This window comes from Nitrobacter sp., from assembly GCF_051535215.1.
Taxonomy (GTDB): domain Bacteria; phylum Pseudomonadota; class Alphaproteobacteria; order Rhizobiales; family Xanthobacteraceae; genus Nitrobacter.
On the sequence record NZ_JBPPLY010000001.1, the window covers coordinates 112,576 to 561,210 of the forward strand.

The following is a 448,635-nucleotide window of genomic DNA, read 5'->3' on the forward strand; positions in this document are numbered from 1 at the left end:
GGCGCCAAAGCTCTTGGGCGATCCGGCAACCGCTTGGCCACCACCGGACGCGACACGCATGACGGCGAGGCCGCGTTGGTTGGTGCCGTCGGAACGGAATCGAAACAGGCCGTCGATGCCGGCAAAGCCCGACGGGTTTGTCAGCGTCTCCGCCGCGAAGCGCTGCGCGCCCTGGGTTCGCCCGAGGGCCGCGACCAGCGCAACCGCGTCATAGGCAAGGGTCGCCGTGCGCACCGGCTCGCCGCCGAACTTGGCGCGATAACGGCCGGCGAAGGCGCGGAAGCCGGACGGATCGGGAGCCGCATAGAGACCGCCTTGCAGCGCCGCGCTGGCGGATACGCGTGGATTGTCCCACAGGCCGGTGCCGAGAAGCTGGACATTGCGCAGGTTGGCGCCCGCCGCCGTGAGCGCGTCGGCAACCGAGACCACCGCATCGCCATCATCGGCGATGAGCAAAGCATCGGCCGAGCGAAGCGACTGCGCCACGTTTTTCGCCGCGCCGGCGCGATCCGCGCCATATTTCTCGAATGCGACGATACGCCCGCCGTGCCGGCCGACCGTCTGCTTGAAGGCGACCTCCACCACGTTGCCGTAGGCGTTTTCGGGCACCATGGCGGCAAACGAGCGCTTTCCGACGCTCGCGGCATATTCGACGATCCGGTTCACATCGGATTCGGGAAGAAAGCTCAGGAGATAGACGCCCCGGCCCGCAACGCTTGAATCGGTCGAGAACGCGATCACCGAGATGCCGCGCGTCCGCGCCGCCTGCGCAGTCGCCGGAACGGACGCTGCAAACAGCGGACCGAGGATGATTTCGGCGCCTTCATCGAGGGCTTGTTGCGCACCCTGCTGCGCGCCTTGCGCCGAACCGGCGTCGTCCTTGACCAGCAACTGGATATTCGGATTCTGAAACTCCGAAAGCGCCATTTCGGCGGCGTTCTTCATCGACTGCGCCGCAATGCTGGCATTGCCGGCAGCCGACAACGGGAGGATCAGTCCCACCTTGACCTGGCCAGCCCCGATGGTAGCGCCCTGCTGAGGCGGCGCGGCCGGCGAAGGTTGCGTCGACGAACCGATCAGCGATTGCTGGACACCCGAGCACGCCCCGAGCAAGGGCGCGCCAATGACAAAACCCAATGCCGCCCGGCGGGTCGTGCCCGGACGTTCGGGTTTCGGTTTGAACGGGTCCGCCATTATCATCCTTGCCATGAACTCGTCCGCACAGGCCGAGCGCAATCTCCCGAGGGAATCAGGCATATTGCTGACGAATAATTACCTGAACAAAGGGATCGTGTCCCGCCTCGACTCGGCGCCGTACCCAACCTTGTGGACGGCGGAACCCGCCGACTTCTCGGAAATAACGTGAAATCGAATCCCTTCTCGCGCCCCTGGGCAGTTCTGGCCTTCTATTGGAGTCAAAGTACACGGCTTTCGTACTGACGGATTTTCTCGGCGCGGTATCCACTTCGCCCGAAAACGCTATAGAGTGCCGCGCTATGCGCGCAAAATCAGCCCCGCTGAAACCGGACGCCGAAACTCCCGGTATCCGGACCTTTTCTATCGCGGGTCATCAACTGGTCGCACCGAAGACTGCGCCGGGCCTTCATCTGGTCGCTACGCCGATCGGCAATCTCGGCGACATCACCCTGCGGGCACTCGAGACACTCGCCGGTGTCGATATCATCGCATGCGAGGACACCCGCATCACGCGCCGTCTCACCGAACGCTTCGCGATCACAGCCGTACTCAAGCCGTATCACGACCATAACGCTGCGACCGCCCGTCCGAAAATTCTGGAGCAGCTTGCGGCTGGGGCCTCGATCGCGCTGGTCTCCGATGCCGGAACGCCGCTGATTTCCGACCCCGGATTCAAGCTGGTCCGCGAGGTCTCTGCCGCGGGCCATCGGGTCGTTGCGTTGCCCGGACCCTCGTCGGTGCTGGCTGCGCTCGCGGTCGCCGCGCTGCCGACGGACCGGTTCTACTTCGAAGGATTTTTGCCGGCAAAGGAGGCCGCACGCCGCACGCGCCTTGCCGAGCTTGCAAGGATCGATGCTACGCTGGTCATGTTTGAATCCGGCAGCCGCATCCGGGAATCCTTGCGCGATCTCGCAACCATCCTCGAACGTCGCGACGCCGCGATCTGTCGCGAACTGACGAAACTGCACGAGGATATCCGCCGCGCACCCCTCGGAGAACTCGCGGAAGCCGCAGAGACGCTGGAAACGCGGGGGGAATTTGTGCTGGTGGTCGGCCCGCCTCCGGCTGACGCAGGCATGATGTCATCCGAAGATCTGGACGAACTGTTGCTGACTTCGCTGAAGCAAAGCAGCCTCAAGGACAGCGTCGCGCGGGCAGTCGAAATGTCGGGCCGCCCGCGTCGCGAAGTCTATGCCCGCGCGCTTGAACTCGCCGGACAAGGCCGGGCCAGGGGCGCCAATGACCGCAGGTAGGGACGATTCCCTCGACCGCGCGAAGACAGTAGCGCCGGAGCGGGTCGCGGCCTTCCATACGGGCCTTTCGGCGGAGAATCGCGCCGCCGCTTTTCTGATGGCCAAAGGCTACCGGATTCTGGCGCGGCGGTTTCGCACGCCGCATGGCGAGATCGACATCGTGGCACGGCGGCGACAGCTTCTCGCCTTCGTCGAGGTCAAGGCCCGCCGCAGCCTCGATGAAGCCGCCTATGCGGTGACGCCACGGCAACAACTTCGGATCATCGCCGCGGCGCAAGGCTGGCTGATGGCACATCCCGAACATGCAGCTTTCGAGCTTCGTTTCGACGCCATGCTGATTGCGCCACGACGATTGCCGCGCCATTTGCCAGGTGCATTCGACGCCAGTACATAGCCTGAGGCGCTTACGCGTCTCCGGTTGAATCAACGGACGAGCACCATGAAATTGAAAGTCGCCGTTCAGATGGATCCCATCGCGCGCATCAACGTGCGCGGCGATTCGACGTTCGCCCTGTTGCTGGAGGCGCAGAGACGCGGCCACACGATCTCGTATTACACGCCGAACAGGCTGTCCCTGCGCGGCAAGGACGTGGTTGCGCCGGTCCAGCTGCTGACCGTGCGCGATCAGGACGGCGATCATTTTACGCTCGGCGATGCGACACGCACGCATATGGAATCATTCGACGTCGTGTTGCTGCGACAGGATCCACCGTTCGATCTCGCCTACATCACGAGTACTCATTTGCTCGAGCGCATCCATCCGAAGACGCTGGTGGTGAACGATCCCGCAAGCGTGCGCGACGCGCCGGAAAAGCTGTTCGTGATGGATTTTCCCGAACTGATGCCGCCGACATTGATCTCGCGCGATCTCGACGAGATCAATTCGTTTCGCGCCGAGCACGGCGCGGTGGTGATGAAACCGCTGCATGGTCATGGCGGAGCCGCGGTGTTTCGCGTGATGCCGCAGGACATGAATTTCGGGTCGCTGTTCGACATGTTCTCGGTGACGTTCCGCGAGCCATGGGTAATCCAGCGTTTTCTGCCGGAGGTCAAACAGGGCGACAAGCGCATCATCCTCGTGGACGGCGAATTCGCCGGCGCCATCAATCGCGTTCCGGCCGCGGATGATCTGCGCTCCAACATGGTTCGCGGCGGCGCCGCCAGAGCCACCGACCTGACACCCCGCGAGCGCGAGATCTGCGAGCGCATCGGCCCCTCGCTGCGCGAACGCGGACTGCTGTTCGTTGGCATCGACGTCATCGACGGCAATCTCACCGAAATTAATGTCACCTCCCCCACCGGCATCCGCGCGATCGCCACCTTCGGAGGGCCGGATGTGGCTGCCCGAATCTGGGACCGGATCGAGGCGAAACGAGCCTAGTGCCTTTCGCTTCTGATGGAATCAGCAAGCTCCAGGATCTGATTGACGCGTTTTCTTCACGCGAACCGATATCCACTTCGGTCGAAAACGCTCGAGACACCATCCCAGGCCTGCCAGCGCACGGCGGAACCGGTTTTAGGAGCAGACCACGCTCAAGGAGAGTGCTTGCCATCCGGAACTTTGTTCTCTCAATGTTCTTGTGCTCGGGAGGGTTGTAAGCTAATCTCGCATAGGCAGAGGGGGCGGCCATGGTTCAGCGGGTATCCACCGTCGCATTTGAGGGCATCGAGGCGCGCGCGGTCGACGTGCAGGTGCAGGTCGCGCCGGGTCTGCCCGCCTTCAACATCGTCGGCCTGCCGGATAAGGCGGTGTCGGAGGCTCGGGAGCGTGTGCGGGCCGCCCTGATCGCTTCAGGTTTGGCGCTGCCGGCTCGCCGAATCACCGTCAACCTCGCCCCCGCCGATCTCCCGAAGGAAGGCAGCCACTACGATCTGCCGATCGCGCTCGGCCTGATGGCGGCGATCGGCGCCATTCCCTCCGACGCCCTGTCCGGATTTTCGGTGCTCGGCGAACTCGGCCTGGACGGTTCGATCGCGGCCGTCGCAGGCGTTCTTCCGGCCGCGATCGGAGCGAACGGCCGCGACGAGGGGCTGATCTGCCCGGCAGCCTGCGGCGCGGAGGCGGCCTGGGCGAGCCCGGACATCCAGATCATCGCCGCAAGCTCGCTGATTCAGATCGCAAATCATTTCAAGGGAACTCAGGTTCTGTCCCGGCCACAGCCCCGGATTCGCGAAACTCAAAATGTTGCTCTCGACCTTCGTGACATCAAGGGCCAGGAGAGCGCCAAGCGAGCGCTCGAAATCGCAGCCGCCGGCGGGCATCATCTCCTCATGGTTGGCTCACCCGGCAGCGGCAAATCGATGCTCGCGGCGCGCCTGCCCTCGATCCTTCCACCGCTGTCGCCGGCCGAACTGCTGGAAGTGTCGATGATCGCGTCGGTGGCCGGCGAAATCGACGGTGGGGCCCTCACCTCGCGCCGGCCCTTTCGCGCCCCGCATCACTCCGCCAGCATGGCCGCGCTGACGGGCGGCGGTACGCGCGCCAAGCCCGGAGAAATCTCTCTGGCGCATAATGGCGTGCTGTTTCTGGACGAACTGCCGGAGTTCGATCCGCGCGTGCTGGATTCCCTCCGGCAGCCACTGGAGAACGGCGAGATCGCGGTCTCCCGTGCCAACCATCGCGTGACCTATCCCGCGCGTTTCATGCTGGTGGCCGCGATGAACCCTTGCCGCTGCGGCCACGCCTTCGAGCCTGGTTACGCCTGCAAGCGCGGTCGCATCGACCGCTGCACCGCGGACTATCAGATGCGCATTTCCGGGCCTCTGCTGGACCGAATCGATCTGCGGATCGAGGTCCCGGCCGTGACAGCCTCTGATCTCATTCTGCCACCCGCCTCGGAAGGGTCGACCGAAGTAGGGGCCCGTGTCGCCGCGGCCCGCGACATTCAGGCGGCGCGCTATGCCGCGCTCGGACTTCCGAATGTCCGCACCAATGCCGAAGCGCCGGCGGCCGCGCTGGAAGACATCGCGCAACCCGATGCACAGGGGCTGAAGCTGCTGCGCGACGCCGCCGAAAGCATGCGTCTGTCGGCGCGCGGTTATCACCGGGTGCTGCGCGTCGCCCGCACGCTCGCTGACCTCGGCGGTGCCGATAAAATCGGTCGGCTGCATATCGCCGAAGCGTTGTCCTATCGAGCGCTCGCGGAGGACCTCAGGCGGGCGGCCTGACCAGCGTTCACTTCCATCGGCAAAGCGGAGACCGTCAATAAGACGTTCTTAACCCTGTTCGCATCGGACAGGGATTTTTGCTCGGTTCCTCAAACACTTCGCAACACCGTTCCCCCATGCTGCGGCGCATTGCGTACGCTCCTGCGGCGGATTCCGCCCTCGGACGAAAATGCCGGACACAGACGAACTCGGGTGAGCGATGATGGCGCGATTGTTCTGGCTCAAGGCGCGTCTGCGCCGCCTGGTCCGGCGACATCCCCGACTTAGCTTTGTCTTTCGGACCTTCACGACCTTTTCGATCACGTTCGGAGGCGCCTACGGCTTCATAAGCGGCGCCAGAAGTGCAGATTACGACCCTAATACCTTCGCAGTCGGCGTGAGTTTTCTTTTCGCGATGGCCTGCGTCGGGCTGGCAGTTCTCAGCATGCGCCTGCGCTGGATGCGGAAAAAGCTTCGCAAGGTCGCTCTTCACAACGAGGCACTTGCGGACCGGAACTGGGAGTTGAAGGAAGCAGAGGAACGGGCGCGCAGCCTTTTCGAATCGCAGGGCGACCTGATCGTCCTGCGCGATTCGGACGGCGTTATCACCTCGGTCAACGACGCCTATTGTGTTCTGGCTCAGCGCTCCAGGGCCGAGTTGCTCGGCAGCCGGTTCGCGCTCCCCGTTCTTGAGCAAGGCGAGAGCACGCTTGAAACGAACGGCACGCGAATCCACGATCAGCGTGTCGAAACCGCGCTTGGCCCGCGCTGGATTGCGTGGCGCGAAGGGCTGGTCCGGATCGACGCCAACCATCCGGCGGAACTGCAATGCGTCGGCCGCGACGTCACCAGTCGCATGGAGACCGGGCGCGCGCTTGCTGAAGCACGCGATAACGCGGACGCGGCCAACCGGGCCAAGTCGCGTTTCCTGGCAATGACCTCGCATGAGTTTCGCACGCCGCTGAACGGCATCATCGGCATGAGCGGATTGCTGCTCGACACCCCTCTCACGCCCGAACAGACGACATATGCCAGAGCGGTCAAGGCGTCCGGCGACGCACTGCTGTCGCTGATCGAGGAATTGCTCGACTATTCCAAGATCGAAGCCGGCAAGATCGAACTCGAAAGCCGTCCTTTCGTCCTGCCCGACCTGGTCGAGGATGTCACCGAACTGCTCGCGCCCCGCGCGCAGGCGCGGCAACTCGAGATCGCCGCCTATATCGACGACAGGCTGCCGATCGAAGTGATCGGAGATGCGGCGCGGTTGCGCCAAGTGCTGCTCAATCTTGCGGGAAACGCCGTCAAGTTCACGCCATCCGGCGGCGTCGCGCTGATCGTCGAGCCCGGCGGGCGGGCGGGAGACATCCGTTTCATGGTCCAGGATACCGGAATCGGCATAACACCGGATGCGCAGGCGCGAATTTTCCGCGAATTCGAGCAGGCCGACGAACAGATCGCGCGCCACTACGGCGGCACGGGACTGGGATTGAGCATCAGTGATCGCATCGTCAAGCGGATGGGCGGGCGCATCGCCCTCGAAAGCAGGCCGGGCGCCGGTTCGGCATTCGAGGTCTCGATACCCCTCACCGCTCATGACGGCGCCCCGGAGCGAAAGCCGTTCGCTCCGCCGGATCTCACTGGTCAGCCGATCCTGCTTGTGTCCCCTCAAACGATCGAAGCGTCCCTGTTGGCCCGGCAGCTGGAGCGATGGGGGGCCGAGACCTGCACAGTATCGGAGATCGCCGCTGCCCACGCGCGGCTTGCCGAGCGGCCGTGGCACGCGGTGTTCGTGGATCATGCCATGGGGGCGGAGAATGTCTGGCTGTTCGGTCAGGCTGCATCCTCGCACGCGCCGCGACGAATCGTCATGGTCACGCCGTCGACGCGACACGATCTTCAAACATCCGGCGCAGCCGCGTTCACGGGCTATCTGGTCAAGCCTCTGCGAGCTGCGTCGATCGCAGCGCGGCTGACGGCGCCGCCCAATGGCTCGACCGCGCAGCGGACGAGCGACCGCCATAACGACTGCGAGACGATCGGCGAGTCAGGGACACCCGCCACGGCGCCTGCGCAAAGTCTTTCGATTCTCGTGGCGGAGGATAACGAGATCAACGCGTTGTTGGTACGCTCGCTCCTGACCCGGCTCGGGCACGACGTGACCGTCGCCGCAAACGGCGAGGAAGCGCTTGAATCGTGGGTCGTCGCCGAAACAGCTGATACGCCCTACGATCTGGTGCTGATGGACGTCCAGATGCCGAAGCTCGACGGCATCGAGACCACGCGGAAAATCCGTGAACGGGAAGCCGTTCGTCACGCCCACCGCACCGCCATTCTGGCGCTCACGGCCAACACGCTGACTGAAGACCGTCAGGCCTGCCTGGAGGCCGGCATGGATGGCTTTCTCGTCAAACCGCTCGATCGGGACAAGCTGGTTGACGCGCTTGCGAGGCTGCTGGCGTCGCGCCACCTCGCGGCGTGAGGGGTCCGTGCCGTTGATCCGGTCCTGTTTTTGATTGAGATGATCTTGTCCGAAAACCAGTTCGCACCCCGGATCAAGTCCAGGGCAGGCATTTTCGGGATCATGCTCTGAAAATCGTCGCATTTTCTTACGGCGAGCCGGTATCCACTTCGCCGGAAAATGCCCTAAAGCCGCCTCAACGCGACCTGCTCGACGACGTGGTCGGCTCCCTTTTTGAGAATCAAGGTCGCGCGCGGCCGTGTCGGCAGGATGTTGTCCTCGAGGTTTGCGCGATTGGTGCGTTCCCAGATCGCGATGGCCGTTGCGGTCGCCTCATCGTCCGACAGCAGCGCGTAGCGATGAAAATAGGAGCGCGGGTCATGGAAGGCAGTGTCCCGCAGCGCCAGGAAACGCTTGACATACCAGTCCCGTAACACCGGTTCCTCGGCGTCAAGATAGACCGAGAAGTCGAAGAAATCGGAGACAACCGGGACGGCCCTGCCGTCACGCGGCAGCGGACCGGTCTGCAGCACGTTGACGCCTTCAACGATCAGGATATCGGGCTGACTGACCTCGGTCCAACTATCTGGCACGATGTCATACGTCAGATGCGAGTAAACCGGCGCCCGCACCGGCGTGCGGCCCGCCTTAATGTCGCTGAGAAATCCCAGCAGCATCGGCAGATTGTAGCTTTCCGGAAAACCCTTTTTCTGCATCAGGCCATGTCGCTCGAGCACGGCGTTCGGAAACAGAAATCCGTCGGTGGTGACGAGTTCGACCTTGGGACGTGGCGACCATCGCGCGAGCAGCGCCTGCAGCACGCGGGCCGTGGTCGATTTCCCGACCGCGACCGATCCCGCCACGCCGATGATATACGGCACCTTACGGTCGTGGATGCCGAGAAACTGCCGCTGGGCGACGAAGAGCCGCTGCATCGATGTTACATAGATCGACAGCAGCCTCGACAGAGGAAGATAGATTTCCTCGACCTCGACGAGATCGAGGCGGTCATGCATCGACCGTAATGCCGCGATTTCATTCGCGCCCAGTGTCATCGGCATGTCGTGCCGCAGCTTCGCCCACTCGGCGCGGGAAAAAATCCGATACGGATTATATTGCTGCTGCTCTGGCCGCGAATCCATGAAGCTCGCCCCGGGGCTACTCGCGATTGCGTGCAGCCTTTTCTTCGAGTCCCGACATTCTCGTGCGCTGCGCCAGGGCATCTTCGATGTCCTGGAATTTCACGCCGCGAGCTTTCAACAGCACAAGGAAGTGGAACATCGCGTCGGCGCCTTCAGCGATCAGGTGATTACGGTCGTTTTCAACCGCAGCGATCACCGTCTCGACGGCTTCCTCGCCGAATTTCTTGGCGCAATGCTCGGGGCCCTTGTCGAGCAGCTTTCGCGTGTAGGACGCCTCGCCACCAGATGCAGCGCGGGCGTCGATCGTGGCAGCAAGATCATGGATCGTGAAACGCGACATCTGTCCTACTCGTCTAACCGCCCACACCCTGGAGCGCGATAATCCCCGAATACCTCAGTCCGATCAGGCTGCATTGAATCAGATCAGGCCCTGTTTTTTGATCGAGCACGATCTATTGCGAAAACCGTTTTCACCCCGGATCAGGTCCTGGGCAGGCTTTTCGGGATCATGCTCTAGCACTTCCGCGATCCGGAGTCGTCAGGGATCGAGCCGCATCGGCAACCCGGCGCGGGCCATATGATCCTTGGCTTGGCGAATGGTAAATTCCCCGAAGTGAAAGATCGACGCGGCAAGAACCGCCGTCGCATGGCCTTCGCGAATTCCGTCGACCAGGTGGTCGAGATGACCCACGCCGCCGGACGCGATCACGGGCACGGAAACGCTGTCGGCCACCAGGCGCGTCAGCGGCAGATCGAAGCCTTGACGAGTGCCGTCGCGATCCATCGACGTCAGCAGGATCTCGCCGGCGCCGAGCGACACCACCTCCTGAGCATATTCGATCGCATCGATGCCGGTGGATTTGCGGCCGCCATGCGTAAAGATTTCCCAGCGATCCGTACCGCCCGCTTTCGACACCCGCTTGGCGTCGATCGCGACTACGATGCACTGGTCGCCGAACTTCTCCGCGGCTTCCCTGACGAACTCGCGCCGGCTCACCGCCGCGCTGTTGATCGAAACCTTGTCCGCACCGGAGCGCAGCAAGACACGGATGTCATCGATAGTGCGAACGCCGCCGCCGACCGTCACCGGCATGAAGCAAGCCTCCGCCGTGCGTCGGACCACATCCAGCATGATGCCGCGATTCTCGTGCGTCGCGGTGATGTCGAGAAAGGTGAGTTCGTCGGCACCGGCGGCATCGTATGCGACTGCGGCTTCCACCGGGTCGCCGGCGTCGCGCAGGTCCACGAAGTTGACGCCCTTGACGACGCGGCCATCCTTCACGTCGAGGCAGGGTATGACACGGACCTTGAACATCGCGCGCAAATACTCTCAGGCTGCCGCCCGCGCGGCGCGGATCAGCGCCAGCGCCTCAGCGGGATCGAGCCGGCCATCATAGAGCGCGCGACCGGCGATGGCGCCCGCGAGCTTCTTCGCGCGCGGCGCGAGCAACGCCTTCACATCCGCGATCGAGGCGAAGCCGCCGGACGCAATCACCGGAATTGAAATGCTCTCGGCAAGCGCGATGGTGGCGTCGAGGTTGAGGCCCTTCAGCAAACCATCGCGCGCGATATCGGTAAAGATGATCGCCGCGATGCCCGCGTCTTCGAACCGCCGCGCGATGTCGAGCGCGGTCACTTCAGACGTTTCGGCCCAGCCTTCCACCGCGACTTTGCCGTCACGCGCATCGAGACCGACCGCGACGCGCCCCGGAAATGACTTCGCGGCCTGCTTGACCAGAACCGGATCGCGTACCGCGGCGGTGCCGATGATGACGCGCGCGATGCCCTTGCCGAGCCAGGCTTCGATTGTCTTCAGATCACGGATGCCGCCGCCGAGCTGCACCGGCATGGTGACGGCCTGCAGCATCCGCTCAACCGCCTCCGCATTGACCGGTTTGCCGGCGAACGCGCCGTCGAGATCGACCACGTGCAGATATTCGAAGCCTTGCGAGGCGAAGGCGCGCGCCTGCTCGGCAGGATCGAGATTGAACACGGTGGCCCGCGTCATATCGCCCTGCTCGAGGCGAACGCATTGGCCGTTCTTCAGGTCGATGGCGGGAAAAAGAATCACGGCTTCCACTTCAGAAAATTCGAAATTAGCGCAAGCCCGAACCGCTGGCTCTTCTCCGGATGGAACTGGGTGCCGATCGCGGTGTCCCTGCCGATAACAGCCGTCACCGGGCCGCCGTAATCGGCACGCGCCAGCACGTCGGCCTCGTTGAGGGCGTTCAGGTGATAGGAATGCACGAAATAGGCGTGACGTCCTTTCGGCCCCAGCGGGAGGCCATCGAGCACCGGATGCTCATGTACCGGATCGAGTGTATTCCAGCCCATATGCGGAATCTTCAGGCTCTCGTCGCGCGGCGAAATCTTTTCGACGTCGCCCGCGATCCAGTCGAGGCCGTCGGTCGTGACATGCTCCCTGCCCCGCGTCGCCATCAGTTGCATCCCGACGCAAATGCCCAGGAATGGACGGGCCTTGTCGCGCACGACCTCCGTCAAAGCCTGGACCATGCCATCGAGCGCATCGAGTCCCCTGCGGCAATCGGCGAATGCGCCGACGCCGGGAAGCACCACGCGATCGGCCCGGAACACCATGTCCGGATCACGCGTCACCACGATCTTTTGCAAACCCTCAATGCCGCGCGCCGCGCATTCGAACGCCTTCGCAGCCGAATGAAGATTGCCGGAGCCATAATCGATGATCGCTGCGGTCACCTCGGCATCCCGGGTTGCGGAAACAGGCCGACAATGTCGCCACGCGGCAACGGCAGCGGCTGGCCACGGGTCGGCGGGGGCGCCCCGCGATCGACGGCCAACGGATCGAAGTCCACCCCTCGCATCGCGGTCCAGCGATCGAAAAACCGCCGCTCGGCGGCCTCACGGTCATCTGCGACAATGACCCCGAGCTGACGCCACTTGCGCCGCGACAGCGTCCAGCGCCGCAGGCTCGCCGCTTCCAGTCCCATCAGCACGGCGATGACGGCCATCACCGCGAAGCGTATTCCCCCGCCGGCACGCAGCAGCGTCATCACGACTTCGAGCAGGATCGACAGGACCATATATCCGGCGAGCGCCAGCCAGAGCCTTTGATAAAGCAACCACAACGGACCGAACACGAAGGCCCAGAACGAAAAGCCGTCACGAACGAACACGAACTGATCCGTGGTGCCGCGCACGTCCGTCCCCTCGGCAGGCGGCGCATGGACTGTATAGACCGGCATCTGCACTCTCCGTCGACGACAGGACAATCACCCGCCAAGCTGACCCTTTGTGGACGGCACTTCGCCCGCGGCGCGCGGATCGATCGCCACCGCTGCGCGAAGCGCCCGCGCCAGACCCTTGAAGCAGGATTCGGCGATATGATGACTGTTCTCGCCATATAGGGTCTCGACGTGCAAAGTCACGCCGGCATTGACCGCAAAGGCATTGAACCATTCGCGCACCAGCTCGGTGTCGAATGCGCCTATCTTGTCGCGCGGAAATTCGACCCTGAAGACCAGCATCGGGCGCCCCGAAATGTCGATCACAACACGGGACAGCGTCTCGTCCATGGGCATATGAACACCGGCATAGCGGGTGATGCCGGCCATGGTGCCGAGCGCCTGCTTCACCGCCTGCCCCAGCGCGATGCCGACATCTTCGGTGGTGTGGTGGTGGTCGACATGGAGGTCGCCGTCGGCCTTGACGGTGATGTCGATGCGCGAGTGGCGGGCGAGCAGATCCAGCATATGGTCGAAAAAGCCGATGCCGGTCGCAACGTCGGACACGCCGGAGCCGTCGAGGTTCACCGCGACCTCGATGTCGGTTTCCTTGGTTTTGCGCTTGATGGTCGCCGTGCGCATGAAATGAGCTCTCCGCGTCGCATAGGATCCGCCAAAAGGCGCTCAGGATCATAGGGATCCTGAAAGGGGCCCTTTTAACAGGCTCATGCTCCCTTCGCTACTGCGAGACGACGCCTTTTGCGGGAGTTCTTCGCACTATGGTGACCGGATTCCGCGACTTCGAACGCCGATTGAAACGCCGCGCCGCAATGTCTAAGTCTGGCGGATTACGAAGGGGTTCAGATGCAAGCATCACAGCCGGAGGTGTGGCACGGCACCACGATTCTGACGGTCCGCAAGGGCGGCAAGGTCGTCATCGGCGGAGACGGCCAGGTCTCGATCGGACAGACCGTCATCAAATCCAATGCGAAAAAGGTCCGGAAACTTGGCAAGGGCGACGTGATCGGCGGGTTCGCCGGCGCCACCGCCGACGCCTTCACGCTGTTCGAGCGGCTGGAAAGCAAGCTCGAGCAATATCCCGGCCAGCTCACCCGCGCCGCGGTCGAACTCGCCAAGGACTGGCGCACCGACCGTTATCTGAGGCGGCTCGAAGCCATGATGCTCGTCGCAGACAAGGACGTGTCGTTGGTCCTGACTGGCACCGGTGACGTGCTCGAACCCGAGGCCGGCGTGATGGCCATCGGCTCCGGCGGAAACTATGCACTGTCCGCCGCGCGGGCGTTGATCGATTCCGACAAGGACGCGGAAACGATCGTCCGCCGCTCGCTCGATATCGCCGCCGACATCTGCGTTTATACCAACCGAAACCTGACCATCGAGACGCTGTCCACGGATTGAGAGATGCCGAGCTTCCACATTCCGCCCGCTACCCCCACCGCTCGATGATGCGCGACGTATGAGCGCTTTGACTGGTCAAACCGATCCCTTGCCGTCAACGAGCCTCTCGATCGGCAAAGGGATTGCAATCGCGCTCAGCCTGGTCCTGCTGCAAGGTGCAATTCTCTATGCCATGGGCCGCATCCCGATCTGCACCTGCGGTTACGTCAAGTTCTGGCACGGCGTTGTGCAGAGCTCCGAAAATTCGCAGCATCTCACCGACTGGTACACATTCTCCCACATCATCCACGGATTTCTGTTTTACGGCGCGACGTGGCTGATCCTGCCACGCGCTCCGTGGATTACCCGTCTGCTGATCGCGATAACGATCGAAGGCGCATGGGAGATCGTCGAGAATTCGCCCTGGATCATCGATCGCTATCGCGCCGCGACGATTTCACTGGACTACTACGGCGACAGCATCGTCAATTCTTTATCCGACACTCTGGCCATGATCGCGGGATTCGTGCTTGCGCGCAAACTGCCGATTGCCTTGACGATCCTACTGGCAGTCGCGTTTGAAGTGCTGGTGGGACTGCATATCCGCGACAACCTGACACTCAACGTCATCATGCTGATTCACCCATTCGAAGCCATCCGGCACTGGCAGGCCGGACCGCCCATCATTTGACCGCTTGTCTCCGCAACGATCCAACCTATCTTCGAGATCATGATGCACTTCTCTCCTCGCGAAATCGTTTCCGAACTCGACCGTTTCATCGTCGGCCAGACCGACGCCAAGCGCGCCGTCTCCATAGCCTTGCGCAATCGCTGGCGGCGCCAGCAGTTGACCGGACCGCTGCGCGAGGAAGTGCTGCCGAAAAACATCCTGATGATCGGCCCGACCGGCGTCGGCAAGACCGAGATCGCGCGGCGTCTGGCCAAGCTGGCGAACGCACCGTTCCTCAAGGTCGAAGCGACGAAGTTCACCGAAGTCGGATATGTCGGACGCGACGTCGAACAGATCGTTCGCGACCTCGTGGAGGTTGCGATCAACCAGACCCGCGAGCGCAAGCGCAAGGACGTTCAGGCGCGCGCCCAGCTTGCCGCCGAAGAACGCGTGCTCGACGCGCTCGTGGGAGCTAATTCCAGCGCTGCCACCCGCGATTCCTTTCGCAAGAAGCTGCGGGCCGGCGAGCTCAACGACAAGGAAATCGAGATCGAGACGCAATCCTCCGGCGGTGCACCGATGTTCGAGATTCCGGGAATGCCCGGCGCGCAGGTGGGCGCGATCTCGATCGGCGATATTTTCGGCAAGATGGGCGGGCGAACCAAGACCCGCCGGCTGTCCGTGGAAGATTCCCATGAAATCCTGGTCAATGAGGAATCCGACAAGCTTCTCGACAGCGACCAGCTTACCCAGGAGGCGGTCGCCGCCGTTGAGAACAACGGCATCGTGTTTCTCGACGAGATCGACAAGATCTGCGTGCGGGACGGCCGCAGCGGGGGCGACGTGTCGCGCGAAGGCGTACAGCGCGACCTGCTGCCGCTGATCGAGGGAACGACGGTCTCCACCAAGCACGGCGCGGTCAAGACCGACCACATCCTGTTCATCGCCTCGGGCGCGTTTCACATCGCCAAGCCGTCGGACCTGCTGCCCGAATTGCAGGGCCGGCTGCCGATCCGCGTCGAACTGGATGCTCTGACGCGCGACGACATGCGGCGCATCCTGACCGAACCGGAGGCCTCGCTTCTCAAGCAGTATATCGCGTTGATGCAGACCGAAGGGGTCACGCTCGACTTCTCCGACGACGCCATCGATGCGCTTGCGGATATTGCGGTCGCTGTGAATTCCACGGTCGAGAATATCGGCGCGCGACGGCTGCAGACGGTGATGGAGCGGGTGCTCGACGATGTTTCGTTCTCGGCGCCCGATCGAAATGGAGAGACGGTTCGTATCGACGCCGCATACGTTCAGAAGCACGTCGGCGATCTGGCCAAGAACGCCGATCTGAGCAGATTCATTCTCTAGAGTCTGATTCAACTGCGGTGAACCAGACTCTAGCCATATCTTTTTGATCGAGCATGATCTTATCCGAAAACCGGTTTCCACTTTTCGGGATCATGCTCTAAAACTCCGCGCCCGTCGCAAGCGGACGTAAAGCGCGCCCTCGCCGCCATGACCGACATGCGCCTCGTCGAAGCCGACGACCAGCGAGCGGAATTCCGGTAGCGCGAGCCATTGCGGGACCTGCCGCCGAAGCACGCCGCGTCCGGAGTCCGGATCGGCGGCGCGGCCCTTGCCGGTGATGACGAGCACGAAGGTCAGACCATCGCCTGAGGCGCTCTGCAGAAAACGCAGCAGGGCGCGGTGCGCCCGTGTCTGCGTCATGCCGTGCAGGTCGATCCGGGCGTCGATGTCTTTCCGTCCCCGCGACAGTTGCGATCGCTCGCGGCGGGTGAGCGGCGTCTGTGGCTGAGCTTTGGTCTTTTTGCCTTTCGCGACATCGGGTGCCGCCGGTCTTTGCGCGGAAGCGGACGCTGTCGTGATGCCTGATGTCTCGCGCAGCGCCACGGAAGCTCCAGCCGGCCGAGAGCGTTTGCGTAACGGTTTCGCCTGCGCGGCGACGCTCTCCCACAACTGACGTTCGGCATCGGTAAGAACGCGTTGGCGGCGCGGTCGTGTAGGGGTATCCGGCGAGGGGCGTTTCATCGGATCGGGCGATGCCAACGCCGGCGGTGATGACGCGGCCGCTGACGATCGGATCTGACTTCGGGCCGCATCACCGGAGACGGAGCGGCTGCCGGGGACTCGGTTTTTGCCGCCGGCACGGCAGCAGCCCCAGCCGGCTTCGCGGCTGGGGACACGGGTGAGGATGTGGACTGCTGCGTGGCGGCCTTGAGGCCGTCCGGCTTCCGATCCTTCTGCGGAAACAGCTTTGCGATTCTTGCCGATGGCCGCTTTTCCGGAAGCGGCATGGTTCTGCCGCTCACCGCGGGATCGAGGCTATTCGGGACCAGCATCACGAAATGCATATTGTGGCGCAGGCGCCCCGATACGCGGCCTGCTTCCGGACCTGCTCCGAAGTAAAGGTCGGCGCGGGCCGGGCCGACGATTGCCGAGCCGGTATCCTGCGCAATCATCAGCCGATGAAAGGGGGTTTTCGCCTGTTCGGATTCGATCGGCAATTCGCCTTCGATGAAAAACGGCGTGCCGTAGACGTGCAGCGATTTATCGACGGCAATCGACCGGCCGGGCGCAAGCGGCACGCCCTGCGCGCCGACCGCCTCGTCATTGTCCGAGAGCTTCACCTCGTGGAAGAAGACATACGACCGGTTTTGGCGGCGCAACTCCCTGGCTCCATCCGGGTTTTCAGTCATCCACTGCCTGATTCGCTGCATCGACATCTGATCCTTCGGGATGATGTTGCGCTCGATCAGAATACGGCCGACGGCGGTATAGGGATATCCGTTATAGGAATCATAGTTGATGCGCAGCGTCGAGCCGTCCTCAAGACGAACGCGCGCCGAGCCCTGGATTTGCGTGAAGAGAAGATCGGTCTGGCTCTTGAGCCAGCAGATTTCAAGGCCGCGGCCCGCGATCGCGCCATCCTCGATTTCAGCGCGGTCATAGTAGGGGACAAGCTTTCGGCGGCCGATCTTGCGATATACGGGTCCGCTGTTCGGCAGGCTCGGCGCGCTCTGCGTGAACCCCCGGACGAAAAGATTCGAGGGACGCCGGTAAACCGGCACGGTGTAGACGTCCGTTCGGGTGCGCGACCCGTCGATGATCGGCTCGTAATAGCCCGTCACAAAACCGTCGGCTTCGCCGAGACGCGAAATCCGTACCGGCCGGAATCGGCTTTCGAAGAAGGCGCGGGCACTGGCATCTTTCGATATGTCGGCCATGGTCGCGGCGCGGCACGGCTCCCGCAACGACGCGCCCAGCGCTTTCTGACCGGCGGCCGGGGGCTGCCGCGCGGTTACCGCATGGCAACTCCTGCGAAAGGTCCTGAATGCTTCAAGATGATCGTCGTCTTTCCAGCCGGCGATGTCGCCCCATGCCGCCGGAATATATTGACCGCCGGCGATCTCGAGCGGCCAGACCGGATGACGAGGGACATGCCGGGCTTCAACCGCGGCAGGCGCAAGAACGGCGGCGATGCAAAATACGACCGCGCACCATTTCAACCGAGAAAGATCAGCCGGCGCTTCCGGTGCCAACCAGTTTCCAGTTCGGATCGCGCGAAGCGATATCGCGGGCAAACGTCCAAACATCGGTGATATCGGAAATCTTCTCAGGGTTTCCGTCGACAATTGCCCCCGACTTGTCGCGCGTGATCGAAATCATCTGCGAGATGAAGCGAACGGTCAGTTGCTCCGCGCCGTCGCGCAATTCCGCACCGATCAGTTCCACTTTGTCGATCGAAACAAACCGCGTTTCCGTCTGCTGTTCGAGCTTCTCCCGGTCCTTGATGGCGGCGTCAAAGCTTTCATAGACGTCCGTCGACAGCAAGTCCTTCAAGGTCCGGCGATCGCCGTTGGCGAACGCCAGCACAATCATTTCGTAGGCGCTGCGCGCGCCGCTGAGGAAATGCTTCGGATCGAAGGACGAATCCTGAGCCGCGATGGCCTCGAGCCCGAGGGCGAGGGGCGTGCCGGGCTCAGCCAGACTTTTCCAGCGCTCGGATGCAGACGTCACGTCGGGCGCGGGCCCCGACGGCGCCTGATCGATCACGGCGCCCGGTACCGGAACGACATTGTTGTCCTTCGTGCCATGCAGGACTTCGCGCGTCGCACGGTCGTAAGGCGGACGCTCACTTCCGGTGCGCTGTCCCAGGACGCTGCGCAGACGCAGGAAGATAAAAACCGCCAGCGCCAGAAAAATGATGGTGTAAATATCCACTTCGTCTTCACTTTCTGATCGGTCTGGTTCTCGTCCGGCGAACGAAGGTCCAGCGGGGGTCACAGGTTCGCATCAGACGGCGTCGATAATGTAGGTATGATATCCAATCCGGCCAAGGGCGCGTTTTAGCATAACGAACGTGATCGGGAGTTGTCTCCCTAACTGCCATCTCAAAAGAATGATAGCCCGTTTCCGATCAAAGGGGAAATCGGATTGCGGGAAGAAAACGCGTTCCTTCAACAGTTTAAGTCGCCAGGCCGTGCAACCTGCGGCATTTTTTCCGAAACCTCCGAGGCTAAACGTGATGAGTGACCTCCGCCAAGGACCGCCCGAGGGTCCCGCCGTCCTTGTGGACAGCGGCAGGCTTGTGATAGCCACTCGCGGCGGCGCGGCAATTTGCCCCTTCAAGCAAGCCAATCATTCCCCGACTTCGCTTGAACGTTTCAGGAGAGACATCCAATGACCAACGGCAACGGCACACCTCCCGAGGCGGGCCCTTCACCACAGTTGAATGTGCTGGCTCAATACACCAAGGATCTCTCTTTCGAGAATCCCAATGCGCCCGCCTCGCTTGCCCCGCAGCAATCGCCCCCTTCGATCAGCGTTCAAATCAATGTCGGCGCCACCAATGTCGCGGAAAACGACTACGAGGTGGTGCTCAAGGTCGAAGGTAAGGCCGAACATACCGGCAAGCTGATGTTCAGTTTCGAACTGGCCTATGCGGGCGTGTTCCGGATCGTCAACGTTCCCCAGGAAAACCTGCATCCGCTGGTCATGATCGAATGCCCGCGGCTGTTGTTCCCGTTCGCGCGCGAAATCGTTGCGACGGTGGTTCGCGAGGGGGGATTCCCGCCGCTGATGCTCGATCCGATCGATTTTGTGAGCCTGTACCGGCAAAACATGGAACGCCAGGCGGCGCAACAGCAGCAACAACAGCCAAGCTGAAGCTCCGATCTAGTTGATGGGTTTCCTGACGCGAACTGGTTTACACCCTCGGGCCCAAGCCCGAGGGCATGTTTCGCTCGAAACCGCCTAAGCTCTTCGGCTTGGTCCCGGCCTGCTTCAGGCCTCGTTCCCGACGAATTCCATCCAGATTGCCTTCCCGCCGAGCGTCGCGATGAAATCGCGATGCGCGATGCGGTCGGCATCGGTCACGCGGGGCGCCAGCGGCGCAGGGCGCTGGCGTCTCGGCATATCAAGGGTTCCGCCGCTCTGGCGGGACACTGATTCCACCAGGATCAATTGCGACTGCCGGGCGCCGATCAGATCGATATAGACTTCCGCAAGCAATTCCGCGTCGAGCAACGCCCCGTGTTTGGTCCGGCGACTGTTGTCGATGGCGTAACGCGAGCAGAGATCGTCGAGCCGGTTCGACACGCCGGGATGCTTCCGTCGCGCCAGCAGCAGCGTGTCCACCAGCCGGTCCCGCCCGATCGCCTCCCGTTTCAGGCGATCGAGTTCCGCATTGATGAAGCCGATATCGAACGAGGCGTTGTGGATGACGAGCGGCGCGTCGCCGACGAATTCCAGAAACTCATCCACGACCTGCGCGAACAGGGGCTTGTCTGCAAGAAACTCACTCGACAGGCCATGCACCGCGAACGCTTCCTGCGGCACGTCGCGTTCCGGATTGATATAGCGATGGAACGTCTGCCCTGTCGGCATGCGATTGAAAATTTCAACACACCCGATCTCGACTAGACGATCGCCGCGAAGCGGATCAAGACCCGTCGTTTCCGTATCGAGAACGATTTCGCGCATAATTTTTTCGGACTCGCGAATCAGGGACGCCGTCGCGGCATTTTAGCAGCTTGCGCCAGAATTTCCCGAATTCGCCCGCGCACATGGTCTATACCATGCGAGGTGTCCACTACGAAATCCGCCCGGCTGCGCTTTTCGGCGTCGGGTAACTGCCGGGCCAGGATCGTCGTCAGTTTGTCACCCGTCATGTTGCCTCTCGTCAGGATGCGCTCGCGTTGAACGTCGGGCGTCGTGGTGACGACGACGACCGCATCTACATGCTTATCGCCGCCGGTTTCGAACAGCAGCGGCACGTCCACCACCGCCACATCAGCGCCCGATCGCTCGGCCCGATCGAGAAACGTCTGGCGATACGCGTGCAGCATCGGATGCACGATCTGCTCAAGCTGCGTCATGGCGGCAGCGTCGTGCACAACCCTCGCCGACAACTTCTCCCGGTCGACCTTTCCGTTGACGGTTGTTCCGGGAAACGCCGCCTCGATGGCCGGTGCCGCCTCGCCTTCATAAATTTTGTGAACTGTCGCGTCGGCATCGTAAACCGGCACCCCGGCTTCCGAAAAAAGCCTGGCGGTGGTCGATTTCCCCATTCCGATCGATCCGGTCAGCCCGAGCACCAGCATATGCAAACATCCGACGTCACAACGACAGTAGGCCCTGGCCGCGCAGAAAAGCGAGCAGCGGCAACAGCGGCAAGCCGAGAATGGTGAAATGATCGCCGTCGATCCGGCTGAACAGGTGGACGCCCAGCTTCTCGAGTTGATAGGCGCCGACGCTCGCGGTAGCCGCATCGCCAGCCGCATTCAGATAGGCCTCGATCGTCTCCCCGCTCAGTTCCCGCATCGTCATGCGGGCGACCGACACATCTTCAAAGAGCGGCTTGCCATCGCGCACAATCGCGACACCGGCGTGCAGCGTGTGAGTCCGGCCGGACAGCGCGCGCAGATGCTCCGCCGCCCCCGCGCGGCCAGCCGGCTTGTTGAACAGGCGGTTCTCGCATTCAAGGGTCTGATCGGCTCCGATAACGTAGCGGCCGGGCGAGCGCGACGAAACCTCGCGGGCTTTTTCGCGAGCCAGGCAAATGGCGATCTCATCGCTCTTGGTCAGGCCGGAATTCCGCTGAATGGTTCGTTCGTCGATCGCGGCTGGAACGGTCTCGAATGACAGACCGGCATTTGCGAGCAATGCCTGGCGAACCCGGCTTTGCGATGCGAGGATCAAGGGCTTCGGTTCGCGCCAGACCACGGTCACCGGCCCTGCTCCGCCTGGCGCTGCCGTTGCCGATCCGCAAACAGCTTCATAATCGCTGCGGCGGTCTCTTCGATCGACCGGCGTGTGACGTCCAATTGGACCCAGTCATGCTTCGCGCTGAGACGGCGGGCATAGGTCACTTCATCGGCAACCGATTGGCGATCGATATAGGTCTCATTGCCGGCACCCGACCCGATGCTCAACAGCCGGTTTTGACGCACCTGGATGAGCCGCTCGGGCGCTGCATGAAGGCTGACGATCAAAGGTTTTTTCAGAGTTTCCAGTTGACGCGGGATGGCGATGCCCGGCACCAGCGGCACGTTCGCAGTGCGGATGCCGCGATTGGCAAGATAGACCGACGTTGGCGTTTTTGACGTGCGCGACACTCCAACCAGAACGACGTCGGCCTCCTCCAGACCTTCGACGTGCTGTCCGTCGTCGTGCATCATGGTGTAGTTCAAGGCGTCGATGCGCCTGAAGTAATCCGCGTTCAGCGTATGCTGTGCGCCGACCCGGCCGATCGTGGAAGCGCCGAGATAAGCCTGAAACAACTGCATCACAGGGCCGATAATCGAAAGGCTCGGGCTGTTGATTTCCTGGCACTTGGCTTCGAGACGCTCCACCAGATCCTTTTCAAGGAGCGTGAACAAAACGATTCCCGGCGTTTCCTCGATTTCCGCGAGAACGCGGTCGAGCTGTTTCTGGCTGCGCACCAGCGGATAGACGTGTTCGACCGGCGTGAGGTTGGCATATTGGGCGGCGACCGCACGCGACACCGTGATCAGCGTCTCGCCGGTCGAATCAGACACCAGATGAAGATGAAAATTGCTGCCGGTGATGGGCGACATGACCCCTGAATACCCTGTGCATCGCTGTGGAGTTCGAGCCGCGATACGGCTCATCCGGCAAGGACCGCGGGATAACCGGAGATTTTGCTCACAGGTCTCGCGGCAGGGATAACTCCGCCGATCGCTGGCGATAATAGTGAGACTGTGTGGAATTGTCTCTGGGTAATTGCGGGCCAACAACGCGTAAGTGTTTGCGTTGCTAACGATCTTTCGGATTCACGGCTGAGCAAGTCTTAATTCAGGGACGTTGTGAAGAAGCCCTTGAAAGGGCCGGGACAGAATTGCGCCCGCCGAATTCACTGTCACTTAGACTCAAACCTTAAGAATCTTAAAATTAATTTTTAGAAAAGAGTCGCTTGCGGAGATCGTCCCGATCAGGTCTCTATCCGTCGCCGGAATAACCCTGATGCCGGCTGTATGTTCCGACAGAGTGACGATCGTCGGGTCATCCGAGCGAGAAGACCGATGTACGAATGGATCAAGGCATTTCATGTGATTGCGGTCATCTCCTGGATGGCGGGGATGCTCTATTTGCCGCGGCTGTTCGTTTATCACTGCGAGGCCGAGATCGGCTCGAAAGAATCCGAGACGTTCAAGGTGATGGAGCGGCGGCTGTTCAAGGCGATCATCAATCCGGCGATGATGGTGGCCTGGGGGCTCGGGCTTTATATGATGTGGGTGCATCAATGGTATCTGGCGGGCTGGTTTCAGGGAAAGCTGGCACTGGTGATCCTGATGTCCGGCATTCATGGCTATTTCGCTCGCCGCGTGCGTGATTTCGCGGCTGACCGGAACGTGATGAGTCAGAAATTCTATCGTATTATCAATGAGGTGGTTACAGCATTGATGGTCGGCATCGTCATATTGGTCATCGTCAAGCCGTAACGGCCGGGCTCGAAGCGGAAAGCTGCCGACTGGAGAACAGTACCGTCAATGCTTGATCGCCGTACGGGCTAACCCCGCATTCCCTTTGCGGAATTTCGCGCCCAGGGCGGACAGGCAAGACCTCGACGTCGCTTAGGTCCGGAGATCGTCGGACTGCGGGAGCCAGCCTTCGACGGAAGACTGATGCACTCCTCCTTGCACGAAAGCGTTCAATTTTCTATATTGCGGACATCCCACCCCCAAGCAGGCGGATGTGGTCACGTTCCGGTTTCGCTGTTGAGCCGGCCGCCACGCCAGGAAGCCTTTCGGCACCTTCCTTGCCCAAAGTTTTTTCCACGGTCAGGATCTGCGGACTTTTCTCTCAGCCGTCCGCATCTTCATGAACCCGCCTGACGACTCTCCTCGAAGCGTTCCACAGGACCCTCCCAAATGCGGGAAATGAAACTTCAAGACCTCAAGGCCAAGACTCCAGCCGAACTCGTGTCGTTTGCGGAAGAGCTTGGGGTCGAAAATGCAAGCACCATGCGCAAGCAGGAGCTGATGTTCGCCATTCTCAAGCAACTGGCGATTCAGGAAATCGATATCATCGGCGAAGGCGTGGTCGAAGTCCTCTCCGACGGCTTCGGATTTCTGCGCTCGCCGGACGCTAATTATCTGCCGGGCCCGGACGATATCTACGTCTCGCCGTCGCAGATCCGCCGCTTCGGCCTGCGAACCGGCGACACCATCGAAGGTCACATCCGCAGCCCGAAGGAAGGCGAGCGTTATTTCGCGTTGTTGAAGGTCAACACGCTCAATTTCGAGGATCCCGAGAAGTCGAAGCACAAGGTCAACTTCGACAACCTGACGCCGTTATTCCCCGATCAGCGGTTCCGCCTCGAACTGGAGGACTCAACCCGCAAAGATCTGTCGGCGCGTGTCATCGATATCGTGGCTCCGATCGGCAAGGGACAGCGTGCGCTGATCGTGGCGCCGCCGCGCACCGGCAAGACCGTGCTGATGCAGAACATCGCGCACTCCATCACCGCCAATCATCCCGAATGCTATCTGATCGTTCTTCTGATCGACGAGCGTCCGGAGGAAGTCACCGACATGCAGCGCTCGGTGAAGGGCGAGGTCGTGTCCTCGACGTTCGACGAGCCGGCTGTGCGCCATGTCCAGGTCGCGGAGATGGTGATCGAAAAGGCCAAGCGCCTGGTCGAGCATGGCCGCGATGTCGTCATCCTTCTCGATTCGATCACACGGCTCGGCCGCGCCTACAACACCGTAGTGCCATCATCTGGCAAGGTGCTGACCGGCGGCGTCGACGCCAATGCCTTGCAGCGTCCGAAGCGTTTCTTCGGCGCGGCGCGCAACATCGAGGAAGGTGGCTCGCTGACCATCATCGCCACCGCGCTCGTCGATACCGGCAGCCGCATGGACGAAGTGATTTTCGAGGAGTTCAAGGGCACCGGCAACTCCGAGCTGATTCTCGATCGCAAGGTCGCCGACAAGCGCACTTTCCCGGCGATCGACATCGCGCGCTCCGGAACCCGCAAGGAAGAACTCATCACCGATCCGCAACTGCTCAAGAAGATGTACGTGTTGCGGCGCATTCTCAATCCGATGGGAACCATGGATGCGATCGAGTTCCTGCTCGACAAGCTGCGCAACACCAAGAACAACTCTGAATTCTTCGAGTCGATGAATACGTGATCCTGCCGCGTTTTGTAGTCATGCCCAGGGCATAGCTGTTCAAGGACCGGCTTCGCTTCGCTCGCCCATAGCCGTTCAAAGAACGGCGTCGCTTCGCTCGCCCATAGCCGTTCAAAGAACGGCGTCGCTTCGCTCGCCTATGGGGCGAGCCCCCCACACCTCTTTGATAAGAGGATCGCTTTAAGAGTGGATGCCCGTGCAAGACAGGCATGCCCGCGATGAGCGGGCATGAGTGGTTTGAACGCCGCGGCTATAGGCGACGACTGCCGTTAAGTAGAGACTCGTTGCTTCACCAGATCGATCAAAGCCTCCCGGGCTGTCACGGGCAGCGAGCAGCTCTGGTTGCGGCAGACGAAGGCCGCCGCGCCCTGCACGGAATCCGCCTTGACGCGCGCGGAGTGACCGGCCGGCAGCGCATCGGCATGCGGCGCGTGCAGCACGATGCTTGTGGCGTGCGGCAGTTTTCGCGCGGCGTTGAGCAACGCGTCGGCTTGCGCGCCCTCGCCGACCACGACGATCTCCGCGCCGGCGAGGCGGAGATCGAGCGCATTCATCAGCGACAACTGGCCGAAACCTGTCGCGGTCGCGCTCGGCAGCAAGGCGGCGAACATGTTGTCGATGCGGTCGCGCCACTTGGCATCGCTGGTCAGCGCCGCGAGGCGGACCAGGTTTTGTGCGATCAGTCCGTCATGGTTGGGGATGGCGTCGTCGGCCGTCGAGTGCGGCCGCACGATCAGCCCTTCGGCATCGTCGGCTGTGAGATAATACCCGCCGTGTTCGACGTCGGCGTAATGGGTGTCCAGCGTTGCCTGCCAGCGCAGCGCTTGCTCGAGGAACGCGTTGTCGCCGGTCGCCTCATACAGGGCCAGTGCCGCGCGTTCCATCGCGGCATAGTCGGAAGCGAGCGCCGGGATCAGCAGCCGGCCCTCGCGCCAAGAATGACCGAGCCGCCCGTCGCGGGTCATCGTGGTTTGTACGAACGCGAATGCCGTTCGCGCGATCTGCAGCCAGTCCGCGACAGCGAAGGCGCAGGCTGCGTGAGCGAGCGCCGCGATCATCAGGCCGTTCCAGTCGGCGAGCACCTTGTCGTCGAGGCCCGGACGGACGCGGCTCGCGCGGCGCGCCAAGAGCTTCGCACGTAGCGCCTGCATCCGCGCGTCATCATTGCTGTCGAGATCGGAGTTCTTCAGGCGATTGGGAATGTTATGGCCTTCGAAATTGCCGCTTGCGGTGATGTCGTATCGCGCGGCGAAATCAGCGGCGTCGGTTGCGCCGAGCACCTCTTCGACCTCCTTTAGCGACCAGACGTAGAACTTGCCTTCCTTGCCTTCGGAGTCAGCATCGAGCGAAGAAGCGAAACCGCCCTCGCCTGTCAGCATCTCACGGCAAAGCCAATCGACGGTCTCGATCGCGCGTTCGCGGTACAGCGGATTGTTGCTGCGCGCGTAGTCGAGCGCGAGCAGGTCGAGAATCTGCGCGTTGTCGTAAAGCATCTTCTCGAAATGCGGCACCAGCCACTTGTCGTCGACGGAATAGCGGGCATAGCCGCCGCCGAGATGATCGTAGATGCCACCCTGGCTCATCCGTGTCAGGGTCAGCGTGGTGGCGGCGAAAAAGCGTTCGTCGCCGGTGCGCGCGCCGGCGCGCCAGAGAAATTCCAGCACGGAGCATTGCGGAAATTTCGGCGCGCCACGTAGGCCGCCGTTCACGTGATCGATCGCCTGCATGATCGAGGCCGCGGCGTTATTGAGTTCGGCGGGGCCGAGATTCGCCGGATTTTCGGACCTTGCGCGTTCGGAAAGCCGGGCGAGCAGCGCATCGCGGTTGTGCGCGATCCGGTCGGGCTTGTCGTGAAAAACCCGCGCCACCGATTGCAGGACATCGGTGAATGCCGGGCGGCCGTAATCCGGCAGCTTCGGAAAATACGTGCCGCCCCAGAACGGCGATCCGTCGGGCGACAGGAACATCGTCAGCGGCCAGCCGCCCTGCTCGCCGAGATGATGCAGCGCGCTCATGTAAATCTGGTCGATGTCCGGCCGCTCCTCGCGATCGACCTTGATGCAGACGAACAACTCGTTCATCACTGCGGCGACTTCGTCGTCCTCGAAACTCTCATGCGCCATCACATGGCACCAGTGACAGGCGGCATAGCCGATCGACAGCAGGATCGGACGGTTGGTCCGCTGCGCTTCGGCAAGCGCCGCGGGTCCCCACGGCCACCAGTCGACAGGATTGTGCTGGTGTTGCAGCAGGTAAGGGCTCGTTTCCGCAGCCAAGCGATTCGCGGGACGGCCGGAGCCGGCTGCGGCGTGATTCATGTCGAGGCACTCTTCATTCGGATATGAGATAACGGAAAGCTGCAAGGCTTTGCCGCTGTCGTCAGTATTTGTGGTGTCGTCGAAGCCGATTAAGACAATAGGCAATGCATCCGCGAGAGCAAACGATCTTCGCCCTGTCGTCGGGCCGGCCGCCGTCGGCGATCGCGGTTGTGCGGGTCTCGGGCGCGCTGGCGGGAACGGCGCTCGCAAAAATCGCAGGAATGATTCCTCCCGCGCGGCTGGCGAAGCGGGTCATGTTGCGCGATCAGATTGGCGAAGTAATTGATGATGCTGTTGTTTTGTGGTTCGCCGGGCCGGCGAGCGCAACCGGCGAGGACGTCGCGGAGTTCCACGTTCACGGTGGCCGCGCGGTATTGAACACGTTGTTCGCCGCGCTGGCGTCTATGGACAATGTGAGGGCAGCGGAGCCGGGAGAGTTTACCCGGCGCGCATTCGAGAACGGCAAGATCGATTTGACCGAAGCCGAAGGTCTCGACGATCTCATCCATGCCGACACCGACCGGCAGCGGCGGCAGGCGTTACGGCAGTTGCAGGGACTGCTCGGCGATCGCGCGCGTGAGTGGCGCAGGCAACTGATCGAGGCTTCGGCCCTGATCGAAGCCGGAATTGATTTCGCCGAGGAAGGCGACGTGCCGGAAGACCTAGTGACGCCCGCGATGGAGAAAATCGCGCGGCTCCGTCACGAAATCGAAAAAACCCTTGCGGCATCGGCACAAAGCGAACGCCTGCGCGACGGATTGACGGTCGCGATTGCGGGGCCGCCGAATGCTGGCAAGTCGACGCTGCTCAATCGCCTGGCGCGCCGCGAGGCGGCGATCGTCTCGCCGTATGCCGGCACCACGCGCGACATCATCGAAGTGCATCTCGATCTTGATGGTTACCCGATCACGCTGATCGACACCGCGGGCATTCGCGATACCGACGATCCGGTCGAGCGGGAGGGCGTGCGGCGGGCGCAGGAGCGCGCGGCGTCCGCCGATCTGGTTTTGTGGCTTGCGGATGATGACGGTGAGGGCGCCCGTTTGCCGCGACCATTCGGCGAGGGGGGTGTGCCGGTCTGGCGCGTGCGTAACAAGGTCGATCTTTCCGGGCTCGAAACCGATGGGGCGAAGCCAGGGCATCTTGAGGCAACATGTGGGCAGGGGGCGCCGACGAAGCATTTCCGGATCTCAGCCGCGCTTGGCGATGGCGTGGAGGAATTGGTTGCGGCGCTGACGAAGTTCGCGGGTGAGTGGTTCGGTTCGGGGGAAATGGCCGCGGTCACACGTTTGCGGCACCGCAATATATTGCGGGAGGCCGCAGCATCGCTTGCGAAGACGGAGAGGTTGGTCGGGCAGGGCGATGAACTGGTCGCCGAGCAGCTTCGGATCTCGGTTGAGTTGATGGGGCGGCTGCTGGGTCGGGTGGACATCGACAATATTCTTGATTCGCTCTTTAAGGATTTTTGCATCGGTAAGTAGTGAATATGTATTCATTTATTTAGTCTGATGGGAGGCTAGATTGCTCCGGATCGAAATGTTTCACGTGAAACACGCTGACCGGTGCCGCCCCACCGATGAAACTTATCTTTCGGATGGTCCCCACCTGAGATAAAAGCGCAGCGAATATTGCTAAACCCATGACACCATCATTCGACGTCATCGTGATCGGAGGGGGCCACGCCGGCTGTGAAGCCGCGACAGCGGCCGCGCGGATGGGCGCCCGGACGGCGCTCGTGACTCACCGCTTCGCGACCGTCGGCGCGATGTCCTGTAATCCCGCGATCGGCGGCCTGGGCAAGGGTCATCTGGTCCGCGAGATCGACGCGCTGGACGGGCTGATGGGGCGCGTGACCGATGCGGCGGGAATCCAGTTCAGGATGCTCAATCGCCGCAAGGGTCCGGCGGTGCGCGGGCCCCGCGCTCAGGCCGATCGCAAGCTTTATGCCGCCGCGATGCAGGGTGCGATTCGGGAGACTGCAAATCTTGAGGTTATCGAAGGCGAGGCGGACGATCTCATAGTCACGTCCGGCCGAATCGCCGGCATTCGCCTGAGCGACGGCCGCGAGTTCAGGACGGGGGCGGTCGTTGTCACCACAGGCACCTTTCTGCGGGGGCTGATCCATCTCGGCGAAAAAAGCTGGCCTGCGGGGCGGGTCGATGAAGCGCCGTCGCTTGGCCTGTCCGCGGCCTTCGAGCGGATCGGCTTTACGCTCGGTCGCCTCAAGACCGGAACGCCACCGCGGCTCGATGGCGCTACCATTGACTGGGCGGCGGTGGAAATGCAGCCGGGCGACGATCCGCCGGAGCCGTTTTCGGTCATGACCGATCGGATCACGGTGCCGCAAATCCAGTGCGGCATCACCCGCACCACACAAGCGACCCATGATGTCATCCGGGTCAACGTTCATCGCTCACCGATGTATTCGGGCCAGATCAAAAGCTCGGGGCCGCGCTATTGTCCGTCGATCGAGGACAAGGTGGTCCGCTTCGGCGACCGCGACGGCCACCAGATTTTCCTGGAGCCGGAAGGTCTCGACGATCCTACGGTCTATCCCAACGGGATTTCGACCTCGTTGCCGGAGGAGGTTCAACGCGCGATCCTCGCGACGATTCCGGGTCTCGAGCGCGTCCAGATGACCCGGCCAGGCTATGCCATCGAATACGATCACGTCGATCCGCGCGAGCTGGAGCCGACCTTGCAGACCAGGCGGATGCCCGGGCTTTTCCTGGCCGGTCAGATCAACGGGACCACGGGATATGAGGAGGCCGCGGCGCAAGGGCTGGTCGCTGGTCTCAACGCGGCCTTGACGGCGGGCGGGGGCGATCCCGCCGTTTTCGACCGCGCCGACGGTTATCTCGGCGTGATGATCGACGACCTCGTGACCCGCGGAATTACCGAGCCTTATCGGATGTTCACTTCGCGGGCCGAATACCGCCTGACGCTCCGCGCCGACAATGCCGACCAGCGGCTGACGGACAAGGGCATTGCAATGGGCTGTGTCGGGGCAGGGCGCGCCGCACATCACCGGGCCAAGATGGCGGCGTTGGAGGCGGCGAAGGCGCTGGCGAAATCGCTGTCGGTGACCCCGAACGAGGCGGCCCGGCACGGGCTTTCGCTCAATCGCGATGGTCATCGGCGGTCGGCGTTCGAACTTCTGTCCTATGCCGAGATCGGGTGGGGCGAGGTGATCGCGATTTGGCCGGAGCTATCCGCCATCGATCCGGGAATCGCCGTGCATCTGGAGATCGACGCCAAATACGACGTCTATCTGAAGCGACAGACCGCGGATGTCGAAGCATTCCGGCGGGACGAAGGGCTCATCCTGACCGGGATCGACTATGGGACGGTGCCGGGCCTCTCGAATGAGGCGCGCAACCGGTTGGAAAAAGCGCAACCGCGCACGGTGGGGCAGGCCGGTCGCCTCGACGGCATCACGCCTGCGGCACTCGGCATCCTGGCGGCGTATCTGCGCCGCGAAGCGCGGAAGAGAGCGGCAGCTTCGGCCTGAGCGCGATCCGGCCGCGATGTTTCACGTGAAACATCTGAGTTCGTTTTTCAGGCGAAAGACTCCCGGCGGCGCCAACCAACCGTGCGCGGTAGGGAGCCCTGTTTCGCAGCGACAGCCATGGGAGCAGCAAAAACCGGGTCGCATATGCCGGAACGCCGCCGCCGCCATCGGCCAATGGCCGACTGAGGTGAAGCTGTGGGAACGAAATATCTGGTCGGGAATCACGCAGTCCCGTATGCTGCGGGCGTGGCCATGCCAAAACCTTTACAGGCTCAATCCGTTTCGGCCGTCGACAAGGCGGCCGCGCTGGCGCTGACCCCTGTTTCACGTGAAACCGAGGCGAGGTTGGACGCCTATGTGGACCTGCTCGGCCAATGGCAGACCAAAACCAATCTGGTCGCGCCGTCGACGATGCCGCAGCTTTGGACGCGTCACATCGCCGATTCGCTCCAGCTTCTTTCGCTGGCGCCGCAGGCGAAACTCTGGGCCGATCTTGGCAGCGGCGGCGGCTTTCCTGGCGTTGTGCTGGCCTGCGCCCTCGCCGGCGTCGAAGGCGCCCGGGTCGATCTCGTCGAGCGCAGCATCAAAAAGGCCGCCTTTCTTCGCGAGGCGATTCGCGTCACCGCGGCGCCCGCCGTCATTCACAACGCGGATATTGGGGATTATGTGGAAAGGTTGGATAACCGGATCGATTGCGTGACCGCGCGAGCGCTAGCGCCTCTACAAATGCTGCTCGGCTTCGCGGAACCTCTGGTCAAACAGGGAACCAGGGCGATGTTTCTCAAGGGACAAGATGTAGAGTCAGAATTGACGGAAGCCACTAAATATTGGAATATTGAACCTCGCATTCATTCCAGCCGCACCGGCGGAGGGGGCTGGATCGTCGAGCTCGATCGCATCGAGCGGCGCGATAGTTCTCCGACAGAGCAGACATGACAAATCAGACATGGCGTCGCGCATGACGGTAATTGATGAGATATATCAATACGATGGCGAGCGCGAATCGTGCTCCCGCCATCCCCGGATCATTTCGCTCGCGAATCAGAAGGGTGGCGTCGGCAAGACGACCACCGCGATCAACCTCGGCACCGCGCTGGCGGCGATCGGTGAAAGCGTCCTGATCGTCGATCTCGATCCCCAGGGCAACGCATCGACCGGCCTCGGTATCGACCGCCGCGATCGCAACGTCTCCACCTACGATGTGCTGATCGGCGAGGCGCCGCTGCGCGACGCCGTGGTGCCGACCGCGGTGCCGCGTCTGCACATCGCCGCCTCGACCATGGACCTTTCCGGCCTGGAGCTCGAACTTGGCGCAACGAAGGATCGCGCGTTCCGCCTGCGCGATGCGATCACCGCGCTCAACGGCAATGCAGCCGACAACGCCGATTACACCTACGTGCTGATCGACTGTCCTCCGTCGCTCAACCTTCTCACCGTCAACGCGATGGCGGCGTCGGACGCGATCCTGGTGCCGCTGCAATGCGAGTTCTTCGCGCTCGAAGGTCTGTCGCAACTCCTGCAGACGGTCGAGCAGGTACGCACCACGCTCAATCCTAATCTGTCGATCCATGGCATCGTGCTGACCATGTTCGACTCGCGCAACAATCTGTCGAATCAGGTCGTCGCCGATGTGCGCCAGTTCATGGGCTCGAAGGTCTACGACACCATGATCCCGCGCAACGTGCGTATTTCGGAAGCGCCGTCCTACGGCAAGCCGGTGCTGGTCTACGATCTCAAATGCAGCGGTAGCGAAGCCTATCTGAAGCTCGCGACCGAGGTGATCAAGCGCGAGCGCGATCTGCGCACGACGCATTGAGGACTGGAAATCATTCGTGACGCGCGTGAGCGAATCGACGCCGCTTGCCGAACGAAACCTGCTCTCTCCTCCACAATGGAGAGGAAATTAAAAGAACAAACCACGCCGTTGTTCTGAAACGCGCGTGCAAAATCATCTCGTTGATCGGGAGTGTTCTGCGTGAATCCAAGGGAGCTGGCGATGGCCGACGAAGCGCGTTCGCGACTGGGCCGCGGTCTTGCAAGTCTGATCGGCGACGTCGGTGGTGAGGCGGCCCACGCCGAACGCCCGCGCACGCAGCGCAAGGTGGCGATCGAGTTCCTGAAACCCAATCCGCGCAATCCGCGCCGGGTGTTTTCCGATGTCGAGCTCGGCGAGCTGGCCGATTCGATTCGCCAGCACGGCGTGATCCAGCCGATCGTGGTGCGCCCGGTGAAGGGCGTTCAGGATCGCTACGAGATCATCGCCGGCGAGCGGCGCTGGCGCGCGGCGCAGGCGGCGGGACTGCATGACGTTCCGATCGTGCCGGTCGACGTCAGCGATCATGTCGCGCTTGAGATCGCGATCATCGAGAACGTGCAGCGCGAAGATCTCAATGCGATGGAAGAGGCGAAGGGCTATCACGCGCTTGCCGACGAATTCAAACGCACCCAGGACGAGATCGCGAAGATCGTCGGCAAGAGCCGTAGCCACGTCGCCAACATGATGCGGCTGACGAAATTGCCCGACGACGTGCAAGAGCTGATCGCCTCGGGCGAGTTGTCGGCGGGCCACGCGCGTGCGCTGATCGGCGTGCCCGATCCCTCCACCGCCGCGAAGCGCATTGTCGCGGAAGGTCTCAACGTGCGGCAGGCCGAGGCACTCGCACATGAGGCGGGCGTGCCGGAGCGCAAGCCGCCGAAGGCGCGCGCAGACAAGGCGCAGAAGGATGCCGACACGCTGGCGCTGGAAAAGCGCGTCAGCGACGCGCTTGGCCTTGCGGTGACGGTGGATCACAAAAATCCTGGCGGCGTCGTGCAGATCCGTTACCGTGATCTCGATCAGCTCGACGAGATTTTGAAGCGGCTGGATACGAAGGGATAGCAACCGACCAGCCGTCGTCCCGGCCAAGCGCGTCGCGAGCGCGAGCCGGACCCATAATCTCCGACTCTTCCTATTGCAGCCGACATGAACTGACGCTCCGCTTTCGCGGAGACGACAGAAGGGGGCTTCTGTCGTTTCGTTCGCAAGGACGGATTGAGACTATCCCCTTCGCCGTGCATTCACCGCGATCGACATCAGCGCGCGCTGTGCGATGACGGCAGCGAGTGAGGACTGCTTGCGTACGTCAAGCGCGGCAATGGCGAGCTGATCCATCACCTGGAGCAGCCGCGCCGCACTGAAATTGCGCAAGGCGGTTTCCACCGCTGCCTTGCGCGAAAAATGCAGCCGCGGAAATCCACCCTCGGCCGCCGATGAGGCCGATGCGCCGCCTTCCATCAGAAGCGCCGCCTTGTGCAGGCTGGCGACCTGACGCTGTGCGGCCGAAATGGCGAGGCCCGGATAAGTGCCGGCAACCATGGCCTTGGCGAATTCGGTTTCGACGATGGCGGGCTGTCCGGCGAATGCGGCGTCGACGACGGGATCGAGCTTGAAGTCGGATGCATCTGACACCACGGCCATCACGGCCTCGAGCGTGATCTCGTGCGCGCCATGGGCATAAAGCACAATCTTGCGCAGCTCGTTGCGCGATGCCTGACGGTCGCCGCCAAGCAGCGACGTCAGCATGATGCGCGCATCCTGTGCGATCTTCAGACCCGAGGCGCGCAACTCGTCGTCGATCAGGCGCGCGAGATCGCGTTCGGTATCGGGATAGCAGGCAATCGCCACCGCGTTCTTCGCGCGCTCGCAGGCCTTGCGTAGCGGCGCTTCGGGCCGCAACTCGCCGGCCTCGATCACGATACGGCAGTCCCGGATATCGGAGTCCGCCAGAGTCTCGACGCCGCTGGCGAAACTGCGCGATCCGACCTTGACGCGGATTGCGCGTCGGCCGCCGAACAGCGGCACCGTCATGGCTTCGTCGACAAGACGCGACGGCTCGGTCGCAAGCTCGTCGCCGTCGAGACGCACCAGCGAAAACGGATCGTTGACGTCATCGACAGCCGACGCCGTCAAGGCGTCCGCGCGTTCGCGTACGAGACCGGCGTCGGGGCCGTAGAGCAGGATGATCGGACGGCCCGGATCAGGCCGGGCGAGAAAGCTGTCGACGTCTTTTCCGCGCAACGCGACCATGTGCGTTCGATCCAACCCTCGTTTCGGCAAGAACGATGTTTCTTCAAACTCTCCCTGTGGGAGAGGTCGGCGTGGCGCGCCGGGCGAGGTTTCGATACCGCGATAGTTTGTAACCCCTCACCCAGCCCCTTCCCAATGGGAGAGAAAATGCGCTTGGGATGCCGCAATACGGAAACGCCATCGCTTCGCAGAATAAAGGTGAATGGCGTTCTCACGTTCCCGAATAAAAATACGCCGCCAGACGCGTGTTGATGTTGTCGGCGATCTGCTGCGCCGCGCGATCCTCGGCGTCGCGATAGGCGCGCGCGCGCGCGAAACGCTGGAGCTGGCCGGGAATGTCGTAGGAGGTGCGGGCGAAGGTGTTCGCATCGAGAACGGTCTTGCCGGTTGCGACCTCGATCAACTGATAACTGGCATCGATGCCGTAGCTCTCGTTGGAGGGCAGGGCGGTGTTGGCACCGAGCATCAGCGACGAGCGGGTGGTTGAGAAGCGGATCTTGAGCTGGTGCGTCGGAGGTGCGCCGGTGGCGCCGCCGTAAAGCTTGAACGCGAGCGCGTTGCGAATTTCGACGCCGATGCGGGCATCGGGAGAGGCGTTGGGTTTGTTGATCGGCAGCAGCTCCACGCCCATCAGCTTGTCGCGCAGGGCGGGGCTGCCGTCGGTATGTTCGGCATACATCGGATGGAAGCAGCCGGCCGTCAGCGCCGCCAGCACGGCGATGATGCCCAGCCGTGCCGCGATGCGCAGACCAGGCCATGATCGAACCGGTCGACCCGGCAACCTACCCCACCACATTCACAATCCTCTGCGGGACGATGATGATCTTGCGGGCCGGTTTGCCGCCCAGCGCCTGTCTTACCGCATCGAGCGCCAGAACGGCAGTCTCAATTTCCGGATTCGGCGCGCCGCTCGCCACTGTGACCTCGCCCCGCTTTTTGCCGTTGACCTGCACCGGCAGAGTCACGGTGTCTTCAACCAGCAAATCGCGCTCGATTTGTGGCCAGCGGGCTTGCGAAATCAGACCGGCCTGCCCCAGCGCCTGCCAGCATTCCTCGGCCAGATGCGGCATCATCGGGCTGAACAACTGGACCAGGATGGTCGCGGCCTCGCGCAGGCTCCAGGCCAGATCCGGCGCAAGACCGGATTTCCCGGCGTGGGAGCGGGCAAGGGCGTCGGCCAGTTCGTTGGCGAACTCGCGGATGTTGGCGAGGCAGACGTTGAAATGCAGCCGCTCGATCCCGGTCGACACCTTGTCGAGCGCGCCGTGGGTCGCCTTGCGCAGCGCCAGCGCGTCGGCTCCGAAACTTGCCGGCCTGTCCTGCGGCGCGGACTTGCCGGCCTCCGCCGATTCGTTGACCAGCCGCCATAGCCGCTGCATGAAGCGCGCCGCGCCCTGCACGCCTTCCTCGCTCCAGATCACGTCGCGGTCCGGCGGCGAGTCCGACAGCATGAACCAGCGTGCGGTGTCGGCGCCATAGGTGCCGATGATGTCGTCGGGGTCGACGGTGTTGCGTTTCGACTTCGACATCTTCTCGACCGCGCCGATCTCGACCGCTTCTCCGGTGGAGATCAGCGCGGCGCGACGGGTCTCGCCGTTGGCCTCGATCCGGACCTCGTCAGGCGAGGCCCAGCCGCCGTCGGCCTTGCGGTAGGTCTCGTGCACCACCATGCCTTGGGTGAACATGCCCTTGAATGGCTCGTCCATGTCGACATGGCCGGTGGCTCTCATCGCGCGGGTGAAGAAGCGCGAATAGAGCAGATGCAGGATCGCGTGCTCGACACCGCCGATATACTGGTCCACCGGCATCATGCGGTTGGCGACGGCGGGCGTGGTCGGCGCCTGCTCGTTCCACGGATCGGTGAAGCGCGCGAAATACCAGGACGAGTCCACGAAGGTGTCCATGGTGTCGGTTTCGCGCGTGGCCTTGGCTCCGCACTTCGGGCAGACGACATGCTTCCATGTCGGATGGTGGTCGAGCGCGTTGCCGGGCTTGTCGAAGGTGACGTCCTCCGGCAGCGTGACCGGCAGGTCCGTCCCCGGCACCGGCACCACGTCGCACCTGGGGCAATGGATCACCGGGATCGGGCAGCCCCAGTAGCGCTGGCGCGAGATACCCCAGTCGCGCAGGCGGAAATTCACCTTGCGCTCGGCGACGGGCATGTTGCCACGCATCTCGCCTTCCAGCCGCTTCGCGACTTCTTCCTTCGCCGCATCGGTGGTCATGCCGTCGAGGAAGCGGGAGTTGATCATCCGCCCGTCGCCGTCGTAAGCCGTGTCGGTGATGACGAAGCTCTTGGGATCCTGTCCCTCGGGGCAGACCACCGGCGTGTTGCCGAGCCCGTATTTGTTGACGAAGTCGAGGTCGCGCTGGTCGTGCGCCGGACAGCCGAAGATCGCGCCGGTGCCGTATTCCATCAGGATGAAGTTGGCGACATAGACCGGCAGCGCCCACGCCGCATCGAACGGATGGATCGCGCGGATGCCGGTGTCGAAGCCCAGCTTCTCCGCGGTGTCGATCTCGGCCTGCGCGGTGCCGCGCCTCTTGCATTCGGCGATGAAATCCGCGAGCGCGGGATTGTCTTTCGCCGCCGCCTGCGCCAGCGGATGATCCGGCGCGATTGCCATGAACTTCGCGCCGAACAGGGTGTCGGGGCGCGTGGTGAAAATCTTCAGTTCGCTCTCACCGCTTGGGGTCGTTGCCGGATCAAGCGCGAAGCGAACCAGGAGGCCCTCGGAGCGGCCGATCCAGTTGCGCTGCATCAGCCGCACCTTGTCGGGCCAGCGGTCGAGCGTGTCGAGGGCGTCGAGCAATTCTTGCGAGTATTTCGTGATCTTGAAGACCCACTGGTTCATCTCGCGCTGCTCGACCACGGCGCCGGAGCGCCAGCCGCGGCCGTCGATCACCTGCTCGTTGGCGAGCACGGTCATGTCGACGGGATCCCAGTTGATCTTGCGCTTCTCGCGCTCGGCGAGACCGGCGCGCAGGAAGTCCAGGAACATCTTCTGCTGGTGCTTGTAATAGGACGGATCGCAGGTCGCGAATTCCCGCGCCCAGTCGAGCGACAGCCCGATGGATCTGAGCTGCTTTTTCATCGCGGCAATGTTGTCGTAGGTCCACGCCTTGGGCGCGACCTTGCGCTCGATCGCGGCGTTCTCGGCTGGCAGACCGAAGGCGTCCCAGCCCATCGGATGCAGCACGTTGTAGCCCTTTGCGCGCATGTAGCGCGCGATCACGTCGCCAAGGGTGTAGTTGCGGACATGGCCGATGTGGATGCGCCCGGACGGATAGGGGAACATCTCCAGCACGTAGTATTTTTCGCGCGGATCGTCGTTTTTGGTCGCGAAGATCGCCTGCCTGTCCCACTCGGCTTGCCAGCGTGGTTCGGCGTCACGGGCGTTGTAACGTTCTGAGGTCATGGAAATGCGGTGTTTTTCGTGATTTGCAGGCCTCGACTAGGCCATGAAAGCGGACCGGGGGTCAACGGGTCGGGGGGCGGGACGGCACGGTTTGCAAGCGGTGTGGTTTTGCGGTGTAAGCGGGACGCCCACCGCGCTTTGGGAGCGAGTCAATGGCCAATCTCTCCGTTTATCCCATCACCCGCCGCTGGCCGGCCAGAGATCCGCGCCGGCTTCAGCTCTATTCCGTGCCGACGCCCAACGGTGTGAAGGTATCGATCATGCTCGAGGAAACCGGGCTGCCCTATGAGCCGCATCTGGTCGATTTCGACAAGGAAGAACAGAAGAGCGCTGAATTCCTCTGGCTCAATCCCAACGGCAAGATTCCGGCGATCCTCGATCCCGACGGTCCCGGCGGCAAGCCGCTCGCTTTGTTCGAGTCGGGCGCGATCCTGCAATATCTCGCCGAGAAGACTGGCCAGTTCCTCACGACCGACCCGGCGCGGCGCTGGCAGGCGATTCAGTGGCTGCACTTCCAGATGGGCGGCGTCGGGCCGATGTTCGGGCAGGTCGGGTTTTTCCATAAGTTCGCCGGCAAGGATTTCGAGGACAAGCGGCCGCGCGATCGCTATGTGGCGGAATCGAAGCGGTTGCTCGGGGTGATGGACGCGCACCTGTCGACCCATCGCTGGTTTGCCGGCGATGAGTACACCATCGCGGACATCTCGATGCTCGGCTGGGTACGCAACCTGATCGGATTTTACGGCGCGCGCGAGCTCGTCGAGTTCGATCGCTTCCGCCATGTCGCGGCCTGGCTGGAGCGGGGGCTGGCGCGGCCTGCGGTGCAGCGTGGTCTCGCGATCCCGGCGCGAAGCTAGAGCTTTTCCGCTTCTGATCAGAAGCAAGCTCAAGGATTTTTGATTTAACGCGGTTTCTTCGCGCGAACCGGTATCCTTCCCTCGAAAACGCTCCAGACGGGACGCCAAATGATCACTGACGACGCGGGGCCGGCACCGGCAATGGATCCATCACCAGGCGGTCTCGCTGCCGTGGAAGCCGAGATCGTGCGCGCCTGCCGGGAGGCGCGGCGCGAACGGTCCTCGGTGACGCTGGTGGCGGTGTCGAAGACTTTCGATGCGGATGCGATCGCGCCGGTGATCGCCGCCGGCCAGCGGATTTTCGGGGAGAATCGCGTGCAGGAGGCCGAGCGGAAGTGGCCTGCCCTGATGGTGGCGCATCCCGGCATCGCGCTGCATCTGATCGGTCCGCTGCAATCCAACAAGGCGAAGGAGGCCGTGGCCCTGTTCGACGCCATCCATTCGGTCGACCGCCCGAGCCTTTGCGAAGCGCTGGCCAAAGAGATCGGGAAGCAGGACCGGCGGCCCGATCTTTTCGTTCAGATCAACACCGGCGAGGAACCACAGAAGGCCGGCGTCGCGCCGTCGGATGCCGACGCTTTCATCGCGCGGTGCCGCGACGCGTATGGGCTGACGATCTCGGGGCTGATGTGCATTCCGCCGGTGGACGATGCGCCGGCGCCGCATTTCGCGCTCACCTCCAAGATCGCCAGACGCAACGGGCTCACCCAATTGTCCATGGGCATGAGCGCGGACTTCGGTGTCGCGATCGCACTCGGCGCGACCCATGTGCGGGTTGGCTCGGCGATTTTCGGCACGAGGTAGTTTCCCCTTTTTCCCTTGCGGAAGAACGAAGCAACCTCACTGCTCTTCAATCTCACCCGATCACAATTTTCGTGCGTGGACCGATCCGCTGCAACAGCCGCAGCATCGCGGGCCGCGTCATCGCCACGCATCCGGCTGTCGGGCCGAAGTTGTCGCGGGCCAGATGCAGGAACACGGCGCTGCCGCGCCCCGCGATCCGGGGGTGTGTGTTGTGGTCGATCTCGACAATGAAGTCGTAGAGATGATCCTCGCGTGTCAGCCGGTCGCCGCTCGCGCCGGTCGTCAGCGTGATCGGCCGGTTGTAGCGGCGGTCGGCCGGATCTTCACACCAGGCATCAGTCGGCTTAATCGCGCGAACCGGCAGAAATGTCCGCGGCCGCGGATGCCGGTCGGATCGCCACCACAAACGTATCGGGTGAAAAATTCCTTTCGGGGTTCCGCCGTCGCCCTCGCGTTTGTCGGCGCGGATGCCGCCGCGGCCGATCGCCACAGGTGTGGTCAGACCCGCGCCGATCAGCCAGCCCCGCTGCGACCGGCCGGCGGCCAGTCGGACACGAATCGCGGCGAGTGGCCGATCACGGGAATGTGCGGTGCAAGGCATTGATAACCCAGAATTTTGGATGGAATGAGGGGTCTCGCCTGTGCTGCGGTTCGAAAATTGGAACCTGCGGATTTTACAGGAACAATGACCCTAATTCCCGCCGGTTTTGGAGTAGACTTCGTCGGACAAATGAGTGGCTGCAGCTTTCATACGTCCGGACGCACCACTTACACGACCCAATCAGGCGGCACACCTGGTCAAGGTGGTTCGTTGTTGCCGCCGCCTTTGTTCCCGCCGCCAGGAGGATCGCACCGATGGCCAACGCCCGTAAAATCCTGATCGTGGACGACGACACCGATCTGCGCGATACGCTGGTCGAGCAACTGTCCCTGCATGAGGAATTCGAGGCCTCCGCCGTTGATACCGGCGCGAAAGGCGCCAGCGCCGCGAAGGCCCACTCGCCCGATCTCGTGCTGATGGATGTCGGCCTGCCCGATACCGATGGCCGCGAGGTGGTGCGCAGCTTGCGCAAAGGCGGCTTCAAGGCGCCGATCATCATGCTCACCGGACACGACACCGATTCGGACACGATTCTGGGCCTTGAATCCGGCGCCAACGACTATATCGCCAAACCGTTCCGCTTCGCGGTGCTGCTGGCGCGGATCCGCGCGCAGTTACGCCAGCATGAGGCCAGCGAGGACGCGGTGTTTTCGGTCGGACCTTACAGTTTCCGGCCCGGCTCCAAGATGCTCACGACCGCCACCGCCAAGAAGGTGCGGCTGACCGAAAAAGAGACCGCGATCCTGCGTTTCCTGTACCGGGCCGGGCAGATGCCGGTGTCGCGCGAGACGCTCCTGCAGGAGGTCTGGGGCTACAATTCCGGTGTCACCACCCACACGCTGGAAACCCACATTTACCGTCTGCGCCAGAAGATCGAGAAGGACGCCGCCAATCCGGAGATTCTGGTCACGGAAGCCGGCGGCTACAAGCTGGTGCCGTGATCCGGTTCAGCCGGGCTCGAATCAAACTTTGGCCCTATCTTTTTGAAACAGCATGATCTTATCCGAAATCCGGGTTCCACTTTTCGGGATCATGCTCTAGGCTGACTATTCGTATCAGCTCTCTTCAAAACAGTTTTTGGGCGGTCCCGGGCCTGGATCGCCGACCGGTCCTCCATGTCGATCGACGATGACGTTGTCCTGCTCGAGCGCGTCCCGACCCTGCGCCTGCTGGGAGGCGAGGCACTGCGCGTGCTCGCCATCGGCGCCGAACAGCAGCAGTTCGCGCGCGGCTCGATCCTGTTTCGCGCCGGCGACGAAGCAGACGCGGGCTACGTCGTTCAGGAAGGCGGATTTCGCATCCATCTCATGGACGGCAGCGATCATGAAGTCATCGCCGAGCGTGGTGCGCTGATCGGCGAACTGGCCCTGATCGTTCCGATGGCGCGCCCGGCGACGGCGGTGGCGCTGGAATATTCGATGGTGATCCGCATTCCGCGCACTCTCTTTCTGCGCGTGCTCGACAGCGATCCCGCCGCCGCCCGCCGCCTTCGCGATGAACTCTCCAACCGCACGCGGCAGACCACCAGCGACATCCTCGTGGCGAGCGCCAGGCTGAATAGCTAGAGCAGGACGGGCATCATACTTTGACGGAAGCGCTTCAAGGCGTCATGGCCGGGCTTGACCCGGCAATCCATTCACTTCCCGCAAGATGGATGCCCCGATCAGGCCGGACGTGAAGAACAGGATTCCATCAACAGAAAGTCCGCATTCCTCTTATTCCGGATTCACACCTCGATGACCGCCGTCACCGGCACATGATCGGATGGTCGCTTCCAGCCGCGGGCGTCGCGGGTGATGCGGAAGTCGCGGACGCGATCCCGCAGCGCCTCGGAGACCCAGATGTGATCGAGCCTGCGGCCGCGGTCCGCCGCGACCCAGTCGGCGGCGCGATAGCTCCACCACGTATAGACCTTCTCCGACATTGGAATCCGCGCGCGAGCGACGTCGACCCAGTTGCCGTGGCTTTGCACGCCGAGCAGCTTCTCGCATTCGATCGGCGTATGCGAAACGATCTTCAGAAGCTGCTTGTGCGACCAGACGTCGTTCTCGTGCGGCGCGACGTTGAGGTCGCCGACCAAAACATGCCGGTCGCTGCCGCGCGGATGCAGCGGCGCGCAGGCCTTCATCTCGTCGAGGAATTGCAGCTTGTGGGCGAACTTCGGATTGAGCGCGGGATCGGGAATATCGCCGCCCGCCGGCACATAGAAATTATGCAGCACCAGCGGCGCGGTGAAACCTGCCTCGTGGCCGAATGTCACGGTGACATGGCGCGAGTCGATCTTGTCGCAGAAGGTGCGGACATGAGTGGCGTCGAACGGAAGCTTCGAGACGACGGCGACACCGTGGTAGCCCTTCTGTCCGTTGAGCGCGATGTGCTCGTAGCCGAGCCGGCGGAAGCGTTTCAGCGGAAAAGCGTCGTCGGGACACTTGGTTTCCTGCAGGCACAGCACGTCCGGCCGCTGCGCTTTCAGAAACTTCGCAACCAGATCGATGCGCAGCCGGACCGAATTGATATTCCAGGTGGTGAGGGAGAGTTGCATGATTTCTGTTGAAGCCGCCGACAAGCCCGGTGTCGTGTCGTCATACGCGGGCCTGGCCGGCGTATCCATCGATGTGCGCGTGGCGGCGCCTCAATTGTTCGACGTCGGATACCTGGTGTAGTCGATCTTGAACAGAGCGGGGTCGAGCTTCGCCGTGGAGTTCAGGTTGTAGATCGCCACCGTGGTGTCGTAGCCCTGCGGATCGGTCACGGTCCACTGCTTGAGCTTGCCGTCCTTGACGCCGACCATCAGCATCAGGCGGGAGGTGCCGATCAGCGCCTGTTTCTCCTCGATGGTGATGCTGATGTAGAGATCGTCCGAGGTCACGCCGACGACGTTGGTGTCCTTCATCAGGTCGATGCGGTCAGACAGCAGATAGCGTAGCGGTGTCTGCGACAGCGGATAGATGTCCTGGGTCGCGAGCTTGGTGTCGCGAACGACGAGCGACGAGCCGTCGGAAATCATCGCGATCGGCGACGGCGGATCGTATTCGAACCGCACCTTGCCCGGCTTCTGAATGTAGAATTCGCCGGTCGAGCGGCTGCCGTCGGGGCCGACCTGCACGAAGTTTCCGGCCAGTGTCCGCAGTGACGACAGATAGGCGCTGACCCGAGCCGCCGCCGCCTTTTGATCCGCGCTGAAGGTTGCGAAAAAATTTGCCGGCACGTTGCGCCGCCGATCCGGAATGATCGGCTCGGGCGGTTGCGTGGTGCCGGTGACCTCCGGTTCGACGGTCTCGTGAAGTTTCGCCGTGGGCGCGCCGTCGCGGTCCTTAGGCGCCGGTCGCGGCATCGGAACGGCTTGCGCAAAGGCTTGCGGAATGAAAGGACCGGCGGTCAGCACCACAGCGAGCCAGACCGCGCCGGCGCATGCGCGACCGCGGATCGGACGACGGGCCGCGGATGAATGTGTCACCTGTCTGCTCAATATCTCGTCCTGTCCGCCCCGAGGTGTGCTTTCTAACGCATGATCCGCCGAAGTGTGAGCGGTTTGGTGAAAAGATCGTACGCATTCTCAACATTTTGGAGTGAGATCGTACGCAAAACCGAAAATCCGCTTTTGCTGATCGTGCTCCATAGCGTTTTCGAGCGAAGCGGGTACCTGTTCGCGTGAAGAAAACGCGTCAAATCAAAATCATAGAATCTCACCTCTGATTCCGTCAGAAGCAGAAGGCTCTAGGCGCTTTGCGGCGCCGCGGGAATCCTTTTTTCGGGACGAGTTCCGGGCGGATGTCGCTGCCCGGTGCGTTGGTTCAGAGGTTCGTCTATTGGCATCGAAGGTTGCTGCAGGGACAGGCGGGCCGCGGAATCGGCCACTAGCGCGGCGCTGTGGCGATTTCGCGACTCCGAGACGGCATCGTCCAACGTTCCGGTCATGCGTCAGAAGTGGCTTTCTTCTTCCTCGATCAGGATTTCGCGTTTTCCGGCGTGATTGGCCTGCCCGACGATGCCTTCGAGCTCCATGCGCTCCATCAGCGAGGCCGCGCGGTTGTAGCCGATCTGGAGACGGCGCTGGATGTAGCTGGTCGAGGCCTTGCGGTCGCGCTTCACGATCGCCACCGCCTGCGCGAACAGATCGCCGCCGCCGTCGCCGCCCATGCCGGTTGAATCGAACAACGCGCCGTCCTCGTCGGTCGGCTCCTCTGCGGTGACCGCCTCGAGATATTCCGGTTGTCCTTGCGTCTTGAGGTGGCGAACCACCTTTTCGACTTCCTCGTCTGAGACGAACGGTCCGTGGACGCGCGAGATGCGGCCGCCGCCGGCCATGTAGAGCATGTCGCCCTGGCCGAGCAGTTGCTCCGCGCCCATCTCGCCGAGGATGGTGCGGCTGTCGATTTTTGACGTGACCTGGAAGGAGATGCGGGTCGGGAAGTTGGCCTTGATGGTGCCGGTGATGACGTCGACCGAGGGACGCTGCGTCGCGAGAATGACATGCAGCCCGGCGGCGCGCGCCATCTGCGCCAGCCGCTGCACCGCGCCTTCGATGTCCTTGCCGGCGACCATCATCAAGTCGGCCATTTCGTCCACGATGATGACGATGAACGGAAGCGGCTCGAGGTCGAGCTTCTCGTCCTCGTAGATCGCCTTGCCTGTTTCCTTGTCGAAGCCGGTGTGCACCGTGCGCGTCAGTTCCTCGCCATTCTTCTTCGCTTCGACGAGCCGCGCATTGTAGCCGTCGATATTGCGCACGCCGAGCTTGGCCATCTTCTTGTAGCGCTCTTCCATCTCGCGCACGGCCCACTTCAGCGCGACCACGGCTTTCTTCGGATCGGTCACGACCGGCGTCAGCAGATGCGGGATGCCGTCATAGACGGAGAGTTCGAGCATCTTCGGATCGACCATGATGAGGCGGCACTGGTCCGGCCGCAGCCGGTACAGCAGGCTGAGAATCATGGTGTTGATCGCCACCGACTTGCCCGAGCCGGTGGTGCCGGCGATCAGCATGTGCGGCGTGCGCGCCAGATCGATGATGACGGGATCGCCGCCGATGGTCTTGCCGAGGCAGAGCGGCAGCTTGGCGACGGAGTCGACGGCTTCCCTGGCGGTGAGCAGTTCGCGCAAGTACACTTTTTCGCGATGCGCGTTCGGCAGTTCGATGCCGATGGCGTTGCGGCCCGCGACCACCGCGACACGCGCCGACAGCGCGCTCATGGAACGCGCGATATCGTCGGCGAGGCCGATGACGCGCGCCGACTTGATGCCGGGCGCGGGCTCCAGTTCGTACAGCGTCACCACCGGTCCGGGATTGGCTTTGACGATTTCGCCGCGCACGCCGAAATCCTGCAGCACGCCTTCCAGCGCCCGCGAATTGGCTTCCAGTTCGGACTTGCTGAGCGGCTGGCGATCGGCGGCGCGCGGTGCGGTCAGGACGTTGACCGAGGGCAGGTCGAACTTGACGGATTTCCTGGCGGGCGCGCGGGAAGCGGCTTTCCGTCGCGGCGCGCGGACCGGAGCATCCTCCTCCTCGTCTTCGTCCTCTTCCTCTTCTTCCTCATCCTCGTCGTGCGCCGGCGCCAGCGACGGAGCGGAGCCACCGCCGAGGGTCGGCTCCTGACGCTCGTACGCCAGCGCCGCCGACTTCTGCGGCGCGCTCGACACCAGCGACTTGTAGGCCAGCGCGACAAGCGCCCCGAGCCTGAGACGCTTCAGGCGCGCCTTCGCGCTCATCAGCGCATGCACCAGCCAGCCCAGCGAGACCGAGGCGTGATCGCCGCCGTCGTCGAACGGCGCGTCGTCGTCGATCGCGAGCGTTTCTTCGGCCACTTGCGATCTGATTCCGCTCGCCCACAGAAATGTCGCGACCATGAGGGAGGCGAAAATCGCGCCGAAAACGACGTGCTGCAGCACGCTCGCCGGGCCGAACAGGATCGCGGGCGCCCGCACCAGCGCATCGCCGACCACGCCGCCGAGTCCGGTCGGCAGCGGCCACGCGCCGTTATGCGGCCAGCAACTGGCGAAACCGGCGGCAGCACTGGTGCAGAGAATCCAGCAGGCCAGCCGCGTGGCCTCGCGATCGAACGGGCGATGGGTCAGCATGCGCCAGCCCCAGATCGCCACCGGCAGGATCAGCATGATCGCGCCGAGGCCGAGGATCTGCATCAGCAGATCGGCGCCGATCGCGCCGGGATAACCGAGAACGTTGTGGATCGCGCGCGAGGTGGCGTGGCTGAGGCTCGGATCCTGCACCGACCACGTCATCAGCGCGGCAGCAGTAGAACCCGACAATCCGATCAGGCCGAGCCCGGTCAGTTCGCGCAAGCGCCGCGCGAGCGCGTCGCGGATCGACGGCGGTAGATGATCCACGATGGGAAGGAGGCGTTCGATCGCTGCCATGCTCATGGGCCCCCGCGACTATCCGAGAGTTTTCACCAGCCGGTGCAACGCCTCGGCCGTCGTTTCAGTGTCCGCCACCAGCGCCAGGCGGATATAGCCTGCGCCGGGATTCAAACCGTCGGCTTGCGGGCGCGACAGATAGCTGCCGGGAATCACGCGCACGCCGGCCTCCCTGTAGAGCTTCACCGTTGCGGCCTCGTCGCCGCCACAAGCGGAGACATCCAGCCAGACGCAGAAGCCGCCGGCGGGTCTGACATAGCCGTAACGGTTGCCGATGATCTCGTCGGCGAGATCGAACTTGAGCCGGTAGAGCCGGCGGTTCTCCTCGACATGCGCCTCGTCGCCGTATGCCGCCACGCCAACGTGCTGCAGCGGCACCGGCACCTGGGGAGCCGCGACGTTGCGCAGTTCGTGAAACGCGGCGAGGAAATTGCGATCGCCGGCGACGAAGCCGACGCGCAGCCCCGGCAGGTTCGAGCGTTTCGACAGCGACTGAAACGCGACGACGTTGGCGAAATCATCGCCCGCGCATTCCAGCGCGCTGCCGGGCGCGTCTCGTGTGTAGATTTCCGAATAACATTCGTCGGACAACACGAGGAAGCCGTGACGGCGCGCCAGCGCGATCAGGCGCGTGAAGTAATCGCGCGAGGCCACCGCGCCTTGCGGGTTGGCGGGCGAGGCGAGATAGATCGCGACGGTGCGCGCCAGCGTGGCCTCGTCGAGCGAATCGAGGTCGGGCAAAAATCCGCCTGCGCGCGTCGCCGGCACCAGGATCGTCTCGCAATTGGCGGCGCGGGCGCCGGCGCCGTAAGCCGGGTAGAACGGGTTCGGCATCAGGATCACCGGCGCGCCCTTGCGGGGCGTCACGTAACGGGCGGCGGCGATCGCGGCGTAAAACAGCCCCTCCCGGCTGCCGTTCAGCACCAGAATCTCGGTCTCGGGATCGAGCGCGCGGGGCAGGGCGAAGCGCCTCGACATCCAGTTTGCGGCAGCCTGGCGGAACGGCTCGATCCCCCGCGCCATCGGGTATCGCCTGAACTCATTGATGTGCCGGGACAATATTTCGCCGACGAAAGCGGGCGGCGGGTGTTGCGGCTCGCCCAGCGACAGCGAGATCAGGGGCTGTCCCGGCTGGTGGGGCGCAAGCAACTCCGCCGTGCGGGCAAATGGCGACCGCTCGCCCGGCGTCGTGGACGCGGCCGGACTCGCGGCGGACCCGGCCGGGCTGGCGGCGCCTTGCGCCGCGCGCGATGAAGCGGTGGTTGCCATCGGTTAAGCGTCAACACTTTCAAGACGTTCGGCCACACGTGGGGGCCGGAACGAAAGCCAGTTGAGTACCATAGGTGCGGCGAGGTTAAGACGCGATTAACCATCGGCGGGAGAGGGGATTTTCGTACTCAGGTGTCTCCTTGGGGATTGTGAGCGTCGCAAACTCCGATTCTTTCGAGGAACTTGCGACTCGCATAGGTTGTGATTTCTTCCAATTACCAGGAGAGTCCAGTGTTCGGTTTTACCAAATGCGGAAAGTGTGAAGGCGCTGCGTTCAAATTGCAGGAAGTGAACGTGAACGGTGCCGCATACAGGATGTACGCAATCCAATGCACGAGTTGCCAGACGCCAATTGGCGTTACTGAATATTTCGACAACGGTTCTCTTCTGAAGAAGCAAGAGAAGGCGATTGCTGATTTGGGCCAGAAGATTAGTCACATTGAAAATGCGGTGAATCAAATCGCTTACGCCCTGCAATCGTTGCGGCGATAGCGGCTCGGTATTAATCGTTAACGCACATCCAACGGTTGCTCTAACTGTAGTCGTAACGCGGCCGTCAATAATAGCGCGGTCTTCGATTTTTTGCAGGAGCGCGCCGGCTTCCTTGAAGGTGTCTAGCCTGCATGCCGGTATCTTTCGTTGTGTACATTGATGAGTCTGGTGATACGGGACTCGAACAAATCAAAAAACCGGATGATCCAAAAGGGGCGACCGAATGGCTCGTTCTGTCCGCCTTTTTAGTAAGGATTCAAAACGATTCCGAGATGGTCACATGGACTCGGGACGTTCAGGAACAGTTTATCAGTAGGCGGGCTGACTTGCATTTCAACAAGCTGCTGCCTTTCAAAAAAACACACGTTTGTGCAGCTTTGGCGACGAAGCTTGCGAGGTGTTTCGTCGCGATGTCCAACAAAAAGAACATCGAGAAATACAAAAACCCGCGCCTAGACGATGACAATAAAGCCTGGATTTATTGGTTTCTGACTCGCTTGCTATTGGAACGCGTCACGGCATTTTGCGCCCAACATGTCCCAGAAGCGCGGAAAGACCAAGACAAGCTTCGCATTATATTTTCTCGACGTGGTGACCTCACCTACAAGGATTTTACCGATTACCTTCGGAGGATGTACTACGAGAGGGGCGCTCAGGTTTTAGGCTACAAGGAGCTTGATTGGTCTGTCATCGATTTCGATGAAATTTATGCACACGATCATGGTGACAGAGCAGGCCTTCAACTGGCCGATGTAATCGCGAGTTCTTTTTTCCAAGCCGTTGAACTCAACCGAGGTGCTCAAGTCGAGTGCGATCCGTCGTATGCAAAGCTTCTAAAGCCACTCATGCATCATAATGGGAGACGCTGGTATCTCGGGTTTGGCGTAAAACCAATGCCGCTGCTTGGAGAAATGAACCTTACCGATCCGCAGAAGGAGCTTTTCACTTTCTACGGAGCTAATGCGAATAGTTGGAGGAAAAAGTGAGCAGGCCCCCGGCTCCTAACATGATCCTTTTGAAGGGATCATTGCCTCGCGCGATTGGAGACTCGGAGTGGTCCCGACGTTGCCTGCTCAGGTTAAATATATAGCAGATTCATCGTTGTGAATCAATACGTTAGTAAACCATTGGTATGACTCGTTTATTCTAAGGCTTGATCCACGCCAAGCACAATCCGGCTGTTGTAGCGGAAATCAAACTTCGACACCGATCTCACCGCCCCTACAGCGCCTCGCCCTTCAGCAGTCGCGGCACTTCGCCGGTCAGTCCCGCCGCCTGGCGGATGAATGCGTTCTTCAAAGGCGGCATGCGGTCGACCAGCCCGAGCCCGAGGTCGCGCACGCCGCGCAACAGCGTCGATTCGTTTGAGAACAGAACGTTGAGCGTGTTGGTGGCAAGGCCCATCGCCATGGTGTCGAAGCGACGCCAGCGCTGATAGCGCTCGAGCACGTCGGCCTGTCCCGGATCGATGCCGAGCCTGACCGCATCGACCACGCTTTCCGCCAGCGCCGCGACGTCCTTCAGTCCGAGGTTCAGGCCCTGTCCCGCGATCGGATGGATCACATGCGCGGCGTCACCGACCAGCGCCAGCCGCTCGGCGATGAACGAGCGCGCGACGAAATACTGAAGCGGAAAGGCGCGCGGCTTGTCGAGGGCCTTGATCTCGCCGAGCTGCAGGCCGAAGCGCCGTTCCAGCTCGGCGTGAAATTCGTCTTCGGCAAGCGCGACGATGCGTGCGGCGTCCGCCCGTTTCTCGGTCCACACCAGCGACGAACGCCGGCCCGTCAGCGGCAGGATCGCGAACGGACCCGCGGGAAGAAAATGTTCTTCGGCGCGGCCGTGATGATCGCGCTCATGGCCGACGGTGACGACGATGCCGGATTGATCGTAGTCCCAACCGTGGGTGGCGATGCCGGCGCGCTCGCGCAGTTTTGAGCGCGCCCCGTCAGCCGCCACCAGCAGGCTGGCGTCGATGGTCGAGCCGTCGGCGAGCGAGACCGCGACGCCGCCGGGCCGCGCCTCGTTCGCCGTCACCGCCGTGGCGCGCAAATCGACGCCTGCTGCTTCCGCCCGCGATGCCAGCGCTTCGATCAGGTAACGGTTCTCGACCATGTGCGCGAACGGCTCGCCGGGCTCGACGTTGCCGGCAAAGGTCAGGAACACCGGACGAGTGGCGTCCTCGAGCTTCGAATCCGTCACCACCATGTCGAGGATCGGCTGCGCGGTGCCGGCGATCTCGTCCCACACCCCGAGCGCCTCGAACAGGCGGCGGCAGGCGGCGACGATGGCGGTGGCGCGCGGATCGCGGCTCGGCCGGTTCGCCAGCATGGGGTCGGCGACGACGATCGGGACCTCCGCTCCCAGCCCCTGGCGCAGCGCGAGCGCCAGCGCCAGCCCCGCGAACGCGCCGCCGCAGATGACAATGCTCTGTTGTGTCGTCATGGTACGCCTGACCTTCTTGCGCCGGCACTATAGCCGGGCGAAACACGTTCACCAAACGCGGAGCGCGAACGGCCGTTCCGGCTCAGCCACCTGAACGCGGACCCGCAATCCCGGTTCGAGCTTCGCCTCGTCCGGGACGACGGTCTCAATGGAAGCCATCCCGATGTCCAAAAGTCTGGTCGACCTGATCTCGATCCTCGATCTGGAGCCGCTCGAGGAAAACCTGTTCCGCGGCAACAGCCCTAAGACGAGCTGGCAGCGGGTGTTCGGCGGGCAGGTGATCGGACAGGCGATGGTCGCAGCCTGCCGCACCGTCGAAGGCCGCCTGCCGCACTCGCTGCATTGCTATTTCATCCTGCCCGGCGATCCCGCCATCCCGATCGTCTACGAGGTGGAGCGGCTGCGCGACGGCAAGAGCTATTCCACGCGGCGCGTCACCGCGATCCAGCATGGCCGCGCCATCTTCTCGACCATGGTGTCGTTCCACGTGGACGAGGAGGGCGCGTTCGACCATCAGGATCCCATGCCCGACGTGCCGCCGCCGGAAAGCCTCTCGCCTGAGGAGTTCGCCAGGCAGCCGACGTTCAAGGAGATGCCGGAGTTCATCCGCCGCTATTACGAATCCGACCCGCCGATCGAACTGAGGCCCGTTGAATTCAGCCGCTATCTCGGTGAGAAGATCGGCGACGGCCGCACCCACGTCTGGATCCGCGCAGCAGCAAAACTGCCCGACGATCCGGCGCTGCATATGTGTGCGCTCGCTTATGCGTCGGACTTCGCGCTATTGGACGCGGTGATGGCGCGCTACGGCCGTACCCTGTTCGACAAGCGCATGATGGCGGCCTCGCTCGATCACGCGATGTGGTTTCACCGTCCGTTCCGCGCCGACGAATGGCTGCTCTACGCGCAGGATTCGCCGAGCGCGCAGAGCGGACGCGGCCTCGCCCGCGGGTTGATCTTCAAGCGCGACGGCATGCTCGTCGCGTCCGTCGCGCAGGAAGGCTCGCTGCGCGAGCGGCGCTGAGGCTTCGTGGCCGACCTGCCCAAAAGAATCCGTCGGTCTTCGCGGCCGGAACGATCATTGGTCGAAAAGTGTTGGAACGCGGTTCACGCGCGAAAACCCGGCCGGCTTGCGCGACGCTCGCCATATTGGTGGCGGCGGGGACGCACGTTTTTCGTCCACTCTGCAAGTTTTTTGTGCGGTTTGCATGGAAAGGTGTCAGACTTGGCTGCGCGAATTCGTTTATCACAGTGTTGTCCATCGAGCGGATGAGCCCTTATGAAACTCGTCATCGCCATCATTAAACCCTTCAAACTGGAGGAGGTCCGCCAGGTGCTGACCGAACTCGGCGTGCATGGCATGACCGTAACCGAGGTCAAGGGCTACGGCCGCCAGAAGGGGCATACCGAAATCTATCGCGGGGCCGAATATGTCGTGAATTTTCTTCCCAAGCTGCGGATCGAGGTCGCGGTGCCGTCGGAGCTCGCGGACAAAACCGTGGAAGCCATCACCACGGCCGCGCATACCGGTCAGATCGGCGACGGCAAGATTTTCGTGCTTCCGATCGATCACGCCCTGCGCATCCGCACGGGAGAGACCGACGGCGACGCGCTGTGAGATTGATGACAGAGAGAAGTATTGTCGTTGCGAGCCAACGGGTCGGCGCGAAGCGTCGCCCAGGGACAGGCTCCGCGAAGCGATACGGTTAACGCCTCACTGAGGGGACCCGATTGCTTCGGAGCTGAAGCTCCTCGCAACGACGGAGATAGCCAGGCCGGGGATCGACAATGGGGGCAGTTTCACGTTGGCCGGCGCGCGCGGCCGCGACGACCTTTGCACTCGCCATGCTCGCAACGTCAGGCGGGCAGGCTTTGGCGAGCGAGGTGTCCACGGTCAGCGCGGCCGATACCACCTGGATGATCGTCGCCACCGCCTTCGTGCTGATGATGACGATTCCGGGGCTCGCGCTGTTCTATTCCGGCATGGTGCGCAAGAAGAACGTGCTGGCGACCATGGCGCAAAGCCTCGCGGCGGTCGCGATGATTTCGATCCTGTGGGTGGCGTTCGGTTACTCGCTGGCGTTCACCGGCGACGGGCGGTGGCTCGGATCGCCCGCCCGCCTGTTTCTCGCCGGCATGAGCATGGACGCCGTCAATCCCGCGGCGAAGACCATTCCGGAAGCGCTGTTCATGCTTTACCAGATGACCTTCGCGATCATCACGGTGGCGCTGGTAGCGGGCTCGGTGGCCGACCGGATGCGCTTTTCGGCCTATCTGCTGTTTTCCATCGGCTGGTTCGTCTTTGTCTACGTTCCGCTCGTGCACTGGGTGTGGGGCGGCGGTTTCCTCAGTGCGGCCGGCGTGCAGGATTTCGCCGGGGGGCTCGTGGTGCATCTCAGTGCCGGCGTCGGCGGGCTGGTCGCCGCGAAAGTTCTGGGCAACCGTCACGGTTACGGTTCGGAGAACCTGTCACCGTACGATCTGTCGCTGGCCGTGGTCGGCACCGGATTGCTGTGGGTCGGATGGTTCGGCTTCAACGGCGGCTCGGCGCTGGCCGCCAATTCGCGCGCAGTGATGGCGATCATCGCCACGCATCTGGCCGCTTGCGCCGGGGCGCTGACATGGGGCGCGGTCGAATGGTCGACGCGGCGCAAGCCCTCCGTGCTCGGCATGATCTCGGGCGCAGTCGCGGGCCTCGGCACGATCACGCCGGCGTCCGGCTTCGTCACGCCGCTGCAGGGCATCGTCATCGGCATCGTTGCCGGACTGGTCTGCTATTGGGCCTGCACCAGCCTCAAGCATCGCTTCCGCTATGACGACGCGCTCGACGTGTTCGGTGTCCACGGCATCGGCGGACTGACCGGAACCCTGCTGCTCGGAGTGTTTGCGACCTCCTCGATCGGCGGCGTGCCCGGTCTTTTGGAAGGCAATCCGCGCCAGTTGCTGCTGCAGTTTTATGGCGTGGGCGTCACCCTGCTCTGGTCGGGCGCGGTCACCTATGGTCTCCTCAAGCTGGTTAGCGTTTTCGTGTCGCTGCGGGTCTCGCGCGAGAACGAGCTGGAAGGCCTCGACATTTCCCAGCACGGCGAGGCGTTGCAATAGCGCGACAGCTTGTGAGTCGCGTTTTTGGGCCCGGTTCTGGTTTCGGAACCGGGCTTTTTCTTCATTGGAGGAGCGACTCAAACCTTTCGGCTCCACTGGGTGCATTTCTGTTAGGCAAAGTATCCCGAAAGCCTAGCGCTGCCCTTATTTTGTGCAGATGTGGACAGGCTTTAAGCGGCGCTTACCGCGCCTCACGCCACCGCTCGGCGGCTGATCCGAAAATACATTTACTTACAGTAAGTTAAGCCACCCATCCGGGTTGGCACGGCATTTGATTCTATGGATCACGGCTGAAGCCGCTTCGTGACCGTCTCCTGCGCGGTGACCTCAGCCGAGTCCGCCCGGCGTTGCAGCCGGGCCCAGCCGGGAACCGGACACATGAAAATTGTGATGGCGATCATCAAGCCCTTCAAGCTCGAAGAGGTTCGCGATGCCCTGACCGCGATCGGCGTGCACGGTCTGACCGCGACCGAGGTCAAGGGCTACGGCCGCCAGAAGGGCCATACCGAAATCTATCGCGCCGCTGAGTACACGGTGAGCTTCCTGCCGAAGATCAAGATCGAGGTCGCGATCAAGTCGGACCTGGTCGATGCGGTCGTCGAAGCCATCGCCTCGACCGCGCGGACCGGCAGGATCGGCGACGGCAAGATCTTCGTCATCGATCTCGAGCACGCGCTTCGCATTCGCACCGGAGAGCTGGATGCCGACGCGATCTGATCCCGCACCCCCCGTCGCTCAATGAGGAGAAAAAGCACATGAGGTTCGAACGTCCGGCCCGCGCGGGACTGGTCATCGCAGCGATATTGTGCGCGGCCTGTCTCGCCGGGTTCATCGACACGGCCCTTGCCCAGACCGCCGCGCCGGCCGCCGCTGCTGCGGTCACGCCGCCCAAAATCGATTCCGGCGACACCGCCTGGATGCTGACCGCCACCGCGCTGGTATTGATGATGACGATCCCCGGCCTCGCCTTGTTTTACGGCGGCATGGTGCGGAAGAAGAACGTGCTGGCCACGGTCATGCAGAGTTTTGCCATCACCTGTCTCGTCACCGTGCTGTGGATGGTGATCGGCTACAGCTTTGCGTTCACCGAGGGCACGAACTTTCTCGGCGGCTTCTCGCGCATGCTGCTGATCGGTATGGGCACCGACACCGTCGCGGCTGCCGCGCCGACGATTCCGGAATCGGTGTTCATGTGCTTCCAGATGACGTTCGCGATCATCACCCCGGCGCTGATCTGCGGCGCGATCGCGGATCGCATGAAGTTCTCGGCGATGATGTGGTTCATGGGGCTGTGGTCGCTGTTGGTCTATGCGCCGATCGCGCATTGGGTCTGGGGCGGCGGTTTCCTCGGCGGCCTCGGCGTGCTCGATTTCGCAGGCGGCACCGTGGTTCACATCAACGCCGGCGTCGCCGGCCTCGTCTGCGCGCTGGTGCTCGGCAAGCGCAAGGGCTACGGCAGCGAGAACATGGCGCCGCACAACCTGGTGCTGACCGTGATCGGCGCGTCGCTGCTGTGGGTCGGCTGGTTCGGCTTCAACGCCGGGTCGGCGGTGACCGCGGGCGGGCAGGCCGGTATGGCGATGGCGGTCACCCAGATCGCGACCGCGGCCGCCGCGCTGGCCTGGATGGCCGTGGAGTGGGGCCTGCGCGGCAAGCCGAGCGTGCTCGGCATCTGCTCCGGTGCCGTCGGCGGTCTCGTCGCCATCACCCCGGCCTCGGGTTTCGTCGATCCGAGCGGCGCGCTGGTGATCGGCGCCGTGGCCGGCGTCGGCTGCTACTGGGGCGCGACGGGCCTCAAGCACATGATGGGCTATGACGACAGCCTCGACGCTTTCGGCGTCCACGGCGTCGGCGGCATCATCGGCGCGCTGCTTACCGGCGTGTTCGCCCGCGCCGCCATCAACAAGGCGGGCACGGGGCTGATCGACGGTAACGCCCATCAGGTTGTCATTCAGGTCTACGGCGTCCTCGCCACCATTGCCTACGACGCCATCGCAACGCTGCTCATCCTGCTCGCCGTCAAGGCGGCGATCGGCCTGCGCGTCACGGGAGATAATGAACGCGAAGGCCTCGACATCACCCAGCACGGCGAAGTGGTGCAATGAAGCGATACGCTGCTCGCGACGACGGAAGCGGTCACCGTCGCTCAGATTTTCCTGGCCTCTTCCGGCAGCATGATCGGGATTCCGTCGCGGATCGGGTAGGCGAGTTTGGCCGAACGCGAAATCAGTTCCTGCCTCCCGGCGTCGAATTCCAGCGGCCCCTTGGTCACCGGGCAGACCAGAACCTCCAGCAGCTTGGGGTCGACGGTATCTTCGGAACGGTCGGAGGAGGTCGTCATGCGTGGTCTCTTCGAAAGATGGCCCGCCGCATCTGGTGCGACGGTTGATCGGAAACGAACGCTCTTTGTCTATTGTAATCCAGGATCGCCGCTGGTGCTCTTTTTTGCGAGGTCCATTTCGGTGACGGCGATCAGGATTTCCGCGCGTGTTTTCAGGTCGGGCGCCTCCAGCATCGCCTGCTTCTCCGGCGGGCCGTAAGGCGACATCATCGCCAGCGCGTTGACCAGCGCCTCGTTCGGGGCGTTCTCGATGCCGCTCCAGTCCACTTTCAGGTTGTTGACCTTGAGAAAATCGTTCAGCACCTCGAGCAGCCGCTTGCGGTCGACTTCGTCCTCGCCCTTGCGTGCGGTCAGATCGTCGGTAAAGGCGAAGAAATCCACCTTGCACTGGCGATAGGGTGTCAGCACCGTCAGCTCTTCCACGATCTTGAACCGCGACACGCCGGTGAGTTCGAGGATGTAACGGCCGTCGCCGGATTCGGCGAACTGGGTGATGCGCCCGGCGCAGCCGACATGGAACAACTTCGGCTTGTCCTCACTTGCGGAATGGGCGATGTCGGGCTGGATCATGCCGATCAGGCGATGGCCGTCGCGGAATGCGTCGTCGACCATTGCGAGATAACGCATCTCGAAAATGTTGAGCGGCATCTGCCCGCGCGGCAGCAACAGCGCGCCGGGCAACGGAAACACCGGTATCACTTCGGGAAGGTCACCGGGACCGCGATAGTCGAGATTGATAGGCATGGGCGGCGGATCCGGATGCTATTCGAGCAGGGTTCTCCAGCTTCAAATCTGCGCGTATCTCTGCTGCAAAGGAAGCGGACAGGCTCTAGGAAAACAGGATCGTCGACAGACGCTTGCGCCCCTCGACGGTGGCTTCGTCGGCGCCGCCCCACGCCTCGAAGAACTGCACGAGTTGCTTGCGAGCGGCGTCATCGTTCCATTTGCGGTCGCGTTTGACGATTTCAAGCAGGTGATCGGTGGCCTCGCTCCGCTTGCCGCTGGCGTTCAGCGCTGTCGCGAGATCGAACCGCGCCTGATGGTCGAGCGGATTGGCCGCGACCTTTCCTTCGAGCTCGGCGACGGGCCCGAGCGAATTCGCCTGTTCGGCGAGGTCGATCATGGCCTGCACGGCCTTCACGGCGGCGTCGCCGCGCTTGGATTCCGGCACCAGTTCGAGCGTCTGTCTGGCCTTGTCGAGTGCGCCGGTGACTGTGTAGCAGCGCGCCAGTCCCGCGATCGCCGGAAGATTGGCGGCATCGAAACCGAGCACCTCGGCATAGATCGAAGCGGCTGTTGTGGGGTCGTCGGCTGCGAGCGCGGCTTCCGCCTCTTGCAGGACTTCCTCGATATTCGGCGCGCCGGGCGCCGCGACGCCCTGCGTCAGCTTGTCGATGAAGGCGCTGATCTGGCTCTCGGGCGCGGCGCCCATGAAGAAGTCGACCGGCCGTCCGCCGACAAAAGCAAAAACCGCGGGGATCGACTGGCTGCCGGTCTGTGCCGCAAGCTGCTGAAAGATGGCCGGATGCTGGTCGATGTTCATCTTCACCAGCTTGATCTTGCCGCCGCCGGCAAGAACGGCCTTTTCCAGCGTCGGGGTGAGCTGGCGACACGGTCCGCACCAGGGTGCCCAGAAATCGACCAGCACCGGCTGGCGCATCGATTCCTCGACGACATCCTTCATGAAGCTCTGGGTCGTCGTTTCCCTGATCAGATCCGACGCCTGCGGTGACGGCGCGCTGCCCTGCTCGACTATAGTCACATGATCCTCGCCTGATCTTCCGGAACGGGCCGATTCGACAACCGCCCAAGCGCTTAATTGGTCCCTGCGTGAAAATTTTGCAATCGGCGGAACGCGGTCGCGGGCGGGCAAATCGGCGCCAAGCCCGAATAATATAGCAGGATTTCTCCCCTGTTTCGGATTTCCGCCGCGAAAACGACCTCGGGGCGGGGTCGCCCGGCCGGATTTCGATAGTGGAGCCGGCATCCGGCGAGGGCCGGCCGCGCGCAAGGCCCGGCACGATCTGGCTGTTGCATTCACAAGCCGCATTTGGCATAGCTCTGCGCTCCGGCGGCTCGAGAGTCGGCGGCCTGTTATCGGATGCGGGTGTAGCTCAGGGGTAGAGCACGACCTTGCCAAGGTCGGGGTCGAGGGTTCGAATCCCTTCGCCCGCTCCAGTTTTCCAGCGCGCCGATGCCGGGTTTGCGATCAAGATATGCGCAAACTCCTGACCGACATCAGACTTTTCGCAGCTTACGATTTTCCCCGTTCGGCTCAGAAGCGGGCCCCGTGATCTGATGCGACGGTTTTGCTGTGACGTGCTGTCGCACCGGATTGGCCGCGGGCGGTTTTTTTGGCGAATTTGACGCGATTTCCACCCTCTTTGTGTGGAATGCGTTGCGGAAGCCGGCCGCCGGTTCCCGCTTATAGGAAATCTACCAATCCCATTAACCTCGCTTTAACCGCCCCCCTTCATGATCGGTAAACCAAGCTTGCGCCCGCGAGTCGCGAGCTGTTCTTGGATCTAACTCCTGGGGAGGATCAATGTTTTTCTTCAAAAAATGGGCGATCGCAAAAGAAAATGCCGCGAAAGCCGCAGCGATCAGCAAAACTCAGGCCGTCACAGAGCTCGGTCTCGATGGAACGATCATCACCGCCAACGAGAACTTTCTCAACATCCTCGGCTACTCGCTCGCCGAGGTTCGCGGCAAGCACCATAGCATGTTCGTGGACGCCGACGAACGGACCGGCGCCGCGTACCGCGAATTCTGGGCCCGCCTGAACCAGGGCGAGTCACAAACGGCCGACTACAAGCGTATCGACAGCCACGGCGACGAGGTCTGGGTTCGGGCTTCCTATATTCCGGTGCTGGATTCGAGGGGAAAACCGACCAGGGTTATCGAGCTCGCGGCCGATATCACTGCCCAAAAGATCAAGGCCCTGGACCATGCGGGTCAGGTTTCCGCCATCGATCGCTCGCAGGCGGTGGTCGAATTCAACCTCGACGGCACGATCATCACCGCGAACAAGAACTTCCTCAGCGCGATGGGCTATGCGCTGGGCGAAGTGCAGGGCAAGCATGACGGGCTGTTCGTGGATTCGTTGGAGCGCTCCGGCGCCGTCTATCGCGAATTCTGGGCCAAGCTCAATCGCGGCGAGCCTCAATCGGCCGAATTGAAGCGCATCGGCAAGAGCGGGCAGGAAGTCTGGTTTCAGGCGACCTTCAACCCGATCGCTGATGAGAGCGGCAAGCCTTTCAAGGTCGTGACCTTCGCAACCGACGTTACAAAACAGAAAGTGCGGATGGCTGACCTGGAAGGTCAGATCGCAGCCATCGGAAAAGCGCAGGCAGTTGTCGAATTCGGCATGGACGGAACGGTCATGACCGCCAACGACAATTACCTGAAGACGCTTGGCTATGCCTTCGCAAGGGAGGTCCAGGGCAAGCACCACAGCATGTTCGTGGAAGCCGGCGAACGCTCCAGCGCCGCCTATCGCGAATTCTGGGCCAAGCTCAATCGCGGCGAATCGCAGACGGCCGAATACAAGCGGATCGGCAAGGACGGCAAGGTGGTCTGGGTTCAGGCGTCCTACAACCCGGTGCTGAATTCGAAGGGAAAACCGACCAAGGTCATCGAGCTCGCAACCGATATCACCGCGCAGAAAATCGAGGCGTTGGAAAACGCGGGCCGGATCGCCGCGCTCGACCGTTCGCAGGCGGTTGCCGCCTTCAACCTGGACGGCACGATCGTCAGTGCGAACGAAAACTTCCTCAAGACGATGGGCTACGCGCTTGGCGAAGTGAAGGGCAAGCATGACGGCATGTTCGCCGAACAGTCGGAGCGGCAGGTCGGCGCATATCGTGAGTTCTGGGCCAAGCTCAATCGCGGCGAGTCGCAGTCGATCGAGTACAAGCGGATCGGCAAGAACGGCAAGGAAGTCTGGATGCAGGCCCTGTACAGCCCGGTCCTCGATCTCGCCGGCAAGCCGTTCAAGGTTGTTGCCTACGCAAGAGAGATGAGCGCCGCGATCCGTGAGTTCTACGAAACCATGGTCAAGTCGGGCGCAGAAGAAGCCCGCCAGGATTTCGCGGTCGTTGCAAGCGAGGTTGACACCACCGCCGCTTCGGACGCTGAGCCGCTGAGCTTGCGGCGGCTGGAAGAGTCACGGCGCAAGACTGCAAACGGCGGTCGCTCGACCTTCGGTCAGTTGCTGGACAACCTTCGGGAAGGGTTCAGTCACGCAGTGATCTCCTCGACGAGAGCTGTCACCAACTTCCTCTGACGGCTGCCGGCTCAGGCAACGGAAAACAGAACTGGCGACGGTGTCGAACCGTCGCCAGTTTTTTCGTTTCAACAGGCAAGCCCGAATTTCGCCGCAAATCGGATGCGCTGATCAAAACGACGGCTCTCACGAGCGCTGCATGTTTTGATTAAAAAGCGAATCAACGTCGCGCGACGTTGTCTTCCGGGGGTGGCATGGGCCGAAAAATCGTTTTGCTGTCCGACGGCACTGGAAACTCGGCGGCGAAAGTCTGGCGTACCAATGTCTGGCGCTCGTTTGAAGCACTCGATCTGTCGGGGTCGGATCAGGTCGCGTTCTACGACGACGGTGTCGGCACCTCGTCGTTCAAGCCGCTCGCCATTCTTGGCGGCGCGTTCGGCTTCGGATTGAAGCGCAACGTCATCGACCTGTACAAGTTCGCATGCCGCAACTGGCGCGACGACAGCGACGAACTGTTCGGCTTCGGCTTCAGCCGCGGCGCCTTCACGATCCGCGTGGTGATGGGACTGATCCTCAATCAGGGGCTCGTCGCCGCCGACAGTGAGGCCGAACTGACGCGAAAGGCCAAGGCCGCCTATCGCCAGTACCGGCGCGAACGTTTTCATACGTTTCTGCGCATCGAGGACGTCTTTCGCAGCGTGCGCGACCTGTTTCTGCCGAAGGGTTACGACAAGCGTGACAATCGTCAGGTGGATCAAATCCGCTTCATCGGCGTGTGGGACACCGTCGCCGCCTACGGACTGCCGCTCGACGAGATGACGCGCGGCGTCAGCAGATGGATCTGGCCGCTGGAACTGCCCAATCACACGCTCGACTGCACGCGCGTCAAGCGCGCCTGCCAGGCGCTGTCGCTCGACGAGCCGCGCACCACGTTCCATCCGGAGTTGTGGGACGAGCGCGGCGCGACGAGGTTGACGCCGCGCGACGACGGCAAGCGCTATCTCGCCGACGAGCAGATCAGCCAGGTGTGGTTCGCCGGCGTTCATTCCAATGTCGGCGGCGGCTATCCCGACGATGCGTTGGCTTATATCCCGCTGGTCTGGATGATGACGGAGGCGCAACGCTGCGGCTTGCGGTTCAAATCCGATCAGCGCCAGCCGGCGGCCGATCCCGATCCGTTCAAGAATGCGATCTCGATGTGCGACAAGGACGGCCGACTCTACGATCCGCGCAAGGGGCTTGGCAGCTACTATCGCTACGGGCCGCGCAAGCTGGCCGAACTCTGCAACTACCGTTTTTCCAAAAAGGACGAAGTCGTCATCGAGCGGCCGAAGGTGCATGCCAGCGCGTTCAAGCGCATCGCCAGCCGTTCGCAAAGTTATGCGCCGGTCGGGCTGCCGAAGACCTATGACGTTGTGACCGAGGATGGGCTGGTGCTGACGCCGGATCAATACGGCTTCGAAAGCAGCGCCGGCGCGCTGGCGCGCAGCGGAACGCAGGAGCATGTCTGGAACGAGGTCTGGAAGCGTCGGCTGGTCTATTTCGCGACCGTCGGCGCCACGGCCTGGCTGTTGCTTTATCCGCTGGCGCGTTCGCTGCCGCCTTCGGACGAATACACCAGCAGGTTTCGCTGGGTGTCGGACATCATCCGCGTCGTCGGCGGATTTCTTCCCGGCTTCGTGCAAACCTGGATCAACGGCTATGCGCGCAGCCCGGTGCAGTTCGTTGCATTGCTCGGGCTCGCAAGCGCGCTGGCGCTGTGGGGCGTCTTTCTCGCGACCCGGATCACCGACCGCATGAATGCGATCTGGCAGAAGACGTCGGCGGCGCCGACAGGCTTGCCGTCAAACTGGATCTATCTCCTGCGCGCGAGCCGGCCCTATATCTGGTTTCACCAGCAGTTGAAGCGGCGCTGGGCGCCCGCATTCTTCGCCGCATTGTTCGTCTATCTCGGCGTCACCTTCGCGAGCCATCTCGCCTACAACGTCCAGGACGTCGCGGGTTTGACCTGCGATGAAAGTCCGGCGGCGCAAGGGCTCGCGCGCGGCAAGCAGGCGACGTTCAATTTCAGCACGTCGCAGTTATGCGCCGGCACCGGCATCGCGGTGGACGGTTTCGGCGCGCGCTATCTGATTCAGGTCGAGACGACGCAGCCGTTCCGCGACGGTGATATCCCCTCGCCGCTCGGCGGATTCTACACGACCGACGCGCCGCACTGGTGGCAACGCGCGGCGCTGATGCTCGGTGTGCCGCTGCGCCGCGAACTGACGCGGCCGTGGTTCCGCCTGGTCCTGCGCTATGGTGCGACCGGCGGCGAGGAGGTCTTCCTCGACCCCGATCCCGAGGACGGCAAGGTCGAGACGGTGATCCGGCCGACGCGGAGCGGCGAACTTTTCATCTTCGTCAACGATGCGGTGCTGGGTATTCCCAGACTGTACGACGTGTTCTACCGCAACAATGAAGGCTCCGCCAAACTCGTCGTGACGCGCAGGTGAAAGACGGTCGAATGGCGGACCCTGCCCGGTCCGACCGGGTCGGCGCGGTGCGTCAAAACGCAAGCCGCCTCAGGAAAACTCCGCGACCGCCGCCAGGATGCGCGCGATGTCCTGGGGACGCGACAGCCGGTGATCGCTGTCCCGGATCATGGTCAGCACCACGTCGTCGCTCGGCAGCCGTTCGGTCAGCGCGAAGGCGTGCCGCCATGGGACGTCGGCGTCCTGCGCGCCCTGCAGGATGCGCACCGGACAGCCGGTCGAAATGGAGCCGCCGAGCAGCAGATGGTTGCGGCCGTCCTCGATCAGCTTGCGCGTGATCGGGTAGGGATTGCCGTAGTCCGACGGCTGCAGCCATGCGCCTTCCGTCTCGATGGCGTGTTTGACCTCTGGCGGGAAGGCTTTCCACATCAGTTCCTCGGTGAAGTCCGGCGCCGGGGCGATCAGCACAAGTCCGGCCAGCGTGGCGCGGGATGATGCCCGCCGCGCGAGTGCGCGCGCCAGCAACAGCGCGATCCAGCCGCCCATCGATGAGCCGACCACGACCTGCGGGCCTTCACAGAAGGCATCGAGCACCGCAAGGCTCTCCTCGAGCCAGCGACCGATGGTGCCGTCGGTGAATTCGCCGCCGCTTATCCCGTGGCCGGAATAATCGAACCGCACGCAGGCTTGGCCGCGTTCGGCCGCCCACGCGTCGAGCGCAAGCGCTTTGGTGCCCGCCATGTCGGACTTGAACCCTCCCAGCCAGAGCAGGCCCGGAGGGCCGCCCCGCCTCGCGTGAACGGCGATCCGGCGCTTCGTCTCGCCGCCGCCGACCTCGATGAACTGCGCCGCCCCGCTCGTCATGATGTCCGCATGTCCGTCTCGTTTTCCGTTGTATGTCGCGGTCCGCCGCTGTCCGTCAAACGAATGTGGACCGGGGGAACAAGCGGCGGCTTCCGGGGTTTGCCCGGAAGTTGATCGGCGTGACCAAAATACCGCGCATTTGACTGTTTTGCCGGCGAGCTGATCCCGCCGCTTGCCCGCAGGCGGTTATTCCTTCAAAATAGGCGTCTCTTTCACAACATTGGAGAACCACCCATTCGCCGTCCCAGTAGAGCGCCAATGCCCGTCGCGAAAGACGGACCGCGCACCAACGATGAAATCCGCAATGCCCAGGTTCAATTGATCGATCAGGACGGCACCAACCAAGGTACCGTGGAAACGATCGCCGCGATCAAGATGGCCATGGATGCCGGCATGGACCTCGTGGAAATCGCGCCGAACAGCAGCCCTCCCGTCTGCAAGATCATGGACTACGGGAAATACAAGTTTCAGGCCCAGAAGAAAGCTGCCGAAGCCCGCAAACGTCAGAAGATCGTCGAGATCAAGGAGATCAAGCTTCGTCCGATGATCGACGATCACGACTACGACGTGAAAATGAAGGCGATGCAGCGGTTCTTCGAGGAGGGCGACAAGGTCAAGATCACCCTGCGCTACAGGGGCCGCGAAATGGCCCACCAGGAGATCGGCACCAAGCTGCTCGACAAGGTGAAGGCCGACGTTGCCGCCTACGCCAAGGTCGAACAGGACGCCAAGTTCGAGGGCCGCCAGGTGGTCATGGTGCTGGCTCCCCGCTGAGGGGATCGGTCAATTTGATTTCGAATTGAAATGGCCCGTCAGGTATCTGGCGGGCCGTGTTCGATTGGCCTCGGCGAATCCCCCGACCCTGATTTTCCCGCAAGCGGGAGAGGAGCGAGCGGTGCCCGCAGCACAAAGCCTGTCGAAAGTCTTCACAGTGCAAGCAGTGGACAGACGCACTCGCCCTGAAACCAGCCTGTTCTCCTCCTGCTTGTGGGGATGGAGGGAATAGCGAAATCGTTCTTTCGCTAAATCGTTGCCAATCCGGCCATCCTCTGCCATAAGCCTGTCCTTCGCCGCCCGGCTGATCAAGGGCTGCCGTGGCGACGACCCGTGCTGGATTTTCTCGGGATTTTCTTTTGGGAAATACGAGAATAGCCGAGCACTTTTAACGCTCTAGCGAGCAATTTCAGCCACTAGGCCGCCCTATCCGGGCGGATTTCGTCGTGGCGACAGGAGAGCCAAATGCCCAAGCTGAAGACCAAATCGGGCGCGAAAAAGCGCTTCAAGATCACGGCCACCGGGAAGGTCAAGCACGCCCAGCGCGGCAAGCGCCACGGCATGATCAAGCGGACCAAGAAGCAGATTCGTCAGCTTCGCGGCACCCGCGTGCTGTTCAAGACTGACGGCGACAACATCAAGAAATACTTCTTGCCCAACGCCTGACCTCCGCTCGCCGCGACAACGCGGCATCCCGCATTAACCCGTTGATTTTGAGAGGAGTTCAGTCATGGCTCGCGTCAAGCGCGGTGTGACGGCTCATGCCAAGCACAAGAAAGTCTACAAGGTTACCAAGGGCTTTTCCGGCCGCCGGAAGAACACCATTCGCGCCGCCAAGGCGGCCGCCGACAAGGCCGGTCAGTACGCCTTCCGCGATCGCAAGCGCAAGAAGCGCACCTTCCGCGCGCTGTGGATCCAGCGCCTCAACGCCGCCGTGCGGCCGTTCGGCATGACCTACAGCCGCTTCATCGACGGCCTGTCCAAGTCGGGCATCACCGTCGACCGCAAGGTGCTGTCGGACCTCGCCATCCACGAGCCGGCGGCGTTTCAGGCGATCGCCGAGAAAGCCAAGGCCGCGCTGGCGGCCTGATTGTTTACCCTCCCCTGGAGGGGGAGGGTCGGCGCCGCATGACGACGCTTGCGTCGTCGTGAGGCGTCGGGGTGGGGTGTCCTGCCAACCTGCACGCGCCCCGCATTCCGATTCACCCCCACCCGATCTGCTTCGCAGGTCGACCTCCCCCCTCCAGGGGGAGGTGGGAGAACGGGGCGCCGTCCATGTCCGATTCCGAAAAATCCGATCTCGATTCCCTTCAATCCCAAATCCTCGGCCAGATCGCAGCCGCCACCGACGAGGCCGCGCTGGAGGCGGTGCGCATCGCGACGCTCGGCAAGAAGGGTTCGATCTCCGCGCTGCTCGCAACCCTCGGCAAGATGTCGCCCGAGGCGCGCAAGACCGAGGGCGCGAAGATCAACCTCGCCAAGGATGCGGTGACCGAAGCGCTGGCGGCGCGACGCGAGGTGCTGAAGACTGCAGCGCTCGACGCGCGTCTCGCCTCGGAAACCATCGACGTCACGCTGCCCTTGCGCGAGACGCCTGCGGAGGCCGGCCGCATCCATCCGCTGAGCCAGGTGTGGGACGAGGTCACCACCATCTTCGCCGACATGGGCTTTGCGGTCGCCGAGGGTCCCGACATCGAGACCGACGACTACAACTTCACCCGGCTGAATTTTCCCGAAGGCCATCCGGCGCGCGAGATGCACGACACGTTCTACTTCAACCCGAAGGGGGACACCGGGTCGGAGCCCGGGGCTGGCGGCTCGCGCCTGCTGTTGCGCACGCACACCTCGCCGGTGCAGGTGCGCACCATGCTCAGTCAGAAGCCGCCGATCCGCGTCATCTGCCCCGGCCGTACCTATCGCAGCGACAGTGACCAGACCCACACGCCGATGTTCCATCAGGTCGAGGGGCTGGTGATCGACAAGTCGTCGCATCTCGGCCACCTCAAATGGATCCTGCACGAATTCTGCAAGGCGTTCTTCGAGGTCGACAACGTCAACATGCGCTTCCGCCCCTCGTTCTTCCCTTTCACCGAGCCGTCGCTGGAAGTCGATATCCAGTGTCGCCGCGACAAGCACGAGATTCGCTTCGGCGAGGGCGAGGACTGGCTGGAGATTCTCGGCTGCGGCATGGTGCATCCGAACGTGCTGAAGCTCTGTGGCCTCGATCCGGAAGTCTATCAGGGCTTCGCCTGGGGCATGGGCATCGATCGCATCGCCATGCTGAAATACGGCATCGCCGATCTGCGGCAGTTGTTCGAAGGCGACGTGCGCTGGCTCAATCACTACGGCTTCAGGCCGCTCGAGGTCCCGACGCTGGCGGGGGGGTTGTCGTCATGATGGTGCGCGCCGACGACGGCGACGGACCTTCACCTCCCCCCCTGAGGGGGAGGTCGGATCGCGCAGCGATCCGGGAGGGGGGTCTCTTGGTGGCCCATCGGCCTGTCAGTAAGTTTGCGCGCTTCCGCGCAAGATCTCTGCGCTCCGCCATGACCGATGCTGAGCGGGTTCTCTGGCAACGGCTTCGCGCGCATCGCCTGAACCAACTTGGCTTTCGGCGCCAAACACTGATTGGACCGTTCATCGTCGATTTCGTCAGCCACAAATGCCGTCTGATTGTAGAGGTTGACGGCGGACAGCATGCGGAATCACGTCGTGATGTCGAGCGCGATCGCTGGCTCGGATCCAAGGGATATCGTGTTTTGCGCTTCTGGAATTCAGACGTTCTCCGAAACTGCGCCGGTGTCATCGAAACGATTGCAGGCGTGGTCCGCGAAGTAACCCCCCTCCCCAACCCTCCCCCTCAAGGGGGGAGGGAGTCGATCCGCCCACGCGAAGACCACACATGAAATTCACCCTCTCCTGGCTGAAAGAGCATCTCGACACCGACGAGCCGCTGGAAAAGCTCGCTGACAAGCTGACCATGATCGGGCTCGAGGTCGAGCACATCGCGGACAAGTCGAGGGCGCTTGCGCCTTACACCGTCGCGCGCGTGGTCTCGGCCGCGCAGCATCCGAACGCCGATCGTCTCAGCGTGTGCATGGTCGATATCGGCGAGACCAATGACAAGGGCGAGCCCGCTTATATCCAGGTGGTGTGCGGCGCGCCCAACGCGCGCGAGGGCCTTGTCAGCGTGTTCGCGCCGCCCGGCACCTACATTCCGGGCAAGGACATCACGCTCGGCATCGGCACCATCCGCGGCGTCGAGAGCCGCGGCATGCTGTGCTCGGCGGCTGAACTCGAAATCTCCGACGACCACGACGGCATTATCGAATTGCCGGCCGACGCGCCGGTCGGCACGGGTTATGCGGAATGGGCCGGCCTCGGCGATCCCGTCATCGAGATCAACCTGACGCCGAACCGGCAGGACTGTACCGGCGTGCACGGCATCGCGCGGGATCTCTCCGCCGCCGACATGGGCAGCCTCAAAAATCCGACCATCAAGGCGGTCAAGGGCGAATTTCCCTGCCCGGTGAAGGTCACGGTTGAAGACGCAACGCTGTGCCCCGGCTTCGCGCTACGTCTCGTTCGCGGCGTGAAGAACGGTCCCTCGCCGGAATGGCTGCAAAAGCGCCTGATCTCGATCGGTCTGCGTCCGATCAACGCGCTGGTCGATATCACCAACTTCATGACCTACGATCGCGGCCGGCCGCTGCACGTGTTCGACGCGAACAAAGTGCATGGCGATCTCACGGTGCGCCGTGCCCGCGACGGCGAGACGCTTAAGGCGCTCGACGGCCGCACCTACTCGCTCGATCCGGGTGTCTGCGTCATCGCCGACGACAAGGGTGTCGAATCGCTCGCCGGCATCATGGGCGGCGAGGAGTCCGGTTGCGACGAGGGCACGACGGATGTGCTGATCGAATCGGCGCTGTGGAGCGAGATCAACATCGCGCAGACCGGCCGCAGGCTCGGCATCAATTCCGACGCGCGCTATCGTTTCGAGCGCGGCGTCGATCCCGCCTTCATGGTGCCGGGGCTCGAGATGGCGACCCGGCTGGTGATGGAATTGTGCGGCGGCACTCCGTCGGAGAATGTTGTTGCCGGACAGGCGCTGCCCGACGATCGGGTGATCGATTTTCCGCTGGCGGAGACCAAACGTCTCGCGGCGATCGACGTGTCGCTGCCGGAGATGCGCCGCATTCTCGGCCATCTCGGCTTCATGGTGGCCGGCACGGGGCCGGTGGTGAAGGTCGCGATTCCCACCTGGCGCACCGACGTTCACGGCAAGGCCGACATCGTCGAGGAGATCGTGCGCATCGTCGGTGTCGACAAGGTCCCGATGACGCCCTTCGATCGGGGCGGCGCGGCACGCAAACCGGTGCTCACTCCGATCCAGTCGCGCACGCGAAAGGCGCGGCGCGCGCTGGCGGCCCGCGGCATGGTCGAAGCCGTCAACTGGTCGTTCATCGCGAAATCGCAGGCCGAACTGTTCGGCGGCGGGAATGCGGAGTTGGCGCTCGCCAATCCCATCGCGTCGGATCTCTCCGACATGCGGCCGAGCCTGCTGCCGGGACTCGTCGCCATCGCGCAGGCCAACGCCGACCGCGGATTTCCCGACGTGGCGCTGTTCGAGGTCGGGCAGATCTTCCGCGGCGACCGTCCGCAGGATCAGTTCACCGCCGCTGCCGGTGTTCGCCGCGGCATCGCATCGTCGAGCGGTCTCGGCCGCCATTGGTCCGGCTCTCGCGCCGCCGCCGCGCTCGACGCCAAGGCTGATGCGTTCGCGGTGCTCGCCGCCGCCGGTGCGCCCATGCAGGCGTTGCAGATCGCCGCCGCCAGCGCCTCAAAGGATTTTCCGGCATGGCTGCATCCCGGGCGTTCGGCCGCGATCCAGATCGGGCCGCAGAATGTGCTCGGCTATTTCGGCGAGTTGCATCCGCGCGTGCTTGAGGCGTTGAAGGCCGATGGTCCGGTGATGGCGTTCGAGGTGATTCTCGAGCGCATTCCGGAAGGCAAGCAGAAAGCGACGCGCGCCAAGCCGGTGCTGGATCTGCCGGCGTTCCAGCCGGTGTCGCGCGACTTCGCCTTCATCGTCGACCGCGGCGTGAAAGCCGCCGACATCGTGCGTGCGGCGCAAGGCGTGGACAAGAAACTGATCGACGGCGTCACCGTGTTCGACGTCTACGAAGGCAAAGGCATCGACCCAAACAAGAAGTCGATCGCCATCGCGGTGACTCTGCAGCCGCGAGACAAGACGCTGACCGATCAGGAGATCGATGCGGTGGCGGCGAAGATCGTCGCCGAGGTCACGAAGAAAACCGGCGGGAGCTTGCGAGGCTAGAGCTCTTCCGGCTTCGATGGAATCAAAGCCGGGCTCTAGAGCCTTTCCGCTTCTGATCAGAAGCGGAACTTTTGATTTTGTTTCGAACGCTTTTTCTTTACGCGAACCGGCATCATCCTCGGATCAAGTCCGAAGAATGCTTCGCTTGAAAACGCTATGGCGCGCATGACGAAGAAAAAATGTCTTGCGATTACGTCAGCAACAGATCGCAATAGGCGAACCCGTCGCGCTCGACGACATCGCCGGACGCCACCTCGATCCGATGTGAAAACATCGGACCAGCGATGACACAGGTGTGGAATTCGCCGTTCTCGCCGCACGGATCGATCCCGGACGGAAGGTCCGCCAGCAGCGCCTGATCGAAGCTGCGGCCGGCAAACGAGGAGTCGAGCTTTGTCCGGTCGACCGTGACGAGACGCGCCTCGAGCCCGTTTGCGATCATTTCGCGCGCAAGCGCCGCGGTCGGCCGGCCCCATAGCGGAAAGACCGGCGTGATGCCGGTTCCGGCAAGCTTCTGCTCGCGATAGGCGCGAATGTCCGCGAGAAACAGATCGCCGAAGATGACATGCGTGATGCCGTTCCGCTTTGCGTCCGCCATCGCCGCCGCCATCCGCTCTTCGTAGACCTCGTTCGGACAGGGATGGGAAATCGGCACCACGTTCGCCGGCAGTCCTGCGGCTGCCAGTTGCGCGTGCAGAATCTCCTCGCGCACGCCGTGGATCGAGACGCGGCCGAAGGTCTCATTTACGGTTGTCAGCGCGCCGACGACGTCGAACGCGCCGGCGCGGCGGATCTCACGCAGTGCAAAGGCGCTGTCCTTGCCCGACGACCACGAGATCAGCGCTCGTGGTCGCGTCATCTGGGCAATGGAAAGCCGAAGGAGTCCTGCGGGCGTCGTGACGGTTTCCGTCCGTGATGCCGGGATGGCTTGCGCGTTTGCGTCTCGGGCGCCGCTTCCTTGAGCGCGCCGATTTTGCGTAGCGCGGCATCGGCCGCGCGGTCGCCGCTTTCCCATGCGCCGTCGACCCTGCCCCACAGCGTCTCGTGCGTGGCCTCCCCGGCGAAGAACAGGTTGCCGAGCGGCTCGACCAGGATTTTGCGCGACGGCTGCCCGCCGACTTCCGCCGCCGACATGGCGCCGAGCACATGGGGCGCGGCGTTCCAGCGCGTGGCGGCGGATCTTTGCACCGCATTCGCCACATCGCTGCCGAACAGGTTCGTCAGCCATTCCCTGGCGAACGCGATCATCGCAGCCTCGCCTTGAGCCGAGAGATCGCGGCCGAAACTGCCCGCGACATCGATGGTGCACAGCGACGATCCGATCGCGCCCGCCGTAAGAAGCGCGGTCTTTCCGTCGCCGCTCTGCTCGATCATGGTCTCGCCGGGTCCGAGCCCGAGCGGATTATCGGGCAGCCACAGCGCAATGCGGTCGTAGCTGCCGAGCGACACCTTTGCAGCGGCATCAAGCTGACGCTTCGGCAGTTCGGGCGTGAAGCGGATGTTGCCCGAGGTCAGCACGTTGGTCGACACCGTGACGATGATGGCACGCGCGCCGATGCGCCCCGCGGGCGTCTCGACTCCGATGTCGCGGCCGGCCCATGTCACGCGGCTTGCCGGCGTCGACAGGCTGATCGGCAGGTTTTGACCGAGCGCGGCGAGCAGCGCCCCGAGGCCTCGTTCGCAGCCGATCGCGGCGTGGCGCTGGGGTGCGCGCGCGCGATCCATCGCCGAGAGGTCTTTCAGGTCCTTTCCGGTCGCGCTGGCGCCGAGCACGAAGTCGATCGTCGCCGCCCAGACATCGAGATCACCGGGCATAGCCGCGGCGCAGGAAAGGTCGGTCCTGCCGCGCGCGACGTCCGCGATGGCGCGCCTCGCGCGCACCAGTGCTGCAAGGAACTGTTCGGTTTCGCCGGCGCGGGCGTTGCGCCGCCCGATGCGGATTTTCTGACCGGGCGGAGCGGGAAACACCCCGGCTCCTGCGCTTCGCGCCAGCCTTGCTATCGGGTTGGTGTCGGGTTCAAAGAGCCAGCGCGCGCCGCGATCGAACGGCGTATCGAAGGTCGTCAGATCGGTGTGGCAGCGTCCGCCGATCCGGTCCGCCGCTTCGACCACCACCACCTTGCGGTTCGCGTCATGAATCCGCCGCGCCGCCGCAATGCCGGCGGCGCCCGCGCCGATCACCACCACGTCGGCCTCGCGCGGCAGCGATGCGGCGCGCGCCGCGCCGCTCTCCGCTCCTGTGGCGAGCGCGGCGAATGCCAGCAGGAGATCGCGGCGCGTCATTGTCATGGCATGGTTTCCGATGTCTTGAAACGCAGCCACCGCTCGTGCGGTGGCTCAGACGTTTCTTCACTCCGCTGCACGTCCGATCAGAGAACTTCTGAACCTGAAGCCACACGAAAATCGCAGATTTTCGATCCTTCGAATTCGAAGTTTGCAAAACATCGCGCAAAAAGGCCGGAGAACTTCGGATTCGGGACGTAGCGAACTTGCCGCATCAATGCGTCTGCGGCAACCGTCATGGTGAATCAATCGTAATTCGGCGACCGCCGCCATGAACTAAATTGCAATGGCCTTTGACCATGATAAGGAGTGGAAAACCGGTCAGGACGAACGGCGGAGAGAAACTGCCATGGGCCTCGTGCTCGATATGGTCGGGAAATGGATTGCGGCCTATCTCCAGAAGGAGGTGCCCGGCTACGAACCGTTCACGCCGAGCGATCCGGAGCATTTGCGCGATCTCATTCAGGAGGGCGACGTCCTCCTGGTCGAGGGCAACAGCCGCATCTCCGGCATCATCAAGTATCTCACGCAATCGACATGGTCGCACTCCGCGCTTTATGTCGGCCCGATCGACGGCGCCAGAGAACCTGACGGCGAGCCGCACGTCCTGATCGAGGCCGAAATCGGCATGGGCGTCACCTCCGCGCCGCTTTCGAAATATTTTCCTTATCACACCCGGTTGTGCCGCCCGGTTGGTCTGTCCTACGAGGACCGTGTCACGGTATGCCGATATGCCATCAACCGGATCGGCTTCGGCTACGACACCAAGAATATCGTCGATCTGATGCGATATCTTGTGCCGCTGCCCGTGCCGCAGCGCTGGCGGCGGCGCATGATCGCGTTCGGTTCCGGCGACCCGACCAAGATGATCTGTTCGGCGCTGATCGCGCAGGCGTTCGGCGCGGTGCGCTATCCGATTCTGCCGAAGATCACCCGCGCAGGCAGCCGCAACGCGCGCCGCGAGATTCTGCACATCCGCGATTCCTCGCTCTACATGCCGCGCGATTTCGACATCTCGCCTTATTTCGAGATCGTCAAGCCCACGATCGTGCGGGGGTTCGACTATCTGTCCCTCCATTGGGCCGACAGGCAAAAGCCGCTCGGGGAGGTGGCGGGCGCTATGGAGCCGTTTCAAGTCGGGGTCGCGTCGCCGCCGCCTGTTTCCGAACCGGCTGACCAGCATCAGCCGGTTCTTTCTGAAAAAGTGAGTGCCATGCGAGGACATTCATGACCGAGGCCGATGGCGCCGCTCCGGAACTTGTCGTGTCGCAATGGTTCAACACGGGCGAGCCGCTGACGCTTGCCGCGCTGCGTGGCCGTCCGGTGCTGCTCCATGCGTTCCAGATGCTGTGTCCCGGCTGCGTCGCGCATGGCACCCCGCAGACCCAGCGGGCCTATGAACTGTTCAAGGCGACCGACCTTCAGGTGATCGGCCTGCACACGGTGTTCGAACATCACGCCGCGATGACGCCGGTTTCGCTTCAAGCCTTCATTCACGAATACAGGCTGACGTTTCCGATCGGCGTCGACGCAGCCGGCGACGGCACCCCGCTGCCGGTCACCATGGGTCGCTATGCCATGCAGGGCACGCCGGCCAGCATTCTGATCGGCCGCAACGGCCGCATTGTTCATCATGGCTTCGGCCAGCAGAGCGACATGGCGCTTGGCGCCATGATCGCGGCTGAACTCGCGGGCGCGCAGACTTACGAAGCCTAGCGCCTTTTTCGCTTGTGAATTGCCGCATCTCCAGCGCATGAAAACGTCGGCACATTTCGCCTGCGCGTTTCGGCTGCGGCATCCGCGCCGGTCCGTGCCCTTGCCGGGGCGCGCCACGGCGTTTATCTGAGCCTCGTATCGAGCCTTGTATCCGAGCCTTGGGGTTCACCGGGAACTGACCGTCATGATGGGCGCCGCCGTCAAGGCCCTCACGCAGATTCTGTCGCCGCCGATGCGCGCCATCCTGTGGCGCGCGATCGGGCTCGCGCTGGTGCTCATCGTCGTCTCCGCCATCGGGCTGCAGCGGTTGCTGAGCTGGCTTGCCGGCTCCGGCGAGTTATGGGCCGAGACGGTGCTCGGGCCGACCTTCCACACGCCGCTCAACATCCTGGCCTGGATCATTTCGATCGCCGCGGGCTTCGGCATCGTGTTCGGCGCGGTGTTTCTGATGCCCGCGATCACCTCGCTGGTCGCGAGCGTGTTCGTCGACGACGTCGGCGAGATCGTCGAGCGTGAGCATTATCCGGCTGACCGTCCCGGGGCGCCGCTGCCGTTCAGCCTCGCGATGTCCGAAGGCATCAAGACCGCGCTGCTGACGCTGCTCGTCTACCTGATTGCGCTGCCTTTCGTGTTCGTGGCCGGCGCGGGCTTTATCGCCTTCTTCATCGCTACCGCATGGCTGCTCGGCAAGGAATATTTCGAACTCGCGGCGATGCGGTTTCGTTCGCCCGCGGAGGCCAAGACGATGCGCCGCGACAACGCCGCCACGGTGTTCATGGCCGGTCTGATCATCGCAGGCTTCGTGGCGATCCCGATCGTCAATCTGGCGACGCCGCTGTTCGGCATGGCATTCATGGTCCACATGCACAAGCGGTTGTCGGGACCGCGGTCCGAGCTGATCGCGCCGGATCGGCGCGGCCGGCAGCCGCTGGCCTGAGCGGGTTGCTTCAGACGGAATCCGGCGTCGGCTTAGGTCGGGCATCACGTTTTCAGGAAATTTTAGCCGCGAAAGACCTGGACGGCCGGGACGGAGTCGGCCTTGCTTTCTTCATATTGCGCCGCAATTGGTGTAGTTGTTCTGTCCGGATTTTGGACTGACGGAAGGTGGTGCCGTGCGCCCATCGGGATGCCAGCCCGGAATTGCGGTCCTGGAGGAGAATGTCGATGTCGATTGAGTCGGATGTGATCGTCGATCGCCGCAGGTTGCGCAGCAAGCTCACGTTCTGGCGAGTCGCGTCGGCAGCGATCGCGATTGCCGCGTTTATCGCCGTCGCGGCCTACGCTACGCCGTGGGGCCGCAAGCTGACCGGCGCCGTCGCGATCCAGCGCGTCAATATCGAAGGCCTGATCCGCAGCGACCAGAATCGCGTGGAGGCACTGGAACGGCTCGGCAAGTCGAACGCGCCCGCGGTCATCGTGCACATCAATTCGCCGGGCGGCACCACAGCCGGATCCGAACAGCTCTACGACGCCCTGATGCGCCTGAAGGCCAAGAAGCCGATGGTGGTGGTGGTCGAAGGGCTCTGCGCGTCGGGTGGATATATCGCCGCGCTCGCCTCCGATCACATTGTCGCGCAGCAGACGGCGCTGGTCGGCTCGATCGGCGTGCTGTTTCAGTATCCCAATTTCACCGATCTTCTGAAAACGGTCGGAATCAAGGTCGAGGAAGTAAAATCGTCGCCGTTGAAGGCGGCTCCGAACGGCTATGAGCCGACCAGCCCGGAGGCGCGGGCCGCAATCGACGCGCTGGTGAAGGATTCCTACGCCTGGTTCCGCGGCCTGGTGCAGAGCCGGCGCGGCATGGACGATGCGCAACTGGAGAAGGTCGCCGACGGCCGTGTCTTTACAGGCCGGCAGGCGATCGACCTCAAGCTGATCGATCAGCTTGGCGACGAAAAGACCGCGATCGCGTGGCTGGTCGCAGAGAAGAAAGTCGCTCCCGACCTGCCGGTGCGCGATTTCAAGTTATCGCCGCGCTTCGGCGACCTGACGTTCCTGCGTACCGCCGCCTTTGTGACCTTCGATGCGCTGGGACTGAACGGCATTGCGCGCCAGGTGGAGCAGACCGGCGTGGTGCGGGCGGCGGATCGGCTGGGTCTCGACGGAATGCTGGCATTGTGGCAGCCAGCGCCCTCGAATTGAGGCTCGAATCGGACGCGTGCGGGCATTTTTGCTGGTAAGGAGCCCGCAAATGCCGCGGTGCAGAATTTTGCGGCGGTTTTCCTGAACCGTGCGAATCGCATTTAGCGACTTGACAGTCCTGACCATTTTCACGGAAATGGACCCTCCCCTATATGGGTCCCAGTCTCGATGATCAAATCCGAACTCGTTCAACGCATCGCCGAGCACAACCCGCACCTCTATCAGCGGGATGTGGAGAACATCGTGAACGCGATTCTCGACGAGATTGTCGCCGCGCTTGCGCGGGGCGATCGGGTCGAACTGCGTGGTTTTGGGGCGTTCTCGGTCAAACATCGTCCTGCGCGCGCGGGCCGCAATCCGCGCACGGGAGAACACGTCCCGGTCGACCAGAAGAGCGTGCCGTTTTTCAAGACCGGCAAGGAAATGCGCGAGCGGCTCAATCGTGAGAATGCCGCGAGTGAAGCGAGCGCGTAGGAACATTCGAGGGACGGCCCCATGAATCTGCCGAACCTGTCAGCATGAGTGCTTGACGCTACCGTCGCGAGAGAGATCATGCGAAAATTCCTGACCGGCCTGATCGTGATTCCGCTTGGTGTCCTTTTCATCGTGTTTGCGTTCGCAAACCGTCACCCGGTGACGGTGACGTTCGATCCCTTCGATGCGAACGACCGGATGGCCACCGTCACCCTGCCGTTGTTCATCCTTATCATTGCGGTTGCGATCTTCGGCGTGGTGGCCGGGAGCGTCGCGACCCGGTTCGGTCAGCGCCGCTGGCGTCACAAGGTGCGCCAGTATGAGGCGGATGCGCGGGAGGCGCGCATGGAACTGGCCGACCTGCGAGCGCGCTGGGAGTCCCGCGACACCGCGCGGCTGCCGGATCTGACGCGGCGGGCCGGATAGCGGCCCGGTATTTCCGCCGGGGAGGGAACCTCCCGTGGCCCCCGCGCGGGCGAGACAAGCGCCGCGTGACGTTGTAGAACCCGCGCGAGCGCATTTGATGCCCGGAACCGGACGGTTTTTTGCCGGTCGTCCGGCTTGCGCCGATCGTTCGAGACCTTGTCCCTGCGAGATCATGTCCCTGATCGTCAAGATATGCGGCCTGTCCACCCTTGCGACCCTCGAGGCGGCGCTGCAGGCCGGTGCCGATATGGTGGGATTCGTGTTCTTTCCCGCCTCGCCACGGCATCTTGATCTGGCGCGGGCCCGGGACCTCGGTGCACAGGTACGTGGCCGTGCGCGCAAGGTCGCGCTGACCGTCGACGCCGACGATGCGGCGCTGGGCGATGCCATCGAAGCCCTGCAGCCGGATCTGCTGCAACTGCACGGCAAGGAAACCGTGGCTCGCATCCGCGAGATCAAAGCGCGGTTCGGGCTGCCGGTCATGAAAGTGGTCGGGGTAGAGAGCGTCGACGATCTTGCGACGCTGCCCGGTTACGCTGCTGCGGCGGACTGCCTGCTATTCGATGCGCGCCCGCCGAAGGACGCCACGCGGCCGGGCGGGCTGGGTGTTCCCTTCGACTGGCGGCTTCTGGAAAACCTCACTCTCGAGGTTCCGTTCATGATCTCCGGCGGCCTCGCCGCAAGCAACGTTCACGATGCAGTGCGGATCACGCGCGCCGGTGGGGTTGATGTCTCCTCCGGCGTGGAAAGCGCACCGGGGATCAAGGATCCGGACATGATCCGGGATTTCATCCGGGCGGCGCGAGCGGCGGCAATTAATTCGCGCGAAGCGACCTCGCATGTGGGGTAGTCCCGGAGAACCATGGCAGCCGTCATGCCTGGCTTCATGTCGGGCATTCACGGCGGCCGGAAATCACAGCGAGCAAGACGTAGGTGGCCGGAATAAATCCGGCCATGACGAAGGGTGACAATGAATTCTCTCCCCAATTCCTTCCGATCCGGTCCCGACGAGCGCGGCCACTTCGGCATTTTCGGTGGCCGCTTCGTGGCGGAAACGCTGATGCCGCTGATCCTCGATCTGGAGAAGGCCTATGCCGAAGCCCGGACCGATACTGCGTTCCAGCGCGAGATGGCCGGCTACCGCAAGGATTATATCGGCCGTCCGTCGCCCTTGTATTTCGCCGAGCGCCTGACCGAGCATCTTCGTGATATTTCCGCGGCCTCCGGCCGCGCTGGTGGCGCAAAAATTTATCTGAAGCGCGAGGAGCTCAACCACACCGGTTCGCACAAGGTCAACAACGTGCTCGGCCAGATCCTGGTGGCGCGCCGCATGGGCAAGAAGCGCATCATCGCCGAGACCGGAGCCGGGCAGCATGGCGTCGCGACCGCGACGCTGTGCGCGCGCTTCGGTCTCGAATGCGTCGTCTATATGGGCGCGGTCGACGTGGCGCGGCAGGAGCCCAACGTCATCCGCATGGAGATGCTGGGCGCCAAAGTGGTGCCGGTGCAGTCCGGCACCCGCACGCTCAAGGACGCCATGAACGAGGCGCTGCGCGACTGGGTCACCAACGTGCACAATACTTTCTATTGCATCGGCACGGTGGCGGGGCCACATCCCTATCCGATGATGGTGCGCGACTTCCAGTCGGTCATCGGCGACGAAACGCGCGCGCAGATGCAGGAGGCGGAAGGCCGGTTGCCGGATTCGCTGATCGCCTGCATCGGCGGTGGCTCCAACGCGATGGGTCTGTTCCATCCGTTTCTCGACGATGCCGCGGTGGAGATTTTCGGCGTCGAGGCGGCGGGGCATGGTCTCGACAAGCTGCACGCCGCCTCGCTCACCGGCGGACGGCCCGGCGTGCTGCATGGCAACCGCACCTATCTCCTGATGAACGATGACGGCCAGATCCAGGACGCGCACTCGATCTCCGCCGGGCTGGACTATCCCGGTATCGGGCCTGAGCATTCATGGCTGCGCGAGACCGGCCGCGTCACCTATCTGTCCGCGACCGACGAGGAGGCGCTCGCCGCGTTTCAACTGCTGTCGCGTCTGGAAGGCATCATCCCGGCGCTGGAATCGGCGCATGCCATCGCGCGCGTCGTCGAGCTGGCGCCGCAGCGGCCGAAAGATCACCTGATGGTGGTCAATCTTTCCGGTCGCGGCGACAAGGACGTGCCGCAGGTCGGCGAGATCTTGAAGGGCAGGAAGAAGTGAGCACCCGTATCGACACGCGCTTTGCCGAATTGCGGAAGCAGGGCCGCTCGGCCTTCGTGACCTTCCTGATGGCTGGCGATCCCGATCCCACGACCTCGCTCGCCATCATCCAGGCGCTGCCTGAGGCCGGCGCCGATATCATTGAAATCGGAATGCCGTTCACCGATCCGATGGCCGACGGCCCCGCGGTGCAGGCCGCCGGCCGCCGCGCGCTCAAGGCGGGCATGACCCTGACCAAGACGCTGCAGATGATCCGCGATTTCCGGAAAAGCGAGGGTTCGACGCCGGTCGTGCTGATGGGCTATTACAATCCGATCTACATCTACGGCGTCGAGAGATTTCTCGCTGACGCCAAGGATGCCGGCGTCGACGGCCTTATCGTCGTCGATCTGCCGCCCGAGGAAGACTCCGAGCTGTGCATCCCGGCGATGAAGGCGGGGTTGAATTTCATTCGCCTCGCGACGCCGACCACCGACGAGAAGCGGCTGCCGGCGGTGCTCGCCAATACCTCCGGTTTCGTCTATTACGTCTCGATCACCGGGATCACCGGCAGTGCGGCCGCGGATTCGGCCGCCGTCGGCGCGGCGGTCGGACGCATCAAGCGCCATACCGATTTGCCGGTCTGCGTCGGCTTCGGCATTCGCACCCCGGAGGCGGCACGCGGCATCGCCGAGGGCGCCGACGGCGCGGTGGTCGGCTCCGCGCTGGTCGATGCGCTCAGCCGCAGCCTCGATTCTGAGGGCAAGGCGACGGCCGGGACGGTCAACGCGGTGGCCGGTCTCGTGGCGTCGCTGGCCGAGGGCGTGCGGTCGGCCAGAGCGGGATGAGGAAAACGTGTGCAGCGGCTTTCCGTCTGCTCCGCTTCCATCATGATCCAGGCAGGCCGCGGAATAGTCTTTACTTTCCCTTTCCCCTTGTGGAAGAGGGTGCCGAGCCGCATTTATCCGGTGAGGAGCGGGGCGGGGTTACGGAGTAAGGCATGAACTGGTTGACGAACGTCGTCCGCCCCAAGATCCGCAATATGCTCAAGCGGGAGACGCCGGAGAATCTCTGGATCAAATGTCCGGATACCGGTCAGCTCGTGTTCTACAAGGACGTCGAGAGCAACCAGTTCGTCATCCCCGGCTCGAACTACCACATGCGCATGAGCGCGGATGCGCGGATGCGGTCGATCTTCGACAACGAGACCTGGTACGACGTCGCCTTGCCCGAGGTGGCCGTCGATCCGCTGAAGTTCCGCGACGAGCGCAAGTATGTCGACCGCATCAAGGATGCCCGCGCCAAGACCGGACTGAATGATTCTGTGAAGGTGGGGTACGGCAAGCTGGAAAACGCCGGCGTCGTCGTTGCGGTGCAGGATTTCGATTTCATGGGCGGCTCGCTCGGCATGGCGGCGGGCGAAGCCATCGTGCGCGGCCTCGAACTCGCGGTCGAGAAGCAATGCCCGTTCATCGTATTCGCGGCGTCCGGCGGCGCGCGGATGCAGGAGGGCGTGCTGTCGTTGATGCAACTGCCGCGCACCACCGTCGCGGTGCAGATGCTGCGCGAGGCAGGCCAGCCCTACATCGTGGTGCTGACCAATCCGACCACCGGCGGCGTCACCGCCTCCTATGCGATGCTCGGCGACATCCAAATCGCCGAGCCCGGCGCGCTGATCGGTTTCGCCGGCGCGCGCGTCATCGAGCAGACCATCCGCGAGAAACTGCCGGACGGTTTCCAGCGCGCCGAATATCTGCGGGACCATGGCATGGTCGACATGGTGGTGCATCGCCATGAGTTGCGGCCGACGCTGGCGCGGCTGTGCCGGCTGCTGACGAAGGCGCCGGCGTTCGATGCGACGGCAGAACCGCCGCCCGGCCCGGATGAGCCCGCCGAGCCGATGCCTGCAACGGACGCGCCGCCGCCTGCGCCTCCCGCGTGAGCGCTGCTCCTCCCCATCAGACGCCGCTCGGCGAGGTCGTCGCGCGAATCTCGAAGCTGCATCCGAAAAAGATCGACCTCACGCTCGACCGGATGTGGCGCATTCTCGAACGGCTCGGTCACCCCGAACGCATGCTGCCGCCCGTCATTCATGTCGCCGGCACCAACGGCAAGGGCTCCACCGTCGCCTATCTGCGCGCGATCCTTGAGGCTGCCGGCCTGAGAGTGCATGTTTTCACCTCGCCTTTTCTGGTGCGGATCAACGAATGCGTGCGGCTGGCGGGAACGCTGGTCGGCGACGGCGATCTGCGCGACGCGCTGCTCGAATGCGAGCGCGCCAACGGCGGCGAGCCTCTCACCCAGTTCGAGATCAAGACCGCGGCCGCCTTCCTGTTGTTCGCGAAAACTCCCGCCGACGTGCTGCTGCTGGAGGTCGGCCTCGGCGGCCGGCTCGACAGCACCAACGTGGTGGAAACGCCGCTGGCGAGCGTCATCACGCCGATCGGCATCGACCATGTCGAATTTCTTGGCGGCACGCTGATGCAGATCGCCGGCGAGAAGGCCGGCATCATCAAGCGCGGCGTGCCCGTGATCGTTGCTGCGCAGTTGCCGGAGGCGCAGGCCGTGATCGAGCAGCGGGCGAAGCAGATGCGCGGTCCGCTATACGCCGAAGGCCAGGACTGGCACGTCGGCACGGAGCATGGACGGCTGGTCTATCAGGACGAGCGCGGCCTGCTCGACCTAGCCGCGCCGCGACTGTTCGGTCGTCATCAATTCGACAATGCCGGTCTCGCGGTCGCGACGCTGCGGGCGCAGGATCGCTTCAGCATCGACGCCGCGGCGTTCGAGCGCGGTGTCACGAGCGCGGAATGGCCGGCGCGGATGCAGCGGCTGACGTCGGGCAGGCTGGTGGATCGAGCGCCGCGCGACGCTGAGCTCTGGCTTGACGGCGGACATAATGTCGACGGCGGACGGGTGGCAGCGGCTGCGCTCGGCGATCTCGAGGAGCGGGTGTCGCGGCCGCTGGTGGTGATAACGGGCATGATGGGCAACAAGGATGCGCAAGGCTTTCTCGCCAACTTCGCAGGGCTGACCCGCCACGTCATCGCCGTGCCGATTCCGGACACGGAAAATGCGATGTCGCCGGACGTGCTGGCGGGTGCGGCGCGCGCGCTCGACATGCGCGCCGAAACCGCGGTGAGCGTCAGTGCGGCGCTGCAGTCGGTGGCGCGGCTTGCCTATGAAATCCCGCCGCGCATCCTGATCGCGGGGTCGCTCTATCTCGCCGGCCATGTGCTGGCGGAGAACGGCACGCCGCCGAACTAAAATTATTTATTTTGAGGCAAACGTATCGGTGATGCGTTGCGAGCGCTCTCCCCGCAAGCGGGAGAGGTAAGAGGCACACCCAAACAAAAACGGCCGGTGATGAGCCGGCCGTTCGCAAAATTTCAGAAAACCGGAAGCTGACGGATCACACCGTGGCGGTGATCCACTGCTCCAGCTTCTGCTTCGGCGCAGCGCCGACCTGACGCGAGGCCAGTTCGCCACCCTTGAAGATCATCAGGGTCGGGATCGACATCACGCCGTATTTCGAGGCCGTCCGCGGGCTCTCGTCGACGTTGAGCTTGACGATCTTGACCTTGCTGCCCATGGCGCTGGAAATCTCGTCCAGCACCGGGCCGATCATGCGGCACGGGCCACACCACTCGGCCCAGAAATCGACCACGACCGGGCCAGTCGCCTTGAGCACTTCCGCTTCGAAATTGGCGTCCGAAACCTTGCCAACAGCCATGGAATACCTCGTTGCCTCGATGAGAGCGCGCGCCGTGAAAGAATGCGCCTGCGCTTATGTGCCAAGTTAAGAAGGCGATCCTGCCGGGTCAAGGTTTCTCACGCCGAGATGAGGGCTTCCAGCTCGGCATCAAGCATCGCGGCCGAAATCTCCATTAATTCAGGCATCTCGGTCCAGAGCAGCGCGGCCTTGACGGGCAATTTCGGATACAGCCGGGCCAGCACCGCGCGGTAGAGTGCAAGCTGGCGGACATAGGCCGGCGGCGCTGCGGCGGCGCTTGCAGGCGGCGCGTGGCCGGTCTTGTAATCAACGATCAGAATCGCCTCGGGTGTGACCGCGAGGCGGTCGATCTGACCGGACACCAGCACGGGATCGCCGCGCCGCGTCGTCAGCCGTCCGGCAATCGCCACCTCCGCCCGGCTGCCGTCCGCGAAGATTGGTGCGAACCGGGCATCGTCGATCAGGGACAGCACTTGCTCCGCCAGCGCGTCGTGCTCGGCCTCGCTCCAGTTGCCCGCATTGCGGGCGAGATGGCCCAGCGCGGTCTCGCGGCGGCGACCGGCCGGAATATCGGGCAGCGATTGCAACAGACGATGCACCAGCGTGCCGCGCAACAGCGCGTGGTTGCGCTGGTCTGTGGATTCGCCGGGCCGGATGCGTCGATGCGCCGTATCGTCCGTCTCCGAGGGACGCAGCGGCCGGTTCGCGGGCACAGCCTGGGCTGCGCTGGCATGCAGCCACGGCGGCAAGGCGATCTGCGCGGTAGTGGCCTGCGTAGCGGCGATCGCGGAGAGCGGCTCATCCGTATCTGGTCGGCTGTAGCGCCTGACAGTGCCGGCGGCGGTCTCGATCTCCTGCATCGCGAGGCCGGACTTTTCCAGGCCCTTGCCGATCAGGTCGTACCAGGACAAGTCCCGGACCTCCTTGCGGTTACCGGGCATGCATCCGCCGACGATCAGGCGATCGGCCGCGCGCGTCATCGCCACGTAAAGCAGGCGGCGGTATTCGTGCTCGGTTTCCGCGATCATCGCCGCGCGGGCTTCCGCCACACAAGGCGGATCCTCGGCCTTCCTGCCGGCCCAGACCGTGACGCCTGTCGCATCGGCAGGCGCGTTGCCCCGCGCCATGCGGATCAGGCTGAGGCGCTCGGTGTCGGCCGGCGATGTCACGGTATCGGCGAGGAACACCACCGAAGCCTCCAGTCCCTTGGCGCCATGCACGGTCATCACCCGCACCTCGTCGCGCGAGATTTCCATGTCGCGCTTCACCTCGGTGTCGGCGGCGCGCAGCCACGCCATGAACCCTTGCAGCGACGCAGGGGCCTTGCGCTCATAGGTCAGCGCCAGTTCGAGGAATTCGTCGAGCGCGTCATTCGCTTCATGGCCGAGACGCCGCAGGATCCGCCGCCGCCCGCCGTCTTCGCCCAAAAGCCACGCATAGAACGCGAACGGCATCTCGCGCGTGGCGCGGCCTTCGCACAGCTTCAGGCGATCGAACGCGTCGCGGAATTTGTCGCCTGCCGCGGCGTGGCCGGCGAGCGCATCGCGTAGCGAGCCCTTGCGCTGCCATGCCAGCGTGAACAGGTCGTCGTCGTCGAGGCCGAACAGCGGACTCTTCAGCGCCACCGCCAGCGCCAGATCGTCCTGCGGCAGCAGCAGCGTATCCGCAAGGTTCATCAGGTCGATGATCGCGATGTGCTCGGTGAGCTTGAGGCGATCGGCGCCCGCAACCGGAATGCCGGATTGCTTCAACGCCTGGATTATCGCATCAAAAGCGTTGCCGCGCCGCCGCACCAGCACCATCACGTCGCCGTAGCTGAGCGGACGGCGCGCGCCTTCATGTCCCGTCATGGTGCCGCGCGCGATCAGCGTCTTGATCTCGCTCTGGATGCGCCGCGCCAGCTTGACTTCCGGACTGGTCGCCGAGATCGCGTCGAATGGCGCGCGCCAGCCCTCGATTTCCTCCCGCTTGTCGCGCTCCTCCAGACTCCAGAGCTCGACGATGCCGGGCGCGGCGTCGGCAAGCGATTCATGCACGGGATGGGCGCCGACGGCATGGATGCTTCTGTAGATAGCTTCGTCGCGAAACACGTAGTCGACAGACTCCAGAATCGTTTTGCCGGAGCGGAACGAGTAGATGAAATCCTCTTTCCGGAACGGGAGATTTGCGTCGGCGAACTTGCCCTCCAGCTTGCGCCGTCGCTCATCGAACTCGCGCGGCGCCGCGCCCTGGAACGAGAAGATCGACTGCTTCTCATCGCCGACCGCGAACACGGTCCTGCGCACGCCCTCACGCGCGCCTTCGCCGGTCGTGAAGTCCGCGATGATGCGCTCGACGATGTCCCACTGCTTCGGGCTCGTGTCCTGCGCCTCGTCGATCAGCACATGGTCGACGCCGCGATCGAGCTTGTAATGCACCCAGCCCGGCGAGGTCTGGTTCAGCATGTCCAGCGTCTTGTCGATCAGGTCATCGTAATCAAGCAGTCCGCGTTCCTGCTTCTCGCGCCGGTAGTTCGCGGCGATCGCGGTCGCGATGACGAGCAGCGATTGCGTGCGGTCGCGGATGATGAGCGCGCGGCGACGTTCGAGCAGCGCGGTCACGCGCAGGCATTCATCGGCGAGCATTTCAGCGATATCAGGCCTGACATCGCTTATCTTCTTTGTGACGAAGGATTTGCGCGGGCTGCCGTCGCCGGTCAGGAAGACATCGAGATAGCGATCTGTTTGCGCGGCTTCGCCGACCATGGCCTGCGCTTCGCGCAGGCGTTTGGCTTGCTCAATGTCGGATTTGTTGCCAGCTTCCAGAACCGCGGCGAGTGTCTGCCATTCCGATCGCGGCAGGTTTGGCCCATTGATGATCTCGCGTTCGACATCCTCGACCCGCGCGGCCGGATCGACGCCGAGCGCGTCAGCAATATCGCGGATCGCCTGTTCGATGCCGCGATCCTCGGTCCAGGCCATGACGTGATCGCGGCTGAGGCAGGCCTGATTGATGACGTCGCGCAGCGTGGTGTCGGCGGCCGCGCCCATGGCATATTGCAGCGCGCGGCCGGCGGTGCTGTCCGGATTCTGCGAGGCGTTCAGCATGACCTTGAGGCTGGCGCGCTCCATCATTTCGGTCTGGTCGCGCTCGTCGAGCACGGTAAAGCGCGCGGGCACCCGCGCCTCGAACGGAAACTGCTGCAACAGCCGCGTGCACAGTGCGTGGATGGTCTGCACCTTCAACCCGCCCGGCGTTTCCAGCGCGGAGGCGAACAGTTTGCGCGCCCGTTCGCGCCATTTCACATCGGGCTGCGCGATGCCGACGTCGCGCAGCGCCGCGTTCAATGCGTCATCGTCGAGCGTGACCCATCGCCCAAGCGTCGAAAACACCCGCTCCGACATGTTGGCGGCGGCGGCCTTGGTGAAGGTGATGCAGAGGATGCGCGCCGGATCGACGCCGTTGAGCAGGAGGCGGATCACGCGCTGCACCAGAACATGCGTCTTGCCCGATCCGGCGTTCGCGGACACGAACACGGAGGTCGCGGGGTCGGATGCTCGCTGCTGGCGCGCGCTGGCGTCGGGATGAACGGGGCGGGATGCCTTCACCATTCTTCCAGCCCCAGACCGCCGGCCGCCGACCATTCCTTGATCCGCGCGAGATCGTCATAGGCGCCGTAGCGCGTTTTCCACATCGGCAGGTCGAGCGAGGTATAGCCCTGCGCCTCATTGTCGAAGGCGCGGATCAGCGCGGTAAGTTTCTCAAGCGCGCGGTCGGCGGCCTGATCCGGCGATTGCCGGGCGGTCTTGCCGTTGTCGAGATCGACCGGCCTCGGTTCGCCGGGGGGATTATTGCCGCTGAGGCGAACATAGACGAGTCCGTTCACGGACGCGCCCGCGGTAATGCCTGCAAAGCCGCCGCCGCGCAGGATCGCGGATTCCAGCGTAAGCTGCGGCGATAGCCCAAGCCGCACCTGCTTGCTGCTCGGCGGGCTGCCGGTCTTGTAGTCGAGGATGGCGAAGCTTCCGTCGCCGAGATGCTCGATGCGGTCGGCGCGGGCGGACAGGACAAAATGGCGATCGCCGTCTATCGGGATCTCGATTGCTCCGCTGACCTCGGCGTCGATTGTCACGAGTTGCGCCCTGCGCGAGACTTCCCAATCCGCGAACCATGCTGCGATGCGCTGGAAGCGCGGCCACCACAACGCGCGCGCCTCGGGGCGTTGCATCAATGGTGCGAAGTGGTTTTCGCCGATGGCGCGGAGCACCTCCGCGGGATTGTCCGGCAAGACCGCCGGATAGGCTTTCGTGAAATCGCCGAGCGCGTCGTGGATCGCAGAGCCGCGGTCGGCCGCCGACAGCGGCATGTCCACGGCATCAAGCGGCGTGAGTTTCAAAATGTGTTTGGCATAGATGGTATAGGGGTCGCGCAACCAGTCCTCGATCGCGGTCACCGACAACCGCGTCGGCCGCGCCCTGCGCGGCGGTTTCGGCGCGGGCTGGGCGATGGGCTTGACCTCGTCGGGACGGTCGAGCGCCTCGGCGTATCGAACGTAGCGCGCGCCGGCTTCCAGCGCGGCGGCCCAGCGCTCACTGCCGGCCACTGCTTCCAGCCGGTGCAGGAATCGCGAGGCCACCGCCGGCGCGCCGCCGGCCTTGGCGGCGTGGCTGAGGATGACGTCCTCCGCGCCGAGCAATTGCGTGAAGTCGTGCGCAGACAGGCCGATGCGCCGCTCGGGAAGGTCGAGCCCAAGCTCGTGCCGCATCGGGCGGCTGAGCCAGGGATCGTTCGGCGGCGCGGGCGGCCACATGCCTTCGACGAGTCCGCCGAGAATGACGCGGTCGCATTGGGTGAGACGCGCTTCGAGCGGACCATAGATGCGCAGATTCGCTGCCGTGGCCTGCGGCCGTCGCACGATGCGGTCGCGGAATGCGGTCTCGAACACCTCGGGATAGTCGGCGATCCTGACCGTCAGACCGCTGCGCTCGCCTGCCTCGCCGAGATCGTCGAACGCCTTCGCAAGTGCCGCGCCATCCTGTCCCTCGAACGCGACGGCGACGCCTTGATCGTCGCGCGACAACGCCTCGATCGCGTCGCGATGCTGCGCGGCGAGCCCGGTGAAGTCCGCCGACCGCATTGCGCCATCGCCTTCGAGCGGCGCCAGCGCGGCCTGCAAGGCCGCGATCAACGCCCGGGCTTCGTCAAGCTGATGCGGTTTTAGCGCGGCGCGGGGCTCGCTGCGATGGAGCGACGAGTTCTCGCCGCGACCAAGCTTGTCCAGTTCGTCGCTGAATCGCGCGAACTCGTCCGCCAGTCCCTTGCTGCCCGGCGGCGGTCGCGTGCCGCGCAGGATCGCCAGTTCCAATATCGTAACCGCGCGCGTCCATCCGCCGCTCGCGCGCCCGAGCCGGCACAACGGATGCTTGAGCAATGCCAGCAGCGTCGGCGGCTCCAGAGCGTTGCAGGCGGTCTCGGCCGCGAGCCGCGCGAAGACTCCCGCGGGCGTATCCATCAGCGCGTCGCCGCCGGAATCGTCGAAGGCCAGATTCCAGCGGCCGAGTGCGGCCATCACCCGGCGCGCCAGCGCGCGGTCGGGCGTCACCAGCGCCGCCGTCTTGTTCAGTTCACGCGCCTCGCGCATCGCGACGGCGATACTGAGCGCCTCCATTTCCGGATTGGCGGCGGCGATCACGGCGAGGCCGGTCATTCCGGCCGCGATCTTCTCCGCGACCTCGGGCTCGGCAAGCCGCGTGTGCCACCGTGCCGTCGCTTCGGAAGGACGCATCGCCTCCGAGGCCAGCAACTCGCGTCCGTATGGCGCCGGCGCACCGAGCGTCGCTACCTCGCTGCGTGCGATGCCGAACCGCTTGAGCAGGGCGTGCAGCGCGAACTGCGGATGACCGGCGGCGGGCGGCGTAATGAAGTCGCCGCTCGTTTTGTCCCTGACGCCGCCGATCAGTTGCCACGCGTCTTCGTCAAGGTCGGTGTCGAGCCCCGGCAGCACCACCGCGCCTTGCGGCAGTCCGGCGATGACGTGCAGCAGCCTCGCGGTCGAAGGCATCGAGCCGGTGGACCCTGCCGCGATCACCGGCCCCGCGTGGTGAGCGGCCAGCCGCGCGGCTTCGGCCTCGATCAGGCGGTCGCGCCGTGCCGCCGGTTCGATCCGGCCCGTTTCATTTAGGTGCGCCGGCCAGAACTCGCGCGCGATCTTCAGGAAATCGAGCGTGAGCTGCCAGTATCTGTCGAGCGCGTCGGGCACCAGCGTGTCGAGCGCGCGCCAGTCCACGCCGCGCGTTGTCATGTCGTCCATCAGCCGCGCGAGGTCGTCGGCGAGCGCCAGCGTCGAGGCCGGACCGCCGAGAACCAGCGGCGCCTGCGCCGGATCGCCGGGCCTCAATTGCCGCGCCCATGCGTCGATGAGCTGCGCCAGCGCCAGCCGGCGCGCCAGCCCGTCAAGCGCGGGCGGCAGGTCGAGGGTCTCCGCCGAAGGAGCGACGGCCTGCGCGAAGGCCAGTTCGTCCTCGTCGATGTCGCCGAGCGCGACGATGCGCGGCAGGATCACGGCATCGACATTCAGCACATCGAGAAAGATGTCGTGCGCCATGCGGCCGGCGCGACGGGTCGGCAGATAGAGCGTGACCTCGGCGAGCCGTTCGGGCTGCGCGCGTGGACGGAATCCCTCGATCAGCGCGCCATCGACCAGCGCGGTGATGACGGTGCGCAGAAACGGCGCTGACGGAGGGACGTTGCGGACGCGCATGAAGGACCTTGATTCGGGATCAGGCCATCATGGCACGAGCGGGGAGCGGCGACGACCCGCGACGACCGGCTCAGGCGGCGCTGACCAGCACCGCTTTCTCGGCGGCCTCGATGGCGTCGGGCGTTCCGACATGCATCCAGACGCCGTCGAGCCGCAGCCCGAACAGGCGTTCGCGCTCGTTGGCGCGATCGAACATGGTCGTCAGCGAGAACTCACCGGCGGGCGCGCCGGCGAACAGCGCGGGCGACATGATTGCTACTCCCGCATAGACGAACGGAACGACCTGATTTTCCTCGCGCTTGCGCAGTGCGCCGTCGGGAAGCATGGCGTAGTCGCCGCTGCCGGCATAGCCGATGCTGCCCGTGGTCGGCGCCATCAGCAGCAGAATGTCCATGCGCGCGGGATCGAAGGTTTCGGCCATCCGCGTCAGGTTGGGACGCGCGCCGTCGATCCACATGGTGTCAGCGTTGAGATGGAAGAACGGCGCATCCCCAAGGAGAGGCAGGGCTTTCGCGACGGCCCCGCCGGTGCCCAGCACCTCGTTGCGCTCGTCGGAGATGATGATCCGCGGGCGGCTGCGATGCGCGACGTGGTCGATGATCTGGTCCGGCAAATAGCGGACATTGACGACCGCCTCGCTGACGCCGGCATCCGCGAGCCTGTCCAGCACATGATCGAGCAGCGGCTTGCCGGCCACCGGCACCATGGGTTTCGGCATCCGTTCCGTCAGCGGTCGCATGCGCAGGCCGAGACCTGCGGCAAGCACCATGGCTCTGGTCGGGGTGACGGGCATTCTCGGCGAGGTCTCCGGCGCTTCCTATAGCGTTTTCAAGCGAGGCATGTCCTCGGGCTTGACCGAGGATGGATATAAGTCCGCGTAAAAAAACGCGTCAAAACAAAAACGAGAGCCCGACTTTGAGTCCATCGAAGCCGGGAATAGCTCTGATCGATTCAGCGAACAATATCATGACACGGGCGAATCGATCGACAGCTCACGCGATAGCCGCCGGGCGTGACGCAAGCGTGACAGGAAAAAGGTGTGTTCGGGTGGGTTCTCGTTAATTTTTCTGAAAGCTGGTTTCCGATTTTATCGGAAGCGAAATGACTAGAGGATCAGGCGTCCGCGGTGGCGCCGTTGCGCCGGGCGGCCTTTTTCTTCTTGTCGCTCGGTTTCAGAAAATTGACGCCGATCTGGTCGCCATTGACCCAGGCGAGCTCGCAGCGGCGATAGGCGAGCCCCGTCGACGACAGCAGCAGGAAGAATTCCTTCAGGTGGAGGCCCTCGATGGAACCTTCAATGGTCAGCTTGGCGCCATGTTCGGAAACGTCCTCCATGGTGCAGTCGCGGCGCCAGGTGCCGTCGATGCCCATCATATGGGCGCTGTATCCGCGCTCGAAGGTGACGCGTTCGCCCTTGCGCCGTTCCGCACCCATGGCCCTGCTCCCGTCGAGAAACCGCACCGCAGTGCGGCTTAGAGTCGCAGAGAGTAGGGCATGACCTCTAACAAGCCGTAAAGCAAATGTGTTCAAGCCGCCGGAGGCGGGACGTGAGCCTGATACCAGGCCCGGGCTTCACCCAATGAGGGGTGGGCGAGCGAGCGGGTCAGGTAGGTCCAGATCCGCGGCTGGTGCCGCAGGTAGTGCGGTTTGCCGTCGCGCCGGTTTAGCCGCGCGAAAGTGCCGAGCAGCCGCGTGTTGCGCTGCGCCGACATGATGGCGTAGAGCTCGGCGAAGCCGGCGGGGTCGAACGGCGAGCCGCTTCCCAGCCGCGCCTTCACGTAACGCGCCAGCAGCGCAAGTTCCAGCGGCTCCGGCACGTTCACCCGCGCATCCTGCAAAAGCGAAACGAGATCGTAGGTCGAGGGGCCGAGCACGGTGTCCTGAAAGTCGATCACGCCGACCTGTTTGATGTCGTGACGCTGTTCCAGCCAGATCAGATTGGGCGAATGGAAATCCCGCAGCACCCAGGTCCTCGGCGCAGCATTTGCCTTCTCTAGTAATCCGCGCCACATCGCCATGAATTCGGCGCGCAGGTCGCCCGGCTCGATGTCCCGGTCCGGCAAATACCAGTCGAGCATCAGCCCCACCTCGACCAGCATCGCCTCGGTATCGAATATCGGGATGGCGTAGGGGATATGCGGCGCGACCGAAAGGATTTCGGGCAGCGTCCGGCCGTGCAGCGCCGCCAGCATGTCGGTGGCGGCCTCATAACGCCTGGCGATCGGCGCCGGCGGCGTGCCTTCGACGAAGCCCGCGCTGCCGAAATCTTCGGTGATGAGAAATCCCAATTCCAGATCGGCATGATGGATCGCGGGTGCGGAAAAGCCCTGATCGCGCAGGCCGCGCGCGATGGCGACGAAAGGTTTGACGTCTTCGGCAAGATGCACGGCCGCGCTGTAGGACTTGCCGTCGTGGATCGCGGGCCCATCCGGCCGCTTCGGCGCGTTCATCAGGATGAAGCTCGTGTCGCCGCGGATCAGCCGGGCGTAGGAGCGCGTCGAGGCGTCGCCCGCCATGCGCTGCCGTTTCGCATCGAGATATCCGGCGTCCTCGAGAAACTGCCGCAGCGCCGCCAGCCGCGCGACCTGAGCCGCGGCCTTGCCGTAACCGGTGATCTCGGCGGCGCGGGCGGCCGAGCCGAGCGCCGGGCGATGACTGAAAGCGATGTCGATCCGGTCAGCGGGCAGGGCGCCGGCGGCGCGCTCCGGCCATTCGATCAGCACCACCGTCGCTTCGGGCAGCGGCGCAAGGCCGATCTCCTCAAGCTCGCCGGGGCCACTGATGCGATAGAGGTCGGCGTGGAGCAGCGGGTAGGGCGGCAGATCATAGTGCTGGGCCAGCGTGAACGTCGGGCTCGGCACCTCGATCGTATCGTCCCCGGCGAGGTAGCGGATCATGGCGCGGGCGGCGGCAGTCTTGCCCGCGCCGAGATCGCCCGACAGCGTGATGACGTCACCGGGACCGACCAGCAGGGCGAGGTCCGCCATCAGGTCTGCGGTCGCGGTCTCGTTGACCAGCGCGGTCGTGAATGTCGAGGGTTCGTTCATTCAGCGGCGTTGCGCTGCGCGCTCCGGTCGAGCGGAAAATCGCAAACGACCCTGGTGCCACGCTTGACGGTGGAATCGAAATGCACGCGTCCGCCATGGAGTTCCACGAAGGAGCGCACCAGCGACAGGCCGAGGCCCGCGCCGCGATGCCGCGAGCCATTGGCGTGGCTTTCGAACCAGTCGAACACCTTGTCCTTGACCTCGGGCGGAATGCCGGGACCTTCGTCCATCACCACAAATCTCACGCTGTGCTCGGTGCGCCGGGCGCTCACAGTGATCACGGCGTCCGGCGGCGAGAAGCCGGCGGCGTTGGCAAGCAGGTTGTAGAGGACCTGGACGATGCGGCGTTCGTCGCCGACGAAGTTGCCGATATCCGGATCGACGTCGACATTTAGGACGATGCGGTCGCGGGTCAGGCGGTCCTGAATGCCCTCTGCCGCCGCCGCGATGGTCTTGCGCACATCGACCGGCCCGAGCTCGAGCGTCATCGCGCCGGCGTCGATGGTGGCGAGGTCAAGAATGTTGTTGGTCAGCGCGAGCAGCGCATCCGTCGACGAGGTGATGTAGTTGACGTATTCGGCCTGCTTCTCGGTGAGCGGCCCGGTGCCGGGATCGTTCATCAGGTGCGCGAAGCCGATGATGGTGGTCAGCGGCGAACGCAGCTCGTACGAAACGTGGTGGACGAAGTCGACCTTCATCTGGTCGGCGGCCTCGAGCGCATCGTTGCGTTCGCGTAGCGCGCGTTCGACGTTCTCGCTGTCGGTGATGTCGTGGAACGTCAGCATGGTGGCGCCGTCGGGCAGCGGCATGGTCATGCAGTCCAGCACCGTGCCGTCCTTGCGCTCGAGCTTGAGCCGCACCGCGGCACGATTGTCGATACCGGTGACGGCGTTGCGGATCGTCTGCCACGCGGCATCGTCGTCGAACAGCGGCTTGCACCAGGCCTCGACGGTATCGATATGCGGCGACTGTGAGAGCGCCTCGGGCGAGAGCTTCCACATCCGGGCGAAGGCGGGATTGAAAAGCTGCGCGCGGCCGTTGCTGCCGAACACTGCGACCGCTTCGGTGAGGCTGTCCAGGGTCTCGCGCTGCACGGTGATGAGGCGGTCGTAGCGCCGCGCCAGGTCCAGGCTTTCTGTGACATCATCGAACAGGTAGGTGACGCCGCCTTCGGGGTTGGGCGTGGTGACGATGCTGAGCGCGCGTCCGTCCGGCAGATACCAGACGTCCTTGGCGGCTTCGTTGGCGCGATAGGCTTCGTGCAGACGGGCCTTCCAGGCGCGGAAGTCCGACTGCTCCGGCAGTTTGCGCGCGGCGCGCAGCCGATCGAGTACGCTGGAATCATCCGGGTTGCCGTCGAGAAAGGCGCGGTCGAGGTCCCACAGCCGGCGATAGGAATCGTTGTAGAAGGCGAGCCGTCGCCGGCCGTCGAATACGGCGACGCCAGATGACAACTGGTCAAGGGTCCGGCGATGCGCGTCCGCCATCCGCTCCAGCGTCTGGCGCAGCTTGACGGCTTCGCTGGCGTCGAGCGCGATGCCGGCGCTTCCGCCGGCGGCACGAAGCGCGTGGACGTCATAGATGCGCCGCTTGCCGCCGATCACGATCGGCAGTCGCGCGGTAAACGCGGCATGCTCGTTCAGCGCTCGCGCCATCGCGAGGCGGTCATTGCTGTCGAGCAGCTCGAGATTGCGTTCGATCGCATCCGCGGCGCTCGCTGCCTCGGTCGCGCGCGCGTAGGCGGCATTGGCGAAATTGAGCTTGCCATCGTTGCCCCGCGCCCACAGCGGCCACGGCGCCGCGGCTGCGAAGGCCCGCAGCATCTCGGTTTCTTCCCGCAGGCTGTTGTGGCGCAGCGTCATCTCGGCGAGATCGCGCCGCAATCCGCCGAGGTCGCGGATCCGCACGATCGCCTGGCCGCCGATGGCGCGGCCCATGGCCTCCACCGTCCGTCCGGACGACGTAAGCAGGTTGAGCAGAAAACCTTCGCCTGCAGTGCGTAGCGCATCGACCGCATGATCCATCTGCAACGCCGGTTCCGGGGGCAGCCAGGTTCCGAACGCCAGAACCCGCAAGGGCTGTTTCGCATCCTGCGGCAACAGCAGCGCGGTATCGCCGCTGATTCGGGGCCGGTCCTCGCCCGCGCCCCAGGAAATCAAAACCTGCGGTTCTGCAAACAGCAGTGCGCGGAAGCGGTCGGCCTCCGATTGAAGCTCGCGGATTTCGGCGCGCAGCCGCTGCTCGATGGCGGTTGCGCGGACCCGCGTGCGCATCAGCAGGATGGCGCAGACGACCGAGAAACCGAGCACGCCCAGCGCCATCGCCAGCATGGTCAGATCCTGCCGGTTGAGGTTCGTGAAGGCGTGAATCAACCGCTCCGGCAAGCCCGCTTCCGTGGCCCATGCGGGCGAGATGTCGACGAGACAAGCGGCACCAGCGCCCGCGATGCCGCCCTGCACCAGCGAAGTGCATGACAGCAAGGTCCGACGCATCACTGTGATTACGCCCGACATGCCTGCCCCAAAATCGCGCGACGATACGACCGGCAAATTGCTCGCCGTTCGCGAATCGACCAACATTACGCTTAAGCGGACTCGAGGGGTAAGAGTCCAGACCGTGAACGCGAATCCGGCGAGGGAAAAATGCGTGGCCGCGACATTTCCGAAACGATTGTTGCAAAATAGAATCGATTTTTCCCGCCGACGAGCGCGACGTTGAGAATGCTATAGCGCTTTCGAGCGAAGTGGATTCCGGTTCGCGTGAAGAAAACGCGTCGCAAAATCATAGAGTCTCGCTTTGATTCTATCAAAAGCGAAAGGCTTTAACGTCCTGTCGAGCCGAATCCGCCGCTGCCGCGCGAGGTGGCCGGCAGCGTATCGGCGCGCGCGAGTTCCACGCGCGTCACCGGCGCCACGATCATCTGCGCGATGCGCTCGCCGCGCCGGATCGTGAATGCCTCCCGACCGAGATTCACAAGAAGAACATTGATCTCGCCGCGATAGTCGGCATCCACGGTGCCGGGCGAATTCAGCACGGTGACGCCATGCCTTGCGGCGAGGCCGGAGCGCGGCCGCACCTGCGCCTCGAATCCCTCGGGCAAGGCGATGACGAGACCGGTCGGCACCATCGCATGCTGTCCGGCTGCGAGCACCAGCGGCGTTTGTTCGGGAACCGCGGCCAGCAGGTCGAGGCCGGCGGCCTGGCTGCTCTGGTAGGCCGGCAGCGCAAGACCTTCGGCGTGCGGCAGTTGCCGGACGTCGACCCTGATCGCACCATTCATGCGGCCTGATCCGTCACGGCCGAGACGATGCGTTCGATCAGCATGGCGGCAACCTCTTCCTTGGTCATGACGGGAAAGGACTCGGTCTTGATCTCGCCGCCGCTCTCACGCGTCAGCAGATGCACGGTGTTGCGGTCGCCGCCCATCACGCCGCTGCCGGGCGAGACGTCGTTGGCGACCATCCAGTCGCAGCCCTTGCGCGCGAACTTCGCCTTGGCATTGTCGATAAGATGCTCGGTCTCGGCGGCGAAGCCGATCACCAGCGCCGGCCGGTTCTCGCGCAGGTTCGAGATGGTTGCGAGGATATCCGGGTTCTCGACCAGTTGCAGCGGCGGCATTCCGGCTGCGGTCTTCTTCATTTTCTGCGCGCCTTCGTGGGCGACGCGCCAGTCGGCAACCGCGGCAGTGAAGATCGCGACCTCCGTTGGCAGCGACGCCTCGACGGCCGCCAGCATCTCGCGCGCCGATTCGACATGCTTCACCGTGACGTCCGCAGGATCGTCAAGACCGACCGGTCCTGCGATCAGCGTCACGTCCGCCCCAGCCGCCTGCGCCGCAGCGGCGATGGCAAAGCCCTGCTTGCCCGAGGAGCGGTTGGCGATATAGCGCACCGGATCGATCGGCTCAAAGGTCGGTCCGGCGGTGACCAGCACGCGGCGGCCCTTGAGGGGCTGCGTGCGCGCGGGCCTGAGAATCCGCTCGGCAACTGTTGCGATCTCGGTCGGCTCGGCCATGCGTCCGACGCCGGCCTCGCCCGCTTCGGCCATCTCCCCGGCATTGGGGCCGATCATCACGACGCCATCGCTGGCAAGCTGTGCCACGTTGCGGCGTGTCGCCGGGTTGTTCCACATCAGCGGGTTCATCGCCGGCGCCAGCAGGATCGGCCTGTCGGTGGCGAGCAGGACCGCGCTGGCGAGATCGTCCGCGTGGCCGTGCGCCATCTTTGCCATCAGATCGGCGGTGGCGGGCGCCACCACGATCAGGTCACAGTCGCGCGCAAGCCGGATATGTCCGGCGTCAAATTCGCTGCCTGGATCGAACAGGTCAGTGTGGACGCGAGCGTGCGACAAGGCGCTGGCGCTCAGCGGAGTCACGAATTGCTGCGCAGCATTTGTCATGATGCAGTGCACAATAAAGCCGCGCTCCTTCAGTCGACGGATCAGGTCGAGCGACTTATAGGCTGCGATGCCGCCGCCGATGATCAGCGTCACGTTACGCAGGCCATTGGATTTACGTGATGAATATTTTTCGCCCGATATTGCTGCGCTGCGAGATGGCTTATTATCCGTGGCAGCGTCCGACGATCCAGCACGCGCCGTCTCTCTCAGGATGACGCGGACCTCATCCTCGACGGACCGGCCGTTGCGCGCGGCGCGCAGGCGCAGCTCGGCCTTGGTGGCATCGTCGAGTTTGCGGATGGTCAGGCTGGCCATGACATCCCTGCGGTCAAGTACGCCAGCATTGATAGCAAAATATGCTATCAATGCAATCAAATGGATTTCAGTGAGCGGTCCAGAGCAGGCCGACCAGCGCGGCTGCGATGACCCACAGCGCCAGAATGCTCCAGCGGTGACTGCGCGCTTCGGCTCGTTTGATTTCTGCGATGGTGTCGGGACCTAGCGCCAGCCCTTCGCGGGACATCGTCTCGAATTGCTCGATCAGGGCGACGGTTCGCGAAGCGAGCGCCGGAAGCCCTCCGAGCAGGCGGCCAAGCTCGCCCGCGCCTGCCACGGCGCCCTGCATCCGGCCCATCGGGCCAAGGTTCTGCGTGATCCATTCGCGCACCACGGGGTCGGCCACCGTCCAGATGTCCAGCTTGGGATCGAAGCTGCGCGCCACGCCTTCCACCACCACCATGGTCTTCTGCAGCAAGATCAGTTCGGGCCGAGTCTGCATGTCGAACAGGCCGGTGACCTCGAGCAGCAGCGTCAGCAGCTTGGCCATCGAGATTTCCTCGGCGGTGCGATTGTGGATCGGCTCGCCGATGGCGCGGATGGCTTGCGCGAAATTCTCCACCGAGTGATGGCTCGGCACATAGCCGGCTTCGAAGTGTACCTCGGCGACGCGGCGATAATCGCGCGTGATGAAACCGAGCAGGATCTCGGCGAGGAAGCGCCGTTCTTTCAGCCCCAACCGACCCATGATGCCGAAGTCGACGGCGACTAGCTGGCCCGACTTGTCGAGGAACAGATTGCCGGGATGCATGTCGGCATGGAAAAAGCCGTCGCGCAGCGCGTGGCGCAGGAAGCTCTGGATCACCTTGCGGCCGAGCTCGGGCAGGTCGACATGCGATTGCGCGAGCCGCGCATGATCATTCAGCGCGATGCCGTCGATCCACTCCATCGTCAGCACGTTGTGGGTGGTGCGGTCCCAGTCGACGGTGGGGACGCGGAAATCAGGATCGTCGCGGGTGTTCTCCGCCATTTCCGACAGCGCGGCCGCCTCCAGCCGCAGGTCCATTTCCATCGCCACCGACCGCGACATGGTGTTGATGACTTCAACCAGGCGCAGCCGCCGCGCTTCGGCGGAATGCGCCTCGGCCTTGTTGGCGACAAAGAAGAAATCGGAAAGGTCGCGGCGGAAACGCGCGGCGACGTTGGGTCTCAGCACCTTGACCGCGACCTGCTTGCGGACGCCGTCCTTATCGACCTCGCCGCGATGAACCTGCGCGATCGAAGCCGCCGCCACCGCCGGTCCGAAACTTGTGAAGGCTTGCGCCACCGGCTTTTCCAGCGCGGCCGCGACCACGGCTTCGGCCTCCGCTTGCGCAAACGGTGGCAGGCGGTCCTGCAGGCTTTCCAGATCGCGGGCCATCACGACGCCGACGACGTCGGGCCGCGTGGCAAGGAACTGTCCGAGCTTGAGATAGGCCGGCCCGAGCCGGGTCAGCGCCCGCGACAGCCGCGGTCCGGATTTCGCGCCGCGGCGTTCGATCAGGCGGGCCATGCGCAGCGCGAGTTGTCCAGGCGGCGGCACCAGCGATGGATCGACCACGCCGAACACGCCCTCGCGCGCGAACACGAACGCGGCACGCGCCAGCCGCGCGGCATGGGTCAATGCGGAGATCACAAACGCCAGCCCGAATGCAGCGCGACGATGCCGCCGGAGAGAATCTGCCAGTTGACCCGCGCAAAACCGGCGTCGCGGATCATGTCCGCGAAGGCGTTCGGCTTGGGAAACTTGCGGATCGATTCCACAAGGTACTGATAGGAGCCGGCATCGCCGGTGACGGCGCGGCCGAGCGGCGGGATTACCTTGAAGGAAAACAGGTCGTAGATCTTCTCGAGGCCGGGCACGTCGACCGTCGAGAATTCGAGGCAGAGAAACCGGCTGCCCGGCCTCAGCACCCGAAACGCCTCGCGCAGCGCGGCGTCGATGCGCGGCACGTTGCGGATTCCGAACGCGATCGTGTAGGCGTCGAAACTGCGGTCCGCGAACGCCAATGTTTCGGCGTTGCCTTCGACGAACGACACCCGATCATCGAGATGTGCCTTGACCGCGCGCTCGCGGCCGACCGCGAGCATGTCCGGATTGATGTCGCAGACCGTGGCCCGGAATCCGCCTCCTGCGGCTTTTGCCGCGCGGAAGGCGATATCGCCGGTCCCGCCGGCGACGTCGAGCAGCGCGAACGAGGCATCGCCGCGCGGCGGGTTCAGCGCCGTGATCATCACGTCCTTCCAGACGCGGTGCAGCCCGCCGGACATCAGGTCGTTCATCAGGTCATAGCGCTGTGCCACGCTGTGGAACACGTCGTTCACCAGCGGTTGCTTGTCCTCCACGGGAACGTCCCTGAAGCCGAAATGCGTCGTCTGGTCCTTTCCATCCATGCCCGTGCTCTCCATGCTATGGACCATAGCCTGCCATGCTGCGCTGCGCTACAAGCGAACTCCATCTGAAGATGGATCGCCATTCGAGAGTGGTTAACCGGCGACATCAGGAGGGAAGCGCCGATGCCCCCACAGTTCGCCAAAACGACTCCGATCCTGCGGATGTTCGATGTCCGCAAGGCGCGGGAGTTCTACCTCGATTTTCTAGGATTCAAGGTCGATTTCGAGCACCGGTTCGAGCCGGACCTGCCGCTCTATATGGGGATATCGCTGGGTTCGGCGGTGTTGCATCTCAGCGAGCACCATGGAAGCTGCTCGCCCGGCGCGCGCGTCATCATCGAGACGACGGGGCTTGCGGATTATCAGGCGGGGCTGCTCGCCAAGAGCTACGGCTATGCGCGGCCCGGATTGGAGCATCAGCCCTGGGGCGCCACCACGATGACGGTGACCGATCCGTTCTACAATGCGCTGGTGTTCAGCGAGGAAGACGAGACCCCGACCTAAAGCGCGGGGACAATCATACACCGAGCGAAACCGTGCCCGAACTTCCCGAAGTCGAAACCGTCCGCCGCGGCTTGCAGCCGGCGATGGAGGGCGCAACGATCCTGCGCGCCGAGGCGCGTCGCAAGGACCTGCGGTTTCCGTTTCAGGCCGATTTCGTCGCCCGTCTGGAGGGGCAGGCCGTGACCGGGCTCGGGCGGCGCGCGAAATATTTGCTGGCCGATCTCGCGTCCGGCGACGTGCTGCTGATGCATCTGGGCATGTCCGGCTCGTTCCGCGTGATCGATGCGGCGGGAGCTGCGGCTCCGGGCGATTTTCATTTTCCGCGCGACGAGAGACGCGTCCACGATCATGTGAGTTTTACGATGTCGTCCGGCGCCGAGATCGTGTTCAACGATCCGCGCCGCTTCGGCTACATGAAGGTCGTCGCCCGCGAGGCGCTCGACGACGAGCCGCTGCTGAAAGGACTAGGGCCGGAGCCGCTTGGCAACGCATTCGACGCGGCGATGCTGGCGCGTTCGTGCCGCGACAAGAAAACCAGCCTGAAGGCCGCGCTGCTCGACCAGCGCGTGGTTGCGGGGCTCGGCAATATCTATGTCTGCGAGGCGCTGTTTCGCGCGCATCTGTCGCCGCGCCGTCTCGCCGCGACGCTCGCCTTGAAAACGGGCGGACCGACCGCGCGCGCCGGACGGCTGGTCGAAGCCATTCACGATGTGCTTAACCAGGCAATCAAGGCCGGCGGTTCCTCTTTGCGCGACCACCGGCAGACTTCCGGCGAACTCGGCTACTTCCAGCATTCGTTCGGGGTATACGATCGCGAGGGCGACAAGTGCGGCACCCCCGGATGCAAGGGCGCGGTAAAGCGCTTCACCCAGAACGGACGCTCGACGTTCTGGTGCCCGAGTTGTCAGAAGTAGCGCCTGCGCACGGCACAACCGGCGCCGTCATGCCCCGATGCGCCATTGCGCATCTGAGGGCGCGCGAAGCCCGGAATACATAATTCTGTTTGGTTATGGATTCCGGATAGCCGCTTGCGCGGCTTCCGGAATGACGTCAGGCATTTTTCGACCGTCGGACCATGATCGAAGGTCATAATCTACTTCCGCACGCAGATCACGCGGACCACCGCGGCTTTCGCGTCGGACGGTTCGCTTGCAAGCGTCACTTTGTTCGCTTTCAAAAAAGCCCGCACGGTCTCGGCAGGAGCGAGCACGGCCTGCGCGGTGGGCGTCGAAGGCACTGCAACCGTTGCCGGCTTCAACAGCACGAGACCCGCGAACTTTCCGTTTGCGTCGAGCGCGGCCGAGCCGGAGAAGCCGGGCGGGGGCGCCGGAGACAGCGCCGGTTCGCTGTCGCCTCCCTGTGCGACCGATGCCTTGACGCGGCTCACCGCGGAGCCGCCGCCCTGGTTCTGCGGGTCGATGATGCCGACAAGGTCGAGGCTGCCCCTGGCCGAGCCGCCGTCGAGCGCGATCGGCTTCAATCCATGCGCGCCGTAGATGCGCAGCAGCGCTATGCCGTGATCCTTGTCGCTGGCGATTTTGTCGGCGTTGCCGTGGCCCGCGACGACAATCGATTTGCACTCATCGGTGACATCAGTGCCGGTGACGATCGTGCCATCGCTGTTGACGATGACGCCCGTCCCGTACTCCACGGTTTTGCGCGGTGGCGGCCCATCTGCGGGAAACGGATCGAATGCGCTCGACATCGCGATCACCACGGGCTCCATGGTGCCTTCGGTGGCCTGATCGTAGAGGATGGTCAGGATGCGCGCCTCGCTGTCCCGAAGCTGGCCGCGGACATAGAACTTCTTCAGTCCCTGCATGCCCGACAGCACGAAGAAATCCGGCTTGACCGTGCTGTAGTCGAGCTTGCGTCCGGCCGGTTCCTTTCGCTCGGACTCCGCGAGTTTCGCGGTGGTGAGGCCGGCATCCTTGCGGCGCGTCAGCCGGATCCGGATCGTGCCGGTCGCCGAACTCCATGTCGTGCCGTCGCCGTCGCTCGACTGCTGCGGCACCAGCCGCGCCGGCAGGCCGAGCCGGGCGCCGGTTGCGGCATCGGTGACGATCTTCCACCCGGCATTGCTCCGCATCTTCCGCGCGGCGGCAGTGAGCGCGCCGCGTTCCTGCGGGTTGAGCACGCCGGTCTGCTTGCCGCCCTGATCTCTCTGGAATGTCTTGATCGCCGCGATCAGACGGTCGCTGACCTCGCCATTGATGAGGCCGTTATAGTGACCGGTCCATGCCAGGTCGGACTGCAGCGCCTGCCGTTCCGCCTGCGCCATCGCGCTCGCGGTGTCGGCCGGAGTCTGCACCGCGGGGCGGGCCGACGGCTGCGGCTTTGTTACGGCGCGTCCATGAGTGGCGGCGGGCTGCGCCTCGGCGGAAATCGCGGTGGTCACGATCATCAATGCCGCGGCGATCGGCATCGCTCGCATGACAGCTTTCGTCTCCGTTGAAACGGCGCTAGAGTCTTTAACCGTTTCATGGAAACGATGAAAGACTCTAGCGTCTTGGTCTGACGCGTTTTCTTCACGCGAACCGGATTCCACTTCGCTCGAAAACGCTATATTGAAACACATCCGCGTGGCCGGTAACAGCGGCGATCGGGTTCAGGCCTGTGCGGCGCTGGATCGAGATACGAGAACGACAGGGACGATGCTGAGCGCCGACGAACTTGAACGCTATGCCCGCCACATCGTGATGCGCGAGGTCGGCGGTCCCGGCCAGAATGCGTTGCGCAACGCGCGCGTGCTGATGATCGGAGCCGGGGGCCTCGGCGCGCCGGCGCTGATGTATCTGGCCGCCGCCGGCGTCGGCACGCTGGGCGTGATCGACGACGACGTGGTGACACTGTCGAATCTGCAGCGCCAGATCATTCATGCGACGCCGGACATCGGCAGTCCCAAGGTCGAAAGCGCCGCGGACAAGATCCGCGCGCTCAACCCGCACGTCGCGTTCCGCGCCCATCACATGCGGCTGAATGCGGCGAACGCGCTGCCGCTGCTGGCGGACTACGACCTTGTCGCCGACGGCTCCGACAATTTCGCCACGCGCTATCTGGTGGCGGATGCCTGCTTTCTGGCGAAGAAGCCGCTGGTCACCGCCGCGCTGGGGGTGTTCGACGGCACGTTGACGACGATCCGCGCCCACGAAAAAAATGCCGAGGGCGAGTTCAACCCGACTTACCGTTGCCTGTTTCCCGAGCCGCCGCCGGATGGCACGGTGCCGAGTTGTCAGCAGGCCGGAATCATCGGTGCGCTGGCCGGCGTGCTCGGCTCGATGACGGCGCTCGAGGTCATTCGCGAGATCGTCGGATTCGGCGAGGGACTGGTCGGACGCCTGCTGATGGTGGACGCGCGCGCGATGCGGTTCGAAACGTTGCACTACCAGCGCGATCCGTCGAACCCGCTCAACGGCGATCACCCGACCATCACCGATTTGAGCGCGTATCGCTGACGCCGAAACCCTCTCCCGCAAGGGGAAAGCGTGAAACGGTGCACGCTATGCGCCTCAATGTCTCACAACATGCTCGGCAACACGCGATCCGGCGGCTTGTGGGCGTCGAGGAAGGTGCGGATGTTGATGATGACCTTCTCGCCCATCTCGACGCGGCCTTCGATTGTGGCCGAGCCCATATGCGGCAGCAGCACGACCTTGCCGGCCTTGGCGAGGCGGACCAGCCGCGGGTTGACGGCGGGTTCGTGCTCGAACACGTCGAGCGCCGCGCCTGCGATCTCGCCGGCCTCGATCAGCTTCGTCAGCGTATCCTCGTCGATCACGGTGCCGCGCGCGGTGTTGACGATGTAGGCGTCCTTGCGGATCAGCTTGAGGCGGCGTGCCGACAACAGATGGAAGGTGGCCGGGGTATGCGGACAGTTCACCGAGATGATGTCCATCCGCGCCAGCATCTGGTCGAGCGAATCCCAGTAGGTCGCGCCGAGTTCGTCGGCGATCTTCGGCGCCACAGGTTTGCGGTTGTGGTAGTGGATCTGCAGGCCAAAAGCGCGGGCGCGGCGCGCCACCGCCTGGCCGATGCGGCCCATGCCGATGATGCCGAGCCGCTTGCCGCCGAGCCGCCGGCCGAGCATCCAGGTCGGCGACCAGCCGGGCCAGTCGCCGCCGGCAGTCAATAGCGCAGCGCCCTCGATGAAGCGGCGCGGCACCGCCAGAATCAGCGCCATGGTCATGTCGGCGGTGTCTTCGGTGAGAACTTTCGGCGTGTTGGTGACGGTGATGCCGCGCTCGTGCGCGGCGACGACATCGATATTGTCGACGCCGTTGCCGAACTGCGCGATCAGCCTCAGCTTGCAGTCCGGTTGATTCAGCACGGTCGCGGTGATGTCGTCGGTCACCGTGGAAACCAGGATATCCGCGGTGCGGACGGCGTCGATGAGCTGTTCCGGCGTCATCGGCTGATCGTCGAGATTGAGCCGCGCGTCGAACAGTTCGCGCATGCGGGTCTCGATCGAATCCGGCAGCTTGCGCGTGACGACAACCAGAGGCTTCTTCTTCGCCGACATCTCTTGCCCTCTAGTATTGCTTTTTTCGGTTATCGAAACGGCCGATGCGGCGGCGCAATCCAGCGAATCAGGTTCGGTCGACGGACCGTTCAGTTCCCGTTAACCCGCTTGTTCGAAACTGCGGCCGCCTGCAGATCTCAGCGTCTGTCACCTTGGTTTCCCCGGGTCGCTTGCACGTTCCGTGCAGTTTCCCGGGCTCCCCGGTCGCCGGGTGCCTGGTCCTCTCTAGCAGAAGGCCGGGCCAAGACAAGAACCTCCGGGCGTGGAATGCGGATCAGTCAGGATCAGCCGGCAACGTGAGTTTCGCAAGGGGGGCGAGTGACGATGGTGAGACAGCTTTTCACGTCCATGGCCTGCGCCGCCGCGATGCTCGGTGCGGTCGGCATCGAAGCCGCCGCCAACGCCAAGGACTCCGCGCTATCCACGAGCGGACTTCCGATTCCACGTTATGTCAGCCTGAAATCAGATCATGTGAACGTCCGCGCCGGCCCGACCAAGGACAACGACGTTGCCTGGATCTATACCAAGGCCGGGCTCCCCGTCGAAATTACGGCCGAATTCGAGAACTGGCGCCGCATCCGCGATTCGGAAGGCGCCGAGGGTTGGGTCTATCACTCGCTATTGTCCGGTCGCCGCACCGCGGTCGTCACGATGAAGGCCAAGGATGATTTAGCGCCGCTATATGACAGCGCCGATATCCAGAGCGCGGTAGCGGCCCGCCTGCAGGCCGGTGTCCTGGCGCAGGTCAAGCACTGCGCAACGGGATGGTGCCATATTGCGGGGGACGGCTTTGACGGCTGGATTCAGCAGCAGCGTCTTTGGGGCGTCTATGCCGACGAGAAAATCAACTGAGCGCAAGGCCCAACCGGCGACGCCATTACATTTTCGAGTAAAGCATGTCCTCGGCCCTGACCGGGATGGACGTCGGTTCGCGTGAAGAAAACGCATCAATTCAAAATCATACAGCATCACTTCTGATCCATCAGAAATGAAAAGGCTCTAGCTGATTTGTCAGATTTTCTGCCGCAAAAAACAACGCCCGGCACGAGGCCGGGCGCGATGAACATCAATCAAAATGCAAACGGGTCAGCGCTTCTTGCGCAGCCGCACCACCATGTCGATGCGGCTGATCTCGTAACCCTCCGGCACGTTCGGCATTTTCTGCAAAACCAGATGCGGATCCGGAATGTCGACAAGCTCGTGATTGTTCTCGAGATAGAAGTGGTGATGCGAGGTGACGTTGGTGTCGAAATAGGTCTTGGTGCCGTCGACGCTGACCTGACGCAGCAGCCCCGCGTCGGTCAACTGGTTGAGCGTGTTGTAGACCGTGGCGAGCGAGACCGGAACCTTGGCGATGGTCGCTTCTTCGTAGAGCATTTCCGCCGTGAGATGGCGTGCACCCTTGCCGAACAGCAGCCAGCCAAGCGCCATGCGCTGCCGCGTCGGCCGCAGCCCAACCGACTGCAGCATTTCGTTGACGTCGTGCCACGGGCAGCCCGTCAACGTCGGCTGGCGTCCGTGACTGATCGCCGCAACTTCGCGTTCTTCCTCGGCCACCATCACGATATTTTCGTTCGTACTCACGCCATGCACCCGAAAGCTGTTCACGCAGATAGATCGTCAGAAAAACTATAGAAAGAAGGGTGTTTAGATGCAAGTTTTTCGCAACTAGAACGGCTCCAAACTGAAGTGCGCAAAAGGCGACGTCAGGTCGGTTCGTGGAATTTCATATATACATCAATTAGATGGATTATATCAGAACATTGACCGCGGGCTGGGCTGTGACCGCCGGTCGCAGGTCTCTCTTCGGAAGATGGCCAAGCAAGCACCGGAAAACGGTGTCAAATGCGAATCAAGAGGCTGCCGAATCTTCTAGATCGACGCCGCATCACAAGACGCGACGGCAGTACGAAGCCGGTCGCCGGCATTGCTTTGCCCCCCTCCGGACCCTGTGATAGAGAGCCCGCGGCGCCGATCCAGGAACCGGCGCACGTCTCAGGCGAAAGCGATACGTTTCGCGCCTCGCGGAGCGTCATTCCTCAGGAGAGAAAGGCCAGACAGGATGCAGGATCGGCGCAGCAGCTACGATTATGAGGGTTTGCTGGCTTGCGGCCGGGGCGAACTGTTCGGGCCTGGAAATGCCCAGTTGCCGTTGCCGCCGATGCTGATGTTCGACCGGATCACCGAGATCAACGACGATGGCGGTGAATTCGGCAAGGGACTGATCCGCGCCGAACTCGACGTGAAACCCGATCTCTGGTTCTTCGGCTGCCACTTCAAGGGCGATCCGGTGATGCCGGGCTGCCTCGGCCTCGATGCGCTGTGGCAGATGGTTGGATTTTATCTCGGCTGGACCGGCGGCGAAGGTCGTGGCCGCGCGCTGGGTCTTGGCGATCTGAAGTTCACCGGCCAGGTGCTGCCGCACGTCAGCAAGGTCGTGTACAATGTCGACATCAAGCGCGTGATGCGCTCGAAGCTTGTGCTCGGGATCGCAGACGGGTGGCTTTCCGCCGACGGCGATATTATCTATCGCGCGAACGACTTGAAGGTCGGCCTGTTCAAGCAGGATGCCACGCCGGGTGCATGAGTGCCGATCACGTCTGCCGGTCGACGCAGGTTTCGGATTTTGACGAGGATGCCTTCATGAGACAGCGTAACCAGAGTGCGAGGCGATCATGAGGCGGGTTGTCGTCACGGGGATGGGCATTGTCTCGTCCATCGGAAACAACACTCAGGAAGTGCTGTCGAGTCTGTACGAGGCAAAGTCCGGCATCACGCGGGCGGAGAAGTATGCGGAGCTGGGCTTCCGCTCACAAGTGCAGGGCGCGCCGACGCTCAATCCGGCCGAGGTGGTCGATCGTCGCGCGATGCGTTTTCTGGCGGAGGGCGCCGCATGGAATCACGTCGCGATGGAGCAGGCGATCCGCGACTCGGGCCTGGAGCCCGGTGACGTCTCCAACGAACGCACCGGCATCATCATGGGCTCCGGCGGCCCGTCCGCGCGCACGATCGTGGAAGCGGCCGACATCACCCGCAGCAAGGGACCCAAGCGCGTCGGTCCGTTCGCGGTGCCCAAGGCGATGTCGTCCACCGCATCGGCGACGCTCGCCACCTGGTTCAAGATCAAGGGCGTCAACTACTCGATCTCGTCGGCCTGCGCGACCTCCAATCACTGCATCGGCAATGCCTACGAGACCATTCAGATCGGCAAGCAGGACATCGTTTTCGCCGGCGGTTGCGAGGAACTCGACTGGTCGCTGTCGGTTCTGTTCGACGCCATGGGCGCGATGTCCTCGAAATACAACGACACGCCGGCGACGGCGTCGCGGGCCTATGACGTCAGCCGCGACGGCTTCGTAATCGCCGGCGGCGCCGGCGTGGTGGTGCTGGAAGAGCTCGAACACGCAAAGGCTCGCGGCGCGCGCATTTATGGCGAGGTCATCGGTTACGGCGCGACATCGGACGGTTACGACATGGTCGCGCCGTCGGGCGAGGGCGCCGAGCGCTGCATGAGAATGGCGATGTCGACGGTGAAAACAAAAGTCGACTACATCAACCCGCACGCGACCTCGACGCCGGCCGGTGATCCGCCGGAAATCGAGGCGATCCGCAAGGTGTTCGGCACCGGCGAGACGTGCCCGCCGATTTCCGCCACCAAGTCGCTGACGGGCCACTCGCTCGGCGCGACCGGCGTGCAGGAGGCGATCTATTCGCTGCTGATGATGAATAACGGCTTTATCTGCGAAAGCGCAAATATCACTGAACTCGATCCGGTGTTCGCGGACATGCCTATCGTGCGCAAGCGTATCGACAACGCCAGAATTGGCGCGGTGATGTCGAATTCATTCGGCTTCGGCGGGACCAATGCCACGCTGGTATTCAAACGACTGGATGCGTGATCGCTTCGTACGGCAGCCGGGGAGGCCGACGACGGCGGCAGCAATAACGATTATGTCAAGACCTGGGTAAAGCGCGGAGCACGTCTTGCGCGGACGTTCCGGCTCATCCAAACCTTCCAACCTGTCCACGTTATCACGACGTGGATGCCCGGCTTGGGGCGGGCAAGACGGAGTCTCGCATGACAAACCTGATGCAAGGCAAGCGCGGCCTGATCATGGGGGTCGCCAACGACCACTCGATCGCCTGGGGCATCGCCAAGACGCTGGCCGCGCACGGCGCGGAACTGGCCTTCACCTACCAGGGCGAGGCGCTGGCCAAGCGGGTCAGGCCGCTGGCCGAATCGGTGGGCGCGAGCCTGGTGCTGCCGTGCGATGTCGAGGACATCGCGTCGGTCGACAAGGTGTTCGCCGATATCGGCAAGGCATGGGGCAAGATGGATTTCCTGGTCCACGCCATCGCGTTCTCCGACAAGAGCGAATTGAACGGCCGCTACGCCGACACCACGCGGGAGAATTTCACGCGAACCATGCTGATCTCCTGTTTCGCCTTCACCGAGGCCGCCAAACGCGCGGCCGCGCTGATGCCGGATGGCGGCAGCATGCTCACGCTGACCTACAACGGTGGCGACCGCGCGATGCCGAACTACAACGTGATGGGCGTCGCCAAGGCGGGGCTCGAAGCGTCGGTGCGCTATCTCGCGGTTGACTTCGGCGGGCAGAACATCCGAGTCAATGCCATTTCGGCTGGTCCGATCCGCACGCTGGCCGGCGCCGGCATCGGCGACGCTCGCTTCATGTTCGCGTTCCAGCAGAAGCATTCGCCGCGGCGGCGCGGCGTCAGTCTCGAGGAACTCGGCGGCGCCGGGCTCTATTTGTTGTCTGATTTGTCCGGTGGGGTCACCGGTGAGATTCATTTCGTCGATTCCGGCTACAACATCATCGCTATGCCTCAGCCGGACGCGCTGCGCAGCGAAGGCATCAGCAACGGCGCCTCGGGCGAGGCGGCGAAGTAAGCCGCTTTCCGAGGTGGCGCTGCAGTCGCATCGCGTTCTTCCACATGGGAAGACGAATCAGCCCGCCGCGATTTTCTCCGCGCGCTGAAACGCCGGCCGGGCCACGCAGCGGTCGATGTAGCGATCGAAAGACGGACGCGACGGCACCATCTTGAACTGGCGGATCGCGAAGTTCAGGCCAGAGCCGATCACGATGTCGGCGGCGGAAAAGTCGTCGCCGAGAATCCACGGACCTTTTTCCAGTGCCTTGTCGAGCACGTCGAAAACCTGCGTGGCGCTTCCCCAGGCCGCCGTTCTCGACGGCACCTCGATCTTGGTGAAGATCTGGATCAGTGCCGGTTCGATGCAGCTTGGTCCGAAGAACAGCCATTGCAGATATTTCGCCCGGCGCGCATCGCCGAGCGGAGGAGCCAGCTTCGTGTCCGGAAAACGCTCGGCGACGTAGGCGCAGATCGCCGCTGATTCGGCGATTGCGATGTCGCCGTCGGTCAGCGCGGGCACCTTTCCCATCGGGTTGATGGCGAGAAACTCCGGTGTCTTCTGCGCGCCGGTGGAGAGGTCGGTCAAGACCCTCTCATAAGGCTGTCCGGCTTCTTCCATCAGCCAGAGCGCGGTGAACGAACGCGTGTGCGGCGACCAGTAGAGTTTCACCATTGAAGAGAAGTCCTTTCTTCCGGCGATCGTTTCGTCATGTCGCATAACAGGCCGGAATCGCCACATCGCGACAACGAAAAGCCCCCGCGAAGATATCGCAGGGGCTTGTTGTTGCTTTTACGGCGAGAACCGACCGCGTCTCTCGAAGAGGTAACCGCCGCGATCAAGACTTGAGATCGAAACGGTCGGCATTCATCACCTTGGTCCATGCGGCGACGAAGTCGCGTGCGAATTTTTCCCTGGCGTCGGCGCAGCCATAGACTTCCGCGAACGCGCGAAGCTGGGAGTGTGAGCCGAAGATCAGGTCGACGCGGGTAGCGGTCCATTTCAGCGCGTTGGTCTTGCGGTCACGGCCTTCGTAGATTCCGTCAGAACCCGGCGGCAGCCACTGCGTGCGCATGTCGAGGAGATTGACGAAGAAGTCGTTGGTCAGCGTGCCCGGCTGTTTGGTGAAGACGCCGTGTTTGGAGTCGCCGGCATTGGCGCCAAGCACCCGCAGGCCTCCGATGAGAGCCGTCAACTCCGGTCCGGTCAGCTTCAGCAATTGGGCGCGGTCCACCATCGCCTCCTCGGGCGCCATGAACTGCTCTTTCTTTTTGTTGGTGTAGTTGCGGAAGGCGTCGGATCGCGGCTCGAGCGGAGCGAACGATTCGACATCGGTCTGTTCCTGCGAGGCATCCATGCGGCCTGGCATGAATGGCACCTTGACGTCGAGGCCGGCGTCCCTGGCAGCCTTCTCGACCGCGGCACTGCCGCCGAGCACGATCAGGTCGGCGAGCGATATCTTCTTGCCGCTTCCGGCCGAACCGTTGAACTCCTTCTGAATTGCTTCGAGTCTGGTCAGCACCGTTCGGAGCTGGTCCGGCTGGTTGACCTCCCAGTCCTTTTGCGGGGCGAGGCGTATGCGCGCGCCGTTGGCGCCACCGCGTTTGTCGGAGCCGCGGAACGTCGAGGCCGAAGCCCAGGCAGTCGAAACCAGTTGCGGCACGCTCAGCCCGGAGGCGAGGATCTTCGCCTTCAGGTCGACGACGTCCTTGTCGTTGACCAGTTCATGGTCGACGGCCGGGATCGGGTCCTGCCAGATCAGCACTTCCTTCGGCACCAGCGGACCGAGATAACGCTCGCGCGGCCCCATGTCGCGATGGGTAAGCTTGAACCAGGCGCGGGCGAAGGCATCCGCGAACTTGTCCGGATTCTCGTGGAAGTGCTTGGAGATCTTCCCGTAGGCGGGATCGAAGCGCAGTGACAGGTCGGTCGTCAGCATGGTCGGCACATGCATCTTCGACGGATCGTGGGCGTCGGGCGTGATCGCCGGGGCGTCTTTCGCCTGCCATTGGTGAGCGCCGGCCGGGCTCTTGGTCAGCTCCCATTCAAACTTGAACAGCGTGTCGAAGAAGTTGTTGTCCCATTTCGTCGGCGTCTGTGTCCAGGTGACCTCCAGGCCGCTGCCGATCGAATCCGCTCCTTGTCCGGTGCCGAACTTGCTCTTCCAGCCGAGACCCTGATCCTCGATCGCGGCCAATTCCGGCGCCGGGCCGACCAGCGATGCATCGCCTGCGCCATGCGTCTTGCCGAAGGTGTGGCCGCCGGCGATCAACGCAACGGTCTCCTCGTCGTTCATCGCCATGCGGAAGAACGTTTCGCGGATGTCCTTGGCCGCCGCGACCGGGTCCGGTTTGCCGTTGGGCCCTTCCGGATTGACGTAGATCAGACCCATCTGCACGGCGGCGAGCGGCTCGGCGAGTTCACGTTCGCCGCTGTAGCGTTCGTCGCCGAGCCAGGTTCCTTCGGGACCCCAGAACAACTCCTGTGGCTCCCATTCGTCGACACGGCCGCCAGCGAAACCAAAGGTCTTGAAGCCCATCGATTCCAGCGCGGCGTTGCCGGCGAGAACGTAGAGATCGGCCCAGGAAATCTTGCGACCGTATTTCTGCTTGATCGGCCACAACAGGCGGCGCGCCCGGTCCAGCAGCACGTTGTCCGGCCAGGAGTTGAGTGGCGCGAAACGCTGCTGACCGCCGCCAGCGCCGCCACGGCCGTCGGTGATGCGGTAGGTTCCCGCGCTGTGCCACGCCAGACGGACCATCAGTCCGCCGTAGTGTCCGAAGTCGGCCGGCCACCAGTCCTGCGAGTCGGTCATCAGCGCCTTCAGATCATTGATGACGGCGTTCAGGTCGAGACTGGCAAACTCTCTGGCATAATCGAAGTCCTTGCCCATCGGATCGGACAGATTCGAGTTGTGATGCAGAACCTGAACGTCCAGTTGCTCGGGCCACCAGTCCCGGTTGCTGTGGCCGCTGGAGCCGGTGAACGGGCATTTGCCGGCACCTTTGTCGTTCGTCTTTGCGTCCATGATCAAGTCTCCGATGCTGTGCTGTCGCGTCGTTGCCGAATAGCCGCTACGGCAAATTCCAGTGGCGGATCGTCCGAGGCAAAGGTCCTTGAGCCACACTTGTCTCAGACGAGCCTCTTCAGACGGGCCGGCCGACCGGAGGTCCAAGGATTTGCCCAGACAAGGCCGCGGTCCTTCCGCAACGCGAGGGTGAGGCAAGTCTGGAAGATATCAGCGATCAGGTCCAGTCGAATTGCCTTTGCGCCTTGATAAGTCTAACTTATCGACGATGGTCACACTCAAACAGCTCCGCTACCTCGCCGCGCTCGCGCGCCACGGCCATTTCGGACGCGCCGCCGACGCCTGCGCCGTCACCCAGCCGGCGCTGTCGATGCAGATCCGCGAACTCGAACAATTCCTTGGCGTCACCCTGGTGGAGCGGCGTCCGGGTGACGTGATGCTGACCGAGATCGGCCGGGAAATTTCCCGGCGCGCCGAAGACGTGCTGGCCTCAGTGCGCGATCTCGTCGATTTCGCCCGCCACCGCGCCAGGCCGCTGACGGGACGGCTGACCCTCGGCATTATCCCCTCGCTCGCGCCATACCTGCTGCCCCGCATGCTGCCGGCGCTGCAATCGCGTTTTCCGGACCTGCAACTTGAATTGCGGGAGACGCAGACCCGCCTGCTGATCGAGGAGATCAAGGGCGGCGCGCTTGACGCCGCGATGCTGGCGCTGCCGCTCGGCGAGCCTGACATCGACACCATGGAGCTGTTCGACGATCTGTTCCTGCTCGCGGTGCCGGCGACCGATCCACGATCCGCGCGCCGCCGCGTTGCCGCGCGTGACATCGATCAGTCGCGCCTGATCCTGCTCGAGGACGGCCACTGCCTGCGCGATCAGGCTCTGGCGTTTTGCGCCACGATCCCGCGCGGACCGGCGCCGGGCGCAACCGGCATGACGTTCGGCGCATCCAGCCTCGCCACCGTGATGCAGATGGTCGCCGGCGGTTACGGCGTGACTCTGATCCCGCAGATCGCCGCCGCCGTCGAGGCGCGCGACAGTCGCGTGAAATTTCTGCGGCTGCAAGACCCGCAGCCGGGCCGCAGCATCGGGCTGGCGTTCCGCCGAACCTCGCCGCGCAAGGTTGATTTTGCAGCGCTGGGGGATGTGGTGAAGGAGTGCGTTGCGGCGAACGGTTCCTGACCTCTCCCGCTTCCGAATGAGGTCGACCGACGAGGTCGGGCGGGTGGGGAATCTTCACCGACAGCGCAACTCTCCCCCGCAAGCGGGAGGAACGCGCTGTGCTTCGACGAAGCGCTTTCAAGCGGTGAGATGCAGGCAAACAAAAAGGGCGGCCTCTCGGAGCCGCCCTTTTAATTGATGACCGTGCTCCGGGGAGAATTATTCCACCGCGGCCTCGCGCGGCGCGTCAGCCTTTTGCTTGGCCTCAAGGTCCTCGCCGGTCTCCTGATCGACCGCTTTCATCGAAAGCCGCGTCTTGCCGCGATCGTCGAAGCCGAGCAGCTTGACCTTGACCTTGTCGCCTTCCTTGACGATGTCGGAGGTTTTTTGCACGCGGGCGGAGGCAAGCTGCGAAATATGCACGAGGCCGTCCTTGGCGCCGAAGAAGTTCACGAAGGCGCCGAACTCCATCACCTTGACCACGGTGCCTTCGTAGATCTGGCCGACTTCCGGGTCAGAAGCGATCGACTTGATCCACTTGATCGCGGCCTTCATGGCCTCGCCGTCGTTGGAGGCAACCTTCACGGTGCCGTCGTCCTCGATGTTGACCTTGGCGCCGGTCTTCTCGACGATCTCGCGGATCACCTTGCCGCCGGTGCCGATCACTTCACGGATCTTGTCAGTCGGAATCTTGAAGGTCTCGATGCGCGGCGCGTATTCGCCGAGTTCGGCGCGGGCGTTGGTGAGCGCTTTCGCCATTTCGCCGAGGATGTGGACGCGCCCGTCCTTGGCCTGGGCGAGCGCGACCTTCATGATCTCCTCGGTGATGCCGGCGATCTTGATGTCCATCTGCAGCGAAGTGATGCCGCTCTCAGTGCCCGCGACCTTGAAGTCCATGTCGCCGAGATGGTCCTCGTCGCCCAGAATATCCGAGAGCACCGCATAGCGGCTGCCTTCGAGAATGAGGCCCATGGCGATTCCCGCCGTCGGCCGCTTCAAGGGGACGCCGGCATCCATCAGCGACAGCGAGGCGCCGCACACCGACGCCATCGATGACGAGCCGTTGGACTCGGTGATCTCGGAGACGACGCGGATGGTGTAGGGAAATTCGTGATGCGGCGGCAGCACCGGGTGGATCGCGCGCCACGCCAGCTTGCCGTGGCCGATCTCGCGGCGCTTGGTGCCGCCGAGGCGTCCGGTCTCGCCGACCGAGTAGGGCGGGAAGTTGTAGTGCAGCAGGAACGTCTCCTTGTACGTTCCCGACAGCGCGTCGATGTACTGCTCATCCTCGCCGGTGCCGAGCGTGGTCACGACCATCGCCTGGGTCTCCCCGCGGGTGAACAGCGCCGAGCCATGAGCGCGCGGCAGCACGCCGACTTCGGCGACGATGTTGCGCACGGTCTTGACGTCGCGGCCGTCGATGCGCTTGCCGGTGTCGAGAATGTTCCAGCGCACGATCTTGGCTTCGAGGTGCTTGAACACGCCACTGATGCGGAGCTTGTCGTATTTCGGCTCCTGCCCTTCCGGGAAGTAATGCGCGATGACCTTGGCCTTGGCGGCGGCAACGGCATTCTGACGCTGCTGCTTATCGGCGATCGCATAGGCCGGGCGCAGGTCGCCTTCGATCAGCTCGAGCATTTCCTTTTCGATCGCGCTGTCGTCGATGGCCGCGACTTCGCGCGGCTCCTTCGCGGCCTTCTCGGCGAGTTCGATGATGGCGTTGATAACCGGCTGAAAGTGGCGGTGGCCGAACATCACGGCGCCGAGCATGACCTCTTCCGAAAGCTCCCGGGCCTCGGATTCGACCATCAGCACGGCGTCCGCGGTGCCGGCGACAACCAGCTCCAGCTTGGTCTCGATCATTTCGTCGAGCACCGGATTGAGCACGTATTCGTCGTTGATGAAGCCGACGCGCGCCGCGCCGATCGGACCCTTGAACGGCGCGCCGGACAGCGTCAGCGCGGCGGAAGCCGCGACCATCGCCAGTACGTCGGGATCGTTCTCCATGTCGTGCGACAGCACGGTGACGATGACCTGGGTCTCGTTGCGCCAGCCATCGGCGAACAGCGGGCGGATCGGGCGGTCGATCAGGCGGGATACCAGCGTTTCCTTTTCGGTCGGCCGGCCTTCGCGCTTGAAATAGCCGCCGGGAATGCGGCCGGCGGCGTAGGTCTTCTCCTGATAATCGACGGTCAGCGGCAGGAAGTCGACGCCCTCGCGCGGAGTCTTGGCGGCGACGACGGTGGCGAGCACGACGGTCTCGCCGTAGGTGGCCACCACGGCGCCGTCGGCCTGACGGGCGATCTTGCCGGTTTCGAGTTTGAGCGGACGCCCGCCCCAGTCGATCTCGACTGAATGCTTGTTGAACATTGTTTGGTCTTTCATCGGTTCACGAAAGTGCGGAGGCCGGAACGCAAAAACCATGCGCAAGATGACGAGACGCTGGCCGCAACGATGGTTGCGACGTCGGCGTCCGGCGATCCTGCCATGGTCTTCGGGTTTTGAATGGCGTCCATCCTTCCGATGGTACGGGCATTTGACCCGTCATCGCCCAGCCGCCGGATTGCTGCTGGACACGCTCTTCCTTGGGCGCGATCTGTTTTCAAAAACGGCTTTCGTTTGTCGCAGATCACGAATCGCGTGGACATTCACGTCCACGACTGCGCGCAGGGGTGCGCGCGGCGTCGCTCAGCGGCGGATGTTGTGCTTCTCGAGCAACGCCTTGTAACGCGCCTCGTCCTTCTTCTTGATGTAGTCGAGAAGGGAACGACGCGTGGAAACGAGTTTCAGGAGGCCACGGCGGGAGTGATTGTCCTTGGTGTGGCTCTTGAAATGGTTCGTCAGGTTGGAGATGCGTTCCGACAGGATCGCGACCTGAACCTCTGGCGAACCGGTATCGCCCGACTTGCGGGCGCTGGACTTGATGATTTCCGCTTTCCGTTCGGCGGTCACCGACATCGTCAGCCTCTTTCGTTGCGGCCGGAACTGGCTGTCAGCCCGGTCAGGTTAAAGACGCGCTTGGGGATGAGTTCGCCATGTCCCAGTTCGGCAAGGGCCAACAAGCGGCCCGCCACCGTGACATAGACTGTGCCGCTACTCTGGGGCGCATCCCGTCCGCGCAACAAGACGGCCTGGCCCCGATGGAGCCTTGCCGCATCAGCCCGAGTGACGGCCAGTGCCGGGATGTCGTCCAGCGCGGTCTCAACGGGCAATAGCGCATCGGCGAGGTTCCCCTCGCCGGATGCGGCTCTATCGCACAAAGCCTCCAGTTCTTCCAGCGGAATCATGTCCGCCTCGTCGAACGGGCCGACGACGGTGCGCCTGAGCGCGCAGATATGGCCGTAACAGCCGAGAATCCGCCCGATATCGCGGGCCAGCGCCCGCACATAGGTTCCTTTTCCGCATTCGGCCTCGAACACGGAGCGGCCGTCGCCGGTATGGTCCGCGAGGTCGAATTGGTGAATCTCGATCTGTCGCGGCTGCAGGGCGACGGTCTCGCCGTCGCGGGCAAGGTCGTAGGCCCGTTCGCCCTGGATCTTGATCGCGGAATATTGCGGCGGGGTCTGCTCGATCACGCCGGTGAAGCGCGGCAGCAACGCCCGCACCGCGTCCGCATCCGGGCGGCTCTCGCTGGTCTGCGTGACCCGCCCTTCGGTATCGTCGGTATCGCGCTCCTCGCCCCATTGCACCGTGAAGCGGTAGCGTTTGCGGCCGTCCATGACGAAAGGCACGGTCTTGGTGGCTTCTCCTAAGGCAATCGGCAGGCCGCCCGAGGCCAGCGGGTCGAGCGTGCCGGCGTGGCCGGCGCGCTTGGCGTTGAACAGCCGCTTCACGACCGCCACCGCGTGGGTCGAGGTCATGCCGACGGGCTTGTCGAGGACGATCCAGCCGTGCACGTCGCGGCGGTCGCGGCGCGGCTGGTTGTTCGGCCTTTTACGGGGCGCGTCGAGAAAGGGGTTTTCGGCTGCAGCTTTATTTTTCTCGGCGCCGTCGGATTCGCCGATTTTCGAATCGAGGGCGGCATCAGGCGTGGTCATGGTCGTCAGCTTTCGTCCGAATCCGGTGCGAGGTCTCTCTGCACCGCAGGTGTTCGCAATAATTTCTCGATACGTTCCGCTTCGTCGAATCGCTCGTCGGCGCGGAAGCGGATGTCAGGTGCAAATTTCAGGTTAACGCGCCGCGCGATTTCTCCGCGCAGGAATTTCCTGTTGCGGTCGAGCGCCTCGATCACGTCGGCCGTGTCGCGCCCGCCGAGCGGCATCACGTAGATCGTCGCGAGCTTGAGGTCGGCGGACATGCGGACCTCGGGCACGGTGACGAGATGCCCTTCAAGAACGGGATCATGAACCAGGCCCTGGGTGAGAATGTCGGCGATCGCGTGACGCACGGTCTCGGCGACGCGCAGTTGACGTTGCGAGCCGCCGGGATGTTTCGCGGGTTGATGATGACGGGGCATAGAAGATCTTTCAAACAGTCGCCGTGCCCCTGCATGCCGCGGGCATCCACGTCTTCTCTCAGCATCTGAATTGAGACGTGGATGGCCGGACCTTTATGCGAAGGCGCGCTTCACGCTTTCGTCCGGCCATGACGCCGTATTTCGAACTGACCCAGCATTCTCGTGAGATTCGAACTCACAGCGAACGCTGGATCGTTTCCACGCGATAGCACTCGATGACATCGCCGACGCGCATGTCATGGTAGTTCTCGAACGCCATGCCGCATTCCTGGCCCGACTGAACTTCCTTCACTTCATCCTTGAATCGCTTCAGGGTCGAGAGCTTGCCTTCGTGCACCACGACATTGTCGCGGATCAGACGGACATGGGCGCCGCGCTCCACGGTGCCGTCGGTGACCCGGCAGCCCGCAACCTTGCCGACCTTGGAGATGTTGAACACCTCCAGAATCTGCGCGTTGCCCAGCATGGTTTCGCGCAGCGTTGGCGCGAGCAGGCCGCTCATCGCCTTTTTCACGTCGTCCACGAGGTCGTAGATGATGTTGTAGTAGCGGATTTCGATGCCGTTGCGCTTGGCCGCGGCGGCGGCCTCCTTGTTGGCGCGGACCGAGAAGCCGATGATGGCGGCGTTGAAGCCCTCCGCCAGCGTGACGTCGGATTCCGAGATGCCGCCGACGCCCGCATGCAGGATGCGCGCGGCGACTTCCTCGGTGCCGAGCTTTTCCAGCGAGCCGAGGATGGCTTCCAGCGAGCCCTGCACGTCGGCCTTGATGATCAGCGGGAAGTCCTTGCGGCCGGCGGTCTTGAGCTGCGACATCATCTGCTCGAGCGAGCCGCGCATGCCGGAAGCGCTCGCAGCGGCGTTTTCGCGCTTCTGGTGGGCGCGATAGCTCGTGACCTGACGGGCACGAGCTTCGTTTTCGACCACGGCGAGCCGGTCGCCGGCTTCCGGCGGACCGTTGAAACCGAGCACCTCGACGGGCACCGACGGGCCGGCCTCGTCGACCGTTTCGCCCTGATCGGAGATCAGCGCGCGGACACGGCCCATTTCGGCGCCAGCCACAATAATGTCGCCGACCCGCAACGTGCCGCGCTGGACCAGCACCGTGGCGACAGGGCCGCGGCCGCGATCCAGCTTGGCTTCGATCACGGTGCCTTCGGCAGGGCGTGATGCGTTGGTTTTCAGGTCGAGCAGTTCGGCCTGAAGGGCGATCATTTCGAGCAGCTTGTCGAGGTTGGTCCTGTTCTTGGCGGAGACCTCGACGTCGACCACCTGACCGCCCATCGATTCGACCTGCACCTCGTGCTGCAGCAGTTCGGTGCGCACGCGCTCCGGCCTTGCGTCGGGCTTGTCGATCTTGTTGATCGCGATGATCATCGGGACCTTGGCGGCCTTGGCGTGATTGATGGCCTCGATGGTCTGCGGCATCACGCCGTCGTCGGCGGCGACCACTAGAATGACGATGTCGGTGACCTTGGCGCCGCGCGCGCGCATCGCGGTGAATGCCGCATGGCCCGGCGTATCGATAAAGGTGATCTTCTTGCCGCTCTCCGGCGAGGTGACCTGATAGGCGCCGATGTGCTGGGTGATGCCGCCGGCTTCGCCCGACACAACATTGGCGTGACGCAACGCATCGAGCAGCGAGGTCTTGCCGTGATCGACATGGCCCATCACGGTGACGACCGGCGAGCGCGGCTCGGTGTCGGTGGAATCGTCGACCACGTCGAACAGGCCTTCCTCGACGTCGCTCGCGGCCACGCGCTTGACGGTGTGGCCCAGTTCTTCGGCGATGAGCTGCGCGGTATCGGCGTCGATCACGTCGGTGATCTTGTGCATCGCGCCCTGCTTCATCAGCATCCGGATCACGTCCACCGCGCGCTCGGCCATGCGGTTGGCGAGTTCCTGGATGGTGATCGCTTCCGGCACGATGACTTCGCGGACCAGCTTTTCTTTCGCCTCGTTCGAGGCGTGGCCTTTCAGGCGCTGAGTGCGGCGGCGGAACGACGCGATCGAGCGCTCGCGCACGTCGTCGGCATTGAGCGCCGTGACAACGGTGAGGCGGCCGCGCTGTTTCTGCGGCCCGAGCTTGGCGGCGGGCTTCGGCGCGACCACGGGACGTGCAGGGCCGCCGCCGGGACGGCGGACCATGCGCGGAGCCTCGTCCTCGTCGCTGCCGTCGGCGGCGACAGCGGCCGGGCGCGCCGGAGGCGCTGCGCGCGTGGTGGTAGCCGGGGTCTTGGCCGGCGCGGCTTTGGTCTCGGTCTCGCCGAAACGGCGCTTGGCCTCAAGCTCGGCCTTGCGTTTGGCTTCCTCTTCCTGGCGGTGACGTTCTTCCTCGGCCTTGCGGCGGGCCTCGGCGGCCTCGCGCTCGGCCTGCTCGATGCCTTCCTTGCTGTTGCGGCGCGCCGCTTCGGCTTCGGCAAGCCGGCGCTCTTCCTCGGCGCGGACCTTGGCCTCGGCCAGCGCGCTGGCGCGCGCGCTGCGCTCGTCCTCGGTCAAGGTCCGTAGCACCACGCCCGAACTCGCACGGGGAGCGGCGGGCGGCGCCGTCCGCGCCGGCGGGGTTTTGGCGACGGGCGCCCTGGCCGGTTCCGCTACACTCGCGGGCTCTCCCGCCGGAGCATCGCCGCCGAGCCGGCGCTTGCCGCGTTTCTCGACCACCACCTGTTTGGTACGGCCGTGGCTGAAGCTCTGGCGCACCGTGCCCTGCTCGACGCGCGGCTTGAGCGTCAAGGTCTTGCTCGGGCTGACGCTCAGAGTCTTGTCGCCAGGATTTTTCGTATCAACCATTCAGCAGTCCCAATCTTGTTGCGCCGTACGCGGTCGTACAGGTTTTCGCTGCGTTAGAAAATGCCAGCCTGTTCAGCTGTCTTGCCGCTGTCCGCCATCCCGGTATCGGACCAGGAGCTGGCTGCGCGACAGGAACGTCCCGCTCGCCGGTCCGGCGAGCAGGGCTGCATGTATCACATTTGACCGCCCCAGTGCCAAATCCAATTCTGCAGAGGTCAGTGCGGTAATCACCGGGATTTCCCGCGTTTCGACGGAATCCGCGGCTGTTTTCCTAACCATAGCGTCCAATTTCCGGATTCCGTCGGGGGCGCCGTCCGCAGCGTGGAGCAGGGCTATCGCCTGACGCCGAAGCAGCGCCTCTTCCACTTTGGCAAATCCGGCGACGACCTGCCCGGCCTTGGCAACCATGGCCAGCGCCTCGATCGCGCTGCGGACCAGCGCTTGTCCGGTCTCGTCGGCCAGGGACGCCGAGGCGCGGACGTCCCGTTTGAATCCCCGGCTAAACTGGTGACGGCGGACCGCTTCCGCAACGGCGGCATGGGAAGCCGAAATCCAGAGCCCCCGGCCCGGAAGCTTCCGTTTCAGGTCGGCGACAACCTCGCCCGAGGGCGCCACCACGAACCGGATCAATTCGCCGATCGGACGCACCTGACGGGTGGCCGCGCACATGCGCGTCGTCGCGGACCTGTTGGTCCGCGGTCCGCCGTCGAGATCTGCCGGGTCGGCGATGGCGAGCATGTCCGGAGTATTCTCCTTTTGGTGTCGGGCGGCGAAGCCGACCCCTGGTTCAAGCCGGTTGATCTTCGGCGGCTTCGACCTCCGCCGGTTTCGCAAGGTCTGCTTCGGTGATCCAGCCGGCCATCAGGCGCGCCTGCATGATCATGCTCTCGGCGTCCTCGCGCGAAAGCTCGATGCCGTCGAAATAGCCCGCATGCTTGAGCGCCTCGCCATCCTTGCGCTCGATCCATCCGACCAGATCGTCGGTGGCGCAGCCGGCCAGATCCTCGACGCTCTTCACCTCGTTCTCGCCGAGTTTCACCAGCATCTTCGACGTCACGCCGGGCACCGTTTTCAAAGCGTCGTCCACGCCGAGCTCCTTGCGCCTGTTTTCCAGTTCGGCCTCGAGTTGCTCCAGATATTCGCGGGCGCGGCTCTGCAACTCGCTCGCGGTCTCATCGTCGAATCCCTCGATGACTGCGAGTTCCCGCGGATCCACCAGCGTCAGCTCCTCAACCGAGGTAAATCCTTCCGACGCCAGAAGCTGGCCGACAACCTCGTCGACGTTGAGCGCCTCCATGAACATGCGCGTTGCGTTCTCGAAGTCGGCCTGACGCCGCTCCGATTCCTCCTGCTCGGTCAGGATGTCGATGTCCCAGCCGGTCAGTTGCGAGGCGAGGCGCACGTTCTGTCCGCGCCGTCCGATCGCCAGCGACAATTGATTGTTGGTATCGGGGACGACGACCTCGATCCGTTCGCGGTCCTCGTCGATGACGACCTTCGCGACTTCCGCCGGCGCCAGCGCGTTGACCACGAAGGTCGCGATGTCCGGCGACCAGGGGATGATGTCGATCTTCTCGCCCTGCAACTCGTTGACGACCGCCTGAACGCGCGAGCCGCGCATGCCGACGCAGGCGCCGACCGGATCGACCGAGGAATCGCGCGACACCACGCCGATCTTGGCGCGAGAACCGGGATCGCGTGCAACCGCCTTGATCTCGACGATGCCGTCGTAGATTTCCGGCACTTCCTGCGCGAACAGCTTCACCATGAACTGGGGATGGGTGCGCGACAGGAAGATCTGCGGACCGCGGGTTTCGCGACGCACGTCGAAGATATAGGCGCGGACGCGGTCGCCATTGCGGAACACCTCGCGCGGCAGCATCTCGTCGCGTCGCACGACCGCCTCGCCGCGGCCGAGGTCGACGATCACGCTGCCGTATTCGACGCGCTTGACGATACCGTTGACGATATCGCCAATGCGGTCCTTGAACTCCTGATATTGCCGGTCGCGCTCGGCCTCGCGCACCTTCTGCACGATCACCTGTTTGGCGGACTGCGCGGCGATGCGGCCATATTCGAGCGGCGGCAGCGTATCTGCGATGGTGTCGCCAATCTGCGCGCCCGGGTTGGCCCTCTGGGCGTCCTTCAGCGAGATCTGGTTGGCGGCGTTCTCGACCTGGTCGACCACCAGCATGTGGCGGGTGAGCTGGAGCTGACCGGTCTTCGGGTGAATCTCCGCATGAACGTCGGTCTCGCTGCCGTAGCGGGCGCGCGCCGCCTTAGCGATGGCGTCCTCCATCGCGGCGATCACGATGCCGCGGTCGATGGTCTTTTCCCGCGCCACCGCGTCTGCGATCTGCAGCAGTTCGAGCTTGTTGGCGCTGACAGCGGCCATGACTTATTCTCCTTCGATGGGATCGATGTCGCCGCGCCGCAGGCGTTCTGCGGCCAGGCGGTGTTGCTTGGTGTTTTTCGGTAGCTTCCTGGCGGGGGCTTTCGCCTTGCCCCTGAGTTTCGGTTTCGGCGGGTTGCTCCGGGCCGCGTCGTTTTTTGCATGTGACGGAGGCGGAGGCAGGATGCCGAGATTCCGTTTCATCTCGCGTTCCGCCATCTTGCCCCGCCGCATCGATTCGGCAATCAGTTCATCGGTCAGCACCAGGCGGGCGTCGGCGATATCCTCCATGACCAGAAGGACCTCGCTGTCGTCCTCGTTCTGGACGTCATCCCGATGCAGGCGCACCGCGTTGTCCTTGACGCCCTGAAGGGTGCCGCGAAACCGCTTGCGACCCTGATGGGCGACCGCCATCTCGATCTTTACGAGGTGGCCGGCGTGACGTTCGAAGTCGGACCGGCGCACCAGCGGCCGGTCGATGCCGGGCGAGGAGATTTCCAGCCGGTAGGCCTTGTCGATCGGATCGGCGATGTCGAGCACCGGCGACAGCGCTTTCGAGATCGCCTCGCAATCCTCGATCTGCATCGATCCGTCCGGCCGCTCGGCCATGATCTGCACGGTGCATCCGGCTTCGCCCGACACCTTGATGCGGACCAGGCGGTACCCCATGCCTTGCAGGACCGGGGCGACCACCGCCGAGACCCGCGCGGCGACGCCCGGCTCGACCACCAGACGCGGCTCGTCGAGCAGGTCGTGATCCGGGATCTGGGCAACGGGATCGGTCATAGCCAGGGTCAAAGGTTAAGTCCGGCGGCGGTCACGGGCTCTTTCCCGGACCATGGTCCGGGTCGGCAAGTTGCACGCCTGAAAGCAACCCGCTGCGGCGCATCAGGTCCGTTCAGGAAATAAAAAAGAGCGGGTCCGGAGGGGCCCACTCTCGATACGCGATCGTATGAGACAGTTTCCGCAGATATAGCCGGTTTCACGCCCCTCGGCAAGGTCCGGGGTGGCACTATAAGCGTTTTCGAGCGAAGCGGAAACCGGGTTCACGTGAAGAAAACGTGTCAAATCAAAATCATAGAGCCAAGCTTCCGATTCCGTCAGAAGCGGAAAGGCTGAGGGACGGATTTTCATCCGGTTCGCAGCAGATCGCTGAAGCTTTACACAATGCGCCGGAGCGCCGCCGGGAGTTCGTCAAGAGCATGAATGGTCACATCGGCTTGGTCGGCTTCCGGATATCGGGCATGAATGTGCCCCCATGGGCCTCGCACAATGAAGACCGGGAGCAAGCCGGCTTGCTTTGCAGGCAGAATATCATTGTCCAGTCGATCGCCCACATATGCGACTTCATTGGCAGCGAAGCTGGAGACGTCGACAATTTTCGCAAAGAAGTCGGGCGACGGCTTTTCGACTCCCCACCGCGCCGAGGATGCGATGTGGTCGGCTGCGATACCGGATCGTTCCAGCGCCGCTTCGGTTTCCTCAGGCTGGTTTCCCGCGATTCCAACGACGTATCCCGAGGCCTTCAGCCGGCGAAGGGTTGGGATTGCATCGGGGTAGAAGTCGCGAGGCTCGATGACGTAACGGTTTCCCTGAGCTAGCCGTGCCGCTTCGGCCTGATTCAAATCAAAGCCGGGCTTGAAGATATCGAAGACGCGCCTGTGATGCCGGCCTTCGGAAATGGTTTTCTCCAGCGCGGCGCTGAAGGCAAGACGGGACACGCCAAGCCAATCGGCCCATGACGACCACTGGCGGGTTTCGTCCACCAGCGTTTCTCCAACGTCGAAGAAGATCGCCTTTATCGTCATTGCGCCGGTGCTTTGTCGCAAGGGTCAGATTCGTTCGAACCTCAGATACGCGGAGCGGCGGCCTTCGCGCATCGCTTTGCGGCCGTAGCGCGTCATGGTGTAGTCCGGCCACGGGCTGCGCCAGTCGTCGGCGCGTTCGGCGAGCCAGAGGAAATCCGGCGAGCGGGCGAAGTGCGACAGCGTCCATGCGCAGTAGTCGGCGATGTCGCTGACGAAGCGGAATTCGCCGCCCGGCCGGAGCACGCGCGCCATCTCCGCGATTGTTGCATCCTGAACGAACCGGCGTTTCCAGTGCCGCCGCTTCGGCCACGGATCGGGATGGATCAGATCGATCCGCGCCAGCGATGCGCGCGGCAGCCATGCCAGCAATTCCGATGCGTCGCCGGCGAACAGACGGATGTTGCCGATCTCGTGCGCCTCGATCTGCGTGAGGATCTTGGCCATGCCGTTGACGTAGGGTTCGCAGCCGATGAAGCCGGTGCGCGGAAACGCGAGTGCCTCGGCGACGAGATGCTCGCCGCCGCCGAATCCGATTTCTGCGCGCAACTCCTCCATGGGCATGTCGAACAGCGCGGCGGGATCGGAGGGTCCGGCCTTGTCAGGATCGAGGCTGAGGCGCGGCAGCAGATGCGCGATCAACTCGTTCTGGTGCGGGCGCAGCCGGTGTCCCTTGCGGCGTCCGAAGAACGAGCCTTGCCCGGAAACGCGGACTGTTTCGTGATGGAGCGATGATGCGTCATCAGTCGGCAGATGACGGTCGCGGGGATCGGGAGTGGCGGCTGTCATTGCGACGTCTGGTGAAAGTGGTGCAATGGCCGCCTCGTGAAGTGAATTTGAAATTCGCTACCTACCTTGCAGCAATCCCGGCAAGCGACTGTCAAATTCAAACTCCACGAGAACCTGTAATGCCAGCGATCCTTTGATCCCAGCATTTGCAATCACGCCTGCCGCGAATGCAAATGTTAGAATCGGACCCCCTAGCGACGGTCCGGCGGCTCGCGTGCGGCGATCTGTTCGACCATGTCGACGATGCTGCGGCGGAGTTTAGCATCGGTGATCCGCGTGAATGCGCGGGTCAGCGCGAGACCTTCGGAGGTCGCAAGGAAATCGGAGACATAAGCGGGAGACGGCGCCTCGCTCAGGCCCTCGACCTTGGCCACGCCTGTGCCCGGACTTCCCTCGAACAGAAACGAGACCGGGACCTGCAGGATTTCGGAAATCTGCTGGATGCGGCTGGCGCCGACGCGGTTGGTGCCTTTCTCGTACTTCTGGATTTGCTGGAATGTCAGCCCCAAAGCCTCGCCAAGCTTCTCCTGACTCATGCCGAGCATGATACGGCGCATGCGCACACGGCTGCCGACATGCCTGTCAACAGGATTGGGCGCCTTGGTCGACATCTCCTTGGTCTCCTCAATGAGGTAGCGATCCCCGGGGATACGCTTCCGATTGCTATTATCCTCAAACCTGACTGGATCACGTGATAAAAATCTGCGTTTAGTCTAGAGCGGTTCCACTCGTCGCATTATATCAGTCGCGCAAATTGTTACACAAATTATGTCGATCGTGCGGATGAACGGCTGTCCGACGCACGCCGCTACCGTCAGGGTTTGCGACGCCGTCGAATCGCCAATGCAAGCCCGATGGTCACCATGATTGCGGCCGGAATGTCGCCGCTGCGGCCGTAAGGCGGCGGCGGAATCGCGGCGGGCAGGCGGGAATCCAGTACGCCTTCGATGCCGAGATCGAGCCGTGCGACAATCCGTCCTACCGGGTCTGTCACCACCGAAATACCGGTGTTTGCCGCCCGCACCAGGGGAAGCCCTTTCTCGATCGCCCGCAGCCTCGCCTGCTGAAGGTGCTGATAGGGGCCCGTGCTGATTCCGAACCAGCCGTCGTTGGTGAGGTTGACGATCCAGCCGGGCCGGCCGCCGCGGGATTCGATATCGCCGGGAAAGATCGCCTCATAGCAGATCAACGGCAGCACGCTCGGCGCGTTCGGAAGGTCGATGGTCCGCCGTGTCGTCCCCGGAATGAAGCCGCCCTGGACCTTGGTGAGTTGAACGAAGCCGAGCTTTTCCATCAGGCCCTGGAACGGCAGGAATTCGCCGAACGGCACCAGATGGAGTTTGTCGTAAATCGACAGGATGCTGCCATCGTCATCGATGACGTAGATTGAATTGTAGGCCCGGGTGATGCGGACGCCGGGCGGGAGGTCGGGCGCGCGGACCGATCCGGTGATCAGGATCGTGCCCTTCGGCAGAAGGTCGGCGATCTGGGCCATGGCGTCGGCTTCGCGGGCGAGAAAGAACGGGAACGCCGATTCCGGCCAGATCAGAATGGTGGCTCCGCTGACGCCGGTGGAATGCGGCCCGGTGGCGCGGTCGGAGAGCGTCAGATATTTCTGCATTACCGCCGCCTTGGCGGAATAGTTGAAACGCGCATCCTGCTCCAGATTGGGCTGCATGATGCGCAGCTTGACGTGGTCGACAAACTCGGTCGGATGACGCGACAGCCTGACCGCGCCGTAGACGCCCATGGCGACGAGCAGAACGGCGGCGCTCGCCGGAGCCATCCATGGCCTTCGGCTGCTTCCGTCGATCAGCACGGCGGGGCTCGCAAAGATCGCGATACTCAGGAACGTCAGGCCCCACAATCCGATCAGCGACGCGGTTTGCGCCAGCGCCAAAGGCTCCGTCAGCGCGTAACCGAATGCATTCCACGGAAATCCGGTCAGCGCATGTCCGCGCAACCATTCGCTGATCGTGAGCGCCGCGGCGAGCGCGAGAATGCGCGAGGCGTCGCGGGTCCAGATCCAGCGCGCCAGCGCGAAGCCGAGCGAGGGGAAGAGCGCGAGATAGGCCGGCAGGCCGAGAACGGCGAACGGCATCAGCCATGCGAAGGTCTGGGCGTCGACCAGAAAGGCGTTGCCGATCCAGTACAGTCCCGGAACGAAATAGCCGAGGCCGAACAGCCATCCCGAGAGCGCCGCGGCCGGCACGCCCTTGAGGCGACCGGCGCCGGCGCCGTCGATCAGCCAGGTCGCAAGCGGAAAGGTGACGAACAACACCGGCCAGGCGTTGAACGGCTCCATCGCAAGCGAGGACGCGGCGCCGGCGAGAAGCGCAATGACGGCGCGTTTCCAACCCCATGACAGAGTGACGGGAAGGCCGGCGGTGCGGATGCTGGCTGCAATGCTCACGAGGTTTCGCCTCCATCGCCCGGCGGCGAGGGAGATGCCGGGTCACCTTGCGACTGCGATCCTGCATCCGGCGCAGCCTCGCGCCGCCGCCCGTCGCGCGGGCGGACGGCAGGCCGTTCCTTGCGCAGCCCGATCCGCAGCCGCTTGACGCGACGCGGATCGGCGTCGAGCACTTCGATCTCGAAGGGACCGGGTCCGGAAATGACCTCGCCCCGCACCGGCAGTCGGCCGACATGGGTGACGAGAAAGCCGCCGAGCGTATCCACGTCCTCGCCCGCTTCGCCGGTCACGAACGCGTCGCCGATCATGGCGCGGACGTCCTCGAGGCTGGCGCGCGCATCGGCGATAAAGGAATTGTCCGCCTGCCGCACGATCGAGGGCGGCTCGTCGCCGTCGTGCTCGTCGTCGATTTCGCCGACGATCTGCTCGACGATGTCCTCGATCGACACCAGGCCGTCGGTTCCGCCATATTCGTCGACCACGAGCGCCAGATGGATGCGCGTCGCCTGCATCTGCGCCAGCAGATCGATCGCCGGCATCGAGGGCGGCACGTAGAGCAGCTTGCGGATGATGTTGGCTTCGTTCAACGGCAGCGCCAGATCGACGGCGCGCAGGTCGAGACCGGCCGGTGGAGTTTTTCTGCGTTTCGCCTTGGACGGCAGTCCGGTGCGCGCCCGCACGGCCATGAACGCAATCAGGTCGCGGATATGAACGATGCCTTCGGGATCGTCGAGGTTTTCGTCGTAGACGACCAGACGGGAATGCGCCGCGCTCTCGAACACGTTGATCAACTCGCCGAGCGGGATGTCGCGCTTGACCGCGACGATATCGGCGCGATGAACCATGACGTCAGCGATGCGCCGTTCGTGCAGGCCGAGGATATTGCGCAGCATGGTGCGCTCGACGGCGGTGAAGCTGGTCTCGTCGGACGTCGATGCGTCGAGCACCACCTGAAGATCGGCGCGGACCGATCCCGCTTTCCATCCGAACAGCGAGCGGATCGCCCGCATCAGCCAACGTTCGGAGACCGGACGCAGCACTTCGCCGTTGTGCACCGTCACCGGCAGGTTGCGATTGTCCTGCGGCGGTTTGCTGTCGCTGGATTCGTCCTCGGAAGCCACTCAGGTCGTCCGTTCTTGCGGCGCATAGGGATCGGCTATGCCGAGCCGCGCCAGAATTTCGCGCTCGAGGTTTTCCATGTCCACGGCCTCATCGTCGGTTTCGTGGTCGTAACCGATCAGATGCAGAAAGCCATGGATCGCGAGATGGCTCAGGTGGTGATCGAAGGCCTTGCCTTCGTCGTCGGCTTCGCGGCGGGTGGTCTCATAGGCGATCGCGATGTCGCCGAGCATGCGCGGCGGATCGCCGGGCAAAGACGGGCCGGTCGGCTGCAACGCGGGGAACGACAGGACATTGGTCGGCTTGTCGATGCCGCGCCAGTTGGCATTGAGCGTGCGGATGCCGGCGTCGTCGGTCAGCATGATCGCGAGTTCGGCATCGCCGGTCTCGGTATCGGCGATTTCGGCCGCAACCTCGACGGCGCGAAGGATGATCGCTTCGGCATCCGTCTCGGCGCGCCAGCATTCGGCGACGACCAGAATTTCGGTTGCAGGCGAAACGGAGATGGTCATCGTATGTCTTTCGCCGGCGCCGGCCCTTCGCGGAGGCCGGTCGCCTTTTCCAGGCGTGTCCGACGTCATGGCTTTTTGGCTGCCGGCCGCTGCGGCAGCCCCTCATAGGCGGCGACGATCCGCGCCACCAGTTCGTGACGGATCACGTCGTCGGCGGTGAATTTCACCTGCGCCACGCCCTCGACGCTGTCGAGCAGTCGCGTCGCTTCTGTCAATCCCGACGTCTGGCCGTTCGGCAGATCGACCTGGGAAGGGTCGCCGGTGACGATCATGCGGCTGTTTTCGCCGAGTCGCGTCAGGAACATCTTCATCTGCATCGAGGTGGTGTTCTGCGCCTCGTCAAGGATGATGGCGGCGTTGGTCAAGGTGCGGCCGCGCATGAAGGCGAGCGGCGCGATCTCGATCTCGCCGGATTGCAGCGCGCGCTCGACGATGCGGGAGTCCATCAGGTCATACAGCGCATCGTAGATCGGCCGCAGGTAGGGATCGACTTTTTCGCGCAGGTCCCCCGGCAGGAAGCCGAGCCGTTCGCCGGCCTCGACCGCCGGCCGCGTCAGGATGATGCGATCGACTTCCTTGCGCTCGAACAGTTGCGCGGCCTGCGCCACCGCAAGCCAGGTCTTGCCGGTGCCCGCGGGGCCGATGCCGAACACCAGTTCATGATGTTTCAGTGCGCGGATATAGGCATCCTGCGCGGCGGTGCGCGCCCGCACCGGCCGCTTGCGCAGGTTGATCGCCTCAAATGTCGAGCGCGGCGCCTTGGGGTCGTACTCGAACAGTGAGCCCTGCGCGATCACGGCGCGGATCGCGCCCTCGACCTCGCCCTGCGTGAGGTCATGGCCCTGTGCGGCCTGGGCATAGAGCGTTTCCAGCACGCGCCGTCCGGCGTCGCAGCCGTCGCGCGATCCGGCGATGGTGATGTGGTTGCCGCGGGAATCGACGACCACGCCGAGCCGCCGTTCGACCTGCGCGAGGTTCTGTCCGTAGGGTCCGACCATCGCCGACACCGCGCGATTGTCGTCGAAATCGATGACGACTTGCGTTTCGGGCGGGGCTTGCATGTCGATTTTCTGACCGGGGGCGATTGAAGGCGAATCCGATGCGCTCTTGGGCAAGGGTTCAGGCTCCCGTGATCGCTTGAGGTGTTGCGGCCGTCAGCGAAGGTTCGCCGGACGCCGAAACCAGACCGGCACCGGCAAGCGATCCGAGCAGGCTGAAGCGCTCGAGGCTGTCGATGGCGACGGGCAGCACCTTTCCGATAATGTCCGCGGACGCCATGACATGCGCGGGCTGCAGATAGGCGGTGCGGCCGACGATCTGACCCGCATTGCGCGCGGCGCGTTCGAACAGCACGTCGACCGTCCTGCCGATCGCCGCCCTGTTGAAGGCGGATTGCTGGCTGTCGATCAGGCGCTGAAGCCGCTCCAGTCGTGCATCCATATCGGCCGTTGATACCGTCTCCTGCATTTCCGCCGCCGGCGTCCCCGGCCGTGGCGAATACTTGAACGAATAGGCGGCAGCGTATCCGATTTGGTCGACGAGCGCGAGGGTCGCGGCGAAATCTTCCTCGGCTTCGCCGGGGAAGCCGACGATGAAGTCCGACGAGAACGCAATGTCCTGTCGGGCATGGCGAAGCCGGTCGATCACGCGGCGGTAATCGGCGGCGGTATGTCTGCGGTTCATGGCCGCGAGGATGCGGTCGGAGCCGGATTGCACCGGCAGATGCACGAATGGCATCAGCGCATCGAGATCGCGGTGCGCCTCGATCAGCGTCTCCTCGACGTCGCGCGGGTGGCTGGTCGAGTAACGCAGGCGGACGATGCCCGGAATTCCGGCGAGGCGATGCAGCAGCTTGCCGAACGGCCAGGGCCGTCCGTCGGGGCCGTCGCCGTGGTAGGCGTTGACGTTCTGCCCGATCAGGGTGATCTCGCGCACGCCGTTGTCGGCGAGGCGCTGCACGTCCTCCACGATCTTTGCCACCGGGCGCGACACCTCCGCGCCACGCGTATAGGGCACGACGCAGAAGGTGCAGAACTTGTCGCAGCCTTCCTGCACCGTCACGAAGGCAGAGATGCCGCGGGCGCGGATCGCCTGCGGCGACGGCTGCGGCAGGAAGCCGAACTTGTCCTCGACCGGAAACTCGGTTTCGAGCGCGCGGCCGTCGGCCTTCGCGCGGGCCAGCAGTTGCGGCAGGTGATGATAGCTCTGCGGTCCCACCACCACATCGACGACGGGCGCGCGGCGGATGATCTCATGGCCTTCGGCTTGCGCGACGCAGCCGGCGACGACGATGCTCATGTCGCGGCCGTCGCGGGCCGCCTCGTCCTTGGCGGCGCGCAGGCGGCCGAGTTCGGAAAAGACCTTCTCGGAGGCCTTCTCGCGGATGTGACAGGTGTTGAGAATGACGAGATCGGCTTCCTCGGCGCTGGCGGTCTCGACAAAGCCTTCGCCCGCCAGCGTGTCCACCATGCGCTGGGCATCGTAGACGTTCATCTGGCAGCCGTAGGACTTGATGTGCAGCTTGCGCGGCGGCGTCATGGAACCTGTTGTCGGTTATGCCGCTCAGTTATAGGCCGCGCGGCGGAAAATCCAGTATGTCCATTGTCATTCCCGATGCGCAATCGCGCCTCTGCGAGCGCGAATCCGGAAATCCCGGCCGGATCACGTCCGGATTCCGGGGTCGATGGAGGCGCGTGTCCCGGAAACGACCTGGCTGATTTTTCCCAACTGAACGACAGATCGCCGCACCTGCCGCATGTCGTCGGACATGGATCGGCGCTCAGGAATTGTCCTCGTCCATCGGGACGCAATAGAGTTCAAGGCGGTGGTCGACCAGCCTGTAGCCGAGCTTGCGGGCGATCTCGGCCTGCAGCTTTTCGATTTCGTCGGAGGTGAATTCGATCACCTTGCCGTCACGCAGGTTGATGAGATGGTCGTGGTGACTGTCGCGCATCGTCTCGTAGCGTGCGCGGCCCTCGCGGAAATCGTGCCGCTCTATGATGCCGGCGTCCTCGAACAGCTTGACGGTGCGATAGACCGTCGAGATAGAGATCTTGTCATCCACCGCGACGCAGCGGCGATAGAGTTCCTCGACGTCCGGATGATCGGAGGCTTCCGCCAGCACGCGCGCGATAACCCGGCGCTGTTCGGTCATGCGCATCCCGGTGGCGGCGCAACGCGCTTCAATCTTGGTGGGCTTCTGCGCAGAAGTCGGTTTCAGGGCCGTCATGACGTGTCCGGTTCCGATGGCGCATGTTTCGCCGAGGTGTGGGCCGCATCGCATGAAGATAGCGCGTAAAGATAATGCAAGCGAATGATATTCGGGAGTGCGGTCGGACGCAAAACCGCTTTCACCGCCGCCGATCGTTTTTCTTTTGCCACCGCGCGCAGACTACGACAAGTCGCGGCGCATCACCAATGCGTTCAGTTCCTTGCCGCCGGCCTCCCGATAATAGCGTTCGCGGCGCCCGGTGACGACGAAGCCCGCGCGTTCATAGAGACGCCGCGCCGGCTGATTATTTTCCTCGACTTCGAGAAACACCTTGCGGACGCCGCGGCCGGCGAGATAGCCGAGATGCGTGAACAGCAGGTCGCGCGAGAATCGCTGACCGCGGTGGTCCGCGTCGATCGCGATCGAGAGAATCTCGGCCTCGTCCGCAGCGATGCGCGACACCGCGAAGCCGATCACGCTCGATCTCAGCCGCAAACGCTGAACCAGCGTGTTGCGTTCCGCGATCATGACTTCGAATTCGCCTTCGCCCCATCCGCGGTGAAACGATGCGCCGTGAATAGCCGCAAGGCGCGCGGCGTCGTGAGAGGTCGCGGACTCGACCACGGGCGTCGCGCGTTCCTTGCTTCCGAACCAGGTCATGATGATGCAGCCGGCCTGGATGTCTTGTGCAGGAGGTCGCTTGCGGGCTTCGCGTCGGGCGCGCGCAGATAGGTCGGACGCGGCGGTGCGGCATCCGGATCGACGGCTGCGGCGAGCCACGCCACCCAGGCGATATCGGGCGCCGCTTGCGGATCGACCGCGACCGGAGGCGATTCGTGCGCGGGCCATCGGTCGGCCAGAAGCCGGGCGGCATTGCCGACAAGGTGCGGCGCACCGAAACGCGAGGTGGCGAGCGCCTCCTCGACCGGCGCAACCTGAGGCCGGACCAGCATGGAGCCGTCGCCGCCGACAGCCTGGAAATAAACCTGGTCGTGGCGGGCATCGATCACGGAGATCACCGGCGAGCAGCGGTTCTCGCCGACAACCGGCGCTGCATAGGCCATCAGGGTCGTCACGCCGACTGCGGGCTTGCCGGCGGCAAGCGCGATGCCGCGCGCGGCCGACAACCCCACGCGAAGGCCGGTGAAACTGCCGGGGCCGGTGGTCGCGGCGATGCGGTCGAGCGAGGAAAAGGCGATACCGGCTGAGTCGATGACGCGCGCGATCAGCGGCATCAGCGCTTCTGCGTGTCCGCGCTTCATCGGCAGCGATTCATGAGCGAGAAGCCGGGCTTCGTCGGTGTCCAGGACACAGGCGGCGCAGGCATCGAGTGCAGTGTCGATCGCAAGAACAAGCATCGGAAGCCAGACTATCGTTTTGAAGCAGGTCCTCGGCTGATCCGAGAATGCGTTGAGTCCGCGTGGAAAACGCGCGTCTTATCAAATCACGGCATAAAGCGGAGCATCACGGTCTAGCACTGTTCTCGCCTCGTGACCTGCGGCTCCGGCAGGCGTCGCCATGTTATAGCCACCTGATTGCCATGATTCCGTCCACTTTCGTGCCTTTGAGCCGGATCTGGCCCGCATTTAATCGGCATTTAACTAAAACTCGCCTTAATGACGCTTCGCAAGTCTGCGACAGGTTCTACCGAACTTGGGGTCAGCGATTCGACCATGCGTAGTCTTGTATCCGCACCTTGCGGGCGGCATGCGGACTTTCGTGCGCTCGCATGTCTCGGATGCTGAGTGACTCTGGATGTGGGGCGAATGACGTACGTTACGGGTACGCGTTATTACGATGTAGCGGCCTATTCCGCCGCCTTGCCCCGCAAGGCCGTTCCGCAGAATATTGTCGGCGCCGCCGCGCTCGCCTGCATCGCGCTCGCCTGCGCCTGGACCCTCTACGCCAATGTTTCCGGCGGGGATCCGGAACTGGTCACGGCGTCGCTGCCGCCGGCCGCGTCCGTTCGCGTTATACCGGCCGCTCGCATCGCCGCAGCGTATGAGGCGCTGCATGAGATGCCTCCGCCGCGTGCAATTCGGCCAACGCCCGAAGTCAGCGCCACGGCCAAGGCCCGCATCGAAGATCCCGCCGCCCCGCCCCGCACGGCCTGGCTCTACGGTCCGCGTTTTCTCGGCGGAGAGCCGGAAACCTTCCGCCCGCAGGCTGCGCCGGCTCAGCCTGCTCCGGTAGAGGTCGCCTCGCTTCCCGCAGAGACGATGCCGGAGACGTTGCCGCTTCCGCCGACGCCGCAAGTCGCCGCCGTGGTGCCGATGCCGGCGCCGCGCCCGGCCGAATTGCGCCAGTTGCAGGCTTCCACTCCTTCCCGACGTGAAGTCGCGCAGGCCAACACCGCTGCTGCGCTGGAGCCGGAACCCGAGCCGAAGAAGCCGTCGATCTTCGAAAAGCTGTTCGGTAAGTCCGTGTCCAGCGGTCTGCAACTCGCATTCGCCGCGCCGGACGGCGGGGTGACGAGCGACGGCGAGAGCCTGACGCTCGGCCGTATTCCGCAATACGATCAATATACTGCCGTCTACGATATTTCGGCGCGGACGGTCTACATGCCGAACGGCACCAAGCTCGAGGCGCATTCGGGCCTCGGCAAGATGCTCGACGATCCGCGTTCCGCCGACAGGAAAATGCGCGGCGTGACGCCGCCCCACACCTATGACCTGTCGTTGCGCGAACGTCCGTTCCACGGCGTGGAAGCGATCCGGCTGAAACCGATCGGCGGCGAGGACAAGATCTACGGGCGCAGTGGTCTGCTCGCGCATACCTACATGCTCGGGCCGAACGGCGACTCCAACGGCTGCGTGTCGTTCAGGAACTACAACGCCTTCCTGCGCGCCTATAAGAGCGGCCAGATCAAGCGGCTGGTCGTCGTCGCCAAACTCTGAAGCCGAAGGCTCTGCGGGGGAAGTTGCGCCCGCTAAACCGGCCGCACTTCGACCACCTCGGGAATGAAGTGCTTCAGCAGGTTCTGGATGCCGTTCCGCAAGGTCACGGTCGATGACGGGCATCCGGAGCACGAGCCCTTCATGTTCACATAAACGATGCCGTCCTTGAAGCCGCGGAAGGTGATGTCGCCGCCGTCGTCGGCAACGCCCGGCCGCACCCGCGTTTCGATCAGGTCCTTGATCAGGGTCACGGTTTCGGCGTCCGCTTCCTCGAAAAATTCGACGTCGTTATCCGTGGTCGTCTCGCCGTTTCCGTCGCCATCGGACAACAGCGGCGCGCCCGACATGTAGTGTTCCATGATCACGCCGAGGATGGCCGGCTTGAGATGTTGCCAGTCGCTGTCGTCCTTCGTCACCGTGATGAAGTCCGAGCCATAGAACACGCCGGTGACGCCATGTATGGCGAAAAGCTTCACGGCGAGCGGCGAGCGCCCGGCCGAGCCGGGGCCGACGAATTCCATCGTGCCCTTGCCGAGCACGGTGCGGCCCGGAAGGAACTTCAAGGTGGCAGGATTGGGGGTAACTTCGGTCTGAATGAACATGGGTATCTCCATCGTCGCCGGTTCAAGGCCGGCGCGTAGGTTCCCTTAGCAGATAGCCATGGCCAAAGCACGATCAAGGGCGCGGGCGACCGCAGGCTCTTCGCCTGACGCCGATCTGGAGTATTTTTCAAGCCGGGTGGATATCGGTCAGCGCCAGAAAACGCGTCAAAACAAACCTATGGGGAACCTCACTTTCGATTCCAGAGGCTCCTAGGACAGGGCATCGATCGCGTCGTCATCCAGGCTGCCCGGCACGATCGTCACCGGAATCGGGAAGTTACCCGCGGTTTTGGCCAGCGTCGTGATGATCGGACCCGGACCCTCGGGCCCCCCGCTGGCCGCCAGCACCAGCATCGAAATATCGAGGTCCTTGTCGACGATGTCGAGAATCTGTTCGAGCGGCGAGCCCTCGCGGATGACGCGTTCCGGCGTAATCGCGGCAATGCCGTTGGCCCGCCCGGAGGCACGGTCGAGCGCCGCGTTCGCGCCTTCATAGGCTTCCGCGCGCATCACCTCCGCGACGCCGAGCCATTCCTGGTTGCGGTCTTCCGGCTCGATCACCCGCAGCATCACGATGCCGCCCCCGACGCGAATGGCGCGCCGGCTGGCATAATAGACGGCGCGGTCCCATTCGGCGCTGTCGTCGACGACGACCAGATATTTCGGCTTGTGGCCGCTCTCGTAGCTTCGACGGTGTGCGCTCATGCATGTCCCGGTGCTGAACCAGCCATCGCCATGCTGCCACGGCGCGCCCCGCTCCGACAAGCAGGTTGCGGACAGCGATCAACAGAGCCGAAAGCGGAAGGCGATGCAGTTGAAGGGAAAAGGCGTCGCGGTTGTCCGCCCGCATCCCGCTTTCCTGAAATGCTGGATTTCGATCATGTTCATGATGGGATCGAATCGATCCGATCATCCTGATCCATAGCGTTTTTGAGCGAACTGGACACCGGTTCGCGTCAAGGAAACGCGTCAAAACAAAATCACAGCCCCGCTTCTGATTCCAGGAAGCGAAAAGGCGTTAGCGTTTGCGGATGAACCCGACGATATCCTTCACCGCGTTCATGGTTTCCGAGGCGATGGCGCGGGCGCGGTCGGCTCCCTCGATCAGAATCCGGTCGACATAGGCTGGATCGTCGGTCAGCCGCTTCATCTCAAGGGCGATCGGCGACAGCTTTGCGACCGCCAGATCGACCAGGCTGGATTTGAAGCCGGAGAATTGCGCGCCGCCGAATTGCGCAAGCACCTCGGATTTGGGCGTGCCTGACAAGGCTGCATAGATGCCGACGAGATTGTCGGCCTCGGGACGGCTTTCCAGCGCCTTTTCCTCCGACGGCAGCGGCTCCGGATCGGTCTTGGCCTTGCGGATCTTTTGCGCGATGGTATCGGCATCGTCGGTGAGGTTGATGCGCGAATAATCCGAGGGGTCCGACTTCGACATCTTCTTGGTGCCGTCGCGCAGGCTCATCACGCGCGTCGCGGGTCCCGTGATCACAGGCTCGGGCAGCGGAAAGAACTTGTCCTCAAAGCCGTTGGCGGCGATCGATCCGGAAAAGTCATTGTTGAATTTCTGGGCGATGTCGCGGCTCAGTTCGAGGTGCTGTTTCTGATCCTCTCCGACCGGAACGTGGGTGGCGCGATAGACCAGAATGTCCGACGCCATCAGCACCGGATAATCGTAAAGCCCGACCGACGCGTTCTCGCGGTCCTTGCCGGCCTTTTCCTTGAACTGGGTCATGCGGTTGAGCCAGCCGAGCCGCGCCACGCAGTTGAACACCCAGGTCAGTTCGGCGTGTCCCGCCACCTGGCTCTGGTTGAAGATGATATGCCGCTTCGGATCGATGCCGGCCGCGATGAAGGCGGCGGTGACCTCGCGCGTGTTGCGGCGCAATTCCTCCGGCCCGCCCCAGACCGCAACAGGCACGGTGATGGCATGGAGGTCGACCACGCAATAGAGGCATTCGTGGTCGGCCTGCAATTTCACGAAATTGACGATGGCGCCGAGATAATTGCCCAGATGCAGATTGCCGGTCGGCTGCACGCCCGAAAAAACCCGTGTCATCTCTCAGTTCCTGCCTAGCCGTCCCGAAGCGCCGCGAAACGCGGCCAATGCCCCGATACGGCGCGTCGTCCCTTGCCACGCAGAGCTTAGGCGCGCAAGTCGCGGGGGCCGGATCGCGTCAGCGCGGCCCGCATGTTGCTCCGGTCGATCACCCGAAACAGCAGCAGAAGCAGTGTATAGATCGCGATACCCGAAACGATCACAATCGCAAGCAGCGCGGCCTGCAAAATCGAGTGCGCGCCAGCCATGATGGGCAGCGATCGAAGGGCAAGCCACAAAGTCCCGCCCATCAGCAATGCGGCCAATACGATCCGCGGCAGGCGCCGTCGCGCTTCGGCGTCCACGGAAAATCCGAACGTCGCGGCGGCGTTCCGGGCGAGGATTGCCGCGTTGCTCCATGCGCCGAGCGCCATTGCCGCGGCTATTCCGCCGACTCCGAACATCCATCCGAATATGACGGCGAACACCATCGCCACGGCGATGCCCTTCAGCGCCGCCAGAAGCGGGGTCATCGTATCGCCGCGCGCGAAAAATGCGGGAGACACCGCCTTGATCAGGATGTGGGCGGGAAGGCCGAGGGCGAGACAGCCGAGCGCCAGGGCCGTGGCACGGGTATCAGCTGCGGTAAACGCGCCGTGCTCGAACAGCACCCGCACGATCGGCTCACTGAGCACGATCAGGCCAAGCGTCGCGGGCAGAGCCAGGCCTGCCGCAAGTTCGAGCCCCCGCGACTCGGCGTGAGCGAGCGCGGCGGTGTCGCTCTTGTTGAAAGCACGGCTCAATTCCGGCACCAGCACGGTGCCGATGGCGACGCCGACCATCCCCAGTGGCAGTTCGATCAGGCGGTTGGCGAAATAAAGCCACGCCACTGCCGACGGCGATGCCGACGCCACGATCGCGCCAGCGACGATCAGCAATTGCGGCGCCGAATTCGCGATCATGCCCGGGATTGCCTTGCGGGCGAAATCCCGCATCCCGGCATCGAAAGATATACGCAAAGGGCTTGCGAGATTGTCGCGGCGGACCGGAGTCGCGAGGGCGACGAGTTGCAGCAGGCCGGCAGCACCCACGGTCGCCGCCATCACCAGTGCCGCCGAATGCGAGTCCCGATGCGACAGCAGCAGCACCGCGGCGACGAGAATCAGGGCGATGTTGAACGTCAGCGGCGCGAAGGCGGGAATTACGAAGCGATGCCGGGCGTTCATCAGGCCGATCATGACGGCCGCAGGGCCGGCGAAAGCCAGATAAGGCAGCATCAGCCGCGCGTCTGTCACGGTAAGCTGCAGGCTTTCGCTTCCGACGAAGCCCGGCGCCAGCAATCTCATGAGAAGCGGCATCGCCACGGCGGCGATCACTGTGAGCGCGATCAGGGCCGCGCTCACGGTGCCGAGCACCGCGCCGGCGAAGGCCGCTGCCGCGGCAGGGCCGCTGCCGTCGCGCAGCCGCATCCAGGCCGGTACCAGCGCGGCGTTCAATGCGCCTTCGCCGAGCATCCGCCGGATCACATTGATGAGCTGAAACGCCATCAGAAATGCGTCGGCGACCGGTCCGGCGCCGAGCAGCGCCGCGGTCAACGCGTCGCGCGCGAAGCCGAGCAGACGCGAGGCCAGCGTGCCCGAGGAGACGGTGAGGACGGAGCGGATCATGGCGATGTCGGCCTAGTGGAGTGGATTTGACATTCGCTACCCGGTTTGGAGCGACGCAAGAAGCGAATGTCAAATCCAAAGCTCCACTAGAAACCTTATATTTGCTAGTGGTCCTTTGATTCTAACATTTGCAAGAACACCTGCTGCAACGGGATACAGATGTTAGAATCGGACCACTAGGCCGTGCTTGATGGCATGGAGGCGCCGTGATAGGTCGCGGCAACCCCATTTCGCGGGAGTCTGACCGGATTCCGCGCTTCCCCGCAATTGCCGCAACTGGATATTCTTAATGACTTCAGCGAAATACGACGTGCTCGGGATCGGCAATGCGATTTTCGACGTTCTGGTGCGGGCCGACGAAGGCTTTCTCGCCGCCCATGGCATGACCAAGGGCGGCATGGCGCTGATCGACGAGGCGCGCGCCGCCTCGATCTACGCCGACATGGGACCCGCGACGGAGATGTCAGGCGGATCGGCCGCCAACACCATCGTCGGTCTCGCAGGGTTCGGCGCGCGCACGGCCTATGTCGGCAAGGTGAAGGACGATCAGATCGGGCGCCTGTATATGCATGACATTCGCGCCGCGCAGGTGGCCTTCGATACGCCGCCCGCGTCCGATGGTCCGGCGACCGGCTGCTCCTACATTCTGGTGACGCCCGACGGTGAGCGCACCATGAACACCTATCTCGGCGCGGCGCAGGATCTGTCGCCTGCGGACATCGATGCGGAGGCCGTCGCTGCTGCGTCGATCCTCTATCTCGAGGGCTATCTGTGGGACCCCAAGGCGGCGAAAGAAGCGTTCCTTAAGGCGTCGCAGATCGCGCACGGGGCGAAGCGCCGGGTGGCGCTGACGCTGTCGGATGCGTTCTGCGTCGATCGCTACCGCGACGAATTTCTGCAACTGATGCGAACGGGCGCCGTCGACCTGATCTTCGCCAACGAGAGCGAGTTGCATTCGCTCTATCAGACCTCGGACTTCGATGCGGCGCTGACGCAATTGCGCAATGACATTGCATTCGGCGTTGTCACCCGCAGCGAGAAGGGCTGCGTGGTTGCGACGACGGACGGCGTCGTTGCGGTGCCGGCGTGTTCGATCGACAGGCTGGTCGATACGACAGGGGCTGGCGACCTGTTCGCGGCGGGATTCCTGTTCGGATTGGTACGGGGTGCGAGCCATGAAAACGCCGGCCGGCTCGGCGCGCTGGCCGCGGCCGAGGTGATCCAGCACATCGGCGCGCGGCCGCAGGTGTCGCTGAAGGAGCTTGCGCAGGCAAACGGCCTGCCGGCTTAGAGCCTCGCTTCTGATTGAGTTGGAAGCGAAGCTCCAGATTCCTGGTTTTGACGCGTTTTCTTTCACGCGAACTGGTCTCCACTTCGCTCGAAAACTATGAGCCGCATCAGTTTTCTGGCAGCGGAATGAACTCGTGCTCGTTCGGAACGGCTGCGAAGCGGCCGGTTTTCCAGTCTTCCTTGGCCTGTTCGATGCGCTCCTTGCTGGAGGAGACGAAATTCCACCAGATGTGCCGCGGTCCCTCCAGCGCATCGCCGCCGAGGAACATCATCCGCGCGGGCCTTGTCGCCCGCACCGTGATGCGGTCGCCGGGACGGAAAACCAGGAGCTGAGGCGCTTCGTGGCGGTCGCCGGCGATCTCGATCTCGCCCTCGACGATATAGATCGCGCGCTCCTCGTGGTCCGCGTCCAGCGGCGCGCTCATGCCGGCGTCCAAGCTGATCTCGACGTAGAACCACGGCGACACCATCTCGACCGGCGAGGTTGCGCCGAACGACCGGCCAGCGATGATCCGGGCGCGGAAACCCTTGTCCTGTACCGTCGGCAGGCTGCCCGCGCCGTAGTGCTGGAATGAGGGCGCAATCTCCTCGCGGCTCTGCGGCAGCGCAATCCAGCTTTGCAGGCCGAGCATCAACTGGCCGCTGGCGCGCTGCGCATCGGGGGTTCGTTCGGAATGCGCGATGCCGCGCCCCGCCGTCATCAGGTTCATGGCGCCGGGCTGGATTTCCTGGATGTTACCCTCGCTGTCGCGGTGCATGATGCTGCCGTCGAACAGGTAAGTGACGGTGGCGAGCCCGATGTGCGGATGCGGCCGCACGTCCATGCCCTTGCCGGAGACGAACTGCACAGGTCCGAAATGATCGAAGAAGATGAAGGGGCCGACCATCTGCCGCTTGCCGTGCGGCAGCGCGCGGCGCACCGCAAATCCGTCGCCGAGATCGCGGGTGCGCGGCACGATGACAAGCTCGAGTGCGTCGCATGTCAGGGGGTCGCCGAGAACGGGATCGTTGGAGGGAAGCCAGCTCATGTCACCTCCGTGGGAATGGGGCGAACCTGATTATCCGGCGCTACTGCGGCGCTGACAACCGCGTTCACCCGACGCTGCCCGGTTCCGCCTTCACGAAGTCGTTGCAGCGCTTGCCGAAAGCCGCGGGCAGGAGACTGGCGAGGCGCGGCTCGAAGCCGGCGGATCCCATCATAAAGTCGGAGCGCCTTCGGCTGGTGGTTTTGATAAACCTGCATCAAACGGAGATCGAGCATGGCAAAAGGTTATTGGATCGTGCGCGTTTCGATCCACGACCGGGATCGTTATCCCGACTATCTCGCTGCGGCCAAGCCCGCGTTCGAAAAGTTCGGCGCCAACTTCATCGTGAGCGGCGGCCCGTTCGATTCCATGGAAGGCACATCGCGCGACCGCAACGTGGTGGTCGAGTTCAAGGACCTCGCCACCGCGAAGGCGTGCTATCAAAGCCCCGAATATCAGGCTGCGAAGGTGGTCCGCCAGAAATGTTCGGAAGCCGATTTCATCATCATCGAAGGCTGATCCCGCGGGTGCTGCGCGCTGATTTGGCTCGGCGGTGAGCAGAGATCCGGACAGGGGTGATACCGCGCGAACAGACGCGTCCTTCGCTCAGTCGAAGAAGCCGAACGGGTTCCAGGCGCTGTTGCGGGCGTAGCGCGGAGGCAATCGCTCTATGTCCGTCGCGATCCTCGCATTGCTGCGGACGTGGGTGACGCGCTTGCGCGGAGGCGCCGTCTTTTCCGCCACCTTCGGGGATTCGATGGTCATGCCCTTGGGCATTTCCGCCCGTGCTTCGTAGACGTGATCGGCCGGCAGATAACGGAGCTGGCGTTCCCACTGCAGGCGATCGGGGGTGGGCGCGAGCGTGGCGACGTCCGGATAGACGATGGGTTGCGGATTCTGCTTCGATCGCTCGAAGCGTTCCTCGGAGCGGCGCCAGTCGTCGATCGAACTGAGAACCGCCGATCCTGCCGCGGAATCCGCGGAGGCTGAATCCTTGGAGGACAGGTCCTTCGCGGAGGAGTCTTTTGAGGTCACCGATTGCAAGCCAGTCGCCTGCAAGGTTGCGGATGCCGCGCCTGCAGTCGCGACGGTAACCGGATGTACGCCGGAAGCCGTGTCGCCGGGCCAGATCCAGTCGGCGGCTAAAAGCAAGCCGAGAAGACAGCAGCCCATGACCAGAAAATAGCGGAAAATCGGCATCACAACACCAACGCGTACGCGAACAAACAAAACACGATCTACGGGAGTAAGTTCCCCGAACGGAGTTCAGGTTCAAGACAATATCTGGAATATGGTTCACACGCCCGGATTTGAAATGCTCCGTCGTCAGTTACCACGAACATGTGACCGCAAGGCCATCGTTAACGGACGGGCTCCGCCCCTGCAAGCGACCCTGTTGCGGAATAATGCGCGACCGGCTTTAACGTCGGAACGGCTGGCTAACCCAACCTGCGGTGCATGACCTCATTCCTGAAACGCACGGCAACGCGGCTGTGGTCGCGAAAGGTGGAAATGGGCCTCGGCGTCCGGGTCACGGCCGCGGCTTTCGCCGCGCTGGCGCTCGCGATCGCGCTGCACCTTCGGTTGCCGCTGTGGGCCGTGCTGACGGCCATCATCGTGACCCAGATGAGCGTCGGACGCTCATTGAAGGCGACGCGCGACTATCTCATCGGTACCATCGGCGGCGCTTTCTACGGCGGTGCGGTCGCGATCCTGATCCCGCATTCCGGCGAAAGCGCCCTGCTGGCCGTCTTGGTGCTGGCGGTTGCGCCATTGGCCTTTCTGGCCGCGATCAATCCGAGCCTGAACGTCGCGACCGTGACCGCGATCATCGTGCTGCTGCTGCCGACGATGGGGCAGATGTCGCCGCTCGAATCCGCGATCGACCGCATATTGGAGGTGACCGTCGGGGCCATCACGGGGCTATTGGTATCGTTTCTGGTGCTGCCGTCGCGCGCCTACGGGCAGATTCGCGTCAATGCTGCGCGCGTCTTGAACCTCCTTGCCGACGCTCTGCAGGAATTGCTCGCAGGCCTCACGCGCGGGCGCGACAATGACGCGCTTCACGCGCTCCAGGACGGAATAGGGCATGCCATCAGCGATCTGAACGCGATCGGGGCCGAGGCCGAACGCGAGCGTTCGGCCCGGCTGTCCCATGGGCCGGACACCGGGCCCCTGCTGCGAACCGTGTTGCGGTTGCGGCATGACGTCGTGATGATCGGGCGGGCCACGGTGACGCCGCTGCCGGCCAACCTCCAGTCGCGGCTGGCGCAGCCACTCGCGAGGCTCAGCGAGGCCATGACGAGTTATCTGAAGGCTTCTGCCGAGGCGTTGCGGCTTGACGCCGGAGCGCCCGCCTTTCTGCCGGTGCAGACGGCGCTGGAGGCCTATGCTGCGGAAGTCGCCGCGATGCGCCGCGAGGGGCTAACGCGCGGACTGCCGGGCGACATGACCGAGCGTTTTTTCGCGCTCGGCTTTTCGCTGGAGCAGATGCGGCAGAACCTCGGGGATCTCGAACGCCGTGTTTCCGAGTGGACCGACCGGTCGGCATCGTCGAGCAAAAAGGCGGAGGACGCCGCGAAGGGATAGCGGGGCGCGATCGGGCGCGGTCCCGGTTTACACGTCCACGTTGGCGCTGAGCGAGTTGTCCTGAATGAATTCGCGGCGCGGTTCCACCACGTCGCCCATCAGCTTGGTGAAGATGTCGTCGGCTTCGTCGACTTCCTTGATCTTCACCTGCAGCAGCGACCGCTCGTTGGTGTCGAGCGTGGTTTCCCAGAGCTGGTCCGGATTCATCTCGCCGAGACCTTTGTAGCGTTGCAGCGCCACGCCCTTGCGCCCCGAGTCGGTGACCGCCTCGAACAGGCCGACCGGACCGTGAATCGCGGTCTCCGTGTCCTTGCGGCGCAGAAGACCGGGCCGCGGATAGGCTTCCTGCAGCGTCGCGGCGTATTCGTCGAGCTTGCGGGCATCGGCCGAGCCGAGCAGCGCATCGTCGATCATGGCGACGTCCTTGACGCCGCGCACGGTACGCTCGAAAAAGAAACCTTCGCCCTCGGTGAAACGTCCGCTCCAGCCGCGCTCGACCTCGTCGGCCAGCGCATCCAGCCGCCTGGCGATGTAGTCGGCGGCGGCGGTTGCGGTGGCGAGATCGCTGGTCACCTTCGGGTTAAGCACGCCGGCGATCGCGGCCTGCTCGATGACCTTACGGTTGTAGCGGCTGTGCAGATTGTTCAGCACCGAGCGGATGACGCGGGCATCCTCCACGAGCGCCCGCAGATCGCGGCCGCTGCGATCCTCGCCGCTGGCCAGCTTGAACACGCAGTCGTCGAGCCCGGTCTCGATCAGGTAATCTTCCAGCGCGCGCTCGTCCTTCAGATACTGCTCGGACTTGCCGCGGGTCACCTTGTAGAGCGGCGGTTGCGCGATATAGAGGTGGCCGGCCTCGATCAGCGCCGGCATCTGGCGGAAAAAGAACGTCAGCAGCAGCGTGCGGATATGAGCGCCGTCGACGTCGGCGTCGGTCATCACGATGATCTTGTGATAGCGCAGCTTGGCGAGATCGAAATCCTCGCGGCCGATGCCGGTGCCGAGCGCGGTGATCAGCGTGCCGATCTGTTCCGACGAAAGCATCTTGTCGAAGCGCGCGCGCTCGACATTCAGGATCTTGCCGCGAAGCGGCAGGACGGCCTGGAATTCGCGGTTGCGGCCCTGTTTGGCGCTGCCGCCGGCGGAATCGCCCTCGACGATGAACAATTCCGACTTGGCCGGATCGCGTTCCTGGCAGTCGGCGAGCTTGCCCGGAAGTGAGGCGATGTCGAGCGCGCCCTTGCGTCGCGTCAGCTCGCGCGCCTTGCGCGCGGCTTCGCGGGCGGCCGCGGCTTCCACCACCTTGTTGACGATGAGTTTCGCTTCGGTCGGATGTTCCTCGAACCAGGCGGCGAGCGCCTCGTTGATGACGTTCTCGACCACCGGACGCACTTCCGAGGACACCAGCTTGTCCTTGGTCTGCGATGAGAATTTCGGGTCGGGCACCTTGACGGACAGCACGGCGGTCAGGCCTTCGCGGCAGTCGTCGCCAGTCAGCGCGATCTTTTCCTTCCGGGCAATGGCGTCGGCATAGCCGTTGACCTGACGCGTCAGCGCGCCGCGGAAACCGGCGAGGTGCGTGCCGCCGTCGCGCTGCGGGATGTTGTTGGTGAAGCAGAGCACGTTTTCATGGTAGCTGTCGTTCCACCACAGCGCTGCCTCGACATTGATGCCGTTCATGTCGGCGCGGATCATGATCGGATCCGGCACCATCGCCTTCTTGTTGCGGTCGAGATATTTGACGAACTCGATGACTCCGCCGTCATACATCATCTGTTCGCGCTTCTCGACGGCATGACGCATGTCGGAGAGAACGATGTTGACGCCGGAGTTCAGGAACGCGAGTTCGCGCAGGCGGTGCTCCAGCGTGGCGAAATCGTATTCGACGCTGGTGAAAGTCTCGGTCGAGGCGAGAAACGTCACCTCGGTGCCGCGCTTGCCAACGGCGTCGCCGACGACTTTCAACGGCGCCACCGCGTCGCCGTGGGCGAATTCGATGAAGTGTTCCTTGCCGTCGCGCCAGACCCGCAATTTCAGGCTGCTCGACAGTGCGTTCACGACAGAGACGCCAACGCCGTGCAGTCCGCCGGAAACCTTGTAGGAATTCTGGTCGAACTTTCCGCCGGCGTGAAGCTGGGTCATGATGACCTCGGCTGCGGAAATGCCTTCGCCCTTGTGGATGCCGACGGGAATGCCGCGGCCGTCGTCGCGCACCGTCACCGAATTGTCGGCGTTGAGGATCACCTCCACCATGGTGGCATGTCCCGCCAGCGCCTCGTCGATGGCGTTGTCGACGACTTCGTAGACCATGTGATGCAGGCCGGAGCCGTCGTCGGTGTCGCCGATATACATGCCGGGCCGCTTGCGCACGGCATCGAGGCCCTTGAGAACCCGGATCGATTCCGCGCCGTATTCGACGGGCGCGGCAGGTTCGGTGGCGGCAAGTTGCTGCCGGGCAGGTTCGCTCATGAAAGGCCTTCAGAAGGTGTCCCGAATCAGCGCGAATGATCGCGGCTGAGATGCTCTATTTCTGACATGAAAGCGGCACCGCGCCTAGCGCAAAGTGACCCCTTTCAAGCTATTGAATACATGTGATTTTTAGACGGTTTTTCAAGGGCGGGAACGGCCGATTCGCGAGGCCCGAAAAAGCGCGCTTCGGGTGATCGCGCAGGCGACTGGAAAACCGGATTTCGGTCTCGTTCGGGATGGATGCGCCGTCAATCCAGGTGCGCCGGCGGTGGTTGTTGCATCCCAGCGCCGTAGCGCCTACAAGCCCGCTTTCAGCGAGATCACAGACAATGGCCCACAACTACGCGATCAACGATGACGTCCACCATCAGCTACAGGGTCCTCAGGGCCGCGCCGATGTGAAGGAGCGCAGTATCTATACCGTTGTCTCTCGCCTGCCGATCGAAGCCGATGGCCGCCCGCGCTACCGCATTAAGAGCAAGACCGACAATATCGAGCGGGTGGTCACCGAGGAACAGATCAGCCGGCTGGGTTGAGCGCTTGCGTCTAGGCGTGGCACGTCAGTAAGCCTGCAAGGGCGCGGTCGGGGGCGCAAGCCTGATCGTGCAGTGGCGGGGCCTTGCTCTATGGTTTTAGCAACCGCTATCGTGACCGGCCTGCGATCTGCCCCGAGTGGACCTCGAAAATCTCGCTCCCAGCGCCAACATTTGCGAATGCGGCCGGGTCGGCTCCGCTCATCCAGACCTGGCCCCCGAGGCTCGCAAGCGCGCCGAACAGCGCGCCGCGGCGGTCGGGATCGAGGTGAGCGACGACCTCGTCGAGCAGCAGCAGCGGTACGATCCCCGTCATCTCGGCCACGAGACCCGCATGGGCCAGCACGAGTCCGATCAAAAGCGCCTTCTGCTCTCCGGTGGAGGCGTCCTTTGCCGGCATGTTCTTGGGCGCGTAGATCACGTCGAGATCGGTGAGGTGCGGACCATCGAGCGTGCGGCCGGCGGCCGCATCGCGGGCGCGATTGTCGCGCAGGATCGCGCGGTAGCGGTCCTCCACTGTCGTCGCAGGCTCGCTGAGCAGGGCGTTTTCCATCCAGCCGTCGAGCCCGATTCCGGCCGAGGGAAATGCGGAGTTCGCGCCGCGTGTCTCCAGCGCGGCTGCAAGGCGCGTCACGGTCTGCGCGCGCATCGCCGCGACCGCGACGGCAAGCTCCGCGGTTTCTCGTTCGATGGCGTCGCACCAGTGGGCGTCGTAGTTGCGCGCTTCCAGAAGGCGGTTGCGCGAGCGCAGGCTGCGCTCCAGCGCCGAGACGCGGCTTGAATGATCGCTGTCGATCGCCAGCACCAGGCGGTCGAGGAAGCGCCGCCGTTCCGAGGCCGGCCCAGTGAACAGGCCGTCCATTGAAGGCGTCAGCCATACCATGCGCAGATGATCGCCGAACGCCACCGCTGACGCGACAGGCTCGCGATCGATCCGATAGCGCCGGCCGCCCGATGCCGCATCGGCGTCCGGCGTCTCGACGCCGGTGCCGAGCGTTGCGAGACCGAGCGCGCCTTCCACCTCGGCCGAAACGGCCCAGGAGCCGTCGCCCCGGATGTCGGCGACGTCTTCGCGCGTGGCGCGCCGCAAGCCGCGTCCCGGCGACAGCAGCGATATGGCCTCCAGGCAATTGGTCTTGCCGGCGCCGTTGGGTCCGACCAGTACGATCACGTCTTCCCGCGTCTCAAACGCAGCCGCGCCGTAGTTGCGGAAGCGGGTGAGACTCAGTCGGCGGACACGGGACGGGATCATGCGAGGTGTCATACGCGGGCTTGACCCGGGTATCCATCATCCATCCCCGAAGCGGGCACGGCAGATGGCCTGATTTCGGAACGATGGATTGCCGGGTCAAGCCCGGTAACGACTTCTGATGGGCAGATGGCTCGCCGTGACCTATACCCGCATCGGCATCAGCACGTAGAGTGCGCCCTTGGAATCCTTGTCCTGCACCAACGTCGGCGAGCCCGGATCGGCGAGCTTCAGCACTGCGGCCTCGCCCTCGATCTGCGCGGCAATGTCCAGCAGGTAGCGCGAATTGAAGCCGATATCGAGCGGTTCAGAAGCGTATTCGACCTCGAGTTCTTCGGTGGCGCTGCCGGAATCCGGATTGGTCACCGACAGGACGAGTTTGCCCGCCGACAGCGCCAGCTTCACCGCGCGCCCGCGCTCGCTGGAAATCGTCGAAACGCGATCGACCGCTGCCTCGAAATCCTTTTTGTCGACGACCAGTTCCTTGTCGTTGTTCTGCGGGATCACCCGGCCATAGTCCGGGAAGGTGCCGTCGATCAGCTTCGAGGTCAGCACGACGTTGCCGAGGGTAAAGCGGATCTTGCCTTGCGACAGTTCGATCCCGATCTCGGCCTCGCTGTCCTCGATCAGCCGCTGCACCTCGCCGACGGTCTTGCGCGGGATGATGATGCCCGGCATTCCGGCCGCGCCTTTGGGCAATGCGAGATCGACCTGGGCCAGGCGGTGGCCGTCGGTCGCGACGCCACGAAGCGTCGCGTTCTTGGCGCTGCCCGCGCTGTGGAGATAGATGCCGTTGAGATAGTAGCGGGTCTCTTCGGTGGAAATCGCGAACTGGGTGCGATCGATCAGTCGCTTGATGTCGGCGGCCGCGAGCGTGAAGGAATGTGTCATCTCGCCGGTCGCGAGATCGGGAAAATCGTTTTCGGGCAGGGTCTGCAGCGTGAAGCGTGAACGTCCGGCGCGGATGGCCAGCACCGAACGGTCGCCGTCGCCTTCCAGCACGATCTGCGCGCCGTCAGGCAGTTTGCGGACGATGTCGTAGAACATATGCGCCGGAACGGTTGTCGAACCGCCGGTTCCGGTTTCCGCAGCGAGAGTTTCGGTCACTTCGAGGTCGAGATCGGTGGCTTTCAGCGACAGCCTGGCGTTTTCGGCGCGGACCAGCACATTGCCCAGAATCGGGATCGTATTCCGCCGTTCGACCACCCGATGCACATGGCCCAGCGATTTCAGCAGTTGCGCACGTTCGACGGTGACCTTCATTGCAGATCCGTCCGATCAGTTCACGTCCTGAAAATGCCGCGGACAACCACAGCACGTAAACCCGAGTTCAAGGCCGATTTGCTTAAATCTGGCGGGACCGCAAGGTGACGCGGAAGCGCGCCCGGCGCAAGCCTTGGCTTGCCCGGGTTTTGGCTTTTTCCCATATTTTGGCGGAAATTCTCCCGCCGTGCCTTATTCCTGAAGCTGGCGTTTCAGCAGTTCGACCTCGTCGGACAGGGTCGTGTCCTTTGACACCAGCGCCTCGATCTTGCGCACGGCATGCAGCACGGTGGTGTGGTCGCGGCCCCCGAAACGGCGTCCGATCTCCGGCAGCGAACGCAAAGTTAGTGTCTTCGCCAGATACATCGCCACCTGCCGCGGCCGCACCACGTTGGCGGTGCGGCGTGAGGACAGAAGGTCAGACCGGCTGACATTGTACTGCCGGGCGACCACGCGCTGGATGTCCTCGATCTTGATCCGTCTCGGCTCCTGCGGACGGATCAGGTCGCGGACCTCGCGTTCCGCCATCTCCAGCGTCACCGGCTGGGCGTTGAGCTTGCTGTGCGCCAGCAGGCGGTTGATCGCGCCTTCGAGGTCGCGGCCATTATGCGTGATCGCCTTGGCGAGATAATCGAGCACCGGCTCCGGCACGTCGAAACTCGCATGATGAACCCGCGCGGCGTCGACGCGCGATTTCAGGATGCCGAGCCGCAGTTCTTCGCCGAGCGAGCCCATTTCGACCACGAGGCCCCCGGCGAGGCGGGAGCGCACGCGATCGTCAAGACTTTCCAGGTCGGACGGCGGCCGATCGGCTGCGATCACGACCTGACGGCCGGCATCGATCAGCGCGTTCAACGTGTGGCAGAACTCGGCCTGGGTCGATTTGCCTTGCAGGAACTGCAAGTCGTCAATCACCAGGACGTCGATGCCGCGAAGCGCTTCCTTGAACGCGAGCGCGGTCTGCGTCTTGAGCGCGGCGACGAAGCCGTACATGAACTTCTCGGCGGTCAGATAGAGCACCTTGCGCTCGGTACCGGCGTTGCCGGCCCAGGTGACGGCTTGCAACAGATGAGTTTTGCCGAGGCCGACTCCGGCGTGAATGTAGAGCGGATTGAACATGACGCTGTCGCCGCGCCGTCCCTCCGCTACCTGGCGCGCCGCGGCATGGGCGAGCGTGTTTGAGCGGCCGGTGACGAAGCTTGCGAACGTCAGCCGCGGATCGAGCGGCGAACCGCCGAGGGCGTCGTGATTGGCTGATGCCGGCACGGTCGCAACCGTCTTCAATTCGACGCTGGCGCGACCGTTGCTTTGATCAGCATGGCGCTGATCGGCTGTCGGCATCTCTTTGGCAGGCGCGGCGCAGCGCAGGGCCGAGCGCACCATCAGGTCGATTCGGCTAACATCCGGCAGTTCGGCCTGCCAGCATGCGAGAACACGCTCGGCGTAATGCGCCTGAATCCAGCTCTTCAGGAACCTGGTCGGCACCGACAGACGGACGCTTTCCCCGTGTACGCTCTCCAGATCCATCCTCGCGAACCAGCTCGAATAGATGTCCTCTCCGACGGTCGTGCGCAATCGGCCCTTCACCCGCGACCAGCGCTCCTGTTCCATATCTGACATTTTTTTTGGTTACTTTTCTGATTGAATAAGGTTGCGATGCGACCGCTCCTCATGTGAAGCGTCGCGCGTCTCGTCTTGTTCCTCCGGCGTGTCTCGTTTCAGCCACGGCCGATCGTTCGGCCGAGTACCGCAAGCGGGTTCAGATGGCGGGAAACGAAACGAACGCGAGGTCAGCAGCGACTGGACAGGCCCGGAGGCTGCGTGGGAGAGCGCAGCAAAGCGGTCGCGCTCGTGAGAATATCAGCGAAATAATTCAATGAATGAAATCCGGTGGTGTTGTTTTTGTTTGACATAAACCCCCTCCTCGCTGCGATGGACCGCGCCGAGATGTCCTCTTACATCTATTTTAAAACTAGTCTGCGATACGCCGACGTCAGGTCGGGACCGCTACGCGCACTCTAACTCACCAGTTCAACCCGTCCGCGTTCTGCGGATATGCGGCTTGGCCTGAGCGTATCTCTCCTGTTTGACAGCGTTGGAAGTCACGCTGCGATTGAGAAATTTCGACACAGAACATCCGTTCTCATGTTGCTATGAGTTGCCATTCGCTATCACATGGAAAGCTTCGCTAACGTGCATATCGCCGCCGATATGTGCGCCTACCCAAGGTTCTCTAATCCGCACTGTGTGAAGAGCCGTGAGTGCCGCGAGCCACCAAAGAAATACACGACACCCCAATTCTCGCAACGGCTTTCACGTCGCGGCTGCGTCGCACAAATCGAATGTGTCTCAGCGATGCGGTGCGCGCGCAATTACTGCGGCAGCAACGTTTTGAATCTTCGCGCGGAATCGATGTCGTCGCGCAGTGTTACAAATTCGCATCGCGGTCCAAAATATTTTAAGAGGCCGTAAAACGAGGGGATGTGCCGGTTCGTTTTGGAAGTGCTTCATTACACTATGTGGATAAGTGATTAGCGAAGCGCATTTTTTTCTGGCTGTTTTTGAGGGTAACCCGTGCAGGCTGTGTTCCCGCGATCGCCGCGCCCGCGGTTATATGCGCGTGGAAGCATTGGATATGCCAGCGGCGTGTTGGTGCGATCGGCCTTGGCAGGAGTGTCGGTCGGCGGAACGCGCCTTGAAGGCTCGCATGGTTTGGTCTCAGGCGGTATGAAACTCAATCATCGTTGAATTGCCATGCATGCTTCGTGCCGAATACTCGGCGTCATGAACCATGACGCCGATCAAAAGTGTGTCATCGGCGTGAATGTGCCGGAAAGGCGAGGCGGCTGTGACGCATCGAACCCCTTGCTCGTCGCGTGTTCCGGGTTGACCAAAAATATCCTGCGACGAGCGCGCAAAAAAAGGCCCGGCAACTTGCCGGGCCTTTTGCCGAAACGCTTTTGACCGAACTGAGGCTTGCTGACGTACAGCCTCAGGATCAGATTATTTTGCGAGCTTGGCGATTCGATGGGTGAGGCGCGAGACCTTGCGGCTCGCACTGTTCTTGTGAACGATGTTTCGCTGGCCAGCTCGCATCAACTCCGGCTCCGCGCGCTTCATCGCCTGGATCGCGGCGTCACGGTCGCCTTTCGCGATTGCTTCCTCGACGATCCGGATCGAGCCGCGCATCAGGGTCCGTCGCGACTTGTTGACGGCAGTGCGTCGGGTGATCTTGCGCGTCGCTTTCTTGGCGGAGGTCGTATTGGCCATGGTCTCGACGTATCCTTCGGCAGTGTCTCACTGCGAGGGCCGGCCGGTGGTGCCGGCCATTCGATTGCGCGAGTGAGCCTGAATGTGTTTCCGGTCGTTCCTGAAAATGCCACCCTCGAAGCGAATTGATTCGCGAGGTGCCTTTCTAACGAACAGCGGCGGCGGGATCGTCCCGCCGCCATTGGCGGTCTTATAGAGGCCATGTTTTCGGACGTCAACGCCTACCTCCTGGGGCATATGCGGCAAGAGGCTTTTCGAGCCTTTTTGAAGGCTGCCGAGGTTGAATTTCCCGGGTTCGACAGTTTTAAGGGGCCGGCTTTCAGATCCGGCAGCAGAAGGAAGAGGTGACGGCATGATCCGCGGGATTTTTCGCCTGATTGGGCTCCTGCTGCTCGCGGGCGGTTTCGTTTTTGTGATCTACGACGGCGCGCGGTCGATCGCCGACCAGACGCTGAGGTTGACCAAGCTCGGAGAATTCTGGAATGACATTCACCAGGCCAGTCAGCAGGCGGCCCGCACCCATATCGAGGCGTCGGCGCCCTGGCTGTGGGAACTCATCAAGCTGGTTCTGAACCAGCCGGCTTTTGCGGTGCTGGCGATTGCCGGCATTCTGCTGCTGCTGCTGTTCCGGCCGCGGCGACCGCTGATCGGCTATTCCCGGGATTGAAAGAGCGGAAACCATCAATGTCGTTTGCGCGGCTCACAAGGCTGCAACCGCCGTGCGCGATGCTTATGGAGAACCAATGTTCTGCTGGGAAGATGCTTCACGGCGAGGGCTCAGAAAGTGGGGTCCGCTTCTGATGGAATCAGAAGCACGGCTCCATTTTGATTCGATGCGTTTTCTTGACGCGAACCGGAATCCATTTCGCTCGAAAACGCCATTGCGCCTGGATTGCGCGAAAGGGACCGCGGGAAAGATCGCGAGAAGGCTGATGCCATTCGGGATCAGGACCTGCCGGGTTCCGGTCGGCGCGCCTCGCTGCAGACCTTCCGCCGCAGGAATGCGCGAACTCCTTCGCCTTTGCCGGTTGTTAGCCCGATCAGGCCAATACCGCTCCGGTGCGCTCCGGTCGCCGAGGCGGTCGCCCGCGCGACTTCCCGGCCGCGCCGCTGCAAAGCAGCCGCTTGCAAACCACACAGGGAGCCGTTAGCTATGGCCCGCCTTCGAGACGCCTGTCTCGAATGCAGTTGCTGTTCGCCTACCCGCGATTTCCGCGACACGCGCCCGTAGCTCAGCTGGATAGAGCACCAGACTACGAATCTGGGGGTCAGGAGTTCGAATCTCTTCGGGCGCGCCAGTCAATTCAATAGCTTACCAATATTGCGCCGTTTCAAAAGTCAATTCTGAAACGGTTTTTGAAACGGTTTTCGCTGCGTCCTGCGCTATGGCCGAGTCCTCTACTTTTCGCCACGCTACATTTCGCTGGTCATGAAGGAAGTTCGTTGACGGCAGATGGCTGGCGTACCTCGCTGACTAAGCAAAAGACCCTCCAAGAACGTGAGGTGAAGGAAGCGCGAATCTGGAAAGCGGCGTAAGCGTGAGCACGTCCCGGTCCCTCGCGGGGAGCGGGTCAGCCAGGCGTTTCAACCTTACAAGCCGGTCGGGGTAACGTCTGCGGATCGAACCGTGCCTCTCCGGACAGATGCATCATAGCTGAATTCCGCAACCCTAGGCGCGCGAGCGCCTCTGATGCGCACGGGCAAACAGTCAGCCTCGCTCTGGAGTAACACCTGTTGCATTTGGCCTGGGTCATCTGTATTGCAACAGGTGTTGCATGGAGGTTGGTATTACTCACGAACCGAATTGGCTGCTGTTCCTGGCGCAGCTTCCTGCTGCGCCCTCCAGCGCGCGCGTGGCACTTTGGCGGCGCTTGCGCGCAGCGGGTGCTGCTAGCGCCCTAAATGGAGCATGGGTGCTACCGCAAGCGGAAGGCCATGCTGAACTCTTCGCGCAACTGGCCGATAGCGTTCGAAAGCAGAACGGGAGTGCGACCGTATTTCTAGTCCAGGCGATGAGCCCAACTGAACAGGAAACGCTTATCACCCGTTTCCAAGCCGATCGAGCTCGGGAATATGATGAATTCGCAGAACGCTCGCGCGGCTTTCTTGATGAGATTAAAAAGGAGACCCGGCTTCGGAAGTTCACCTTCGCCGAACTCGAAGAGATTGAAGATGACCTCAACAAGCTTTCAGCCTGGTTCGCGAAAATCAAAACGCGCGACTTCTTTCCGGACGCCCGAATACAGAAGGCAACGGAGCAATTTGAGACCTGCGGCACAGCGTTGACCGCCTTCGCTGAGGAAGTCTACGCTCACGAAGGCGTAAATGCTCCAATAGAATGTGATGCAGATCCGCTGGACGCCAACGGCCGGGAGCACGCCCCGAAGCATCCGGGAAGACGGCAGCATGGCTAATCATGTTCTTGCCTCCCTCCATAGGTCTTCGAGCCCTGCCACGCGGAATCTGGACGCTCGGGTTCGTATCGATGTTCATGGATATCTCCTCCGAGATGATCCATGCGCTGCTGCCCGTGTATCTTGTCACCGTTCTTCGCGCTTCAACGCTCACCGTCGGGCTGATCGAGGGCCTCGCCGAAGCAACGGCAATGATCACTAAGGTCTTCAGCGGCGCTCTTTCCGACTGGCTGGGTCGCCGCAAACTGCTGGCGGCTATCGGCTACGGTCTCTCCGCCGTGACAAAGCCGATCTTTCCGCTCGCGACTACGATTGAGTGGGTTGTAGCCGCCCGTTTTCTTGACCGGGTAGGCAAGGGAGTACGCGGAGCGCCGCGCGATGCGCTTGTAGCTGATCTCGCGCCAGCCGGGCTACGCGGGGCAAGCTTCGGACTAAGACAATCGCTCGACACCATTGGCGCATTTCTCGGCCCACTCGCCGCGCTCGGGCTCATGCTACTCACCCGCGACAATTACGCGATGGTGTTTTGGATTGCGGTCGTCCCCGCGTTTTTCGCTCTCGCCCTGATGGTGTTTGGCGTCGCAGAGCAGGAGCGGGCCGCCGCCACCCTGGAAAAACCTAAGCCACGTTTCAGTGACGCTTGGCGACTATCGAGGCCGTTCTGGGCCGTAGTAGGAGTTGCCGTAGTGCTGACCCTGGCTCGGTTCAGCGAAGCGTTTTTGGTTTTAAGGGCACAGAACGTGGGCCCCGCAATCGCGATCGTGCCCGCCGTTATGGTGGTCATGAATATCGTTTACGCGCTCTCCGCTTATCCAGCCGGTGTGCTATCCGACCGGTTTGGACGCCAGGGCGTGCTGATCGTCGGGGTTAGTACGCTTGTTTTCGCCGATTTGATCCTTGCCTTCACGACATCGGTGCCAGTCCTTTTGGTGGGCGTGGTGTTTTGGGGTCTCCATATGGGCTTGACCCAGGGACTGCTCGCGACACTTGTCGCCGACACGGCGCCGGCCGAGTTGCGCGGAACAGCGTTTGGTGTGTTCAACCTCGCAAGCGGCATCGCCATGCTCATCGCTAGTGTCGTCGCAGGAGCTCTCTGGGACATCTATGGGCCGGTCGCGACTTTCCTCGCCGGCGCAGCCCTCACCGCCATGGCGCTCATCGGCCTCCTCGCCTTGCTGGCGCGATTTGCGGAGGGCAACAAACACGTCGGGAGCGAACATGGTCATGACTGATGATAAGGGCCTGGCTAGACATGTGCGCCGGTTCCTTCGGGGATTGATTGTGCTGGTGTTGATCGGAGCTCTTGGTGTGCTCCTCATCTGGGGCTTCATTGAAGGCCGCAGCGAAGCGACGGCGGAAGCCCAGCGCGAGCAGCCGGTTAAAGCCGCCGTCCATGTTACACACACGGACACTGGGCTGCCGACAATCACGCTGAGCTCGGATTTGCAAAAGCAGGCCGATATCGCGGTGAGGCGACCGAACACTGTGCCTTACCAGCGGCAGGTGCAGGGCTACGGCAGTGTTCTCGACCTACAGTCTTTCACGAATCTCAGCAACAAGATCGCCACTGCCAAAGGCCAGCTCGCCGTCGCTCAGGCAAAACTCAATGCGTCGCAGGCGGCATTTGAGCGAGCGCGAGTGCTGCATGGCAAGGGCGAAGCTATCTCGACGGCCCAGTTCCAGACCGCCGAAGCAACTTACCGGTCCGATGAGGCAAGCGCTCAGGCGGCGCAGGTGCAGACACAAAATGCATCGGCAAGTGCATATCAAGCGTGGGGTCCGTTGCTCGGCCGCTCGCTCGCGGACGGCACCGCACTAGCCCGCGATCTGATTCAACGAAGGAAAGTGTTGGTTCAGGTCACGCTTCCCGTGGGCGTATCGCTCGCGCAGCCGCCGCAGACGGCATTCATCGAAACCACCACCGGACAACGCGTCAGGATCGAGTTTGTCTCTTTGGCAACGCGTACCGATCCGAAAATTCAAGGAGTGAGCTTCTTCTACACCGCCGATGCGGCGAGCGAAGCACTGCCAGGCATGAACGTAATCGCGCTGCTCCCCGTCGGGCAGCCGACACCGGGGGTGGCTATTCCCGGCACGGCAGTGGTGTGGTTCCAGGGAAGCGCCTGGATCTATCTGCAGACCAAAGCCGATACGTTCACTCGGCGCGAGATCCCGACGGGGTTGCCGTCGCCGAACGGCGGCTATGTCGTACCTGTACTCCCAACCATGCTACGCCTAGAGCCGGACGCGCCTGCATCCGATGCGGATAGCGCCGCACAAGGCTTCCCCACAAATGAGTCACTGGTGGTGACGGGAGCGCAGGCGCTGCTGTCACAGGAATTCAGCGCTCAGATTCAGGTCGGGGGAGATTAAAAGTGGCCTCGTACACTGACTCTCGCCCCTCCGGCCTGCAAGCGGCCATCATCGCATTCTCCATCCGCTTCCGCGGCGTGGTCATCGCGCTCGGCTGCATGTTGTTCGGCTACGGCATCTTCAGTCTGCTTGGCGCTAAATACGATGTTTTTCCTGAGTTCGCCCCGCCCCAGGTCAGTATCCAGACGGAAGCACAGGGCCTGACGCCGGAACAGGTCGAGATGCTGGTCACCACGCCGATCGAGACCCAAATCAACGGCGTACCGGGAATTCAGAAACTGATCTCGACATCGATCCAAGGCATCTCCATCGTCAAGGTCTTCTTCGATCCGGGCAGCAACATCTATCTGGACCGACAGGTCGTGGCGGAACGCCTCGCCGTCGCCGCCCAACAGCTTCCGAAAGGGGTCAAGGCGCCGGCCATGACGCCGCTGACGTCGTCAACGGGGATCGTGCTGGTGGCAGGTCTTACCTCCAACACGCGTTCGCTGATGGATCTCAAGACCGTGGCGGAATGGACCATCCGCCCGCGGCTGCTCGCAGTGCCGGGTGTGGCCAATGTCTCCGTGTTTGGCAGCGACACGCGCTCTCTCCAAATCCAAGTTCGTCCCGACCAACTCGCGCGCTACCAGCTCGGGCTGAATGACGTGCTCGCGGCAGCCCAGAAGGCGACGGGCGTGCGCGGGGCGGGGTTTATCGATACGGCCAATCAGCGAATCGTCTTTCAGAGCGAAGGGCAATCGCTAACTCCCGACCAGCTCTCGCGCACCGTTTTGCTCTCCCAAGGAGCGGCCCGGGTAACGCTGGGCGATGTCGCCAAGGTGGTGGAGGCGCCCGAGCCGCCGATCGGCGCCGCCGCCATCGACGGCAAGCCCGGCGTCGTGATGAACGTCGAAGCGCAGTACGGGTCGAATACGGTGGAAGTGACGCGCGGGGTCGAAGCGGCCATCGCCGACCTAGCGCCGGGACTCAAGGCGCAAGCAATCGACCTCCACGAAAATCTCTTCCGTCCGGCGAATTTCATCAACACGGCAGTGAGCAACATCCGCAGCTCCATGTATATCGGCGGAGTCCTCGTCGTCATTGTCCTCACCCTCTTCCTCTTCGATTTGCGCACGGCGGTGATTGCGGTCGTAGCCATACCGCTTTCTCTGCTCGCGGGTATCATCGTTCTCGAAAGGCTTGGCGGCACGCTGAACACAATGACGCTGGGCGGCCTCGCGATTGCCGTCGGCGTGGTGGTCGACGACGCCGTGATTGGGGTCGAGAATATCGTTCGGCGTTTGCGCGAAAACCGGCAACTTCCCGATCCACGCTCTGCCGCCCGTGTCGTCCTCGACGCCACTTTCGAAGTCCGGAGTCCCGTCGTCTACGCCACGTTCGCAGTGCTCCTCGTATTCGTGCCGATCCTTCTGCTGCCCGGCATTTCCGGCGCGCTGTTTGCGCCGCTCGGGATCAGCTATAGCCTGGCGGTGCTGGCCTCTCTCGCCGTCGCCTTGACCATCGTGCCGGCGTTGAGCATGGCCCTGCTGGCGCGGCGTGCTAAGGCGGACGAGCCTCCGGTCGTTCGCTGGTCTCGCGCACGTTATGAAGCGCTGCTGCTGCGCATATCGAACCGGCCGCGCGTGGTCATCGCCTTGGCGGCAGCCTTCACCATTATTGGCTGCGCCACCTTGCCGCTGTTCGGCGCGAGCTTCATTCCCGAATTGAAGGAAGGCCATTTCATCATCCACATGTCGGCGGTGCCCGGCACGTCGATTGAGCGATCCTTGGCGATCGGCGCGCGTGTGTCGGCGGCGCTCCGAAATATCCCGGCGGTACGGTCGGTGGCGCAGCGGGTGGGCCGTGCGGAGCTTGCCGGCGATGTATACGGCACGCACTACAGCGAATTCGAGGTGGACCTCAAACCTAGCCTCTCGGGAGACGAGCAGGAGGGCGTGCAGGCAAAAATCCGGCAAGCACTGGCAGGCTTCGTTGGGGTGAATTTTTCGGTCAAGACCTTCTTGAGCGAACGGATCGAGGAGACCCTCTCAGGCTACACAGCCGCGGTAGCGGTAAACATCTTTGGTAACGATCTCGATGGCATCGACCGGAAAGCGCAGGAGGTCGCGCGTGCGCTCAACGGAATGAGGGGAGTCACGGAAGTCACGGTACAGTCACCTCCGGGCATGCCGCAATTGACGATCAGCCTGCGCAAGGCCGCGCTGGTCCGTTGGGGCTTTGATCCAACCGAGGTGCTGGACGCGGTGCGGACAGCCTATGCCGGCGATACCGTCGGACAAACGTACCAAGGCAATCAGGTCTTCAACGTAATGCTGATCCTCGACGCCAAGGATCGCAAAAGCGTCAGCGACATAGGCGACCTCCCGCTGCGGGCTCCTGACGGCATGCTCGTCCTTCTCAAAGAGGTCGCTGATATATACGAAGCGAGCGGCCGCTATCAGATTATGCACCAAGGCGGACAGCGGATGGCGAGCGTAACCTTCAATGTTGCCGGCGGATCGACCGCCGCTGTCGTGCGGGCAGCACGTGCCAGCATTGCATCTCAAGTCAAGCTGCCGGCCGGCACCTACATCCAGTTTTCCGGTAGCGCTCAGGCGCAGGCTCAGGCGCAGAGCGATCTGATCCTGAATTCCGTCATCGCCGGCATCGCCATTGTGCTACTATTGTCCATTGTTACGCGCGGCTGGCGCAACCTTGTTCTCGTTCTGATTAATCTGCCGTTCGCCCTCGTCGGCGGCGTCCTAGCGGTTTTCGGCACCGGCGGCCTGCTGACGCTCGGCTCAATGATCGGATTCGTGACCGTATTCGGAATAACGGTGCGCAACTCGATCCTGATTATCTCCCATTACGAGCATCTGGTTGAGGCTGAAGGTATGAGTTGGGGGCTGGCGACCGCAATCAAGGGCGCCGGTGATCGGCTGACGCCCATTCTGATGACCACACTGGTGACCGGGCTTGGGCTTCTGCCATTGGCGATTGGCAGTGGCGCACCGGGGCGGGAGATCGAGGGGCCAATGGCCATCGTCATTCTCGGCGGGCTCCTGACCTCAATGGTTTTGAACCTGCTTGTTCTGCCGACGCTGGCATTGCGCTTCGGGCGGTTCGAGCCGGCGATCGACGAACTCACCGCTTATCATCCCGAGCCTGCCAATGTTATACAGAATGTCCTTCCGCGCGGTGAACCGGGAGTAGGATGACGCAATAGCGACCGAGTGCTGTATGCAGCGGCAAGGTTTGAACCTACGACCTTCGGATTATCAATATCAAGCGGCCTTGAAGTAATGACTGCTCGTCGCAGGGCCAATCGCGGTACGCCGAAGATGGGAAAATCCGACACAGTGGCGATACGGCGAAGAGCAAGATCGCTTGCCTCAAATTGGTGCGCGGTAAAGTGTTGGCACTGAATCGAAAAATGGCGCGCTATTTCCGAACAAAACCGGGCAGTGTCGTTGCCAACGCCTGGAGTTTGGGAATGCGCCAAACGCCCTGGGGTGTTATCAACCCGAACTCGGTCAACTGCCCTCGCAACGTCTCCCAGAGGACAGATATGATCAGGGCTCGGATATGAACATCTTGAGGCTCGATCATCTTTCAAACTCAGCGGGTACTCAATCGCAGGTCCGCCAAGTTCGAACAGCCACACCTCACAAGTTTATGGACTTCAACCGGAGCGCATTGCCCACGACGCTGACTGAAGATAGCGCCATCGCCGCCGCGGCGATGATCGGCGACAGCAACAGTCCGAACGTCGGATAGAGCACGCCGGCGGCAATCGGTATTCCGGCGGCGTTGTAGATGAACGCGAAGAACAGGTTCTGCCGGATGTTGCTCATCGTCGCTTCGGAGAGACGGCGGACGCGAACGATTCCCATCAAGTCGCCCTTGAGAAGTGTTGCGCCCGCGCTTTCCATCGCGACGTCGGTGCCGGTGCCCATCGCGATCCCGACTTCGGCCGCGGCAAGGGCAGGGGCGTCGTTGACGCCGTCGCCGGCCATTGCGACGACGCGACCGGACTTCTGCAGCTTGCTCACGACGGCGCTCTTCTGGTCGGGCAGCACTTCCGCCTCGACCTCCGAGATGCCGAGCCGTTTCGCGACCGCATTCGCCGTCGTCCTGTTGTCGCCGGTCAACATAATGACCTTGATGCCGTCCGCTGCCAGCGCCTTCAAGGCATCGGGCGTGGATTGCTTCACTGGATCGGCGATTGCAAAGAGGCCCGCCAATTGTCCATCGAGTGCGATATTGATCACGGTTGCACCTTCACCGCGCAGGATTTCGGCTTGTGGCTCCAATGTTTGTGTCTCGACACCTAACGATTTCAAATAGGCCGTATTGCCAAGCAAGACAGATTTGCCGTCCACCCTGCCGGTCACACCTTTGCCTGTTGGCGAGTCGAATTCCTCTACATTGATCAATGTCAGATTGCGCTCTTTCGCCGCCCGTACAACGGCATCAGCCAGCGGATGCTCGCTGGCGCGCTCGACGCTCGCGGCGAGGCGGAGCAGATCGTCCTCCCGAAATCCCGCGACGGAAACGATAGAGACGACCTTTGGCTTGCCTTCGGTGAGCGTTCCCGTTTTATCGACCACCAGCGTATCGACCTTTTCCAGACGCTCCAGCGCTTCAGCATTTTTGATCAACACGCCCGCATGGGCGCCGCGTCCCACGCCGACCATGATCGACATCGGCGTCGCCAACCCGAGGGCACAAGGACAGGCAATGATCAGCACGCTGACAGCCGCCACCAGACCGAACGCCAGACGCGGTTCGGGCCCGAAAATCCACCAGGCGGCGAAGGCGACAAGCGCCGCGACGATGACGGTTGGAACGAACCACCCGGCAACCTGATCCGCGAGCCGCTGAATCGGCGCGCGCGAGCGCTGCGCCTGCGCCACCATCTGCACGATCTGCGACAACATGGTATCGCGCCCAACCTTCTCGGCCCGCATCACGAAGCTACCGGATTGATTCAGGGTGCCTGCGATGACCTTGGCGTCGGTCTCTTTGGTGACGGGCATCGATTCTCCCGTCACCAGGGATTCATCGAGCGATGAGCGCCCCTCAAGAATAATGCCGTCGACCGGCACCTTTTCGCCGGGACGGACGCGCAACCTGTCACCCACGTTCAGGCTGTCGAGCGGGACTTCATGATCCGTGCCGTCCTCGGTGACGAGACGCGCGGTCTTCGGTGCGAGATCGAGCAAGGCCTTGATCGCGCCCGACGTTGCTTCGCGGGCACGCAATTCGAGCACTTGACCCAGCAGTACCAGGACGGTGATCACCGCCGCCGCTTCGAAATAGACGGCAACGGCACCATCGTGTCCGCGAAACGCGGGCGGAAAGACCTGCGGGGCGACGGTGGCGACGACGCTGTAGACGTAAGCGACGCCAGTCCCCATCGCGATCAGGGTGAACATGTTGAGGTTGCGGGTCACCAGCGACTGCCAGCCGCGCACGAAGAATGGCCAACCCGCCCAGATCACGACCGGTGTCGCCGAGACGAGTTGAATCCAGTTCGACAGGGTTTGGTCGACCCAGCCGTGGCCGCCGACCAAATGCCCGCCCATCTCGAGGATGACTGCGGGCAGCGCCAGCACGAGGCCGATCCAGAACCGTCGGGTCATGTCCGCCACTTCGGGATTCGGTGCGGCGTCCAGCGTTGCCACTTCGGGCTCCAGAGCCATTCCGCAGATCGGGCAGTTGCCGGGCCCGATCTGCCTGATTTCCGGATGCATCGGGCATGTGTAAACGGTGCCTTCCGGAACAGGCTCCTTCGGCGCGGCCTTGGACTTATCGAGGTAGGTTTCAGGAGCGGCCGCGAACTTCGTGCGACAGCCTGCCGAACAGAAATGGTAGGTGCGGCCTTGGTAATCGAACCGGTGCTTGCTCGTCGCCGGGTCGACGGTCATCCCGCAAACCGGGTCGAGGACTTTCCCCTTTTCCGCGGGAGGTTGATGATGCTCGTGATTGCCGTGGGCCTGGCCGCCATGCTGGTGAGTTGCCATCGAGGAGGGGGCCGGCTGGCCCGTGGAACTTGCGTTTCGCGACCTGGTCATTTAGGCCTCCTCATTGACTTGTAACAGGTACCCGGTAGGGGTATATAAATCGAATGCGAAAAGACATCAAGACGTCATGCCAGAAACGCCTCAGCCGAATTGAGGGGCAGGTGCGCGGCCTCGCCAAGATGGTGGAGGAGGACCGCTACTGCATCGATATCGTAACGCAGATCTCCGCCGTTCGTGCCGCCCTGCGCCGCGTCGAGGAAGAGGTGTTGAAGGACCATGTCGCCCACTGCGTCGAGCATGCGATTGCGAGCGGCGACAAGGCGGATCAGCGCCGCAAGATCGCGGAATTGATGGCGGTGGTCGGACGGGCGGAACGATGAACCTCTCGGTTCCATCTTGGCGGCGCGCGATTTCGCAGTTATGATTCCGAATCCGAGTACAGCAAATCGAAAGCATTGACGCATTGATGTTGGTCGGACTTACCAGGACGCAACGGGTTAAGGCAGGGTGGCTCATCGCCTTGGCCTATCTGTTTTGCGTGTTGGCGCCGACGCTGTCCTTCGCATTGCCCGGCAGTCAGGCCGCGCCCTATTGCCTGACTGACGAGGATCACGTGCCAGCCATGCTCCACGTGCACCAGGAAGGCATGATGCACGTCCACAACGACGGACATGCCCATCATCATTCCGGCGTCCAGACCCACGCGGATTCATCCGCAGATCATGATGTGAAGCCGGTCGCGTTGAAGAGCGATTCCGGTCCGGCAAAGGCGCCGCATGCGGCGGATGGAAAGTGCTGCGGCCTGATGTGCGTCACCGCGCTTCCTGCAACCCTCGTCGCGGTGGCAAAGCCGTCGGTGCCGAGCGCCGTCCGGATATCCGACGTCCATCGGAAACTGGCGGACAACGCGCCTCCGCGGCTTTATCGCCCCCCAAATTCCTGACCTGACAACAGCATGACGCGGTGCCGTGCCTGTGAGGGGTGCGCACGCCTGTGGTCCATCGTCAGTTCAGGGGATTTTTATGTCAGCGCAGATTGGGGCGATCGTCGCCGCCGTTGGTTCGGTGGCGCGCGGAATATTTGGAAGAAAACTTGGGGCATTCGCAGGGGTGGCTTTGGCGGCCATGACGCTCGGCGGCTGCGCGGTACCGTTGGTGCCGCTCGTCGGCGCAGATCCCGCCGATCCCGGAGCGAAGGTTGCGGGCGTCGGCTACCGGTCGACCCTCGCCCCTTACACCAGCCTTCGCCCGACGACGCCTTCCAACTGGAAGAAGCAGAACCAGCGCGTCACCCCGTCACCGAACTCCAGCCACGAGCATTAGGAGCACGTCATGAAAATTATCCGTGGCGTGCTGCCGCATCAGAGCTTCCTCAGAAGCAATCGGTCGGCGCTGGTGCTCACCGCTTCCCTTCTTCTTTCCGGTTGTGCGACGTTCTCGCCGGATCGGGGAATGGGCGTCGTCGCCGATGTCGCCGATCATACGATTAAGAAGGACGTGGTCGCGATCCGCTCCGTGGACGAGGCACAGCGTGCGAACGATGACGTCACGCGGCTGCTGCGCCGGGCGCTCACCGTCGACACCGCCGTCCAGGTCGCGCTGCTTAACAACCGCGGCTTGCAGGCCACTTACAATGAATTGGCGTTGGCGGAAGCCGATCGTGTCCAGGAAAGCCTTCTGCCCAATCCGACCTTCTCGATTTCGAGAATCGCAGGCGGCGGTGTGGTCGAGATCCAGCGCCAGGTTGTCGGCGACATTCTGGCACTGGCGACGCTGCCGTTCCGCTCCGAGATCGCGAAGCAGCGTTTCCGGCAGGCACAGCTTCGCGCCGCGCTGGAAACACTCCGTCTTGCCGCCGACGTCAGACGTGCTTACTACCGCGCAGTTGCCGCCAATGAATTGGTCGGATTTCTCAGCCGCGCCAAGGCCACCGCCGAATCCATCGCGCAATTGTCGAAGAACCTTGGCCAGACCGGATCGATGAACAAACTCGATCAGGCGCGTGAGCAGGTCTTCTATGCGGAAACCACAGCGGACCTTGCGACGGTGCGTCAGGAAGCGACCAGTTCGCGCGAAGCTCTGGCACGGCTGTTGGGGCTGTGGGACGGCGATCTCAATTTCAAGCTGCCGAGCCATCTGGCGGCTTTGCCGCCGCGTCCGCAGACCTTGCCACGCATCGAAGTCGACGCCGTTGAACACCGTATCGATCTACAGATCGCCCGTATCGAACTGGTTGCTTTGGCAAAAGCGCTCAATCTGACGGAAGCGAGCCGTTTCGTCACGCTGCTCGATGTTGCGGGAATTTCGAAGACCACCAGGAACCCCGATGGCTCCCGGTTCCGCGAACGCGGCTTCGACATCCAGTTCCAGATCCCGATCTTCGACGGCGGCGAGGTCCGGGTGCGGCAAGCGAGCGAGACCTACAACCAGGCCTTCAATCGTCTGACCGAGAAGGCGATCAACGTGCGCTCGGAAGCGCGTGACGCGTACCGGACGTATCGATCGAGCTATGAGATCGCCCGGCAGTACGAGCGCGAGGTTCTGCCGCTCCGGAAGATTATCACCGAAGAGATGCAACTGCGCTTTTCGAGCATGCAGGTGGACGTGTTCACACTGTTGACGGAAGCGCGGCAGCGCACCGCCTCATTGCGCGCGGCGATCGAAGCCAAGCGCAGCTTCTGGCTCGCCCAATCCGACCTGCAGACCGCCGTCAACGGCGGCGGCTCGGGAGAAACACCAACGAAGTCCAGTCCGACGACGACCGCCCAGGCCGGCGGCGGAGGCAATTGATGGAGACCAACATGCTATCGCGAAGAGGATTTTTGGGAACGGCCGCGCTGGTCGGCGCGAGCGCCGTCAGCGGTCGCGTGCAGGCGGCGAACATTCCGGAAGCGCCGATCATGGACAAGGTGACGATGCAGCCGCCGCTGCATCCCACCAGCGGTCCGGATTACCGCCCGGTCGTGACCCTCAACGGCTGGTCACTGCCCTGGCGGATGAATGGCGACTGGAAGGAATTCCATCTCGTCGCGGAGCCCGTGGTGCGAGAGTTCGCCGACGGTATGAAGGCGTATCTGTGGGGTTACAATGGCCAGGCGCCGGGCCCGACGATCGAGGCCGTCGAAGGCGACAAGGTCCGCATCTTCGTCACCAACAAGCTGCCCGAGCATACGACCGTGCATTGGCACGGCATGATCGTGCCGAACGGCATGGACGGCGTCGGTGGTCTCAATCAGCCGCATATCAAGCCCGGCAAGACCTTCGTCTACGAGTTCGAGATGAAGAACAGTGGGACGTTCATGTACCACCCGCACTCCGACGAAATGGTGCAGATGGCAATGGGCATGATGGGCATGGTCATTGTGCACCCGCGCGACCCGTCGTTCCGTCCGGTCGATCGCGACTTCGTCTTCATCATGAGCACCTACGACATCGACCCCGGGACCTATCTGCCGAAGGTCAACGAGATGACCAACTTCAACATGTGGACGTTCAACAGCCGCGTGTTTCCGGGCATCGATCCGCTGCCGGTGCGGCTCGGCGACAGGGTACGGGTCCGGATCGGCAATCTCACCATGACCAACCATCCGATTCACCTGCATGGACACCACTTTGCAGTGACCTGCACCGACGGCGGCTGGATTCCGGAAAGCGCTCAGAGGCCGGAGACCACGACGGACGTTCCGGTCGGTGCGGTTCGGGCGTTCGATGTGTTGGCCGACAACCCGGGGGACTGGGCACTGCATTGCCACAAGTCGCACCACACCATGAACGCCATGGGCCACGACATGCGCAACATGATCGGCGTCTCGAAGAAGGATCTGGCGAAAGCGGTCGGCAAGCTGGCGCCAGACGCCATGGTGATGGGATCGACGGGCATGGCGATGGGCGAGATGGAAATGCCTGCGCCGGACAACACGCTGCCGATGATGACGGGCTCGGGACAATTCGGGCCGATCGAGATGGGCGGGATGTTCACGGTGATGAAGATCCGCGAAGGCATGGCCCGCGACGATTACAGCGATCCCGGGCCCTACAAGAACCCGCCTGGCACCGTCGCATATGAAGTCGATGCTCCGGCCGCGGAGCCGGTCCGACCGCAGAACGGCAAAGACGATGCGGGCGCTGCAAAGATGAAAGGCATGAAAGGCATGAAGATGAAGGGGATGTGAGTGCGACGTTCAGACCGAATGTTTCACCGAACGAAGGAGACGCGACATGAAAGAACTGCATCGAACTGGCGTCGCATTATTTGCAACACTGATCTTGGCGGCGCCGGCATGGGCCGGGGCAGGGCCTGCCGGACATCAGGACGACACGTTTTCGGCTGGTGAGCCGGGCGAGGCGAATAAACCAGCACGGATCGTTCAAGTGACGATGGGCGAAGCCGATGGCAAGATGACGTTCACGCCGAACAAGATCGAGGTCAAAAAAGGCGAGCAGATCAAGTTCATGCTGCGCAACAACGGCGAACTCGACCACGAGTTCATTCTCGCGACCACGGCCGAAAATCTCAAGCATGCCGAGTCGATGAAGAAAAATCCCGACATGGAGCATGATGATCCGAACGGCAAGCGCCTGGCGCCGAAGAAGACCGGCGAGATCGTGTGGAAGTTCACGAAGCGCGGCACGTTTGAATATTCCTGCCTGATCCCCGGTCACCGCGAAGCGGGAATGATCGGTACGGTCGAGGTCAAGTAATCCGATGACGTTTGCAATGCAGGGGGCCATAAGCGAACGCCAGATCGACTGCGTGCCGGACGACGGCTGGCACGCAGCGATGGGCGCGTTTGCCGACGTCCACTACGAACAGACCGCGATTTACGGCTCCGGACAACGGGGCGAACGATCCAGCCATATTCTTCTGCGACGCGAGAGCGTTCCCGTCGCAGGCGCCCGGATCGGTCTCTATCTCGTGCCTTATCTCGGCCGCGGCATGGCGCTCGTGCGCTTCGCGCCGTTCTGGCGCCCCTTCGACGTTGCCCCCGACCCGGAGCATTACCGGACAGCAGTGGGGGCGTTGGTGGATGAATACTGCCGACGACGAAAGCTTTACCTCGTCCTTCGTCCGCGACCGCATCCGGACTTCTATCCGATCGAAGCGAAAATCCTGACCGAGATGGGCCTCGCGGGCTCCGCGTCATCGATGCTTGACCGCTACTTCGTCGACGCATCGCTCGACGAGGCCGAGCAGCAGAAGAGCCTGGATCAGCGATGGCGCTACAATCTCCGCAAAGGCCTTGCGCATGGTCTCGACGTTCGCATCGGTGACGCTCCGGCCGACATCAAGACGTTTCAGGACATCTATGCCGAGATGGTTCGGCGTAAGAACCTGAACTATCCGGGCGTCGACCTGCCTGCATCCATTCCGGACCTGATGGAGCTTCCGGAACGAATGAAGATGCGCATCGCGCTAGCGCATCATGAGGGAAGGCCGATCGGCGGCATCGCCTTCAGCGTGGTGGGCGATCTCGCCTATTACGTTTTCGGAGCGACCAGCGACGAGGCGACGGCGCTCAACGCCGGATACGTCCTGCAATGGCACGTCATGCGTTGGCTGCGGGAACACGCGAAGGTGCGTTGGTACGAACTCGGCGGTCCCGGTGATCCGGGAATCCGGCAATTCAAAAAGGGACTCGCGGGCAAACGAGGCGTTCTGCTTGCCGTCCGGGAATTTCACTACTGCCCCGACGTGACCGCGCGCGTGGTCGTGGGAGGACTGTTCGCCCTCCGCGACGCGCGCAACAGGATCCAGCGCTGGCAGCGTGAAAGAAGGCCTTCCGAGGGAAGGCGCAGTAACTGAAGAGGAATGAAAATGAAAAACCGCAACTTCATGGCGGGAATTCTTGCGATCTCTTTCGCTTTGTCGTCCGCCGCTGTAATGGCGCAGGCCGACATGGCCAAGGGTGAAGTCAAGAAGATCGACGAGTCCGCTGGCAAGATCACCTTGAAGCACGGACCGATCAAGAACCTCGACATGGACGAGGACGGCATGACGATGGTGTTCCGCGTCCAGGACCCAGCGATGCTCAAACAGGTCAAGGTCGGCGACAAGGTGCAATTCAAGGCCGAACGGGCAACGGCTGGCATCACCGTCACCAAGATCGAGAAGCAGAAATAGCACCCGGATTTCCGACGCCGTCGGCCTCAGGTTTGGCGGCGTCGGATGTGGCGGAGCAGGAGTTTTAGGATGGAGGGATCGTTGCGTCGTAACAATGGGGCCGATGCAGAGTTTTTCTACGACCGTCAGAGCGGCAGCCTGAGTGGGGCAAGCCTGGTCGACCAAATGGCGGTCTACGCACTGCAGGTCGGCTTCGTCGTTACGCGGCCCTTCGGTCACCGCGGTTACGGATGGGGCTGCGACGGGGTTTCCTGCGCCGTCGCGCAACGCGACATCGTCGTTGGATTAAATGCAGATGCCCGATTTGCCATTCCGTTTTGCGACCGGTACTGGAGCCGAATTCTCAACGGTCGGTACGACTACGAAGAAGAGATCGAGGCGTTTCTGAAGAGCGTCGCCGACATCAGGTACACCTTCGTCGATTGCGGGGCCAATTTCGGCTACTGGTCGGCTCTCGCATCGAGCGAGCCATTCGGTCGCCAGACCGTCCTGGCGATCGAAGCCTCACCCGATAACGCCGCGCGGCTCGCATTGAACGCCGGACTGAATGGCAACCGGTATTGCTGCGTGAACGCGGCCATCGGCGGCAGCACAGGCGGATTCGTGCGTATCGCGGGACGACGACACGAGGCATTTTCCACCTATGCGGTTGCGGATGACGATCACGGAGCGGTGAGACGCGTCTCGCTCGACGGCCTACTCGGCAGCGTCCTCGATGCAGAGGCTCCGACGGTCATCAAGCTGGATGTCGAAGGCGTTGAGATCGAAGCAATCGAAGGAGCTAAGACCTTGTTGTCCGGAGATTCGCTTGTGATCTGCGAGGATCACGGCTCGGATCGGGCGCACGGTGTTTCGCATCATTTGATGAATGAAGCCGGGTTGAGGCTCTACATCTTCGACCCCGCCGCTTGTCGTTTCGTTCGCGTCGAAGGTCCGGCGGTGCTGGATCGCGTGAAGCGATATCGTTGGGTCGGCTACAACGTGTTCGCCACGCGAAGCCCGGTTTGGGAAGACCGATTGCAGTCTGCGCAATGGATTCGCCGATGACCGAGGGCGACATGCGGCGCGATCCGAATGCAGGTTCGCTCGGCGGAGGCACCGCCGAAGGCCATGGAGCGGAGCGTCCGCCGGGCCATGATACCGTGGCATCCCGAACTTCCTCATGTCGGCGGAAGCCTCCTTTTCAGATTGAACTTGCAATGACTGATTGGACAGCCCGTTCCGGAAGGCTCGCCCCAAGGCGAGCGGCCGAGTCAGCAGGGAACATTGGAAGACTGGAAGGATGACGATGAGTCTGCCTAGACAGGATCGGGGTCCGGCGCGGCGCTCGCAAAGCGCATCCGTTCGGGCGGAAAAGCCGATCGCTGGGGAACGCAGATCATCATCCTTGGGGCGCGACCTGCGGCTGGATCTGTTCCGCGGACTGGCGAATTGGGCGATCTTCCTGGACCACATTCCGAATAACGCGGTTGCCTGGGCGACCACGAGAAACTACGGCTTCAGCGACGCCGCGGACGTCTTCGTGTTCATTTCCGGTTACACCGCCGCCTTCATCTATGCACGCAGGATGGCCGCGCAGGGATACCTCGCGGGGATGGCCTTGCTGATCCGCCGCGTGTGGCAACTCTATGTGGCGCATGTTCTGTTGTTCGTGTTCTACGCCGCGGCCATCGGGTATGTGGCGCAAAGCTACGGACATTCCCACCTGCTTGACGAATTCAACGTGGCCGGACTGATCCAGCAGCCGGTAGCGACTCTCACACACGGCCTCCTTCTCAAGTTCAAGCCGCTCAATCTAGACGTCCTACCTTTGTACATCGTGCTGATGGCGGGCTTTGCCCCGTTGCTGATGCTGATGATGCGGGCCCCGGACGCGGCGCTGACTGCTGCAACCGCGGTCTATTTGCTGGCGCGCCATTTCGGCTGGAATTTTCCTGCCTATCCAGCGGGCGGCTGGTACTTCAATCCGTTCACATGGCAGCTTCCGTTCACGATGGGAGCATGGGCGGCGTTGGGCGGTGCCGCCCGGGCGCAGGCGTTGGCTCGGTCCCGAATTGTCCTGATTGCGAGCGTGGCATTCGTGGTTTTCGCATTCGTCGTTACGGTCGGCGCTCGCCTCGGTCTATCGACGTCGCTGTCGCCCGTGTTCGATGTCCTTAGTGAGAAAACAAATCTTGCTCCCTACAGGATCCTTCATTTTCTGGCGCTTGCGGTGATCGTGGTTCGTGTCGTTCCGCGAGACTGGAACGGCCTTCGTTCGAGGCTGGCGCGTCCGATCATCGTATGCGGTCAGAGGTCGCTGGAGGTGTTCTGCATAGGAATTTTCCTGTCGTTCGTCGGGCATTTCATTCTGGAGATGTATTCGGACCGTCTGCTTACCCAAATCGGGGTGAGTGTTGGCGGACTTCTGCTGATGACGGCCGTCGCGCTCTATCGGACGTGGTCCCGAACTCTTGACGTGCGTTCCCCCAAGGCGCCGGTCACGCGCGGCAATCAGCCGAAAAAGGGAGAATGAATGATGCACCCACCGGTCATCACGGTTTGCGACGTGGGCGGCCTTCTTCGGAAAGAACGATGAGGCAGCTCGGGCGTCAAAAAGACAACCGGAAACACGCCTGTGGTCGATGGTCCGCATGTTCAGCGATTGGGTTTGAGCGAGGTCTCCATGATTGCCCTTCCATATGACTACTTCTTGATCGCCTGGTTCGTCCTCGCGGCCGCCTCCACGGCGTACGTTGCGTTCGATCAATTCAATGGCAACCCTGAACCGGTGGTGATGAAGTGGGGCTTCATTCTAGTCACGCTCTATATGGGGCCATTCGGTCTGCTGCTCTACGTACTGGCAGATAAGGAGCCGCGCCCCGGTGAGCACGAACGGTTCACAGCGCCGCTTTGGAAACAAGGGATCGGAAGCACTATCCACTGTGTCGCTGGCGACGCCACCGGGATTATTCTAGCGGCGGTCGTGACGGCATCGCTCGGACTGCCGATGTGGATCGACCTGATCGTCGAATATATCGCCGGGTTTTCGTTCGGGCTTTTCATCTTCCAGTCGCTCTTCATGAAAAAGATGATGGGCGGCACCTACTGGGAAAACGTGCGCAAGAGCTTCATGCCCGAATTAATCAGCATGAATGCCATGATGGCGGGAATGGCGCCAACGATGAGCTTGTTGATGATGGGCCGCGATATGCGCGCCATGGATCCGCTGGAATTGGTTTTCTGGGGCGTGATGTCGCTCGGTGTCATGGTTGGGTTTACGACGGCGTACCCGTTCAACGTCTGGATGGTGAAGAAGAAGGTCAAACACGGCCTGATGACCGTTCGGTCCAATGATGACGCAAAAGCCCACGATGACCACACAAACAAGCCGGCCATGGAGAAGATGGCCCACGGCAGCGACCATCAGATGGGAGGCGACGCAACCACCCCGCAGTTGGTGGCGCTCGCCGGCGTGACGGGGTTTCTCCTGATATCCGGAATGGTCATTCCCGGCTTTTCCGTGAACCTCAGTCTCAGCGCCCGCGACGTCGATGCCTCCATCATGCCGCCGGGTATGATCAACACGTTCGATCTTCCCGGTGAGGCCATGAGGGACATGGCCGCTGTGAAGCCGCGACAGGTTACCTATATTGCCCCGCCCGACGCAAAGGGCGACCAGGTGCTGCAACCGCGGATCGAGAACGGCGTCAAAGTGTTTGACTTGGAAGCGTCCGTCATTCGCTGGAACATTCTTCCCGACGAAGCCGTCGATGCTTACGCCTACAATCATCAGGTGCCGGGGCCCCGGTTACAGATGACCGAGGGCGATCACGTCCGCATCAACTTTCACAACAATCTCCCGGAATCCACGACCGTGCATTGGCACGGCCTGATAGTGCCGAACAAAATGGATGGCCCGGCGAAGATCACCCAGGATCCGGTGCCTCCAGGCGGTTCCTACACCTACGAATTCACGGTCGGGCAAAGCGGTACGTATTTTTACCACAGCCACGACCACCCGGACCGGCAGCAGGCGCTCGGGCTCTACGGCGCATTGCTGATTGCGCCCAAGGATCCATTGACCGAAGTGAAAGCCGATCTGGATTACACGATCCAGTTGCAGGAATGGCTGAAACGCGAATGGCTGACCTATCCCGCCATGTCGATGGAAGGAGCGATGCCGAACTACTTCACCATTAACGGCAAGGCCTATCCTTCGACCGACACGATTGCAATGAAGGTCGGGCAAACCATCAAGCTGCGGTTCATCGGCACCAACAATAACTTCATTCATCCCATGCATGTCCACGGCGGCCCGTTCGAGGTCGTCGCGGTCGATGGCGTGACGTTGAACGAAAGCGCGCGTTATCAGGCGGACACCGTCAACGTCGGCCCAGGCCAACGCTATGACGTCATATGGACCGCCCGCAAGCCGGGCAAATGGCTCGTGCATTGTCACATCCCGCATCACACCGCGAACAACAATGTCGAGCAGCAGGGCGGCGGAGGCCTGATGCTCGTTCTCGACGTGAAATGAAATTCCACTTTACATCCAGACGGGAAGAACAGATGTCGAAGACTTCAACGGCTATCATTGCATTGATCGCAGCAATCTTTTCCGGCGGGGCAGCCGTCGCTCACCCGCAGCTTCAAACGTCCGACCCTGCCGCGGGTGCGGCAACGGTGCCGCCCAAGGAAATCAGGATCACCTTCAATGAAGGCGTCATCCCGCAATTTTCAGGGATCGAGATCAAGGACAAGGCGGGACGCAAGATCGCCACTGGAAAGTCCACGATCGATCCGGCCGACAAGAAGCGCTTGGTGGTCCCCGTCAAGGAAGACATGGCTCCCGGTGACTACAAGGTCGAATGGCGCGCCGTCTCGGACGACACCCATCGCGTCAGGGGCTCCTATTCATTTCGCGTGACCCGCTGATGATCGAGGTCGGACTTATCATCGCGCGGTTCCTGCACTATCTGGCGACAACGGCCCTCGCGGGGCTGTCGTTGTTTCCACTCTATGCATACGCGGGAGCCGAACCGGACGTCTTGGGTCGTTGGCGGCAAGGGTGGCTTTTGTGGACCGCCGTTGCGGCGCTGTTCAGCGGCCTAGGCTGGTTTGCGTTTGCGGCCGCGAATATGAGCGGCAGCATGGCCGATCTCGTCGATGCAGAGACAGTATGGGCGATCCTCCATGACACGGGTTTCGGTGCCGTTTGGACGTCGCGCATGCTCCTTGCGGCCCTCACGGTTGGCGTGGCGGCATGGGGCCTTCGTGCGGCGCATCGCCAGAACTGGATGATGCCGCTCCTCGCCGCAATCCTTTTGGCGTCGTTGGCCGGGACGGGTCACACCCAAATTGAGGAAGGCTGGGCTGGCGTCATGCACACTGTTGCCGATGCCATACACCTTCTCGCCGCCGGAGTCTGGCTCGGTGGTCTCATTCCATTGGCGTTGATCCTGCATCGCTATCTCGGGACGGACCTGAATGTTGGACCGAACGACATGGATCGAATCCTGATGCGGTTTTCCGGCATGGGATATCTTGCGGTCGCCGCGTTGATCGGGTCGGGCCTCGTCAACGGCTGGTTTTTGGTCGGATCGCCGTCCGGGTTGCTGGACACGCCGTACGGCCAAATCCTTCTCGGGAAGCTTGCCTTGTTCGGTGGAATGCTGGCGCTCGCGGTCGCGAACCGGTTCTGGCTCGTTCCATCGATGGGCAGGATTCGAGCGGATGCGGTTGAGGGATTGACGAGGTCGTCCGCAAGGCTGCGCAATCATGTGCTCGGAGAGCAGGTCTTGGGATGGATGGTTCTTCTGGCGGTCAGCATCCTCGGTACGATGCAGCCGGCCGTCGGGTAGTGACAATGGAATTACGTGAAGGATGATCCGCTTGGAAGGAGTCTCAAGATGAACACAGGTAACGTATCGCGGCGGAGCGCACTGGGAATTGTCGCGGCGGCATTGATTGCTCCGACGGTTTCCGAGGCTGTAGAGAGCACCATCATCCGTGTTCACAAGGATCCGAGTTGCGGTTGCTGCTCGGGGTGGGTGCGCCATCTGGAAGTGGCAGGATTTAACGTCACAGTTCAGGAAGAGAGAAACCTTCAGAATATCCGGAAGCGCTTGGGCGTCCCGACCGATCTGGCCGCATGCCATACGGCAGAAGCGGGCGGGTACATCATCGAGGGACATGTTCCGGTGGCGGCCATTCAGCGCTTGCTGAAGGAGCGTCCCGTTGCGACGGGCGTGGCCGTGCCGGGAATGCCAATGGGGTCGCCCGGCATGGAGGGCGGCACGCCCGAACGATATGCCGTCGTTCTGTTCGGGCCGGATGGTCGACGTACCTACATGGAGTTTGAGGGGACGCGGTCGGTCGGCTAAAGCAGATCGATTTCATTAACCAGTTCGGCTTCTGCATTTTGCATACTGATCCGTCGTTGCCGAATATGTGAAGGATTCCCACTTTTCCGGTTCCAGAGGTCGTGTCAGGGTAGAGTATGGATATTCGCCATCTCATAGGTCGGGTGCTTGCGGTCGTCGCGATCGTAGGGCTCGTCGCAGCGCCGCTGGTATCGCCAGCCGCCGAGATAGGGCCGTCCAACGTCGCGATGTCCGACATGGCGTCGATGGCCGGCGACATGCCATGCTGCCCGGACACGCAAAAGAAGAATGACTGCAAGGATTGCCCGCTACTTGCGATTTGCGCAGTGAAGAATTTGGCGTCGCATCCCGCTGTCGAGGCGATTGTCGTGCGTGTAGCTCGGCATCACCAAATCGCGCTCCATGATGATCTCATGAGCGACGGGCTCGATCGTCCACCGCCCGACCATCCTCCTCGAACCCTGGTCTGATCGGCGCATCAGCGCCGTTCGATACCGCGCGGTCGAATCTGCGCGGATGATGCGCGCCGTCATACGGCAGACCAACGACGTTCGAGGATTTACAGATGATTATGTCAGGTTATGCGCGCGCCCTCCGGGGTGCGTTGATCGCTATGGCCGCAATCGGTGCTGCCAGCACCGCGGCCTTCGCGGACATCAAGGACTACAAGTTTGAACTGATCGATCAGACCGTCCAGGCTGGACCTGACAAAGTCATCGCCGTCAAGTTGATCAATAACAAGACCGGAAAGCCGGTCCCCGACGCGGTGATCTTCGCGATCCGCCTCGATATGGCGCCAGACGGTATGCAGGAGATGGCGACGAAGATCACGCCGATGCCGGGAAGCGAGCCTGGCATCTACAAGTTCAAGGCGACGTTCGGCATGGCGGGCCGTTGGCAATTGTCGCTCGGCGCCAAGGTGCAGGGCGAGACCGGCACTGTCGAAAACAAGCTCGTCATCACGGCGCAGAAATGAGCCGGGCTGTCCTTACAGGTGTTGCCGCCGTCGCAATAATTGCGGCGGTCGGCGGCGCATTCATCGCCGACCATGTGCACAGGGTTGGCTTGGTTCATCTCACGATGTCGGCGGCGGCCGAGTCCGCCGCGGCACCGATTTACTATCGGGATCCAGATGACAAGCCGTTCTACTCGTTGACGCCGAAGAAAACGGCGGATGGGCGGGCGTACCGTGCGGTGCCGCCCGGCGCGGACCTCAGCTTTGATAATCCCGTGCACGAGGAGATGGGCACCAAGGTTGCCGACACCAAGGGTATCGAGCGCAAGATCAAATACTACCGCAACCCGATGGGCCTTCCGGACACGTCGCCAGTGCCGAAGAAGGATTCGATGGGCATGGATTACATCCCCGTCTATGAGGGCGAGGACACCGGTGACGGCTCGGTCAAGCTGTCGCCGGGCAAGATCCAACGCACGGGCGTGCAATCCGAACGCGCCGCGCCCCGCGTGGTCCGAACGCTGGTTCGGGCGCCCGGCACGATTCAACTCGATGAGCGGCGGATATCCGTCATTTCGATGCGTGCGGAAAGCTGGGTGCAGAAGGTCTCCAACGTCACCACCGGAGCTGCCGTCAAGAAGGGGCAGCCGCTGATGGAGATTTACAGCCCGGCGATTTCCTCGGCGGCCGCGGAATACATTTCAACGATCAATTCGCCGACCACAGGCGGCATCGAGCGCTACGGCCGCGGATCGCGACAGCGGTTGATGAATCTCGACGTTCCGGACGCGGCGATCGTCGCCATGGAAAAGAGTCGCACAGTTCCGATTGCGATTGAATGGTCCGCGCCACGTGACGGCATCGTGCTGGAACGCAACGCCATCGAGGGCATGCGGGCACAGCCCGGGGATGTCCTGTTCCGTGTCGCCGACGTCTCCATGGTGTGGGCCCTGGTGGATGTGGCCGAACGAGATCTCGGCGCGGTGCGCGTAGGCCAAACGGTCACCGTGAGGGCGCGCAGTTTTCCGGGGCGCACGTTTTCCGGAAAGATCGGCGTCATTTATCCGCAGGTGAACCGCGAAACCCGTACCGCACGGATCAGGGTCGAACTTTCCAACCCCGATCGCGCCTTGCTTCCTGACATGTATGTCGACGCCGAGATCGATACGGGCAATCCGGCACCGGTGCTGGCAATTCCGGAAAGCGCGGTGCTCGATGCCGGCACGCGACAGTCGGTGTTGGTGGACAAGGGGCAGGGCCGCTTCGAGCCGCGGGAGGTGAAGCTTGGCCAGCGCGGCAATGGTTACGTCGAGGTAAGGGACGGTCTCCGCGACGGCGAACCCGTGGTGGTGTCGGCGAACTTCCTGATCGATGCCGAAAGCAATCTGAAGGCTGCGCTGAAGGGTTTCTCGGAAGTGGGAGGCCAGCCATGATCGCCCGCCTGATCGCCTGGTCAGCCCGCAATCTGCTGTTGGTATTGTTCGGCGCGGGTTTCGCGGCTGCTGCAGGCATCTATGCATTGGTGCACCTGCCGCTCGATGCCATTCCGGACCTCTCGGACACCCAGGTCATCGTCTACACGGAATATTCCGGTCAGGCGCCGCAGGTGGTCGAGGATCAGGTAACCTATCCGCTCGCGACCGCGATGCTGACGGTGCCGAAATCGAAGGTGGTACGCGGGTTTTCGTTCTTCGGCGTGTCCTTTGTCTACGTGATCTTTGAGGACGGAACGGACATCTACTGGGCGCGTTCGCGCGTGCTCGAATTCCTCAACGGTGCCGCGCCGCGATTGCCGTCGGGCGTGACGCCGACCATTGGCCCCGACGCCACCGGGGTCGGCTGGGTCTACCAGTACGCCGTAGTCTCCAAGGAACTCAATCTTGCAGATACGCGGGCCATTCAGGACTGGAATCTGAAATTTGCGCTGGCGAAAGCGGGAGGCGTCGCGGAGGTCGCGAGCGCCGGTGGCTTCGTGCGCCAATACAACGTGGTTCTCGACCCACAGCGCATGCGCGACCGCGGCATCACCATGCAGAAGATGCGCGACGCGATCCGCGCCAGCAACGCCGACGTCGGCGGACGAACCGTCGAACTGTCCGAGTTCGAATACGTCATCCGCGGCAGGGGGTATATCAAGGACATCAACGACCTTGGCAACATCGTGCTCAAGACGGACAACGGCACGCCCGTGCTGTTGCGCGACGTGGCCCGCGTCGAACTTGGCCCGGACGAACGGCGCGGTATTACGGAATTAAACGGAGAAGGAGAGGTCACCAGCGGCATCATTCTGCAACGATTTGGCCTCAACGCCCTCGACGTCATCAACAACGTCAAGGAACGGTTCAAGGAGATCGCGAGCAGCCTGCCGAAGTCGGTCGAGATTGTTCCGGTCTACGATCGCTCGACCTTGATCAATGCCGCTATCGCGACGCTCAAGCATACCTTGTTCGAGGAGAGCATCATCGTCGCACTGGTCTGTATCGTCTTCCTGCTGCATGTCAAGAGCGCGCTGGTCGCCATTCTGATGCTGCCTGTCGGCATCCTGATGGCGTTCGGGGCCATGAAGCTGCTCGGGATCGGCTCCAATATCATGAGCCTCGGCGGGATCGCGATCGCGATTGGCGCCATGGTGGATGCGGCGATCGTGATGATCGAGAATGCGCACAAACGTCTGGAACGAGCCGTGCCCGGTCAGTCGCGTCTTCAAATCCTGATAGACGCCGCATCCGAAGTCGGACCTGCGCTGTTCTTCAGCCTGCTGATCATCACTGTCTCCTTCATGCCGATTTTTACGTTGGAATCGCAGGAGGGGCGGCTATTCAGCCCGCTGGCCTTCACCAAGACGTTTTCCATGGCGGCGGCCGCGCTTCTGTCGGTAACGCTGGTCCCGGCGCTGATGGTGATTTTCGTCCGGGGGCGGATCATTCCGGAACACAAAAATCCGATCAATCGTTTTCTGATCTGGATCTATCGACCTGTCATCAAGGGCGTGATGCGGGCGAAAATGCTGGTCATCCTTCTCGCGCTCGCGATCCTCGCCGTCACCATATGGCCCGCGCGCCAACTCGGCACGGAATTTATGCCCGACCTCAACGAGGGCACGTTGCTCTACATGCCGACGACGTTGCCGGGCATTTCCGTCACCAAGGCGGGCGAACTGCTGCAAATGCAGGATCGGATTATCCGCTCGTTCCCGGAAGTGGCATCGGTGTTCGGCAAGGCCGGGCGTGCCGCGACCGCGACCGATCCGGCACCATCGGAAATGTTTGAAACCATCATCAATCTCAAGCCGAAGGAGCAGTGGCCGCCCGGCGTGACCATCGACAGTCTGATCGCCAAGATGGACAAGGCGCTGCAATTTCCGGGCGTCTCCAATGCGTGGACCATGCCGATCAAGGCGCGCATCGACATGCTGTCAACCGGAATTCGCACCCCGGGTGGTGTCAAGGTGATCGGTCCGGATCTGGTGGAGATCGACAAGCTCGCCAAGCAGGTTGAGCGCGTCCTGAAGGCTGTGCCGGGCACCTCGTCGGCCTATGCCGAGCGCGGCATCGGCGGTTACTATCTGAACATCACGCCTGATCGGATGGCGCTCGCGCGTTACGGCATCATGGTCCAGGACGTGCAGGACACCATCGCCACTGCCCTCGGCGGACAGACGGTGACCACCACCGTCGAGGGCCGTCAGCGCTTTACGGTCAACATGCGGTATCCTCGCGACCTCCGTGACAATCCTCGCAAGATCGCGTCCGACGTGCTTGTGCCAATGCCACAGGGCGGTGCTGTACCACTGGGCGAGGTGGCCAAGATCAGCCTGGATCGTGGGCCAACCTCGATCCGGACCGAAAACGGGCAACTCGCGACCTACGTCTACGTTGATATTCGTGACCGCGATCTCGGCGGGTATGTCGCCGATGCGCAAAAAGCGGTGCAGGCCAGCATTCAGTTTCCGCCTGGTTACTACGTGATGTGGAGCGGGCAGTATGAATATCTCGAGCGTGCCACCGCGCGTCTCAAGATCGTTGTCCCGGTGACGTTGCTGATCATCTTCCTGCTGCTGTACCTGAATTTCCGTTCGATCACCGAGACCATGATCGTCATGCTGTCGCTGCCATTCTCCTTGGTGGGTGGCCTCTGGCTGATGTGGTGGCTCGGATTCAACCTTTCCGTCGCCGTCGCCGTCGGGTTCATTGCACTTGCGGGCGTCGCTGCCGAGACCGGTGTCGTCATGCTGATCTATCTCAACCATGCCTATTCCGAGATCGAAACAAAGCGCGCGGCTGAGAGGCGGGCGGTCACGCGAGCGGATCTTTACGATGCTGTCATGGAAGGCGCGGTCGAACGCGTCCGCCCCAAGATGATGACCGTCGTCGCGATCATGGCGGGGTTGTTGCCGATCATGTGGAGCACCGGTACCGGATCGGAAATCATGCAGAGGATTGCGGTGCCGATGATCGGCGGCATGGTTTCCTCGACGCTGCTGACGCTGGTCGTGATCCCGGCGATCTTCGGCCTGATCAAGGGCTTTCGGTTGCCGGAAGGTCCTCACGGGCCGATGACGCCATCAACCCCGACAACGAAACGGCGGCCACGCATTCCAGAGCCTGTTAACTGAGGAGATGATCCATGATGCACGAAATGGCGCCCGGCATGATGTTGGGAATGGGACTCATCGGACTGTTGGTGGTGATCGTCCTGCTGCTCGCGGCGGTGGCGCTCGTCAAATATCTGCGCTCGTCCAACAGGGGAGGAGACCGATGAAGAGGTTATGGATGTTGGTGTTCGCTGGCGTCGCCGTTGCTTCCGGAGCGATTGCACAACCCGGTGACGTCGATCGGGGACAGAGCGACTTCAGGGCATGCGCGGCGTGCCATTCCCTCGAACCGGGTCGCAACATGACGGGACCGAGCCTGGCCGATCTTTGGGGTCGCAAGGCGGGTGGCTTGGCGAGCTTCGAGCGCTATTCGGATGCGCTGAAGTCGTCCGGAATTGTCTGGAACGACAAGACTCTCGATGAATGGTTGATCGATCCGCAGCACATGGTTCCGGACAATCTCATGCCGTTCGAGGGTATCAAAGAAGCCGGGGTTCGCGCCGATCTTTTGGCATTCCTCAAGGAGGCTACCAAACCGGGGGCCGCGCCGAAACAATCCACACAGATGCCGATGAAGGGCATGGGCGGAATGGTGAGTGGCGGTCGCGACCCGAACCTGAAAAAGATCGAGCCTGCCAGACAGGTGAAGGCGCTCACCTATTGTCGTGATACCTATCGGGTCACCACCGTCGATGGGAAGACGCGCACGTTCTGGGAACGCAATCTCCGTTTTATGACCGATTCAAGTAAGGATGGGCCGGAGAAAGATGTCCCCGCAATCATGCCCGCGGGAATGATGGGCGATCGAGCGGCCGTAATCTTTGCAAATCCCAATGAGATCGGAAAGTTCATTCAGCCGAAATGCTAGTCTTTCGAGATCCTGAATTCACGCCAGCTTGCGCAGGGGAAGGAAAAATATTTAGTTCGCGGGAAGCTGCAATCCAGCGATCGTCGGACGACACGAGCAACGAGCGCGCTGCATCGGTCCATTTGTATCGACGATTGGGCTTGATATCAGCTTCGATGATCATCGCCAGTCGAGAAAACATGAGTACGGTGCGGGAAGGACGACCAATGTTATCAACGTAGCGGTGATGAGTCCGCCGATCACGACGGTCGCCAGCGGCTTCTCTACCTCCGCACCGGTTCCGGTCGCGAGTGCCATAGAAACGAAACCAAGCGAGGCGACCCGCGCTGTCATGACGCGAGGCGGAAGCGTGTCAGCGCGCCTTCTTCAATCGCCGTTTCAGCATCAAGGCCCTCATTGATCAGTTTGCGGATCTGCGTCAGCATCACCAGGCGATTGAGAACGGTGATGCCTTACAGCGCTATGAAGTCGACCGCGGCCGAAATTGAGAAGAGCATCCCGCAGAGAGCCCAATGCGCCGAATAGCAGAGGGTAGATCAGCAGGAACAGCCCGACACGGCAATCATCAGGCGCTGACGCGTGACTGAGAAGCTCTCAAACCGGCAGTCCCAGGTCAGAAAGCTGCCCCGCGCGAGCTTGCCTGAAGGAAGCCCTTGTCGTTATCGTGCAATGGCGCAAGCGCTTCAACACGATCTGATCTGACCGCACTCATCGCTGAGCTACCGGCCCCCGGCACCGCAAACATCGGCGCCAACGCTGCAGCATCTGGATCGGAACGGCGCGATGCAGTAGTCTCTATTCCGCTGGTTCAAAATTACCGTCGAGTCACGCAAAGCTCGTTGTCGTAAGGATAAAAGCAACTCGATCCCGTGCTGAGCGCCTTCCGAAAAGAGCACACAATGCCAGACCTGTTCGCGCGAACCATTCGCGCGCGGCTGAAGCTCTCCCGCCCTCCAGGTAGCTCCAACTCGGTCCGTCGCGGCGCCAGCCGCGGGTTGATCAGACGATATTTGACCTTCTGCATTTTTGCCCTCGCTCGCAGCACATCGCGTTGATCGTTCTCGGAATGGCAACGCGACTCTGGGCTTGACCTGTCGCCGCAGCATCCCTATTAAATTTAGAATCATTCTAAATTGTGGCGTTGGAGCTTTCGATGAAGAATTTCGCGGACCTGACCGAAAGGGAGGTGCTGGCCGTCGCGATCTCGGGCGAGGAGGAGGACAGCCGCATCTACATGAGCTTCGCGGAGGATCTGATGAGCAGATATCCCGACTCCGCCCGGATTTTTGAGCGGATGGCCGAGGAAGAAAAGAACCATCGCCACCTGCTTCTCGAAATGTACGAACAACAATTCGGTCCCAATCTGCCGCCGATCCGGCGCAACAACGTCCGGGGATTTCTGCGTCGCCGTCCAATCTGGCTGACCAAAAATCTCTCCCTCGATACTATCCGCAAAGAAGCCGAAACAATGGAGTTCGAGGCTGAGCGTTTTTATACAAAAGCCGCCGAACAGACCCGCGACATTGGAGTCCGCAAGCTGCTTGGCGATCTTGCCGAGATTGAGAAAGGTCACGAAAGCTTCGCTGCGAGACTGACTGGCAACCTCAGCCCTGACGCCCGCGAGGAGGAGGACAAAACCCGCAAGCGAATGTTCGTGCTGCAATATGTTCAACCGGGCCTTGCCGGATTGATGGACGGCTCGGTGTCGACGCTTGCGCCGCTCTTCGCCGCGGCATTCGCGACGCACAACAACTGGCAGACATTCCTGGTCGGTCTCGCGGCCTCGATCGGCGCTGGCATCAGCATGGGGTTCGCGGAGGCCCTGTCAGACGATGGATCGATGACGGGACGTGGTTCGCCGTGGCTGCGCGGAGCTATCTGCGGACTGATGACGACGTTGGGCGGCCTCGGCCACACGCTGCCCTATCTGGTTCCCGATTCCTGGCTTAATGCGTTCTGGATCGCAACAACGATCGCCGGCGTCGTCGTCTTCCTTGAATTGTGGGCGATTGCCTACATTCGCACGCGGTACATGGACACGCCGTTCCTGCAGGCGGTATTCCAGATCGTGCTTGGCGGCGCGATCGTGCTGGCGGTCGGCATCCTGATCGGAGCGGCATAGTCATGGGCCAGCGATTGTACTACGGAAAAACGGCCAAAGTCTTTCATTGGCTCATTGTTGCGCTGCTGGTGGTGCAGTATCCCATCGGTTGGTTCATGCCGGACATTCACCGTGGCGCGCAGCCGGGCAGCGCCATGGTGTTTCACGTCTCCTTCGGGCTCACCATCCTCGCGCTGATCGTTCTTCGTTTCGGGTGGCGAATCACGCATCCGGTGGCGCCGGAAGACTCGCTTCCTCCCTGGCAACGCCTGACATCAGAAGCTGTCCACTGGCTGCTTTATGCGCTTGTATTGGCAACGACCATAACCGGCTGGCTGTTCGCCTCGTTTCGCGGATGGAGCCTGTCGTATTTCTTCTTGATCCGTCTGCCGATGCTGGCCTCCGAAAGCGCCTCCGGCGTTCGTGCGATCGACGGCTGGCATCAAATTATGGAATGGTCGTTGCTCGTAGTGATCGGCGTTCACGTTGCGGCGGCAATGGCACACCTCTTAATCCATCGTGATCGTGTGATGCAGCGAATGCTGCCGTGGTGATTCCGGAAACGCGCTCGCTATTCGTATGAACGGGAGACGCAATGTACGTCTTTGCAATCCAACAGAGCCTCTACTCTGCTGCCCGGCTCGGGATGAACGCGCGGTCGGGCTTTGTCTGGCTTTCGAAGGACGCGAAGTAGGAATAAAGCGCCGGCAGAACGAGCAGCGTGAGCAGTGTCGCGCTCAACAGGCCACCGATCACCACGGTCGCCAGCGGCTTCTGCACTTCTGCTCCCGTTCCGGTCGCAAGCGCCATCGGCACGAAGCCGAGCGAGGCGACCAGCGCGGTCATGATGACCGGACGAAACCGCGTCAGAGCGCCTTGGCTGATAGCGGCGCTCGTACCCACACCTTCCGAAATCAATCTTCGAATCTGGCTCAGCATCACCAATCCGTTCAGGACGGCAACTCCGGAAAGTGCGATAAAGCCGACGGCGGCCGAGATCGAGAACGGCATTCCTCGCAGCCAAAGCGCGGCGATGCCGCCAGTTAGCGCGAGGGGCACCGCGCTGAAGACCAGTAATGCATCGCGTGCGGAGCCGAGCGCGCCGAATAGCAGCAGGAAGATCAGGAGGAAACATCCGGGGACCACGAACATCAGACGCTGTCGAGCGATCGAGAAATTCTCGAACTGCCCGCCCCAGGAGAGCCAGGTGCCGGGCGCCAGTTTGACCTTCTCTCCAACCGCCGCCTGTGCCTCGGCAACCAGCGATCCAATATCACGCCCACGAACTTCGGCCGTTGCGACGACACGTCGCTTGCCGTTCTCGCGGCTGATCTGGTTGGCGCCCTCTGTTTGTTCGAACGTCGCCAGAGCGCGAAGGGGCACGGACGCCACGGCAGCATTTGCAGTTAGTCGTGGCAATTGGACCGGCAGGTTTTCGAGGGCCGTGATATCGTTGCGCAGCGTGTCATTCAACCTGACGATGATCTGGAAACGCCGATCTCCTTCGAAAACCAGTCCGGCGACCCGGCCGCCGACCGCGGCTTCGATCACGTCCTGGACCGCAAGCAAGCTGAGGCCGCGGCGTGCGATTTCGGCCTTGTCGATCTTGATCTCCAGGAACGGAAGACCGGTGGTCTCTTCCACCTTCACGTTCTGGGCGCCGTCGATGCGCCGCAGCACATTGGCGATACTACCAGCGGTCCGCTGCATTTGCTCGAAATCGTCGCCGAAGACTTTGACCGCCAGATCCTCGCGCACGCCTGCGATCAGCTCATTGAATCGCATTTCAATCGGTTGAGAGAAGCCAAGCTTGTTGCCCGGCAGTTTCGAGGCTTCCGCTTCGATCTGCTTGATGAGGTCGTCCTTTGTCATCGACGGGTCGGGCCACTCGGCCCGTGGTTTGACGATAATATAGGTGTCAGACGCGTTCGGCGGCATGGGGTCGGCGGCAAGGTCCGGCGTTCCGGTGCGGGAGAACACGAACGCCACTTGGGGAAATTTGCTGACGACGCTCTCGATCTGGAGTTGCATCGCCTGCGATTGGGTAATCGACGTACTCGGGATCCGCTTAACCTCCATCACGATGTTCTTCTCATCCAGTGTCGGCGTGAACTCCTGCCCCAACCGGGTGAACAGCAAACCTGCCGCGATGAACAGAACTGTGGCAACGCCGATCGCCGGCAGCGGCGACGCGATCACCCGTGTTAACAGAGGCGCATAAGCTGCCTTCAGCTTGCGAATGATGGCGTTTTCTTCCTCGCGGACGGGTTTGGTGACGGTGAGGGCGACCATGGCCGGGACGAACGTCAACGAGACGACGAAGGCCGCAACGAGCGCGATGATGACCGTCAGCGCCATCGGCTCGAACGTCTTGCCCTCGACGCCCGTGAACGTCAGCAATGGCACGTAGACGAGAATGATGATGAGCTGGCCGTAGACCGTCGGCCGGATCATTTCGACGGCGGATTCCTTGACGGTCTGGAGCCGTTCCTCCAACGCCAGCGCTCGCCCAAACTCGCGCTGACGCTCGGCGAGGTGGCGCAGACTGTTTTCGGCGATGATCACGGCGCCGTCCACGATCAGTCCGAAATCCAAAGCGCCGAGGCTCATAAGATTGGCGCTGATCTTGCCCTGCAGCATGCCGGTTGCGGTCAGCATCATGGTGACCGGGATGACGCACGCTGTCACCACCGCAGCCCGCAGGTTGCCTAACAGGAGGAACAGCACGACGATGACGAGCAAGGCGCCTTCCGCCAGGTTGGTGGCGACGGTCTCGATCGTGGCATCGACCAATTGCGTCCGGTTGAGTACCGTGTGGGCATAGATGCCGGGCGGAAGCGTGCGGCTGATCTCCTTGATCTTTGCATCCGCCGCGGCCGCGACCGTGCGGCTGTTGCCTCCGATCAGCATCAGCGCCGTTCCGAGGACGACCTCGCGGCCGTTGACGCTGGCGCTGCCGGTGCGCAACTCCTTACCAATCACGACGTTGGCAACGTCCTTGACGCGGATCGGAACTCCGGCTCGCGTGGTCACGACGATTTGCGAGATGTCTTCGATGTTTTCGACCCGGCCGCTGGCGCGGACCACGTAACCTTCGCCATTTTGTTCGATGTAGTTGGCGCCGCGGCTGACGTTGTTGGCCTCAATCGCTTCAATGACTTGGTTGAGCGAAAGCCCAAAGCTGATCAGCTTTGACGGGTCGGGCTGCACCTGAAACTGCTTGACGAAACCGCCGATGGCGTCGGCGCCAGCTACCCCGGGGACCGTCTTCATCTGCGGACGGATAATCCAGTCCTGCACGGTGCGCAGGTATACCGTCCTCTGAAATTCGTCGGTCAGGCGCTCACCTTCGGGCGTCAGGTACGTCCCGTCGGATTGCCATCCGGGCTGCCCGTCGCGCACCGGCGCAATTGCGCCCGGCTTGGCGTATTCAACCGCCCACCAATAGATCTCGCCAAGTCCCGTCGAAATTGGCCCGAGCTTGATGTCCACGCCGGGCGGAAGATTGGCCTTGGCCTCGTTGATGCGCTCCGAGACCTGCTGGCGCGCAAAGTAGATGTTGGTGCGATCGGTGAACACGGCCGTGATCTGGGCAAAGCCGTTTCGCGAAAACGATCGTGTTGATTCCAAACCGGGCGTGCCGGCCAGCACCGTCTCCAGTGCCACGGTGACCTGCTTCTCGATTTCGACCGGCGTCAGCGCCGGAGCCACGGCGTTGACCTGAACCTGGACGTTGGTGACGTCCGGAACCGCATCGATCGGAAGCTTGGTCAGCGACCAGAAACCCGAGGCGACCGCCGCCAGCGTGATCAGCAGGACGAGCCATCGGCGCCGGACCGAAAAATCGATGACGCGTTCGATCATAGCTCAGTCCTCGTCCCGTAGCTTCGAAAGCTCGGCCTTGAGCGAGAACGTGTTCGTCGTGGCGATCGTCTCGCTGGGAGTGACACCGGATACGATCTCGATGGCCTGATCCTCGCTCTCACCAACCACGACGTTGCGCTTCTCAAAGCCGTCTTTGGTCCGAACGAACACGATCGGTTGGCCATCCAGCTTCTGGATCGCGGTCGCGGGCACCGCGACAGCTACGGTCCGCTCGTTGAGCATGATCCCCGCCGTGACGAACGATCCCGGACGCCAGGTCTGGTCGGGATTCGAGATTTCAGCCACGACGCGCGCGGTGCGCGTATCCTTGTCGACCAGAGGGCTCACGAAGATGATCTTGCCGATGGTTGTCTCGGCAAGACCTCGTGCGGAAATTTTGACCGACTGGCCTTCCTTGATCAACTGGAGGTCGGAAGAGGCTACAGACAATTCGACCCAGACGCGGCTCAGGTCGACCACGACGAACAATTCGGTCTCCAGACTGTCCCGTCCAACGGCTGTGCCCAACTCCACCTTGCGTTCGGCCACCCGCCCAGAGATTGGCGAGCGTACATCCTGACGTCGAAGCGAAGCCTCAGGAGCCCCGGGCACCGCGGTGATCTCCTTTTCGCCGAGGCCCAGCGCGAGCAATTTCTGTCGCGCGATTTTGACGCGCATTTCGGTTTGCGCCGCAGCGTTGCGGGAGCGCAGGTATTGCTGTTCGGTGCCTACACGGCTGTCCCAAAGCGTCTTGTCGCGTGTGGACAAGTCCTGTTGCAGATCGTTTGTGAGCTTGGCTGCCAAGTATTCGCTCTTGGCATCAGCGACCTCGCGACTTTCGAGGACGGCGATCACTTCATCCTTTGCGACATCTTCACCGATATTCTTGCGCAGCTCTGCGACCGTCCCGGATAGCTTGACCGAGACATGCGCGATCAGGTTCGCGTCGGGAACGACCGAACCCGGAACGACGAGACGCCTGGCGATTGCTGCCGGTCCGACCTCGACCAGATCGATCTGCGCGAGCTTGATTTGCTCATCGCTCATAGAAAGAAGGCCGGAGATCGGCTCAGGTGCTGACGGCTTCGGCGAAATTGCTATCTTCGACTGGGGGCCTGTTCCGACCGCCCGTTGGGCGATCGTCGACAGCACCGGCGTGAGCGCGACAATCCCGGCTCCTGCCGCGAACGCAAGCGCAACGATTGTCGAGCGACTCATTATGATACTCTTCCGACGTGCTGCCAGCGCGGCGCCGTCACAGATATTTGGAAATGGCCTTGAACTCGTCGACGACGGTTCTTGTCGATTTGCCGGGACCGCTCACGGCGATATCGAGGCAGTGGTCCACGTGGTCGTGGATCAGCGTTCGCTTCGCCTCGCCGACGGCCTTCTCGACCGCATGAAGCTGCTGAGCCAGATCCAGGCACGACCGGCCTTCGTCGAACATGCCGATGACCCGGCGAAGGTGCCCCTCCGCGCGACGGAGTCGCTTGACGATATTGGGATGAGTTTCGTGAACATGAACTTTTGCCATCCGCAGAGCTTATCCTCCCCAGGGGGATAAGCCAATCCAGAGCTGCGGCTTGAAAAGGATAGGGGGGTAGGCTATATTGTCGCATGAGCCATACCATCCGAGAGAAAAAGAGGCTGCTTGCGCGCGTCCGCCGTATACGCGGGCAGGTTGAGGCCATCGAACGTGCGTTGAGCGAAGAAGCTGAGTGCGAGCGCATCATGCACATGATTGCCGGCATCCGTGGAAGTGTCGCAGGTCTGATGGCCGAGGTGGTGGAAGATCACATCCGCACCCATCTGGTCGATCCCCAGAAGAATCCCGGCGCGCTCAATGCAGATGCGGCAGATCAACTGATTGAAGTCGTTCATACCTACCTGAAGTAAGGACGCGCCATGACCGACGACCGAACGTTCGATCCTTTCGCCGCGCATGATCACGTATTTTTAGGAGAAGACCACGACAAGGCCGCGCGCCGGACCTGGGCGGTCATCGTGCTGTGTGGCGTCATGATGATCGCGGAGATCGTCGGCGGCGCACTGTTCGGATCGTTGGCCCTGATCGCCGACGGTCTGCATATGTCGACCCATGCCGGCGCGCTTCTGTTGGCGGCATTGGCTTATACATATGCGCGCAAGCATGCCAACGACCGGAATTTCACCTTCGGCACCGGGAAGTTCGGGGATCTCGCCGGATACAGCAGCGCGATCATATTGGCGATGATCGCGTTGCTGATCGGTTATGAGGCGGTATCGCGTTTCCTGTCCCCCGTCGCCATCAGTTTCAATGAGGCCATTCCGATCGCCGTGCTCGGCCTTGGTGTTAATCTCGCAAGCGCGTGGCTGCTGTCCGGCGGACATCACGGACATGACCACGGACACGGTCATTCACATGGCCACGAACATCCACACGATCACGGTGAGGATGTTCGCCGGATCGACCCCGGAGCCGGCGTGATCGAATTCGAGATTTTTGAAAACGGTGTGCCGCCGCGTTTCCGACTGCAGCTTCCGGATGGTCTGCAGTTGGATGCTTCGCACGTCACCGTAGAGACCATAAGACCTGCTGGCAGTAGAGAGACATTCACATTCGCGGATCGTGGACGATATCTGGAATCGATCGACGAGATTCCGGAACCTCATGAGTTCGTGGCCAAGGTCCGTCTGGAGCAGGGCGGTCGGCTCAAGGAATTCGAAGAGAGATTCGAAGAGCATGCTCACGAAGCGTCTGGGAGCGCCCATCATCGGGATAACAATATGCGGGCGGCGATCGTCCATGTCGCGGCCGATGCCGCCGTTTCGGTGTTGGTGATCGTCGGACTTCTCCTCGCACGAGCCTTCGGATGGCTTTGGATGGATCCGCTCGCCGGTTTGATCGGCGCGGTCGTTATTGCGAACTGGTCGTTCGGCCTGTTGCGGGACACAGGTGGCATCCTGCTGGACCGCAATCCGGACCCGCGCATGGCGGATAAGGTCAGGCAGACGATCGAGAGCGATGGAGATCGGGTGACCGATTTGCATCTCTGGCGGTTGGGGCCCGGGCACCTCGGAGCAATCGTCGCCGTCACGACCGAGAAACACCGTGGAGCCGAATATTATCGCCGCAATCTCAGCAAGTTCCGTGATTTGTCCCACCTCACGATCGAGGTCAGTGACCAAGTGTCCTCTGCTTAGATCAATGCGAAATTTGCATCACGCGTGCCTTCCAGCTCAACAAATTGGCGCAATCGTTGCAACTTACCGCACACGCACGGTTCTGGGCTAAAATCTCTGCTTTCTCAATCGCGCCGTGCTACGTCGTCGGGTGTCGAGGTCGCACCCCCAATTTGACGGAAACAATGTTATGCCCGCCACGCCAGGGAAGGAGTCGGTATCGGTCCCTACCGCAGCGACCGATGTCACCAGGCAAGAGCTTCCTTACCGCCTGCGGCAACAGTCCTTGCTGGGCGAGTTCGGCCGTTCCGCGCTGCAGACCCGCGACATCGGACAAATCCTGCAGAGGGCCACCGAGCTTTGTGCCCAAGGCCTCGAAACCCCGTTCGCCAAAGTCCTGGAGTATACCGCCGACGACAAACGGCTGTTGGTGTGCGCCGGCGTCGGCTGGGCGCCAGGGACGATTGGCCAAGTGTCTTTTGCGATCGACCTGGAATCCCCTGCTGGCTACGCGTTCCAAACTGGACGAACGGTCATTTCCAATCATCTTCATCAAGAAACCCGCTTTCGTACGCCAAAACTTTTGTCGGATCACGGCATAAAGCGCGCAATCAACGTTCTGATCGCGCGGGGTGGCGAAGGTGCTCTGCCGTTTGGTGTCCTTGAAGTCGACAGTCCGGACTCCGGGCAATTCGATGTTGCGGATGCGGAATTCCTTGCCGGCTTCGCGGGGTTGCTTGGCATCGCCATCGAGCGCCAACATGCCGACGCGGACCTTCAGAAGGCTCTCGATCACCAAGCCATGTTGACGCGCGAGATGAGCCACCGCGTTAAGAACAGCCTCGCATCCGTCGTTGGATTGCTCCGCGTGCAAAGCCGCAACGCGCAGTCGGCAGACGTCCAGAATGCGCTTCAGGATGCTGCCTCTCGCATTACCACGATTGCCCAGGTGCACGATCATTTATGGCGTAGCACAAGAATCGGGTTTGTCGACATCGCCGACTTCGCGGGCGAACTGTGCAGGAACCTGCAGGAAACCGTTGCACATAAGGTAAGCTTCGCTTTCGGCCATCTGATGATTTCTGCTGACAAGGCGATTCCGCTGGGCCTTCTGATCAACGAGCTCGTAACAAATTCGGCCAAGCATGCTTACCCCGGGGGATCCGGCGAGATTAAGGTAGCGGGCGAGCCGCGTGGAGCCGACCTGCACGTGGATGTATCGGATCAAGGAGTTGGTCTTCCGCAAGATTTCGATATCGACCAGCCACGGGCGAGCCTGGGCTTCAAGGTCATCAAGAGTTTGGTCGCTCAGCTCGACGGTCGTATTGCGGTAGCCTCCAACACGCCAAACGGCACAGTCGTCCAACTTGATTTTCCATTGGAGCTGAGCGCGAGTTAACCGGCGCTCCCCGTTTCGCCACCATCTACCCATTCCAGCGTCAGGCTGGCCGACGATGTACGCCACCGTCTATGAGCCGCGCTCGTCCTAAGACGAACGCACCTTACTGGATCGGCAAGTACGTCGATAACTCGCGTTACCTCGTCGTCGATGGCCGCGCTGCGATGAGTGCGTCCCGGCTTCGGCCGGCCTGTTCTGCTTGGCCGCGTGGGTGACCGTGAATTGCGTCGTGCGGCTTGGCCAACAGTGCTGCGATTCATAGCTAATTGGTAAGGCCGCGCGAATACGGACGGTGCTGAGAGTGATGAATCAGAAGATCATTTTGATCGAACCAAAGCTCACGGAATCGGATTACTTTCCAATAATTCGGGGAGAAAAAGGGCGGGCGGGACTGTTGGTTGACTGCACGACCGCGAGATCGATTCTTTCCGTCACCGGCGCAGTAAGCACTTTATCATCTCATAGTATTAGCTGTGTCACCTGAGATTTGAAGTGACGCCCAGTGCCATTGTCATCATACGCTCGAGCATGGGTCGGTCGTTAAGGACGGCGGCGGTCTCTCGCATCGTCAGGTAGCCGACGGCCTCCTCAAATGTCTCTGCGTCATCAATCTTGGCCCGGGCGACAGCGAGATGATGGTCAATCTGGCCGCGCATGCGCCCTACTCGGGGAGCGATCGAATCCAGATGGTGTTTCAGCGTCGCGGGATCGCCACGGAGCGTCGATAGCGCATCCGTTGGAAGAGGCCCCGGAACAGCCGCCAGTTCATTTGCCCGAAGCAGCACGTGCGGTGGCGCTGTTTCCTCGGGCGTCGCAAACAGCCCGCCCGGTCGCGAACCAGCCGAAGTAGCAAATCCCAGCGGGATGGCGAGCAGAAGGCCAAGGATTACCGGAGATGTCCATAAGAACAGCGGCACGGAGACCGCGTAAGCGCTGAGAGCCATCGCGACACCGCACAGCGTGGGGGCGGCATATTTGCGATAGAGTTCACGTGGCGTCACTCCGCCGTCGTCGCGACGCTGAACCTGCCATCCCGAGTCACGTCCAAGAAGAATTTCACCGACCGCAGTCGATTGAAAGATCATCATTACGGGCGCGATCAGGGCGGACAGCAAGGTCTCAATCACGATGCCAGCCAAGGCTCTCACGCCCCCGAATGCTCGGCGATTGTCGCGTTGAGTGAGAAGAAGAACGTAAGCCAGAATCTTCGGGACGATCAGAAGGCCCATCGTGCCCCCGAACACCCATGCCGCGAGAACAGGATCCTGCGCCGGCCATTTAGGGAACAGCGAAAAACCTTTCGAGAAATATTCCGGTCGGACAAATTGCGCTTGCAGTGAAATCAGGATCCCGAGCAACAGGAACAATAGCCAGAGCGGAGCAGTAAGGTATGACCCGATTCCGGTCAGTAGGTGCAGTCGGGATATCCAATACAGCCCACGTGCCGGCAATACCGCCAGATGCTGGAGATTTCCCTGACACCACCGGCGATCGCGCGCGGCGAAATCGAGCAGCGACGGCGGGCATTCCTCAAAGCTGCCGCCAAGCGTCGGCGCCATATGGATGGCCCAGCCAGCGCGCCGCATCAGCGCCGCCTCGACAAAATCGTGGCTCAAAATATGACCGCCGAACGGCTTGCGGCCGCGCAATTCCGGAAGCCCGGCATCCTGGGCAAACGCACGTACCCGGATGATGGCATTATGGCCCCAGTAGTTACCGTCCGAGCCGTGCCACCATGCGATTCCTGCCGCGATCAGGGGGCCGTAAAGCCGGCCGGCGAATTGCTGGAGCCGCGAAAAAAGGCTGCGAGCGTTGACAACAATGGGTAGCGTTTGGATGAGGGCGACGTCCGGATGAAAGTCCATCGCCGCGGCCAGCCGCACGATGGTGTCGCCGGACATCAAACTATCCGCATCGAGGATGATCATATGGTCGTAGCTTGCGCCGAACCGCCCGATCCACTCGGCAATGTTGCCGGATTTCCGCGCGGTGTTGTCGGCCCGATGGCGGTAGTATAACCGGCCGGTATCGCAGTTCCGGCGCAGTTGCAGGAAGCTCGCTTCCTCGGCGATCCAGATTGAGGGATCGGTGGTGTCGCTCAACACGAACCAGTCGAACCTATGGCCAACTCCGGTTTCTTCGACGGATTCGTAGATGGCCTGCAGACGCGCCATGATGCGATGCGCATCCTCGTTGTATGTCGGCAAGAGCATCGCTGTTCGGCCGATGACAGTCGGTAGGGGGCCTAAGGTGTCGATTCGCAGAACCTCGCGTTTCCGGAGGAGCAACACGGCGAAGCCAGCGAGCGCGGACACGAACGAAAAAGCGATCCAGGCGAACAGCAGGACAAACAGCCCGAGGACCAGACCTTCCAAGATGGTAACTCCGCCAACCTGAAGCACTTCATACATCTCGTAGCCGCCGGCGAGCGTCATGGCTGCGGTCCCGACGAAGATGTAGATACGCCGCAACGGCATCGTTGATGTCGGTTTGTCCCGAGCGCGGCCCGGGGGCGCAGCACTCCAAAGCTGCGATGGAACCATGGTCAATGGATTCTCGGCAGGCAGGAAGCCGTATCCATCCTTGGCGCGGTTAGCGATGGGCGAGCGTGGTGCGTCTATGGTGCCCATCGGTAGACCCAGACCTCGGAGAGGGCCTTGTCGTCCTGCATCAGTGAAGCCCGCAGTTCGACCGGCGTCTTGTCCTTGATCGGCATTTCGAAGCTCAATCGCCAGCCGCCAGTATCGGGATTCGGTTGGGTGACGATATTCTTGATCTCCGCCTTTTCGGCGCTGACCGCGCCTTTGACTTTCTTGGGGTCGACCGATTTCAGAATGTCTCCGATCAGGTCCAATACGAAAAGCTTGTTGTCACCGCGAATTCCGATGCCGGTTCGGGAAAACCTCGCCAATGCGTGGGACTTCGGCGCATCCGGCCCCCAGTGCAGACGATAGGTGAAATTATGTTCCCCCTTTGACTGCAGCGCCGATTTTGGATGCCAGAACCCTGCGATATTGTCGTGGATCTCCTCTTTGGTGGGAATCTCAATCAACTGAACGGATCCTTCTCCCCAGTCTCCGATCGGCTCGACCCACAGACTCGGCCGACGCTCAAATTGTGATTCCAGATCCTCATACGCGAAGAAGTTCTTCTCCCGCTGCATCAGTCCAAATCCGTGTGGATTGAGGTCGGCAAAGGTGCTGATCTGGAGATCGCGTGGATTGCTGAGCGGACGCCAAAGCTGCTCGCCCTGCCCATTATAAATCGCAAGGCCATCCGAATCATGGACCGCGGGACGAAAATCGTCGACGTCGTTGCGATCGTTCGGCCCGAAGAAGAACATGCTGGTCATCGGGGCAAGTCCGGCGTGATCAAGATCGACGCGGGGATAGAGCGACATCTCGACGTCGAACACGGTCGTCGCTCCCGGACGGATGGTGAAGCGGTAGGATGCAGCGGCACTCTTGCTATCGAGCAAAGCATGCACAACGATCGAGGTCGCATTCGGCGCGGGCTTTTCGATCCAGAACGCCTTGAACAGCGGAAATTCCTCGCCCTTTGCTTCGCCGGTATTGATCGAAAGACCACGAGCCGACAGCCCGTAAATTTCGCCCTTCGCGACTGCGCGGAAATAGCTTGCGCCAAGAAACACGCAGACCTCGTCGTAATAATCGGGTCGATTGATGGGAGCGTGGATTCGAAAGCCGGCAAAGCCGAGATCGGCGTCAGGCGGCGGTGGCTTAGTCTCGCCGAATGAAAAATAATCGGGCCGGTATTGAATCTTCGTCGCCTGTCCGTCCACGACTTCGTAGATGTCAACGCGGTTCTTGTAGAAGAACCCGCGGTGAAAGAACTGCACCTCGAACGGCAGCTTTTCGCCATGCCACAAGGCATGTTCCGGCAGAAAGCGGATCGCACGGTAGTGATCGTAATCGAGATCCTTGAACGCGTCCGGAAGTTTGCTATCCGGAGACACGAACTCCTTGCCGGCCGCGTCGCGCGCTAGTTGACGTACGCGGGACGAGCCAAAGGGTTCCGATGCCGATGACGCAGCCGAAACTCTCGCATGCGGAATAAGTGCCAAGACCGGCAAGGCGGCCGAGGTTGAAAGAAATTTTCGACGGTTCAAACGAGCTCCAGCAGCTTAAGCAGCGATCGGTTAAGAACGACGTCGCAGGCGTGGAGTTCCATAAGGCTCCGCAATGTTTGTGGATATCGTGACTTTCAAGATACTCCACGCAATTGAAAAGGCCAAAACATCTCTGCCAGCTGACTTTCGCCGTTTGCTAGTGCTCATGCCCTGAGGCTGCATGCCGGCATCAGCCGGTCGAACTCTATCAAGGAAAAGTATCGCCAGAATGGGGTTGGGAAAGCGAAGCCCCATTCACGATTAGGAGGCCGAAGAACGGTCCCGCTAAATGGGTCGGGGACTTCCCGACGGTTGAAACCGGCGGGCAATCATGGCGTGCGATTAGTAAGAACTCAATCGACTACGAGATACCGCGACGGAAGATTTCTACCGGAACAGCGGCGCCGATGATTACAGCGACCGTAGACAAGGTCCGTTTCAAATCGAAATCTACTTTCTTCATCAGGCCCCTATATTATGCACAAAAGCCAGCACGGTCTTGCACGCTATGTGCTCAGAATGCTGAGCATGAGGACATCTAGAGTTGCGACACCCTCTGATCACCGTGCGATCCACGACTATACGGGCGGCCCACGCACCTGCACGGATAGAGATGCAGGGTAGGCGTGCCCGGTGAAAGTCGGTTGTGTCGGTTATGTAGAGAACGGATACGGCGGGCGGTACATCGGCGGGTCCACTGGTGTATGATGTTACTGAGATGGAGGTTTTCGAGATAGTGTTTCAGGGAGACACAGGGAGCTTTCGCACCGTCCGTTTGTTGCTGAGTTTTTGATGTAAGCTTGGGGATCGCGATAATATGTCCGAATGTATGCGCTTCAAGGCGATAGCGAAACAAGCCTGAGCATCGATGTAAGCTTGCGCTAAGTCGCAACAACGCAATTTCGGCCAGCGTCTTTTGCTTGATAAAGTGCGGCGTCCGCTCGAGACAGAATCTCATCGGTCGAATCCGTTGGTCGGATAGAGCAAATTCCAGCCGACATGGTCAATCTCAAGTCTTCTGAGATTGCCGACCAATCCACCTCAGAGATAATCGATCGCAGCCGGTCCAGCATCCGAACTGCTTCGTCCTGAGCAGTGTCTGGCAGAACCAAGAGAAACTCTTCTCCTCCATAGCGCCCCAGTCTGTCGATAGCCCTGATATTTGCAAAGATCGCAATCGCGAAAGTGCGCAGCGCCTCATCACCTGCTGGATGGCCGAACTGATCGTTGATCTTCTTAAAAAAATCCAGATCGATAACGGCGAGAGAGCAAGAAGCTTTGGTGCGTTGAACGCGCGCAATCTCCTCGCTTAAGCATTTTAGTATGTTCCGCCTGTTTCGTACTCCTGTTAGTTCATCCATCTGGGCAAGCTCTTCGATTTGTTGATAGGCGGCCTTGAGTTCGACGGTACGTTGATGAAGCTTTCGATTTACGGAATTGCCAATGACACCGAAGTACGCACACTGACCGATTGTTGTCACGAACAGACTGGTTCCGGCTAGCCATTCGGCTGGAGTTGTCAGAGGAACGGCAATTGTCGTTTTCAAGACGAAGAGTATTGTTGCTACGCAGCCACCTGTAAGAACCCACAGCGTCGCGGCCTCTCGCGCAGTCATACGCAAGCCCGCCGATGCGAAAATCACGAAAATGACGCTAAGGAAGACAATGCCGATTTCTGGGGCTACGACCAGAAATGCAAGTTGCATCGCGATATTGGTCGCGGCCTGATAGAACGTAAGGAAATGATCGTTGGATCTGTCGCCGATCTTCATTTCCGACAGGACGGCAAAGATGGCCGTTAGCCCAGTGCCGGAAAGAACAAATGCCGCTGGAAGAGTGATCGGGATCACCCCTGCATGCACATAGAGCAACAGAATGAGAGCGCCTGCAACGTAGCTCAGGGCTTGAACTGAGAGTATTTCCCGACGTTGCTTAAGCCACCTTCTTGATTCGAGGGACGATAGTCGAGCTTGCGCAACGCTCGATGAACTTGCTCTGTGCATTTGTACGCGATCGGCCTCTTGGGGAAACGACGACTTGACTGGTTCTCGGGGACAGTCAGAAACCTTGTGTTTGATGCCACAGTGATGAAGCACGAGGCACATCATACGGCGGCGATCGAGAAAGACCTGTTGGGTGAGCTTTTGGCCGGACGTGCCCCGGATCTTTTCGGCAAGGATGGCCAGACCAGATCACTTTGTGGAGTCGTGCGCGGGCATTGGACGAACTTCCTCTAATTTGGGCGACACGGCCGAATCTCATCGTCGCTTCACCTAACGCTCCGATCAGACAGCATTAAAGTACCGCCAAACACTCTGCAGAACGCAACAAAGCTCCGGTCTACTTCAATGAATCGGATGAATGCCGACTGATCGGTGGCAATTCCTTTGGCAGGAATTCTACGCCCATTTCGTTGCTCATCCTCCATCTGACTTTACATCGCCGATAGGCGCGCACACCGTGACCTGCACCCCTGAATGCCCTCGTTTATAAGTAGACTCTGTTCTGGTTTTCGTCCCTGTTGGTGCGGTTAGCAAACTCGGTTGGGGTGAGCCCGTTAAGGCTCGTGTGCGGTCGGTTGGTGTTGTAGTCGATCCTCCAGTCCTCGATGATCTGCCGGGCCTCGTTGAGGTTGGCGAACAGGTGTTCGTTCAGGCACTCGTCACGCAGGCGACCGTTGAAGCTCTCGACAAAACCATTCTGCATCGGTTTGCCGGGTGCGATGTAGTGCCACTCGATGCCGAACTCCTCCTGCCAGGCCAAGACGGCGTTCGAGGTGAACTCGGTGCCGTTGTCGCTCACAATCATCCGCGGACAGCCTCGGCTTTCGATCACCTGTTCAAGTTCGCGTAGCACCCGCAGAGCGGTCAGCGACGTGTCGACGACCAGTCCCAGGCATTCCCGGGTGAAGTCATCGACCAACGTCAGGATACGGAAGCGCCGGCCGCTGACCAGCGTGTCCATCACGAAGTCGAGCGACCAGCGCAGGTTCTGATCTTGCGGGATGGTCATCGGCGCCCGGGTGCCCAATGCCCGTTTGCGGCCGCCGCGCTTGCGCACCGACAGCCGTTCCTCCCGGTAGAGCCGATACAGCTTCTTGTGGTTGATCCGGACTCCTTGCCGGGCCAACAGCAAGCCCAGACGGCGATAGCCGAAGCGGCGACGTTGCGAAGCCAATTCCTTCAGCTGGGTCCGCAGCGGGCCGTCGTCCGGCCGTGTGGACGCGTAGCGATAGGTTTTCGGATACAAGCCGACCAGATCGCAGGCTCGTCGCTGCGAGTAGCTCCTCTCACTGATCGCCCAGGTCACAGCACGTCTCCGCAAGCTGGGCGTCAGAAGTTTTTTCCGAGCATCTCCTTCAGTGTCGACACGTCCAGCATCGACTCCGCCAGCAGCTTCTTGAGCTTGCGGTTCTCTTCCTCCAGCGCCTTCAGCTTCCGAGCTTCGGAGATTTCCATGCCGCCGTAGCGTGAGCGCCACTTGTAGAAGGTGGCATCGCTGACGCCGTGCTTGCGGCATAGATCGCTCGCTGACATCCCGGCAGCGTGCTCCTTCAAGACCTTGATGATCTGCTCTTCGGTGAACCTGCTTTTACGCATCGTCTGTCTCCTCGATGGAGAACAGAACCCTAACTTAAAACCGGGGGCGTTTCAGGGGTGCAGGTCAACCGGCTGCGCCATTGCTTGAGAGCAAAAGGAGAAACTCCTCGATTTCCGCCATCTCGAGCAGGTTGGAGAACCAAAGCTTGGCTCCCGTTTCCGAAATGTCGATGATCTCGCACGAATGCTGCCAAGCGCCGTCAGATGCGACGATCTGCACCTTCATACCGTTTGAAAATCGAACGCGGGGCTTTTGCCGTTTATCCTGGATCATCATGAAGCACTGAAGCGAGACCGATTGATTGATCAGCTTTGCCGTCGTGACAATACTTGACCTACCCATTTTGGGCATGGTGCTTTATAAGCATGAACGGCAGGAGCAAGCGTTGATGGCCTTAGAAGAGAAGTCGCTGCCCGACGATCTCGTGAGAGCGGTTTCACGGCATACCTTGGCGTATGTCCTATGCTCGATCAGCGAACTATTCCGCCATTATGATTTCGATCCACTGGATCTGCTCATCGTTCATGCGATCCTGAATGCTAACGTGCTAAACGTGATGAAAGATGACGCTTTGGATAAGCGGTTCGCGAGCGTCCATGCGACTGAACCAGACGCGGTTAAGCAGGGTGTCTCGCGAGCGACGCTGTCCCGCTTTCTAAACCTTCCGATCGAAACCATACGGCGGCGCGCGAACCAGCTGAAGAAAAGGGGAATGCTGGCGGAACGGGATGATGGGCTGCTTGTCTCTGAAACGAATCAATTCAAGTTCGGCAACAACCATCACCTTCAGCGGATGAACATCATATTTGTCAGAAAATTGCTTCGCGATCTCGCACGCACCGGCATACATGGACCAGACGATCTCTAGTCTAAGGAGTCATGAGTGTGCCAAACGATGGGAGATGCTGCGATATTTGGAAGTCTGTCATTTGTGCTACGGCCTGGTGCCCGAACCATCGGAGCGCTGATGCTGGGCGATCTTCTCGCAGCCGCCCAGGATGACAACCTCATCGACAAAGTCCTTAACCGTCACCTTCTGGAAGCCGTAACTGGTCGACGCGGAGTAGTCGTTGACACGGTGCGGCAGCGCACCAGTATGGTCGACGAGCCCCGCGCAGCCCGCTTTTCGCACCCACCTGTTTGGTCGCCTCGACCGGGTTTCGGCTAACTCTGTCGTATCAGATCGAAGATCACCTTACCGTTTACAGGGCTGTCCGTTTGGTTGGACGCAACGCTTGGCGGCTTGCGGTGCCGGACGGGCCGCGGGTGGTGGCGGAGGACGAACGACTGGTCGTGCAACCGCAACTGGATGCGGAGCCGTGCGCACAACGGCCGGCGGAACAGGGCGCGACATTTGAGGCGGTTGTGGAGGAGCCGGCCGCGCCATCGGCGGAGGCGCCGGCCGTGCAACCGCCGCTCGCGGTGGGATAGGGCGGACGGCGGGCGGCGGAGCGGGGCGTGCCATCTGCGCGGGTCGCGGCGCCACCCGCGCATTCGGCGGTGAGACGACGTGCGCCGTTGGAGGCGGAGCCGGGCGCACAATGCGTGGCGACATGGTTGTTACCGGACGCAGTCCTTGCTGAAGATGCTGGACTGTCGGAGCCGGCCGACCGCGCTGACTGGGCAATGGCTGGACGGCAGTTTTGCTGCCCGATTGCAAGGATGGCACAGCCGGTGGCGGCAGTGTCCCATGCTGCGCCTGCGGATGCGGAGGCTGAGTCGAGGACGGCATTGTGGCGCTCGCCGGAGGCGCTGAATGTGAGCCCGCGGCGCCAGATAACGGCTGCACCGGTGGTTTGCCGCCGGTCGGTGCAAGCGGGGTTTGCGGTTTACCATTTGTTGACGGCAGCGGTTGTCCGCCGGGAGTGCCCGGCAATGGAGGTGTAGCCGCTTTGCGATCCAGTGAAGCAGGCACCTGTTGGCGCGAAGGGGTGGGCAGTTGGCCGGGCTGCTTGATCGTAGGTTGTGGTCCTGGCATCAGGGGCTTGGTCTGCTGCGCGGGTGTTGGCGGACTGTGCTGCGGCATGGTCATCGCCGCCTTTTTCGCCACTGTTTTCGGCAACGACGGCGCCAGCAAAGCGGCGCCGGCGACTGCGGCACCTGCCGCCGCGATCCCGACAGCGGCTCCATGCGAGGGAGCGGCCGCGACGCTCGGCATATTCGGCGTCGCATGCAGTCCCGGTGGCGGCGCGGCAGGAGAGGTTGCCGTTGGGTTCGTAGCGGCCGGTTGCGGAGCAAGCGCCTGCACCGGCGTTACCGTCTGTGCCTGGCCGCCCGGCCTGGTGATCGTAACCATGTTGGTGGTGTTGTTGATCACGACGGTGTTGTGAATGTTGTTGTAGATGATGTTCTGCGGCGGCGGTGCGATGTATGGCGGCGGGCTGTAATATACCGGCATCGGCACGTAGTCGGGGACCGGCAGGACAAACGCCGCGAAGACGGGGGGCGGTGGCGCCAGCACGACGAAGTCCGGTGGCGGCGGCGGCAGGAAAAAGACCGGTGGCGGCGGTGGGGGCGCGAAATCGTAATCCGGATCGTCAAAAACAAGCATCGGCTGACGGAAATACACCACCTCGTCCTCGGGCGGCGGCGGCACATCATAGCTGATTGCCGCAAAGGTCGGCGGAGGCTCGAATGCCGCGGCGAGATACGCGAGGCGGCGATGGGCGTCGGTGACATGCGGGCCGCGCGGATAGCGGCGCAGATACGACCAATAGGCCTGCGGCGTATCTACATTCCGCGTGTGCCTCCAGGTGATCGCTTCCCGGCGCGCGGCGACGATGGCGCGAACCCGTCTCGCCATCAGGTCGTCAGGATAGGCGGCGAGGAAGTCGAGATAGCCTCGCAACGTGTCGCGTTCGAGTGCAGCGACATAGGCATCCTGTGCGTCAAAATCGCGGATCGGCTTGGTACGCATCGTCGCGGTCTGCGCGGTCGATGCCGCAGGCCGTGGCGCGTCGGGTGCGCGATCGAAGAACGTCACCTGCGCTTCGACCTTCGACGCGTCCCAGGGGACTTCGCCGCCCTTGGTTGTTTCATTGACGCGCAGACGGGTCCGATCGAACACCTCGGCAAGCGGCAGGCCGCCGGTGCGGATCATTTCCGCAAGCGCCTGAGCATAGGCGCCGTACGGCCCCTGCTCCTTCGGAGCCACGGTGCCGGGCGTCGCGTTGAAGGCGATCAACATGTGCGGCTCAGGCTCCACCAGAGCGAGACCGCTGGCCAACGGCTGGCCCGATTGGGCGAACGGGTTCGCGCGCGCGGCATCGAGGACGACGATGCCCGCCTTGATGTTCAGCGCCGCCAGCGGCCGGATGTAGTCCGATAGCCGCAGTGTTTCCAGCGGCACGTCGGTATCGCGCGCGAGCTTCGCATCGACCGGCACGAAGTAATTCTCACCCTCGAGTTGTACGCCATACCCGCCGAGATAGATGAAGGCGACGGTGTCGGGGCCCGACGCGCTGACCTTGTCGAGAAACTCGCGGAATGTACGGCGCAGGGTATCCTGATCGAGATCGCGCGCGCCGACAACGTCGAAGCCGGCGGCCTGTAGCGTTTGGGCGATGAGGCCGGCATCGTTTGCCGTGGTTGGCAATGCTTCCGGCTGATAGGCGGCGTTGCCGATGACAAGAGCAACGCGTTTTTCAGCTTGTTGCGCGTTGGCCGGGTGCAGTGATGTGAACGCGATGAGTACGAATGCAATGCAAGCCAGGAAGCGCATGGATCTTGCTCCGATCATCGCAGATGCCCTGTGCATCTTCTCAAAGAGGCCATGAACAACCCCTGAGCGAAAGTGACCCAAATTATGGCGAGGTTTTGATGGTAGCCTGTCCGACAATCGATCAGTAAGTTGGAATTCTCCAGCTTTGCGTGGCATAGCAACTGAGCAAGCTGAGGGCGAAAACCCAGTGTGGTCAGGCGATGTTCGTCACTTGCCGATTTTTAAGACGCGATGACGACCCAGCTTCAATCCAAGCTTGCCAACTTAGCTGAAACTTAGAAAGTCGCGCGAGTGGGCGACCCGATTCAAAGGCTTCTAACGCCCCACCCGTAGCCGACTTAGCAAATCGAATAAATGCCGAAACGACGCGAATGGTCGTTGGAACGCCAGCATGGTGGCCTGCTCCGACGCCCCTCCATGTTGGATAGCGGCTGCTTTTGCGTCGGTAGGGCAATTGCCGGTATTGCCAGGTGGAAGGCTCACCCTTGGCTTGAGGCGTTCGCGTCAGTACCGTCCTCGGTAATAGCGTTCGTCGCATTCGGCAACATAGATGCGTCCATCAGGGGCGCGGTAGCGGCACATTGGCGGACCGCCTGGACGCGGGTTGGTTGAATCGGCGACGGCCGCTCCGAGCAAAGCACCGGCGCCTGCGCCGAGGAGCGTACTTCCAGTATTTCCGCCAATGGCCTGACCAAGGAGTGCGCCCGTGGCCCCGCCCAGAACGGCGCCAGTAGCGGTGCGCTGCTCTCCATAGGTCTGCGCGCAGCCCGCCAGGACTGCCCCGAGCAGGGCGATAAACGCTGTGGTCTTCAGATTTGCCATGAATGGAGCCCCTACGATGGTGGGGCACGACGGCTACGCTGCCGTGCCAGAGAATGATGATAGTATCTGATTATCCGGTGAATACTTGCTTATCGGCACATCAATCGTCATCGTTCCAGCGACGATGCCAGCCGCCATGCCACCCCCGATCATGTGGCCAGCCGTAATAGCCATTCCCATGCCGGTAGCGGCGCCAACGCCAGTCATCGTCGTCGTCACGATAGTAGCGGTAAGCGCGATCGTAATCCCGACTCCACCAGCAGCGGCCCCATTCATTACAAACCCAACGAACCTGATCCACATTGGATGCTGTGGGCAGCGCCGGAGCGCCCGGCATCGCATTGGCGGCTGTCATGGGCAGGCCACCCAGGGCCGCAGCACACGTAACAACCAGAAACATCTTTCGCATTGAAGCCTCCATCGGTTGCTAAGTGCAGCATAGAGCGTGCCGAATGAACCATGGTTGAATGGATTACGGTTCGATCGTGGTAAAATGTGGGAAAGTTGGGAGCTTTCGATAGCGCCCTCAGGGCCAGCCGAAACATTGGCCAGCAGATCTTCGATTCGATCAACAGAGCAATGCATCAACATTGGATGGACGATCACCCGTCGCTGTCCTGGTACGCGCTTTGGCCGAGCGCTCGTCATCATCTTCATGAGATACTTCGATGTCTGGCCTCACGGGCGGTTGCTTCGACCAGAAGTGCGAGACACCCAAGGAGAAGGACGGCGCCGCCCAAAAGCGGATCGACATGTCCCGCAAGGAGAGCAGCCACGATCGCGACCAGTACCAGCATCGCCGCAGTCAGCTTCGCGTCGGCGAGGAACATGCCGAAAAGCTCCTTGGCAACATCGACGAGAATACTCATCGTGCGGTCACCGGGCGCGGGTGAACGCGTCGAAGCGTAGCCGCCGTTGCGAGAGCGACAACCAAGAACAGCGCGGCAAAGGCAATCAAGGCGATGTCGTGACCGGGCCAATCAATGCCCAGACCCTCGCCTGTCCAGAAAACGCCGAAGGCGGACAGCATGACGCCGACGCCGAATTTCAGGGTGTTCTCGGGAACCTTCGCCAGCGGTCTGTGAACAGCGACACCCACCGTCAAAACGGCAAGGCAGGCTGCGAGCGCGCCGAATGCGGCGGGCCACAGCAAACCACGGCCCGCACCAACTGCGATGACGATAAACGCAACCTCAAGTCCTTCGAGCAGCACTGCCTTGAATGCCGCCAGACCAGCGATCCAATCGAGTGAGGCTCGTCGCTGATTGGCCGTCTTCGACAATTGAGTCGACTCGGATGTGAAAATGGCGTCCTCGTCGTGCAGGGCGATGACGCCGGCCGCCCGCAGGATCGCTTTGCGCAGCCATCCCATGCCGAACAGAAGAAGGAGCACACCGATGACAAGCTGGAGAAGCTGGATCGGGACGCGGCCGAGTAACGGGCCGAGAAGCACGACCGCGAGGCCGAGTACGGCGAGAGCCGAAAGCGTGCCGAGGACTGCCGGTCGCCAACCGCGCAACGTGCCAACCGCGAGGACGATCGTGAACGCCTCCACGACCTCAACGAGCGAGGCGAGGAACGCGGAGCCGATAGCCGGCGCTGCAACACTCCAGGTTGCCGCATCCATTCAACACCTCACGGCTTTGTAGTATTTACGACTTTATAGTATAATTCTCGTAGTAATTATGACGGTTTCAAGGAAGCTGGCCCAAGAAAGTTGACCGACGTGACGATCACGTTTGATGAACGAGTTGCAGACCGTTTCGAGCGGATGAGCCCTGCGGAGCAGCGTGTGATCCGATTCTTTCAGGAAAATCGGGAGGAAGTGCTGATCGCCTCGGCAGCAGCATTGGCCGCCAGGGCGAAGACCAGCGACGCTACGATTGTGCGGGCGGCAAAGGCGCTTGGCTTTGCCGGGCTCGACGATCTACGCCGCACCCTTGCCGGCGAGCTGCGCAGTTTACTCACTCCGGCCGGGCGGCTGACGCGAACACTCAATGAGGTCGGCCCAAGTCTTTCTAACGCGTTCGAGATGACGCTCGAGATTCATCTTCGATCGCTCGAAAGCCTCCGTCGCACCATCACCGCCGATCAGTTTGAGAGGGCTGTAAACAGCATCACCAAAGCGCGGCGCGTTCTGGTCTTCGGCCTCGGGCCGTCGAGCGCCATGGCAGCCTATCTCGTGATCCAGCTTGGGCGCTTTGATCTGGATGCGAGGAGTCTGACCAACACTGGCCTCCTGTTCGCCGATGACCTACGGAAGCTGCGCGAAGGCGATCTCGTCGTCGTCCTGGCCTACGGGCGCGTCTATGCGGAACTGGCAGTCCTCCTTGAGGAAATTCAACGGCGCCGGCTGGCGTCGCTGCTCCTGACGGATACTCTCGCTGCCAGGCTGCGGCGCCGCGTCGATCTCGTTCTGCCCGTGGCACGAGGGCGCGCTGATTTGCTGAGCATGCATACGGCCACGCTTGGATTGATCGAGGCGCTTCTGGTCGGAATCGTAGCAACAAGGCCGCGTCGAACGCTCGCCAGCCTGAAAAAATTAAACCAATTACGCGAAAGACTGGCCGGAAAGGGTGCGGATTTACCGATGTCAGGCTCGTAAACTCGCTGAAGGATGTGCCTCGTGGATCAGGAGATGTCCGCTCAGCAGAATCGGGTGCTGATGATTTCGCTCATTTCCAGCTAACCCAGCGACCCTAAGATTGTTCACCCAATGATCGATGGACGATTGCAGCTTTACGTCCCGCCACGTTATCCATGCATGTCGGCGACGATGCAAAGGATCCTCGAAGATATGTTATCGCAGGCGTGTTACGCGGTCCGGAGATGAAATGCGTGTTCTGTTGATCGAAGATGACCGCATGATCGGCGACAGTCTGATCGTGGCGCTGAAGCATGAAGGAATGACGGTCGACTGGGTTCGCACCGGCGCCGATGGTGAGGACGCGCTGGCCAACGGCGGTCACGGGCTCATTTTGCTGGATATCGGCTTGCCTGGTCGGTCTGGCGTCGATCTGCTGAAAGATGCACGGCGAGCAGGCAATTCCACACCCGTTCTCATCATCACCGCACGCGATGGCGTCGATGATCGCATCATCGGCCTGGATGTCGGTGCTGACGACTATATCGTGAAGCCGTTCGAAATGCGCGAGCTTCTGGCGCGGATGCGGGCGGTGTTGCGCCGCCATGCCGGCGCCGCTCAATCCATCCTGATTGCCGGTGATGTCACGCTGGATCTCGAAAGCCACGAAGCGACCTATCGTGGGACAACGGCCGTGCTTCCGGCGCGTGAATTCGCGCTGATGCACGCTCTGGCCGAGAGACCCGGCGCAATTTTACCGCGATCGCGCATCGAGGAGCGCATTTATGGTTGGGGTGAGGAAGTGGAGAGCAACGCGATCGACTTCCTGATCCACTCGATACGGAAAAAATTCGACAAAGACGTCGTTCGCAATGTCCGCGGCGCCGGATGGATGATCCCGCGGAGCGCGCGATGATCTCAATACGACGGGCCGCGCTGATCTGGATGACGGCCGTCTTGACGATTGTCGGGGCAGTCGCGTTCATCGCCGCATACGTGATCGCGCAACAGGAAGTGGCTGACTTTCTTGACGGCCAACTCCGGCAGATCGCCAACAACGTCGGTGACAACGTGATGTTAACGCCTGCGCCAACTGAGCCACAGGATCCCGAGGATGAACTTGTTGTCGAGGTGTGGTCCCGCGCCGGAGCGCTTTTGCGCCGAACGCCGAACGCACCTTCGGTTCCGCGCCTGAATTCGGCAGGTTTTGCGACCATCGACGCAGGGGGAGTATCCTGGCGTGTGTATCAGGCGCGAGATGCCGATCGAACGGTGCAAATCGCGCAACAGATGGAGGTTCGTCGGGAAATAGCGGCCTCGGCGGCAATCCAGGCAGGAATCCCAATCCTGATTCTTATTCCGTTGGCCTGGCTGGTCGTCGGGTGGTCCGTCGGGCAATTGACCGGCCGATTGCAGCGCCTCGCAGAGAATATCGCTGGGAAAAGCCTCGACAGTCGAGCGCCCGTACCAATAGCTGACGTGCCGGCCGAAATCGTACCGTTGGTCGAGGCGATGAATGGGCTCACCAACCGGCTGCGCGACGCCCTGGACCAACAAAAGCGTTTTGTCGCCGATGCAGCTCATGAGCTTCGCACGCCGTTGACCGCTCTTCAAATTCAAGTCGACAATCTGGATGCACGGCACAATGATACAGACCCCGCATCCACCACGAAGCTACGGGATGGCTTGGCGCGCGCTCGTCGATTGGTCGAGCAATTGCTCCGTCTTGCGCGTTCAGACGAACCAGAGAACGCCCCAACACGAGAAGTCATCGAGCTCTCGAACGTCGTGATGCAATGCGTAGCGGATATGATTACGATAGCCGAATCCAAGGGCGTGGATCTCGGCATCGTGCAATCCGACCCGGTATCGATCGTGGGCTCACGCAGCGATCTTGCGCTTCTTTTCGGCAACCTGATCGACAATGCGGTTCGCTATACGCCGAAAGGCGGTGTCGTGAACGTCTCTATTCGGCGGCTGAACGGCAGGTTCGTCGTCGAGGTGACGGATACCGGCTCGGGCGTGGCGGAGGCTGATATTCCGCGCCTGTTCGACCGCTTCTTCCGAGCCGCGCCGTTGGACGTTGAAGGTAGCGGTTTAGGTCTGGCAATCGCAGCCTCTGTGGCCAGATGTCATGGCTTTCAAATCGAGATCGTCAACGGCCCGGATCGCCAAGGATTGATCGCGCGCGTATCAGGCTCCGTTTCTTGACACAGCGCAGCTCGTTTATAGTTCTCGAGTGCCACAGCGTTTTGAGTAACGTTGACTGAACTCGCCGGATCATGTCGCAGCAGTCCTTCTCGCTTAAACAAGCGGAAGATCGAGCCGCCAATTTCGCTACTGGCGGGTTGCCTCCGTAGGCCCGGACAATCGATCCCTTGACAACCGACATTACTCGAATTCCAGCGTCTGGATCACTTTGGCGCGCGTACGGCGCTAAAGCATCTGATTCAAAACACGTTGTTTGATGTTTTGAGTGTCGTACAGCGGTTCAGCTCCGGCTCACGATCAAAATTTGCATCCTGACATCGCAGCTTGTTTGGTCTTGGCCGAGAGAGGCGGCACTAGCATCGCTGCAACCTTTCGAGACGGTCCCGGATACCCCCAGAGTCGCGTGGTCGCCTGAAATTCCAGGCAAGACCCACGACCAATGCGCTGGCGGGTCTGTTTCATCCAACTCATGCAGACTGGATCGTCGCGGAAACATAAAGCGGTCCATCCATCACTGACCATAGGCGCATCCGGCGTTTCGAGGGGCCGATTGTAACGCGGGTGATCAGCACTGTAAAAAGCCGTTGCATAAATCAGCCCGTCGTCCCCGCCAACGCGAGATAGAGGTACGCCGAAGGCGGCACGCCAACGCTGCGTCACGACGGTGGCTGCTTCTTGATAGTAGTTGCGTCCCTCCTTGAAGGGATGCCAATTCCGGTAAAGCGCATGGAAGGGCGAGCCGACCAGAAAAATAAGCAGCAGGGAAAGCACGATCGCGGCAAGGTTCGTCGTATCTACCCGGTCGACAGGAAAACGTGTGGCGCAGACCGCAACCACGACAGGCATGAACAACGCCTGAAGGTGCCAAATCCCAGGGAGGCTACTTGAAAATGCGAGAGCGGTCGTACCCGCGAGCAGCACGGTTCCAACGAATATCATGGCCAGCAACCATAGCGATTCATCCAAGTTGGCGAGATCGTGCAGCCATTCGTGCCAACGGAAGCGAATCATTGCGATCCACACAATCGTTGGCAAGATCATGAAACCGGCGATTCCGAGGAAAAATTTCGCCACATCGGATACGGACTCGGAGAACGGAAGTCCGGCGTGATCGAGCGCGTAATGGAAAGACGGTTCACCATGGGTCCGCAGCCAAAGAATGTGAGGCGATAGGGCGATCAACCCGGCGACAATCGAAATCCAGGGCGCTTTTGAGCCGAAATATTGCGCACGGCGCGGATGGCAGAGCGCCGCAAAACAGAAGCCGGCAAGCAGAAATACGGAATAGTATTTGCCGAGCATGGCCAGAGCGCCGAGCAGCCCCGCCAGCACTGACCAAAATATATCGCGCTTCTCAAATGACCGAAGGAATGCGTAGGTTGCCAGAGGCCACGCCGCAAGCAGGACGCTGTTGGCATTGAAGCGTTGCGCGTGAAAATCGTAGGCCGGGAGTAGAAACAATAATAAGAGAACAATGAGCCGCTTGTCGCCCCGCACGAACCGCCTTGCGATCAAGTCCACCGACCACAGCGCGACAGCCGCGTTCACCGTTGCCAGAAGCTGGAAGGACCAGTCGGCCTTGGGAAAAATTAAGGTCCAGCCGTGGACCACCCAACCCATCAGCGGCGGATGCTTGGCGTTTCCCCAGGCCCAATCTCGACCGACCGACCAGGTCTCCAACACATCCGGGTGCAGACCGGCATTCCAGTACGCCAAAACAAGCGTCAGGGTCCAAATAGCAACAAAGCCGACCAAGAACGCAGGAATAGCCCAACCTGGTTCAACTCCATCAAGCCAAAGCATGATATTGCGACGCCAGGCTGTGGCGTAGCGATCCGACGGATACGAGATCGCTAGGTTCGATTGATATAACAAATTGTCTGGGGGATCTTCGCGCAAGGGTGCCAACATTAAGGGAGGGACGACGATGGGTTCAGAGATTTACCGCGACCATTGCCGGCAGAAGGTCAGATCAGTGTCTTTGCACCCGGCAGAGGCAGCCTTGCATTTGCAAACGACACAGATCGCACGATCGTATTTCCGCGATCGTGGACTCAGTCTGAAGCTGCGCGAGCGGTCAATTCTGACTCCGCGTCAGTTCGATCGCGCCGGCCTCGTCGTTCGATGAGATAGCGGCGACTCAGTCGGATCGAGATCAATGGCAGATCCTGACGCGTGGGTAGACCCATCGGTCGCTATCGTCGTCCCAGTAGGCGCGGCCGCGGACCCAATGGCATTCTGATTCTTGCTCCGGCGTCACATAGATTTCTGCAGGAGGATCGTCGTATTCGTAGTGTGGGCCGGCTGCCGCTGCACCAAGCAATGCTCCTGCCGCCAAGCCGCCAATGACCCCGGCCGCTATTCCACCATCGTCTTCGCCAGCGTGCGCCGGGGGTGCAAAGACAGTGACCAGTGGTAACGTCGCCAAAACAAGAGCAATCCGCAGAACCCGTTGCATTTATATTCTCCTATCGTATCGCGAATAGCTCCGGCCTGCGCTCCGTCCATCACATGTATCGCCGGCCTCGAGCGATAATCGCCTCAACAGATCGGTCACTGATGTCCCTCGAAATTTAGCTCCGAATTAGTGCAGGGCTCCGCCGAACGATTTTCGATAGACTCCGCCGACCAGGATTGAGCGGTATGTTCGCCGAAGATTTCAGGAGCGCATACGATAGCGTTGACGCATGGAGTAATTGCCCATGGCTCTGCGTAAACGGCGATGCCGATCCCATCACTGGCAAAATCAGGCAGGGGTCATTGGTTTGTCCGCACCTGCGGTGCGCGCGTCGCGAGATCGCCTCATCGACGCTCATTTGCGGAGGCGCTCACCCGTCGCAAGCGTCGCTCTAACGATGGCGACAGGTGGCTCTTAAATCCGCCCGCGCAACAAGGAATGGTCATATTCTATCGACCATCCAGCCGAGACCTCTTACGTTGCGAATAGACGATGTTCCGAGCTTCCTGCGGATCGCGTGGATCAAGAACTCGACGGCGTTACTCGCGATCCTCTCATTCCAGCCGTAGATGTGTCGTTCAAGGTCGGTGCGCGACAAAATTGCTCCTGGACGGAGCATGAGAGCCTGAAGAAGAGCGGACTCGCGTGCCGTCAGGTATACCCTGGCGCCGTTGTGAACGACTTCGTGAGTTGCCGGGTTCAGGCTTATCAGGCCATTGGTCAAGATTAGTGGATTGCCGTTGCCCTTGTGTCGCAGGATGGCCCGCATGCGCGCCAGGAGTTCTCGGATGTCGAAAGGCATGACGAGGCAATCGGCGGCGCCGAGATCGAGCGCGTGGATTCGATCGTCAACCCCGTCACGCGTGGTCACGACGATGACAGGCAACTGAGCGTTCAATTTCCGGAATTCGCGCAGCACCTCGGTACCCTTCGCAGCTGATAGTCCCAGGCCGAGCAACGCAAGATCGTAGGCTTTTGCACGCGCGGCTTCGATCGCGGTTTGACCGTCCGTGACCCAATCCACCACATATGTTGCCTCCCTGAGAGCCTGCATCGTAGCCTCCCCAATCATGCGATCGCCAACCACAAGAACGAGCATGAAATACTCCGTGCCGACGGTGCGCTGGAACGTCTCTCGGCCAATCGTGAAACCAAATCGGCTTGTTTCAGCTGCACTCCTGTCGCTTCGGGGATGGTCTCCGCCTCAGCGTTCGGAAATGGTTTCATATAAGTCCATCGAACAATTAGCGACGCCTTAGCGCCGATGGCTTCAATTTCTTGATCCATCGCTCAGCATCTAAGTTTTCCCTAATTCGGCGGAGTTATCCGACATAGACCTTAGTGGCCTGAACCGAGTCCGGTCCAGGAAACCTGCCGAAGCGCCATCAACCGTCTCGTCGCTGTTATGAATCGAGTGTAACGGACCAAGCTGAGACGACGCGCGCGTGTTTGGAAACAACGATACCAATTGAGGCATCTCTCATGAAAACTGAACTCTCTGAAAGCTTGAACAAGGTCCCCGCAGTCACACTCGGGTTCTGGATCATCAAAATTCTTGCGACGACGCTCGGGGAAACCGGCGGCGATGCGCTCACAATGACTGTTTTCCACGCTGACAAGAATGCACACAACGGCGGATATCTGATCGGCACCGGAATATTCCTTGCCATCTTCATTGCCGCAGTTGCGGCTCAGATCTCCACGAAGAAATTCAACGCCTGGGTCTACTGGATCGCCATCGTGGCGTCGACGACCGTCGGCACGGCCATGGCGGATTTCTTCGATCGCTCCTTGGGGATCGGTTACACCGGTGGTGCGTCGATCCTCTTTTGTCTCGTCCTAGCTTCTCTTGCGATCTGGTATTTTGCCATGGGCTCCGTGGACGTCATGACCGTCGCAACGCCAAAAGTCGAAATCTTCTATTGGGTGACGATCACCTTTTCCCAGACGCTCGGCACTGCCCTCGGCGATTGGCTCGCTGATACTGGCGGGCTCGGCTATCAGGGCGGCGCGCTCGTTTTCGGTGCGGCACTGGCCGTCACCGCCGCGCTCTATTACTGGACGAACGTATCGCGCGTGCTCTTGTTCTGGGCGGCCTTTATTTTAACGCGACCGCTCGGGGCGACCGTAGGTGACTTCCTCGATAAACCGATCAGCCACGGCGGTCTCGACTTGAGCAGGCCGCTTGCTTCGGCAATGCTGGCGGCAATCATCATTGGCCTCATCTTGCTGTTGCCTCAGCGCGCCGGCCGGCACCCGGCATGACCATGGACGAAACGATATGCTGCCTCGCACCGACACAAGATGGGCGTCTGCGGACATTGTGAGGAGAGCTCCAAGAAGACACATGGGGCGGCGGATCAGTTCCGCCGCCCTCGCTGCGGGGCTGACGGTCACGTGTCTCGCTCCGGCGATAGCCGGGCCGCCCTATCAATCCGACGATCCAGAGCCGACCGAGTATCGCCACTATGAAATCTACACTTTCAACAAGGGAGCCCGTTCAAAGGGTGATCTTGCGGGAGCGAGCGGCATCGACTTCAACTACGGCGCGGCCCCAACTTGCAACTCACAGCAACGCTGCCCGTCGGCTTCGATTTTCCTTCGAACGGGCCGGTTGCCTTCGGCCTCAGCAACATCGAACTCGCGGCAAAGTACCGGATCCTCCATCAAGATACATTTGTGTTTGACGTCGCCGTGTTTCCGCGCGTCTTTCTGCCAAGCGGTTCCCGATCGGTCGGCGATCGCCAGGCGTCTGTTCTGTTGCCGATCTGGGTGCAGAAGGACTGGGGCAAATGGTCGGCCTTCGGAGGCGGCGGTTGCCAGATCAGTGCCGCCGGGCGTTCGCATGATTTCTGCCTCTATGGCGGCACCGTGACGCGGCAGATCGCGCCGACATTACAACTCGGCATCGAACTTTTCCACCAAACCGCCGACGGTATCGGAAACCCGGCAACGACAAGCCTCGGCATCGGTGCGAAATACGATCTGAATGACAATATCCATCTTCTCGGCTACGCCGCGAAGGGCATTCAGAACGCACGGACCGCAAATCAGTATTCCTGGTATACGGCGATTTTGTTCACGTTCTGAACCGACAACCCACTACGAATAACCCGTACCGGCGGCGGCCGGGCAGCGTTCAGCGACAGACGCTCGCTGCCCATGATCCGCGCTAAGTCCCGGCTAAGTTCGGGTGCGCAAGATGGATCGTCACACCCAGAACGATTTTCCGGCTTGCGGGTGGCAAGGCATCTTCACCTCGATCATGGGGTGACAACCTGGAGATGCCCCGCATTGTGCCGCCGACAGGGCAGGTTTCCGATGGACGAGAAGCGCAAATCAACGCGACACCGTGTTCTGAAAGCCGGCAAAATTGCGTTTAGTGGGGCAGTCGTCGACTGCACTGTTCGCAATCTGTCTGAGACCGGCGCGGCTCTTGATGTCGTCAGCTCGGTGGGGATTCCCGATCACTTCACGCTGATCATTGCGGTTGACCACGTCCAGAAACCTTGCCGTGTCGCCTGGCGTAAGGCGACACGGATTGGCGTGCATTTCGGTTAGGACAGATTCAACTAGAAAGGCGTGGTGCCAAAGCACCGCGCCTCGATATTTCATCGAAGGCTGAAAATCGGGCGCACGCGGCGCGCCGACCGTTAATACGGACGCTATACGCGCCCGCGTATTCCCGAGGTCCCTTCCATGCCGACGATTCTATTGGACGCGCCAGCGAGAAGGATTGACGTTCCAGGCTTCTACTCCTCATCGTCGTCATCTTCATGACCGATGGCGAAGCCGAATGCCCTCGGGAGCGGCTCGTAATAGACCGGCGGGGGTGCGTAGTAGACGCGTGGCCGCTCCACATAAATCTGACCCGGCTCGGCCGAATGATGGCGATAGCGATGCTCGCCCCGCCAATGATGCTCGCGCCATTCATGTCGTCGCCAACCATCGTCGTCGGCATGGGCGGCGGAGACACCGATCGTCGCTGTCAGACAAAGTGAAGCCACCGCCACTGAAAAAATGCGCATGATCCGTCTCCGTGTGTTCGATCAAGTTGCAAGATGAGCCCAAGTGATCCCGTTCGGTGACGTAACTACGGCGTCCATCGATAAAATAAATGCGATTCATGGTGAGGCTTCTAAGTTTGTCCTAAGTCTTCCGTGTGGCCAACAAACGCGATGAGGCGACGCCCAAGCGAACAACGTATAGCGCTATCAGAAACAGCCCTCATTCGTCCCTAAGTTCAGAGCGCTATCGTTATTTCGGTCGATGACGCGATCACTGCGTCTTGTACATGCTCGTGAATTGTCGTCGTCGAAAGACTCCAGCCCAACTGCGGCGGGAGATACTGGCAGGCCGCGCGTCTCGCGCCTCGAAGTGTCGATACGCGCGAACAACTATTTTGACCTCTTAGGCTCGTAAGTATCATGATTCCTTCTATTGGCAGCTTCCTGCACCAGGCCGCGGACCTTGTCGCGCAGCAGCCGCTGCTCGTCATCGGATTCGTGTTTATTCTGGCGTTGTCCGAGTCGCTCCCGGTCGTCGGCGCTGTGGTTCCGGGCACCGCGACGATCCTGACGATCTCAGCCATGGCGGGCGGTGGATCGTTGCCAGTCTGGGCGGTGCTCCTTTCCGCCTGCCTGGGAGCGATCGCGGGGGATGGCGCCGCGTACTGGCTGGGGCATTCCTATCAAGAGCAGGCGCTGCGGATGTGGCCAATGTCGCGCTATCCGGAGGCGATCCGACGCTCGGAGGAGTTCTTCGCGCGCCATGGCGGCAAGTCGATCACGATCGCGCGCTTTACTCCCGTCGTAAGAGCATTCGTGCCGCTCATCGCCGGGGTCTCCGGCATGAATCCTCGGCGCTTCTACACTGCAAATATAATCTCCGCGGCGTTGTGGGCCATCTCGCACATCGTTCCTGCGGCCGCGGCAGGCGCGTCTTTCGTCGCGCTCCACCAGCATGTGGGCACCTTGGCTGTGGCTTCTTTCCTGCTTGTTGGTCTGGCGGTTCTCGCTTGGCGGAGAATTCATGCAGGCCTGCGGCCAGAGTGACCCTTAATCCAGTTTGCTCCAAAGGTGTTTGCACGACCGATATGCACACGCATTCGCCGCTTGGATGGATGCGGGCGAGTCGGGGTGCGATTCGCGCTTTCAAGCAAAAGACAGTGTGCCTGACGTGCGACGTCATCATTTCACCTCGGCTGTGCCAGTCCATCCCGATCGATATTTAGACTGGTGTCACGGCGCGAACCCATCGCGAGCATGTCGATCCGTTTCGTGATGCGTCAGTCGCTTTCCCGATGACGGTTCTCCGACCAAGGCGATAGACCGGCCCACCGCTGTAGTCGCGCGCCAGTCCCGCATCCATCAGTGACGAGCGCTCATTCACTGCTAAGTCGCACCCGCTACCGATGGCATGCAAGATTTCATCGGGTTTTATGCAAGCGCGCCAGTGTCGATCGATACCAGCGGCAACATCGGAGGAAGATCATGCCACACAGTTCAAATGTGCAGGTTTCGACACTGCTGAACAAAGTTCCGGAAGTCACCGTCTATTTCTGGGTCATCAAGGTCCTTGCCACGACCGTCGGCGAGACCGCCGCCGACTTACTTTCCACCCGGCTCGGGTTGGGGCTCACGGTCACGTCGTGGATCATGACCGGCGCCTTCGTCGCCGCCCTCGTCGTGCAGCTGCGCGCCAGTCGCTACATTCCCACGCCCTACTGGCTCACCGTTGTCCTGATCAGCATCGTGGGAACACTGATCTCCGACAATCTCGTCGACGGCATGGGGATCAGCCTCGTCACCACGTCGACCGCGTTCGCGATCATTCTGGCTGCGGTCTTCGCGCTCTGGTATCTCAGCGAACGGACGCTCTCCATCCACACGATCGTCACGCGGCGGCGCGAATACTTTTACTGGGCCGCGATCCTGTTTACTTTCGCGCTCGGCACCTCGGCTGGCGATCTCATGGCCGAGCGATTCAACCTCGGATACGGTCCGGCGGCGATCGTGTTCGCCGCGATGATTGCGGCGACCTATGGCCTCTATTGTTTCGCCCGTATGAACGCGGTGCTCGCGTTCTGGATCGCCTACATCCTGACCCGCCCGCTCGGCGCATCGGTGGGCGATTTCCTCGCCAAGCCCGTCATTGCCGGCGGCCTGGGTTGGGGCACGGTCAATACCAGCCTGCTGTTCCTCAGCGCCATTCTTGCGTTGGTCGTCTTCCTGACCGTCACCAAGGCCGATCGCATCGAAAGCATCCCCGCGAACGTCGGCGAGAAGCGATCCGTAGAAGCATAAACATCAGATCAGGGCTGAAGATCGGCGCCGCTCCAGCTCTGGCGCTCACGCGAGCGAAGCAATCAACGGCCCACAAACAGACAGGAGACTGCAATGACACATTTTTTGATGAAGGCCGCCTTGCTCACCGCCGCGATCGGGATTGCCGCCACCTCGGCTGCGCGGGCCGATTGCGAAAGCGATCTCAAGCAGCTCGAGCACGCGTTCACGACGCCGAATCTTACCGCGACCACAAAAACGGCTCTCGACGAGGCGAAGGTCAAAGCGGTTGCCGCGCTCAAAAAGGACGACGACAAGACTTGTCATGCGGCGGTCGCCGGAGGGTTGGGCAAGGCGGGCATCAAGATGAAGTAGCGCTCGCGCGTTTCGCTGGTCGCACTCTTTCCACGGTCTCGTTCCATGCTCGACACTCTCAATCGGTCTTTGCTGGAATGGATGGTCGCGTCGCCGGATGTTTCCGGCGGCGCACTTCTGCTTCCACTCGTACTTGCCGAGTGGGCGATTTTCACAGCTCCGGCAGCGCTAATTCTGCTTTGGGTGCTGGGCAACACGCAGGATCGGCGCGCTGCCGTTGGAGCCGGTCTTAGTGCGCTTCTGGCGCTGGCTTTGGCCGCCGGGATTTCATCCGTCTATTTTCATCCGCGTCCTTTCATGGACGGGCTGGCGCGCAACTATTTGCATCACGCGGCGGACAGCTCGTTTCCGAGCGACCACGCGATCGTTCTCTTTACGCTCGCCTGGTCGCTGCTCCTGACGCCACCGGGTTGGCTGAAGCGCGTTTGGCTGGCGTTGCTGCTGGTTGCCTGCGCCGTTGGCTGGTCGCGCATCTACCTGGGTGCGCATTATCCGCTCGACATCGTCGGCGCTGCGGTGCTCGGTCTTGCGACCGCCTATGGCGTCAACCGGTCCTCGCTGAATCGTTGGCGCGACCTCGGTACGGACCTGGCCGAGAAGCTCTACAGCCTTCCCCTCGACCTCCTAAGCAAACGCAAAAACTGAGCTGCGCGCTCATTTCGTGCTCATTCTTCGTTGTTAGAGCTTCTGCATCGGCTTTGTTGAGTTACGACAAAACAGGAGCTTTCCATGGCATCTTCGCTTCTAACCAGACGGCGCTTGCACGCGATCGGACTGGCGCTGATCCTCGCACCGGCGATTGGGATCGTCGTTCCGGCCGCAGCGCAGGAAAAAGCCATCGCGCCGGAAATCAATCCGCCAGGGGACATTCCTGACAATCAGCAGTTCGTTACTTTCGAGGCGACGCAAGGTGCGGCTTTGAAGGTTCCGGAAGGGTGGGCTCGGACGGATACGAAGGAAGGTGCGATCTTTACGGATAAGTATGGCCGTATCGAACTCACCATCCGACCATCGACATCGCCGCTTACGATCGACATTCTGCGCGCACAGCAGATTGCCGATCTCGAAAACAATGGGCGCGCGGTCAAGATTCTGAGGACCGAGCAGGTGAAGCTGCCCGCAGGGTCGGCGATGAAGGTCGTCTATACGTCGAATTCGGACCCGAATCCGGTCACGAACAGGCAGATCCGCCTTGAAAGCGAACGCTTTTATCTGTCGCGCAACGGCAAGCTCGCTGAGCTCACATTTTCGGCGCCAGCCGGCGCGGACAATGTCGATCAATGGACGTTGATGAGCAAGTCGTTTCGGTGGAAGTGACATGACCCTGCTGGTGGCTGACGACCTGTATCGTTTCTTTCATGTCGGCGAAACCGAAGTGCGGGCTTTGCGCGGCGCCAGTCTCCGCGTCGATCGCGGCGAAACAGTCGCTCTCGTCGGAGCATCTGGGAGCGGCAAATCGACTCTCATGGCGTGTATCGCCGGACTCGACGATCCAGACGGCGGACTGGTTACCATCGATGGCGAGTGCATGACACGGCACGCCGAGGACGAGCGCGCGGCGCTGCGAGGGCGCTGTATCGGTTTTCTTGCGCAGTCGCGCAAAAACTGCGGCCGACGCCGCAACACCGAAAGACCGCGACTACGAACTCCGCGATACGACCGTACCGGGGTTCATGCTGAAAGTCACGCGGGCGGGCGGCAAGGTCTTCATGTTGCAATACGTGACCAACTCGGGCGTTCGCCGCAAGCCCGCCTTGGGTCGATTTGGAGAGCTAACAGTCGAGCAGGCCAGGAAGCTGGCACAAGACTGGCTTGCCGAGGTTCGGCAGGGCCGAGACCCGAGTGCTGAAAAATCGGCGGCACGCGCAGCTCCGACGATGAAGGAGCTGTGCACGAAATACGTCGAGGAGTACGCGAGGCTTGCCCCGCGCAGCGAAAAGCACGTCGACCGTCTCTTCAATGAAGCCGAGCAGGCCGCCGATGAGGATGACGCCGGCAGTGCAACGAACGCTATCGCCGAACTTCCGGACACGGGCTTGCCATCCGTCGAAAGCGTGTCGGGGAAGAAGCGCGGCCGCAGGCCGCTGCCGGCGAACCTGCCGCGCGAGCGCGTCGAGTATGACCTGCCCGACGATCAGAAGGCGTGTCCGTGCTGCCGTGGCCAGATGCATCGCATGGGCGAGACTGTCACCGAGCAGCTTCATATCGAGGTGAAGGCGAAGGTTTTACAGAATGTGCGCTTCAAATACGCCTGCCGCCATTGCGATCGCACCGGGATCAACGCCCCTGTCGTGACCGCGCCGATGCCGACGCAGCCGTTGCCGGGCAGCGTTGCGACGGCCTCGACGCTGGCGTTCGCGCTGGTTCACAAATATGTCGATGGCACGCCGCTCTACCGCCTGGCGCAGGCCTTTGAACGCGCAGGTGTTCCTGTCAGCCGCGGCGCTTTGGGTCACTGGGTGATCGGCTCGAGCGAGAAGCATCTGTATCGCATCTACGACGCTCTGAAGCTGCGGCTCAGATCGCAGCCTCTCATCCATGGCGACGAGACCACGGTTCAGGTCCTCAAGGAGAAGGACAAAGCGGCCACCAGCACCTCGTACATGTGGGCCTATCGCAGCGGCAAGGACAGTCACGAGCCGATCGTTTTGCTGGATTATCAGCCGGGCCGCGGCCAGATCCACCCGCAGGCCTTCCTCGGCGATTATCGTGGCATCGTGATGAGTGACGGCTATGCCGCATGCCGCATGGCGCACGCTGGAAGGGGCCACCACATTGGCTGCATGGCCCACTCCCGGCGACGCTTTGTCGATGCCCTCAAAGCTAGAAAGAAGGGCGGCGGGCCGCCGGAACAGGCGCTGCGGTTCTTCGACCAGCTCTACCGGGTTGAAAGGCAGGCGCGGGACGAGAAACCGGAGAAGGGTGAAACACAGGCCGACTGCATTCGCCGCTTCCGCCGGCAACACAGCATTCCGGTCCTGAACACCCTCAAGATATGGCTCGATCAAATCGCCCCGAAGGTCTTGCCGGACAGCAAACTTGGCGACGCCGTGTCCTACACTCGAAACCAGTGGGACTATCTGACGCGTTACACCGAAGATGGCAGGATGCCGATCGACAACAATCTCCTGGAGCGCGACATCAGGGTTTTTGCCACTGGCCGCAAAAGCTGGCTGTTCAGCGACACCGTCGAGGGCGCCAGGGCCAGTGCCGTCGTCTACAGTCTGATGCTGACCTGCCGCGCCTCGCGCGTCGAGCCGTTAGCATGGCTGCGCCACGTCCTCACCGAATTACCTCGACGTGCGGGCGACGCCGACATCACCGACCTGTTGCCCTTCAGCTTCACTAAAGCCGCCGCTGCCTGAACGGGCAAGCATCGCCCCGATAGGACGGCCATCCGTCAAAATGCGGGCGACAACGTGCAACGAAAATCGCGCTTACGTTGCGCAAACTCTTTACGTATCTCGATCGTGCCGACCAAGAAGGATTGGAGCATCCTTTCATCACGCTCGCGATACGGCTCCAGTTTGAGTTTGCGGCTCGCATGTCCGAGATTCTCACGCTCGAATAGGAGTGGATAGATCTTGAACAGCGGCGCGTCACTTGGCCAGACAGTAAGACGGGTGGGATGACGAAGCCTCTGAGCGAAGAGGCTCATCGGCTGCTCAGCGCGACTCCCCGCATCGGAAAATCTCCGTTCGTTTGCCCTTCGATTTTCGATTCATCAACGCGGATGACCGACAACACCTATCACAACGCATGGCGTCGTATCCTCTCAAGGGCTGGCGTCCCTCATGTCGGTACGCATGGCATCTGCCATCGGGCTGCAACCGATATCGCGAACTCCGGCATTCCACTGAAGGTCGGGATGGCGCTCACGGCTCACACGACCGTCGCCATGTTCATGCGCTACATCCATAACGAAGACGACCCGGTGCGAATGGCAGCCGACGTGGTTGCAGCACGCCGCCGAAACGTCATCGGCGGTGAAGGACAGCGTGTCGAGGAGTGGTCGATCGACATGGACGTGGAGTGTGAAGCCGAAGCGCAGGCCCCCGAGGCCGTTTTGACAGTGCCACCACCAGCCGGTCTCGAAGACGGCAGATACACATCTCGCACCAAAGTCGGAAACTATCGACCTTTCCGGCACCGCAGCGGTGCCAATCGCGACGTGCCGCCCGGCACACGGGGAGGGAGGGGGCACGATGAATGCCAAACACACCCAAGCGAAGAACGGCCATGCGAGATGGCCATCAATGGACTTGATATCGCGAGCGACCTTTGTCGATGAAGCGGGACCTGTGCGGTTCGTCGATACCGAGGCGGCAGCGAAGTATCTGGCGCTCGATACCCACACGCTCGAATGTTATCGATCCCTCGCAACGGGGCCGGCGTTCTACAAGTTTGGGCGCTACGTCAGATACGCAGTCAGCGACTTGGATGCGTGGGCCGAAAGCTGCCGCCGAGCACGGTAGCTCCACAAGGTCGGCATCGCCAGTCGGCATTCAGGAATCGGCAACGTCGGCGTCGATATGGGCGTCGTGCAGGGAGGTTCCGGATCGTGATGATTTCGTTCATCAGCAACCTGCGTCAGAATGGCCTCGATGCGGAGGATGCCGCGCGGGAGGGTGCCTTGGCTCGTCTGCGGCCTGTTCTGATCACGGCTCTTGCTGCAAGCCTCGGGTTTTATTCCGATGGCGTTCAATGTAGGCGCAGGCTCGGAGGTACAGCGTCCATTCGCGACCGTGGTGATCGGCGGCATCATTTCCTCGACAATTCTCACGCTTCTGGTTCTACCCGCGCTTTATCGGCTTACCCACAGGCGCGAGAGGGCCACCAATCAGGAAATCGAAGCAACGCAGATTGTCGGACATGGCCGTTTAGGACGGCTCTAATCCGCATCACGCAGATAGGGTCTGCGGTATCACGTCAGCGTTCTGTCAGGATGTGCGGCTAATGCGCTCTCTTTGATACGAGGTCCCGAATGAGCCGATTGCATCCTCATCCCGAACGTCACACTGTCTCACGGGTCGGCTGGCTACGGGCCGCGGTTCTTGGTGCCAATGACGGCATCGTTTCTACTGCGAGCCTGATTGTTGGTGTCGCCGCTTCAGGCGCGGGTAGGAATGGCATTTTGGTCGCGGGTGCAGCAGCACTAGTCGCCGGCGCGATGTCGATGGCCGCCGGAGAATATGTCTCCGTCAGCTCGCAATCCGACACCGAGAACGCTGATCTTGCCAGGGAAAGACGCGAGCTGGCCGACCAACCGGCTTCGGAGCGTGATGAACTGGAGAACATCTACATAGCGCGCGGCCTCGATCAGACTCTTGCGCGACAAGTTGCGGATCAGCTCATGGTGAAGGACGCGCTAGGGGCGCATGCCCGCGACGAATTGGGAATTTCCGAGGTCTTGACCGCAAGGCCCCTACAAGCAGCGCTGACGTCAGCGTTGACGTTCAGCGCAGGCGCAATCATGCCGTTGGTGCTGGTCGCCATCGCGCCGGCTTCATTCCTTATCCCGTTGGAGATCGCGGTTTCTTTGCTTTGCCTGGCGATGCTCGGAGCGCTTGGCGCCCGGACTGGAGGGGCTCCGATCATGCGATCTGTGCTACGTGTGACGTTCTGGGGCGCGTTGGCGATGGGGCTCACAGCAAGTATTGGGCGGCTGTTCGGTACCGCCGTTTAAACAGGCGCTTTCTTTTGTTCGCTTGTTGCAGCAGTGTCATGCGGCGAATTCGGCGCGGAACTCCAGGTGGAATCAAAAAATGCCTCGGGTCGACTGCTTAGCCGGGATACTTTGACATGCGTGTACTGGTCGTTGAGGACAATAATCGGCTCGGGCGACTGATCGCGAGCGGCCTTCAGCGCCGGGGCTACGCCTGCGATGTCGCCCTTTGCCTCCGTGAGGCGGAGACCGCCATGTACGGCGCAACCTATGATGCGATCATCCTCGACCTGGGACTGCCGGATGGCGACGGCAAAGAGTGGCTCATCGCGCGGCGGAAATCTCGGGACATGCCGCCCGCGATCATGCTGACCGCGCGTGGAGGGCTTGAAGATCGTGTCACCGGGCTGGATGCCGGCGCCGACGACTACATGGTCAAGCCGGTCGAAATCGAGGAACTCGCTGCTCGTCTTCGGGCGCTTTTCCGCCGACCCGGCCCTCGCACCCCGACCACCATCGAAGCGGGACGCCTTCAGCTTGACGTTGCAAGTAGAACAGCGCGGATCGGAGAGACTGAAATGGATTTCTCCCGACGCGAGAGCGATCTCCTCGAACTGCTAATGCGTCGCGCCGGCACCGTTGTGCATCGGGAGGTGATTGAAAACGCCCTCTACAGCTACAGAGAGCCGGTCACTCCCAACGCTGTCGAAGCGGCCGTTTCAAGGCTTCGCCGGAAGCTGGAGGACGCGGGGCTGACCGGCGCGCTCCACACTATTAGGGGGATCGGCTACATGCTCAGGGATAACGGTACGTGACGAAGCGGAGATCAATTTCACGCCGGTTGATGCGCGGCCTCACTATCGTCGGGGCCGTTGGAACCATCCTGTTGTTCGCTGCCGTGGTCTTCTTCTACCATTTCTCGATCACGGATTTTCGAGTTAGCGCAGACCATCCGCGTGCGTTCCGCGAGACGTTGGAGCATGTTGTTCTCCCGGTCGCGATCTTAATGGGACCAGTTGCCTTCGTTGTAACCAGGGTCATTGGGCAGGCATTCCTCCCATTGGAAGCGGCCGCACGTAAAATTGCGGCCGCACGCGGACATGAACGCGGGTTTCGAATTGATACCTCGGAACTGCCCGCCGAAGCACTTCCGTTCACGGATGCGGTCAACGATCTTCTTGAGCGTCTCGACGAAGCAGCGGTTCGCCAGGAGGCTTTTGCCGCCGATGTGGCGCATGAGCTGCGAACGCCACTCGCGCTTCTCGCGCTAGAGCTGGATCAGTTCGACGATGTCGATGCCGCGCGGTTGAAAGAAGATGTGATGGCGATGCGGCGGCTCATCGAGCAGTTGATGCTCCTTGCTCAGATTGACGCATTCGATGCGGCACAGATCGCGCTCGAGCAGGTACCCCTAGTCGCCGTCGCGAGGGATGTCGTCAGCTCCATCGCTCCAGCAGTCATCACGGCCGGTCGGACAATCGATCTCAAGATCGATGATGAAGGAGCGGCCGTGCGTGGTCGGCGTGAAGCAATCGCAGCGGCCCTGCGTAATCTTGTCGAGAATGCCGTTCGTGCGACGCCGGTTGGAGGCGCGATCCATGTACGCGTGGGACCTGGCTTAATCGTGAGTGTTGCCGACGACGGGCCGGGCTTGACACCAGATCGTCTTCGCGAGTTGGCGCGACGCCACTGCCGCGCTGACCATGCAAGCAACGATGGTGCTGGCCTTGGCCTCGCGATCGTGAAGCGGATCATGGCCGCGCATGGAGGCCAGCTCGAAACTCATCCGGAAAAGAGCGAGATTTCCCTAAATTTTTCCCGTTAGTTGAATGATTTACTCTCGTCAGGGTTTCGTCAGCATCGCTGCATATCTGACGATGTTATGTCTAACCGAACCTATGTGCTTACAGGCGTCGGCATTGTTATTGGATTGACGTTTGCCGGCTTAGGGTGGGTAGCGACTCACCACGGAACGGTATCGCCCGCCCAAACGCCCTCAACTAGCGAGCGGCCGGCAGCGCCGGGCATTCTATCTGTCAGCACACAGCAAGCCGCGCAACTTGGCATTCAACTTGCTGCTGCGATACGTGTCGATGAAGTACCGCTCGCGAGCATTCCCGCAATGATCCAGCCGCCCGCCAATGCGCGCGTAGCGGTGGCGGCAACTTTCCCTGGGGTGGTGGTTCGCACGCTTGTAGTGGAAGGGGATACCGTTCGGCAAGGGCAGCCGCTCGCGGTCATATTGAGCCGGGAAGTGCTAACGATGGGGGCTGATCTTACGCGCGCAAACGCGCGCTCCGGTGTTGCGCGTTCAAACGCCGCCCGACTTTCGCAACTCGCCCGCGAAGGAATCATTGCCGGCGCCCGTGCGGATGAAGCGATTGCAGCTGCCGCTGAGGCAAACGCCGACGTTTCGGAAAAGATGCGCATCCTCCGAATGGTCAACGGCCATGGCGAGAGCGGAACATATACGCTGACCGCACCTATTGCAGGGCGCGTCACAGCGTCATCTATCCAGGCAGGAAATCCCGTCGATGGCACCACCGCACCCTATGTCATCGACGCGGCCGACCGCTACGAAGTCGCCGGTCAATTGCCGGAAAGACTGGTTGGTGCAGTCCGACCGGGCATGAGTGTCCGAGTCAATCCCGATATTGCCGGCCGAGTCATCGCGGTCGGAACCACGATTGATCCCGCGACCCGGTCGGCAAGCCTCAAGGCGCAGATTCCCGCCGGTGCCGGAATTATCAGTGGACGGGCAACAAACATAACTGTGCTTGGCCCAGCGCTAGCGGGAGCCGTGTCAGTACCTACCACCGCGGTCGCAACAATTGGCGGGAAGACTGTCGTCTTCGTTACCGCACCCGACGGCTTCGCCATGCGGGAGGTGGCGAACGGCGGCACCGCTGGCGATAAGACAGTCCTGCTTTCTGGCGTGAAACCCGGCGAACGGGTGGTGATTCGGGGCACGAGCGCGCTCAAGGCGCTCGCCTTGGCTCGTTAGAGGCGATCCGATGCTGCGTTCGCTGGTCGCCGCCTCGCTCTCCTATCGCCCGCTGGTTCTCGCTCTTGCGACAATGGTCGCCGGGCTTGGCATCTGGGCTTTCGTCAATCTGCCGGTGGATGCCTATCCCAATATCGCACCGACGCAAGTGAAGGTCATCCTCAAAGCGCCAGGCATGACGCCAGAGGAAGTAGAGAGCCGCGTCATCACGCCGATCGAGATGGAGATGCTCGGCATTCCCAATCAGGCAATCCTGCGCTCGACCGCCAAATATGCGATCGCGGACATCACGATCGATTTCAAGGACGGGACCGACATCTATTGGGCGCGCCAACAGGTGGCCGAGCGCTTGTCGGGCGTGATGACCGATCTGCCCAAATCTGTGAGCGGCGGCATGGCGCCGATCTCGACACCGCTTTCCGACGTGTACATGTTCACGATCGAAGGGCCCCTCAGCATTCAGCAGAAGCGCGAACTGCTCGACTGGACCATACGCCCCGCACTGCGCACGGTGCCTGGCGTCGCTGACGTCAACGCGCTAGGCGGCTATGTGCGCACCTTCGAGGTCAAGCCCGATCCCGTCGCACTCGCAGGTGCGAAACTCTCCATCGCCGATCTGCGCACAGCTATCGAAAGCGGCAACCGCAATGACGGCGCTGGTCGGCTAACGTCCGGCGAAGAATCGCTGATCATCCGTGCGGTCGGCGCGATCCGCTCGGCGGATGATCTCCGCGCGCTAGTCTTAGCAAACCGTGACGGTCGTATCGTGCGGCTCGGCGACGTGGCGAGCGTCGGTATTGGTAGTCTTACGCGGTACGGGGCGGTCACGAAGAACGGGAAAGCCGAAGCGGTCGAGGGCCTAGTCATCGCACTGCGCGGCGCCGATGCCCGGCAGGTCGTAGACGGGGTACGCGACCGGCTCGCCGAGGTCAGCAAGTCGCTGCCTGCAGGTACGTACATCAGCGTCTTCTACGATCGCTCCGACCTTATCCAGCGTGCCGTCGGCACTGTTGAGGAGGCTCTGGTTGAGGCCACCATCCTCGTTATCGTGCTGTTGATTCTTTTTCTCGGTGACTGGCGTGCCGCCGCTATTGTCGCTGTGACCCTGCCCATGGCGGCACTTATCACCTTCCTTTTCATGCGGGGTATGGGCCTTTCCGCAAATCTAATGAGCCTCGGCGGTCTCGCCATCGCCATCGGTATGCTTGTGGATGGCGCGGTCGTCGTCGTCGAGAACATCGTCGAGCGCCTCGGCCACGCTCATGAAGAAGGCCGACCTCGCCTCAATATCATCTTCCAAGCGGCGAACGAGGTGATTGTGCCGGTTTCGGCCGGCATTGTCATCATTGCGCTCGTGTTCCTACCGCTGCTGTCGCTGCAGGGGCTTGAGGGCAAGCTGTTTGCGCCGGTCGCACTCACTATCGTCTTCGCGCTCACGGGCTCGCTCTTGCTCGCGCTCACCTTAGTTCCGGTGCTCTCGTCCTTCGGTCTTAAGAGCGGTCATCACGGTGAACCGTGGATCATGCGGCAACTCGCGCCGCGCTATCGCCGCCTGTTGGACATCGCCTTCGCACGGAAGCGTTTGATCTATGGCCTGTCCGGCGCGGGCCTCGTCATCGCTGGCATGGCGTATGGCGCGGTCGGCAAGACGTTCATGCCGACAATGGATGAGGGCTCGGTGATCGTGCAGCTTACCAAGCTGCCGTCGATCAATCTGGATCAATCCGTCCGGGACGACATTGCGGTGCAACGCGCCCTGATGTCCGTGCCCGAAGTCCAGGACGTGATCGCGCGCGTCGGTTCAGACGAAATCGGCCTCGATCCCATGGGCCTCAACGAAACTGACAGCTTCGTTGTCCTGAAGCCCCATTCCGAATGGCGCGGCGATAAGGATTTCGTAGTGAACGAACTACGCAAGGCGCTGGAGGGACTGCCCGGTATCCAGTCGAGTTTTACGCAGCCGATCGAAATGCGCGTGTCCGAGATGCTGACCGGCGCGCGCGGCGACCTAGCGATCAAGATCTTCGGTCCTGACATAGCAACGCTCGCCGATCTCGCCGGCCAGGTCCAGCACACATTGTCGGGCATCCGCGGTGCGTCCGCGGTGCTGACAGTGGCGAATGACAGCGTGGACTACCTCCAACTCGACATCGATCGCACTGCTGCGGGGCGGTTCGGCATGCCGATTGACCAGATGGAGGACGCTCTGCGGGCCCAAGTTGAAGGTATGCGCGCGGGTATCGTCGCTGATGGCCAGAAGCGCGTCCCCATCGTCATTCGTGGCGATGAAAGCCTGCGTTCTGATCCCACGCGTTTCGCCGATCTGCAGTTGCGTACGCCGGGCGGGATCTTGGCGCGGGTCAGTGATATGGCGCAGGTCAATCGCACCGAAGGGCCGGTCAAGCTCGACCACGAAAACGGCTCTCGGTTTGCTCTCGTGCAGGCGTTCGTCTCAGGACGCGATCTGGTCGGCTATGTCGACGAGGCCAAAACGGCGGTCAACGCCAAAATCAAAGTTCCGCCTGGTTACCGCATCGTCTGGGGCGGCCAGTTCGAGAACCAGCAGCGCGCGTCCGCACGGTTGATGATGGTGATCCCCGTGGCGTTGCTGCTTATTTTCTTCGTATTGCTCGGCACACTCCGCTCGTTTCGAGCATCTGCAGTGATTCTGCTCAACATTCCCTTCGCCATGGTTGGTGGCATCGTGTCGCTCTGGGCGTCGGGGCAGTATCTTTCCGTTCCGGCATCGGTCGGCTTTATCGCCTTGCTCGGCATCGCCGTGCTCAACGGCCTAGTGCTGGTCGCATATTTTCGGCAGCTCCGCACCGAAGGATTGCCAATGGGCGAGGCCGTGCGCCTGGGCGCCGAGCGACGGCTTCGTCCGGTGCTGATGACGGCGAGCATCAGCGCATTCGGCCTGGTGCCGCTGCTCTTCGCCAGCGGCCCGGGATCGGAAATTCAGCGCCCGCTTGCGATCGTCGTCATTGGCGGCCTCGTCACTTCGACACTGCTGACCCTCGTCCTTCTACCCATCCTGTTCGAGCGCTTCGGCGAGGGCGCGGAGGAAGCCACTCATGACTGAAATGCTGCTCACGTTCCATTGCGCCCTTTGCGACTGTGACGTCGTCGCCGAGACGATCCGGACCCGGACCGAAGCACCGCTCTACATTTGTCAGAAGACCGTGCGCGGCAAAGACTTCGATGATGCGAGCACGGCCGAGCGCGTTGTCGGCCTTCTGCGCAGGAACACGATCGAGCTGATAGTCGAAACCGATGCCGTCACCGGCCTAGTCGAGGCCGTTACCCAGGCCAAGCGGGATCTGCCGGTGCGCTGGCATGCCGTGTCTGTTCTGATGCGCGGGAGAGTCGCATGAAGCCACAATGCCTCTCCCTAATTCTATTTGCGCTTTTGGCTCCCGCCGAGGCCATGGCTCAGCGCGCGGACTTACCCCCCGCGGAACTGGTCAACCGAGCGCTCGACAATCATCCCAGTGTCAAAGCTGCCGCTGCGCGCGTGGCGGCGGCGCGCGCCCACAGCGACATGCTTCGACACGGGTCTCATGAAGTGACACTGTCAAGCAGTTACACCCGTCGCAATGTCGAGGGCTTCGGCGGACGGAACGAATTCGACGTGACCATGGGTCGGGCTTTCCGCCTTCCCGGAAAAGCAGCGCTCGATAGCCAAGCAGGCTCACTGGAGGTCGAAGTCGCAAAAAGCAAGATGGAGGACGTCCGTCACCAGACTGCGCTTGTCCTGTCAGGGCTTTGGCACGACTGGCTGACCGCCGGCAGTCACTACCGCAACGATCTTGCGACGGTCCAGGATCAGGAAAAAGCCCTCGCGGCTCTGCGCCAGCGTGTGACGTTGCGCGATGCTGCTGCCGTCGATCTCGACCAAGCCTCAACCGCACTTGCGCAGGCGCGCGCCCAGGCTGCTTCTTCGCTCGCGGCAAGAGAGCAGGCCCGTGTCACGCTGGCGGCGACGTTTCCGGACATCGTCTTACCTGCCAGGCCGCCCGAACTTGCAAAACCGGTTCTCCCTTCAGGTGGAATCGTGAGAATGCGGGATCTCGTGATCGAGCGCAGCCACGAAATTCGCGCGGCCGATCGGGACGCCCAGCGGCTCAACGTCGTGTCGCGGCGTGTCCGGGAGGATCAGATCGCCGATCCGACAGTCGGCGTGCGCATGTTCAGCGAGCAAGGTGGCCTCGAGAAGGGGGCCGGTGTGATTGTCTCGATCCCGCTCGGCGGCGGCTACCGCCAAGCGGCCGCCGACCAGGCATCTGCAGAGGCAAGCTCCGCCTGGCAAGAGCTAGCCAATGTTCGGCGTACCATCGCGGCCATCGCTAATGCGGATCTGTCGAACGCGCGCACCCGACTTACCGCATGGCGGAGCGCCGATTCAGCGGCACTTAGCGCCGGCGAGGCAGTGATCAGGATCAGGCGCGGTTACGAACTGGGACAGATTAACCTTTCGGATCTGCTCTACGCGCAACGACAGTCAAATGAAATGCGAAGGTATGAAATCGATGCGCGCGCTGAAGCGGATCGCGCGTTGCTCAAGCTTCAGATCGACTCGCATAGCATCTGGGCACCAGACGAAGAGCTGGGCCAGTGAAGCCGTCTGAGCGGAGCGGTCAGGTCCTAGCAGGGGCGCAAGGGTCATAACCTAGACCCAGCGATCATTTCGGTGAAACACCCAAGAGAGAGTTCTGCATTATGTTGACAACCCCAACGCAATCGTCAGTAGCGCATGATCAGCGGCACTATGATATCGTCAGCATTGCCTTTCATTGGCTGACCGCCGTTCTTGTCGTCACTCTGTTTTTGCTAGCGGAAGTTTGGGACTTCCTTCCGCACGGTACGCCGCTGCGTCACAGTCTACAGGGACTCCACATTTCGCTTGGAATTCTTTTGTCAGCAACTCTCGCCACACGGCTTATCTGGCGTATCTGGTTCGGCCGTAAACTGTCCCCAGTCATTTCGGGACCACCATATTGGGTCGCGCGTGGCGCCCATCATCTGATTTATGCGCTTCTGATTGGTCAAATTGCGCTCGGCTATATATTCCGGTGGACACAAGGTGAAGCATTCAGTTTTTTTGATCTGTTCTCCATCCCGGCGTTGATTTCACCGGACAAGGCTGCCGCAAGGCTAGTTGGTGATTTTCACAACTTCCTCGGATGGACGATTATTGTGCTGGTCTGCGGTCATGCAGTCGTGGCGCTGCTTCATCACTACGTTCTGCGAGACGACACGTTAAAGCGCATGCTGCCCAACCGGGCCAAGCACTCAAGCTTTTGAGTACCTGAGGCCGAAAAATAGCCGATTTGAAAAGAGCGAGGGAGGATGGAGAATTCAGATTTAATCGAGATTCGCCATCTGAACTATTTCGTGGCTGCCGCGGAACATAGCAGTTTTCGAAAGGCGGGACCGGCTCTCGGGATATCTGAATCTGCGATTAGTCGCCGCATTCGCGACCTTGAGGATCGAGTTGGGGTCTCATTATTTCATCGGCACTCTAGCGGCGTCTTGCTCACCGACGCCGGCGAGCATTTCCTCGCAAGGGCGAGACAAGGTCTTAGAATAATTCGAGAGGGCGCACGTAATATTGCGGTAATTGGCCGTGGCGAAGAAGGGTGCGTTAGGATTGGCATATTCTCATCGCTCGCTTCTGGTTTTCTTTCAGAGCTTCTGCGCTCCTATCACGAAAAGTACAGCATGGTGCGCGTCGATTTCCTCGATGGAAATCCAGCCGAGCACATCGCTGCAATTCGGCAGCTCCGGCTCGACGTCGCCTTCCTGACCGGAACGCAGGACTGGATCGACTGCGAGCGGGTGCCGCTGTGGTCGGAGCGGGTGTTCGCCGCGCTGCCGGACGATCATGTCCTTGTCGCGCGCGAGGAACTGGCGTGGGACGATCTTGCCGGCGAGAGCTTCATCGTCAACGTGGCGCCGCCGGGCCAGGAGATCCACGATCATCTCGTGCGGTGCCTGGCGGACCTCGGCCGGCATCCGCAGATCGAGGTGCAACAGATCGGCCGCGACAATCTGCTGCCACTGGTGGCGCTGGGCCGGGGTCTGACGCTGGTGAGCGAGGCGATGACGGTGGCGCAGCTACCCGGCATCTCCTACCGGCCGATCGCCGGTGAAGTGTTGCCCTTCAGCGCGGTATGGTCGCCGAGAAACGACAACCCCGCCTTTCGCCGCTTCCTCAGTACCGCAAGAGCGTTGGCAAAATCGAGGAAGACGGGCGCCATCACGAGGACGCTTTTGGAGATTGACCGGCACGCCGCGCCTTACTGAACTCGCGATCCGTATCGATGAAGCGCTCTAGCATCGGCACAATGAGCTTCACCGGCTCGATCGGCGGTTGCCCGGCGTCGGCCAGCAAGCGTCCATAGGCGACAAGATCGCGATGGAGCGCGGCAGGCAGCTCCAACTTGACTGTCACGGGCTTGTCGTCGGCGATGGGACCGAGTTTCAGTTTGGCCATGGTCAACCTCTGTATGCTTCGAGGACCAAATCGCGCGTCACAACGATTCTGACTGGGAATCCCGGCCGAATAGTTAGCGTCGGCGCGACATTGAGCTGGCGGCGGATGATCTGCTGGCCGGCATCGTTGATGGTGTCCTGCCCGCCGTTTCTGATAGCGCTGAGCAGCCGGTCCTCGTTGTTGACCGCAAGCTCGGCCCCGACAGTGAGCAGCGTCGAGAGGCCGGCTGCCTTGGCGAGATCCCACCAATGATAGTCGACACCGTCTTCCAGGCCGGCATAGCCTTGCGTGTCCGCACCCGGCTGGCGCTCGAGGACGATCGACCGTCCGTTCGGGAATATCAGCCGATTCCAGACGAGCAGGACGCGGCGCTGCCCGAATTGCACGTTGTTGTCATACTGCCCGATGATCCGCGTGCCCTGCGGCACGAGGAGGACGCGGCCGGTCGGGCTGTCATAAATCGGCTCCGTCACCTGCGCCGTGATCTGGCCGGGCAAGTCGGAGCGGATGCCGGTGATCAATGCCGCCGGGATGACGGCTCCGGCTTGCAGGACGAAGGGCGATGCCGGAGCCATGACGCGATCCGATGACGTGGTGCGGCGGTCCACGGCAGCGTGGAGGAAGGCGAGTTGCTTGTCCTGAGCGGTCTGCTGAACAGGCTGGCCGTTGATGTCGAGGCCAGTGAGATTCGGAATGGTCGCGGTCCCCGGCATCGCGGCCGTCGCGGTATTGCCGGGCGCTGTCTGGAAGAAGACACGCGACGTCCGCGCCGCCTCTTCCTCCGCGCGCCGGCGCTGCTCGGCTTCATCGACCGTCGGCGTCGCGATCGTGGGCGGCACGACCGGCTGGCCCTTGTTCTGCGCATCGAGGATCGGGCGGCCGAGGTCGCCCGGCAGCGGCGGCCCCAGAACCGGGCCAGTGTAGTCGCGCGGCAGGCCGGCAAGACCATCGGCGGGCTGGCGGTTGGCGGTGGAGTAAAGCTCCTTCCCGTTGTCGCCGGACGTGCGGGTCTGAAGCGCATAGATCAGTGCGCCGCCGATACCGACGAAGGCAATGGCGGCCACGCTGGCCAATACCCGGCGCGACAGGCGGGTGACGCGCCGCGGTTCGGCGCGCAGCCGCATCGGAGCGGCATTGGCGGGTTCGTTCTCGCTCATGACGCTTGCCCTCCCTTTTCAGCGCGGGCGTCCGTCGCGTGGGGAGCTTCACCCAGGTCTTGTAGCCACGAGAATGGACCGCGCCGCTCGCGCCCGTCGGTTCGGACGATCCTGACGGTCTGCTGCTTGTCGCCGCCACCAAGGCGCAGCTCGGCCGCGCCGAACAGGCGATCGACGATCAGGATGTTCCGATAGATGCGGCTGTTTGCGATCTGCGCCTCGCCGTCGGGGCCGATCACGAAGATCGGCGGCATTTCGCCTTGCACGATACCGTGCGGGAATTCGACATAGACGCGCCTGCCGTCGTCATAGATTGCGATCGGCTTCCACGGCGGATTGTCACCGGAGAGGCCGTAACGATAGTTGCGTGCTGCCGCGGCAGGGATGACCGGCGTTGCCGGGACGGCCTGACGCCCGCCGCCTGCCGGCCGTGGATAGGCCCAGGCGACGGCGGGCATGTAGGGCTTCTGACGAGAGCGCAGCTCGAGCATATAGGTGCGCCGGTCGGTGGTGACGACGAGATTGGTGGTGATGTCGGCGCGCGAGGGCTTCACCAGCACATGGACACGCCGCGTGTTGCCAGACCCGCTTTCGGTATCGCCGATGATCCAGCGCGCGGTATCGCCGGCGGCGATCGGTCCGGCGCCAGTCAGATTCTCGCCCGGCTCAAGCGCGATGTCGCTGATCTGGCCGGGTGCGGCATAGACCTGATAGAGCGCACCATCGCTCCAGGGATAAATCTGGATGGCGTTATAATAGCCTTCGCGGCGTGGCTGGACGCGGGCGGCGGCGTTGGCGCTTTCGACGCGCGCGGTCGGCGTGTTGGCCGCCGTTCCGCCGCGCGTCGGCGTCCAGGCCGGCGGGATATGCAGCGGCTTTGGCCGATCGTCGGTGACGGATGCGGGCAATGCCGGAAGGGCCGGCACATTGGAGTCGTAGCTGATCTGCGGCGGCCTTTGCAGTGTGGCGCACCCGGCGAGCGTGGAGCCAGAAAGCAGCAAAGCAGCCACTACGGACTTACGGAAAGGCGGCTTTCCGCTTCTGCAGATCATTGGCCAGCTCATTGGCTCATCTCCCGCGACCATGAGATTGCGTTGACATAAATTCCGAGCGGATTGGCCTTGAGCCGGTCAGCGTCACGCGGCGGCTGGATCACGATGGTCAGGATCGCGGTCCAGCGCTCGGTGGTGGAGAGCTGGCCGCTCTCGTAACGGCGTTCGGTCCAGGCGACACGGAAGCTATCCGGCGACGCACGAATGACGCTGGAGACATCGACCGCGATTTGCTGCTTGCCGACCTTGGCGAAGGGGTCGTTGGCGCGCGCATAGTCGTTGAGCGCCGCCGATCCGCGATCCGTCGTCCACTCGTAGGCGCGCAACCAGTTCTGCCGGACGATGACAGGATCGGCAGGGATCGAACGGACCTGCTCGATGAAGCGCGCGAGATGCCACGCCACTTGCGGATCAGTCGGCCGATAATCGGCCGTTGCTGGCGCGACGGCCTGCGCCTGGCCGAATTTATCGACCTGCACCACCCAGGGAACGACGATCCCGCGCGCCGATTGCCAGACGAGCGCCGTGGCGAAGCCGGCCGAGAGGATCAGCGATCCGAAGGCCATAGTGCGCCAGTTGCGGGCCTGAACACGGGCGGAGCCGATGCGCTCGTCCCAGACTTGCGCTGCACGCTGATAGGGCGTTTCCGGTTGAGGTGACTTGCCGTAATGCGTGGCGGGTCGTTTGAAGAAGCTCATTTGCGATCGCTTTCGGAAAGATTGACGGAAGAGCCGGAGCCATGGCTATCGCCGGAGCGGACGGCATGTGCGGTAGTCTGGACGGCATGACTCATGTGTCCGCCGCGCCGCATACGTTGCGCCCAAGCCGGCGGAGTGTTCGGAGCGCTGGCCGATGCGCTGGCGGAGATGGAGGCGTCATTAGCGGCTGCCGCGCCGCCGCCGACCGTGCCCATGGTCGAGGAGCCGCCGGTCGCCGCGAACGAACCTTTGGCACCGCCCGCGTAGCTTGATTTAACGCTGTCAGCGGCACGCGCGGCGGCGCGCTTAAGGGGCGAAACGGCTACGGAGCCGGCGGCGCGAGCAACACCGCCAAGTCCGGAAGCGACGCCGGCCGCGCCTGACTGCCCCAGCGAACCGAGCGTGTAAGCCGACGACGAGGCCCCTGCCGCGGCAGCGCCGCCACGCACTGCTGCCGCGCCGCCGGCAAGAGCTGCCGCTCCACCTCGCGCCGCCAGCATCGCGGCACCGCCAGTGGCAAGGGCAGCGCCTCCAACCGCAAGGCCGGTGCCGATGGCTGCACCGGCGCCGAGCTGCGGGCCGCCGGACACGAGGCCGTTGGCGATGCCGGGGCCGAAGATGCCGAGACCGAGGAGCGACAAGGCGGCAAGAACAATGGCCATCGCGTCGTCAACGGACGGCGTATTGCCCCCGAATCCTTGCGTGAACTGGCTAAACAGCGTCGAGCCGATACCGATGACGACGGCGAGCACCAGTACCTTGATGCCGGACGAGACGACGTTTCCCAGGACCCTTTCGGCCATGAAGGCAGTCTTGCCAAACAGGCCGAACGGGATCAGCACGAATCCGGCAAGCGTGGACAGCTTGAACTCGATCAGCGTCACGAAAAGCTGGATCGCCAGAATGAAGAAGGCGAGGATGACGAGCGCCCAAGCAAACAGCAGGCAGGCGATCTGGATCAGGTTCTCGAACACTGCGATCCAGCCCATCAATGGCGAGATGGATTCGAGCAGCGGCCGCGCAGCATCGAGGCCGGTCTGCGCGACCTTGCCGGGGCGGAGCAGATCCTGCACGGTGAAGCCGGTGCCGCTCGCCTTCAGACCAAGGCCGGCGAAACTGTCGAAGATGATCTTCGCGAGATTGTTCCAGTTGGAAATGAGATAGGCGAAGACGCCGACGAACAGTGTCTTCTTCACCAATCGCGCCATGATGTCGTCGTCCGCGCCCCAGCTCCAGAACAGGGCCGCGAGCGTCACGTCGATGACGATCAGCGTGGTGGCGATGAAGCCGACTTCGCCGGACAACAGCCCGAAGCCGGAGTCGATGTATCGGGTGAATACCCCGAGGAAATTGTCGATGACGCCCGCGCCGCTCATGGTTCACCGCCTTTCGTTGGACGTCGGCGACGTGGATGCCGGCCTGTGGCCGAGGAATCTGTTGCGGGTTTCGGTCCAGACGCGCAGACATTCCGCGTCGCTCGCGGCCTGCTGGCCAAGCTCCTGGCACCGAAGCTGGCCCTCGCGCAGCGGATCGCGCTCGGGCTGGATCAGCCGTGGCGGCTGCTCTGCCGGTGCGTCGTCCTTGCGAGTAAGCTCGATCACCGTCATTGTGATGGCGGTCGCGACGAAGACGATCGCGCCGATCCGCGCCAGTAACTTGCCGTCCATGCGCGCGCCCTCAGTTGCCGTTGAACATCTGCGCATTGCCAGGCTGGTAGCCCGAACCCGGCGTGAGGAAGCGGCGGCGTTGCTCGCGCCCCTGTTCGGCCGCGGTGGCACGCTCGGCCTCTGTCAGCGCGCTCGACCGGCCGTTAGCGGCGAGAAGCGCAACGAGATCGGAAAGCTGCTGCGACTGGAGCGCGAGGATCTGGTTGCCGGCCTGCGTTGCCTGCAGCGCGCCGGTCGCCCCCTGGCTCTGGGTGACGAGCGTCGACATTTGCGTGCGATTGCCGTCTATGTTGCCGACCACGCCGGCTTGCACGCGCATCGCGTCCTGCAAGCTACCGACCGTATTCTGCCAGCGGGTACGGGCATCGGCGACGAGTTGCTGATCGCTCGCCGACATCGCCACATTGCCGTATTGCTTTTGGAACGCCTGGTCGATCTGCTGCGCATTGAACGCGATGCCCTGGGCCTGACTTAGGAGCTGCTGGGTGCGCTGGACGTTCTGTTGAAGTTGCTGGAGCGCCGAATACGGCAGGCTCGCGAGGTTGCGCGCCTGGTTGATGAGCATCTGTGCCTGATTTTGCAGGCTGGTGATCTGGTTGTTGATCTGCTGAAGAGCGCGCGCGGCGGTCAGCACGTTTTGCGCATAGTTCGACGGATCGAACACGATGAGCGCGTGTGCGGGCGTGACGAGGAAGGGCGAAATTATGATCGGCGCGGAAAGCAACGCGATGGCAAGCCGGCAGCTAAGGGACTGGCGCAGGGTCATAAGGACGCCTCCTTGTTGATGAGGTTGGGAATGAGATCGACCGCCCAGCTCACATCGCGAGCGTTGAGCCATGCGGTGAGGAAACCATCGCGGCCGTGCTCGGCGACGATCTGCGCGATCAGCGTCTGGTCGGACTTGGACGACGCGGCACAGAGCGCGAGCCCGATATCGGACAGGCCCAGCTCGAACAGACGATTGCCGCGCCGCGACTGGCAGTAGTAGTCGCGCTTCGGCGTCGCCCTCGCCAGAATCTCAATCTGGCGGTCGTTCAAGCCAAACCGCCGATAAATCGAAGTAATCTGCGGCTCGATGGCGCGCTCGTTCGGCAACAGCAGCCGTGTCGGGCAGCTCTCGATGATGGCCGGCGCGATGGCGGAATTGTCGATGTCGGACAGCGACTGCGTGGCGAAAATGACGCTGGCGTTCTTCTTGCGCAGGGTTTTCAGCCATTCGCGGAGTTGGCCGGCGAACCCTTCGTCATCGAGGGCGAGCCAGCCCTCGTCGATGATGAGCAGCGTCGGGCGGCCGTCGAGGCGGTCGCCAATGCGATGGAACAGATAAGCGAGCACAGCAGGCGCCGCGCCGGTCCCGACGAGACCCTCGATCTCGAACGCTTGGCAACGCGAATTGCCGAGATGCTCGGATTCCGCGTCGAGCAGCCGGCCATAGGGACCGCCGACGCAATATGGGCGCAAAGCCTGCTTCAGGTCGTTCGACTGGAGCAGCACGGTGAGGCCGGTAATGGTGCGTTCCTCGACCGGCGCGGAGGCGAGCGAGGTCAATGTCGTCCAAAGATGCTCCTTCACCTCGGGCGTGATCGCGACGCCCTCGCGCATCAGGATCGCGACGATCCAGTCCGCCGCCCAGGCTCGCTCGTAAGTGTCATGGATGCGGGCAAGCGGCTGGAGCGCCACGGAAGCGTCGGAGCCTTCGGTCAGTCCGCCGCCGAGATCGTGCCAGTCGCCGCCCATGGCGAGGGCAGCCGCGCGGATCGAACCGCCGAAGTCGAAGGCGAACACCTGCGATCGGTCGTAGCGTCGGAACTGCAAAGCCATCAGCGCGAGCAGGACGGACTTGCCCGCGCCGGTCGGTCCGACGACGAGCGTGTGACCGACATCGCCGACATGGAGGGAAAACCGGAACGGAGTGCTTCCCTCGGTCCTGCCGTAAAGCAGCGGGGGTGCGCCGAAGTGCTCGTCGCGTTCCGGCCCCGCCCACATTGCGGAGAGCGGGATCATATGGGCGAGATTGAGCGTCGAGATCGGCGGCTGGCGGACGTTGGCGTAAGCGTGCCCCGGTAGCGAGCCGAGCCAGGCATCGACTGCGTTCACCGACTCAATCATGGCGGTGAAATCACGACCCTGGATCACCTTCTCGACGAGGCGCAGTTTCTCATCGGCAAGGCGAGGATCGGCATCCCAGACTGTGATCGTCGTGGTGACGTAGGCCATGCCTGCCACATCGGCGCCAAGTTCTTGCAGCGCGACGTCGGCGTCGGCCGCCTTGTTGGCGGCGTCGGTGTCCACGAGCACGGATTGCTCGTTGGTCATCACCTCTTTCAGGATGGCTGCGATCGACTTGCGCTTGGCGAACCATTGCCGCCTGATCTTCGTCAACAACCTGGTCGCCTCCAGCTTGTCGAGCAGAATCGCGCGCGTGCTCCAGCGATAGGGAAACGGCAGCCGGTTCAGCTCATCGAGCAGACCGGGCGTCGTCGTGGTGGGGAACCCGACGATGGTGAGGATGCGCAGATGCTGGTCGCCAAGGCGCGGCTCCAGGCCGCCGGTCAGCGGCTGGTCGGTCAGTAGCGCGTCGAGATAGATCGGCGTCTCCGGCACGCGGACGAGATGACGCTTCGTCGAAACGCAGGAATGCAGGTAGGTCAGTGTTTGCGCATCGTCGAGCCAGGCGCATTCGGGCATGAAGCCATCGAGCAGCGCCAGCACGCGGTCGGTGCGATCGGTGAAGGCGCGCAGGATTTCATGGGGATCGACGCCTGAGCGTTCGCGTCCTTCGTAGAGCCAGGCTTCCGTGCGCGCCGCTTCCTCGGCCGGCGGCAAATAGAGGAATGTGAGGAAGTAGCTCGACACGAAATGCGCGCCCGCTTCCTCGAAGTCGGCCTTGCGTTCGGCATCGACCAGAGCGGAAGCCGGATCGGGAAACCTGCTGTTCGGATAGGTCGCGGCTTCATGGCGCTGCGCCTCGACGAAGATACTCCAGCCCGAGCCGAGACGGCGGAAGGCGTTGTTGATGCGGCCGGCGACCGCGACCAGCTCGGCCGCCACGGCGGAATCCAGATCGGGACCGCGAAAGCGCGCCGTGCGCTGGAAGCTGCCGTCCTTGTTGAGGACGACGCCTTCAGAAACGAGCGCGACCCAGGGCAAATAGTCGGCAAGGCGAGAAGCGACGCGACGATATTCGGCAAGATTCATCATGTGCGTGTCTCTCTCACACCGCCAGAAAAGCCGGGATGCGCAGATGCCTTCGCCCGACTTCCACGAACAGCGGATCGCGCTTCGCCGCCCAGACGGCGGCGAAGTGACCGATCGCCCAGATGACAAGGCCGACCAGCCAGAGGCGCAGGCCGAGGCCGACTGCGCCGGCGAGCGTGCTATTCATGATGGCGATACTTCTGGGAGCGCCGCCGAGCATGATGTGCTCGGTCAACGCCCGATGGACGGGAGCGGTAAATCCCGGCACGGCGTCGAGTTGTTCGAAAGCCACCGCCATCAGACGAGCGCTCCGCCGCCGAACGAGAAGAACGACAGGAAGAAGCTCGACGCCGCGAAAGCGATCGACAGGCCGAACACGATCTGGATCAGGCGACGGAAGCCTCCGGACGAATCGCCGAACGCCAGCGTCAGGCCGGTGACGATGATGATGATGACGGCGACGATCTTGGCGACGGGTCCTTCGACCGACTGAAGGATCTTTTCCAGTGGCTGTTCCCACGGCATGGACGAGCCGGAGGCTTGAGCGGCGGGCACAAGAACGAGGTTGACGTAGGTGAAAGCGGCGGCCGTCGTTATCAAACGGCGGACGCGCATCGTAGTGCGAATCATTCGGATTCTCCTGTGTTCGGGGTGGCTGGAGTGATGCGGTAGTCGCCATCGGGACCGAGCCCGTCGACACGGGCCAGTTCGGCCAGCCGGCGCGCGGAGCCGCGACCTGAGAGGACGGCAACGAGGTCGACGGTCTCCGCGATCAGCGCACGCGGAACGGTGATGACGGCTTCCTGAATGAGCTGTTCGAGACGGCGCAGCGCGCCGATGCCGGTGCCGGCGTGAATCGTGCCGATGCCGCCGGGGTGTCCCGTCCCCCACGCTTTCAAGAGGTCGAGCGCTTCCGCGCCGCGTACCTCGCCGATCGGGATGCGGTCGGGGCGGAGGCGCAACGACGAGCGCACGAGATCGGAGAGTGTCGCGACGCCATCCTTCGTGCGCATCGCGACGAGGTTGGGCGCGGCGCATTGCAACTCGCGGGTGTCCTCGATGATAACGACGCGATCGGCGCCCTTCGCGACTTCGGCGAGCAGCGCGTTTGTCAGCGTGGTCTTCCCGGTCGAAGTGCCGCCGGCGACGAGGATGTTGGCGCGGGACGCGACGGCCGCGCGCAGGGTTTCCGCTTGATCGACGGTCATGATGCCGGCGGCAACATAGTCGTCGAGCGTGAACACCGCGACGGCCGGTTTGCGGATGGCGAAGGCGGGCGCTGCGACGACCGGGGGCAACAGACCCTCGAAGCGTTCGCCGGTCTCCGGCAGTTCGGCCGACACGCGCGGCGAGCGGGGATGGACCTCCGCCCCGACATGATGTGCGACCAGGCGGATGATGCGTTCGCCGTCGGCCGCCGACATCATCTCGCCGGTGTCGGCCAGCCCTTCGGACAGGCGGTCGATCCACAATCGCCCGTCCGGGTTCAGCATCACTTCGACGACGACAGGGTCTTCCAGAAACCGCGCGATCGCCGGTCCAAGCGCGGTGCGCAACATGCGCGCGCCGCGTGCGATCGCCTCCGGCTTATGGTGGTTGGAAGTCATACCGGCCCCGTTTCCTCACGGGGCGCAACAGACAGGTCCCCGGATGGGGATGACTAAAAGAGACTCAAGTCGGGTTCGTTCAACAAGTTTCGGTCGTAGTAGCAGCGTAGCGTGCAAATACAGGAGAACGGCGGTATCGCCTGCGCCCGCGGGTCTTCGTGTGAGCGGATGGATTTCGAATCAGCGACCTGCGCGGATCTGGACTTTGTCGACAGATGGCCGAGCAACTGCGTTGCTGCGAGCATCAATCCTTGGTCCAATCCTCCAGCCGCAATCCGGCGACGCGCTCGAACTCGGCGGTGTTGTTGGTGACGAGCGGCAGGCCGCGCGCCATCGCTTGACCGGCGATCAGGACGTCATAGGGGCCGACCGGCGTGCCGCGCCGCGCAAGCTCCGCCCTGATCTCGCCGGCCGCCCGCGCATCCTCACGCTCGAGATCGAGAATTTCGAGATCCGTAAAGAGCAGCCGAAGTGTTTCGAGGTTGAAGTCCACTCTCTGGCTGCGATAGGCGCCGAAGTAGAGTTCATGGGCGACCACGGAAGAAACCGCGAGCGCGCCAGGCTCGCAGGATTCAACCTTGCGCAAGAGCGCCTCCGACCGGCGCGTCACCAACGCGATGACAGCATTGGTGTCGAGAAGCCATGTCGTCATGGAAACGCCCGGTCGAGATCGGGACGCTTCTGCTCGTCAGGCTGCTCCCGGCCTTCGGCCATGAAATCCGCGCTAAAGCCGCGCTCGACGGCCGCCCGCAGCGACGCCCAGCGTCCGGAGGCATCCGGCCGCGGACGCAGGATCACGGCGTCACCCTCGCGTGAGACTTCGACCTCATCGACGGTGAAACGAAAATCCTTCGGCAACCGCACGGCCTGAGAGTTGCCGGACTGGAAAACCTTGGCGATGTGGGGCACGGCAACCTCCCGTAGATACGGGACTGTATATACGCCTTAACCCCGATCCCTACAAGGCCGCTATCCCTCCGCTTCATGACCGGCTCCGGCCGTATCGACCTCCTCCGAAATCTCCTGCCGCAGCTTCGGTCCCTTCGCCAGTCGTCTGCCGAGCGCGGTGATGAAGGCTTCATAACGCTTGCTGGCGAGGGCACGTGCGGCCTGCGCGGCGGGTTCTGGCAAGGCAGGTGTGGTGGTGGTCCAGAATCGGACGAACACCGCCAGAGTTTCGACAGCGATGCCGACATCGCGCTCCAGCCGTGCCATGCGGCGATCGAGTTGGTCGAGTCGCTTGGCAACAACCGCTTCGCGGCGCTCGGCATCGTCCGGCGACAGGAACGAGGCGATCGCGGCTTCCGCGATCATCGACTGCGACTGATCGCGGCGCGCGGCGAAATCGGCGAGCGACCTGGTGACATCGGGATCGAGATAGACCGTGAATTTCGTTTTCTTCCTGATGTTGGCCATGGCGTTCACAACTCCATGTTGTCGCCGGGATCGAGCGAGACCTGCCGAGCGAGGCCCTGCATCTGACGGAGCATCCGTCGATTGCGCACAGCGTCGTCCTCGTCAGGATCGTCGGGCGGCTCGAACTCGTTGTCGATCGGCGCCTTCTTCTCCACCGGCTTCACGCGATGGAGTTCGTGTTGCAGCCGGCGTTCGGATTGCGTCGGGTCATCGTTGTCGGATCGTTTTGCCGATTGCGACTCATCCGGCTCCGGCCGCGCCGGGATCGGCAGGGTGCTCCAATCGTCGAGGTGGTTTGTGTTGGGACGTTTCGGCTCTGGCGGCGACAGCACACGCTCCCGGAGGCGGGCGTCCTCGTAATAGCGCGCCTTCTTCGCCCGGATCGGCGGGATGCCCGCGACCATGACGATCTCGTCGGTCGGCGGAAGCTGCATGATTTCGCCGGGCGTCAGCAATTGGCGGGCAGTTTCCGAGCGCGACACCATCAGATGGCCAAGCCAAGGCGACAGCCGGTGCCCAGCATAGTTCTTCATCGCCTTCATCTCGGTCGCTGTGCCGAGGGCATCGGAGACACGTTTGGCCGTTCGCTCGTCATTGGTGGCGAAGCTCACCCTCACATGGCAGTTGTCGAGGATCGAATTGTTCGGCCCGTAGGCTTTCTCGATCTGGTTCAGCGACTGTGAGATTAAGAAACTCTTCAACCCGTAGCCCGCCATGAAGGCCAGCGCGGTCTCGAAAAAATCTAACCTCCCCAAGGCGGGGAATTCATCCAGCATCAGCAGCAGGCGATGGCGTCCGGCTTTCGCTTGCAGATCCTCGGTCAGGCGGCGGCCGATCTGGTTCAGCAGCAACCGGATCAGCGGCTTGGTGCGATTGATGTCCGATGGCGGCACCACGAGGTAGAGCGTGGTTGGCCGCTCGCCGCCAACGATGTCGCGGATTCTCCAGTCGCAGCGGCGCGTGACCTCCGCGATGACAGGATCGCGGTAGAGGCCGAGAAACGACATGGCGGTGGACAGCACGCCGGAGCGCTCGTTGTCGGATTTGTTGAGCAACTCGCGCGCAGCGCTGGCGACGACGGGATGCGGTCCCGCCTTGCCGAGATGCGTGGTCCTCATCATGGCGCGCAGCGTGGATTCGACCGGGCGTTTCGGATCGGAGAGGAAGCCGGCGACGCCGGCCAGCGTCTTGTCGGGCTCGGCATAGAGAACATGCAGGATCGCACCGACGAGAAGCGAGTGGCTCGTTTTCTCCCAATGGTTCCGTTTGTCGAGTGATCCTTCCGGATCGACCAGGATGTCGGCGATGTTTTGGACGTCCCGCACCTCCCATTCACCGCGCCGCACCTCGAGCAGCGGATTGTAGGCTGACGACTTCGGGTTGGTCGGGTCGAACAGCAGCACCCGGCCGTGCTGCGACCGGAAGCCTGCGGTTAGAATCCAGTTCTCACCCTTGATGTCGTGAACAATGGCCGAGCCCGGCCAGGTCAGAAGCGACGGCACGACAAGGCCGACGCCCTTGCCCGATCGGGTCGGCGCGAAGCACAGCACATGCTCCGGGCCGTCGTGGCGCAAATACTCATGCTCGTAGCGGCCGAGCACCACGCCATCGGGATCGAGCAGACCCGCGGCCTTGATCTCAGGCTTCTCGGCCCAGCGCGCCGAGCCATAGGTAGCGACATTCTTCTGCTCGCGCGCTCGCCAGACCGACATGCCGATGGCGACAGCGATGGCAATGATGCCGCCGGACGCTGCGATGATCCCGCCCGTTGCGAAGATCCCCGGCGCATAGGCGTCGTAGAAGTACCACCACCATATAATGGCGAGGGGAAAATAGACGGGCACGCCGAGCAGCTTAAGCCACGGGTGGCCAAGCTGCGCCTGATAGCCGAGACTCCATGCGACATATTGGGTCGCGCCCCAAGTGGTGACGAGCACGATGAGGAAGACGACGGTGATCGGTCCCCACAGGATTTTGGTACCGGACATGGCGATGTTCCTTTCCGATTGGCGCTAGAGGCCGAGCCCCCGCTTGCGGCCGAAATCCCAGTCGATGCTGCCGTCGTCGCGGGCGACGCCGGCGACGTGGCGACCGAGTTGCTTTTCGAGGGAGGGCGACCAGGGCACGAGCTGGAAGCCGAGGCCGTCGTCGATCATGGCGAAGCGGCCGGAGGCGAGCGTGAAACGCTGGCGATAGAAGCCGGCGACATATTCGCCGCTGTCCGCGCGGTTGAACGGAAGGCCGGTCTCGGCCGCGAGCTTCTCGCCGAGCGCGCTCAGTTCCCGATCACGCAAGGTGTTAAGCAGCCGGCGGGCGAAGACGACGCGCCCACTCTGGCGCTCGGCGAGCCCTTCACCGATCAGGTGCTCGGCGCGCTGGTCCATCGTCTCACGCACTTCGGCGCCGAAGCCTCCTTCGGAGAGAGCGATGGGATCGCGAGCGACAGCTTGGCGGTCGAGCCAGGTCGCACCGGTTGCATTCACCTGGGCCTGGATATCGAGATCAGCGCGCACCGCCAGCGCGACACGACGCTCGCCGCGCGCATCCTCAAAGGTGCGCAGCTCAACGATTGATCCGGGCCGGCTATCACCGGCGGCGTCGAGATGCGGCAGCTTGATGTGATGGGTCCGGCCATCCACCCCGTCGACAACGGCGTAGGCCGTGCCCTTCAGCTCGTCATCGAGGCCGCGTTCGATGAGGCGGCCGACGATGGGTACGTCGAGGCTTTCGCCAGCCAGGACATAGTTCGCCGAGCCGCGCTCGATGCCGCGTTCGGTGAGCGCGCGGTGCATCCGCTTGATGATGTCACCGCGCTCGCCGAGTTCGCGCAGGACGGTCTCGGCTTCCGGCTTGATGAACCATTGCGAATGCCCAACCTGTCCGGCGACGCCGAGAACTTCGAGGGTGCGCAGCCGGCCGACCTTCAGCGCATGAAACTCGTCGGGCTGGCGGTCGGCGCGCGGGGCGAGATCGATGATGCCGGATTTACCGGCGTCGCGGACAAGCTGACGGTCGAGCTGCGTCCAGCGTTCGGCCTCGACCTGACTTTCGAGTGTGCGGTGGATATCGAAATCGGAGCGAAGTCCAAGTTCCTGGGTGACGAGATCTTGCGCGCGGGCACGCATCCCCTCCTTGATGTAGTCGCGCGAGATCACGAGATCTTGGCCGTCGTCGGTGCGGCCACGCAGGATGATATGAAGGTGCGGGTTGTCGGTGTTCCAGTGATCGACGCCGACCCAATCCAGCTTCGTGCCGAGGTCTTTTTCCATCTGCCCCATCAGCTCGCGCGCGTGTGCTTTGAGGTCGGCCATATCCGCGGCGTCCTCGGGTGAGATGATGAAGCGGAAATGATGCCGGTCGTTCTCGCAGCGATCGGCGAAGGCGCGCGCGTCGATGTCGTCGCTCTCCGGGCCGAACAGCCGCGCCTTCTCCCCGTCACGGGTCACGCCGTCGCGGCGCAGATAGTTCAGATGCGCGCCCAGCGGTGCGGAGCGCGCGGTGTGGCGGACAACGCGGGTCTTGATGACGACGATGCGCGAGCGGCCGGTCAGCAGGCGATTGGCCTGGATGCTGGCGCGCTGGCCGCGCCCGAAGCGCGAGCGGTTGCCGGGCGTGATCCGGCCGGAGCGCGACACGCGGCCTCCGGCCTTCTGCGCGGCGGCCAACGCCTGTGCGATGAACGGGCGGGCCTGCTGGGCGCGTGTCGAGCGGATGCGCCCCGGACGGACACGGAACTCGCGGTCATCGGTCATGGCGAAACCCCGCACGGTGCAAAACTGCTTGTGAAAAGAGAGAGATGAGCGCGAAGCGCACGGTGCGGGCGAGCGCCGCACGGCGCGGAACGCGCCAGAAAAACAAGCAGAAACAACCACTCGACCGAGGCGCACCGTGCGCCTTTTTATCTCGCCATCGGTCGGTTGTTGCGCCTGCCTCCACCCTCCGCGCCCTCCATGACACGCCGGCATACGCGGGGATGCGAATTGCCGCGCAGCCGGTCATGGCCGACCTCCATCGGTACTGGGAGCGACAAACAGCCCCCTCGACTGGAGCGCGGCAAGCGCGTCGGATGTTGCCGGAACGGGTGGGCGGGCTTTGTCCGGCGAGCCTTCCCGTGGCGCGGCATTGGCGGCGGAATCGCTGAACACGCTCACGACAAAGAGTGTCGCCTCGCGCCAGTCGAACGGTCGCGCCGCCGTCGACGCACCCTTCGATGGACGCTCGCCGCGCAGCGCGGGCGCAAGAAAATCGACATAGGCGCGCGTTTCGGCAGGCAACGGGCGCCCGGTTGCACGGTGCTCATCATAGCGTGCGGGGCCGGCGTTGTAGGCAGCGAGCATCGCACCGATGTCGCCGTAGCGATCCCACATCTCGCGAAGATACGCAGCGCCCGCGAGAATGTTGTCGCGCGGTGTATAGGGATCGCGGCCGAGACCATAGCGGGTGCGCAGTTCGGCCCAGGTGTCGGGCATGATCTGCATCAGGCCCACTGCGCCGGCCGAGGACACGGCGCGAACATCGCCTGCGCTTTCGCCGCGCATGACGGCGACGATCCAGCGCACCGGAATGCCGAAGCGCTGCGCGGCTTCGGAGAGGTGTGCGGCATGGACGTTGATCGAAGCGGCGCGGACCGGACGAGCGTTCTGCGCCAAAGCATGAGGCGCTGCGGCCGCGGAGAAGCTCAGGCCGGAAAGAAGAAGGAGGAAGATGCGGCGGCGGCCGCCGCATCTTCTGATCGCGAAACGAGCGCAGGAATTATCCATGGTCATTCCTGCTCGTCGCGTTTCTTCTGACGGGTCCAGTGCAGGCTCCACTCGCGGCCGTCTTCGTCCGCCTGGAACAGGCGGGCGCGGATCGGCTGCTGAAAGACGGGATCGTCGAGGACAACCGAAACGAACGGGCCGGCGCGATCGCCGGTGCGCTTCCATCCCGCGCCGACTTCCGGTCCGTCCTCGTCGCCGAGATGGATGCGATAGGCCGGCGCGTTCTCGACATTGGCGTTCTCGGCCGGAACGAAGGTCAGGTCGAGATCGAGCGAGAGCGTGCGGATATGTCCGGAATAACCGGACGGGGTGCGGGTGAATTGACCAATCTGCGCCATTGAAGGCTCCTTTCATGAGCGGTGAAGTTGATGCGGGCCACTCGGACAGCCCGCAGCGCGCGCGCGATCACCGCGTTGGCGCGCGCCATTCGAAGCGGCCGTCGCCTTCCTCGTCGGTCCACAGCGGGACCGCGCGGCCGATGATCTGGTCGGTGGAGAGAAGGCCGAAGTAGCGGCCATCGAGGCTGCCTTCGACCTGCCAGTTCATCGCGAAGAACTCGCCGGTCTGGATGCGTTGGCAGCCTTGCCATTCGGGCAGATCGCGGCCGGCGCGATCGCGTTCGAGCGCATGGCCCATGTCGACGCCATCGACAGTGATGACGAGACCCGTCCGGCAGACCACCTGTCCGGAAACCGCGAGCACGCGCTTCAGGAGCGGCACGCCCTTGGGCAGGTAGCCGCGCTTGTCGAGAAAGTCCGCGAGCGGCTCTGGCGCGTCGATGGCCACAAGGTCCGTGACCTCGAAGGGACCGTCGAAGTCGATCGTGTAGAAACCGATCGGCGCACTGGCCGAGGCGTTCCACATCAGCTTGATCGGCATCGGCGTGAGGCCCGGATAGCCGACGCCGAACGACGCGAGCGCCGTGCAAAGGAAGAGACTGACGCGCGTCATGGCGTCACCCGGCGGCGCATCAGCCACGCCTCATGACGTGCCGGCGTATAGGCGGACGGCTGTTCGCCGGCGCGCAGGCAATGGTGGACATGCCGCCAGTGATCGGGATCGACGTCGGCGGGATCGATGCCGAGGCTCTCGATCGCGTCGATGTGCTGCAGCATGCGCTCGACCGTGGGCCAGCTTTCCGCCTTAAGCAGGATTTCGCCGCCCGGACGCACGAAGGGCAGCGTCTGGAACGGCTCCCCGCGCCCGATGGCCCGCACGATGTCGATGCGCGAGACGATCGTGCCGTAGTCGTTGGCGGCCCAGCGGACGAACGCGAAGACGCTGTTCGGTGCGAAGCCGACGACGCTGCGATGTCGATCGAGAATCTGTTCGTGGCTTTTGTGGCCGAACCTGATCCAGTGCTCGATCGTCTTCTGACGCCATGTCAGATGTACGAGCGTGGTGAACGGTGCTGGTGCGTCCGGCGACGGACACCAGCGCGAGCGGCGTGCCGCATTGCCGGTCATGAGGGATCTCCTGACTTTTCGGGGAATTCGCGCGCGAGCAGGTCGCGCAGCATGTCGGCGACGGTGACGCTGCGGCTGAAGGCAGCGACCTTGATGCGGCCGCGCAGGGCTGGGGTGACGTCGATGGTCAGCCGGGCCGTATAGATCGCGGCCGCGCTGCAGCCGGCCGGCGGCGTGTCACCCGCCTTGATCCAGCCATCGGGATCGGCGGGTCGCTGCGCGAAGACGCGCTTCTGCGTGCGCGCCGTCATGATGCGCCTGCGTCATGGAACGGCAGCACGGCGGCGATGCGCGCGCAGGCGCGCTCGGCCATGGCGGCGTCGATCTCACAACCGAGATAGCGTCGGCCGGACAGCCGGCAGGCTTCGCCAGCGGAGCCGGAGCCGGCGAACCAGTCGCCGACCAGGCCGCCTTCGGGACAACTGGTACGAATCAGAATTTCGAGCAGCGATGACGGCTTCTCGGTCGGATGGATCGCGCGACCGTGGCAGTTGCGGACATAGATGACTGACCGCATGAGGCGCGGCCCGCCGTCGTGGCTGACATAGTGGCCGGCGTCGATCTGGCCGGTGTGGGGAGGACGTTGCTTGCGCCGAACCGTGCGCGCTGTCGCATCCGGCGTGGTCTGGACGTCGTTGTAGATGTCGCGCCAGGCCGTCTCGGCGGGATAGAACTGGACGGCCAACTCATGCACGCGCTTGAAGCGGTCATTGTGGAAGCCGGTGCCGTTCTGCTTCTCCCAGACGATCTCCTGTGCGATCCGCAGCCCCGCCTCCGTGAACCGATCCGCGGTCGCCATGAAGCAACGGAGCGATCCGAACACCCACAGCGAGCCGGTGAGATTGAGCGCCTCACGCGCGAGTGCGATCCAGCCCTCGACGCGCCGGTCCCATGCAAGCGATGTGTCGCCATAGGGCGGATCGGCGAGGATCATGTCGAACGGACCGTGCGGCGGCATAATCTCGCGGCAGTCGCCGGTAAGGACCGTCATGGCGGGGTCCTCCCGATGCGCAATCGCTCGATCTCGACGGCGAGCGCGGCGATCTCGCGTGCAGCGGGGGATCGGCTGTCGATGTCCGAGGCTAAACGTCCGGTCTGCGCGGCGTCGGCGAAGACAACGCGCTGGCCGATGGTGCTGGCGAGCACCGGCGGATCATGGTCCGCCAGCGTCTCGGCGGTCTCCCGCGCGATCACGGTGCGGGCGGCGCAGCGATTGAGCACGAAACGCGCCGCGAGTTGCGGCCGGTAGATGCGAGCCTCCGTGAGGAGCGAAAGCATCTCGGCCGAGGCCCAGCCGTCGAGCGGCGACGGCTGCACCGGGATCAGTACGAGGTCGGCGGCGAGCAGCGCGGAGCGCATCAGGCCGGCGACACGCGGCGGGCCGTCGATGACGACGTGATCGGAATCGCGAGCCAGCTCGGGAGCCTCGCGGTGCAGCGTGTCGCGCGCCAGGCCGACGACGCCGAAGGCGCGCGGCAAGCCCTCGCGCGAGCGTTGCTGCGACCAGTCGAGTGCCGAGCCTTGAGGATCGGCGTCGATCAGGGTGACGCGGTGTCCTCTCGCGGCCCACGCGCCAGCGAGGTGCAGCGCCAGCGTCGTCTTGCCGACGCCACCTTTCTGATTGAGCAGCGCGACGATCATCCGCGTCCTCCCGACGGATCGCGAGGACGATGGAGTGTTTCCGAGTGATCGGTGGTCGAGAGGTCGTCTTTACCGAGGGGCGGAGTTGGCGCCGTCGTTGCGGGCGGGAGGTCCGCGCCTGTCGGTTTTCCTTGAATCCGAATCCGGCCGCTGAGGAATGCTGAGTCTTTCCGGGCGGTTGGGCATTTGCCGATTTCCCTTGAATCATAGATTTTGTCCTTGAATCGTGGACCAGCCACTACATCTGGGTGTACTTTCAAGTGACACGCAGATGAGTCGAAGGGAGCGATGAGACCCATCCCGCTCAGTCGCCGTTCGCACATCACGGGTGTTGGGAGCTTCGAGAGCGGTCTCGTCGAACATGAGAGCGCGCTTGAACGGGACTTCGCGTTGCTTGCGAGCTTCGACGATCCCGGCGCAGTGATCGTGTCGCAGCCGATGACGATCCGGTTCGACGCGGCCGATGGCCGGCGGCGATACACACCCGACTTCAGCGTGAAGTGGAGCGACGGGCGGTTCGAACTCGTCGAGGTCAAATACCACGCCGACCTGCGAGCTGACTGGCCGAAATTACGACCGGGGTTCTTGGCGGCGCGTGACGCTGCCCGAGGAGCTGGCGGAAGATTCCGGATCGCGACGGAGCGCAGCATCCGCGGTCCGCGGCTGGACAATGCGCGGCGGCTGTTGCCGCTACGCCGGGCGCCGCTCGACCGCACGCTGGCGGAGATGGCGAAGGCCATCGTGGCCACGATGGACGCGCCGACGCTGCGAGATACGGTGACGGCGATGCCGTGCGACCGGGTGGCGGCGCTCGGCGCGATCTGGCGGCTGATGGCGCGTGGCGATCTGCTGTTCGATGCGCAGCGGACTGTTGGGTTCGACACTCGGTTGAGGCTGTCATGACCCGGCCGTCGCCAGCCCCCGATCTGTCCGAGGTTGCTTCGGAAGACTGGGAGAAGGCGCGGCGACGGTTCGAAGTCCTGAAGCCGCTGGCCGATGCGGAGCGACGGTCGCGCGGCATGGCACAGGAAGCGGCCGACATGCTCGGCGTCAGCCTGACTCTGGTCTATCGCCTGCTTGCCCGCTACGAGGCCGATCCACGGCTGACCAGCCTGTTGCCCGAACGGCGCGGGCGCCGCGAAGGCCAGTTGGTTCTCTCGGCCGAAGTCGACGAGATCATCGCCGCGGTGATCGACGAGCTGTTCCTGACGCGGCGGCGCCAGCGCGTGAGCGATGTTGTTCTGGAGGTGCGCAGGCGCTGCAAGGCGCTGGGCTTCCCGTCGCCGAGCCGCAAGGCGATCGATCTGCGCTTGCGTCTTCGACCAACCGCCGAGGTCCATCGCAAGCGCCATGGCCGCAAGGCTGCACGGGACCGCTTCGCGCCTGCGATCGGCTCGCTCGACGCACCCTGGCCGCTGTCCCTCGTGCAGATCGACCATACGCTGGTCGACGTGATCGTGGTCGACAGCCGGACGCGCGAACCGATCCAGAGACCGTGGCTGACGCTGGCGATCGACGTCCACTCGCGCTGTGTCGCGGGCTTCCACCTGTCGCTCGATCCACCCTCGGCGACCAGTGTAGCGCTGTGCATCGCCCATGCCGCCTTGCCGAAGGACAACTGGCTTCGAACGCGCGATATCGAGGGCGAATGGCCGGTCAGCGGCATCCCCGAGCGGCTTCATCTCGACAATGCCAAGGAGTTCCGTTCCGCGGCGCTGAAGCAGGGCTGCCATGAGCACGGTATCGACATCGACTATCGGCCGGTGCGCACGCCGCATTACGGCGCGCATATCGAGCGGCTGATCGGCACGATGATGGGCAAGGTCCACTTGCTGCCGGGCACGACCTTCTCGGACGTACGCAGCAAAGGTGATCTCGATCCGTCGAAGAGTGCGGCGATGACGCTCGACGAGGTGGAGCGCTGGCTCGGCTACGCCATTGCCGGCGTCTATCACCGCGATCTGCATCGCGGCATCGGCGCCACGCCGCTCGCCGCATGGCAGCGCGGATTGGAGGGCAGCGAGGAGCAGCCGGGTCGCGGCAGCACGACCCCAGTCACCGATCCGCGCAAGTTCCTGATCGACTTCCTGCCGATGGAGCGGCGTCTGGTGCGTCGCCAGGGCGTGTTCCTGCACTCGATCAGCTACTGGTCGGACGTGCTGCGCACGCTGATCGGCGAGCGGGAGAAAATGATCGTACGCTACGATCCGCGCGACCTGAGCCGCATCTATCTGTGGGCGCCGGACGGACGCTATTACGACCTCAGCTATGCCGATCTCCGGCGACCGCCGATCAGCCTGTGGGAGCATCGCCTCGCGCTCAAGCGTCTGCGCGAGCAAGGCCGCGACCAGGTGGACGAGGACGCGATCTTCGCCGCGATCGACAGGATGCGCGGCATCGCCGACCAGGCGATCACGGAAACCAAGACCCTGCGGCGGCAACGCGAACGCCGGTTGCAAGCCGCCAAGGCCGTCGCTCTCAAGCCGGCCGACACCAAGCCCGCCAAAGCTGATCCCTCGGCGTTCGAACCGCTGCCCGAAAACGAGCGGCTGTTCACCAACGTGGAGGAATGGCTGTGACTGGAGAGACCTATCCCCATCTGCTGCCTGCCATGCAGGCGCTGGCCGATGCGCCCGACGAAGCGCGCATACGGCGTATCCGGACAGATCGTTGGCTCGGTTACGCACGGGCGGAAGCCGCCCTGTCGGCGCTTGAGGACCTGCTGTCCTTCCCGAAACGGACCCGAATGCCGAATCTGCTGCTGGTTGGTCCCAGCAACAACGGCAAGACGATGATCGTCGAGAAGTTCCGGCGCAGCCATCTGCCTGGATCGGAGGAAAGCGCCCGCGACGGTGCGATCCGGGTGCCGGTGCTCAAGGTGCAGATGCCGCCGGCGCCGGACGAGCGGCGGTTCTTCTCGGCGATCCTCGAAGCGCTCGGCGCACCGGACCGGCTCAACGACCGGCTGTCGACCAAGCAGGATACAGCGGTGCGCATGATGCGGGCGACCGGCGTGCGCATGCTCGTCATCGACGAGGTGCACAACATGCTATGCGGATCGCGCGACCAGCAGCGGCGGTTCCTGAACCTGTTGCGCTGGCTCGGCAACGAGTTGCAGATCCCACTCGTGGCGGTCGGCACGGCCGAGGGGCTGCGCGCGATCCAGAGCGATGACCAGCTCGCCAACCGCTTCACGCCCTTCGGGCTGCCGCCTTGGGAGGGTGGCGCGGAGTTCTCCCGGCTGGTCAACACGCTCGAGGCATCGATGCCGCTCAAGCAGCCATCGAACCTGTCGGCGCCGGCGATGGCGCAGCGCCTGCTCTCGATCTCGGAGGGCATCCTCGGCGAGGTGGTGTCGATCGTCACCCGCGCGGCCGTCGCCGCGATCGAAACGGGAGAGGAAAGCATCCGCCCCGAGATGCTGGATGAAATGGAGTTCATACCACCCTCCGAGCGTCGTCATGCGTTGGTCTGAGAAGGATCTGTTCGAGGTCGAGTTGCTCGACCCGCCGGACGAGGAACCCGTCACACATCGCCCACAGTTGCCGGGCGGGATCGCGCCGTTGCCGGGAGAAGCGCTGGGGTCGTGGCTGCTGCGCTATGCCGAGCCCTTCGGGATCGCGCCCGACGATCTGCTTCTGCGAAACAGTGACATCGAGTTGACGGGGCGCGGCGACTGGTGCCGCCGCCCGCATTCTCATCTGGTCGAGCGGCTGGCCACCGCGACCGGCGTAGATCCGGCGAGGATCATGGAGATGACCTTCAGAGCCAATACGGGCGATGAAGCTCTTGATGATCTGCGCGAACGCTTCTCCGCGCAGCGCTTCCGCGCCCCGGCGACGATCAGCCGCCGCCAGCGCCGGATGGCTGTCTGTCCATGTTGTCTCGCTGACGACGCTACCCCCTATGTGCGCCGGGACTGGACCGCCGGTTGGGCGACGGTCTGCACGGACCACAACACCGTATTGACCGGCGACTGCCCGGAATGCGGCTACAAGCTGCGTATGCCGTCGCTGTCGTCGCGAGATTACTTTGCGCCCGACCGTTGTCCTCGCTGCGCGTTCCGGCTCGCGACGGCATTGCCGCGCGAGGCGCATCGCGCCGCTGTCGCCCTGCATCGGAAAATCCTCGAAGTGCGCGAAAGCGGCGTCTTCGATCTGCCCAGACAGGGGCTCATCGCCTGGCCAGTCGCCATGGCGTTGTTCGACGTACTGCTCGGCGCTGTTTGGATCGATACCAGGCTTGTGGTTCGCCGCCGGCTCGTCGCCCGGATCGAAGGCGACTTCGGTCGTGGCGTACTCGGGCCGGAGCCGACGAGCAGCTACGACGGCCTGCTCATCCTGGCATGGATACTGGAAGGATGGCCCGACAGGCTGCGCACGACCATCGCGATCTTGCAAGGTCCGCGCCCTCGGCGGCAGATCGAACGCTGGCGCGATCTCGACGACGAAATGCGGCAGAAGTTGCTCGATCTGCTGCTGGCGATATGGCCTGACCAGAGGCCGGCCGACGATCGCGGATGGTGGCGTGCCTGGATCGAGAACCTCCCCGAAACCGGCAAGGAGTTGCGTGCTCGCGCCGCCATCGACCGCTTCCCGCATCGTCGCGCACGGCTGCTTGCGCTCGCCGACGTGCGTGACGGCATGCCGGTCGAACTGGCGGCCGAAGCCGCCGGTATCATCCCGCGGACCCTCTACATCTGGCTCAGGCGAGGCGCTCAGGACGGCCTTGAAGCTGCCCTCGACCGGCAACGGGGCGCGCTCAATCAGGCGCAGGCCATCGAGATCGCCCAGTGGATCGCCGATGCCCCAACCAACCAGCCGCGATGGCGATCCAACCGCGTGAAGAACGAAGTCTTCCGGCGCTTTAGGTTGGAGATCAGTCTCGACGTCGCTTCCCGCCTGCTGCGCAAGCATGGGCCATGGGTGCGTCGCCGTGTCGGTGCCCCTCGTCGATGGAGCCAGCCCCGTGACTGAGTCCACGATTAAGGGGAAATCCCGTTCAACGATTAAAGGAACGCGAGTCCACGATTTAAGGAGCCGTTCAATCATTTATCGGCTCCCGTCCACGCTTTTGGGGAAACCGACAGCGCCCTTGCCGGTCTCTATGCCGAGGTTTCCGGCGGCGTCGCGGGCGAGGTTGTCCACATCGCGCGCGCTCTCTTCAAGGTTAGAATCTATGTTAGATTCTAAGTTAAGGGCGCGATTTCGTGTTTGATCTTCGGCGGTTAGAGCCGGTTTGGGTTCCCGATAGCACGAGCCTCCGGTTCCCGATAGCACGATAGTCCGGGTTCCCGATAGCACGAGCCCGTCCACAGGCTGTCCACAGCGCATCGTCGGCTCGAAGGCGAGCAGCGTGCGGCCGCCGATCTCGACCTCGAGGAACAGCGTGTAGCCCGGCAGCGGCTGGCGCCGGATGATGTCGCGCAGCTCGAAGGCAAAGCGCTTGAACGGCGACAGGCTGCCGGACTTTTGATGGAGATGGCGAAAGTCGAAGCGCCATCCATTGCGCTGGCGGCCGCCGTGCTTGCGCACCAGGCGGTAGAGCCAGCGGTCGAGGCCGCCCGTCAGATCGAAATAAGCGCGGTCGATCGTGAGCACGAGCGCGTCGTCAAGAACGGCTTGGTAGAACCAGTCCGGCACGATCAGCTCGATGCCCTCCGGCCGGCCGTTGCGATCGGTGCGCTCCTGCCATTCGTTGATCCACGAGAAGCGATGGCGGCGGCCTTCCGCCGGCTGGCGGATCGATGTCGCAACGGTCGTCGATTGCAGCCGGTCGAGCGCCGCCTTCAGGCGCTGGTAGTCGCGCAGCGACGTGCCGCGCCCGACATAGGTGAGAATTTCGTAGGGCGTGGCGGCCATCAGCCGCGAGGTGCGAAGCCCGGCATCCCGCGCCTCGACGATCTGGCTCGCCGCCCAGATCAGGATGTCGGCGTCCCAGATTGTCGCCATGCCATGATCGGGCACGGCCTCGACGCGGATCGTCACGTTGCCGGCGACGAAATCGATCGGCGCAACGCGATGGGACTTGGAGAGCGAGAAGAACGGATAGGCCATGAGATCCTGCGCGTCTCGTGGCGCGAAGTCGCCGGGGCGTGCTCGGAACAGATCGAGTTGTCCGCGCTCCGAAAGGGATCGACGCCGCACCGCCATGAAGAAGTCCGGTTGCGGTCAGCGTGCGTAGCGACCGGCGTGGGTCGGCTGCGTGGGCGCGTGGCGTTTGGCGGGAAGGACCGAACCGCGCGGGTCCGACGTCGAGGTGACGGAGCCGCGCGCGGCCCAGGTTTCGAGATCGTCGATGGCATAAACGACGCGGCCGCCGAGTTTGCGATAGGCGGGGCCGGTCCCGTAGGTGCGATGTTTTTCGAGCGTGCGGGCGGAGAGGCTGAGAAACTCGGCAGCTTCCTTGGTGCGCAGGAAGCGCGGCGGCAGAACGACGGGTTCGTGTGGCATGGATCGGGCCTCCGTGGTGTCAGGGACGGTCGCTGCGGTTCAGCGGCGAACGGCGACCACGGTGGCGGAGGGAATGCGTCAGGGGGGATGGGGAAGTTGAGAGGGCTAAAATCCCCACCCTTCGCCCAGGCATCGACCGGCTAAGGTCGACGGCGATGCCGAAGGAGGTTCAGATAGCCGCCGCCGACCATGACGAGGCCGCTCTCGATCAGCCCGATGACGGAATCGCGCAACGGCGAGGTCTTCCACGGATCGGCGGTAACGCGCGCCTCGCCGTAGATCGCGCTGGCAATCTCGCGATAGCTTGCGCCGTTCATGCGGCCGTCGACCGCCTGAAGCATCAGGCGCAGGCGTCGGCGCTGCTGGCGCGTCAAGCGGGTGTCGGCGAGGGCTTTGCGGCCGTAGAGGGCACGCCAGAAGCGGGTCAGCGCATCGACGCGATCGAGCAGATCGATGTCGATCGGGACCAGGGCGACAAGCGCGCGGCGATCGCTGCCGGGAAGAAAAAGCAACTGTGCAGGCATGTCGGCCGGATAGACCGCGTAAATGCCCTCGGGGCCGTCGCGGAACGATTGGAGCCCGACCAGCTCAGGAGTCGGCGTGGCGGGCAAATGATCAGGTGTGGACGCAAACGTCAGCACGGACGGCGCGGCGGCCGGCGACCAGAAGATGGTTTGCGCGAGCGCAGACAGACTCGGTCGCGCCGGGAAACCGCAACCCCCAACGCCGCTGATCCTCTACAGGAAGCGGCGCGGTGTCCTCCCGAGCGCTGGCGAGTGCCTGATATTGATGTTGATAGGGTGTGTGCCGGCGCAAGCACTCCCACGCCAAGCCTTCGGTCGCGAGCTTGTCGAAGTAGTCGTAACTGCTGTGTTCTCTCCATCGAGAAGTATCGGGCCGCATCCCTTCGCCTCCCCTGTCTTGTCAAGGTCGAGCAGAAAATGATTGCCGCACGCGAGAGGTGATGGAAGCTTGGTCAACGGCATTAGGCGATGCCGTAGCGGCATCGCCTTTGCGAAATAATCTCTAAGTTGAAATCAGTTACTGGGGCCAAGCAGAAGCTGGCGATAGCCTGTATGTGTCATCCAGCGGGCGCGCTGGAGATGGCTGTCGTGAACACGCCGCGCCCTGTCGGGCTCGCTGGCAGGATCGATTCCGAACAGCACTTCGACAGCCTCCCGCCAGTCGGCGCCATCGACGTCGGCGTCGAGAAGGCGGACATAAAGCTTGACGTGCTTCCTGTCGTATTTCGTCAGATTCTGACAGGACGGGGCGATGTCCTCGAACGGCTCAATCATAGGGCGGCACGCTTGGTGTGGCGGTGTGGCGGGCGGGAGCTAGTGGAATTGAAGATGGAATATAACCGCTGGAAAGAGCACCGCTCGATGCTGTCCTGGCATCGCCGGCCCACAACCCATCAACCTTTCCGACCCTCGCGATCATCGACAAGCAGCACTCCCTGTCCGCGATCGGTGGTCAGGAGGACAACGCCTGCCGCTTCGATGGCCCGCCGAACCTGATCGCGCGTACCCTCATGCACCCGCAATCCGTTTTCGGATTCGAGGCGCTTGAGGGCGGTCAGCGCAACGCGGGCCTTGTCAGCAAGGGTCTCCTGCGTCCACCCCAGTAACGCGCGCGCGGCCCGTGATTGTCGGGAGGTGATCATGCATGATCACCTCCCACTCGGGCCTACGCGCACGCCAGAACTACGACTATTTTAGTCGCTATTGTTTGCTGATGCGAGCTGAAATCACCGCTCAGCACAATACCGCAGACAACACGACCGAAACTGATTCGGTCGGCTTAAGGAAAAGCCAGCCCAACGCCGATTTCTCCATGTCGCCCCTCACGGGGCGAACGGGTCCATCTCGTCGACGATCGCATCATCCTCACCATCATATTCCGTTGCGGGCATCACCCCCATCGTGCCATCGCCGGCGCGGAAGATGACGATGGAGACCATAAGCGTGGAAGCGAGGCTGAAGGCGAAGGCGTGGGCATCTGCAAGGGACATTTTCCGGCTCCTGTTTGGAGGCGGGGACCATTCCCCGCTCGACAGGCGCCTGAAGTGTTTTGGTCTCGGCCGGGGTCATCGCGGAGGCAAAGCCGAAGCGACCGCACGCTCGCGTAGCGGACCCCAAGCGGGTTGACCTTGGAAGGCCGGGATTGAAACCAAGGTTGCGTCTCAAAGAGCGAGTGGTGCGCGCTGACCGCAGCCGAAAACCCTTGCCATGTCGTCATGCTGAAATCTGACGCTGCTTTTATTCTGGTGGTCTCGATCATCTGCATTGGAGATCTGGCGTGCTGTCGACCGCCAGACCTGATGCAATCAGGCGGCGCGATTTGTACTCGTCACGGAAACTGTGCGCGGGCACCGTCGTCGCAGCGCGAACGTCGAGTTGGGTTGCGGCCGCGATCCGTTGCGAACAGGAGAAGACCCGGCGGCTTGTGCCGCCGGGCCTTCTTTCGCCCGCCCTAGAACGGGATGTCGTCGTCCTGATCGGACTGCCTGTCGCCCTCGCTTTCGGTCTGCTTCGCCCGGCTCAGGAAGTCGACCGTTTCGGCGATGATCTCGCAGCCGTAGCGCTCAACGCCCTGCTGGTCGGTCCACTTCGTGTAGTGGATGCGGCCGCGCACCAGAACCTTCATGCCCTTCTGGCAATGCTCCTGGACCGTCGTGCCGAGGCCGTTGAAGCAAGTGATCCGGTGCCATTCGGCGTCCTGGACCCGATAGCCGTCCTTATCCCGAACAACCTTGCCTTCCGAGTAGCGAGGCCGCGAGGTGGCCAGCGTGAAGTGGGTGATACGGGTGCCGCTCTGGGTGGTGCGGGATTCGGGGTCCTGGCCGATGTTGCCAGCGAGAATGACGATGTTCTGCATTTTAAGTCTCCGTTGCTCCTCGGAGGGACCATCCCTCCGACGAGACCCGGCCAAGGCCGTCGGGAGGCTCCTGCAACTGCCGGCTCGTCGGCAGCTCGCCCCTAAGGCCCGGAGTGGCGCGGGCAGGCGCTTTAGCGCCAACACGGTCCGGAGCCGCCGGGGTTGCGGGTGGAAACCGAACGGACTTAGGGGATCAGTCAGTCGGAGGGATTGGCGCCTCTGAGAGCATGACCACGGAGACGCCCGGCGGAATCATCGTTCGAGCCGACAGCAGCATCGCCTCAGAATCAACACCGCGTCGCCTTGCCGGCTCGCTCGTCACCCCATTCACGGCCACCGCTCACGTCGCCAGACGGAAGGCCATTCGGGAAAAGGCAAAAACGCTATCGGACTCCAGGTGAATGGTCGCGATTGCGGTTCACTGGGAGGCGGCGTGATCCGCCGGCATTGCCGCAAGTGCAAATGAAGTTGATGCGGCCTGCGTTCACGAGAATGAATGCAGCAGGGCAACGACCGTTACGGCCGTGAAAGATCCATGCCCCATGACCGATTTCCGGAGCCGGGCGCAGCTGATCGAAATTGCGGCGGTGAGGACTGTCTCGACCTGACATTCATATTCTGAGCGGGACGCCCAGAGTTCGGCGGTAAAAGCTGCGGGGTTTCCCGAAAGCGGAAGATCGCGAGTGCTTCAGCGCGACAAGACGCTTTCACCAAGTGCGTTGAGACTGACGATTGCGGCGCCGCCGATGAACAGACCGGCGGCTCCACAAAGGAGGTTGAGCGCGATGGCCGAGTCGATGGCGTGCTTCGCGACACCATGCACGAGCGCATAGCCGGCGATCGCGGCGGGCACGGCGAAGACGGCGAGAGCGACCAGGCGCAGAAGCGGATTCTTCGCGAAGCCGAGAACGGCGATGACGAGCGCGACGGACAGCAACGCAGCGGCAATGGCGGCGAAGCCCGACATCATCACGCCGGCTCCAGCGTCCCAGGTGTATTGAGCCGCCGTCAGTCCGGCCCAGAAAGGAAGCGCGTAGATCGCGAGATTATAGGCGACGACGCAGAATGCGATCGTCAAAAAAACGGCGAGCAGGATCAGCGTCATGGAAGCCTCCACATGAACGGTTGAGAGTTCACGACAGGCTGCCTGAGGATGCGCTCCGCCTGCGACTATACTGCTTTGCCGGTTCTGCGTGGGTCGTGCATTTTTCCTCGGACATACCGATGTCGTCAAGTAACGTTCGGAGGTCGATCGTCTGCATCGTGGTGGTTCATTTGCCGCTATCGTACTTCGATCATCAACCAGCAAACGAGCATTGATATGTTGCGCAATAGGAGGCGACGTCATGACGCGGAAAGTCCGCAAGGATGATTTCCCGGTCAGCCAGGTGCGCCGCTATCTCGAACCCGGCCCGATCGTCCTTGTGTCATCGCAATGGCAAGGCAGGACGAATATCATGACGCTCGGCTGGCATACGATTCTGGAGTTCTCGCCGTCGCTCGTCGGCCTGATGATTTCGGGCGGCAATCACAGCTTCGATATGATCAAAAGCAGCGGCGAATGCGTGATCAACCTGCCGACAACGGCGTTGACCGACACAGTGGTCGGGATCGGCAATACGTCTGGAGCAGAGATCAACAAGTTTGCGGAGTTCGGTTTGACGGCAGGCCCACGATGTCGAGGCGCCGCTGATCGATGAGTGCCATGCGAACTTCGAGTGCCGCTTGCACGACGACGTGTTGGTCGATCGCTATAATTTTTTCATCTTCGAAGTGGTGAAGGCGCATGTGGCGGCTTCACCGAAGCATCCCGAGACGCTGCACTACACCGGCGATGGTGTGTTCATGGTATCCGGCAAGATCATCAGCCGGCGCTCGCTGTTCAGGCCCGAGATGCTGGGTTGAGGCGGCGCTTATGCGCCGCCGTTGAACTTCATGACCGGAATGCCGAGCTTGCGGGCCTTGTCCGCAAGGTTCTCCTGAATCCCGGTGCCGGGGAAGACGAGGACGCCGACGGGCAGGACGTCCAGCATGGCATCGTTACGCTTGAAGGGCGCCGCCTTGCCGTGTTTCGTCCAGTCAGGCCGGAAGGCGACCTGCGGCACCTTGCGCCTGTGTGCCCAACGGGAGGCGATCAGTTCGGCTCCTTTCGGCGTGCCGCCGTGCATCAGCACCATGTCGAGGTGCTTGGCATGGACCTGATCGAGCTTCGCCCAGATCAGGCGGTGGTCGTTGAAGTCGGCGCCGCCGGTCACGGCAACCTTCGGGCCAGCAGGCAGCAACACCTCGGTCTCGATCCGGCGCTTCGCCGCAAGAAAGTCGCGGCTGTCGATCATCGCGGCGGTGAGATTGCGATGGTTGACGATCGAGCCGGTGCGCGGCCGCCACGCGGCGCCGGTATGGTGCTCGAAGGCCTCAGTGGCGACGTCGCGGAATAGTTCCATGCTGTTGCGCCGTTCGATAAGGCTCTGACCTTCTGCCGTGAGGCGCTCCAGTTCGACCGACTTCACCTCGCCGCCATCCTGTTCGTTCTGGAGGCGGCGCTGCCCCTGTTCGTTGTCGTCTAGTTCGCGCTCCACCCGGCCCGTGGCGCGGTGGAAGAGATTGACGGTCCCCCAGAGCAATTCTTCGAGGTCGGGTTCAAGGCGGGTATCGCCGAGCGTCGCGATGAGGGCGTCGAAGATATCTGCGACAGCGGCGGCGACGGCATTGCCCTCGGGCAGCGGCCTCGGATCGGGTTCGTCCTGAAACGGGCGCCAGCCGTAGAGCTGGAGTTCGGTGAGAACATGATCGGTGGGAGACGAGGCGTGGACCGGCTCAAAACCTGCATTATCGTCTTCGTTCGTCATCGGGAGCGTCCTTTGTCTGGAGACCGCGCCCATCGCGGCCTTCGCAGGCGTCGAAAGCCCACGGGCGGGACGGCCTGGCAGCCCTCGCCATCTCGCGAGGGCCTTGATGGCCAAGCCCGGCTATTTTGTTTCGCGCTGCAAAGGCGGGGCGGTCCGGGGTCCCCGCGCGACCTGTCGCGTGGGGTGGATTCCCCGCCGGCGGAAAATAGCCGGAGCGCCGCCATTGCCCGGCCGGCCCGTTTGTGGGCCGATCGCCCTCTCAGAAGGCGGTGGGCGCTGCTCTCTCCGACAAGAGAAGGCTGCTCGCGGTGATGAAGGGAGACGGCAGGTCGAGAAGACGCCCAGCCGCGCCTTGTCTCCCGCCGATCCCTCACCCCTCCATGAACCGGCTGACGTCTTCGGGACGAAGCTGCTCCTTCAAGGCCGCCCGAAGGGCGTCGACGCCGCGCCAGCGCAGATCCTCGTTGAAGTCCTCGCACACCGGCGACACCGAAATCGCCTCGATGCCGACGTTCATTGCTCTGGCGACCAGGCTGTCTCGCGCGCCGTCTCCGGCCGGGTCGCGATCTCTGAAGACATAGAGCCTGCGCACCGTCAGCGGGAACAGGATGGCGGCGAGGTGAGCGGCCGAGAGCGCCGCCAACATCGGCATGTGGGGCAGAACCATGCGGGGTGATAGCACGGTCTCGATGCCTTCGCCGGCCGCGAGCACGTCACCGGCGACGCCGAAGCGGACGCCGCGCCCGAGAAGGTCGCCCATCGCCCGGCGCGGTGTATCGACAGGCGCCTTGCCCGAACCGTCCGGGGCGAGCCAGGTGCGGTGCGCGCCGGTCTGCCGGCCCTCGAGATCGGTGACGGCGGCGACCATCGCCGGCCAGATCTCGGTGGACGAATGCTTGTCGGGCTTGTAGTAGCACCTCGGATGGTAGCGCAGCGCGGTAACGCCGACGAGCGACGTGATCGCCCGCCCGTTGAGGTAGGTCGCCGCCAGCGTGCCGCCGATCGGCTGCGCCATGGCGAAGAGACGCCGCGACGCTTCAGGTGAACCCGACAGCGCCGGACTTGCGGTCCGGTTCGTCGGCGCGCTCTGCGGCTCGGGATGCGGGAGCGCGAGGAAACGGCGCGCTTCCTCGGCCACATCCTTGAAGTCGACGAGGCCGAGCGTTTCGCGGATGACGTCGAGAAGATCGCCATGCTCGCCGGTTGCTCCGTCGGTCCATTTGCCCGCGGCGCCCTTGCCGGATTCCGGCCCTGCAAGGCGCACGAACATCGAGCGGCCGGGCGTGTTCTTCGCATCGCCGACGATCCAATATCGTCCGGCGCGATGGCCGGACGATAAATATTGTTTGCAGACGGCCTCGGCATGTCGGCCGAGACGAGACGCCAGTTCGGAGGCATCGTGACGCGCCATCACGCTGTCTCCTGCTCGCCGATGCGCGCGACCGGCCAGCGATCAAGCAGCTTGCCGAGCACCGTCGGAGCGTTGGCGTCGGTCGGCACGAACATGCGCAGCTTCCACGAGATGATCTCATGGTAGAGGCCGTAGGCGGTGAGGCGTTCGCGCATCGTGTCGTCAAAGCCCGACAACTCGATGCGGTTCGCGCCCATGACGCGGGCGCGTCGAAGCTGGAGGCCCTCGGCAAGATCGAGGATCGTCCGGCCGTCCATCAGAGCCGTGAAGGCGTCGTCCGGCGTGAGTGAGGTCGAGCCGGTTGTCGTCGCGGTGGCGGCCCAGGCCGGCGAGACCTTGCGGCCGATGATGCGCTCGCCCGCATCGGTCTGGAGGCGATAGACGCGGGTCGACTCGTGCGGCAGCCGTTTCCAGATGGGAAGGAGAAGCCCCGTGACCATGTGCAGCTTGGTCTCGGAGAACGGTGGCACCTCGGAGATTTCAGCGATCCACGCGGCGGCGAACGCATCGCGGTCGGTCTCGATCCAATGCGTCTCGCGCATCTGCCGGATCGGCAGATTGTGGGCTTCCATCGGCCGGATCAGCCGGACGCGGCGCTCGATCTCGCCGTCATCGAGCATGACGCTGCTCGCAGGGATCTGCACCGCGGCGCGGCCGGAGCGCTCGTTGATCAGCAGGGCCGCACGCGGGTCGCGGAGTTCGGCAAGGGCGTCATCGAGCGTTAGCGGCCGATTGCGCTTGCGCTCATTGATCGTCAGCAGGCTTGTTTCCGCGCCTGTACGCGGATGCGTGTAGATCGTCTGTCGATCGGTGATGACGAAGCTCTCGGCGCGCAGCGTCTCCAGCCCGGCATCATAGGTGCCCGACGCGATCGCACCCTCGATCCTGGCGGCAAGAAGCTGCTCGAAGGCCGTGAACAGCACGCCCTGAAGCTCGATGGTGAGCGCGAGCAGCCGGTTCAAAAATGTCGTGATCGGCGGCAGCTCGTCCTTGATGCCGTTCGAGTCCATCAGCTTCAAGCCGGTGGCGGCCTCGAAGCGCTGGAGCGAGCATCCCTCGACCTTGCCGCGGACCAACAGGAAATAAAGCTGGCGCAGCGCGTCGCGCGCATAATGCGATTCCAGATTGTCCTCGGGCCGGAACAACCCCTGTCCGCCCGTCTGGCGCTGGCCGCGCGTGATGGCCCCCAGCGTGTCGAGGCGACGCGCGATGGTCGATAAGAACCGCTTCTCGGCCTTCACATTGGTCGAGATCGGGCGGAATAGCGGCGGCTGCGCTTGATTGGTGCGGTGGGTGCGGCCGAGACCCTGGATGGCGGTATCCGCCTTCCAGCCGGCCTCGAGAAGATAATGGACGCGCAGCCGCGTGTTCTTCGCGGACTTTTCCGCGTGATAGCTGCGGCCGGTGCCGCCGGCATCCGAGAAGATGAGCCCGCGCTTCAGATCGTCCATGAAGGCTTGCGTCTCCGCGAGATTGGCGGACGCCGCGCGATTCTCGACCACGAGCCGGTCGACGGTGGCGCTGCGCTTGCGCACGATGCGGCGCGAACGGCCCGTCACCTCGGCGACAACATCGGCGCCGAAGTGCTGGATGATCTGGTCGAGCGCGCCGGGCACCGGCGGCAGGCTGGCGAGCTTGGCGATCAATTCATCGCGGCGCGCGACAGCTTCGCGGCTCTCGACCGGATGGCCGTCACGATAGACCGGCCGCGACGACAGGTTTCCCGAACTGTCGGTGAAGCGTTCGTAGAGCTGCACCGGGAAGGAATGGGCAAGGTAGTCGAGGACGTATTCGCGAGGCGTAATGTCCACGCGCACGTCATTCCATTCCTCGGTCGGCAGTTGGGCCAGCCGCCGTTCCATGAGTGCCTCGCCGGTCGAGACGATCTGGATCACGGCCGAATGACGCTCTTCGAGATCGCGCGTGATCGAACGGATCAGGGTCGGCGTTTTCATGCTGGTGAGCAGATGGCCGAAGAAGCGCTGCTTGGCCGACTCGAAAGCCGAACGGGCGGCGGACTTCGCCTGCCGGTTCAGCGTGCTCGATCCGCCTTCGCCGGCGCCGGTGATGTTGGCGGCCTGCATTGCGGCGTCCAGATTGTTGTGGATGATGGCGAACGCGCCCGCATAGGCATCGTAGATGCGGATTTGTTCGGGCGTCAGTTCGTGCTCGACAAGCTCGTATTCGACGCCGGCGAACGAGAGCGAGCGGGCGGTATAAAGGCCGAGCGCGCGCAGGTCGCGGGCCAGCACCTCCATCGCCGCGACGCCGCCCGCCTCAATCGCCTCGACGAACTCGGCGCGCGTGACGAACGGAAAATCCTCGCCACCCCACAGGCCGAGTCGCTGGGCGTAGGCAAGATTGTGGACGGTGGTGGCGCCGGTTGCCGAGACATAGACAACGCGCGCGTTCGGAAGCGCGTGCTGGAGGCGCAGGCCAGCACGGCCCTGCTGCGAGGCGGCGACGTCGCTGCGCTCGCCCTTGCCTCCGGCGGCGTTCTGCATGGCGTGCGCCTCGTCGAAAATGATCACTCCGTCGAAATCGGAGCCCAACCATTCGACGATCTGCTTGACCCTGGAAACCCTCTCTCCGCGATCGTCGGACCTGAGCGTAGCGTAGGTTAGAAATAGGATGCCTTCGCTGAGCGTGATCGGCTTGCCTTGCGGGAATCGCGACAGCGGCGTGACCAGCAAACGCTCCATGCCGAGTGCGCTCCAATCGCGCTGCGCGTCCTCCAGCAGCTTGTCGGACTTCGAAATCCAGACCGCCTTGCGGCGACCTTGCATCCAGTTGTCGAGAATGATCGCGGCGGACTCGCGACCCTTGCCGACGCCGGTGCCATCGCCGATCATGAAGCCCTGACGGAAGAGGACGCCGCTCTTGGCGTCATCGGACGCGGCGGTCAGGACGTCGAACGTGGCGTCAACCGTCCACGCGCCGGCGAGATAGTTGGAATGCGCTTCGCCGGCATAGATGACGGTCTCTAACTGAGCGTCGGAAAGTAGCTCGCGGATCTTCTCCGGCAAGCGCGGCCGGTAGCTCGGCTTCGGCGGCGCTATGCTCGCCATGGCGGCCGACTGGACGAGCTGGGTCGGATGCGCCTGAGATCCGGCAATGTGGATTGCCTGAAGTCCGTATTCCTCATAGATGGAATCGGAGATGTGGCCGCCCTCGGCTGCCTGCCAATCGACGGTTTCGTATTCGAGCGGAGTGCCGTCCGGCTCAGCCAGCGCGGCGGCTGGAGCAGCCTTCGCCGCCCGGTTCAGATAGCCGCGCACGGTGTGGGCGACGGCTGGCGCCGCGACCGGCACGGCGACGGACGGATCGACGTGCAGCCGGCCGGGCAGATGCGAGGCCAGCCAGCCGAGCAGCGTGGCGACGTCCGGCGCGATGCCCGGCGCGGCCGGAAACGCGGTCGGATCGTCGGCGGGCATCTTGTCGATGACGGTCAGCCGCGTGGCGATGGTCGTGCCGTGCTTGGCATAGACCGAGCCGTCGATGGCGGCTGAGAACACGACGCGGCCGCGTTCCTGCAGCCGGGCATAGGCCGAGGACCAGGCCGACGCATCGGGCGCGAAGTTCGCGCCGGTGATGGCGACGAGACGGCCGCCGGGAGCGAGACGCGCCAGCGCCGAGGTAACATGGCGAAAGGCGGCGTCGGCCATGCGGCCTTCGACATTCGCCATGACCGAGAACGGCGGGTTCATCAGCACCACGGTCGGGACCACGGCCGGATCGAGATGGTCGTCGATCTGAGCCGCGTCGAAGCGCGTGACGGATAGGGCCGGAAAGAGGGAAGAGAGAAGCGAGGCGCGCGTCTCGGCCAGCTCGTTGAGCACGAGCGAGCTGCCGGCGATCTCGGCCAGGATGGCGAGGAGTCCGGTGCCGGCCGAGGGCTCCAGCACGCGGTCGGCCGGCGTGATCGCGGCGGCCGTCATCGCTGCAAGACCCAGCGGAATCGGCGTCGAGAACTGCTGGAAGGTCTGCGCTTCCTGCGAGCGGCGCGTGTGCGTCGGCATCAGGCCGGCGATCTTGACGAACTGCGGCAGGATCGCCGTCGGGTTGCCGACTTTACGGAAAAGCGGCTTTCCGTATTTGCGCAGAAAGAGGACGGTCGCGGCTTCGCAGGCGTCATAGGCCGTCTTCCAGTCCCATGCGCCGGCGGAGTCGGAAGCGCCGAAGGCAGCTTCCATCTTGCCGCGCAGGGTGGCGGCGTCGATGCGCTGACCGCGTTCGAGATGTGGAAGGAGGAGCTGCGCCGCGGCGAAGATCAAAGGCGCGCTGTCGGAATCGCTGACGAGCGGAAGCTGTGCGGCAGCGGGCAATGCCACCGATGCGGAAGTCATGGTCATGATGCGAACCTCGGGAGAGCGGGACGGGAGTGAGCCGCGCAGCGCTCTCTCTCGACCGCACTGGCTCACATCTGTCCCCGCCACGCTCTCGCTCTCAGATCATGGCGGTCGCCAACATGAAAAAAGCGCCCCACCGAAAGGCGGAGCGCTCGTGAAATTCAATCGATGGCCTGGAAGATCTCCGATGCCTCGGGATGTCCGTCGCACCAGGCATGCAAGCGATGGTAGCCTTCCACCAGATGGTCGGACTCAAATTGGAAGGAGAGATGTGAGAAGGTGAAGAGCGTGGCGATGATGCCTGCGGCCTCCGCCGAGACCTCGCCGCGAAATTCGGTGATGTCGCTTTCGATCCGGAAACGCGAGGTTGATTTCGGCGCCAGAAACAATGGCTGGCCATCGCATTCGTAGAAATTCCAGAAGCCGCCGCCATAGTCTCGGGGGCTAAGACGATCCATGAATGTATGGACGGTATTTTCAGCGACGATCAGATGGCGAAGGCCGAATATCGTCGGCAAGAACATCTCGCGGCGGTTGTCCGGAACAAGCGTCGCGACATGGGTACTGGCGTCTTGCGTCGTCATGGGGCTGATCTCCCGAGAGCGGAAGAGGACGAGTCTGGATAGCGCTCTCTCTTCTTCTGTTCGGGCCCATCCCGACCCGACAACCCTCTCCCTCTCAGTTCGACCAAAGCTCGTTTGCGATCTCGCGTGCGATCATGGCCCGCGCCTTCATCATCAGGTGGTCACCGCGCGTTTCAGGATGATCGATGAACCGCGCGGCAGGGCCGTTCTCGATCCAGTCGGCGTAGGAACACCAGCTCCGGTCGGTCAGCCGGAAGACGGCCATGTCGGACGCCCAATGCGGTTTCGGCTCGACGACGCCGCCGCCGCCGCCGCGCATCTCTTCCCACGGAAGCGAGCGCTCCGAGGGAGGATTGCGGCGATCATCAGCGAAAATTTCATCGATGGTCATCATGCTGCACCGCTGTCTTCGGACTTCTCGATGAAGCTGGCCGGATTGTCGGGATCTGGCGGCAGGTAAGCGTCGTAGGGATTGCAATCCGCAACGAGATGGCCGAACGGCGCGAACACGTAATCGTCTCCGTCGCGTTCGACAGCGCACAGGACGTAGCGCGGCTCGCGCGTCACGACGTCGAGGCACTCCAGGAGTGCTAGGTTGCCGTCATCAGCAGCGCGCAGCATGGTGTTGAAATTCGTGCGAACGGGATCGGGAATAGCCATGGGTTCTCCTGAAACAAAATGGCCCGCTGTCGAAGGGACAGCGGGCCAGGTGGGTGGGGAAATGCGGTGGTCAGGCGGCGGCGCGGCCCTCGACGACATCGGCGCCGACCTCGTCGGCCGTGATCTCCTTAAGGCGAGCATGGTGATAACCGGCCTTGGCCAGCCATAGTTCGGCAGCTTCGCGGTTGTCGGCGAGATACAGCAACTCTTCATCGTCGCCGATCCGGTTCAACACACGGACCATGCCGATCTTCGGACGTTCGGCTATCTCGAAGCTGAGATCGCTGTCGACCGAATGGGTGCGCATGACGGTGACGAGGATCACCGAGCCGGATTCGAAATTGCCCTCGTGCAGGGTGATCGAGGCCGGCGCGATATAGGTGGCGCGATCGCGCGGCGGCTGTTTGCGCACGAGCCGACCGACACCGTTGCCGCTTTGCCAGGCCGCGAGCTTCTTGGTGAAACGCGCTGGCGGCTTCGGCTTGTGATCCGTGTAGCGGATCAGGGCGCCGATGGGCGCGATATCGTAGATATTGTGTGCGGACATGACGTCAGCCTCCTGAAATGAAAATGGCCCGGCGGGATGCCGGGCCTTGGGATGGAAGGGAAGAAAAGCGGGGCGACCGGGAGCCGCCCCGCTGGTGCGCGTCACTCGGCGGCGGCGAGAACCGTCGGATCGTCGATAGCGTCGGTTGCAGCTTCCTCGTCGCCGCCGGCGAGGAACTCCGGCAGTGCGACGTCGCCGCCATCTTGCCCCGCCGAGGTTTCAACAGCCGGCGCCTCGGCGATGAGGCGCAACGGCTCCGGCAGCCAGCCGGTGTCGGCCAAGAGACGTTCGGCCTCACGCGCCATATCGTCCTTCTTCAGGTGGTCGATCAGGCGCACCTTCTCCTCACCAAGCGCCTCATGGACCGCTTCGAGGATGCGGGGCTTGGTGACGCGGCCGAGGTAGTTCGCGACGGTCGGCCGGAAACCGGCATCCGACATGTCGAGGCCGGTGACGCGAGCAAGGCGGTCGGCTTCCGCCATGCGGGTCCGCAGGCCGTGCTCGGAAATCCCGGTCGCGCTCATCGGATTTGGACGCTCATAGAGCGCGTTGATCCCGAAGGAAACGCAATGGGCGAGAAGCGCCATGCGGCTGGCATCGTCGAGCACATCGAGCCAGTCCCACAGCGCGTCATCGTCGGCCGGCAGATCGGCTTTCCAGCCCGCATGCCGTTCGCTGACCGATTTCGCGTAGGCGCTGTCCTTGAGGTCAATTCCCTGCTCACGGAAATACACCTCACGCATCGACACCTGGACAGCCGAACCGCTCGTGGAGCGCTTGAAGGTGTCACGGACCAGCCGGTGCAGCAGCGCCGTCATGGCGATGTGCGGATGAGAGCCGACAGCATCGCTCAGCGCGACGGTGCGATGCGCCGTCAGTTCGGCAACCAACCGCTCGGGAAGAGGCTTGATGATCTCTTCTTCCTCTTCGGGCTCGGCCGGCTGTCCGTCGATGGTGACGACGGTGCGCTTGCCATCCGGCGCGAGCGTGTCGTCGGCGACGTCGTCATCCTGTGGGGCATTGCCGTCGACGGTCTCGGGCTGTTCGTCCTCGGGACGGACCCAGCCGCGATCGACGACAAGGGCGCCGTCCTCGTCGACAGTGACGAAGGCACCGGCGATGGCGATCTCGGCGGAGTTATAGATAGCAGGACGGCGTTCGAAGACGTCGAGCTGCTTCTCGATCTCGCCGAGCCGGTGGTCGATGTCGTCCGGCAACTCGTCGTACTCGGCATATTCAGTCTCGAGACGCTCCTGCTCCTCGCGCAACTTCTCGCGCTGCCGCTGCTCCTTCTTGGTCAGTGGCGCGAAGGTGCCGGTGATTGCGCGCAACCCGTGATCATGGCCATAGGGAAGTTCGAGGTCGGCGTTGACCCACTTCCAGCCTTCGGCCGCGACCTCGTCGGCGGTGACCTTCAGTTTCTCGGCGACAAGGCGATCGAGAAGCGCCACATCTTCCAGCCAGCCGTTCTCGTCATCATCGAAGAGGTAGCGCGGAAGCACCTGGCCACCTGCCGCCATATAGGCATCGATACCGACGAACAGCGCGCGTTTGTCGGATGCGGCAACGGTGGTTTCGGTCAGCATGCTCCGGATACGCGAGGGCTCGCGATAGTAAGACTGCTTGACAGCCTCCCATACTTGCTCCTGACGGGCATGATCCGGATGCGCGGTGAACGCCTCCAGCATCGCCAAGGTCATGGCATCCTGGGCATACACGTCGTGCAGCTTTGGCGAGACCTTGGCGAGCGCGAGGCGCTGATCGACATAACGCTGGCTGGTGAAGTAGGCGCTGGCGACTTCCTCGGTGCTCATCCCGCCGTCGACCATGCGCTGGAACGCCTTGAACTGATCGAGCGGATGCAGCGCGAGCCGGAATGTGTTTTCTGCCAGCGAGTCGTCGGTCGCCGAGGTCTTGGCGTCGGCCTTCTTGACGATGCAGGGGACAAGGCCATCGGCGGGGAAGCGACCGGCTTCGACCAGGCGTGCGATCGACCTGTAGCGGCGTCCGCCAGCCGGAGTCTCGAAATCGCCAGTCTCATTGCCGTCGGCATCAAGAACCACGCGAACATTGAGGCCCTGTATGAGATCCTCGCGGCGGTCGATGTCACGGGCGAGGTGGTCCACGCCGGCCTCGACGCCGGTTTGGCGAACGTTGGCCTCCGACAACCTGATGTGGTTGAACGGAATGTCGCGTGCTCGCGAGAAGACGATGATTGCGGGTGCGCGTTTTTTCTTGGCAGCTTTTGCCATGGTGGGTTACTCCGTGACGGGCAGCCGGGAGCCTCTCTCTCGACCTATCAACCCGTCAGCGAAAACCCATCCCCTCTCTTCCTCTAAGCCGCGGAACGCGCGCGTTAGGTTGGCGCCGTGCGATCATTGCGTATCGGTGGAGAGGAGGATCATGCCGCGTTCCTGTCCATCGAGGATTCGGCAGCGACCGCAACGGAATTGTCTTCCGGCAGGAAGGACAAGATCCAGTCGGCCGCCTTGCTGGCCTGGCTGGCGGCGCGGACGACGGCGCGGGAATCCTCGCGCAGGGTTTCGAGCCAGGAGCCAATGTAATCCGCGTGGCGCACCGTCGGCACGGTGCCGAGCGAGGCGCAGGCGAAAGCGCTCGACATCTCGGCAACCAATTCCTCGAAGGCATATTTCCTCGTGCCGAAGGAGCCGGAGAGATCGCGATTCAGCCGGCTGTGATGGCCGCTGGCGTGCCCGATCTCATGCAGTGCCGTGCGATGCCAGTTGATCGGTTCGAAATAGGCTTGCGGCGGAGGAACCTGCACATAGTCGTGCGCCGGGATATAGAAGGCGCGGTTGCCGCCGATGCGGAAGTCGATGCCCGTTGCTTTGATGAGCGCTTCGACCTTCGGCTCGATCAAGCCTTGCGGCGTCGGCGGCGCAGCGACGGCGATTTCGTCGGGCAGGCCCTCGCATTGCGCCGCGTTGAAGACGGTGAAGCGCTTCAGGAAGGGGATCGATTGCGCTTCCTCGCCGGTTTCGCGAGCGCGCTGCTTCTCGCCCTCGGGCACGAAGCGATCGGCATAGACGACAGTGGTGCCGCGCTCGCCCTTGCGGACATTGCCGCCAAGAGAAAGGGCTTGGCGGAAGGTGAGCCAGCCCTGGCCGGGAAAGCCGTGCTCGATGACGGCGCCCCAGAGGATCAGAATGTTGATACCGCTGTAGGTGCGACAAGTCGCGGCATTCTTCGGGAGGCCGAGCGGGGCTTTTGCCGTGGACGAGCCCCATGGCTGAACCCAGGGGAAGCGGCCGGCCTCCAGCTCGGCGATGACCTTGGCGGTGATTTCGTCGTAAAGGTTCGCCCGGTTCGCGCCGGCGCGTGGGGTGCGATCATGTCTGGACATCGCGGTTCTCCGCGACAGGCGCCGGAGACCTGTTCTCCAGCCCTCAACCCGTCACGGCAAACCCGGCCTGCACTCTCACTCTAACCGGGACGACGTGGTCGGTATTCAGAGGCCAGCTTCCTCAAACACCTTCTTGAGGATAGGCAGCGCCGTCATCGCGGGTGGCCATCCGGCGTAGAATGCGATCTGCGTGACAGCCTCGATAATCTCTTCCTTGGTCACGCCATTCTCGAGCGCCTTCTTGATGTGAAACGGCATCTCGTTGATCCGGTACATCGCGATCAGGCAGGTGATCGTCACCAGGCTGCGGTCACGCGGCTTCAGCGAGGGGTTTTCCCAGACGTCGCCAAACAGCACCTTGTCGGTGATCTCGGCAAGGTGTGGCGCGATGTCGCCAAAGGACTTGCGCGCGTTGGTCGGTTTAGTAGGCATCGTCTTTACTCCTACGGTTAGGGGCCATGGCATGACGGCCGCCACGGTCATCGAGATCGCGGATCGGCGCGTGAAGAGTGGCGCAAACGCCATCAGTGCGCGGTGAAACCGCCATCGACCGGCAGCGCGGCGCCGATCACGAAACTGGCCGCCGGGCTGCACAGCCAGAGCACGGCCGCGGCGATTTCCTCGGAACGTCCGAGGCGACCGATCGGCTGCTGCTTCATGATCTCGGCCATCGCATCCGATTGACCCTCCAGCATCGCCTGCACCATCGGCGTGTCGATCGTGCCGGGACAGATCGCATTGATGCGGATGCCGCGCGGCGCATATTCGACGCCCGCGCTTTTGGTCATCCCGATCACGGCATGTTTGGTCCCGTGATAGGCGGCGCGTCCGGGCAATCCGACCAAGCCCCCGAGCGACGAGCAATTGACGATCGCCCCCGAGCCCTGCGATCGCATCACTCTGAGTTCATGCTTCATGCAGGCCCACACGCCGCGCTGGTTGACGGCGGTGACGCGCTCGAAATTCGCCAGCGGCTCGTCCGCCGCGTCGGACGGGGGCACCTGGATGCCGGCATTGTTGAACGCCATGTCGAGCCGGCCATATTCGGCGACCGCCAGGTCGATCATAGCCGCCACCTGCGTTTCATCGGCGACGTCGCAGGCCGTGCCGATCGCGGCGCCGCCCGCGGCGACGATCCGCTTCGCTTCCTGCGCGGCGAGATCGCCATCGATGTCGGCCAGCACCACGGATGCGCCATTCTCGGCGAAGGCGCGCGCGGTCGCGAGCCCCATGCCCTTGGCCGCGCCGGTGACCAGCGCGACCTGATCCTTGAAAACATAGACCGGGTTCATGAGGTCAGCCCTCCCGACCGGCGGCGGCGATCTGCCGCTTCTTGCCGAACACCGGGAAGGCACCGGCCTCTCCGTAGTCGGTGCTGTTCTCCCAACCCTTGAGGGTGTCCATATCGGCATCGGAGATGACGAAGCCGATGGCGGCATTGTCGCGCATGTGCGCCGCATTGGCCGTCTTGGGTAGCGGGAGCAGGCCGAGCTGGAGGCAATAGCGGATGCAGAACTGCGCGATGCTGACCCCATAGCGCTGCGCCAGCGCGCCGAGCTTGGCGTTCCTGAGCGCGGCGCCATGGGCGACAGGGGAGTAGGCTTCGACCAACAGCCCCTTCGATCGCGAATAGTCGATCAGGTCGAACGGGGTGTTGCCGACATGGGCCAGGACCTGATTGACCATCGGCGCGACGTTGCCGTTGTCGAGCAAATTGTCGAGGTCCGCGGCCTCGAAATTCGAGACGCCGATCGCGCGGACCTTGCCGGCGGCGTAGGCTTCTTCGAGCGCGCGCCATGCTTCGAGATTGCCTTCGAAGAAATGCTCGCCTTCCCGAAACTCTGCCCAGGGCTGCGGGCTGTGAATCAGCAACAGGTCGATATGATCTAGCCCGAGCGCCCGGAGCGACTTGTCGATGCGGGCGCTTGCCGCAGCGAAGGTCTTGCACTCGGCTGCCAGCTTCGTGGTCACGAAAATCTGGTCGCGGGATACGCCGCTCGCGCGAAGCCCCGCGCCCACGCCGTGCTCGTTCTCATACGCCTGGGCGGTATCAATGTGGCGATAGCCGATCTCGATGGCTTCGCGCACGACACGTCCGGTATCGGCGTCGGGAATGCACCAGGTGCCTAGCCCCAGCTTCGGGATCTTCACCCCGTTTGCGAGAGTACGGGCGGCCAGGCGCTGCGCTTCATAATAGGCTTGGCGTTCGTGGTGCGTAATCAGGACGCGGGCGTCCTGCTGCCAGCGTTGGCGCATCCGTCGCCGGCGCTCGATCCAGTCGGTGAGGACACGGAGCATTTAGTTGCGCTTTCCGATGCGGAAAGAACCGGCAGGAAGGGCGATCATGGTTCGGGAGCCATTCCCCTTTCGACGTCCGCCTGCGCATTCTGGATGTACAGCCACCTAGCCGAGCAATTATGGCTCGGTTCTCTGAATGAAGTCCAAATTTCTGAGTTTTGGCTATAGTTTAGCAAGCGACTCGTTGGAGGGGATAGTGAACATTTATTGCAGGGGGGCAGCTCGCATCAGGCACATGGCGACTGGCGAGATCTATGAGATCGAGAGTGACGAACTGGATTGGGATGCGGTGGGCGGCGATGAACGCCAGATGGGGCCGGAAATCCACTATGAAGCGATATTAGAGCATCCCGCGTTGGGGGAGCTTAGATGGTCGCTGTGGGAATATCCCATAGGGGCTGAGAACCGTCATGAGACGAATGTGGGAGGGCATGGAGTCCTTGAAGATTTTGAATTCGGCCTTGAACATGATGAGCCTGAGCCGGACGATCAGGAGGGAAATTTGGACAAACCAGGAGGAGCGGAAGAGCCAAAGCAGACATTCCGTTTCATTCGAGGGAGCGACGCCGATAGTCGCGAATATGATTGGGTCGAAGGCGCCGATATTGTTCGTAAGGCTCTGGCGGAGTCGTTGAACGCGAAAAATGTCGCTTTCCTACTCGGAGCGGGGTGCTCGTCGCTACGTGTAAACAATGCCGAGGTTGGTATTCCAACCATGGCACCGCTTGCCGCAGAATTCACGAAAACGCGCAAAGAGGATGTTGCGGACTTTCCCACGATTGCGGAGCGTAAGGTGTTCGTCGAGCAACTCGGCATTGATATCAGCGCGAAGGAATATGCTCGTAATCTCGAACGCCTGATGGAACTGCTTCACAGCCTGCGGTTTGCGCTGGAGCGAAGCGCGCTTGAAGTATCGAAAAAGCAACTGATTGCCGTGGTGTCGGTCATAAAAAAGGTTCAGGCTTTTCTGTGGGAAAAATGCACCAAAGGGGCCTTTGCCGTCGGTGATCGCGGTGTTCTGAATCTGTATGAAACTTTTTATCGGAAACTCGTTCTGCGTGACCGTTCTCTGCCGCGGCCCTGGGTGTTCACGACCAATTATGATCTTTTCAACGAGACGGCTATGGATAGGCTTGGCCTGCCATATGCAAACGGGTTTTCCGGTGTTGTCGAACGCCGCTTCAATCCCGCGACTTTTCGGTACGCGTTAGCCGAGCAGCTCGATCTGACAAGCCGAAAATGGTCGGCAGTCGATGGGTTCGTCTATCTCTGCAAGATCCATGGTTCGATAAGTTGGACGGAGGACGATCACGGTCTCTTCCCGATTAGAGAAACAGCGGCTTCCGAAGTGCCCGGAAAGGTCATGATTTATCCAACGCCAGGGAAGCAGAATGCCAGCCTCGGATCGCCTTATGCCGACCTTTTCCGTGAATTCCAGTCGCGGGTCGTCCGGGAACAGAGCGTTCTGTTTACGATGGGGTACGCATTCGGCGATGAGCATATCAACAACATCATCTATCAGGCGCTGACGATACCCACGTTCCGACTGGTTATCTTTGTAGACCCCAATCTCGATGGCGATATCGCCAAATTGAAAGCTCTCAACGATCCCCGGATTTGGATCATAGGGGGTGAAGGCCCGGAAGCGGGACGCAAGGCGCATTACTTCGATACGATTATCGAGCAGTTCATGCCTCAGCGACCGAGTGAACGCATTGATGAGGCTGTCCGCAAGGTTCTAGATGCGATGGCTCCTTCTCAGAAGAAGGAGGAACAAGAATGAGCCGTGACGACCGAAAGCGGGCTATCGGCAAGGTCGTCTCCGTTGCGGCCGATAAATTTGTCGTCGAGATGCACGCTGGGACCGACAACTTCACGGTCGTCGGATTCGATGACGTCCACTACGTGGCTCGCCTCGGCTCCTTTTTAATGATCCCAGCGCAGACGGAGTATGTCGTCGCAGAGGTCGTCGGGCTTCGCGAGCGAGATGTCGGCAGTTCAGATCGACGCGATGGCGATATGGACAAGGCGTCATCGGCGAAATTTCTGGATGTCGTACCTGTGGGGATGCTTCCCCAAAAACTAGACGAGAAATTTCGGTTCGGTGTGTCTATATTCCCGTCGCTCTACGCCGATGCGCTCTATGCTCTGGACGCCGAACTCGATCGCGTGTTTGAGACGGACGTTCCAAGCGAGCCAGCTCCGAAGAGGGGAGGACACCCGCCTATCCCGCCGGAGGCAACTCGATTCCGCGCGTTGACAATTGGTCGGTCCGTTATTTTCGACGGCTACGATGTGAAGGTTCGAATTGATGACTTCTTCGGAGGTCATACTGCGGTCCTCGGAAATACCGGCAGCGGGAAGTCCTGCACGGTTGCATCCGTGATTCAGTCGCTGTTCGATAAACCCGACGAGCATCATGCCCGTGGTGCGACATTCGTGATATTCGACGTCAATGGAGAGTATGCTCGGGCGTTGACGCCCTTGGCGAACGGCAACGGAATCGGCGTTTCCCACGTCGTTCTCGATGGAACCGCTGCCGAAGGCCGTTTCCGGCTACCCCACTGGTTTCTTGAACAGTCGGAATGGGAGTTGCTCCTTCAGGCGAGCGAACGCACTCAGGTGCCAATCCTGCGTATGGCGTTGGGTCTATCGACGCTGTTTTCGGGAGGGAACGCACAGGAACTCAATGGTATCAAGAATCATATCTTAGCGACCTGCCTCAGTCAGATCCTGCGTGACGACTCTGGGAGTCCGTCGAAACACGATCGTATGGTGGGCCTCCTTCAGCGCTTCAATACTCAGCAAATTAATAATCCAACGATTGCACAGTTCATCAGGATTAATTTCGGCCAGATGGCCAATCCCCAAGGGCTGACAAACTACCTTCTTGGTGGAGCACAGGGAGGAGGGTTCATTATCGATGGCCTGAAGATGCCTACCTATAAGTCTCTTCCATTTGAATTTTCTGCCCTTGGCGAAGCCCTGGACCTCGCGATCCTCTATGAGGAAGCGCATGGAAACCGGCAGATACGCGACTACTGCTCCCAGATGATCACCCGATTCAAATCGCTCGAAGAGCGGGCGGAATATGCTTTCCTGCGACACGATCTACAGGGTGGTGGTCATGATCCATCCATGGGCGCCTTTCTGTCGCAACTTTTGGGTTTGGCGCAAAATGGCGCAAACTGGGTAAAGCGAAATCAGCTCATCATCATCGACATGAACTCGGTCGAAGATGAAGTCGTAGAACTCGTGGCTTCCGTTCTGGCACGGATGTCGTTTCGTCTTCTTCGCCAAGCCGATCCACGCAATCGCTTTCCTGTCCATCTGCTTCTCGAAGAGGCGCATCGCTACGTTGCATCCACCCCATCGCGCTATGCGATCGATGCGAGCCGCGTCTTCGAGCGCATTGCGAAAGAGGGCCGAAAGTACGGCCTTTTCCTCTTGGTCGCATCTCAGCGACCGAGCGAGTTATCGAAGACGGTTCTTTCGCAGTGCTCAAACTTCGTGATCCACCGAATCCAAAATCCAGATGACCTCTCACATATTCGGCAGATGACACCGTTTATCTCAGATGCCGTTCTAAAGCGACTTCCCTCATTGCCAAAGCAGCATGCTTTGGTTTTCGGGACCTCTGTCAATCTTCCGACAACATTCAAGGTCCGCGACGCTGATCCACTTCCTGCAAGCGATGACGCTAGAATCCGCGATCTTTGGTTCCACGAACAAGGGCGCGCGGCTCAGGTGCTTATTGGCGTGGCGCCTATTCAGCAGGCAGGTGCGGGAGACGTCTTCGACTAATGACCAACGCCTCAGATTTGGAAGCTTTCGCTGCGGCGCTCGAAGCCAGCTCGGACTATCGAGTTCTTAGGCGTCTTCGACCTCGCCCCACGGTTGAAGGATTCGATGTTGCTGAGACACGCACGGGCCTTATGGTCGATGTTGAGACGACAGGTCTCGATCCGGATCGGGATGAGATCATTGAACTCGCGATGGTGCCGTTCCGATACGCGCTTGATGGCACGGTTGTAGAGGTCCTGGAGCCTTTCGACCGTCTCCGTGAGCCGAGCAAACCGATTTCGTCCGAAATCACTGTGTTGACGGGGATTACGGATGCAATGGTTGCGGGAAAGTCGATTGACCCCTCGGAAGTCACGATGTTTGCTGCGCCGGCGGCTGTAGTCATAGCCCACAATGCGGCGTTCGATCGGCGCTTTCTGGAGCGCTTCAGCTCTGTGTTTTCAACCAAGCCATGGGCGTGTTCCATGTCGGAGATCGACTGGGCAGCCGAAGGGTTCGAGGGCGCGAAGCTCTCCTATCTCGCGATGGCTCTAGGCTTTTTTTACGACAGGCATCGAGCTGCGAATGACTGCTTGGCCGCCATCGAGTTGCTTGCGCGCGAGTTGCCTCGTGCACGAGCGCCAGCCTTGGCAAAGCTGCTTGAGCGCGCGCGGTTGCCAACTTGGCGGATCTGGGCTGAGAACTCACCATTTGAATTCAAAGACCTCCTAAAAGCGAGGGGATATCGTTGGAATGGCGAAGAAAACGGAAAGCCAAGATCTTGGTATGTCGATGTTTCCGACGCTGAGAAAGAAGCGGAAATCTCTTACCTTGCGCGAGAAATATACCAATATGAAGTAGACGTTCGAACAGTTCGTGTCACCGCCTATGATCGGTTTTCGAACAGAGTCTAGCTCCCTTGGCCGCCGCCGTGATTGCTGAAAAATTAGTTTTGTTGCTGAGCTTCAGTAGTATTTCTTATATGTGACCAATACCCAGATGCCGAGTTTGTGTGCTGACAGGCACTCAGAATTTAGTTGATCGAAGTAATTGCAGCGCTCTCTCTAACCCTTCCTTGCTCTGGGCGGCGACCTCGATTGGTCGTGGGGCAACGGCATCACCCAGAGATCGTAGATGAGAGTTGCCGGTTGTCAGCCAGAGATTGCGACGCTCGTTATCTCTGATCGCTGTTTCCGCGGCCGTGCGCAGCTTGCTCTTCCTCTCCTCCTGTTGAGCTACTATGCGCATTTGACGATCTTCTTCAGCTTGGCGTCGCGCCTCTATGGCTCGTTGCTCGTCGGCCGCCTTGCGAGCTAAGTCGTCTGCAATACGTTGTTGATGTCGCTCTTCTGCTTGTCGCTGTAGTTCTTCGTGTCGGCGTTTGCGCTCCGCTTCGGCTAACTCTTCGCGTCGGCGCTCTTCGTCACGTTCTTTTTGACGTTCGGTACGTTTCGAGTCCAGCAGAGCGTCCCAAGCGGCGGCGTCAGGGGCTGGCTTCGTTACCCATCGAGTCGATGCACCCCATCCTTTGCCGGGCAGGGGCAAGCGATAGCGGAAGTGCTCGTCACGACCAGGCCACGCACGGAGCACCTCGTCGTCAGAGACCAAGGGATCAGGGGCTTGCTTTCCGCACGCGGGGCACTTCTGGCCGACTCGCTTTGGTTGGAAGTATACACTTTCACCGCCGTCGCCCAATGGTCCCAAGGGAAGCCCGACCTTCCTCGATAGTGCTTCGGCTGCCGAAAGGATCGGTTCGTACCAACGCCAATCGTCGCGCACGACTTTGACGGGAAGTGTGCGCGGTCGGCGAGGATGTCCGATGAGGAGATGGGTGATCCTGAGAAAATGAGCTTTGCAGTCTGGACATTCTTCCGCGTAATGTACGAAGGCTCCTGGCACGACCTCGGTGTGTTCCTTGCCTTGCCAGGTCTTGCTACCTTCGAGGATGGGACGGAGCTGACGCGCGAGCGAGCTGGAAAGGTCGTCGGATGCGAGCTGGAAACTCGACGCTTGGTAGCCGCGAAGATGCGGAGCATTGACGCGCAACTGTAGGATGGCGCCGGCAAATTGATCTGCGCCGATCTGTTTTCCGTCAACAGGACGGAAAATCGTCGGTAAAAGCGACGGGCCTAACTCGCCGAGCAAAATCTGTTGTCGCTTGCCCTCGTGTTGCAGTTCGAAGCAAGCCGGGATGGTTCCCTGTAGATCGATTTCGTACTTCCATCCAGGAATGGTGCGGATGAGTCGAGCAAGTTCGTTTGCCATCCCCACTTGGCGCTCAACGGCGCCGAGCAGGTCCCTGACTGCCGCCCCGACACTTGCCATCTGTTCTCGGATCGAGGTTCCGAGGACGGGAGCTTGTAGGCCGTCGCCAAAATCGTTGAAGTGATTTCTCGGACCTTTCAGCCAGAATGCGGAAACCTCCGAGGCTTCGAACCTGTCGTTACGTGCCCCAGTCCGTCGTTTTGCCTGCGCCGAAAGCTGGACTTCGATTGCGATCTTGATGCTGCCGCGTATGGCTAGAACGTCGGCGCGCCAGCCGTCCCCTGAGACCTCAACCTCTGCCTGCCATTCTGCCAGAGATTGAACTGCTCTTGCCGCGGCGGCCTTCAAGGACTCATGTTCGTCAGATTCGCCACCGGCCGAGCAGCGATCGTAGCCGGACTTGTGGGCAAAATAGCGCAGATCGAGCGGACTGTGGCTGGCATAAGCTGGGGCATCGCAGCAGGACATACGGAGCCGATTTTCTGTCCCCTTTGACGCACGCTGTGCCTCTGACCAGTCCCCGTCCGAGCAGAGGATAGAAACTATTTCGCGGCCATCGAGCTTAGCCTTTAGAGGCATTACAGCTCCGCGTCGATGACTTGCCGGCGCGCGATGGTCATCGATCTTGAGCATTGTCGAATCTGGTCCGTTAACGACAGCTTGAGCCTTAGATTCTTGTGTCTAGAGATCATGTCTGAGAGCCTATCTCGTGTTGAACTCCATATAGGTGGAATAGGCGCGCATTCCCTTAGCGGCATTCGATTTGGCTATGACCGTTCGCTTAATCCGCTGTTGCAGATACTCGCAAACTGCATTGAACTTCTCGATTGGGAGTAGCCGCCAAGGGGCGCCGAAATTACTCTCAATGTTCTTGGATATTGCGCCATAGCTGAATTTCGATGCGCGCATCCGATCTGCACCGGCAAATTTATTGTATCGGTCGATTAGATATTGCACGTAGCGCGTGGTTTCCTTATCAGAGCCGATCGTTCCGGGTGGTGCATTGATGCTGAGTGAGCGACGGGTGGTGCGCACATGGACTTGGTGCGCTTGGATGGCGCCGGGACTGTTGATCGCGATATTGCCGCTGTTCTGGCTGATCGTAATCCGGTTGAGGTCGTTCAAGAGGAGCTTTGCGAATATGAGATCGGCCGGTTGCTCGGCTCGGCCGGCTGCCCTTTCGTGAATGGTCTTCATGTCTTGCAGAACATCAATCGTATAGATCTGCGGCTCCCCATCGACAACCTTATGGTGACGTCTGCACAAGAGGAGGAGGTTGCTAAAGTCATTCCGGCCTTTGTCAGATTGTGAAGGATCGTAGCGAGGGCCTCCGGGGCTGCGAGCGGCGATATGACAAATTTCGCCAGTGACGTTACCCGCGGTTTCGATGATTGACAGCGTGCATCTTGGGAATGCGCAGGTGTTTCCGGAAAGAGCGAATAATCGCTTTATGGTCTTAGCCGTCGGTTCTGCCATTGTGTTCCGTTGCCTTGCATTGACAGTTGGGCTGGAAGAGCCCGCCTGGCTCTAACGATTGACGAATCGAATTTGTGGTTCAGAAAGCAACCTAGCAACCTAAGTCCCTTGGTGTGAGTAAAGTACTCGCTCAGTGACTGAGGCAGAGCCGTCGGTGTTGTTTCTCTCGTTGAGCGTCTCAATTATTAGTGGTTAGAGCCCTGAGTTCGGCGAGGAAGATGGTGCCGGCTTCCACAGCTTGCATTGCTGGGTCCGCGTCAACATCCACGCCAACCCGTCACGGCACACCCGGCCTGCACTCTCACTCTTAGGGGGCGTTGCGGGGGTCTCCCCGCAGAAGGGGGTGTGTCGGCAACGCAGTGCCGACCAGGGGAAGGCTTTTCCCTGCAAAACCGCAAATGCGGAAGTCAGCATTTCAGAAGGCGAAACACCATCTGCGCGGCTGCTTCGAACCCTAACTCTCAAGCCTTCAGCATTTTCTCAATAACGTGCATGGGTAGCACCAGGCGCATGGAATCAGGCAGGCGCACGAAGCCGTTGCCCTCATAGAAGGCCGCGGCGCGCTCATTGATCGCGTCAACGACGAGCATCGACGAACCAACAGTCGAGGCTGACGCATACGCTCGCTGCACTGCGTCGGCGAGAAGGATTCCTCCCAGACGCTCTCCTTGCCTTGTGGCCGAAACCGCAAGACGCCCGATCAACGTGGCGCTCACCAACGGATAGCGTGGCACATATTTGCGGGCAGCGGCCGGTACGTCGCCCTGTTGCAAGCCCGTTGCGCAGAGCGTGTAATAACCAAGCACCGTCCGGTTCGTCTCGGACTCCACAAGGATGAAGACACCATTCGCCTTGCGCCGCACGTCCTGACTCGCCTGCGTCCGCAGATACCGGTCGAGGCTGTCGACGCCGCATGAAAAGCCATCGCGATCATGATCGGCGGAGAACGGCTCGATTCTCAAATCCGGTCGAGAGTCCGTCATGTTCAGGAAGGAATGCGACGCCTGTGCTCGGCGATCGCGCGCGTGAGTCTTTCGCTCGGTTCGGACGGGTTCATCAGCGCGTTGAAGAAAGCCTCGCGATCACGGTTCGAGAGCACGAGCGTCTCATGCTCGGCGATCGTCCGGCGTGCGGTATCGGCGAGCGCAGTGACACAGAAGTCGCTCACCTTGCGCTGCGACAGATGAGCTGCGCGCTCGATGAGATCCTTGGTTTCTTCATCAATCCGGAACCCGAGCCGCTCGACACGGCCGGGTACGTTCCGGTGGGATCGGGCCTGATTGTTTGACATAAGAATTCACCTGATAACAGTTTTATAGCTTAAATGTACGTCTGATTGACGAACATTGCAAGTTAAACGTGCGGCGATTCTGGTAATGCGACACGGGATGGGTCAGGTTGAGCGTGAGGCAGTTCCGTGTTCATCCCCGAAGTCACGTTGACGGGATCGGACCGGAAGCGATCGGGCGGGTCGCGCCTATGCCGCCTTCCTGACTCGTGGAACCTTTACCTCGCGCTGTTCGAAGGCCTCTCGCGCACGTGCAACCTGCCGTCGCGCGGCCCCGCGACCTAGCCAGTTGCGAAGTTCCGGTTGCGCCGTCAACGTATTTCCGAGTGCTGAAAAGATGGTGTTGCTGATCGCCTGCTGTTGGGCGCGCAGATGATCCTCCAGCAGCTTATGTCGCGTGATGTACCCTGAATTCACGCCGGGGACCGAATGGTTCATCAGCATGCGGGCGTCGAGTTCCGAGACGCCCGCAGGGGTTGCGACAGTGCGATACGTTTGGCGTAGCTCGTTGCCCCACTTCGACAGCACCGCTCGATCTTCCTTCTGCTCGACCAGATGACCATCGGCGCCATCGGCAGGAAACAGCCAGTCTTTCGCCTCATAGGGGTGCATCTGCCGGCCGAACCGAATGGAGCGCATGAGGCAATTGATCGCCTGCCGGGACAGCGGGATGTCGAAGGCGCGATCGGCGCCTCCCTTCGGGCGCGGGATGTGAAGAACCCGGCGCCGCAGATCGAGATGTTCGAGCCGAGCCTCTTTCAAGGCCGCTGGACGCGATGCCGAGAGGAGGGTGAACAGATGAAACTCGCGCCGTATCGGATTGTCGAGTGTCGCTGCCTCGACGAACCAGCCCTTCAAGTCGGCGACGCCCATCCCTGTATCCCGTCGCTTCTCGTGATTCCAATCGACGCTATCGACGGGATTGTCTGCGGGTAGTTCGCGATTGGTCTTGCGGGCATGGTTGTAGATGGCGCGGAAGGTGCGCATGCTGCCATTCGCGATGTAGGGTCCGTTCTCCTCACTGATGGCATCGTGCTTGGCGGAGACCTGACCCGGATCGTCGCCAAGTTGCTTCAGAGGCGTATCCAGCCAGTCCTTGAAAATGCGCTCGACGTGATCGCGATAGCTCTCGATTGTGCGCGCGCTCCGGTTCTTGCGCTCCATTGCGATTTTGTATCGTGCCCACGCCTCTTTGAGGGTGATTCCGACCGGGCCGGGCTTTTGCTCGTTTGCGAGGTCAGCAATCGTCGATGCCTTCGTGGCTTTCTCGTCGCTCTTGGGATGTATGCCGCGACTAATTTGGATCAGATATTCCTTGGCCACTGCACGCGCCGCACGGGTCGAGAGCTGCTCAGAATCGCCAATCGCGACGCGGATGGTGGAGGCACGTTTGCCCTGTTGGCGAAGGTCGCCCTGGACCATAAAGGTCTTCTTTCGGGCTCCGACCATCAGGAAGAAGCCCTTTTGGTCGGTATCTCGGACAATGTAGCGTCCCTTTTCGGGCAGCGGCAAACGCTCGATTGTCTTATCGTTCAAGGGGATACGCATGTCGGCCATTTGCGAGCTCCCGAGATTCTGAAACGGTTTTTGAAACGGTTTTGGCGGAATGGGGTGTCTAACGGGCTCCCTACGCCACCACAAGAGAATATGCGATAATACCTTGAATTACAAGTAAAAATATGTGCATTCGGAAAGTTAGGAGTGCTGCCGGATAATGCCTCGTAAGGGGCTTTTTGAACTACGAATCTGGGGGTCAGGAGTTCGAATCTCTTCGGGCGCGCCATATAAGTTACTGAAAAAATCTATTTTTTGATTTCAGCCACGCGCTCCGCAGACTAAAAAGCGATTTGGTCTGCGGAAGTTTCCCGAAGATTTTGCCGCTGGTCGTGATTTTTCATCTGCATGTAGACGTCGGTACGATGGTCAATTGATGCAGTTCTGCGCCGCTCGCTTGCCTATGTCATGCGCTATTTGCTCATGGTGGTATATTGGACGGTAGCCGCAGAGGAACGGGGTCATGAAAAAACTCCCGCTCAAGGAAGCGAAAAAGACGCTCCCGCTTTGATGGATCGCGCGCCGTCGCTGGAGAGCCAATCGTCCACCCGCAGTGGCAGCAGTAGGGACGCCGTGTTTGTTTCCTTCGAGGAATGGGAGGTCGGGCATGATGGAACTATGCCCCTACGCCCTAGCCACCTAAGGCGCGCGAAACCTCTCTCACGATATGGCTGTTTGATTGGAGGGAACGGATAAAACTTGGCTGCCTCTTAATCCCAGGTCGGCGAGGTCTGGCCGCTCGCAGACTGGCATCTCATACCTCATGTATGGCGATCCATGAAGCAATAGCCCCTGGCGATATTGGCGCTCCGAGCCCGCCAGGGTTGAGGGATGCCCAGCCCAGCTAAGTGTACGCTGCCCTGATGGGTGGATATGCGTCCACAGTCCATCGTATCTGAGGCCCGATAAAATCTTTATTGTTCGTAAAGCGACCCATATTATGTGGAAATCTAGGTTGCGGCGCGGTGAGAGAGAAGCGGGTAACATGAGCGACGACACGCGTTTTGCGTGGATCATGGACGATTCGATGCCCCGGTCGGAAGCGCTTTGGGATCGTGAGATTCTACGCACCGAGCGGTTCGTAGCCGTGCCGTCGGCCGGCTCTCTGGTTGCAGGCTGGACGTTGATCGTGCCGCGTCGACCGATGCTCAATCTGTCGCAAACCGACGCCGAAGAACGCGAGGAACTTGATGCAATCGCGACCCGTATTGCCGATTGGCTCGTTCCGCGTGGCCAAGAGATTTATTTCTTTGAGCATGGTAGTCGTACCGTAGGCAGTTTGACCGGCTGTGGTGTCGATCAGGCACACCTTCACATCGTACCGTTGCCCTTCGATCTGATTGCGGCGGCAACCGCGCGCACCGAAGCCGGGATTGTCTGGCGCGACGCGCGCGAGATCGAGCCGCCGCTCGACACGCTGCCCGTCGAGGGCGAATATGTCGCCCTCTGGAGCAGAGCTGATCGTCGCACTATGATTGGTGCGGTGACAGAGCCGGTTTCGCAGTGGATTCGGCGGGTGATTGCCGACGAGCTGGGGATCGGGGCACAATGGAACTACCGAAGTTATCCGCAGCTGAACCGGGTTCGGGAGACACTGGCGATGTTGCGTCCGTTGCAGACGGTGGCAGCGGAGGAGTAGCAGCCGCGAGCGTGATCGAGACGGACAATAGGCTCGATCATCGCCAGTTCGGTCAGTGGGCAAGTCGTTACGGCAGATCCGCCTGGGTGCAGATCGGTATCGAATTTTCCTACCTCGTTCTGATTCTCTTTGCCTGTACGGCTGGACTGACGTGGATCGGCTATCACGTCGCCCCGCCGTCGCCGGCGGACCACCAGACCATGACGTTGTTGGGTATACCGTTCGATTATCCCAAGGACCGCAATTTTCTGTTGTGGATGTCCGTGGGCTTCAGCGGCATAGTTGGCGGCTCCTGCTTCGCACTCAAATGGCTTTACCACTCGGTCGCAAAGGGCCTGTGGAATCGCGATCGCGTCTTATGGCGCCTGATCGTGCCAATCCTCTCCGGGTCGGTCGCAGTATTCGTTTCGATGCTTGTCGCCTCGGGCATCCTGTCGCTAATAGATGCAAAATTCTTTTCCAATTTTTATGGGGCGGCTGGGGCCGGCTGGCTGGTCGGCTATTTCTCCGACAATGTCCTCGCTTCGCTCCAGAAACTCGCACACAAATGGTTCGGCACGGTCGATGATCCTAAGGGCAGCACCGGCACGATACCCGGCGCCGGGCAGCGAGATGCATGAGCAGCACGCCGATCGATAACCAGGCACGCCAGCGCCGTCGGCCAGTCGGTCTGCTCGTCCATCCGGCGCTGATACCCGCAAGCGACCCTCCATCACTCGATTTCTTTTCGACGATCCTGCAATACGGAACAAAGGTTGCAGGGTTGCAGATTCTCCCACCAGTCTGGGTACCACCCTATGTTGCGCTGCCGGCGTGGCTTTCCGACGAGTGGATTACTGACCCCGCCGGCTGGGTCACGCGGGCGCGCCGCAAGGGCGTCAACCTAGAGCAGGCAGCAGCCTTACTGTCGGGCGACTCTTCGTATGCGGTCATCGTCCGGTCGAGCGCAGTCGGCGAAGGTCTCGACGATCGCGGCCTTTATCGCTCCGTGCGGCTTACCGCTGACGCTCCCTTCATGACGCTGGTCACCGCGATCGAGGAAATCTACAGCCACTTTACAACGCATGGTCGTCACCCAGCCATGGGCATCTGTCTACAACGCTATATGGCGCCCGATTTCGCGGGTCACGTTTCCAACGAAGTCCATGTCAGCGCCACGCGCAACCAGTGGAAATTCCAAGTCGAATCCCCCGCGTTCGCTCCCGACCGCGGTCTGAACTCTAAATTCGCAGTTGTACCCGAAATGGCGCCTCTCGCACTCAGTTCGCAGCGCGATATTAGCCCGGCGCTGCGGAGTGCCTGTCACTGGATCAATCTGCGGATTGACGGCCGCTCACATATTGAGTGGTGCGCCGCCAACGGACGACTGTGGATCGTCCAGCTCGATCAGGAAAGCCCGACCTCTTCGGGCGTCAATCCGCATATCATGCCCGCGGCCCGCACGGTGATGCCGGTGCCGGACCCGATTTCGGCCGGGACAATCTTCTCTCTCTACCGCGTTCAAAACGACTCGCCTTGGCGCAAACTCCGCAATGTCCGAGATTTCTGGACTGGCGCCGAGCCGCCGCACCATCGCCTCTTCTTCGCTACCGGCGATAAGCTCGAGGCCGTCCTTGGAAGCTGCGGCGGTGCCGCGCGGATCGCCAAGGAGATAGATGCGCTCACCGGCGGACGGGCAGTTCTGCGTACCGATTGCTTCAACGCGGCGGTTCGAACCTTCAACCTGCCGCGCACGCATACCGTCGACGGCGCTACGGCCACCGACTGGGTCCGCAAGACGCTGAAGGCGATGGTCGCCAAGGGGGCTGCCGCCAACGAGATAGCGATCATCCTGCATCGCTATATTCCGGCGCGGGCTGCCGCTTGGACCTATTATTCGCTTGGTGACGACTTCGTGCAGATCGACTGCCTGTGGGGACTGCCCGACGGCCTGCAATTCCTGCCACATGACACGTTGCAGGTTGATGCACGGAGTGGGGAGGAACTGGCCGCACAGGTCCGTTTCAAGCCCGATTTCCTGCAGGAACAGGATGATGGCAGCTGGCGCTATGTCGGGATTGCGCGCCAATATGGCCGCGACCGCGTGTTGTCGCGTGAGGCCTTGCGCCATCTCGCGCTCGAAACCGTGGCGGTAGCCCGAAAGATCAAGGATCGCGCCCAGATTATGTGGTTCTGCGATCTGCCCGATGAGTTGGGTATGGGCGAGCATCTACCTTGGTTTCGCTCAAAGGAGTATGCTGGATTCGAGTCTGCCGCGCGGCCCGCACTGCCGACGAAAGCCGCGCGCAACCTTGCTGATCTTGACGCGCTCGATCGCGATACCAGCCGAGTCATCATCCAGGTTGCGCCCGATGTTGAACTGGTCCGTGAGGACGATACTTTTCTCGATCGGGTAATCGCGATTGCTAGCGTTCGAAGCCTGCCGGTCGAGCTTGACGGTTCGATCCTCGGTCACGCTTATTACCGCTTACGCAGTGCGGGCATCGTCGTGCTTGTGCCGCAGCCTAAATATCCGCGCGTCCGTGGCCGGCATCGCCATTACAAGGTGGTTCGCGACGCTATTCCGCAGAATATTCAGGCGAAAGGCGAGCGCGTCACCTTCGCGCGTCTGTTGCCGGGTGAAGCCTCGGTTGCGCTGATCGGGAAACTTTTCGAGGAGGGGCTTGAGCTTAATGCTGCGCGTGCGCCTGCGCAAAAAACTGAAGAGCTTGCCGATGTTCTCGAAGTAGTGCGCGGCCTCGCGGTGACCAACGGTGTTGAGTGGGACAATCTGCTCGCGACGGCGCTTGAGAAACGCGAGAAACGCGGTGGGTTCGAGCAGCAGACCGTTCTTCTTGAGACAGCGAGGCCGATGCCAGATCGGGGGACGATACCGGGTGTGGGCGGGGATCGGCAGTCCTCGATCTCGTTGCGCGATCTCGGCGTTGTCGCGGTCGAAGGATCGAGTGCCTTGATCTCCTTCTCCAAATTGCTGTCGTTCGACACTACTGAGGTCGAGCTTTTGGTTGATGGCCGCCCGATCAATGTGGCTATTGCGCTCGACGGCACCGGTGTGCGGTTGATAGCGAGTGATCCGCACCGCGAGGAGGATCTTCCCGATTCACAGCTCAATCTTTTCGATGGGAGCGCGCATCAATAACTTTCGTAGCCCGTCGAACAAATGAGCGTTCTGCTGGCGGATGGCCGAGCCGTGGCGCGGGTGAAGCTGCACTCTTCTGCGACCACGACGAAGGCGTTCAGATCACGAAGATTCTCGTTCGCCATTCATAAGTCCAGCTAATCATGGCATATCGGATTAACCAATCTAATCGAAAACCGAGGCGAGCGCTATATCCGGTCAACCGAATGCGAAGGGAGGCCGAACATGCAATCCGTAAAGTTCAAGAACGCCGCGATCGAGATGGCCGCGAACCTGCAGGTCCCTGCCGGCTTTGATAAAAAAGACTTATCCGGCCATCGTCGTCATCCATCCTGCCGGTGGCGTGAAGAAGCAGAAGGCGGGCATCTATGCCAGCAAGCTCGCGGCGGAGGGCTTTGTCGCCATTGCCTTCGATGCGTCCTATCAGGGCGAGAGCGGCGGTGAGCCGCGTCAGCTCGAAAACCCCTATGCCCGTGTCAAGGATATCAGCGCCGCGATCGATTATCTAACAACGCTGCCGTATGTCGATCGCGAGCGCATCGGCGCCATGGGCATCTGCGCTGGCGGCGCCTATACCGTGACCACCGCACTCGGCGATCGTCGCATCAAGGCGGTGGGCGCCGTCAGCGCCACCAATTACGGCGCGATCCTGCGCAATGGCTGGGAAGGACGCGACGACCTGAGCGGAGCATTCGCGATGCTGGACAACGCCGTGCAGGCCCGCACCAATGAGGCCAATGGCGCGGAAACCGGCTACTATCCGATCGTGCCACAGAAGGCGGAAGAAGCCCCGAATGTCGATCTGGCCGAGGCGGTCGAGTATTACTGCACTCCGCGCGCACTGCTCCACCTCGCCGAGCATCGCTCCAACGCGCAGCCTGATGCAACTCGTCACCTTCGATGCCTTCCATCTGGTGGACCTGTTCCTGAATCAGCCGATCCAGATTGTCGCAGGTGAGGACGCGGGTACGCGCTGGATCACCGAAGACCTGTTCCGCCGCGCCGCCAGCAAGGACAAGCATCTGCACATCGTTCCGGGCGGAACGCATGTCGGCCTGTATGACAAGCCGGATCTAGTGAGCGAGGCCATGTCGAAGCTCGGCCCCTTCAAGCCAAGCTCTGAGCACAAGTGCCGTGCCGCCCAGATATGACGTCTGGGCGGCCCTCTCAAGCAGAACGGAAAGGCCCGCGGAAATGAAGACCGTTACTTTCAAGAACAAGATCTGAGATATGGCGGCCAACCTGCACGTACCTGCGAGCTTCGATGAATCGAAGACATATCCGGCCATCGTCGTGGCGCTCCCGATCAGTTCCTGCAAGGAGCAGACGGCGGCGATCTACGCCTCGAAACTAGCCGAACTGAGCTACGTGTGCCTCGCGTTCGATGCTTCCACGCAAGGCGCGAGCGCAGGTCCAACGAACAATGGATCAAGCTTCGTCGGAGTGACATTCCTTCCTTCTCTCGTATCACCGTGCTCATGTCCGCCGCCTTTCAGGAAATATGGAGATCAGGTTGTACGGTTTTCTGATTTCCAGCATCTTGACCGGTTCATTCTCCGGCGCCCGCTAAAAGCTCCCGCCAGCATTGTTGCTCATGGCTCCGCCCTCGCGCGGCACAAGAAAACTCTCCGACCTTTCGCGGATATGTGGTGCTTTCTCTTATGCCTGTTGAAGACGGGAGACCTGTAAATCCGGGGAGTTTGGCTTGATTGACAACACATAAATTGCGGCTCGTGCTGCGGCGGTCCTTGACGTTTTCAACGGAGGTTTCCGTCATGACCGAGCGATTGATTCCCCGCGCGCAGCGCGGTGCCAACACCTTCTTGCAGTTCGAAGCGTATTGCCGATGGGCTCTCGATGAGCGCGGATTTACGCCAGCGACGGTTCAGCAGAGCCGCTGGCATCTGACGTGCTTTTTGACTTGGTGCGCCGCACGCGGCCATGGTGTCAAGGACATCACGATCGATGACGTCGATGCATACATCGTCGCGCAGAGCCGGCGACGCTGGTGTCGCCGGACGATCAACAGCGTCGCAAAGATCCTGCGCATGTTCTTTCGCTTCCTCACCGAACAAGGCTGGTTACGGTGCGATCTATCGATAGCGATTCAGGCGCCACGGATCTATGCGATGGAGGACCTGCCAACCGGCGTGGATTGGCAAGACGTCGGCCGTTTGTTCTCGAGCCTGAAGGGGAACGTTTCAAAGGACATCCGAGATCGCGCCATTTTGATGCTAATGGCTGTCTACGGTCTGCGTTCAAGCGAGGTCGCCGGGCTGCAACTCGAGCATCGGGATTGGGATCGCGAACTGCTGCGGGTCCGGCGCGTCAAGCGCCGTGGCCCGCAGGACTATCCGATGATCGCTTCGTTCAACGATGCGTTGCTTGCCTATTTGAAGCGTGTACGGCAGCGGCCCAGCGTTCACCGTGAGGTTTTCTTGAGCCTCGCTCCACCGTATCGACCCATGAGCACACAGGCGCTCTACGACATGGTATCCAAGCGTCTGCACTCACTCGGCGTGCGCACGGCTCATTACGGCCCGCACAGCCTGCGCCATGCCTGCGCGACGCGGCTGGTCGCCGAAGGGCTGTCATTGAAGGAGATTGGCGATCACCTGGGACACCGCAGCACCCGCTCAACGCGTATCTACGCCAAAGTAGACCTCACCGGATTACGCGAGGTGGCTGCCTTCGATCTGGGGGAGCTGCCATGAAGCTACAGCATGCCGTCGAGACCTATCTGCAGTTCAAACGCTCCCTGGGCATGCGCATGCAGTCCGAGGGGAGCGAGCTGATCGCCTTCTGCCGTGTCATGGGCGATCCGGACATGGAGGCCGTCAGACCGGCTGCGGTGCTCGCTTTTATTTGCGGAAGCGGTCCCATCACGCATGCGTGGAAGCAGAAGGTGTCTGTCTTGCGCAGCTTTTATCGCTTCGCGCTCGAGCGCCATCTCACCACAACCGTACCGTTACCTGAGAACGATCCCCAGTTTCCGCCGCTGCGCTCTCCCTATATCTATTCGACGACCGAGGTGCGGCGACTCGTGGCGGCCACGGAAGTCTTGCATCGGCCTCGTGTGCCACTGCAGGCGTTGGGATATCGGACTCTGTTGCTTCTGCTGTACGGCACCGGCATGATCGGCGAAGCCGTGGCGCTGACCGTCGCGGATGTCGATCGACTCGAGCGGGTGATCACGGTGCGCAATACCAAGTTCTTCAAGTCGCGCCTCGTCCCGATCGGGCCCAAGCTCACGGAGGCGCTGAGCGTCTATGCGCGATGCCGCACCCGGCAGTTGCCGATGCCGGCCGGCACTGCCTCGGCATTCTTTGCCACGAACCGCGGCACGGGCTGGTACCCCGGCTGGACCGAGGCATTGTTTTGCCGGCTGCGACAACACGCGAACGTCGTTTGTAACGCTGAAGGCCAGAGTCAGCCGCGCTTACACGATCTTCGTCACACCCACGTCCAGCACCAACTGCTCGCTTGGTACCGCGCCGGGAAGGATGTCCAGCATTTGCTGCCGAAGCTGGCCACTTACTTGGGGCACGTCGACGTGCGCTCCCTTCAGCACTATCTCGCGATCACTCCCGAACTTTTACATGAGGCGAACCAGCGGTTCGAACGCTACGCCGATCTGGAGCACTCCCATGCGTGACACCACTTTGCTTGGTCCATGGATTCGTCGCTTTCTCCTCGAGCATCTGATTGCCGAGAGGAACCTCGCGCGCAACACCCAGATCAGCTATCGGGATACTTTGATCGTGTTGCTCCCGTTCCTCGGCAAATCTCTCAATACGCCCATCGATCGACTGTCGGTAGAGCAGATGTCACCGAAGCTGATCCGTCGGTTCCTCGAGCACCTTGAGAAGGAGCGGCGCTGTGGCGGGGCCACCCGCAACCTGCGTCTGGCCGCGATCCATTCGCTGGCCAAGTTCATCGGCGGCCACAGTCCGGAATATCTACCTTGGAGCTCCTCGGTGCGTGCGGTGCCGTTCAGGAAGGTTGCGCATCCCACCATGGCCTATCTTGAGAAGGCGGAGATGGACGCGGTGCTGAATGCACCGGATCGCCGCACGCCTCAAGGCCAGCGCGATTTCGCCATGCTCCTGTTCCTCTACAATACCGGTGCCCGCGCGGATCAAGGTTGGCGATTTGTCTGGTGCTCAGGGCAACTGCGTTCAGTTGACCGGCAAAGGATCCAAAACTCGTCGGTGCCCCCTATGGCCTCAAACCGCCCGCGTCCTGCAGTGTTTGGTACAGGATCGCAGCCCCGGCGAGCATGTCTTTCTCAATCGTCTCGGGCAGCCCATGACGCGCTTCGGCATCTACGCGCTGGTGTCGCGGACCGTCGCTCAGGTCGTGAAGAAAATGCCCTCGTTGAAGAACAAGCGCATCAGCCCGCATTCGATTAGGCACACGAGCGCCGTACATCTGCTTCGCGCTGGCGTGGACATCAACACGATCAGAGCGTGGCTAGCTGGGAAAGGCGAGGAGTACTTCAACAAAATTGAAGCTTGCTTGAGCTGGCCGCATTTGCCCGCCTCTCGTTAGAGGAGGTCGCCGAGGACTGCTTTGCACCCTTGTCGGCGTTCAAATCGGGTGGCGTTGAAGGTAGCCCAGCGTGTTAGGCGCTCGCGCCATCTCCGCAACCCTGGCCGGCTCCGACGCTGCGAGCGCTACCAAGCAAAGCTCGCCGCCGTTCAAAGGAATCCCTTTTGGACGATTATGAAGAGCTCCGTTCCAACGCCGATTGACACACGAGGGCGGATCGGCCTCAGAACTTCACCGCCAGGTTCGCCTTGAAGCCTTGATCGTCCGCGCCGGAGGCGAACTGGCCCTCATAGGCGAGGCCTAACGTGGCGTTCGGAGAAACATTGATATCAAGTCCGGCCTCGAAAACGGCGCTGTCTTTTGCAATCGGAACGCCTGCGACGGTGAACGCGTTCGATCCTGCGAAAGCCTGCGTGACCGTCGGGATCGTATCGCCGAAGGCATGGCGCCAACCGAGCATGCCGCGCAGTGTGGTGAGAGTATTCCAGAGCGGAAGATCGGTCTCCGCCCGCAAGCCTGCCGTCGTGAAGGTGACGCCGGTGGTATCGCTCCGGCCGGTGAGAGCCGTCGTGCCTCCCCGTTCGGCGTAATCGCCGGTGTGCAGGTTGACATAGGCCAGATTGGCGAACGGTTCGAACCGAGCCCCGGCCGCGGCCATGCCGTAACCAAGTTCGCCAAAGATCTGCGTAGTGCCGGCGTTGTAGCGGGTGCTGAGGTTGTCGCTGAATCCGGGAATGGCGACGGCGCGTCGGGTGTCGAGTTCGTGCCATGTGTAGGCGAGACCGGAGCGGAACGCGAGGTTGCCCCATTGCGTGCCGCCGTAGGCGCCGAAATGATAATTGTCGCTGTCGCCCGACGAGAAGCGGTCCGATGCATTGAAGCGGGAGTGGCTGTAGCCGGTCATGAGGCCGATACGCCAGTCGCCGACGAAACCGTCGGTCCCGATCAACAGGCCGCCGGTCGAGCGCTTGAGGGGTGCCGCATTCCCGTCGCTGTCGACGGAGCCCCATGAGCCGAAGCCGTAGCTCCAGAACACCCGCCCGGCGTGATCCGGCGAAACGGCCATCGGCGCATCCATGGATGCATAGGCCAGCGCCGGCGCATGCGAGGCGCCGGGCGCGTCGAAGGCCGCGCGGATGCGGTCGTTGATGGCATTGCGCACGAAGCGGCTGTCCTCGATCAGCGCTGTCTTGGCCGAGGCATGGATCTCGCCGGAGAGCGCATCGAAGCTCGCGCGCACGCTGTTCGGGTCGCCGTTCAGCGCGATCGTGCGCCAGAGAAGGTTGCCGCTGCCAAGCGTAGCGATGGCGGCGCCGGTGGCGCGCTGGTTGCGGGTCCGCCCGACGCTGCCGAAGGAGAGGTCGTTGCGGATCAGTTGCAGCGTGACGTCGTTGCCGTCGCCGCCGTCATAAGCCACGCGCGTATCGAGAAAGAGCAGGTTCTTTGTGACCGGGTTGAAGGTGCCGGTGACGACGCCGGCGCTCCGCTTGTCGATGATCGTGAAGGGCCCGTTGAAGGCATTCCAGCCTGCCGCGTTGGCGGGAGACAGCACGAGGTCGAGCGTCGCGCCGGTGATGTCGACACCGCCTGCGGCGACGACCTTGTTGGCAGCGGTCGGCCCTGCTGCGATCCGGAGCGTGCCGTGATTGACATAGTCGCCCAGGACGGCTTGCGAACTGCCCGGCGCGTGAACGCCCCCGGCGTTAATGGTGACGGCCGAACCCACTGAGCCGAGATCGCCCGTGCCGCCCAGTATCGCGTTGCTGGCGACATTGATGACGCCGCCGAGCTTGCCGTTGCCGCCCGCATCGCCCACCAGCAAGCTGCCGTTCGACACATTTGTCGTGCCCGAGAAGCCGGAGGAGTTTCCGGTCAGGAGCGCCGCACCGCTGCCTGTCTTGACGAAGTTTCCGCTTCCGGACAGCACCCCGGCATAGGTACCGTCGGTGGTCTGGTCGAACGTCAGGGATGTGCCGGGGCCGATCGCCGCGTTGCCGCCAAAGCGGTCGCTGGCCGCGACCAGCCCGCCAGCCTCGATTGTCCAGTTCAGCGATGACGTTCCGGCGAGCGTCAATTCTCCCGCGCCGCGCTTCGTCATGGTGCCGTTGGTGCCGTTATAGTCGGCGATGTTGCCCGCGAAGCTGTCATTGCCGGTCTGGTCGAAAACCACCGTGCCGGCATTGGCGATGTCGCCCTTGATCGAGGAGGTATTGCCAATCAGGGTGCCGGCCGTCACCGTCGTGCCGCCGCCATAGCTGTTGACGCCACCGAGGGTCAGCGTGCCTGCGCCGTACTTGATCAGCGTGCCGATGCCGCCGATCGGGCCGTTCAGCCCCAGCGTGTTCGCGATATCGACGCCGATCGCCCCCGCTCCGTCGAGCGTGATCGTCCGGTTGCTGTTAAAGCTCGCCGTGGTATCCAGCGTGCCGTTGTTGAAGGTCAGTCCGCTGCCTGCTGCGCCGAGATTGGCGTCGGCCGAGACGGAGAGGACGCCGCCGAACAGGCTGGTGCCGCCCTGGTAGGTGTTGTTGCCGCCCAGCGTCAGCGCGTTGCCGCCCTGCTTGATGAAGCTGCCGGTGCCGCTGATGACGTTGTTGAGGGTGACGGAGCCCGATGGCTGGTCCATCGTGAGGCTGCCGGTGATATCGATTCCACCATTGATCGTTGCGGTCGGCGCGACGGAGAGCTGGTTCGACCCGCCGGTAAATTGAAGTGCGAAATATTGCGCGCCGCCGCCGCCGGCTTGCCCACCGCTGACCGTGGCGTTTCCGGTCAGGTTGACCGTGAGATTGCTGCCGCGGATACCGGCGCCGCCGTGGCCGTCGGCGCCTGCGGTGTTGTTGTTGCCGTCGCCGGCCCTCGCTCCTCCGGCGCCACCTGCGCCGCCGATGGCTGACCCACCGGCGCCGATATTGATTGTGGAGCCGGTGAGCGCATCGACGCCGCTGCCGCCGACACCGCCCGATCCGCCGGAATTGCTGAAACGGGGTTCATTGTGGCCGGCGGCGCCGCCTGCGCCGCCTGCGCCTCCGGTCACGCTCGTCATGATCGTAACGGTCGGCGAACTGCCAGACACCACGAGGCCGGCGCCGCCGCTGCCGCCACCCCCGCCATTGCCACCCTGACCGCCTCCCAGGTTGGCATCATTGTCACCACCGGTACCGCCGTTGCCGCCCTTGCCGCCGGCGAGAGCGGGCCCGGTGACATTGGTGTTGCCCGTGACGTAGGTGTAGCCGCCGGCACCGCCGCCGCCGCCTCCGCCGCCGAGTTGATCGTCGCCGCCGTCGCCACCGTTGCTGCCGGCGGTCGGCGCCGTATTGGCGGTGTAGTCGAAACTGTTGCCACCGGCTCCGCCGTTACCGCCGGCGCCCAGATAGCCGGCCGTTCCGTGACCACCGGTACCGGCAGCCCCGAATGGCACGCCGCCGCCCCCGCCCGCGCCGGGGGTGCCGTTTCCGCCGTTGGAAACTCCGTTGCCGCCTAGGCTGGTGGGGTAACCTCCGCCGCCGCCACCGGGAAGAATGCCCCATCCATTGAGGCCGCCGCCGCTGCCACCTTGCGGATCAGCGAGGGTGCTTTGCGGCGCAGCAATCGCGAGCACCATCGTCAGGCTGGTGCTGGCAAGAAACATCGAGAGTCGGCGGTTTCGCCGGTTCGCGGCATGCTCATGCGGCGATTTCGGTTCTGCACGCGTTCGGTACGACCCGAGCGCAGCGTTGCCCACTCCAGTCCTGATCACTGTCTCTCATCCCGCTAGAACCGCCGCTGCCCGCCTTGTGCGCGTGCATCCCCCGGCGCGTTCCGGAAAAGAGCTAGCAAAAGATTGTTGTGCCAGTATTTGAAAACAGCGTTTTTGGCCTGACCAGAAATATTGCGCGTTGTGCGCGAACCTCGACAGTGCCGCGGGATCGGCCTCGACTTTCGCCGTCGAACTATCGACGACTATAATGTGCGAACCGGCTTTGCCGTTATGACCGGCGCCCCGGGGAGGGCACGACGTGCGGGGAATGCGTTTCAACGATCTGGTGTTCGACGACGAGATGTTGTCGGTCAGGCGCGACGACGGGGCCGAACAGCGTCTGACGCGGCAGGAACGCGCGCTGCTGCTGCATTTCACCAACAATGCCGGAAAGCTTTTGACGCGACCCCGGCTGGTCGAACTGATGGCGCGCGACGCCAGTGAAACCAACGAGCGAAATATCGATTTTATCGTCAACCGCCTGCGCAGGACGCTGGGCGACAGCGCGCGTCAGCCGCGATTCATCGCGACCCAATATGGCGAAGGCTATGTATGGATCGCGCAGCTTGCCGCACCCGCGCCCGACTCGGCGTTCCTTCTCATTGGTCCGGTCTACGGGTTGCGGGAGCAGACCGACCGCGCGCAAACGGTTCTCGCCAAGCTGACCGTGAAGCTCGACTCGCAGATCGGAACGGGTCGCAAGGTGAGTTGCGCGCCGGACTGGCGCCCCGGCATGCCGATGCCTCACGATGTGATCTATGGCCTTGATGCAAGCTTTCGCGCCGAGGCGGAAACACTGCACGCCGCATTCGTGCTGCGTCACGCAAGGTCGCGGCATGTGATCGGCGCGTTTCGTGCGCGGTTTGAAAACAGCAACACGGCCGGCGCGATCGACGTCCTCGCAGCCGAGGTGAAGTCGGCCATCTGGACGCACCTCGCAGTTCCGGCTAACGCGGTCGCTGCCTCGAGTGACGCGCCGCTCGAAGTGCGTTTGTACGACGCGGCCGATATCCTTTCGCGCACGCCGGCGATCTGGCGCGAGAACGAGGGGCAGCTTGAGCGCGCGCGGGCCGCGCGTCCCGACGATCCGACGCTCGCGATCATGTGGGGGCTGAACCTTTACGCTCGCCTGCTCAGTCAGGCGCTCGATGCGGACGAGATGATGTCGGCCGCCGCATGGTTGGCGATCGAGGACGAGATGGAAGCTCTCGCCTTCGCCAATCTTTCGAAGGTCCAGGACAATCCGCTTCTTGTGCTGGCTGTGGCGAAGCTCCTGTTCTTCATCGACCGCGGGCATTCGGATCTGGCGGCGCAACTGGCCGACGAGGCATTTGCGAATAGTACGGCCTTTGCCGCCTCATTTGCCCTGCAAGGACAGATTCGCATGTGCCGCGGCGACATTGCCGAGGCGATCGCCTTCTACGACGACGGAATGGAGATGTCGGAGCCCGGCTCCGCGTTTCATCGTTATCTGCTGGTGCTCAAATGCACCGCGTTGCTGGCGGCGAACCAGCGGCCGGCCCTGGAGCGGGCCTGCGCCGAGCTCTACGCCATCAAACCGGCGACCCGTCAGGAAATCGGCGTTCTCATGGCCGATCCAAAAGCCCGCAAGCTGCCGCCGGATATCGAAGCAGTTCTCCCGATGCTCACCGAAGCACGCGCGCGAAAGCTCGTGGCGTATTTCTACAATGTCTTCGCGCGCCGCTTCGACAGCCGCGAACACCGCCGCAATGTCATGCATGGACTGGTGAGCCACATGGTCCGTCACTTCGGACGAAAAGTCGTACCCGAACCCGTCTCTCGAACATTTGGCTGGCGTGTGGGCCGGCCTTCCAAGGCGGACGAGGGTCGCTAGAATCAGAACCCGGCTTTATGCCGGGCATCCACAGCTATGACCGGTCATGATGGATCAGCCTGTTCGTTAAAACGCGAACCGCTTTTAGCGCTTTCGAGCAAAGTCGAATCCAGTTCGCGTGAAGAAAACGCGTCAGATCAAAACCTGGAAACTTTCATCGTTTCCGTGAAACGGTGAGAGCCTCTAACCCCCGACACGCTTCAGCTCCGCGACCAACTGGTCCAGCGCGTCGGACAGCATCGGCCCGCCGCATACCGTGAGATCCTCGGGAATTATGAGGCGCCGCGACGGCGGATACAGCTTTTCGAGCGCCGGATGAAGCAGCAGCGCGCTGCCCTCGTCCTCGGCAACGTCGCGGCCGTCGGATATCAGGATGAAGTCCGGCCGATCAGCCACAATGGCTTCGAGCGTGGCAAACCCGCTGGAGTTGCTGCCGAGGCCGGACGCGGCGTTCGACAGTCCCGTGATCGAGAGCAACGCACTGGTGATGCTGTCATCGCCAGAAACCCAGCCGCGTCGCGACAGCGCCAGCACCCGATAGGGTTTGCGCGCCACCGCTTGCCTCGCGCGGGCGATCGCGGCATCGAGACGCGCGACCTGGGCTTCCGCGCGATCTGCATGCCCGACGAGACCGCCCATCCGGCGGATCTGCTCCTTCACGTCATCGATCGATCTTGCGATATCGAATTCGGCGACCCTCATTCCCTGCCGTTTCAGCAATTCGCGCGTCGCTCGCTTCATGTAGAGGCCGGCGACAACCAAATCGGGCTTGAGCGTCAGCACATCCTCCGCTTCGCCCGACAGCCGCCGATATTTCCGCGCCTCGGCCGCCGCCCAGGAGCGCGCGGCATCCCGCGCGTAGGGACTGAGACCGACGATCTGAGCGGGATCGGCAAGCGTCATTAAAAGCTGATCGGTGCAGACGTTGATCGATGCAACGCGCGGCAGATCGGCGGCCCGCGCCTGCATGGCAATCCCGACGGTTAGTACCAGAACAGCCGCAGCAAGATCGCCGCTTCTCTGACTTATGCAGGCCCGGATCGCCTTGCAAAGACGATGCAACCGCGCGACAGGCGGCATCGCGATCACGCCTCCGACCATGGAACGATGACGGTTTCGCGTTGATAGTCGGCCCGATAGGTCCTGACGCGAAAAATATTCTCGATGATTGTTTCCGAGAGCGCGGTCGCAGGCGGTCCCTGCGACACCAGACGCCCGTCGGACAGCACGAGAGCGATATCCGCAAACCGCGCCGCGAGCCCGAGATCGTGCGTCACCACGATGACGAGTGTTCCGGTGTCGGCCGCGGTCCTCAGCCTGGTCATGACCTCGATCTGGTAGCGCGGATCGAGTGCTGCGGTCGGCTCGTCGGCCAGCAGAATTGGTGCTTCCACGGCCAGCACCCGCGCCAGCGCCACGCGGCCGCGCTCGCCGCCGGACAATTCCGTCACCGGTCGATCGCTCAAACCTGTCACGTCGGTCGCCTGCATCGCCCGCATCACCGCCGCGGCGTCCGCCCCTGTCAGCCGCGCCGGATCGACCGCGCCGTGCGGGTAGCGCCCGAGCGCCACGATGTCCCGCGCCGGCAGTGGCCAGTGCATCTGGTGACCCTGCGGAAGATAGGCGAAACGGCGCGCGCGCTCGCGAAGGGTGAGCGAGGACAGCGCGTCGCCGCAAACCTCGATCGTCCCCTCCGATGGCAACAGGCCCGCCAGTGCCCGCAGCAAGGTGGTCTTGCCGGCGCCATTGGGTCCGACCAGCGCGGCAAGGCACCCGCGCGGCAGCGCCAGGGAAATGTCGCTCAGGACTACCCGTTTTCCGAGACTCACCGACAACGACGAGGCAGTGAGAATGGCGGCTTCGCTCATGCGAGGCCTCCGCCCAGCGCGCGGCGCTCGCGCACGATCAGATACAGGAAGAACGGCACGCCGATCAGCGCGGTCAGCACGCCGACCTTGATGTCCGATGTCGAGGGAATGAGACGAACCGCGATATCGGCCGCGAGCAGCAGCGCCGCGCCGGCCAGCGCGCTCGGCACCATCAGCCGCGCTGGGTCGTAACCGATCAGCGGACGCATCAGATGCGGCGCGACCAGGCCGATGAAACCGATGGCCCCCGCGACCGCCACCGCGCCGCCGACGCCGAGCGCGACGCCGAGGATCGCCCATAGCCGCAACCGTCCGACATCGACGCCGAGGCTCTGCGCGGATTCCTCGCCGAGACTGAGCGCGCGAAACGCATGGCGCTGGCTCATCAGGATCGCGGCGCCCGCGGTGATGAAGGGCAGCGCCAGCATCACATGGCGAAAGCTGCGGTCTTCCAGCGAACCCAGCAGCCAGAACGCGATCTCCAGCGCAGCGAAGGGATTGCGTGACAGGTTCATGGTCAGTGACGTCGCGGCTCCCGCAAGCGAGGAGATCGCAAGCCCGGCAAGGATCAGGATCAGCAGGCTGGCATTGCGTCCCGCGACCGCGAGCAACGCGAACACGGAGGCAAACGCTGCGACGATGGCCGCGGCCGGCAGCGCGAAGGAACGCACGTCGATACCTCCGAGCGCGATGACCAGCACCGCGCCGAATGCCGCTGCCTGCGGCGCGCCGAACAGCGAGGGCGACGCCAACGGATTGCGCAGCAGTCCCTGCAGGGCCGCACCCGACAAACCGAGAATGGCGCCGATCGCAAGTCCGAGGATCGCGCGCGGCAGGCGAATGTCCTGCACGATGATTCGCTGGACCTCGCTGCCGCCTCCGAACAAGGCCTCGAGAACGGCGACAGGCGACAATTTTACGGGACCAATGCCGAGCGACACCAGCGTCAGCCCCGTGACACCCGCACATAGCGCGACCGTTACGACCGCTCGTCGGCGGGCCGCGATATCTTGCATCATCATGCGCCGTTGGAAACGCGGCAGATCATCGGACCGGCTGGTCCGGCAGCACAGTACGGGAAACCCAAAATTCGGGAGACCATGACGATCCTTTCCGCCGACCCACCGTCGCGCGCACCAGAGTCTGATTCAATCACGTTGAAACAGAGTCTGGCCTTTTCCTTTGATCGAGCATGATCTTAGCCGAAAACCGGTTGCCACTTTTCGGGATCATGCTCCGAAGGCGTCGCCGGCCGGTCTCCTGGCTCGCGGCCGTTATCCGGATCCGATTTTCCTCACATGCGCGGCATGTTCGGCAGCGGAATGGACGCGGATGGCCGCTTACAGTTGCGGGGGCAGCCGCGGCGTTGGGGTCATATCCCCGCACCGCGTTCCCGTTTCACCTCCCTCGGGAGGCACCGATGACGCCGCAAACAAGCACAGTGGAACCAGCCGTGCAAGCCGCGAACGCATTCCTGCATTGGCGCGAAATCAGCGAGTTGCATCCAGTCAGGGCTGCGCGAGATAACGCGGCAGCTCCTGCTCGAATTCTGGGAAGTAGCGTGAAATCACCGAAATATCGAAGCGCGCGAGGATCGACTCCTTGGGCTCCCGGTCGAGCAGGAAGTGAAAGGCGGCCTCGACGCAGCGCTCAGGCGAGTGCTTGCCGGCTGTCAGCTGCTTGCTCTTGGAGTCAGACATCGTGACGCGGTGGCGGCTCTCGCCGTTTTCGTCGCGGACCACGGCCTCGAACTCGCCCTCGCCGACGCGCTGAACCTTGATCATAGGGTCGCTCCATTCAGCAGCCGGCGGTACGGCTGTTCCTGCCGCCCACATGCTTGCCGTCGCCGGACTCGTTGGCTCCGGCCGAAAATAGGGCGCGGAAGGACGTTCAAACGGCCGGCACTTGGACATATTCCATCCGAACCACGCGATATTTCAAAGAAATCTTTGAAACAACGGCCATTCAGGACGTTTTGATGGATCCTCGGGATATGTTATCGGAAAGATGCTCGCCGTGCAGGGCAGCAAACCAATTCCTTATCGAGGCTAGAGGAAGATCAATGATCGAAGATGATGAATTCAATGGCTTCGTGATCAGCTCGCTGCGCCGGGCCTTGGAACACGGCGCTGAAGCTTTTAATCGATTGATGCAAAAAGACGATGCGTTTCTTCGCGAAAGTTTCGCGCGTTGCAGTATCGTGTTTGCTCTGTGGCCCGACGCCCAGGCAAAGTGCGGCTTTGCGATGATGCCCATCAAGCGCGAAGCGCCGCCGGATCCGCTCAACGTGAAGGGCGAGGTGATGCCATGCCTGAGCAGAGAGGCCGCATTCGAGTTGCAGGAGCGGTTTGGCGATCCGTCGTTGAAGGATGAATTCCAGCACTTCTCGGTCGATGGCGAGATTCCGTTTCCCAATCGTTTGAACTGAAGAGCGCGTAAAGACTATCCGTCCCGTCTTGCGAAGACGGGACGGTCTGGTCGATGATCTCACTAGGTCGCCCCGCGAGAGCGGTGAGCGGATTCTGGAATCGCGAACCCTTCGGGACGCGGAAAACATCAATATAGAAGCGTCAGTATAAAAGTCCGAGACCGATTGCCGCCAGAATTCCGAATCCGACGAGAAACGCCAGAAGGCCAAAGCTGCCTGCGGCAAGGAATAGATTGTTAGTCGGTTCCTGCGGCATCCGATCCTGCCCGTCCATCTCATCCATATGAAAGTCTCCTCTCACGGAAAAGGCCCGCCGGGCCAAGCCACGCAGCGGGCTGAGTTGGGTTCGGGGATTGCAGGGAGCAATCCCGTTCCAGCCAGATAATGCTCGTGCGAAGAAGGAGTTCCAAAGGACGTTCCCGAGCGGCGGACCATCGAGCGCGCGGGAGGCCTCCGCTTCCGCCTAAATCAGAAGCGGGACTCTATGAGTTTGATTTGACGCGTTTTCTTCACGCGAACCGGCTCCCGTCCGCGGACGTCCGGTTTCCAGATCAGGCCTCTTCCGAAGCGCGCCCTTCGCCTCTGTCTGCAAGTTTCATCCAGTCGCGCGCCATTTCCATCCAGGCCTGCTTATCGGCATCGCCCCGGGCCCGCTTCGCCTCCTGGCGGCAGGTTTCGGCTCGCGCGCGGTATCTTGCGATATCGCCGGCGGTTACGGTCACTTGGGCTTTCTTAGCTGGGATGAATTGACCCAGTCATCGAAATGGGAGGCTTCCTCAGCCTGGGTGACTTTCTTGAGCAGCGCGTCCTTTTCCGGACCGGGATTGAGCTTGTCCGCCTGCTCGCGGACCTTGCTGGCCCAGAAGGCCAGTCTATCTGGAAGAGTGGTGAGCTGTTTGTATCGGCGGCGCGGCTTGGCCATTTGCGGTTTCCGAGATTGAAGGGAGCGAAGAGACGCCAGGTGGTGGGGGAAGGCTGCACAGGCCGGTCAGAGCCCCGGTCAACAGGACAAATCCTGTGATAGCGGCGATGGCAAAAGCGCGTTCGACCCTGTCCATGGGATCGTGATACTCGTGCGAAGGGCGCGCGTCTGTCTGGTAGAAGACTCTGACGTTGACAGCCACCTCGTATCAAGCCGCCGAAGATCGCATGGGCTTTGATCCGAAGATTTCCTCGAAGTGCGCATTGATTGCGGCATCGCATTCGCAGGCTCGTTGCTGGATGCGCGGAAGGTCCAAGATATGGATGTGGCCTCTCGAATACGTGATCATTTCGAGTTTTTGCAGATCCTGGGCGATGGCATTGACGCCGCCGCGCTGCACCCCCATCATTTGGGCGAGGAACTCCTGCGTCAAGTTCAGATCGTCGCCGACGAGGCGTTGCATTCGCAGCAGCCATTTGCAGGCGCGATTGCTGACCGAGTGAGCCGCATTACACGCCGCCGTCTGCTGGACCTGCGCTAAAAAGAACTGCTCGTACCGCATCATCATGTCGCGGAGATTTGGAATCTCCTGTGCCGCAAGACGCAGTTTGTCCGCGTCAATGACGGAAGCATGGGCTGCAACTTGCATGATGACGAAATTGAGCGAAACCTTGTGATCGAGCGCGGCCCCGGCACCGAATTGGCCGTCTTTACCGATCATTCCCGACTCAATCGCGCCGCCGCCGATCAGCTCGACGACGCAGGAAATGATCCCGCCGTGGGGGAAATAAACCCTTTCAATACGTGCATTTGTTTCAGCGAGGACGTACCCCGTCTCCAACTGCATGATTCGCAGGTGGGGTTCGATCGCAGCGAATGTGGGCTCGTCGAGTCTTGCCAGTAAATCATTGCTGAAGTGACCATTCGCCATAGCGCTCCTCCTGAAATGGGCGGGAGCGCAACGAGCGTTCTCGTCACCGATGTTCGCTTGCGATGATAATCCTTTAATGCACGGAAGCGGCGCGAGTTCTGTGCAATTGTGCACATGACTCCGGTCTGGCGAGAATCATTACATCGTTGATGCCGCCTCCGGCGAAGCCAGTAACCCGGACTCCGCTCGCGGATGATCGCCCCTGAATTCGTTCTCGCCGTCCGTTGTTTGTCGTAAACGGTTGGCTCGGCATTTGCGGAAGTCACGGTCATCGCCAATATTCTGATGTCGCTCATCATCAGCCGGTCTGGCATGATAGGTGTGGCTGTGGATGAAGCCTTGGCCGCATCGGGCGCGACGTCGACCGTGGCCGGCACCGTTCTGATCGGGAATGGCTGATGGGAAGAAATCCGATGACGCCCGTCCAATCCCGGCAGACAGCGCTCAGGCCGCTGCTTTCGCTGAATTTCTTCATGGCCGACATGCAGGCCGGAATCGGTCCTTTCCTCGGCGTATTCCTGCTTGCCCACGGGTGGCAGAGCGGCCTGATTGGAACGGTCATGACAGCCGGCGGCATCGCAGGCATGCTCATGACTACGCCGGCGGGCGCCCTGATCGACGCCACGCGCAGCAAGAAGCTGTTCGTCATCATTCCCGGCATCTGCACGGTTCTCGCATCAGGCATCGTGTTGCTGTCGCAGGAGTTCTGGCTGGTGGCCGCGTCACAGATTGCGACCGCAATCGCGGGCGCTGCGATCGGACCGGCGGTTGCCGGGATTACGCTTGGCATTGTTCGCCAGGCCGGCTTCAATCGTCAGAATGGCCGCAACCAGGCTTTCAACCATGCCGGCAACATGGTGGGCGCCGGTCTCTCCGGATTGCTCGGCTGGCTTTACGGCTTCACGGCCGTGTTCTGGCTGGCTGCGGCTTTCGGCGTCCTCTCCATCGCCTCCGTGCTCATGATCCCGAGCGATTCCATCGACGATGACGCCGCTCGTGGACTCGAGCACGAGGGCGGAGATGATGGCCACGCCAGCGGATTTCAGGTGCTGGTCGAGACGAAGCCGCTGCTGATCCTCGCCGCGGCCCTGCTTTTCTTCCATCTTGGAAACGCGGCAATGCTCCCGCTCTATGGGCTGGCCGTGGTCGCCGACAAGCATACCGATCCGGCAAGCTTCGTCGCCATGACGATCGTGATTGCACAGGGCACGATGATCCTGACCTCGCTGGTCGCAATGCGAATGGCGGAGAAGGAGGGCTACTGGCTGGTCCTGTTGATGTCGTTTATTGCCCTGCCCATAAGAGGCGTCATCGCCGCGTGGCTGCTCAACAAGTGGGGCGTCTATCCGGTCCAGATTCTCGACGGCGTCGGCGCCGGCCTGCAGAGCGTGGCCGTACCCGGCCTTGTCGCAAGGATTCTCGACGGCACCGGACGGGTCAATGCCGGCCAGGGTGCTGTCATGACCGTTCAAGGCGTGGGTGCATCAATCAGTCCCGCGATCGGGGGCTGGATCGCGCAGGAGTTGGGCTATGGACCGATGTTCCTGATCCTTGGCGCGTTCGCCACCGTCTCGGTCGGGCTTTGGGTGATATTCGCATCGCTGCTCAAGCCCGCCTGCGCCGGCAGGCCGGGACGTGCCACACCTGCGCTTTCCGCGGCTGGCAGGGGAGGGACTTGATGGGGTCGGACAGCATGCGACCATGGGCATTGCAGCCCTTGCACTCTCGGCATCACCGAAGCCTCGTCTCCATTTCGGAGTGAGCGGCGTGAATGCAAAGCGCAACGTGTCCACCCGTGCGCGACTTGAGGGATTTGACCACCCGCGCAGGCATCGCTTCCCGAACGCGTCAATCAGGCCGCGGTCCACTTTATTCATCGGAGTCTCCTCCGAAGGGACGTCGTTGACATACTCTGGCCAGAAAACCGCTCTCGCATGAGAGCGATCGATTCGTTAACCGATAAACTGACCGAGAGGAGCCTTGCGATGGAACTTCTCATTCCGCCCCGGCATCGTGAGCAATTCAGAACGCTCAAAGAACACTATGCGACGGGTCCAACAAAAATTGGTCCGATCACATGGAATGGATACCTCAGGGTTCGCACAGACGATCAACGATTGATCGATGCGCTGCGGCACCAGTTGGACGCCCAACCTCAGTAGCGCAATCGGAGCAACCTCTTTCGCGCGCTAAACGCTTAGAGCGTTTTGGCTTCTGATTGAATCAGGAGCGAAGCTGCGGATTATTGTTTGCCGCGTTTTCTTTGCGCGAACCGGTATCCACTTCGCTTGAAACGCCATGGCGCAGCCCGTCGATAAGCGCTGCGACGATGTCGTGTGCTCAAACGAGCTTGCATTTTGGGCGCGCATTGGCAGCAGGAACGACCGGTGCTGCGCGTGCACGAAGCGTGATGCCCGAATCCGAGGGATGTTGTCGAAACTCAACCGCTTGGCATCCGGTTTCCGCGCGGTGCAACGCATTGGGTGGAGTTCGACATAGACGTTTCGAGCCTATGTGACTCACCTCACGGTGCCAGCGAATGGAAGGCTTCATCATGCAGGTCATGGGAGATCAAGAGGTCCCATCCCAATGGAGGAGAAATCACCATGACTTGTGGAATGCGAGAGACGATTACGGTTAGATACTGGGGCGTATGCTGGAAGTGGGGTTTCATTCCCTATCCCTGCAGGAAGACGAAAACGGAGGTCAAATACCGGTATGACTTCCTTCCCTGGCGCACCAGGTTCAGTTGGTCGCCCTTCCGTCGCAGTTATGAGGGATGCTGCAACGGTACGCTCTTCGGATGGTCCTACTGGACCTGGTCGCCATTCGGCACCGGCAATGGTCCCTGGATCACCTATCAGACGCTGACGTATTTCTCCGATTCAATGATCGGCTCGATTGGTTCTTGCCCGTTCAACCAGGGTACGACCGCTGAGCCGGTCGCGAAGGTGACGGCGGGCTCGATCGCGCCGACTGAAGTCGCCGAGAAACTCAAAGAGGATCATGGTTGTTCCTGCGGCTAGGACCTTGCGAGCACGCTCCTCACGAGGACACCGACTCTGTCGGATAATTCTGATCGACGAGGTCACCCGGAATGTCTCGCGACCCCGGATGACCCGTCGCGTCAAGAGGGGTTCGCACGCGAGTTCTTCACCACGCCACCAAACGAAGCGCGCCGGACAGCGAACGATCGCGGACCGCGGATTTGATGCCGCGGACGTCGAACGAAAGTCAGGCTGTCGGTATGGCGGTTTCGTTCCTGGAGCCTTCTTCGCTTCTGACGGCATCAGAAGCGGGGCTCCAAGATTTTGTTTGAGACATTTTCTTCACGCGAACCGGGCATCCACTTCGCGCGAAGCTTAGCGGCTTCAAAAGCCGGGGCCCCAGCCTGCCTTTGCCCTACGCCAAATTAGGCTCAGGTCAGATTCCCGTGGTCTGGTGAAGGACCGGTAAAGACCGGCTGCCGCCCCCGGAAACCGGGTAGAAACCATTATGCCGCGCGATCTCGTAATGCGAGTTCCGCCTCGGCATCCAGGTCGTCAAGAACTGCTTCAAAGGCGACGATTGCACTTTGGATCGAAGCGATTTCCGCAATCTGCTGCTCTGATATGGGACCGTGTTGTCCCATCAGCGCGATTATCAAGTCGCGACGCCGCTCCTTCAATTGAACAAGGGGTAATCCGTGGTCTTCAAGCACCGCGGGCATTGTAAAATGATCTCCAGCCGACGCCTGACCAATAGCTAAAAAGTGCTGAGACCAATTTTCACAGATGCATAAAATTATTTGAATCGGACAAATGATCAAGTGAGGCTGCAGGGAGAACGTCGGGACGGATGGCGGAACGGACCAAGGGTCAGGGCAGCCCGTGCGCTCTGTTGCAATCAAGAACGGGCTCTGCACGGTTTTATCCGTCCCCGGTCTGTCAGGCTCGCCCTCAAGTGCGACTTGGTTGATACGCGGCCCCCTCTGGCCTCTCAAGCCCTAGCGTCTAGCTGCCGCCGCCGTACTCTGTATTTCGTTGACGATCGTTCGGATCGCTCATCTCTTTCTCTACGGCTTCCCTGGCTACGGCTTCGCTGTCGGCCCGCTCTGGCTGTTGGATTTGCTGGTTCGGATTTTTCCCGCTCCGATCGGAGATCAAAGTCTCCTTTTGTTGTTCCTGCCACTCGGTGACCACAGCCGGATTTCGAAGGCGTGCTGATGAGAATGCCGTTTCACTGACCTCAGAGGTGGATGATCCTAAAAAGCTCAGGAAGGCGACCAGCGAAATCGTTCCCATGATCACGATGACCAAGGCTCGTTCACTGTACGCTCGCAGATTATCGTCATTCATCTGCTTCTAACGCGGGCGCCCACGACCGGTTTCTGAATTAACAATTCTAATTTTATCAGGACGTGAGATCCTGCACTTTCGTCGGATCGACGGGCCAACGATAGGTGCTCGATGGGCCTGCGGCATTGTCGGCTGGTGACCGGAACCTCCCCTATCGCCGCAATGCTCGCTTGGCAGGTCTCAGCCGCGGCCGACAAGAACGCGGTTTTACAGGAACGCCCCGGCGCTCGGTCCAAATTCAATCATCAAGCCGGTCTGTTGCGACAGCGCATCCCAGCGTCCTGCGAATGAATCTATTTGGATTTCTGCAGGGGGTAAGATTTAGCCCAAACGTCGATCTCGCTCGCAGCTTCGGCTTTGCGCGCTTTCTCTAATAGCGCCTGACGTTCAGGTCCCGGGTCGAGCGTTTCAGCTTCATCACGTGCATTTCGGGCGAACTCAGTCAGCCGGTCCGTCAAAGTCGTCTTTCGGAATTTGTCGAAACTCATGGATTGCCCTTCACTCTTGCGAGTGCCTTTCTCCCCTTTTGAGTGAGCAGCCGCCTGTTTCGCGAACGCAATCTTTCGCGCAATGACCGTGGCACAACATATGTCTTGCGCTTTGGTTCCGATCCGGCGCGGAACGGAATCTCATGGTCCCGCGTTTATGTACGGAATTGTTTGAGAACTATTTGAAAGGAATATCCAATGATGCGCAAAGTTCGACGCCTGCTGGAATCAGCGCTGGGGCTGCTCATTCCATCGCCGCCTCAGAAGCTTGTTCGGGCCGCTATCCGTCGTTCTCGAAAATAATCGGTGCAGGACGACGCGAAATGGTCCCGGTTTGCTGAAGCAGGGACCATTTTTCTACTGCGTGCTCAGCGATACGCCGAGTATATGAGCCTTGGCCGCCGTTGCACCCGGAGTGCGCTTCAGCTTTTTTGCAATCTTCGCGACGCCGGCCTTTTGTTTTGCAAGTGACTTAAGAGTCTTCACGTCGTCCCGGGTCCACTCGCGGCGGATTATCTTTGTCTTCTTGGACAAGTCAGCACTCCTATTGGTCGATGGGAGCGCGGTTTAACACAGCCGGTCCGATGAGCAAGGTCTGCTTGTCTCGCGGCGCGGTTGATGAAGCGGCCGCGTCGGAATGTGACTGCTGTCGTCTCACTGTTTCGACTGTCCTAAGACGATCACAGCACCCGTCAGTGCAGGGTCGTGAGGCTTCAGGCTGCTGAATTTTCCATCGTTCCAGTTGGCGAGACTGACCACCGAGCCCGTTGGCGCTTCCGCTGCCGCCACTGGCTCAGTCGATTCCAAAACCTTCAGGCCGCTCTCGTCGACAAAGAAGGTGTGGTCGCCGAATAGCTCGCACAGTTTCCGGGCGGCCGGATGATCGTCGGGAAGCACCTGTGCGTCCATCTGGTTCAGGGTCTGTTGCACCTGCTTCGCATTCAGTTTCATGGCGGCTCCTGGGTGCCGTTTCAAAGGGCTTTTACCGAGCTTTTGTGAACGAGCTCGCTTGATCAGGTTGTCTTCTTCGTAAACATGGTCAGGACGCCTTCCTTGTCGATATTGATGGCGACGACCTGGGCCGCGTTGCGACCTTTTGCTTTCAGAGCAGACACGGCTTCCGGGATCGCCTCGAGAGAGGCCCGCAGGGATTTGATTTCCTCCTGCTTAGTATTCGTGACGAGGGCATCGACCTGTGAGCGTACGTCCGCTTTCAACTCTTCCACGTCGATAACCTGGATACTTCGAATTGCCACACCTCCCTCGGACTTCGTCTGGGACTGTGAAGCGGGAGGTGAGGTTTGTGCGACCGCCAAAGACGATCCAGCTAAAAGCAAGGCGAGAACTGTTGATAATGTAAACGTGCGCATGATCTGCTCCGGTTCAGTTCGAGATGCGCATGAGATGTATCGTCGAAAAATGTCGAACGCCCGAGGTTTATGCGGTCATTCGGTGAATCTGATATGACCAGAATGTGCAAACGGAAATCTTCGGAAGCTGTCCGAAAGCACGCGTCAAGGTAAGATTGACGAGTGGCATGTCCGTCTCCCCGCAAACGTTCCAGCGGTTCGAATCGCGAACGGCATTGCGCGGTGGAGAAGGGCGTAATCGCGATTCGTATCGGCTCCGATTGGCTCATATCCGCCGTCGCGTCGCACGCAATCAACTTGTGATAGATGGGTTTCCGTTTTGACGGAAACAAACTGATCCGTTAGCTGCCATAGCCGTTCAAAGAACGGTGTTGATTCCGCTCGCCTCAAGTTTTGCAGCTTCTGATGGAATCAGAAGCGCGGTTTGATTTGATGCGTTTTATTGAAGCGAACCGGGTATCCACTCCGATCGAAAACGCTATATCTCTCGGTCATTCACGTCTTCGCTGAAAATTTTCAAAGACGTGGATGCACGGGATGAAGCCGGACATGACGGGTCGCTGATTCCCGCGTTGTCCAGTCTAGGCGCGCGCGCGTTCGTTGCGAATGGTCAGCAGTTCCACCGGGCGATCGGGAATTGCGATCCGGAACGTCGCGCCGATGGTGCCTTCCACCAGATTGACGTCGCCGCCATGCGCGCGCACCAGTTCCGCCGCGATCGCAAGGCCGAGGCCGCTGCCGCCCGGACGCGCCGATCCCTGGAACGCCTCGAACAGATGATTGCGGGCCTGTTGCGGCACGCCGGGGCCGGTATCGGAGATCTCGATGATCGTCACCGAACCCTCGCGTCGGCCGGTGATCCTGATCTGCCGGGCCGCGGCATCGCCTTGCGGCTGACTTTCCAGAGCCTGCGCCGCGTTGCGCACCAGATTGAGCAGAATGCGGAAAAGCTGATCCGGATCGGCATCGATTGTAAGGCCGCGCTCGATCGCGTTGATCCAGGTGATTGACCCTTCCGCGGCAAGTCCGGCCGACTCGCGCACCTCGTTGACGATCGGCTCGATTGCTATTTTCCTCCGGTCGGGCGCGGCCTCCTGCGCGCGACCGTAAGACAGTGTCGACTGGCAGAACGCGATGGCGCGCTCCAGCGAGCGCATCAGCTTCGGCGCGAATCGCTGCACCCGCGGATCGGGTACGCTGGCAAGCTGATCAGACAGCAACTGCGAGGACGCCAGCAAATTGCGCAGGTCGTGATTGATCTTCGACACCGCGAGGCCGAGCGCCGCGAGCCGGCTCTTCTGATGCAGCATCGACACCAGGTCGCGCTGCATGTCGGAGAGCTCACGCTCGGCGACGCCGATTTCGTCGCCACGCTGTGACGGCACGATGATCCGCGCCGAGCTCTCGGGATTTTGGTGGAAGCCCACAAGATTCGCGGTCAGACGCCGCATCGGGCGGACGAACAGATAATGCAGCGCCAGATAGACCAGCGCCGCGGTGAGAACCGCGATCGTCAGCGAGACCAGCAACAGGTTGCGCGAAAAACGGTACATCGACTGGCGCAACGGCTCCTCGTCGGTGACGACTTCGATGAACTGCGCACCGCGCGGACCCGGTCCGATGATGCGGATCGCCTGGTTGCCGCTCTCCAGCATGGTTTCGAACGAACCCATAACGGCCGACCACGGCGTCATGGTGCGGATGTCGATGTCATGGTCGATCGCTGCCGGCAGATCCGCGCTGGCGAGCAGGCGGCGCTGCTGGCCCATCTTGATGGCGACGGCCCGCGCGCCGATGCTGCCGAGAATTTGCCGCGCGAGCGAATCAGGCACTGTGCCCGACGGCGCCGCGTCGAGCACCAGCGCGGCCGTGTTTGCGGCCGCCAGGCGGTCGTTGAGGCGGTTCATCCGGAAATTGGCGATCGCCGGGACGTAGATCAGGATTTCAGCGATCATCACCAGCGGGATCGTCAGCAGCAGGAGCTTGCCGGACAGGCCGAGCCGGCCGCGCAATGACAAACGCGCTGCCCGCACCCGGAGTTGTTCGATCGCCTGTGACACGGCTGCCCTCCGCAGACCTGCGGCAAACTGACAGTGACCCGCATTTGTCCCGAACCGTTGGCCGGGAAAACTGCTGAAACACGTCGATAATATAAACCCAATGCGGGATTTGGCCAATTCGGCCATCGCGGGGAAACGCTAGAGGGCAAGATTGACGAAAAGAGGTCACTCCCTTATAAGCCGCGCCAACTGTCCGCGATGACCCGGTTTCAGCCGGGGCGGCTCGTTCGGGCCGAAATCGGCCTGGTTCGGGTCGGCATTCCCGGGCTTAACCTCAATATCAGGCGACTTGCCCGGTCAGCGGAGACCCCCGTGAAACGGACTTATCAACCCAGCAAACTGGTGCGCAAGCGCCGCCACGGCTTTCGTGCCCGCCTCGCGACGACCGGCGGCCGCAAGGTTCTTGCCGCGCGGCGCGCACGCGGCCGCAAGCGCCTGAGCGCCTGAGCAAATCTCCCCGAGATTTCAACATGGAGCGGTTGAGGCAGCGGGCGGATTTCCTCGCCGTTGCCAACGGGCTGCGGGTGAACACTCCCGCCTTCGTGGTGCAAAATCGCAGCCGCGACGATGACGGCCCGATCAGGATCGGCTTCACGGTGACCAAGAAGAACGGCACCGCAACCGAGCGAAATCGCATCCGCCGCAGGCTTCGCGAATTGGTGAAGCGCGTGGGCGCCTTATCCATGCGACCGCACAGCGATTATGTGGTAATCGGCCGCCGTGCTGCGCTCGACCGCGGTTTCGCCGTCATGCTCGATGACCTGCGTTCGGCGTTCCGTCGCCTCGATCGCCAGCATCCAGGATGATCGCGGGCATCAAGATCGGCGGTATCAACGGCGAATCGAGCTTCAACCCGAACCGAATGACGAGACCCTGAACCGAGATCGGAACGATGTCTGACAACCGCAATACCATCATCGCCGTCGTTCTGTCGGGCCTCGTCCTGATCGCCTGGCAGTATTTCTACAACATCCCGCAGATGGAAAAGGATCGGGTCGCGCAGCAGGCGCAGAGCCAGACGGACAAATCCCAGACCGAGCCGGCGAAAAATGCGCCCGGCCCCGATCACGCGGCGGCGGAAACCACGACGGTCAGCCGCGACGCCGCCATTGCGGCCACCCCGCGCATCAAGATCGACACCTCCCGGCTGAGCGGAAGCATTTCGCTGAAGGGCGCGCGCATCGACGATCTTTTGCTGACCAAGTTCCGCGAAACCGTCGACCCCACGTCGCCTGCGATCGAGCTGTTTTCGCCCTCCGGCACGGCCAATCCGTATTATGCCGAATTCGGATGGGTGCCGGCCGCCGGGTCGACCGTGAAACTGCCGGACCAGAATACCGTGTGGCAGCAGGAAGGGTCGGGCGCGCTGACGCAGTCCTCTCCCGTCACTCTGAAATATGACAACGGCGAAGGGCTGACCTTCCGTCGCACCGTTACGGTGGACGACCACTACCTGTTCACGGTCAAGGATGACGTCACCAACGCCGGCAACGCGCCGGTGACGTTGTATCCGTTCGCGCTGATCTCACGGCACGGCACGCCGGCGGTTTCCGGCTACTACATCCTGCATGAAGGTCTTATCGGCTATCTCGGCGACCAGAAGTTGCAGGAATATACCTATAAGAAGATCGACGAAGCGAAATCGGTCAGTTTCAACGTCACCAACGGCTGGCTCGGCATCACCGACAAATATTGGGCCTCGGCGTTGCTGCCCGAAACCAGCGCCCGATTGCAGGCCCGCTTCTCGTCCAACGAGGTCGGCAAGGTCAGGACCTATCAGACCGACTATCTGGAGGACGCGCAGACCATTCCGGCCGGCGGCACCGCTACGGCAAATACGCGCCTGTTCGCCGGCGCCAAGGAAGCCGGCGTCGTCGGCATCAATTTTCCGTTCGTGCAACTCGGCGGCTACAACAAGCAGCTCAGCCTCAACCATTTCGATCTGCTGATCGACTGGGGCTGGTTCTACTTCATCACCAAGCCGATGTTCCTCGCGCTGGATTTCTTCTTCCACCTGTTCGGCAATTTCGGAATCGCGATCCTGCTGGTGACCGTGCTGGTCAAGCTGGTCTTCTTCCCGCTCGCCAACAAGTCCTACGCCTCGATGGCGAAGATGAAGGCGGTCCAGCCGCAGATCAACGCGCTGAAAGAACGCTTTCCCGACGACAAGATGAAGCTGCAGCAGGAGATGATGGAAATCTACAAGAAGGAGAAGATCAACCCGATCTCGGGCTGTCTTCCGGTCGTCTTGCAGATTCCGGTGTTCTTCTCGCTGTACAAGGTGCTGTTCGTGACCATCGAAATGCGTCACGCGCCGTTCTTCGCCTGGATCAAGGACCTGTCCGCGCCCGATCCGACCCACGTCTTCAATCTGTTCGGGCTGCTGCCCTACGATCCCTCGACGGTGCCGTTGCTTGGTCCGTATCTGGCGATCGGCGCGTGGCCGATCATCATGGGCATCACGATGTGGTTCCAGATGAAGCTGAACCCGACGCCGCCGGACCCAACCCAGAAGATCATCTTCGACTGGATGCCGGTAATCTTCACCTTCATGCTCGCGGCGTTCCCGGCCGGTCTCGTGATCTACTGGGCCTGGAACAACACGCTGTCGGTGATCCAGCAGAGCTTCATCATGCGCCGCAATGGCGTGAAGGTGGAACTGTTCGACAACGTGAAGTCCACCTTCCGCCGCAAATCCTCCGACAAGCCGGCGAAGACGACGTAGCGTCTTCGTGGTTGCCGTTGCGCGAAGCTCAAGGGCGGCGCGGAGCGTCGTCCCAACGGCGACGAGGCTGTCCCGGACCAGGCCACGTCATGCAGGATTGCTTCGCCCGGGCAGAACCGGCTAAGCCGGTTCGGCCGCAAGCTCGGGAGCTATTCGTCTGAAAGCCCTTGCATGACAACGGACACCGATGCGGAACTGATGGAGCGGGGCCGGAAGCTGTTCGCTGGCGACTGGCAATTCATCTGGGCCTCGCCGTCGATCGAAACGCTGCCGCCCATGGCCGGCGTCGAGGTTGCGTTCGCCGGACGCTCCAACGTCGGCAAGTCCAGCCTGATCAACGCGCTGACCGGTCGCAGCGCGCTGGCCCGGACCTCCCGCACGCCCGGCCGCACCCAGGAGCTGATTTTCTTCGAGGGGCCGAAAAGCGCCGACGTCCGTCTTGTCGACATGCCCGGCTACGGCTTTGCATCGGCGCCGAAAGCCAGGATCGCGGCGTGGACCTCGCTGATCCACAAATTCCTGCTCGGGCGCGCCAGCCTTGCGCGCGTCTACGTGTTGATCGACTCCCGCCATGGCATCAAGGATACCGACCAGGACATCCTGACCACGCTCGACAGGTCCGCGGTCAGCTACCAGGTGGTGCTGACCAAGGCCGACGAGGTGAAGGCCCCTGAATTGGCGGAGCGTACGGATGCGACCAGGACATTGCTCGCCAGGCATCCCGCAGCATTTCCGGACGTGCTGGTCACCTCGTCGCGCACGGGAGCGGGGATGCCGGAATTGCGGGCCGCCGTGGCCCGCCTGATTGGAGAACATCAGCGATGACGCAGTTCGGCTTGTTTCGAATCGTCGTGTTGGCGGCGGGACTGATGGGCGCCGCCGGCGTCATCCTTGGAGCGGTGGCCGCCCACGTGACGACAGGCGGCACCCTGGTCCTGTCGGCATCTTCGATGCTGCTGTTTCACGCCCCCGCCGCGATCCTGGCGGTGCTTCTGGTAGATCGGCAGATCATTCTCCCGCGTCTCGGTCTTGTCGCCGCCGGCGGCTTTGTCGCGGGAGCGACCCTGTTCAGCACCGATTTGACGGTACTGCAATTCCTCAAACACCGGCTTTTCCCGATGGCCGCTCCATCCGGAGGGACGCTGATGATCCTGAGCTGGTTCTTGCTCGCGCTCGCCGCCATCTGGCCGCGCGCCGCGTCCCGTTCCTGATGACGGATTGCGAGCCGGCGGCTTTGCGGTCATGCCGCCGATCGGTTAGAACCCGACCCATCCCGCCGGCCAAGAGACCCGCTTCATGTCCGATGCCTCCAAAATCAGCCCGCTCGATCAGGCTCGCATCCTGTCCGAGGCGCTGCCGCATATGCAGCAATATGACGAGGAAACCATCGTCATCAAATACGGCGGCCATGCCATGGGCTCGGAGGATGTCGCCCGGCGGTTCGCCCGCGATATCGTGCTTCTGGAGCAGACTGCGATAAATCCGGTGGTGGTGCATGGCGGCGGCCCGCAGATCGCCACCATGCTGGAACGCCTCGGCATCAAATCGGAGTTCGCCGCCGGCCTGCGCATTACCGACGCCGCGACGATCGAGATCGTCGAGATGGTGCTGGCCGGTTCGATCAACAAGCAACTGGTCGGCTACATCAACGAAGCCGGCGGCAAGGCGGTCGGGCTCTGCGGCAAGGACGGCAACATGGTCACCGCCTCGAAGGCGACGCGGACCATGGCCGATCCGGATTCGAACATCGAGAAGGTCGTCGATCTCGGCTTCGTCGGCGAACCCGATAACGTCGACCTGACATTGCTGAACCAGTTGATCGGCCACGAACTGATCCCGGTGCTGGCGCCGCTGGCCACCTCCAAGGGCGGTCAAACCTTCAACGTCAATGCCGATATCTTCGCGGGCGCGGTCGCCGGCGCGCTGAAGGCCAAGCGTCTTCTGCTGCTGACCGATGTTCCCGGCGTGCTCGACAAGTCGAAGACCCTGATTCCGGATCTGTCGATCAGCGACGCGCGCAGGCTGATCGCCGACGGGACCATTTCAGGCGGCATGATCCCCAAGGTCGAGACCTGCATCTACGCGCTCGAGCAGGGCGTCGGCGGCGTGGTCATCATCGACGGCAAGACCCCGCATGCGGTGCTGCTCGAACTCTTCACCGACCAGGGCACGGGGACGCTGATCCACAAGTGACCGACGCGCGACCCCAGCAGCAGCGCGGCTTCGGCCACATCGACACCTGGGTGTTCGATCTCGACAACACGCTGTACCCTCATCACGTCAACCTGTGGCAGCAGGTCGACGCGAGAATCGGCGAGTACATCGGACAGTTTCTCGATGTCGATCCGATCGAGGCGCGACGCATCCAGAAGGATTACTACAAGCGCTTCGGCACCAGCATGCGCGGCATGATGACGGAGCACGGCGTCTCCGCTGACGATTATCTTGCTTACGTCCATCAGATCGATCACTCACTGCTCGAAGCCAATCCGACGATGGGCGCGGCGCTCGAAAGACTGCCGGGCCGCAAGCTGATCCTGACCAACGGCTCGACCGCTCACGCCGGCAAGGTGCTGGAACGGCTCGGCTTCGGGCACCACTTCGAGGCGGTGTTCGACATCATCGCTGCTGAGTTGGAGCCGAAGCCGTCGCCGCAGACCTATCGCCGCTTTCTCGAACGGCACCACGTCGATGCTGCAAAGGCGGCGATGTTCGAGGATCTGGCGCGCAACCTCGCCGTCCCGCATCAACTCGGCATGACCACCGTTCTGGTCGTACCGGACGGCACCCGGGAGGTCGTGCGTGAGGACTGGGAGATGGAGGGGCGCGGCGCGGCGCATGTCGACCACGTCACCGACGATCTGGCCCGGTTTCTGGCAGGGCTGACGACCCATTCGGCTTGACAGGCCTGTTCCCGTCCAAGAGAACAGCGCGTTGACAACTGCACGCGTGCAGTAGAGCCACAGGAAATCCGATGTCCCTCGCTTCCCTTGAGTCCACCATCAACGCCGCCTTCGAGGCCCGCGACACCGTTACGCCTGCGACCCGAGGCGAGGTGCGCGAGGCGGTGGATCAGGCGCTCGGCTTGCTCGACAAGGGCGAAGTCCGTGTCGCCGAGCGCGCGGCGGACGGCAAGTGGAGCGTCAACCAGTGGCTCAAGAAGGCCGTGCTGCTGTCGTTCCGCCTCAACGATATGACGACGATCCCCGGCGGTCCCGGCAAGGCCGCATGGTGGGACAAGGTGCCGTCGAAATTCGAGGGCTGGGACGAGAAAAGGTTTCGCGACGCCGGCTTTCGGGCCGTGCCCGGCGCGATCGTGCGCCGCTCCGCCTTCATCGCCAAGAACGCGGTGCTGATGCCGTCGTTCGTCAATCTCGGCGCCTATGTCGACGAAAGCACGATGGTTGATACGTGGTGCACGGTCGGCTCCTGCGCCCAGATCGGCAAGCGCGTGCACATCTCCGGCGGCGCCGGCATCGGCGGCGTGCTGGAGCCGCTGCAGGCCGGACCTGTCATCATCGAGGACGATTGCTTCATCGGCGCGCGCTCGGAAGTGGCGGAGGGCGTGATCGTGCGCAAGGGTGCGGTGCTGTCGATGGGCGTGTTCCTCGGCGCATCGACCAAGATCGTCGACCGCGAAACCGGCGAGGTCTTCATGGGCGAAGTGCCCGAATACGCCGTGGTGGTGCCGGGCGCGCTGCCCGGCAAGCCGTTGAAGAACGGCCAGCCCGGTCCCTCCACCGCCTGCGCGGTCATCGTCAAGCGCGTCGACGAACGCACACGCTCCAAGACCGGCATCAACGAACTGCTGCGGGACTAATGGAGTGAATTTGACATTCGCTACCTGCGTTGCAGCAAATCCGGCGAGCGAATGTCAAATTCAGAACTCCACTAGAAACTTAATAGTTGCTAGTGGTCCTTTGATTCTAACATTTGCAAGAATTCCTGCCGCAACGGGATGCAAATGTTAGAATCGGACCGCTATAGCGTTTTCGAGCGAAGTGGATACCGGTTCGCGTGAAGAAAACGCGTCAAATCAAGAGCCTAGATTCTTTCACTGTTTCCATGAAACGGTGAAAGACTCTAGAGCATGATCCCGCAAAGTGGGAACAGGTTTCCGGACGAGATCATGCTCCATCAATAACGGACCACCTATGGCCGCCGACGCTCTCTCCATTGCTCGCGATCTCGTCCGTTGCCCTTCGGTGACGCCCGCGGATGCCGGCGCGCTCGGCGTGCTCGAGACGCTGCTCAAGGCGGCCGGGTTCGAGGTGCATCGCGTCACGTTCAGCGAACCGGGCGCGGCCGACATCGACAATCTCTATGCCCGCATCGGCACGAGCGGTCCCCACATCGCATTCGCCGGCCATACCGACGTCGTACCTCCCGGTGAGGAGTCGGCGTGGACCCACGGCGCGTTTTCTGGTGACGTCAAGGACGGCTTTCTCTACGGGCGCGGCGCGGTGGATATGAAGGGCGGTATCGCCTGCAGCGTCGCCGCCGCGCTGGACTATCTGGCGGCGCATGGCGGCAAGCTCGGCAAAGACGGCAGGGGTTCGATCTCGTTCCTGATCACTGGCGACGAGGAAGACGTCGCCGTCAACGGCACCGTCAAGCTGATGCAATGGGCGGCGGCGCGCGGCGAAAAATTCGACCACTGCGTACTCGGCGAGCCCAGCAATGTCACGGAGCTTGGCGACTGCATCAAGATCGGCCGCCGCGGCTCGCAGTCCGGCACGCTGGTTGTCGACGGCGTGCAGGGCCATGTCGCCTATCCGCATCGCGCGGCAAATCCGATTCCGGACGTCGCTGCGCTGATCACCGCGCTGGTGAGCGAGCCGCTGGATCAGGGCAGCGCTCAGTTCCAGCCGTCGAACCTGGAATTCACCTCGGTCGACGTCGGAAATCCCGCAACGAACGTGATCCCCGGACAGGCGCGGGCGAAGTTCAACATCCGCTTCAACGACCATCACAACCAGGAATCGCTGCGGGCGCTGATCGAGGCGCGTGTCGCCAGGGCCGCCGGCAATCGCATGCGGACCCGGATCGTCTGGGAGCCTTCGAATGCCGACGTATTCGTGACCAGACCGGGCCCGTTCACCGATCTCGTGGTCGCGGCGATCGAGGAGGTGACCGGCCGCCGACCTGAGCTGAACACCGGCGGCGGCACGTCGGACGCGCGCTTCATCAAGGACTATTGCCCGGTGATCGAATTCGGCTTGGTCGGCCAGACCATGCACCAGATCGACGAGCGCACGCCGGTGGCCGATCTCGACAAGCTGACGCGAATCTATCGCGGCGTGCTGGATCGCTATTTCGCATGAGCGGCGCAATTCTTGTGCTCACCGCCATCGAGGAAGAACTCGACAAGGCGCGCGCGCCCGACCGCGTCAAGGTGGTCTATACCGGCGTGGGTAAGGTCAACGCGGCCAGCGCGACAATGCTTGCGCTGCTGACGCTGCGCCCGGCGCTCGTGATCAATTACGGCACCGCTGGAAAGATCAACGAGACGCTACAGGGGCTCGTGGAGGTGTCCGGCGTGGTCCAGCGCGACATGATGGCGATGCCGCTGGCGCCGCGCGGCCGCACCCCGTTCGCGCCGGAGCTCGATCAGTTGAACTCGGGTCAAGCCGGAGTCGTCTGCGGCACCGGCGACAGCTTCGTCACCACGTCGGATCCCTGGTTGATCGAGAACGGGATCGACGTCGTCGACATGGAGCTGTTTGCGATCGCGCAGGTTTGCCGGAGTCACGGCCTGCCGTGGCGCGCGTTCAAATTCATAACCGACGACGCCAATGACCTCGCGCATCAGGACTGGACCGCCAACGTGAAGGACGGCGAGAGCCTGTTCTGGGAAACATTGGACCGGATTCGTTCCTGAAGAGCGGTTTATTTGACAGAAGCGCTTTGAAACGTCGTGGCCGGGCTTGCCCCGGAAATCCATTCTTCATCAAAAATGCATGCGCGGGATCAAGTCCCGATTTGGTCGAGACTGAGAGGCGGCGGATCGGTGTCAATCGCGGGCCTATCGCCAGGTTTTCCATGCCCTTGATTCAGTCGAGGACGATGCAGGCCCGGCTTGCAGTGTGACAGAGAGGTTGCGGCGCTCTCGTCAGGCTCGACGATACGATCATCTCTCGGGTGGCCGAGACGGCCTCAAAGCGCATCGTCAGGATGTGATGGAGCGGCGGTCAGGCGCTTGATCCTGCGCCGGTAAGTTTCTGCGACGCGGGCGGATGTCGGGATCGTCTTGCGGCGTGTCCGATGGCCGCGCCGTGGGTGCGGGACTCTCGTCCGTGACCGGCATCACTGACGTCCCCAGGAGTGCAATCCAATATGACCGTGCTGGCTGAAGAGCCGGTTTAGTTCACAAAGGAGATGTCTATGCCGAAATTTTCGCTATCCGACATGACGACCAGGCGGCCAAAAGAGCCGTTCGATCCTGCTCTCGAAGCACCCATCGCGTTGACGCCCGATCAGCTCGAGGCGGTAGTCGGCGGTCTCGTCAACGTGGCGGGGTCGCTGCGGGACGTTGGCGGTCTGGGCACGATCATCGGCGGAGCCACGATCGGCGTCATTGCTCCACCTGTCAAGCCGTCGTTCCTCGCGTCGCTCAAAGCCTCCTGATGTCGTACGCTCCACCAAAAGGAGGCGCCCGCCTGGCCTCGGAAACCCTCGACTGTCCGAGTGCTCAGGCGGGCGCCGAAAATGCACGGGTCTACGGCGTGCGCACCGGCACTTCAGACGCACCCCGCATAGGTTACCTGACCGAGACGCAGGCTGTCTCTGAGAAGCTATTGGCCCTCTCAGGATCGGCAAAACCGACCGAAATCTTTCGGATCGCGGCGCCTTGCGCGATGACCGGTTGCAAACACTTCGAGGGCAATACATGCACGCTCGCCCAAAGAATCGTCGAAGGTTTGGCTCCCGTCGTCAACGCCCTGCCGTCTTGCAGGATTCGTCCGACCTGTCGCTGGTTTCGTCAAGAAGGCCGGAATGCTTGCCTCCGTTGTCCGCAAGTGATCACTGATAAGCCCGATCCGACGCCAGAAGAGAAGCGGATCGCAGACGATGAATAAAGATGCGAGGTCCTCATTTAAGGACCTCGCATCGCATTCATAGTTACGAAGCAGGACGGGTCTACCGAATAGGGCCGCCAGCCTTCGTAGGTACGTGAAGGCGGTCCAGAAGCCACTTCAGAAAATCGGAAGCAGCATCCGAAGCGCCTGTCGGGGCATCACTGCGAATTCCCCCGGATACGGAATCCAGTTCGTTATCGGTTAACTCCTGAGGTTCTTGCATTGTAATCTCCGTTCATTGGCTTGCGCTGAGTGAGTTCAACTCTCCGCCAAAGCGGGACTCCTGAACCGTAAGATCCGGGAGTTCCGCTTTGGATCGTCAGCACACCTAAAAGATCGACTGGATGCAGTACCCGATGCCGCCAAGCAGACCGCCGCCAATCGCTCCGGGTACGGCGCCGGGGCCACCCGTGGACACTGCACCGCCGGCGGCGCCCGTCACGGCTCCGGAGGCTATCGCCCCGACGAAATCGCCCCAGCTAAACTTGGCTCCCGCTACGGAGTCGAGCTCTTCGATGGACAGCTCGCGAATCGCTGCATTATCGATTGTATGTGTCATCTCAATTCACCTCTGTTTAGGCGCGGAATTATTCCGCACCAGGGTGAAGCATGTCCTCGCGGTCCGGAACGCTCCATGATGACGGTCACAGACGCTGTCTCATTCCGTTTTCGACACCAGCGGGCGAATGCTTGAATGACCTGTGGGGCGATTGTTTTTCTGATCCCCTGTGTCGCGAACAATGTCATAGACAACGTGAGCACATCCAATGTGGCGTTGGATAATTCGAACCTGGCGTATTCCGACTGATACTTTAGCCGAGCGATATCTGTGATTTTAGTTTGTCGCCCTGGTATGCCGACTCATGTCGGCGAGTGCTTGTATCCGATTTACTCCCTGTTCATCGGATCGTGAGAACCTCGTCTCAACCCGAGAGGGCCATAGTATTGCGTACAAAAACCCGCTGCCGACGCTGAACCCGGCAGCGGGTTTTTTGCTGTGCATTGCCTACGTTTGGCCTGAATTTGTCCCGCTGTTGCAGGTACCATTTGGTTCGGACGGGTTAGCAATCCCCCTCGTCCCGATACCCAAACCCGTCGTCGCCCTCCGCGCCGGCGGGTTTTCGTTGGGGCGTGGCGCGAACCGGCATGCGGCTTGAGCAGGCGCTCGATCCTCTTACGGAGTAGCTTCTGTTTCCCGAGCGGTTCGAAACGCCTCCGGTAAAGAACTAGGGTGCAAGTGCCCGAGCAACTCGAAAACCAAGGTACCTGAGCCGATAGTCGGACGCGAACCAGTAACGACTCGCCGAGCGGAGGAAAGCTGGCGCGAGGAGAAAAGACCCGCCGCGCACAACACGGTGATAACAGTTGCCGTCTTCGATCCAAGCCGAGCCGTCGGGTGGTGCGCCATTGTAGGTCTCGTGGTAGCAATCCTCCGTCCACTCTCGGACGTTGCCCACCATGTCGTAGAGACCGAACCCGTTAGGCGGAAATGATCCGACGGGCGCGGTTCGCTTCGCGTCCCATCGGCTGCCACAGGCGTGGCAGTTGGCATTGTTTGTGCCGATGGTGTTGCCCCACGGATAGACCGTTTGTGTCCCGGCGCGCATCGCATACTCGTATTCGGCGCCCGAGAGCAGACGATAGGACTTGCCGGTCTTTTTCGACAACCAGGTGACGTAAGCTTGGGCATCGTCCCAGGATACGTTGATCACCGGGCGACGGCCCCGGCCCCAGCCTTCATCGGAAGGCTTGTAGCCGTTGCAGCCGCCCTCAGCCACGCAAGCGTCCCATTCGTCGAAGGTCACTCCAAAGCGGCCGACTGCAAATGGTCGAGCAATAGTGACCATATGTTGCGGGCCTTCCTCGGCAGAGTGCCCCGGTTCGCTTGCCGGCGAACCCATGGTGAAGCTTCCGGCTGGCACCACCACGACCTCCGGGCAATTCGCGCAGTCCTTGAAGGTGTCTTTCGGCTTCAGCGCCTCTTCCTGCGTCGGCGGTTGCGCCGCTGCCTGAGTGGATGCCTGTGCGATGATTGCGGTACCAAGCACACACAGCCCAATTAGCGATATCAGCACGGGCACCGCGCGCCGCCGTTGACCGACTTCGCGCGCCAAAGAGGCCGCCTGCCGCCGCGTTTTGATGTGTTTGCCTTCACCGTCCTGCCGTTCGCGTTTGAACGGGGCATCCTCGCGCGAGCATCTGGGAAGTTCCGGAACGTCAGCAGGGGAGGACATCGAACACATCCGTGAGCAAGGCAGGAAACTGGTTACGAGCAAAGAAGAGCGAGAGCGGAAGGCCCAGAATGCTCAATAGCGTCAATCGATCATGCGCTGGGGCTTGCCGTTAGTATTTCTTCAGTTTTGCTCCGTTGTTCAGCAAGCGGTTTTGTATCCCTGAAGCCGACCCGCGAAAGCACGATGTAGAGTGCCGCGGCGTTCATAAGCGTCCAGATAGCAAAGCCGAGCGTATAGCCGCCCAGAAGTTCTTTGCTGGTAGCCAGGATGATCGTCATGGTGAAGCCACAGGCCGCGCCGGCAGCCTTGGCCAGTCCGCTGACCGCACCGACGTGCACGAAATACATCGGGATCAGCTTGATCACCGCGGCCGCTGCGGCACCGGACAGCAGCGCCAGCCCATACATCGCGAACAGTTCGACAGACAGCGAAATCTGCATGGTCATGAACAGGGCTAGAACGACCATGATGCCGAACATCCAAATAAGGATCTTAAAAGTGTCGTAACGATCGGACAGCCAGCCTCCCAAAGGTCGGGCGATTGCAACGCAGATCACCAATGGCGGAGTGTACACCATGGAGGCTCGGATGGCATCTACATGCCACTGGTCGAGGAGATAGATCGGCATCGCCGACGCGAAGAAGGTAAGGGTGCCAAACGAGACCCAGTAAAGGTATGGCACCAGCCATACCACCGCCCCCGAACGATATACGGCGAAAATTTCACGCAGCGACGTGTTCTTGAGCTTTCTGTTCGGCGGATCGGAGGTAAAGAACCAGTAGACCAGAGCCATCAACAGTGTAGCAACAGCGAAGATTGGGAATATCAGACGCCAACCATCCGGGCCGCTCAGGACACGGGTAATCAGGAAAGTGACGGTCACCATGCCGACAGTGATTCCGACATTGCCCATGCCAAAGATGCCAAGAGCTGTTCCCTGCTTCGATTTGGGATACCAGGACGCTACATGAGCGTTGCCGACGACGAAGCTCGCGCCCCCTAGTCCGAGCAGCGTCCCCAGTATCAGAAAGGCATAATAGCCTTGGGCAAAGTATCCCAAAAGCAGAGGGAGGCTGATGCTCAGAAGCAGAAGTGTGAATACGCTCCGGCCACCGAACTTGTCCGTCAAGACGCCGAGCGGAATACTGACCGCCGCGGCGAAAAAGGGCTCCATCGCCGTCAGGACAAGCACCTGGGTCGCGCTAAAATCGTACCACTTGATTAGAAAAGGGGCGAGCGCGGCAAACATTCCCCAAACCGCAAAACCGAGCGCAAACGCCAGGGATGATACCCACAAAACTCTGGAGTTGCCCTGAGGCTCCGCCGTCACGTCAGCCGCGATAACCGGATTTTTCACGCCTGCCCCCAACCAAAAGAGACCGCACTTGCATCAACACGAAGCTAATACTGCTTATGCATTTTGACGTGGAAGTAACGCGTCCCCCGAGCGAGTGAAAAGTGGCCTTAGTCTCTCGGCTAACTGTTTTACAGCGTATCTTTTAGCGACCTTGGCGTCTATCAATTTCCGACGTAAAAAATTCTTTGCTCATCCAGTCCGACTTGTCCTTACCAATAGCGGACTGCGAAAAGAGTTCCCCTGTCTGTCCACGCGAATGCGCTGCCTATGGATTTCGAGCGTGTCACCGTCGATGACGAATGCTTGCCAATGTATTCGTTTGCCAGCGTTTGCAGATCAAAAGCCAGAGCGACCATGAGAACACATAGCAAAGCCGCGCAACCGCGTGTCGTCAATCAGTGTCCGCCAATCCGCTTGGGCTTTTTATGGCTTCAAAAAAGTACGCAACTGGCACGCTCTAACTTGGAAATTACCACGCTCTAACTTGGAAATTACAAAGAGCCGAACGGCACTGATGCGTTCTCATATGCTGCACACTTGCTGAAATGCGACGCTGATCGCGTTGGCGAGTGTTTGCTGAGACGTCTTTAGCTCGCGCCTACGCTCTCGTATTCGACGGCCAATATGTTCGTCCACCCGGCTCGGGTTTTCTCGGCACGAATTTTACTTTTCGCCGTTGCCGACTCTTCGCCCCGAAGCTCAACGTTCGTCGAAGCGGTCCCTAGCCAGCCGCTAGAGGCTTAGCATTCGCAGGCGACTTCATCCTCTTCGAAAGGCTTAACTGGTGAGCCTGTTATCTTGATTGCGCCACGGCCTCCGTAACGCGGACGCCATGACGCCACCTAGCCTGGCTTTCCGTGAAATCCGGGGCCGGTAAAACGTTTAAAGAAACTGATTGGAACAATCGTCGCTATTCGCCCGCGGAAATTTGGGAGGCTCTGTACCGAGTGCGATCGACCGGTCCCGAAGGGTCCCCAACGGCGCTGTTTCACGACGCAAACCCAAGTTCGACTCACGAAATCCACACTATCGGGGAACCGCGCAAGCCGTCGATGCAACGAGTGCAAGTGCGGCAATTGTCTATTTTCGACTCCGCCGCCGCTCGACTTCCTGCGCCATCTTTCTTTTTCGCGTGATGCCAAGCTCGCAATTTTAAGCGCCGAAAAATTGGGCGCGACTTAACTGTTACCTAACACTCCAGAACCTTCGCGGTTCCGATAACACATAAAAACCACATAAAAACAGTAATTTATCATAATACAGGCTTTTAACGAACGCAACAAATTAGGTTTCTGTTAACCATGTCGACCCATGCATAGGGTACTTTCACAGATGCATGGTGAGACCAATGCACCACTCCAGTTTTTTCTCAAAAGTAAACTTAGGTTGTTGTGCCGCGGTCGTTCTCGCAGGCACAGTCGCCTCCGCCGCGGACCTGCCGCTCCTAAAAGCTCGGCCACCGATATCACCACCGCTGCCAGTGGACAGCTGGACTGGCTTCTATGTCGGCTTGGGCGGCGGCGTTAGCTCGCTCAATAACAAGCTTTCCGCGCTGCCGGGCTCCGACCCAAACTCGCCGGGTATCTCGGCGACGTTCGACGGGTTGGGCGCCGTCGGTTATTTCGCGTCGCTTAATGCAGGATATGATTATCAAGTCGCGCCTGCCTTCGTGGTTGGCGGATTCGGCGACTACGATTTTCAGAAGTTAAAATCGTCGGTCAATGTCGACGTCACCGCCATTCCGCTGGCTGCGCACGGCGAGATTAGCGCAGATCATCAGTGGTCGGTTGGCGCCCGTTTCGGTTATCTCACCTCGCCTGGAACGCTTGTGTTTCTATCGGGGGGCTACACCCAGCTTGGGCTCAGCAACCTTCGCGCAAGTGCGTCCGGCGCATTCCCCACGATGGTCTTTGTGGCCGAGGTGCCGAAAATCTCTGGCGCCTTCGTTGGCGCCGGTCTTGAAACCAAGCTCACCGATGCAATTTCGCTACGAACCGAATATCGTTTCACCAGTTTTGGTAGCGGGCATGTGACATTACCAACAGTCGACGGCACCACGAACCTTAACGATTTTGTATCGGCCCGCATCGCTCCGACTTTACAGGTCGTGAGGGCGACAGTGAATTATCGATTCTGAAATTTAGAGACCGGGGGCCGCAACGCGGATAGTCCCGGATAGAGATCTATCGCCGGGAGCCATGTTAAAAAGCAACCGAAGGCGAAGAAAAGGAAGAATTAAAATACTCGTCCGGTCGGCGATCCAGTGATGACCGATCAGGCGGATTCTGAGTTTGGCAGTCAGAAATAGAAAATCTCGCTGGGACGCTTTCGCGCGTGTGCAATCCGGATTACGGTTCCGACAATTTCGAGCGCGTTAGCTGCTTTTCATGAAGAGAATTTCCAATGCGAAAAACTTTGATTGCCGCGGCTCTGTTCGGGTTCACCGCATGGGCGATCGTCACCTTTGCTGTAATGGTCGCGAAGTGGACTAGCCAGGTGCAGCGAGTCCATGTCCAGCGTTCCTCACACTAGCCATGGGTGAGACCCGCATGGGACGTAAAAATTTTTCAATTCAGGTTTCAAAAAAAGGGTTGCTCGAACGCCTCTAACGCTTGAACGGTTACTTCTCCATCCCGGCGAGTTGGTAACGATAGTGGAGCAGCCTTAATCGAAAACCCTGCGAAGCGGAGTGGGGGCGTCCGAAAAATAGTCATGAACTACAGCATGTCGATAGCGACTCCGTAGTTGATGGATGTGTCATTAGTTACCGGCAATAATGGAAAAATCAGCAAAAAAGTACGAATCAATATTTAGCATTGCGCCGATGATGGATTGGACCGATCGGCATTGCCGGGTGTTCCATCGTCTGCTGACGCGCAACGCGCGGCTCTATACGGAGATGCTGACCACCGGTGCGATCATTCACGGCGCGCGGAAACGCTTGCTCGGGTTCAGCGATGTCGAACATCCGGTCGCGCTGCAGCTCGGCGGATCGCGCGCGGAGGATCTCGCGGCGGCCGCGCGCATCGGCGAGGATTTCGGTTACGACGAAATCAATCTGAACGTCGGCTGTCCGTCCGACAGGGTGAAGGACGGCCGGTTCGGCGCCTGCCTGATGACCGAGCCGGCTCTTGTCGCTGAAGATGTTGACGCGATGAAACGCGCGGTATCGATACCGGTCACCGTGAAGTGCCGGATCGGGATCGACGATCAGGATTCGGAGGCCGACCTCGACACTTTCGCTCGTAATATCGTGTCCGCCGGAGCCGATGCGCTGATCGTCCATGCGCGCAAGGCGTGGCTGCAGGGACTGTCTCCGAAGGACAACAGGAATATCCCGCCATTGGACTATGACAGGGTCTACCGGTTGAAGGCGTCGTTTCCCGATCTGCCCGTCATCATCAACGGCGGCATCGGCGGACTTTCAGAAGCGAAACAACATCTGGCGCATGTCGACGGCGTCATGCTGGGCCGCGCTGCCTACCAGGAGCCATGGCGTCTGCTGAAGGTCGATCCCGACCTGTTCGGTGAGGCGGCGCCGCACACCACCATGAAGCGCGCGTTAGAGGCCATGATGCCTTACATCGAGGATCAACTGGCAGATGGTGTGCGATTGCATTCCATCACCCGGCATTTTGTCGGCGCCTTTCATGGCGTGGCCGGCGCACGGGCGTTTCGGCGCCATCTCGCCGAGAACGGCGTGAAGGATGGCGCCGGCCTCGACGTGCTGCACGAGGCCATTGCGCTGGTGGACGAGCCTTGCACTCATTACGCATCGATAACTGACGTGAAATCCGAGTTCGCGTAGCGGACCGGCAGTGTCGTTATGGCTGACCGATTCAATCTGGTGCAAGGTTGGGTTTGGACGAAATCGATAAAATCGATCGAGGCGTAAAGGTCTTCCGGGCCAAACCAACCGGTCAAAGCCCGAGATAGGCTCGCCGCACTTCGGGATCGTCGATGAGCTGTTTGGCCGGGCCGCTATGAACGACGCGGCCGGTCTCCATCACGTAGCCGCGATCCGCGGTCGACAGCGCCAGGTTGACATCCTGCTCGACCAGCAGAACCGTCACGCCTTCGTCGCGAATCGTGGTCAGGACGTCCATCAACTGTTCGACGATAACGGGCGCCAATCCCAGACTCATCTCGTCGATCATCAGCAGGACCGGCGCCGCCATCAGGCCCCGCGCCATGGCACACATCTGCTGCTCGCCGCCTGACATGCTTCCCGCGAGCTGCCGCCGCCGTTCCGACAAGCGCGGAAACATCGTATACATCCGGTCGAGGTCGCGCGCGACGGCAGCCTTGTCGGTCCGCCTGTAGGCGCCCATCAGCAGGTTGTCCTGTACGCTCATGCGGTCGAAAAGCTGGCGGCCTTCCGGAACCTGAACCAGCCCGGCGGCAAAGACCTGGTCGGAGGTCATCGGCATCAGGTCGTGGCCGTTCATGACGATGCCGCCGGTTGCGGCCAGCACGCGCGACAGCGTGCGCAGCAACGTGGTTTTGCCCGCGCCGTTGCTGCCGACCAGCGCCACGATCTCCGCCGGATAGATCGTGAGGGCGACATCGTGCAGGACCGGCATTCCGCCATAGCCCGCGCTGATCGCACGGACGTCAAGCAGAGGCTCCCTGGCCGCCGGCTTCGCGTTCATATCCGCCTCTTGCCGAGATACGCCTCGACGACGGTCTGATTGGCGAGCACGCTGTCGGGCTCGCCGTCGGCGATCTTTTCGCCATGGTGCAAGACCAGTAGCCGATCCGACAGGCTCTTGATCGCCTTGATGACGTGCTCGATGACGAGAACGCTGATACCAGTATCGCGGACCTTGCGGATCACCGCGATCACCTCGTCGATCTCAACCAGATTCAATCCGGCCATGACCTCGTCGCAGAGCAAAACCTTCGGCTGCATCGCGAGGGCCTTTGCCAATTCGAGCCGCTTGCGGCCGGGGCCTCCCAACTCGTCGGCGCGTTGATCGACGAACTTGCCGAGCCCGACGAAATCCAGTTGAGCGCGGGCCTGCTCGCGGGCTTTCGCGAGTTTCGCATGACCTCCGCCGTGACCGAAGAGGGCGCCGACAGCGACATTGTCCAGGACCGACAGACCGGGAAACGGGCGCATGATCTGGAAGGTGCGTCCGATGCCGAGCCTGGCGCGACGATAGGCCGGCATGCCGGCGAGAGACTGCCCTTCGAAAAGAACATCGCCGGAGGTCGGCGCGAGCGTTCCGCTGATCAGACTGATGAGCGTCGTCTTGCCGGCTCCGTTCGGGCCGATCACTCCGAGAATTTCTCCGGGCTGCAGCAGAAAGCTGACATCGTTGACCGCGATCAGGCCGGCGAAACGGCGAGTGACACCCTGGATTTCGAGTGCCGGGGTCATAGCCGGTGCGTCCGGATGTTTTCAGCGAAATAGCGCCAGCCCGTCTTGCGGAATCGCCGAAACACGTCTGCCAGACCGCGCGGCATCAGAACGACTGCGGCCACGACGACGATACCGAAGAAAAGGCCCGCGACGCTCGTGACCTCGCTCGACAGGAATTCGGAGATCGCGGAGAGCGAAAGCGCGCCGACCACCGGTCCGAGGACGGTGCCGGGTCCGCCGAATACCGCCATGATGATCATCTTGACGTTCAGGCTGATATCGAATGCGCTTTCCGGATCGATGAAGGTTACCCAATAGGCGTGAATGCCTCCCGCCAGCGCGCTGAAAACGCCGGACAGTGCGAACGCCAGCGTCTTGTATAATGTCGTATTGACGCCCATCACTTCCGCACCTTCTTCGTTTTCGCGGATCGCGATCAAACCGAAACCGAAGCGGCTGCGTGTCAGCCAGAAAACCGTCAGCGTCGCCAGCACCAGAAGCCCAAGCGACAACTCGTAGAAGAGACGATCGTTGTTGAGCGGCGGCAAGACCAGTCCGATATTCTGGCCGGCAAGTTCCACGTTGGAGACGATCGCGATCATGACCTGAGCGAGCGCCAGCGTCGCAATTGCGAAATAATGCCCTCTGAGCCGCAGAACCGGGATCCCGAGGAGAACGGCGAAGGTGACCGCAAGCACCACGCCGAACACCAGGCCGACGGCGAACGGCAAGTGCCACTGCGCCATCGCGATGCCCACGCCGTAGCTGCCGAGGCCGTAGAACACCGAATTGCCGAAAGACGCATAGCCGGTATAACCGCCGATGATGTTCCAGCCCTGCGCCAGAACGGCAAGCAGCAGGGCGTTGATTCCGAACTGGATCAGGACATCGGATCCGAACCACGGCACGGCCGCGAGCACGGCGAGCGCCGCCAGGATGAGTATGATGCGCAGCGCCCTCACGCTGCTTTTCCGAGCAGGCCGGTCGGCCGCACGATCAGGACCAGCACCAGCACGCCGAAGCTTGCCACGTCGGCGTAGGTCGGCCCGACATAAAGCGCGGCCAGCGATTCGAGAATTCCAAGGAACAGTCCGCCGACGATAACGCCAAGCGGATTGTCGAGCCCGCCGATGATCGAGATCGCGAATGATTTCGCGGTCAATGCCGCACCGATATAGGGATTGATCTGAGAGACCGTGCCGTAAAGGCCTCCGGCCGCCCCCGCAAGCGCGATGCCGATACCGAAGGTGACGGCGTAAAGGTGTCGCGGCTCAACCCCATAAAGACGGGCCGCCACCAGGTTCTGCGCGGTGGCGCGGATCGCGCGTCCGAGCCTCGTATGCAGCAGGAACAGCCACATGCCGACTGTCAGAGCTATGGCCACGCCGAAGGCGAGCAGCCGGGCCAGCGGCAGGACGACCGGTCCCAGTACGATGCTGTCACCCGCATAGGTGGGATTGATGGTGCGAAAATCTGCCGAGAACGCGAGCTGGGCGAGATAGGTCAACACGACCTCCAGCCCGAACGTTATCAGCAGCGTGTTGAACATCGGGGCGCGGACGACCAGGTTCAGAATGCCCCTCTGGACGCAATATCCGACCGCGAACATCACCGCTGCGGTGATCGGCAGTCCGAGAAACGGGTCGATATGCGCGTAAGTGAAGAGATACAACGACACGTAGGCGCCCAGCATGATGAATGCGCCGTGCGCCAGATTGACGATATTCAGCACGCCCCAGACCAGCGCGAGGCCGAGCGCCATCATGGCGTACAGTCCGCCCAGAAGGATGCCGTTGATGAGGACTTGCCCGAGCAGATCCAACGTCGTCCGTGCCCCTGTTCAGCCTGCGATCGTTCGCGATTTGCTACTAGTTGTCCGCCTATTATTGCATTTCCGCTTCGGCGGGTCTTCTTGCGAATATCAGAATCGCGAGATCATTTTGATATTCGTATCTCCGGAGCGCGGCCTAGCCGGCCGCGCTTGCCGTATCCGCTCCGTTAGCGGGCGTTCCAGGCCGGCATCGGATATTTCGGCGGCGCAATTTTGCCGTGGACGCCCTGAATCGCCACCAGTGCGTCGCCCTGGACCTGAATGACTGTCTGCGGCAGATCGATCTGACCGTTCTTATCGAACTCGATCTGGCCATAAAGGCTTTCGAACTTCACTTTCGCCAATGCGTCACGCACCTTCGCGGGGTCGATCGAGCCGGCATCTTCTATGGCTTTGACCAATGCCTCGACATCGGCCGCGCCGGACGCGGCATGATAGTCCGGATCATAGCTGAACTTCGCCTTGAAGGCGGAGGCGAATTGCGCAGCGTCGCCGAACCAGCGGTCCTTGAGGTCGGCGGAAGGCAGCCAGGCCGCCATGCCGAAGGCGTAGTCGGCGTCCTTGCCGAGAGCTTTGCGGAAGTCCTCGCTCGGCACGCCGACCGTGAAGGAATACATCTTCGGGGCAACCGCGAGGCTCTTGGCCTGCCGCACGAAATTGAGAATTTCGGTTTCGTGGCCGGCTACCAGCACCGCATCGACGTTCTTGCTCTTGATCTGCGAGAGCAGCGAGTTGAAGTCCGTCGCGTTGGTGCTGTAGCGCTCGTCCATGGCGATGTTGAAGCCCGCCGCTTTCAATTTAGGCCGCGTGCCGTCCGCCACCGAGACGTCGAAGGCATCGTCGGCATAAAGCAGGGCGACCGATTGCGGGACCGGGTTAAGCCCTTTCATCATCTCTATCGTCGAACCGAAATAGTTGCTGGCGGGCGCCAGCGTTCCGAAAATATACTTGAACCCGCGCGCGAAGATCTGGTCGGAAGCGCCACCGCCCTGGACCATCGGAATCTGGTACTTCTCCGACACGGCCGAGTCCGCCAGCGCGAAATTGCTTGCGAACGGCCCGAGCAGGAAATTCACTTTATCTCGTGAAACCAGTTGGGTGTATTGGCGCACGCTCAAATTCACGTCCGACTGATTGTCATAAAGCTTGAGCACAAGCTGGTATGTCTCGTTGCCGACCTTGACCCCGCCTGCCTCGTTGATCTTGTCGACGGCGAGCTGGTAGGCATCGCGATAATACCGTCCGGTATTGGCGACGGGTCCCGTGAGCTGCACGGACGCCCCAAGGACAATGTCCTTTGCCAGAGCCGGAGCGGGTGAGATTGCGCCGGACGTTATCGCAACGGCAGCAGCGACTAAAGCGGCCGACAGACCGGAAAATTTCAGCATGTGATTAACCTCCTCATCTTCGGCGCCCGTTTTTTCGGGTCTTGTGTTTGGTTGCGATCGGATGCCCGGCGGGAATGCTTCGGAGGGAATGACCCGGAAACCTGTACAACCAATGCGCTAGCATTTTGGTTCCAACTTCCGATGATGGTCGAACTCGCGTTACGGTCCGCCGGCGCGGCGCCCCGGCGGATGCGGTTTCGCGCACCTCGGTACCCTCAGGGCGCCTCGCGCCGGCGTCAAGTAAGGCTTTCGTCGATACCGCCAGGGGAGGAGAGTCTATGGCCCCGTTCTATGGGGCGAGCAATCATCAGGCCGGACGGATGCCAACCCGCATGGCATAGGCCGTCACCTCGCGGCGGAAATCGGCTATCATCCGTTCGAACAGCGCGAACGCTTCAAGCTGGAATTCCGCGACGACCTTGTGCGGCGGAAGCCGGCGATCCCCGATCCGACGCTTGAGATGATCCAGGCGGTCCGATTGCTCCGACCAGAGCTGATCGATCAGCGCCATCATCACCCGTCGAAGGATATCGACGAACATGGGTTCGCCCATGCGGGCGATCTTGCCGTCGATCCAGCGGTCGGCTATGGCGCGTATATGCTGCGCGAGAGCTTGCGCGGCTGCCTTGGGATCGGCAGATGGCGGATTGATATCGACGGCGAGAGTCAGGACGGACCGGATAGCGTGATCCAGTCCGGCGATATCCCATGGGGTGGCCGGTGTTGCGAAACGGTCGATCAGATCGTCGATCGTCTCATGGCGGAAGCGTGTTGCCAGTGCCAGCGTATCGTTGCCGTCGCGGATATTGCGGCGCAAATCGTAGAAGTCCTCGCGCTGGCGCTGGATGATCGTGTCGAATCGCAACAGTCCGAGACGCTGATCGAAGCTGCGGATCTCATGCCGGTTCTGCGCGGCGCGGATCAGGCGGCTTGCGATCGCGGGCGCGATGGATGCGGTCTGTTCGTTGGGAGGTGCTGTGATTGCGGCGTTGGTCAGAAGTTCGTCTTCCAGAGAGGCATGGAAGATGGAACGTCCCGGGTCGCCCTGTCGTCCGGCACGGCCGCGCAACTGTTCGTCCATCCGTCCGTGATCGTGATGAGCGGTGCCGATCACCAGCAACCCGCCGGCGGCGATCACCCGGGCGCGGGTGGCTTCGTCCGCATGTTCGCCGCCAAGACGGATGTCGGTGCCGCGGCCGGCCATTGCGGTGGCGATGGTCACCGCACCGGGCGCGCCGGCTTCGGCGATGATCTGAGCTTCGCGGGCGTGATGCTTGGCATTGAGCAGCGCGAAGGTGCGCGTTGGGGCGTCGCGCTCCATCTGCTCGTGACGCTGGCGCCAGCCGTTGGCTTCAAGCATCGCCGCCAGCGCTTCCGACCGTTCGATGGTGGGGGCGCCGATCAGCACGGGCTGTCCGCGCGCGGCCGCGTCTTCCAAATCCCGCAGGATCGCCCGCATTTTGCTGGCGGCAGTGGTGTGGAGTACGGACTCGTCGATTCGGATCATCGGGCGATGCGTCGGGATGGAGATCACATCGAGGCCATAGATATCGTTGTATTCCTCGGCATCCGCCGTCGCCGTGCCGGTCATGCCGGCAAGCCTGGCGTAACGACGGAAATAGGTCTGGAACGTGATCGCCGCGAGCGTATGCGTTTCCTCGCCGATGACGCAGCCTTCCTTGGCCTCCAATGCCTGGTGCAATCCTTCGTCGTAGCGTCGTCCCGGCATCGGGCGGCCGGTCAGCCTGTCAACAATGGTCACGCCGCCGTTCTCGATGACGTAGTCGCGGTCGCGGACGAGCACGGCATGAGCCCGCAGCGACTGCACGACATGGTGAAGCAGCGAGATCGATGCGATGTCATGCAACGTCGTTGAAGCCTTCAGCAGTCCTTGTTCGCGCAGCCGACGCTCGACTTCGCTGTACCCCGCCTCGGTCAACGCGACGCGACGCCGAGCATCGATCTCGTAGTGCGCGGGCTGCAATGAGGCGATGACGGCATCGATCGCCTGATAGAAGCCCGAGTGATCCCCAAGCGGGCCGAACAGCGCCAACGGCATGCCGGCATCGTCGATCAGGGTGGCGTCGGCCTCGTCGACCAACGCGAAGGCATGGCCGCGCTGGACGGTTTCCGCGGCGGAAAATTTCATGTTGTCGCGCAGATAGTCGAAGCCGAATTCGCTGGCGATCCCGTAGGTGATGTCGCAACGATAGGCGTCACGCCGGCTGTCGTCGTCCATCTCCTGGGTGATGACGCCGGTGCTCAGTCCCAGCAGATCGTAGACCGGGCGCATCCAACCGGCGTCGCGCTCCGCCAGATAGTCGTTCGGCGTGGCGACGTGGACGCCTTCGCCGGTCAAGGCATGCAGCGCGCAGACCAGCGTGGCGGTCAGCGTTTTGCCTTCGCCGGTCTTCATCTCGGCGATGTGGCCATCGTGAAGCGCGAGAGCGCCGATGATCTGCGCCGGAACGGGATATTGTTTCAGCGCGCGGTGAGAGGCCTCGCGAGCCAGCGCGAAGACTTCCTCCTTGATCTCATCCAGGGGAGTGCCGGTCCGGACTTGCTGCCGCAGTTCGACGACGCGCTCGCGCAGCGCGGCGGCAGACAGCCCCCGGTGATCTGCTTCCAAAGAAAGAATCCGGCGGGCCGTCGTTTCGTATCGTGTCAGTTTCCGGCGAGGGCCGAAATTCAGCGCGCGCCCGGCCAGGCGCAGGATCATCGAAACTCAAAAAGAATCGGCATCGTGAAAGCAAATTGTGTACCGCCGACATCGTTTGGAGGCTCGGGCAACGGCTGGGCGCGCTGCAGGAGGTCGAGTGTTTCGCGATCGAGGGCGTCGGACCCGCTGCCTTTAACGATTCTGCTGGTAATGATGTGGCCTTGGCGGTCAACGACGAAGGACACTCGCGACGTGCCGGTCTCGTGACGTCTCTGGGCTTCGTGGGGATATCGCTTGCTTCGCTGCAGATGAAGAGCCAACTGGCGTTTCCAGCTCACCAGCCTTGCCTTGCGCGAGGCCGCGGCCGTGGGCGCCGTCGTGGCCGACGCCGCAACCAGCGGGGGCGTTGCGTTGGGCGTCTTTTCCTTGTCTTCCTTCTTTTCCTCTTCCTGCTTCTTCTCAGGGGTTGTTTCCAGGGCAACGTCAGGTTCAGCGACCTGCGGAAGCGGAGGCTCCGGTTCCGGTACCTTCTCCGTCTTGACCTCGGCCTTCTCCTGAGGAGGAGGAGCCTCGTCGGTCTGCATTTGCTCTTCGCCCGGTGCGACGTCCCGCGCCTCGGCGTCACGGAAGGACTCGGTGGTAAAATCCACGTCGATCGCCGTGACGGTATCGAATGTATCGCCTTCCGCGGGAGTCATGAGCAAGGCGGCCGCGACGGCGCCATGGAGCGACAGCATGGCGACGAAACAGGTGCCCCAGCGCAGCAGTTCGTTCCGTGTCATGTTGCGATAGCGGCGCGGCATACTCATTGCGGGACTCCGACGGATTGCGTTCCGCCCACGGACTCAAGCCCGACCAACGCGATCTTGAGATAGCCGGCAGCCCGCAGGTCGTTCATCAGCGTCATGACATCCCCATAGGGAACGGTCTTGTCGGCGCGAACGAACAGCCGCTTGGTTCGATCCGATGACGTGATGGCGTCGAGCGAACCGGCAAGGCCGGTGCGCGAGATAGGATCGTTGCCGATGGCGAGCGTCCGGTCGGCCTTCATGGTGACGAAGATCGGCTTGTCGGGGCGCGGCTGCTTCGTCGCCGTCGACGCCGGCAGATCGACGGCTATGTCGACCGTCGCCAGTGGCGCGGCAATCATGAAGATGATCAGCAGGACCAGAATGACGTCGATGAACGGCGTCACGTTGATGTCGCTGACCTGCGCCATCTCGTCTTCGGAGGATGATTGCTGAAGCGAAACGCCCACGCGCGCTACTCCGCGGCTCGCTGATGAGGAACCATTTCCGCCCGGTTGAGATCTCTGCTCACCATGCGCATCAGCTCCGCCGAGCCGTCGCCCAGCAAGCCACGGTAGCTGTTAATGGATCGCGAGAACATGTTGTAGACCATCACCGCCGGGATCGCCGCGACAAGTCCCATCGCTGTCGCCAGCAATGCCTCGGCAATGCCGGGTGCGACGACGGCGAGATTGGTGGTTTGCGATTTCGAGATGCCGATGAAGGCGTTCATGATGCCCCAGACCGTGCCGAACAGTCCGACGAACGGCGCGGTCGATCCGATGGTGGCCAGAATGCTGGTGCCGCGGGTCATGCGCCGCGCCGCGGCGGCCTCGATGCGACTGAACAGCGAAGCGATCCGCTCCTTGACGCCGTCATGGATCATGGCGTCCTGCGAACGACGAATTTCGTCGCGCGCGGCATGGGTCAGCATCGCGATGTCGCTGCCGGAGTTCTCCAGCGTTTTGTTCGCCTCTTCGAGGGAGCGCGCGCCTTCCACGCTGCGGAGGTCGCGCATGAGCTTGCTTCGCGCGCCGAGCAATTCGATCGTTTTGGCAAGCCACACCGACCAGGTCACGACCGAAGCGAAGGCCAGGCCGATCATCACCGCCTTCACGATGTAATCGGCGGCCATGAACATGCCGATCGGCGTCAGTTCGTGCGGCAGAATCGGCTCGGGGGCTTCGGTCACTTCCGTTGCGGGTAGAGCCTGATGCTCCGCGGGCCCAGGGGAGGGCGCAGTCTGCTGCTCGGGGGGCGATGCCTGAGATGCGGGCTGCGATGAAGGCTGGGTGATCTGCGGCGCAGGAGAAACTGACTGCGTGGCTGCGGGAGCTTGTCCGGAAGTAGCCGCTTCATGCGCACCAGGCTGCGCCAGGGATTGTGCGTCAACGACATGCGGCACGAAGGAAAACGTCAAAAGAGAGACGAGCGCGATCGCAGAAGCCTTTGCGGCTCGCCTTCGCTCGTTGCGCGCCACCTTATTGCACGGAAGGTTCAGAGACAGCTTCATGTTGGCAAACTCTATATTGATGCGCTGCTCTGGACTGTTCGCGCAGTGACGAAGACGGATGCGCAGGCACCCGAGGTTGGTCTAGCGTCTGTATTTTTTGAATCAAACAGAGAAACGGCGCGAGAGTTTTAGAATCTCTTTAAGACGCAGGACGCGACGGCGCGGTTAATGCTGAGGCCGGCGTTGATTCGCTGTCCCGCCACAACGGGTTGCTGCCCGCACCATCCTGCCTGGCGACCCCGAAAGCCAAGCGCGAATGCGCCCTGTGATGGCGCGACACCGACGAGCCTGCGACATTCTGTACCAATCGAAGGCAATGAAAACTAGAACCTCTATAGACTGCTGCGAATTGCAGCACGTGAATGTTGCCCACGAAGGTTTTTTAGTTAATGACGAGCGACATATCGCGGATGCGGATTTGCTCCCGTGATGTCTGCAATCTTTTAAGGATGGGTGGGGCGAATGGGTATTTCATCGGTAGGTGACGCGGGTAGTACGAACGGCGACGTGGCGGGACAGTCGTCGGTCGTGGGTTGGAGCAAGGCGATGATCGGCATCGCCGCGGTGATGCTGATTCCCGACTCCGCAGACGCTCAACCGGCGACCAGCGCCGATGATCTTCCGCAGGTTCGCGTCACCGCGCCGAAGCGGCAGGCCAAGAAAAGAACCGCGCATCGTGCGCCGGTACGGGCTGCGCCGGCGCCGGTCGTCGCGCCTACGCCAAGCAACGTTCAGATCAACCCCATCGTCGGCGACGGACACGGCGTCACCGGCTATCAGGCTCCCGCGCAGGCCGGCATTTCACGCATCGGCACGCCGCTGCGCGACACCCCGCAGACCGTCAACGTGGTGACGCAGCAGGTCATTCGGGATCAGAATCTCACCAGCATGGAGGAAGCCCTGCGGACGGTGCCGGGCATCACGTTCAGCGCCGGCGAAGGCGGGCAGCAGGGCGACAGCCCGTTCATCCGCGGCTTCACTGCGCGCGGCGACATGTACCGCGACGGCTTACGAGATCCGGGCTGGTACAATCGCGATCTGTTCAGCGATGATCGCGTTGAAGTTCTCAAGGGACCGTCCTCGTTCGCGTTCGGCCGCGGCTCGACCGGCGGTGCGATCAATACGGTTTCCAAGCTTCCGACCGGCGCAACATTCTTCGACGGAGCGATCAGTGGCACGAGCGCTGCAGGTTATCGCGGCACCATTGATGCCAGCGGCAAGCAGGGCAACATCGCCGGACGTATCGCCGCGCTCTATCAGGACGTTCCCACGCCGGACCGCGACAGTGTTTTCACGCGACGTTGGGGTGTCGCGCCATCGGTCGCTTTCGATGTGACCGACCGCGACAAAATCACGCTGAGCCATATTTATCAGGGCGAGGAAAGCGTTCCCGACTACGGCCATCCGTGGTTGCCGGCGCCGCAGGTGAACACAGCCGGCACGGGAGTCACCGCAGGCTATTATGGCGATGGTCGCGCCGTCACGCCGATCCCGGTGCCGCGTAACACCTTCTACGGCAATACGATCGGGCCATATCGCGATCTCGTGGAGACCACCACCAACATCACGACACTCAAGTTTGACCACGACTTCGACAACGGTTTCAAGCTGACCAACGCCACCCGGTATGTCGATAACCAGCGCTACGCCGCGCCGACGCCGCCGCGCGGCCTTGGCAGCAGCGCGAATACCGCCTTCACGAATACGGCGGCAAGCCCACTTTCTCCGGCGTTCTATAATTATCCCGTCGATCAGATGACCCTGTCGCAGGAGCACTGGAATACGCAGACCAACGACACGCTGCTGATCAACCAGACCGATCTGGTCGGAAAATTCGATACCTGGGGGCTGACCCACACCCTTGCCACTGGCATCGAGGCCAGTCATCAGACTCGCTACCAGCGTGGCCGCACCAATTTCTGGTGCGTATCGACCCCGGGCGTCTATTGCCGGACCAGCGTGATCGACCCGGTGTCACAGCCAATCTATCAGAGTCCGTTCGGTAACGTGAATCGCACCAATCTCGATACGATCGCGGTCTATGCGTCCGATCAGATCAAGATCAACCGGTATTTCGAGCTGCTTGGTGCGGTCCGCTACGACGATGTCACCGCGTCCTATCGGGATCCGCTGAACGCGACCCCCGCCAACCGAGCGCTGGATTCTCATGACCGGCAGACGAGCTGGCGTGTCGGCGGCGTTTTCCATCCGACCGAGCAATCCAGCGTCTATGTGGCGCATGGCACGTCGTTCAATCCGTCGGCGGAATTTGGAACGCTGACGTCGGGCACCGTGTCGCTTGCGCCCGAAACCAGCACCACAACGGAAGTCGGCACCAAGATTGATTTCCTGCAGGGGCGGCTGAGCTATACGGCGGCGCTGTTCCACATCCTCAAGGAGAACGCGCGCATCGCCAATGCTGGTCCGGACGCGGCGACCCTGCCGACAATCCTTGCGGGCGAGCAGCGGGTACAAGGCTTCGAAACCGGCTTGGCAGGAAAACTGACCGACCTTTGGCAGATCTTCGCTGGCTACACCTACCAGGATTCCAAGATCGTCAACGTTCCCGCGACGGCTTCGGCAGCGGATCGCTATTCGGTCGGCAAGCAGTTGCCTAACACGCCGGAACAGGCTTTCAGCCTGTGGACCACGTATGATTTCACGCCGCAACTGACGGTTGGCGGAGGCGCCACCTATCAATCGAAGGCCTTTGCCAACACGGCCAACACGATCTACGTGCCCTCGTACTGGAAGTTCGACCTGATGGCGAACTACAAGGTCACACGGGAATCGAGCTTGCAACTCAACATCTACAATCTCACGGATGAGCACTACTACGCACAATACTACGGCGGCCATGCGGTTCCGGCGGCCGGCCGTTCCGCGATCCTGACCTATCGGTATCGCTTCGAGCCGCCGCCGCCGGTTGCCGATTATCCGGTAAAGGCTGCGCGTTACGTGAGCAAGTAGCCGGCGGCAATGTTGGCCGCAAGGTGAGCTATCAGGGCCGGCGTCGCGAGGCGCCGGCTTTTTTCTGAAGGAATGTCACGGTGCTGGTTCGAATCCCGAATGTCCTCTCTCCCGAGCAGGTGAAACACTGCCGCGAGGTGCTGGAACGGGCCGCCTGGGCGGATGGGCGCATCACAGCCGGGCATCAATCGGCCCAGGTGAAACGCAACCTGCAACTGCCCGAGGGTACGCCGGAAGCCCGCGAACTCGGCGACATGGTGCTGTCGGCGCTCAACCGGAATCCGCTGTTCATGTCGGCGGTCTTGCCGAAGACGATCTTTCCGCCGCTGTTCAATCGCTACGACGCCGATGGGGAGATGAATTTCGGCTCCCACGTCGACAACGCGATTCGCACGATCCCTAGAACCGGAAGACGCGTGCGGACCGACGTGTCCTCGACACTGTTCCTGTCGTCGCCGGAAGAATACGATGGCGGCGAACTGGTGATTGAAGATACCTATGGCTCGCATTCGGTGAAGCTACCGGCCGGCGACATGATCGTGTATCCCGGCACCAGCGTTCACCTTGTCACCAAGGTGACTCGCGGTACGCGCCTCGCGTCATTTTTCTGGACCGAGAGCATGATCGCCGAGGTGACGAAGCGCGCGATGATGTTCGACCTGGATATGTCGATCATTCGCCTCAACGCCGACCATCCCGAGCACCCGTCTTTGGTGTCGCTGACCTCGCTGTATCATAATCTGCTGCGGCAATGGGCGCTGACCTGATCGCGAAGCCTCTGAAAATGCCGACAACAAACATGAGCGACTTTTAAAAGCGCGAAGCGGTTTTGTTGAGCCATCATGCCGGGCATTCACGTCCTGAGGTGTGGATGGGTGCTGGGACCACAGGCGAGCGGAAGCGACGCCGTTCTTCGAACGACTATGGGCGAGCGGAAGCGACGCCATCTTTGAACGGTTGCGCTTGGCGTGACGGGAAGCGGTCATCCCGAAGGCGTGGGACAAGTCCGGAAATCAAGCCAGCATGGCGTCGAGGGCGGGCGTGATGCGCTCGGTGATTGCATCTCCGCTGCGGAAGCGGATCATCGCCGCGAGTTCGTGCTTGACGGCGAAATCGGTTCCGGCGTCCGGCCCCAGCACCATCAGCGCCGTCGCGTAGGCATCCGCTTCCATGCAGGAGCGATGCAGGACGGTCGCGGTGACCATGCCGTTGGCGATCGGCCATCCGGTTCGCGGATCGAGTGTGTGAGAGAAATGCTGCGCGCCGTAAGCGAAGCCGCGTTCGCAGCCGGATGTCGCGATCGCGAGGCCGTGCAAGGCGACGAGCATCGGCTCGGCCGCGACGCCGGCCGCGACTTGGGCGGGCCGATCGATCTCGACCCACCACGGGCTGCCGTCGGGCTTGACCCCGTGCCCGCGCAATTCGCCGCCGATTTCCACCAGAGCATTGTGAATGCCAAGCTCGAGCAGGGTTTCAGCCACCAGATCGACGGCAAAGCCCTTGGCGATGCCGCAGAGATTGACCGGCCCGCGATCGTCGCGACGCAGACGGCGGGTGCCGGCGTCGAACTCGAGTTGCCGCCATCCGCTAGCCCGATGGAGGCGGGCGATCTCATCCGGCGGCGGCGGCGCTGTGCGAGGTCCGCTCGGGCCGAAACCCCAGAGATCGATCAGCGCTCCCATGGTCGGGTCATACGCGCCGTCCGATTCCTGTGCGATGCGCAGCGCGCCAGCCATCACCTCGCCGAGTTCGCGCGGCATTTCCTGCCATTGATCGAGCGACAGCCGGTTGAACCGGCTGGTGTCGGACTGGTCCTCCCACGGGCTCATCTGCGCGATCACGCGATCGAGCGCGAGGGGAATTGTCCGGCGCAGCGTTTGCGCGCTCGCGGCCGAGCCGACGAATCGGCACGACCATGTGGTGCCCATGGTCGCGCCGCTCAGGTCCTGAATGCGCCCGCCCGCCGGAATGGCCGGCGGACTCGCCGGCATTGCCGGGATCGCCACTCGCCGGGCGCCTGACGCTCTCATCGGCGTCGTTACTGCGGCAGCACTTCGACCGTGACGGCGTAGCTGCTGCGGCGCTGAGCGTTCTTGATCTTGCTCTTGTCGTCGCGCACCGACGCGCTCATCCAGTAGAAGCCGGGCGCTGGCCAGGTGACGCTGAAGGTGCCGGTATCGTCGGCGGTGGCCTTGGTGTCATTCAGCGCGTCGCGGTAGCGGATTCCGCCCGGGACGATCTCAACCGCGACGCCTTTGGCGGGCTGCCCGTCCAGCATCAGGCGGAACGTCGCCTTCTCGCCGGCGACAAGATTGTTCGGATGGGTGACAGGAACCATCTCAAGCCCGACGCCTGTCGGCTTCAGCGTCGCGTCCGACGGCTTGCCCGAGGTGACGAAGGATTCGATGCGGCCGCGGCTTTCGGTAACCTTCACGTCGGTCGCATTGGCAGGAATGGCCGAGGCGAGTTCCTCGGGCTTGCCGCGCCAGCGCTTGTTCTGGCCGTCCACCTTGTAGCTGGCGAACAGGCCCTGGTTGGCCACCGTCAATTTGTAGGTGCCGGGCTGCGCCAGTTTGAAATCGAAGGAGCTGCGAAAATGGCTTTTGGCCACGTTTTCCGGCGTGATGGCCTTGCCGTCGGGCCCTTCGATCGACAGGTTGTCGAGCTGCAGCGGATTATGCTCGAAGTAGAACAGGTCGTTGGAGACGGCAGCATCCACCGTGACCCAGAGGTCCGATCCGGACAACACCGTGGCGGAGGGCAGCAGCCAGCCGCGATGTGCCTGCGCGGGCAGAGCCAGCAGTGAAGCGGTCGCTGCGATCAGTGCGAGCTTGAGAGGATTGGTCATGGCGAAATCCTTATCCATGAAAGCTGAGGGGCGACAATGCGCGATGTATTCGCGGGTGATGAATCAGGGGGTCAGCTTCAATGAGACCGAACCAAGCTCGCGTTCGCCCTTGGCCGCGCCGTTCGCCGGAGCTTTCGGCGGCCATTCGAACGGGATTTTCAGAAGCTCGCGGCCGCCGACTTCGCGCGCGGCCTCAATGACGAGCTGGTAGCTGCCGGGAGTGAGCCCATCGAGAGGTTTTGACGCGCTATCGAACTTGATCTGATGAGTGCCGGGCGCGCGGGTCGGGCTCGACAGGCCGTCAGCCGGCATCGTCAGCTCGCGACCGGTGCGGCGCCACCATTGCCGCAGGTCCTTGAGCCACTTCGTGCCCTCATTGTCCTTGTGCTTGACGTCGTACCATACGGCAAGATTGGCGATCTTGCCGCCATCGGCCTTTTCGACCCACATGGCGACGTAGGGCTTGTGATACTCGACGACGCTGAGCTGCGGAATATCGATGCTGATCGTGGCTTCGGAAGCCAGCGACGAACCGGCGGCAAGGGTGGTGAGTGCGGCGGAAATCAGGAGACGCATTGTTGACCTTCTATCCATGAATGAGAAGAACGGCGAGCAGCATCGGAATGATCAGGCCCATGCCGACGACGGGCCAGGTGGCCGGCCGCCGCTTGGAGTGAAGCTGCAGCAGCAAGAGGCCTGTGATACAGAAGATGGTCGCGGCGATCGCGAACACGTCTATGAACCAGCTCCACGCTTTGCCGGTATGACGGCCCTTGTGCAGATCGTTGAGATAGGCAATCCAGCCCCGCGTGGTGATCTCGTACGACACCGCGCCGCTGTCGCGCTGGATGCTCAGCCAGGCGTCGCCGCCGGGCTGCGGCAGCGCGACATAGACCTCATCGGCCGACCATTCGGTATCGCGGCCGGCGGTATTGACGCCGACCTCGCGCTGTAACCACGCGCTGATTGCCGGTGGCAGAGGCGCCTTGGCGGCGGCAGGCTCGGATTTCAGATCGGCGATCATGGCAGATGGAAGCTGCGCTTCGTGCGTCGCAACGGCCGGCTTTCCTTCGATCCGTCCGGAATTGTTCAGTGTGATCCCAGTCAACGCGAACATCAGCATCCCGATCAGACAGAGACCCGAGCTGATCCAATGCCATTGGTAAAGCTGGTTGATAAGGAACGCGCGACGCTTCTTTCGCTTCCAGAGTTCGTCGCCGTCGATTGTCAATCTGTCCGGATTGTCCATTCGTAATCGTCATTGTTGCCAGATCGTGCCAATCGAAGAGGTGCAAACGGTGCCTTTCAGATCAGCGTAAATTGTTTAGCGAAGCCGACATCGCTTTACTACAGGACGAAATTAGGTTCGTTCTAAACTGAACCGGGCCAGTGTTGTTGCTCTCGCCGATCAGTGTGCGTCAGCCATCTGCATTCCACATCGCCGCCTGCCCGCGTGATATGGCGCGCGCGGGGGGCGTGCCGGCTGCTGAGCCCCGGCGCGCCGGTGAATCAGGGTGTTGGAATGGGTGACGGAGCTACTGGAATGCCGCTGGCATATTTTCTATATCATCGGGCGCAGACGACTTGCGTCAAGATATTCTAAGGTGAAGCGACTATGACCTCGACGATCGACAGGGAGGGTGCGGCCGAAAGCCGCGTGTTCGAAGCGGATGTCGCCAAGCTGCTCCAGATGATGGTGCACTCGGTTTATTCCGACAAGGATGTGTTCCTGCGGGAACTGATTTCCAATGCGGCGGACGCCTGCGAGCGGCTACGCTACGAGGCTATCAGCGATCCCGCGCTGCTCCCGGATGACACAAAGCCGCAGATTGCTCTCACGATCGACGCCGAAGCGCGGCAATTGACGATCGAGGACAACGGCATCGGCATGAGCCACGACGAGATGGTCGATGCGCTGGGAACGATCGCCCGCTCGGGCACCAAGGCTTTCATCGAGCAGGCCAAGATCGAACAGGCCAAGACTGCCGAAGCGGGAGAGGGCGTGAATCTGATCGGCCAGTTCGGGGTCGGCTTCTATTCCGCCTTCATGGTGGCGGATCGGGTCGACGTGATCTCGCGGCGCGCGGGCGCAGGCGAGGCGTGGCGCTGGTCGTCGGACGGGAAGGGGACGTTCACGGTAACGCCGCTGGATGTGAACGAGGCGCCTGCGCGAGGCACCCGCGTGACGCTTCATCTCACGGAAGACGCCAAGGGCTATGCCGACCGGCCCAAGCTCGAACAGATCGTCAGGGATCAATCCGGCCATGTGCCTGTTCCGATCGTGCTTGTTGAGAAGCCCGGAGCTGCGCCGATCGAAATCGCCGATGGCGCGGCATTGTGGACCAAACCGCGCGGCGAGATCAGCGCTTCCGAATATGCCGATTTCTACCGCAGCGTGGCGGGTCAATTCGACGAGCCGGCGCTGACGGTGCATTTCCGCGCCGAAGGGCGGCAGGAATTCACGGCGCTGCTGTTCATGCCGCAGACCCGGCCTTTCGATCTGTTTGAGACCGAGCGCAAGGGGCCGATCAAGCTTTACGTGAGGCGCGTCTTCATTACCGACGACGCCGACCTGCTGCCCCGCTACCTCAGGTTCGTGCGCGGCGTCGTCGACTCATCTGATCTTCCGCTCAATATTTCGCGCGAAATGATTCAGGAAAGCCCGATTCTGGCGGCGATCAAGAAGAGTATCACCGGCCGCATCCTGACCGAGTTCGAGAAGCTCGCCGAAAAAGACCCGGCCGCTTACGGAAAGATATGGGAGACCTTTGGTCTGATGTTCAAGGAGGGCATCTACGACGCTTACGACCGGCGCGATGTCATCCTCGGACTTTGCCGTTTCAAGACCACGGCGGGCTCGCTGCGAAGTCTCAAGGACTACGTTGGCGCCATGAAGGAAAATCAGACGTCGATCTATTATCTCGCCGGGCACGACGCCGCGCGTCTCGAAGCATCGCCCCATCTGGAAGGTTTCCGTGCCCGCGGCGTGGAGGTTCTGCTCTTGTCCGATCCGGTCGACAGCTTCTGGGTCACGTCCGGACCAAACTTCGAGGGCAAGCCGTTCAAGTCCGTGACGCAGGGTGCGGCGGATCTCGCGGCGATCCCGCGCGCAGACGCGAGCGCTGAGCCTTCGCAGGAGGTCAGCGCTGAAGTCGCGGAGTTCCTCTCCTTTCTCAAGACGACTCTCTCGGACCTGGTTTCCGACGTGCGACCGTCCGAGCGCCTCACCGACAGCGCCGTCTGCCTCGTTGCGGCCGAATCAGGGCCCGATCGGCAACTGGAAAAGATTCTCGTCGGCGTCGGGCAACTCCCCGGCGCATCCAAGCCGGTTCTCGAGGTGAACCCGAGGCATTCGCTGATCGCTTCGCTGGCGGCGCTCGGGGATAGCGATCGCGCCTTCAAGGAGGACACGGCGCGGATGCTGCTTGATGACGCGCGCGTTCTCGACGGCGACCGTCCCAGTGACGCGCTTGAGTTTTCCAGGCGTCTGGCCCGCATCGTCGAGCGGGGACTGCGCGGTTCGCCGGCGTAGCTCGTGTGGTGGTCAGAAGTTCGCTTCATTGCCCAATCGAAAGATAATGTTCCGGCAGGATCCGCATTCCCTTCTGCAAGAAGAAAACGCGCCTTGCCTTGCAACGAATGAAAAAAATTCCAGAGGGGACAATGCAATTCCGCCGGACGGGCTTCGCAGATCTCTTTCCGCAAACGATTAAGAGGTGAAGAGTCGTTCGTCGCGATTCACTGCGGGCTCGTTAGCTGGATGGAGATCGCGCGCCGATGCGACCCAGAAGGACGTCCCTCAAGACAACCGCATTGTTGCGGGATTCATCGTGGGCCGCAAAGACGAGCGTTAACCGCCCTGACCCGGCGCAGGCGCGTAGTTCGTCAAGCTGTTCCGGATGTCCGCGAATCTCATCGGCGTATCGCTGCCGAAATTCCTCCCAGCGCGCGGGGTCATGAGCGAACCATTTGCGCAGATCGGTACTGGGCGCGATGTCTTTCAGCCAATGGTCGATGGCGGCATCCGCCTTGCTAAGGCCGCGGGGCCATAAGCGGTCAACCAGTATTCGTGTGCCGTCGCTTTTCGCGGGCGGCTCGTAAGCTCGCTTCACACTGATGTTTTTGGCCGCAAGCCGCGTCATTGGCCTTCAGATGCGCGTTACATTGGTCTTTATATTTTGAGCGTTGCCTCAGTCGCCTTGCCCGGGATTTGCCGAGAAATATTGCTCCAGCTTGCCGGTGACACCGTCGAAGGTTTTCGCGTCGGCGGGAGCATCGCGCTTGATGGTGATGTTCGGCCAGACCGAAGAATATTCGGCATTCAGCTTGAGCCAGTTTTCGAGGCCCGGCTCGGAGTCAGGCTTGATGGCCTCGGCCGGACATTCCGGCTCGCAGACCCCGCAGTCGATGCACTCATCCGGATTGATGACCAGCATATTGTCACCTTCGTAGAAGCAGTCGACCGGACATACTTCTACACAATCCATGTATTTGCACTTGATGCAATTTTCGGTGACAACGAAAGTCATCTCGAATACTCCGCGAGAACAGAAGGAACTGGATCTGCACCGGCGCCAACCGCCGCACATGCGCCGACGATCCACCGAATACCCTTCTCGTATATACGCACCCGGCGCGACACCCGAGAAGATCATGTCGCCCGCCGGCACGCGAATGCAAGCGCTATTCTGACAGGAGATCGGGCGAACAAAAGCGGTGCTTTGGTATTCGAGGCCATACTCCTGACCGCAGATGCACGCTCATCATAAGATATATTGTATATGCCTCTTATATGTATACGCCCGATGCGCCCGGAAATCAAATTTATCGTGATTGTCGACCGCCCCGGGGTTCCGATCCGACAACACCGTCAAATCATTAGGGCCCGGTCGCGCGGAGCTGAACGCTCGCAGTTAGCGGACGCGGCGGCGTGCTCATCAGTAGCCATTTGCGATCCGCAACTGCATTATGGAACTGCTCGAGCGCAATGTTGAAGGCGGCCAATGATCCTTCTTCGATCGCGCCGTTCTCGAAACGGTTCAACGTGTCACGCAAGATGGCGTCGGCTTCGGCCTGCATCTGGTCGAGGTCGTCGGCGGAATCACTCCGGCGCGCCAGCGCAATCATGTCGAGCAGCCGGTCGCGCTGGGTCATGTTGCCGACCCGCTCTTCTTTTTTCAGGTGGCTCGCGAACCACGCGCCTACGGACCCCGTCGCCGACATCGCCATCAGCGCCCACCAGATGTAATCGCTGTAGCGATCGAGGAAGGTTTTCTCTTCACCGTCGACATAGGCGGCGGCGCCCGGGTGAACCGGAATCACGGCGTCCTTGTCGGTGTCGGGGGTTTCGATTTTCGCGGCCAGCGGGAAGTCCGATATGATCTGTTGCCGGATCGCGAAGAGCTGCCGGGTGAATGCGGCGACTGTCGCGTCCGACAAGCTTTTTCGGGCGACGATATGATGCGAGAAGCTGATCGTTTTCACTTCTTCGTCCGGGCGGGCAGGGGAGCCGCCGAACGCGCCCGGCGGGATTTCCGCGGCTTCGTATACCGGATGGTTTTGCGCGATCGTGTCGGCGGAATCGATTGCGAGGAAGGTCGGCGCCCCGCCGTCGCGCGCGGAGGCCGCAATGGCGTCCGCAGTGATCTTGCTGTTGACGGGACCGGCTGCGAGGAACGCATCCGCCTTCTGGGCTCGGATCGCCTGGGCGACTTCGGCAGTGGCGAACCGGACGATGTCCACCTTGGCGGGATCGACGTTGTATTGCTGCAAGATGACTTTCAGCAGGTTCACATTGGCGTCGGTCTGGCCGACGACGCCGACGCGGTGGCCGGCGAGTTGTGCGATAGTCTTGATTTTCGTGGCCTTGGCATTTTTGCCCTTTGGCCTCGGCGGAACCCATAGGACCGCGACGCTCTTGCGCAGTGTCGCGACGGCTTGCGCATTCTTTGGAACATCGAGATCGCCGCGGACGATCGCGAGATCGGCCTCGCCATTGGACAAGGCGGAGGCGCTTGCGGTCACTCCATCGGTCAGCACGGGGTGCAGGCGGATTTGCTGGTGGGAGCGTGCAAAGGCCTGCGCCAGTCCCTGAACGACCTTCGCGTCGTCGCTGTTTGCGGGGCCGACGGCGACCTGCAGCACCACCGGGCGCATGCTGTAATAGTAGATGCCTGCGACCGCGCCGGTCAGGGCGAGCACTCCGGCCAGCAGCACAAGCGCGAACTTGCGCCGCACCGAACGCCGGGACTCAGGGGATTGAACAGCACCGGGACCATCGGCCTTCGGTCTGGTAGATAATCGGCTGGAATCTGATGTCATGCTGCCAATACGCTTGCGCTCACATTCTAGCGATTTTCCGGCGGGACCGGAGTTACGTTTTCGTTATGGTTTAGAACCGGTTCTTGTTCTGGATCGGCATTGTGGCATGGACCGGAACGATTTGCTCAAAGGAGGCAGACATGGTGGAGCGGCTGTCGGCGGACGCGCGAAAAGCGGCGCTCAAGGCGTTGTCGGATTGGTCGGAGGTCGCTGGCCGTGACGCCATCGCCCGTACTTTCACATTCCGGGATTTCAACGAGGCCTTTGGCTTCATGACGCGGGTCGCGCTGGCCGCTGAAAAGGCCGATCACCATCCGGAATGGCGCAATGTCTATAAGACGGTCGAGGTCGTCCTCGCGACCCATGACGCCGGCGGCGTGACCGAGCGCGATATCAGGCTTGCCGAGGCGATGGACGCGGTCGCAAAGCAGTTCCGCGTGGCCTGAATGGCCGATGCCGGCCTTGCAGCGGGGAAACGGAACTCCCACGTAGGGCAGGTGACGATTTCGATCGGCCCATGACATTTCGGGACCTTGAACATGGCATCCGAACACAGCGTAGGATTCGAACCCGCCGAGCGGCTGGCGCAGGACCGCGACAGCGTGCGCCGGCGGTTCTGGAGCAAGTTGAAGCGCGTCATCGCCAACGTGCCGTTCGCGGAAGACCTGCTGGCCGCCTACTACTGTGCTTTCGACAAGCAGACGCCGCGTCATGTCCAAGCGTCGCTGCTTGGCGCCATCGCCTATTTCATCCTGCCGTTTGACTTTATTCCGGACGTGTTGCCCGTGCTCGGTTTCACTGACGATGCCGCCGTGCTTGCGACAGCGATCAGGATCGTGGCTGCCTATATCACGCCGGAGCATCGCGAGGCTGCGCGCACGGCATTGAAGCGCGGAATAGAGAACGCAGAAACGTAAGCATAAGGCATGACGAACCCGGCCGCCGCTGCGGTTGCGCGGGCTTCTCATGCGCTGTCATGTCCCGCATGACACGGTTACGTGATCGCCGGTCGTCCCCTCACGCCCTGGATTTCATCCGCGATTTCGCTGGCGCAAATTGATCTAGCGAATCGCGGTTTCGGCGCAGTCTCCTTGCGCGCGGAGTATTTTGCGCGACGCCTGTCCCGCGAACGTCAATCCACATCGCTCGCTTGCGAATCATGATGCAAGCCGCGAGGATGGAGCCGCCTTCACAAATCAGGCGTTTCCCGCTATTCCCGAATGAGCGTGACCCGCGCACGTCAAGCCATCTTCCAGTCACAATGATGAAGGACGAGATTTGATGATGTCTATGCGGCAATTGCTGACAGTTCTGGTCGGAAGTCTGCTGGCAGGCGGCATCGGCCTTGCTCCCGCGATCAGCGCGCCGACGGCCGGTAACTCGGAGCCGACGCTGCTCGGACAGTTCGGCGCGTGGGGTGCCTACACCGCATCACCGAGCGGAAAGAAGGTCTGCTTCGCCCTCGCCAAGCCGTCGTCCTCGAAAACCAATCCGCCGAACCGCCCGCGCGATTCAGCCTACGCCTTCATCTCGACACGCCCGGCGGAAAAAGTTGTGAACGAAGTGTCGGTCACGATGGGATATCCGCTCAAGCCGGGTTCGGAAGCCACGCTGGAAGTCGGCGGCGCAAGCTTTGAGATGTACACCCAGGGCGACGGCATCTGGATCAAGAACGCAGCCGAGGAAGGCCGGCTGATCGATGCGATGCGCAAGTCCGCCGATGCGACCGTCAAGGGCGTATCGTCCAAGGGGACGCAAACCATCGACGTCTTTTCATTGAAAGGCCTGTCACAGGCGCTGGACAAGGTCGGGCAGGATTGCAGGCGCTAGCCGCTCCGTCGTTTGGGCTCTTCGCGATGATAAGGAAAAAGCCGGTCTAGCCCGGATCCGTCAACGGCCTGGAACATTTGCCGGCTTTTCAGCGGGGCGTGAAAGGCTTATGTCATGCGGCATGAGCGAACCCTCCCGCAACCTGAGTACCGTTTCGACCGAGGCCGCCGCGGTGGGTCTGCCGGGCGCGCGCGGAGTACTGCCCGCCGACGGTGCGCTGGAGAAAACCCCGCTTGAAACCTATGTGCCGCCGGCGCAGCCGTCGCTGATCGGCCTGTCGCGCGCGCAGATATCCGAACAGTTCGCCGCGATCGGCGTCGCGTCGGCGCAGCGCCGGATGCGTGTTCAGCAACTCTGGCACTGGATGTATGTCCGCGGCGCGAGGACGTTCGGCGAGATGACAAGTGTCTCGAAGGACATGCGCGCCGAACTAGAAAAACGCGTCACGGTCGATCGGCCCGAGGTCGTCGCCGAGCAGATTTCCAATGACGGAACCCGCAAATGGCTGCTGCGGTTGCCGAGCGGCAACAATCTCGAAAAGCCGCATGAAGTCGAATGCGTCTATATTCCGGAGACCGATCGCGGCACGCTGTGCGTCTCCTCGCAGGTCGGCTGCACGCTGAATTGTTCCTTCTGCCACACCGGCACCCAGCGCCTGGTGCGCAATCTCACGGCGGGTGAAATCGTCGGCCAGATCATGGTCGCGCGTGACCGCCTGAACGACTGGCCCTCGCCTCCGGGAGAGGAGAAGACCCACCGCCTTGTCACCAATATCGTGATGATGGGGATGGGCGAACCACTCTACAATTTCGACGCGGTGCGCGACGCGCTTTTGATCGTCGCCGATAATGAAGGCATCGGCATCTCGAAGCGCCGCATCACGCTGTCGACGTCGGGCGTGGTGCCGAACATCGTCCGCACCGGCGAGGAGATCGGCGTCATGCTGGCGATCTCGCTGCATGCGGTCCGCGACGAATTGCGCAACGAGCTCGTTCCGCTGAACCGCAAATATCCGATCGCGGAGTTGATGCAGGCGTGCCGCGATTATCCGGCCGCCTCCAACGCCAGGCGGATCACGTTTGAATACGTGATGCTGAAGGGCGTCAACGACTCGCTCGAGGACGCCAAACTGCTGGTGAAGTTGCTCAAGGGCATCCACGCCAAGATCAACCTGATCCCATTCAATCCATGGCCCGGCACGCGCTATGAATGCTCGGACTGGGATCAGATCGAGAAATTCTCCGAATACATTTTCAATGCCGGATATTCCTCGCCGGTGCGCACACCGCGCGGCCGCGATATTCTGGCCGCCTGCGGCCAGCTCAAGTCCGAAACCGAAAAACTGTCGGCCCGCGAACGTCAGGCGCTTCGCGCCATGGCGATGACGGATTGAGGCGTGTGCTTGTCAAGCATGACTATGTCCGCCATGGCCGGATTTATTCCGGCCATCCACGTCTTGAGGTCGAGGCAAAGACGTCGATGTCCGGCATGGCGCCGGGCATGATGAAGGAGATGTTTTCCGCTCTCGCGAATGGACCGCGATCATGGCGTTGATCGGCCGGTTGTTCGTGATCCTGTTCGGATTCCTGGCCGCCTGCTTCGTGGCCGGAATGATCGTTGTCGTCGCACTGCTGTATCCTGAATTCAGCGACCTCGGCATCGAACCGCCCGACCCCGATACGCTCAACATCGTGCTCGGCTTCGGCTTCATCTTCGTCAGCGGCTTCGCTCTGGTGCCGGCGATGATTCTGGTTCTGATCACCGAAGCCTTTTATATCCGCGGCATACTCGCTTACGCTATCGGAGGCGCGATCTGCGGCGCTGCCTGCTACCTCGGCCTGATCCCATTCGATCCCGCGACCATGCATTTCGAAGGTATCGTGCGCCGCCACCTCGAAATCATGACCGGCGCGGGGGTCATGGCGGGCTTCACCTATTGGCTGATCGCAGGCCGCAATGCCGGCGCGTGGCGTGACCCACCACGCGGCCCTCTGCCGCCCGATCTGCCGGCGCAAACTTGAATCGTGCGGGCTTTTCATGCCTGCTGCGGTCGGCTAGAGTCCGGTTCAACTGCATTGAATCAGACTCTAGCTTTATCCTTTTGATTGAGCATGATCTTATCCGAAAACCGGTTTCCCACTTTTCGGGATCATGCTCTAAACCGCGCGTCATGAACCGCGCCGGATTATTTATCGCGCTCGGGCTCGCGCTCGTAATCGGGATCGTGTTCGGGATTCATCCCGAATATGATCTGCGTCTCGCCGCGCTGTTCTACGATCCCACGACGAAAACCTTTCCGCTGAAATCGGATGCGCTGGCCTCATTTGCGCGCAACGCCGCAATGTGGGTGGCATGGGCCTTCGCGCTTCCTGCGATCGTCGCGCTGGCCGTGAAGATGTTCCGCCCGGATCGCCCGCTGTTGATGTCGGGGCGGACCGTGGCGTTCCTGTTGATCACCATGCTGCTCAGCGCGGGCATCCTGACCAACCTGACGTTCAAGAGCCATTGGGGACGACCACGTCCGGTGATGGTGACGGAATTCAACGGCCCATGGAAATTCATGGCGTGGTGGGACCCACGCGGCGAGTGCGGCCGGAATTGTTCCTTTTTCTCCGGCGAGGGCGCGACCGCCTTCTGGACCATGGCGCCGGCCGCGCTGACGCCGCCGGTGTGGCGGCCGCTGGCCTATGCGGGCGCGGTGGCGTTCGGCGTCGTCACCAGCGTGCTCCGGATGGCGTTCGGCGGTCATTTCTTCACCGACGTGGCGACGGCCGGTCTGGTGGCGTTTCTGGTGATCTGGCTCGTCCATGGCTACATCTATCGCTGGCCGTCGACGCGCAAAAGCGACGCCGAGATCGATGCCGCGCTGACGCGCTTTGCCTGGCCCGGCTATCGGATGCGGCAGCGGTGGCGGGGGCGCGACGTCGGCCCGGTCCCTGTGCCGGACAAGCCGGTCTGAAGCGTCCGAGGGACCTTGCACGAGGTCCGGTTCCGCCTATAGTCCCGCCGAATTCACGTCATCCCACAGGACTTTCATGAGCAAGAAGGTGAAGAAGGTGGTGCTCGCCTATTCGGGCGGGCTCGACACCTCGATTATCTTGAAATGGTTGCAGACCACCTATGGCGCCGAGGTCGTGACCTTCACGGCCGATCTCGGTCAGGGCGAGGAGCTTGAGCCGGCGCGCAAGAAGGCACAGTTGCTCGGCATCAAGGACGAGAACATTTTCATCGAGGATTTGCGCGAGGAATTCGTCCGCGACTATGTATTCCCCATGTTTCGCGCCAACGCGGTCTATGAGGGCCAGTATCTGCTGGGCACCTCGATCGCGCGGCCGCTGATTGCGAAAAAGCAGATCGAGATCGCCGAGAGGGTCGGGGCCGATGCGGTCGCGCATGGCGCGACCGGCAAGGGCAACGATCAGGTCCGCTTCGAACTCGGCTATTACGCGCTGAAGCCCGACATTACCATCATCGCGCCGTGGCGCGAGTGGGATTTGCGCTCGCGGGAGCAACTGATCGCATTCGCCGAGCAGCATCAGATCCCGATCGCCAAGGACAAGCGCGGTGAAGCGCCGTTCTCGGTCGACGCCAACCTTTTGCACGCATCCAGCGAAGGCAAGGTGCTGGAAGACCCGGCGCAGGAAGTGCCGGACTACGTGTATTCGCGCACCATCGATCCGCAGGCTGCGCCGGACCAGCCGACCTCTATCACGATCGATTTCGAGCAGGGCGATGCCGTCGCCATCGACGGCACCAGGATGTCTCCCGCGGTCTTGCTTGCGAAACTGAACGAACTCGGCCGCGCCAACGGCATCGGTCGGCTCGATCTGGTCGAGAACCGTTTCGTCGGCATGAAGTCTCGCGGCATGTACGAGACGCCCGGCGGCACCATTCTTCTCGTCGCCCATCGCGGCATCGAACAGATCACGCTCGATCGCGGCGCGGCGCATCTGAAGGATGAGCTGATGCCGAAATATGCCGAGCTGATCTATAACGGCTTCTGGTTTTCGCCGGAGCGCGAAATGCTGCAGGCCGCGATCGACCAGAGCCAGCAATATGTCGCCGGCCAGGTGCGGCTCAAGCTCTACAAGGGCAACGTCATCCTCGTCGGCCGCGACAGCCCGTACTCGCTATACGATCAGGACCTTGTCACCTTCGAGGAAGGTGCGGTGGCCTACGATCATCGTGATGCGGCCGGGTTCATCAAGCTCAACGCGCTGCGGCTGCGAACGCTCGGTCAGCGCAGAAAGAAGCTGGGGCTGTAGGATTCGCGCCTGTGCCTGCGTATGACAGCGAACAATAACAAAAATGGCCGGGATCGCTCCCGGCCATTCGCATGTGTTGAACCACGTATCAGCGCGGCGGGGGTGGCGCGGCCGAGGCCGATCCGCCGTCCAGCAGCGGCGTGATGCGGCGCACTGTGACGCGCCGGTTTTCCCGCGCCGGACCGTCGGTCTGCACCTTCAGGTTCTGCTCGCCGTAACCTTGCGTCACCAGATTCTCCGGCGGCACCTGGAATTGCTGGGTCAGCAACTCGGCGGCAGATTGCGCGCGGCGGTCCGACAGCGACAGGTTGTCGACGTCGTTGCCCACCGCATCGGTGTGGCCTTCGATCAGGAAGACCTCGCTCGGGTTGCGCGAAATCGCGCGGTTGATGCCGTCGGCAATCACCCGAAGTTTCGACGCCTGATCGGGAGCGATGTCCCACGAGCCGGTTTCGAAGTTGATGGTGTCGAGATCGATGCTCGGCATCCGTGCACGCACCATCGGGCTGTAGCGGACTTCATCGAGCGTATAGGCGCGCTCGATCGGTTCTACCGGCGGCGCCAGCAGCGTGTCGTAGATCACCTCCGGCGGCGCATCTTCCGCCTCGACGATGTAGCGGTCGCGCGGAATTCTGATGCGCGGCGGCGGCAGCGAGACGAAATAGCCTCCGATTGCTCCGGCCACCACGCCCGCAGCGACGCCTGCCCCGATGCCACCATAGCCACGGCTGTTGTCGATGATGATCACTTCGTGACCGCGCTGATCGCGGCGAATCCGCCGCAGCATCCGGCCGTCGCGATCATTGATCGTGATGATCTGCGTGCCGTCCGGCCGTACCACAATGGTACGGGTATCGTTTCCTACGCGCTCCTGCCGGATATCGCGCGCGCCATAGCGGAAGCGATCTTCCTCGTTGTGCCGGATGAAAGACTGCCCGCTCGGATCCCGCACGATGACGCGGCCCGGTTCGGTGATGACGGTGCGGCCGCCCTGTTCGGTCTGCCGCCGCTCGGAGCGGAACGCATCGATGTTGCGTGGCCCCTGCCGTGCCGCGTCAGGCGCGATCGGTCTCAGGTCCTGAGCGCTCGAGGGTGGCGGCGGCAGCGGGGTTGTGACGGTGGGCGGCCCGTGACGGGGGACCGGTGCGCCGGGCGGCAACGCGGTCTGACCGCCGGGAACGGGGAGGCCATGTTCCGCCTTGGTTCCGTTCGGCGCGGCGGCGCCGCGCGGCGCGGTGATCGGAGCTGAACCCGCCGGCGCAGATGGCACGACCGGGGTCTCGCGGGGCGACGTCGGTGTCGTTGGTGCGACCGCATTGGGTGTCGGGGCCGTTTGCGCCGGCGCTGTGCCGCTCGGTTGGCCTCCGCGACCATTCGGCGGACCGCCGCGTTCACCGGGTCCGGTATGCTCGCGTCCGGGTCCACCACGGACTCCTTCGCCGCGCCTGGTCGAGCCTGGCTCCGCATTTGCAGGCGGCGTTGATGGCGGTGTGACGTGTGGCTGCGCAGTCGGAGCAGGCGTCGGGGCCGGTCTTGCTGCAGCCGGTGGCGGCGCGCCCTTCGATGGAGGCGGCGGCGCGGCGGTTGGCGGTGCAGGGGGCTTCGGGGCTGCCGGAGGAGTTGCGGGCTGCGGCGCAGGTGCGGCTCGCGGCTCGGCTGGAGGCGTTGCGTGCGGCGGGGGTGTCATTGGCCTTGGTCGCTCCGCCGCTGGCGGGGCGACATGCGGAGGCTGTGGCGGAGCAGGGCGGGCAGCAGCGGGCGGAGGGGGCGCCGACCTTTGCGGTTCTGCGTGAGGCGGCGGAGCGGGCCGCGCCGGAGCGCCGGAAGGTGCTTGACGAGTCGGCGCGGCATTCGGAGGCGGCCTTTTCCGCCGTCCCTCGCCTTCGTCCTGTTCGGCCGGCGCGGAAGCCTGCGCGAGTTGGACCGGCGCGGATTGTGCGTGTGACGGCGGCGGCGTCAACGACGCGACAGTGAGAGCCGACGTGGCCAGCAGGACCAGGCGAAAGTTCGTCATGACAATCTTTATCCCAACAAAAGTTTCGGCAACGAGCGCGAGGCTTGCGCCCGACGGTGACGGGAGCGTGATCAACGAATAGCGATAAGGCTGTAATGTGGCAGCGATCCGCAGCGAGGACTGATTTATTTTCAGACGCGTTCTATAAAAAGCGTGCGGAATTCATGTCGCATTCAGATCATGCGTCATCCGCAGCTACCCGAGCATATCGGTCGCAGGTGGTTGGGCCGGCGGAGTCGAGGGAGCCTGTGGCGGCAATTCCTCCGGCATCTGGCCCGGCAATTCTCGCGGAGGCGGGGGCGAGTCGGGTTCGTGCATCGGCGGCGGTACATCGGGACCGGGCTGCGGACGACCCGGCGGATCTTCGCGGGGTGGCTCCGTCGGACGGCCCGGCTTGACGGGCGGCACCTCCGTCGGTTGATCACCCATTGCGTGTCTCCATTCCGAAGCTGACTTTTCAGTTGGGCAGTGATCGCCGTTTCCATGACTTTCGACGATCGCGATCACTTGCGGTCCTAACGGCTGATGTGGCGTGATGTTCCGCAAGCCGCTGCGGCATCGCCGACCGGATGTTGCGCACAATGGAACTTGAGTGGGGGGCCTTCGCATGAAAACCGTTTTTCTGGCTACGGTCGCTGCATCGGCCATGATCGCGAACAGCGCGGCTCATGCGGGGGGCTGCGCCTCCGCGATCAGCGCTTATCGTCGCGCGCATGGGCTGTCAGCCGTTCGCGCCGATGCAGCACTCGATCGGATCGCGCGCCAACAGGCCGCGGCGATGGCCCGGGCGGAAACGATCAGCCACGACGTGAATGGCAATTTCTTCGTCCGGATCGCGCCTGTTCATCGCCGGCTGGCGGCCGAGAATGTCGCGGCCGGTTTTCCGACCTGCAAGGAGACGATCAGGCAATGGGATGCGAGCGGCGGGCATCGCGCCAATCTTCAGATGCCGGGCGCGCGACGTGTCGGGGTCGCGTCGGTTCCGAAGCCGTCATCGCCCTATCGGCGCTTCTGGGCCATGGTGATCACGGATTGAGGCGGTGTGTGCCGGTCGTTATTGCGCCGGCGCTCAGACCTGCCGCTCGACCAGCTTCAGCTTCAGCATGGCGATCGCCTCCGCCGGGTTCAGGTTCTTGGGACAGGCCTTCGTGCAATTCAGAATCGTGTGGCAACGATAGAGCCGGAACGGATCCTCGAGATAGTCAAGCCGTTCGCCGGTGGCTTCGTCGCGCGAATCGCTGACCCATCGTGCCGTCTGCAGCAGAGCTGCGGGCCCCAGAAAGCGTTCGCTGTTCCACCAGTAGCTCGGACAAGCCGTCGAACAGCAGGCGCACAGGATGCACTCATAGAGGCCGTCGAGCTTTTCGCGGTCCTCCCGACTCTGTCGCCATTCCTTCTGCGGCGTGGGCGTGGTGGTCTTCAGCCAAGGTTCGATCGAGGCGTATTGCGCGTAAAAATTCGTCAGATCCGGCACCAGGTCCTTCACCACGGGCTGGTGCGGAAGCGGACTGATCTTCACTGCGTCGGCGGCGACGTCGTGCATCGATTTGGTGCAGGCCAGCGTGTTCTGGCCATTGATGTTCATGGCGCAGGAGCCGCATACGCCTTCGCGGCAGGAGCGGCGGAAGGTCAGGGTCGGGTCGATATTGTCCTTGATCCAGATCAGACCATCGAGCACCCTCGGGCCGCATTCGTTGACGTCGACATAAAAGGTGTCGAGGCTTGGGTTGTCGTCGTTGTCTGGGTTCCAGCGATAGACCTTGAATTCTCGCGTCTCCGTCGCGCCTTCCGGCTTCGGCCAGGTCTTGCCGCCGGTGACCTTCGAATTTCTCGGAAGCGCGAATTTAACCATCGGTCTGGTCCTACCTTTTCGTCATTCCGGGATGCGTTCCGGGCGGCGATAACCGGCCGGATGCAGACCCGAAATCCATGCCCTACTCTTTATCCGGTCCATGGATTTCGGGTTCGCTCGCTTTTGCTCGCACCCTGGAATGACGGGCTGTGAAAGTTCTGTCTCAAAGTTCTGCCCCTCAATACACTCGCGCCTTCGGCGGAATGTACTGAACGTCGTTGGTCATCGTGTAGTCGTGAACCGGACGGTAGTCGATCGTGGTGATGCCGCGATTGTCCAGCCGGGCCAGCGTATGCTTCATCCAGTTCTGATCGTCGCGGTTGGGATAATCCTCGCGCGCATGGGCGCCGCGGCTTTCGGTGCGGTTGGCGGCGCAATCCATCGTCACCACCGCCTGGGAAATGAGGTTGTCGTATTCCATCGTCTCTATCAGGTCCGTGTTCCACACCAGCGAGCGATCGAACACGGCGATGTCGGCGATACCGTCATAAACCTTATGAATCAGTTTCTGGCCTTCGGTCAGAACATCGCGGGTACGGAAAACCGCGCAGTTGGTCTGCATCACCCGCTGCATGCTCTCGCGCAGCCTGGCGGTTGGCGTGCCGCCGGAGGCATAACGAAACTTGTCGAGGCGGCCGAGCGCCATCTCGCTGGAATTCGCGGGCAGGTCGGGCTGCTCGGCATTGGCGGCGAGTTTCTCGGCGCAGCGCTGTGCGGCGGCGCGGCCGAATACCACGAGATCGATCAGCGAATTGGAGCCGAGGCGATTGGCGCCGTGCACGGAGACGCAGGCGGCTTCGCCCACCGCCATCAGGCCGGGCACGACCGCATTGTCGTTGCCGGTTTTCTTGGTGACGACTTCGCCGTGGAAGTTGGTCGGGATGCCGCCCATGTTGTAGTGGACGGTCGGCAGGATCGGGATCGGCTCGCGGGTGACGTCGACGCCGGCGAAGATCTTCACCGATTCCGAGATGCCCGGCAGCCGCTCGTGCAGCACTTTCGGGTCGAGATGGTCGAGATGCAGGAAGATGTGGTCTTTCTTCTTGCCGACGCCGCGGCCTTCGCGGATTTCGATCGTCATCGCGCGCGAGACTACATCGCGCGAGGCGAGATCCTTGGCCGAGGGTGCATAGCGCTCCATGAAGCGCTCGCCCTCGGCGTTGACGAGGTAACCGCCTTCGCCGCGCGCGCCTTCGGTAACGAGGCAGCCCGATCCGTAGATGCCGGTCGGGTGAAACTGAACGAACTCCATGTCCTGCAGCGGCAGTCCTGCGCGCAGCGCCATGCCGCCGCCGTCGCCGGTGCAGATGTGCGCCGAGGTGCATGAGGCGTAGGCGCGTCCGTAGCCGCCGGTGGCGAGAATCGTGGTCTGGGCGCGGAAGCGGTGCACCGTGCCGTCGTCGAGCTTGAGCGCGATCACGCCGCGGCAGGCGCCCTGATCGTCCATGATGAGGTCGATGGCGAAAAACTCGATGAAGAATTCTGCAGCGTGGCGTAGCGCCTGGCCATACATCGTGTGCAGCATCGCGTGGCCGGTGCGGTCGGCGGCGGCGCAGGTGCGCTGGGCCTGACTCTTGCCGAAATCGATGGTCATGCCGCCGAACGGGCGCTGGTAGATCTTGCCGTCCTCGGTGCGCGAGAACGGCACGCCCCAGTGTTCGAGTTCGTAGACCGCCTCCGGCGCGTTGCGCACCATGTACTCGATGCAGTCCTGATCGCCGAGCCAGTCCGATCCCTTGACGGTATCGTACATGTGCCAGCGCCAGTCATCCTTGTGCATATTACCGAGGGAGGCGGAGATGCCGCCCTGCGCCGCCACGGTATGCGAACGGGTGGGAAATACCTTGGTGATGCAGGCGGTGCGCAGGCCGGCCTCGCCGCAACCCACGGCGGCCCGCAGGCCCGCTCCGCCGGCGCCGACGACCACGACGTCATAAGTATGGTCTTCGATGGGGTAGGCCTTGCCGTTGGCGGCGGGCGCTGCACTGCCGTTTCCGGCCATGAACTACACTCCGGATGACAGTTTGAAGATGGCATAAGCGGCGGCGAGCGCCAGGGTGACGGAGAAGAAGTTGTTGGCCATGATCGATATCAGCTTGAACTTCTCGTCATGCACGTAGTCTTCGATGATTACCTGCATTCCGATTTTCATATGCCAGATGCTGGCGACGACGAACAGCAGCATGATGATGGCGATCGCCGGCGAACCGAGAATCTGCGCCGCCCCGGCCTGGTTGCGGCCGAGCAGGATCATCATGACCACGACCATCGGCACGATCAGCAGGATCATCGCGACCGCGGTCACCCGCTGCCGCCAGAAGTCCTTGGTTCCCGAATGGGCTGCACCGAGGTTGCGAACCCGCTTCAGCGGCGTCTGCATCGACTTCGGACCGGAGAGTGGCTGCGGGCTCATCGTCCGCCACCAGTCGCATAGGCGACGATCCACAGCAGCACCGTGAGCAGGATGCCGCCGATCAGCGCCGCCCGAGTGAGCCATTCGCGCTCGGCCGGCTTGAACCCATAACCGAGATCCCAGACCAGGTGGCGAACGCCGCTCAGCATGTGATGCATCAACGCCCAGGTGTATCCGAAGGCGATCAACCGGCCGATCCAGCTTGCCGTGAAGGACTGGACCGCGGCGTAGGCGCCCGGCCCGGACGACACTGCGATCAACCACCAGACCAGCAGCAATGTCCCGAAATAAAGTGCCACGCCGGTCGCACGATGGACGATGGACGATGTCATCGTCAGGGTCCAGCGGTAAATCTGCAGGTGCGGCGAAAGCGGACGTTCGATTCTGATAGTCATCGATGCCTTCGCTGGTTGCGGGCGCGCGGCGCCACCCGGTTGGGATCCGCGACAAGCAATTTTGCTCACTATACTTATGGGGTCAAAACAGCCTTCGCAACGCTCAAATCGCTATTTGCGAATGGCAGTTCAGGACTAGGGCATTGACATTTCCTTAACGTGCCGCGCAGACCACCGGGATCTCTGAAGCGCGATTCATGGCTGCTCCGGGCTAACTTCACTTATAGAAATCGGCATAGGTGTCGCGCAGGATATTTTTCTGCACCTTGCCCATGGCGTTGCGCGGCAACTCATCGACGAAGATCACGCGCTTCGGCATCTTGAATTTCGCCAGCCGGTCCTTGAGCGCGTCAAGCACCGCGGCTTCAGTGATAGCGGTGTCCTTGTCGCGAACCACGACAGCGGTGACACCCTCGCCGAAGTCGGGGTGCGGCACGCCGATGACGGCGCTTTCGACCACGCCGTGCAGCGTGTCGATCTCGCTCTCGACTTCTTTCGGATAGACATTCAGGCCGCCCGTGATCACGAGATCCGTGCCGCGGCCGAGAATGTGCACGTAATCCCGCTCGTCCATTTTGCCGAGGTCGCCGGTGATGAAGAAACCGTCGGGGCGAAACTCCGCCGCAGTCTTCTCCGGCATCTGCCAGTAGCCTTTGAACACGTTCGGGCCCTTGACCTCGATCATGCCGATGGTATCGCGTGGCAATTCCCTTCCCGTTTCCGGATCGGTGACGCGCACGGAGACGCCGGGCAACGCGAATCCCACCGCGCCGGGAACGCGGTCGCCGTCATAGGGGTTCGATGTGTTCATGCCGGTCTCGGTCATGCCATAGCGTTCCAGCACGGCGTGACCGGTGCGGGCCGACCATTCGCGGTGGGTGTCGGCGAGCAGCGGCGCCGAGCCGGAGATGAACAGCCGCATGTGGCTGGTCGATTCATGCGTCAGCGCCGGATTTTGCAGCAGGCGTGTGTAGAAAGTCGGCACGCCCATCAGCACTGTGGCGCGCGCCATAAGTTCGATGACGAGGCCGGGATCGAACTTCGGCAGAAAGATCATCGATGCGCGCGCCAGCAGCGCGACATTGCTCGCCACGAACAGTCCATGCGTGTGATAGATCGGCAGCGCGTGGATCAGCACGTCCTTGTCGGTGAAACGCCAGCAGTCGACGAGACTGTACGCGTTCGACGCCAGATTGTCGTGGGTCAGCATCGCGCCTTTGGAGCGTCCTGTCGTGCCGGAGGTGTAGAGAATAGCCGCAAGGTCGTCTCGGGCCCGCGCGACCGTGATGTATTCGGGCCTTGCCGCCATGGCGGCCTCCGTCAGCGATCCTTTTCCATTGGCGTCAAGCGTTTCGATTTTGGCGCCGATCTTCGCCGCGATCGCCTTGATACCCTCCGCCTTCGAGGGATCGCAGACCACCAGTGACGGCTCGGCGTCGGTGACGAAATAGTCGAGTTCATTGAGGGTGTAGGCCGGATTGAGCGGCAGATAGACCGCGCCGGCGCGCAACGCCGCAAGATAGAGCGCGAGATTGGGTACTGACTTTTCGACCTGTACGGCGACGCGGTCGCCGGGCCTGACCCCGCTTGCCGCCAGCACGTTGGCCAGCCGTCCTGAAAACGCGATCAGGTCGCCATAGGTGATGCGGCGGCCGTCCAGCGTTTTGATCGCGAGCCGCTCTGCGTCGTCGAGATCGTCGAACAGGCGCGAAAACAGGTTGGCGTTCATGGCGGAGTTCCTGCGGGCTTTGATCCCGATGGCCTGATCGCTAATTTGTGAGGCCGATCCGGGTGATATTCGGCGTTGTCGAAACAAATACCGGCATACAATATCTACGAGTCTTTCTCACGCGTCTCCGACGTTCGATGGACGTGGATTTTCTCATGACAAGCATTCCGGCCAGCGATGACTGCACCGCCTCTCCTCCCGCCGGAATTATTCAGCCGGCGTGGGTTCGCATCGTCCACTGGATCAATGCCCTGGCGATGATCGTCATGATCATGTCGGGCTGGCAGATCTACAATGCCTCGCCGCTGTTCGACTTCACCTTCTCGCGCTCGATCACGCTTGGCGGCTGGCTTGCCGGCGGGCTGCTGTGGCATTTCGCGGCGATGTGGCTGTTGGTGGTCAACGGCCTCGTCTATCTCGTTCTCGGGCTCGCCACCGGGCGCTTCCGCCGGAAGCTATGGCCGATCACTCCATCGGGCGTGGCGGCCGATACCAAGGCGGCGCTGACCGGCAAGCTGTCCCATGACGATCTGTCGATGTATAATCAGGTGCAGAAGCTGTTGTACGCCGCCATCATCCTTGTCGGGATCGTGGTGGTGCTGTCGGGCCTCTCGATCTGGAAGCCGGTCCAGTTTCAGTGGCTGACGGCGGTGTTCGGCGGCTACGATTTTGCGCGCTATGTGCATTTCACCTGCATGGCGCTGATCGTGGCGTTTCTCGTCGTGCATGTCGCGCTCGCGCTGCTGGTGCCAAAGAGCCTGCGCGCGATGGTTGCCGGCCGCTAGCGCGTATTCCAAGAGTAGATTCCGGTTTTGCGATCAGAATACGCGCAAATGATTGATTGAAGTTATTTCCTCGCGGCTGACGGGTTTCAGTCAGCCGAAAAATGGTCCAGGAGAGCTCGCCATGCGCCGTCTCCGTTCGCTTCTGATCCCGGGCGTCGACAAGCGGCTTCTGGTCAAGGACGCCGCGAAATTGCTGCCCGATCCGGCGCGCCGCCGTTTCATCGCCGGCGGCGCCAGCTTCGGCGCATTGACCCTGCTGACCGGATGCGACGTATCGGACAGCTTTTCGGCGGAAAAGCTGCTCGCGCAGATTTCGAAGTTCAACGACAAGGTGCAGGCCGCGATCTTCAATCCGAACACGCTGGCGCCGACCTACACGGAAGCGGACATCACGCGGCCGTTTCCCTTCAACGGCTACTATTCCGAGGATGAAGCGCCGGACATCGACAGCGAGGACTACACGTTCGAAGTGCGAGGGCTCGTCGACAACGCGAAATCATGGACGCTCGACGAACTTTACAAGCTCCCCGAGGTCACTCAGATCACCCGGCACGTCTGCGTCGAGGGATGGAGTGCGATCGGAAGCTGGAGCGGAACGCCGTTGCGCGATTTCCTCAAACTTGTCGGCGCAGACACCCGTGCGAAATATTGCTGGTTCCAGTGCGCGGATGTCGACGGCTACAACAGCCCGCTGGACATGGCGACCGCGCTGCATCCGCAGACCCAGATGACCTTCAAGTTCGACGGCGAAATCCTGCCGCGCAAGTACGGCTACCCGATGAAGATCCGGGTTCCGACCAAGCTCGGCTTCAAAAATCCGAAATACGTGGTCTCGATGGAGGTCACCAACGACTACAAGGGCGGCTACTGGGAGGACCAAGGTTATAATTCCTTTAGCGGCATCTGACGCGACTGGCCGCTGTCATTTCCGGCTGCTATAGGTGGGCCGCAACGACACCCGCTAAATTCGAAGCCTTGATCCCCCAGCCGGAGGTTTTCCATGATCGCTCGTACCTTGTTCGCTGCGGCGACGCTCGTGACCGTGACCGTGACCGCGGCTTCGGCCAATTCCGCCAAGGCTTCGCTTAAAAACGCCCAGGGCGTCGATGTCGGCACCGTCGAACTGACACAGGTCGATGACGGGGTTCTGCTCAAGGCTGCCCTCAAAGGCCTGCCGCCGGGCGATCATGCCTTCCACATTCACGCGGTCGGCAAATGCGAGCCGCCGTTTACGTCGGCGGGCGGTCACTTCAATCCCGCCAACAAGAAGCACGGCATGATGGCGGCCGATGGTCACCATGCAGGCGACATGCCGAACCTCGTCGTGCCCGCCTCGGGCGAATTGAAACTGGAAGTGGTCAATACCGCGGTCACGCTCGACAAGGACAAGCCGAATTCGGTCCTGAAGCCGGACGGCACCGCCATCGTTATCCACGCGGCGGCGGATGACTACAAGACCGACCCGACTGGCGAGGCCGGCGGCCGCATCGCCTGCGGCGTTATCCAGTAGAGCGTTTCGCGGAGCATGTCCTCGGGTTCGACCCGGGGACGGATGCCGGTTCGCGCGAAGAAAACACGTCAAAATAAACTATAGAGCCCCGCTTCTGATTCTATCAGAAGCGGAAAGGCTCTTGGCTGTCAGGCGGCGCGGGACGCGGCAGCCGGCGCTGGAACGCGGACAGGATCGCGCCGGCGGCCAGCATCGCCGCGGAGACGTTGAGCGCGTAGGACAGGCTGCCCATGGCGTCGGTGATCGCGCCGACCATGACAGGTCCGACCGTCTGCCCGATGCCGAAGGATACGGTCATTGCCGCGATTGCCGTAGGCCATGCCGCGGGCGGATAGTTGAAGCGCACGAACGCAGTGGTCGATGTCACCACCGCGAAAAACGACACGCCGAACACCAGCGCCGACAATCCGAGCAAGAGCGGCGTATGGCCCAGCAGCGGCAGCGCCGCGCCGACGGTGTTGACGCCGAGGACGATGGCCATGCTGAGACCGCCGCGGTCGAGGCCGAAGGTGCGCCGCCAGATCCACGGCGTAGCAAGCGTGCTCAGGCCGATCAGGCTCCAGAACGCGCTTTGCGCCAGCGCGCCGCCTCCCCCGTCGCGGACATAGGCGATCATGAACGTCATGTAGGCGATATAGCCGGCGCCGAACAGGAAATAGCCTGCGAGGAAGATGATGGCGGGGCCAATCGCGAAGCGTCCTCGTGCGGTTTGCGGACCGCCCGCCGCGACATCGAAGCGTGCGAGGAACATCGGCACCGTCATCACAAAAGCGAGCGCGGCCATCACCCACCACACGATCCACCATGACCCGGGCCCGAAATATTGCAGGACGAACGGCGCGACGAGACCCGATGAAAGGATGCCGATGCCGGGGCCGATGTAGAACAGGCTGATCAGGAAGTTCGATCGCGCCGGCTGCGATTGCGCGATCGTCGTGGCCAGTGTTCCGCCGGCGACGAATCCGATCGCAGCGGCGATTCCGACAATCAGGCGGGCGAAGCTGAGAACGATGAAATTTCCCGTCAGTGCGCAGAGCGCCAGCGAAATGGCGGCAGCCGCCGTTGACCAGCGTGTGCTCGCCACGGTTCCGAAGCGCTTTGCGACCGAGGCCGCGATCAGCGCGCCGGCGAGGTAGCCGGCCGCATTGATCGTATTCATGAAGCCGGCAGCCGAATAGGACCAGCCGAGACTGTCGCGCATGTCCGGCAGCACCAGCGAATAGGCGAATCGGCCCAAGCCGAGGCCGACGGTGGCCGCAAGCGACAGGATCACAATCAGCCGCGCGGGGCTCGCAGGCGGCGCGGTTGGTCGTTCTGGTGCGATCAACTTGAATCTCCGGCAGCGCGCATTGTGGCAGCTTCGGAGGGCGAGGCAATTGGCGCAAAGGCGTCTTGCCAACGGCGCAACGCCGTCCTAGCAATCGGCAGTTCCATCATTCCGGGTGTGCCGAAGGCGCGAATCCGGAATCCATATCTGACATCAGGCTTGGTTCGGGATCGCCGCGCTGGCGCTCGGCGTCCGGAAGGACGCAATCATCTCGCAAGGACTTCGTCATGGCGACTTACAAGCTGCTTCTCCTGCCCGGCGACGGCATCGGCCCGGAGGTGATGGCGGAGGTGAAACGGCTGATCGGCTGGCTGGACGCGCAAGGCATCGCCAAATTCGAAACCGAGGACGGGCTGGTAGGCGGCGCCTCATACGATGCCGACAAGGTCAGCATCACCGACGCCACCATGGCGAGGGCGCTTGCCGCTGATGCCGTGCTGTTCGGCGCGGTCGGCGGCCCGAAGTGGGACCCGGTGCCCTATGAGGTGCGGCCGGAAGCCGGCCTGTTGCGGTTGCGCAAGGACCTCGCGCTCTATGCCAACCTTCGCCCGGCGATCTGCTATCCGGCGCTCGCAGAATCCTCCAGTCTCAAGCGGGATCTCGTCGAGGGGCTCGACATCATGATCGTGCGCGAACTGACCGGCGGGGTCTATTTCGGCGAGCCGAAAACCATCACCGATCTCGGCAACGGCCAGAAGCGCGCCGTCGACACCCAGGTCTACGACACCTACGAGATCGAGCGCATCGCGCGCGTCGCCTTCGATCTCGCCCGCAAGCGCCGCAACAAGCTGACGTCGATGGAGAAGAACAACGTCATGAAGTCGGGCGTATTGTGGAAGGAGGTCGTCGGCGCGGTTCACAAGCGCGAATATCCCGACGTCACTCTCGAACATCAGCTTGCCGATTCCGGCGGAATGCAACTCGTGCGCCGTCCCAAGCAGTTCGACGTGATCGTCACCGACAACCTGTTCGGCGACATGCTGAGCGACATCGCGGCGATGCTGACGGGTTCGCTCGGCATGCTGCCGTCGGCCTCGCTCGGCGACATCGATGCGAAAACCAAAAAGCGCCGCGCGCTTTACGAGCCGGTGCACGGCTCCGCGCCCGATATCGCGGGGCAGGGCGCGGCCAATCCGATCGCGATGCTGGCGTCGTTCGGGATGGCGCTGCGCTATTCCTTCGACATGGGTGAACTCGCCGACAAGCTCGATGCGGCGATCGCGGCGGTGCTCGCCAAGGGCCTGCGTACGGCCGACCTGAAATCCGAAGGTTCGACCGTTGTCAGCACATCGCAGATGGGCGAGGCGATCGTGAAGGAGCTTCAGGCGCTGCACGCCTGAGTGCGAACCCTGCGTCGCCCCTACCTGCGCGGACGACCATCGACGGCGGCGCGCTTAACAAAAATGCCCGGTCGTGCCGGGCATTTTCCTTAAATTCCTTAAAAGCGCCGAGACAGGTTCAGTACAGCGGAAATGCCGTCGGGTATCCGCCGAGATCGGACGGCGGACTGAGCGGCTGCCGGTCGATCGGCCGGTTCAGGTTTTCGCGGGCGAACGAGGGATAACCGACGTCCGGCGGAAAGGCATAGTCGGTGAATTTGCGCTCGCCGGGAAGCACTTCGGTGCCGGCATCCAGCCACGAGCGCTTGGAGATATAGACACGGGTGCGCGGGCCGGACTGGTAGGACACATTCGGTCCGCTCGGACCATAAGCGCCGCTGCGATCATAGACTTTGCGTTTTGCCGCGCTCGCGTCCGTAACGCTGAAGCCGACCGCAACGAAGGCAGTCGCCGCGAGCAACAGCGCGACGGTTCTCGCAGGCCCGGTCGCGGCGGGGAATTTCACAGTCATCGTGTCCTCATAGATCCGAGTGACTACCTTTTTATCGTCGGGGGGGCTCGCGCCACAAGGCCAATCGGGCCACACCTTCGAGAATAATGCAGCCGGGCCGGAAACGTTGCCTCGATCCGACGCGCATCGGCGCGAATTTGAGCGCATGTCCGCATGGCGTGCTGAAACAGATGTGCCTTTGTTTTCAGCGAGATATAAGCCATTATCGGCATGATCGCGCGCATGCGCGGCTTGGTCCGGATGCGGTCGCGGTGCCGCGAACCATCCGACCCGCAGATTTCATCCTTTCGCCTGCCTTCAGCGAAGCCGGGCAAACCGAGGGAGCGTTGGCGGACTGCTCGGGACCGAATCGGCCATGTCAGGAACCAGGGTCGGCGTTGTCTTGAGGGTATTTCTCGCATAGAAGCGCAGCGTCTTCCCTTGTTTCGCGCGCAGGCGATCCGGGAAGGCGATTTCTTCGGAGAGTGAACGATGGGTTACAAAGTCGCGCTGGTCGGAGCGACCGGCAATGTCGGGCGTGAAATGCTCAACATTCTGGACGAGCGGAAATTCCCCGCTGACGAGGTGGTGGCGCTGGCCTCGCGCCGCAGCGTCGGCACCGAGGTGTCCTACGGCGACAAAACCCTCAAGGTCAAAGCGCTGGAAAATCACGATTTCGGCGACGTCGATATCTGCCTGATGTCGGCTGGCGGCGCCGTGTCGAAGGAATGGTCGCCGAAGATCGGCGCGGCAGGCGCGGTTGTGATCGACAACTCGTCGACCTGGCGGATGGATCCGGACGTTCCGCTGATCGTGCCCGAGGTCAACGCGGACGCGGTTGCGGGTTTCACCAGGAAGAATATCATTGCCAATCCGAACTGCTCGACCGCGCAGCTTGTGGTGGCGTTGAAGCCGCTGCACGACAAGGCCGTCATCAAGCGCGTCGTGGTCGCGACCTATCAGTCGGTTTCGGGTGCCGGCAAGGACGGCATGGACGAATTGTTCGCGCAGACCAAGGCGGTCTATACCGCGAGCGAGCTCGTCGCCAAGAAGTTCCCGAAGCGTATCGCCTTCAACGTCATCCCCGAGATCGACGTGTTCATGGAGGATGGTTACACCAAGGAAGAATGGAAGATGATGGCGGAGACCAAGAAGATTCTTGATCCCAAAATCAGGCTGACCGCGACCTGCGTGCGCGTGCCGGTGTTCATCGGCCATTCGGAGGCCGTCAGCATCGAGTTCGAAAAGCCGATCACGCCGGACGAGGCGCGCAGCATCCTGCGCAATGCGCCAGGGTGTCTGGTGATCGACAAGCACGAGCCGGGCGGCTACGTCACGCCGTACGAATCGGCCGGTGAGGACGCCACCTACATCAGCCGCATCCGCGAGGATGCGACGGTGGAGAACGGGCTGTCGATGTGGGTCGTATCCGACAATCTGCGCAAGGGCGCGGCGTTGAACGCGGTGCAGATCGCGGAGTGCCTGATCAACCGCAAGCTGATCAGCGCCAAACGGAAAGCCGCCTGACGCAAACGCCTCTTCGGGGCTCGCCCGCCCGATACGCACAGCGAGCCAAGAGGCGGAGCCGAGCATGATCCGAAAAGCAGAAACCGATTTTCGGACAAGATTCTGTTCAATGAGAAAGACAAAGACAGAGGCTGATTCAACATAGTTGAATCAGCCGATCAGTTGGCGGTCACACCAGGCCGTGATCGCTGACGTTGCGGAATTCCTTGGTCTCCCGATCGAGCACCGAAAGCGAACCCTCGGCGACGCCGAAATACGCGCCGTGCAGACGCAGACGCCCGCTCTCGACGGACTTCTGGACGAACGGAAACGTCATCAGGTTCTCAATGCTGCGGAATACCGCCGCTTTTTCGATGCGGGTAGCGAATTCCTTCATCGTCTCCCGTTCGCGCTGCTCGACGACCTCGCCGGGCTTGATTAACATCGCCATCCACTTGCCGATGAAGTCGCCGGTCGACAGCGGCGCCCTCTTGTTGATGATGGCGCTGATGCCGCTGCATTGCGCGTGCCCGAGGATGACGATGTGCTTCACCTTGAGCACCTGCACCCCGAATTCCAGCGCCGCCGAGACGCCATGGGCGTTGGCGTCAGGCTGATAGACCGGCACCAGGTTGGCGATGTTGCGCACCACGAACAGTTCGCCGGGCCCGGCATCGAAAATCACCTCCGGTGAAACCCGCGAATCGCAGCAGCCGATCACCATTGTTTCGGGCGACTGGCCGCGTTCGGACAGCGCGCGATAGCGCGATTGCTCGGTCGGCAGGCGCTGCTTGGCGAAGGCGCCATAGCCGTCGATCAGTTGTTGCGGGAAAGTTCTCACGTCGCACCTCGTCCGCTCGGTGAAACCACAGCCGGACGTTCCGGACAAGGCTTTCGACGCTACGCCGCGAATGCTGTCGGTGCGGACCGACCGCCACCGGGCATATGTCCTTTGACTTGCAGTCCGCTCCGCCTCCCGGGCGCCGGCTACAGGCGTTTTTCGGAAGCAATCAGGCGAGCAAGCGGTTCAGGCCCAGGCCCGTTCGCGCTTCAGTTTGTCCTCGAAGCTGTCAATTGCCGCCTTCTTTTCCATCGTCAGCCCGATGTCGTCGAGGCCGTTCAGCAGGCAGTGCTTGCGGAACGCATCGATCTCGAATGTCGCCTTGCCGCCATCAGGGCCGCGGATTTCCTGATTGGCGAGATCGATGGTCAGCGTCGCGTTGGCACCGCGCTCGGCGTCGTCGAACAGCTTGTCGAGGTCGGCCTGCGGCACGCGGATCGGCAGAATGCCGTTCTTGAAGCAGTTGTTGTAGAAAATATCGCCGAAAGATGTGGAGATCACGCAGCGAATGCCGAAATCGAGCAGCGCCCACGGCGCGTGCTCGCGCGACGAACCGCAGCCGAAATTGTCGCCGGCGACCAGAATTTTGGCGTTGCGATAGGCCGGCCTGTTGAGAACGAAGTCCGGATTCTCCGAGCCGTCTTCCTTGTAGCGCTGTTCCGAGAAAAGTCCCTTGCCAAGGCCGGTGCGCTTGATGGTCTTCAGATACTGCTTCGGAATGATCATGTCGGTGTCGACATTGATGATCTTCAGCGGCGCCGCGACGCCTTCCAGCGTTGTGAACTTGTCCATGGCAGGGTCCTCGTAAGCAGTCGTTCTACCCCGATCGCAGCCTCGATCCAAGGTCCATCTATGATTTGGAATTGACGCGGTTTCCGCTAGAAAACGCTCTAACCCGCCGTCTCCGCCTCGATCGCCTCGATATCGGCATCCGACAGCCCGAAGTGGTGGCCGATTTCGTGGACCAACACATGGCTGATGATACCAGCAAGCGTTTCATCATGCTCGGCCCAGTAATCGATGATCGGACGGCGGTAGAGCCAGATCAGGTTGGGCAGCCTGGCGATGTCGTCGTGACTTTGAAACGGCAGGCCTGTGCCCTGGAACAACCCCAGCAGATCGTATTCGCTGTCGGCCTCCATCTCATCGAGCACCTCCTCGGTGGGGAAATCCTCGACGCGAATGATGAGACTCTCGCACAGGCGCCGGAAACGTTCGGGCAGCCGCGCGAAAATGTCGTGCGCCATGGCTTCCATATCGGCCAGCGAGGGCGCTTTGGCGGACGTCCACATGCTGTCTGTTTAACCCGTGTTTGGCCATCGGGGCACCGTTTTTTAAGATCCGGTTCTTAAGATCCGAGCGGTGTCACGGTTGACGCGGGGGCGGCAATCGGAGACCGTTGGCTGCGAACACGAAAACCGGGGCGCTGTGATGGATGTCAGAATGACAGCGGTGGGGCTGACGGGCGCGGTAATCCTTCTGCTTCTGCTGCCGGGTATGCTTCTGTTTGAAGACCGCGCGGAGGCGCAAACAGCGCGGAACGCCGAACGTGCCGTGACAACCGACCTTTCGGCCCAGGTACGCGAGCGCCGGCCACGCGTGCGCATCTATCGCGAAGATGAGCGCGGAGTTTATCCGAAGTACAATCCGGGTTCTGACGCCGTTCGCGACTGCACCGCTCATTACGTGCAGGAGTTTCGGCCGAGCGGGACGGTGATTGTTCCGCGGATGGACTGTTATTGGCGTCACGGCTGAAAGTGCCCGCGCGGGGGCGCGAGTTCGGCTCCATCTATCCGTTTTCAACGAGTTGGTAGGGAGAACGTGCGGCGCATTGTCACCGCTCGTCATTGCGCACGCTCATTCACGCGGCATTCAGATCGCCGCTTCTAGCTTCATTGCTCGCATTGTGGCGAGATGGAACCATCTGCTGCAGTTCGTCGTTATCGGTTTCCTTCCATGGAGGTCCACATGCATTTGAAGAAGATTCTCGGATTCGCCGCCCTGGGCGCACTCCTGGTTGTCGCGGCTCCCGCGCAACAGGCGCAGGCGGCAACCCCGGTCAGTCCGGGCATCGCCGCGGGCGCGCAGGGCGACGCCGGCAAGCTGACCACCGACGTGCAGTGGGGGCATCACCATCATCACCGCCACTGGAGACCCCACCATTATCATCATCGCCATTGGCGGCCGCATCGCCCTCATCACTGGCATCATCATCACCACCACCATCGTCACTGGCGCTGATTCGAAACCCGTTCGCCGGGTCTCCCTACAGGACTCGAACAGGCCCGCATCGCGGGCCTGTTTTTTTGCGACGGCGCCGATATAATCAACCGACATGGTCAGAAGGACGCGCGGAAACGCCATAGGAAATTGCCATGAAGATGTATTTCGGCGTGAGCCTCGCGGCGGCGATCCTGATTTTATCTTGGGCGGCAACCAGCGACAGTGCGGAGGCGGCCATCCGATCGGGAACTGTCGCAGCACAATCCGCCGCGGCGACCGACGTGAGTGCGGCCCATCGCACCGGCCGGAGTCATCGCCGTCGGCATCATCGCCCGCGCGTTTATGTGCAGGGCCGGCATTATTACGAAAGGCCGACGTACTACGTGCCACAGGGGCCGGCGCCGTTCTTTCCGTTTGGCTTCGGTTACGGCCTCGATCCGTCCTGGTGAGAACTGCCGGCGACTCCCGAACCACGGCGTCAAGACTGCGGCTTCGCTGCCTCTGAAATCGACGGAGTCTGAATGCGAGAACCAGCATCGCGTGTTGCGATGCGCGCGTTAGCTGGTGATTTCGTTCAGACTGGCAGTCGTGCCTTGTTTGCCGCGTCGTAGATTGCGATTCGCAGCATCGGAAAACGAGACTTCAGATCGGTGGCGGCTTGCTTCGCTCCGGAAAGGGTTTCGAATTGGTTCTTGAAATGCCCATCGACCAGTAGCGTGAATCCGGTTTCGGGCGGCACGTCGGCGCGCGGCGGACCACCTACCGGTTTGGGCGGCACAGCCGGCGGCGTCGCGGCCGTGGACGCAGGAATCGGCGCGGTGACGGGGGCTGGCTTCGGCGGGAGGGTGAGAGCCTCGCGCGGCGCGGTCGATGCCGGCTTTTCAGCCGTACGCGGCGCGGTCTTGCCGCTGCTTTTCACGACCGACGTCGACCTTGCGACTTTGCCCTTTGCGGTCGCCGGCTTTGTGGGTGTCTTGGGAAGCATTCTTGTGGTCGCCTTTACCGATGCCTTCGCTTTGGTGGATGGGCGCGCCGTTTTCGCTGCCTTACGGGCAGGGGCTTTGGTCTTGGTTTTTTTCATTACGTCGTTACGAGTGACGGAATTCTCCGGCAAAGGCAACCCGCCAGTCGAGTCAGAATGGATTCTCCATCGCATCCATGTTGACGACGCTTTCGATCGGCGGATCCCGCATTGCGTGCCGCCGCGAATGGCGCACGTCACGCGGGGTCTCAATGCCAATCGCGCACGTCGACGAAATGCCCGGCGATCGCAGCCGCAGCCGCCATTGCTGGCGACACCAGATGCGTGCGGCCCTTGAAACCTTGCCGTCCCTCAAAATTGCGATTGGAGGTCGAGGCGCAACGCTCCTCCGGTTTCAGCTTGTCGGGGTTCATCGCAAGGCACATCGAGCAGCCCGGCTCGCGCCATTCGAATCCGGCCTTGGTGAAGATCCTGTCGAGGCCTTCGGCTTCCGCCTGTTCCTTGACGATGCCGGAGCCCGGCACGACCATGGCGTTGACATTGCCGTTCACGGTTCTGCCGTCGGCGATCTTCGCCGCCGTGCGCAGATCCTCGATGCGGCCGTTGGTGCATGAGCCGATGAACACGCGGTCGACGCTGATGTCGGTGATCTTCGTGCCCGCGGTCAGCCCCATGTAATGCAGCGCGCGCTCCTTGGAGAGGCGCTTGGCCTCGTCCTCGATCTTGCGGGGATCCGGAACCACGCCGGTAATCGACACCACGTCCTCGGGGCTCGTGCCCCAGGTGACGATCGGCGGCAGCTTCGCGGCGTCGAGCCGAATCTCATGATCGAAGTGGGCACCGTCGTCACTGCGCAACGTCTCCCAGTACCGCATCGCGGCATCCCAGTCGGCGCCGTTCGGTGCCTTGGGGCGGCCTTTCAGGAACGCGTAGGCCTTCTCGTCCGGCGCGACGAGGCCGGCGCGCGCGCCACCCTCGATCGACATGTTGCACACCGTCATGCGGCCTTCCATGCTCAGCGCGCGGATCGCATCGCCGGCGTATTCCAGCACGTAGCCGGTGCCACCCGCGGTGCCTATTTCTCCGATAATGGCGAGGATGATGTCCTTGGCGGTGACGCCGTCGGGCAAGCGGCCGTCGACGACGGCGCGCATGTTCTTTGCTTTCTTCTGGATCAGCGTCTGCGTCGCCAGCACATGCTCTACCTCGGAGGTGCCGATGCCGTGCGCCAGCGCGCCGAACGCACCGTGGGTCGAGGTGTGGCTGTCGCCGCAAACGATGGTGGTGCCGGGCAGGGTGAAGCCCTGCTCGGGGCCGATGACGTGGACGATGCCCTGACGCTTGTCGAACTCGTTGTAATATTCGATGCCGAAATCTCGGGCGTTCTGCGCCAAGGCCGCGATCTGCTCGGCGCTCTCCGCGTCAGGATTGGGCTTGGTGCGATCGGTCGTCGGCACGTTGTGATCGACCACGGCGAGCGTTTTCTGCGGCGCATGGACCTTGCGGCCGGCAACGCGCAGGCCCTCGAACGCCTGAGGCGACGTCACCTCATGCACGAGATGGCGGTCGATGTAGAGCAGGCAGGTGCCGTCCTCGGCTTCGTGGACCAGATGATCGTTCCAGATCTTGTCGTACAGGGTGGTCGGTTTGAACATGGACGTGAGCCTATTGGAAGTCTTCGAGCAGTCGCAGCGGGCGCGCGGGACAATCGTCGGCGAGGACGCAGCGTCAGGACGCCGATGTCGCGAACCGTCCGAAGAAGCGCCCCGGCAAACGGCTGCGGTCGTCGATCACGATGCGCGCCATGAATCGGCCGATGTCGCTACTGATATGATCCGTTACCATGTCCGTCTTTTACCACGACCGCATCCGCCGCGACAATCTATAGCGTTTTCGAGCATGTCCTCGGACTTGACCCGAGGATGGATACCGGTTCGCGTGACGAAAACGCGTCAAGACAAAATCGTGGAGCCTTGCTGTTGTCATCAGAAGCGACGCTCTGACGATCGGCGAAGCCTGCATTCCGAATAGATAGGCGCGAGCGAAGCAATAAAAAAGCGCGGCCGCGGCCGCGCTTTCAAAAATGTTGCAGGTGGAGCGGGAGGGCGCTCAGCTCGTTGCGGCCTGCTTATCTTGCTTGTCCTGCTTCTCGACGATGCGGGCCGATTTGCCGCGCAGGTTGCGCAGGTAATAAAGCTTGGCGCGGCGCACCTTGCCGCGGCGCACCACCTTGATCGAATCGATCATCGGGGAGAGCAGCGGAAACACGCGCTCGACGCCCTCGCCGTAGGAAATCTTGCGGACCGTGAAGCTTTCGTTGAGCCCACCGCCGGAGCGGCCGATGCAGACGCCTTCATAGGCCTGCACGCGGGTCCGTTCGCCTTCCACCACCTTGACGTTGACGATCACGGTGTCGCCGGGGCCGAACTCGGGAATCGTCTTGGTCGCCGACAGCCTGTCAAACTGCTCTTTTTCGAGCTGCTGAATGATGTTCATTGCAAATCTCCATCGGCGGCGCGCCCGGCCGTATCAGCGGGCTGCGCGGAATTCATCTATCCCGTGGCGCGTATTTCGCAAAAGTGGATACCGGTTTTGCGAACAGAATACGCGCAACTCAACGAGTGAGAGCATTTTCGACCGGCAAACCGGATTCCACTTTGCCTGAAAACGCTCGCTGCGCGGATTTCGGGCTCCCTATAGAGCAAAGCCGGGGCTTTGTCACCCGCCTGTCTTGCTTTTTGGCGGAATTTGACGGCTCCTCGCGGCCCAGAGATCAGGTCTCCGAGCCCGTGTGAGCGCTTCGGCCTCGGCTTGCCGCCAGGCGTCGACCCTGGCGTGATCCCCGGACAGAAGCACGTCCGGAATGGGACGACCCTCGAACTCCTGCGGGCGGGTGTACTGGGGATATTCGAGCAGTCCGTGCGAAAAACTCTCGTCCGCGCCGGATTCCGCCTTACCCATCACCCCCGGCAAAAGCCGGACGCAGGCGTCGATCAGCGTCATCGCAGGGAGTTCGCCTCCTGACAGCACATAATCTCCAATGGATACCTCCTCGAGCCCGCGCGCCTCGATGACCCGCTGGTCGACGCCCTCGAACCGCCCGCAAACGATCAGCGGCCCGGTTCCGGAGGCGAGTTCCGCCACGCGCGACTGGGTCAATGGCCGACCTCGCGGACTCATCAGCAGGCGCGGCCTGTCCGGCGAAATCTCCGCCGCGTCGATGGCGCTGGCCAGCACATCGGCGCGCAGCACCATGCCCGGACCGCCGCCGGCAGGCGTGTCGTCGACGCTGCGGTGACGATCGGTGGCGGAGTTCCGGATATCACGGATCTCCAGCGCCCACAGGCCGGCGGCCAGCGCTTTTCCGGCGAGGCTGACGCCGAGGGGACCGGGGAACATCTCGGGAAACAGGGTCAGGACGGTCGCGCGCCAGGTCATTCAGCCGACTACGGTTCACTTGCAACAGGTCCGTCGTCATACGCGGGCGACAGCGCGAAGCGCGTCTTAGCGTAGAATGACCCGCGTATCCATTATCTTTCGGAAATGATGGATCGCCGGATCAAGTCCGGCGATGACGCAGAATACGGAACGGCGGCATGGGTCATGCCTGATCCGGCTCCTCGCCCTCGATCTCGCCGGGCATCTCGATCACCACGCGTCCGCCGGCGATGTCCACGGTCGGCACCACGGCGTCGGTGAACGGCAGCATCAACGTCGGCCCATGTGCGGGCGCGATCTCGATGATGTCGCCTGCGCCGAAGTTATGGATGGCGGCCACCGTCCCGAGCAACGTGCCGGCCGCATCGACCGCGGCGAGACCGATCAGGTCAGCGTGGTAGTATTCGCCTTCGTCCGTCGCGGGCAGTCTGTCGCGCGCGATGTAGAGCTCGATGCCGTTGAGCCGCTCGGCCTCCTCGCGCGTGGTCACGCCTGTGAATGTTGCGACGAGGTGGTCCTTGGCGGCGCGCGCGTGCGCGACCTCAAGCTGCCGCGCGCCATCCTTTGTCGAGAGCGGGCCGTATCGCGTCACCGACATCGGGTCTTCGGTGAAGGTCCACAGCCGCACCTCGCCGCGCAGACCGTGCGCGGCGCCGATCCGGGCCACGCAGATGCGCGCGGTCATATCGGTTCAGCCTCAGGCTTTCGCGGCGGCTTCGGCAGCGGCCTTGCGCTCCTTGCGCGGCACGGCCTTCTCCGGATTGTTGCGGGCCGCGCGCTTCTTGACGCCGGCGGCATCGAGGAAACGGGCCACGCGGTCGGACGGCTGCGCGCCCTTGGCGAGCCAGGCCTTGACCTTGTCGAGGTCGAGCTTGAGGCGGTCGGCGTTGTCCTTCGGCATCAGCGGATTGAAGTGGCCAAGCCGCTCGATGAAACGGCCGTCGCGCGGATAACGCGAGTCGGCGGCGACGACATGATAGACCGGGCGCTTCTTGGTGCCGGCACGGGCGAGGCGGATCACGACGGGCATAAGGTACTCCTTTGAAAGTCTGTCTGAGTTGGTTCTGGTGTTAAAACGAAGTGCGGCTGTCATGCCGGTGAAAGCGGGCATCCCATAGTTGCCGACGCATCGATTGAAACGAAACGTCGTGGTGTACTGGATCGTCCGCCTTCGCGGACGCTGACGCTGTGGGATGGGAAAGGGTGGCGGCAGTCATTTCTTCTTCCGGGGGAAGCCGAGACCTGGCAGCGGCGGCTTGCCGCCAAGTCCGGTGAGGCCGGGAAGGTTGGGCAGGCCGCCGCGCAGTCCCGCCGCCAGATCCTTGGGCAATTGCGGCTGGCCGTCGGCGCCTTTCGGCATTTTTTCCGCGAGCGCTTTCATCTGTTCGGGCGTTGGCATCGGCATGCCGCCGCCGAACCCCATGGCCTGCGCGATGCCGGCGAGGGGCCCGCGTTTACCGGTCCCCATCATCTTCATCATGTCGGCCATGCTGCGATGCATCTTGAGCAGCTTGTTGACCTCTTCGACCTTCTGGCCGGCGCCGGCGGCGATACGACGCTTGCGGCTGGCCTTGAGAATATCGGGATGTTTGCGCTCCTGCCGCGTCATCGAATCGATCACCGCGACCTGGCGTTTGATGATCCTGTCGTCGAGACCGGCCGCGGCGATCTGGTTCTTCATCTTGGCGACGCCGGGCATCATGCCCATCAGGCCGGAGATGCCGCCCATGTTCGCCATCTGCAGCAACTGCTCGCGCATGTCGTTGAGGTCGAACTGGCCCTTGCGCAGCTTTTCGGTTGTGCGCGCGGCTTTCTCGGCATCGATATTGGCGGCGGCTTTTTCGACCAGCGTGACCACGTCGCCCATGCCGAGGATGCGGCCGGCGATGCGGGAGGGATGGAAATCCTCCAGCGCGTCGGTCTTTTCGCCGGTGCCGATCAGCTTGATCGGCTTGCCGGTGACCTGACGCATCGACAGCGCCGCGCCGCCGCGGCCGTCGCCGTCCACTCGTGTCAGCACGATGCCGGTGAGGCCGACGCGCTCATCGAAGGACCGCGCGAGGTTCACCGCGTCCTGGCCGGTCAGCGAATCCGCCACCAGCAGCACTTCGTGCGGATGCGCGGCGGCTTTGATGTTCGCCGCCTCGGACATCATGTCTTCGTCGAGCGTGGTGCGGCCGGCGGTGTCGAGCAGCACCACGTCGTAGCCGCCGAGCTTGCCGGCCTCCAGCGCGCGCCGCGCGATCTGTTCGGGCTTCTGGCCCGCGACGATCGGCAGCGTCTGGATGTCGAGGTCGCGACCGAGCACAGCGAGCTGCTCCATCGCCGCCGGGCGGTAGATGTCGAGCGAGGCCATCAGGACCCTGCGTTTGTCGCGCTCGGTCAGCCGTCGCGCCAGTTTGGCTGTCGTGGTGGTCTTGCCGGAACCTTGCAGGCCGACCATCATGATGATGATCGGCGGCACTGCATGGAGGTCGATGGTCTGGCCGTCGGCGCCGAGCGTGGCGATCAGTTCGTCATGGACGATCTTCACCACCATCTGTCCGGGCGTCACCGATTTGACCACGGTGGCGCCGATCGCCTGCTCGCGGACCTTGTCGGTGAAGCTGCGCACCACGTCGAGCGAGACGTCGGCCTCCAGGAGCGCCCGGCGCACCTCGCGCATGGCGGCGTCGACATCGGCTTCCGTCAGCGCGCCGCGCCGCGTCAGCCGATCGAGAATGCCGCCGAGCCTTTCCGACAGATTGTCGAACATGAGACTACAAAACCTTGCTGTACCTCTCCCTGTTTACGGGGAGAGGTCGGACCGCAAAGCGATCCCGGTGAGGGGGTCTGAGGCAAGCTCGAAAACCTGCCCCTCACCCCGACCCACTCCCCGCAAGAGCGGGGCGAGGGAGAGAAAACTCCAAAACACGTTTGCGCCCGAGGGCGCACAGCGCTGTCGGGCGTTGACCTCCGGCCCCTGCGGCCGGTCGGCGGGTCGAAAAGAAGAGTCTTTCCGTAAAGTTCGGCGGATTTATCGCGGGCCGGCGGCGAAAGTCAAGAAAAACGGCGAACTCCGAGGCTCGCGGGGTGGCCGGGCAGTCAGATACACTCGGTTACATGCGGTGTCCCACGCCCGCCGAATCGAGTTCCCAAGGAATTTCCCCCGTCGCCCTGTCCGCAATCTGGCAGTTCGCATGAAAACATATTCTGGCCCGATCTCCGATCATTTCAACGGCAGGCATTTTTTCGATCCCGACGGCGCGCCACCCCTGTTCTGGGAAATGCTGCGCTGGCAATTCGACGGCCGCCGCGAACGCCACAAGTGGCCGGAATGGGTGCCGTCGCCCTATTCGGACAAGCCGCCGCCGCGGGTTGACGGCGACAAGGTGCGTTTCTCCTTCGTCGGCCACGCGAGCTGGCTGATCCAGACTGGAGGGGTGAACGTTCTGGTCGATCCGGTCTGGTCGGAACGCGCCTCGCCCTTCTCATTCGCCGGGCCGAAACGGCACAACGACCCCGGCATTGCCTTCGGGTCTCTGCCGAAGATCGATACCGTGCTGGTCTCGCACGGCCACTACGATCATCTGGATGTCACAACGCTGTCGCGTCTTGCCGCGCGATTCTCGCCGCGCGTGATCACGCCGTTCGGCAACGACCTCGTCATGCGAGCCGCCGATGCCGCAATCCGTGCGGAGGCTTTCGACTGGCATGACCGGGTCGAACTTGGCAACGGCCTTGCCGTCACGTTGGTGCCGACGCGGCACTGGTCGGCGCGTGGCCTGCTCGATCGCAATCGCGCCTTGTGGGCGAGTTTCGTGCTGGAGACGCCGGCCGGCAAGCTCTACATCGTCTGCGATTCAGGCTACGGCAGCGGGGTGCATTTCCGGCGCGTGCGTGAAAGGCACGGGCCGCTGCGCGCTGCGATCCTGCCCATCGGGGCTTACGAGCCGCGCTGGTTCATGAAGAACCAGCACATGAATCCGGAAGATGCCGTGAAGGCTTTGGCCGATTGCGGCGCAGATATTGCACTCGCCCATCATCACGGTACGTTCCAGCTCACTGACGAGGCGATCGACGCGCCGCCGATAGCGCTGGCTGAGGCGCTCGATAAAGCCGGCGTTCCGGCCGAGCGTTTTCTCGTTCTGAAGCCGGGGCAGGTCCTTAAAATTTGATGCGCGAAATAATGCGTTCCCCTCTCAGGGATTAGCCTTGATCTCCCAGGACATGCCGACCGTCACGCGCAATGTTTCCTCGCCGGGTGCGATCGGGGCCTCCGCGGCCATCGGTGCCGCGGCGCGGCGATACAAAACCGGCATCGCTGCGCCGTGCTCGGAAATGCTGACGGGTGCGCCGAGTGTGACGCCGGCGGCCTTCGCATAGATCTCCGCTTTTCGCCGCGCATCAGCGACCGCCTGTGCGCGCGCGTCGTCGAGCAACTTCGAAGCGTTGGAGACCATGAAGTTGATGCCGCCGATGTCATTGGCTCCGGCTCCGGTCACCGCGTCGATCACGCCGGCGAGCTTGGCCACGTCCCGCAGCTTGACAATGACATGGTTGGTGGCGCGATAGCCGGTGAGCACATTCGTCCCCGCGCGATTCTGGCTGCTGTATTGTGGCTGCAGCGACAGTCGCGAGGTCTGGTAGTCCTTCTCGGCGATGCCCGCGCTTTTCAGCGCCAGCAGCACCTTTCCCATGGCGTCGTTGTTGGCCCCGGAAGCCTCGCGCGCGGTCTTGGCGTCGGTCGTGACGCCTGCTTCGATCTGCGCAAGATCCGGGGGCGCCGAGATCGTGGCTTCGCCGGTCACCGAAATCGTCGGTGGCGGTTGTATATCCGCTTGGGCGGGCATCGAGATCGAAGCGGCGATGGTGGCAGCGACGACGGTGAGCGGAATCCGGTTCTGCATGACGGCTCTCATTTCAGCGGCACATAGACGTTGATGACCAGATTGTCTTCCTCGGTCTTCAGCGGATCGGTCATGTATTCCTCGATGAAGGTGTCCTTGGCCTCGAGTTTCTTGTCGTCAAGGTGGTTGGTGATCGCCTCATAGGTGTTGTCCATGTTGTCGTAGGAGCCGCGATGCACGAATTTCAGCGCCTTGCCCTCCGGTGATTTGTTCATGCTCATGTTCTTGGGCAGATCCTTCAGTTCCTGGTCGACCGGGACTTCCGCCAGGAACGAGAAGCCGGTGTCGTCGGTCGAGGTATAGACGATCATCATGTTGCCGGCGGCCTTGACGCCCTGCTTGTCGAGGACGGCCGCAAGCGACTTGAAGGAATCGATCAGCGTCTCGAACGCGGTGTCCCAGGTGGCGGTGTTTCTTAAGGTCAGAACTGTTTTGGGCGTCAGCGTGAATTCCTCGCCGAAGGGATCGGCGGTTTGCGCCGGTGCGGTGACCGGCGGCTTCGGCGCCTCCGCGGTGGGATTTGCCGGGGTCTGGACTTCGGCCGGCGGGGGAGCCGGCGTGGTGGGAGTCGCCGTTCCGGGCGGGGCGGGCGCAGCCGGCGGGGCGGGGGTCGCAGGCGGTGCCGTTGCGCCGGGAGGCGTCGCGGGCGGGGTCTGGGCGAGCACGGCGGAAAGCCCCAGGGACACGGCCGCCGGGATCATTGCGATCGCGAGGCGGCGAAAAAGACGGGGGCGATTCATTGAAGGGGTCTCCCTGGTGCTGGCCGATGTCTCGCGCTGACCGATATCCGCAAGACCTGACCCTTGGCCGCCGTTGCGGCGGAATTATGCGATGCCCGACAAGCTGCTCTGATATCCGACTCGCGACGGAGTATGTCATGAGAATATGTCATGCCGCATCGTGGCGGGCGTGGGGCGCGGGCTCGCATATTGCGGTTACCGTGGCGGATGCCGCTCGCACTGGCTAATCAGGCCTATTCGCCATATAAAGCGGAGAAGGACGCCGGAAATGGATCCCCGGAGATGGGCGCGCTCGCAAACCACGCTTTCAGCAAGATGAACGGCATCGGCAATGAGATCGTCGTGGTCGATCTGCGCGACAGTGCCGCCACGGTGACGGCAGAGGAGGCACGCGCGATCGCCTCGCCGGCCGGCGTTTACTATGATCAGTTGATGGTCCTGCAGCCCCCGCGGACGCCACGCACGGAGGCCTTCGTTCGAATCTACAATAACGATGGTTCGGAAGCGAGCGCCTGCGGCAACGGCATGCGCTGCGTGGCGCGGCAGGTGTTCGAGGCCACCGGCAAGACTGTGCTGACTTTTGAGACCCGCGCCGGGCTGTTGAATTGCTGGCGAGGTCCCGCGCGCGGTTTCTACACCGTCGACATGGGACCACCAAAGTTCGATTGGCGGGATATCCCGCTCGCCGAGGAATTCCGCGACACCCGCTATATCGAATTGCAGGTCGGGCCGATCGATGCGCCGGTGCTGCATTCGCCGTCGGTCGTCAGCATGGGCAATCCGCACGCGATCTTCTGGGTCGACGACGTGAATGCTTATGACCTTGAACGCCTCGGGCCGCTATTGGAGAATCATCCGATCTTTCCCGAGCGCGCCAACATCACGCTGGCGCATATCGTCGACCGCGATCACATTGTGATGCGGACCTGGGAGCGCGGCGTGGGCCTGACCAAGGCCTGCGGTTCGGCGGCCTGCGCGACGGCCGTGGCAGCGGCACGGCTCAAACGGACCAACCGCACGGTCGAGATGCTGCTGCCCGGCGGCGGTCTGACCATCGAGTGGTGCGAGCACGGTGATCATGTGATGATGACTGGTCCGGCCGTGTTCGAATATGCCGGCAGGTTCGATCCCGCATTGTTCACATCTGTCGCGTGATGCCGGTCGATGTCGTCACCTTCGGCTGCCGGCTCAATGCCTCCGAATCCGAAATCATCCGCCGCAACGCGAGCGTCGCCGGGCTCGACGATGTCGTCATCATCAACAGTTGCGCCGTCACCAACGAGGCGGTGGCGCAGGCGCGGCAATCGATCCGCAGGCTGAAGCGCGAACGGCCATCGGCACGCATCGTCGTCACCGGCTGCGCGGCGCAGATCCAGCCGACGATGTTCGCAGAGATGGCCGAAGTCGATCGCGTGATCGGCAACGACGACAAGATGCGGGACAACGCCTGGCGCGATGCGCGAACCGCATTTTCGGCGGCGGCCGGTTTCGGGATCGCCAACGAAGAAAAGGTTGCGGTCGCCGACATCATGGCGGTGAGGGAGATGGCGCCGCATCTCGTGGAGGGCTTTCAGGGCGGCCTGCCCCGCGCCTTCGTGCAGGTGCAGAACGGATGCGATCATCGCTGCACCTTCTGCGTCATTCCTTTCGGGCGCGGCAATTCGCGCTCGGTGCCGATGGGCGCGGTGGTCGATCAGGTGCGAGCGCTCACTGAGGCGGGCCATGCGGAAATCGTGCTGACCGGCGTCGATCTCACGAGCTACGGAGCCGATCTGCCCGGCGCGCCTCGGCTGGGCGGGCTGGTCAAGCGGATCCTCCGGCACGTGCCGGAAATGAGGCGGCTGCGAATCTCGTCGATCGATTCGATCGAGGCGGACCGGGACCTGCTCGATGCCGTCGCCAACGAGGAGCGGCTGATGCCGCATCTGCATCTGTCGCTGCAATCCGGCGACGACATGATCCTGAAGCGGATGAAGCGGCGGCATTTGCGCCGCGACGCCATCGACTTCTGCAAGCAGGTGCGGCGGCTGAGGCCGGGCATCGCTATCGGCGCTGACATCATTGCCGGTTTCCCCACTGAGACCGAGGAGATGTTCGAGCAATCGCTGAACCTCGTCACGGACTGCGATCTCACCTTTGTTCATGTGTTTCCCTACTCGCCGCGTCCGGGGACGCCGGCGGCGCGGATGCCACAGGTCTCGGGCGAGGCGATCAGGGATCGTGCAAGGCGGCTGCGCGCAGCGGCCGAGGCGGCGCTATTGCGGCGGCTGGCCGCGGAGGTTGGGGCGACACGTCAGGTACTGATCGAAAGTGCCACCCAGGGCCGCACCGAGCATTTTATCCCGGTCGCAGTTGCGGGAGAAACGCCCGGCGCGGTGCGAACGTTCATGGTGGCAGACCACGATGGCGCTCGACTGCGGCCCGCGGTTAGCTGCGCGCGGGGTTGATTTGGCGCTCATCGACAGGCGCGTCCGACGGTTTTGCCGCGGCGAGGATGCGCGTCGCGGAAGACGGATGCTGGCGACCAGCCTTTCGTCATCATGAATACCGGACTCCGCCCAGCCTGAGTCCGTTAACGATCGTCCCGGGTTTTACCTGCGGAGACGGAACCAGACTGGCGCGGGGTGATTGACGTGGGGCATCCTTGGGGCGGGAGGGTGCGGTTTCCAAACGGTAAAAGCCGGCCAATGGTGCGAACGGCAATATTCTTCTGACTTTCCGGGTAGGCACGTGGTTCGGCTGGGTTTCGTTATCGGGTTCGTGGCGGTCATCGGGGTTCTTCTCTCCGGCCTTGCGGCCTGGCGCGCTCATGATCAGGAATTGACGATCGACAGGATCGCGCTGTCGCGCGCGATCGACGTTCATGCCAGCCTGGTGCAGGAGCGCTTGATCGAGCGAGAACTGCTGGCGCGGGTCGCCTCGGGATTGTTCGGATCACCCGCCGCCGTGCGGGCCAACATGCTTCACCCGTTGAGGGCCTCGATCTATGCCTTCAAGACTGATTTCGTCGTCGCCACCTGGGTTGCACGTCTTCAGCCGGATGAGTTGGCGCAGGCCGAGGCGGCGATGGCGTCGGCCGGATTTCCAAATCCGCACATCCGCAGTTTCGACGACACGGCGCGCGATCTGCGCTCGCTCGACGAGCCGATCGACGTGGTGATGGACGTCGAACCGAAAAACGCTGAAACGAGCGCATTCGTCGGCCGCTCGCTCGACGAGCATCCCATCCTGGGGCCGATGCTCGATCGTGCGATGCAGACGAAAACGTCGGTGGTGTCGGATCCGGTCAATCTGCTGCGGCCCGACGGGCCGATTGGCCTCGTTATCGCGACGCCGGTCTTCCCGGACGGGAACGAGAAGGCGGCCGGCTTTATTACGTTTTCCTATCGGCTTGCGTCGCTGATGCTGACAAACGATGAGTTGTCGCTGTTCTCCGTCGTCCTGAAAAATCCGCGAAACCCGGCGTCCGAATGGATCGCCGATGACAGCGGCAACGTCACCTCACGTCTCAGACAGGCGGCTGATCCCGTTCCGCTGGTACTGCGGACGGTGACGTTCGGCGGGCGGGACTGGTCGCTTGCCTATTACCCGAAGACCAATGCGGTTCTTCGCGCGCAAAGACTTGCCGCGGTGGTGGCCGCGATCGGCCTGGCGCTGACGAGCATCATTTGTGGTTTGTTCGGGTACGTCGCTTACAACAACCTGCGGCTGAGCCGGGAAATTCAGGTCCGGATCAGTTTTGAGCGGCGATTGACTGCGGTGATCGACGAACTCAATCATCGGGTCAAGAATATCCTTGCGGTGATCCAGTCGATCGTCACACGCACGCTGCGGCACGGCTCCGATATCGAAGTCGCCCGGGAACTGCTGATCGGCCGGATCCATGCCATGTCCAACGTGGTCTCGCTGCTCAGCGAGAGTCAGTGGCAGGGCGTCAAACTGAGGGGGTTGTTCGAGGCGCGAGCCATCCCCAACGCCGAGCGCATCGCGGTCGACGGTCCTGACATCATCGTGAGCGCGCGTGCGGCTCAAAGCCTTTCATTGCTGTTCTTCGAACTTGCCTCCCACTCCGACGAAGGTCTCTCTCTGGTCGGCAAGCATCCGCATGTGGTCGCGCATTGGTCGGTGGAAGGCGATGGCGGCGAATCGATGTTTCGTTTTCGGTGGGAGGAATTCAACACCAGCGCCGCGACCCGCCGCGAGGACAGCGATTTCGGCATCATCCTGCTGGACCGCGTTGCGCCGGAGGCGCTTGGCGGCGTGTCCAAGCGGTATTTTACCGAGGTCAGTTATGTCTATGAACTCGCCGCTCCCATGGAGACCGTCGTCGACATGACCGAGAGAGGTCGGACGCTGCAGATATCCGCGCCGATCAAGTCAGCAACACCATCCAGCCGTTAATTTAAGCAAGAGGCGCAGCCGCGAGGAGTTGCAGCGGTCCTGATCGCGGACTACCGGCCGCTGCCGATCACGGCCCGAACGGTATCGTCCGGGCCAAAATCCTCTGCGCCCTCGACATAGAGCAGCGCGCTCAGCTTCGACCGCGCGCGATTGACACGGCTCTTGATGGTGCCGACTGCGCATCCGCAGATCTTCGCGGCATCCTCATAGGAGAAGCCCGAAGCACCTACCAGGATCAAGGCTTCACGCTGATCCTGCGGCAACTTGTCGAGCGCCGCGCGGAATTCCTCGAATTCCAGATGGGCATTCTGGCTCGGCTGCGATTTCAGCGTTTTCGCATAGCTGCCATCGGAATCCTCGACCTCACGCCGGCGCTTGCGGTAGTCGGAGCGGAACAGGTTGCGCAAGATCGTGAACAGCCACGCCGGCAGGTTCGATCCCGGCTGAAATGAATCGATATTGGCGAGCGCACGAAGCAGGGTTTCCTGCACGAGGTCATCGGCACGATCGCCGTTTCCGCTCAGCGAAATCGCGAACGCGCGCAAGTTCGGCACCGATGCCAAAATATCTTCGCGAAGTGAATCGGTGAGAGGCATTAGTCCCTCCCGCTATTTTTTGCGTCGAAATCGCCCGTGGGATTTATTTGGGGGTGACTTGGTCCCGATCCATCGAGCTTTCGGATTAATTCCGCAAACCGGTCCGGGACGCCCTGCCTCACGACGTCGTCATACATCGCGCGAAGCTGATGCCCGATTCTGGACTGAATCTCGGCGTTTAGGCCGCCCTTGCCGGGTGATGGCTTTGAATCTTTCATGATCTTGTTTATTCCCAACGTTTCAAAGTATTGAAAAATCGAGAATTCCCCGTTTGTTAGGCCGTCTTTGCGGAACTCGTGCGGGCTAATGCAAAGCGCGGGGTAAAGTTCCTACAGAGGGGAACTTTTGTCATGGTAAAGCGTAAATAACGTAGCGGCCGAACGGGCATCCGCCGCCTTGCGCCATGCATCGCCCAATAAAGATAAAGATGCTGATCCCCCTGTGTTGGGGTCTTAATCTCAAAGGATGGACGGGATGTTTCGATCACAGGTTGTTGCCGAGCATTTGCCGCTCTTGCGACGTTACGCCCGCGCCCTGACGGGAAATCAGGCGTCGGGAGATGCCTATGTCGGAGCCATGCTGGAGGCGCTGCTTCAGGATCCAACCGTGCTCGACGAGCGGCATGGACCGCGGGCCGGTTTGTTTCGGCTGTTCACGCAGATCTGGAATTCGGTTTCCCTCAATGGCGGTATCGACGAGGTGCCCGTCCTGGCTCCGACGGAGCGGCGGTTGACGAACATCACGCCTCTGCCGCGTCAGGCGTTCCTGCTGCTGTCGCTGGAAGGTTTTTCCGAGGAGGAAGCGGCGTTCGTCCTGGAGACCAGCGTGGCCGAAGTTCGCAGGCTGAGCGATGTTGCGGGCCGCGAAATGGCGGCGGAAATCGCCACCGACGTCCTGATTATCGAGGATGAGACTTTCATCGCGATGGATCTGGAAAGTCTTATCAAGAATCTCGGACACCGTGTGATAGGTGTCGCGCGAACTCATGGCGACGCGATCGCCTTGGCCAAGACCCGGAAACCCGGTCTTATTCTGGCTGATATCCAGCTCGCTGACGGCAGTTCCGGCCTGGATGCCGTGAACGAGCTTCTGCGCGTCGTCGAAGTACCTGTCGTCTTCATTACGGCCTATCCCGAACGCTTCCTGACTGGTGAGAGGCCCGAGCCGGCGTTCCTCATTTCGAAGCCGTTTCAGCCGGCCATGGTTTCGGCGGTCGCCAGTCAGGCGCTGTTCTTCCATCGAAACTCTCGTAATCGGGAACCCCGCGCCGCTGCATCCTGACTCACACGGCGGCCCTGGCGGCTGCCGCGCGACACGATCCGACGGACCAGACTCCAAATTCGTGCCGGGTCTGCGGTTAGGTCGTTCGGTCGTGGTAAAAAGAAACGGACGCGGCTGGCATCACCATCAGCCGCGTCCTCGTCGCCGGTCGGGCGGGGCAGGGGGAGGATGACCGGCTGTCCGGACAACGCAAGGACCTCGCGAAGCGTTCCCTCGCCCTCTTTTTCACTTCGCCTCTCTTTTTCCACTCCGCCAATGAACGATGTCTTGCGAACTGCGTTATTGCTGCGCGGTTCTGACCCGCACTCGTGACGCGCGGCGACATGCCAGCGAGAGGACCCAGCGAGAGGACAACGGGCGAGGCAACGATGTTTCAGGTATCCACGGGCGTTCTTGGTGCGCTGGCTGTCATGGTGCCTCTCGGTGCGATGCATCTTCCCTTAGGGCCGGATCACCTTACGCAGGCGGACGCTGCGGCGGTGGTCAATCGCACCGCCAAGTCCGATCGGGGTTCTGTTAGACCGAGCGCGGTGGAAGGTCGGACCGTTTCCATTCGGCTTGAGAGCTTGCCCGACGCGTCGATTGTGATCCAGATTCCTGGACCTGACAGCATGGCCAGCGATCGCGGCATAAGCCCGCGGGCCCGTCGCGCACCGGCATCGCAGGCCAGGCGGACGATCGCGTGCGAGCCGGTTGTCAGCGTTTTGACGGATGTCGCGAAACAGCTTCAGCCCGGCCGCTGCGTCACCTGACATTCTCACGGTTTGTATCGCCCGTCAGGTATCGGCCCCGGTTTCGTCCCGGTCGCGCCGGCCTGCGAGCAACCCCAACGCCAGCCCTCCGATGGCCAGGATCGGAATCAGCTTTTTAATGCCGACCGTGCGGGCCAATTGAAGTCCCGCCGCCACGACCATGGGATCAGCAAGAAAGTTCTGCGCTGTCGCTCTGGTTTTTTGGGCCGCTCTTTTTTTCATGGCATTTCGCCGGATCGCATAGATTGCGACGGCGATCACCGCGATCAGGAAAAAGATAGCCGCGCCCGCAAGGCAAGCCTCGATCAAGCCGTAGTTCTGAAGCACGAAGACAAACGCCGCAGCACACAAAAATACCATTGTGATGGAGCCTGCGACGACCGCTACAGCGGCGACGGAGGCGAGCCGCACAGTGTTGCCCGCGCTTTCCTTGAGATCATCGATCGCCCGCTGAAACATTCAAACGCCTCGCCCCGGCTTGAAAATCGATTGGTGAAATGATTGGCAGAATCAGAGCAGCGGCGACAGAACTCGCCGCGGCCCCACCAAACGGAAATCAACGGCGTCTCATCGACGCCAGGTCACGCCGATCAGAAAACCCAGCCCGATCGCAAGTCCGACCGTTGCGAGAGGACGCTGCTGGATGGCTTCCTCGAGCGTGTCCTCGACGGAGGTTACGGCAGTCTGTGCCGCGTCGAGCGCCGCGTTGCCGCGCTCCGTCACATCGGAGAGGACGGAGTCGACATTGGCTCTGGCCTGCTTGTAGCCACGGCGAGCCTGCTTCTTGGCGGAGCCTGTCAACGCGCCGAGCGCATCGGAGACCTGGTCTGCCAGGGCGGAGATATCGTTTTTCACGGCGGACAAATCCTTCTCAAGGCGGTCGTATGTTGCTTTATCGGTCAAGTTCTTCATCGCTTCCTCGTCATCGCTCGCCATCCAACGCTCCTGAAAACTGCTGGGATATGAGCAACCAACGTGCCGTCACGGCTTAAGTTCCTCGACCGCCTGACCTGCCCGTCGGGCAGTTTTGGTGAGTCCGTCTCTGTTCGATGATGCCTGATGATGAGGGGTAGGTTCGGGAGCTGCGGGGAATCCGCATTTGATTTATGTAAGAGCGTTTCCGAACGAAGCATGTCCTCGAGCTCACAGGGATATCGGGTTACCCGAAGAAAACACGTCAAAACAACGCCCTGAGCTTTCGGCTGAATCAGAAGCGGAAAGGCTCCGGCTGGCGCGTCCGCCCGCCCCGCGTCGTGCTTTCGGTGGAACTTTCAGGCTTTGTCTGGATTGCCTCGCGCGCCAATATCGCGAGGGCGCTTTCTCCGTCCTGAATCTTGCGATCAATTGTGGAGGAGGCAACAATGCTGATCAGCGTCCTGATCACGTTCTTCATCGTTGTTCTTGTGCTGTACTTCATCAGCGTGGCGCCGCTGGACGTCCGCGGCAAGCAGATCGCCAGCGTAACCGTTATCGTGCTCGGTGTAGCCTCAGCGTTGAAATATCTTCCGATATTCTGAGACCCGCGCCGCCCGCCTTGGATGAGCACGATTTCCCTCGGCGCTTACGCCGGGGATATTCGTCTCGATCGCGCCGATCGCAGGTCAACCGTCAGCCGTCGTCTTTCCTTGCGCCTTAACTCTAGCCTTGGCCTCCCGCCTGCGCCCGGTCAGGATGTACTCTGTGTAGCCGTTCGGTTGTTCGCGGCCCTTGAATACCAGATCGCACGCCGCCTGGAAGGCGAGCCCGTCGAATTCCGGCGCCATCGGCTTGTAGAGGGGATCGCCGGCGTTCTGCCCGTCGACGACGGCGGCCATGCGCTTAAGTGATTCCATCACTTCATTCTGGGTGACGACGCCCTGATGCAGCCAGTTCGCCAGATGCTGGCTGGAGATGCGCAGCGTGGCGCGATCCTCCATTAGTCCGATGTCATGGATGTCGGGCACCTTTGAACAGCCGACGCCCTGATCGATCCAGCGCACGACATAGCCGAGAATGCCCTGGCAGTTGTTGTCGATCTCCTGCCTCACATCGTCGGGTGCCCAATTCGACTGCGACACCGGAATGGTGAGGATGTCGGCAAGCTCTGCGCGCCGGCCGCCGGCTTTTAGCTCCTGCTGGCGTTTCAGCACATCGACCTGATGATAGTGCAGCGCGTGGAGTGTCGCCGCGGTAGGCGATGGCACCCATGCAGTGGTGGCGCCGGCCTGGGGATGGCCGATCTTCTGCGCCAGCATGTCGGCCATCCTGTCGGGCGCGGCCCACATCCCCTTGCCGATCTGGGCGTGGCCTGGCAGGCCATCGATCAGGCCGATGTCGACGTTCCAGTCTTCGTACGCCTGCATCCAGGGCTGCGCCTTCATCTCACCCTTGCGGATCATCGGTCCTGCTTCCATCGAGGTATGAATCTCGTCGCCGGTGCGGTCGAGGAAGCCGGTGTTGATGAAGCAGACGCGTTTCGCGGCCGCCTGAACGCAAGCCTTGAGATTGACGGTAGTGCGGCGTTCCTCGTCCATGACGCCGACCTTGAGCGTATTCTCCGGCAATTCAAGCATTGTCTCGACCCGGGCGAGCAACTCGCAGGTCAGCGCGACCTCGTCAGGTCCGTGCATCTTCGGCTTGACGATATAGGCCGAGCCGGTTCGGCTGTTCTTCGTCTTCGAGGCGTCGCTGAAATCGTGGATCGCGAGCAGGCCGGACACCGCCGCGTCGAGCATGCCTTCCGGAATGTCGGTGCCGTTCTCGTCGAGCACGGCGTCGGTAAACATGTGATGGCCGACGTTGCGAATGAGAAGCAGGCTGCGGCCGTGCAGCCTTAGCTCGCCGCCGTCAGGCGCCGTATAGAGGCGGTCGGCGTTGAGCGCGCGGATGATGGTTTTGCCGCGCTTCTCGAAAGTGTCGGTGAGCGTGCCGTTCATCAGACCGAGGACGTTGCGATAGACCAGAACCTTGTCCTCGGCATCGACAGCAGCGACGCTGTCCTCCATGTCGAGGATGGTGCTGATGGCAGCCTCGAGGATCACGTCGGCGATCCCCGCGGCGTCGTCCTTGCCGATGGCGTGACTGCGATCGATTTGGATTTCGATGTGCAGGCCGTGGTTGACCAGGAGGATTGCGGACGGCGCGCTCGCATCGCCTTGATAGCCGGCGAACTGTGTTTCCGTCTTGAGGCCCGTGGCATTGCCGCTCTTGAGTTTGGCCGACAGATGCCCTGAGATGACGCTGTAGGCAGTCACGTCGCTGTGGCTGCCGACAGCTAGCGGCGCGGCCTGGTTGAGGAACGCCTTTGCCCTCGCGATCACCTTGTCGCCGCGCGCCTTGTCGTAACCTCTGGCCTCGTCGGCCTCATGCGGAATGGCGTCGGTGCCGTACAATGCGTCGTAAAGGCTTCCCCAGCGCGCGTTGGCGGCGTTCAGCGCGTAACGCGCGTTAGTCAGCGGCACCACCAGTTGCGGTCCGCAGATCTTTCCGATCTCCTCATCGACATCAGCGGTTTCGACCGCATGAGTCTCCGGTTCGGGCTGCAGATAGCCGATCTCTTTCAGAAACGCGGCATAGGCTTCCATGTCGAATGGCCAGCTCTTGTTGGCGCGGTGCCATTCGTCGATCTTCGCCTGTAGAGTGTCGCGTATCGCCAGCAATTCGCGGTTTTTCGGTCCAAGATCGCGCACGATGGCGGCGAGTCCGGCCCAGAAGGCATCCGGCGAAATGCCGGTCCCGGGCGTGGCCTCGTTGGCGATAAAATTGAACAGGACCGGCGCGATTTTCAGTCCGTGAGCATCAATACGGGTCATGTCGGAGGTCTCACGAGAAACGGCAGGAAGGCGCTGTTTCAAGGCGGCTTGCCAAAAATTCGGCTGCTATCGACTTTGAGAGGATGATCCCGAAAAGTGGGAACCGGATATGATCATCCTCGATCAAGGATAAAGCTAGAATCTGATCCCCACGAAGTTGGATCGGACTCTAGCGCCAAAGCCGGCGTCGTGCGCCCCTACAAAAGGTGAATAATCCCGTTGAAAAAACAAAACGACCGCCGTGATACAGCTCGCGGCGGTCGTTCGTTCACGTTCAGCGCCTGCGGTATCCGCAGGCTCAGATGTTGGCGGCGACGTCGGTCAAGTCATCGAACAGGATGCCGGTGCTGATCAGCATCCGTTCGATCTCGCCAGCGGCCTCAGCCACCGTACGTGCGGATGTATCGATCGTCAGTTCAACCGTCTCCGGCGGCTGGTAGTCGCTGCCGATGCCGGTGAATCCGTGCAGCACGCCCGCGCGCGCCTTGGCGTAATGCCCCTTCGGGTCGCGGCTCTCGCAAACATCGGCCGGCGTTGCAACATAGACCTCGCGAAAAGCCGCATCGGCGATGCGCCGCGCCGCGGCGCGATCCTCGCGCGACGGGGAGACCGCCGCCACGATCGCAACATGGCCGTTGCGCGCGAGATGGGCGGCGACTTCCGCGAGCCGGCGGATGTTTTCAGTGCGGTCTTGAGGCGAGAAGCCGAGGTCGCCGTTCAGCCCCGCGCGCAGGGTGTCGCCGTCGAGCAGGATCGGCGAGCCCCCGTCGCCGAACAGTTTTCGCTCCAGCGCGCGCGCCAGCGTCGATTTGCCCGATCCGGGCAATCCCGTCAGCCACACCACGGCGCCGTTATGACGATAGCGCGCGGAGCGCTCCTCCGGACGCAGCGCCGATTCCACCGGCACGATGTCGACCGGCACCGCGCGCTGTCCTGCATCGACGCTGAGCACGAGACCGCCGCCGGCGATACGGCCGTTGACCTCGATCACGAGACGACCGGTGCGGGGATTGTCGACATAAGGATCGGCGGCGAGCGGCTGCGCCAGCGAGATGTCGATCTCGCCGACATGGTTGCGCGCGATCGCCTTGGCCTCGGCGCTCGCCAGTTCGCCGGGATCGACCGCCTTCTCGATGGCGACGACGACGGCGCGGGTTTCCTTGTTGCCGAGCCGCAGCAGAATGGATGCGCCGGCTGCGAGCGGCTGCTCGTGCAGCCAGAAAATGCGTGCGCGAATCCGCCGCGTGTCGCGCGGTGCCGACCCGACATGCGCGATGACGTCGCCGCGTTCGACGAACAGTTCGCGGTCCAGCGTGATGCCGACGGATCGTCCGGCACTTTGCGCCACGGCCGGGCTTGACGGCCAGCCTTCGACGCTGCGGATCTTGGCGATCTTGCCGGCCGGCATGATGACGATCTCATCGCCCGCGGCCAGGCCACCCGACTCGATGCGGCCGGCGACGATGCGCCGATCGTCGAACTTGTAGATCGCCTGCACCGGCAGGCGCAGCGACAGTTCGTCCAGCGGACGCGCCGGTTGCAAAGTATCGAGGGCTTCGACCACGGTCGGCCCGTTGTACCAGCCGATCTTCGCCGTCCGCTCGGCCACGCCGTCGCCGTCGCGGGCGGAAATGGGAATGACCGCCGTCGGTGCGATGCCGAGACCGGTCAGATGCGCCGAAATCTCGTCGCGTATCGCACCGAAGCGCTCTGCGCTGAAATCGACGCGATCCATCTTGTTGACGACGACCGCGACCTGTTTGACGCCGAGCAGATGCAGCAGATAGCCGTGCCGCCGGGTCTGGTCGCGCACGCCTTCGAGTGCATCGATGATCAGCACCGCGCCATCAGCCTGCGCCGCGCCGGTGATCATGTTGCGGAGGAATTCGGCGTGGCCGGGCGCGTCGATCAGCACCACATCGCGCGAACGGGTGCGGAAGCGGATTTGCGTGGTGTCGATGGTGATGCCCTGATCGCGCTCGGTCTGCAGCGCGTCCAGCAGGAACGACCATTCGAACGGCATGCCGCGCCGGGTGCTGACGGCTTTCAGCATCTCCAGCTTGCCGTCAGGCAGGCTGCCGGTCTCGTGCAACAGCCGGCCGACCAGCGTCGACTTGCCGTGATCGACGTGGCCGACGATGACGATGCGAACTTGTGGACGTGTCGTGCCGTTCGGCGTCGCGAGGACGGTGTTCGGTGCGATGGCGGGGGCGATCATATTCATCGGAAAACGCTCAACTCGATTCAGGTCAGAGATAGCCGGCGACCCGAAGCCGCTCGAACGCGTCTTCGGTTTCATGATCGAGCGCGCGACCGGCGCGTTCGGGAATTTTGCTGCCTTCGAGTTCGATCAGGATCTCGTCAATGGTTGACGCGGTCGAGGCGACCGGGAAGGTGATGTCGGCATCGCCGAGCGACCGATAGCGTTTGCCGTTCTTGGCCAGATAGAGCGGAATGATCGGGATGTTCTCACGCTTGGTGTAGGCCCAGATGTCGGCCTCGGTCCAATGCAGGATCGGATGGATGCGCAAGTGCGCGCCGGGCGGCGGCGATGCGTTGAACTGATCCCAGAATTCCGGCGGCTGATCGCGCACGTCCCATCCGCCCTCTGTGCCGCGCGGCGAAAACACCCGCTCCTTGGCGCGCGTCGCTTCCTCGTCGCGGCGGATGCCGGCGATCAGCCCGTCGAAGCCGTATTTGTTCAGCGCGAGTTTCAGTCCCTCGGTCTTGCGTGCTGCTGAACGCGCGGCTGGCGGCAGCGTCGGGTCGACCGCGTCGATCGGCGGGCAGTAGTCGACCTTGAGATCGAGATTCCACTCCTTGGAATAGCGTTCGCGGAACGCGTACATCTCGGGGAATTTCTTCTCGGTGTCGACATGCAGCGCCGGGAACGGCACGCGGCCAAAGAAGGCCTTGCGCGCCAGCCAGATCATCACGTTGGAATCCTTGCCGAGCGACCACAACAGCGCGAGCTTTTTCAAACGGGCGAAGGCTTCCCGAAAAATGTAGATGCTCTGCGCTTCCAGCGCATCGAGGTGGTCCATTCCAGGCTGCATGGCCTGCTCCTTGGCTTACATGCGCTTTGCTACATGTGCGGTCGACGGCGAAGCCGCTGATTGTCGACGTCAGCGGCCGCCAAAATTGCAGATTTTGGAGGCTGAGAAGATGCATCTCTTCCGTGCGGCATTTGGAAGTAGAAAATTCTATACTTTCGTAGCCGCATAGAAGAAATAATTTTCTGTTTGATGCGCTTGCAAGATACATAAATAGAAAATAATTTCAGTCAACCCTGCTGTTGGGGAAGAAGAAACATAGAATGAAATTCCTCCCGATCTTTCTCGATTCGCGCGCCGGTCCGATCCTTCTGGTTGGAGCGAGCGATCCGGTGCGCGCCCGGTTGCGCCTGTTACTGGCTGCGGAGGCCCGGGTTCGCTGGCATGCGACCGACGGCGACTTCGCGGTCGCCGGTCTCGATCCTGCCGCCGCATCGCGGATCGAGCGTGTAGACGACCCCGCAACGATCGGGCTGAACGAAATCATTGCGGTGTTCTGCGCGGACGCAGGCGAAATCGGCATTGCGGTGGCGGCGCGTGCGCGGGCGGCGGGTTTGCCCGTCAATGTAATGGACGATCCCGCGCATTCGAGTTTCATCGTTCCGGCGATCGTCGATCGCGGCGACGTCGTGGTGGCGGTCGGCACTGGCGGTGCATCGCCTGTGGTGGCGCGCCGCGTGCGCGAGCGCATCGAGGCGCTGTTGCCAGCGCGGATCGGCGATCTCGCCGCGCTGATCGGGCGCTGGCGCAAGCCGGTTCACGACCGCATTGCTCATGCGCCGTTGCGTCGCCGCTTCTGGGAACGCGTCGTCGATGGTCCGATCGGCGCTTTGGTTCTTGCTGGCCGCTCCGACGAGGCCGAAGGCGCGCTGACAGCGATTGCCGATCCATCCGTTTACGCGGGCGAACAGGCGTCGCGACAGAACGAAGGTCATGTCACGCTGGTCGGCGCCGGGCCGGGCGATCCGGATCTGCTCACTGTCAAGGCGTTGCGCGCGCTGCAGGACGCCGACATTGTCTTCTACGACGAACTGGTCTCGCCGGAAATCCTCGATCGCGCGCGCCGCGACGCCGCGCGGGTTCCGGTGGGCCGCCGCGTCGGCAAGCCCGGCATCGGCCAGGACGCGATCAACCGCCTGCTGATCGATGCGGCGAAGTCGGGGCAGCGCGCCGTCCGTCTCAAGGGCGGCGATCCCTTCGTTTTCGGGCGTGGCGGTGAAGAGGTCGAGGCCCTGCGCGAGGCCGGTGTAGCCTGTTCAGTGGTTCCAGGAATCACGGCCGCGCTCGGCGCTGCTGCTGAATCGGAAGTGCCGCTGACCTTCCGTCACGAGGCGCTGCGCGTCACCTTCCTCACCGCACACAAAGCGCGGGATGCAGAGAGTGTGGACTGGTCGGCGCTGACTGACAGAAAGATGACGGTGGTCGTCTACATGGGCATCACGGCGGCCGACGCAATTTGTTCCGGCCTGCTCGCGGCGGGCCGTTCTCCGGAAACGCCGGTCGGCGTGTTCGCGCGCGCCACCCGCCCCGATGCGAAAGCCGTCGTCGGCACACTGGATCGCCTGCCGGCACTGGTTCGCCGGATCGACGGTGGTCCCGCGATTCTCGTGATCGGCGACGTGGTCTCGCGCTCCGCGCCGTGGCGCAATTCAAACCTGAACCCACTGTCGCAGACATTCCAGATGGCCGCCGAATGACGTCTTCGCCCGACAACGAAAGTGCCGCGGCACACGCGGCGATACGGCCGGCGTCGACGGCAGCGCGGTCTGCGTTGTCGTCCGCATCGACGCTGAACGATTCGCTTGGCGGCGCTTCGCCCGCGGAGGTGATCGGGGCGGCGCTGCGCACGATCGGGCGCGACCGGTTGGCGCTGGTGTCGTCGTTCGGCACCGAATCAGCGGCGCTGTTGAAGGTGATGGCGGAGGTCGATCCGGCCATTCCCGTGATCTTCCTCGACACCGGCTGGCTGTTCGAGGAAACGCTCGCCTATCGCGACACCTTGATCGCCGCGCTCGGGTTGAAAGACGTTCGCTCCATTCAACCGTCCGAGGATGCGTTGAAGAGCGAGGACCCCGATCGCGAGTTGTGGTTCACCGATCCGGACGCCTGCTGCCGTATCCGGAAAGTGGCGCCGCTGGCGCGCGCGCTAACCTCCTTCGACGCCTGGATCAATGGCCGCAAGCGGTTTCAGGGTGGCTTGCGCGCCGACATTCCGGTGGTCGAGGATGACGGCGCGCGGCTGAAATTCAATCCGTTCGCGAACGCTTCGCGCGAAGACATTGAGGCGATCTATGCGTCGGCGAAGCTGCCGCCGCACCCGCTTGTCGCATCGGGATTCCTTTCCGTCGGATGCATGCCGTGCACCTCGCGCGCGACCACGGACGAGGGAGCGCGCGCCGGCCGCTGGCGCGGCAGAGCCAAGACGGAATGCGGCATCCACACGATGAAGACTTCGTAGTGGAATGACCCTGCGCCGCCGCAAACATTGAAATGTGGTTTCGTTGACTTGAAGCTGCCGTTTGACGAGTTTCATAGGTCCGCGGTGATGACCGCGAGCGGGCCTTATGGAGAGGAAAATGCTTCGTCGTAGCTTTATGGTCTTGGCGGGATTGATCTGGGCCGGCTCTGCATACGCGGCCGACGTCTCGCTGTTGAATGTCTCATACGATCCGACGCGCGAACTCTATGTCGATTTCAACAAGTCTTTCGCTGCGGCTTACCAGAAAGAAACCGGCAAGAGCGTCGAGATCAAGCAATCCCACGGCGGCTCCGGCAAGCAGGCGCGCTCGGTGATCGACGGCCTGCAGGCGGATGTCGTCACGCTGGCGCTAGCCTATGACATTGACGCCGTCGCCGAGCGCGGGTTTCTGGCCAAGGACTGGCAGAAGCGGCTGCCGCAGAACTCCTCGCCCTATACGTCGACGATCGTCTTTCTGGTGCGCACCGGCAATCCCAAGGGCATCAAGGACTGGGACGATCTGATCAAGCCCGGCGTAAGCGTCATTACGCCGAATCCGAAGACCTCCGGCGGCGCGCGGTGGAATTATCTGGCGGCGTGGGGATATGGGCTGAAGAAATTCGGTGGAGAGGACAAGGCAAGACAATTTGTCGCCGATATCTACAAGCACGTTCCGGTGCTTGATACCGGCGCGCGCGGCTCGACCGTCACTTTCGTCGAGCGCGGCGTCGGCGACGTGCTGCTCGCATGGGAGAACGAAGCCTTTCTCGCGCTCAAGGAATTCGGAAAGGACAAGTTCGAGATCGTTGTGCCGTCGGTCTCCATTCTTGCGGAACCGCCGGTTGCCGTTGTCGACAAAGTGGTGGACAAGAAGGGAACGCGCGCCGTTGCCGAAGCCTATCTGAAATACTGGTATACTTCGGATGCGCAGGATATAGCGGCGCGGAATTTCTATCGTCCGACCGATCCCGCCATCATCAAGAAGTATGCCGATGCCTTTCCCAAGGTTGAACTGTTCAAGATCGACGACGTGTTCGGCGGCTGGACCAAGGCGCAGAAGGTCCATTTCGGCGAAGGCGGCATCTTCGATCAGATCTACAAGAACTGATGCGACGGGTCGGAGCGGGGCAACGTGAAAGGAGGATCGGGACGACGACGGACTTTGCCGGGATTCGGCCTCACCATGGGGCTGACGCTCACCTGGCTCGCCATCATCGTTCTGCTTCCTCTCGCCGGACTGTTTCTCAAATCGTTCGAATTGAGCTTCGCCCAGTTCGTTGACATCGTTACCAGCCGGCGAACGCTGAACGCGTTGAAGATCTCATTCGGGCTCGCGTTTCTCGCCGCGCTGGTCAATCTGGTGATGGGCGGCATCATCGTCTGGGCGCTGGTCCGCTATCGCTTTCCGGGACGCCGCATCTTCGATGCGATCGTCGACGTGCCGTTCGCATTGCCGACCGCCGTTGCGGGGATCGCGCTGACGACGTTGTTCGCGCAGAACGGCTGGCTCGGCGCGCCGCTGGCCGAACTCGGCATCAAGGTGTCGTTCACGCCGCTCGGCATCTTCGTCGCGATGGTGTTTATCGGCATTCCCTTCGTGGTTCGCACCGTGCAGCCGGTGCTGATCGATCTCGATCCGGAGATCGAGGAAGCGGCCGCAAGTCTCGGCGCCAACCGCTGGCAGACGGTGTCCCGCGTCATTCTGCCGAGCCTTTTGCCCGCTCTGCTAACGGGCTTCGCGCTCGCATTCGCGCGCGCGGTCGGCGAATACGGTTCGGTGATCTTCATCGCCGGCAACCTGCCGAACGTGTCGGAGATCGCGCCGCTGCTGATCGTGATCCGGCTGTCCGAATTCCGCTATGCCGATGCGACGGCGATCGCCGTCGTGATGCTGGTGGTGGCGTTCCTGGTCATCTTCCTCGTCAACCGCATGCAACGCTGGGCGCAGCTACGCGTGCCGGCGCATTGAGAGGCGACCTCAATGCCTGAAACCGCGATCGCGGTGCCGCTCGAGCGGACCGATGCCCGCTCCGAACCGCGCTGGGTGCGCGGTTTGCTGATCGGCTTCACCATCCTGTTTCTCACGGTGTTCATCGTGCTGCCACTGGTGATCGTGTTCGCGGAAGCATTCGCCAGGGGGGCGCATGCCTATCTCGCCGCGCTTGCCGATCCTGAAGCCCTGTCGGCGATCAAGTTGACATTGATAGTTGCGGTGATTTCGGTCGGCCTCAACCTGGTGTTCGGGCTGATCGCGGCCTGGGCGATCGCCAAATTCGAATTCCCGGGAAAGACCCTCCTGATCTCGCTGGTCGATCTTCCGTTCTCGGTGAGCCCTGTCATCTCCGGTCTGGTGTTCGTGCTGTTGTTCGGCGCACAGGGCTTTCTCGGGCCCTGGTTGCAGGATCACGACATTCAGCTTCTGTTTGCGTTGCCCGGCATTGCGCTCGCAACCACTTTCGTGACGTTTCCATTCGTGTCGCGCGCATTGATCCCGCTGATGCAGGAGCAGGGGACGGCGGAGGAGGAAGCGGCGCTGTCGCTCGGCGCGTCAGGATTGCAGACCTTCTTCCGCGTCACGCTGCCGAACATCAAGTGGGGCCTGCTCTACGGTGTGCTGCTCTGCAACGCCCGCGCGATGGGTGAGTTCGGCGCTGTGTCCGTCGTCTCCGGTCACATCCGCGGCGAGACCAACACCATGCCGCTGGTGGTTGAAATCCTCTACAACGAATATCAATTCGTACCGGCGTTCGCGATCGCCTCGCTGCTGGCCCTGCTGGCGCTGGTCACCCTGGTGGTGAAGACTATTCTCGAACGGCATCTCGACGAAGGGCAACGACCGAGTGAGCATTGAAGTCCGCAATATCGTGAAAAAGTTCGGGGACTTCGCCGCGCTGGATCACGTCGATCTCACGGTGCCGCATGGCGAGCTGATGGCGCTGCTCGGACCGTCGGGGTCCGGCAAGACCACGCTGCTGCGCATCATCGCCGGGCTCGACTGGCCGGATTCCGGAGAGGTTGCCTTCGACGGCGAGAACGCGCTGTCGCGCGCACCCGGCGAGCGCAGCGTCGGCTTCGTGTTCCAGCACTACGCGTTGTTCCGTCACATGACGGTATTCGAAAACGTCGCTTTCGGTCTGCGCGTGCAGCCTCGTTCCGTTCGCAAGGACGAAGCCGCAATCCGCGCGCGCGTCAAGGAGCTGCTGGACCTGGTCCAGCTCGACTGGCTGTCCAGCCGCTATCCGAGCCAGCTTTCCGGCGGCCAGCGTCAGCGCATTGCGCTCGCGCGCGCGCTGGCGATCGAGCCGCGCGTTCTGCTGCTCGACGAGCCGTTCGGCGCGCTCGACGCCAAGGTGCGCAAGGAACTACGGACATGGCTGCGCTCGCTGCACGAGGAAATCAACGTCACCTCGATCTTCGTGACACACGATCAGGAAGAGGCGCTCGAAGTCGCCAACAGCGTGGTTGTGATGGACAAGGGACGCATCGAGCAGATCGGAACGCCGAGCGACGTCTATGACAATCCGCAGACGGCGTTCGTCCATGGCTTCATCGGTGAGTCCATCGTTCTGCCGGTGGAGGTTGACGACGGCCGGGTACGGCTCGGCGACACGCCGCTGAATATCGCCGCAGAGCGCGGCAATGCGGGACCCTCGAAACTGTTCGTGCGTCGCCACGACATGCAGATCAGCCCGCCGGGCTGGGGCGGCCTCGAAGGGACCGTGCGGCGGGTGCGGACCTTCGGCCCGATCCAGCGGGCCGACATCGCCGTGTCAGGTAGCCGTGGCGAAACCATCATTGAAATCGACGCTCCGCGCGACCGCGAGCTTCGCGACGGCGAGGTCGTCGGTTTGCAGCCGCGGCGCTATCGCATTTTTGCGGACGGTGCCTAGAAGCCGGCCAGTCTCAGGTTTTTTTTGACCCGTTTTCTCAATGCGAACCGGTGTCCATCCTCGGGTCAGTCCCGAGGACAGGCTTCGCCCGAAAAACGCTAGCGGGATCGTTCACCTTTCAGCCACGGTTGGTGTGCAACAACTCCGCCTGATTGGGGAATCAGTGGTCCGATTCTAACATTCGCTCCCGTTTCAGCGTGTCTTGTTGCGAATGTTCGAACCGAAGGACCGCTTGCAAATATCAGTTGGCGTGTCCTTTCGAATCCGAAGTTCGCTCCGGAGGGCGCAGCGTGGTGAGGCGAACTTCGGATTCAGGACACGAGAATGATCCGTATCTTTGCCGCGATTCTCGGCCTTATGACGCTGGCCGGATGCGCCGCCGTGGAAAATGCAGTTCCGGAACAGCCGGCATTCTATCTCGACATGGCCCATGGCGGAGCCAAGCTGGATCCCGTGGTGGCGGCGTCCATGATTTCCGGCTATCGCGCCAATAACGGCCTCGGTCCTGTCGCGGTCGACCCGGAATTGATGAAAGTCGCCGAAACACAGTCGATGGTGATGGCCAAGCGCAACAAGATGGACCACGACATCGCCGGCACGTTGCCCAGGCGGCTGGCGGCGGCGGGCTATCCGGCGAAACTGGCGGTCGAGAATATCGGCGCGGGCTATCACACCCTCGCCGAGGCGTTTTCGGGCTGGCGTGATTCGCCGCCTCACCGGGCGAACATGCTGAAGAACGGCGTCACAAAGCTGGGCATCGCCGCGACCTATGCGCCGGACAGCAAGTACAAGGTGTTCTGGACTCTCGTTCTTGCCTCCCCGGATGAGCGATAACCCTTGCGTGAAGGGAGCCGCCGTCGGCGGTGATTGACGCCAGCGTGAACCAGCGCCACGCTGCGGCCTCAAGCGACTCTCCTCGGGACAGGAGAAGGCTCCGGCAGGAGATAACGATGACGAATCTGAAAGGCAAAACCGCGGTCGTGACCGGTTCGACCAGCGGCATTGGCCTCGCCTACGCCCGCGCTTTCGCCGGTGCCGGCGCCAATGTCGTAATCAACGGATTCGGCGCGTCCGCCGACATCGAGAAGGAACGCTCCGCCATCGAAAGCGAGTTCGAGGTCGGCGCGGTCTATTCGCCGGCCGACATGACCAAGCCCGACGACATCGCGGGGATGATCGCGCTCGGCGAGGCGACCTTCGGCGCGGTCGATATCCTCGTCAACAATGCGGGCATCCAGTTCGTGTCGCCGATCGAGGAGTTTCCGCGCGAGAAATGGGACGCGATCATCGCGATCAACCTGTCTTCGGCGTTCCACACTATTCGCGCAGCCGTTCCCGGTATGAAGCGACGCGGCTGGGGCCGCATCATCAACACCGCCTCGGCGCATTCGCTGGTGGCCTCGCCTTTCAAGTCGGCCTATGTCGCCGCAAAGCACGGCATTGTCGGTCTCACCAAGACGGTGGCGCTGGAGCTTGCGGCTCACAAGATCACCTGCAACTGCATCAGCCCGGGCTATGTCTGGACACCGCTGGTCGAGAAGCAGATTCCCGACACCATGAAGGCGCGCGATATGACAAAAGAGCAGGTCGTCAACGACGTGCTGCTCGCGGCGCAGCCGACCAAGCAGTTCGTCACCGTGGAGCAGGTCGCCGCTCTGGCGCTTTATCTGTGCGGCGACGATGCCGCGCAGATCACCGGAAGCAATCTGTCGATCGACGGCGGCTGGACGGCGGCCTGACCGCGCTATCTCTTCTTCCCGAACGCCAGCACGTGCAGGCCCAGTCTGCGACGCACGATCCAGAACAGCAGCACCGTCTCGAACGCGAGCGACATCGAGGTTGCGGCGGCGGCGCCGTGGCCGCCGTAGCGCGGCACCAGTGCGAAGCACAGCACAACGTTCATGCCGAAGGCCAGCGCGTAAGCCGACGCGCAAGCGTGCTGATGGCCGAGCATGTTGAGCAGCCGCTCGACCGGACCGATGGCAGATCGGACCACGAGTCCGATCGCGGCGATAAACATGATGCTGTAGCCGGCGACGAATTGCGGTCCGAACAGCCACAGCATCGGCTTACCGAATGCAAGCAGCACCAGCGTCGCGGCGAGCGATGGCCAGAATGTCCACTTGATCGCATGCGTCACGTAGGCCGACAGCCGCTCCCTGTCGCCGGCCGCGTGATATTCGGTGAAGCGGTGAGCGGTCGTCGCCGACATCGCGTAGTGAATGAACGAGACCAGCGCCAGCGTCTTGACCACGGCGAAGTAGACGCCGACCTCCTCGGAGGAGCGGAACTGCTGCAGCACCAATACGTCGGTATACGACAACAGCAGGTAGAAACTTTCGACCAGAAGGATCGGCAGCGACACCGCGAGCCAGCCGCGGAAATCGTGCTGCTTCGGGCCTGCCGTGACGACGGTGCCGAGCCTGCGGTTGAGCACGATCATCTGTCCGATCATGGCGACCCATACCGCCGCCGTGCTGGCCAGCATGGCGATGGCGGCGCTGAGATGGAATCCGAGGGCGAAGGCACCGGCGGTGAAACCGATGATCAGCGATTGCCGCACGATGAATTGGGGCATCAGTCCGAGCCGCATCCAGTCGTGCGAACGCGCGATGCCGTCCTGGGTGTTGGCGACCACGAAGGCGGGAAGCGTCAGGCAGCCGATATAGAGCGGCACGACCGTCGCCGCGTCGATCCACGGCGACAGCATCCTCACAAGGCCGGCGAGCAGTAGCGAAATCAGCGCGGCGACGATGAACGTCATCCAGCGGCTGCCGCTCAGGAAGCCGCGCAGCCGCGCTTCGTCGCCGCTGGCGCGGTATTCCGGAATGATCTTCTGCGCCGAGGCCGAGATGCCGAAATCCATCATGCTGCCGAGCAGCAGCACCCAGGTCCAGACATAGACATAGACGCCATAGTCGGATCCACCCATCCAGCGCGCCAGAAGAATCTGCGCGAGATAGGCGAGCCCGGCGCTGATGACCCGGATGATGAAGATCGTGCCGGCGAGGCGCTTGGTCAGCGATGCCTCGTTTGATCCATTCAGCATCGCGCGCAACCGCCCGACCATGCCGGGCGATTGCCTCGCGGGTTCGGATGGAGTGTCCGTTACGGCCACGGCAAAATCCTCGTGAGGCGAAGCGCGCCACGATCCGGTTAGCAACGATTCGTTAAGATTCAGTTGGGCAGAGCACCCATAAGGCTTTCGGGCGAAGCATGCCCCTCAGGTTTGATCTGAGGATAGATTCCCGGTCCACGTGAAGAAGGTGCTCAAAGAACATGGCGCTTCTGATTCGATCAGAAGCGGCAAGGCTCTGGTCAAACCCGATGCCGGCGAAGATTTCGTCAATCGAGGTTGATATTGAACTCGTAGGCCTGCTTGCCGCCCACCAGAGTCAGTTTCAGCGCGGCACCTTCCGGCTTTGTGTCCGGCGGCAGACCCTCGAGGTTGAAAGAAAACCGTTTCACGCCGCGCGGCGCGCGATTGAGCCGCGTCGGAATCGGCAGCGCCCAATCCGGTGTCGGTCCTTCGACGAACAGGTCGACGTCATCCTTGGGATTGGCGGTCACGACATCGACGGTCACGGCTGATTCTCCCTTGCGCTTGACGTCACGGATCGTCAGCGGGTTGGGATCGCCGATCCGGGCCGGCTTCGGCACCGTATCGAGGGCGGCCGCCAGCGCGCTGTCCTCCGTGCTGGCGACGCTGACGAAAGGAAGCTCGATGCTTGCCTCGACGGGAACGCATAGCTTGGCGCAGACCGCGTAGGTGACGGTCGCGCGGAGCGTGATCGGCTTGTCGGCATTTTTGGCGGCGATGCGCAGCGGCAGCACGACCTGATCGTGGTAACCGAGCGAGTGTCCGCCCGCGCCGTCCGGAAATTTCGAGGGCGCCGGCCACAGCACGGTCACGGCGTCGACATTGTCCGACCTGGAGAAATCGAAACGCGGCGGCACCCCCGAATCGCCCGGCGTGCGCCAGTAGGTTTTCCAACCCGGCTCAAGCTGAAACGCGACGCCGCCGAGCAGCACCGCCCCGCTTCGCGAGCCGGCGAGAAGGCGGACCGCGGAGTGGCTGCCCTGCTGCCAGGGCGAGGCGTCCTGTGCCGTCGCAGGGGCCGAAAACGCGACAGCCAGCAACGCGACCGCAATACCGGACCTCGCATCGAGGGGAGCCTTGGTGATCATCCGACGTCCTTACAGGCAGGTGCTGCCCCAAACCATTGAAATGCTTGTGATCCGCTGTTTGGCCGGGGCGGGGAGGTTGATTGACAGAACAAACGTCCAATATCAGGATGTGAGGGCAACATGAGGGTCATTGCCGATGGATCCAGCGCGAAAAAAACCCGGCAGGAATCGGCGTCGGGCGGACGAAAGGGACGCCGACGACGCGGACCGAAGCTATCTGGACGGCCAGTTGCTGATCGCGATGCCGGTCATGGAAGATGAGCGGTTCGCGCGTTCCGTGATCTACGTTTGCGCGCACTCGTCCGAGGGAGCGATGGGCATCATCCTGAATCGGCCCGCCGGAAGTCTCGATTTCACCGATCTGCTGGTGCAACTCGATATCATCAAGAGGTCCGATCAAATCAAGCTGCCGGAAACCGCCGAGGCGATGAAAGTGATGAAGGGCGGCCCGGTCGAAACCGGCCGCGGCTTCGTCCTGCATTCAAGCGATTTCTTCATCGAGGATGCGACGCTGCCGATCGACGAGGGCATCTGCCTGACCGCGACGCTCGACATCCTCGAAGCCATTGCGAAGGGCGCCGGACCGAAACACGCGATCCTGGCGCTCGGTTATGCCGGCTGGGCGCCGGGCCAGCTCGAGACGGAAATCCAGGACAATGGATGGCTGCATTGTCCGGCTGATCCGGACCTGATCTTCGGGCGCGACGTCGAGGACAAGTATGCCCGCGCGCTGCACAAGATCGGCATCGATCCCGGCATGTTATCGAACGAAGCCGGCCACGCCTGAGCGAGCGGTTTTCTGTTTCCATGACAGTGGCATCATTATGCGCTGACTTGATTTGGGCATAATGAGGGAGTGCGATCAAGCGCTGCGCTGCCGAACCGGCGATGGGAGGGAGGAGGGCACGGGCCAAGTCGTTCACTAACTATAGCCCAATGTGTCGCGAAAATCCCGAGTTGCGCGACAAGATCACTATCTAGGCCCACCCCTTCGCATTGCGCAGCCTGATTCCGCTGGTGTGAAGAGTCGTTTCCCAAAGAGGTTTCAAGGGAAGCAGGCTATCGACCACACGCAGGTCCACGCCCCGGGGGGCGAAGGCTGACGGCAAATTGAGAAGGGTGTCGCAACCTAGCGGCTTCACTGCCACCCGGCTAACCCACATGCCTGCATCGTGCAAATTCTCAAAGCTATCGGTGGGTAGATCGTAGCGATGTATCGTGGCGTTCGCGAGATCGGGAAGCCGTTCACGTTCGACGTAAGCGGCTGCGCGATACCTGCCTAGCCATTCCGTCCTGTCGGCATCGTTTGTTTGTTCGGTTGCCCATATCAGGACGCGCGGGCAGTCGCGGGGGAACAGGTAAATAAAATCCACCCGCTCCTCGATGGCCCACACCAAGGGAGCATTCAGCCATCCCATGCCGGGCGCGCGTTGAGACGGCACCATCACTGAGCGCGGCATGAAGCTGGCTATGGCGGGATCATCGCTGAAGTGAAACAGCCGCACGTTGGCTAATACTCAATCTGTCCGGCCAGCGCGGAGACTTTGCTTCAAAACCCCGCTTCGTCATGCTTCAACTCGCCGCCTCGAGCCGCTCCTGGGCCAGGAGGCGCATGGTGGCATCGGCGTCCATCGGCTCGCCGAAGGCGAAGCCTTGCGCGTATTCGCAGCCCAGTTGATAGAGTTCCACCGCATCGGAATCGGTCTCGGCGCCTTCGGCGACCACATCCATGCCAAGATCGTGAGCGAGCGCGATGATCGACTTGAGAATGACCGGCCGGGTGCCGCGGCTGGTGGTGCGGACGAAGGACTGATCGATCTTGATGGTGTCGAACGGGAAGCGCTGCAGATAGGACAGCGAGGAATGGCCGGTGCCGAAGTCGTCGAGCGCGAGGGCGACGCCGAGTTCGCGTATCCGCTGCAGCATCTGTGCGGCGTGTTCCGGGTTCTCCATCACCAGCGATTCCGTCAGCTCCAGCTTCAGCGTGCCGCGCGCGATCGACGAGCGCGACAATACGGAGCGGACGTCCTGGATCAGATCGTGCCGCAGCAGTTGGCGCGATGAAACGTTGACGCTGGCGAAGATCGGCGCTCGCGATCGCATGGCGCGCTGCCAGATCGCGAGCTGGCGCGCGGTCTGGTCCATCACGAACGTGCCGAGGTCGACGATCAGGCCGGCTTCCTCGGCGATGGTGATGAACTCGTCCGGCGCCATCCGCCCGAGCTTGGGATGATCCCAGCGCGCCAGCGCTTCGAATCCGGCGGTCGAGCGATCCTCCAGGCGGATGATCGGCTGGTAAAGGATCGCGATCTCGCGCCGCTCCAGGGCGCGCCGCAGTTCGCCTTCCAGTGTCAGGCGGTCGTTTTTCCGGGCGCGCATTGCCGGCTTGTAGATATCGATGCGGTCGCCGCCGATACGTTTGGAATGGTACATCGCCAGTTCGGCGTCCTTGATGATCTCCTCCGTCAATTGCGTCTGCGGGTCGCTCAGCGCGACGCCGATCGAGGCGGTCAGGAAGATCTCCCTGTCGTTGAAGGCGATCGGCGCGCGGATCGCCTTGCGCATGGTTTCCGCGAAGGCGGTGATGCGCGGCGGATCCTGCTCCGACATCAGGATAAGGCCGAACTGATCGCCGGCAAGCCGTGCCAGCGTGTCCTGCGGTTTCAGGACGCGCGTGAGTCGCCGCGCCAGCGTCAGCAGGATCGAATCTCCGACCGCGACGCCGACGGAATCGTTGACCTGCTTGAAGCGGTCGAGATCGATCACCATCAAGGTCGGCCGCAGGCTGGGCATGGTCTTGGCGAAGGTCGCGACCGCGTTGAGGCGGTCGATGAACAGTTTGCGGTTGGGCAGGCCGGTCAGATTGTCGTGCACCGAGTCGTGCAGCATCCGCTCTTCGGCTTTCCTGGTCTCGGTGACGTCGGTGAGGGTGCCGACCACGCGCGAGACCTCGCCATCGGAGCCGACCACCGGCCGCGCCTTCAGCGCGAACCACATGAAATGGCCGTCGGGCGTGCGCAGCCGGAAGTCCTGCACCAGCCTGCCGCGGCGTTGATCGAGCACACTGTCCAGCGCCGCGCGAAACCGGTCCTGGTCAAGCGGATGCAGCACCTCCAGCCAGGTCGCCGCCGGTCCTTCGAGCGCGCCGCGTTTCAGGCCGAGCAGGCTTTCGGTTTCGGGACTGGTGAAGACCTTGTCGGCGGAGACATCCCAGTCCCAGACCAGATCGCCGGAGCCGGTCAGCGCCAGCGCGCGGCGCTCGACGTCGGAGACCACGCCTGCGGCTGCGCCGCCGCCCGCGAACGCGTGCTGCATCACCGTGAAACCGATCAGCATCACGATCAGCACGAGGCCGCCGAGCAAAGCCGGGCCGACAATGTCGTTGGTCACCCTGCCTTCGATGGTCATGCCGGCGGCCCCGACCCACACCACCAGCAGGAACCAGGTCGGAATCAGCAAAACCGCGCGATCGAAGCCGTGCGTCGAGAGGTAGACGATCAGCCCGAAGCCGAACACGGCGATCAACGCCAGCGAGATCCGCGCGATGCCGGAGGCGACCGCGGGATCGAACAGCGCAAGGCCCACCAGCGAGCCGAGGAAGGCGAGCCAGCCCAGCGTGATGTGCGAGTAGCGCACGTGCCAGCGGTTGAGATTGAGATAGGCGAACAGGAACACCAGCAGCGTCGCCGCGAGAATGGCCTCGCCCGCGGCGCGCCAGACCCGCTCGGCGCCGGCCGACATGTCCAGCACCTTGCCCCAGAAGCCGAAGTCGACGCCGATATAGACCAGCACCGCCCAGGCAAGCGCCGCAGCGGCGGGGAACATGATGCTGCCCTTGACCACGAACAGGATGGTCAGCACCAGCGCCAGCAGCCCCGAGATGCCGATGACGATGCCCTGATACAACGTGAAGGAGTTGATCTTGTCCTTGTAGGCGTCCGGTTCCCAGAGATAAAGCTGCGGCAGGTTGTCGGTGCGCATCTCCATGACGAAGGTGATCACGGCGCCGGGATCGAGGGTGATGCGGAAGACGTCGGCCGTGGCGCTCTCCTGCCGCTCGGGACGGTCTCCGGTCGATGGCGTGATGGTCGCAATGCGCGATTGCCCGAGATCCGGCCAGAGCAGTCCCGAAGACACCAGACGATAATGCGGAGCGACGATCAGGCGGTCGAGCTGATCGTCGGTGTTGTTGGCGAGCGCGAACACCACCCAGTTCTGGCCGCCTTCGCGTGCGCGCACCTCGACGCGGCGGACGATGCCGTCGGTGCCCGGCGCGGTCGAAACCTGAATGCGGTCGCTATCGCTGTGCTGATGGTCGAGGATGGCGGTGAGGTCGATGGCGGGCGCGTCGCTGCGGACGCTGACGGCGTCAATCGCGCGTGCCGGCGACGCAGCGGCGAAAATCATGAGGGCCAACGCGATCCACGCAAGCCAACTGATCGGACGCAATGTCAATTCCCCACGTTCAACATACACTCCCGACGCGGTGCGCGCGATACGGATCGATCCGGACGAATCTGCGAATCTGCATGTCACAGAATCGGTATGTCACAGAATGAAAGCGAATTCGCGTGAACCCGCCATCAGCCTTTCGCCGAACCCGCCGGCCGCGCGAGATAGATGACATAATTGCGGACGAAATTACAGGCTTTAGAGCATGGTCCCGAAATGCCTGGCCGGGATTTGATCCGGGGTGGAAACCGATTTCGGATAAGATCATGCTCCCCACCCAAAAGATTAAGGCGGAGTTTGATTCAACGCAGACCTTCGCCTCTAAACCGTCAACACAATTTTGCCAATATGTGAGCCGGTCTCCATCCGCCGATGCGCGTCCGCCGCTTTTTCGAGCGGGAAGCTGCTGTCGATCAGCGGCTTGATTCGTCCCTCGCGCATTAGCGGCAGCACTTTGGCTTCGATGGCGCCGACCATTGCGGCCTTGTCGGCCACCGAACGCGGCCGCAGCGCGGAGCCGGTATGGTGCAGCCGCTTGATCAGCAGCTTGACGAAATTGACGGTCGCTTTCGCACCATGGAGAAAGGCGATCTGGACGATGCGGCCCTCGACCGCGGCGGCATCGTAGTTCTTCTCGATGTAATCGCCGCCGACCATGTCGAGAATGACATCGGCTCCGGCGCCGCCTGTCAGCGCCTTCACCTCCGCGACGAAATCGTGTGTCCTGTAGTTGATGGCGTTGTCGGCGCCGAGCGCGAGGCAGGCGTCGGCCTTGTCCTGTGACCCGACGGTCACGATCACCTTCGCGCCGAACGCCTTTGCGAGCTGAATCGCCATGGTGCCGATGCCCGACGAACCGCCATGGACCAGCAGCGTCTGTCCGGCCTTCAGCGCGCCGCGCTCGAACACGTTGTGCCACACCGTCATCAGTGTTTCCGGCGTGGCGCCGGCTTCCACCATCGACAGCCCGGGCGGGATCGCCATCGCGATCGATTCATGGGCGACGCAGAATTGTGCGTAACCGCCGCCTGAGACCAGCGACATCACCTTGTCGCCGGGTTTGTACCTGGTGACGCTCTCGCCAACCGCGACCACCTCGCCGGCAACTTCGAGGCCGGGCAGGTCGCTGGCGCCGGGCGGTGGCGGATAACTGCCGGTCCGCTGCATGAGATCCGGCCGGTTGACGCCGGCGACCTCCACCCGGACCAGGATTTCGCCGGCGTCCGGCACGGGAACCGGGCGGGTTTCCGGCACAAGGACCTCCGGACCGCCGGGTTTGCTGATGCCGATGACGGTCATTTGCGCGGGCAGCTTTTCCATGGTTTGTCCTTGGAAAGCGGAAAAGTTAATGAGGTCTGACCACTCTATAGCGTTTTCGAGCGAAGTAGACGCGTGCGCGTGAAGAAAACACATCAGATCAAGGATCACTACCCGGGGCGGGATTGATGGCGAGCGAGGACGACGACAAGCCGAGGAAAAAGGTTGCCCACGAGATCGGACAGGATCTCTCGCTGCTTTCGGTGGACGAACTTGGCCAGCGCATCGCGCTCTTGACGGCAGAGATCGAGCGCCTGCGCGCCGCGGAGACGAAAAAGCGCGCCTCGAAGGACGCGGCAGACCGTTTCTTCAAGTCCTGAGCTTAGAGAGAGCCGGGTCGCCTTGCCCAAATTGCAAACGAATGCTGAAGAAATTCGTTCGTTTACGATTAGTTAAGCTTTCTCGACTATGACTGGAATGTCCTTCATTGGACATCGAGTGGCTTCCTGTCCACTCTGTTTGACGCCTCCCTGTTATCAACTTCAAAGCCGCCGGAAACGGCGGCTCTTTTTTGTCTGGCGTCATCTTTGTCTTGCGTCACTTGCGCATCGCATCAGCCGGGTTCCGCGCTCGGAACCGCTCCCGCGCCCTCCTGCAACTCTTAACCCTCGTTAACCTTTGCGAAGACCTCCGCTGGACTCCCGCCGTCCGGCGAGCAATGATTTGTTCATCATAAGCCGGCTCGCAAGAAAGCCGACGGACGGGGGTTTTCAGTTGCGTGAGGCGTCAACCATGTCGGATCCATCGGCGGGCGATACCGGTCCCATCCAGTTCGGCGAACGTCTCGCCGGGTCTTCGGCGTTCACCGGCCTGTTCCGGGAAGGCATGGACCTGGTCGAGGAAACCGCTGCCTATCTCGACGGCGACGGCCGCACGGAGGCGAAGGCGCTGGAGCGTTCGGTCAGCCTGACCTACGCGACCGAAAGCATGCGGCTGACCACGCGGCTGATGCAGCTTGCGTCATGGCTTCTGCTGCATCGCGCCGTGAAGGAAGGTGAGATGACGCTGGCGCAGGCCAATCGCGAAAAGACCAGGGTCAAGCTGACGGCGGCGGATCCCGGTCCGCAGGACATGGTGGAGAAATTGCCGGCGCAGTTACAGGACCTGATCGCGCGGTCGATGAATCTGCAGGCGCGGGTGCGCCGCCTCGACACCACCATTCACGCGCCGACCGTCGAACAGGAGCCAGCCGGCAATCCGCTGGTGCCGCACCTCAACCGTCTTAGGGAAGCCTTCGAGCGCCAGACCGGCTGAGGTGCCGCCGTGTGTCGAGCGACGGCATGTCGTCAAATCATGCCCGTAGATCAAGCCTTATAGATAAAGACCTGGTGTGTCGCTTCCCGATGGGGCCGACGTCGATGCAGGTATGGACCGCCTCGCAAACGCTTCCGCTATAACGTTTTCGAACGAAGTGAATACCGGCTCGCGTCAACAAAACGCGTCAAATCAAAATCCTAGAGCCTCGCTTCCGATTTCATCAGAAAGCGAGGCTCTAAGGAGTTCGAAAAACCAGGATGCGACGATCCCTTATTTAAGGAAGCCCGAGAACTTTTTCTGGAACCGGGAGACGCGGCCGCCACGATCGAGAATTTGCTGGGAGCCGCCGGTCCAGGCCGGATGTGACTTCGAATCGATGTCGAGGTTCAGCGTATCGCCGTCCTTGCCCCAGGTGGAACGGGTCAGATACTCCGTGCCGTCGGTCATCACGACCTTAATTGTATGATAATCCGGATGAATTTCGGCTTTCATGGCATGTCCTTGCAGCGCGGAAGGTTTTGGGCGGATTTGGCCCGCTCTATATCGCACCAAGGTTTGACGGACAAGCGCGCTTGCGCATTTGCCAGCGCGCGCCGGGGGGCCTATTACGTGCTCGGTCAGCAATATCATGGTCAGGCGGATGAGTTCGGTCCAAGTGCGTGAGAATACCTTGAAATCCCAGGCCATTGCGCTGCCGCTCAATGGTTCGCCGATTGCCGACGGGTCCCCGAAGCAGGAGCTCGGGGCGCCCGAACCCGCAATGACCGGTCAGACGCCGCCGTCCTCCGGCGCTCGCGGTGCGCGGCTGCGACCGCTGCTCGCGCTCATGCCCTATATCGCCCGCTATCGCGGACGGGCGCTGCTCGCACTGGTGGCGCTGGTAGTCGCAGCCCTGACGACGCTGGTGGTGCCGCTTGCGGTGCGCCGGATCATCGACTTCGGTTTCACCTCCGAAGGCGTCGCGATGATCAACAGCTATTTCAGCATGATGATCGGCGTCGTCGCCGTGCTCGCCGGCGCCAGCGCGGCGCGTTATTTTCTTGTGACGACGACCGGCGAGCGCATCGTCGCCGATCTCCGGCGCGACGTGTTTGCCCATCTGATGTCGCTGTCGCCGGTGTTCTTCGATACCGCCCGCAGCGGCGAGCTGATCTCGCGGCTGACCGCCGATACCACCCAGATCAAGTCCGCCGTCGGCTCCTCGATATCGGTCGCGCTGCGCAATGTGGTGCTGTTCGTCGGCGCTGCCTCGATGATGGTCATCACCAGCCCGCGCCTTTCCGGTCTGGTGCTGGCAGCGATCCCGCTGATCGTGCTGCCGCTGGTCGCATTCGGACGCTGGGTACGGCGGCTGTCGCGGAGCGCGCAGGACAACCTTGCCGACGCGACGGCCTATGCCTCCGAACTGGTCGGTGCGATCAGGACGGTGCAGGCCTACACCAACGAGCGGCTCGCCGACACTCGTTTCGGGACCGAGGTCGAGCATGCCTACACGGCGGCGCGCAATTCGGCGCGCGCCCGCGCCGTGCTCACCGCGATCATCATCTTCATCGTCTTCACCAGCGTGGTCCTGATCCTGTGGATCGGCTCTCGCGACGTGCTGAGCGGCGACATGACGCCGGGCCGGCTCGGCCAGTTCGTGCTCTATGCCGCCTTTGCCGCGACCGGTCTCGGTCAGTTGAGCGAAGTCTGGGGCGAGGTCGCCGCGGCGTCCGGCGCGGCCGAGCGTCTGTTCGAACTGCTTCGTGTCAAGCCGGTGATCGCAGCGCCCCCGTCGCCGCGCGCGCTGCCGACGCCGTCGCGTGGCGATGTCGCGCTGGACAATGTCAGCTTCGCCTATCCGTCGCGCCCGCAGGTCAAGGTGCTCGACGGCGTCTCGCTGGCGGTGAAGCCCGGCGAGAAGGTTGCCATCGTCGGCCCGTCCGGCGCGGGGAAGAGCACGCTGTTTCACCTGCTGCTGCGGTTCTACGATCCGGCCTCCGGCACCATTTCCTTCGACGGCGTTCCGCTGCGCTCCGCCGATCCGCGCGAAATTCGCGAGCGCATCGCGCTGGTGCCGCAGGATTCGGTGGTGTTCGCGGCATCCGCCCGCGAAAACATCCGTTTCGGCCGGCCGGATGCGTCCGACGCCGATGTCGAGCGCGCGGCCGATCTCGCTCATGCGACCGAGTTCATCCGCCGGCTGCCCGGCGGCTTCGACGCCATGCTCGGCGAGCGCGGCGTGACGCTATCCGGCGGACAGCGCCAGCGCATCGCCATCGCCCGCGCGATCCTGCGCGATGCGCCGCTGCTGCTGCTCGATGAAGCGACCTCCTCGCTCGACGCCGAATCCGAGACGCTGGTTCAGACCGCGCTGGAAGAACTGATGAAGCATCGCACCACGCTGGTGATCGCGCATCGGCTCGCCACCGTGCTTTCCTGCGACCGCATCATGGTCATGGATAAGGGTCGGATCGTGGAGCAGGGCACGCATGCTTCGCTGGTCGCCGCCAACGGACTGTACGCGCGGCTGGCGCGGCTGCAGTTCGAGGGGGTGTAGACGGTCTCTTGTGCTTTCCTGACGCCGCGCAGCACGATCGGCGCGCCGGCTGATCCGGGGCCGTTACAAGAGCCGCCGGTTGAGACGGTTCGTGCCTCGCGGAGCCAGCGTCAAAACGCTGCACCGCGTCCGGAACCCGCTTTCCGCTGGGAAGGTGAGAAAGCAGTCACGCCTTCCACACCATCTTCTTCACCGGCCGCCCCGACGTCGGATTGACGTCGTCGCCCGCATGCGCGAACCCGTTGCGCGCGTAGAATCGGATGGCGCGCACGTTGTCGGTGTTGACCAACAGCGTGATGCCCGCGGGCGACAGCCGTTTCGCCTCGTTCATCAGCGCGTTTGCGATATCGCTCCCCCAATGCGCGGGGTCGACCACGAGCTGGTCGAGATAGCCTCCCGTGTCGATGGTGACGAAGCCGACAAGTTCGCCGGCTCGTTCGGCGACGATGATCGCAGCATTCGGCGCCAGTTCGTTGCGCCAGCGTTCGCGCCACCACGGCACGCGCGCAGCGAAGTCGATCGCGGGATAGGCTTGCTGCCACGTCGCCTGCCAGAGCGCGATGGCGGCGTCTTCGTCAGCGGGCACGTATGGGCGGAGTTCGAACGCATGGGTCACTTGGTTGGGCATGATCCTACCCGAAAACCGGAAGTCCACTCTTGGGGATCATGCCCTCACCGCTCTGTCAGCTTCAGTTCGATGCGGCGGTTGCGTTTGTAGGCATCTTCCGTGGTGCCGGCATCGAGCGGCTGGAATTCGCCGAAGCCTGCCGCGACCAGGCGCTGCGGCGGCACGCCGCGTGAGATCAGATACTGCACCACCGAAATCGCGCGCGCGGACGACAAGTCCCAGTTCGACTTGAAGACAGGGCTGTTGATCGGCCGGACGTCGGTATGGCCGTCGACCCGAAGCACCCAGGCGATGTCGCTCGGGATCTGCTTGTCGAGATCGGCCAGCGCGCCGGCCACCTTGTCGAGTTCGGCTTTGCCTTCCGGCAGCAGCACCGCCTGCCCGGTATCGAAGAAAACTTCGGACTGGAAGACAAAGCGGTCGCCGACGACCCGGATATCAGGCCGGTTGCCGAGAATGGCGCGGAGTTGCCCGAAGAATTCCGAACGATAGCGCGACAACTCCTGCACCCGCTTCGCCAGTGCGACGTTCAGCCGCTGTCCGAGATCGGCGATGCGATTCTGGGATTCCTTGTCTTTCTTCTCGGATGCGTCGAGCGCGTCTTCCAGCGCCGCCAGTTGCCGGCGCATCGCGCCGATCTGCTGGGTGAGCACCTCGACCTGAGCCAGCGCGCGGGCCGAAATCTGTTTCTCGGATTCCAGCGCCTTGTTCAGTTGGGTGTTGCGGCCGGCGGCGTTGTTGCCGGCGCCGGCGAGGCCGTCATAAAGACCCTTGATGCGGTCGCGCTCGGCCTCCGCCGATGCGAGACCCGCGCGCAACTGGCTGACCTCGTAATCGAGGCTGACTTTGCCCGATTTTTCCAGCGACAGCAGATCGGTCAACTCTGCGATCTTGGAATTGAGCTGGTCGAGTGCCTTGTCCTTGCCGGACACTTCCTGCGACAGGAAAAACTGCACGACCAGAAACACCGACAACAGGAACACGATCGCGAGCACCAGCGTCGAGAGGGCGTCGACGAATCCCGGCCAGTAGTTGAAGCCGCTTTCGTTTCTGCGGGCGCGCGCAAGGGCCATCTTTCCTGACTCTCAGGCTTCTCCCCCGGCCGCAGGGGATGCGGGCCGTGAAGCGGCCGCCGGTGGCAGAGGTACGGTCAGCTCTTCTTCCGGCGGCTGCGCGAGAAACTCCAGCAGCTTCTTGATCTCGCGGTTCTGCTCGCCTTGTTCGTCGGCCCATTCGCGGATCATCTGCTGTTCGGTCCGCATATGGGTGACCAGCCCCTGAATGGCTTCCGCGAGGCTTGCCATCGCGGCGGTCGTGTCCGGGCCGGGCCGCGCCTGCTCGAGACTGGCGCGAAGTCCCTCGATCGCGGTCTTGATCTCGGCCGACGGATCGGCGCGCGTCTCGGCGTCATATTCGCGAACGGTGGTGGCGAGCCAGTCTTCGAGGTCGGTATAGAAGCGGTTCTGCGCCTGGCTGGACTGCAGGTCGAGGAAACCGAGGATCAGCGATCCGGCGAGGCCGAACAGCGAGGACGAAAACGAAATGCCCATGCCGCCAAGCGGCGCGGCGAGGCCTTCCTTCAGCGTGTCGAACAGCGACCCGGCGTCGCCGCCGACCTTCAGGCCCTCGATCACCTTGCCGACCGAGCCGACGGTTTCGATCAGGCCCCAGAAGGTGCCGAGCAGGCCGAGGAACACCAGAAGGCCGGTCATGTAGCGTGAGATGTCGCGGGCTTCATCGAGCCGGGTTGCGATCGAATCGAGCAGATGCCGCATGGTCTGCTGCGAGATCGCCATCCGCCCGGTTCGTTCGCCTCCGAGAATCGCGGCCATCGGCGCCAGCAGCCGTGGTCGCCGGTCGGGGCCTGCCCGGCCCGGGCTGGCGATGCGGAAATTGTTGACCCAGGCGATCTCGGGAAAAAGCCGGATCACCTGCCGGAACGCGAAGATGATTCCGATCGCGAGCACGGCGGCGATCAGCGCGTTGAGGCCGGGATTGGCGAAGAAAGCCAGAACGATCTGCTTGTAGAGTATCACCGCCACCAGGGCGCACAGCACGATGAACACCAGCATGCGCACCAGGAATATCCGGGGCTGCGGCAGCTTGGTCAGTTCGATCTCCCGTGCGGAGCCTGTGGTCGTGCCTTGCGCCATGAGTGAGCTTGCTTACCCGTGAGGAGAGAGGCCGAGACTCAAGACATGCCGCATTATGCCACGGTGTCGCAGGCAAAAAATAGCTGATCCACTGGTTTTGTCATGTCGTCGCGGCATTTGCGCAAAGCGCCGTGGCTTCTCCCGCTGCCGACAGTTGGCTCCGAAAAGGCGGGGCGTCTCCAGGCCCGCGCTTGCTTCGCGCCGGCATCGCTGCAGTTGCGCGTCACAGTCCGCGGCGCAACGCCGCATGTCGCGTCCTCGCATCTGCTTACTTTTTTCCTTCGATCTGCATGGAACCCGGCTCACGACTGTGTGAATCGGGAAAACCGGCGTGAGGTCAGCGAGGTAGCTTTGTGTGACATTGCGCCGCCGCCGCAATGTATTGCGCCGCAGTGTCTGTCGACTAATCTGGAGTAACCGGAAAGTGCACGGATTCGTGTCGGACTCTGCGAGGCATCAGGCTTCGCGGGACGAGAATCTGTGCTCGACCTTTCCGCATCACGGGGTCTCCAGGTTAATGCCAGGATTTAATCCACGACTGACGTCCGTCGCTCTTCTGATCGCCGGATTGTCACCGCTCCTCGGCGGTTGCGACGAGCCAGTCACGGCAGAAGCTTCGATCAGCGCGATCACCCCCGAAGTCAGCGTTGTCACCGTGGTTCCCAAGCCGCACGCGATGGTGCGCGAGCTGCCAGGGCGCATCGCGCCGATGCGCGTCGCCGAAGTGCGCCCGCGCGTCTCCGGCATCATCACCGAGCGGCTGTTCAAGCAGGGCAGCGAGGTCAAGGCCGGCGATCCGCTGTATCAGATCGATTCCAAGCCGTTCGAGGTCGAATTGCAGGCTGCGGAAGCGGCGCTGGCGAAGGCAAACGCGATATTCGAGCAGGCATCGCTGCAGGCCAAGCGCATCGAACAACTGACGGCGCGTCACGCGACTTCCGAGGTCGAAAACGAGAAGGCGATCGCCGCCCTGCGTCAGGCGGAGGCCGATGTCGCCGCCCGCAAGGCCGACGTCGCGCGCGCGCGGCTCCACCTCGATTACACAACGATCCGCGCGCCGATCGACGGCGTGGTCGGCGCTGCCCAGGTCACAGAGGGTGCGCTTGTGGTTCAGAACGACACCGCCAGCCTCGCGACGGTGCAGCAGCTCGACACCATCTATGCCGACTTCACCCAGTCGGTGAGCGACCTCAACAGTCTGCGCCGGGCGTTCGAGAGCGGCGATCTGGAGCGCATCGCGCCGGGCGCGGCGAAAGTCCGCCTCGTGCTCGACGACGGCGCGCTTTACCCGCTGCCGGGAAAATTCCTGTTTTCAGAAGCCAAGGTCGATGCCTCGACCGGCCAGGTGACGCTGCGCGGCGAGTTTCCGAATCCGAAGCGAGAATTGCTGCCGGGCATGTATGTCCGCGTGCTGCTGGAGCAGGGCGTCGACAGCGATGCGATTGCAGTTCCGCAGCAGGCGGTGCAGCGCGATTCCGCCGGCGGCAGCGAGGTTTTTGTCGTCAAGGACGATGGCCGCGTGATCGTGCGGCCGATTCGGACGGCGTCCGTCCATTACGGCCAGTCGATGGTCAGCCAGGGCCTCAAGGCCGGCGATCGCGTCGTCGTCGAGGGGTTCCAGAAGTTCACGGCCGGCGACAAGGTTAACGCCGTGATGTGGGCGGATGCCGAGGCTTCGGCACAGAACGGAGCGGCGCCTGACGAGACGACGGCCGCGCAGCGGTAACCGATCATGCCGGCATTCTTCATCGACCGGCCTGTTTTTGCCTGGGTGATCGCGCTGTTCATCTGCCTGATCGGCGCGATCTCGATTCCACTTCTGGCTGTGGCGCAGTATCCGATCATCGCGCCACCCTCGATCTCGATCTCGACCGCATATCCCGGCGCGTCACCACAGAACCTTTACAACAGCGTCACGCGCCTGATCGAGGAACAGCTCAACGGCGCCTCGGGCATTCTCAGTTTCGAATCGACCAGCGACTCTCTGGGGCAGGTCGAGATCACCGCCTATTTCGTCCCCGGCACGCAGCTCGACATGGCGTCGGTGGATGTGCAGAACCGCATCAAGCGCATCGAGGCGCGCCTGCCGTCCGTCGTGCTGAAGGAAGGCATCCTGGTCGAGGAAGCCTCCAGCGACACGCTGCAGATCGTCACGCTGCGCTCGACCGACGACAGCCTCGACGAGGTCGGCCTCGGCGATTTCATGATGCGCAACATCATCGGCGAGATCCGGCGCCTTCCCGGCGTCGGCCGCGCCACGCTGTTTTCCACCGAACGCTCGCTGCGCGTATGGATCGATCCGGACAAGCTGGTCGGCTACGACCTGACATCGGACGACGTCACCAAGGCGATCGCGACGCAGAACGCGCAGGTGGCCTCGGGCAGCATCGGCGCACCGCCGAGCCGGGTCGGGCAGAAGACCGCAGCGCTGGTGTTGGTGAGCGGGCAGCTCACCACGCCCGAGGAATTCGGCTCCATCCTGCTGCGCGCCAACCGCGACGGCTCCACAGTGCGGCTGCGCGACGTGGCGCGGATCGAGGTCGGCGGCATGGATTACCGCTTCACCACCCGCCTCAACGGCAAGCCGACCGCAGGCCTGTCGGTGATGCTTGCGCCGGGTTCAAACGCGCTTGCCACCGCGAGCGCGGTGAAGGCCAAGATGAAGGAGCTGTCGAAGTTCTTTCCCGCGAACATCGCCTACGACATCCCCTACGACATCACGCCGGTGGTGGAGGCCTCGATCGAAAAGGTCCTGCATACCCTGATCGAGGCGGTCGTGCTGGTGTTTCTCGTGATGTTCCTGTTCTTGCAGAACATCCGCTACACCATCATTCCCACCGTCGTGGTGCCGGTGGCGCTGCTCGGCACCTGTTCGGTCCTGCTGTTCGCCGGCTACTCCATCAACATGCTGACCATGTTCGGCATGGTGCTGGCGATCGGCATTCTGGTCGACGACGCCATCGTCGTGGTCGAGAACGTCGAACGCATCATGACGGAGGAGGGACTGCCGCCGAAGGAGGCCGCGCGCAAGGCGATGTCGCAGATCACCAGCGCCATCATCGGCATCACGCTGGTCCTGATGGCGGTGTTCGTGCCGATGGCGTTCTTTCCAGGCTCTGTCGGCATCATCTACAGGCAATTCTCCGTCACGGTGGTCGCGGCGATCGGTTTCTCCGCGCTGATGGCGCTGTCGCTGACGCCTGCGCTCTGCGCCACGCTGCTGAAACCGGTCGAGGCCCGACACAGTCACGCGCGCAAGGGCGTGTTCGGCTGGTTCAATCGCCGGCTCGACGGCGTGCGCGGCCGCTATGTCTCGACAGTCGGCTGGTCGCTGAAGCGGACCGGGCGTCTGATGGTGATTTACGCGGTCCTTGTGGGCGCTCTCGTCTGGGCGTTCGTTCGGCTGCCTGCCGGGTTCGTGCCAGTGGATGACCAGGGCTTCATCACGACGGACGTGCAGACCCCGTCGGATTCGTCCCACGGCCGCACCGAGGCGGCGGTTTCGGCGGTCGAGAAATATCTCGCCAAACGGCCCGGGATACAGGACGTCACGTTCCTTACCGGCTTTGCCTATTCGGGACAGGGCATGAACACGGCGCAGGCGTTCATCACCCTGAAGGACTGGTCGGAACGGCCCGAGAAGGATTCCGCCGCCAATATCGTGGCTGACATCAACCGCGATCTGGCTTCGCTGCGCGACGCCAAGATCACCGCGCTGCAGCCGCCGCCGATCGACAACCTCGGCAATTCCTCCGGCTTCAGTTTCCGACTGCAGGATCGCGGCCAGAAGGGCTACGCGGCGCTGGTGCAGGCGACCGATCAGTTGATAGCCGAGGCCAATGCCAGCCCGATCTTGAGGAACGTCTATGTCGAAGGCCTGCCGTCCGCGCCGCTGGTCAATCTCGTGATCGATCGCGAGAAGGCCAGCGCCCTCGGCGTCTCGTTCGAGGCCATCAACGATACCATGTCGATCAACCTCGGATCCACCTACGTCAACGACTTCCCCAATCGCGGGCGGATGCAGCGCGTGATCGTGCAGGCGGACCGCGACGGCCGCACGACGGCGGACGACATCCTCAGCTACAATGTCAAGAACAGCAGCGGACGGCTGGTCCCGTTCTCGTCGTTCGCCTCGATCGACTGGTCGAGGGGACCGACGCAGATCGTCGGCTTCAACTACTATCCGGCCATGCGCATCACCGGTGAGGCGCGCCCGGGCTATACATCCGGCGAAGCCATCGCCGAGATCGAGCGGCTTGCGGCCCGTCTGCCGCGCGGCTTCGGCTACGAGTGGACCGGCCAGTCGTTGCAGGAAAAACTGTCGGGGTCGCAGGCGCCGTTCCTGCTCGCGCTCTCGGCGCTGGTGGTCTTCCTCTGCCTTGCCGCGCTCTATGAAAGCTGGACCATTCCGCTTGCCGTGCTGCTCACGGTGCCGCTCGGCATTTGCGGCGCGGTCATCGCGGCGAGTGCGCGCGGCCTCGCCAACGACGTCTATTTCACAGTCGGTCTCGTCACCATCATCGGCCTGGCTGCGAAGGACGCCATTCTCATCATCGAGTTCGCCAAGGATTTGCGCGCGCAGGGCAAGCCACTCAGGGAGGCCACGATCGAAGCGTGCGCGCTGCGCTTCCGTCCCATTCTGATGACCGGTCTCGCCTTCGTCTGCGGCGTGCTGCCGATGGTGGTCGCCCAGGGAGCGGGCGGAGCGAGCCAGCAGGCGCTCGGCACCAGCGTGATGGGTGGCATGATCGCGGTGGTGGTGCTGGCGCTGTTGATGGTGCCGGTGTTCTTCGTTGTCGTGATGCGCGTGCTCGGACGCGACAAGAGCGGCCTGGAGCCGGTGACCGAGCCGGAGGTTTACGGGCCTCCGGCGCCGCTGCATCCGGCGGAGTAGCGTGGGGTGCGTGTTGTTCACCGCTCCTCAACCGGGAAAGCAAAGCCGGTCGGGTGAGGGGGACTGGACAATGTTGAGGTCGTGCCCTCTCAACCCAACGCTCTTCCCGGTCAAAGTCGGAGACTTTTGACATCAAGGTTGTCCAACTCGGGTAAACTCGGATTGGACAGGAGAGGGAGCGCTCGTTACCTCGCAGCGAATGTTTCGGCCAGGTCAGAGGGACTTAATTCACAGCGGCCTGATGATCCTCACCAGTTCGCCGTGGACGAACTCGTTGCCGCAGATCACGTCGCCGGTCACAAGCGGATCGTCGTCGCCCTGGATGCCGCTGACGATGCCGCCGGCCTCGCGCACGATGATCTGTCCGCCGGCAATGTCCCAGGGCTGCAGGTTGCGTTCCCAGTAGCCGTCGAGGCGTCCGGCCGCGACGTAAACCAGATCGAGCGACGCCGCGCCGAAGCGGCGCAGACCGGCCACCTTGGGCTGAAGTGCCGCCATTTCCCGCCGCGACAGTTCGTGATCGCCGCGTCCGATGTGCGGCAGGCCGCAGGCGATGACGCAATCGTTCATCTGGCGCCGCCCGGCCACGCGCAGCCGCTGGTCGTTGAGAAATGCGCCCTTGCCGCGCTCGGCGGTGTAGAGTTCGTCGGTGGCCGGATTGTAGACCAGCCCCGCGATCAGCACGCCGTCGCGCTGCAGGCCGATCGAGATGCCGAAATGCGGAATGCCGTGCAGGAAATTGGTGGTGCCGTCGAGCGGATCGACGATCCAGGTGTGGCTCTTGTCGGTGCCCTCGCGGTTGCCGCCTTCCTCGCCGAAAAAGCCATAGCCCGGGCGCGCCTTGCTGAGATCCTCGTAAATGATTTCCTCGGCGCGCTTGTCGGCGAGGCTGACGAAATTCGCCGGTCCCTTCAGCGACACCTGAAGATTTTCGATCTCACCGAGATCGCGTTTCAGGCTGCGGCCCGCGCGGCGCGCGGCCTTGACCATGACGTTCATGAGGGCGGATTGCAGCATGATTTTCGGCTCGGATGAAGGGTGCGGACTGGGTGCCCTGCGCCAACGCCTCCGTCAAGGCGTCATTTGACTCCGAGCCATTTGCGGGCGGCTTCCTCGGCCTTGGCGCGTTCTTCCGGCGTTGCCTGCGCCATCGCCTCGTCAAGCATCAGATCACCCTTGCCGGCGGTTTTCGCAACGATGTGCCATTTCAGGCCTTCGACCTTGTCCATCGGCGCTCCCATGCCGGTGACGAGGACGTGAGCGAGACGATTCTGCGCGATCGCGCTGTTCTGCCTGGCGGCCTTGCGCAGCAGCGACACCGCGGCGGCCTCGTTCTTCTCGGTGCCGGTGCCGTTGAACAGCGCGATGGCGTATTCGACTTCGGCATCGACGTTGCCGGCGAGCGAGGCCGCCTGCAGCAGGCGCACCGATGTGAAGAGATTCTTTTCCACGCCGGTGCCTTCCTTGTAGAAGGTCGCCAGCGCATATTGCGCCTCCGGGCTGCCGGCGTCGGCGGCGAACCGCAGCAATTCGGCGGCGCGTTTGAAGTCCTGCGGCAGCGTCTGCCCGTCCATGTAGAGCAGCGCGAGGTTATAGGCGGCCTTCGGTTCGCCGAGCTTGGCCGAGGAGGCCAGCAGTTTAACGGCGCCAGCCCGGTCCGGCGCTCCGCCGTGCCCGCTGATCTGCAGCATGGCGAGCGCGAACATCGCCTCGCGGTCACCAAGGTCGGCTGCGCGCCGGTACCACTCGATCGCCTTGCCGTAGTCGCGCTTGATGCCCAGCGCGTTGGCATAAAGCTCGCCGAGCATGGTCATGGCGGCGGGGTCCTTGTTCTCCTGCGCCCGCTTCATCGCGAGGTCGAACGCAGTCTTGTACAGGCCGCGCTGATAGGCGCCGTAGACCATGTCGGCGTTCGGATTGTCGGGAGCGGGAGCGTCCGCTTTGTCGTTGGGTGTGAGTGCCGGTTTCCCAGGCGTCGCGGCTTCCTTCGGCGGCGATGGAGGCTTGACGGGTTTGGTCCTGACGCTCTTGCTTGGCCGGGACGGCGCGTCGTTTGCCTGTGGCGTCAACTGGAGCTGCGCCAGTGCGCTTTCGCCGAGCATGAGAACGCTCGCGACAATGGCAAGAGGACGGACAACAGAACGCAGAACCGTCATCCGGCGGCACCTCCCTCCGCGTCCGTTGCTGCAGGTGTCGTGCGGCCGTCTTGCAGTCGGTGCCCCTGCCGGATCGCCTCGGCGACCTCCGCCAGCGCCGTCTCCGCGCCGCGCGGGTCGTTCCAGACGAACTCGCCGGCGAGAATGAAATCTGCGCCCGACGCGGCAGAGATGCGTGTCTCCTCCCAGCTCGCGGCATAGCCGACGCAAGGAGGTTCGAACAGTTCGGCCCACCATTTGAGCCGCTCCGCGATCGCGTCGGTGGAGGGCCGTTCGCCGGCGTGATCCGGCTCGCCGAACAACACGTAATCCGCGCCGGCCTCGCCCGCGATCATGGAGTCGTGACGCGTCGACAGTCCGCCGACCCCGGCGATGCGCTCGGGTTTCAGCGCCGGCAGCGCCTCCTGCAACGCCTCGATGCCGGCGAGATGCGCGCCGTCGGCGCCCGAGCGCGCGACCAGATCGGCGTGACCGTCGAGCAACAGCGCCGCGCCGCCGGCTTGGATCGCTGGGGTCAACGCCTTGATGCGCGAAATCAGCGAGCGCGGATCGGACGGCGAAAGCCGCACCAGCACGGCTGCGACATCGAAGCTTGCGACCAGAGCGGCAAGCCGCGCCGTCAATTGCGACGGATCGTCGATGACCGGCGTCGCAAGATAAAGCCTGGGGAGAGGACGCGATGGAGCGGCCTTGGACGACATCTGGAGCCTGAACCTTTTGAGTGTTTCAGAAGACACACATCGTGGAGCACTGCGAAACTTCCTCTCCCGCAAGCGGGAGAGGTGAGGAGTAACTCGTTGCATTCAATGCGAACTGGGCGTGCTTCGCTTCGCTCGCAATGACGGCAAAATCAGGTCCGTGAAGAAAGCCTCACGCGGCCTTCTTTTCCAGATCGGCTTTCCACGCGCCCCTGCTGGCGAGCGAATTCATCCGGGCACGGTGATTGAAGGCGCGTTGACCAGCGGCAACGTTCTCAGCCTTGCCGGCCCACGCCTTCTGCGGCGCAGCCTGCAGCGCGCGGCCATAGGAGAAGGTAAGCTTCCACGGCAGGTTGCCGATCCGGTTCATGGCGTCGAGATGGGCTGTGGCCTCCTCGTCGGACTGTCCGCCGGACAGGAAGGCGATGCCGGGGACGGCGGCCGGCACGCAGGCTTTCAGCATGCGCACGGTTTTTTCCGCGACTTCCTGCACCGATGCCTGCTTCGCGCATGTCTTGCCGGAGATCGCCATGTTCGGCTTCAGGATCATGCCTTCGAGCGCCACGCGCTGCTTGCGCAGTTCCTGGAACGTCACGTTGAGCACCCGCGTCGTGACCTCAAGGCAGCGGTCGATGTCGTGATCGCCGTCCATCAGCACTTCCGGCTCGACGATCGGCACGACCTGGGCGGCTTGGCAGAGCGCAGCATAGCGTCCCAGCGCATGGGCGTTGACGCCCACGGCTGTCATGCTCGGGATGCCTCTCGCGTTGATGGCGATCACTGCGCGCCACTTCGCAAAGCGTGCGCCACGGTCGTAGTATGTCTTCAATCGGTCGGCGAGCCGGTCCAGTCCGACGGTGACGCGTTCGCCGGGGCATGCGGGCAGGGGCTGCGTGCCTTCGTCGACCTTGATGCCGGGAATGGCGCCGGCCTGCTCGATCAGCTTGATGAGCGGCGTGCCATCTTCGGCCTTCTGCCAGATGGTTTCGTCATAGAGAATGACGCCGGAGATGTAGTTCGTCATGGCGTCGGTTGAGCGGAACAGCATCTCGCGATAGTCGCGACGGCTGTCCTCGGTGGACGTCACGCCGATCGCGTCGAACCGTTTGGTGATGGTGCCGGACGATTCGTCGGCGGCGAGAATGCCCTTGCCCGGCACGACCATGGCTTGGGCCACCTTGTTGAGGTCGACGAGATTCATGGGCGGCTCCTTCTGCGTGCCCGAAACCGGCATGCCGGTTCCGAGACCCATACAGGCATGAGAATTGCGGCTTTCCGGCGCTGCAACTCATTTTGCCGCGAGAAGCAGCGTCATTTCGCCCGCAAAACCTCCACGCCGGGCAGCGGCTTGCCTTCCATCCACTCCAGGAAAGCCCCGCCGGCGGTCGAGACGTAGGAGAAGTCCCCGGCCACTCCGGCCTGGTTCAGGGCCGCGACGGTATCGCCGCCGCCCGCGACGGATACCAGTTTCCCGGCCTTGGTGCGGGCTGCCGCGTGTCGTGCGGCGACGACGGTGCCGCGATCGAAGGGCGTCAGTTCGAACGCGCCCAGCGGGCCGTTCCAGACCAGCGTCGCGGCGTCGTCGATGGCGGAATGAACGCGTTCCACCGATTGCGGACCGACGTCGAGAATCATGCCGTCGGCCGGGATCGCATCCAGCCCGTAGGCGTGGGAGGGCGCATTGGCGGCGAAATGGAACGCCACCGTGGCGTCGACCGGGAGGATGATGGCGCAGTTGGCGGCCTGGGCCTTTTCGAGAATGCGCAGCGCGGTTGGGGCGAGATCCTTTTCCGCCAGCGACTTGCCGACGTTGACACCTTGCGCGTGGAGGAAGGTGTTGGCCATGCCGCCGCCGATCACCAGCGCGTCGACCTTGCTGACGAGATTTTCCAGAAGGTCGATCTTGGTCGACACCTTCGCGCCGCCGATGATGGCGATGACGGGTTTCGTCGGCGCCTCGAGCGCCTTGTTCAGCGCCTCGAGTTCGGCCTGCATGGTGCGTCCCGCATAGGCCGGAAGCTTGTGGCCGAGGCCTTCGGTCGAGGCGTGGGCGCGATGCGCGGCGGAGAAGGCGTCATTGACCCAGATGTCGCCAAGCTTGGCCAGTTCGGCGACGAAGGCCGGATCGTTCTTTTCTTCTTCCCTGTGGAAGCGGGTGTTCTCCAGGCAAAGGATGTCGCCATTCTTCATCGCGGCGACGGCCTTCTGCGCGACGTCGCCGATGCAATCGTCGGCGAACGCGACCGGCCTGCCGAGCACTTTCGAAAGTTCGGCCGCGACCGGTTTCAGTGAATCCTTGGGGTCGGGGCCTTTGGGCCTGCCGAAGTGCGCCAGCAGGATCGCCTTGCCGCCCTTGTCGGCAATTTCCGCGATCGTCGGCGCTATGCGATCCAGCCGGGTGGTGTCGGTGACGCGCCCCTGCTCCATGGGAACGTTGAGGTCGACGCGCAGCAGCACGCGCTTTCCGTTCACGTCAACGTCAGCAAGGGTGCGGAAGGGCTTTGTCATGGCTGGGTATCCCGGACACGGTGCGTGCACGGTGCGCCGCAGAGCCGGGACCGCTACGCAGGAAAAATTGCGGATGGAATGAGCCGGTTCCGCATCGCGGCGCTTGCGCCGCGATGCGTCCGGACGCGTCGTCTCAGATCAGCTTGGCCATCGCGACCGCGGTGTCGGTCATGCGGTTGGAGAAGCCCCATTCGTTGTCATACCACGACAGCACGCGCACCAGCGTGCCGTTCTGCACCTTGGTCTGGTCGATGTGGAACGTCGAGGAATGCGGGTCGTGATTGAAGTCGCTGGAAACGTTGGGCTGGTCGGTGGTGCCGAGAATGCCCTTCAGTTCCTGCGAGGCGGCGCGCTTCATCGCCTCGTTGATCTCCTGAGCGGTGGTCTCTCTCTTGGCGATCACCTTGAGGTCGACCACCGAGACGTTCGGCGTCGGCACGCGGATCGCGACGCCGTCGAGCTTGCCCTTGAGTTCAGGCAGCACCAGGCCGATCGCGCGGGCGGCGCCGGTCGAGGTCGGAACCATCGAAAGCGCCGCGGCGCGGCCGCGATAGAGGTCCTTGTGCATGGTGTCGAGCGAGGGCTGGTCGCCGGTATAGGCGTGGATCGTGGTCATGAAGCCGGTCTCGATGCCGACTAGATCGTTGATGACCTTGGCGACCGGCGCGAGGCAATTGGTGGTGCAGGAGCCGTTCGAGACGACCAGGTGGTCCTTGGTCAGCTTGTCATGGTTGACGCCATAGACCACGGTCATGTCGGCGTTCTCGGCCGGAGCCGACACCAGCACGCGCTTGGCGCCGGCGGTGAGGTGCGCGGCCGCCTTGTCGCGCGCGGTGAAGAAGCCGGTGCACTCCATCGCGATATCGATGCCGAGCTCCTTCCAGGGCAGCTTGGCGGGATCGCGCTCGGCGGTCACCTTGATCTTGTTCTTGCCGATGACGATGCTGTCGCCTTCGACCTTCACCTCATACGGAAAGCGGCCATGCACGGAGTCGAAGCGCAAGAGATGCGCGTTGGTTTCGACCGGGCCGAGATCGTTGATGGCGACGATCTCGAGATCGTCGCGCTTGGCCTCGTAGATGGCGCGCAAAACGTTGCGGCCGATGCGGCCAAAGCCGTTGATTGCGACCCGGACTGCCATGTCTTTTTTCTCCTTCAAATAGGGCATTGTCTCCGCGCAACGGCAAGTTTAGCTCCGCGCGCGAGCGTCGACGCCTGTGTCACCCGGTTCTGCCGGGCGGCGACCATTGGTGATACCTAGCGGCCCGGTTTTAGCATTCGCATCCCGCCTTGAGCGAGAGAATCTGCGAGCGTCAAAATCAGGGAACCACCAGCAAAATAAGCTGTCAGCGGAATCCGGATCTGACATTCGCGTCTCGAACCTGCGGGAGGCCGATCCGCTCATGTCAAATCCACATTCCGCGCGTTTTAGCTAGCGCCTTTTTGATTTTGAGGCAATCTCAACCTCAACGAAGGTGCTTCTCCGCAGCGCTGACCACGGCCTCGGCGGTGATGCCGAAATGCTTGTAGAGGTCCTTGGCGGGAGCGCTGTGACCGAAGCTGTGCATGCCGACGAAGAGGCCGTCGGCGCCGATCACGGCGTCCCAGCCGAAGCGTACGGCCGCTTCCACGGCGATCTTGACCGGCGCCTTGCCGATCAGGGCCTGCCGGCGTTCCTCGGGCTGTTCGAGCAGCAGTTCCAGCGAGGGCACCGAGACCACCCGCGACGCGATGCCGCGCCCGGCGAGCTGTTGCTGCGCTGCGACAGCGATCTCGACTTCCGATCCGGAAGCGAAGATCGACACCTTCGCCTCGCCGTTGGCCGCGACCAGCTCATAGGCGCCATGCGCGCAGCGATTGTCCGCATGCGGGGTCTTGCGCACCGGGGTGAGGTTCTGCCGCGACAGCGCCAGGACCGTCGGTCCGTGCTTGCGCTCCAGCGCGAGTTGCCAGCACTCGGCGGTCTCGACCGCGTCGGCGGGGCGGAACACGCGCATGTTCGGCATCGCACGCAGGCTCGCCAGATGCTCCACCGGCTGATGGGTGGGGCCGTCCTCGCCGAGCCCGATGGAGTCGTGGGTCATGATGTAGACCACCGGGATGCTGGCCAGCGCGGACACGCGCATCGCCGGGCGGGCGTAGTCGGCGAAGCACATGAAGGTGCCGCCGGCCGGCGCGAAGCCGCCGTGCAACGCGATGCCGTTCATGGCAGCCGCCATGCCCAGCTCGCGGATGCCGTAATGGATGTAGCGGCCGTCGTCGTGACCGGGCTCGACGTCCTTCATCCCCTTGGTGCGGGTATTATTGGACGGCGTGAGGTCGGCGGAGCCGAGCAGCAGTTCCGGCATTGCCGGCACCAGTACCTCGAGCGCGATTTCACTGGCCTTACGGGTGGCGACCGTCGGCGGTTCGGCGACCAGCTTGTCCTTGAGCTTGCGGATCACCTCGTCGAGGTTCTGCGGCGGTTTGCGGTCGACGGCGCGGCGGGTGAACTCGCCGCGCTCGGCGTCGGACTTCGCCGCGAAGCGCGCGCGCCATTCCTTGTTTTGCCGCTTGCCCTTGCGCCCGGCGCTGCGCCAGGCCTTGAGAACGTCGTCGGGAATCTCGAACGGGCCGTAATCCCAGCCGAGCGCCTTCTTCGCGCCCGCCAGTTCTTCCGCCCCGAGCGCTTCGCCGTGCGCCTTGGACGTGCCGGCCCGGGTGGGGGCGCCGAAGCCGATGATGGTCTTGCAGGCGATCAGCGACGGCTTGTCGGACTTCTGCGCCCGGCGGATGGCGGCTGTGATCGCCTTGGGGTCATGGCCGTCGATCCGTCTGGCGTCCCAACCGCAGGCCTTGAAACGCGCCACCTGATCGACGTCGTCGGTCAGCGAGATCGGGCCGTCGATGGTGATGCCGTTGTCATCGTACAGGAAAATCAGCTTGTTGAGCTTGAGATGGCCTGCCAGCGCGATCGCCTCGTGGCTGATGCCCTCCATCAGATCGCCATCGGAGCACAGCACGTAGGTGTAGTGATCGACGACATCGTGGCCGAACTGGGCGGCCAGCAGGCGTTCGGCGAGCGCGAAGCCGACCGAGGTGGCGACGCCCTGGCCCAGCGGGCCGGTGGTGGTCTCGACGCCCTCGGTGATGAAATTCTCGGGATGGCCCGGCGTCTTGGAGTTGAGCTGCCGGAAATTCTTGATCTGGTCGAGCGTCATCTCCTTGTAGCCGGTCAGGTACAACAGCGCGTAGAGCAGCATCGAGCCGTGGCCGGCGGAGAGGATGAAGCGGTCGCGGTCCGGCCAGTGCGGATCGGTCGCATCGTATTTCAGGAACTTGGTAAACAGCACCGTGGCGATGTCGGCCGTGCCCATGGGGAGGCCGGGGTGGCCCGATTTTGCTTTTTCTACGGCGTCCATCGCGAGCGCGCGGATTGCATTCGCCATACGGGAGGAGTCGACGGTCGGCATGTGGGATATCCGGTCCAGACTAGATGAGGAGGGCTAAACGGTTCGCATTGGAATTCGATGCAGCCCGGCGAGCCGGACTGGCGTGCCGGGGGCATAGCACCTGCGTCGGCGGAGTCCAAGTGCGGGAGACCCCCCTCACAGGGAGAAATGTTTTGCGGTGCATAGCTGCGCTGCGGCGTTGCGCTGGCCTCGTCTGCCACGTAAATTTCAGCCCCTAAGGGCTTGCCGAGCCGTGGCTTTGTAATCCGGCCTACGGCCGGCCAAAAGGCGCGCAGAGCGAACATGAACGATCGACCCGCCAACCGTTCCGCCGGCGCCGAACCGTCCAGTCCTGGCGCGGTCGAAATCGACGCCGCGACCCGGCGACTGACCGCCGCGCTCGATGCGCTGGAAAGGGCGGTGGAGCGGCGGCGCGAGGCGGACCGCAACGAGGACGAACTGGCGAGCCGCATTCAGGCGTTGGGTGCCGACCGCTCGCGGCTCGCGGATGAGCTTGACGGCTCGCTGGTGCGCACGCGAAAGCTCGAACGCGCCAATCGCGAAATCGCCGAAAAGCTCGACGCGGCGATCGGCACCATCCAGTCTGTGCTCGAAGCGGCGGGAGAGACGGGGGAGAAGTCGTGAGCCATGTCAATGTCACCATCAACGGCCGCCAGTACCGGATGGCCTGCGAGGATGGCCAGGAAGAGCGGCTGCAGGCTCTGGCGCGCGATCTGGAAAACCGGATCGGCGAGTTGCGCGGCAAGTTCGGCGAAATCGGCGATCAGCGCCTGGAAGTGATGGCGGCTCTCACGGCCTCCGACGAGTTGTTGGATGCGCACCAGCGCATCCGCGCCCTGGAGGACGAACTCAGCGCATTGGGAGACGTGCGCGCCGCGGCCGCGGAGCGCGCGCGCGCGACGCAAACCGCGGTGGCTGCCGCGTTGAACATGGCGGCGCAGCGGATCGAGAAGACCACGCAGGTCCTGAACCGCACCGTCGGCGGCGGCATCGCCATCGGGTGAAGACTTCGGCCCCGCATCGCGCGGGATATGCCGATAGATGCACGTCGTCGCATGAGACGCCGCTGGCATCCGCGCCCATTCCCGCCTACATTAGCGCTGCGAGGCTGCGCCGCGCGTCAGGAGCCACTATCCCCGGGGCCTTATCGATCCTTAAGGGAACTGTCCCTGGCCGGGTCCGTGGATCCGGACATATGGTGCCCACCTACTTTCGTAGGGAACTCCGGGATCGAGCGCTCCAACGGCGATCGCGGCTTCGCACTTTTCCAGAGCCTCCGTTCGGGCGTCATGCCGCGAAAGCGGCATCGATATTCACGTCATTGGCTCGGGCTGCACTGGATCATCCGCTTTCGCTGATGACGACGGTGAACTAAACATCCGGCATGTCGGTTTCCTCAGGCGTCCCATCCAAAAACGAATTGCGTGCCGCCGCATTGGCTCGTCGCGATGCCTTGAGCGCGGAGCAGCGCGCAGCAGCGGCGTGTGCGATCGCGGCCCTCCTTCCGTCGCTCGAAATAACATCGTCGACTGTCGTCGCCGGTTACGCGCCGATCCGCAGCGAGATCGACCCGGTGCCGCTGATGCAGAGCCTTGCGGCGCGGGGCGCTGCGCTGGCGATGCCAGCGATTGCAGCGCGCAACGCCGCGCTCACGTTTCGGCGGTGGACGCCCGGTGATGCGCTGGTGCGGGGTGTGTTCGGGATTTCCGAGCCGCCCGTCACCGTGGCCGAGGTCGTCCCCGATATTGTGCTGGTGCCGCTCGCCGCATTCGATCGCGCCGGTCATCGCATCGGCTATGGCGCTGGTTATTACGACCGCACGCTCGCGCAGTTGCGTGACAGGAAACCGGTCATCGCCATAGGTCTCGCCTTCGCGGTGCAGGAAATTCCGCAGGTGCCGGCATTGTCCCACGACGTCCGGCTCGATTATGTGCTAACCGAAGCTGGGCTTTTCAGCTTCGGAAAATAGCTGCGTTGACATCGGAACAGTAGAGCCGTGCGTATTCTTTTCATCGGCGACGTCGTCGGCAAGACCGGACGTACCGCCATCAGCGGGCATCTGCCGGCGCTCATTGCCCGGTGGAAGCTCGATCTCGTCATCGTCAACGGCGAGAATGCGGCCGGCGGCTTCGGCATCACCGAGGCGATTTACCAGGAGTTTCTCGACGCGGGCGCCGACGCCGTCACGCTCGGCAACCACGCCTGGAATCAGAAAGAGGCGCTGGTGTTCATCGAGCGCGCGCCGCGGCTCATTCGCCCGCTGAACTTTCCGCGGCATACACCGGGCCGCGGCGCCGCGCTGATCGATACCAGGGACGGCCGCCGCGCGCTTGTCATCAACGCCATGGCGCGCATCTTCATGGAGCCGCTCAACGATCCCTTCCGCGCCATCGATCGCGAGCTTGAAGCCTGTCCGTTGCGTGAGGCGGTGGACGCGATCGTTGTCGATTTCCATGGCGAGGCGACCAGCGAGAAGCAAAGCATGGGTTTCTTCTGCGACGGTCGCGCCAGCCTCGTGGTCGGGACGCACACCCATGTGCCGACGGCGGATCATCGCATCCTTCCCAGTGGCACCGCCTATATGAGCGATGCCGGCATGACCGGCGATTATGACTCCGTGATCGGGATGCAAAGGGAGGAGCCGCTGCGCCGCTTCACCACGGGCATTCCGAGCGGCCGGTTCGAGCCGGCCGGCGGTGTCGCCACCTTGAGCGGCGTTGCGGTCGAGACCGATGACGCGACCGGGCTCGCGCTTCGAATCGCGCCGGTGCGGCTCGGCGGACGGCTGGAGCCGGCGGAGCCGTCGTTCTGGACCTGACGCGGCCGAACCGGGATCGATGGTGCGGATGTTTTCGCGCCAGCCTTTGATTCCGACCGGTCCCGGCTTATAACGCCGCGCCGCTTCCACCTTTGCAGAGGGTACCGGTGTAGCCGCCGGCACCTGCCCCGGATTCGAGAGAGACCTGCCGATGGCCGGACATTCCCAGTTCAAGAACATCATGCATCGCAAGGGCAGGCAGGATGCCCAGAAGTCGAAGCTGTTCAGCAAGCTCGCGCGTGAAATCACGGTGGCGGCCAAGCTCGGCACGCCCGACCCCGCAATGAACGCGCGGCTGCGCGCGGCGGTGATCGCGGCGCGGGCGGAAAACATGCCCAAGGACAATATCGAGCGCGCGATCAAGAAGGCGAGCGGCAATGACGCGGAGACCTATGACGAACTGCGCTACGAAGGCTATGGTCCGGGAGGCGTTGCCGTGATCATGGAAGTCCTGACCGACAACCGCAACCGCGCCGCTTCCGACATCCGCTCCTATTTCACTAAGTCCGGCGGCAACCTGGGCGAAACCGGCTCGGTGTCGTTCATGTTCGACCGGCTCGGGGTGATCGAATACGACGCCGACAAGGCGTCCGCCGACGACATGCTGGAAGCGGCGATCGAGGCCGGCGCCGACGACGTGGCGTCGGGCGAGAGCGGCCACGAGATTTATGCCTCGCAGGACACCTTCCGCGACGTCGCCAGGGCGCTCGAAGGCAGGTTCGGCGAGGCGCGCAAGGTCGCCTTGATCTGGAAGCCGCAGAATACAATCGCCGTCGATGACAATACCGGCGAGAAGCTGCTCAAGCTTATCGATCTTCTCAACGAGCACGACGACGTCCAGAACGTCTACGCCAACTTTGAGGTCTCCGACGCGCTGATGGCGAAGCTCAGCGGGTGAGCCCGATATCTCATGGCAATTTGCGTCGGCGTCCGGCGGCGCGGCTGCTGCTGCTCGACCCCGATCAGCGCTTATTGCTGTTTCGTTTCGCATACAAGGACAGCGCGCAGATCGACAGGACGTACTGGGCGACTCCGGGCGGGGCCGTGGACGAGGGCGAGACCTTCGAGCAGGCGGCGATCAGGGAGTTGTGGGAGGAGACTGGCCTGCGTGTCGCCAGCGTCGGACCGGAAATCGCGCAGCGCCGGTTTGTTCTCGAACTCATCGGCGGCGAGCGTGTGCTGGCGGACGAGCGGTTCTTTCTGGTGAGAACCGGCTTTCATGTTGTTTCCAGCGGAGCATGGACCGAGCTTGAACGCGAGGTGATGGTGGACCATCGCTGGTGGTCGCGCGCCGAACTCGCGAGCCCTGCCGAGCAGGTCTTCCCGGACGATATTATGGACATGCTGACGGCGGCGGCTCCTTGAGAGGCATGTCTTGGCGCGTGCGTCTCGCCCTCGCGCGGGTCGCATCGATTTTCGAACCTCGGTGATCGCGCGATTTTCCCTTGACGGCGTCAGGTTGAAGGATCATGTCAACAAAAGCGGGATGCTGCGGCCTTGGTCGCGCGCCCATCACTGGAACACCCGACATTATGCCAAGCGACAGTCCTGGTAACTTGCCAGGTACCTTGCCAGGTACCTCGCCGACAGCGGCGCCGGTCTGAGAGCTTGATGAGCTCACAAGGC

Annotated in this window: 415 protein-coding genes, 2 tRNA genes, 1 other RNA gene, 9 pseudogenes and 1 riboswitch (1 of these 428 only partly in view); of the genes and pseudogenes, 201 read left to right on the forward strand and 226 right to left on the reverse strand. The window is 62.4% G+C overall.

The features are described 5' to 3' along the window. A protein-coding gene (locus ACS3WB_RS00535) for a penicillin-binding protein activator (protein ID WP_438274014.1) crosses the window boundary here: on the reverse strand, window positions 1-1,200 show its 5' portion. Its footprint begins 3 nt before the window's first position; 1,200 of the gene's 1,203 nt are visible here — the first part of the coding sequence; it begins with the start codon at window positions 1,198-1,200; the stop codon falls past the left edge of the window. A gap of 296 nt (window positions 1,201-1,496) precedes the next feature. Here ACS3WB_RS00535 and rsmI point away from each other — a divergent pair, with 296 nt between their 5' ends. From rsmI to ACS3WB_RS00560, 5 genes are all read left to right on the forward strand, one after another. Next, window positions 1,497-2,450 (forward strand): 16S rRNA (cytidine(1402)-2'-O)-methyltransferase, encoded by a 954-nt coding sequence (rsmI, locus tag ACS3WB_RS00540; protein WP_438273665.1) that lies wholly within the window; start codon window positions 1,497-1,499, stop codon window positions 2,448-2,450. Further along, entirely contained in the window at window positions 2,437-2,844 is a 408-nt protein-coding gene (locus tag ACS3WB_RS00545; protein WP_438273666.1) for a YraN family protein, read from the forward strand. Before rsmI ends, ACS3WB_RS00545 begins: the two co-directional genes overlap by 14 nt. A gap of 45 nt (window positions 2,845-2,889) precedes the next feature. Then, window positions 2,890-3,831 carry a glutathione synthase gene (gene gshB / locus ACS3WB_RS00550; RefSeq protein ID WP_438273667.1) on the forward strand — a complete coding sequence of 314 codons (942 nt, stop codon included), beginning with the start codon at window positions 2,890-2,892 and terminating at the stop codon, window positions 3,829-3,831. Between the two features lie 248 nt (window positions 3,832-4,079). Continuing rightward, the gene (locus tag ACS3WB_RS00555) at window positions 4,080-5,618 is read left to right on the forward strand and encodes a YifB family Mg chelatase-like AAA ATPase (protein WP_438273668.1); all 1,539 of its coding nucleotides are present in this window, start codon (window positions 4,080-4,082) and stop codon (window positions 5,616-5,618) included. 199 nt (window positions 5,619-5,817) lie between these two features. Next, on the forward strand, window positions 5,818-8,076 hold the full coding sequence (locus tag ACS3WB_RS00560) for a response regulator (RefSeq protein ID WP_438273669.1): 2,259 nt from the start codon (window positions 5,818-5,820) through the stop codon (window positions 8,074-8,076). A gap of 164 nt (window positions 8,077-8,240) precedes the next feature. On the opposite strand, the gene coaA is transcribed toward ACS3WB_RS00560, so the two are convergent. From coaA to hisB, 7 genes are all read right to left on the reverse strand, one after another. Continuing rightward, entirely contained in the window at window positions 8,241-9,197 is a 957-nt protein-coding gene (gene coaA / locus ACS3WB_RS00565; protein WP_438273670.1) for a type I pantothenate kinase, read from the reverse strand. 16 nt (window positions 9,198-9,213) lie between these two features. Then, a complete protein-coding gene (locus ACS3WB_RS00570; RefSeq protein WP_438273671.1) occupies window positions 9,214-9,537 on the reverse strand; it encodes a phosphoribosyl-ATP diphosphatase in 324 nt (107 codons plus the stop codon). A 198-nt stretch (window positions 9,538-9,735) separates the two neighbouring features. Further along, window positions 9,736-10,512 (reverse strand): imidazole glycerol phosphate synthase subunit HisF, encoded by a 777-nt coding sequence (gene hisF / locus ACS3WB_RS00575; RefSeq protein WP_438273672.1) that lies wholly within the window; start codon window positions 10,510-10,512, stop codon window positions 9,736-9,738. Window positions 10,513-10,527: 15 nt separating this feature from the next. Next, entirely contained in the window at window positions 10,528-11,277 is a 750-nt protein-coding gene (hisA, locus tag ACS3WB_RS00580; RefSeq protein WP_438273673.1) for a 1-(5-phosphoribosyl)-5-[(5-phosphoribosylamino)methylideneamino]imidazole-4-carboxamide isomerase, read from the reverse strand. Further along, window positions 11,265-11,915, reverse strand: a complete 651-nt coding sequence (hisH, locus tag ACS3WB_RS00585; protein ID WP_438273674.1) for an imidazole glycerol phosphate synthase subunit HisH — start codon at window positions 11,913-11,915, stop codon at window positions 11,265-11,267. The genes hisA and hisH overlap by 13 nt, the downstream gene beginning before the upstream one ends. Then, on the reverse strand, window positions 11,912-12,421 hold the full coding sequence (locus tag ACS3WB_RS00590) for a DUF2628 domain-containing protein (protein ID WP_438273675.1): 510 nt from the start codon (window positions 12,419-12,421) through the stop codon (window positions 11,912-11,914). Before ACS3WB_RS00590 ends, hisH begins: the two co-directional genes overlap by 4 nt. A 27-nt stretch (window positions 12,422-12,448) precedes the next feature. After that, on the reverse strand, window positions 12,449-13,042 hold the full coding sequence (hisB, locus tag ACS3WB_RS00595; protein ID WP_438273676.1) for an imidazoleglycerol-phosphate dehydratase HisB: 594 nt from the start codon (window positions 13,040-13,042) through the stop codon (window positions 12,449-12,451). A 222-nt stretch (window positions 13,043-13,264) separates the two neighbouring features. On the opposite strand from hisB, the gene hslV reads away from it, so the two are divergent. Genes hslV through hslU form a run of 3 tightly spaced genes read left to right on the forward strand, consistent with a single transcriptional unit; the run spans window position 13,265 to window position 15,830 of the window. Continuing rightward, a complete protein-coding gene (hslV, locus tag ACS3WB_RS00600) occupies window positions 13,265-13,819 on the forward strand; it encodes an ATP-dependent protease subunit HslV (RefSeq protein ID WP_011508729.1) in 555 nt (184 codons plus the stop codon). A 58-nt stretch (window positions 13,820-13,877) separates the two neighbouring features. Beyond that, window positions 13,878-14,489: a DUF2585 domain-containing protein gene (locus tag ACS3WB_RS00605; protein WP_438273677.1), complete on the forward strand. Its 612-nt coding sequence runs from the start codon at window positions 13,878-13,880 to the stop codon at window positions 14,487-14,489. Between the two features lie 39 nt (window positions 14,490-14,528). Further along, entirely contained in the window at window positions 14,529-15,830 is a 1,302-nt protein-coding gene (gene hslU / locus ACS3WB_RS00610; protein ID WP_438273678.1) for an ATP-dependent protease ATPase subunit HslU, read from the forward strand. 90 nt (window positions 15,831-15,920) lie between these two features. On the opposite strand, the gene ACS3WB_RS00615 is transcribed toward hslU, so the two are convergent. Genes ACS3WB_RS00615 through ACS3WB_RS00625 form a run of 3 tightly spaced genes read right to left on the reverse strand, consistent with a single transcriptional unit; the run spans window position 15,921 to window position 18,704 of the window. Further along, window positions 15,921-16,511, reverse strand: coding sequence for a Smr/MutS family protein (locus ACS3WB_RS00615; RefSeq protein WP_438273679.1), 591 nt, complete (start codon window positions 16,509-16,511; stop codon window positions 15,921-15,923). Next, window positions 16,508-18,076 carry a murein transglycosylase A gene (gene mltA / locus ACS3WB_RS00620; RefSeq protein WP_438273680.1) on the reverse strand — a complete coding sequence of 523 codons (1,569 nt, stop codon included), beginning with the start codon at window positions 18,074-18,076 and terminating at the stop codon, window positions 16,508-16,510. Before mltA ends, ACS3WB_RS00615 begins: the two co-directional genes overlap by 4 nt. After that, a complete protein-coding gene (locus ACS3WB_RS00625; protein ID WP_438273681.1) occupies window positions 18,000-18,704 on the reverse strand; it encodes a Tim44/TimA family putative adaptor protein in 705 nt (234 codons plus the stop codon). The genes mltA and ACS3WB_RS00625 overlap by 77 nt, the downstream gene beginning before the upstream one ends. Window positions 18,705-19,163: 459 nt before the next feature. Here ACS3WB_RS00625 and secB point away from each other — a divergent pair, with 459 nt between their 5' ends. Beyond that, a complete protein-coding gene (gene secB, locus ACS3WB_RS00630) occupies window positions 19,164-19,649 on the forward strand; it encodes a protein-export chaperone SecB (RefSeq protein ID WP_438273682.1) in 486 nt (161 codons plus the stop codon). Between the two features lie 117 nt (window positions 19,650-19,766). Here secB and dnaQ read toward each other — a convergent pair whose 3' ends face one another. The 4 genes from dnaQ to ACS3WB_RS00650 are packed head-to-tail and all read right to left on the reverse strand — an operon-like array spanning window position 19,767 to window position 22,561. Beyond that, window positions 19,767-20,465: a DNA polymerase III subunit epsilon gene (gene dnaQ / locus ACS3WB_RS00635; protein WP_438273683.1), complete on the reverse strand. Its 699-nt coding sequence runs from the start codon at window positions 20,463-20,465 to the stop codon at window positions 19,767-19,769. A gap of 20 nt (window positions 20,466-20,485) precedes the next feature. Continuing rightward, window positions 20,486-21,085, reverse strand: coding sequence for a dephospho-CoA kinase (gene coaE, locus ACS3WB_RS00640; RefSeq protein WP_438273684.1), 600 nt, complete (start codon window positions 21,083-21,085; stop codon window positions 20,486-20,488). Between the two features lie 16 nt (window positions 21,086-21,101). Continuing rightward, window positions 21,102-21,713 carry a Maf family protein gene (locus tag ACS3WB_RS00645; RefSeq protein ID WP_438273685.1) on the reverse strand — a complete coding sequence of 204 codons (612 nt, stop codon included), beginning with the start codon at window positions 21,711-21,713 and terminating at the stop codon, window positions 21,102-21,104. Next, a complete protein-coding gene (locus tag ACS3WB_RS00650; protein WP_438273686.1) occupies window positions 21,710-22,561 on the reverse strand; it encodes a pyruvate, water dikinase regulatory protein in 852 nt (283 codons plus the stop codon). The genes ACS3WB_RS00645 and ACS3WB_RS00650 overlap by 4 nt, the downstream gene beginning before the upstream one ends. Window positions 22,562-23,026: 465 nt before the next feature. Here ACS3WB_RS00650 and hemJ point away from each other — a divergent pair, with 465 nt between their 5' ends. Both hemJ and rho read left to right on the forward strand, forming a co-directional pair. Further along, window positions 23,027-23,446, forward strand: coding sequence for a protoporphyrinogen oxidase HemJ (gene hemJ, locus ACS3WB_RS00655; protein WP_438273687.1), 420 nt, complete (start codon window positions 23,027-23,029; stop codon window positions 23,444-23,446). Between the two features lie 429 nt (window positions 23,447-23,875). After that, window positions 23,876-25,141 carry a transcription termination factor Rho gene (gene rho / locus ACS3WB_RS00660; protein ID WP_292619400.1) on the forward strand — a complete coding sequence of 422 codons (1,266 nt, stop codon included), beginning with the start codon at window positions 23,876-23,878 and terminating at the stop codon, window positions 25,139-25,141. 269 nt (window positions 25,142-25,410) lie between these two features. Here the strand turns inward: rho and ACS3WB_RS00665 are convergent, their stop codons facing one another. Next, window positions 25,411-27,459, reverse strand: a complete 2,049-nt coding sequence (locus tag ACS3WB_RS00665; protein ID WP_438273688.1) for a thioredoxin domain-containing protein — start codon at window positions 27,457-27,459, stop codon at window positions 25,411-25,413. 104 nt (window positions 27,460-27,563) lie between these two features. On the opposite strand from ACS3WB_RS00665, the gene mnmE reads away from it, so the two are divergent. The 5 genes from mnmE to ACS3WB_RS00690 all read left to right on the forward strand — a co-directional run bounded on the left by mnmE (window position 27,564) and on the right by ACS3WB_RS00690 (window position 33,848). Beyond that, complete coding sequence (gene mnmE / locus ACS3WB_RS00670) at window positions 27,564-28,940, forward strand: tRNA uridine-5-carboxymethylaminomethyl(34) synthesis GTPase MnmE (RefSeq protein ID WP_438273689.1); 1,377 nt, start codon at window positions 27,564-27,566, stop codon at window positions 28,938-28,940. 158 nt (window positions 28,941-29,098) lie between these two features. After that, window positions 29,099-30,970, forward strand: a complete 1,872-nt coding sequence (gene mnmG / locus ACS3WB_RS00675; protein WP_438273690.1) for a tRNA uridine-5-carboxymethylaminomethyl(34) synthesis enzyme MnmG — start codon at window positions 29,099-29,101, stop codon at window positions 30,968-30,970. Between the two features lie 252 nt (window positions 30,971-31,222). Further along, window positions 31,223-31,906, forward strand: coding sequence for a 16S rRNA (guanine(527)-N(7))-methyltransferase RsmG (gene rsmG / locus ACS3WB_RS00680; protein ID WP_438273691.1), 684 nt, complete (start codon window positions 31,223-31,225; stop codon window positions 31,904-31,906). A 22-nt stretch (window positions 31,907-31,928) separates the two neighbouring features. Then, complete coding sequence (locus tag ACS3WB_RS00685) at window positions 31,929-32,786, forward strand: ParA family protein (RefSeq protein ID WP_438273692.1); 858 nt, start codon at window positions 31,929-31,931, stop codon at window positions 32,784-32,786. A gap of 180 nt (window positions 32,787-32,966) precedes the next feature. Beyond that, entirely contained in the window at window positions 32,967-33,848 is an 882-nt protein-coding gene (locus tag ACS3WB_RS00690; RefSeq protein ID WP_438273693.1) for a ParB/RepB/Spo0J family partition protein, read from the forward strand. Window positions 33,849-34,007: 159 nt separating this feature from the next. Here the strand turns inward: ACS3WB_RS00690 and holA are convergent, their stop codons facing one another. From holA to leuS, 3 genes are all read right to left on the reverse strand, one after another. Further along, window positions 34,008-35,036, reverse strand: coding sequence for a DNA polymerase III subunit delta (holA, locus tag ACS3WB_RS00695; protein WP_438273694.1), 1,029 nt, complete (start codon window positions 35,034-35,036; stop codon window positions 34,008-34,010). Window positions 35,037-35,247: 211 nt separating this feature from the next. Further along, complete coding sequence (lptE, locus tag ACS3WB_RS00700) at window positions 35,248-35,832, reverse strand: LPS assembly lipoprotein LptE (RefSeq protein ID WP_438273695.1); 585 nt, start codon at window positions 35,830-35,832, stop codon at window positions 35,248-35,250. Continuing rightward, window positions 35,819-38,455 (reverse strand): leucine--tRNA ligase, encoded by a 2,637-nt coding sequence (leuS, locus tag ACS3WB_RS00705; RefSeq protein ID WP_438273696.1) that lies wholly within the window; start codon window positions 38,453-38,455, stop codon window positions 35,819-35,821. The genes lptE and leuS overlap by 14 nt, the downstream gene beginning before the upstream one ends. A 152-nt stretch (window positions 38,456-38,607) precedes the next feature. On the opposite strand from leuS, the gene ACS3WB_RS00710 reads away from it, so the two are divergent. Beyond that, window positions 38,608-39,312, forward strand: a complete 705-nt coding sequence (locus ACS3WB_RS00710; protein WP_438273697.1) for a glutathione S-transferase N-terminal domain-containing protein — start codon at window positions 38,608-38,610, stop codon at window positions 39,310-39,312. A gap of 141 nt (window positions 39,313-39,453) precedes the next feature. Then, the gene (locus ACS3WB_RS00715; protein WP_438273698.1) at window positions 39,454-40,116 is read left to right on the forward strand and encodes a YggS family pyridoxal phosphate-dependent enzyme; all 663 of its coding nucleotides are present in this window, start codon (window positions 39,454-39,456) and stop codon (window positions 40,114-40,116) included. 52 nt (window positions 40,117-40,168) lie between these two features. Here ACS3WB_RS00715 and ACS3WB_RS00720 read toward each other — a convergent pair whose 3' ends face one another. Continuing rightward, window positions 40,169-40,717: a L,D-transpeptidase family protein gene (locus ACS3WB_RS00720; protein WP_438273699.1), complete on the reverse strand. Its 549-nt coding sequence runs from the start codon at window positions 40,715-40,717 to the stop codon at window positions 40,169-40,171. Window positions 40,718-40,971: 254 nt separating this feature from the next. On the opposite strand from ACS3WB_RS00720, the gene ACS3WB_RS00725 reads away from it, so the two are divergent. Together ACS3WB_RS00725 and ACS3WB_RS00730 are read left to right on the forward strand one after the other, a co-directional pair. Next, complete coding sequence (locus ACS3WB_RS00725) at window positions 40,972-41,658, forward strand: response regulator transcription factor (RefSeq protein WP_292619498.1); 687 nt, start codon at window positions 40,972-40,974, stop codon at window positions 41,656-41,658. Window positions 41,659-41,832: 174 nt separating this feature from the next. Next, the gene (locus ACS3WB_RS00730) at window positions 41,833-42,282 is read left to right on the forward strand and encodes a cyclic nucleotide-binding domain-containing protein (protein ID WP_438273700.1); all 450 of its coding nucleotides are present in this window, start codon (window positions 41,833-41,835) and stop codon (window positions 42,280-42,282) included. A gap of 161 nt (window positions 42,283-42,443) precedes the next feature. Here the strand turns inward: ACS3WB_RS00730 and ACS3WB_RS00735 are convergent, their stop codons facing one another. After that, on the reverse strand, window positions 42,444-43,259 hold the full coding sequence (locus ACS3WB_RS00735; RefSeq protein ID WP_438273701.1) for an exodeoxyribonuclease III: 816 nt from the start codon (window positions 43,257-43,259) through the stop codon (window positions 42,444-42,446). Here ACS3WB_RS00735 and ACS3WB_RS00740 point away from each other — a divergent pair. Further along, window positions 43,258-43,380, forward strand: a complete 123-nt coding sequence (locus ACS3WB_RS00740) for a hypothetical protein (protein WP_438273702.1) — start codon at window positions 43,258-43,260, stop codon at window positions 43,378-43,380. The genes ACS3WB_RS00735 and ACS3WB_RS00740 overlap by 2 nt on opposite strands. Here the strand turns inward: ACS3WB_RS00740 and ACS3WB_RS00745 are convergent. The 3 genes from ACS3WB_RS00745 to ACS3WB_RS00755 all read right to left on the reverse strand — a co-directional run bounded on the left by ACS3WB_RS00745 (window position 43,350) and on the right by ACS3WB_RS00755 (window position 48,361). Next, a complete protein-coding gene (locus ACS3WB_RS00745) occupies window positions 43,350-44,105 on the reverse strand; it encodes an outer membrane lipoprotein carrier protein LolA (protein WP_438274015.1) in 756 nt (251 codons plus the stop codon). The two genes, ACS3WB_RS00740 and ACS3WB_RS00745, sit on opposite strands and share 31 nt — an antisense overlap. 533 nt (window positions 44,106-44,638) lie before the next feature. Beyond that, window positions 44,639-47,098 carry a DNA translocase FtsK gene (locus ACS3WB_RS00750; RefSeq protein WP_438273703.1) on the reverse strand — a complete coding sequence of 820 codons (2,460 nt, stop codon included), beginning with the start codon at window positions 47,096-47,098 and terminating at the stop codon, window positions 44,639-44,641. A gap of 12 nt (window positions 47,099-47,110) precedes the next feature. Then, entirely contained in the window at window positions 47,111-48,361 is a 1,251-nt protein-coding gene (locus ACS3WB_RS00755; protein ID WP_438273704.1) for an aminotransferase class I/II-fold pyridoxal phosphate-dependent enzyme, read from the reverse strand. Window positions 48,362-48,592: 231 nt separating this feature from the next. Here ACS3WB_RS00755 and ACS3WB_RS00760 point away from each other — a divergent pair, with 231 nt between their 5' ends. Further along, window positions 48,593-48,853 carry a hypothetical protein gene (locus ACS3WB_RS00760; RefSeq protein WP_438273705.1) on the forward strand — a complete coding sequence of 87 codons (261 nt, stop codon included), beginning with the start codon at window positions 48,593-48,595 and terminating at the stop codon, window positions 48,851-48,853. A gap of 131 nt (window positions 48,854-48,984) precedes the next feature. Next, complete coding sequence (locus ACS3WB_RS00765) at window positions 48,985-49,839, forward strand: DUF3800 domain-containing protein (RefSeq protein WP_438273706.1); 855 nt, start codon at window positions 48,985-48,987, stop codon at window positions 49,837-49,839. Window positions 49,840-50,074: 235 nt separating this feature from the next. Here ACS3WB_RS00765 and ACS3WB_RS00770 read toward each other — a convergent pair. Beyond that, window positions 50,075-51,298: pseudogene (locus ACS3WB_RS00770) on the reverse strand (ubiquinone biosynthesis hydroxylase); the annotation flags it as partial. 160 nt (window positions 51,299-51,458) lie between these two features. Here ACS3WB_RS00770 and tesB point away from each other — a divergent pair. From tesB to ACS3WB_RS00795, 5 genes are all read left to right on the forward strand, one after another. After that, entirely contained in the window at window positions 51,459-52,319 is an 861-nt protein-coding gene (gene tesB, locus ACS3WB_RS00775) for an acyl-CoA thioesterase II (RefSeq protein WP_438273707.1), read from the forward strand. A gap of 255 nt (window positions 52,320-52,574) precedes the next feature. Further along, the gene (locus ACS3WB_RS00780) at window positions 52,575-52,913 is read left to right on the forward strand and encodes a P-II family nitrogen regulator (RefSeq protein WP_438273708.1); all 339 of its coding nucleotides are present in this window, start codon (window positions 52,575-52,577) and stop codon (window positions 52,911-52,913) included. A 170-nt stretch (window positions 52,914-53,083) separates the two neighbouring features. Beyond that, entirely contained in the window at window positions 53,084-54,397 is a 1,314-nt protein-coding gene (locus ACS3WB_RS00785) for an ammonium transporter (RefSeq protein WP_438273709.1), read from the forward strand. A 378-nt stretch (window positions 54,398-54,775) separates the two neighbouring features. Next, entirely contained in the window at window positions 54,776-55,114 is a 339-nt protein-coding gene (locus ACS3WB_RS00790) for a P-II family nitrogen regulator (RefSeq protein ID WP_438273710.1), read from the forward strand. Between the two features lie 38 nt (window positions 55,115-55,152). Next, the gene (locus ACS3WB_RS00795; protein ID WP_438273711.1) at window positions 55,153-56,502 is read left to right on the forward strand and encodes an ammonium transporter; all 1,350 of its coding nucleotides are present in this window, start codon (window positions 55,153-55,155) and stop codon (window positions 56,500-56,502) included. A gap of 41 nt (window positions 56,503-56,543) precedes the next feature. Here the strand turns inward: ACS3WB_RS00795 and ACS3WB_RS00800 are convergent, their stop codons facing one another. The 3 genes from ACS3WB_RS00800 to ACS3WB_RS00810 form a co-directional block, all read right to left on the reverse strand. Further along, a complete protein-coding gene (locus ACS3WB_RS00800; protein ID WP_438273712.1) occupies window positions 56,544-56,738 on the reverse strand; it encodes a Trm112 family protein in 195 nt (64 codons plus the stop codon). Between the two features lie 69 nt (window positions 56,739-56,807). Beyond that, window positions 56,808-57,482 carry an LON peptidase substrate-binding domain-containing protein gene (locus ACS3WB_RS00805; protein ID WP_438273713.1) on the reverse strand — a complete coding sequence of 225 codons (675 nt, stop codon included), beginning with the start codon at window positions 57,480-57,482 and terminating at the stop codon, window positions 56,808-56,810. Between the two features lie 85 nt (window positions 57,483-57,567). Further along, window positions 57,568-58,500, reverse strand: coding sequence for a tetratricopeptide repeat protein (locus tag ACS3WB_RS00810; protein WP_438273714.1), 933 nt, complete (start codon window positions 58,498-58,500; stop codon window positions 57,568-57,570). A 341-nt stretch (window positions 58,501-58,841) separates the two neighbouring features. Here ACS3WB_RS00810 and ACS3WB_RS00815 point away from each other — a divergent pair. The 3 genes from ACS3WB_RS00815 to ACS3WB_RS00825 all read left to right on the forward strand — a co-directional run bounded on the left by ACS3WB_RS00815 (window position 58,842) and on the right by ACS3WB_RS00825 (window position 63,458). Continuing rightward, a tRNA-Gly gene (locus tag ACS3WB_RS00815) sits at window positions 58,842-58,916 on the forward strand. Window positions 58,917-59,283: 367 nt separating this feature from the next. Next, entirely contained in the window at window positions 59,284-61,023 is a 1,740-nt protein-coding gene (locus ACS3WB_RS00820) for a PAS domain-containing protein (protein WP_438273715.1), read from the forward strand. 194 nt (window positions 61,024-61,217) lie between these two features. Continuing rightward, the gene (locus tag ACS3WB_RS00825; RefSeq protein WP_438273716.1) at window positions 61,218-63,458 is read left to right on the forward strand and encodes a DUF2235 domain-containing protein; all 2,241 of its coding nucleotides are present in this window, start codon (window positions 61,218-61,220) and stop codon (window positions 63,456-63,458) included. Window positions 63,459-63,527: 69 nt separating this feature from the next. Here ACS3WB_RS00825 and ACS3WB_RS00830 read toward each other — a convergent pair whose 3' ends face one another. Further along, window positions 63,528-64,301: an alpha/beta hydrolase gene (locus ACS3WB_RS00830; protein ID WP_438273717.1), complete on the reverse strand. Its 774-nt coding sequence runs from the start codon at window positions 64,299-64,301 to the stop codon at window positions 63,528-63,530. A gap of 234 nt (window positions 64,302-64,535) precedes the next feature. On the opposite strand from ACS3WB_RS00830, the gene infC reads away from it, so the two are divergent. The 6 genes from infC to pheT all read left to right on the forward strand — a co-directional run bounded on the left by infC (window position 64,536) and on the right by pheT (window position 70,416). Further along, a complete protein-coding gene (gene infC, locus ACS3WB_RS00835) occupies window positions 64,536-65,075 on the forward strand; it encodes a translation initiation factor IF-3 (RefSeq protein WP_438274016.1) in 540 nt (179 codons plus the stop codon). A gap of 465 nt (window positions 65,076-65,540) precedes the next feature. Further along, window positions 65,541-65,741 (forward strand): 50S ribosomal protein L35, encoded by a 201-nt coding sequence (gene rpmI, locus ACS3WB_RS00840; protein WP_009796600.1) that lies wholly within the window; start codon window positions 65,541-65,543, stop codon window positions 65,739-65,741. A gap of 64 nt (window positions 65,742-65,805) precedes the next feature. Then, window positions 65,806-66,165, forward strand: a complete 360-nt coding sequence (rplT, locus tag ACS3WB_RS00845; protein ID WP_292610534.1) for a 50S ribosomal protein L20 — start codon at window positions 65,806-65,808, stop codon at window positions 66,163-66,165. Between the two features lie 185 nt (window positions 66,166-66,350). Further along, a complete protein-coding gene (gene pheS, locus ACS3WB_RS00850; RefSeq protein ID WP_438273718.1) occupies window positions 66,351-67,472 on the forward strand; it encodes a phenylalanine--tRNA ligase subunit alpha in 1,122 nt (373 codons plus the stop codon). A 149-nt stretch (window positions 67,473-67,621) separates the two neighbouring features. Continuing rightward, the gene (locus ACS3WB_RS00855; protein ID WP_438273719.1) at window positions 67,622-67,981 is read left to right on the forward strand and encodes an endonuclease domain-containing protein; all 360 of its coding nucleotides are present in this window, start codon (window positions 67,622-67,624) and stop codon (window positions 67,979-67,981) included. Further along, window positions 67,978-70,416 (forward strand): phenylalanine--tRNA ligase subunit beta, encoded by a 2,439-nt coding sequence (pheT, locus tag ACS3WB_RS00860; RefSeq protein WP_438273720.1) that lies wholly within the window; start codon window positions 67,978-67,980, stop codon window positions 70,414-70,416. Before ACS3WB_RS00855 ends, pheT begins: the two co-directional genes overlap by 4 nt. 190 nt (window positions 70,417-70,606) lie before the next feature. On the opposite strand, the gene ACS3WB_RS00865 is transcribed toward pheT, so the two are convergent. Further along, window positions 70,607-71,275: an ATP-binding protein gene (locus ACS3WB_RS00865; RefSeq protein ID WP_438273721.1), complete on the reverse strand. Its 669-nt coding sequence runs from the start codon at window positions 71,273-71,275 to the stop codon at window positions 70,607-70,609. Next, a complete protein-coding gene (locus ACS3WB_RS00870) occupies window positions 71,272-72,705 on the reverse strand; it encodes a flavin monoamine oxidase family protein (protein WP_438273722.1) in 1,434 nt (477 codons plus the stop codon). The genes ACS3WB_RS00865 and ACS3WB_RS00870 overlap by 4 nt, the downstream gene beginning before the upstream one ends. 343 nt (window positions 72,706-73,048) lie before the next feature. On the opposite strand from ACS3WB_RS00870, the gene ACS3WB_RS00875 reads away from it, so the two are divergent. The 11 genes from ACS3WB_RS00875 (at window position 73,049) to ACS3WB_RS00925 (ending at window position 82,918) form a co-directional block, all read left to right on the forward strand. Beyond that, window positions 73,049-73,930 (forward strand): lipo-like protein, encoded by an 882-nt coding sequence (locus ACS3WB_RS00875; RefSeq protein ID WP_438273723.1) that lies wholly within the window; start codon window positions 73,049-73,051, stop codon window positions 73,928-73,930. Further along, a complete protein-coding gene (locus tag ACS3WB_RS00880) occupies window positions 73,927-74,415 on the forward strand; it encodes a peroxiredoxin family protein (RefSeq protein WP_438273724.1) in 489 nt (162 codons plus the stop codon). The genes ACS3WB_RS00875 and ACS3WB_RS00880 overlap by 4 nt, the downstream gene beginning before the upstream one ends. A 184-nt stretch (window positions 74,416-74,599) precedes the next feature. Then, window positions 74,600-75,352, forward strand: a complete 753-nt coding sequence (locus ACS3WB_RS00885) for a sulfate transporter family protein (protein WP_438273725.1) — start codon at window positions 74,600-74,602, stop codon at window positions 75,350-75,352. A 227-nt stretch (window positions 75,353-75,579) separates the two neighbouring features. Next, the gene (gene sppA, locus ACS3WB_RS00890) at window positions 75,580-76,557 is read left to right on the forward strand and encodes a signal peptide peptidase SppA (protein WP_438273726.1); all 978 of its coding nucleotides are present in this window, start codon (window positions 75,580-75,582) and stop codon (window positions 76,555-76,557) included. 168 nt (window positions 76,558-76,725) lie between these two features. After that, entirely contained in the window at window positions 76,726-77,031 is a 306-nt protein-coding gene (locus tag ACS3WB_RS00895) for an integration host factor subunit beta (protein WP_438273727.1), read from the forward strand. Between the two features lie 78 nt (window positions 77,032-77,109). Further along, complete coding sequence (locus ACS3WB_RS00900; protein WP_438273728.1) at window positions 77,110-77,457, forward strand: DUF1049 domain-containing protein; 348 nt, start codon at window positions 77,110-77,112, stop codon at window positions 77,455-77,457. A gap of 172 nt (window positions 77,458-77,629) precedes the next feature. After that, on the forward strand, window positions 77,630-78,307 hold the full coding sequence (locus ACS3WB_RS00905; RefSeq protein WP_438273729.1) for a phosphoribosylanthranilate isomerase: 678 nt from the start codon (window positions 77,630-77,632) through the stop codon (window positions 78,305-78,307). 120 nt (window positions 78,308-78,427) lie between these two features. Then, window positions 78,428-79,672, forward strand: a complete 1,245-nt coding sequence (trpB, locus tag ACS3WB_RS00910) for a tryptophan synthase subunit beta (protein ID WP_438273730.1) — start codon at window positions 78,428-78,430, stop codon at window positions 79,670-79,672. Beyond that, on the forward strand, window positions 79,669-80,499 hold the full coding sequence (trpA, locus tag ACS3WB_RS00915) for a tryptophan synthase subunit alpha (RefSeq protein WP_438273731.1): 831 nt from the start codon (window positions 79,669-79,671) through the stop codon (window positions 80,497-80,499). Before trpB ends, trpA begins: the two co-directional genes overlap by 4 nt. Before the next feature lie 152 nt (window positions 80,500-80,651). Continuing rightward, window positions 80,652-81,593, forward strand: coding sequence for an acetyl-CoA carboxylase, carboxyltransferase subunit beta (gene accD / locus ACS3WB_RS00920; protein WP_438273732.1), 942 nt, complete (start codon window positions 80,652-80,654; stop codon window positions 81,591-81,593). Beyond that, window positions 81,590-82,918 (forward strand): bifunctional folylpolyglutamate synthase/dihydrofolate synthase, encoded by a 1,329-nt coding sequence (locus ACS3WB_RS00925; protein ID WP_438273733.1) that lies wholly within the window; start codon window positions 81,590-81,592, stop codon window positions 82,916-82,918. Before accD ends, ACS3WB_RS00925 begins: the two co-directional genes overlap by 4 nt. Window positions 82,919-83,063: 145 nt before the next feature. Here the strand turns inward: ACS3WB_RS00925 and trxA are convergent, their stop codons facing one another. The 11 genes from trxA to ubiE form a co-directional block, all read right to left on the reverse strand. Continuing rightward, window positions 83,064-83,384 carry a thioredoxin gene (gene trxA, locus ACS3WB_RS00930; protein ID WP_009796619.1) on the reverse strand — a complete coding sequence of 107 codons (321 nt, stop codon included), beginning with the start codon at window positions 83,382-83,384 and terminating at the stop codon, window positions 83,064-83,066. A 98-nt stretch (window positions 83,385-83,482) separates the two neighbouring features. After that, entirely contained in the window at window positions 83,483-86,974 is a 3,492-nt protein-coding gene (addA, locus tag ACS3WB_RS00935) for a double-strand break repair helicase AddA (RefSeq protein ID WP_438273734.1), read from the reverse strand. Then, on the reverse strand, window positions 86,968-90,123 hold the full coding sequence (addB, locus tag ACS3WB_RS00940) for a double-strand break repair protein AddB (protein ID WP_438273735.1): 3,156 nt from the start codon (window positions 90,121-90,123) through the stop codon (window positions 86,968-86,970). The genes addA and addB overlap by 7 nt, the downstream gene beginning before the upstream one ends. A gap of 70 nt (window positions 90,124-90,193) precedes the next feature. Further along, window positions 90,194-90,916, reverse strand: coding sequence for a nucleotidyltransferase family protein (locus ACS3WB_RS00945; protein WP_438273736.1), 723 nt, complete (start codon window positions 90,914-90,916; stop codon window positions 90,194-90,196). 320 nt (window positions 90,917-91,236) lie between these two features. After that, window positions 91,237-91,557 (reverse strand): PilZ domain-containing protein, encoded by a 321-nt coding sequence (locus ACS3WB_RS00950; protein WP_438273737.1) that lies wholly within the window; start codon window positions 91,555-91,557, stop codon window positions 91,237-91,239. A 92-nt stretch (window positions 91,558-91,649) separates the two neighbouring features. Next, complete coding sequence (tsaE, locus tag ACS3WB_RS00955; protein WP_438273738.1) at window positions 91,650-93,170, reverse strand: tRNA (adenosine(37)-N6)-threonylcarbamoyltransferase complex ATPase subunit type 1 TsaE; 1,521 nt, start codon at window positions 93,168-93,170, stop codon at window positions 91,650-91,652. After that, a complete protein-coding gene (locus tag ACS3WB_RS00960) occupies window positions 93,167-95,683 on the reverse strand; it encodes a PAS-domain containing protein (protein WP_438273739.1) in 2,517 nt (838 codons plus the stop codon). Before ACS3WB_RS00960 ends, tsaE begins: the two co-directional genes overlap by 4 nt. A gap of 308 nt (window positions 95,684-95,991) precedes the next feature. Further along, complete coding sequence (dut, locus tag ACS3WB_RS00965; protein WP_438273740.1) at window positions 95,992-96,450, reverse strand: dUTP diphosphatase; 459 nt, start codon at window positions 96,448-96,450, stop codon at window positions 95,992-95,994. Further along, window positions 96,447-97,883, reverse strand: a complete 1,437-nt coding sequence (gene coaBC, locus ACS3WB_RS00970) for a bifunctional phosphopantothenoylcysteine decarboxylase/phosphopantothenate--cysteine ligase CoaBC (RefSeq protein ID WP_438273741.1) — start codon at window positions 97,881-97,883, stop codon at window positions 96,447-96,449. The genes dut and coaBC overlap by 4 nt, the downstream gene beginning before the upstream one ends. Before the next feature lie 67 nt (window positions 97,884-97,950). Then, window positions 97,951-99,519, reverse strand: a complete 1,569-nt coding sequence (gene ubiB / locus ACS3WB_RS00975) for a 2-polyprenylphenol 6-hydroxylase (protein ID WP_438273742.1) — start codon at window positions 99,517-99,519, stop codon at window positions 97,951-97,953. Beyond that, window positions 99,516-100,277 (reverse strand): bifunctional demethylmenaquinone methyltransferase/2-methoxy-6-polyprenyl-1,4-benzoquinol methylase UbiE, encoded by a 762-nt coding sequence (gene ubiE, locus ACS3WB_RS00980; protein WP_438273743.1) that lies wholly within the window; start codon window positions 100,275-100,277, stop codon window positions 99,516-99,518. Before ubiE ends, ubiB begins: the two co-directional genes overlap by 4 nt. Window positions 100,278-100,400: 123 nt before the next feature. Here ubiE and ACS3WB_RS00985 point away from each other — a divergent pair, with 123 nt between their 5' ends. Continuing rightward, window positions 100,401-100,781, forward strand: a complete 381-nt coding sequence (locus tag ACS3WB_RS00985; RefSeq protein ID WP_438273744.1) for a glyoxalase superfamily protein — start codon at window positions 100,401-100,403, stop codon at window positions 100,779-100,781. Between the two features lie 32 nt (window positions 100,782-100,813). Beyond that, entirely contained in the window at window positions 100,814-101,695 is an 882-nt protein-coding gene (gene mutM, locus ACS3WB_RS00990; protein WP_438273745.1) for a bifunctional DNA-formamidopyrimidine glycosylase/DNA-(apurinic or apyrimidinic site) lyase, read from the forward strand. Window positions 101,696-101,874: 179 nt separating this feature from the next. On the opposite strand, the gene ACS3WB_RS00995 is transcribed toward mutM, so the two are convergent. Continuing rightward, window positions 101,875-103,215, reverse strand: coding sequence for a serine protease (locus ACS3WB_RS00995; protein WP_438273746.1), 1,341 nt, complete (start codon window positions 103,213-103,215; stop codon window positions 101,875-101,877). 220 nt (window positions 103,216-103,435) lie between these two features. On the opposite strand from ACS3WB_RS00995, the gene ACS3WB_RS01000 reads away from it, so the two are divergent. Continuing rightward, window positions 103,436-104,236 (forward strand): HesA/MoeB/ThiF family protein, encoded by an 801-nt coding sequence (locus ACS3WB_RS01000; protein ID WP_438273747.1) that lies wholly within the window; start codon window positions 103,436-103,438, stop codon window positions 104,234-104,236. A gap of 62 nt (window positions 104,237-104,298) precedes the next feature. Here ACS3WB_RS01000 and ACS3WB_RS01005 read toward each other — a convergent pair whose 3' ends face one another. Continuing rightward, entirely contained in the window at window positions 104,299-105,300 is a 1,002-nt protein-coding gene (locus tag ACS3WB_RS01005) for a 2-hydroxyacid dehydrogenase (protein ID WP_319797259.1), read from the reverse strand. Window positions 105,301-105,648: 348 nt separating this feature from the next. Between ACS3WB_RS01005 and ACS3WB_RS01010 the strand changes: the two genes are divergently transcribed. Further along, window positions 105,649-106,152, forward strand: a complete 504-nt coding sequence (locus tag ACS3WB_RS01010) for an SH3 domain-containing protein (RefSeq protein WP_438274017.1) — start codon at window positions 105,649-105,651, stop codon at window positions 106,150-106,152. A gap of 234 nt (window positions 106,153-106,386) precedes the next feature. Here ACS3WB_RS01010 and irrA read toward each other — a convergent pair whose 3' ends face one another. Beyond that, window positions 106,387-106,860, reverse strand: a complete 474-nt coding sequence (irrA, locus tag ACS3WB_RS01015) for an iron response transcriptional regulator IrrA (protein WP_438274018.1) — start codon at window positions 106,858-106,860, stop codon at window positions 106,387-106,389. Between the two features lie 502 nt (window positions 106,861-107,362). On the opposite strand from irrA, the gene fabA reads away from it, so the two are divergent. The 3 genes from fabA (at window position 107,363) to fabI (ending at window position 110,212) form a co-directional block, all read left to right on the forward strand. Further along, complete coding sequence (gene fabA, locus ACS3WB_RS01020) at window positions 107,363-107,887, forward strand: 3-hydroxyacyl-[acyl-carrier-protein] dehydratase FabA (protein WP_438273748.1); 525 nt, start codon at window positions 107,363-107,365, stop codon at window positions 107,885-107,887. 88 nt (window positions 107,888-107,975) lie between these two features. Then, the gene (fabB, locus tag ACS3WB_RS01025) at window positions 107,976-109,199 is read left to right on the forward strand and encodes a beta-ketoacyl-ACP synthase I (RefSeq protein ID WP_438273749.1); all 1,224 of its coding nucleotides are present in this window, start codon (window positions 107,976-107,978) and stop codon (window positions 109,197-109,199) included. A 179-nt stretch (window positions 109,200-109,378) separates the two neighbouring features. Further along, window positions 109,379-110,212, forward strand: a complete 834-nt coding sequence (fabI, locus tag ACS3WB_RS01030; protein ID WP_438273750.1) for an enoyl-ACP reductase FabI — start codon at window positions 109,379-109,381, stop codon at window positions 110,210-110,212. Between the two features lie 57 nt (window positions 110,213-110,269). Here the strand turns inward: fabI and ACS3WB_RS01035 are convergent, their stop codons facing one another. Together ACS3WB_RS01035 and katG are read right to left on the reverse strand one after the other, a co-directional pair. Then, the gene (locus ACS3WB_RS01035) at window positions 110,270-110,866 is read right to left on the reverse strand and encodes a glutathione S-transferase family protein (RefSeq protein ID WP_438273751.1); all 597 of its coding nucleotides are present in this window, start codon (window positions 110,864-110,866) and stop codon (window positions 110,270-110,272) included. Between the two features lie 163 nt (window positions 110,867-111,029). Further along, window positions 111,030-113,219: a catalase/peroxidase HPI gene (katG, locus tag ACS3WB_RS01040; RefSeq protein WP_438273752.1), complete on the reverse strand. Its 2,190-nt coding sequence runs from the start codon at window positions 113,217-113,219 to the stop codon at window positions 111,030-111,032. Between the two features lie 268 nt (window positions 113,220-113,487). Between katG and ACS3WB_RS01045 the strand changes: the two genes are divergently transcribed. Continuing rightward, window positions 113,488-114,402, forward strand: coding sequence for a LysR substrate-binding domain-containing protein (locus ACS3WB_RS01045; protein WP_438273753.1), 915 nt, complete (start codon window positions 113,488-113,490; stop codon window positions 114,400-114,402). 198 nt (window positions 114,403-114,600) lie between these two features. On the opposite strand, the gene pnp is transcribed toward ACS3WB_RS01045, so the two are convergent. The 19 genes from pnp to tsaB all read right to left on the reverse strand — a co-directional run bounded on the left by pnp (window position 114,601) and on the right by tsaB (window position 135,224). Beyond that, window positions 114,601-116,751 carry a polyribonucleotide nucleotidyltransferase gene (gene pnp / locus ACS3WB_RS01050; RefSeq protein ID WP_438273754.1) on the reverse strand — a complete coding sequence of 717 codons (2,151 nt, stop codon included), beginning with the start codon at window positions 116,749-116,751 and terminating at the stop codon, window positions 114,601-114,603. A 318-nt stretch (window positions 116,752-117,069) separates the two neighbouring features. Next, a complete protein-coding gene (gene rpsO / locus ACS3WB_RS01055) occupies window positions 117,070-117,339 on the reverse strand; it encodes a 30S ribosomal protein S15 (protein WP_079445085.1) in 270 nt (89 codons plus the stop codon). Window positions 117,340-117,341: 2 nt separating this feature from the next. Further along, the gene (truB, locus tag ACS3WB_RS01060) at window positions 117,342-118,418 is read right to left on the reverse strand and encodes a tRNA pseudouridine(55) synthase TruB (protein WP_438273755.1); all 1,077 of its coding nucleotides are present in this window, start codon (window positions 118,416-118,418) and stop codon (window positions 117,342-117,344) included. A gap of 5 nt (window positions 118,419-118,423) precedes the next feature. Next, window positions 118,424-118,837, reverse strand: a complete 414-nt coding sequence (rbfA, locus tag ACS3WB_RS01065) for a 30S ribosome-binding factor RbfA (protein ID WP_438273756.1) — start codon at window positions 118,835-118,837, stop codon at window positions 118,424-118,426. 175 nt (window positions 118,838-119,012) lie between these two features. Then, window positions 119,013-121,625, reverse strand: a complete 2,613-nt coding sequence (gene infB / locus ACS3WB_RS01070; RefSeq protein ID WP_438273757.1) for a translation initiation factor IF-2 — start codon at window positions 121,623-121,625, stop codon at window positions 119,013-119,015. Between the two features lie 72 nt (window positions 121,626-121,697). Next, window positions 121,698-122,363 carry an RNA-binding protein gene (locus ACS3WB_RS01075; RefSeq protein WP_438273758.1) on the reverse strand — a complete coding sequence of 222 codons (666 nt, stop codon included), beginning with the start codon at window positions 122,361-122,363 and terminating at the stop codon, window positions 121,698-121,700. A gap of 49 nt (window positions 122,364-122,412) precedes the next feature. Next, window positions 122,413-124,020, reverse strand: coding sequence for a transcription termination factor NusA (gene nusA / locus ACS3WB_RS01080; RefSeq protein WP_438273759.1), 1,608 nt, complete (start codon window positions 124,018-124,020; stop codon window positions 122,413-122,415). Window positions 124,021-124,023: 3 nt separating this feature from the next. Further along, window positions 124,024-124,803: a ribosome maturation factor RimP gene (gene rimP, locus ACS3WB_RS01085; protein WP_438273760.1), complete on the reverse strand. Its 780-nt coding sequence runs from the start codon at window positions 124,801-124,803 to the stop codon at window positions 124,024-124,026. A gap of 374 nt (window positions 124,804-125,177) precedes the next feature. Beyond that, window positions 125,178-125,825, reverse strand: a complete 648-nt coding sequence (locus ACS3WB_RS01090) for an HAD family hydrolase (RefSeq protein ID WP_438273761.1) — start codon at window positions 125,823-125,825, stop codon at window positions 125,178-125,180. Between the two features lie 24 nt (window positions 125,826-125,849). Beyond that, a complete protein-coding gene (gene trmB / locus ACS3WB_RS01095) occupies window positions 125,850-126,611 on the reverse strand; it encodes a tRNA (guanosine(46)-N7)-methyltransferase TrmB (protein ID WP_438273762.1) in 762 nt (253 codons plus the stop codon). 191 nt (window positions 126,612-126,802) lie between these two features. Then, a complete protein-coding gene (locus ACS3WB_RS01100; protein ID WP_438273763.1) occupies window positions 126,803-127,222 on the reverse strand; it encodes a helix-turn-helix domain-containing protein in 420 nt (139 codons plus the stop codon). A gap of 203 nt (window positions 127,223-127,425) precedes the next feature. Then, window positions 127,426-129,024 (reverse strand): apolipoprotein N-acyltransferase, encoded by a 1,599-nt coding sequence (gene lnt, locus ACS3WB_RS01105; protein WP_438273764.1) that lies wholly within the window; start codon window positions 129,022-129,024, stop codon window positions 127,426-127,428. Beyond that, the gene (locus tag ACS3WB_RS01110; RefSeq protein WP_438273765.1) at window positions 129,021-130,145 is read right to left on the reverse strand and encodes a hemolysin family protein; all 1,125 of its coding nucleotides are present in this window, start codon (window positions 130,143-130,145) and stop codon (window positions 129,021-129,023) included. The genes lnt and ACS3WB_RS01110 overlap by 4 nt, the downstream gene beginning before the upstream one ends. After that, window positions 130,146-130,655 carry an rRNA maturation RNase YbeY gene (ybeY, locus tag ACS3WB_RS01115; protein WP_438273766.1) on the reverse strand — a complete coding sequence of 170 codons (510 nt, stop codon included), beginning with the start codon at window positions 130,653-130,655 and terminating at the stop codon, window positions 130,146-130,148. A gap of 65 nt (window positions 130,656-130,720) precedes the next feature. Continuing rightward, window positions 130,721-131,770 (reverse strand): PhoH family protein, encoded by a 1,050-nt coding sequence (locus ACS3WB_RS01120; RefSeq protein ID WP_438273767.1) that lies wholly within the window; start codon window positions 131,768-131,770, stop codon window positions 130,721-130,723. A 4-nt stretch (window positions 131,771-131,774) separates the two neighbouring features. Next, window positions 131,775-133,193 carry a tRNA (N6-isopentenyl adenosine(37)-C2)-methylthiotransferase MiaB gene (miaB, locus tag ACS3WB_RS01125; protein ID WP_438273768.1) on the reverse strand — a complete coding sequence of 473 codons (1,419 nt, stop codon included), beginning with the start codon at window positions 133,191-133,193 and terminating at the stop codon, window positions 131,775-131,777. A 241-nt stretch (window positions 133,194-133,434) separates the two neighbouring features. Beyond that, window positions 133,435-133,884: a Fur family transcriptional regulator gene (locus ACS3WB_RS01130; protein ID WP_438273769.1), complete on the reverse strand. Its 450-nt coding sequence runs from the start codon at window positions 133,882-133,884 to the stop codon at window positions 133,435-133,437. Window positions 133,885-134,046: 162 nt separating this feature from the next. Next, on the reverse strand, window positions 134,047-134,526 hold the full coding sequence (gene rimI, locus ACS3WB_RS01135) for a ribosomal protein S18-alanine N-acetyltransferase (RefSeq protein ID WP_438273770.1): 480 nt from the start codon (window positions 134,524-134,526) through the stop codon (window positions 134,047-134,049). Next, window positions 134,523-135,224: a tRNA (adenosine(37)-N6)-threonylcarbamoyltransferase complex dimerization subunit type 1 TsaB gene (gene tsaB / locus ACS3WB_RS01140; protein ID WP_438273771.1), complete on the reverse strand. Its 702-nt coding sequence runs from the start codon at window positions 135,222-135,224 to the stop codon at window positions 134,523-134,525. The genes rimI and tsaB overlap by 4 nt, the downstream gene beginning before the upstream one ends. 408 nt (window positions 135,225-135,632) lie before the next feature. On the opposite strand from tsaB, the gene ACS3WB_RS01145 reads away from it, so the two are divergent. Next, window positions 135,633-136,763 (forward strand): DUF2778 domain-containing protein, encoded by a 1,131-nt coding sequence (locus ACS3WB_RS01145; RefSeq protein ID WP_438273772.1) that lies wholly within the window; start codon window positions 135,633-135,635, stop codon window positions 136,761-136,763. 32 nt (window positions 136,764-136,795) lie between these two features. Here the strand turns inward: ACS3WB_RS01145 and ACS3WB_RS01150 are convergent, their stop codons facing one another. The 4 genes from ACS3WB_RS01150 to murJ all read right to left on the reverse strand — a co-directional run bounded on the left by ACS3WB_RS01150 (window position 136,796) and on the right by murJ (window position 141,070). Further along, a complete protein-coding gene (locus tag ACS3WB_RS01150; RefSeq protein WP_438273773.1) occupies window positions 136,796-137,365 on the reverse strand; it encodes a NifU family protein in 570 nt (189 codons plus the stop codon). A gap of 210 nt (window positions 137,366-137,575) precedes the next feature. Beyond that, a complete protein-coding gene (locus ACS3WB_RS01155) occupies window positions 137,576-138,070 on the reverse strand; it encodes a universal stress protein (protein ID WP_438273774.1) in 495 nt (164 codons plus the stop codon). Window positions 138,071-138,383: 313 nt separating this feature from the next. Next, window positions 138,384-139,424, reverse strand: a complete 1,041-nt coding sequence (trpS, locus tag ACS3WB_RS01160) for a tryptophan--tRNA ligase (protein ID WP_438273775.1) — start codon at window positions 139,422-139,424, stop codon at window positions 138,384-138,386. 86 nt (window positions 139,425-139,510) lie between these two features. Beyond that, window positions 139,511-141,070, reverse strand: coding sequence for a murein biosynthesis integral membrane protein MurJ (gene murJ, locus ACS3WB_RS01165; RefSeq protein ID WP_438273776.1), 1,560 nt, complete (start codon window positions 141,068-141,070; stop codon window positions 139,511-139,513). Window positions 141,071-141,359: 289 nt separating this feature from the next. Here murJ and ACS3WB_RS01170 point away from each other — a divergent pair, with 289 nt between their 5' ends. Further along, complete coding sequence (locus ACS3WB_RS01170) at window positions 141,360-142,361, forward strand: adenosine kinase (protein WP_438273777.1); 1,002 nt, start codon at window positions 141,360-141,362, stop codon at window positions 142,359-142,361. A gap of 106 nt (window positions 142,362-142,467) precedes the next feature. Here ACS3WB_RS01170 and ACS3WB_RS01175 read toward each other — a convergent pair whose 3' ends face one another. Next, window positions 142,468-143,388 carry a pirin family protein gene (locus ACS3WB_RS01175; RefSeq protein WP_438273778.1) on the reverse strand — a complete coding sequence of 307 codons (921 nt, stop codon included), beginning with the start codon at window positions 143,386-143,388 and terminating at the stop codon, window positions 142,468-142,470. 231 nt (window positions 143,389-143,619) lie between these two features. Here ACS3WB_RS01175 and ACS3WB_RS01180 point away from each other — a divergent pair, with 231 nt between their 5' ends. Continuing rightward, a complete protein-coding gene (locus ACS3WB_RS01180; RefSeq protein WP_438273779.1) occupies window positions 143,620-143,904 on the forward strand; it encodes a DUF1330 domain-containing protein in 285 nt (94 codons plus the stop codon). Window positions 143,905-143,991: 87 nt separating this feature from the next. Here ACS3WB_RS01180 and ACS3WB_RS01185 read toward each other — a convergent pair whose 3' ends face one another. Continuing rightward, window positions 143,992-144,585: a hypothetical protein gene (locus ACS3WB_RS01185; RefSeq protein ID WP_438273780.1), complete on the reverse strand. Its 594-nt coding sequence runs from the start codon at window positions 144,583-144,585 to the stop codon at window positions 143,992-143,994. Window positions 144,586-144,843: 258 nt separating this feature from the next. On the opposite strand from ACS3WB_RS01185, the gene ACS3WB_RS01190 reads away from it, so the two are divergent. Further along, complete coding sequence (locus tag ACS3WB_RS01190) at window positions 144,844-145,974, forward strand: FUSC family protein (RefSeq protein WP_438273781.1); 1,131 nt, start codon at window positions 144,844-144,846, stop codon at window positions 145,972-145,974. A 27-nt stretch (window positions 145,975-146,001) separates the two neighbouring features. Here the strand turns inward: ACS3WB_RS01190 and gyrB are convergent, their stop codons facing one another. Further along, complete coding sequence (gyrB, locus tag ACS3WB_RS01195; protein ID WP_438273782.1) at window positions 146,002-148,443, reverse strand: DNA topoisomerase (ATP-hydrolyzing) subunit B; 2,442 nt, start codon at window positions 148,441-148,443, stop codon at window positions 146,002-146,004. A 329-nt stretch (window positions 148,444-148,772) separates the two neighbouring features. Between gyrB and ACS3WB_RS01200 the strand changes: the two genes are divergently transcribed. Beyond that, complete coding sequence (locus ACS3WB_RS01200; RefSeq protein WP_438273783.1) at window positions 148,773-148,979, forward strand: hypothetical protein; 207 nt, start codon at window positions 148,773-148,775, stop codon at window positions 148,977-148,979. A 106-nt stretch (window positions 148,980-149,085) separates the two neighbouring features. Here ACS3WB_RS01200 and recF read toward each other — a convergent pair whose 3' ends face one another. The 4 genes from recF to rpsT all read right to left on the reverse strand — a co-directional run bounded on the left by recF (window position 149,086) and on the right by rpsT (window position 154,758). After that, window positions 149,086-150,228: a DNA replication/repair protein RecF gene (recF, locus tag ACS3WB_RS01205; protein WP_438273784.1), complete on the reverse strand. Its 1,143-nt coding sequence runs from the start codon at window positions 150,226-150,228 to the stop codon at window positions 149,086-149,088. Window positions 150,229-150,369: 141 nt separating this feature from the next. Further along, window positions 150,370-151,488, reverse strand: a complete 1,119-nt coding sequence (gene dnaN / locus ACS3WB_RS01210) for a DNA polymerase III subunit beta (RefSeq protein ID WP_438273785.1) — start codon at window positions 151,486-151,488, stop codon at window positions 150,370-150,372. A 192-nt stretch (window positions 151,489-151,680) separates the two neighbouring features. Then, complete coding sequence (gene dnaA, locus ACS3WB_RS01215; RefSeq protein WP_438273786.1) at window positions 151,681-153,108, reverse strand: chromosomal replication initiator protein DnaA; 1,428 nt, start codon at window positions 153,106-153,108, stop codon at window positions 151,681-151,683. A 1,383-nt stretch (window positions 153,109-154,491) separates the two neighbouring features. Then, window positions 154,492-154,758, reverse strand: a complete 267-nt coding sequence (gene rpsT / locus ACS3WB_RS01220; protein WP_292610232.1) for a 30S ribosomal protein S20 — start codon at window positions 154,756-154,758, stop codon at window positions 154,492-154,494. Window positions 154,759-155,110: 352 nt separating this feature from the next. On the opposite strand from rpsT, the gene ACS3WB_RS01225 reads away from it, so the two are divergent. The 6 genes from ACS3WB_RS01225 (at window position 155,111) to ACS3WB_RS01250 (ending at window position 162,745) form a co-directional block, all read left to right on the forward strand. After that, window positions 155,111-155,425, forward strand: coding sequence for a hypothetical protein (locus ACS3WB_RS01225; protein WP_438273787.1), 315 nt, complete (start codon window positions 155,111-155,113; stop codon window positions 155,423-155,425). Window positions 155,426-155,979: 554 nt separating this feature from the next. Further along, a tRNA-Arg gene (locus ACS3WB_RS01230) sits at window positions 155,980-156,056 on the forward strand. Window positions 156,057-156,533: 477 nt separating this feature from the next. Then, window positions 156,534-157,172 carry a Chromate resistance protein ChrB gene (locus ACS3WB_RS01235; RefSeq protein ID WP_438273788.1) on the forward strand — a complete coding sequence of 213 codons (639 nt, stop codon included), beginning with the start codon at window positions 156,534-156,536 and terminating at the stop codon, window positions 157,170-157,172. 71 nt (window positions 157,173-157,243) lie between these two features. Then, on the forward strand, window positions 157,244-158,404 hold the full coding sequence (locus ACS3WB_RS01240) for an MFS transporter (RefSeq protein ID WP_438273789.1): 1,161 nt from the start codon (window positions 157,244-157,246) through the stop codon (window positions 158,402-158,404). Beyond that, window positions 158,391-159,545 carry a multidrug transporter gene (locus ACS3WB_RS01245; RefSeq protein WP_438273790.1) on the forward strand — a complete coding sequence of 385 codons (1,155 nt, stop codon included), beginning with the start codon at window positions 158,391-158,393 and terminating at the stop codon, window positions 159,543-159,545. Before ACS3WB_RS01240 ends, ACS3WB_RS01245 begins: the two co-directional genes overlap by 14 nt. Window positions 159,546-159,547: 2 nt before the next feature. Next, a complete protein-coding gene (locus ACS3WB_RS01250; RefSeq protein ID WP_009337981.1) occupies window positions 159,548-162,745 on the forward strand; it encodes an efflux RND transporter permease subunit in 3,198 nt (1,065 codons plus the stop codon). Window positions 162,746-163,192: 447 nt separating this feature from the next. On the opposite strand, the gene ACS3WB_RS01255 is transcribed toward ACS3WB_RS01250, so the two are convergent. Further along, window positions 163,193-165,604, reverse strand: a complete 2,412-nt coding sequence (locus ACS3WB_RS01255) for a heavy metal translocating P-type ATPase (protein ID WP_438273791.1) — start codon at window positions 165,602-165,604, stop codon at window positions 163,193-163,195. Window positions 165,605-165,657: 53 nt separating this feature from the next. Here ACS3WB_RS01255 and ACS3WB_RS01260 point away from each other — a divergent pair, with 53 nt between their 5' ends. The 20 genes from ACS3WB_RS01260 to ACS3WB_RS01355 all read left to right on the forward strand — a co-directional run bounded on the left by ACS3WB_RS01260 (window position 165,658) and on the right by ACS3WB_RS01355 (window position 184,455). Then, the gene (locus ACS3WB_RS01260; RefSeq protein WP_009337977.1) at window positions 165,658-165,933 is read left to right on the forward strand and encodes a metal-sensitive transcriptional regulator; all 276 of its coding nucleotides are present in this window, start codon (window positions 165,658-165,660) and stop codon (window positions 165,931-165,933) included. Between the two features lie 86 nt (window positions 165,934-166,019). Continuing rightward, window positions 166,020-166,496 (forward strand): hypothetical protein, encoded by a 477-nt coding sequence (locus ACS3WB_RS01265; RefSeq protein WP_009337975.1) that lies wholly within the window; start codon window positions 166,020-166,022, stop codon window positions 166,494-166,496. A gap of 79 nt (window positions 166,497-166,575) precedes the next feature. Further along, entirely contained in the window at window positions 166,576-166,875 is a 300-nt protein-coding gene (locus tag ACS3WB_RS01270) for a hypothetical protein (RefSeq protein ID WP_438273792.1), read from the forward strand. 9 nt (window positions 166,876-166,884) lie between these two features. Further along, a complete protein-coding gene (locus ACS3WB_RS01275; protein WP_438273793.1) occupies window positions 166,885-168,342 on the forward strand; it encodes a TolC family protein in 1,458 nt (485 codons plus the stop codon). Window positions 168,343-168,353: 11 nt separating this feature from the next. Continuing rightward, window positions 168,354-169,724 carry a multicopper oxidase family protein gene (locus tag ACS3WB_RS01280; RefSeq protein ID WP_040298074.1) on the forward strand — a complete coding sequence of 457 codons (1,371 nt, stop codon included), beginning with the start codon at window positions 168,354-168,356 and terminating at the stop codon, window positions 169,722-169,724. Between the two features lie 46 nt (window positions 169,725-169,770). Next, window positions 169,771-170,253 carry a cupredoxin domain-containing protein gene (locus tag ACS3WB_RS01285; RefSeq protein WP_438273794.1) on the forward strand — a complete coding sequence of 161 codons (483 nt, stop codon included), beginning with the start codon at window positions 169,771-169,773 and terminating at the stop codon, window positions 170,251-170,253. A 16-nt stretch (window positions 170,254-170,269) separates the two neighbouring features. Then, on the forward strand, window positions 170,270-171,355 hold the full coding sequence (locus ACS3WB_RS01290) for a lipid II:glycine glycyltransferase FemX (protein ID WP_438273795.1): 1,086 nt from the start codon (window positions 170,270-170,272) through the stop codon (window positions 171,353-171,355). 12 nt (window positions 171,356-171,367) lie between these two features. Then, entirely contained in the window at window positions 171,368-171,673 is a 306-nt protein-coding gene (locus tag ACS3WB_RS01295) for a copper-binding protein (protein ID WP_009337964.1), read from the forward strand. Window positions 171,674-171,754: 81 nt separating this feature from the next. After that, complete coding sequence (locus ACS3WB_RS01300) at window positions 171,755-172,720, forward strand: FkbM family methyltransferase (protein ID WP_438273796.1); 966 nt, start codon at window positions 171,755-171,757, stop codon at window positions 172,718-172,720. Between the two features lie 241 nt (window positions 172,721-172,961). Then, window positions 172,962-174,188, forward strand: a complete 1,227-nt coding sequence (locus ACS3WB_RS01305; protein WP_438273797.1) for an OpgC family protein — start codon at window positions 172,962-172,964, stop codon at window positions 174,186-174,188. Window positions 174,189-174,338: 150 nt separating this feature from the next. Continuing rightward, window positions 174,339-176,192, forward strand: a complete 1,854-nt coding sequence (locus ACS3WB_RS01310) for a DUF4396 domain-containing protein (protein ID WP_009337958.1) — start codon at window positions 174,339-174,341, stop codon at window positions 176,190-176,192. A gap of 32 nt (window positions 176,193-176,224) precedes the next feature. Further along, window positions 176,225-176,590 (forward strand): copper homeostasis periplasmic binding protein CopC, encoded by a 366-nt coding sequence (gene copC / locus ACS3WB_RS01315; RefSeq protein ID WP_438273798.1) that lies wholly within the window; start codon window positions 176,225-176,227, stop codon window positions 176,588-176,590. Further along, window positions 176,590-177,516, forward strand: coding sequence for a copper homeostasis membrane protein CopD (gene copD, locus ACS3WB_RS01320; protein WP_009337953.1), 927 nt, complete (start codon window positions 176,590-176,592; stop codon window positions 177,514-177,516). Before copC ends, copD begins: the two co-directional genes overlap by 1 nt. Before the next feature lie 48 nt (window positions 177,517-177,564). Next, window positions 177,565-178,038, forward strand: coding sequence for a DUF411 domain-containing protein (locus ACS3WB_RS01325; protein WP_009337951.1), 474 nt, complete (start codon window positions 177,565-177,567; stop codon window positions 178,036-178,038). 116 nt (window positions 178,039-178,154) lie between these two features. Beyond that, window positions 178,155-178,508, forward strand: a complete 354-nt coding sequence (locus tag ACS3WB_RS01330; protein WP_009337949.1) for a hypothetical protein — start codon at window positions 178,155-178,157, stop codon at window positions 178,506-178,508. 95 nt (window positions 178,509-178,603) lie between these two features. Beyond that, the gene (locus tag ACS3WB_RS01335) at window positions 178,604-179,014 is read left to right on the forward strand and encodes a FixH family protein (RefSeq protein WP_009337947.1); all 411 of its coding nucleotides are present in this window, start codon (window positions 178,604-178,606) and stop codon (window positions 179,012-179,014) included. Further along, a complete protein-coding gene (locus tag ACS3WB_RS01340; protein WP_438273799.1) occupies window positions 179,011-180,426 on the forward strand; it encodes an efflux RND transporter periplasmic adaptor subunit in 1,416 nt (471 codons plus the stop codon). Before ACS3WB_RS01335 ends, ACS3WB_RS01340 begins: the two co-directional genes overlap by 4 nt. Further along, window positions 180,423-183,608 (forward strand): efflux RND transporter permease subunit, encoded by a 3,186-nt coding sequence (locus tag ACS3WB_RS01345; RefSeq protein WP_438273800.1) that lies wholly within the window; start codon window positions 180,423-180,425, stop codon window positions 183,606-183,608. Before ACS3WB_RS01340 ends, ACS3WB_RS01345 begins: the two co-directional genes overlap by 4 nt. Window positions 183,609-183,619: 11 nt before the next feature. After that, entirely contained in the window at window positions 183,620-183,754 is a 135-nt protein-coding gene (locus ACS3WB_RS01350) for a hypothetical protein (RefSeq protein ID WP_009337940.1), read from the forward strand. Window positions 183,755-184,014: 260 nt separating this feature from the next. Further along, complete coding sequence (locus tag ACS3WB_RS01355) at window positions 184,015-184,455, forward strand: c-type cytochrome (protein WP_438273801.1); 441 nt, start codon at window positions 184,015-184,017, stop codon at window positions 184,453-184,455. Window positions 184,456-184,614: 159 nt separating this feature from the next. Here ACS3WB_RS01355 and ACS3WB_RS01360 read toward each other — a convergent pair. Continuing rightward, window positions 184,615-185,093, reverse strand: a pseudogene (locus ACS3WB_RS01360) (efflux RND transporter permease subunit); the annotation flags it as partial. Window positions 185,094-185,608: 515 nt separating this feature from the next. On the opposite strand from ACS3WB_RS01360, the gene mbfA reads away from it, so the two are divergent. Continuing rightward, window positions 185,609-186,577, forward strand: coding sequence for an iron exporter MbfA (gene mbfA / locus ACS3WB_RS01365; protein WP_009337934.1), 969 nt, complete (start codon window positions 185,609-185,611; stop codon window positions 186,575-186,577). 2 nt (window positions 186,578-186,579) lie between these two features. Beyond that, window positions 186,580-187,110 carry a cytochrome b gene (locus tag ACS3WB_RS01370; RefSeq protein WP_009337932.1) on the forward strand — a complete coding sequence of 177 codons (531 nt, stop codon included), beginning with the start codon at window positions 186,580-186,582 and terminating at the stop codon, window positions 187,108-187,110. 70 nt (window positions 187,111-187,180) lie between these two features. On the opposite strand, the gene ACS3WB_RS01375 is transcribed toward ACS3WB_RS01370, so the two are convergent. Genes ACS3WB_RS01375 through ACS3WB_RS01385 form a run of 3 tightly spaced genes read right to left on the reverse strand, consistent with a single transcriptional unit; the run spans window position 187,181 to window position 191,954 of the window. Next, window positions 187,181-190,420, reverse strand: coding sequence for an efflux RND transporter permease subunit (locus ACS3WB_RS01375; protein ID WP_438273802.1), 3,240 nt, complete (start codon window positions 190,418-190,420; stop codon window positions 187,181-187,183). A 3-nt stretch (window positions 190,421-190,423) separates the two neighbouring features. After that, the gene (locus tag ACS3WB_RS01380) at window positions 190,424-191,638 is read right to left on the reverse strand and encodes an efflux RND transporter periplasmic adaptor subunit (protein WP_438273803.1); all 1,215 of its coding nucleotides are present in this window, start codon (window positions 191,636-191,638) and stop codon (window positions 190,424-190,426) included. Between the two features lie 37 nt (window positions 191,639-191,675). Next, window positions 191,676-191,954 (reverse strand): metal-sensing transcriptional repressor, encoded by a 279-nt coding sequence (locus ACS3WB_RS01385; RefSeq protein ID WP_009337929.1) that lies wholly within the window; start codon window positions 191,952-191,954, stop codon window positions 191,676-191,678. An 83-nt stretch (window positions 191,955-192,037) separates the two neighbouring features. On the opposite strand from ACS3WB_RS01385, the gene ACS3WB_RS01390 reads away from it, so the two are divergent. From ACS3WB_RS01390 to ACS3WB_RS01400, 3 genes are all read left to right on the forward strand, one after another. Beyond that, on the forward strand, window positions 192,038-192,316 hold the full coding sequence (locus ACS3WB_RS01390) for a metal/formaldehyde-sensitive transcriptional repressor (protein WP_009337928.1): 279 nt from the start codon (window positions 192,038-192,040) through the stop codon (window positions 192,314-192,316). Window positions 192,317-192,325: 9 nt separating this feature from the next. Continuing rightward, complete coding sequence (gene dmeF / locus ACS3WB_RS01395; RefSeq protein ID WP_438273804.1) at window positions 192,326-193,603, forward strand: CDF family Co(II)/Ni(II) efflux transporter DmeF; 1,278 nt, start codon at window positions 192,326-192,328, stop codon at window positions 193,601-193,603. Between the two features lie 169 nt (window positions 193,604-193,772). Further along, window positions 193,773-194,981, forward strand: a complete 1,209-nt coding sequence (locus ACS3WB_RS01400) for a sensor histidine kinase (RefSeq protein WP_009337926.1) — start codon at window positions 193,773-193,775, stop codon at window positions 194,979-194,981. A 476-nt stretch (window positions 194,982-195,457) separates the two neighbouring features. Here ACS3WB_RS01400 and mdoH read toward each other — a convergent pair whose 3' ends face one another. The 5 genes from mdoH to ACS3WB_RS01425 form a co-directional block, all read right to left on the reverse strand. Then, window positions 195,458-197,611, reverse strand: coding sequence for a glucans biosynthesis glucosyltransferase MdoH (gene mdoH / locus ACS3WB_RS01405; RefSeq protein WP_438273805.1), 2,154 nt, complete (start codon window positions 197,609-197,611; stop codon window positions 195,458-195,460). Continuing rightward, entirely contained in the window at window positions 197,599-199,110 is a 1,512-nt protein-coding gene (locus ACS3WB_RS01410; protein ID WP_040297797.1) for a glucan biosynthesis protein G, read from the reverse strand. The genes mdoH and ACS3WB_RS01410 overlap by 13 nt, the downstream gene beginning before the upstream one ends. An 881-nt stretch (window positions 199,111-199,991) precedes the next feature. Continuing rightward, on the reverse strand, window positions 199,992-200,972 hold the full coding sequence (locus ACS3WB_RS01415; RefSeq protein ID WP_438274019.1) for a GGDEF domain-containing protein: 981 nt from the start codon (window positions 200,970-200,972) through the stop codon (window positions 199,992-199,994). Window positions 200,973-201,597: 625 nt separating this feature from the next. Further along, window positions 201,598-202,709 (reverse strand): IS3 family transposase gene (locus ACS3WB_RS01420; protein ID WP_438273806.1). Its coding sequence is split into 2 segments (ribosomal slippage): window positions 201,598-202,454 and window positions 202,454-202,709, totalling 1,113 coding nucleotides; the frame shifts between segments, so codons are not numbered across the junction. Between the two features lie 64 nt (window positions 202,710-202,773). Then, window positions 202,774-202,986, reverse strand: coding sequence for a PilZ domain-containing protein (locus ACS3WB_RS01425; RefSeq protein WP_438273807.1), 213 nt, complete (start codon window positions 202,984-202,986; stop codon window positions 202,774-202,776). A gap of 25 nt (window positions 202,987-203,011) precedes the next feature. Here ACS3WB_RS01425 and ACS3WB_RS01430 point away from each other — a divergent pair, with 25 nt between their 5' ends. Continuing rightward, window positions 203,012-203,578 (forward strand): hypothetical protein, encoded by a 567-nt coding sequence (locus ACS3WB_RS01430; protein ID WP_438273808.1) that lies wholly within the window; start codon window positions 203,012-203,014, stop codon window positions 203,576-203,578. Between the two features lie 78 nt (window positions 203,579-203,656). Here the strand turns inward: ACS3WB_RS01430 and ACS3WB_RS01435 are convergent. The 4 genes and pseudogenes from ACS3WB_RS01435 to ACS3WB_RS01450 all read right to left on the reverse strand — a co-directional run. Beyond that, window positions 203,657-203,841 (reverse strand): annotated as a pseudogene (locus tag ACS3WB_RS01435) (Mu transposase domain-containing protein); the annotation flags it as partial. 64 nt (window positions 203,842-203,905) lie between these two features. After that, on the reverse strand, window positions 203,906-206,431 hold the full coding sequence (locus ACS3WB_RS01440; RefSeq protein WP_438273809.1) for a caspase family protein: 2,526 nt from the start codon (window positions 206,429-206,431) through the stop codon (window positions 203,906-203,908). Between the two features lie 504 nt (window positions 206,432-206,935). Beyond that, the gene (locus ACS3WB_RS01445) at window positions 206,936-207,253 is read right to left on the reverse strand and encodes a YMGG-like glycine zipper-containing protein (RefSeq protein ID WP_009337919.1); all 318 of its coding nucleotides are present in this window, start codon (window positions 207,251-207,253) and stop codon (window positions 206,936-206,938) included. A gap of 100 nt (window positions 207,254-207,353) precedes the next feature. Then, complete coding sequence (locus ACS3WB_RS01450; RefSeq protein WP_438273810.1) at window positions 207,354-207,662, reverse strand: hypothetical protein; 309 nt, start codon at window positions 207,660-207,662, stop codon at window positions 207,354-207,356. 259 nt (window positions 207,663-207,921) lie between these two features. Here ACS3WB_RS01450 and ACS3WB_RS01455 point away from each other — a divergent pair, with 259 nt between their 5' ends. Continuing rightward, a complete protein-coding gene (locus ACS3WB_RS01455) occupies window positions 207,922-208,146 on the forward strand; it encodes a hypothetical protein (protein ID WP_438273811.1) in 225 nt (74 codons plus the stop codon). On the opposite strand, the gene ACS3WB_RS01460 is transcribed toward ACS3WB_RS01455, so the two are convergent. Beyond that, window positions 208,119-208,880, reverse strand: a complete 762-nt coding sequence (locus ACS3WB_RS01460) for a COG4280 domain-containing protein (protein WP_438273812.1) — start codon at window positions 208,878-208,880, stop codon at window positions 208,119-208,121. The two genes, ACS3WB_RS01455 and ACS3WB_RS01460, sit on opposite strands and share 28 nt — an antisense overlap. A 99-nt stretch (window positions 208,881-208,979) precedes the next feature. Between ACS3WB_RS01460 and ACS3WB_RS01465 the strand changes: the two genes are divergently transcribed. The 3 genes from ACS3WB_RS01465 to ACS3WB_RS01475 all read left to right on the forward strand — a co-directional run bounded on the left by ACS3WB_RS01465 (window position 208,980) and on the right by ACS3WB_RS01475 (window position 212,048). Beyond that, window positions 208,980-209,858: a MurR/RpiR family transcriptional regulator gene (locus tag ACS3WB_RS01465; protein ID WP_438274020.1), complete on the forward strand. Its 879-nt coding sequence runs from the start codon at window positions 208,980-208,982 to the stop codon at window positions 209,856-209,858. Window positions 209,859-210,087: 229 nt separating this feature from the next. After that, window positions 210,088-210,753, forward strand: coding sequence for a response regulator (locus tag ACS3WB_RS01470; RefSeq protein ID WP_438273813.1), 666 nt, complete (start codon window positions 210,088-210,090; stop codon window positions 210,751-210,753). After that, window positions 210,750-212,048 (forward strand): ATP-binding protein, encoded by a 1,299-nt coding sequence (locus ACS3WB_RS01475; protein ID WP_438273814.1) that lies wholly within the window; start codon window positions 210,750-210,752, stop codon window positions 212,046-212,048. Before ACS3WB_RS01470 ends, ACS3WB_RS01475 begins: the two co-directional genes overlap by 4 nt. Before the next feature lie 297 nt (window positions 212,049-212,345). Here ACS3WB_RS01475 and ACS3WB_RS01480 read toward each other — a convergent pair whose 3' ends face one another. From ACS3WB_RS01480 to ACS3WB_RS01490, 3 genes are all read right to left on the reverse strand, one after another. Beyond that, window positions 212,346-213,947, reverse strand: a complete 1,602-nt coding sequence (locus ACS3WB_RS01480) for a glycosyltransferase family 39 protein (protein WP_245258109.1) — start codon at window positions 213,945-213,947, stop codon at window positions 212,346-212,348. A 256-nt stretch (window positions 213,948-214,203) separates the two neighbouring features. Beyond that, a complete protein-coding gene (locus ACS3WB_RS01485; protein ID WP_009337910.1) occupies window positions 214,204-214,506 on the reverse strand; it encodes a hypothetical protein in 303 nt (100 codons plus the stop codon). Between the two features lie 442 nt (window positions 214,507-214,948). Further along, window positions 214,949-215,605, reverse strand: a complete 657-nt coding sequence (locus ACS3WB_RS01490; protein ID WP_438273815.1) for a response regulator transcription factor — start codon at window positions 215,603-215,605, stop codon at window positions 214,949-214,951. Between the two features lie 383 nt (window positions 215,606-215,988). Between ACS3WB_RS01490 and ACS3WB_RS01495 the strand changes: the two genes are divergently transcribed. The 3 genes from ACS3WB_RS01495 to ACS3WB_RS01505 all read left to right on the forward strand — a co-directional run bounded on the left by ACS3WB_RS01495 (window position 215,989) and on the right by ACS3WB_RS01505 (window position 218,067). Further along, complete coding sequence (locus ACS3WB_RS01495) at window positions 215,989-216,771, forward strand: COG4705 family protein (RefSeq protein ID WP_438273816.1); 783 nt, start codon at window positions 215,989-215,991, stop codon at window positions 216,769-216,771. 294 nt (window positions 216,772-217,065) lie between these two features. After that, window positions 217,066-217,596, forward strand: coding sequence for a transporter (locus ACS3WB_RS01500; protein ID WP_438273817.1), 531 nt, complete (start codon window positions 217,066-217,068; stop codon window positions 217,594-217,596). Window positions 217,597-217,827: 231 nt separating this feature from the next. After that, window positions 217,828-218,067, forward strand: coding sequence for a PilZ domain-containing protein (locus ACS3WB_RS01505; protein ID WP_009337906.1), 240 nt, complete (start codon window positions 217,828-217,830; stop codon window positions 218,065-218,067). 191 nt (window positions 218,068-218,258) lie between these two features. Here the strand turns inward: ACS3WB_RS01505 and ACS3WB_RS01510 are convergent, their stop codons facing one another. Further along, a complete protein-coding gene (locus ACS3WB_RS01510; RefSeq protein WP_438273818.1) occupies window positions 218,259-218,534 on the reverse strand; it encodes a hypothetical protein in 276 nt (91 codons plus the stop codon). A gap of 399 nt (window positions 218,535-218,933) precedes the next feature. On the opposite strand from ACS3WB_RS01510, the gene ACS3WB_RS01515 reads away from it, so the two are divergent. From ACS3WB_RS01515 to tnpC, 7 genes and pseudogenes are all read left to right on the forward strand, one after another. After that, complete coding sequence (locus ACS3WB_RS01515; protein WP_438273819.1) at window positions 218,934-219,560, forward strand: DedA family protein; 627 nt, start codon at window positions 218,934-218,936, stop codon at window positions 219,558-219,560. Between the two features lie 438 nt (window positions 219,561-219,998). Further along, window positions 219,999-220,811 carry a COG4705 family protein gene (locus tag ACS3WB_RS01520; RefSeq protein ID WP_438273820.1) on the forward strand — a complete coding sequence of 271 codons (813 nt, stop codon included), beginning with the start codon at window positions 219,999-220,001 and terminating at the stop codon, window positions 220,809-220,811. A gap of 93 nt (window positions 220,812-220,904) precedes the next feature. Further along, entirely contained in the window at window positions 220,905-221,165 is a 261-nt protein-coding gene (locus tag ACS3WB_RS01525; RefSeq protein WP_438273821.1) for a hypothetical protein, read from the forward strand. A gap of 45 nt (window positions 221,166-221,210) precedes the next feature. Further along, window positions 221,211-221,810, forward strand: a complete 600-nt coding sequence (locus ACS3WB_RS01530; RefSeq protein WP_438273822.1) for an undecaprenyl-diphosphatase — start codon at window positions 221,211-221,213, stop codon at window positions 221,808-221,810. A gap of 84 nt (window positions 221,811-221,894) precedes the next feature. Beyond that, window positions 221,895-222,482: a hypothetical protein gene (locus ACS3WB_RS01535; protein WP_438273823.1), complete on the forward strand. Its 588-nt coding sequence runs from the start codon at window positions 221,895-221,897 to the stop codon at window positions 222,480-222,482. A 1-nt stretch (window position 222,483) separates the two neighbouring features. Further along, window positions 222,484-222,762: pseudogene (locus ACS3WB_RS01540) on the forward strand (ATP-binding cassette domain-containing protein); the annotation flags it as partial. Next, the gene (tnpC, locus tag ACS3WB_RS01545; RefSeq protein WP_438273824.1) at window positions 222,752-224,530 is read left to right on the forward strand and encodes an IS66 family transposase; all 1,779 of its coding nucleotides are present in this window, start codon (window positions 222,752-222,754) and stop codon (window positions 224,528-224,530) included. The pseudogene ACS3WB_RS01540 and the gene tnpC, both read left to right, overlap by 11 nt. 35 nt (window positions 224,531-224,565) lie before the next feature. Here tnpC and ACS3WB_RS01550 read toward each other — a convergent pair whose 3' ends face one another. Next, window positions 224,566-224,823, reverse strand: coding sequence for a hypothetical protein (locus tag ACS3WB_RS01550; RefSeq protein WP_438274029.1), 258 nt, complete (start codon window positions 224,821-224,823; stop codon window positions 224,566-224,568). Here ACS3WB_RS01550 and ACS3WB_RS01555 point away from each other — a divergent pair. The 11 genes and pseudogenes from ACS3WB_RS01555 (at window position 224,794) to ACS3WB_RS01605 (ending at window position 236,140) form a co-directional block, all read left to right on the forward strand. After that, window positions 224,794-225,456, forward strand: a complete 663-nt coding sequence (locus ACS3WB_RS01555; protein WP_438273825.1) for a tyrosine-type recombinase/integrase — start codon at window positions 224,794-224,796, stop codon at window positions 225,454-225,456. The two genes, ACS3WB_RS01550 and ACS3WB_RS01555, sit on opposite strands and share 30 nt — an antisense overlap. A 267-nt stretch (window positions 225,457-225,723) precedes the next feature. After that, window positions 225,724-226,060, forward strand: a pseudogene (locus ACS3WB_RS01560) (efflux RND transporter permease subunit); the annotation flags it as partial. An 89-nt stretch (window positions 226,061-226,149) separates the two neighbouring features. Continuing rightward, window positions 226,150-226,851, forward strand: coding sequence for a VIT1/CCC1 transporter family protein (locus tag ACS3WB_RS01565; protein ID WP_438273826.1), 702 nt, complete (start codon window positions 226,150-226,152; stop codon window positions 226,849-226,851). A 116-nt stretch (window positions 226,852-226,967) separates the two neighbouring features. Continuing rightward, complete coding sequence (locus tag ACS3WB_RS01570) at window positions 226,968-227,645, forward strand: winged helix-turn-helix domain-containing protein (protein ID WP_438273827.1); 678 nt, start codon at window positions 226,968-226,970, stop codon at window positions 227,643-227,645. Continuing rightward, entirely contained in the window at window positions 227,642-228,655 is a 1,014-nt protein-coding gene (locus ACS3WB_RS01575; RefSeq protein WP_438273828.1) for a sensor histidine kinase, read from the forward strand. Before ACS3WB_RS01570 ends, ACS3WB_RS01575 begins: the two co-directional genes overlap by 4 nt. 297 nt (window positions 228,656-228,952) lie before the next feature. After that, window positions 228,953-229,834 carry an efflux RND transporter periplasmic adaptor subunit gene (locus tag ACS3WB_RS01580; protein ID WP_438273829.1) on the forward strand — a complete coding sequence of 294 codons (882 nt, stop codon included), beginning with the start codon at window positions 228,953-228,955 and terminating at the stop codon, window positions 229,832-229,834. 10 nt (window positions 229,835-229,844) lie between these two features. Continuing rightward, complete coding sequence (locus tag ACS3WB_RS01585; RefSeq protein ID WP_438273830.1) at window positions 229,845-232,916, forward strand: efflux RND transporter permease subunit; 3,072 nt, start codon at window positions 229,845-229,847, stop codon at window positions 232,914-232,916. Beyond that, window positions 232,909-233,208 carry a DUF3240 family protein gene (locus ACS3WB_RS01590; protein ID WP_438273831.1) on the forward strand — a complete coding sequence of 100 codons (300 nt, stop codon included), beginning with the start codon at window positions 232,909-232,911 and terminating at the stop codon, window positions 233,206-233,208. Before ACS3WB_RS01585 ends, ACS3WB_RS01590 begins: the two co-directional genes overlap by 8 nt. Further along, the gene (locus ACS3WB_RS01595; protein WP_438273832.1) at window positions 233,205-234,452 is read left to right on the forward strand and encodes a TolC family protein; all 1,248 of its coding nucleotides are present in this window, start codon (window positions 233,205-233,207) and stop codon (window positions 234,450-234,452) included. Before ACS3WB_RS01590 ends, ACS3WB_RS01595 begins: the two co-directional genes overlap by 4 nt. A gap of 101 nt (window positions 234,453-234,553) precedes the next feature. After that, window positions 234,554-235,138: a cytochrome b gene (locus ACS3WB_RS01600; protein WP_438273833.1), complete on the forward strand. Its 585-nt coding sequence runs from the start codon at window positions 234,554-234,556 to the stop codon at window positions 235,136-235,138. Window positions 235,139-235,183: 45 nt separating this feature from the next. Continuing rightward, entirely contained in the window at window positions 235,184-236,140 is a 957-nt protein-coding gene (locus ACS3WB_RS01605; RefSeq protein WP_438273834.1) for a LysR family transcriptional regulator, read from the forward strand. On the opposite strand, the gene ACS3WB_RS01610 is transcribed toward ACS3WB_RS01605, so the two are convergent. The 23 genes from ACS3WB_RS01610 to parA all read right to left on the reverse strand — a co-directional run bounded on the left by ACS3WB_RS01610 (window position 236,094) and on the right by parA (window position 254,992). Then, a complete protein-coding gene (locus tag ACS3WB_RS01610) occupies window positions 236,094-236,330 on the reverse strand; it encodes a DUF2274 domain-containing protein (protein ID WP_438273835.1) in 237 nt (78 codons plus the stop codon). The genes ACS3WB_RS01605 and ACS3WB_RS01610 overlap by 47 nt on opposite strands. Before the next feature lie 2 nt (window positions 236,331-236,332). Next, window positions 236,333-237,487, reverse strand: a complete 1,155-nt coding sequence (locus ACS3WB_RS01615; RefSeq protein ID WP_438273836.1) for a TrbI/VirB10 family protein — start codon at window positions 237,485-237,487, stop codon at window positions 236,333-236,335. After that, a complete protein-coding gene (trbG, locus tag ACS3WB_RS01620) occupies window positions 237,484-238,539 on the reverse strand; it encodes a P-type conjugative transfer protein TrbG (RefSeq protein WP_438273837.1) in 1,056 nt (351 codons plus the stop codon). The genes ACS3WB_RS01615 and trbG overlap by 4 nt, the downstream gene beginning before the upstream one ends. An 8-nt stretch (window positions 238,540-238,547) precedes the next feature. Beyond that, a complete protein-coding gene (gene trbF / locus ACS3WB_RS01625) occupies window positions 238,548-239,237 on the reverse strand; it encodes a conjugal transfer protein TrbF (RefSeq protein ID WP_438273838.1) in 690 nt (229 codons plus the stop codon). Continuing rightward, window positions 239,234-240,613, reverse strand: coding sequence for a P-type conjugative transfer protein TrbL (trbL, locus tag ACS3WB_RS01630; RefSeq protein ID WP_438273839.1), 1,380 nt, complete (start codon window positions 240,611-240,613; stop codon window positions 239,234-239,236). Before trbL ends, trbF begins: the two co-directional genes overlap by 4 nt. A gap of 3 nt (window positions 240,614-240,616) precedes the next feature. After that, window positions 240,617-240,904 carry a putative entry exclusion protein TrbK-alt gene (gene trbK-alt / locus ACS3WB_RS01635; protein ID WP_009337891.1) on the reverse strand — a complete coding sequence of 96 codons (288 nt, stop codon included), beginning with the start codon at window positions 240,902-240,904 and terminating at the stop codon, window positions 240,617-240,619. 10 nt (window positions 240,905-240,914) lie between these two features. Further along, window positions 240,915-241,670 carry a P-type conjugative transfer protein TrbJ gene (gene trbJ / locus ACS3WB_RS01640; protein WP_009337890.1) on the reverse strand — a complete coding sequence of 252 codons (756 nt, stop codon included), beginning with the start codon at window positions 241,668-241,670 and terminating at the stop codon, window positions 240,915-240,917. Then, window positions 241,667-244,105: a conjugal transfer protein TrbE gene (trbE, locus tag ACS3WB_RS01645; protein WP_009337889.1), complete on the reverse strand. Its 2,439-nt coding sequence runs from the start codon at window positions 244,103-244,105 to the stop codon at window positions 241,667-241,669. Before trbE ends, trbJ begins: the two co-directional genes overlap by 4 nt. Before the next feature lie 13 nt (window positions 244,106-244,118). After that, window positions 244,119-244,400: a VirB3 family type IV secretion system protein gene (locus ACS3WB_RS01650; protein WP_009337888.1), complete on the reverse strand. Its 282-nt coding sequence runs from the start codon at window positions 244,398-244,400 to the stop codon at window positions 244,119-244,121. Then, the gene (locus ACS3WB_RS01655) at window positions 244,400-244,732 is read right to left on the reverse strand and encodes a TrbC/VirB2 family protein (protein ID WP_009337887.1); all 333 of its coding nucleotides are present in this window, start codon (window positions 244,730-244,732) and stop codon (window positions 244,400-244,402) included. The genes ACS3WB_RS01650 and ACS3WB_RS01655 overlap by 1 nt, the downstream gene beginning before the upstream one ends. Continuing rightward, on the reverse strand, window positions 244,729-245,709 hold the full coding sequence (trbB, locus tag ACS3WB_RS01660; RefSeq protein WP_009337886.1) for a P-type conjugative transfer ATPase TrbB: 981 nt from the start codon (window positions 245,707-245,709) through the stop codon (window positions 244,729-244,731). Before trbB ends, ACS3WB_RS01655 begins: the two co-directional genes overlap by 4 nt. A 244-nt stretch (window positions 245,710-245,953) precedes the next feature. Beyond that, window positions 245,954-246,361 carry a type II toxin-antitoxin system VapC family toxin gene (locus tag ACS3WB_RS01665; RefSeq protein ID WP_009337884.1) on the reverse strand — a complete coding sequence of 136 codons (408 nt, stop codon included), beginning with the start codon at window positions 246,359-246,361 and terminating at the stop codon, window positions 245,954-245,956. Beyond that, complete coding sequence (locus ACS3WB_RS01670; RefSeq protein WP_009337883.1) at window positions 246,358-246,618, reverse strand: AbrB/MazE/SpoVT family DNA-binding domain-containing protein; 261 nt, start codon at window positions 246,616-246,618, stop codon at window positions 246,358-246,360. The genes ACS3WB_RS01665 and ACS3WB_RS01670 overlap by 4 nt, the downstream gene beginning before the upstream one ends. Before the next feature lie 60 nt (window positions 246,619-246,678). Continuing rightward, window positions 246,679-247,125 (reverse strand): CopG family transcriptional regulator, encoded by a 447-nt coding sequence (locus ACS3WB_RS01675; RefSeq protein WP_438273840.1) that lies wholly within the window; start codon window positions 247,123-247,125, stop codon window positions 246,679-246,681. 5 nt (window positions 247,126-247,130) lie between these two features. Then, complete coding sequence (locus ACS3WB_RS01680) at window positions 247,131-249,113, reverse strand: conjugal transfer protein TraG (protein WP_009337881.1); 1,983 nt, start codon at window positions 249,111-249,113, stop codon at window positions 247,131-247,133. A 24-nt stretch (window positions 249,114-249,137) separates the two neighbouring features. Continuing rightward, window positions 249,138-250,877 (reverse strand): relaxase/mobilization nuclease domain-containing protein, encoded by a 1,740-nt coding sequence (locus ACS3WB_RS01685; protein WP_009337880.1) that lies wholly within the window; start codon window positions 250,875-250,877, stop codon window positions 249,138-249,140. A gap of 243 nt (window positions 250,878-251,120) precedes the next feature. Next, a complete protein-coding gene (locus tag ACS3WB_RS01690; protein WP_009337879.1) occupies window positions 251,121-251,885 on the reverse strand; it encodes a lytic transglycosylase domain-containing protein in 765 nt (254 codons plus the stop codon). A 2-nt stretch (window positions 251,886-251,887) separates the two neighbouring features. Next, window positions 251,888-252,223, reverse strand: a complete 336-nt coding sequence (locus tag ACS3WB_RS01695; protein ID WP_009337878.1) for a DUF736 domain-containing protein — start codon at window positions 252,221-252,223, stop codon at window positions 251,888-251,890. A 67-nt stretch (window positions 252,224-252,290) separates the two neighbouring features. Further along, window positions 252,291-252,836, reverse strand: a complete 546-nt coding sequence (locus ACS3WB_RS01700; RefSeq protein WP_009337877.1) for a S26 family signal peptidase — start codon at window positions 252,834-252,836, stop codon at window positions 252,291-252,293. Then, window positions 252,833-253,351 (reverse strand): DUF2840 domain-containing protein, encoded by a 519-nt coding sequence (locus ACS3WB_RS01705; protein WP_438273841.1) that lies wholly within the window; start codon window positions 253,349-253,351, stop codon window positions 252,833-252,835. The genes ACS3WB_RS01700 and ACS3WB_RS01705 overlap by 4 nt, the downstream gene beginning before the upstream one ends. Next, window positions 253,348-253,602: a hypothetical protein gene (locus tag ACS3WB_RS01710; protein WP_009337874.1), complete on the reverse strand. Its 255-nt coding sequence runs from the start codon at window positions 253,600-253,602 to the stop codon at window positions 253,348-253,350. The genes ACS3WB_RS01705 and ACS3WB_RS01710 overlap by 4 nt, the downstream gene beginning before the upstream one ends. Beyond that, on the reverse strand, window positions 253,599-254,342 hold the full coding sequence (locus tag ACS3WB_RS01715; RefSeq protein WP_009337872.1) for a DNA-methyltransferase: 744 nt from the start codon (window positions 254,340-254,342) through the stop codon (window positions 253,599-253,601). Before ACS3WB_RS01715 ends, ACS3WB_RS01710 begins: the two co-directional genes overlap by 4 nt. After that, window positions 254,339-254,992 (reverse strand): ParA family partition ATPase, encoded by a 654-nt coding sequence (parA, locus tag ACS3WB_RS01720; RefSeq protein WP_009337870.1) that lies wholly within the window; start codon window positions 254,990-254,992, stop codon window positions 254,339-254,341. Before parA ends, ACS3WB_RS01715 begins: the two co-directional genes overlap by 4 nt. Before the next feature lie 288 nt (window positions 254,993-255,280). Here parA and ACS3WB_RS01725 point away from each other — a divergent pair, with 288 nt between their 5' ends. From ACS3WB_RS01725 to ACS3WB_RS01740, 4 genes are read left to right on the forward strand one after another with little or no spacing between them, the layout of a single operon-like run. Then, window positions 255,281-255,895, forward strand: a complete 615-nt coding sequence (locus ACS3WB_RS01725; RefSeq protein WP_438273842.1) for a Tn7 transposase TnsA N-terminal domain-containing protein — start codon at window positions 255,281-255,283, stop codon at window positions 255,893-255,895. Then, on the forward strand, window positions 255,892-257,571 hold the full coding sequence (locus ACS3WB_RS01730) for a Mu transposase C-terminal domain-containing protein (RefSeq protein WP_438273843.1): 1,680 nt from the start codon (window positions 255,892-255,894) through the stop codon (window positions 257,569-257,571). The genes ACS3WB_RS01725 and ACS3WB_RS01730 overlap by 4 nt, the downstream gene beginning before the upstream one ends. Window positions 257,572-257,603: 32 nt before the next feature. Beyond that, window positions 257,604-258,467, forward strand: coding sequence for a TniB family NTP-binding protein (locus ACS3WB_RS01735; protein WP_438273844.1), 864 nt, complete (start codon window positions 257,604-257,606; stop codon window positions 258,465-258,467). Continuing rightward, entirely contained in the window at window positions 258,454-259,968 is a 1,515-nt protein-coding gene (locus ACS3WB_RS01740) for a TniQ family protein (RefSeq protein ID WP_438273845.1), read from the forward strand. The genes ACS3WB_RS01735 and ACS3WB_RS01740 overlap by 14 nt, the downstream gene beginning before the upstream one ends. A 75-nt stretch (window positions 259,969-260,043) precedes the next feature. Here the strand turns inward: ACS3WB_RS01740 and ACS3WB_RS01745 are convergent, their stop codons facing one another. From ACS3WB_RS01745 to ACS3WB_RS01785, 9 genes are all read right to left on the reverse strand, one after another. Beyond that, window positions 260,044-261,144 carry a replication initiator protein A gene (locus ACS3WB_RS01745; RefSeq protein ID WP_438273846.1) on the reverse strand — a complete coding sequence of 367 codons (1,101 nt, stop codon included), beginning with the start codon at window positions 261,142-261,144 and terminating at the stop codon, window positions 260,044-260,046. A gap of 18 nt (window positions 261,145-261,162) precedes the next feature. Then, complete coding sequence (locus tag ACS3WB_RS01750) at window positions 261,163-261,444, reverse strand: helix-turn-helix transcriptional regulator (RefSeq protein ID WP_009337866.1); 282 nt, start codon at window positions 261,442-261,444, stop codon at window positions 261,163-261,165. Between the two features lie 140 nt (window positions 261,445-261,584). After that, a complete protein-coding gene (locus ACS3WB_RS01755; RefSeq protein ID WP_009337864.1) occupies window positions 261,585-262,085 on the reverse strand; it encodes a DUF2285 domain-containing protein in 501 nt (166 codons plus the stop codon). Continuing rightward, window positions 262,060-262,347, reverse strand: a complete 288-nt coding sequence (locus ACS3WB_RS01760) for a transcriptional regulator domain-containing protein (protein WP_438273847.1) — start codon at window positions 262,345-262,347, stop codon at window positions 262,060-262,062. The genes ACS3WB_RS01755 and ACS3WB_RS01760 overlap by 26 nt, the downstream gene beginning before the upstream one ends. A 134-nt stretch (window positions 262,348-262,481) precedes the next feature. Then, window positions 262,482-262,742 carry a DNA -binding domain-containing protein gene (locus ACS3WB_RS01765; RefSeq protein ID WP_438273848.1) on the reverse strand — a complete coding sequence of 87 codons (261 nt, stop codon included), beginning with the start codon at window positions 262,740-262,742 and terminating at the stop codon, window positions 262,482-262,484. A 119-nt stretch (window positions 262,743-262,861) separates the two neighbouring features. Then, window positions 262,862-263,110 (reverse strand): XRE family transcriptional regulator, encoded by a 249-nt coding sequence (locus ACS3WB_RS01770; RefSeq protein WP_009337858.1) that lies wholly within the window; start codon window positions 263,108-263,110, stop codon window positions 262,862-262,864. Window positions 263,111-263,290: 180 nt separating this feature from the next. Then, window positions 263,291-263,458: a hypothetical protein gene (locus ACS3WB_RS01775; protein ID WP_009337856.1), complete on the reverse strand. Its 168-nt coding sequence runs from the start codon at window positions 263,456-263,458 to the stop codon at window positions 263,291-263,293. Between the two features lie 461 nt (window positions 263,459-263,919). Next, complete coding sequence (locus ACS3WB_RS01780; RefSeq protein WP_438273849.1) at window positions 263,920-264,324, reverse strand: single-stranded DNA-binding protein; 405 nt, start codon at window positions 264,322-264,324, stop codon at window positions 263,920-263,922. Window positions 264,325-265,012: 688 nt separating this feature from the next. Then, a complete protein-coding gene (locus ACS3WB_RS01785) occupies window positions 265,013-265,429 on the reverse strand; it encodes a hypothetical protein (RefSeq protein WP_009337854.1) in 417 nt (138 codons plus the stop codon). A gap of 241 nt (window positions 265,430-265,670) precedes the next feature. Between ACS3WB_RS01785 and ACS3WB_RS01790 the strand changes: the two are divergent. Then, window positions 265,671-266,229: pseudogene (locus tag ACS3WB_RS01790) on the forward strand (flavin reductase family protein). 8 nt (window positions 266,230-266,237) lie between these two features. Here ACS3WB_RS01790 and ACS3WB_RS01795 read toward each other — a convergent pair. From ACS3WB_RS01795 to ACS3WB_RS01850, 12 genes are all read right to left on the reverse strand, one after another. Continuing rightward, window positions 266,238-267,173 carry a DUF2493 domain-containing protein gene (locus ACS3WB_RS01795; RefSeq protein ID WP_438273850.1) on the reverse strand — a complete coding sequence of 312 codons (936 nt, stop codon included), beginning with the start codon at window positions 267,171-267,173 and terminating at the stop codon, window positions 266,238-266,240. A gap of 370 nt (window positions 267,174-267,543) precedes the next feature. Then, complete coding sequence (locus tag ACS3WB_RS01800) at window positions 267,544-268,584, reverse strand: DUF7146 domain-containing protein (RefSeq protein ID WP_009337847.1); 1,041 nt, start codon at window positions 268,582-268,584, stop codon at window positions 267,544-267,546. Next, complete coding sequence (locus ACS3WB_RS01805) at window positions 268,584-272,936, reverse strand: strawberry notch-like NTP hydrolase domain-containing protein (RefSeq protein ID WP_438273851.1); 4,353 nt, start codon at window positions 272,934-272,936, stop codon at window positions 268,584-268,586. The genes ACS3WB_RS01800 and ACS3WB_RS01805 overlap by 1 nt, the downstream gene beginning before the upstream one ends. A 158-nt stretch (window positions 272,937-273,094) precedes the next feature. After that, entirely contained in the window at window positions 273,095-273,517 is a 423-nt protein-coding gene (locus ACS3WB_RS01810; RefSeq protein ID WP_009337844.1) for an antirestriction protein, read from the reverse strand. 94 nt (window positions 273,518-273,611) lie between these two features. Continuing rightward, on the reverse strand, window positions 273,612-273,908 hold the full coding sequence (locus tag ACS3WB_RS01815; protein ID WP_438273852.1) for a hypothetical protein: 297 nt from the start codon (window positions 273,906-273,908) through the stop codon (window positions 273,612-273,614). Further along, window positions 273,908-274,177, reverse strand: a complete 270-nt coding sequence (locus ACS3WB_RS01820; protein WP_009337840.1) for a DUF6117 family protein — start codon at window positions 274,175-274,177, stop codon at window positions 273,908-273,910. The genes ACS3WB_RS01815 and ACS3WB_RS01820 overlap by 1 nt, the downstream gene beginning before the upstream one ends. A gap of 70 nt (window positions 274,178-274,247) precedes the next feature. After that, window positions 274,248-274,724: a hypothetical protein gene (locus tag ACS3WB_RS01825; RefSeq protein WP_009337838.1), complete on the reverse strand. Its 477-nt coding sequence runs from the start codon at window positions 274,722-274,724 to the stop codon at window positions 274,248-274,250. A 101-nt stretch (window positions 274,725-274,825) separates the two neighbouring features. Beyond that, window positions 274,826-276,976, reverse strand: a complete 2,151-nt coding sequence (locus ACS3WB_RS01830) for a ParB/RepB/Spo0J family partition protein (RefSeq protein WP_438273853.1) — start codon at window positions 276,974-276,976, stop codon at window positions 274,826-274,828. 149 nt (window positions 276,977-277,125) lie between these two features. Beyond that, window positions 277,126-278,088 (reverse strand): ArdC family protein, encoded by a 963-nt coding sequence (locus ACS3WB_RS01835; RefSeq protein ID WP_009337836.1) that lies wholly within the window; start codon window positions 278,086-278,088, stop codon window positions 277,126-277,128. Window positions 278,089-278,193: 105 nt separating this feature from the next. Next, complete coding sequence (locus ACS3WB_RS01840) at window positions 278,194-278,520, reverse strand: carboxymuconolactone decarboxylase family protein (protein WP_438273854.1); 327 nt, start codon at window positions 278,518-278,520, stop codon at window positions 278,194-278,196. A 92-nt stretch (window positions 278,521-278,612) separates the two neighbouring features. Then, window positions 278,613-279,380 (reverse strand): SDR family oxidoreductase, encoded by a 768-nt coding sequence (locus ACS3WB_RS01845; RefSeq protein ID WP_438273855.1) that lies wholly within the window; start codon window positions 279,378-279,380, stop codon window positions 278,613-278,615. Between the two features lie 4 nt (window positions 279,381-279,384). Then, window positions 279,385-280,386 (reverse strand): aldo/keto reductase, encoded by a 1,002-nt coding sequence (locus tag ACS3WB_RS01850; protein WP_438273856.1) that lies wholly within the window; start codon window positions 280,384-280,386, stop codon window positions 279,385-279,387. Between the two features lie 235 nt (window positions 280,387-280,621). On the opposite strand from ACS3WB_RS01850, the gene ACS3WB_RS01855 reads away from it, so the two are divergent. From ACS3WB_RS01855 to ACS3WB_RS01865, 3 genes are read left to right on the forward strand one after another with little or no spacing between them, the layout of a single operon-like run. Continuing rightward, entirely contained in the window at window positions 280,622-282,169 is a 1,548-nt protein-coding gene (locus ACS3WB_RS01855; protein ID WP_245258106.1) for an SIR2 family protein, read from the forward strand. Further along, window positions 282,166-284,190, forward strand: a complete 2,025-nt coding sequence (locus ACS3WB_RS01860; protein WP_438273857.1) for an ATP-binding protein — start codon at window positions 282,166-282,168, stop codon at window positions 284,188-284,190. The genes ACS3WB_RS01855 and ACS3WB_RS01860 overlap by 4 nt, the downstream gene beginning before the upstream one ends. Further along, window positions 284,190-285,083: a 3'-5' exonuclease gene (locus ACS3WB_RS01865; RefSeq protein WP_438273858.1), complete on the forward strand. Its 894-nt coding sequence runs from the start codon at window positions 284,190-284,192 to the stop codon at window positions 285,081-285,083. The genes ACS3WB_RS01860 and ACS3WB_RS01865 overlap by 1 nt, the downstream gene beginning before the upstream one ends. 112 nt (window positions 285,084-285,195) lie before the next feature. Here the strand turns inward: ACS3WB_RS01865 and ACS3WB_RS01870 are convergent, their stop codons facing one another. From ACS3WB_RS01870 to ACS3WB_RS01890, 5 genes are all read right to left on the reverse strand, one after another. Next, on the reverse strand, window positions 285,196-287,067 hold the full coding sequence (locus ACS3WB_RS01870) for a competence protein CoiA family protein (RefSeq protein WP_438273859.1): 1,872 nt from the start codon (window positions 287,065-287,067) through the stop codon (window positions 285,196-285,198). A 69-nt stretch (window positions 287,068-287,136) separates the two neighbouring features. Beyond that, entirely contained in the window at window positions 287,137-287,910 is a 774-nt protein-coding gene (locus ACS3WB_RS01875) for an HNH endonuclease signature motif containing protein (RefSeq protein ID WP_438273860.1), read from the reverse strand. Window positions 287,911-288,371: 461 nt separating this feature from the next. Then, window positions 288,372-288,872, reverse strand: coding sequence for a GNAT family N-acetyltransferase (locus ACS3WB_RS01880; RefSeq protein WP_438273861.1), 501 nt, complete (start codon window positions 288,870-288,872; stop codon window positions 288,372-288,374). A 23-nt stretch (window positions 288,873-288,895) separates the two neighbouring features. Beyond that, a complete protein-coding gene (locus tag ACS3WB_RS01885) occupies window positions 288,896-289,201 on the reverse strand; it encodes a DUF1778 domain-containing protein (RefSeq protein WP_438273862.1) in 306 nt (101 codons plus the stop codon). A gap of 186 nt (window positions 289,202-289,387) precedes the next feature. Continuing rightward, window positions 289,388-290,755 (reverse strand): tyrosine-type recombinase/integrase, encoded by a 1,368-nt coding sequence (locus ACS3WB_RS01890; RefSeq protein WP_438273863.1) that lies wholly within the window; start codon window positions 290,753-290,755, stop codon window positions 289,388-289,390. A gap of 982 nt (window positions 290,756-291,737) precedes the next feature. Here ACS3WB_RS01890 and ACS3WB_RS01895 point away from each other — a divergent pair. The 3 genes from ACS3WB_RS01895 to ACS3WB_RS01905 all read left to right on the forward strand — a co-directional run bounded on the left by ACS3WB_RS01895 (window position 291,738) and on the right by ACS3WB_RS01905 (window position 295,530). Next, window positions 291,738-292,391: an HIT family protein gene (locus ACS3WB_RS01895; protein ID WP_438273864.1), complete on the forward strand. Its 654-nt coding sequence runs from the start codon at window positions 291,738-291,740 to the stop codon at window positions 292,389-292,391. Between the two features lie 11 nt (window positions 292,392-292,402). Next, a complete protein-coding gene (locus tag ACS3WB_RS01900; RefSeq protein ID WP_438273865.1) occupies window positions 292,403-293,011 on the forward strand; it encodes a hypothetical protein in 609 nt (202 codons plus the stop codon). A gap of 824 nt (window positions 293,012-293,835) precedes the next feature. Further along, a complete protein-coding gene (locus ACS3WB_RS01905) occupies window positions 293,836-295,530 on the forward strand; it encodes a hypothetical protein (protein WP_438273866.1) in 1,695 nt (564 codons plus the stop codon). Between the two features lie 11 nt (window positions 295,531-295,541). On the opposite strand, the pseudogene ACS3WB_RS01910 reads toward ACS3WB_RS01905, so the two are convergent. Further along, window positions 295,542-295,655 (reverse strand): annotated as a pseudogene (locus ACS3WB_RS01910) (LysR family transcriptional regulator); the annotation flags it as partial. A gap of 167 nt (window positions 295,656-295,822) precedes the next feature. Between ACS3WB_RS01910 and ACS3WB_RS01915 the strand changes: the two are divergent. The 7 genes and pseudogenes from ACS3WB_RS01915 (at window position 295,823) to ACS3WB_RS01945 (ending at window position 300,081) form a co-directional block, all read left to right on the forward strand. Further along, the gene (locus ACS3WB_RS01915; protein ID WP_438273867.1) at window positions 295,823-296,488 is read left to right on the forward strand and encodes an alpha/beta hydrolase; all 666 of its coding nucleotides are present in this window, start codon (window positions 295,823-295,825) and stop codon (window positions 296,486-296,488) included. Beyond that, window positions 296,445-296,681: a hypothetical protein gene (locus ACS3WB_RS01920; protein WP_438273868.1), complete on the forward strand. Its 237-nt coding sequence runs from the start codon at window positions 296,445-296,447 to the stop codon at window positions 296,679-296,681. Before ACS3WB_RS01915 ends, ACS3WB_RS01920 begins: the two co-directional genes overlap by 44 nt. A gap of 79 nt (window positions 296,682-296,760) precedes the next feature. After that, window positions 296,761-296,943 (forward strand): annotated as a pseudogene (locus tag ACS3WB_RS01925) (alpha/beta hydrolase); the annotation flags it as partial. Between the two features lie 362 nt (window positions 296,944-297,305). Next, window positions 297,306-298,244 (forward strand): tyrosine-type recombinase/integrase, encoded by a 939-nt coding sequence (locus ACS3WB_RS01930; protein WP_438273869.1) that lies wholly within the window; start codon window positions 297,306-297,308, stop codon window positions 298,242-298,244. Further along, entirely contained in the window at window positions 298,241-299,185 is a 945-nt protein-coding gene (locus ACS3WB_RS01935) for a tyrosine-type recombinase/integrase (protein WP_438273870.1), read from the forward strand. Before ACS3WB_RS01930 ends, ACS3WB_RS01935 begins: the two co-directional genes overlap by 4 nt. Next, window positions 299,178-299,453: pseudogene (locus tag ACS3WB_RS01940) on the forward strand (site-specific integrase); the annotation flags it as partial. The gene ACS3WB_RS01935 and the pseudogene ACS3WB_RS01940, both read left to right, overlap by 8 nt. Before the next feature lie 133 nt (window positions 299,454-299,586). After that, window positions 299,587-300,081 (forward strand): tyrosine-type recombinase/integrase, encoded by a 495-nt coding sequence (locus ACS3WB_RS01945; protein WP_438274021.1) that lies wholly within the window; start codon window positions 299,587-299,589, stop codon window positions 300,079-300,081. Window positions 300,082-300,304: 223 nt separating this feature from the next. Here ACS3WB_RS01945 and ACS3WB_RS01950 read toward each other — a convergent pair whose 3' ends face one another. Next, complete coding sequence (locus ACS3WB_RS01950; RefSeq protein ID WP_438273871.1) at window positions 300,305-303,712, reverse strand: autotransporter outer membrane beta-barrel domain-containing protein; 3,408 nt, start codon at window positions 303,710-303,712, stop codon at window positions 300,305-300,307. A 376-nt stretch (window positions 303,713-304,088) separates the two neighbouring features. Here ACS3WB_RS01950 and ACS3WB_RS01955 point away from each other — a divergent pair, with 376 nt between their 5' ends. Beyond that, window positions 304,089-305,675, forward strand: coding sequence for a winged helix-turn-helix domain-containing protein (locus tag ACS3WB_RS01955; RefSeq protein ID WP_438273872.1), 1,587 nt, complete (start codon window positions 304,089-304,091; stop codon window positions 305,673-305,675). Window positions 305,676-305,858: 183 nt separating this feature from the next. On the opposite strand, the gene ACS3WB_RS01960 is transcribed toward ACS3WB_RS01955, so the two are convergent. From ACS3WB_RS01960 to ACS3WB_RS01975, 4 genes are all read right to left on the reverse strand, one after another. Then, window positions 305,859-306,644 (reverse strand): ABC transporter substrate-binding protein, encoded by a 786-nt coding sequence (locus tag ACS3WB_RS01960; RefSeq protein ID WP_438273873.1) that lies wholly within the window; start codon window positions 306,642-306,644, stop codon window positions 305,859-305,861. Between the two features lie 116 nt (window positions 306,645-306,760). Then, on the reverse strand, window positions 306,761-307,543 hold the full coding sequence (locus ACS3WB_RS01965) for an ABC transporter ATP-binding protein (RefSeq protein WP_438273874.1): 783 nt from the start codon (window positions 307,541-307,543) through the stop codon (window positions 306,761-306,763). After that, window positions 307,540-308,565, reverse strand: a complete 1,026-nt coding sequence (locus ACS3WB_RS01970; protein ID WP_438273875.1) for a FecCD family ABC transporter permease — start codon at window positions 308,563-308,565, stop codon at window positions 307,540-307,542. Before ACS3WB_RS01970 ends, ACS3WB_RS01965 begins: the two co-directional genes overlap by 4 nt. Window positions 308,566-308,776: 211 nt before the next feature. Further along, a riboswitch (cobalamin riboswitch) is annotated at window positions 308,777-308,980 on the reverse strand. Window positions 308,981-309,051: 71 nt separating this feature from the next. Next, window positions 309,052-309,327: a hypothetical protein gene (locus ACS3WB_RS01975; RefSeq protein ID WP_438273876.1), complete on the reverse strand. Its 276-nt coding sequence runs from the start codon at window positions 309,325-309,327 to the stop codon at window positions 309,052-309,054. A gap of 278 nt (window positions 309,328-309,605) precedes the next feature. Here ACS3WB_RS01975 and ACS3WB_RS01980 point away from each other — a divergent pair, with 278 nt between their 5' ends. After that, a complete protein-coding gene (locus tag ACS3WB_RS01980) occupies window positions 309,606-309,971 on the forward strand; it encodes a hypothetical protein (protein WP_438273877.1) in 366 nt (121 codons plus the stop codon). A 142-nt stretch (window positions 309,972-310,113) separates the two neighbouring features. Here ACS3WB_RS01980 and ACS3WB_RS01985 read toward each other — a convergent pair whose 3' ends face one another. The 4 genes from ACS3WB_RS01985 to ACS3WB_RS02000 all read right to left on the reverse strand — a co-directional run bounded on the left by ACS3WB_RS01985 (window position 310,114) and on the right by ACS3WB_RS02000 (window position 311,824). Next, the gene (locus tag ACS3WB_RS01985; RefSeq protein ID WP_438273878.1) at window positions 310,114-310,254 is read right to left on the reverse strand and encodes a hypothetical protein; all 141 of its coding nucleotides are present in this window, start codon (window positions 310,252-310,254) and stop codon (window positions 310,114-310,116) included. 268 nt (window positions 310,255-310,522) lie between these two features. Then, window positions 310,523-310,693: a hypothetical protein gene (locus ACS3WB_RS01990; protein WP_438273879.1), complete on the reverse strand. Its 171-nt coding sequence runs from the start codon at window positions 310,691-310,693 to the stop codon at window positions 310,523-310,525. Then, the gene (locus tag ACS3WB_RS01995) at window positions 310,690-310,893 is read right to left on the reverse strand and encodes a hypothetical protein (protein ID WP_438273880.1); all 204 of its coding nucleotides are present in this window, start codon (window positions 310,891-310,893) and stop codon (window positions 310,690-310,692) included. The genes ACS3WB_RS01990 and ACS3WB_RS01995 overlap by 4 nt, the downstream gene beginning before the upstream one ends. 208 nt (window positions 310,894-311,101) lie before the next feature. Further along, window positions 311,102-311,824 carry a Crp/Fnr family transcriptional regulator gene (locus ACS3WB_RS02000; protein WP_438273881.1) on the reverse strand — a complete coding sequence of 241 codons (723 nt, stop codon included), beginning with the start codon at window positions 311,822-311,824 and terminating at the stop codon, window positions 311,102-311,104. 413 nt (window positions 311,825-312,237) lie between these two features. On the opposite strand from ACS3WB_RS02000, the gene ACS3WB_RS02005 reads away from it, so the two are divergent. Both ACS3WB_RS02005 and ACS3WB_RS02010 read left to right on the forward strand, forming a co-directional pair. Further along, window positions 312,238-313,503 (forward strand): MFS transporter, encoded by a 1,266-nt coding sequence (locus tag ACS3WB_RS02005; RefSeq protein WP_438273882.1) that lies wholly within the window; start codon window positions 312,238-312,240, stop codon window positions 313,501-313,503. Between the two features lie 939 nt (window positions 313,504-314,442). Continuing rightward, on the forward strand, window positions 314,443-314,850 hold the full coding sequence (locus ACS3WB_RS02010; protein WP_438273883.1) for a hypothetical protein: 408 nt from the start codon (window positions 314,443-314,445) through the stop codon (window positions 314,848-314,850). 467 nt (window positions 314,851-315,317) lie between these two features. Here the strand turns inward: ACS3WB_RS02010 and ACS3WB_RS02015 are convergent, their stop codons facing one another. The 7 genes from ACS3WB_RS02015 to ACS3WB_RS02045 form a co-directional block, all read right to left on the reverse strand. Continuing rightward, complete coding sequence (locus ACS3WB_RS02015; protein WP_438273884.1) at window positions 315,318-315,728, reverse strand: hypothetical protein; 411 nt, start codon at window positions 315,726-315,728, stop codon at window positions 315,318-315,320. Window positions 315,729-315,816: 88 nt separating this feature from the next. Beyond that, window positions 315,817-316,161, reverse strand: a complete 345-nt coding sequence (locus tag ACS3WB_RS02020) for a hypothetical protein (protein WP_438273885.1) — start codon at window positions 316,159-316,161, stop codon at window positions 315,817-315,819. A gap of 293 nt (window positions 316,162-316,454) precedes the next feature. Then, complete coding sequence (locus tag ACS3WB_RS02025; protein WP_438273886.1) at window positions 316,455-316,649, reverse strand: hypothetical protein; 195 nt, start codon at window positions 316,647-316,649, stop codon at window positions 316,455-316,457. A 357-nt stretch (window positions 316,650-317,006) separates the two neighbouring features. Then, a complete protein-coding gene (locus ACS3WB_RS02030; protein ID WP_438273887.1) occupies window positions 317,007-317,183 on the reverse strand; it encodes a hypothetical protein in 177 nt (58 codons plus the stop codon). Window positions 317,184-317,303: 120 nt separating this feature from the next. Next, window positions 317,304-317,600, reverse strand: coding sequence for a hypothetical protein (locus ACS3WB_RS02035; RefSeq protein WP_438273888.1), 297 nt, complete (start codon window positions 317,598-317,600; stop codon window positions 317,304-317,306). Window positions 317,601-317,662: 62 nt separating this feature from the next. Beyond that, complete coding sequence (locus ACS3WB_RS02040) at window positions 317,663-318,019, reverse strand: hypothetical protein (RefSeq protein WP_438273889.1); 357 nt, start codon at window positions 318,017-318,019, stop codon at window positions 317,663-317,665. A gap of 581 nt (window positions 318,020-318,600) precedes the next feature. Further along, entirely contained in the window at window positions 318,601-320,079 is a 1,479-nt protein-coding gene (locus ACS3WB_RS02045; protein ID WP_438273890.1) for an ATP-binding protein, read from the reverse strand. A gap of 312 nt (window positions 320,080-320,391) precedes the next feature. Between ACS3WB_RS02045 and rpmH the strand changes: the two genes are divergently transcribed. From rpmH to ACS3WB_RS02100, 11 genes are all read left to right on the forward strand, one after another. Continuing rightward, window positions 320,392-320,526 (forward strand): 50S ribosomal protein L34, encoded by a 135-nt coding sequence (gene rpmH, locus ACS3WB_RS02050; protein WP_006609582.1) that lies wholly within the window; start codon window positions 320,392-320,394, stop codon window positions 320,524-320,526. A 23-nt stretch (window positions 320,527-320,549) separates the two neighbouring features. Continuing rightward, window positions 320,550-320,885: a ribonuclease P protein component gene (gene rnpA / locus ACS3WB_RS02055; RefSeq protein WP_438273891.1), complete on the forward strand. Its 336-nt coding sequence runs from the start codon at window positions 320,550-320,552 to the stop codon at window positions 320,883-320,885. 86 nt (window positions 320,886-320,971) lie between these two features. Next, the gene (yidC, locus tag ACS3WB_RS02060) at window positions 320,972-322,804 is read left to right on the forward strand and encodes a membrane protein insertase YidC (protein ID WP_438273892.1); all 1,833 of its coding nucleotides are present in this window, start codon (window positions 320,972-320,974) and stop codon (window positions 322,802-322,804) included. Window positions 322,805-322,975: 171 nt separating this feature from the next. Beyond that, entirely contained in the window at window positions 322,976-323,629 is a 654-nt protein-coding gene (gene yihA / locus ACS3WB_RS02065) for a ribosome biogenesis GTP-binding protein YihA/YsxC (RefSeq protein ID WP_438273893.1), read from the forward strand. Further along, window positions 323,626-324,015, forward strand: coding sequence for a DUF423 domain-containing protein (locus ACS3WB_RS02070; protein ID WP_438273894.1), 390 nt, complete (start codon window positions 323,626-323,628; stop codon window positions 324,013-324,015). Before yihA ends, ACS3WB_RS02070 begins: the two co-directional genes overlap by 4 nt. 85 nt (window positions 324,016-324,100) lie before the next feature. Next, entirely contained in the window at window positions 324,101-324,997 is an 897-nt protein-coding gene (gene argB / locus ACS3WB_RS02075) for an acetylglutamate kinase (protein WP_438273895.1), read from the forward strand. Beyond that, window positions 324,994-325,707 carry a pyrimidine 5'-nucleotidase gene (locus tag ACS3WB_RS02080; protein WP_438273896.1) on the forward strand — a complete coding sequence of 238 codons (714 nt, stop codon included), beginning with the start codon at window positions 324,994-324,996 and terminating at the stop codon, window positions 325,705-325,707. The genes argB and ACS3WB_RS02080 overlap by 4 nt, the downstream gene beginning before the upstream one ends. Before the next feature lie 71 nt (window positions 325,708-325,778). Next, window positions 325,779-326,624, forward strand: a complete 846-nt coding sequence (dapD, locus tag ACS3WB_RS02085) for a 2,3,4,5-tetrahydropyridine-2,6-dicarboxylate N-succinyltransferase (protein ID WP_438273897.1) — start codon at window positions 325,779-325,781, stop codon at window positions 326,622-326,624. Window positions 326,625-326,958: 334 nt separating this feature from the next. Further along, window positions 326,959-328,128, forward strand: coding sequence for a succinyl-diaminopimelate desuccinylase (gene dapE / locus ACS3WB_RS02090; protein ID WP_438273898.1), 1,170 nt, complete (start codon window positions 326,959-326,961; stop codon window positions 328,126-328,128). Next, window positions 328,125-328,685 (forward strand): phosphorylase family protein, encoded by a 561-nt coding sequence (locus tag ACS3WB_RS02095; protein ID WP_438273899.1) that lies wholly within the window; start codon window positions 328,125-328,127, stop codon window positions 328,683-328,685. Before dapE ends, ACS3WB_RS02095 begins: the two co-directional genes overlap by 4 nt. Window positions 328,686-329,188: 503 nt before the next feature. Beyond that, window positions 329,189-329,431 carry a hypothetical protein gene (locus tag ACS3WB_RS02100; RefSeq protein ID WP_438273900.1) on the forward strand — a complete coding sequence of 81 codons (243 nt, stop codon included), beginning with the start codon at window positions 329,189-329,191 and terminating at the stop codon, window positions 329,429-329,431. A gap of 780 nt (window positions 329,432-330,211) precedes the next feature. Here the strand turns inward: ACS3WB_RS02100 and ACS3WB_RS02105 are convergent. The 3 genes from ACS3WB_RS02105 to ACS3WB_RS02115 form a co-directional block, all read right to left on the reverse strand. Beyond that, entirely contained in the window at window positions 330,212-330,442 is a 231-nt protein-coding gene (locus ACS3WB_RS02105; RefSeq protein ID WP_438273901.1) for a hypothetical protein, read from the reverse strand. Window positions 330,443-331,109: 667 nt separating this feature from the next. Beyond that, window positions 331,110-332,117: a formylglycine-generating enzyme family protein gene (locus ACS3WB_RS02110; RefSeq protein WP_438273902.1), complete on the reverse strand. Its 1,008-nt coding sequence runs from the start codon at window positions 332,115-332,117 to the stop codon at window positions 331,110-331,112. Between the two features lie 89 nt (window positions 332,118-332,206). Then, complete coding sequence (locus tag ACS3WB_RS02115; RefSeq protein WP_438273903.1) at window positions 332,207-333,475, reverse strand: MFS transporter; 1,269 nt, start codon at window positions 333,473-333,475, stop codon at window positions 332,207-332,209. A gap of 1,348 nt (window positions 333,476-334,823) precedes the next feature. Between ACS3WB_RS02115 and ACS3WB_RS02120 the strand changes: the two genes are divergently transcribed. Together ACS3WB_RS02120 and dusA are read left to right on the forward strand one after the other, a co-directional pair. After that, window positions 334,824-335,612 carry an outer membrane protein gene (locus ACS3WB_RS02120; protein WP_438273904.1) on the forward strand — a complete coding sequence of 263 codons (789 nt, stop codon included), beginning with the start codon at window positions 334,824-334,826 and terminating at the stop codon, window positions 335,610-335,612. 639 nt (window positions 335,613-336,251) lie between these two features. Then, entirely contained in the window at window positions 336,252-337,283 is a 1,032-nt protein-coding gene (dusA, locus tag ACS3WB_RS02125) for a tRNA dihydrouridine(20/20a) synthase DusA (protein ID WP_438273905.1), read from the forward strand. A gap of 112 nt (window positions 337,284-337,395) precedes the next feature. Here dusA and ACS3WB_RS02130 read toward each other — a convergent pair whose 3' ends face one another. The 9 genes from ACS3WB_RS02130 to exbB all read right to left on the reverse strand — a co-directional run bounded on the left by ACS3WB_RS02130 (window position 337,396) and on the right by exbB (window position 347,019). After that, the gene (locus tag ACS3WB_RS02130; RefSeq protein ID WP_438273906.1) at window positions 337,396-338,127 is read right to left on the reverse strand and encodes an ABC transporter ATP-binding protein; all 732 of its coding nucleotides are present in this window, start codon (window positions 338,125-338,127) and stop codon (window positions 337,396-337,398) included. After that, window positions 338,124-338,858 carry an ABC transporter ATP-binding protein gene (locus ACS3WB_RS02135; RefSeq protein WP_438273907.1) on the reverse strand — a complete coding sequence of 245 codons (735 nt, stop codon included), beginning with the start codon at window positions 338,856-338,858 and terminating at the stop codon, window positions 338,124-338,126. Before ACS3WB_RS02135 ends, ACS3WB_RS02130 begins: the two co-directional genes overlap by 4 nt. After that, on the reverse strand, window positions 338,855-339,802 hold the full coding sequence (locus tag ACS3WB_RS02140) for a branched-chain amino acid ABC transporter permease (protein ID WP_438273908.1): 948 nt from the start codon (window positions 339,800-339,802) through the stop codon (window positions 338,855-338,857). The genes ACS3WB_RS02135 and ACS3WB_RS02140 overlap by 4 nt, the downstream gene beginning before the upstream one ends. Further along, window positions 339,799-340,662, reverse strand: a complete 864-nt coding sequence (locus ACS3WB_RS02145; RefSeq protein WP_438273909.1) for a branched-chain amino acid ABC transporter permease — start codon at window positions 340,660-340,662, stop codon at window positions 339,799-339,801. The genes ACS3WB_RS02140 and ACS3WB_RS02145 overlap by 4 nt, the downstream gene beginning before the upstream one ends. A gap of 176 nt (window positions 340,663-340,838) precedes the next feature. Then, window positions 340,839-342,059 (reverse strand): amino acid ABC transporter substrate-binding protein, encoded by a 1,221-nt coding sequence (locus ACS3WB_RS02150; RefSeq protein WP_438273910.1) that lies wholly within the window; start codon window positions 342,057-342,059, stop codon window positions 340,839-340,841. 307 nt (window positions 342,060-342,366) lie between these two features. Beyond that, a complete protein-coding gene (locus ACS3WB_RS02155; RefSeq protein ID WP_438273911.1) occupies window positions 342,367-344,778 on the reverse strand; it encodes a preprotein translocase subunit SecA in 2,412 nt (803 codons plus the stop codon). Further along, window positions 344,775-345,527, reverse strand: coding sequence for an energy transducer TonB (locus ACS3WB_RS02160; RefSeq protein ID WP_438273912.1), 753 nt, complete (start codon window positions 345,525-345,527; stop codon window positions 344,775-344,777). Before ACS3WB_RS02160 ends, ACS3WB_RS02155 begins: the two co-directional genes overlap by 4 nt. Next, window positions 345,524-345,937 carry a TonB system transport protein ExbD gene (gene exbD, locus ACS3WB_RS02165; protein WP_438274022.1) on the reverse strand — a complete coding sequence of 138 codons (414 nt, stop codon included), beginning with the start codon at window positions 345,935-345,937 and terminating at the stop codon, window positions 345,524-345,526. Before exbD ends, ACS3WB_RS02160 begins: the two co-directional genes overlap by 4 nt. A 44-nt stretch (window positions 345,938-345,981) precedes the next feature. Further along, complete coding sequence (exbB, locus tag ACS3WB_RS02170; protein WP_438273913.1) at window positions 345,982-347,019, reverse strand: tonB-system energizer ExbB; 1,038 nt, start codon at window positions 347,017-347,019, stop codon at window positions 345,982-345,984. 462 nt (window positions 347,020-347,481) lie between these two features. Here exbB and ACS3WB_RS02175 point away from each other — a divergent pair, with 462 nt between their 5' ends. Continuing rightward, window positions 347,482-349,989 (forward strand): TonB-dependent receptor, encoded by a 2,508-nt coding sequence (locus tag ACS3WB_RS02175; RefSeq protein WP_438273914.1) that lies wholly within the window; start codon window positions 347,482-347,484, stop codon window positions 349,987-349,989. Window positions 349,990-350,069: 80 nt separating this feature from the next. Further along, complete coding sequence (locus ACS3WB_RS02180) at window positions 350,070-350,756, forward strand: Fe2+-dependent dioxygenase (protein WP_438273915.1); 687 nt, start codon at window positions 350,070-350,072, stop codon at window positions 350,754-350,756. A 246-nt stretch (window positions 350,757-351,002) separates the two neighbouring features. Here the strand turns inward: ACS3WB_RS02180 and ACS3WB_RS02185 are convergent, their stop codons facing one another. From ACS3WB_RS02185 to ACS3WB_RS02200, 4 genes are all read right to left on the reverse strand, one after another. Beyond that, the gene (locus ACS3WB_RS02185) at window positions 351,003-351,995 is read right to left on the reverse strand and encodes an FAD:protein FMN transferase (RefSeq protein ID WP_438273916.1); all 993 of its coding nucleotides are present in this window, start codon (window positions 351,993-351,995) and stop codon (window positions 351,003-351,005) included. A gap of 32 nt (window positions 351,996-352,027) precedes the next feature. Continuing rightward, complete coding sequence (locus tag ACS3WB_RS02190) at window positions 352,028-352,837, reverse strand: DUF4198 domain-containing protein (protein WP_438273917.1); 810 nt, start codon at window positions 352,835-352,837, stop codon at window positions 352,028-352,030. Between the two features lie 63 nt (window positions 352,838-352,900). Then, on the reverse strand, window positions 352,901-353,413 hold the full coding sequence (locus ACS3WB_RS02195; RefSeq protein WP_438273918.1) for a DUF2271 domain-containing protein: 513 nt from the start codon (window positions 353,411-353,413) through the stop codon (window positions 352,901-352,903). 10 nt (window positions 353,414-353,423) lie between these two features. Continuing rightward, window positions 353,424-354,086: a PepSY-associated TM helix domain-containing protein gene (locus ACS3WB_RS02200; protein ID WP_438273919.1), complete on the reverse strand. Its 663-nt coding sequence runs from the start codon at window positions 354,084-354,086 to the stop codon at window positions 353,424-353,426. A gap of 366 nt (window positions 354,087-354,452) precedes the next feature. Here ACS3WB_RS02200 and htpG point away from each other — a divergent pair, with 366 nt between their 5' ends. Next, window positions 354,453-356,369, forward strand: coding sequence for a molecular chaperone HtpG (htpG, locus tag ACS3WB_RS02205; RefSeq protein WP_438273920.1), 1,917 nt, complete (start codon window positions 354,453-354,455; stop codon window positions 356,367-356,369). A 220-nt stretch (window positions 356,370-356,589) separates the two neighbouring features. Here htpG and ACS3WB_RS02210 read toward each other — a convergent pair whose 3' ends face one another. The 3 genes from ACS3WB_RS02210 to ACS3WB_RS02220 form a co-directional block, all read right to left on the reverse strand. Next, complete coding sequence (locus tag ACS3WB_RS02210) at window positions 356,590-356,979, reverse strand: DUF488 domain-containing protein (protein WP_438273921.1); 390 nt, start codon at window positions 356,977-356,979, stop codon at window positions 356,590-356,592. Window positions 356,980-357,027: 48 nt separating this feature from the next. Further along, window positions 357,028-357,366 carry a ferredoxin FdxA gene (gene fdxA / locus ACS3WB_RS02215; RefSeq protein ID WP_292611350.1) on the reverse strand — a complete coding sequence of 113 codons (339 nt, stop codon included), beginning with the start codon at window positions 357,364-357,366 and terminating at the stop codon, window positions 357,028-357,030. A gap of 349 nt (window positions 357,367-357,715) precedes the next feature. Further along, the gene (locus tag ACS3WB_RS02220) at window positions 357,716-359,158 is read right to left on the reverse strand and encodes a TAXI family TRAP transporter solute-binding subunit (RefSeq protein WP_438273922.1); all 1,443 of its coding nucleotides are present in this window, start codon (window positions 359,156-359,158) and stop codon (window positions 357,716-357,718) included. A 119-nt stretch (window positions 359,159-359,277) separates the two neighbouring features. Here ACS3WB_RS02220 and ACS3WB_RS02225 point away from each other — a divergent pair, with 119 nt between their 5' ends. The 7 genes from ACS3WB_RS02225 to ACS3WB_RS02255 all read left to right on the forward strand — a co-directional run bounded on the left by ACS3WB_RS02225 (window position 359,278) and on the right by ACS3WB_RS02255 (window position 365,253). Next, window positions 359,278-359,604, forward strand: coding sequence for a 4a-hydroxytetrahydrobiopterin dehydratase (locus ACS3WB_RS02225; protein WP_438274023.1), 327 nt, complete (start codon window positions 359,278-359,280; stop codon window positions 359,602-359,604). A 93-nt stretch (window positions 359,605-359,697) separates the two neighbouring features. Next, on the forward strand, window positions 359,698-360,075 hold the full coding sequence (locus ACS3WB_RS02230; RefSeq protein WP_438273923.1) for a YkvA family protein: 378 nt from the start codon (window positions 359,698-359,700) through the stop codon (window positions 360,073-360,075). Between the two features lie 364 nt (window positions 360,076-360,439). Further along, window positions 360,440-360,988: an invasion associated locus B family protein gene (locus ACS3WB_RS02235; protein ID WP_438273924.1), complete on the forward strand. Its 549-nt coding sequence runs from the start codon at window positions 360,440-360,442 to the stop codon at window positions 360,986-360,988. A 142-nt stretch (window positions 360,989-361,130) separates the two neighbouring features. Then, the gene (rlmN, locus tag ACS3WB_RS02240; protein WP_438274024.1) at window positions 361,131-362,381 is read left to right on the forward strand and encodes a 23S rRNA (adenine(2503)-C(2))-methyltransferase RlmN; all 1,251 of its coding nucleotides are present in this window, start codon (window positions 361,131-361,133) and stop codon (window positions 362,379-362,381) included. Window positions 362,382-362,532: 151 nt separating this feature from the next. Then, on the forward strand, window positions 362,533-363,009 hold the full coding sequence (locus ACS3WB_RS02245) for a hypothetical protein (RefSeq protein ID WP_438273925.1): 477 nt from the start codon (window positions 362,533-362,535) through the stop codon (window positions 363,007-363,009). A gap of 149 nt (window positions 363,010-363,158) precedes the next feature. Continuing rightward, the gene (locus ACS3WB_RS02250; protein WP_438273926.1) at window positions 363,159-363,947 is read left to right on the forward strand and encodes a phosphatase PAP2 family protein; all 789 of its coding nucleotides are present in this window, start codon (window positions 363,159-363,161) and stop codon (window positions 363,945-363,947) included. 76 nt (window positions 363,948-364,023) lie between these two features. After that, window positions 364,024-365,253, forward strand: coding sequence for an argininosuccinate synthase (locus tag ACS3WB_RS02255; protein ID WP_438273927.1), 1,230 nt, complete (start codon window positions 364,024-364,026; stop codon window positions 365,251-365,253). Window positions 365,254-365,341: 88 nt separating this feature from the next. Here ACS3WB_RS02255 and ACS3WB_RS02260 read toward each other — a convergent pair whose 3' ends face one another. Then, the gene (locus ACS3WB_RS02260) at window positions 365,342-366,523 is read right to left on the reverse strand and encodes an OmpA family protein (protein WP_438273928.1); all 1,182 of its coding nucleotides are present in this window, start codon (window positions 366,521-366,523) and stop codon (window positions 365,342-365,344) included. Between the two features lie 227 nt (window positions 366,524-366,750). Between ACS3WB_RS02260 and ACS3WB_RS02265 the strand changes: the two genes are divergently transcribed. After that, window positions 366,751-367,227, forward strand: coding sequence for a hypothetical protein (locus tag ACS3WB_RS02265; protein WP_438273929.1), 477 nt, complete (start codon window positions 366,751-366,753; stop codon window positions 367,225-367,227). A 235-nt stretch (window positions 367,228-367,462) separates the two neighbouring features. Here ACS3WB_RS02265 and ACS3WB_RS02270 read toward each other — a convergent pair whose 3' ends face one another. Beyond that, window positions 367,463-367,696, reverse strand: coding sequence for a hypothetical protein (locus tag ACS3WB_RS02270; protein WP_438273930.1), 234 nt, complete (start codon window positions 367,694-367,696; stop codon window positions 367,463-367,465). Window positions 367,697-367,874: 178 nt separating this feature from the next. Here ACS3WB_RS02270 and ACS3WB_RS02275 point away from each other — a divergent pair, with 178 nt between their 5' ends. Then, window positions 367,875-368,303 carry a CAP domain-containing protein gene (locus ACS3WB_RS02275; protein ID WP_438273931.1) on the forward strand — a complete coding sequence of 143 codons (429 nt, stop codon included), beginning with the start codon at window positions 367,875-367,877 and terminating at the stop codon, window positions 368,301-368,303. Between the two features lie 33 nt (window positions 368,304-368,336). On the opposite strand, the gene ACS3WB_RS02280 is transcribed toward ACS3WB_RS02275, so the two are convergent. The 5 genes from ACS3WB_RS02280 to ACS3WB_RS02300 all read right to left on the reverse strand — a co-directional run bounded on the left by ACS3WB_RS02280 (window position 368,337) and on the right by ACS3WB_RS02300 (window position 373,656). Beyond that, entirely contained in the window at window positions 368,337-369,119 is a 783-nt protein-coding gene (locus ACS3WB_RS02280; RefSeq protein WP_438273932.1) for a succinate dehydrogenase iron-sulfur subunit, read from the reverse strand. A 178-nt stretch (window positions 369,120-369,297) separates the two neighbouring features. Continuing rightward, entirely contained in the window at window positions 369,298-371,121 is a 1,824-nt protein-coding gene (gene sdhA, locus ACS3WB_RS02285) for a succinate dehydrogenase flavoprotein subunit (protein WP_438273933.1), read from the reverse strand. A 3-nt stretch (window positions 371,122-371,124) separates the two neighbouring features. Next, window positions 371,125-371,499 (reverse strand): succinate dehydrogenase, hydrophobic membrane anchor protein, encoded by a 375-nt coding sequence (gene sdhD, locus ACS3WB_RS02290; RefSeq protein WP_438274025.1) that lies wholly within the window; start codon window positions 371,497-371,499, stop codon window positions 371,125-371,127. A 29-nt stretch (window positions 371,500-371,528) separates the two neighbouring features. Next, on the reverse strand, window positions 371,529-371,927 hold the full coding sequence (sdhC, locus tag ACS3WB_RS02295; protein WP_438273934.1) for a succinate dehydrogenase, cytochrome b556 subunit: 399 nt from the start codon (window positions 371,925-371,927) through the stop codon (window positions 371,529-371,531). Between the two features lie 217 nt (window positions 371,928-372,144). After that, a complete protein-coding gene (locus ACS3WB_RS02300) occupies window positions 372,145-373,656 on the reverse strand; it encodes a malonate--CoA ligase (RefSeq protein WP_438273935.1) in 1,512 nt (503 codons plus the stop codon). Between the two features lie 155 nt (window positions 373,657-373,811). On the opposite strand from ACS3WB_RS02300, the gene ACS3WB_RS02305 reads away from it, so the two are divergent. The 3 genes from ACS3WB_RS02305 (at window position 373,812) to ACS3WB_RS02315 (ending at window position 375,951) form a co-directional block, all read left to right on the forward strand. Continuing rightward, a complete protein-coding gene (locus ACS3WB_RS02305; protein ID WP_438273936.1) occupies window positions 373,812-374,441 on the forward strand; it encodes a cytochrome b/b6 domain-containing protein in 630 nt (209 codons plus the stop codon). Window positions 374,442-374,562: 121 nt separating this feature from the next. Then, window positions 374,563-375,348, forward strand: a complete 786-nt coding sequence (locus ACS3WB_RS02310; protein ID WP_438273937.1) for a molybdopterin-dependent oxidoreductase — start codon at window positions 374,563-374,565, stop codon at window positions 375,346-375,348. 93 nt (window positions 375,349-375,441) lie between these two features. Continuing rightward, a complete protein-coding gene (locus ACS3WB_RS02315; protein ID WP_438273938.1) occupies window positions 375,442-375,951 on the forward strand; it encodes a superoxide dismutase family protein in 510 nt (169 codons plus the stop codon). Window positions 375,952-376,054: 103 nt separating this feature from the next. On the opposite strand, the gene ACS3WB_RS02320 is transcribed toward ACS3WB_RS02315, so the two are convergent. Then, the gene (locus ACS3WB_RS02320) at window positions 376,055-377,278 is read right to left on the reverse strand and encodes a YbfB/YjiJ family MFS transporter (RefSeq protein WP_438273939.1); all 1,224 of its coding nucleotides are present in this window, start codon (window positions 377,276-377,278) and stop codon (window positions 376,055-376,057) included. A gap of 227 nt (window positions 377,279-377,505) precedes the next feature. Between ACS3WB_RS02320 and leuB the strand changes: the two genes are divergently transcribed. Further along, entirely contained in the window at window positions 377,506-378,618 is a 1,113-nt protein-coding gene (gene leuB / locus ACS3WB_RS02325) for a 3-isopropylmalate dehydrogenase (protein WP_438273940.1), read from the forward strand. Window positions 378,619-378,736: 118 nt separating this feature from the next. On the opposite strand, the gene ACS3WB_RS02330 is transcribed toward leuB, so the two are convergent. Beyond that, a complete protein-coding gene (locus ACS3WB_RS02330) occupies window positions 378,737-379,129 on the reverse strand; it encodes a hypothetical protein (RefSeq protein WP_438273941.1) in 393 nt (130 codons plus the stop codon). A 471-nt stretch (window positions 379,130-379,600) separates the two neighbouring features. Here ACS3WB_RS02330 and ACS3WB_RS02335 point away from each other — a divergent pair, with 471 nt between their 5' ends. Then, window positions 379,601-380,635 (forward strand): aspartate-semialdehyde dehydrogenase, encoded by a 1,035-nt coding sequence (locus ACS3WB_RS02335; RefSeq protein ID WP_438273942.1) that lies wholly within the window; start codon window positions 379,601-379,603, stop codon window positions 380,633-380,635. Between the two features lie 169 nt (window positions 380,636-380,804). Here the strand turns inward: ACS3WB_RS02335 and ACS3WB_RS02340 are convergent, their stop codons facing one another. The 3 genes from ACS3WB_RS02340 to ACS3WB_RS02350 form a co-directional block, all read right to left on the reverse strand. After that, a complete protein-coding gene (locus ACS3WB_RS02340) occupies window positions 380,805-381,455 on the reverse strand; it encodes a carbonic anhydrase (protein WP_438273943.1) in 651 nt (216 codons plus the stop codon). A 186-nt stretch (window positions 381,456-381,641) separates the two neighbouring features. Continuing rightward, complete coding sequence (gene leuD / locus ACS3WB_RS02345; protein ID WP_438273944.1) at window positions 381,642-382,247, reverse strand: 3-isopropylmalate dehydratase small subunit; 606 nt, start codon at window positions 382,245-382,247, stop codon at window positions 381,642-381,644. A 98-nt stretch (window positions 382,248-382,345) separates the two neighbouring features. Then, window positions 382,346-382,747 carry a metallopeptidase family protein gene (locus tag ACS3WB_RS02350; protein WP_438273945.1) on the reverse strand — a complete coding sequence of 134 codons (402 nt, stop codon included), beginning with the start codon at window positions 382,745-382,747 and terminating at the stop codon, window positions 382,346-382,348. A gap of 139 nt (window positions 382,748-382,886) precedes the next feature. Between ACS3WB_RS02350 and ACS3WB_RS02355 the strand changes: the two genes are divergently transcribed. From ACS3WB_RS02355 to ACS3WB_RS02365, 3 genes are all read left to right on the forward strand, one after another. Continuing rightward, window positions 382,887-383,210: a hypothetical protein gene (locus tag ACS3WB_RS02355; RefSeq protein ID WP_438273946.1), complete on the forward strand. Its 324-nt coding sequence runs from the start codon at window positions 382,887-382,889 to the stop codon at window positions 383,208-383,210. Between the two features lie 213 nt (window positions 383,211-383,423). Beyond that, window positions 383,424-383,696, forward strand: coding sequence for a hypothetical protein (locus ACS3WB_RS02360; protein ID WP_438273947.1), 273 nt, complete (start codon window positions 383,424-383,426; stop codon window positions 383,694-383,696). A gap of 134 nt (window positions 383,697-383,830) precedes the next feature. Continuing rightward, complete coding sequence (locus ACS3WB_RS02365) at window positions 383,831-384,127, forward strand: hypothetical protein (protein WP_438273948.1); 297 nt, start codon at window positions 383,831-383,833, stop codon at window positions 384,125-384,127. A 125-nt stretch (window positions 384,128-384,252) separates the two neighbouring features. Here ACS3WB_RS02365 and ACS3WB_RS02370 read toward each other — a convergent pair whose 3' ends face one another. From ACS3WB_RS02370 to ffh, 7 genes are all read right to left on the reverse strand, one after another. Then, window positions 384,253-384,663: a hypothetical protein gene (locus ACS3WB_RS02370; RefSeq protein ID WP_438273949.1), complete on the reverse strand. Its 411-nt coding sequence runs from the start codon at window positions 384,661-384,663 to the stop codon at window positions 384,253-384,255. Window positions 384,664-384,908: 245 nt separating this feature from the next. Continuing rightward, window positions 384,909-386,315: a 3-isopropylmalate dehydratase large subunit gene (gene leuC, locus ACS3WB_RS02375; RefSeq protein ID WP_438273950.1), complete on the reverse strand. Its 1,407-nt coding sequence runs from the start codon at window positions 386,313-386,315 to the stop codon at window positions 384,909-384,911. A gap of 454 nt (window positions 386,316-386,769) precedes the next feature. After that, window positions 386,770-387,156 (reverse strand): 50S ribosomal protein L19, encoded by a 387-nt coding sequence (rplS, locus tag ACS3WB_RS02380; protein WP_438273951.1) that lies wholly within the window; start codon window positions 387,154-387,156, stop codon window positions 386,770-386,772. Window positions 387,157-387,378: 222 nt separating this feature from the next. Further along, window positions 387,379-388,098 (reverse strand): tRNA (guanosine(37)-N1)-methyltransferase TrmD, encoded by a 720-nt coding sequence (gene trmD, locus ACS3WB_RS02385; RefSeq protein ID WP_438273952.1) that lies wholly within the window; start codon window positions 388,096-388,098, stop codon window positions 387,379-387,381. Between the two features lie 163 nt (window positions 388,099-388,261). Then, complete coding sequence (rimM, locus tag ACS3WB_RS02390) at window positions 388,262-388,783, reverse strand: ribosome maturation factor RimM (protein ID WP_438273953.1); 522 nt, start codon at window positions 388,781-388,783, stop codon at window positions 388,262-388,264. 12 nt (window positions 388,784-388,795) lie between these two features. Further along, complete coding sequence (gene rpsP / locus ACS3WB_RS02395; RefSeq protein WP_438273954.1) at window positions 388,796-389,128, reverse strand: 30S ribosomal protein S16; 333 nt, start codon at window positions 389,126-389,128, stop codon at window positions 388,796-388,798. A gap of 183 nt (window positions 389,129-389,311) precedes the next feature. Beyond that, window positions 389,312-390,853, reverse strand: coding sequence for a signal recognition particle protein (ffh, locus tag ACS3WB_RS02400; RefSeq protein ID WP_319797146.1), 1,542 nt, complete (start codon window positions 390,851-390,853; stop codon window positions 389,312-389,314). A gap of 424 nt (window positions 390,854-391,277) precedes the next feature. On the opposite strand from ffh, the gene ACS3WB_RS02405 reads away from it, so the two are divergent. After that, on the forward strand, window positions 391,278-392,255 hold the full coding sequence (locus ACS3WB_RS02405) for an MBL fold metallo-hydrolase (protein ID WP_438273955.1): 978 nt from the start codon (window positions 391,278-391,280) through the stop codon (window positions 392,253-392,255). 24 nt (window positions 392,256-392,279) lie between these two features. On the opposite strand, the gene ACS3WB_RS02410 is transcribed toward ACS3WB_RS02405, so the two are convergent. Further along, window positions 392,280-392,999, reverse strand: a complete 720-nt coding sequence (locus ACS3WB_RS02410) for an SIMPL domain-containing protein (RefSeq protein ID WP_438273956.1) — start codon at window positions 392,997-392,999, stop codon at window positions 392,280-392,282. Further along, entirely contained in the window at window positions 392,996-393,727 is a 732-nt protein-coding gene (locus ACS3WB_RS02415) for a GyrI-like domain-containing protein (protein WP_438273957.1), read from the reverse strand. The genes ACS3WB_RS02410 and ACS3WB_RS02415 overlap by 4 nt, the downstream gene beginning before the upstream one ends. Before the next feature lie 282 nt (window positions 393,728-394,009). On the opposite strand from ACS3WB_RS02415, the gene dapF reads away from it, so the two are divergent. From dapF to ACS3WB_RS02430, 3 genes are all read left to right on the forward strand, one after another. Further along, window positions 394,010-394,882 carry a diaminopimelate epimerase gene (gene dapF / locus ACS3WB_RS02420; RefSeq protein WP_438273958.1) on the forward strand — a complete coding sequence of 291 codons (873 nt, stop codon included), beginning with the start codon at window positions 394,010-394,012 and terminating at the stop codon, window positions 394,880-394,882. Further along, window positions 394,882-396,174: a tRNA (N(6)-L-threonylcarbamoyladenosine(37)-C(2))-methylthiotransferase MtaB gene (gene mtaB / locus ACS3WB_RS02425; RefSeq protein ID WP_438274026.1), complete on the forward strand. Its 1,293-nt coding sequence runs from the start codon at window positions 394,882-394,884 to the stop codon at window positions 396,172-396,174. Before dapF ends, mtaB begins: the two co-directional genes overlap by 1 nt. 283 nt (window positions 396,175-396,457) lie before the next feature. Then, complete coding sequence (locus ACS3WB_RS02430; RefSeq protein ID WP_438273959.1) at window positions 396,458-398,128, forward strand: CHASE domain-containing protein; 1,671 nt, start codon at window positions 396,458-396,460, stop codon at window positions 398,126-398,128. A 50-nt stretch (window positions 398,129-398,178) separates the two neighbouring features. Here the strand turns inward: ACS3WB_RS02430 and ACS3WB_RS02435 are convergent, their stop codons facing one another. Together ACS3WB_RS02435 and ACS3WB_RS02440 are read right to left on the reverse strand one after the other, a co-directional pair. Further along, complete coding sequence (locus ACS3WB_RS02435) at window positions 398,179-398,724, reverse strand: sigma-70 family RNA polymerase sigma factor (RefSeq protein WP_438273960.1); 546 nt, start codon at window positions 398,722-398,724, stop codon at window positions 398,179-398,181. Then, window positions 398,724-398,942 carry a NepR family anti-sigma factor gene (locus ACS3WB_RS02440; protein WP_438274027.1) on the reverse strand — a complete coding sequence of 73 codons (219 nt, stop codon included), beginning with the start codon at window positions 398,940-398,942 and terminating at the stop codon, window positions 398,724-398,726. The genes ACS3WB_RS02435 and ACS3WB_RS02440 overlap by 1 nt, the downstream gene beginning before the upstream one ends. A gap of 256 nt (window positions 398,943-399,198) precedes the next feature. On the opposite strand from ACS3WB_RS02440, the gene ACS3WB_RS02445 reads away from it, so the two are divergent. Then, a complete protein-coding gene (locus tag ACS3WB_RS02445) occupies window positions 399,199-400,005 on the forward strand; it encodes a response regulator (protein ID WP_438273961.1) in 807 nt (268 codons plus the stop codon). A 368-nt stretch (window positions 400,006-400,373) separates the two neighbouring features. Beyond that, the gene (locus tag ACS3WB_RS02450) at window positions 400,374-400,757 is read left to right on the forward strand and encodes a hypothetical protein (protein ID WP_438273962.1); all 384 of its coding nucleotides are present in this window, start codon (window positions 400,374-400,376) and stop codon (window positions 400,755-400,757) included. Between the two features lie 24 nt (window positions 400,758-400,781). Here the strand turns inward: ACS3WB_RS02450 and ACS3WB_RS02455 are convergent, their stop codons facing one another. Together ACS3WB_RS02455 and ACS3WB_RS02460 are read right to left on the reverse strand one after the other, a co-directional pair. Further along, complete coding sequence (locus tag ACS3WB_RS02455; protein WP_438273963.1) at window positions 400,782-401,216, reverse strand: hypothetical protein; 435 nt, start codon at window positions 401,214-401,216, stop codon at window positions 400,782-400,784. Between the two features lie 108 nt (window positions 401,217-401,324). Continuing rightward, window positions 401,325-401,693: a DUF883 family protein gene (locus ACS3WB_RS02460; protein WP_438273964.1), complete on the reverse strand. Its 369-nt coding sequence runs from the start codon at window positions 401,691-401,693 to the stop codon at window positions 401,325-401,327. Window positions 401,694-402,118: 425 nt separating this feature from the next. Between ACS3WB_RS02460 and ACS3WB_RS02465 the strand changes: the two genes are divergently transcribed. Beyond that, window positions 402,119-402,274 (forward strand): hypothetical protein, encoded by a 156-nt coding sequence (locus ACS3WB_RS02465; protein ID WP_438273965.1) that lies wholly within the window; start codon window positions 402,119-402,121, stop codon window positions 402,272-402,274. 84 nt (window positions 402,275-402,358) lie between these two features. Here the strand turns inward: ACS3WB_RS02465 and ACS3WB_RS02470 are convergent, their stop codons facing one another. The 3 genes from ACS3WB_RS02470 to cysD form a co-directional block, all read right to left on the reverse strand. Continuing rightward, a complete protein-coding gene (locus ACS3WB_RS02470; protein ID WP_438273966.1) occupies window positions 402,359-404,548 on the reverse strand; it encodes a malate synthase G in 2,190 nt (729 codons plus the stop codon). A gap of 298 nt (window positions 404,549-404,846) precedes the next feature. Continuing rightward, complete coding sequence (gene cysC, locus ACS3WB_RS02475) at window positions 404,847-406,772, reverse strand: adenylyl-sulfate kinase (RefSeq protein WP_438273967.1); 1,926 nt, start codon at window positions 406,770-406,772, stop codon at window positions 404,847-404,849. Window positions 406,773-406,797: 25 nt separating this feature from the next. Beyond that, entirely contained in the window at window positions 406,798-407,604 is an 807-nt protein-coding gene (cysD, locus tag ACS3WB_RS02480) for a sulfate adenylyltransferase subunit CysD (RefSeq protein WP_438273968.1), read from the reverse strand. 260 nt (window positions 407,605-407,864) lie between these two features. On the opposite strand from cysD, the gene cysG reads away from it, so the two are divergent. From cysG to ACS3WB_RS02520, 8 genes are all read left to right on the forward strand, one after another. After that, complete coding sequence (gene cysG, locus ACS3WB_RS02485) at window positions 407,865-409,298, forward strand: siroheme synthase CysG (protein ID WP_438273969.1); 1,434 nt, start codon at window positions 407,865-407,867, stop codon at window positions 409,296-409,298. Then, window positions 409,295-410,059 carry a phosphoadenylyl-sulfate reductase gene (locus tag ACS3WB_RS02490; RefSeq protein WP_438273970.1) on the forward strand — a complete coding sequence of 255 codons (765 nt, stop codon included), beginning with the start codon at window positions 409,295-409,297 and terminating at the stop codon, window positions 410,057-410,059. The genes cysG and ACS3WB_RS02490 overlap by 4 nt, the downstream gene beginning before the upstream one ends. A gap of 118 nt (window positions 410,060-410,177) precedes the next feature. Next, window positions 410,178-411,167: a sulfate ABC transporter substrate-binding protein gene (locus ACS3WB_RS02495; protein ID WP_438273971.1), complete on the forward strand. Its 990-nt coding sequence runs from the start codon at window positions 410,178-410,180 to the stop codon at window positions 411,165-411,167. A 24-nt stretch (window positions 411,168-411,191) separates the two neighbouring features. Next, window positions 411,192-412,028 (forward strand): sulfate ABC transporter permease subunit CysT, encoded by an 837-nt coding sequence (gene cysT, locus ACS3WB_RS02500; protein WP_438273972.1) that lies wholly within the window; start codon window positions 411,192-411,194, stop codon window positions 412,026-412,028. A gap of 12 nt (window positions 412,029-412,040) precedes the next feature. Then, window positions 412,041-412,910, forward strand: coding sequence for a sulfate ABC transporter permease subunit CysW (gene cysW, locus ACS3WB_RS02505; protein ID WP_438273973.1), 870 nt, complete (start codon window positions 412,041-412,043; stop codon window positions 412,908-412,910). Further along, window positions 412,900-413,949, forward strand: coding sequence for a sulfate/molybdate ABC transporter ATP-binding protein (locus tag ACS3WB_RS02510; RefSeq protein WP_438273974.1), 1,050 nt, complete (start codon window positions 412,900-412,902; stop codon window positions 413,947-413,949). The genes cysW and ACS3WB_RS02510 overlap by 11 nt, the downstream gene beginning before the upstream one ends. A gap of 324 nt (window positions 413,950-414,273) precedes the next feature. After that, window positions 414,274-414,783, forward strand: coding sequence for a CAP domain-containing protein (locus tag ACS3WB_RS02515; RefSeq protein WP_438273975.1), 510 nt, complete (start codon window positions 414,274-414,276; stop codon window positions 414,781-414,783). Between the two features lie 116 nt (window positions 414,784-414,899). Further along, the gene (locus ACS3WB_RS02520; RefSeq protein WP_438273976.1) at window positions 414,900-415,688 is read left to right on the forward strand and encodes a 3-hydroxybutyrate dehydrogenase; all 789 of its coding nucleotides are present in this window, start codon (window positions 414,900-414,902) and stop codon (window positions 415,686-415,688) included. Between the two features lie 5 nt (window positions 415,689-415,693). On the opposite strand, the gene ACS3WB_RS02525 is transcribed toward ACS3WB_RS02520, so the two are convergent. Both ACS3WB_RS02525 and ACS3WB_RS02530 read right to left on the reverse strand, forming a co-directional pair. Beyond that, window positions 415,694-417,067 (reverse strand): flippase, encoded by a 1,374-nt coding sequence (locus ACS3WB_RS02525; protein ID WP_438273977.1) that lies wholly within the window; start codon window positions 417,065-417,067, stop codon window positions 415,694-415,696. 227 nt (window positions 417,068-417,294) lie between these two features. Beyond that, window positions 417,295-418,137, reverse strand: a complete 843-nt coding sequence (locus tag ACS3WB_RS02530; RefSeq protein WP_438273978.1) for a protein-disulfide reductase DsbD domain-containing protein — start codon at window positions 418,135-418,137, stop codon at window positions 417,295-417,297. 136 nt (window positions 418,138-418,273) lie between these two features. On the opposite strand from ACS3WB_RS02530, the gene ACS3WB_RS02535 reads away from it, so the two are divergent. Then, window positions 418,274-418,924 carry a YqgE/AlgH family protein gene (locus tag ACS3WB_RS02535; protein ID WP_438273979.1) on the forward strand — a complete coding sequence of 217 codons (651 nt, stop codon included), beginning with the start codon at window positions 418,274-418,276 and terminating at the stop codon, window positions 418,922-418,924. A 190-nt stretch (window positions 418,925-419,114) separates the two neighbouring features. On the opposite strand, the gene ACS3WB_RS02540 is transcribed toward ACS3WB_RS02535, so the two are convergent. The 3 genes from ACS3WB_RS02540 to ACS3WB_RS02550 all read right to left on the reverse strand — a co-directional run bounded on the left by ACS3WB_RS02540 (window position 419,115) and on the right by ACS3WB_RS02550 (window position 423,909). Next, complete coding sequence (locus tag ACS3WB_RS02540) at window positions 419,115-419,642, reverse strand: DUF6886 family protein (RefSeq protein WP_438273980.1); 528 nt, start codon at window positions 419,640-419,642, stop codon at window positions 419,115-419,117. Between the two features lie 67 nt (window positions 419,643-419,709). Beyond that, complete coding sequence (locus tag ACS3WB_RS02545) at window positions 419,710-422,586, reverse strand: EAL domain-containing protein (protein ID WP_438273981.1); 2,877 nt, start codon at window positions 422,584-422,586, stop codon at window positions 419,710-419,712. A 324-nt stretch (window positions 422,587-422,910) separates the two neighbouring features. After that, window positions 422,911-423,909 carry an NAD(P)H-quinone oxidoreductase gene (locus ACS3WB_RS02550; RefSeq protein ID WP_438273982.1) on the reverse strand — a complete coding sequence of 333 codons (999 nt, stop codon included), beginning with the start codon at window positions 423,907-423,909 and terminating at the stop codon, window positions 422,911-422,913. Window positions 423,910-424,034: 125 nt separating this feature from the next. Between ACS3WB_RS02550 and ACS3WB_RS02555 the strand changes: the two genes are divergently transcribed. Both ACS3WB_RS02555 and rcdA read left to right on the forward strand, forming a co-directional pair. Further along, entirely contained in the window at window positions 424,035-424,226 is a 192-nt protein-coding gene (locus tag ACS3WB_RS02555) for a DUF1192 domain-containing protein (RefSeq protein WP_438273983.1), read from the forward strand. 412 nt (window positions 424,227-424,638) lie between these two features. After that, entirely contained in the window at window positions 424,639-425,160 is a 522-nt protein-coding gene (gene rcdA / locus ACS3WB_RS02560; RefSeq protein ID WP_438273984.1) for a protease adaptor protein RcdA, read from the forward strand. A 273-nt stretch (window positions 425,161-425,433) separates the two neighbouring features. Here rcdA and rpmE read toward each other — a convergent pair whose 3' ends face one another. Further along, on the reverse strand, window positions 425,434-425,655 hold the full coding sequence (gene rpmE / locus ACS3WB_RS02565; RefSeq protein ID WP_438274028.1) for a 50S ribosomal protein L31: 222 nt from the start codon (window positions 425,653-425,655) through the stop codon (window positions 425,434-425,436). Between the two features lie 268 nt (window positions 425,656-425,923). Between rpmE and ACS3WB_RS02570 the strand changes: the two genes are divergently transcribed. Further along, window positions 425,924-427,702, forward strand: a complete 1,779-nt coding sequence (locus ACS3WB_RS02570) for an ABC transporter transmembrane domain-containing protein (protein WP_438273985.1) — start codon at window positions 425,924-425,926, stop codon at window positions 427,700-427,702. Window positions 427,703-427,868: 166 nt separating this feature from the next. Here ACS3WB_RS02570 and ACS3WB_RS02575 read toward each other — a convergent pair whose 3' ends face one another. Genes ACS3WB_RS02575 through ACS3WB_RS02585 form a run of 3 tightly spaced genes read right to left on the reverse strand, consistent with a single transcriptional unit; the run spans window position 427,869 to window position 430,483 of the window. Then, window positions 427,869-428,330 (reverse strand): GNAT family N-acetyltransferase, encoded by a 462-nt coding sequence (locus ACS3WB_RS02575; RefSeq protein ID WP_438273986.1) that lies wholly within the window; start codon window positions 428,328-428,330, stop codon window positions 427,869-427,871. 44 nt (window positions 428,331-428,374) lie between these two features. Beyond that, window positions 428,375-429,403: a peptidoglycan -binding protein gene (locus ACS3WB_RS02580; RefSeq protein ID WP_438273987.1), complete on the reverse strand. Its 1,029-nt coding sequence runs from the start codon at window positions 429,401-429,403 to the stop codon at window positions 428,375-428,377. Window positions 429,404-429,415: 12 nt separating this feature from the next. Further along, entirely contained in the window at window positions 429,416-430,483 is a 1,068-nt protein-coding gene (locus ACS3WB_RS02585; RefSeq protein WP_438273988.1) for a flagellar motor protein MotA, read from the reverse strand. A gap of 517 nt (window positions 430,484-431,000) precedes the next feature. Between ACS3WB_RS02585 and ACS3WB_RS02590 the strand changes: the two genes are divergently transcribed. Together ACS3WB_RS02590 and ACS3WB_RS02595 are read left to right on the forward strand one after the other, a co-directional pair. Then, a complete protein-coding gene (locus ACS3WB_RS02590; RefSeq protein WP_438273989.1) occupies window positions 431,001-432,209 on the forward strand; it encodes an efflux RND transporter periplasmic adaptor subunit in 1,209 nt (402 codons plus the stop codon). Window positions 432,210-432,215: 6 nt separating this feature from the next. Beyond that, on the forward strand, window positions 432,216-435,377 hold the full coding sequence (locus tag ACS3WB_RS02595; protein ID WP_438273990.1) for a multidrug efflux RND transporter permease subunit: 3,162 nt from the start codon (window positions 432,216-432,218) through the stop codon (window positions 435,375-435,377). Between the two features lie 228 nt (window positions 435,378-435,605). Here the strand turns inward: ACS3WB_RS02595 and ACS3WB_RS02600 are convergent, their stop codons facing one another. The 7 genes from ACS3WB_RS02600 to tkt all read right to left on the reverse strand — a co-directional run bounded on the left by ACS3WB_RS02600 (window position 435,606) and on the right by tkt (window position 444,191). Next, complete coding sequence (locus ACS3WB_RS02600) at window positions 435,606-436,394, reverse strand: inositol monophosphatase family protein (RefSeq protein ID WP_292695702.1); 789 nt, start codon at window positions 436,392-436,394, stop codon at window positions 435,606-435,608. A 62-nt stretch (window positions 436,395-436,456) separates the two neighbouring features. Further along, a complete protein-coding gene (locus ACS3WB_RS02605; protein WP_438273991.1) occupies window positions 436,457-437,533 on the reverse strand; it encodes a tetratricopeptide repeat protein in 1,077 nt (358 codons plus the stop codon). Continuing rightward, entirely contained in the window at window positions 437,530-438,234 is a 705-nt protein-coding gene (locus ACS3WB_RS02610; RefSeq protein WP_438273992.1) for a thiamine phosphate synthase, read from the reverse strand. Before ACS3WB_RS02610 ends, ACS3WB_RS02605 begins: the two co-directional genes overlap by 4 nt. 169 nt (window positions 438,235-438,403) lie before the next feature. Then, on the reverse strand, window positions 438,404-439,432 hold the full coding sequence (locus ACS3WB_RS02615) for a class I fructose-bisphosphate aldolase (RefSeq protein WP_438273993.1): 1,029 nt from the start codon (window positions 439,430-439,432) through the stop codon (window positions 438,404-438,406). Between the two features lie 110 nt (window positions 439,433-439,542). After that, window positions 439,543-440,739, reverse strand: coding sequence for a phosphoglycerate kinase (locus tag ACS3WB_RS02620; protein ID WP_438273994.1), 1,197 nt, complete (start codon window positions 440,737-440,739; stop codon window positions 439,543-439,545). Window positions 440,740-440,872: 133 nt separating this feature from the next. Continuing rightward, entirely contained in the window at window positions 440,873-441,880 is a 1,008-nt protein-coding gene (gap, locus tag ACS3WB_RS02625) for a type I glyceraldehyde-3-phosphate dehydrogenase (protein WP_438273995.1), read from the reverse strand. 325 nt (window positions 441,881-442,205) lie between these two features. After that, window positions 442,206-444,191 carry a transketolase gene (gene tkt, locus ACS3WB_RS02630; RefSeq protein ID WP_438273996.1) on the reverse strand — a complete coding sequence of 662 codons (1,986 nt, stop codon included), beginning with the start codon at window positions 444,189-444,191 and terminating at the stop codon, window positions 442,206-442,208. Between the two features lie 282 nt (window positions 444,192-444,473). Between tkt and ACS3WB_RS02635 the strand changes: the two genes are divergently transcribed. From ACS3WB_RS02635 to ACS3WB_RS02665, 7 genes are all read left to right on the forward strand, one after another. Next, window positions 444,474-444,815: a DUF4164 domain-containing protein gene (locus ACS3WB_RS02635; RefSeq protein ID WP_438273997.1), complete on the forward strand. Its 342-nt coding sequence runs from the start codon at window positions 444,474-444,476 to the stop codon at window positions 444,813-444,815. After that, window positions 444,812-445,195, forward strand: coding sequence for a cell division protein ZapA (locus ACS3WB_RS02640; protein ID WP_438273998.1), 384 nt, complete (start codon window positions 444,812-444,814; stop codon window positions 445,193-445,195). Before ACS3WB_RS02635 ends, ACS3WB_RS02640 begins: the two co-directional genes overlap by 4 nt. A 98-nt stretch (window positions 445,196-445,293) precedes the next feature. Beyond that, a non-coding RNA gene (ssrS, locus tag ACS3WB_RS02645) (6S RNA) lies at window positions 445,294-445,453 on the forward strand. Between the two features lie 122 nt (window positions 445,454-445,575). Next, entirely contained in the window at window positions 445,576-446,160 is a 585-nt protein-coding gene (locus tag ACS3WB_RS02650; protein ID WP_438273999.1) for a 5-formyltetrahydrofolate cyclo-ligase, read from the forward strand. Between the two features lie 27 nt (window positions 446,161-446,187). After that, entirely contained in the window at window positions 446,188-447,009 is an 822-nt protein-coding gene (locus ACS3WB_RS02655; RefSeq protein WP_438274000.1) for a TIGR00282 family metallophosphoesterase, read from the forward strand. A gap of 151 nt (window positions 447,010-447,160) precedes the next feature. Then, window positions 447,161-447,907, forward strand: a complete 747-nt coding sequence (locus tag ACS3WB_RS02660; RefSeq protein ID WP_438274001.1) for a YebC/PmpR family DNA-binding transcriptional regulator — start codon at window positions 447,161-447,163, stop codon at window positions 447,905-447,907. Next, a complete protein-coding gene (locus ACS3WB_RS02665) occupies window positions 447,904-448,374 on the forward strand; it encodes an NUDIX hydrolase (protein ID WP_438274002.1) in 471 nt (156 codons plus the stop codon). The genes ACS3WB_RS02660 and ACS3WB_RS02665 overlap by 4 nt, the downstream gene beginning before the upstream one ends. The last annotated feature ends 261 nt before the right edge of the window (window positions 448,375-448,635 follow it).

Coding starts and splice junctions, on each gene's coding strand:
- rsmI (WP_438273665.1), top strand. CDS start 1,497: ATGCGCGCAAAATCAGCCCCGCTGAAACCGGACGCCGAAACTCCCGGT.
- ACS3WB_RS00545 (WP_438273666.1), top strand. CDS start 2,437: ATGACCGCAGGTAGGGACGATTCCCTCGACCGCGCGAAGACAGTAGCG.
- gshB (WP_438273667.1), top strand. CDS start 2,890: ATGAAATTGAAAGTCGCCGTTCAGATGGATCCCATCGCGCGCATCAAC.
- ACS3WB_RS00555 (WP_438273668.1), top strand. CDS start 4,080: ATGGTTCAGCGGGTATCCACCGTCGCATTTGAGGGCATCGAGGCGCGC.
- ACS3WB_RS00560 (WP_438273669.1), top strand. CDS start 5,818: ATGATGGCGCGATTGTTCTGGCTCAAGGCGCGTCTGCGCCGCCTGGTC.
- coaA (WP_438273670.1), bottom strand. CDS start 9,197: ATGGATTCGCGGCCAGAGCAGCAGCAATATAATCCGTATCGGATTTTT.
- ACS3WB_RS00570 (WP_438273671.1), bottom strand. CDS start 9,537: ATGTCGCGTTTCACGATCCATGATCTTGCTGCCACGATCGACGCCCGC.
- hisF (WP_438273672.1), bottom strand. CDS start 10,512: ATGTTCAAGGTCCGTGTCATACCCTGCCTCGACGTGAAGGATGGCCGC.
- ACS3WB_RS00590 (WP_438273675.1), bottom strand. CDS start 12,421: ATGCCGGTCTATACAGTCCATGCGCCGCCTGCCGAGGGGACGGACGTG.
- hisB (WP_438273676.1), bottom strand. CDS start 13,042: ATGCGCACGGCGACCATCAAGCGCAAAACCAAGGAAACCGACATCGAG.
- hslV (WP_011508729.1), top strand. CDS start 13,265: ATGCAAGCATCACAGCCGGAGGTGTGGCACGGCACCACGATTCTGACG.
- ACS3WB_RS00605 (WP_438273677.1), top strand. CDS start 13,878: ATGAGCGCTTTGACTGGTCAAACCGATCCCTTGCCGTCAACGAGCCTC.
- hslU (WP_438273678.1), top strand. CDS start 14,529: ATGATGCACTTCTCTCCTCGCGAAATCGTTTCCGAACTCGACCGTTTC.
- ACS3WB_RS00615 (WP_438273679.1), bottom strand. CDS start 16,511: ATGAAACGCCCCTCGCCGGATACCCCTACACGACCGCGCCGCCAACGC.
- mltA (WP_438273680.1), bottom strand. CDS start 18,076: ATGTTTGGACGTTTGCCCGCGATATCGCTTCGCGCGATCCGAACTGGA.
- secB (WP_438273682.1), top strand. CDS start 19,164: ATGACCAACGGCAACGGCACACCTCCCGAGGCGGGCCCTTCACCACAG.
- dnaQ (WP_438273683.1), bottom strand. CDS start 20,465: ATGCGCGAAATCGTTCTCGATACGGAAACGACGGGTCTTGATCCGCTT.
- coaE (WP_438273684.1), bottom strand. CDS start 21,085: ATGCTGGTGCTCGGGCTGACCGGATCGATCGGAATGGGGAAATCGACC.
- ACS3WB_RS00650 (WP_438273686.1), bottom strand. CDS start 22,561: ATGTCGCCCATCACCGGCAGCAATTTTCATCTTCATCTGGTGTCTGAT.
- hemJ (WP_438273687.1), top strand. CDS start 23,027: ATGTACGAATGGATCAAGGCATTTCATGTGATTGCGGTCATCTCCTGG.
- rho (WP_292619400.1), top strand. CDS start 23,876: ATGCGGGAAATGAAACTTCAAGACCTCAAGGCCAAGACTCCAGCCGAA.
- ACS3WB_RS00665 (WP_438273688.1), bottom strand. CDS start 27,459: ATGAATCACGCCGCAGCCGGCTCCGGCCGTCCCGCGAATCGCTTGGCT.
- mnmE (WP_438273689.1), top strand. CDS start 27,564: ATGCATCCGCGAGAGCAAACGATCTTCGCCCTGTCGTCGGGCCGGCCG.
- mnmG (WP_438273690.1), top strand. CDS start 29,099: ATGACACCATCATTCGACGTCATCGTGATCGGAGGGGGCCACGCCGGC.
- rsmG (WP_438273691.1), top strand. CDS start 31,223: ATGCCAAAACCTTTACAGGCTCAATCCGTTTCGGCCGTCGACAAGGCG.
- ACS3WB_RS00685 (WP_438273692.1), top strand. CDS start 31,929: ATGACGGTAATTGATGAGATATATCAATACGATGGCGAGCGCGAATCG.
- ACS3WB_RS00690 (WP_438273693.1), top strand. CDS start 32,967: ATGGCCGACGAAGCGCGTTCGCGACTGGGCCGCGGTCTTGCAAGTCTG.
- holA (WP_438273694.1), bottom strand. CDS start 35,036: ATGGTCGCGTTGCGCGGAAAAGACGTCGACAGCTTTCTCGCCCGGCCT.
- lptE (WP_438273695.1), bottom strand. CDS start 35,832: ATGTGGTGGGGTAGGTTGCCGGGTCGACCGGTTCGATCATGGCCTGGT.
- leuS (WP_438273696.1), bottom strand. CDS start 38,455: ATGACCTCAGAACGTTACAACGCCCGTGACGCCGAACCACGCTGGCAA.
- ACS3WB_RS00710 (WP_438273697.1), top strand. CDS start 38,608: ATGGCCAATCTCTCCGTTTATCCCATCACCCGCCGCTGGCCGGCCAGA.
- ACS3WB_RS00715 (WP_438273698.1), top strand. CDS start 39,454: ATGGATCCATCACCAGGCGGTCTCGCTGCCGTGGAAGCCGAGATCGTG.
- ACS3WB_RS00720 (WP_438273699.1), bottom strand. CDS start 40,717: ATGCCTTGCACCGCACATTCCCGTGATCGGCCACTCGCCGCGATTCGT.
- ACS3WB_RS00725 (WP_292619498.1), top strand. CDS start 40,972: ATGGCCAACGCCCGTAAAATCCTGATCGTGGACGACGACACCGATCTG.
- ACS3WB_RS00730 (WP_438273700.1), top strand. CDS start 41,833: ATGTCGATCGACGATGACGTTGTCCTGCTCGAGCGCGTCCCGACCCTG.
- ACS3WB_RS00740 (WP_438273702.1), top strand. CDS start 43,258: ATGATTTCTGTTGAAGCCGCCGACAAGCCCGGTGTCGTGTCGTCATAC.
- ACS3WB_RS00735 (WP_438273701.1), bottom strand. CDS start 43,259: ATGCAACTCTCCCTCACCACCTGGAATATCAATTCGGTCCGGCTGCGC.
- ACS3WB_RS00750 (WP_438273703.1), bottom strand. CDS start 47,098: ATGAGCATGGCAGCGATCGAACGCCTCCTTCCCATCGTGGATCATCTA.
- ACS3WB_RS00755 (WP_438273704.1), bottom strand. CDS start 48,361: ATGGCAACCACCGCTTCATCGCGCGCGGCGCAAGGCGCCGCCAGCCCG.
- ACS3WB_RS00765 (WP_438273706.1), top strand. CDS start 48,985: ATGCCGGTATCTTTCGTTGTGTACATTGATGAGTCTGGTGATACGGGA.
- tesB (WP_438273707.1), top strand. CDS start 51,459: ATGTCCAAAAGTCTGGTCGACCTGATCTCGATCCTCGATCTGGAGCCG.
- ACS3WB_RS00780 (WP_438273708.1), top strand. CDS start 52,575: ATGAAACTCGTCATCGCCATCATTAAACCCTTCAAACTGGAGGAGGTC.
- ACS3WB_RS00785 (WP_438273709.1), top strand. CDS start 53,084: ATGGGGGCAGTTTCACGTTGGCCGGCGCGCGCGGCCGCGACGACCTTT.
- ACS3WB_RS00790 (WP_438273710.1), top strand. CDS start 54,776: ATGAAAATTGTGATGGCGATCATCAAGCCCTTCAAGCTCGAAGAGGTT.
- ACS3WB_RS00795 (WP_438273711.1), top strand. CDS start 55,153: ATGAGGTTCGAACGTCCGGCCCGCGCGGGACTGGTCATCGCAGCGATA.
- ACS3WB_RS00800 (WP_438273712.1), bottom strand. CDS start 56,738: ATGACGACCTCCTCCGACCGTTCCGAAGATACCGTCGACCCCAAGCTG.
- ACS3WB_RS00805 (WP_438273713.1), bottom strand. CDS start 57,482: ATGCCTATCAATCTCGACTATCGCGGTCCCGGTGACCTTCCCGAAGTG.
- ACS3WB_RS00820 (WP_438273715.1), top strand. CDS start 59,284: ATGTTTTTCTTCAAAAAATGGGCGATCGCAAAAGAAAATGCCGCGAAA.
- ACS3WB_RS00825 (WP_438273716.1), top strand. CDS start 61,218: ATGGGCCGAAAAATCGTTTTGCTGTCCGACGGCACTGGAAACTCGGCG.
- ACS3WB_RS00830 (WP_438273717.1), bottom strand. CDS start 64,301: ATGACGAGCGGGGCGGCGCAGTTCATCGAGGTCGGCGGCGGCGAGACG.
- rpmI (WP_009796600.1), top strand. CDS start 65,541: ATGCCCAAGCTGAAGACCAAATCGGGCGCGAAAAAGCGCTTCAAGATC.
- rplT (WP_292610534.1), top strand. CDS start 65,806: ATGGCTCGCGTCAAGCGCGGTGTGACGGCTCATGCCAAGCACAAGAAA.
- pheS (WP_438273718.1), top strand. CDS start 66,351: ATGTCCGATTCCGAAAAATCCGATCTCGATTCCCTTCAATCCCAAATC.
- ACS3WB_RS00855 (WP_438273719.1), top strand. CDS start 67,622: ATGACCGATGCTGAGCGGGTTCTCTGGCAACGGCTTCGCGCGCATCGC.
- pheT (WP_438273720.1), top strand. CDS start 67,978: ATGAAATTCACCCTCTCCTGGCTGAAAGAGCATCTCGACACCGACGAG.
- ACS3WB_RS00865 (WP_438273721.1), bottom strand. CDS start 71,275: ATGACGCGACCACGAGCGCTGATCTCGTGGTCGTCGGGCAAGGACAGC.
- ACS3WB_RS00870 (WP_438273722.1), bottom strand. CDS start 72,705: ATGACAATGACGCGCCGCGATCTCCTGCTGGCATTCGCCGCGCTCGCC.
- ACS3WB_RS00875 (WP_438273723.1), top strand. CDS start 73,049: ATGGGCCTCGTGCTCGATATGGTCGGGAAATGGATTGCGGCCTATCTC.
- ACS3WB_RS00880 (WP_438273724.1), top strand. CDS start 73,927: ATGACCGAGGCCGATGGCGCCGCTCCGGAACTTGTCGTGTCGCAATGG.
- ACS3WB_RS00885 (WP_438273725.1), top strand. CDS start 74,600: ATGATGGGCGCCGCCGTCAAGGCCCTCACGCAGATTCTGTCGCCGCCG.
- sppA (WP_438273726.1), top strand. CDS start 75,580: ATGTCGATTGAGTCGGATGTGATCGTCGATCGCCGCAGGTTGCGCAGC.
- ACS3WB_RS00895 (WP_438273727.1), top strand. CDS start 76,726: ATGATCAAATCCGAACTCGTTCAACGCATCGCCGAGCACAACCCGCAC.
- ACS3WB_RS00900 (WP_438273728.1), top strand. CDS start 77,110: ATGCGAAAATTCCTGACCGGCCTGATCGTGATTCCGCTTGGTGTCCTT.
- ACS3WB_RS00905 (WP_438273729.1), top strand. CDS start 77,630: ATGTCCCTGATCGTCAAGATATGCGGCCTGTCCACCCTTGCGACCCTC.
- trpB (WP_438273730.1), top strand. CDS start 78,428: ATGAATTCTCTCCCCAATTCCTTCCGATCCGGTCCCGACGAGCGCGGC.
- accD (WP_438273732.1), top strand. CDS start 80,652: ATGAACTGGTTGACGAACGTCGTCCGCCCCAAGATCCGCAATATGCTC.
- trxA (WP_009796619.1), bottom strand. CDS start 83,384: ATGGCTGTTGGCAAGGTTTCGGACGCCAATTTCGAAGCGGAAGTGCTC.
- addA (WP_438273734.1), bottom strand. CDS start 86,974: ATGGTGAAGGCATCCCGCCCCGTTCATCCCGACGCCAGCGCGCGCCAG.
- addB (WP_438273735.1), bottom strand. CDS start 90,123: ATGCGCGTCCGCAACGTCCCTCCGTCAGCGCCGTTTCTGCGCACCGTC.
- ACS3WB_RS00945 (WP_438273736.1), bottom strand. CDS start 90,916: ATGCCCGTCACCCCGACCAGAGCCATGGTGCTTGCCGCAGGTCTCGGC.
- ACS3WB_RS00950 (WP_438273737.1), bottom strand. CDS start 91,557: ATGGGTGCGGAACGGCGCAAGGGCGAACGCGTCACCTTCGAGCGCGGA.
- tsaE (WP_438273738.1), bottom strand. CDS start 93,170: ATGAACGAACCCTCGACATTCACGACCGCGCTGGTCAACGAGACCGCG.
- ACS3WB_RS00960 (WP_438273739.1), bottom strand. CDS start 95,683: ATGTCGGGCGTAATCACAGTGATGCGTCGGACCTTGCTGTCATGCACT.
- dut (WP_438273740.1), bottom strand. CDS start 96,450: ATGAATGGTGCGATCAGGGTCGACGTCCGGCAACTGCCGCACGCCGAA.
- coaBC (WP_438273741.1), bottom strand. CDS start 97,883: ATGGCCAGCCTGACCATCCGCAAACTCGACGATGCCACCAAGGCCGAG.
- ubiE (WP_438273743.1), bottom strand. CDS start 100,277: ATGGATGGAAAGGACCAGACGACGCATTTCGGCTTCAGGGACGTTCCC.
- ACS3WB_RS00985 (WP_438273744.1), top strand. CDS start 100,401: ATGCCCCCACAGTTCGCCAAAACGACTCCGATCCTGCGGATGTTCGAT.
- ACS3WB_RS00995 (WP_438273746.1), bottom strand. CDS start 103,215: ATGCGAGCGATGCCGATCGCCGCGGCATTGATGATCGTGACCACCGCG.
- ACS3WB_RS01000 (WP_438273747.1), top strand. CDS start 103,436: ATGCTGAGCGCCGACGAACTTGAACGCTATGCCCGCCACATCGTGATG.
- ACS3WB_RS01005 (WP_319797259.1), bottom strand. CDS start 105,300: ATGTCGGCGAAGAAGAAGCCTCTGGTTGTCGTCACGCGCAAGCTGCCG.
- ACS3WB_RS01010 (WP_438274017.1), top strand. CDS start 105,649: ATGGCCTGCGCCGCCGCGATGCTCGGTGCGGTCGGCATCGAAGCCGCC.
- irrA (WP_438274018.1), bottom strand. CDS start 106,860: ATGGTGGCCGAGGAAGAACGCGAAGTTGCGGCGATCAGTCACGGACGC.
- fabA (WP_438273748.1), top strand. CDS start 107,363: ATGCAGGATCGGCGCAGCAGCTACGATTATGAGGGTTTGCTGGCTTGC.
- fabB (WP_438273749.1), top strand. CDS start 107,976: ATGAGGCGGGTTGTCGTCACGGGGATGGGCATTGTCTCGTCCATCGGA.
- fabI (WP_438273750.1), top strand. CDS start 109,379: ATGACAAACCTGATGCAAGGCAAGCGCGGCCTGATCATGGGGGTCGCC.
- ACS3WB_RS01035 (WP_438273751.1), bottom strand. CDS start 110,866: ATGGTGAAACTCTACTGGTCGCCGCACACGCGTTCGTTCACCGCGCTC.
- katG (WP_438273752.1), bottom strand. CDS start 113,219: ATGGACGCAAAGACGAACGACAAAGGTGCCGGCAAATGCCCGTTCACC.
- ACS3WB_RS01045 (WP_438273753.1), top strand. CDS start 113,488: ATGGTCACACTCAAACAGCTCCGCTACCTCGCCGCGCTCGCGCGCCAC.
- pnp (WP_438273754.1), bottom strand. CDS start 116,751: ATGTTCAACAAGCATTCAGTCGAGATCGACTGGGGCGGGCGTCCGCTC.
- rpsO (WP_079445085.1), bottom strand. CDS start 117,339: ATGTCGGTGACCGCCGAACGGAAAGCGGAAATCATCAAGTCCAGCGCC.
- truB (WP_438273755.1), bottom strand. CDS start 118,418: ATGACCACGCCTGATGCCGCCCTCGATTCGAAAATCGGCGAATCCGAC.
- rbfA (WP_438273756.1), bottom strand. CDS start 118,837: ATGCCCCGTCATCATCAACCCGCGAAACATCCCGGCGGCTCGCAACGT.
- infB (WP_438273757.1), bottom strand. CDS start 121,625: ATGGTTGATACGAAAAATCCTGGCGACAAGACTCTGAGCGTCAGCCCG.
- ACS3WB_RS01075 (WP_438273758.1), bottom strand. CDS start 122,363: ATGCTCGCCATCGCCGACCCGGCAGATCTCGACGGCGGACCGCGGACC.
- nusA (WP_438273759.1), bottom strand. CDS start 124,020: ATGGCCGCTGTCAGCGCCAACAAGCTCGAACTGCTGCAGATCGCAGAC.
- rimP (WP_438273760.1), bottom strand. CDS start 124,803: ATGACCGATCCCGTTGCCCAGATCCCGGATCACGACCTGCTCGACGAG.
- ACS3WB_RS01090 (WP_438273761.1), bottom strand. CDS start 125,825: ATGACGATAAAGGCGATCTTCTTCGACGTTGGAGAAACGCTGGTGGAC.
- trmB (WP_438273762.1), bottom strand. CDS start 126,611: ATGACAGCCGCCACTCCCGATCCCCGCGACCGTCATCTGCCGACTGAT.
- ACS3WB_RS01100 (WP_438273763.1), bottom strand. CDS start 127,222: ATGTCGACCAAGGCGCCCAATCCTGTTGACAGGCATGTCGGCAGCCGT.
- ybeY (WP_438273766.1), bottom strand. CDS start 130,655: ATGACCATCTCCGTTTCGCCTGCAACCGAAATTCTGGTCGTCGCCGAA.
- miaB (WP_438273768.1), bottom strand. CDS start 133,193: ATGACGCCGCCGCGCAAGCTGCACATCAAGTCCTACGGCTGCCAGATG.
- ACS3WB_RS01130 (WP_438273769.1), bottom strand. CDS start 133,884: ATGACGGCCCTGAAACCGACTTCTGCGCAGAAGCCCACCAAGATTGAA.
- rimI (WP_438273770.1), bottom strand. CDS start 134,526: ATGACCTGGTTCGGAAGCAAGGAACGCGCGACGCCCGTGGTCGAGTCC.
- tsaB (WP_438273771.1), bottom strand. CDS start 135,224: ATGCTTGTTCTTGCGATCGACACTGCACTCGATGCCTGCGCCGCCTGT.
- ACS3WB_RS01145 (WP_438273772.1), top strand. CDS start 135,633: ATGACGTACGTTACGGGTACGCGTTATTACGATGTAGCGGCCTATTCC.
- ACS3WB_RS01150 (WP_438273773.1), bottom strand. CDS start 137,365: ATGTTCATTCAGACCGAAGTTACCCCCAATCCTGCCACCTTGAAGTTC.
- ACS3WB_RS01155 (WP_438273774.1), bottom strand. CDS start 138,070: ATGAGCGCACACCGTCGAAGCTACGAGAGCGGCCACAAGCCGAAATAT.
- trpS (WP_438273775.1), bottom strand. CDS start 139,424: ATGACACGGGTTTTTTCGGGCGTGCAGCCGACCGGCAATCTGCATCTG.
- murJ (WP_438273776.1), bottom strand. CDS start 141,070: ATGATCCGCTCCGTCCTCACCGTCTCCTCGGGCACGCTGGCCTCGCGT.
- ACS3WB_RS01170 (WP_438273777.1), top strand. CDS start 141,360: ATGACTTCAGCGAAATACGACGTGCTCGGGATCGGCAATGCGATTTTC.
- ACS3WB_RS01175 (WP_438273778.1), bottom strand. CDS start 143,388: ATGAGCTGGCTTCCCTCCAACGATCCCGTTCTCGGCGACCCCCTGACA.
- ACS3WB_RS01180 (WP_438273779.1), top strand. CDS start 143,620: ATGGCAAAAGGTTATTGGATCGTGCGCGTTTCGATCCACGACCGGGAT.
- ACS3WB_RS01185 (WP_438273780.1), bottom strand. CDS start 144,585: ATGCCGATTTTCCGCTATTTTCTGGTCATGGGCTGCTGTCTTCTCGGC.
- ACS3WB_RS01190 (WP_438273781.1), top strand. CDS start 144,844: ATGACCTCATTCCTGAAACGCACGGCAACGCGGCTGTGGTCGCGAAAG.
- gyrB (WP_438273782.1), bottom strand. CDS start 148,443: ATGAGCGAACCTGCCCGGCAGCAACTTGCCGCCACCGAACCTGCCGCG.
- ACS3WB_RS01200 (WP_438273783.1), top strand. CDS start 148,773: ATGGCCCACAACTACGCGATCAACGATGACGTCCACCATCAGCTACAG.
- recF (WP_438273784.1), bottom strand. CDS start 150,228: ATGATCCCGTCCCGTGTCCGCCGACTGAGTCTCACCCGCTTCCGCAAC.
- dnaN (WP_438273785.1), bottom strand. CDS start 151,488: ATGAAGGTCACCGTCGAACGTGCGCAACTGCTGAAATCGCTGGGCCAT.
- dnaA (WP_438273786.1), bottom strand. CDS start 153,108: ATGTCAGATATGGAACAGGAGCGCTGGTCGCGGGTGAAGGGCCGATTG.
- rpsT (WP_292610232.1), bottom strand. CDS start 154,758: ATGGCCAATACGACCTCCGCCAAGAAAGCGACGCGCAAGATCACCCGA.
- ACS3WB_RS01225 (WP_438273787.1), top strand. CDS start 155,111: ATGATCCGCGGGATTTTTCGCCTGATTGGGCTCCTGCTGCTCGCGGGC.
- ACS3WB_RS01235 (WP_438273788.1), top strand. CDS start 156,534: ATGGAGGTTGGTATTACTCACGAACCGAATTGGCTGCTGTTCCTGGCG.
- ACS3WB_RS01240 (WP_438273789.1), top strand. CDS start 157,244: ATGTTCATGGATATCTCCTCCGAGATGATCCATGCGCTGCTGCCCGTG.
- ACS3WB_RS01245 (WP_438273790.1), top strand. CDS start 158,391: ATGGTCATGACTGATGATAAGGGCCTGGCTAGACATGTGCGCCGGTTC.
- ACS3WB_RS01255 (WP_438273791.1), bottom strand. CDS start 165,604: ATGACCAGGTCGCGAAACGCAAGTTCCACGGGCCAGCCGGCCCCCTCC.
- ACS3WB_RS01260 (WP_009337977.1), top strand. CDS start 165,658: ATGCGAAAAGACATCAAGACGTCATGCCAGAAACGCCTCAGCCGAATT.
- ACS3WB_RS01265 (WP_009337975.1), top strand. CDS start 166,020: ATGTTGGTCGGACTTACCAGGACGCAACGGGTTAAGGCAGGGTGGCTC.
- ACS3WB_RS01270 (WP_438273792.1), top strand. CDS start 166,576: ATGTCAGCGCAGATTGGGGCGATCGTCGCCGCCGTTGGTTCGGTGGCG.
- ACS3WB_RS01275 (WP_438273793.1), top strand. CDS start 166,885: ATGAAAATTATCCGTGGCGTGCTGCCGCATCAGAGCTTCCTCAGAAGC.
- ACS3WB_RS01280 (WP_040298074.1), top strand. CDS start 168,354: ATGCTATCGCGAAGAGGATTTTTGGGAACGGCCGCGCTGGTCGGCGCG.
- ACS3WB_RS01285 (WP_438273794.1), top strand. CDS start 169,771: ATGAAAGAACTGCATCGAACTGGCGTCGCATTATTTGCAACACTGATC.
- ACS3WB_RS01290 (WP_438273795.1), top strand. CDS start 170,270: ATGCAGGGGGCCATAAGCGAACGCCAGATCGACTGCGTGCCGGACGAC.
- ACS3WB_RS01295 (WP_009337964.1), top strand. CDS start 171,368: ATGAAAAACCGCAACTTCATGGCGGGAATTCTTGCGATCTCTTTCGCT.
- ACS3WB_RS01305 (WP_438273797.1), top strand. CDS start 172,962: ATGAGTCTGCCTAGACAGGATCGGGGTCCGGCGCGGCGCTCGCAAAGC.
- ACS3WB_RS01310 (WP_009337958.1), top strand. CDS start 174,339: ATGATTGCCCTTCCATATGACTACTTCTTGATCGCCTGGTTCGTCCTC.
- copC (WP_438273798.1), top strand. CDS start 176,225: ATGTCGAAGACTTCAACGGCTATCATTGCATTGATCGCAGCAATCTTT.
- copD (WP_009337953.1), top strand. CDS start 176,590: ATGATCGAGGTCGGACTTATCATCGCGCGGTTCCTGCACTATCTGGCG.
- ACS3WB_RS01325 (WP_009337951.1), top strand. CDS start 177,565: ATGAACACAGGTAACGTATCGCGGCGGAGCGCACTGGGAATTGTCGCG.
- ACS3WB_RS01330 (WP_009337949.1), top strand. CDS start 178,155: ATGGATATTCGCCATCTCATAGGTCGGGTGCTTGCGGTCGTCGCGATC.
- ACS3WB_RS01335 (WP_009337947.1), top strand. CDS start 178,604: ATGATTATGTCAGGTTATGCGCGCGCCCTCCGGGGTGCGTTGATCGCT.
- ACS3WB_RS01340 (WP_438273799.1), top strand. CDS start 179,011: ATGAGCCGGGCTGTCCTTACAGGTGTTGCCGCCGTCGCAATAATTGCG.
- ACS3WB_RS01345 (WP_438273800.1), top strand. CDS start 180,423: ATGATCGCCCGCCTGATCGCCTGGTCAGCCCGCAATCTGCTGTTGGTA.
- ACS3WB_RS01350 (WP_009337940.1), top strand. CDS start 183,620: ATGATGCACGAAATGGCGCCCGGCATGATGTTGGGAATGGGACTCATC.
- mbfA (WP_009337934.1), top strand. CDS start 185,609: ATGAAGAATTTCGCGGACCTGACCGAAAGGGAGGTGCTGGCCGTCGCG.
- ACS3WB_RS01370 (WP_009337932.1), top strand. CDS start 186,580: ATGGGCCAGCGATTGTACTACGGAAAAACGGCCAAAGTCTTTCATTGG.
- ACS3WB_RS01375 (WP_438273802.1), bottom strand. CDS start 190,420: ATGATCGAACGCGTCATCGATTTTTCGGTCCGGCGCCGATGGCTCGTC.
- ACS3WB_RS01380 (WP_438273803.1), bottom strand. CDS start 191,638: ATGAGTCGCTCGACAATCGTTGCGCTTGCGTTCGCGGCAGGAGCCGGG.
- ACS3WB_RS01385 (WP_009337929.1), bottom strand. CDS start 191,954: ATGGCAAAAGTTCATGTTCACGAAACTCATCCCAATATCGTCAAGCGA.
- ACS3WB_RS01390 (WP_009337928.1), top strand. CDS start 192,038: ATGAGCCATACCATCCGAGAGAAAAAGAGGCTGCTTGCGCGCGTCCGC.
- dmeF (WP_438273804.1), top strand. CDS start 192,326: ATGACCGACGACCGAACGTTCGATCCTTTCGCCGCGCATGATCACGTA.
- ACS3WB_RS01400 (WP_009337926.1), top strand. CDS start 193,773: ATGCCCGCCACGCCAGGGAAGGAGTCGGTATCGGTCCCTACCGCAGCG.
- mdoH (WP_438273805.1), bottom strand. CDS start 197,611: ATGGGCACCATAGACGCACCACGCTCGCCCATCGCTAACCGCGCCAAG.
- ACS3WB_RS01425 (WP_438273807.1), bottom strand. CDS start 202,986: ATGATGATCCAGGATAAACGGCAAAAGCCCCGCGTTCGATTTTCAAAC.
- ACS3WB_RS01440 (WP_438273809.1), bottom strand. CDS start 206,431: ATGCGCTTCCTGGCTTGCATTGCATTCGTACTCATCGCGTTCACATCA.
- ACS3WB_RS01445 (WP_009337919.1), bottom strand. CDS start 207,253: ATGGCAAATCTGAAGACCACAGCGTTTATCGCCCTGCTCGGGGCAGTC.
- ACS3WB_RS01450 (WP_438273810.1), bottom strand. CDS start 207,662: ATGCGAAAGATGTTTCTGGTTGTTACGTGTGCTGCGGCCCTGGGTGGC.
- ACS3WB_RS01455 (WP_438273811.1), top strand. CDS start 207,922: ATGTCTGGCCTCACGGGCGGTTGCTTCGACCAGAAGTGCGAGACACCC.
- ACS3WB_RS01460 (WP_438273812.1), bottom strand. CDS start 208,880: ATGGATGCGGCAACCTGGAGTGTTGCAGCGCCGGCTATCGGCTCCGCG.
- ACS3WB_RS01470 (WP_438273813.1), top strand. CDS start 210,088: ATGCGTGTTCTGTTGATCGAAGATGACCGCATGATCGGCGACAGTCTG.
- ACS3WB_RS01475 (WP_438273814.1), top strand. CDS start 210,750: ATGATCTCAATACGACGGGCCGCGCTGATCTGGATGACGGCCGTCTTG.
- ACS3WB_RS01485 (WP_009337910.1), bottom strand. CDS start 214,506: ATGCAACGGGTTCTGCGGATTGCTCTTGTTTTGGCGACGTTACCACTG.
- ACS3WB_RS01490 (WP_438273815.1), bottom strand. CDS start 215,605: ATGCTCGTTCTTGTGGTTGGCGATCGCATGATTGGGGAGGCTACGATG.
- ACS3WB_RS01495 (WP_438273816.1), top strand. CDS start 215,989: ATGAAAACTGAACTCTCTGAAAGCTTGAACAAGGTCCCCGCAGTCACA.
- ACS3WB_RS01505 (WP_009337906.1), top strand. CDS start 217,828: ATGGACGAGAAGCGCAAATCAACGCGACACCGTGTTCTGAAAGCCGGC.
- ACS3WB_RS01510 (WP_438273818.1), bottom strand. CDS start 218,534: ATGCGCATTTTTTCAGTGGCGGTGGCTTCACTTTGTCTGACAGCGACG.
- ACS3WB_RS01515 (WP_438273819.1), top strand. CDS start 218,934: ATGATTCCTTCTATTGGCAGCTTCCTGCACCAGGCCGCGGACCTTGTC.
- ACS3WB_RS01520 (WP_438273820.1), top strand. CDS start 219,999: ATGCCACACAGTTCAAATGTGCAGGTTTCGACACTGCTGAACAAAGTT.
- ACS3WB_RS01525 (WP_438273821.1), top strand. CDS start 220,905: ATGACACATTTTTTGATGAAGGCCGCCTTGCTCACCGCCGCGATCGGG.
- ACS3WB_RS01530 (WP_438273822.1), top strand. CDS start 221,211: ATGCTCGACACTCTCAATCGGTCTTTGCTGGAATGGATGGTCGCGTCG.
- ACS3WB_RS01535 (WP_438273823.1), top strand. CDS start 221,895: ATGGCATCTTCGCTTCTAACCAGACGGCGCTTGCACGCGATCGGACTG.
- ACS3WB_RS01555 (WP_438273825.1), top strand. CDS start 224,794: ATGACGAAGCCTCTGAGCGAAGAGGCTCATCGGCTGCTCAGCGCGACT.
- ACS3WB_RS01550 (WP_438274029.1), bottom strand. CDS start 224,823: ATGAGCCTCTTCGCTCAGAGGCTTCGTCATCCCACCCGTCTTACTGTC.
- ACS3WB_RS01565 (WP_438273826.1), top strand. CDS start 226,150: ATGAGCCGATTGCATCCTCATCCCGAACGTCACACTGTCTCACGGGTC.
- ACS3WB_RS01570 (WP_438273827.1), top strand. CDS start 226,968: ATGCGTGTACTGGTCGTTGAGGACAATAATCGGCTCGGGCGACTGATC.
- ACS3WB_RS01580 (WP_438273829.1), top strand. CDS start 228,953: ATGATCCAGCCGCCCGCCAATGCGCGCGTAGCGGTGGCGGCAACTTTC.
- ACS3WB_RS01585 (WP_438273830.1), top strand. CDS start 229,845: ATGCTGCGTTCGCTGGTCGCCGCCTCGCTCTCCTATCGCCCGCTGGTT.
- ACS3WB_RS01590 (WP_438273831.1), top strand. CDS start 232,909: ATGACTGAAATGCTGCTCACGTTCCATTGCGCCCTTTGCGACTGTGAC.
- ACS3WB_RS01595 (WP_438273832.1), top strand. CDS start 233,205: ATGAAGCCACAATGCCTCTCCCTAATTCTATTTGCGCTTTTGGCTCCC.
- ACS3WB_RS01600 (WP_438273833.1), top strand. CDS start 234,554: ATGTTGACAACCCCAACGCAATCGTCAGTAGCGCATGATCAGCGGCAC.
- ACS3WB_RS01605 (WP_438273834.1), top strand. CDS start 235,184: ATGGAGAATTCAGATTTAATCGAGATTCGCCATCTGAACTATTTCGTG.
- ACS3WB_RS01610 (WP_438273835.1), bottom strand. CDS start 236,330: ATGGCCAAACTGAAACTCGGTCCCATCGCCGACGACAAGCCCGTGACA.
- ACS3WB_RS01615 (WP_438273836.1), bottom strand. CDS start 237,487: ATGAGCGAGAACGAACCCGCCAATGCCGCTCCGATGCGGCTGCGCGCC.
- trbG (WP_438273837.1), bottom strand. CDS start 238,539: ATGATCTGCAGAAGCGGAAAGCCGCCTTTCCGTAAGTCCGTAGTGGCT.
- trbF (WP_438273838.1), bottom strand. CDS start 239,237: ATGAGCTTCTTCAAACGACCCGCCACGCATTACGGCAAGTCACCTCAA.
- trbL (WP_438273839.1), bottom strand. CDS start 240,613: ATGAGCGGCGCGGGCGTCATCGACAATTTCCTCGGGGTATTCACCCGA.
- trbK-alt (WP_009337891.1), bottom strand. CDS start 240,904: ATGGACGGCAAGTTACTGGCGCGGATCGGCGCGATCGTCTTCGTCGCG.
- trbJ (WP_009337890.1), bottom strand. CDS start 241,670: ATGACCCTGCGCCAGTCCCTTAGCTGCCGGCTTGCCATCGCGTTGCTT.
- trbE (WP_009337889.1), bottom strand. CDS start 244,105: ATGATGAATCTTGCCGAATATCGTCGCGTCGCTTCTCGCCTTGCCGAC.
- ACS3WB_RS01650 (WP_009337888.1), bottom strand. CDS start 244,400: ATGGCGGTGGCTTTCGAACAACTCGACGCCGTGCCGGGATTTACCGCT.
- ACS3WB_RS01655 (WP_009337887.1), bottom strand. CDS start 244,732: ATGATTCGCACTACGATGCGCGTCCGCCGTTTGATAACGACGGCCGCC.
- trbB (WP_009337886.1), bottom strand. CDS start 245,709: ATGACTTCCAACCACCATAAGCCGGAGGCGATCGCACGCGGCGCGCGC.
- ACS3WB_RS01665 (WP_009337884.1), bottom strand. CDS start 246,361: ATGACGACATGGCTTCTCGACACCAATGCTGTCATCGCGTTGGTGACG.
- ACS3WB_RS01675 (WP_438273840.1), bottom strand. CDS start 247,125: ATGGCCAACATCAGGAAGAAAACGAAATTCACGGTCTATCTCGATCCC.
- ACS3WB_RS01680 (WP_009337881.1), bottom strand. CDS start 249,113: ATGTCCGGTACCAAAATCCTGTGGGGACCGATCACCGTCGTCTTCCTC.
- ACS3WB_RS01685 (WP_009337880.1), bottom strand. CDS start 250,877: ATGACCGATGACCGCGAGTTCCGTGTCCGTCCGGGGCGCATCCGCTCG.
- ACS3WB_RS01690 (WP_009337879.1), bottom strand. CDS start 251,885: ATGGATAATTCCTGCGCTCGTTTCGCGATCAGAAGATGCGGCGGCCGC.
- ACS3WB_RS01695 (WP_009337878.1), bottom strand. CDS start 252,223: ATGGCGCAGATTGGTCAATTCACCCGCACCCCGTCCGGTTATTCCGGA.
- ACS3WB_RS01700 (WP_009337877.1), bottom strand. CDS start 252,836: ATGACGCGCGTCAGTCTCTTCCTTTGCACGGCGCTCGCGTCGTTCGGC.
- ACS3WB_RS01705 (WP_438273841.1), bottom strand. CDS start 253,351: ATGACCGGCAATGCGGCACGCCGCTCGCGCTGGTGTCCGTCGCCGGAC.
- ACS3WB_RS01710 (WP_009337874.1), bottom strand. CDS start 253,602: ATGACGGCGCGCACGCAGAAGCGCGTCTTCGCGCAGCGACCCGCCGAT.
- ACS3WB_RS01715 (WP_009337872.1), bottom strand. CDS start 254,342: ATGACGGTCCTTACCGGCGACTGCCGCGAGATTATGCCGCCGCACGGT.
- parA (WP_009337870.1), bottom strand. CDS start 254,992: ATGATCGTCGCGCTGCTCAATCAGAAAGGTGGCGTCGGCAAGACGACG.
- ACS3WB_RS01725 (WP_438273842.1), top strand. CDS start 255,281: ATGAGACCCATCCCGCTCAGTCGCCGTTCGCACATCACGGGTGTTGGG.
- ACS3WB_RS01730 (WP_438273843.1), top strand. CDS start 255,892: ATGACCCGGCCGTCGCCAGCCCCCGATCTGTCCGAGGTTGCTTCGGAA.
- ACS3WB_RS01735 (WP_438273844.1), top strand. CDS start 257,604: ATGCAGGCGCTGGCCGATGCGCCCGACGAAGCGCGCATACGGCGTATC.
- ACS3WB_RS01740 (WP_438273845.1), top strand. CDS start 258,454: ATGCGTTGGTCTGAGAAGGATCTGTTCGAGGTCGAGTTGCTCGACCCG.
- ACS3WB_RS01745 (WP_438273846.1), bottom strand. CDS start 261,144: ATGGCGGTGCGGCGTCGATCCCTTTCGGAGCGCGGACAACTCGATCTG.
- ACS3WB_RS01750 (WP_009337866.1), bottom strand. CDS start 261,444: ATGCCACACGAACCCGTCGTTCTGCCGCCGCGCTTCCTGCGCACCAAG.
- ACS3WB_RS01760 (WP_438273847.1), bottom strand. CDS start 262,347: ATGCGGCCCGATACTTCTCGATGGAGAGAACACAGCAGTTACGACTAC.
- ACS3WB_RS01765 (WP_438273848.1), bottom strand. CDS start 262,742: ATGATTGAGCCGTTCGAGGACATCGCCCCGTCCTGTCAGAATCTGACG.
- ACS3WB_RS01770 (WP_009337858.1), bottom strand. CDS start 263,110: ATGATCACCTCCCGACAATCACGGGCCGCGCGCGCGTTACTGGGGTGG.
- ACS3WB_RS01775 (WP_009337856.1), bottom strand. CDS start 263,458: ATGTCCCTTGCAGATGCCCACGCCTTCGCCTTCAGCCTCGCTTCCACG.
- ACS3WB_RS01780 (WP_438273849.1), bottom strand. CDS start 264,324: ATGCAGAACATCGTCATTCTCGCTGGCAACATCGGCCAGGACCCCGAA.
- ACS3WB_RS01785 (WP_009337854.1), bottom strand. CDS start 265,429: ATGACGCTGATCCTGCTCGCCGTTTTTTTGACGATCGCATTCTGCGTC.
- ACS3WB_RS01795 (WP_438273850.1), bottom strand. CDS start 267,173: ATGACGAACGAAGACGATAATGCAGGTTTTGAGCCGGTCCACGCCTCG.
- ACS3WB_RS01800 (WP_009337847.1), bottom strand. CDS start 268,584: ATGGCGCGTCACGATGCCTCCGAACTGGCGTCTCGTCTCGGCCGACAT.
- ACS3WB_RS01805 (WP_438273851.1), bottom strand. CDS start 272,936: ATGACCATGACTTCCGCATCGGTGGCATTGCCCGCTGCCGCACAGCTT.
- ACS3WB_RS01810 (WP_009337844.1), bottom strand. CDS start 273,517: ATGACGACGCAAGACGCCAGTACCCATGTCGCGACGCTTGTTCCGGAC.
- ACS3WB_RS01815 (WP_438273852.1), bottom strand. CDS start 273,908: ATGACCATCGATGAAATTTTCGCTGATGATCGCCGCAATCCTCCCTCG.
- ACS3WB_RS01820 (WP_009337840.1), bottom strand. CDS start 274,177: ATGGCTATTCCCGATCCCGTTCGCACGAATTTCAACACCATGCTGCGC.
- ACS3WB_RS01825 (WP_009337838.1), bottom strand. CDS start 274,724: ATGTCCGCACACAATATCTACGATATCGCGCCCATCGGCGCCCTGATC.
- ACS3WB_RS01830 (WP_438273853.1), bottom strand. CDS start 276,976: ATGGCAAAAGCTGCCAAGAAAAAACGCGCACCCGCAATCATCGTCTTC.
- ACS3WB_RS01835 (WP_009337836.1), bottom strand. CDS start 278,088: ATGTCCAGACATGATCGCACCCCACGCGCCGGCGCGAACCGGGCGAAC.
- ACS3WB_RS01840 (WP_438273854.1), bottom strand. CDS start 278,520: ATGCCTACTAAACCGACCAACGCGCGCAAGTCCTTTGGCGACATCGCG.
- ACS3WB_RS01845 (WP_438273855.1), bottom strand. CDS start 279,380: ATGAACCCGGTCTATGTTTTCAAGGATCAGGTCGCGCTGGTCACCGGC.
- ACS3WB_RS01850 (WP_438273856.1), bottom strand. CDS start 280,386: ATGCTCCGTGTCCTCACCGACTGGATCGAGCGCCGGCGACGGATGCGC.
- ACS3WB_RS01855 (WP_245258106.1), top strand. CDS start 280,622: ATGGCGACTGGCGAGATCTATGAGATCGAGAGTGACGAACTGGATTGG.
- ACS3WB_RS01860 (WP_438273857.1), top strand. CDS start 282,166: ATGAGCCGTGACGACCGAAAGCGGGCTATCGGCAAGGTCGTCTCCGTT.
- ACS3WB_RS01865 (WP_438273858.1), top strand. CDS start 284,190: ATGACCAACGCCTCAGATTTGGAAGCTTTCGCTGCGGCGCTCGAAGCC.
- ACS3WB_RS01870 (WP_438273859.1), bottom strand. CDS start 287,067: ATGCTCAAGATCGATGACCATCGCGCGCCGGCAAGTCATCGACGCGGA.
- ACS3WB_RS01875 (WP_438273860.1), bottom strand. CDS start 287,910: ATGGCAGAACCGACGGCTAAGACCATAAAGCGATTATTCGCTCTTTCC.
- ACS3WB_RS01885 (WP_438273862.1), bottom strand. CDS start 289,201: ATGTCAAACAATCAGGCCCGATCCCACCGGAACGTACCCGGCCGTGTC.
- ACS3WB_RS01890 (WP_438273863.1), bottom strand. CDS start 290,755: ATGGCCGACATGCGTATCCCCTTGAACGATAAGACAATCGAGCGTTTG.
- ACS3WB_RS01895 (WP_438273864.1), top strand. CDS start 291,738: ATGAGCGACGACACGCGTTTTGCGTGGATCATGGACGATTCGATGCCC.
- ACS3WB_RS01930 (WP_438273869.1), top strand. CDS start 297,306: ATGACCGAGCGATTGATTCCCCGCGCGCAGCGCGGTGCCAACACCTTC.
- ACS3WB_RS01935 (WP_438273870.1), top strand. CDS start 298,241: ATGAAGCTACAGCATGCCGTCGAGACCTATCTGCAGTTCAAACGCTCC.
- ACS3WB_RS01945 (WP_438274021.1), top strand. CDS start 299,587: ATGCACCGGATCGCCGCACGCCTCAAGGCCAGCGCGATTTCGCCATGC.
- ACS3WB_RS01950 (WP_438273871.1), bottom strand. CDS start 303,712: ATGTTTCTTGCCAGCACCAGCCTGACGATGGTGCTCGCGATTGCTGCG.
- ACS3WB_RS01955 (WP_438273872.1), top strand. CDS start 304,089: ATGCGTTTCAACGATCTGGTGTTCGACGACGAGATGTTGTCGGTCAGG.
- ACS3WB_RS01960 (WP_438273873.1), bottom strand. CDS start 306,644: ATGCAGGCGCGGGCCGCCGATCTGCCGCGCGTTGCATCGATCAACGTC.
- ACS3WB_RS01965 (WP_438273874.1), bottom strand. CDS start 307,543: ATGAGCGAAGCCGCCATTCTCACTGCCTCGTCGTTGTCGGTGAGTCTC.
- ACS3WB_RS01970 (WP_438273875.1), bottom strand. CDS start 308,565: ATGATGATGCAAGATATCGCGGCCCGCCGACGAGCGGTCGTAACGGTC.
- ACS3WB_RS01975 (WP_438273876.1), bottom strand. CDS start 309,327: ATGATCAAGGTTCAGCGCGTCGGCGAGGGCGAGTTCGAGGCCGTGGTC.
- ACS3WB_RS01980 (WP_438273877.1), top strand. CDS start 309,606: ATGATCGAAGATGATGAATTCAATGGCTTCGTGATCAGCTCGCTGCGC.
- ACS3WB_RS01985 (WP_438273878.1), bottom strand. CDS start 310,254: ATGGATGAGATGGACGGGCAGGATCGGATGCCGCAGGAACCGACTAAC.
- ACS3WB_RS01995 (WP_438273880.1), bottom strand. CDS start 310,893: ATGGCCAAGCCGCGCCGCCGATACAAACAGCTCACCACTCTTCCAGAT.
- ACS3WB_RS02000 (WP_438273881.1), bottom strand. CDS start 311,824: ATGGCGAATGGTCACTTCAGCAATGATTTACTGGCAAGACTCGACGAG.
- ACS3WB_RS02005 (WP_438273882.1), top strand. CDS start 312,238: ATGACGCCCGTCCAATCCCGGCAGACAGCGCTCAGGCCGCTGCTTTCG.
- ACS3WB_RS02010 (WP_438273883.1), top strand. CDS start 314,443: ATGCGAGAGACGATTACGGTTAGATACTGGGGCGTATGCTGGAAGTGG.
- ACS3WB_RS02020 (WP_438273885.1), bottom strand. CDS start 316,161: ATGAATGACGATAATCTGCGAGCGTACAGTGAACGAGCCTTGGTCATC.
- ACS3WB_RS02025 (WP_438273886.1), bottom strand. CDS start 316,649: ATGAGTTTCGACAAATTCCGAAAGACGACTTTGACGGACCGGCTGACT.
- ACS3WB_RS02035 (WP_438273888.1), bottom strand. CDS start 317,600: ATGAAACTGAATGCGAAGCAGGTGCAACAGACCCTGAACCAGATGGAC.
- ACS3WB_RS02040 (WP_438273889.1), bottom strand. CDS start 318,019: ATGCGCACGTTTACATTATCAACAGTTCTCGCCTTGCTTTTAGCTGGA.
- rnpA (WP_438273891.1), top strand. CDS start 320,550: ATGGAGCGGTTGAGGCAGCGGGCGGATTTCCTCGCCGTTGCCAACGGG.
- yidC (WP_438273892.1), top strand. CDS start 320,972: ATGTCTGACAACCGCAATACCATCATCGCCGTCGTTCTGTCGGGCCTC.
- yihA (WP_438273893.1), top strand. CDS start 322,976: ATGACAACGGACACCGATGCGGAACTGATGGAGCGGGGCCGGAAGCTG.
- ACS3WB_RS02070 (WP_438273894.1), top strand. CDS start 323,626: ATGACGCAGTTCGGCTTGTTTCGAATCGTCGTGTTGGCGGCGGGACTG.
- argB (WP_438273895.1), top strand. CDS start 324,101: ATGTCCGATGCCTCCAAAATCAGCCCGCTCGATCAGGCTCGCATCCTG.
- dapD (WP_438273897.1), top strand. CDS start 325,779: ATGTCCCTCGCTTCCCTTGAGTCCACCATCAACGCCGCCTTCGAGGCC.
- dapE (WP_438273898.1), top strand. CDS start 326,959: ATGGCCGCCGACGCTCTCTCCATTGCTCGCGATCTCGTCCGTTGCCCT.
- ACS3WB_RS02095 (WP_438273899.1), top strand. CDS start 328,125: ATGAGCGGCGCAATTCTTGTGCTCACCGCCATCGAGGAAGAACTCGAC.
- ACS3WB_RS02100 (WP_438273900.1), top strand. CDS start 329,189: ATGCCGAAATTTTCGCTATCCGACATGACGACCAGGCGGCCAAAAGAG.
- ACS3WB_RS02105 (WP_438273901.1), bottom strand. CDS start 330,442: ATGACACATACAATCGATAATGCAGCGATTCGCGAGCTGTCCATCGAA.
- ACS3WB_RS02110 (WP_438273902.1), bottom strand. CDS start 332,117: ATGTCCTCCCCTGCTGACGTTCCGGAACTTCCCAGATGCTCGCGCGAG.
- ACS3WB_RS02120 (WP_438273904.1), top strand. CDS start 334,824: ATGCACCACTCCAGTTTTTTCTCAAAAGTAAACTTAGGTTGTTGTGCC.
- dusA (WP_438273905.1), top strand. CDS start 336,252: ATGGAAAAATCAGCAAAAAAGTACGAATCAATATTTAGCATTGCGCCG.
- ACS3WB_RS02130 (WP_438273906.1), bottom strand. CDS start 338,127: ATGAACGCGAAGCCGGCGGCCAGGGAGCCTCTGCTTGACGTCCGTGCG.
- ACS3WB_RS02135 (WP_438273907.1), bottom strand. CDS start 338,858: ATGACCCCGGCACTCGAAATCCAGGGTGTCACTCGCCGTTTCGCCGGC.
- ACS3WB_RS02150 (WP_438273910.1), bottom strand. CDS start 342,059: ATGCTGAAATTTTCCGGTCTGTCGGCCGCTTTAGTCGCTGCTGCCGTT.
- ACS3WB_RS02155 (WP_438273911.1), bottom strand. CDS start 344,778: ATGATCCTGCGCCTGGCCGGGCGCGCGCTGAATTTCGGCCCTCGCCGG.
- ACS3WB_RS02160 (WP_438273912.1), bottom strand. CDS start 345,527: ATGAGTATGCCGCGCCGCTATCGCAACATGACACGGAACGAACTGCTG.
- exbD (WP_438274022.1), bottom strand. CDS start 345,937: ATGGCGCAGGTCAGCGACATCAACGTGACGCCGTTCATCGACGTCATT.
- exbB (WP_438273913.1), bottom strand. CDS start 347,019: ATGAAGCTGTCTCTGAACCTTCCGTGCAATAAGGTGGCGCGCAACGAG.
- ACS3WB_RS02175 (WP_438273914.1), top strand. CDS start 347,482: ATGGGTATTTCATCGGTAGGTGACGCGGGTAGTACGAACGGCGACGTG.
- ACS3WB_RS02190 (WP_438273917.1), bottom strand. CDS start 352,837: ATGACCAATCCTCTCAAGCTCGCACTGATCGCAGCGACCGCTTCACTG.
- ACS3WB_RS02195 (WP_438273918.1), bottom strand. CDS start 353,413: ATGCGTCTCCTGATTTCCGCCGCACTCACCACCCTTGCCGCCGGTTCG.
- ACS3WB_RS02200 (WP_438273919.1), bottom strand. CDS start 354,086: ATGGACAATCCGGACAGATTGACAATCGACGGCGACGAACTCTGGAAG.
- htpG (WP_438273920.1), top strand. CDS start 354,453: ATGACCTCGACGATCGACAGGGAGGGTGCGGCCGAAAGCCGCGTGTTC.
- ACS3WB_RS02210 (WP_438273921.1), bottom strand. CDS start 356,979: ATGACGCGGCTTGCGGCCAAAAACATCAGTGTGAAGCGAGCTTACGAG.
- fdxA (WP_292611350.1), bottom strand. CDS start 357,366: ATGACTTTCGTTGTCACCGAAAATTGCATCAAGTGCAAATACATGGAT.
- ACS3WB_RS02220 (WP_438273922.1), bottom strand. CDS start 359,158: ATGACATCAGATTCCAGCCGATTATCTACCAGACCGAAGGCCGATGGT.
- ACS3WB_RS02230 (WP_438273923.1), top strand. CDS start 359,698: ATGGCATCCGAACACAGCGTAGGATTCGAACCCGCCGAGCGGCTGGCG.
- ACS3WB_RS02235 (WP_438273924.1), top strand. CDS start 360,440: ATGATGTCTATGCGGCAATTGCTGACAGTTCTGGTCGGAAGTCTGCTG.
- ACS3WB_RS02245 (WP_438273925.1), top strand. CDS start 362,533: ATGGCGTTGATCGGCCGGTTGTTCGTGATCCTGTTCGGATTCCTGGCC.
- ACS3WB_RS02250 (WP_438273926.1), top strand. CDS start 363,159: ATGAACCGCGCCGGATTATTTATCGCGCTCGGGCTCGCGCTCGTAATC.
- ACS3WB_RS02255 (WP_438273927.1), top strand. CDS start 364,024: ATGAGCAAGAAGGTGAAGAAGGTGGTGCTCGCCTATTCGGGCGGGCTC.
- ACS3WB_RS02270 (WP_438273930.1), bottom strand. CDS start 367,696: ATGGGTGATCAACCGACGGAGGTGCCGCCCGTCAAGCCGGGCCGTCCG.
- ACS3WB_RS02275 (WP_438273931.1), top strand. CDS start 367,875: ATGAAAACCGTTTTTCTGGCTACGGTCGCTGCATCGGCCATGATCGCG.
- ACS3WB_RS02280 (WP_438273932.1), bottom strand. CDS start 369,119: ATGGTTAAATTCGCGCTTCCGAGAAATTCGAAGGTCACCGGCGGCAAG.
- sdhA (WP_438273933.1), bottom strand. CDS start 371,121: ATGGCCGGAAACGGCAGTGCAGCGCCCGCCGCCAACGGCAAGGCCTAC.
- sdhD (WP_438274025.1), bottom strand. CDS start 371,499: ATGCAGACGCCGCTGAAGCGGGTTCGCAACCTCGGTGCAGCCCATTCG.
- sdhC (WP_438273934.1), bottom strand. CDS start 371,927: ATGACTATCAGAATCGAACGTCCGCTTTCGCCGCACCTGCAGATTTAC.
- ACS3WB_RS02300 (WP_438273935.1), bottom strand. CDS start 373,656: ATGAACGCCAACCTGTTTTCGCGCCTGTTCGACGATCTCGACGACGCA.
- ACS3WB_RS02305 (WP_438273936.1), top strand. CDS start 373,812: ATGACAAGCATTCCGGCCAGCGATGACTGCACCGCCTCTCCTCCCGCC.
- ACS3WB_RS02310 (WP_438273937.1), top strand. CDS start 374,563: ATGCGCCGTCTCCGTTCGCTTCTGATCCCGGGCGTCGACAAGCGGCTT.
- ACS3WB_RS02315 (WP_438273938.1), top strand. CDS start 375,442: ATGATCGCTCGTACCTTGTTCGCTGCGGCGACGCTCGTGACCGTGACC.
- leuB (WP_438273940.1), top strand. CDS start 377,506: ATGGCGACTTACAAGCTGCTTCTCCTGCCCGGCGACGGCATCGGCCCG.
- ACS3WB_RS02330 (WP_438273941.1), bottom strand. CDS start 379,129: ATGACTGTGAAATTCCCCGCCGCGACCGGGCCTGCGAGAACCGTCGCG.
- ACS3WB_RS02335 (WP_438273942.1), top strand. CDS start 379,601: ATGGGTTACAAAGTCGCGCTGGTCGGAGCGACCGGCAATGTCGGGCGT.
- leuD (WP_438273944.1), bottom strand. CDS start 382,247: ATGGACAAGTTCACAACGCTGGAAGGCGTCGCGGCGCCGCTGAAGATC.
- ACS3WB_RS02350 (WP_438273945.1), bottom strand. CDS start 382,747: ATGTGGACGTCCGCCAAAGCGCCCTCGCTGGCCGATATGGAAGCCATG.
- ACS3WB_RS02355 (WP_438273946.1), top strand. CDS start 382,887: ATGGATGTCAGAATGACAGCGGTGGGGCTGACGGGCGCGGTAATCCTT.
- ACS3WB_RS02360 (WP_438273947.1), top strand. CDS start 383,424: ATGCATTTGAAGAAGATTCTCGGATTCGCCGCCCTGGGCGCACTCCTG.
- ACS3WB_RS02365 (WP_438273948.1), top strand. CDS start 383,831: ATGAAGATGTATTTCGGCGTGAGCCTCGCGGCGGCGATCCTGATTTTA.
- ACS3WB_RS02370 (WP_438273949.1), bottom strand. CDS start 384,663: ATGCTTCCCAAGACACCCACAAAGCCGGCGACCGCAAAGGGCAAAGTC.
- leuC (WP_438273950.1), bottom strand. CDS start 386,315: ATGTTCAAACCGACCACCCTGTACGACAAGATCTGGAACGATCATCTG.
- rplS (WP_438273951.1), bottom strand. CDS start 387,156: ATGAACATCATTCAGCAGCTCGAAAAAGAGCAGTTTGACAGGCTGTCG.
- trmD (WP_438273952.1), bottom strand. CDS start 388,098: ATGACCTGGCGCGCGACCGTCCTGACCCTGTTTCCCGAGATGTTCCCC.
- rimM (WP_438273953.1), bottom strand. CDS start 388,783: ATGACCGCGCGCATCTGCGTGGCCCGGATCGGCGCCGCGCACGGTCTG.
- rpsP (WP_438273954.1), bottom strand. CDS start 389,128: ATGCCCGTCGTGATCCGCCTCGCCCGTGCCGGCACCAAGAAGCGCCCG.
- ffh (WP_319797146.1), bottom strand. CDS start 390,853: ATGTTCGACAATCTGTCGGAAAGGCTCGGCGGCATTCTCGATCGGCTG.
- ACS3WB_RS02405 (WP_438273955.1), top strand. CDS start 391,278: ATGAAAACATATTCTGGCCCGATCTCCGATCATTTCAACGGCAGGCAT.
- ACS3WB_RS02410 (WP_438273956.1), bottom strand. CDS start 392,999: ATGAGAGCCGTCATGCAGAACCGGATTCCGCTCACCGTCGTCGCTGCC.
- ACS3WB_RS02415 (WP_438273957.1), bottom strand. CDS start 393,727: ATGAATCGCCCCCGTCTTTTTCGCCGCCTCGCGATCGCAATGATCCCG.
- dapF (WP_438273958.1), top strand. CDS start 394,010: ATGGGCGCGCTCGCAAACCACGCTTTCAGCAAGATGAACGGCATCGGC.
- mtaB (WP_438274026.1), top strand. CDS start 394,882: ATGCCGGTCGATGTCGTCACCTTCGGCTGCCGGCTCAATGCCTCCGAA.
- ACS3WB_RS02435 (WP_438273960.1), bottom strand. CDS start 398,724: ATGCCTCTCACCGATTCACTTCGCGAAGATATTTTGGCATCGGTGCCG.
- ACS3WB_RS02440 (WP_438274027.1), bottom strand. CDS start 398,942: ATGAAAGATTCAAAGCCATCACCCGGCAAGGGCGGCCTAAACGCCGAG.
- ACS3WB_RS02445 (WP_438273961.1), top strand. CDS start 399,199: ATGTTTCGATCACAGGTTGTTGCCGAGCATTTGCCGCTCTTGCGACGT.
- ACS3WB_RS02450 (WP_438273962.1), top strand. CDS start 400,374: ATGTTTCAGGTATCCACGGGCGTTCTTGGTGCGCTGGCTGTCATGGTG.
- ACS3WB_RS02455 (WP_438273963.1), bottom strand. CDS start 401,216: ATGTTTCAGCGGGCGATCGATGATCTCAAGGAAAGCGCGGGCAACACT.
- ACS3WB_RS02460 (WP_438273964.1), bottom strand. CDS start 401,693: ATGGCGAGCGATGACGAGGAAGCGATGAAGAACTTGACCGATAAAGCA.
- ACS3WB_RS02465 (WP_438273965.1), top strand. CDS start 402,119: ATGCTGATCAGCGTCCTGATCACGTTCTTCATCGTTGTTCTTGTGCTG.
- ACS3WB_RS02470 (WP_438273966.1), bottom strand. CDS start 404,548: ATGACCCGTATTGATGCTCACGGACTGAAAATCGCGCCGGTCCTGTTC.
- cysC (WP_438273967.1), bottom strand. CDS start 406,772: ATGAATATGATCGCCCCCGCCATCGCACCGAACACCGTCCTCGCGACG.
- cysD (WP_438273968.1), bottom strand. CDS start 407,604: ATGCAGCCTGGAATGGACCACCTCGATGCGCTGGAAGCGCAGAGCATC.
- cysG (WP_438273969.1), top strand. CDS start 407,865: ATGAAATTCCTCCCGATCTTTCTCGATTCGCGCGCCGGTCCGATCCTT.
- ACS3WB_RS02490 (WP_438273970.1), top strand. CDS start 409,295: ATGACGTCTTCGCCCGACAACGAAAGTGCCGCGGCACACGCGGCGATA.
- ACS3WB_RS02495 (WP_438273971.1), top strand. CDS start 410,178: ATGCTTCGTCGTAGCTTTATGGTCTTGGCGGGATTGATCTGGGCCGGC.
- cysW (WP_438273973.1), top strand. CDS start 412,041: ATGCCTGAAACCGCGATCGCGGTGCCGCTCGAGCGGACCGATGCCCGC.
- ACS3WB_RS02515 (WP_438273975.1), top strand. CDS start 414,274: ATGATCCGTATCTTTGCCGCGATTCTCGGCCTTATGACGCTGGCCGGA.
- ACS3WB_RS02520 (WP_438273976.1), top strand. CDS start 414,900: ATGACGAATCTGAAAGGCAAAACCGCGGTCGTGACCGGTTCGACCAGC.
- ACS3WB_RS02530 (WP_438273978.1), bottom strand. CDS start 418,137: ATGATCACCAAGGCTCCCCTCGATGCGAGGTCCGGTATTGCGGTCGCG.
- ACS3WB_RS02535 (WP_438273979.1), top strand. CDS start 418,274: ATGGATCCAGCGCGAAAAAAACCCGGCAGGAATCGGCGTCGGGCGGAC.
- ACS3WB_RS02550 (WP_438273982.1), bottom strand. CDS start 423,909: ATGGAAAAGCTGCCCGCGCAAATGACCGTCATCGGCATCAGCAAACCC.
- ACS3WB_RS02555 (WP_438273983.1), top strand. CDS start 424,035: ATGGCGAGCGAGGACGACGACAAGCCGAGGAAAAAGGTTGCCCACGAG.
- rcdA (WP_438273984.1), top strand. CDS start 424,639: ATGTCGGATCCATCGGCGGGCGATACCGGTCCCATCCAGTTCGGCGAA.
- rpmE (WP_438274028.1), bottom strand. CDS start 425,655: ATGAAAGCCGAAATTCATCCGGATTATCATACAATTAAGGTCGTGATG.
- ACS3WB_RS02570 (WP_438273985.1), top strand. CDS start 425,924: ATGACCGGTCAGACGCCGCCGTCCTCCGGCGCTCGCGGTGCGCGGCTG.
- ACS3WB_RS02575 (WP_438273986.1), bottom strand. CDS start 428,330: ATGCCCAACCAAGTGACCCATGCGTTCGAACTCCGCCCATACGTGCCC.
- ACS3WB_RS02580 (WP_438273987.1), bottom strand. CDS start 429,403: ATGGCCCTTGCGCGCGCCCGCAGAAACGAAAGCGGCTTCAACTACTGG.
- ACS3WB_RS02585 (WP_438273988.1), bottom strand. CDS start 430,483: ATGGCGCAAGGCACGACCACAGGCTCCGCACGGGAGATCGAACTGACC.
- ACS3WB_RS02590 (WP_438273989.1), top strand. CDS start 431,001: ATGCCAGGATTTAATCCACGACTGACGTCCGTCGCTCTTCTGATCGCC.
- ACS3WB_RS02595 (WP_438273990.1), top strand. CDS start 432,216: ATGCCGGCATTCTTCATCGACCGGCCTGTTTTTGCCTGGGTGATCGCG.
- ACS3WB_RS02600 (WP_292695702.1), bottom strand. CDS start 436,394: ATGCTGCAATCCGCCCTCATGAACGTCATGGTCAAGGCCGCGCGCCGC.
- ACS3WB_RS02605 (WP_438273991.1), bottom strand. CDS start 437,533: ATGACGGTTCTGCGTTCTGTTGTCCGTCCTCTTGCCATTGTCGCGAGC.
- ACS3WB_RS02610 (WP_438273992.1), bottom strand. CDS start 438,234: ATGTCGTCCAAGGCCGCTCCATCGCGTCCTCTCCCCAGGCTTTATCTT.
- ACS3WB_RS02615 (WP_438273993.1), bottom strand. CDS start 439,432: ATGAATCTCGTCGACCTCAACAAGGTGGCCCAAGCCATGGTCGTGCCG.
- ACS3WB_RS02620 (WP_438273994.1), bottom strand. CDS start 440,739: ATGACAAAGCCCTTCCGCACCCTTGCTGACGTTGACGTGAACGGAAAG.
- gap (WP_438273995.1), bottom strand. CDS start 441,880: ATGGCAGTCCGGGTCGCAATCAACGGCTTTGGCCGCATCGGCCGCAAC.
- tkt (WP_438273996.1), bottom strand. CDS start 444,191: ATGCCGACCGTCGACTCCTCCCGTATGGCGAATGCAATCCGCGCGCTC.
- ACS3WB_RS02635 (WP_438273997.1), top strand. CDS start 444,474: ATGAACGATCGACCCGCCAACCGTTCCGCCGGCGCCGAACCGTCCAGT.
- ACS3WB_RS02650 (WP_438273999.1), top strand. CDS start 445,576: ATGTCGGTTTCCTCAGGCGTCCCATCCAAAAACGAATTGCGTGCCGCC.
- ACS3WB_RS02660 (WP_438274001.1), top strand. CDS start 447,161: ATGGCCGGACATTCCCAGTTCAAGAACATCATGCATCGCAAGGGCAGG.